Consider the following 461373-nt stretch of genomic DNA (forward strand, 5'->3'; position numbering starts at 1 on the left):
CAGCGCGATGAGATTCGCATATCCCCGACCGCCGACCTGTTCCGCGTCTTTCATCAGATTGCGGTCGAATTCTTCGCAGGCATCGAGAAGCCGCGGCAAATCTTTTGCTGCCTGAATGAGCACTTCGCCGATATGCGCGAAGTACTTCCGCCAGTACGGACGCAGCCGCTGGCCCAGGTATTCGATGGAAAGGATGTCATCATAGGCCAGCAGAACATGCCGGGATTGGGGCTGGGCGCCCACTGAACCAAGACGCCAGGCGCACGTCACCACCGGCCAGCGATCCTGAGCGGCTCGCGGTTCGGAAGGATCATCCCGGCCGGGGACTGTTCCGGTTTCCACGAATACCCGGCGTGCGGATTCATGATTGGTCATCACCGTGCGAAGGTCTTCACTCTGCGGAGCCGCCACGTACGCGTAGCCCCAATCGATTCGCAGGTCGTCACCTTTTTTCTGCAGCACGGGTTGTTCGAGTGTCCCGATCCGCATCCATACCAGGGAACCGGCCTGGCCGCGCTCCCAGATCACCACCTGGTCGGGCGTGTTGACGGCCAGCTCGGCCGAGTTGTCGTAGTAAAGCTCGACTTCGTGGGCACTGCCGTCGCGGGCCCAGACTTCCCAAATGAGATACGTGACCGGACGGGAGAGGAGATTGAGGTCGTGCGGCAGCACCGGCGTGAGAAAAGTCAGCCGCACGCCGATCTGCGGAGTTTCCCACTCGTAGATGGTCCGCGTGGGAAGCACGGTGAGGTTTTTCTGGGGCAGCGGGGGAATATCCAACTGGGGTGTTCCCATCATCCGATACGCCTTGCCATCCACCCGGATAAGGCTGCACAGGGCATGGATGCGGCCGGTCCAGTGCCGTGGCCAATCCTCGGCCAGGTGATCGGTAAACGACCAGATGCTGAAATAGGGATCATGGACCACCAGAGGAACGGCCGGGGGACGACCTGCCGGCCCTTCGTTGGCGGACAGACATCTCGATTCAGCGATCAGGGCAAACGTCCCTGCCGCACAGACCAGGACCCCAAAGGTGCCGAATTTCACGAAGTGTTTTTTCCCACCAGCGCGCATGGAAAGAACTCCGACCAAAAATCGTCTCAGGAGAGCCAGCATGTAACCGAACATTGCACGACACGCTGATTATCACGGTTGCTGGCGCAAGCGGCAAGCAGCGACCGGGTTCAAGGGACGCCCTGGAAGGCGTCTCTCATGGTAGGGACGATTCATGAATCGCCCCTACCGCAAATGGAGGGACCTGCTCGTCGGGTCCGATGAACACCGATTGATGACCCATCCCTCCTCATCGGGCACGACAAGCGTGCCCCTCCGAATAAACTCCGGAGGGACGTGCTTGTCACGTCCGCCTCCCGGAGGGACCCGCTTGTCGGGTCCGCTTTTCGACGTTGGATCATCCATTCCCTTTCACCGGGGACTGAAGTCCCGCGTGAAAAGCGGGGCTAAAGCCCCGCACTCCATGGAGTGCGGCGATTCATCGCCGCTTTTCGGCGAAGGCTTTAGCCTTCACCACCTTGGCGCTGCCGATGTTTTACCGCGAATACGAAAACGGTTCCCTGGTAGGGGCAATTCATTAATTGCCCCTACCGCACATTGGAGGGCCCTGCCTGTCAGGCCCGATGCACAACGATTGATGCCCCATCCCCTTTCACCGGGCACGACAAGCGTGCCCCTCCGAATAAACTCCGGAGGGACGTGCTTGTCACGTCCGCCTCCCGGAAGGACCTTTTCCGGAGGGACCCGCTTGTCGGGTCCGCTTTTCGACGCTGGATCATCCATTCCCTTTCACCGGGGACTGAAGTCCCGCGCCGAAAGCGGGGCTAAAGCCCCGCACTCCATGGAGTGCGGCGATTTATCGCCGCTTTTTAGTGAAGGCTTTAGCCTTCACCAACCTTGGCGTTGATCCGGATCAAAACGGAGTACCGATCGGGGCGGAACCCGATCCTCCACGGCGTCCAACGGATTGCCCGGTTCCCCCTGGGCTGACGGCGGTCCTTTGTTGAGGTGGGGTCGGGAAGCCGGATCAGCGCTTCAGGTCAAGCGGGGCTCGAAAACTTCCCTGTGACTGGGAGGAGCCAGCGGCCAGCAACCTCGTGCCAGATTCCTGGGGCTTTTGGTAAAGCCACGGTTGAAGTCGGGTCATTTCGGAGAGCAAATCCCCGATTCCCTCGGCGGCTCCTACCACGAGATACCCGCCCGGCTGAAGGACCTTGAGCACGTTGTTCAGGACCACTTTCTTTGACCCCACGTCGAAATAGATGAGGACATTTTTCAGAAAGATGAGGTCAAAGGGGCGTTCTGGCAGGGGATCCATGAGATTGTGCTGCCGGAAAGTGGTCATCTGGGTGAGGATCGGCTTTGCCCGCCACACTTCGGCATTGGGTAGTTTTTCAAAAAATCGCCGCTTTAAGTCGTCGGGAACAAGCCGCATTGCCCGTTCGCCGAAGGTTGCGGTGCGCGCCTGCTCAACGGCGCCCAGTCCAATATCGGTTCCCAGAATGGTGATCCGCCAACTGGCAAGGTCCGGAAGTTCGGCCGCGATACAGCAGGCAGCGGTAAACGCCTCGTCTCCCGTGCTACAGGCAGCCGACCAGATGCGGAGGGTCTTCATCGGTCCCCGCTGCCGGTTTGCCACTTCTGCCAAGAATTTTTTACGGAACCATTGCCATTGGAGCTCATCGCGGAAGAGGTAGGTCTCGTGGGTTGTGATTTCCTGAAGGAAGGCGTCCCATTCTGGATGGCGAGAGGGTAGCTTGGTGAGATAGTCGTAATACTCGGAATAGCTGGATATGCCCGTTTCCCGCAATCGGCGACGAAGCCGATTGGAAAGCAAAGTCTTCTTCTGCGGAGAAATACGGATTCCCGTCTTGCGATAGACCAGATCGGCATAGCGCTGGAGTTCGTCATCCGTTACCTGAGGGAGTGCCAGCGGTGAGGTGATTGGGGCAGGAGGCGCAATCTCATCCAAGTTGGCAACCTTCTTCTGTTGGCTGAGAATTGCAGGGCGGTGAGCGCGGTCTCCGCTGCCGGGTGGCTTGTGACCGGGATTAGGCATCATGGCGCGATTCCTCATCTCGCGTCAAAGGGCTTTCCGTAATTTGTCTTTGGAAGAAAAATCCATCGGCACCACGGCCGCGGCGCCACCGACCAGGTTTCCACTGGGCGCCAGGCGGGTCGGAAGTACACGACTTCCAGGACTGTTAGAGGCGGGCACGGAGCGGCCGTGGGCCGACGCGACAAGCGACCCGTAATGGGTCATGCGGAGGGTGATCTCACATGCCTGCTTCTGGAATCTCTTCGTCGTCTCCCAGAATCTTTTCGATGTCCAGGAGAATGAGGAGACGCTTGTCCAGCTTGACCAGGCCGGTGAGGTATTTGCGTCCCAAACCGGCCACCGTGGGTGGGGGAGGGGCGATCTGGTCCTTGCTGATCCGCAGAACCTCACTCACCGCATCGACAATGATGCCGATGGTCTTTCCCCGCACATTCACCACCATGATCCGTGTTTCGTCGGTGGGTTCCTGCGGAGGCAGACCAAACCGCAGCCGGAGATCCACAATCGGAATCACCGTGCTTCGGAGGTTGATCAATCCCTTGATATAATCCGGAGTTTGGGGAACACGGGTGATTTCCCCCATCAGGATGATTTCCTGAACCTTGGTGATTTCCACCCCGTATTCCTCCTGACCCAGGCGGAAACTCACCAGCTGCATGGTCGCGCTGCCACCCCGATGGGCAAGCTCCTGCACGAGTGCTTCTTGAACTGCCGTGGCCATTTTCATGATCTCCCGGTGATGCTTGTTTGTTGGTTACTGGACGAACTGACAACCGCCCTGTTTGATGAAAATATAGGTTACGAATGGCAAGGTAAAAAAAGTTGATCATTCTTTGGGAACGCACACGCGATGAATAATTGGCTGGTCCGACTGACTCCGCTGGAATAACCGCTTTCCGTCGCTTCGTCAGTAAAATCCCCCATGAAGTTAAAACAACAACCGGAAGATTTTGTGGTGGAAGAGGTGACACAGTTCCCTCTGGACGGTGGCCCCTTCGCCACATACGTTCTGACCAAAAGGTCCCTCGGCACGCCGGAAGCCCTGGATAAGGTCCGCAAGCAGTGGAAAATCCCTCTTCACGCAGTGTCCTACGGAGGTCTTAAGGACCGCCATGCGGTGACAACCCAATGGGTGACCATTCGTGGCGGCCCGCCGCGGGATCTCCAGCTCAACGGCGTGCGCCTGGAATACCGGGGCCAGGCTTCCCGGGCGTTCACCTCCGACGATATTCTCGCCAACAGATTCCGCATCGTCCTGCGAGACCTTGCTCCGCAAGAACTTCAGGCAGCCATCGCGGCCCTCGATGAGGTGAAGCAGTGGGGCTTGCCCAACTATTTCGACAAACAACGGTTCGGGTCGGTGGGTTGGTCCGGAGACTTCGTTGCCCGAGCCTGGTGCCTGGGAGACTACGAACGGGCCTTGTGGCTTGCCCTGGCCGATCCTCACGATTCGGATCGGGCGGCGGATAAAAAGGAAAAGCAGTTTTTGCGGGAGCACTGGGGCGATTGGGCGGAATGTAAAAAAGTTGTCCGAAATCGCTTCCGCCGGGCGGTCGTCGCGCAACTGGCGGACCAGCCGGGCCAGTACCGTCGCGCTATGGCCGCGGTGCGACGTGATCAGCGGGCTCTGTACCTGGCGGCGCTTCAGAGCTATCTGTGGAATGCCATGGCTTCGGAGTGGATCCGACAGCGAGTTCCTCCCGAGGATTGCTTCGAAGTGGTCATCGCGCGCTGGACGTTCACCTTTTACCGGCGTCTTAACGCCCAATTGCTCAACGAATTTCGAGAGACTCAGTTGCCGCTTCCCTCGGCCCGATGTGGGGTGAAAACCGGTCCGGTGCGAGAGCTTATGGAGCGGGCTGCCGCCGAGCTGGGACTGGAAGTCCGTCAGCTCCGGATCAAATATCCCCGCGATAGCTTTTTTTCCAAGGGTGATCGACCTCTCGTGTTCTTTCCCAGGGAACTTGCCCATCAGACAGGGGACGATGAACTGAACCCTGGAAAGCAGCAGCTCACGTTGAGCTTCGAGCTGCCACGGGGCTCGTACGCCACCATCCTGGTCAAACGGATCACTGAGGATCGTTCGTCGGAGGAGGGATCAGGTCTCGAGGAATAGCACGCCCACCTCTCGGCGGGACCGGCTCGTCGGTTCCACCGCTCGGAGGGACCCGCCTGTCAGGTCCGCATATTGGAGGGACATCTCGGAGGGACCCGCTCGTCGGGTCCGAGGAACACCTATTGATGACCCATCCGTTTTTACCGGGCACGACAAGCGTGCCCCTCCGAAAAAATTCCGGAGGGACGTGCTTGTCACGTCTGCCTCCCGGAGGGACCCGCTTGTCGGGTCCGCTTTTCGACGTTGGATCGTCCATTCCCTTTCACCGGGGACTGAAGTCCCGCGCTGAAAGCGGGGCTAAAGCCCCGCACTCCATGGAGTGCGGCGATTTATCGCCGCTTTTTCGTGAAGGCTTTAGCCTTCACAACCCTGTCATTGACCTGAATGGAAAACGGAGTACCGGTCGCGGTGGAACCCGATCCTGCCATTCATCCAATAGAAAGACGCATTCCACGGTCCGCTTTTCCGAGGTTGGATAAACCATGCCGCTTCATCGGGCACGACAAGCGTGCCCCTCCGACCGTTTGGCCCTAATTAACGTATTTTCGGGGCGATTCATGAATCGCCCGTACCGCAAATGGAGGGACCTGCTTGTCAGGTCCGCTTTTCCACCATGGGTGATCCATTTCATCTCATCGGGCACGACAAGCGTGCCCCTCCGAAAAAATTCCGGAGGGACGTGCTTGTCACGTCCGCCTCCCGGAGGGACCCGCTTGTCGGGTCCGCTTTTCGACGTTGGATCATCCATTCCCTTTCACCGGGGACTGAAGTCCCGCGCTGAAAGCGGGGCTAAAGCCCCGCACTCCATATGTGGAGCCGGCCACGACAAGCGTGCCCCTCCAAGGGACGCGGGCTCCACCCGGGCCACGGGGCTTTAACCGGGCGTCTCTTGTGAACCCACAACAGAGGGGAGTATACTGAGCGCGGTTGTGGGGTGGCCGGCGAGCATCGCGTGATACAGTCGCAGTGTGACTTTTGCGAAGCAGTGGAAACTCACGACGGTAGCCCCAAATAGAATTCGGCCCGGCTTTCCCGGCGGCCGAGGGATTGAAAGATTTGGTTCGATCGGCTATCGTTGAATATGTGTTCATTTGAACACGTGAAGGCTCTCCGCAAGCGTCGAGAAATATCCCCGTGGGAAGGGAGGTGATTGATCCATGGCGAAAAAAGCAGGGAGCAAAAGTGACGAGCAGGAAGTCCGCAAGGAAAAAGAGGCGACCGCCTCGGTGCTGGAGAAAAATCCCGCTCTGAAGAGTGCCGTCCAGCAGATAGAGAAGCAGTTTGGGGAAGGGGCCATCATGCCCCTGGGGGCGAGCAAAACAGAGGCGATCGAGGGCATCCCCACAGGCAGTCTGTCGCTGGATCTGGCACTTGGTGGCCAGGGAATTCCTCGTGGTCGAATTATCGAGATCTTCGGTCCGGAATCGAGTGGGAAAACGACGCTGGCCCTGCATGTCATTGCCCAGGCGCAGAAGCGGGGGGGAATTGCTGCGTTTATCGATGCCGAGCACGCCCTCGATCCCGCATGGGCGAAGCGGCTGGGCGTCGATCTGGAGAATCTGCTCGTCAGTCAGCCCTCCAGTGGCGAAGAGGCGATGCATATCGCGGAGATGCTCATCCGCTCCAATGCGGTGGATGTGATCGTCATCGACTCGGTGGCCGCCCTGGTTCCCCAGAAAGAGCTGGAAGGTGAAATCGGCGATTCGCACGTGGGCCTGCAGGCCCGGCTTATGAGCCAGTCGCTGCGAAAACTGACCGGTGCGATCGCCAAGGCCAAGACGGCCGTCATTTTCATCAACCAGATTCGCGAGAAGATCGGCGTGATGTTCGGTTCACCGGAGACCACACCGGGGGGTCGCGCCCTCAAGTTTTACGCCTCCTGCCGGATCGATGTCCGCCGGGTGGGGCAGATCCGCGACGGCGAGCAGGTCATCGGTCAGCGGGTGAAAGCCCGAGTGGTCAAGAACAAGGTCGCCCCGCCGTTCCGCGTGGCCGAGTTCGACATGCTCCACGACAGCGGCATCAGTTACGAAGGGGACGTCCTCGACCTGGCGATCGAGCGCAAGCTCATCGTGCGGAGCGGGGCCTGGTTCCGCTACGGCGATCTTCAATTGGGCCAGGGACGCGAACGCTGCCGGGAGTATCTCAAAGAACATCCCGAGCTGGTGGAAGAGTTGCGTCAGAAAATTCTCGCCATGCCGATCGATCTCCACACCGAGGTGGAGTAAAACGCCGCGGCTTTCAAGGGGACTGCTCCCGGGTGGCCGTGCCCAGAGTGCGAGTGCCACACAGGTTGCTGGCAGACGAACCCACAGAACGGCATTTGTCTTTATGTAGAAACGCATCCCTGGGCCACCGCCTGCGAAGGCTTTGTTACTTAGCCGCCACGTTTCACGTTAAGGCCCACAATCGACCAGCGGCGTCGGACCATTTCTAAGGTTTAAGATCGATGTTAAAGGTATTCTGGCCTGGCTGAACAGTTATAAATAGTCCGGAGGTTTTCTCGTTTTCGTACTTTGCCGGAAGTTCGTTTTGGGGGCCCGTTTTCACTTGCTGTGGCGCTTGCTTGTACTGTAAGTAAGCCTGCATTTCACTTTCGGGGTCCTCCCTTGGCGCCTGTTGCTGCTGATTTGGAACCTGATACTTGGTCACTTTGACTAAATATTCTCCGGGGATTGCCCCGTCGCCGGTTGCGAAAGTACCGATTGCATATCGCCCGTTTGCGTCAGTAATGGCTGTGGCCGCCTGGGGTTTCGGGTCACCTGCGTTAGGATCCTTAGGCACGAAAGTAACTGTAGCACCCTCCACGGGTTTGCCGTTGAACGTCACCGTTCCAGTGACGGGGTATGTTTTGGGTTTCGACGGCTGTTTCGAGCACCCCGTCATCACCACGCTGGCGGAGGAAAGCACTAGTAGGCACACTAAGGACGTCCGAATAATCAAACATTCACGCTTGGTCGCGACGATGAGCCGCGATAGGCAGTGCATTCGTGGGCGATGCCTCGGAGTTGTTCTCTCGGAACCTCTAAAACCCGCGTCAGTTCGCATGGCGTGCCTCCCGATAATCGATCATTGGGCTGCTAACGAGCGATACATCCCCGACTAACGCCTGCCGCTGGAAGCTTCTGCGCCCATTTGTTTTGCCATCTCGATTGTACGCACTGCAAAAGGGAAGCCACCTCAAGGGCTGCCGTAATCCCCTAAAACAACCCATTGGGGTGCGTATCAGTCCCCGCAGTGCAAGATGTTCAGGGAGATTGTCGCTAAGTTTACACTTCCCCGGATGAAAAAAGGTATGCCCGCTGGCTTGATTGAAGCGGAAATCGAATAGGCGCCAACTTCTTGGTCACAGACGTTCCAGAACCGTTAACCGTTAAAAGCCCGAAGAAACACTTTCACCACCTGCGCGAGATCCAAGTGCTCCCCAGACACCGTAGACGCTCTGCCCTCGCATCGGTTGGTATGCCGCCAAATTACCGGTATCGATCGTCTCCGAAATGAACCTCACAGATCCATCCGCAAACAAACAATTCACACCCCCGGGATGCCGGCTACTCGGGGGTAGCACGACATTGTTATCCCAGCCCCAGCTATTTTGAGTTTCAGCACAACTGGGACTGTTAGGAGGCAGTACAGTGTTAAAGCCCACATAAATAGACGGACCAAATGTCCATTTAACTCCGCGGCGGCTGTTGACTGGCCGTCCTGCCAGATAGTATTTGCCGTCGGTTGTCGCGCGGCAGTTGATAGGTGATGCTGCCAGTCCCCCGACCGCTGTTGTGATTGCCTTAACATGCTCAACTTCACCATTGCGCTGCGTGGTGTAATCAGATCCCATATCACCCACACCACCTCTATCCTGCACGATTTGTTCGCTCAACGCGATCGTGTTACTTGTTCCATCGATGATGTCGGAAAAGCGATAGGTCGTGTTTCTGCAGAATAGTCCGCGAACGTCCGTGGAATCGTTTGCGTTTTCTACTTGGTCCCCTACGCAAAAAGCGTAAGCCGTATGCCGGCCATTCTTATCGGGAATACCATCGTTAGATGGGCAAAGCAAAACATCAGGTGAGTTATTCCACACACTCCAACCCCAGTGTGGCCAACCTCCTTCAGGGGCCACAGGTTGCCCTCCGTTCGTCGCCCCGGTTGGGTCTCCAGCGCGAATCTGATCGTACATCGCCTTTTGCTCGATATAAGGAAGCAGGGAGACAAACCCAGACCGTTGCTGCCAGTTTGCAGCCCAACCCCAAGGAAGGTTACCGTACGTCGAGTTCGTCCCTCCCGACCGGTAGACTAACGTTCCGTTCACGTCGTGATAATTGTGGAGGCCCAGTCCAAGTTGCTTCAAATTGTTTGTGCATTGGCTACGTCTGGCGGCCTCCCGCGCTGCCTGCACGGCGGGCAGAAGTAATGCGATCAAAATGCCGATTATCGCAATAACAACTAACAGTTCTACCAGCGTGAAACCGGTTACAAAATCGCGGTTAACGGCGATGAACTCCCGTGTTTTGTGGCGGCGCTGTCCGTTTTTAATTTGACCCATGTCTCCACCTCCGCACTTGTAGGAAGTAGTAAAGCCGAACAAACCCCGAAAAACCGTTTGATCAGACACGCATGACATGCAATGCACCGTTCGCTATGTTACCTTGGTCCTCAACGGGCGTCAACGATTTTGCGGACGATTTTTTGGCTGCGCGAATCTAAGTAAGCCGATCCATCGCCAGTGGCAACTCATCCCACCCGAAGGGACCATAGGAGTTTAGAGAGTTCAATCAACGGTTTTGACGCATTATTAACACATTGTCGAATCGACAAATCTTCCGTGGACTGTTATGTTGGTGTTGAACGGCGTCTGCTATAAGATTCTCGCTCAGGAACGATGCGGTCCAACCATTCTGCTTGCCTTGCCGCTAGGATGCTTTAATGAACACTCCAGGCCCTTTAGACCAGTGATGCGCGGAGGTCACGTCCCAGCTCTAAGATTTGATCCATCAAGTTCGCCTGCAGAAGGAGGACTTGGCCTGCCCAACAAAATCCGTGGCCTTGCCGAGCTGGTGGAAGAGCTGCGCCAGAAAATTCTCGCCATGCCGATCGATCTCCACACCGAGGTGGAGTGAGGCTGTGGAACTTTCCATCACGAAGCGTGGGAGCGGCGATGCAGGCGGGAGGTGCCTCTTCCGCGGGGACGTGCTTGTCACGTATACATTCGGTTGATTAAACAGTAGGGGCAATTAATGAATTGCCCCGGCAAGCTCGGAGGGACCCGCTTGTCAGGTCCGCTTTTCCACCATGGGTGATCCATTTCATCTCATCGGGCACGACAAGCGTGCCCCTCCGACCTTTCGGAGGGACGTGCTTGTCACGTCCGCCGTTCAACGTTCGATCATCCATTGTGTTTCGACGGGGACTAAAGCTCGGAGGGACCCGCTTGTCGGGTCCACTTTTCGACGTTGGATCGTCCATTCCCTTTCACCCGGGACCAAAGTCCCGCGCTAAAAGCGGTGCTAAAGCCCCGCACTCCATGGAGTGCGGCGATTCATCGCCGCTTTTTAGTGAAGGCTTTAGCCTTCACAACCTTGCCGTTTACGGCGTTTTGCCGGGACCACGAAAACGGTCCCCTGGTAGGCGCAATTCATGAATTGCCCCTAGCGAACATCTTGTTTAGTCCTGGTAGACGTGTTTTTGGGGGCGATTCATGAATCGCCCCTACCGCACATCGGAGGAATCCGCTTGTCGGGTCCGATGAATCCCGATTGATGACCTATCCCTCCTCATCGGGCACGACAAGCGTGCCCCTCCGACCTTTCGGAGGGACGTGCTTGTCACGTTCGCAGTTTAACGATCGACCATGCATTGCCTTTCAGCGGGCACGACAAGCGTGCCCCACCGAATCCTTTCTTGGGAGGGACCCGCTTGTCGGGTCCGCTTTTCGACGTTGGATCATCCATTCCCTTTCACCGGGGACTAAAGTCCCGCGCTGAAAGCGGGGCTAAAGCCCCGCACTCCATATGTGTTGCCGGCCACGACAGGTGCACCTATCCAACACATTCAGCCTTTGGCCTCTCACAGCTCCAGCCGAAAACTGGGGACAAATCGGGTGCTGAACACCTTAACGAAACTTTTTAAAGGTGTCTCGCCTCCCGTTTAGCGGCGGTAAGCACCGTTCCGACCATTGCCGTTGCCATTACCGTTACCACCGTTCCCGCGGAGATTGGGACGAGCGGCCAGATACCCCAGCGAATCCTTTCCCAGCAGGTTTTCCACCTGCTTTTCCAGCTCTTCATCCAATCGCACGCCCAGGCCGTCGCAGGCCATGATGACGCGTCGGCCATCCGCGAGTTGGATCATAAGCTGGAGCGAGCACGGGCCGGGGTATCCACGGACAATGCGGTAGAGGTCGGGGAGAATATTTGGGCCGTGTTGTCGCTCGGAAATCCGGATTTCCAATCCCCGCGTGAAGCGACGGCGAAGCTCATCCACCGGCACAAGCTCCTGAACGATCAAGGTGGCTTCGTCACCGCCCCCCCGCTTGTCCACGGTGGCCAAAGCGACGAGAACGGCGTCATCCTTCAAAAGGTGACCCAGCCGGGCGTAAGGCTCCGGCCAGAGGATGCACCGTACAATGCCCGACATATCTTCCAGATCGAACATGGCGAACTTGGTGGGGCCGTCGGTTCGCACGGTCCGCGTGTGTTTGGTGACGATAGCGGAGACGACACCGCCCACAACGACCTCCGTGCCCTGGGAAAGTTCCCCCAGTTCGTCGATGGTGTGGGTACAGTAACGGCGGAGCATCTGCTCGTACTCGCGGAGTGGGTGGCTGGAAAAATAGAAGCCCAGCACCTCTTTTTCCCGGGCAAGCTTTTCGTGGTCCTCCCATTCCGGGATATCCGGCAGGCGCGCCTCGACAGAGGACACGGATTCGCTGTTATCTCCGAAGAGGCTCAACTGGCCGATGCGTCGATCTTCGGCGGCACTGGCTCCGGCCTGAATGGCCTGGTCCAGCACCGCCCATAGTTGGGAGCGTTTTGCTCCGAGCGAGTCAAACGCCCCGGCCTTGATGAGGGATTCAATCGCCGAACGGTTGACAGCCGCTTCATCGAGCCGCTCGCAGAATTCGAAGAGGCTCTTATAGGGACCGTTTCGCCGGCGTTCCTCGACAATCCGTTCAGCCGCCGAGCCCCCACAGCCCTTGATGGCTGCCAGGCCAAAAACGATTTTCCCATCCATCACCGTGAACTCGACCTCGGACCGATTGATGTCCGGCGGCAACACAACGAGGCCCATCCGGTGGCAGTCTTCGAGATGCTCGACGAGGGAATCCTTGCGGGTGAAATTGCGGGTGCTGATGTCGCTGGACAGGAGGGCCGCCATGAACTGGAGCGGATAATGGGCCTTGAGATAGGCCGTGATGTAGGCAATCCGTGCATAGGCCGTGGAGTGGCTCTTGTTGAAGCCGTATCCCGCGAACTTTTCCACGAGGTTGAAAAGCTCCTCGGCGTCCTCGCGGCTCAGCCCCTTGGCGCAGGCGCCCTCGATAAACTGTTCCCTGTACTTGGCGATTTTATCGAGCTTTTTCTTGCTGATCGCTTTGATGCAGGTGTAGGCGTCGGCCAGCTCGATGCCCCCCAGCCGATTGAGAATCTGCATAACCTGCTCTTGATAGACCATCACCCCATGAGTTTCTTCGAGGATTTCTTTCATCACGGGGTGTTTGTATTCGGGTTTCTTGCGACCGTGTTTGACTTCGATGTAGTCGTCCACCATCCCGCCTTCCAGCGGTCCCGGGCGATAGAGGGCGTTCACCGCGATGATGTCGCGAATGTTGTCCGGTTTCATGCGCTGGAGGAGTTCACGAATACCGCCGCTTTCCAGTTGGAAAACGCCTTTCGTTTCACCCCGCGCGAGAAGGTCATACGTCGCGCGATCGTCCAGGGGAAAAGCGTAGGGATCGACGCGTTCTCCGGTAGTTTCCTCAATGAGTTTGATGACCTTGGAGAGGAGGGTGAGGTTCCGGAGGCCGAGAAAATCCATTTTCAACAGGCCCGCGCGTTCCACATCCGCCATCGCCCACTGGGTGATGATTTCCTCCTTCCCCTGGACGTGCTGGAGCGGAACGTACTCGACCAGCGGTTTATCGGCGATAACCACACCTGCCGCGTGGGTACCGACGTTTCGCGCAAGCCCCTCGATCTGTTTGGCGTAATCGATGATTTCCCGCACCCGCAGATCCGTCTCGTATTTCTTGCGGAGATCCTCGCTCTTTTCCAGAGCCGCCTGAAGGGTGACCTTGGGACCTTCCGGCACGAGGGCCGTGATCTCGTTGACGAAGGCCACCGGATGTCCCAGCACGCGACCCACATCGCGGATGGCGGCCCGGGCGGCCATCGTGCCGAACGTGCAAATCTGTGCGACGTTCTCGTGGCCGTATTTTTCCTTCACATACTGAATGACTTCCTCCCGCCGCTCCTGGCAGAAGTCGATGTCGATATCGGGCGCTTCGCGGCGGTTGAGATCGAGGAAGCGTTCAAAGAGCAGGCCGTATTCGATGGGGCAAACGTGACTCAGCTTGAGTGCGTAACTGACAAGAGACCCCACGCCCGACCCGCGGGCGGTGGCCTGAATTCCGCGGCTGCGGGCGAAGCGAACGAAGTCCCACACGATGAGGAAGTAATTGGCAAAGCCCAGTTTGTTGATAACGAATAATTCTTTCTCCAGCCGTTCCAGGACTTCGGGCGCGAGCTGGCCATCGCGAAACCGCCGCGGGTCATCCCGGTAGCGCTCCTTGAGTCCTTCCAGACACAGCTCGCGGAGATATTCTTCGGCGGTTTTGCCCTCGGGCGGGGTAAAAATGGGAAAGTGACGCTGTCCCAGGTCCAGTTCAAGATCAATCAGCGCGGCGATTTCCTGCGTGCGCCGGACGGCGTCTTCCAGACCGGAAAACACGCTGTACATCTGTTCCGGGGAGCGCAAATAATACTCCCGCCCATCCATCCGCATCCGGTTGGTGTCGTGGCGAAACTTGCCGGTATTGATGCACAGGAGGACGTCCTGCGCGTCGGCGTCTTCGGGGAGGACGTAGTGCACGTCACTGGTGGCGACAAGGGGAATATTCATTTTTCGGGCGACTTCCACAGCCCCTTTCATCGCCTGGCGCTGGATTTCGGTGCCATTATCCTGAATCTCGATGAAGTAGCGATCGCCGAACAGGCTGCGGAACCAGTCTGCGACCTCGCACCCTTTTTTGACGTCGGGTTCTTCCCTGGCGAGAAGCGTTCGCGCCAGCTCGCCCGACGGACAACCGCTTAAGCAGATGAGGCCTTCGTGATACTGGGCGAGCAGTTCCTTGTCGATTCTCGGTCGGTAGTAGAACCCTTCAAGAAATGCCGCGGATGCCAGCTTGAGCAGGTTTTGAAAACCCTGCCGATTCATGGCCAGCAGCGTGAGATGGTAGCTGGCCTCCTTCATGCTTGCCGCTTCTCGTTGGAACCGGCTGCCCGGCGCTATGTAGGCCTCGTATCCGATGATCGGCTTGATGCCGCGGTCGCGGGCCTTTTGATAAAACTCCAGAGCCCCGTACAGGTTCCCGTGATCCGTGAGCGCCAGGGCGTTCATGCACAGATCACGCGTCCGGTCGAGGAGCCTGTCGATGGTGCCCGCTCCGTCTAGCAAACTGTAATGGCTGTGACAGTGAAGATGAACAAATGGCGGTGTGGCCATGCTGCGTCCTCCGAGAAGTCACCAAGGCGTCGTGCCATGAGGTGTTCTGCCGATTGTAGCACTGGTCGCCATTTGGAAAAGAGCGCCCTTCAGGGTGGTCGCAATCCCCAACAGAGGCATAACTTGACAGAAGGTGCGCAAGTTGGCGATGGCTCGGTCCTTCGGGCTTTTCGCAAGGACAAACCAGTATTTGGGAGGGACGTGCTTGTCACGTCCGATGCACACGGATTGATAATCCATTCTTTTCCGCGGGCACGACAAGCGTGCCCCTCCGAATAAACTCCGGAGGGACGTGCTTGTCACGTACGCCTCCCGGAGGGACCTTTTCCGGAGGGACCCGCTTGTCGGGTCCGTGGTGCCACGTTCGATTATCAATTGCCTTTCACCGGGCACGACAAGCGTGCCCCTCCGACACATCAAGCTTTTGGCCTCGCGGAGTTCGAGCCGAAAACTGGGGATCACTCATCACGCCGATGGGTTGCATCTCGTTCAATTTTGGGTAGTATGGCAAGAGAAGTCTCTGGCGCGGCTCTAGGATTTGGCATCCCGGCGTAGGTGGTCGTATGAACAATGTCCTGGCAGTGGTCCTAGGGGGAGGTAGAGGAACTCGGCTCTATCCGCTAACCAAATATCGGTCAAAGCCAGCCGTTCCAATCGCTGGAAAGTATCGTCTCATCGATATTCCTCTTTCCAACTGCATTAACAGCGGAATCAGTCGCATTTACGTGCTCACCCAGTTTAACTCGGTGAGTCTCCACCGGCACATCCGGGCAACTTACAACTTCGATGTGTTTCACCGAGGTTTCGTGGAGATTCTGGCAGCCCAGCAGACTCTTACCCGGACAGACTGGTATCAGGGAACCGCCGACGCGGTGCGGCAAAATCTCTCCTATATTGATCGCGATGACATAGATTATGTCCTTATTCTTTCTGGCGATCAGCTTTATCGGATGGATTTTCGGAAACTTTTAGAAACACACCAGAGGAGTGAGGCTGATGTCACGATTGCGGCGCTGCCCGTCACCGCTGAAGCCGCCTCCTCCCTGGGAATTATGCGAATCGACGAGACCGGCCGCGTGCTCGGTTTTCTGGAAAAACCAAAAACCGAAGAAGAACTCAGCTTCATGCGGACCGATCCCGAATGGTTTGCCCAGTTCGGACTCAAAGCGCATGGGCGGCCTTTTCTGGCAAATATGGGTATCTATCTGTTCAACCGAAAGACACTTGTGGACGTTCTGGAAAAGACAGATTACCGCGATTTCGGTAAAGAGGTTTTTCCCGCTTCCGTTCGCGCGCGGCGAGTGTTCGTGCATCTTTTCGACGGATACTGGGAGGATATCGGAACGATCGGGGCATTCTTCGAGGCCAACCTCGCCCTTACCCGGCCGTCACCTCCCTTTGCCCTCGATCAGCCGAACGCCCCGATTTACACTCGGGCACGGTTCTTGCCGCCTTCGAGAATTGAAAGAGCCAATATCCGGGATAGTCTCGTGGCTGATGGCTGTGTGATCGGTGAGGGAGCTGTCATCGAAAACAGTATCATCGGTCTGCGGAGCATCATCGGTCCGAATTGCGTCATCCGGAATTCCATCATCATGGGGAACGATTTTTACGAGGCTCCCACGGCCGACCGTCAGGCCCTCATGATCGATGAGAATAGCTACATCGAAAACGCCATTGTGGACAAAAACTGCCGCATCGGCAAAAATGTTCGCATCGTCAATGCGGAAGGTGTGAAAGACGCTCCGGAAACGGAATACTGCATGATCCGCGACGGGGTCACCGTCATCCCCAAAGGTACCGTTCTCCCCGACAACTGGGCTCTCTGAAGCTTCGAATATTCGCATGACGGGCTCTTGCCGGCTTCTGGGAGGAAAACATGACGCGAACTGGGCGCGCCATTCTCGCGGTGAGCGGAGGCCTGAGCATTGCCTGGGGAGCGCTGATCGCTGGGGCCTGCCAGCTCCCTAGCGATAATGGAGACGTGGCCATTCTCCTCCGCGCCGATAAAAACGGGGTTGGACAAGAGGCAGCGGCAGAGGCCTGGCAGCGAATCGTCAACCAGGGGCCTGCTGTGTTGCCGGCACTCTTCGAAGCGGCCTCGCAGGCCAATCCGGTGGCGCTCAACTGGATTGTGACGGCGGCCGACCGAATTGTGGACCTGGAACGTGCAAGCAGTAGAAAGATTCCGGATGCCGTTTTTCTGTCTGTGGTGGAAAATCGCGCAGCGCACGCCAAAATCCGTTGGTGGGCATGGCAGCGCTTGCAGGAGCAATCGCCCCAGTTGGCAGCGAAAATCCTCGAAAACTCACTCGATGACCCTGCACCGCAACTCCGTCGCGCGGCAGTAGAAGCGGCCATTCAAAAACTTGGCGATCTCGACGGACTTTTGACTCGGGGAGAAGATGTCGCCGCCCGCCGCAACGTTGCGGCTCGACTGGAAACGATTTTCGAGGCGGCCCGCGACAAAGACCAGGTAGAAAAAATTGCCGGATGGTTAGGACAACTGGGAAAACCGGTGGATTTGGCCGCGCATTACGGCTATATACGGTCCTGGTTGGTGGTGGGCCCGTTCGACAACACGCGCGACGGTGGATTTGACACGCGTTTCCCCCCCGAAGAAAGGCTCGATCCTCATCAAAAATATCCCGGCAAACACGGGGAGGTTGCGTGGAAAGCGGTCACCACCGATGATATCCACGGGCGAGTGGATCTCAATGCGATTCTGGCCGAGGAAAAAGGCGTCGTCGCCTACGCCTGGGCGGTGGTGGAAGTGGAAAAGGAACAGCCGGCAGAGATTCGCTGGGCCACGCCTAACGCGACAAAACTGTGGGTCAACGGGCAGTTGCTTGGTGTCTTCCATGTGTACCATTCAGGCTACGAGGATGACCAGTACCGCGTCGAGTGCCGGTTGAAACCCGGTAAGAACGATATCCTGTTGAAGATCTGCCAGAACGAGCAGACGCAGGATTGGGCCCGACCGTGGGAATTCCGCCTTCGGGTATGCGATGCCCTGGGTGGCGGCATTGGACAACGGTGAACTCCCCGCCGGACGCAGGACACAGACCGACCGATCAGATTTCTAATGCGGTGGACTTGTGAATCGGCGGTGCAACGCATGGACCATTGGAGCAACGACAAACCGTGCTCGAAGAGGGGCTATTCAGGAACTGCTCTTCCGAGACATCAGTCATCTTGCTGAAACCATCGTGCCAAGTCGATCAAATCTTGTCAGGGGCAATTCATGAATGGCCCCTACACCGTCGGAGGAACGTGCTTGTCACGTTCGCTTTTCTTGGGGGGACCTTTTCCGGAGGGACGTGCTTGTCACGTCCGATGAAAACCGATTGATTACCCATCCCGCCTCCCCGGGCACGACAAGCGTGCCCCTCCAACCTTTTCCGGAGGGACGTGCTTGTCACGTCCGCCGTTCAACGTTTGATTATCCATTGCCTTCCGGCGGGGACTAAAGTCCCGCGCCGAAAGCGGTGCTAAAGCCCCGCACTCCACATATCGCAGGCTCGGTTCCGCCCGGGCCATGCCAACGGTAGGGTTCATTCATGAATGGCCCTACAACCCCTTGCGCTCGCGGCATGTCATAGGTTTTCGCCAAAGTGGGGTGGCTCAACCCGGGGCCTCGTTGTGACGGCGCGAAGTTGGCGTTATACTGAGTGTTTCTCCCGCGGTAGTCAAAAGGCCAGCCTGACCGCCCGCGCAATTACTCCTTTGAGGGGGGGTCGGGTCATTTGACAACAATAATCAAGACGGAAGACGAGTTGAGACCATTTCTCGGCAGGAGATTCACGCCATGACGATGGACAGAAGTCTCCGTATCCGAAAAGCTGCGGTGAAGATACGGAGCGTGCTCACCCGAGCGGAGCGAATTAAGCGGCTCCAGGAACTCGAGAAGTTCAAGGATGGCGACTGCCCGCTGGGCCTGCCAAAAGTTCGGGTGCCAAAAATCTCCATGAAGAAGAAAAAGAAGAAAGAGGCGCCTGCTGCTCAGGGACAGCAGCAGAAGAAGTGAAGCATCCCTCCTCGGGTGGGGTGAGATCACCTGTAGCATTGCGCCGCCTGGCAGAACGAGAAAGGCTCAGGGTGAACTGTCTCCTCTTTCAAGACAGGGCCGCCCAATATGCGCGTTAAGCTGGACTATGGCCGTTCAGGCCTTTTCGTGGAATTGCCCGACGAAAACCTCGTCAAGATTCTGCGCTATCGGCCGGCAGAACCTTTGGCCGACCCCCGGGCGGTGATTCGGGAACTCCTCTGGCGGCCGATTGGAACACCCCCGCTCGCCGAGATCGCTGCCGGTAAACGGTCTGCCTGTATCGCCGTTTGCGACATCACCCGACCCGTCCCCAATGAACTCATCCTCTCCGAGATGCTTCCCATTTTGGAAATGGCGGGCATTCCCCGAGAAAGGATTCTCATTCTTATCGCCACGGGCCTGCACCGTCCAAACCTCGGCAGAGAACTGGTGCAGATTCTGGGGGAGGAAATCGCGGAGAAATACTGGGTGGAGAATCATTCCGGTCAGGATCCAGAGGAGCACGAGTATCTGGGCGAAAGTCCCCGAGGGGTGCCGATCTGGATTGATCGCCGCTATCTCCAAGCGGACTTGAAGATCACAGTGGGACTGATCGAACCACATTTCATGGCCGGCTACTCCGGCGGACGGAAACTCATCTGTCCTGGGCTGGCGGCCCTGGAAACCGTTCGCGCATGGCATTCTCCCCGGTTCCTCGAGCATCCCCGCGCCCGCAGCGGGGTGCTGGAAGGGAATCCCGTGCATGAAGAGAACACGTGGATCGCGCGTCGGGCGGGGTGTGATTTCATCGTCAACGTGGTCCTCGACGAGGAACGACGGATTGTGCACGCAGTGGCGGGGGATATGGAAGCCGCCTTCCTGGAAGGAGTCCGCTTCGTGGACACGATGGTTCGGGATACGGTGCCCGAGCCTGTGGACGTCGTCGTGACCACGTCAGCCGGTTATCCCCTGGACGCCACGTTCTATCAATCGGTGAAGGGAATGGTGGCAGCGGAGCCGATTGTGAAGCCCGGCGGCACGGTGATCCTCGCCGCGGAGATTTCCGAGGGCATCGGCAGTCCGGAATTCCAGCAGATCTTTCGCGAGCATTCTTCGCTGGATGAGTTCATGGAGCGAATCACCCAGGGTAATTACTTCCGTATGGACCAGTGGCAACTGGAAGAGATGGCCAAGGTTCGCCGCAAGGCCCGGATTGTGGTGGTCACTGAAGGGTTGTCCGCAGCACAGCTCGAGCGGCTTTTCGTGGAAAGTGCTCCCAGCGTGGAAGCGGCTCTGGCGGAGTGTCGTCGCCGTTACGGTCCGAATATGACTCTGGCAGCCATCCCCAAGGGACCGTATCTGATCGCTGATGTGGAACCGCAAGCGGCAGCCGTCGGATAGAGCTCCGTGGTATCGGCCGCTGAATCTGAAAAAATCCCGCGTCGAAAGCGGGGCTAAAGCCCCGCACTCCATGGAGTGCGGCGATTTATTATGGAGTGCGGCGATTTATCGCCGCTTTGTGGTGAAGGCTTTAGCCTTCACCAACCTTGCCGTTTACGCTGTCTTGCCGCGACCACGAGAAGCCGTGGACCGGTAGGGGCAATTCATGAATTGCCCCTACGCCGTCGGAGGGACGTGCTTGTCGGGTCCGAGGAACACCCATTGTTGCCCCATCCCCTTTCACCGGGCACGACAAGCGAGCCCCTCCGATCCTTCGGAGGGACCTGCTTGTCAGGTCCGCCATTTAACGTTGGATCATCCATTGCCTTTCACCGCGGACTGAAGTCCCGCGATGAAAGCGGGGCTAAAGCCCCGCACTCCATGGAGTGCGGCGATTCATCGCCGCTTTTTCGTGAAGGCTTTAGCCTTCACCACCTTGCCGTTGATCCGCATGAAAACCGAGTAGCGATCGCGGTGGAAGCCGTCCCTGCAATCCATGCAATGGAGAGACGCGTTTACGGTATCCAACCGTGACGCGTTCAATTATCCCGGGCACGACAAGCGTGCCCCTCCGATCCTTCGGAGGGACCTGCTTGTCAGGTCCGCCGACGAACGTTCGATGATCCATTCTCTCTGCCGGGCTTGTATCCAATGGCGCCACCGTGGCTGATCACGCCTTGCTGGAAACACCGGAGTTGCTGGGCATGCGACTCCGCTTCCGCTGAAGGATGATCTCCTCCTGGATGGACGGTGGCACCCGCCGGTACTTCGAGAACTCGAGAGTGAAGGTTCCCTGTCCCTGGGTAAGACTTCGTAGCGTGGTCGAATAGCCAAACGTCTCGGCGAGCGGGACTTCGCCTTCAATCCTTACGATATTGCCGAGCGAATGTGTTCCCAAAACGACACCGCGGCGGCTGATGAGGTCCCCCACGACAGAGCCCTGTGCCGACTCGGGACACTCGATCTCGATCTTCATGATCGGTTCGAGAAGCACCGGGCGGGTCTGCGGGAAGGCCTCCCGCATGACCATCTGCGCGCAAATCTGGAACGCCAGATCGGAACTGTCCACCTCGTGGTAGGAGCCATCCTCCACGATGACTTTAAGTCCCACGATGGGATAGCCGGCCAGGGGCCCTTTCTCCAGGCTGCTGCGAAGACCCTTTTCAATGGCCGGGATGTACTGCTTGGGAATTCGGCCGCCGACGATGCATTCTTCAAACACAAACGTCTCTTCGCTGTCCTCGGGCAGGGGCTCCATCTTACCGATGATATGGGCGTACTGACCTGCGCCGCCGGTCTGTTTGCGGTGCCGCACGTTGAAGGTGGTCGGCTCTGTGGGGGCTTCTCGATAGTTAACTTTGGGTGCGCCCACGAGCACATCCACCCCGTATTCCCGCCGTAACCGCTCCACGTAGATATCGAGATGGAGTTCGCCCATGCCCGCAATAAGGGTTTCGCCGCTTTCCTCGTCGATCGTTACGTGGAGAGTGGGGTCCTCACGGCGGAATCGGGCAAGGGCCTTCGCCAGTCGCTCGGCGGAGTTGCGTTCCACCGGCGTGATGGACATTTTGATGACCGGCTCGGGAATGTACATCCGTTCCAGAGTGCAGGCGGGATAAGATTCGGCGTAGGTATCTCCACTCGCGGCGTCCAACCCGACCACCGCCACGATGTCGCCGGCGGTGGCACCGTCGATGTCCTCCCGTTTATCGGCGTGCATCCGCACAATCCGCCCAAATCGCTCTCGCTTGCCGGTTCGCTGATTGTAGTAGTATCCCCCTTTGGTCAGCGTGCCTTGGTACACGCGGAGAAATGTGAGCGCACCGAATGGGTCTTCCACCAGCTTGAAGGCCATGGCGACGGCCGGTGCGGCAGGATCCGCGGAAAGGAGCATGCTTGGGGATTCCTCTCCCGGCGGGATGGCGCGGACCTCCACTTCCAACGGCGAAGGCAAAAGGCGGACAACAGCGTCCAGGAGCGGTTGCACCCCCTTGTTTTTGAAAGCAGAACCGAGAAAGACCGGGGTCATTTGGAGGCTGCATGTGGCCGCCTTGGCGACCCGCCAAATGAGGTCCTGCGGGGGTTCTTCTTCCGCCAACAGGATTTCCAGCAGCTCGTCGCTGTACATGGCGAGCGATTCCAGCATCTGCTGGCGGGCCTGCCGGGCAGATTCCAGTAGCTCCGCGGGAATCGGCTCCCGACGCACGTGTTCGCCATGGGGGCCGTCGAAATACACGGCCTCCATGGTCACCAGGTCAATGACTCCACGGAAATCTGCTTCCCGACCGATGGGCAGTTGCATGAGGACCGCATCGCAGTCCAGGCGGTCCTTCATTTGCTGAACCACGCGGAACGGATCGGCTCCCACGCGATCCATCTTGTTGATGAAAGCCAGCCGGGGGACGTGGTACCGCCGCATCTGGCGATCGATGGTGAGCGACTGGGCCTGAACACCCCCCACCGCGCAGAGCACCAGAATTGCCCCGTCCAGCACCCGCAGGCTTCGTTCCACCTCGATCGTGAAATCGACGTGACCGGGGGTGTCGATGAGGTTGATGACGGCCTCTCCCCAGCGGACGGTGGTCGCCGCACTGGTGATGGTGATCCCGCGCTCGCGCTCCAGCTCCATGTAGTCCATGGTGGCGCCGGGACCATCTCCGTGGACCTCGCCAAGTCGATGGATCCGACCCGTGTAATAGAGGATCCGCTCGCTGAGCGTGGTCTTGCCCGAATCGATATGGGCAGAAATCCCGATGTTGCGAATATTTTTCAGGGGTTCAGCGTTGGGCATAGGCCGTTAGATTTGAGTTGTTGCTGACAAAAACTGCTTTTTTGGCTATCAATTGCGATTCGAACGATTTTCCCGAAATTTTGACAAAAATCCCGTCAAACTGACCATAGTGGTGTTACGCTCGACAAGCGACCGGAAAGGCTGAACGGGATGGTTGGCGGAATGAGACCTTTCGGCCACCGTGGAGGGAATCAGGGTCACCCTGCCCCGACCGTGGCTGGAGCTCAGTACCACCTTGGCAAATTGCAGGCGACCGGTGCCCGCTTGTGACGGCAGAGCTTTTCTATTTTAGGTCCCCGGCAAGAGGTTGTCCACAGCGCCGCTGGGTCCGATTGCTGGTTAACCGGTAGGGACCATTCATGAGTTGCCCCTATCGGGAGAGACGCGTTCCACGGCGTCCAATGAACCCTCGGAGGGGCACGCTTGTCGTGCCCGGTGAAAGGCAATTGATAATCGAACGTGGCACCACGGACCCGACAAGCGGGTCCCTCCGGGGTTGTAGGGGCAATTCATGAATTGACCCTACCAGGGAACCGTTTTCGTGGTCGCGGTAAAACATCGGCAGCGCCAAGGTGGTGAAGGCTAAAGCCTTCACCGAAAAGCGGCGATAAATCGCCGCACTCCATGGAGTGCGGGGCTTTAGCCCCGCTTTCAGTGCGGGACTTCAGTCCGCGGGGAAACGGAATGGACACGCAACGTTGAACGGCGGACGTGACAAGCACGTCCCTCCGGAATATCCCCAAAACGCCGGCCACTACAGGGCGGCCAGCGTTCGTGAACTACTCCCCTGAGTGTGACTGTCTCAATTGGATTGGACAGAGCCACGCCAAAGAAACCGCGATCAGAATGTGAAGATCGCATCCATGGCGAACGTCAACTGGGAATCGCTGGAACCGCCGTCAAACGGCAACCCGGTGGGGCCAGCAGGGCCGTCGTACCAATCCCAGCGGATTTCTGGTCGCACAAGCCAGTTGCCATTGGGACGCCAGTTGAGGCCCCATGTGATTTCGTAAAAATCTCCCGCAAATCCGCGTCCACTCCAGGCGCGAATTCCCGGGATATTGCCTGGTCCGGCGATTCGCACACCGTCATCATCCCGCAGCCATTCCACCCGCATGCCGGCAGACCAGCAGGGATTGATGGTGTAGAGGAAATACTGGTTGAGGCCGTACCACTCGGCGTCCTGGCCGCCGGGAGCCGCCCGGTTTTCTGTGCCGAGGTTGTGAACGAGCACGTACTTGAAGCGCTCCGTCATCTGCCACTGGACGACCAGGCTGTACACAAACCGATCCTGATTGGCTACGTCGTCCTGCGGACCGGCAGAAACCGCATAGGCAACGCTCAGACGATTATCCTCCGAATGCCACTTGACTCCGCCCATGAAATCCAGGCGATCGTTGTTATCCTCGAACTGCATCCAACCGCGGTGAAAGCCAGCTTGGAGTGAAAGCAGCGAGGTGAGCCGGTAATCAAACAGCATGCCGGTGACCAGTTGGGGTACGGTGTAGCCGTAGGAATACGAGTGGCTGTAAAAGGGATTCATGGGCCCGGGAACGGCTTCATAATCGAGGATTCCCGCAAAGTGTCCCATCTTCATGGAAAGGCGGTTGTAGGCCAGCTCCAGGTAGAACTGGGGCAGCACCATCCCATACGTTTGCAAACCGTTGATGCGGTCTTCCAGACCGTTGTTAATGCCGAATCGCCAGTCGGTGCCGTACATCATGTCCACGTGACCACCCCAGGCCCAGCCACAACCACCGTTATCGGCCGGGCGATCGAAATACAGCCATAATTGGTTCATTTGATACTCATGGTCCAGATCGTTGGTGGCCACAGGGCCGTTGAACTGGTCCGGCGGCTCCTGGGCGTTGAACGTGATGCCCTGTTCCAGCCAGCCGCCCATGCGAATCCCCAGCCGTTCGAGGAACCACGGTTGAGGGATTGTCCAGCGATCAGGACATGGTCCGGCAACCGCCGATGACTGTTCTGCCAGGGGCGATTCCGGGACCGGCGCCAGAGGGGCAGGTGCCGCCTCTTCCAGTCCCGAAACAACTTGCGCAAAATCCCGTTTCGGCATCCTGTCCGGTTCGGTCAGTGATACGACGGGCTGAAGCTCGGATTCGGACGCGGAACTGGTTGGATCAGTCAAGACAGGCCCTTCGTCATCCGGCCAGCGGGGTGGCCATTCGGGCAACTCCCGAGCCAAAACCACGGGCGCAAGGACCGCTCCCATCACGGCGGTCATCCAGAAAACTCGCACAATGGCCATGGATTCCCTCCCTTTAGACAGGCAACGGCGCACGGGACAGGAAGCCGGCTGGGAGAAAGCGCTGTCCTGTGCTGCGGCTTCCTGGCGGGATAACGCACTGAATCTTGTCACTAATGGTTGATCACGCTGAGTGGTTGGGTCGACCACCCCGACGATTCAAAGAATGCCTTCCCTTACTAGCTGTCGGCAAAATACCGGTCGTCGCGTTTTTGTGTCTTCTGCGGAACGTGCCAAAAATACGTGTCATTCTGAAGGTGCGGTTCTGGTGGTGCCGACTGGGTAAAATAAACCGTCAGAGCTTCCGTGCGCCGCCACATTACCCGTCGTGCAGCTCATGGATCCGGAGCATCCTCCGCGTGTCTTTTCTTAGCCGTCACAGTTTGGTACGCTGCTAAAGCTTTCTCGATTGTGCAACGTGGTCCTTCGCGGTTCTTCGTCCATTGAGAAGGAGACACAGGATGGTGACGTCAAACGGCGGAAGATTTTTGCTCTGGGCAGGTTTTGTCGGTGTGATGGCGTGCGGACTGCGCACGCAGGGGGCAGACAATCAGAATTGGCAGGTCATTCATCCGGCCGATAACGGCGCTGTTCTGGAGAACCCTGGAATGGGTTGGGTCCTCCACTATTACGACAATGTCCCCGCAAACTACGGCTCGCGGTTGGAACCGTCGGATACCGTGGACGAATTTCCCGGCCTTACCGTGGTCTATCTCCGCATCCCGTGGTCCTACCTGGAACCTGCCGAAGGTCAGTACTGCTGGTCGGTCCTTGATACCCCCGCTCAACGCTGGATTTCCCGAGGTAAGAAAATCGCCCTGCGGATCAGTTGTTCTGAATCCTGGACGCGTTACGCAACACCCGAATGGGTCGAGAAAGCCGGGGCCAAAGGGTATAACTTTCGTGTAGGCCAGGGAGTTACCGAAGATGGACCGTTCTGGGAACCGGACTACAACGACCCTGTGTTTCTGGAAAAACTCGACCATTTTTTGGCGGCCCTGGCCGCCCGCTATGACGGCAATCCCGAGGTCGCGTTCATCGATGTGGGCTCGTTTGGTGTCTGGGGGGAAGGGCATACCTTCAGCAGCACGCGGATCAAATATCCGGCTGAAACCGTCATCCGTCATATTGACCTGTACCGCAAACATTTCAAACACACGCTGCTGGCCGCCAACGACGATTTTGTCATGACCGAAAATGGCGAACTGGCTATTGCCCATGCCCTGCAGAGCGGTCTGACACTTCGAGATGACAGCATTCTTGTGCAAAAACGCCCCAACAGTTATTTCCATGCTGGGATGGCTCAGGATTTCTGGCCGCGATGGCCCGTCATTTTGGAGTCCGAGCACTACGGCCCATCACGTGATCGTGGGGCGTGGGAGGACGGCACGCTCTACCTTCGCGCCATGCTGGAGTATCATGCGAGTTACGTTTCCATTCACTGGTGGCCGCACGAATTCCTGCAGGAGAACAGAACCCTCGTCGATCGCATGAATCGCTACCTGGGTTACCGGCTGGTGCCCACGGAGGTGCGTTTACCCCAGACGGGCACCGTCCGGAAACCGCTGAGCTGGAGCGTCACATTTGAGAACCGTGGCGTTGCGCCCTGCTATTGCGGAGGTTTCCCCGCCCTGACCCTCAAGGACGCCCAGGGCGGCATCGTGGCCGTGCTTGTCAACACGCAGGCAAATGTCAGGGATCTTAAAGTGCGGGATGTGGCCATCAAAGGTCCCAAGGCGGAAGGAGACCCGGAGGCTGATCTGGGCCCGCCCATTCCAACCACCTGGGAAACCGCGAGTTGCCTGCCGTTTCAGCTTCGGCCGGGACGCTATCGCGTGTTTCTTTCGGTGGGAACCATGACGGGGACTCCGCAGATCGCGATGCCCCTCGATGGAGACGACGGCCAGCGCCGCTATTTCCTGGCTGAGGTGGAAATCACTTCCGATGCGGAGCGATCAGAGGGAAAATAAGTTTTTTCACAATTACGTCCAAGACGGGTAAGCAAGGGTTTCAACCGACGCTGCAAACGAGGAACCATGGACGAAGGCCGATTGCGGGATCTCATTTGGGCCCCCTGGCGCATGGCATACATCGAGGGGTGTGATCGGCCGGCGGAGCGGTCGATTCCCCCTGAGCGATTACTCCCGGATGCCGACCCCGGCTGTTTTCTGTGCCAGGCCGTGGCCGATCCGGACAGCCCGGAACGCTACGTCGTGTATCGAGACGATCGGACCGTTGTGGTGCTGAACCGCTATCCCTACAACAATGGTCATCTTTTGGTTGCACCGCTGCGGCACGTGGGACATCCCTCCCAGTTGAGCACCGAGGAACACACGGCCCTGATGCTCACGTTGACCCGCATGATCCAGCTTCTGGAGAGCGTCATGCAACCGGAGGGGTTCAATGTGGGGCTCAATTTGGGTCGGGTGGCGGGAGCGGGCCTGCCGGGCCATCTTCACTGGCATGTGGTCCCCCGTTGGAACGGCGACACTAACTTCATGCCCGTGCTAGCGAATGTGAAAGTCATCCCTCAATCACTGGAAGCATTGTGGGAGTTGCTCCGCCAGAAACTAGCCCAGCCGCCACAGGCGACGCCGTCACAGTAAAAAATGCCGGGGTAGAAGGGAATGACTGTATTGGTTCCCCACGGTGTGAGAGATGACAGTCCCATCGCCCGGGTGGAACTGGCCCCTCCAGCGGGCTTGGACCTTCTAGCCCTTTGAGGGGAGACCTTTCACGGCGTCCGGTGAACCGTAGGGGGCGCGCTTGTCGTGCCTGGGGCAACGGAAAGCGTCTTTCCGTTGCATGGATTGCAGGATCGGGTTCCACCCCAACCGGTACTCCGTTTCCATCTGGACCAGCGCCAAGGTTGGTGAAGGCTAAAGCCTTCACCGAAAAGCGGCGATAAATCGCCGCACCGTATGGAGTGCGGGGCTTCAGCCCCGCTTTCCGCGTGGGACTTCAGTCCCCGCCGAAAGGCAATGGATTTTCCAACGCTGATAAGCGGACCCGACAAGCGGGTCCCTCCGGGAGGCGGACGTGACAAGCACGTCCCTCCGATAGATCGGAGGGGCACGCTCGTCGTGCCCGGTGAGGCGGGATGGGTAATCAATAGGTGTTCTTCGGACGTGACAAGCACGTCCCTCCGGAAAAGGTCCCTCCGGCGTTGTAGGGGCAATTCATGAATTGCCCCTACCGGTGAACAGCTTTCGTGGTCCCGGCAAAACGCGGGACAACTCCAACCGACGTAACAAGTACCTCCTACCAAAGAGCTGTGGCGCGGTTGGAGCCGGGTCCTCCAGCAGAACCGGACCCTCCAACCCTTTGGGAAACCCCTTCCACGCCCTCCGTTGAACTGGGCAGGCTGTCATTGGATTCTGGTGGACGACCCGATCCCGGATTAAAGGCGATGCCCACACCCCCAGCGCCCCTCTCGTACCCCGGGATCGTTCCTCAAACGTCCTTCCAAAAGCCGGGGTAAGGCAATCCGTTGTGGGATTGAGTAGCCGAATATCGTAGGCTACAATCATTAATAGCGCCCCACGGTGGCCCTCGATAAACCGATTCTTCCATCTCCAACCGAAATCCTCCCCCATGTTGGTTCGCCTTCATGTCATCCGCGGCAAGGCCAACAAAGACAGCGTGGCCATCACACTCCCGGCAGTCATTGGGCGAAGTCGCGAGGCGGATCTCACCATCATCCACCCGATGATCAGCCGTCGGCACTGCGAATTGTTTGAGGACGGCGGACTGGTGAAGATCCGGGATCTTGGCTCGCTCAACGGAACATACGTGGCCGGAGAACAAATCCAGGAAACATTTCTTCCTCCGGGGGCAGTCTTCAGTCTGGGGCCCCTTACGTTCCGGGTGGAGTACGATACCTCTCCTAAAGCCGTTTGTCACGAGCCCTCGGTGGTGTCCGGCGAAAGTGCCTCGAAGACGCCCTCAGACATTGTTGTTGCCCACGATCCAGCCTCTGCAGAAAAACCGGCGCCCGGTGAAGGATCAGCCCGACCCAGCCCCGCGGAGCCCGCCACCGAACCGGATCCTTTTTTGAGCTCGCCTCCGACCACTGGGGCACCCAACGATCGGCAGAATACGCCGCCTGGTATCGCTCCGGCTGACGGTGCTCTGCCTGATTTCGGCGCCTGGCAAACCGGGGGAGTAGGCCCGTCAGCCCCGCCAGCGGAAGACCGGCCGGAAGAGAATCGCAGTGCTTTCGATTCGGTACAGCATCTCCGCCGTCCCGACTCATCGGGTGCTGATGCATGGTCGAACCTACCTCCCCCGTTCACCACGGTTGTTTCGCGGAGTGATCCGGAACCCGTGGCACCAATTGTGCTAAACGGAAGCGACGAGAATGACGCGGCGAAAAGCCTGGCGAGTGACAAAGACCGTCCCACTTCGGCAGAAAGTGCCTCGACGCCTCCTCACGCCGCCAAGACCGCCAAATCACGAACCGGATGGTGGCCTTTCAGGCGGTGAGTCACCCCATGTAAGGGCGGGCGCTTAAGGTCCGAAGGGCGCTTCGAGGAAGATCGTTCCCGGCGACTATTCTTCCAGTTCGCGGAAAAATAATTGGACGGGCGGCCGAACCATCTCGCGATATCTTGCCCGATAGACCTCCGCAAGCTGAAGGAGGATCTCAATCACCAGCAGATCCGCCCGCGTGATCACATGCCGGGTGCTGCGCGATCCTAGTCCCTTCAGCAGATCGGCCGTCACATGGAGGTGGAGCTGCATCACTTCGCGTGCTGAGAGTCCGGCCGTCGCAAAGACTTCGGCCAGGTGACGGAGCTCGCTTCCGAGATGCCCACTGCCCATGATCACGTAAGCTCGCAGCAGCTCCCGGTAATGGACAATAAGCGTATGAGGGACCTGAGGCGGATCGTCTTCTTCCAGTTCGGAATTATGGGAAGAAAGCCCCTCGAGTGACTGGCGAGACTGTCGGGAAAGCTTATCCAGCTCACGAAGAACGGCTTTCTGATGCTGTAGGATGCGGAATGCCTCTTCGCGCTCTCGCTGGACCCGCTGCCGTTCAGCCTGGACAAACCGCCGATTCTGGCGAAGCAATTGGCAACGCTGAACAGCGCGAACGGTTGTCCAGATGAGGGCCTGCGTGGTGGCCGTGCTTACACACAGGTAGCCGTCCGCCCCGGCTTCATAACACGCCACAGCGAGTTCTTGTTCGCTCGGTCGCCCCAGCACAATGAGCGGGTCGTCGGTGCCGCCTGTGCGGTAACCGGCGACCAGTTCGATCGCGTCCAGCTCTGGCGGCGCATGCGCGATGAAAATGGCCTCAAAAACCTCGTCGCGCAGTCGGGCAAGGCCCGAGACACTACCTGTCGCTTCATGGATTTCAATTTCCACGGGCGCTTCGACGGCCAGCCCTTCCACCAGCCACCCGCCTGTGCGCTGCCGGTCGCAGATGTAAAGTACTCTCCACTGGAGGGGAACCCCCTGCCAGGAAGGTCCTTTACTGAGGTCACTGGTTTTAAGGCCGGCGCCCATCGATCTTCGCCACAACCAGCAGTCCAACGCTTATTCCACCCCCTCGTGATTCGAGACGGCCAGAGGGTGGAGACTTCCCGCGGTTTTGGGACGGTAGCCAAATAGCGAACGCCCGTCAAGAGGAATTTCTGAGCGTCCCATGGAGTGCGGGGCTTTAGCCCCGCTTTCCACGCGGGACTTCAGTCCCCGCCGAAAGGCAATGGATGATCAAACGTTGATAAGTGGACCCGACAAGCGGGTCCCTCCGGGAGGCGGACCCGACAAGCACGTCCCTCCGAAAGGTCGGAGGGGCACGCTTCTCGTGCCCGGTGAGGCGGGATGGGTAATCAATCGGTGTTCGTCGGACGTGACAAGCACGTTCCTCCATTTGCGGTAGGGGCAACTCATGAATTGCCCCTACCGTTCAACGCGCGGAATGCGGACGTGATAAGCACCTACCTCCGAAACAAGCGGACCCGACGAGCGGGTCCCTCCGAAAGCAAACCTGACAAGTGCGTCCTACCGAAGATCCGTGGCCCCGGGTGAAACCGGGCTTTCCAGTCGCTTGGAAGGACGCCTGCCACGGCGTTCCAGGGGCTGGGGATCTCGCCTACTCGCTCAATTGCACTCGGCCTTGGCTGTTTCAGCCTTACCACCTGAAGAGGCGCCCACCTCAGATCCCACCGATGCCGGAGCCAGCGGGTGCAAGGTCGCATCACAGAGGAGGCCCGCAGGGTGGACCAGGGGTAGCTCCAACATAATGAGAATCCAGTTGATCAAGGTCCAGGGAAGCTTGGGATAGCGGCGGGACAGAATATCGCACAACCAAATCAAAATGTCCATGGGCAAGGGATCGCATATCAATCCGTTGAAAGAGGTGGCGCCTTGAATGGTCGGAGCGTTGGCGAGCAATTTTTGCAACTCGCTGCGATCAAGGTTCTGGCAGTTTTTCAGAAGTTCGGCGATATCCATACTTGACCTCCAGAAAAATCGACAGCGCGGTTAACAGGCTGTAGCCAGGGGTCTCTGCTTCTTGCGGCCCAAGACCTATTCGTGGCTACCGGTTTGCTCTGACCAATACCCTCCTTCATTAATTAAGACGAATTCCAGGACCAATTCTTAACAAAGAATTCAAACGCCGCGGCGCCATGGTAACCGTCTCATGTGGTTTGTGAAGAGATTATTTGATAGGATTCGCTGATTAATATAGGCCATGCTAACTAGCGAGTTTTAGTTGTCAATCTAAGAAAACCGATCAGGTGAAGCGGCTCAGTCATCGCGACGTTTTCCAGACGTTATCGGAAGGGCAAAAGTGAGAACGTGTCGTAGCCGCGATTCATGAATCACCCCCTACAAGGAGGGGCGCCCGCCGCGGCGTCCGGTGAACGTCGGAGGGGCACGCTTGTCGTGCCCGGTGAGGCGGGATGGGTAATCAATCGGTGTTCATCGGACCCGACAAGCGGGTCCCTCCGGAAAAAACGGACGTGACAAGCACGTCCCTCCAGAACAACGGACCCGACGAGCGGGTCCCTCCGGAAAAAACGGACGTGACAAGGACATCCCTCCAAAGGCGGACGTGGCAAGCGGGTCCCTCCAAAAGGCTGCGCCGTCGCGTCTCCAGCGGTTAATATTCTGTTAACGGCTTGACTTCCTTGGGCGACCGATGAAAATGAATCGCTCGCTGTCTGCAAGCCCCAGTTTTGCGCGAACGGCGAAAACGAACCGAGTAATCATGCCATGTGACACTCCAAGCAAACACGTCTCCGCTGCATCTCAAAGCTGACAAAGAAACACGAATTCCCTGAAAAAGAGGAGTGAATCTACCCATGAAACGAATGCTTCCTGAGGAGCCTGCCATGCGATTCGCGCTCAGCTTTGCAAAGCATCTGGCCGTCGTTGCCATTGTCGGGTGGTGTTTTTCTTTCACTGCCCACTTGGCTGCCAAGGAAGCCGCACCTTCAGCGGTTCGGGCGAAAAACGTCATCATCATGGTGGCCGATGGAGCCGGTTTCAACACCTGGCGGGCGACCAGCATGTATCGGGGCCAGTTGGGAAACGAAATCTATGACAAGCCCGGGTGGATTCAACTGGCCGTCACCACCTATCCCCTGACCACCAGCACGAAACCCGAAGGCAAGGAGAAGCAGAATGAGAACCTCGTGTACTCCCCGCAAAAGGCGTGGGATCCCAACAAGGGTTATGCCTGGCTGAAAAGCTCGGCCACGGATTCGGCGGCGGCAGCCACCGCCATGGCGACGGGCATCAAAACCTACAACAACGCCATCAATTGGGACGATCGTGATCGGCCATTAACGGGCAAAACGCTGCCCGAGATCGCCCACGAGTTGGGTAAGTCGGCGGGGGTCGTCACATCGGTCCAGTGGTCCCACGCCACGCCTGCCGGATTTGGTGGGGCCCATAATCGGGAGCGCGATCACTACGCGGAGATCGCCCGGGAAATGCTGGCGGCTCCCTATCTGCAGGTCATCATGGGGGCAGGCCATCCGGAGTATGATAACAACGGCCAAAGGAAGTCGGGCGAGGCCACTGACAAAGATTGCCGTTACGTGGGCGGGCTGGCCGAGTGGCAGTCGCTTACAGCAGGTAGGCATCCCGGGGGATGGACGCTCATTCAAACCAAGGAGCAGTTCGAAAAACTGACCCAGGGATCTACTCCTGCCAAGGTTGTGGGGACAGCCCAGGTGGCCACGACTCTTCAACAGGCTCGGGGAGGTCTCCTGGGAATCGTGGTTCGTAACGAGCCGTTCGCCACTCCCTTCAACGATAACGTGCCGACCCTGGCCACGATGGCCGTGGGAGCCATCAATGTCCTCGATAACAACCCGCAGGGATTTTACCTGATGATCGAAGGTGGGGCGGTGGACTGGGCCAACCATGCCAATCAGCTCCATCGGATGATCGAAGAACAGAGCGACTTCCTGGCCGCTGTGGAAGCAGTTGTCGACTGGATCGAGAAAAACAGTTCCTGGGATGAGACACTGCTGATTCTGACGGCGGATCACGAATGTGGGCTGCTCTGGGGACCCAATTCCGACAAGACGCCGTTTGATCCTGTCCGCGACCAGGGTCCTGGTAAGATGCCGGCCGCGCGGTACAACTCGACCGGCCATACCAATTCGCTGGTGCCTCTTTATGCCCGTGGTGCGGGTGCCGATCTGTTCCGGAAACTCATCCGCGGCAAAGATCCGCGGGCTGCCGAAGCGTGGGGCATCTCGGGCGAATTCGTGGACAACACGGACATTTTCCGCGTGAGTCGGGCGGTCCTGACCGGCCAGAATCTCGCCCCGTGACATGGTTTTCCGCTTCGCTTCTGTGGCCTCTCGGGAGATGCTGAGATGAAGTGGACACGCCGTCGATTCCTGCAAGCGGCTGGTTTCATCGCGGGCGGCGTTGCGAGCGGTATGGGCCGATGGAGGGTGCCTGCCGGCTCGCTGGCCGGAGTATCCGTTCCACCCGATGTTGAGAAGATCCCCATTGTGGACACCCACCAGCATCTGTGGGATCTGTCGCGACTTCGTCTCCCGTGGCTGGCCGGGGACAGCCGGCTCAACCGCGATTATCTGCTCCGCGACTATCTGCAGGCCGTGGCCGGGCTGCCCGTCGTGAAAGCCGTGTATATGGAGGTGGCCGTTGTCGATGAAGACCTTGTAAAAGAAGCGGAGTGGATCATCGACATCTGTCACAGGGGCGAAGGTCCGACTGTGGCCGCTGTCATCGGGGGCCGCCCTGCCAGCGAGGAGTTTCCCGCCTATCTTGCCCGGTTCCGTGGCAACCCGGTTGTCAAGGGAGTGCGATGGATTCCGCCCGCGAGCAAACTCGGCCACAAGCTGTACTTCAGTCCTCAGATGCGTGCGAATTTACGGCTTCTGGGGGAGTGGGGAATGCGTTTCGACATCTGCATTCCGCCTGACTGGCTGGCCGATGCCGTGGAAATTGTGGACGCCTGCCCGGAAACCCGGTTCGTCCTCGACCACTGTGGCAACGCCGACCCCCAGCAGTTTGGGCGATGGGGCAAAGAACGGGGCGAAGAAGCCGTTCGGTATGTGGAACGGTGGAAACGGGGGATCGACACCCTGGCCGCCCGGCAGAACGTGGTGTGCAAAATCTCCGGGATTATCGCCCGCGTCAGACCGGACGACTGGGGCCCTGAAGACCTGGCTCCCATTGTGAACCACTGTCTGGCGGCGTTCGGTCCTGACCGCGTCATGTTTGCGGGGGATTGGCCGGTCTGCACGAAGGGGGCCTCGCTGCGCGAATGGATTCTGGCCCTTCACCAGATTGTGGCCGATCGACCGCTGGAAGAGCGGCGGAAGCTCTTCCACGACAATGCCGTCCGCTTCTACCAGTTAGGCTGATGCGGTCTCAGAACGCCTGGGATGCTTCCACTCCTTTGCGATTCTCGCGGTACATCCGTTGCAGATTTTCGATCTGCTGTTGCTGGAAGAGTTGATTGCTTTCTCGAAGCCCTCGCAGCAGTTCGTCTTCCGGTCGGCGGCGTGGCAGTTCGCCCGGTTTGCCTGTCCGTCCCGGGACCGGCGCTCCCTGGGGAGCCTGGGCGGCTGGGAGAGCCTCCGGCAGAAGTTCGACTTTTCCGCGGTAGAAGGCATACTTGTCACCCTGGTAGCGGGCAATCACTGTGACCGTTCCGCGGATGCCGTCGGCCACAAACACGCCACGTAAATCGGTTTCGCCGGAGACGAAGTCCCCGTTGCGGCTGCCGATGACTTTCACTTCCACACCTTTCACGAAGTTGCCGGAACTATCCTTGATGGTCACCCGCACACGACCGGAGCTGGGATCTTCCTGGACTTCCAGGGTCAGCGGAGAGACGACAACCATCCCGCTGGTGTAGAGGGACTCGCCACGGCAGACGACCAAATAGGCCCCCTCTTTCTGGAAGGGCAACTTCAATGCCAGTTCCCGATCGCGGTAGTCCCGGCCGTCGCCGAGAGTAAGCGTTTCTTCGTACTCCGGACGGATGCCCGCCAGATTGATTTCCGTGATCCCGGCGAGATCTCGTTTGAGCAAAGCGAATTTGAACAGGTCCACGCGGTACGCCCGCACTTCACACGTGGCCAGATTGCGGAAATGAAGGGGTACCGTGACCGGTTTGCCGGGTGGGATGGTCGTCACCTCGGGAATCTCGATGGCCTTGCGGGTGAAGTACTCGATGGCCTCTCTGGCATCCGAGAATCGCTGGGCAACCATGCCGTAGTACTGGATGGCCTGGACGGGTTGTCCGAGACTGTGGTAGATCTGCCCGAGAATGTAGAGCGCCTGCCATTTGTTGGGACTTTCCACGGTTCGGCCAGTGGCGGGATCCGTTCGCTTCGTTTCGGCGACCTTCTTGCACATGTCGATAGCCTGCTGGTATTGTCCCATCGCGTACTGGCAATACCCGATCATGTACCAGAAGCTGTCCACGAGAGGACTCTTGGGGTAGCGCTGGGCGTATCGGGCGGCAGAAGCGGCGGCCTGTTCGTAGAAACGCCCGTCGAGGAGGGCATTGGCTGCGGCAAAGGCCGCCTGATCAGCCGCCGGATCCTCGGAGAATGCTGTCAAGAAGCGGTCAAGCATTTCCCACGCCAGATGGACCAGGTGGATGCGGTTGATTCGCGCCCTGCGGAGCCGAGGATCGTCTTCCCCTGACTTGGCGTAAATCCGCTGAGCCAGGGCATACCGAGCGGCCGCCGTGTACGGTTCGGGCGGATATTCCGCAAGCAGCCGGTTCATCACCTCCACGCTGCGGAGAAACTCCTTCTGATCATCGAGGAACCCCGCCACATTGCTGTCGGCGACAAACCGGCTTTCCAAGGTGGCGCGGAAGATGAGAAAACTTCGCTCGTATTCGCCCATCCGCTCGTAACAGGCGGCGATTTTGAGGATTTTTTCGAACGGGATCTCGAAATCCGGCCATTTGACTTTGAGGATTTCAAAATACTGGACCACCTCGTGCGGCTTGTCGAGCTGGAGATAAATGTCCACCATCATCGGGGCCAGCTCTTTGAGGACCTCATCCCGCACCCGCCAGTTTGTACTCGTCAGGAGCTGGCTGAGATACTTTTCTGCCTCCTGCCAGTTCTGTTTGTTGAAAGCAATCTTCCCCAGTTCATACATCTCCTGGGGCGAGAGGACGTACTGATCCTTACTGGGACTTCCCGATGGGAGCACTTCGAGCTTCATATTTCCTTCGGAAGATCGCCCGGGACGAATGACGCCGTAACCTGCAGGATCGTTGGCATCTCGCACGACCACGGCATCGAGGTCGTATTTGCCCGGTACCAATCCCACGATGCGGAAATTGAACGAGACGCCGACGGCAGGGTCCCGCCGATTGACGTAGAAGACGACTTCTCCCGGCCGGATTTCATAACGTTCGGATGTTGTCTGGATGGACTGCGGCACCACGGCCGCCCCACCGGGAATTGGCACACTGACGATGAGCTGGGTGATCTGGTTGCTCTTTTGATCCCACCCGGGGAAGACATCCACCGATACAATCGCCTGCTTGCCCACGGCAAGCTGAGTGACGGTGTTCACGGGCATCGACCAGCCTGGCTTGGGGATCACCGGTGCAACCCCTGCCGGAATCTCACGTCCCTCCACCTCCAGCGGTGCCGCCCGGAGTATGTAACGGTAGGGCGTTTCCCGCGCCTGGGCCATGGGGACGAAGTGGCTGGCGAGGCACTGGTAGGTGTAACGGGCTCGTCCTTCCACACGAAACTGGATCCGCTGTTTTCCTTTTACGAGAAATTTTGGCGGAACCAGCACCGACTGCGTCGTCGACTGCGGATGGAGGGAAAGACTGGCTACCTGAAAATCGTTGACGAACACCGTGATCCGGCAGCTTTCATTCTGAAATCCCTGGTTGGCGAACCACTGGGTGAGGGCGAAGGCAGCCGGGCCGGTGGCCCGATCGGGAATCCATCGGTTCCCCACACGGTGCGCCATCAGCCAATCGATCTGCCGGGGCAATTCAGGGGATTGGGGTAGAACGGCTTCCAGAGCGAGGGCGTACAACGCATGGGCCTCGGCCGGGGAGAGAGTTCCCCAGGCAACCCGATCCTGCGGTTTCGCCTCAGCCAGGACGGCAGGGTCAATCAATTTGAGCACTTCCTCCGCCATCGGCTTTCGATCCATGGCAGCCAGGGCCAGGGTCAGGTACAGTTTGCCTTCCAGGGAGAGATTCTGTCTTTCCCGATGGAGCCGGTTAAGGAGAGCAAAATCGGCCTGTTTTTGCTGGGCCAGCGCATGAACGAGGACCGCGCGGATTTCGTTATCCTCGGCCGGTGCCCTGGCAATAGCTTGGTTGAGGAACTCGGTCGCGCGATCCATGGTGGGTTGGGCAACTCCGTAGCCTGCCGCGCGCGCCAGGCACAGGGCCCAGAAGGTCAGAGCTGACGTCCGCGAATCGGAAGCGACTTTTCTTTTGGCTCTTTCTTCCGGCAACACACATCCGATCCAGGCCCATCCGCCGTCCTCCTGCTGGCTGGCCACCAATCCGGCAATAGCAGTACGGATCCGCGCATCGATAACCGGCATCATGGAAACGTCCTGCGGAACCGCTTTGCGGAGATAATCCTGGACGACCACTGCCGTCATCAACTCCGCCACCAGCTTTTCCGCAGGAGACGAGGTTTCGATGAGAGCCAATCTGACCTGTTGGGGTGAACCCGTCACAAGGTCGAGCAGGCTTCGCTCGACGCTCGGTCCGACGAGGATTTCCATCAACCAGGGCGAACTTCCCGCGACATTTGCCAGTTCCAGCCACGTGGTCGTGTCGCCGGTTGCAGAACCGCCGCTCGTCAGATACTCCATCACGCCCTGCGGTCGCAGCGGGATGGACTGTGTGGTGCTGTCCAGCACCTCTTGGGAGCTCGGGTCGAGGACTGCCAGATGAAACTCCACACTCTGCCGCAGGAGTTCTTCCACCTGCTCGGGTTTCTCGGCCGCCTTGAGGGCTTCGTACCATTCGGCGGGCATCTCCACCGGTACGGTGAACGTCACCGATGCAGCCCCCTTTTGCTGGAAGGTGACCCGCCGCGTATCGGTGGTGCGACGGGCACCGACGAGCCGCGTCAGCGCGACTTCCACGATGCCTGAGTCAAAACGGCCGTTGTGGAGCACGACGGGAATCTCGACTGTATCGCCCAGCCGCAACACCCCGGGCCATTTGACCTCGGCGAAGAAATCCTTCTTCGCCTGGATGGTGATATCGTCTTCACCCACCAGGGTATCGACGGTGACCCCCTGGGCGATGAGTCGCCATGTGGTGGCCCGATCGGGAAGGGGAATCGTGAGCGTGGCTTTGCCGTCCGGCCCTGTTTCCACGGCAGGGTCCCAGAAGGCCGTTTCTGCGGCGGACGACAGCGGATAAAGCAGCGATCCTTCCCTGGTGAGCCGCTCGGCGAGTGCCGCCAGATCGCCCTTCCGCAATTGCGAGGGTCCCAGCCATTGCAGTCGTCCTCGGGCGTCCAGGACCAGGAAGTCCTGAGTCGAAGTGGCACTGATTTGCTGGAGATTGCCCTGCGTGGGAGTGAGGAATCGGCCCGCCATTCCGGTTCTTTCTTCCGCCACGCCCGCAAAGAATTTATCCATCGCCTGCTTCAGTTGCCGCTCGCCTGCCGCGTTGACGGCGGCAGCTTTCTCCATCGCTTGCTGGATCTTCAGTTCCGGCAGAGCGGGTTTGCCGTCGGTGGGCAGGCCGCGGCGGGCACGGGTATCGGCCTTCTTGGCCATTTCGACCTCGGCCAGCGGCTCGTTTGCGGTTCTCCCCAATGCCTCCACTTCCGGGATGGCTGATTGCTCCGCCAGCGCCGCCGCATCCACTGGGACTCCACCGAAGCCACCTAGCGCACCGCCCACGGGCCCCAGGGCCAATCGCGTGGCAGCCTCGTCTGCCTCGAGCTGTTCTCGCTCTTCTTCAGCAAGGAGCAGGCGGTTGATCGGGCGGGTGATTGGTTGGTAGCGGAACTCAATGGTGCTGAACGTTCGGAATGCCCCCTCCCGGGTTTCGCCGCGGAACCATTCCAGCAGCGACGGCCCACGGCCGAATCGTTCCAGAAGCAGTGATTCAACCAGCGCCACACTGACCTGCGCGGGGATCGGTCGTCCCTGAGCGTCGGTGGTGGTCAGTGTGACTTCCAACTCGTCGCCGGGGCTGGGTGTCTTCTTCGCGGGTTGGCCCTTGATCTTCCATTCCACCTTCACCCGCAGGTCGCGCTCGACGTCAAATACGCTCACGGCTTCGAAAAATCGTCGTGGTCGAGGCGTCACATCGGCCACCGCGTCGCCCGAGTCGGCCGATGGTCCCCCCACGAGAGCGCGATCATCCCGAATGTCGCGCATGACGGCCACGCTCAAATCAAATCGCGGCGCCATTTCCGCCGTAATTGGAATTTCCAGCTCATTATCGCCCGTCTTCAAAGGCACCAGCCGATGTCCCAAAATGTGCGCCCCCTGGAAACACACGACTCCCAGGGTCGGTTGATCTTTCCAGTGGATCCGCACGCGGGCTGTATCGCCCACGCGGAACGTGTGCTGATCGGCGAGAATGTGCAGGCGGTCGGCGTCTTTCTCGTCGGAAACTTTGACCGCGATTTCTCGCCAGATGGGATGCCCGAAGCGGTCGGTGCCTTCTGCCCGCAAGATGTACAGGCCCCCTTCTTCCAGCCGCACGACAACCCGTGCCGTTCCATCGGACGCGGTCTCGACGGGCGTCTCGCTGACCGTCACGGTTCCCTGGACACGGCCGGCATGGGTGCGACGCATCACTTTCAGAAGGAGCTTTTCGGCGGATGGTTTCCCGGCCGCATCTTTTGTCTCCACGCGAACCTCGAAGCTTTCGCCGGGCAGATAGACCTCGCGCGGTGTGCTGAGATGGATCGAAAATCCCTGGACAGCCAGAACAAAATTGACACCGGTGGTGAGATTTCGCCGCGGCAACACGACCGCGAAGGGAAGGACTTGCGCCTCCGAGTAATCCCGCGTGTCGAGGCTGAATCGCACCTCGCCCTTTTCGTCGGTGATCGCCGTTTGGACCGGCTCACCCGCCAGCCGATAGCGGACCTCTTCCCGACCCAGCGGTGTGCCAAAACTGAACGCCACGCGAATTATTCCCTCAATCTTTTCACCCCGATAGTACACCTGCCGTGGTGTATCGATGGTGATTTGCACCGGATCAACCTCGAACGAGGCCACCTGAAAACCACCCTGGAAAACGTGGCCGTCGCCATCGTCGGCCACCACCCGATACTGGCCGAGCGGTGCTCCCTCGGGCAGGAGAAACTGGTCATGCAGGCAGCCGTAGGAATCAAGCGTGACATCAATCGCGTGCAGGGGACGATTGGCGGAATCCAGGACCTGAAGGTGGAACTTGCGTCCGACGGGGGCAATCAGCCGGTCTGCAGCTCCTTTGGAGCGATCGGCTTGGCTCTGATCTGGCGCACCTGCGGCTTCCGGGGCCGCTTCGGTCTTTTGCACACTGGCCAACCGGATAATACCTCGTACATTGACAACCTGCCCGGGACGGTAAATCGGGCGATCCGTGTAGATCAACCCCCGGTCGGTCAGTCCCCGCGCCGGCGCGATCCCATCGAGGCTCAACTCGTTGCTGGCGACATGCCCGTCCGCGATCGCCAGAACGCTCACATCCTGAGAAGAATGGCCTGGCAGCCGTCCCAGATAGACTCCTTCTTCGTTGGTCCGCACTTCCTGGAGCTGCCCGTCACCCGCGGCGACAAGCAGGCGGACCCCCGCCCAGGGCTTGGTTTCGCGCATGTTCTCGGCGAACACGAACAACTCATCGCGGGACGATTTAACGATGAGATCGAGGTCGCTCTGGAGCAGCAGGGTGGTGACCTCCAGCGTCTGACTGCTGATATTGACGGCGGCCACCCCGGCTTTCTCACCTCCAGAAAAGGCCACGGGTATGAATGTTTCCAGCTCGACATACGGCTTGTAATTGGGAATTGTGACTTCGCGCTTCTCATCGGGATCGATGAGCGCCAAATCCAGGTGCTCGACTCCCTGCAAGCTGCGGTATTTGCGGAAATAGGCCTCCGGATCCAGCCGATAGATGCCCACGGTCACTTTTTCGATGTTGCGGGTGACGAGCCGGATCTTCGGTGTTTCATCGGACCGATACACCCGCACGGTCTCCGCCACCAAGGTCCGCGCTGTCAGCCTGGCAATGGCGTTTGTGGCCGCGGGCGCCATAGGTCCGGTGACTTTGCGATAATATTCGAGTGCCTTTTCGGCGTCGAGGAGTTTTTCCTCGTACACCTGAGCGATGGCGTAGATCGCATTTTGGCCCCATGTGTTTTCAGGATACTTGTCCGCCAGTTGCTGCCAGCGGCGGATAGCCTCCTCGTACTTCTTCTGTCTGAGGGCGATCGTCCCCAGCGTGAAGAGAATCTGCGGTGCCCGACTGTCGAGCGGATGCGCCGCCAGAAATTTGCGGAAAGCTTTTTCAGCCTCGGGATACTTTTCCGCCACGTACAGACTCGCTGCCTCCTGATATTCGGCGTCAATGATCAGCATTTGGGCCTCACTCCACCGGGGGTGTGTGGGAAACTGTTCAACGAAGGTTCGCCAGCTCTCGACGGCTTGGGCGAAACGCTGCTGGCGGAGATGCACCGTTCCCAAAAGAAAGATCGCCTCCGCCCGCTCGGGGCTTTTTTCCGCTCGGGGATCGGCTAGGAATTCCGTGAGGATTTTTTCCGCCTCGTCCCAGTGATGGAGGTGCGCGTATCCCTGAGCCATTTGCAGGTAGGCGGCTGGCACCCGCCTGTCCTTGGGAAAGCGCTCCAGAAACTGTCTCAGATAGTTGACGCCCTGACTGAGGTCCTCATCCGTGTTTGGTAACGGCATGTTCCGGGTTTCGGCCAGACGAAACGCCGCCGTGGCGACTTCCTCACTGGGTTGATCGCCAAACTTGCTGAGTAAATCCTCCCAGACCCGGCGGGCCTCTACGCTGCTGCTCATCGCCAGCAGGACTTCGCCCAAATAGAGTCGCCCCTGGATCTCGCGCTCATCACCAGGAAATCGTTGGAGAAAGTCGCGATAAGCCGTCACCGCCTGCGGCCACTCCGACGCCAGATGGTGGCACCGGGCAATCTGAAAGACAATCCGCGCCTGGAGAGACGGGCTGGGATTCACCTCCAGCGCCTTGGTGTAAAACTCCCGTGCTTTGTTATAATCCGGTTTTTCTTCCAACGGATTGGTGGGCTGAAAATACCGGTCGGCAAATTCAATATAGATGGTGGCCAGCTCTTCACTCCGCTCGGGCGACAGGACGCGCTGGGCCTCGTCGCGATAGATCGCCTGGGCCCCAGCAAAATCGCCCTTCCGCGCCAAAGCGAGGGCCTGCCCAAAGCGGAACCAGTACCGCCACGAACTTTTTGGGAAATCCTTTTCTGCCTGTTGAAAGACCTCCACGGCCGCGTCGTAGTGTTGCTGAAGATAGAGTGCCCGACCTTTTAAATACACGAGATAATCCGGTTGCGCGGGTTTTTGGGCCAGTTCCGCGTCGATGAGGTGTACCGCCTGATCGTAACGGTGGTCCTGGATCGCTTCGGCGATGGCACGCGGCACCGTGGGCAATCCGACAAGACGTTCCAGCCGCACCTCGGGAGCTTCCGAAGAGGGGGACTCGGCCCCAAGAAGAATGGTTGCTCCAAACAGCACCAGCACACTGAACAGCAGACCACCGGCCGGATAAGAGTTCATCCGCAGCATGGCCGACACTCCCTTCTGCACTCGGGCGAATGTGTTTTCCGGAAAGGAAAAGCGGCTGACATTACTCAATTATGGCACACAGGTGGACAGGGCAGATGCACCTACCCCCGCGTCCTTCGACCTATGGGAAACCCCTTGGGTGTTCGCTTCCGCGCAAACCGATCACCGTGGCCCCGATGATGGCGAATGAACCGTGTCTTGTGACGATTCTTCTTGCGGTTTTGGTGATGCAGCCAGCTCGGCCGCGGCTCGACATCGTTTAGACGCAAAGAGTTCGCTGCTCGTTCCCGCTGACTGCGACGCGGGAAGACGTTCCCGGCCCGGGGGTTCTCTCGGGAGGGGAATCACTCCTGCGGTTTGGGACGAAACGGGACGGACCACCCGGGGGCTTTGCGGACGAACTTCTGCACCCGCTTGCCGATAATATCGCAGGCATAAATGTTGCCCTGCGAGTCGAGGGCGATTCCATGGACCCAGTTCAGTTCGCCGGGTTTTTCTTTGCCATCTTCGCCCTTGGGAACCGTCCAGAGCTGGCGCAATCGGCCGCTGGGATCAAATCGCATGAAAAGCTGGTCCTTGGGGGGACAGCTCAGCACTTCGTCGGTTTCCCGCCATTCCATGGGTGAACAGCCGCACACCCAGATCTGGTCATCCGCGGTGACCCAGAAACCCCAGGGAACAAGGAGGTCCTGCCATACGTCGAGCAACTTCCCCGACTGGTCGAAGACCTGTACCCGGGCGTTGTTGCGATCCGCCACGTAGAGTCGGCCTTGGGAATCCACAACGATGGCGTGAGGGAGATTAAATTCTCCCGGCTGCGTGCCCATCTTGCCCCACTCGCCCACATATTGGCCTTCGGCATCGAAGTGGACTACCCGCGCGTTCCCGTAACCGTCCGTCACGAAGACATGGCCTTCCGGCGTGATGGCCATATCGGTGGGCTTGTAGAAATGAGTCTTGTCGCAACCGGGCTCGCCGGGGGTTCCCAGGATGCGGAGGATCTTGCCCTTTTGATCCAGTTCATAGACCGCATGATTGCCCACATCGCACAACCACACGTGTCCGCGATGGTCGATCTTGATGCTGTGGGCGAGCATTCCTTGGAGATACTTGCCGAAGACTTCCTCTCCCCAGGTGAAAAGCAATTTTCCCGTTGCCGCGTCATAAACGTGGACAGGGGGAATGGCTCGGGTGTACACCCACACCCGATCTTGTTTGTCCACAAAGACGGATGGCGTTTGCCCCCATACCAGACTTTCCGGTTTCTGGGGCCAGGTGGGATCGACAAAGTAGCATGTGGAGAGCGTGACCCGCGGATAGGGGACCTGCTGGGCCAGATTGGGGACGTTCTGTTCGCGAGAGGCGGTCTGTTCAGCGGCAGGGGTCGCACCGATTCCGCTCAATAAAATGATCAGTCCCAGAGTAGTGGCGGCCTTCCGGACGCAGCGCAACAGGGTAGGGGCACATCTCATGGCACAAGCTCCCTGAAAACCGACTTATTGTTCCGCGGTCGTTTCCAAAGTTGCCGTCATTGTGGTGGAATTGAAAGGAAAAGTAAAGCGCGGGAAGAAGGAACCTATCCCCACTTTTTGGAAGGATGGTGAGAAGCGATCACGGGCCGCGAGCCTGGCGGTGTTGGGATGGTGGGTGTGTGGCGTAGGCCATGGAGTGCGGGGCTTTAGCCCCGCTTTCCGCGCGGGACTTCAGTCCCCGCCGAAGGAAAATGGTTGATCGAACGTTAAACGGTGGACGTGACAAGCACGTCCCTCCGAGAAGCGGATCGGAGGGGCACGCCGGTCCTGCCCGATGAGGAAGGATGGGGCATCAATCGGTGTTCATCGGACCTGACAAGCAGGTCCCTCCGAGAGGCGGACCTGACAAGCAGGTCCCTCCGGTATAGGTCGGAGGGGCACGCTTGTCGTGCCGGGTGAAGGCAAATGGAACATCGAACGTGGATAAGCGGACCTGACAAGCGGGTCCCTTCGAAAAAGGTCCCACCGAGAGGCGGATATATGCGGTAGGGGCAATTCATGAATTGCCCCTACCGGGGGTGCGCTTTCGTGGTTGTGGCAAAACATCGCCAACGGCAAGGTGGTGAAGGCTAAAGCCTTCACCGAAAAGCGGCGATGAATCGCCGCACTCCATGGAGTGCGGGGCTTTAGCCCCGCTTTCGGCGCGGGACTTCAGTGCCCGCCGAAGGCAATGGAACATCGAATGTTGACAAACGGACCTGACAAGCACGTCCCTCCGGAATTTTTTCGGAGGGGCATGCCTGTCCTTCCCCTGGGTCCGCTGGCGGACACTCGATGCGTTGCCTTCTGTCTCGGGCTGCGATAAAATGCGGGCAACTTTCCAGGGAGGTGCTTGTCGGTTGGCTGAGTTGATCGGGACGGGATCAGAACGGGAATGGCAGTCTCTTCTTCAGAAAGGAGGACGCAAGTCATGAAACGAGTGGCCATCTCTGTGGGAATCGGGGTATTCGGTGCGATAGGCGTTTTCCTGTTGTGTTTAAGGGCAACCGCTCTGGCGGAATCGTCTCAAAAGAAGAGCAGCTATTCGCCTGTTGTCATCGAAGAAGACTTCGAGACGATCGTCAAACGCAAACAGGCAGAAAAACCCAAGATCCGCGAAGAACACATGCGGCTTTTGGAAGAACGTTATGACCTGAGCAACCGTCCGGTGCCCGGTGTTACAATGTCCCGCGGAAAACCGGTGCAGGGTGGTGTACGGGTCAAGTTGCCGCCGGGAGTTAACTCCTGGGAAGAGCTGGCGGCCATGTCTCCGGAAGAAATCCGCAAACGCGGCCTGTATCCGAAGGGTTTCCTCCCGCTTCCGCATCCCAATCATCGGGAAGGTGGCATGGTCTTCCCGCAGCACCACATCAACGAAATTCTCAAGCAGGAAGGCCGGGACCTCACACGGTTTGATCTCGACTTTGATTTGCCGGAACACTTCCTGCCCGAGTATCCGCCGGCGATTTATTTGACAACGCGTCCCGATCTCGGAGACGTGTCTCAGGGCAAAGTGGTGACACTTCAGAACTACTTTGAGCTGTTCAACGGCATTCTCAATCCTAAACAGCTCGAAGGGTTGCGACTGCTCCTGACCCCCTTCCCGCAACAGCAGTTCAATGCGACCGACGACCGCAGGAGTCTCAAACCGAGCATGGGTGTCACATGTTTCGATTGCCATGTCAACGGGCACACGAATGGCGCCACGCATCTTGTCGGCGATATTCGCCCGCAGGAATTTCGGCACCGTCTGGACACGCCGTCTTTGCGGGGTGTGAACATTCAGCGGTTGTTTGGCTCGCAGCGGGCCCTTAAAACCGTGGAAGATTTCACGGAATTCGAACAGCGTGCCGCCTACTTCGATGGTGATCCAGTGATTGCCACCAAGAAAGGTGTCAACGTTCTGGAACGCGGAAGCCAGGTCCACTTCATGGCGGAATTCATGGCCATCCTGGACTTTCCGCCAGCGCCCAAGCTCAATGTCTTCGGGTTACTTGATCCGGAAAAAGCCACGCCTTTGGAACTGCGAGGACAGGAAGTATTCTTCGGCAAGGGACGCTGCGCCACCTGTCACCTGCCGCCCTACTACACGGACAACCTCATGCACAATTTCCGTACCGAGCGATTCTTTGAGCCGCATATGGTCAATGGCCACATGATGACCGGAGACGGACCGATCAAGACATTCCCGCTGCGAGGTCTGAAGGACTCGCCGCCGTATCTGCACGACGGTCGTCTCCTGACCATCGAGGATACGGTCGAATTCCACAATCTCGTGCTGGGCACAAAACTGACCAAGGAGGAGAAAGAGGCCTTGACGGCCTTTCTCCGATGCCTGTGATCCAGTATGCTGGTCACCTCGCTAGGACTCACCTATACACCCGGCCAAAGTTGTGGATTATTCACACGTTGTCGGTAAAGCGGACCTGACAAGCAGGTCCCTCCGAGAAATCGTTTGGAGGGGCACGCTTGTCGTGCCGGGTGAAGGCAAATGGAACATCGAACGTGGATAAGCGGACCTGACAAGCGGGTCCCTTCGAAAAAGGTCCCACCGAGAGGCGGATATATGCGGTAGGGGCAATTCATGAATTGCCCCTACCGGGGGTGCGCTTTCGTGGTTGTGGCAAAACATCGCCAACGGTAAGGCGGTGAAGGCTAAAGCCTTCACCGAAAAGCGGCGATGAATCGCCGCACTCCATGGAGTGCGGGGCTTTAGCCCCGCTTTCGGCGCGGGACTTCAGTCCCCGCCGAAAGGCAATGGATGATCAAAGGTTAAACGATGGACCTGACAAGCAGGTCCCTTCGGTATAGGTCGGAGGGGCACGCTTGTCGTACCCGGTGAATGGGACGGGTGATTGATCGATGTTGATCGGACCTGACAAGCAGGTCCCTCCGATCAGAGAAACGGCCCTGATAGGTCGGTCCCTCCGCGAGGTGTCTCCCAGAATCCCGGCGGGGCACGCTTGTCGTGCCTGATGAGGAAGGATGGGGCATCAATCGGTGTTCATCGGACCCGAGAAGCAGGTCCCTCCGAAAAAGGTCCCACCGAGAGGCGAACACATGCGGTAGGGGCGATTCATGAAATACCCCTGTAAGACATTGCGCTCGGGGTAGGTCACGGGTTTTTCCAAAAGCGCGGCGGGGTCGGAAAAGCAACCGGTTGACAGTCGCCGTACTCTGTGTAAACTTGCCCATAGTTTCCGCCGTGCATCTTTTCCGATGCAAATCAGTTTGACCATTGCACGGTATGAGGGGAATAAAATATTGAGTTTGCGACGGGGAATGAAACGTATCGATGAAGGGGCCATTCTGATATTGCCTCTTCTATTGACGAATGCAAGATAGCGTGCGGCCCGAGGGGCTTTTTGAGGGAAATTCGTTGATAAACATGGGCTGAAAGTTGCTGGACTATCCAGTGACGTTGTTTTTGCAACGGGAGCGTCTGCTTGAGTGCTAAAAGTTGATAAGCGCGATAGGAGATACCGATGTACTGTTCGAAATGTGGTGCCCTCAACGCCGATAATGCTGTTGTGTGCACGCAGTGCGGCCAGCTCCTGCAAAATTATTCAGCGCAGCAGCGGGTACCCCCTTATCCGCCGCCTTATGCCCAGGCCTATCCACCGCCCACCTACCAACATGTTCCCAATTATCTTCCGTGGGCCATCCTGGTGACCCTCTTGTGCTGTCTGCCATTTGGTATTGTGGCGATCGTCTATTCGGTGCAGGCAAACAGCGCGGCCAAGAGTGGCAATTATGCCCAGGCCATGGAAAATGTTAAAAAGGCCAGCTTCTGGACGTGGCTTTCCTTCGGAATCGGGCTTGCAGCAACGCTGGCTTATTTGTTTCTCGTCGTCCTTGCTCAGATGGCTCAGGGCCATGGGGGTTGAGCACCACGGCGGTCCGTTCTCATTTCTGCCATTGCCCGCGCGCGTTGCCGTCGGGTTTTCTGTTGCTGGGGCAGGAGTATTTCTCCTTTACCACTTCGACCCGGCGAAGAGTGGGCTCTTTCCACCGTGTCCTTTTCACTATCTCACCGGCATGTACTGTCCGGGATGCGGTTCGCTAAGAGCCACGCATGCCCTGCTCCATGCGCAGTTTCTTCGCGCTGTGGATCTCAACCCACTCATGGTACTTATGTTGCCCGTCGTGGTCCTTTTGTTCCTGCGGCCGAACTGGTTCAAACAACCGTGGCGGGGCTGGGGATTGCTGGGGCTCATCACAGCCTATTGGGTTCTGCGTAATATTCCAGTGTTTCCCTTTTCCCTGCTTGCGCCATGAGCCACGGCGACACGCACCCGGGCACCCGGCGAAAGGGTGCGGATTGTCCAAATGTTATTGATAGAAGACGCCCGACGAGCGGGGCCCTGCGAGATATGGAGTGCGGGGCTTTAGCCCCGCTTTCGGCGCGGGACTTTAGTCCCCGCCGAAAGGCCACGGATGATCCAACGTTGAAAGACGGACGTGACGAGCACGTCCCTCCGATTTTGTTGGGCCATTCATGAATTGCCCCTACCAGGGGCGCGCTTCCGTGGTTGCGGCAAAACACCGCCATCGGCAAGGTGGTGAAGGCTGAAGCCTTCACCGGAAAGCGGCGATAAATCGCCGCACTCCATATGGAGTGCGGGGCTTTAGCCCCGCTTTCGCCGCGGGACTTCAGTCCCCGCCGAAAGGCAATGGAACATCGAATGTTGACAAACGGACCTGACAAGCGGGTCCCTCCGAAAAAGGTGCCTCCGAAAAGCGGACCTGACAAGCAGGCCCCTCCGGAAAAGGTCTTTTCGGGAAGAACGGACCCGACGAGCGGGTCCCTCCGAAGCGGGTCCCGTCGAAAAAGGTCTCTCCGAAGCTCGGAGGGGCACGCTTGTCGTGCCCGGGGAGAGGGAATGGGCCATCGAGCGGTGTTGATCGGACCTGACAAGCGGGTCCCACCGGAAAAGGTCTTTTCGGAAAGAACGGACGTGACAAGCACGTCCCTCCGATGTTGTCGGGGCCATTCGTGAATTGTCCCTACCGGGGCCCGGGTGTCGCGGAGCGCGGCTTTTCGTAACCAGCTCCAAGAGTTGGCCATGCAGCATCGCGCGGCCGCGTGTTCCGGCCTTCATGCCCGGTGCGAAGGTGCGGGAGCACGTAATTTTGAAAAGCGAGGTTATCTCAACTTCGCGGGTGACTCATCCTGGACGGTGGCCACCCCCTCTTCTTCCATCTCCAGAAGAGCCTGGAGAGGAGGGAGAAGCTCCTCCGGCAGCTTGTCTTTTCCATCCCCAAACATAGCCTGAATCAACTGGGATTCGTCATGGTTGGGTGGTGAATGAGCCCGGCGATCCTGCACGGACAAAATGCTGGAATCTCCCGGGGGTTGGGCACTGGTGGAGGAAGAGGAAGTGTCGGGAATATTTTGGCGATAAGCGGCCAGCCGTTCCCGAAGCCTCTCCATGGCCGGGGAAAGTTTACCCGACGAAGGGGCGACTTCGTTCGGGGAGGTCGCCATCGGAGTCGATGGACCGGCCGAACCTTGCGGAGCCTGCGCCAGCCGGTCGCTTTCCTGTCGATTTCCCATGGCCGCGCGAAGGGCCGTCAGGCCGCCTTCTTCGCCTTGCAATTGGCGATTTGCGCGTGCCACCTGCTGGGAACTGCCACTTTCACCGGTACTGTTCTGGGGGTTGTGCGTCATGGAGGGAAGCGGCTGGACGCCGGTTTGCGGTTGATTGGCGGGAGCCGCCTCGGGTTGGAAGGGTGAACCCTCGAGGGCGGACTGTCCGCGGATCGGCCCGGGGTCGATCCACTGACCGCGCTCATCCAGTTGCATGGTTCCCATCTGGAAGTCGAGAATCATCCGTTGCACCTCGTAATCCACCCAGGCGCCGAGGAAGGCGTTCTCGGCATCCAGCAGAGAGGAGAGCGCCTGGACCAGGTCGCGAGCGGTGTTCACACCGAATTGGGAAGTTTCGCCGGGTCGGGGAGGGGCCCGCAGACGTTCTCGCGCCAGGTCCACCTGGGCGATGGACACCAGCACCGCCGAGCGTCGCAGCTCGAACGTGTTTTGCCCCAGCCGAATGTTCCGCAGCGTGTCGCGGAGGCTCTGGGCGATCTGGTCTTCGAAGGCCATGTAGTCGCGGCGCGCCCGCTGAAAATTGATGAGCGCTGTCCGGTACTGGTTGCGCTCCAGCAAGCGCGTGAAGGGGGCATCAAAGCGGAAACCGACTCGCAACTCGCCCGTGTTACTGTTGAAGCCGAAGGGATTATCACCGATCGTCCGCAGGTCGCCACTGAATGTGACGTCCAGGTCACTGCGCAGCCGGTTGGCCGCAATCTGAATCTGCCGCCATTGATCCACCAGCGCAGCCCGGGCATTCATCCAGTCGAGCCGATTTTCCCTGGCAATTTCCAGGGCTTCCTCGGGTGTGATATCGACCGGGGTGAGCATCACACAATCCAATCGTGCCCTCGCCTGCACAAGCGAGAGATCGGAGATCTGGAGGAGAAGTGGTTCCAGAATTTGCAAAGCGACCTGCTCTTTGGGGGCCTTCTTCAGTTGCGCCAGGTTTTCCTGGAGGGAATCGAGTTGCGATTGCAGGGTCTGCATCTGAGCGCGTGCGTCGGCATATTTGCTTTGCAGGGCCGACGCCTCCTCGGCAGTCGCGTGCGCCATCTGCTCGGAGAGCTTGCTCAGGTCGCTTTCGGCTGCTTGAAGCCGGGCCTGGACATCCGCCACCTGCTTTTCCAGTTCTGCGATCCTGGCATTGGCCACCCCATCCGGGTCGTCGATGAATTTCTTGAACTCATCGAGGAGATCCTTCATGGGACGGCGTTCCACGCGCCGTTCTCCCCGCGCAGCCGGCAGTTTTCCTTCCAGGAGTAGCTGGAAGTCTTCATTGATGGCGCGAGCCCGCTCATCGAGATCGGCGATGGCTTTTTCGGCCTGCGTGAGGCCTTCCATTGTCTCCTCACCCGAGACGGGTTTGGAATAGAATTCCCGCAGTCGGGCGCGTCGCTCGGGAAGCAGCTTGTTGAGGCGGTCGATATCTCCCCGCACGATTTCCACCTGCCGGCTCACGCGGTCGTGGATGCTTCGCAGGCGATCAAGCCAATCTGGCGGCTCGGGCGTTGCGGGGTCTCTCAGGGCCCGATTCAGGAGCGTCGCCTCGCGCTGCAAATTGAGCAATTTGGGATCGATGAAGTCGAACTGTTCGAGGAGATTGTCGGAGATTTCGACGGGCAAATCCGGGGGCAAACCGAGCGTCAGTTTGAAGCTGTCCAGTTGCGACTGGTAGGCTGTTCGCAGGGAAAGAAGTCGGCTCTGTGCGTTGTACAGGGACTGTAAGGCCAGGTCCACCTGATAGCGGTCGATGCGGTCGGCCTGGTGGGCGGCCAGAAGTTGTTCGTAGCTGTCTTCCAAGCCCAGCACGTTCTGTTCCTGATTGCGGATCTGGACCTGGCTTTGGAGCAGTCCGAGGACACCACCCCGGCCGGGACTCACACCCGGAGAAAGCGACCCGATGGAAAGACCTCCCGGGCTGGGGCCGGTTCCGGGATTCGTCCCGGTGACGATCTGCAAATAAAATCCGCGCTGATAGTGGGCCATCTGGCGGATGTTGGCCAGGAGATTGCGTTCGGCCTGGGTGAGGCTTTCCAAAACGACATGACGTCCTCCGGCACGGAGCAACGGTTGCACGAGGGAGAAATTCAGGATGGAAGCCGACGCATAGCTGTCGCTCCCGGAGTACTGCCACACCAGGGAGTTGGCAAAACCGATGAGCAACTCCGCACCGGTTGCTCCCAGTTTTGTCGCCTGGGCGTCGGTGTCGAGCTGGAGAAGGCTCTGCGGTCCTCCCGCCCGCCGGGGACCGTCGGCGGTGAAAAATGTCGAATGCCCGCCGAAGAACTGCACGTCGAAACGAAAACGTTCCGCCGTGACGTTCAACGCCGAGAGATACAGGTTTTCAAGCTGCCGCTGATATTCCCGAGAATGGACGAGGGCGATATCGACGGCCCTGGCCCGATCGAGCACCACAATCCCGCGCTCATCGCGCGGCAGATACGCCCGCCAGAAAGGGTTTTCCACGTAAAAGGTGTCGCCATTGTCATGCCAGTGGGGCCAGCCCTTCTTTCCGTCCACATAGTGCATGAGCTGATGAGAAACCGGATCATCCGGCGGCATCGGTTCGGCGTCCGGACAATAGGGATCATAAAATCGGGCCTCGCGCTGGGGATAGACGGAACTTTTGCGGAGCTTCCACCGGGGGTCCACCTGACCCCGCTGAATGAGCGCAGCCACTTCGCTGTCGGCCTGCTGCCGATAAGCCGCGCGATGGCAACCCGAACTTACCACCAGCACGAAAAGCGTAAGGACAAACACCTGCCGTAAGCAGTCAGGAAGAAACACCCCCAGGGGGACTTTCGCTCGCAAGATCCCAATTGGCTGACGAAGGATGGGTGCAAACATGGGTAACCTGCTCACTCCACCAAGAGTGCATGCCGAGCGACATCGGGCGGCGATATGATCCCCTCGCACGTCGGTTGAGTCCGCCGCCGCTTGAATTGGTTCGACAGAAAAAACGGGTAAACTTAAACGATTGTTTGAGATATTCTGTGGATAACAGATTTGACACCACATCTCCCCGTAGGTGGGGGTTGTTGCGTCGCATTGTGGGAGAGAATGGCTAAAGCTTGACACGGGCGGGGGGGCTAAATACCATCGAGCATAACGGAGGGCCATCGGCCAACGGGGCCTGAAGCCTCACATGAATGGGGGAGGGAATAACATCGGCTCATCCAGGGAAGGAGCACGCAGTCTTCGATCGTGTCAACCGAGGTGAGAAATCTCCGGTCACTGGTGGAAGCCCAATGAGCATTTGGAATAAAGTTCTCATCTGCCTGCTGCTGCTCGCCTCGCTGGCCATGTGGTATCTGGGGATGCGGGCGCTCGCCACCCATCGGGCATGGCGATCCGCGGCCGAAAAACTCCGTAACGAGCTTGCCCAGCTCGAAAAGGACCGCGAACGTCTGATCAACGGCGATGCCAATACCAAGGGCCTGCGGCAGCTCCAGGTGGAACTGGCCAAGTACACCTTGCAGCGGGGCCGTAAGTGGCATGGGTGCCGTCCCATGCAGGTTAATGTCCGGCAGGATCCCCAGGCCGGGTTTGTCGTCCAGGTGAGTGTGACCGTCGATCAACTGGGGTTAAGCGGCCTTCAAAACGTCCAGGAACTGCCTGTCGATTCCGCCGTCTATCTTTTCGACGAACGGGACATCCGCCAGGGGGGAAGTTACCTGGGGGCCTTTCGCGTGGCCGCCATCAACCCCCGACAGGGCGATCAACCGGCCATGGTCCAGCTTGAATCGACGGGCTTTTTGACCAACCGCGAAGTTCAGCGAATTCAGGGAGCGGTGCAGGCTGCTCAGCAGGGTCAACTCGGCTGGACCATCTGTGAGCTTTTGCCCACCGATGATCATGAGATCTTTGCCGGCTTGGACGCTCAAACGTTGGCGGCGATTCTCCCCAAAGACGTGGTGGACGAGTACGTTCGCGACGGCAAGCCAGCCGATCCCAACAACCCGCAGTCGCCTCCGTACTGGCGGAAACTTCGGGACTACGAAGTGGCCCTGCGGAATCTTTCCCTCAAACGGGCGGAGCTCCTGGATCAAATCGCTTCGCTCACCGCCGACAAGAATCGGCTCGATGCCAGTCTGGCCGACGCCAAACGGGAAGAGCAGGCACGGGATCAGGAGATCGCCCAGCTCAAGCAGGAGCTCAGCCGGAAGGAGCAGGAACGTGACCTCGCCCAAAATCACCTGAAAGCCGTGGAAGACACCCTTGCCCGCGTTACAGCGGCACGGGATCGTCTGATTCAGGAAAATCTCAAGACCGCCGAGGAACTTGCCCGAACCCAGTTGAAGGCGCGCGATCTCATCGAACAACGAGTTCGCAGCATGGCCCAGGGGGAAACACCCCTCCAGACGGCTGCCCGGTGAAAAGATGTCTGGCGGGCATCAACCGCCTGGCGGCATCGCCGCGAATTTCTGATTTGGGGGAACCATCGCCAGCCTGGATTTCCGCTGCTTTCGCTGCGGTGAGCGTGCATCTGCAGTTGCTGGGAGCGCTCACTTCGAGGGATGGTTTTTCGCCGCCCTGTGTGGTCCCCTCTGAACCATCCCAGGTCTGCCCAGTCTGAATAAACACGCCTGTGCCCTCCACGTCCGGAAATCGAACACGTTACACTGGAGGGACGCGATTCCTTTTAGTGGTGATCAAGATGCTTTAATTCCGAGGTGCAGAGAGTGGATCTGCTTTCGATATTTGGTGTGGCCCTGGCACTGGCGATGGACGCGCTGGCGGTGTCGGTGGCGGTGGGGCTGCGACTGGCCCACGTGACCGCCCGACATACCTTCCGCGTTTCCTTCCACTTTGGCTTTTTTCAGTTTCTCATGCCTGTGGTGGGATGGCTGGGGGGTGCCCAGTTTGCGTCTGCCATAGCGGGCTGGGATCACTGGTTGGTGTTCGCTCTGCTGGGTGTGCTGGGCGGGAAAATGATCTGGCAGGCCCTGACAGGAAAAGTGGATTCCCTGACGGACGATCCCACCCGCGGTTGGAGTCTTGTGAGCCTTTCTGTCGCCACCAGCCTGGATGCTCTGGCCATTGGCGTATCGCTGGCATTTTTGGGAGAATCAATCTGGCTGGCCGCCGTGATTATCGGCCTCGTCGCGGGGATATTGAGTCTCATTGGGATTCGGGCGGGAAACCGGCTGGGACGCCATTTTTCTCAATGGGCCGAGATCGCAGGTGGCTGCGTCCTCCTCCTGGTGGGACTGCGAATTCTTCTGACCCATCTGAAGTTTCTCTGATCGATGGGCAGGCGCCGCGTGGCGACGAGGTTTACCACCAGCCGCTCAGCCGGACCCAATGGATGAGCACCCAGCCAATCAGACCACCCACCACGGTCAGAATGGCTTGGACCCTCCAGTCCCGCATGGTGGCGGGCTGGCCGTCCGTCCGCGTACCGTGGTAACGGCTGATGTCCACCCATCGAGCCAGCAGGACACCCCCCAGCGCCGCCCAGTAAATCACGTCGACAAAAGAAAAATCGCCGTGATGATTGATAATCGACACCCCGCAGAGAACCGCCACCAGGTACCCGAAGATCATCCAGTACAATCGCAGAAGACAGCCAGCTGGAGATTGGGTTTGTTCGGGGGTTGGCTGGCCTTGGGAGGGATTGTCGGGCTGAACCATCATGGTCCTCCGTTCGGAAAACTGTCGATTCCGACTCGGATGGCGGCCCGACCACCCGCAAAAAACCTGCAGTTTTGCAACTGCACCCTTCGAGATGTTATCCCACAGCGTGATCCAATGAGGAAAAACTGATAGGCTTATTTTAAAAGTATCGCTGTTTGGACACAACCCAAGCCAGATGGAAAGGCTTTCCTCTTTATGTCGGAAGCATCCCATTTCGGTTCGTTTGACGTGAATGCTGAAGATCCCCTCCATTCCGGCGATCACATTCCGGAACCGCTCCGCATCCACAGTCCGGGACCGGAGGGAGAACTTCCCTTCGACGATGCCCTTCTCCGCTACAGCCCCAGCGGACATTTATTTGGAATGTCCCAGGACGTGGGAATGGGCTGGGCTCCCGAAGACACGGTCCGGCCACGCTTCGTCATTCTCAGTACGCTGGGTGGGCTGCGCGATTCCGACGGTCGTCCCATCGCATTGGGCTACCACACCGGGCATTTTGAGCTCGATGACGCGGTGCGCCAGGCTGCTGAAGAGATCAAACGGTGTGGCGGGATTCCTTACGCGGGATACTGTTCTGATCCCTGTGACGGCCGCACACAGGGTACTCCCGGCATGTTTGACAGCCTTCCCTACCGCAACGACGCGGCCATCATTTTTCGCCGCCTTGCCCGGTCTATTCCCAACGCGGTGGGCGTCCTGGGCGTGGCCACGTGTGATAAAGGCCTTCCCGCCATGATGATGGCACTGGCGGGCCTGGGGCATCTTCCCTCGGCCATCATTCCCGGGGGCGTCATGCTGCCCACCTCACGCGGCGAGGACACGGCCAAGGTTCAATCCATCGGCGCCCGGTATGCGCAGGGGGAAATCAGCCTGGAGTACGCGAGAGACGTGGCGTGCCATTCGTGTGCATCGCCCGGTGGAGGATGTCAGTTTCTTGGCACCGCCGCCACTTCTCAGGTTGTGGCGGAGGCCCTCGGCCTGACTTTGCCCCACGCCGCGCTGGCACCGTCGGGTCAGGAAATCTGGCGTGATCTTGCGCGACGAACGGCGCGGGCCCTCATGCGGATGGTCAACCAAAAGCTCACGGTTCGCGATATCCTCACCGAAGCCTCCGCCCACAATGCCATGGTGGTTCATGCGGCCTTCGGTGGCTCGACCAATCTCATCCTCCATCTGCCCGCCGTTCTCTTTTCCGCGGGGTTGCCCCGGCCGACGATTGAGGACTGGGAACGCATCAACCGCCGGGTGCCGCGGCTGGTGGACGTGCTGCCCAATGGCCCGCGAAATTTCCCCACCCTTTACGTCTACCTGGCCGGCGGTGTCCCGGAGGTCATGCTTCACCTGCGGCGACTCAACTTGCTCCGTCTTGACGCGCGGACCATCGCCGGCAAAACCTGGGGTGAAATTTTGGAGTGGTGGGAACACTCACCGCGGAGGCAGCGGGTGAGGGAAATCCTCCGCCAGCAGGCCGGAGTCGATCCTGACGATGTGATCCTTTCTCCCGAAAAAGCCGAGGCGGCGGGCATCACAAGCACCACGTGCTTTCCACGCGGAAACCTTGCCCCCGGCGGCTCGATCGTCAAGAGTACGGCGATTGATCGGCAACTGCTTGATGCGCATGGCGTTTACGATCGCACTTTGCGTGCCCGGGTGTTTGTCAGTGAGGCCGATGCCGTTGCGGCGGTGAAGGGGCAGCTTGGTCCGCCGGTTCAGCCCGGGGATGTGGTGGTGCTTATCGGGCGGGGGCCACTTGGCTCCGGGATGGAAGAGACATATCAGCTCACGTCGGCCCTGCGGTATTTACCCTGGGGGCGAGAGGTGGCCGTGCTCACCGACGCTCGATTCTCCGGTGTCAGTACGGGGGCGTGCATCGGGTGGATCACGCCGGAAGCGCTGGCCGACGGGCCCATTGCCCGGGTTCGCGACGGCGATCGGATCCGCATCCGAATAGATACAAAACGTCTGGAAGGTTCCGTGGATTGGGTGGGCGACGGCGAGCGGGAGTATTCTCCGGAGGAAGCCGCCCAAGTCCTCGCCCGGCGGTCGCCTCATCCGCAGCTCCGGCCTGATCCGCGGCTCTCCCAAGACACCCAACTGTGGGCGATCCTCCAGGCGGTCAGCGGCGGCGCATGGGGTGGATGTGTGTTTGACCTGGATGCCATCCGGCGTCGGCTGAGCGGTTGATGGCGTGCCTCGGACGTATGGAAGAATTCGCACCGGGCCCTGGGCAAAAACCGTGTGGTTAGGAACGTGTTTTTAGTAATGTGCTGAAGCGGTGTGTTGAAAAGACGGATATGACAGGCATGTCCCTCCCAAGCACGTCCTGTCGAAAAAGGTTTTTCCGAAAGGCGGAGGGCCACGCTCATCGTGCCCCACGTCAGCTGCGCATATGACGTCAGAGTCGGTAGGGGCAATTCATGAATTGCCCCTACCGGTGGACAGTCTTCGTGGTCGCGGCAAAGCACGGGAAACCGCCATGGCCTGGGTGGAACTGGGCCCTCGATTCGGTTTGGGGAACGCCTTCCACGGCGTCCGTTAAACTTCGGAGGGGCACGCTTGTCGTGCCCGTAAGACGAAGGCGAAATGGATGGTCCAATGTTGACAAGCGGACCTGACAAGCAGGTCCCTCCGGAAAAGGGCCCTCCGATGTTGTCGGGCAATTCCTGCATCGCCCCGACCGCGTCCGATAAATTTTCACGCCCAGCGTGTGACCTGGTGGCTTGTACCGAACAAAGCGGCCAGGGCGATCGCAGCGGTCTCCACCCGCAGGATCCGCGGCCCCAAATCCAACAGGTGCCAGCCTCGGGTGCGGGCGGCCTCCACTTCGGCATCAGTGAATCCCCCTTCTGGCCCCACCGCGATCACAATCGGCACGCTTTCCTGTTTTTTGTCAGCCAAAAGTGTCCCTTTCTGAAATGCTTCGAGGCGCTCGCGCTCTCCAGATTCCACCGGATGAGCCAGGTACTTCGCGGCGGTCGGGTCCACCGCCTCCAGAAACGACGACCACGACTCAGGTTCGGCTACCATCATCAAGCGGTTGCGACCGCATTGTTTGCTGGCCTCGATAACAATGCGGGTCAGTCGGGCCACCACGTCTTTCTCCGGCCGAACCACTGTGCGCTCGGTGACTAGCGGCACAAACCTTGTCACGCCCAACTCGGTGAGCTTTTCCAAAAGCACCCGCTGCCGGTCCCCCTTAGGCAAAGGAGCGGCCACCGTCAGTGAGAACGGGAGTTCCCGCTCGACGGTACGTCGCTCCAGAACTTTGAGAGTCGCGTCGCGCCTGCTTATTTTCTCCACCTTGCAGAGGTACTCATGTCCCTGACCGTCAAAAACGATGACGTGATCGCCCGCCGCCGCCCGCATCACGTGGATGAGGTGGTGCGCTTCTGATCCCTCCAGGACGGCACGTTCTCCGGTGACTGTGGGGCAGTAAAATCGCTCGGCCATGGCTGTTTGTTTCCAGTTAACACTAATGGAAATTAAGAAACCTTGTCGATTTTACCGAAGAGTCTCACGTGACGGGTTTTGCCCAGGGCGGAGATTTTGTCTCGATCTGTCCGCCCGGACTGTCCTTCCCCTGGAGAGACGTTTATGAGCGGTCCTAAAACTCGGACCGGTATAGCCGCACGCTATCTGGCCTATTGGGGATTTAGCTTTCCCCCGTTTGGCCCGGATTGGGTGCAAGACCGCTTTTTTCAGACGGCCACCGCTGAAGAGGCACTCGCCCGAGTCGAGTTTGCCGTCACCCGCGGTTATGCGGCGGTTCTGGTTTCCGGCCCGGCGGGCGTCGGCAAAAGTTGGTTTCTGCGGTGGATGATCGAACAGTGGAGGAGCCCCCGGGCACTGGGGATTTATCTTTCCGCTTTGGGCCGTTCTCGGGAAATCTGGCTAGAGGAACTTGCCGTTCAACTGGGTGTCACCCGGCCACCCGGTCCGCCCGGCCGATTGTGGCGAGTGATCTCACAGCACATTCTTGCTGCATGCCTATCGGACCAGCCGTGCGTTCTGGCAGTGGATGATGCGTCTCTGGCGGAGCCGTCGCTCATCCACATCTTGTGGGCACTGACCCAGCTCACAGCCAGGGGGCGCCATCCCACCCTGGTGCTGGCCGGTCGATGGGAAAACCATCTTTTAAGCAGGGGGCACTTCGCCGACTGGATCGACCTGCGGATTCCGCTTGAACCGTGGTCCGAGGAGGACGTGATTGGATTCTTGTGCTGCCGACTTGAGAATGCGGGGCGAAAGCCAGACGAGGTGTTCACACCAGAGGCGAGGGAGGCCATCGCGCGCCTGACGGGGGGCGTTCCGCGGGATGTCAACCGACTGGCGGAGTGGTGCCTGGTAGCCGCCGCGGGAGCCAACGTCCGTCCCGTCGATGGGGAATTCGTGAAGGAGGTTTACGACGAATTCTACCGCCATCTGGACACCGAATGGGAAACGAGTAAAAGCGTCTCTGCAGCGCCGTGACGGAGTTCCCGCCACGGTTGGAAGAAAATCAGCATGCGGCGAGACATCGTACTTACCTCTGGAAGTTGCAAGTTTCGCGAGGACTTAGGGGCATCCAGGAAGCAGGCGGGACGTGTGGACATGGCACCTGATTTTGCCGCCACACCCTGCCTCAGCCAGTTATGGAGGGAGATTTGGTCGTCTGATGAATTGAGCTCTTCGAGGGAAAATCTACTCTGTCGCTTTTAATTCACCACAGGCTCGGGCCGCGGAGCAACTGATAATTCATGTAGGCGAAATAACCGAAGAGGACGGCCAGGAAAAAGTTGCTGGAGAGAGCGGCCCAAAACGCGATGCCGGCCCCGACCAGAAAAGAAACCTGGGCGGCGCGAAATGTTCCCCAACTTGGATCACGGAGACCGAGAACCTCGCGGAGGATTTGGCCGCCGTCGAGGGGAAGCACCGGAAGGAGGTTGAGAATCCCCCAGCCCACCGTCACAAAAAACAGGGAATTCACGAAGTCGGTCATCCAGGGATGACCCAGATTGGTGACGACGTACAGGCCGATTGGCCAGCCGACAAACGCGGCCACCGGTCGCCCCAGCGCCAAAAGCACGGCTGCCAGCACCGCCGCGAGAAGGAAACCCGTGCCAGGACCGGCCGCCAGAATGAGAATTCGTCCCAGGGCCCGGGGCGGGCGGACAAACGCGTCCCGCATTCCGTACTCGGTGTATCCACCCAGGCCGTAAAGCGTGATGCGGGGATAATATCCAAAAGCCCGCATCGTCAGGGCATGACCCAGTTCGTGGACGAGCACCGCCACAAAGACCGCCAGGACCCAGCCGACCAAAGTGAAAAGGTCGCCCGAACTAATTCCCAGGAAGGCCGCCATCACCCAAAAGAACGGATGAACCCGGACCGGGATTCCTGCAAGCGTAAAGTACAGGTCGTAGGGTGTTTCACGAGGTTGAAAGGAATTCACAACGCTCCTCGAACAGGAAACTTTGCAAAGGGACGTGGGACCAACCACGCTTCGAAAGTCGTGATGGAAAGGATACGTCATTTTACTCATTTCATCTTGGGCGACCCAGCCGTGCATCACGTGACTTGTCGCTGCCTTTTCTTTGCCGCTGGAACAGGGCCCAGACCTTGACGACGGGATGCGCGTATGGGAGATTCAGCCCGAAGTGAAAGGACGGGCTTGCAGGTCCGCTCCTCAACGTTGGATGTTCCAATCCGGAGTAGGGGCGATTCATGACTCGCCCTTGGAACACGTAAGCCCAGGTCAAAATCATCGCATTTCGGTAGGGACTTTATGAATTGCCCCTAAACATGAATTGCCCCTAGCGGAGGCTGAACGATTCGCCTGCGATGAAGAGGATCTGCCCGCACGTGCCCGCTTTGATTCAACCGACTGCTGGACATCCGCGAGCGCCGTAACCTTAATACGGCAACTCTTCTTCACCCTCGACTTCCGGCAGAAGGGCCTGGTGGCGGTCGTGACGGGTTTCGTTGGTGGTGATCACCCGAATACCGGGGGCATCGTCAAGCGGACACACATATTCGCAAACACCGCAGCCGATGCATTTCTCCGGGTCCACTTTGGGAAGCTTGATCCGACGTTTTTTTCCGTCGCGGAGTTCGACCTCGGTTTCCACGCAGTAGATGGCCTTTTCGGGGATGGGGCAGTGCTCTTCGCACACCACGCAGTTCCGGCCATACACGTAGGGAATACAGCGTGTCACATCGAAGGCGGCCAGACCGATCTTGATCTGGTGTTTTTCCTCCTCTGTAAGCGGCCGAATGGCCTCTGTGGGGCAGACGTGACCGCAGGCCGTGCAGGTGTAATCGCAGTACCCGATGATCGGCACCAGGTGGGGTGTGAAAAGGCCTTCCAGGCCGGCTTCCGTGATGGCAGGCTGCAGGCCGCCGGTGGGACATACTTTCATGCACATGCCGCAGGCGGTACAGCGGGCGAGGAAATCCGGCTCGGGCCTGGACCCGGGTGGGCGGATGAGCCGGGGATGATAGACCGAGCCGCGTCCCTGTGGGGTCGCCCGCAGAAACGCAAAACCCACCAGACCTCCCGCCGCCGCCCAAAGTACGCCCCGACGCGTCAGGCCCACCGGCTGAACGGCAGGTTCCTTTCGCCAGATCACCGGCTGGAAGGTGAACTCGCACGCATCACGGGGACAGGTTGTGGAGCAATTCAGGCACACAAAGCACTCGCTGGGCTTCCAGCCGGTTCCCAATCCACTCGCCGAGGCCCCATGACACGCCGTGGTGCACAGTCCGCATTCATTGCAGCTCTCCGAAGTGACCTTCCTGCGGAGCAACGGTCGTTTGGCCAGCAGTCCCAGCAGGGCCCCCAGCGGACAGACATATCGGCACCAGAACCGCCGCCGGTAAGCGTTGGCCGCCACAATGGCAATGAAAAAGGCGAGAATCAGACCCGTGCCCAGGAACGCCTGCTTGGGAAGCACAAACACGTGATTGCGGAGATATTGATAAGCCGGCTCCGTGACGCTCGTCAGCTTGAAACCGCCAATTCGGGGATCCGCCTGATAAACCGCGTTGGCTCCCGTCTCGATTCCCCATTGGGCCGCCGGCAGGAGAGAGGTCGTCACCGTGCGGTAGAGGAGGACCAGCGGATCAAAAATGGTGATCCAGTGTCCACCCACCAGGGCCATGACGAGTGCCCCGCCCAGGATGTAATACTTCGCTTTTTGCCACGGTGAAAAGGTATCACGGCGCTTGGCAGGTTTCTGGACTTTGTCCAGCGCCCAGCCTGTCAGGGCGTGAACGGTGCCCAGCGGGCAGATCCACCCACAGAAAACGCGACCCAGAATGAGGGTCAGCAGGACCGTCACGAGCGAAAAAAGAGCCAGCAGCGGCACAGCGTGCGCCGCCAGGACCGTCATCACCAGGATGAGCGGATCGGCCAGAAAATACGCCTTAAGCCACCAGGAGGGTGTTTCTCCGGGAACAGGGCGGGTGGCGAGAATGAGCCCTACAAAAGCCAGCAGAAAAGCAATCTGCACCACCCGCCGTATCCACCGGCGAAAGGGCAGACGCCGTTTCATGAAAGGGTGATCTCCTTGGGTTGCAGTGAACGGTAATCCATGGTCCCGAGACCCACCTGATGCCCTTTCACTATGGAGCCAATGTCCGACGGCTTGCGTCCCAGCATTTCCGCCCCGAAAGCATCCAGGGCGACAATGTCCGTTCCGGCGGCCAGCGTGAGCCGAACCGCCACGTCCTCAATGTTGCCGCCTTTGGGACCATGGGCAAGCATCACCCGCGTGCAATCCAGCAAGCACAAACTTGGCCGCATAAACCGCGTAATGTCGGCAAGGCAGGTGGGAATGTCCTGGTGGAAAACGCGGCGGTTCTCGATGACGCCCATGTAGTTTTTCATGCACAGCGTGGCCGTGGCCAGCACGTGGTGCTTAGCGATGGGGACGTTGATAACCACGTCGCTTTCCACAATCTCCGGATAAACGGGGATGGTTTTTACCCGCTCGCCTTTGATGTCCATCTCCCGGAAGCGATCGCGGTCGAGAAAGACGACCTGCGCACCGGCCTTGCGAGCGGCGTCGGCGATCCCGCTTGAAGCGTAGGCCTTCTGGGGCAGGTCACAGGGATTGTCGCCCACCTTGACAACCTTGGCCCCCGCGTCCAGGCAGAGGCGAACGAGGGTGGCGACGACATCGGGGTTGGTGTTGGCGCCCAGCTCTGGTGTGCGGTCCCACCCGATGTTCGGCTTGATCCACACCACATCGCCCCGCTTAACGAACCGAGACATTCCCCCGAGAGCCGCCACAGCCTGCTCGGTGAGTTGCGTGGCGATCTTCGCAAATTCGGTGGGTGATTGTGGGGATGGTCCCGTCCATTTCGTGATGACCATCTTGGTTTCCGATGGGGCGGCCCAGCTCAACTGGGCGGGCAGAAGGAGTCCTCCCGTAGCGACCGCGGATTGCCACAAAAACTCCCGGCGAGTCGATTTCGCGTGCATTGGTGATCCCCCCATGCAAAAGCAATCGTGCGAGACTTTGGCGAGCCGAACCGTTGACAACCTGTTTTCCGTAGGCGGAGTGATTTGAGGTATTTCGGCACGGAGAATCTTGTTTGATAGGATATCCGGCCCGGCGAGATTTTACAAGCGCGTATGTCAAAAAATTAAAAACTCGCTTGACAGGCAGAGGCGTCTTGCGATTCCAGGGTCTGCACGCAGTCGCTGGGGCTTCCGGACTCCGCGGTGAGCGATCCTGTTCGTCCCGGATGATGATATGTAGCTGGTTTCCAAAAAAATCGATAGCGGTTGAACCGCTTGGCCCGCGGCGGAGAAAAGCCTTCGGCGCTCGCGGTGCCGAACCTGGGATACAATACAAACGGCACGCGGGGGACAATGAGCGGCAATAAAGTCTTGGGGTATTGCAGAGAGAATCCCAAACACAGTCGCACCCTCGCGGGTTGCGTTTGTGCCTACGGAAACGGCCCAGCCACGTTCGGCAGGCCTCCGAGGTGATCGCTTTTTGTCTAAAGATTTGGGAAACCTTTCATGGACCAGACTCGGGAAGTCGTTCTCGTCAATATGCCTTTTGCCAATCTCCGCTGGCCCAATTTGGGACTGAGTTTGCTCAAAGCGGCGGTCCAGCGAAAGGGAATTCCCTGCCGAATTCTGTACCTTAACTACGATTTCGCCGAGCAAATTGGCTACGACCTCTATCAGTGGATTGCCGACCACTTCGCCTTCACACTGGGAGGAGAACGGCTGTTTTCTCGCCACTACTTTGGACGGTTTCCCACGACCAACCAGGAGTACATCCAGGAGGTCCTGCGAGCGGCCGATCCCGACTTCTCGCCCAGGGACGAAGATGAATTTTTACGGTTGACGAAAGAGGCGAAGACCTTTCTGGAAAGGGCGGCGGCTGCTTACCCGTGGCAACAGGCCCTGGTGATCGGCTTTGCGACCACGTTTCAGCAGACGATGCCGTCTCTGGCCCTGGCCAAGCGAATCAAGGCCGTTTGCCCTACGGTGACCATCGTCTTCGGCGGGGCCGCCTGCGAAGGGGAAATGGGAGTCACCCTGGCGGAGGAATTCCCGGAAATTGACTATGTGTTTCTAGGGGAGGCCGATCACATCTTCCCTGAATTTGTCGCCCAATTGCAATCAGGGCAGTTCCACGGTCCGCTTCCACGAGGGGTTATCTCGCGGCAGGATGTGCAGAAGTTCACGCAGCGTCGGGCCGCTTCTTCTGAGTTCACGTCCGCGATCACGTTACCTGTGGTGAACGGGCCGAAAGCCGAGGCTTCGCTGGACACCACGCTTGTTGATGATTTGGATAATTTGCCCTATCCAGATTTTGACGATTTCTTTGCCCGTTATGAAGCCAGCGGCTTGAAGAGATTCTTCGAGCCGGTGCTGTTTTTTGAAATGTCTCGGGGTTGCTGGTGGGGGCAAAAACATCACTGTGCCTTCTGTGGCTTGAACGGCCGATCGATGCGCTATCGCAGCAAGTCGCCCGAGCGAATTTTGGCCGAGCTCAAGTTTCTCACCCAGCGCTATCCTGCGACGCGGGGATGTGCCGCGGATAACATTCTGGATTTTCGGGCTTTTGAATCGCTTCTTCCTCAACTCGAAGCCGCCCAGTTGCCATTCCATTTTGCGTGTGAACTGAAAGTCAATCTGACCAGGGAAGAGGTGGGACAGCTTCTCCGCGCGGGATTGGGGGCCGCACAACTGGGGATTGAAACGTTTGACAGTGATCTCCTCAAACGCATTGACAAAGGTGCTCTGGGGGTTCAGAACCTGCAGACCCTCAAGTGGTTCACCGAGGCCGGTATCGACGTGGAGTGGAACTGGCTTTATGGATTGCCGGGTGAAACCCCACTCACTTACGAGCGTCTGGTCCAGCTCATCCCGCGGATCGTCCATCTCGCACCGCCGCTGGGTGTGGGGCGGGTCCGCATGGACCGATTTTCGCCCTTCTTTGAACATCCCGAGCGATTTGGAATGATTCGGCCCCGGCCGTTCCGGGCATTTCACCATGTTTACCCATTCAGCGACAAGGTTCTCCAGCGACTCGCCTACTATTTTGAATTCGACCTTATCGAGGGGCTGAATCCAGACATCGAGGCACGTCCACTGCTCACAGCCATTTCCCAGTGGCGAGAAGATCACGCCTCGGCGCGCTTGACGATGCGACGCCATGACGACGGCACGCTGCTCATCACGGACAACCGGCCGAAATTCGGCTTTCGACAGCACCGTCTGCGCGGATGGGAGGCCCAGCTCTATCTGTTCTGCGACACGGCACGTGGCCCCGGCGCGATTCGGGATTGGCTCGCCTCGCACCCAGACGTGGGCGGCGACGAATGTGATGATACGCTGAGGCGCTGGCAGCAGGAAGGCATCCTGCTGTGCTGGGATGATCGTTATCTCGCCCTTGCCGTTTGGGTTCCGGAACAGTCAGATCTGTATCAGGCGGCCCGCCGCGTGGAAGCGCGAATCGAGCGACATCGGGCGGAACGGCACGCCCACGTCTGAGACTCGCCCTTTAATCCTGCGAGACTTTTTCCACATTCGACCACAGGAAGGGCTGGGGATTTGTCGGTTTGGCTTCCACGTGGTGGAGATGGATCTCCCGGCCGTCCCGTGCCCGCAAAACCGGCTGTTTGCCGCTGTTCTGGAGGACGACATTTTCCAGGTTGAGCCGTCCGAACTGCGCGATATCGAGAACCGGCTGATCGGCTCGATCGTCTCTCAGGGCAATCAAGACATTTTTCAGGGTGAGGTCAAATTGACGGTCTTTATCGCCCAGAACACGAAGGGGAAGGGCAATATTTTGGGCACGGATGTTTTCAAACACCAGGCGCTTGGCCGGCTGACCGGTCTGCCACACGCCTTTTTCAAAATCATACAGATAGACGGCATCGACGGTGTCCATTGTACAGTTCTGGATGAGCCAGTCATCGCTGGGCAACTTGGGATTGCGATCGGTGGGGGCGAAGTGAACAAACGCCGACAGCATATTGGTGCGGGGCTTGCCCTTTTTGATCGTGATCCGATGGGGATACTCGCCCGGCCCCCAGAAGCGACAATCATGAACCCGTAAATGCACGCACCCCAGGCGAAAGCCGTTGCAGGAGGAGTTGATTTGACATCGGGCGACCTCAAAGTCCACATTGTCGCAGCCGGCCAGGCAGTCGTCTCCTGTACGGAAGTCACAGTCCACCACGCGAAATCGCCGGCACGCCTGAGCGTGAACGCCGTCGTGGCCGCCGCGGAATTTCACGCCACTGATCAGGAAGTCTTCCGAGTCGTTGCACAGGACCGCGTAATTGCCCGCCCGGGTGATTGTTACGTCACGAATCGTGACATTCCGGCAGCGGACAAAACGAATAGCGTGTGGGCCACGGAAACCCTCTTCTCCGCCGGGAATTTCGCAGTCCGCACCGTCAAGGGTGCCAGGGCCCTCGATGGTGATCCGTTCCGCATTTTCTGCGAACAGGAACGAATCCGTCCACCGTCCCTGGCCGTAATCCCGAAAATCGGCACTGCCCTGGAGCACGGCACCTTCTTCCAGAAACAATCGCACACCGGATGGCAACTGGAGACGGCCGGTGATGAATCGCCCTTTGGGAACGCGGACCGTGCCGCCGTGCCTGGCCGCCACATCGATGGCCTTTTGAAAGGCCTGTGTGTCCAGAACGTCATCGTCCGCGGTGGCTCCAAACTCCGTCACCAAATAGGTGTCCTTTTCCTGTGTCATGGCTCCGCTACTGGCAAAACATGCAAAGGCCGTTGCCGTGGTCAACCTAAACAGGACTTGCCACGTAAAATGATGCTGAAGGACCATGGGAGGCTCCTTTCCAGACGACTGCCGGGAATGGATGGGCCGCAGGATCGACCGACGCCATCCATCTCGCACGGTATCCGCGAAGGAATTTCGGAAAACATGCTCCATGGTATAAACAATCGCATCGCGTAGAAACTGCCACCTACCAGAATCCATATTGCCATCATGGTTGATACTCTTCCGCCGACACAGTTTGAACATCGGGCCCCATCACGCGTTGCCGTTTTGGGAGCGGGAATCAGTGGGCTGGCCGCCGCGCTGAAAATCCGGGAGCTTTCTCCCCAGACCGACGTGGTCATTTTCGATCAGCAGAGTCGGCCGGGCGGCGTGCTGGGCACGGTTCGAGAGGACGGATTCCAGGTGGAACGCAGTGCCGACAACTTCATCACCACGCTCCCCTGGGCGATGGACCTGTGCCGTCAGTTGGAGCTTGGCGAGCACCTGGTGAGCACGCATCCCGAGCATCGCCGGGCATTCGTGGTATGGCGACGCCGCTTGCACCCGCTCCCGGATGGATTTCTCATGATGGCCCCCTCTGAATTTTGGCCGCTGGCCACCACGCCGCTCCTTTCACCGTGGGGCAAACTCCGCGCGGCGATGGAGTATGTTTTGCCGCCGCGTTTGGATGAAGACGACGAAAGCCTCGCTGCGTTCGCACGACGGCGGCTGGGGCGGGAAGTCTTCGAGCGCCTCGTGGAACCCCTCGTCACCGCCGTTTATGGTGCGGACACCGAACGGCTCAGCGTCCTCGCCACCCTTGCCCGCTTTCGAGAAATGGAAAAAAAGTATGGCAGCCTGATCCGTGCCATGCGAGCCCAAAAAGGAGCGCGAAGAGGGGGCACGCACTCGGGGGCGAAAACCCCGCGGGAAAGTGGCGCCCGGTACAGCATGTTTGCCACGCTCCGCTTCGGACTGGAACAGCTTGTCGAAGAAATTGTGGCGCGATTGCCCCAGGACGCACTCCGCCTCGGAACCCAGGTCACAGGTCTTGCCCGAAAAGACTCGGGCTGGCTGGTGACGCTCGATAATGGAAAGGCCTTTCCCTGCGATGCGGTCGTGCTGGCGGTCCCCGCGTATGCCGCGGCTCGCGTCATCGAACAGTTGGATCAACAGCTCTCGCAGGAACTGGCCGGTATCACATATACCGGGAGCGTGATTCTAGCCCTGGCCTACCGGCGAGAAGACGTGGGCCATCCGTTGGACGGGTCGGGGTGCGTCATCCCCGCCGTGGAACAAAGTCCCCTTCTGGCGGTCAGTTTCAGCAGTCAGAAGTATCCGCATCTGTCCCCTGAGGGAACCGTTTTACTGCGGGTATTTGCCGGTGGGGCACGGCGGCCCGACCTGGTGGCCGAAGAGGAGGGGCGGTTGCGGACTCTCCTGCGATCGGAGGTGGAGAAGTTGCTTCACATCCGGGGCAAGCCCGTGCGAGAGTGGCTGTTCCGCTGGCCCGCCGCCATGCCGCAGTACGAGGTGGGCCATCTCGAACGACTGCGTCGCATCGAAGAGCGGTTGCAGCGCTGGCCGGGCCTGGCCCTGGCGGGCAACGCCTATCGCGGCGTCGGCATCCCGCACTGTATTCGCAGTGGTTGGCGGGCAGCCGGACGGGTCCTGGGACTGCCCGTGGAAGACCGCGAGTTCGGCAGCTCGCCATTCTGACAGGCAGTGGATTTACCCCAGGGCCGGGGTGGGGTCCGCTTTTCTGGACGGCCTGGTTCCACCCGGGCCGACAGCCGACGTGGAAGTCGGCCCTCGATTGGATGCGGTCGAGGGTCGGTTTCCACCGCGACCGGTAGTCGGTTTCGGATCGGATCAACGCCAAGGTGGTGAAGGCTCAAGCCTTCACCGAAAAGCGGCGATGAATCGCCGCACTCCATGGAGTGCGGGGCTTCCGCCCCGCTTTCCGCGCGGGACTTCAGTTCCCGCCGGAGCCAAATGGATCATCGAATGTTGATAAACGGACCTGACGAGCGGGTCCCTCCGAGAAATCGTCCGGAGGGGCACGCTTGTCGTGCCCGCAAGACGAAGACGAAATGGATATTCCAGCGCTGACAAGCGGACCTGACGAGCAGGTCCCTCCGAGCAATCGTTCGGAGGGGCACGCTTGTCGTGCCCGGAGAACCGAGGTGGATGATCCAACGTCAAACGGCGGACGTGACAAGCACGTCCCTCCGAATACGCACCCGACAAACACGTCCCTCCGAAAACGGACCGCACTCGCCGGCTGAGGTCGGGGAGGCCAAACTGAAACGTGGACGCCGTCAAGAAAACAAATCACCCCGGCTGACCGTTTCTGACTTCCTGTCGAGTCATCTCGCGTGAAACCTGGGAGCGGCGTCGGTCGGTTGGTGGCGTGGAGGATGTCGGTTCCTCTGGGCTCCCGATGATTTCCGTCAGTGACTCGGCAAGGCGTCTTTCAGGTAACCGGGGTGATCACACTGGGGCTTTTCTGTCAGGTGGGACGAACCGTTGGACTGAGTTGCTTATCTCACAGGTTGCATCGGGCAGGCTCGTCGTTTGCTCTTCGATGCTGTTGACTCAAGGTGGGAATTTCTCAGGCAGGAATTTTCAGGTGGGCAATTGAGGTAGGATTTGGAGGTGGGATTGAGGAAGGTTGTTGTTGCAGGGGATCGGTCTTGACTTGACTCAGTTGTTCATGGCCACGTTGTTCATTTGCGGCGGGTAGAGGGCCTCGTTCCGCAGACCGTCCAGGAATTTTTTGCCGGCCAGGTATTCCGCAGGGCTGACCCTGGTGATCTCTTCTCGGAGCATGCTGCTGAGGATCTCCACATTCTTGCGGACCTGGCTGTAGAAGGGGCTGGCGGCGCCATGGTCGCTGGGTTGTCGGGCGGCGAACAGTTCCTCAATTGCCGCTCGGTACTGGGCATAGCGCTCACCCTGGAGGACGGCAGGCCAGTGGATCGTGTGAGTCACAGGATCCAGTTCAGCAGCGGTGAGACGTTGGGGCTTGACCTGAACGGCGGCCGTTTGCTGGGCAGGATGCTTGCTTTCGCCCGGGCTGGGAGTGGGCTTGTTCTGCAGCGCCAGATAGGTATCCCGAGCTTGCTTGCGATCCCAGTACGCCTTGGCATATTTCAGCGAGTTGTCGATCTGGACGGCGTTGCCTTCCAGATGAACCTTGCGAGCCTGGGCAAGACTTACCTGGGCATCGGCCTGCGCTTTCACCATGGCCGCCTGGGCCTGGAGAAGGGTTGCATACGCCTGAATGAGGGCCGCCTGACCTTTGGACAGTTCCATCTGGGACGCGGCATAGACGTAGGTCTCGTTTTGCCACGCCTGGGGCACGGCTGCCTGACCGAATGCCTTGCCCGCAACCATTCCGAACACGCACACACAAACGGCGGAGAGGGTGACGAAACGTGTCATGGTACAGACTCCTTATCCTGGAAGGTTCCACAAACACCGAGACGTAACTTCACACAACCAAAAACCAGTGGTTCCGGAAAATTCGCTGCAGTCTTGACATCTAGGGTGAATACCCTAGATCTGCCGCGCACTTTTTCTAGGGGAGGGTGAGCGTACTGCTCAAATGTGTTTCAGGGGGGACTTCTTGGAAGGATCGCAGGTGGGACTTCTACTTGGTGGGTGCGAGGGTACTTCCTCACTGATGATGTGGGGGGCCTTTATCACGGTAGGTTCAGGCACACCCTGGGTTGGAACATGTCATCGCTTCTACCGCTGTGGTGGTCACCTCCTTTCTACCATCAGTTAAGAGACTCCGCTTTTGGCCTTCTCACGAGGCCCTGCCATCGAGCGGCAATCAGGGGCTCATCTCTCGGCAGGGACTGGTTGTCTCACATAGGGGTTAAGTGTTCGTGTGTTCACTATTGCGGGTCGGCCGTCGGCATCTGGGAAACGGCCTGGTTTTGTTTCGAGCGTCGACCTGGGAGGCCGCCGGACCCACGACAGCCTCCCAGGGCGGAGGCGGTGCCTCAGGGGGTCGGTCCTGGGCGGGACTTTGTTTGACCGACCGGCGGGAAGCGGATGCTCTTCGCATCCTGTGGCATGGAACGTGTTTTCACACTGATCTGGTGGGTTGGTCTCGCACACACGGGCAGATTCTTTGCGGCGAGACCTGCTGTCTCCAACTTGCTTCAGGTGGGCTTCTGCGGATAGGTTACCATTTTCAACCGCAGAACGTGTGTAACTGGTGGGTCAGGGGGGAAAGGTTTTTTGGCGGGAGCCACGCCTTTGAGGTCGTGGCCGGTTCTTGTATTGGTGTAAACTGTTGAGGGTTGTCGTGTTCACCGTTGCGAGGCGATGGAGGATTTACAGGATCACGAGCTTTGCCGCAAGCCCAATTTTTCGTTTTTTGCTGCCAGGGCTTATTTCGGCGTTCCTCGATTTCAACCCTCCATCCATATTTATCGGCAAGATCGATTCAGGCGTTTCGTCTTTTGTTTTCGGCGGGTTCGTCTTTTCCCGTCGTCCTTCTATCGTACAACCGGCCGGAACTTTTACCGAAACTTGTCTTTGGCCGCAACAGCAGTTTTTCGAGAAATCGCCGTATGCCGTGCCTGTTGTCTTGTAAGGGCCATTCATGAATTGCCCCTGCCGAGACGCGAGTGAATTGGGTTGATTATCCAAGGTTGAATGCGGACCTGACAAGCAGGTCCCTCCGAGAAATCGTTTGGAGGGGCACGCTTGTCGTGCCCGCCGAAAGCGAATCCATGATCCGATTCTGGAAAGCGGACCTGACAAACTGGTCCCTCCGAATGAATACGGACGTGACAAGCACGTCCCTCCGGGCTGATGAGAAGGTCCGCGACCCCGTCGGTAGAGGAACAGGGGGTGACTTGCACGCGGGCGCGTTTCGGCGGAACATCGCTTTTTCGACGATCGGGTTGCAGCCGACCGGCCAATGCGCGCCTCGAGACACATGCGTTGTGGACGGTATCAGCTTTAGCAAATTGCAGGCCAAATGTCCGTAATTCCCCCCACGCTGGTGGACCTGATTGGCTCAAAACTCGGAAAAAGGGCTGACTTTTGCGTCACAACCGGTAAAATTGAACGGCGAGGGACGATACAATGGTGAAGCAAGCAGACACAAAAATTACCCCGCCTCAAACAATCCCGCCCTGGTTCAGCACCATTGACGGATGCGACACGGTGCTATCATTAGGGTCCATCGCCAGCAGTGAGAACGGAGCGGTGCGACGGACCATCGGATAAGTCGGTTGAGTGAAGTCAGAAGGGGAAATCGGGCTAAATCAGTTGGCTCAATGAGGAGTTGCCCACGCTGCCTCAAGAGAGATTGACCCTCCGTCACGGACGACGCTGAATGGCTGGATGCCAGCCCGCCGGGTTGTCACAACCCACCATGGTCCGAGCGAGAGGAGTCATACCATGGGAGCCGTCGCCGATTATATTTCCGAAGTGCGGGGTTGGACCGAGTCTTCTACTTCGCAGGCGACCAGGGACCGGACAGAAGAATTTCTGGGGTATTTCACCCAATATCATGGGCGGATATTCGGATACATCTTCAGTATGGTGCCAAACGAGCAGGACGCACGGGACATTTTTCAGAAGGTGTGTCTTTTGCTCTGGCAGAAATTTGAGAGTTTCGATCGGGAAGCGGATTTCTTCGCCTGGGCCTGTGGCATGGCCTACAATGAGGTGAGGAATTACTTCCGCGTCAATTCGCGTTCGCGCCTCTCGTTTAGCCAGGAACTCCTGGATACAATGGCGCAAGAGCGCGAAGATCCCGAAGAAAGCGACCGACGCCTGGAAGTCCTCCGCCGCTGCCTGGCGGAACTTCCGCAGCATGAGCGGGACCTGCTGCTGGAAGTCTATGCGGAAGGTCGCTCAATCCGGGAAATCGCGGAGCGACGCGGGAAGGCAGCGCAAACGCTGTACAACCGCCTCAACCTCATCCGTCGGAAACTGTTCGCTGAGGTTCAACAGGCCCTGGCCGAAAACTGACGTGGATGCTCACTCTGCTGGATGAGCCATTTGCGAGAGGACACCGCGCTTGTGAAGCACGCAGCAGAGGGTGATCTCGTCGGTCGGCCAATTTGAAAGATCCCGATCGAGCCATGCTCTCCAGCAAAATCCGCGATGAACTTCTGACTCTTCTGGATGCCCTCGTGAATGAGACAATCACCCCCGAGGAGCACCGTCGGCTGGAAAGTCTGCTGCTGGCAGACGGGGAGGCCCGCGAGTTGTTCCGGCAATATGTGGGCCTGCACTGCCAGCTCCGCCAGTTGGCCCAGAGTTGGGCAGAGGAAAAACTGTTGCGACTGACCGAGGCGATCGAGACGTCGGCCAATTCATCGGCCCCCATGCCCACCCCGGATAGCCCACGGCCCGGCCTCATCTACGGAGTGATTCTCAGTCTGCTGGTGGGCTTCGCAGCGGGAGTCCTCTGGTTCCGACACCTCACTGCGGACAATCCAGTTGTCTCGCCAGAGAATTGCTCCCGATCAGCCTCTCCGGCGAGTCACATCCCTCCGCCACCAGAGCGTCTTCCCCATGATCGCCCGTGACCTGTTCCGCTCCATGCACGGCAGCCGCTCTAGGGGATAAACCCGACCGCCTGAAGATCACTGATAATCCCGGACCACAGCCCGTTCGTCTGGCTTCCCACCTGACTGATAGCGCCAATCATCACGGCCAGGAGTAGGGCCAGCATAACGGCGTACTCGACCGTCGTGGCGCCGTGCTCCTCGCAAATGAATTGGCTTTCTCGCCGGAACAAGGGAGGTTTTTGCCAAAGTGGAAGACGAGATTGACGCATGGGATTGTCTCACCAGGTCGTGATTTACGTCGTGATGCTGACAGTTCCCGCGTGCCGCCTCACGGCGCGCCGCCCGATATTCTGGCACACCGTCGAGGGAGTTCGAAAAGCCGTCGGCACACGGGTTTCCCCAGGAAAAAGGCTCTATAAGAAACCTAGTTTTTTCTGGAAGGAACGTCAAATAATGGGAGTGGTGGTTCCTGAAAACAGCGGGGCACCGACGATTGTGCGGCCAAAAACGGAGTCCGTGGGGTATTGCATCGACATGGGTGACGACCCCTCGCGGGCCCCTGCATCATCCCTGATTATCTGCGCCGCCGGAAAGGGAACGCGACCCTCGACAGGGCCCTGGGCAGGAGTCGGACTCAGCCTGGTTGGACCTAAGTCTCAGGTTCGTATTTTGAACTTGGCTTTCCCCGTTTCACCGATCGGGCCCCCTCCAGTTCGTACAGTCCTCATATTCAGGCAGGGGCGACTTGTGAATCGCCCCTACAAGACGGCGTTCTGGCCATTGACGGATCATTACAAAACGGCCGATTGGTCAGACAGGACGCTGCTTTGACCCTGCGCAACGCTCTTCCCGCCAGTATTTAACCCCCTCCATAATGGAGGAAAGAATGCTTGTGCTTCGTTGCGTGGAGCAATCTCAAGGAGACTGACTGAAAAACCGCCAGAAGTTCGTTCCTCGAACTACGAGAAAGCAGGCCGGAGTTATGGAACAGCGGGAGATTTTCTTTTCGGGAATGGTTCAGGGAGTGGGTTTCCGCTACACGACGCAGAGAATTGCCGCCCGATATCAGGTCACGGGATATGTGGAGAATCTTCCGGATGGGCGGGTCCATCTGGTGGTGGAAGGGGATCCTCAAGAGATTGATCGTTTCGTGAGCGAGATTTACCAACATTTGGGAGGTTTCATTCGCTCGGCGGATGTGAATCGGGGGCCGGCCACGCAGAAATTCCAGCGGTTCTCCATCCGTTATGGCGGGACGTGAGACCGCCCGCTCGGCGAGAGACGGGGCAGTCGCCAAAATCTGGCAAAATTGCTTCCCGTGAACCACAATAAAAAGAAGAACGTAACGCGAAGCACGCAGTTGCCCATTGTCAAAAGTGTGTCTCTGGTTATGGATCGGGGTATAATCCCCCCGAGTAGGTGTATTCTTCGCCTATGTGGACCGTAAACCCAAACTTTCCCGTAGCGGACTGGTTGAGCTCGCTTCAGACGCTCCTCGCGATGCTTCCCGTATGGATCAAACCTTTGTGGATCGTCGCGGTGGGCGTCTTGGCGGCGGTGGTTGGACTGTGGGTGGCGCTGGCCCTATTAGGACGGCTGGCGCCGCGGGTGGCCGCCATTTTGCGGACAACCAGTAAAGAGGCAACGTCTCAGCCCCTGTTCTACATTCTCCTGTCGCTGGGGATTGTGATGCTGCTTCTGTCGCCGATTCTCCCTTACAACACGTTTGGCGAAGACATCAAACTCCTCAAAGCCGAGGGATTGACGTTCATCAAGTTGCTGGCCATTGTCATGGCGGTGTGGACTGCCAGTGTGTCCATCGCCGAAGAGATCGAAGGTCGCACCGCTCTTACCGTGCTCAGCAAGCCGGTGGCGCGGTGGAAGATGCTGATCGGAAAGTTCCTGGGTGTGATGCTCCCTGTGACGGTGATGTTCATCGTGCTGGGAGCACTGTTTCTGTGTGCCGTTTCTTACAAAGTGAAATACGATGCCCGGGAAGTCTCCCGTCCTGACCCCACCGTCGAGGAGTGTCAGGGGGAGATTCTCCAGAGCGTCCCCGGGCTGGCACTGGCCTACCTGGAGGCGCTTGTGATGGCCTCCGTCGCGGCTGCCATTTCCACCCGATTTCCGCTGCTTCCCAATCTTCTGGTGTGCGCGTCGATTTACGCGCTGGGCCATCTTTTGCCGACAGTGGTCATCGAAACCGCGGATCGCCTGGAGTTTGTAGCATTTGCGGCAAAACTTCTGGCCGTGGTTCTGCCGGGACTGGAATACTTCAGCATGGAGACGGCGATCGCCACCGGACGGCCGGTCTCTTGGGATTATCTGGCCCTGGCTGGGCTGTACAGCCTCGTGTACATGGGGCTGAGCATGGTCCTGGGGTTGCTCCTGTTTGAGGACCGTGACCTCGCCTGAAAAGCGGCGATCCCAGGGTTCGGCTTGCCGGCCGGGTGTTGCTTTTGGGCAGCACAAAACGCTGGGATGTACTCTTCTGGAACAATTCGCCCACGTCCCCGTAAGCGTTTTGGCCGCCTTTCATCGCGATTTGCCCCGTCTTTTTCCACAGGCATGGGACTTGCGGCCAAGTAGAGGTGCGGTTAGCTTTCTCTGTTAGGTTCGCGGCCCTGAAGGATATCCCGTGCCATGGTCCATGTCGCCGAAATCACGCGGTGGGACGAGCTCGCCTCGCTCCAGCTTGTCTGGCGGGAACTTTGGGGAAAGACCCGCCGGACCTCGTTCTTTCAGAGTTTCGAGTGGTTCGCGACCGCGTGGAAGCACTTCGGCGACACGCAGACTTTTCGCGTGCTCGTGGTTTCCGACGGTAATGAAGTCATCGGCCTTTTGCCGCTGGTCCTTCGTCGGGAGTCTTCCCGCCTGGGGGCATTTCATGTTCTGACGTATCCTCTGGACAACTGGGGTGACTTTTTTGGGCCGATCGGACCACATCCCACAGCGACGCTGCTGGTCGCGCTGCGACATCTTGCCGAGTCCCGACGAGACTGGGACGTCCTCGACCTGCGATGGGTCGATCGGGACCGCTGCGATCAGCTTCGTACGCCGATGGCCATGAAGCAGATCGGTTTGGTCCCCCTGGCGCAGATCTGGGACCGGTCCGCGGTGATCGACGGGCGTATGGGATGGGAGGAATACTGGGCCACCCGTAGCAGCAAGTTTCGTAATAATCTGCGGCGGGCGGAAAAACGGCTGCTGGCACGGGGTCGCGTGGAGTTGGTACGCTATCGTCCCGCCGGCGCCACCTGGGGCGACGATGATCCGCGGTGGGACCTTTTCGATGCCTGCGTGAATTTGGCGTCCCGCAGTTGGCAAGCTCACCAGGATCACGGCACAACACTCTCGCACGAATCCGTGTACGGCTTTCTTCGTGATGTCCACGAGGCCGCGGTCAAGCTGGGCTGCCTCGACCTCAATCTATTAACCGTGGATGATCAGCCCGTCGCCTTCGCCTACAACTACGTTTACGAGGGGCGTGTCTTCGGTCTGCGGACCGGATACGATCCCGATTGGGCCGATGCAAGCCCGGGGAACGTGCTCAAGTTCTGGATGATCCGGGATTCTTTTGAGCGAAAGGACGAAGAATTTGATCTTGGACCCGGGTCGCTTGCCAGCAAAGAGGCGTGGGCTACCGGTTTCGTGGAAAGTTACCGCTACACGTACTTTTCGCCCCGGTCTCCGCGAGCCCAGCTCCTCCGCTGGAAGCGCTGGTGGGATACGCGGCTGTTCTCGACCGAGCAGCTTCTCGCCCGGCGCTCAGCGTGACAATTTTTTCCAGCGATTCTGGTCGTCTCGCCCGATGGAAAAGCGCAGATCAAGTGCCTGGAGATGACAGGTTGATCTCCAGGGTTTGCTGCCCCTGGTTGGTGATGGTCACCTTCTGATTGTTCCCCTTGGCATTGGGAGGAATTTGCGGGGCCGCCTGGATTTGCTGTCCTTGGGCGGCCATTTGCGCCATCTCTTCACTGCTCTTGGGGAACTCTATTTTGCCACCGCCTGTGACGGAGACGATCTTTTCTCCGGGGAGGACGCCGGAAATCGAGAATTTCCCCTGCTTGATGGGCCCCCCTGCACTGGGACCTTTTCCGTCGGCGGGCGAGAGCGTGATGTAACCTTCCTCCACGGGACGGCCGTCAAATGTGACCGTTCCAGAGACCGTCACCCCGTCCGACTTGCTGCATCCTGGCAAGCTGACCAGCGCGAATCCCAGGAAAGCGATCAGTCCCAGGATCAAAGCGCGCAAAGGATCTCCCGTGTTGGAGCGTGAGTGCTGTGAACTTCTCATAATGCCATCCGTTCTCCTCTAATATTGTGGACTCAGCCGAGGCACCATTCGGATCAAAAACATTTCCGCCGTCAGAACGCTTGCACGGACTCCTGCCCATTGCGGGTACCCAGGTAGCGCCAGGTGAGCAGGTCGATGGTGTTGCTGAAAAACCGGACAGAACCGTCCGCCATACCCACGTTGACACCGCCGGGATGACGGCTACGCGCTCCAGCATACGCCCGGGCAGCGCTGGGGGTCCACCATGCGTTGCCGCCAATACTCACGCAGGGTTCGGTGTAAATGGTATCGCCCTGGTTTTGCGGGCAGGGGCCGATGATTCGGTCGGGGGCAGTGGAGTTGGGGGTGATCGCGTTGCTGTACAGCGCTCCGCCCATGTTGCCGTAAATGATACTCCCGATGGGCCCGCCCCACCAGGTCACAGTGGGCATGATTCCTTCGGAAATCATGGTTGTGTTGGACGTGCCGTCAATGATCTCGGCAATTCGCACACCTCGCGTTTCCACACCTGCCCCTGTATCAAAGCTCTGGTTGTGCCGGACAGCGAAGACACCCGGCTTCCAGGGGCCACTGGTTCCGTCCTGCACATCCTCACCGTACATGTCCCCCGAGCCCACACATCCGCGATAGTTTCCCCGATAGAATCCGTAGGCATTCGTGTTGAGTTCATTTCCCCACGGACCACCATCGCTGGGGCAATTGAACACGGGAATACGCGTATGGCGGGCTGTGCGAAGTCGCGTGTCATCACCAATCGGTCCGTTTGGGCCAGGATAGCTGGTCACATAGCCCCGCTGCGGGAGGGTCCAGTAATTCTCATACACGGCCTGCTGCTCGATGTAGGGAAGAATCAATTGCGTCCAGGTATAGGTGTCCCAGATGTCGTACTTTCGGGCGTAGGGGAATTCGTTGAACTTGTCATGAAAATTGTGGCAGCCCAGCACGAGTTGCTTGATGTTGTTAACGCACTGGGAACGCCGCGCTGCCTCTCTGGCAGCCTGGACCGCCGGTAAAAGCAACGCAATAAGAATCCCAATGATGGCGATCACCACAAGGAGCTCCACCAGCGTGAATCCACTTCTTGTCGGATGATGGGCGGACATACGAGGACCCTCCTTTTGAGAAGAACCCACACATTGAAAAAGCTGACTGCGACCAGCCTCCCCGAAGTTATGCTACTCCGGTGACACACCCAGTGCAAACCACTTTTGCGCAAATCCATTGTCATTTTGCGCAAACGCTGTGGCCGACGATTTTCAGAACCAAGATCCTTCGACCGTGGTCGTTTCCGGCGGTGGCACAATCTGCATCAGTGATACGTTCGGCAAAAAACGCGTGAAAATTGGCCTGTCCGAGGGCGCAAAACGGTTGACGATCATCCTCACGGTCAAGAAAAACCTATGTTTTTGTGGGAGGTCCGCGCATCCTTTTTGCATTGGTTGGCCATTTCCAGTGCCATCGAGGGAAGAGACGAGCACCATTGACTGCGATACATCAGCACAGCAACCAGCCCTTCGCGAAGGCGGAAACAGCAGACGTGATGCCGAGTCTCAGACGGCATCACCTGCAGCGCGCCGTGTGGTTGGTGGCACTCGTGTGGTCGAGTGCCATACTGGCGGCTCTGTGGGGAACGTTCCTGGCCGATCCGCACATCCGGTCTCCCGGCGTGGTCCTCGGACTGGGGCTCCTGTGGGTGGCCGGAATCTCTGCGATCGTCCTCGCTGGCTATCGTCTGCTGCGAGTTTACGCCGTTCCTGAAGCCGATACTGGTAAACAATTCATCTACCGGCTCATCACAAAACAAACGAAGGCCGCCATCGGCGTTGTGGATCCTACCGGCAGGTTTTCCCTGGTGAACGAAAGTTTCTGTGAGATCTTTGGCCGATCGGAAGAAGAAATAGTCGGTCAGAAACTGCTGCGTTTTGTTCATCCAGAGGATCACCAGCTTGTCCGAGAGCAGCTTCGATTACGGCGTCAGGGGCTTTCTTCCACTTATCAACTCCGCATCGTGCGGAAAAATGGAGAGGTACGCTGGATCCTGGCGGCTGTGGCGCCGGTGTACGATCAGACCGGTCGATACTGCGGGGGCATGGGGTTGGTCACCGACATTACCGAACAAAAACAGGCCGAAATCGCCCTCCGTGATCACGCCGCCAAGCTCGAACAGTTGGTCCGGGAACTGGAAGAAGCCCGGCAGGAAGCCCAGGCTGCCCTGCGGGCCAAAGACCGATTCCTGGCCAGCGTGACGCACGAACTGCGAACGCCCCTGACGGCCATTCTCGGATATGCCGAGACGCTTCTGATCGAAGGCGATCTCAACCGCGCTCCACCCACCCGAATTGCCGCCATTCAAACAATCCTGCGCAATGGCCAGTATCTGCTTCAGATCGTCAACGATTTGCTGGAGCTTGCCAAGTCCGAATCGGGACGCCTGGAAATCAACCCTCGGGATTGCTCTCTGGTGGAACTCGCTGAAGATGTCATCCGGTTGATGGAGATCCGCGCGCGGACCAAAGGATTGCCGCTTCGCCTGGAAATTCGCGGCCGTGTCCCACGCCGCATCCGCATTGATCCGGTGCGTGTCCGACAGATCCTCATCAATCTCCTCAGCAACGCGATCAAATTCACCGAATCGGGCTCGGTACGGCTTGTGGTCCAGGTGCCGCAAACCGACGACGGCCAGTGCTCCCTCCTGTTTGAAGTTATTGACACCGGCATTGGCATTCCCGCCAAAATATGCGAAAAAATCTTTGAGCCTTTCCACCGTGGCGATCCCAGCGTCAATGCCCGATTTCCTGGCACCGGCCTGGGCCTGGCCTTCAGCCGCAGTCTGGCCCGGCGTCTGGGCGGCGACATCACGGTTGTCAGCGAGGTGGGGCTGGGAAGTAATTTCCGCGTAACGATTCCTCTCGGCCCCGCCGATCAGTTTGAGTGGGTCGACCCGGCCGAGTTACGCACGGAGGGAAAAATTCAGGAACACACTTTATCGGAAAGCCCCCAAGGTCTGTCGCGAAGCTGTCGTATTCAGGCACGCGCTCTCCTCGTGGAAGACGCAATTGAAACCAGGCGCCTTTTCCAACACATTTTGCAGTCGGCCGGGGTCGAGGTATCCACCGCAGAGACCGGCCGCGACGCGGTGCGGATGGCCCTGGAGAATCATAGGGAGGGAAGACCATTCGACTGCATTCTTCTCGATATCAATCTTCCCGACATGGAGGGATACCGGGTCGTCCGGCTATTGCGGGAATCCGGTTACACAGCGCCGATTATCGCTCTCACAGCCGGCACTGAACCTGGCGAGCGTGAGCGGTGCTTTCTGGCTGGATGCGACGATTTCGCCACCAAACCGCTCGATCGGTGCACGCTCCTCAAACTGGTTGCCAAATACGCCCCGCGGGTTTCCGGAATTCCCTGCGAATGTGGGGCCGCAACCGGTGATACGTGTTTTCGCGCCGCCAAAGTCGGGGCTCGCTGTCTCAACGCCGAGCTTGCGCGGCAGGGCGCGGTCGTTTCGGGCGGCTCTGACGCCAATCAATTGCAGTAGGTGCGGTGGGGAAAACCTCAACGGGAAACGGGAAGGCACGCGGGACCAAGTGGTTCGAAGTATTTGTAGGTGAGAATGTACTCCCGATGACCCAGTTTCTCCGAAGCGGTCTGCTGACCGCCAGCCACTTCGAGGAGGAGTTTGAAAATGCGGTCCGCAACCTCTTCCACGGTGGCCTTGCCCGAGAGCACCTCGCCCGCGTTGATGTCCATGTCGCCTTTCATGCGGAGGTACGTTTCGGGATTCGCACAGATCTTGATAACGGGTGAAATCACGGATCCCACCACGGAACCTCGGCCCGTGGTGAAGAGGATCAGATGACATCCACAGGCGATGAGCTCGATGATTTCCGCGTTGTCGGCGATGTTGGGAAACCCGAAACGCACCTCGCCATCGGGGACGACGTCCAGGAGGTACAGGCCGGGTTGTGGCGGAACGTCACCCGGCTTGAGGATTCCGACGATGGGGCGATGGCCGCTCTTCAAATAAGCGCCGAGCGATTTTTCTTCAATTGTCGTTAAGCCGCCTTCGGTGTTTCCTGGAGCGAAACTGGCATGACCCAGGGTGGCGTAGTAGCGCGCAGCTTTTTCCACAGTTGCCCGCAGAAGCTCCGCCAGTTCCGGTCGGGCAGCCCGTTCTGCCAGGAGGGACTCGCACCCCAGAAGTTCGCCGGTTTCCTCGAAGATGGCCGTCGCTCCGGCGTCCACCAGCCGATCAAACACCAGCCCACACGCAGGATTGGCTGTCAAGGAACTGGTGGCATCGGAGCCTCCGCAAATCGTTCCCACCACCAGGTCAGAGATAGACATGGCACAGCGGGGAACATCCGCGAGTTGGCGGAGGGTGTTTTTCACCCATTGGCGCCCCAGTTTGATACTTCTTGCCGTACCACCGCTTTCCTGGATAACGATGGTTTCCACGGGCCGACCTGATTCGGCGATGGCCGCGGCCAGCCCATCGCGGTCGAAACTCTCACACCCCAGGGAAACAAGCAGGGCACCGCCGACGTTGGGATGGGTGGTCAATTGACGGAGGATCCGCTCGGCATACGCACTGGGGTAACAACCAGGAAACCCCACCACCTCCACATCCTGCCGTCGGAAGGGGGCCGCAATCTCCTCCGCCACATGTCGGGCACATTCAACCAGGTAGACGACGAGCAGTCGGTTGCGGATGCCCTTACGACCATCCGCCCTGGCATATCCCTGCCAGGTGTGTTGCTCGGCGAGCCTTTGAGCAGGGGTCTGGTGTTGATCGACGGGGCTGGACGCCATGGCTTTTTCTCCTATATCCAATATCCAAGCGCGGGTCGCGCCGCAGTATTCCGCGTGAGGTCCTGAGAGTCACTCAACCCGGGGAAGCACCACCGCGTTCAGAAGTCGCCTCCGACTCGCCCGTCCCTTCTGAGCTGATTTCGCCCGGGACTGCGGTGCTTTCCTCAGCAGGCGGTGCCGGAACGCTGTTATCTGGAGTGGGGGCGGTATCGGTTTCTTGAAATGCCGCGGGTGGGGACGCGGTGGTTTCCTCGCTCAACTCCAGGTCGGCGCTCAGTTCCAGACCTTCCGTTACTTCGGCTGCTGGTGAGCCCGTGTCCAAATCTTCCTCTGGAAAAGCAGAGACGGCCACCTCTGCCTGCTCCCTTGCAGCCTTCGCTGAAGCGCGCTTTGGCGTGGGCAGATAGTCACTGGCCAGATTGTGCGTGTGAACCCACTCCCCCGGCTCAATATTTCGTGTCGCGTGGCCAATGGGATGCCCAAATTTGATGATCTTTTCACCTTCCGCGATGGGGCGCGTGGCGATCTTGCCCGCCATGGGGACATTCGAAATGACCTGCAATTTGATGCGGTCCAACCGCAGGGTTGTCCCCGCCCTGATCGCCGCGGTCGCAATCACGACGTTGTCCTGGGGATGCAACCGGAGGAGTTTCGGTTTCATCGCGATGTCCTCACTTTCCCACAAGCCAACGCCCCAACCGGGTTTTTGCTTCGCGGCAGCGTTGGACCGAGATAAAAGGCCACCGCAACCTGTGGCGGCTCAGCCGAAAAAAGCACCCTGATCCGCCAACACCGTTGGGACGCGTGTTTCATTCAGTGAATGTCGATGGGAAACCAGATCGCCGGCACCGCCTTCACGCGGCACCTGGTCCTTTGCCATTAGCAGCAATAACACGGAATACCCGGCGGCAGGCCCCACCAGCGCGTTATTGTAGCCTTTAGAGTAGTGATGGGCTACAAGTCGGGATCGACATCGTGAAGTTTGGTCGACACGCATCAGCCGTGTGAAGAGCTCGCTCCGCGCGTCAACCGTAGCCCAACTCTTCCAGTTCGTCCTCCGTCATCCCGAAGTAATGCCCATATTCGTGCAGAATCGTTTTGCGGATCTGTTCCTTCAGTTTTTCTGGATCGATTGTCCCCTCGGGGGTGACCGCCGACCATAATAATCCTTCGCGATAAATGGTTACCCGATCGGGCAAACGAGGAGGACCGCCCAGCCAGTGGCTTTCCTTCTCTTGAATCGGGACGCCGGTGAAAAGGCCCCAGAGGTCGCGCGGATCGGAAATGTTCAACTCTTCCATGACTTTCCTCGACGGATGATCCTCGACGTACAGGGCAACCTCGTTCATGGCGTTGCGAACCAGTCGAGGAAGGGTCTCGATAACCTCTTCCAGGAGGGAATCAAACCATTTCCGGGTGTCTTTATCCATCGTGAATTACTTGCGAGCGCTTCTAAACTGCTGGGGCGCCAAACTTTGTAAACTGGTGCCATAGTGTGCGGGGGTTGGTCTTAACCTCATCGAGGGATTGTCCGCCGGAACCTTCAGATGTCAGAACGGGCATCCGGTCCTCCCCCTGGGCTGCGATCCCCGTATGCTTAAAGTATGACAACTCTGCCGCCCTTTATTTTTGCGACGTGTCAATCAGGGGTCGAGAACGTTCTCAAACGGGAAGCCGCTCGGCAGTATCCCTTTTTACGACCGGCATTCAGCCGTCGCGGTTTCGTCACGTTTAAATTCGCTGACGCCACCCAACCTCTGGAGGGGTTTCGGTTCGAGGCCGTTTTTGCGCGGGCATGGGGCTTCACGCTGGGACGTGTTGAGGTTGGTGATCAGGCGGAAGCGGCGCGGCAGGTCTGGAAGCTGATTGGGGAAATCCCCGTTCGGATGGTACATGTTTGGCCACGGGATTCGGCACCCCCCGGCCGAAGCGATCCGGACACCCCCTGGCCGGACGAGGTTGAGCAGATTCGCTCGCTCATCTCCGCCGCTGCTCCTGAGTCCGTCAATCTTGTCGCGCCGGACACGACTCCTCGTAGGGGACTTCGCGGGCAGTGGGTTCTCGACTGCATCATCGTGGACCCCGACGAATGGTGGGTGGGGATTCATCGCCTGGAAGGTCCGGAAACCTTCTATCCCGGCGGAAGATTTCCACTCTGTTTGCCAGAGCATGCCGTTTCTCGTGCATATCTCAAAATGGAAGAGGCCTTGAGGTGGTCGCAGTTTCCTGTACCGCCCAATGCCCGGTGGGCGGAGCTGGGCAGTGCACCCGGCGGGGCCAGTCAGGCCCTTCTCGATCGCGGTTATGAGGTCCTCGGTGTGGACCCGGCCGAGATGCACCCGGCTGTTCTAAAACATCCCAAATTCACCCACCTGCGCCGTCGGACGACGCAGGCACCACGTCGCGCGTTCAGGAAAATTCGCTGGCTCGCCGCCGACATCAACGCCGCTCCTAATTACACCCTCGATGCTGTGGAAAGTCTTGTCACCTACCCCCAGATCAATATCCGGGGCATGATTCTCACGTTAAAGTTGCCCGAGTGGACCCTGGCGGACAGAATCCCCGAATATCTGGAACGCATCCGCAGTTGGGGGTACAACGTGGTTCGGGCACGACATCTGTGGTATAACAAGCAGGAGATCTGCGTCGCGGCTCTGATGCGGCCGTTCAAACGTAAGCCTGTTGTCGTGCGGCAGAAAGCCAGGCGAAAACGACCTACCTGAGCGCGGACCGGGATCCGATACAAATTGCCCAAATTCGGATCTTCGCCTATTGGGTTAGCGTGTTTTCCCTCGGTATTTCCTTCCGATAAAGAGATAGTCGCCCTCCTGTGGTTCCGGGGAGATTCTTTTTTCATCAGCCGTCACTGCTGGCCCCGGACTCCGTGGAGAACCCATCGAGCCAACCAGCGTTCCGAAGGAGTCCCAGATGAAACTCAAATGCCTCGACATGGTGAAGTGGTGCACTGTTTTGGGGTTCTTTGGGGTGTGCGGGATGAGTGGTATCGGGTTGGTCCTCGCTGGGCCTGGCGACGGGAAAGATTTTCAGCCGGACAGTCGCGCTGCCGCAGTGGAAGTGACCTCATTAGACTTGGCGGTTTTCGCGGACGACCCGGATAAAATGGAAGGTCCAGAGCTGGACCTGGGAAGCGGATCGGGCTCGGCTGGCGCACCTCCCGGAGCAGAGGCAAACGAGATCCCCGGTAGCGCAAACCCGGCTCGTCAAGAAGCTAAGTCCGAGCCTTCAGAAGGCTCTGCCGCCGACAAACAGAATATGTCCCCGCCGTCCGGGGCGGAAACCGAAGGCCCATCCGCTGAACCGAAAGCACCCCGGCCAAAGGAATCGGCAGAATCGGTTAGCCCCAAAAAAGACCGGGAAGGGGAACCATCTCCACAGAAAGGGAACGCACCCAAGATCGACCCCTCGGCGGTCGGCCATCCCCTGGCATCGGGGATCGTCAAGCTTTTGGCCCCGGAAACAGTTGGTCAAATGCATTCCACTGGCGTGGACAGCCGATTCCAGCAGTTCCTTAGCTACACGGCATCGCGGCTGGCCGCCACCCGAGGGGTGTATACAGGGAATGAAATCAACGGGCTGGCCCGGCTGAGTTGGTTCGACCATCTTCTCCGCGAGCCACTTCGTGTCCCTCAGGAAGCGGAGGAGTTCACACGGTACCTCCATGCGGGTGCGCTTTCTGACAGGGCGGCGGGACTTCGTTTCCTGCTGCGAACCGCGCGGGCCCGAATGGACGTGCCCCCCTCCACGATCGAGCTCGATGAGCATTCGAACGATCCGGTTGAGTTCCTTCAGAGAACCCTTGTCCAGGCCTACAACCTGTACGCACAAACTGTCAAGCCGCTTTCACAGGCTGAATTCACCGAACTCGCGCGACGCATCAATTACGTGATGACCACCAACACCGTTGTGGGGCACACCGTCAACGACCGCGGTAGTGCGAGGCGGCTTGTGCAGCTTTTGGAAAAAATGGATCGGGCGGCGCAATGGGACATGGCCGAAGTGCTGGCTGGCCTCAACGACCGCTTGTTCCTCGAGAGCCTCCGGCAAGCACTCGGCGGCTCGGCAGGTCACGGAACGCAAACAGCCGTGCCCGGCGTCAGCGGCACTGTCGTACGGAAGATCGAGACCTCTGTGGGAACAATTGTGGTGGGGGGAACGGGCATTAACGAGTACCGCCTTGAAGAGATGAAAGGTGTCGTTGCGATTGTCGATTTGGGGGGCGACGACGTGTATTGGGAGGGCACGGTCTCCGTCGATCGCCCGTTGCTGCTCATCCTCGATTATTCGGGGAACGACCGTTATCAGGGTAAACTGCCGGGAATTCAGGGGGCCGCGATCCTCGGTGGTTCGCTGCTCATCGACTTGGCGGGAAACGACATCTACTGGGCGCAGGATGTGGCCCAGGGAAGCACTTTGGGCGGTGTGGGGATTCTTGTGGATTGGGCTGGAAACGACCAGTATTTGGGGCTTCGCCGCGTGCAGGGTCAGGCCATCGGAGGTGTGGGGGTGCTCATTGACCGGGAAGGGCAAGACGATTATCACGCTGCGATGTGGGCCCAGGGATTCGGTGGCCCACTCGGTTTCGGCCTGATTGACGACCTTGCCGGGGACGACCACTACTACGTGGGCGGTCGCTGGTACGACTCGTATCCCGAGACGCCGGGTTACGAAGGGTGGGGCCAGGGCGTTGGCTCAGGGATTCGGGGAGCTGCCAACGGCGGGATTGGTGTGCTCCTCGAAGGAGCGGGGGATGACACCTACGAGTTCGACTATTTCGGCCAGGGTGGTGGTTACTGGCTTGCCATCGGCTTCGCCCGGGATTTTGCTGGCAATGACCGTCGGCTGGGGGCCACACTCAAGGCCTATGATGGCTCCGCGCGAACGCAGCAGCGGTTTCAGCGTTTTGGCAATGGCTGGGGATGCCACATGGGTGTGGGGGCCCTCATCGACGATGGAGGTGACGATGAGTACCACGGTTCCATCATGGGGACCGGGTTTGGTTGGGACCTCTCGGTGGGCTATCTGCTGGAACTGAGCGGCGACGATCACTATCTCGCCCGGGTGGGAGGAGTTCAGGGGCAGGGTGCCCAGGCTAGCCTGGGGGTTCTCTATGACTTCGAAGGGGCCGATGAATACAGTGGCACAAGCCAGGGATATGCGTCGAGCGCTATCACCTACCACCCGTATCCCACCTGCGGCGGTAATTTCAGTTTTGTGGTGGATTACGGCGGGATGGACCGCTACGGTTCGGGCGCGAAAAACAACGCGATCACCCGACGGGGGACGGGCGGATTCATCGTTGATCGTCCCAAAGAGGAAGAGTTGCAAGCCGCCCAGGTCGAATCGTCCGATTCGCGTGACACGCTCAGCGCTGGCAATTCGCGATAGCCGTCCTGAACAGAACGCATCGGGCAGCACGGTGCGTTTGCACCGCCTTTCCCAGAGCAACGCGGTCCTGATCCATGCTGGTAGGCACTCATAAGCAAGCGGGAAAAAGCCTATCCCCCGAGTGAAAAGAACAGGGACGACCAGCCAGTCGTCCCTGTTTCTGTTCTGGCGGATTGTCATCGGCCAGAAGGCCGTAATTTAGACATATTCAATTAAAAGAAGTGGGCCTCAGTGTCGTGCGACACGTTCATTGGCCACCACACGCATCCGGTCAGGCACGACCGGGTGCATGGTGTCACTCAGTGCCCGATGGAAGCGGGAGCGGCAGCGGACCCTGCGGGGCCTTCTGCTGAAGGGTCAATGCCATGGTGACGAGGAGCTTCACCACGCCCTCCTCAATATCGATTTGCGTGGTGCCTTTGTCGCCCTGCACGCTGGCGGTCAGCGTGACACGGTCCTTCGAGCTCACCAGCGGCAATAACTGCTGCACCTGGTCGCGGGTTTCTGCCTTTTCTGCGACCACGCTGATGAACTTCATCAGCGGATTGAGAGCGATGTACATGTCGGCCAGCTTCGTCACGGTTGTTTCACTGTCCATTTGATCGATGGCCTTCTTGAGCAGGTCAGTTGCTTTGGGGGCGGCCGCCATCGCAAAGGCGTGATCAGAAAACGCAAGGACAAAGGCAAAGTCTTCGCCCATCATTTGGCGGATCGGTTCGGGAGCGTCCGTCACCTTGCTCGCCGGAAGATCGAGAACATGAAACCGGAAGCCTTTGTATTCGGCTGCATTGACGTGAAAGTGTTCTTTCACATCCGGTTCCTTTTCCGCAGCCTGGTTGAGCAAATTGAGCAATGATTTCTCCACTTTGGCACCATCTTCGAGCATCATGCCAGAGAGCAATGTCAGTTGCTTATCACTCATCTGACCCGAGAAAGCCAGATCGAGCGTGCCCTTCTCGACCGTGGCTCCCAGGGCATCCAGCAAGGCGTCGATCAAGTCGGTGGCCAGTCGCTTTTCTTTCTTGGTCAGGGTTTTTTCCTTGTCGAGCGACTCACGGAAGAGCTTTTTGTAATTCGGGATGACAGTCGCTTTAAATTGCTCAATATCGCGCTGCCCGAGTCGTGCGGTTTCCCGCAGCATGAACGTGGCGTCCGGAAGCACAAAGCCACTCAGCCGGGTTTTCACGTCCTGATTCTGACGCAGGTTGCGAGCGTACTCGGTACCCGGGCGAGGTACCACGGTGTACACCAGCGAGATGGCGGCCTGCGGGCTGTTCACCGTCAGTCCCACGGTCATCGTGTCGATTTCATCCAGCATGACCTGCATTTGCTGGAAAGAGCGCTGGATCATTTCCCGCTGCTGGGTGACGTCCTGGCCGGTCTCCTTGGCCTGCTGCTGGAGGGCCATCTCCATCCCCTGCTGGATCATCGACAGGCCGAGTTGTTTGAACATCGGCGGGATATTCGCCATGTAGAGCAGAACGCTCAGGTCGTGCGTGCCGGAAAGCTCCGTCAGGCTCGGCGGCGGATTGTCACCGACCTGCGAGAACACCTGCTTGTCCGCGGCTATGATCGCCCAGTTGTTCTTGTTCGCCACAAACACCGTCTGGCCGTTGGGGAGGTCTGCCGACCACAGGTCCCCCTCCTGTTTCAGTTCGATCTCTCGGCTTTTCAGCCATTCCCGCGTCTTATCAAAATCCGTGACGGGGACGTAACCGGCCACCAGGAATTGAAAGCCGTTGGTCTGCACGACAACACCACACGGCCGCTTGGCATCGACGCCGGGGACGCCCGGCTCACCGGTTTGAGCCGCCAGCGAGTTTTTCAGATTCTCGGCCAGACTCTCCATGCCAGCCAGTTTGCCCAGGTACTCAACGTCCTCAAACAGCCGATCAATTCCGGCGAAACTGACCACCACAACCGGCTTGACCTCCACACTGGGAGGCGCCGACGGTTGCTGGGCCAGAAGTTGCCCTGGTAGCGACAGCAAGAGACCGCATGCTGCGGCCACAAAAGCACCAAAGAGATTCCACGACCTCATGACGCAACTCCTTTCCTTCCCTTTTCTAACCAGAGGGTGCTGTAAATCCTGTTTGCCAGATTTACTCTATCGACAGGCTATACACGTTGCCTCCCTGACACGTTACGTCAAGACGAGACGGACGGTGTTTCCTTCTTCGCCCCGAACATCCACGTATTCCCACAGCGAACTCGTCGCAGGTTTGTCCGCGTGTGTTCGCAAAAGCATAGATTAGTATAAGGGAGTTCCCGCAGAAAAGCGACAGGACTGGACGGCTGATCCATCCTGCCTTTTGGAAAAAGCCCCCTGAGACGCCACAGGCACAATGTGCTTTGGGGCAATTCATAAATTGCCGCTGCGGTCAAGCGGGAACCCAAACACGCAAACGAGGCACGGTCGCTGGAGTGGACGGTGGAAACGGGCAAAGCGGACGCGACAAGCACGTCCCTCCGAAAGCGGATTGTCAGGGAGATCCGTCCGGGAAGTCTTTGGGAAGGCCACGCCTGTCGTGCCCGGGGGAAACCTCGGCCTGCCGACAAGAAAAGAAAAACCGGTTTTTTGCGCACACTACTCGCGGCGTTCGCACCTGGATGACCGAAAATCCTATCATCAAGTTGACAATCTGACTGATTTACGCAAACTATGTTTGATGGGTGGAACTAAAGTAACCATGCCCGCGGGTATTCCTCCGCTTCAGAGATTCGATCTCGTCATCGGAGAAACCTCATGAACAACCAGTTGTGGAAGAACGACGAGCAGCTCTTCGCCCTCTTTCGGCAAGAGCTTTCCACGGCGGTGGTGGGAGAGGTGCTGGATCAGATCGGGCTCAACGCCCAATTCTTGCCGATCGCCATCCGCCCTTTGGATCCCCGGATGGTGCTCGTGGGTCGGGCGATGCCGGTGCTTTTTGCGGACTGTTACGAGACGTTTTCTCCCAGTGGACTGAACCCGGTCTTCGCCAAACCGTTCGGACTGATGCTGGAGGCCCTGGATGACCTGCGTCCCAGGGAAGTCTTTGTGGCCACGGGCGGTCGCAATGAGCTTGCCATGTGGAGCGAATTGATGACCGTCCGCGCGGTCCAGTTGGGCGCGGCCGGTGCCCTGGTGGACGGTTGCGTCCGTGATACCGCAGCCCTTGCCCGATTCTCGTTCCCGATTTTCTCTCGCGGGGCGTTTGCCCAGGATCAGCGGACACGGGGGAAGGTTGTGGATTTTCGTGTGTCGGTGCAGATTGGGCATGTGCGGATTCGGCCGGGTGACCTGATTTTCGGAGATCACGAAGGGGTTTGCATTATTCCCCAGGGAGCGGAGGCCGATGTGGTGGAGGCCGCCCTGCAGCGTGTGCAGAAGCGTGCCGAAGCCCGTCGCGAACTGGAAGCCGGCGCCTCCGCGGTGGAAGTCTTTGCCCGACACAACATGATCTGACATGGCCCTTCCGGCCGAAAGTCGCTTTCTTCCCCGGCCATTCTTGAAGTATTCACACTGCCGGCTCTTTTGCCCGCTCTATCCTGAATGTGCGTGCCGCTGGCGAGACGCTTGCGTGGGGAGGGTCAGCGCGATTTGTCCTTCTGCTGATCCTCCGGCTTGACGTAGAACTGACTGAGGTCGATTCCTCCCCGCTGTTCTTCTTCGAGCAGTTTGATGCGCATTTCCAGGCGTTCCACCCGGCGGAGAAGGGTGTAGTAATTGAGAAGGACCATTTCCTCGCGTTTGGGCCGGGGGACGGAGGGATAGCCTAAATGTCGGGAGAGCGCGGCGAACAGGTAGAGCGGATCCTTCCGGCGATTGGCCAGCGCAATCTTTCCTTCTTTTTCACCAAACAGAATGGGCTTGCCGGAATCCCCGCGGAGCTGCCGGTAGTATTCACTCCGCACGAAGATCATATCCGCAATATCGATGAGACCCACCTGTCGGCGGAGATCGAGGATGAATTCCCGCCAGTTTTCATCGTAGATGGGATCTCCAGCCATTGCTTCCAGCCCCTTGTCGTATCCCAGGCGATTGCGGCAGAGGGTTTCAAACTGGTAGAGGAAAACACCCTGAACGCTCGCGCCTTTGGCTTTGTACTCCGCTTCTTTTTCCAGGATCTCCAGCGCGACGCGGAAATCCAGCCGTCCGTCTTCCCGTTCGGCTTCGTGAATGACGAACGCTTGAAAGGGGGTGAAATAGTGGCTGAGCCTGGCCATGGCCGAGGCAAATCCCCCGGTGAAGCGAAGTTCGGTGGTCATGAAGTCAATGGCCAGGGGGAGTTTGGTCGTGGAAAGGATTTCCTGTTTGATGGTTTTGAGAAGTTCCTGGGTGGAAACCCCCTGATCGAGACGTTCCCGAAGGGCCCGAAAGAAATACGCCTGCTCGATGTATTCTTCTCTTTCCAGAAGCATAGCGGGACTCCCGATTGTTTGCATCCAGGCAATCGCGGCGGATAAGACGCTCAATCCCGCCGGGTTTTCTTACGAACCCCTTCTGATCACGAATTCATCGCCGGCGTTTCCTCAGCGATCAGCACACCATCGGCGGAGTTTTCCGCCCGGCCGAGCGTTTTCCCTTTTCATTATGACGGAAAAGTCCCCCGGCAAACACTCCACTTCACCGCGAAGTTCGATTCGCAGACACATTCCGGAGGGACACGCTTGTCGTGTCCGCGTTCCGGAGGGACACGCTTGTCGTGTCCTTTCGGAGGGACATGTTTGTCATGTCCTTTTCTTGGTTGGCCACGCCTATCGTGTCCGCCAGAGAAGGCTTACCCTAAACGGCGTGCACCATAGCCCAGGACAGGACGCCCTGCACCCGATGACGGGGGAACGATGCGGCAGAGAAATTTTTTCGTTTCTGACCGCTGCGGCCACGCCGGGCGAAATCACAGATCGAGGAGCTCTTCGGCAAATTCCTGACGCAGGACGGTGAGGGCCTGTCGGCCTTTGTCGCCCGTCGTCACCACATTCAGCCGTACCTCGCTGGTGCTGATCATTTCCACGTTGATCTGCGAATGGGCGAGGGTCTTGAAGGTCCGACTGGCGACATCGATGTGGCTTTTCAATCCCGTTCCCAGGATCGAGAGCTTGGCGACCTTGGGACGGCCGGTCGGTGGAGCAGCCCCGATCTCCTGGCAGAAAGGCCGGCAGGCAGCCAGAGCCGCCTCGTAGGACGACTGCGGCACGGTGAAACTCATCATCGCTTTGCCGTCCCGACCAACACTCTGCACGATCATATCTACAACGATTTCGCGCTCCGCGACCTGGCGGAAGACGCGGGCGGCCAGCCCCGGGCGATCCGGAATGTTGGAAAGCGTCACACAGGCCTGGGTTTCATCCAGACAGATCGACTCGATTACCAGATCTTCCATCCCATGCAGTCGCCCGATAATCCGATCGCGGTCGTTGCCCAATTCTTCCGGTCGGGCTTCTTCCTCGGCCTGCGGCGGTTCTTTATCCAGCTCAAACGCTGCGTGGACCGTCCGCAGGGCTTCGACGGCGCGGTCCCGCTCCACAAGCACGGAAATTTTAATCTCGCTGGTGGTGATCATGAGGATGTTGATGCCCTTGTCGGCCAGCGCCTGGAACATCCGCTGGGCAACACCCGGTTGTTTGGCCATTCCCAGGCCCACCACCGAGACCTTGGCCACGTTTTCATCGTAATTGACACCTTCGGCTCCGATTTCCCGGGCCGTTTCTTCCACGACGCGGAGTGCGGCCGGGAGCTCTTCCTGAAATACCGTGAAGGAAATGTCTGCGCGACCGCCCTCAGCGACGTTTTGAACGATCATGTCGGTGGCGATGTTCCTGGCACCCAACCGCGAGAAGATCGCCGCGGCGTTGCCCGGCTGATCCGGGACACCGCGGACGGTGATCCGTGCTTCCTTGAGGATGGCGGCCGCCCCACAAACCGGAACGCTTCGCGATTCCGGCATCCAGGAAATAAGCGTGCCTGGCATGTCGCTGAAGCTGCTCCGCACGTGGACGGGCACGGAAAAACGTTTGGCGAATTCAATCGAGCGGTTGTGCATGACGCCCGCCCCCGCGGTGGCTAGTTCCAGCATTTCATCGTAACTGATACGGCTCATCCGGCGGGCTTCCGGGACCAGCCGCGGGTCCGTCGTGTAAACGCCGTCCACGTCGGTGTAAATCTCGCAGGTTTCCGCACGCAGAGCGGCGGCCAGGGCCACTGCCGTAGTGTCACTCCCACCACGTCCCAGAGTGGTGATATCCGCCGTGTCGGTGACTCCCTGGAAACCCGCGGCGATCACGATGTACCCTTCATCCAGCGCCTGACGGATGCGATCCGTCTGGATCGAGCGGATGCGGGCTTTGGTGTGCGTGCTGTCGGTGCGGATTCCCAGTTGCGCCCCGGTAAAGCTGATGGCGCGATGTCCCAATCGGTGGATCGCCATGGCCATCAGGGCCACACTCACCTGCTCGCCGGTGGAAAGGAGCATGTCCATTTCCCGGGCAGGCGGATCGGGATCGATCTGTTTCGCCAATTCGATGAGGTGGTCAGTGGTATGCCCCATGGCGCTGACCACCGTCACCACCTGGTAGCCCTGCTTCTGTGCCCGGATTGCCTTCCGGGCGGCCGCCAGAATTTTTTCAGCGTCGGCAACACTTGTCCCACCGAACTTCTGCACCAGAATGGCCATCGTCAGTTACCCTCGGTTTTGAAAACTTGTGTTTTCCTCCCGACGATTTTCCTTGTGCTCGCGTGTCGTGCGGTTGAAAGAAGCGTAACCCTGCCACAGTGTTCTCAAGCCACGTAGGAAACCCACGTCCGCAAATCCCTCACACGGCAAACCGCCTTAGTGGTTCTGTCCGTGGAGAAAATAGCCCATCACCCTCCAGCCTTCTTCGAAGATCAGCCCGGATTGGGCGGCCGCTTTCTCGTGATAGCCGGAAGCGTTACCCGGCTTGATGCCCGTGCCGGCTATGGCGAACGGTACACATCCATGACTGTGGGTCTTGATGCGGATAGGGGTGGGATGATCGGGGGAAACCATGATCCGGTATTCTCCATGCAAGCGAAGGGCCTCCCACACTGGACCCACAATTTTTTCGTCGATATTCTCTATGGCGCGAATCTTCTCCTCGATGCTGCCTTCATGGCTGGCCTCATCCGGGGCCTCGATGTGAACACACACGAGGTCGTAATCGGCAAGGGCGGCCACGGCGTAGCGCCCCTTGGCGGCGTAATCAGTGTCGATATAACCGGTGGCACCGGGCACATCGATTCGCGGCCAGCCGAACAGCGCCGCCAGTCCCCGCAGCAAGTCCACGGCGGTGATCATGGCCCCCTTCACGCCATAACGCTCTTCGAATCGGGGAAGTTGCGGGGCACCACCGAGTCCCCACAGCCAGATGTTCGTGGCGGGTAGCTTGCCCGCCTTTTTTCGTGCCTGATTGACGGGATGGTCCGCGAGAACGACTTCGCTTTCGGCCATGAGCCGGGCCAGCAGATCACTTCCCGGACCACGAGGGTAAGCATCCAGGACGCTTTGATCGGTCAGGTCGTGCGGTGGCACTGTAAAGGTATCGCGGGAAAACGGGGCAGGTTGATTCCCTCCGCGATAAATGAGCAGGTTGCGATAACTCACCCCCGCGTAAAACTGCAACTGCTCAGACCCCAGCTTTTCCTGAAGCGCCGCCATCAACTGCCGGGCTTCCTCGGTGGAGATGTGACCCGCCGTAAAGTCCCGCATCACCTGGTCGATGATTGTCACCAGGTTGCAGCGGATGGCCCAGTCGTGAGGGCCCAGCTCGATCCCCTGAGCCGCCGCTTCCAATGGAGCCCGCCCGGTGTAGTAGGTCTGTGGATCGTAGCCCAGCAGACTGAGATTGGCCACGTCGGAGCCAGCGGGCAGCGTCTCAGGCACATGATTGGCCAGCCCCACCACACCCTGTCGCGCAATGGCGTCCATCGCGGGAGTCCGGGCAGCCTCCAGGGGAGTTTTTCCGCCCAGCGCCTCCTGCGGTTCGTCAGCACACCCGTCCGGAATGATGATCGCGTATTTCATGGGAATTGTACTGGAAGATCTGTTGCCCGCGGGATGGTGACCTCAATGTCGTTCCGTCCGTTTTAATCCGTTTGACGCTAAGCCGAGCATGCCTCTTCTCGGTGGCCGTGCGAGAGCGTAGACCCTCCACGCAGCACGCATTAATCGCGGACACGCATCCACACGCTGCCGGGACGGACCACGGGAAGTTGATCGATCTGTTCCATGGCGCGCCGCATGGGGCCTTCGGCCGCCGCATGGGTCATGATCACCAGGGGAACAATTCCTTCCGCCTCTTCTTCGGTCTCATGCTGGATGACAGAAGCAATCGAGATTTGGTTCCGTCCTAAAATGCCGGCAATCTCGGCCAGGACTCCCGGCCGATCCTGTACATTGAATCGCAAATAGAACCGGCTTCTGCTTTCGTCGGGATTGCGGAGCCGGACTTTCGGCCCATCATTGGACCAAAGCCGCAGGGTGCGGAAGGTGATCGCCGCGCGACCTACCGCCGTGTCGATGATGTCGGCCACGACCGCCGAGGCCGTCGGCATCTGCCCAGCTCCCAAACCGTGGAAAAACACCCGTCCCACGGCATCCCCCACAATGCGGATCGCATTATACGCCCCGCGAACCTCGCCCAGCGGTGTGCCCTTTTTCACCAGCGTCGGCGAGACGTGGAGTTCCAGCTCTCCATCGACCCGTTCCGCAACCGCCAGCAGTTTGATATGGTATCCCAGTTCTGTGGCGTAGCGCATGTCGTCGGCCTGGACGGTGTCGATTCCCACCCGCGGAATTTCCTTCCAGTTGACCTCCGCTCCGAAGGCGAGTTGGGCGAGGATGGCCAGCTTTTGGGCCGCATCGGCACCACTCACATCCATAGCGGGATTGGCCTCTGCATATCCGAGCCGCTGCGCTTCGGCCAGCGCTGCCGCATATTCCTGGCCCTGCTCCTCCATCTGAGTGAGAATGTAGTTGCTGGTCCCGTTGAGAATCGCATGGATGGACAGAATCTCGTTGGCGGTCAGGCTCTCCCCAATCGCTGCGATGATCGGTATGCCCCCCGCGACCGATGCCTCAAAGGCAATCGATCGCCCCAACCGTCGGGCGGCTTCGAAAAGCTCCGGACCGTGTTCCGCAAGAAGCGCCTTGTTGGCAGTCACCACGTCTTTTCCGTGTTCCAGCAGCGAGAGGACGATGGAGCGGGCGGGCTCCAACCCGCCGATCAGTTCCACCGCGATGGAAATCGAGGGATCCTTGATGACGCTGTCAATATCATCTGTGAGTAACTGCCGTGGCACACTCACGTTGCGCGGACGAACGAGGTCCTTATCGACGATCCGCACAAGCTCGACGGGCCGCCCCGCACGCCGCGAAATCCGGTCACCATGCTCCAGAAGGAGCTTGGCCACGCCGGAACCGATCGTTCCAAACCCAATGATGGCAACTTTCACTGGAGTCATGGATATTAAAAGCCTGTCCGCTGGACGACACCCCGGGCATGTTCAAAACCGCCTCCCCTAGTCGCACTCCGCGTTCGGATGAAGCACGATCCCGCCCGTCAGAGTGTAAACCCTTATCCTAAATCAGCCAGCCTGAAAGGTAAAGCACAGCGGGCGCCGGCGAGACCCCTTCCAGAACCGGTCAGATCCCGATCAAGACGATTTCCGTGTTTCGTTTACCGCGGGTCGATACGGGGCAGCAAACCCCGGTAGGGCCGATTCATGAATCGCCCCTCCAAGACGTCAAGAATCGCCAAATCGATCAAATCCCCGTGGCAAAACTTCATTATTTGCCCATGCTGCGCATGGACGATAGCTCAATGCCCAGATCCCGGTAGGGTCAATTCATGAATGGCCCCTTCCAGGGCCCCGCTTTCGCGGCCGCGCCAAACACCGCAAACGCCGAGGTGGTGAAGGCTAAAGCCTTCATCAAAAAGCGGCGATGAATCGCCGCACTCCATGGAGTGCGGGGCTTTAGCCCCCCTTTCCGCGCGGGACTTCAGTCCCCGGTGAACGCCAATGGACGATCGAACGTTGGGCGGCGGACGTGACAGGCACGTCCCTCCGACAAGCGGACCTGACAAGCAGGTCCCTCCGAAAGGTCGGAGGGGCACGCTCGTCGTGCCCGGTGAGGAGGGATGGGTGATCCATCGGTATTCAGCGGACCCAACAAGCAGGTCCCTCCAATATCCGGACCTGACGAGCACATCCCTCCGATGTTGTAGGGTCAATTCGTGAATTGCCCCCTATCAGGGGCCCACCGAGAGTCCTTTCCAGCAACAGAAGACACGTGGTGTGCACTCAACGTCCTGGGCGCTTGAGTTGCCTGTCCGGCGATGGTATTCTGGGCAAGGGAGGTGTGCCCGCCTTCCTGCGCTTCCGCGGAGTGCGACCTACCGGGCCTAAGACTGCCCATAATCGCGGTGTGCCTTTGCTTCGAGGAGACCGACCATGAGGAAGAACCCGTATGTCGCTGTTTGGCCGGTGGTATTAATTGCACTGTTCGGCTTGCGATCGGCGGCTGTTAGAGCAGCAGAGGAAGAAGGCTTCAAGCCGCTGTTTGACGGTAAGACCCTTGCCGGTTGGGAGGGGGATCCCCGGTTCTGGTCGGTTCAGGACGGCGTGATCGTGGGGAGTACCGACGAAACGCGAACTCCCCACAACACCTTCCTCTGTACGACAAAGACGTACAAGAACTTCATTCTCAAATTGGAGTTCCGCCTGCGAAACCACAATTCCGGCGTGCAAATTCGCAGCAAACGTCTGGACGATTTCATCGTCGCCGGTTATCAGGCGGACATCGCCGAAAAGCGCTACACGGGGATCCTCTACGAGGAGCGGGGTCGGGGCATCCTCGCCGATGTGAATCCCGAGGAAGTGGCAAAACACGTCAAGCCCGGCGACTGGAATGAATACACCATCACCTGCGACGGTCCGCGGATTCGGTTAGAGTTGAACGGCTTCACCACGGTGGATTACGAGGAGAAGAGTCCCGAAGGCGCTAAAGAAGGTATCATCGCTCTCCAGTTACACGCCGGGCCGCCAATGAAAGTGGAGTTCCGCAACATCCGCATCAAAGAGCTTCCGTAGCCTGCGCGATGTGGGCGGAACGGATTTCGCAGCCTCACCAATGACCACGAACGAACCGCCGTTCGATCCCTACCGCAAATGGTTGGGCATCCCGCCGGAAGAACAGCCGCCGAACTATTATCGGCTGCTGGGGATTCCGCTGTTTGAAGGCGATCCCGACGTGATCATCAATGCCGCCGACCGCCAGATCGGTCATGTACGGCGTTTCCAAGCGGGAAAGTACGCCGATGCGTGCCAGCGAATTCTCAATGAGCTGGCCGCTGCCCGGGTGTGTCTGCTCGATCCGGTCCGCAAACGAGAGTACGACCAACGGTTGTTTTTCGAATTGCAACGGCGTGGCGTGCCGTTACCGCTTCCGGTGGCGCAGCCGCTTCCTCAGGAGCCCTCATTTGCGGGGCTGGGAGCCGAGAATCCGATCACTTCTTTTTCTTCTCCAGACATGTCCGCGCCGCAACCAGCGGTGGGCATTCCTGCAGAGCGTGTCCCGGTTACCGTCCTCTTGAGACGCCGTCGCCGGGACATCTGGAAAGACCCCGCGGTGGCATTGGGACTGGGAGTCCTCTTTCTGCTGGTCTGCGTGCTGGCCATTCTGGTGATTTTTCGGAAAGAATTGCTCGGCATGTGAGCTTCCCCTTGAGTGTAGAATAGATGGCAGATGACGGCGCGGATTGGTGAGTCTTTGCCGCACGAAAGGGCGTGACCTGTGGCCCGATTCCCTTCACCTTCGCGAGACCTTTCCGGGCAAACTGTTGGAGACTTCCGGGTTCTGCGGCGCCTCGGTGTGGGCGCAATGGCGGATGTCTATCTGGCCGAGCAAATTTCCCTCCGTCGGCAGGTGGCGCTGAAGGTTCTTCGGCCGGAACTGGCCAGCGATTCCACCTATCTGGAGCGATTCCGTCGGGAAGCTCAGGCGGCCGCGAAACTCGTCCACGCCAATATTGTGCAAATCTTTGAAGTCGGCTCAGAGGACGATATCCACTACATCGCGATGGAGTATGTGCCGGGGGTTAACCTCCGGCAATGGCTCCAGAAGAATGGTCCCGCCGAGTTGCGAACAGCGCTCATCATCATGCGGCAGGTGGCGGCGGCCCTCGCCAAGGCAGCCGAAGAAGGGATCGTCCATCGGGACATCAAACCGGAAAACATCCTTATCACCCGCAATCTCGAGGTCAAGGTTGCAGACTTTGGACTCGCCCGAGTCAGACCGACAGAGCAGGGCCTGGAGCTCACTCGGGTGGGGATGACGATGGGCACGCCCCTGTACATGAGCCCGGAACAGATCCAGGGCAAGCCGCTGGATATTCGCAGTGACATCTATTCTTTCGGTGTGACGTGCTATCAACTGCTCACCGGCGAGCCCCCATTCAAGGGCGATAACGCCATGGTGGTGGGGGTGATGCACCTCACCAGAGAACCCGAGCCGCTGGAAAACAAGCGGCCGGATCTTCCCCGGGCGCTCTGTCAGGTGATTCATCGGATGCTGGCCAAGGAACCGGAGAAGCGGTTTGCTTCTCCCAAGGCGCTCCTTGCGGAGCTTCGCAAAATATACGCTGAATACGTTGGAGAAAGCTGGCCAGAGGAACTTCCCGATCTTGAAACGGGAGAGTGGTCGGTTGCCCTGAGCACGCCTGCCATTCGCCAGTTGGAAGAGGCGATGAAGGCAGCGCCTCCGCCCGCCAAAAACCGAAGGTGGATTTGGGCTGCGGCGCTGGCAGGATTCTGGGCGCTTGCAATGGGGGTGGGACTTTTGGTCGGTTATTACCGCATCCACGAGCCGCCTCTTCTCGCGGAAACCACAAGCCCACCACGCCTGAATGTTCCCAAATATGACACAATTTTCGGGCAGTGGCTGCACGCCAGCCAGTTGGGGACGGAAGAAGCGTGGCGCGCCGTCATCGAGTATTTCCCCGACAAGGTTTACTGGACGTCGCGGGCTAAAATGCGACTGGCCCAAATTTACCTTCGGGAAGATCGCCTGGAAGAGGCCCTTCGCCTCTTTCAGGAGCTCGCCGCAATGGGGGATTCTGAACCGGAACTTCGGGCCTTCGGCCTGGCCGGGATAGCAGGGGTCTATGTCCTGCAAAAGCGCTACAGAGAAGCCGCCGACGCCCTCAATCAGCTTTGGCCGATGCGTGATCATTTGCGCGATCCGCTCATGCGACGATTGGTGGACTACGCGATCACCACGACGCGGGAAAAGCTGGGTCCCATTACGGCGCAGGAATGGGATTCGTGGCTGAAGAGTCTTCAGAACGGCAGCGAAAACGCAGAAAACCGACCGTGAAAGCGCAAAAATAACCCGGCGGTCACTCCGCCGGGGATTGTAGTCGCCCGTTTGAGCGGGGATCACTCTGACCGCTTGATGCCGATCGACTCCGTCACATCGTGAATGATGTCACGAAGTTCTCGCAGCGACACGTCTTCCAAGCGCTTGCCGCTCTGCTCGAGACGCTCGTTGACCTTGATGGCCGTCTCCTGCATCACCGCGTGGGTGTCTTTACTCCCACCCCAGAGGACGAAATTCTTCCCCCGCGTGATCCGGGTCTGGCCATCGTCATTGTCGAGACCAATCCCCAACAGACCGGCGATCTTTTTCTTGTCCTGATTGTGATGGGCTTCGTCGGCCACTGTGCACCCCCGGGAGGTTTTGCCTCAGGTCTTTCGGAAAAACGCTTTCAATACGTTGGCAGCAGCTTGACGGGTATCCTGGGGCTTGGGCTTCTGGAATTTACCTGAATCCCCTTGTTTCTTCGGAACGTCGCCGCTCTGACCTTGATTCTCTTCGTTGAAGAGACTAGCCAGGGCCTGGCGAGTCTCCTCATCGACGGGCTTTTCCGGGCCGTGGTGCGGGGCCGGCGTGGGTTCTGCCGTATCCTTGGGCTGGTCGATCTGAATGGTTCGCGTTTCCGCGTGGGAAGCACCCTCGGTTGGAGCTTCCTCGTCGCTCAGCCATTGCTCGACATCGAACTCCGTCGAGCTGGCGGATGCCGCCCGCGCTGCTGCTTCCCGGACGGATTCCACTTTAGGCTTCACCTTGGCCCCCTCGCCCAGCCGCACGATGAATTCCAGCACGCCCACCAGGAGGCGATCTCCATCCCGGAGTTGCATCTCCGTCCGCACACGCTGGCCGTTGACGTAGGTCCCGTTTTTGGAGCCCAGATCTCGCACCGCCACATAATCACCTTCGGTGATGATGACACAGTGATGGCGGCTGACCAGGTCGCTGGCCGGACGAAGCTGGCAATCCTCACCCCGACCGATGAAGAACTTAGGGCCGGTCACCCGAACGGATCTTCCGGCGTACTTGCCGTTTGCGACTTCTAATCTGACTTCCATCGCCACACGCCTATTTGAGAGACATTCGGCAGACAAGCTGCCAGGAACCGAAGCACTTCGGACCGTGATGAGCCAGATCGCTGCCCCGGAACGGATCAGGCTCCGGGTCCCCCCAACACCAATTTCCCAACCTCTCGCCTTTACCGGCTATCGCCCTGCACTTCCGAAGTTAACGGTCCCGTTTCACCTCTCGTCGGCGTCGGCCGGATCCCAAAGCTCCGTCTCTCCACAGACCTCCTGCTTCCCAGCCGAAACCTGCGTCGGCGAACAGTGAAAACGAGGTCAAAACTTCCATCCCTCTATCATGGTAACAAAACCGTCCGTGCAAGTCAAAGTCCCCGGGAAAGTTTCTTTGTCCTACCAACGTGCATCGAGGCACCACACGCATAATGCGGAGTGCGATTAATGTGGAGTGCGGCGATTCATCGCCGCTTTTCCGTGAAGGCTTTAGCCTTCACAACCTTCCGTCGGTGCAGATGGAACGACAATAACCGGTCGGGCCGATTCACGAATCGGCCCGACAACACATGGACCCTGGCCAAGCCTGGTTTCGGTAGGGGCAATTCATGAATTGCCCCTACCCCATACGGAGGGACCCGCTTGTCGGGTCCGATCGATACCGATTGATGACCCATACCCCTTCACCGGGCACGACAAGCGTGCCCCTCCGATTTTTCGGAAAACCCTTTCTCGGCGGAACTGTTTCGGAGGGACCTGCTTGTCAGGTCCGCTTTCCTATCACGGATAATCCATTGCCGTTCTGCGGGCACGACGAGCGTGCCCCTCCGAACGATTACTCGGAGGGCCCTGCTCGTCAGGTCCGCTTGTCCGCCTTGGACGAACCACCCCAATTTGCTCGCGTTTCGGTCCGCCGTTTGAAGTTCGACCATCCATTACCTTTCGGCGGGGACTGAAGTCCCGCGCCGAAAACGGGGCTAAAGCCTTGCCCTCCACATCTTGGCAACTTCGCCCACAGCCCATTTCTTGTCGGGACACTGTTTGTCCCCGCTGATCACCCGCCGCGTGAACCCGCGGCCATGGCGCTTTTGTGTAATGCAAATGAAGAGTGTGGGCAAATCTCAGGTGACTCGCATTGCGGTCGAGCGAGCTGCCGAACAAGCCAGTCGGCCGCGCGATCGACGGCCCCCTCCCAGCCAAGGGATCTTTTCAGTTCCCGCAGCACGGCGACAACTCTTTCTCTTTCTTCGGCGTCGGTCAGCCAGATGGCAAGCCGCCGGCAGATTTCCGCTGTTACATCACGCGCGGTAAGGAATTCGGGAAAAAGGGCGTCGGTGGGGGGTGGCGTGGTGGCATCCTCGGGGGCAATCTCGGCAGCCTGAGCACCTCCATGATAGAGAAGATTGACCAGCGTGATGTATTTCACGCGACGAACGAATCTCTCGATGCGAGCAGCCAGGGGACTGATCCGGTAGAGAATGACGGAGGGCTTTTCGTGATAGAGAAGCTCCAGGGAAACCGACCCGGAGACGGCCAGGCAGCACGTGGCCGAGTGAATTAATTCCGGCGTTTTTCCGGCCAGCACGAGCGCGGGAGCATCGAGCTGGTGGGCCCAGCCTTTCATGAGCTCGGCCTGGTGCGGTCGAAATGCTGCGACGGCCACCCGGAGGTTGGGAATTTGTTGCCGCAGACGGGCGGCCACTTTCAGCATGGATCGTCCGTTGGCGTGGACCTCCTGATCGCGGGAACCCGGCAGGATGGTGAGTAAAGGACGGGGATCAGCCGTTAGTTGTGTCACCAGCCCGGGATCGCGCACGGCAGTGGCGCACTCGTCGAAAAACGGATGTCCCACATAGGTTGCGGAGCAGCCGCGGGCAGCAAGCCAGTGTTGCTCAAAAGGCAACCAGCAGAGGGCATGGTCAACCCAGCGACGCATCTTCCGCACCCGCCAGCGCGCCCAGGCCCAAATTTGCGGCGGCCCGTAGAAAAAGACGGGAATCCCCCGGCTTTTGGCGGCCCTAGCCAAATGCCAGTTGAATCCAGGATAGTCGATAAGCACGACCGCGTCCGGCCGATGGTGCTCCATTTCTGCAATGGCCTGGCGATAGAAGCGGTAAAAATGATGGAGCTGAACTATCGGGCGCAGGAATCCCATCACGGCATGGGAGGTCAGATCAGCGAGAAGGTGGCACCCGGCCTGGGCCATCCGTGCTCCGCCGAAGCCCACGAGAGTAATTTCAGAAAGTCTAAGGCGGAGCGCTGTGATGAGGGCCGCGCCGTGCTGGTCGCCGCTTGGTTCCCCCGCTGAGAAAAAAATTCTGTGCGTCATGGACGCCTCCTTGCCGCTTCATTTCCGATTTGGCCGCATTCTCACGCAGGGAGCAAATCCATGGTGCGTCAAATCGGGCGGGGCCTAAATTTTCCCGCACATCGCCGAATGGGTGCATCACCTTTAACACCGGGACCGGTCGGCCCCACCAACCTGAGGCGTCACGCCGGAAACGCTGGCTGAATTGCGGGGTGCCGGAACCGCCTTCTGGACATGCGCGAACACCTCTCCCGCGTGATAACTGGACCGCACAAATGGACCGCTGTAAACCTCCTTGAAGCCGATGCGCCGTGCCATTTCCGCCAGGTGATCGAATTCCTCGGGATGGTAATATCGGACCACGGGAAGATTCTGAGGGGTGGGCTGGAGATACTGGCCTACAGTGAGGATATCCACGCCCACCGCTACCAGATCGGCGAAAGTGTCGAGAAGTTCCTGGTAGGTCTCTCCCAGGCCCACCATCAAGCCCGACTTGGTACACAGGCCGGGGAATTCCCGCTTGAGACGCCGGAACATTTCGAGCGTCCAGCGGTAATTGGCCTTGCGTCCGCGAACTGTGGCGTAAAGCCGGGGGACGGTCTCGGTGTTGTGATTGTAAACATCCGGCCTGGCCGCCGCGACGGTTGCTACAGACTCCCACCGCCCATGAAAGTCAGAGGGCAAAACTTCGATTGTCGCCTGGGTGACGGCACGCACGGCCTCGATCGTCCGCACAAAATGGGCGGCGCCACCATCCGGGAGATCATCCCGGGTGACGCAGGTGATGACGACATGTTTGAGTCCCAGAGTGGCAGCGGCCTGGGCGACGCGGTGGGGTTCCGTAGGATCGAGCGGTTGCGTTTTTCCTTTTTTCACCGCACAGAATCCGCACCGCCGCGTGCAGACTTCGCCCATGATCATGAACGTCGCGGTGCGCCGGGCGTAGCACTCCATCCGATTGGGGCATTTGGCATGCTCACACACCGTGACCAGGCCCAGCGTTTCCACCAGTCGGGCGGTGAAATGATTGCCGTTGCCCTTGGGAACGTGACGCTTCAGCCAGCGAGGCAAACCGCGACGGCTGAGGTTTGCCGCCTCCTCGCAAGATTCACTGGTCACAATAGGGAGCTGAATGGATGTCACTGCGTGGATTGACTCCCGATCATTTTTTCAGCAGGTCGAGCAGACTCTGGCCGGGGCTACTTCCCAGACCACCCTTGAGCGGCTTGGGCGGCTTCTGCTTCTTGGGTGGCGGTGGCGGAGCGGCAGGTTCGGCGGTCTGCGTACTGGTCTCGGCGCTTTCCGGTTGTGGCGTGGGCTCCGGCTCTTTCATTTTCATCGCCGCCCGGATGGACAGGCTGATCTTTTTCTCCTGCGGATCAAAAGCCAGCACCACAACATCCACCTCGTCCCCCTCTTTGACCACGTCCCTTACCCGGGACACACGCTTGGTGGAAAGCTCCGAAATGTGCACGAGTCCTTCCACCCCCGGTTCCAGCTCCACAAAAGCGCCGAAATCCATAATCCGCGTGACGCGGCCTTTCCAGAGCGATTGCGGGACGTATTTCTTGTCCGCGTCCTCCCAAGGGTTGTAGAGCAGATCGCGGTAGCCCAGGCTGATCCGCTGGTTTTCGCGATCGACTTTGTCGATGCGGACCTTGATGGTCTGGCCTTCGCGGAGGACCTCACTGGGATGCTTGATCCGTCCCCAGGCGATCTGGCTGATGTGCAGCAACCCATCCACGCCCCCGAGATCGACAAAAGCCCCAAACTCCGTAAGTCGCCGCACGACACCGTCGCGGATCTGGCCTGGCGTCAGTGAATCCCACAATAGTCGCTGGGCTTGTTCCCGCTCCCGTTCCAGCACAGCGCGACGGCTGAGCACCAGATTTTTGCGTTGCGGGTCCGCTTCCAGTACCACGCAGGTAAACGACTGGCCAACATATTCTTCCGGCTTTTCCACGCGGAAGATGTCAATCTGGCTGATGGGAATGAATCCGCGAATGCGATTGACCTCGCATTCCAGTCCGCCCTGATTGACGCCCGTCACCCGCGCTTCCACGAGCATGCCCTCGCTCAGGTCGGCCCAGTCGGCAACATCGGCCGCGGCAGCCGGCAGGACGAGTTCATAGACCCCCTCTTCGGGCACGAAGCGAACGACGCGGACTTCCACGGACTGCCCAACTTGAGGCGGTTCGCGGAACAACTTGAGCGGCACAATCCCCTGTTCGCGGAGGCCCAACTCCACAAACACATTCTCGCCGCGCACGGCCAGCACTTTCCCCACGTGGCGGGACTCCGGCTCAAGCTGGCCCACCTTCACCTTGCTGGCGGTTTCGGTAATGAGCTGTTCCACCGCGACATCGCCGAGGGCTTCGGCAAATTCCTTTTCCAGATCAGGCGGCAATCCTGCCCGGCGGTTGAACAGGTCCTGGACTGCCTCCCGCGTGAGAATCTGCGCCGAGTCCCGCACCTGCTGCCGGAGTTGGTCGATCTCACTGGCGAGGATTTTTTCGGGACGCTCTTCTTCCGCTTCATCCTCGGGGAAATCCGGCAGGGCTGAAAAGACGCGTGCTGGTCTCTCCTCGGTTGCGGTGAGCTTTCCGCCCGGGGACTGATCAGATGGCGTGAACGTCCCGGTCTTGGCATTGCCAGATGCGGCAACGTCCGCCTCTCGAGACGGCACGCCAAGGCCTTGCAGCGGCTCCGAGATCGCCGCGGCATCGCGGACGACATCGGCGTTAGCGACCGCATCGCCAGCCAGTACCTGTTCCTGGGCTGGTTGCGGGCTGCTTTCTGGTGAACTCTTCTCCCCGGCTGACGCACCTGCGGGTGGTCCCGTCAGACGGCCAGGGCGAGTGGTTTCTGGGAGGGACGGTCGCGGCCGTGCCGGGGTCACGGGCTTGCCAGGCCGCGGACGATAGGCAGCCGGGTCCCGTTGCGAGCCAATGAGAATCCGCGGACGATTCGAAGACGCCGTGTTTTCCCCCGACGATGCACCGCTAGTGGTGGCCTGATCGGTAGCAGCCGTTTCCGTCGAGCTTTCGGACGGGGGCTGATTCCCCTGGTCACCACCTGGCGCGTCGTGTTTCCGTGAATCACCCAAACCGTCACCAGAATGGGGGAGAGGGTCGTGCGGATCGTAACTCATGGAAATTGCTCGGAACTGCCAGCGTCAAACAACACGCGTCCTACGCCGACCAAAGGCCGGTTTGTAACCTATGCTCTTATTGTACGGCTAAAAGAAAGCTCACTCCAGGTGTGATGTGGCGGAACGGCTTTCCCGACGCTGGAGCAGCCTGGATGCTGGGGCAGTCTCGCAAAAAACGCGGAGACAAGGACGCCAAGTTGAGCGGACCAGGAAGAATAAACGAGGGTACGGTAGATCCCCCCTGAAGGGGTTGTTGCCATCTTGGTCGGCACGAGCGGCCCCAAACTTGAAAAAATCTTTGCGTCAGATTGTCTTTCTACAACAAAACTTGCGCCAGAAGGCGTTAAATTTTGCCAGGTTGAGCGTTTGCATCCCGCGAATTACAGCCCAAAATTGAGTAGGGACGTGTCCCGGCCATCCTGTGCGCCGGAGCTGGTAGTCGTCCACGATGACGGTGTCCATTTCGTAGATGAGCATTAAGCAAGAGGGAATGAAGATCAGACTCCGAGGGGAGATCCCAGAGTCTTCCGATTTGTTCGCACGAGGTGAAAGAATGAATGCCGCGATTTATCTGACACGGCGTTTGGTTCCCGTGATCACGGCGGTGGGCCTTGCCTGGGCGGGATTTTCCGTAGGTTTCGGTCAGGTCGTTACAAGCTCGGCAGTCATTTCGCCCTGCGAAGGAACAAGCTACCGGCTCGTCTATCAGACCGTGTACGAGCCGGTCCAGGTCACTTCCTATCGCCTGGAATGCGAAACGCAGTATGAACAGCGTAAGGTGGTGACCTATAAACCGGTTTGGGAGACGGAATACCGCGAGCGGCGTTACACGGTCAGTCGGCCGGTGGCGGAAACCAGCGTTCGCGAGGAACGGGTCACGGTCTATAAGCCCGTATGGGAGACAGAGTATCGCGACGAGAGCTACAACGTCATCCGTTACGTGCAGGAGACGGCGGAGCGGGAAGAGCGGGTGAAGGTCCTCAAACCCGTTTGGGAAACCCAGGAAAGGGAAGAATGTTACACCGTGATGCAACCGGTCCGCCAGATCGTGTATCGCACCCAGTACCGCACGGTCATGGAGCCGGTGGTCACCTACAGGACGCAGTACGTGGACCAGGGGCAATATGTGGACCAGCTCGTCCTGAAACCGGGGTTGTTCGCGAATCGGTTGACCTGGCAGGCCGGTCAGCCAGTGGTGGACCCCGTGACCGGCGCTGTCACCTGGCAGCCCGGCGGACTGTACTGGGTGCCCAACAATCGCGGTCGGTACGAATTCCGCAAGGTATGGCAACCCAACATCGTGGCCCAGGTGGTCCCCGAGACGCAGTACGTGGCCAAGGTGGTGACGGAGCAGGTTCCGGTGGAAGTGGTGACTTATCAGCCTCAGGAAGTCCGGCGAAAGGTGCCCGTCCAGGTCTGCCGCATGGTTGAGGAAGAGCAGATCCGCAAGATTCCGATCACTGTGATGCGGCCGGTGGTGGAGCGGGTGGAAAAGAAAGTCCCCGTCCAGGTCTGTCGCATGGTGGCGGAGGAACAGGTTCGTCAGATCCCCGTCACCACGTACAAATGGGTGACGGAAGAACGTGTCGAACAGATACCGGTGCAGGTGTGTCGCATGGTCGCGGAAGAGCAAACGGTCACGGTTCCCCGCACGGTGCAGAAATATGTGCCGGTGACCTACACGTGCTACCGCCCGCGGACGGTCGTTTGCCGGGTGCCGGTGGATCCCTGCCTGGTCCCGGTGGATCTTTGCCCGGTGCCGAGCACAACAGTCGCGCCGAGCACGACCGTTCCCTCTCAGCCGACACCGGCGCCGAGTACTTCCGGCCAATCCCCAAGCCCGGCCGACCAGCAGCCGACGCTCCCTCGTGAGACGCAGCGTGCGCCGGAAAAGCCCGTTCCTGGCCCCGCTCCGCTGGAAAACGGAGGGGCGGGTTCGGGCACGCCGTCACAGCCGGGAAGCGGTGCCCCGCCTGCTGCACCGCCTCAGCCGCCGGCTCCTACCCCCTCAGCTAGCGGCAGCACGACGTGACAGGTAGCCGATAACGCCACTTGCCCCCGGCTTATCATTCCTTTTCCTCGGCCGCTGGAAAGGGACACGGACCTGGGTGAAGCGGCACGGGAGTCGGACTCATTCCGGAGGGACGTACTTTGTCACGTCCGCTTTGTCGGAGGGACCTGCTTGTCAGGTCCGCCGTTTAAGATTCGAGCCTCCACCGCGTTTCACCGGGGACTGAAGTCCCTCGCCGAAAGCGGGGCTAAAGCCCCGCACTCCATATGTGGAGCCGGGGACGACAAGCGTGCCCCTCCGAAGGCTTTCTCAGAGCGAGCTGCGTCTCAGCTCCACATTCCAACCTTTGGCGACTGCACTTCACCGACCGGGCACCGCGTGCTCGGCTCAGTTGCGAGTTAAACGGTAGGGGCAATTCATGAATGGCCCCTACCACACTGTGACACACGTTGAAATTGCCGGACGAGCAGTCGTCCGTCCCTTTTCACGGCACCAGTTCCAATGTTGCCCAGAGGCTGGGGTCTTCATCGTAGGGCAGCGGCCTGCCAGCCGTAAACACGAATTCGCGATCACGGGCCAGATCGCACACCGCATAGTTGAACCCCAAACGGGGATATTCGCGCGGATCGTAGCCTGTCAGGGCATCTTTCAAAAAGAGCATGTCCACGCAATAGCCGTCCGTGTATTCCCGGACGAGAGACTTCAAGCTTCTCGGGGGCGGCGGACTCGGAGCCTCTTTTGCCCGAGGAATACCCACCCACGCCATCTTCGCCTCAAGGGCCTGGTTGCTCGCCACGTTGGCCAGCAACACAAAACGGTGGCAGTACCGTGTGGCACGGTGGACATCGTGGACCGCGCGGGTGTCGATCCACACGTGGATCCACTGGGCGGCATGAACCATCCGCTTTGCCCGGGGACCTATCTGAAGGTCAAAAATGTGGAACCGCAATGCCAATCCGTCCTCATTCCAGCCCGCACGAACTTCCAACGGGGGAGTTGTCCCTTCCAGCCCTGCCAGGTTGGGCAAGCGATAGGATTCATCCAAATTCGCGCCATCCCGGTCCCACAGGGTCGCGCAATGACGGCAGGGCACCGCGAATTGAAACAGCGCCCGGGAAGGAATGGAAAGCAAAGCACGTTTATCACTGGCCATGGTGATGGTTCCTCATCAGGTGATGGCCTCTTTCTTCTGGTGAATCCTCTCGGGTTGGCATGTGTCAATGGTGACACGATTCTTTCATCGGGAGCGACACGGCGACACCGTCATTCCATGAATTCCGCGATGAAGGCATCGGCGGCTTCGCGGAAGAATTTGCCGAGCGCCGATGCATTGGTCAGTTTAGTTCCGGTGAAAAAGAATCGGATTCGATCCTCTCCGGGACGGGTGCCGTCGATTTTCACTTCGTACCAGAGAGTGCGCAACCTGCCGAGGGGAAACCGATTCTTGGAAGCGCGAATCACCAGCCACAGTCCCTCGGATTTTTTGGTGTATATGACCGCCCAAGTTTGCTGTGAGGGGCCAAGCCGGAGCATGATCATGCTCTTATGGTTAGGGTCAATCGCCACCTCGGGCACGGCCTTTTTGATCCCACCAACAATCTGGCCAAGCAGTTCAGGTCGCCAACCTAACAGCCGCCCTGTGATACCCTTTTGGGCGAGATGCCAAATCAAATCGTACTTGATGGTGCGTGCGCTCTCGGTACTGCAGAGAGATTGGTAGTTCCGCATGGCAGGCGCCAGGAAGTCCCAAAAGTTGATTTCATCCAGCGACGCCAATTCGCTCACCCGAAGATCGATCTCGCACCAGACGCCGTGCTGCCTGGTTGCGAGAGAAGGCGGTGGGAGCGGCGGTTCTTCCTGCGGTGGTTCGTAGAGCTTCAGAAATGGCGAGGGAGCCTCCGGAACGGTTCGCCGGACAGGGCGAACACTGGGGGAACTGGTGAGTATTTTGGTGGCACCCCGGCCTGTTCGGATCCGCAGGCGGAGCTGCAAATCGTCCCCCGTGTAAATATGCATGAACCACGGTCCCCGCAATCGTCGAGCGCGGACCTCGATGACATTCTGAGTGGAATAGTCGACCACCAGCGTCGACCGGTGGTTTTCCAGAAATTGTATGAGTCGTTCCAGGATGGCCCGATCCCATCGAATAGGCCTTCCATTCAATGCGGATGACCGAGTGAGATGCCAGGAACGGCCATCTATTTCCCATGGGCTCTTGACGTTGGTCAAGCCGGGTTCGGTTTCCGGTGAATGCAGGGGAAGCAGATGGTCCTTGTACGGATCATACGGCTTGCGTTCTTTGCGGGGACTGTTCTCCAGGACCGACGCCAGCACTTCTCCGGTGTAGGATCGCCACGGCGGCTGCGTCGTTGACGCTCCTGATTTTCCATGGAGGGCTTCCTGTGTTGCCTGGCCCTTTTCGCGCTGCCACCAGCGAGCGTAGGCGACCACATCTTCCGGCGTGCCCGCCACCACAACATATCCTCCTTGTTCACCCGCTTCGGGACCGAGATCGATGATCCAGTCGGCCGACTTGATGACGTCCAGATTGTGCTCGATGACCACCACTGTGTTCCCCAGATCAACCAGCCGCTGGAGGACATCGAGGAGGCGGGAGAGATCGTCAAAGTGCAGGCCGGTGGTAGGCTCGTCCAGGAGGTAGAGCGTTCGTCCGGTGTCCGGTCGCGCCAGTTCCGCCGCCAGTTTGACACGTTGGGCCTCACCCCCGGAGAGCGTGTTGGCCGGTTGACCCAGTTTGAGATACCCTAGCCCCACGTCACAGAGCACCTGGAGAATGCGGCGGATCTCGGGGATGTTTTTGAACAGTTCGAGGGCATCCTCGCAGGGCATGTCAAGGACATCGGAGATTGACTTTCCGTGGTATGTCACGGCGAGGGTTTCCGCGTCGTACCGCCGACCATGGCAGGCGTCGCATTCCACCCAGACGTCCGGCAGGAAATGCATTTCGATTTTGATCTGTCCGGCGCCTTCGCATTTCTCGCACCGGCCGCCGGGCACATTAAAGCTGAACCGCCGTCGGGTGAAACCGCGACGTTTAGCTTCCGGTAATTGGGCAAACAAATCGCGAATCTTGTCGAACACACCGGTATAAGTGGCGGGGGTGGACGTGGGGGTCTGACCGAGCGGCTGCTGATCGACACGGATGACCTTGTTGATCAGTTCCACGCCCTGAAGGCGATCAAATTCTCCAGGGATGGTGTTGGCACGGTGGAGATGCCGCGCAAGAGCGGAATAGAGGACGTCTTCCACCAGCGAGCTTTTACCGCTGCCACTTACACCGGTAATAACGGTGAAGGTCCCCAGGGGAATGGCCACGCTGATGTTCTTGAGATTGTTGTGGCGTGCTCCGTGGACCTCCAACCAGCCGCCGCCCGGTGTGCGAAACGCTCGCCACACGGACTGGCCGGGCACGGATTCCTGAACGAGTGAGCCGGGTTCGCCCGGCCACCAGGACGGCATTCGCCGGTTGCTGGGCGTAAAAATCGCCTTTTTGCCAGAGAGGTACGGGCCGGTGACGGACGCGCGGCTGCGAGCAACCCGCGTCGGTCGCCCCTGAGCGACGATCTCGCCCCCTTTGTCGCCCGCCTCGGGACCAAAATCCAGCAGGTGATCCGCCGCCTGGATGACCTCCCGGTCGTGTTCCACAACCAGGAGCGTATTTCCCAGATCACGCAATTTGCGCAAAGCAGCGAGCAGGCGATGGTTGTCCCGAGGATGGAGACCAATGGTCGGCTCATCCAGCACATAGAGGACGCCGCACAGACCGCTTCCCACCTGCGCGGCAAGACGGATACGCTGCGATTCTCCGCCGGACAACGTGGGGGCCGACCGGGCAAGGGTCAGATAATCGAGCCCCACGTCCACCAGAAACTGCACGCGGCTGGCGATTTCCCGCACGATGTCCCCGGCGATTTCCTGTTCCCGGGGCGTGAGCTGCCACGAGCGGACCTCCTCAAGGAGCCGTCCCAGTGGCAACCGACACCACTCGTCGATGGTACGGTTCCGGAAGCGGACGGCCGCCGCGTCGTCCCGCAGCCGACTGCCACCACAAAGAGTACACTCGGTCTCGGCCACAATGTCCTGAAACGCCGCGCGCAACCGGGGTGAGGTTGCGGTCACTGTTTCCAGCGTGGGATACAGTCCCTTGTATTGGAACCGCAGAAGAATCCGCCGACCCTCGGCCGTGTCGTCGCCGGATGGCGTTTCGTCCAACTTCTCGCCGCGCATTTCGCGTCGGATTCGTTCGTAATCTTCCTGCCACACGTCGAACCATCGCTCACCCGTTCCGTGGAAGATCAGTCGCCGGGCAATGCCGGAGAGCTCTTCCCACGGCACGTCGAGGGGAATGCCTGTCTCCCGGCACAAGGTTTCCACCACCGCCCGGGAAAGCGGTTCGTCGCTGGTCGGCCAGATGGCCAGGGCCTGTTCGCGAAGGGTCGCTTTGGGATTGAGGACAAGCGCGGCAGGATCGGCGCCGACTTCCTTGCCCAGCCCCTCGCACCCAGGACACCATCCCAGGGGACTGTTGAAGGAGAAATGATTGGGCGACAGCGGCTCGAAACTGCGACCGCACTTTTCACAGGCGAAGTGCTGGCTGTGCCGCACCGTTTTCCAGAACTGTTCTGGCGTTCGGTCGTTGGGATAAAGGACGATCATGACGCCGTCGCCCAGCGACAGCGCCATCTCCACGCTCCCGGCGATGCGGTCGCGCTGGTCCGGGCGAATGACAACGCGGTCCACCACCACCTCCACCGCGTGCTGACGGCGGCGGTCAATCCGGGGGGGATCGTCCAAACTGTGGATGATGCCGTCCACGCGAACCCGGGTGAATCCCCCGCGACGCAGCTCATCCCATAACTGATCCACATCGCCGCCATCGCGGAGATCGAGCGGCGCAAGGAGAAAGAGGCGTGTGCCCTCGGGATGGGCCATCACCTTGGCGATGATCTGATCGGCCGCCTGGCTCCCCACAGGAATTCCACACTGGGGGCAGTAGGGCTGACCCAGTCGGGCCATGAGGACGCGGAAGTAATCGTAGATTTCGGTGACCGTGCCCACCGTGGAACGCGGCGTGTTGGCGGCGTGCTTTTGTTCGATGGCAATCGCCGGGGAAAGCCCTTCCACATGATCGACCTTGGGCTTTTGCATCTGGCTGACGAATTGCCGGGCATAGGTGCTGAGGCTTTCCACATAGCGACGCTGCCCCTCCGCATACACCGTATCCATGGCCAGGGAGCTTTTCCCTGAGCCGCTCCGCCCACAGCACACGGTGAGTTGATCCCGTGGGATTTCCACGTTAATACCTTTGAGATTGTGCTGGCGGGCACCGCGGATGGTGATCGCGCGGATGGGCTTGGCTTTGCGGGTACGGGCCTTCAAACTGCGGAAAAATTCCTCGCGTTCCTTGCTCTTCCCGTTCATTGCCGGCAGGGTATGCCCGGCCAGAACGTGACGCAGGAAGCGGCCTGTATGGGACGCCTCCACTTGGGCCACCTCTTCAGGCGTCCCGGTGGCCACAATATATCCACCGGCATCGCCGCCCTCCGGCCCGAGGTCAATAATCCAGTCCGCGGTTTTGATGACTTCCAGATTGTGCTCCACAACAATCACGGTGTTGCCTGCATCCACAAAGCTGTGCAGGACCTTGAGGAGCAGCTCAATATCGGCAAAGTGCAGTCCAGTGGTGGGCTCGTCGAGGATGTAAATCGTCTTGCCAGTGCTGCGTTTGGTCAACTCCCGCGCCAGTTTGATCCGCTGGGCCTCACCGCCGGAAAGCGTGGGTGAGGGCTGGCCGAGCTTCATGTAATCCAGCCCGACGGCCTGAAGCGTCTCCAATTTATGCCGGATGGGTGGGATGTTCTCGAAAAGCTCGAGCGCTTCTCGAACGTCCATCTCCAGGACATCGGCAATGTTTTTGCCTTTGTAGCGGATCTGGAGTGTCTGCCGGTTGAAACGTTTCCCCTCGCAGACGGGACAGGTCACCCAGATGTCAGCCAGAAAATCCATCTCCAGTTTGGTGGCCCCGTTGCCCTCGCAGGATTCGCACCGACCACCCGGCACATTGAAACTGAATCGGCCCGGTTTGTAGCCCCGCAGCCGGGACTCGGGCAAGTCGGCAAATAATTTCCGGATATCGTCAAACACCTTGATGTAGGTGGCGGGATTGGAACGCGGCGTCCGCCCGATCGGCGACTGGTCGATGGCGATCATTTTGTCCAGGTATTCCAATCCCTCGATGCTGTCGAACGCGCCGGGATTGCCTGTTCCGCCGTTCAGTTGGATATTCAGGGCCTCGACCAGAATGTCGCTGACCAGGGAGCTTTTTCCGGACCCAGAGACACCCGTCACACACACGAACAACCCGAGCGGGATTTCCACATCGATATTCTTGAGGTTGTTGTGACGCGCGCCGCGGATAACGAGTTTTTTCTCAGTCGGGGACCTCCGCTGCGTGGGGATCGGGATTGCCCTACGACCAGAAAGGTACTGGCCGGTGAGGCTTTCCGGGACTTTGATGACCTCTTCAAAGTCGCCCATGGCCACCACCCGACCGCCCCGACTGCCAGGTCCCGGCCCGAAGTCCACGATGCAGTCCGCCGCGCGCATCGTGTCCTCGTCATGCTCCACAACCACCACGGTATTGCCCTGATCGCGGAGTCGCGCGAGGGTTGCGAGCAGGCGATCGTTGTCGCGGGGATGCAGCCCGATTGAAGGCTCATCGAGAATGTAGGTTACGCCCACCAGCCCTGAGCCGATTTGCCCCGCCAGGCGAATCCGCTGCATTTCGCCGCCGGAGAGTGTAGGGGCCGAGCGGTCCAGCGTGAGATAATCCAGCCCCACGTTGCCCAGAAACTCCAATCGACTGCGGATCTCCTTGAGCGGTTCCTCGGCGATCTTCTGGCCAATGGCGTCCAGCTCCAATTCCGTAAAGAATAATCGCGCCTCGGAAATAGGAAGCGCGCAGACCTCGGGAAGCGACTTTTCCGGCGCGTCCGCAAAGTGGGGATGGGTGGTCCGGAGTCGGACAGCCCGGCCTAATGGACGCAGGCGCGAGCCCCCACAAGTGAAGCACGGCACCAGGCCGTAGGCCTGTTCCACCTGCCGGCGATGCTCGGCGCTCAGTCCACCGCTTTCGAGAAGAAACTCGGCCACGTCGGCAATTCCGGTCGCCTCCCAGCAGTATGCGGCGAAGTCTGCCAGTAAGTCTCGGTCGTCCCAAAGAGCGTCCACTCCGTACATGAGGACATTCTGGGCAAAGGGCGGAAGCTCCTCCCAGGCCGTCTCCAGGACCGTACCCGGCTCCAACTGGCACCGTGTCTCGAGCCACTCGGCCATGCGCCGAAGGAGAGTCCGAACCGGCGTCGGTGCCGAACGCCATTTACCCAAAAACTCAAAACATCCCTGCTGAATGGATCGCCGTGGATTCGTTAACAGTGCGGCCACATTGAGCTGCCGAATACGCCCCAGCCCCTGGCACTGCGGACACATCCCTTCCGGACTGTTGAAACTGAACAGCTGGGGACTGGGAGGCGGGAAGCCGATTTGGCAATTCGGACAGGTGTAGCGGGAAGAAAAATGGCCGATGATTCGGCCTGCTCGTTCCCGCCGGGATTTATCGTCCTCGCCTTCTTCACCCGAAGCCGATTCGTCTGCGCAGAGAAGGACCTCCCCCTCTGAAAATTTGAGAGCGTTCTCCACAGCTTCGGCGAGCCGGCTTCTCTGGGCGGGGGAGACCGTCAGCCGATCGACGACAAGTTCAATATCGTGGCGCATCTGCCGCCGGAGTCTCAGGTCCTCCTCCAGGCGAACGATCTCGCCGTCGATTCGCGCCCGGGAAAATCCCTGCCGCAACAAACTGGCGAAGAGGTTGCGATGTTCACCCTTTTGCCCGCGGACAAGAGGGGCCAGAATGTACACCCTCTGTCCTGAAGCCGTTTCCAAAATCTGCTCGATAATCTTGTCCCTTGGTTGGGCCTGAATCTTCTGCCCGCACTGCGGACAGTAACAGGTACCGGCTCGAGCATAAAGAATGCGGAGATAGTCATAGATTTCGGTGATCGTGCCGACGGTCGAGCGTGGGTTGGAGCCGGCTGTTTTCTGCGAAATGCAAATCGAGGGACTCAGCCCCTCAATGCGATCCACGTTCGGTTTGGCCATCTGGCCGATGAACTGCCGGGCGAAGGTGGAGAGGCTCTCCACGTAGCGGCGCTGCCCCTCGGCATAGAGGGTATCAAAGGCGAGAGAGCTTTTTCCCGAGCCGCTCACGCCTGTGAAGCAAATGAGCTGGTTCCGCGGGAGAACGAGATTGATCGCCTGGAGATTGTGCTCCCGTGCCCCCTGGATGACGATATCAGAAGCGGCCATGCTTTGTCACCCGATCCTTAGCTTATGAAAGTTGCAGTTTTCCGTGATCCTGACAAACGCGGTAGGCATGCCCACCACGGTGAATGAAGCTCCCAACAGAAAGAAAAATGCAAAGTGAGAACAGATGCAATTTGTCCACTGTGCAGTTCAGCGGTGTCTTGTCTGGGCCATCAAAACACATTGCTGCCGGGATCAGCCCACTTCCAGAAGCCTTGAGCGACTCGTTCAATGTTGTGTCTCGGCTTCCGGTGCGTTATCCTGCGGGGTCATCGACGGCCTTTCGTATCCCTGAACCGTTCATTATAGGACAGGCGCTGGTGGAGGGATAGGCAATTTTTGCTGGCGGGAAAGAAGAGAAAAAGAAGAGTGGCCGGAAGCCTGGAGAGACATGGCATCGATGGGGCAAATGCTGACCAGGGAGGATAACCCGCAACGGCTGCCCGGTTGGTTTCAACCGCTCGTGCCGGTGGCGCTGGCCTTTGCTGCCGGCATTGCATGGGATCGCTGGGCTTTCCCGCCAGAACTCGGCTCTAAGGACGTCCTCCTCGGGTATGCCATCCTGGCTGTGGCGGGTTTAATTGCCGTGTGGTGGTGGGGATTTAGTAGCCGCGTGAGCCGATGGGCCCTCCTGGTCGTTTTCGCCCTGGCCGGGGCCGCCGAACACCACATAATCTGGCGGTATTTTTCCCCCCGCGATGTTGGCCTGATGGCCGGTGACTGGCCCCAGCCGGTAGCCCTCCGTGGGGTGGTGACGAGTGTTCCGGAAGCCCTTGCCCGGCCCCAAGCCGCCCCTTTCGAGCTATTCGCACCTCAACCGGCTGTGCGGTTTACCGTGCGGGTGACGGCCGTCCGCTGTGGACAGATCTGGCAGCCCGCCGCCGGCCGACTGCTGGTCTATCTGACGTGTCCTCAGCCTTCGGAAGCCGAACCGCACGTGCAGGAAATGCCGGTTTGGTTTTTGCCGGGCGAAAGCCTCCAGATGTTCGGGCGACTGCGGCGGGCATTTCCTCCCATGAACCCGGGTGGCTTCGATCTTCGCACCTACCGCCGCGAAGACCGGATCCTGGCGGAATTGGCCGTCCCCTATCCCGAGTGCATCACCCGGCTTGCCCCAGCCTCTTTTTGGAATCCCCAAACGCTGCTGGGATGGTGGCGGCTTCACGCGGCTCAGACGCTCAAAAAATATCTTTCCGCGGAAAACGAGCCCCTCGCGCAGGCACTCCTGCTCGGATTTCGGACTGAAATTCCCGACGAATTGGAAAGATCGCTGCTCCAAACCGGCACGATTCATCTCCTGGCCATCTCGGGGCTGCACGTGGCCATTCTGGTCGGGGTTTTCAATGCCGTGTTCTGGGCGCTTAGAGTTCCCTATCGCTTGCGGATTGGCTCACTTCTTGTCGTCATCGCCGTTTACGCGGTGATCAGCGGGGGGCAGCCAAGCACCATTCGCGCGGCCACCACGTTCAGCGTGCTCCTGTTGGGGACGCTGTTCCATCATTCGTTCTGGTCCATGAACGCGCTGGCTTTTGCGGCACTGGTGATTCTGACCTGGAATCCGGCGGCTCTTTTTCGCCCGGGACCCCAGCTTTCTTTCCTGGGGGCATCGGTTCTCATCATGGTGGGACGTCGATATTTTGCGGGCACGGTGGGGACTCTGAACAGGGATTTGCCCGCTTCCGCGAACCCCCCACGCTTTGCCTGGGTTGAGGCTCTCTCGAAGTGGTTGACTCCCACCCTGGTGGTCACGGTGAGCATTTGGGTGATGTCCTGGCCGCTGGTGTGGCATTCCTTCCATATCATCAGCCCGTTGGGGATGGTGCTCACGCCCGTGCTCATCCCGCTCATGACCGGCGCGCTGGCTTCGGGATTCGGCCTGCTTTTTGTGGGCCCTCTTTGGTCGGCCGGAGCTTGGCCGCTGGCGTGGTTGTGTGACGCATGTTTGACCGGTTGTCGCTGGCTCATCCAGCAGGCGGAACACACTTTTCCGCTCTATACATGGCAGCCGGCACCGCCGACGTGGTGGGTGGCCGGGGTGTATGGATGGTGGATGTTGCTTCTGCTTAGCAGCGGCGGACCCACGCGGCGTCTGACGCGGCTGTCATGGACGGGGCTTGGCGGATGGCTGCTGGGCGGAATTGTCTTCCTCGTCTTTCCCGCTGCTCAGGACGCCCGAAACTCCCACGATTTGCGGATGACGGTTCTTTCCGTGGGCCACGGTCTGGGAATCGTCATAGAGGCCCCCAATGGAGAAGTCTGGCTGTACGATCTGGGAAGTCTGGGGGGTGGCGACCGGGCGGCATGGGCGGCGGTCGGCACGCTGTTTACCCGGGGGGTGCGGCGTCTCGACGGAGTCTTGCTCTCCCACGCAGACCTCGATCACTACAACGGTCTGCCGGATCTACGCCGCTACCTCGCGGTGGAACAGGTGGCGGTTACACCCAGGATGTTTCAGGCGACCGCCCGCCGTGAACCTGGTGTGCGGGCACTCGAGGAACTCATCGCCTCTCGTAAATTACCGCTGCGCACGATCGCTGCCGGAGATACCTGGTGCTGGGGAGATTGTCGCGTAACGGTACTTCACCCCCCGACCGACTGTGCGGGTGTAACGGACAATGCGGCCAGCCTGGTGCTGTGTTTGGAGTACGCTGGCAAGCGAATCCTGCTGACGGGAGACCTTGAAGGGCCGGGCCTGGAGGCTCTCTTGAGTCGTCCCCCCATCTCCGCGGATGTCCTTGTGGCGCCGCATCATGGCACGGCACGGTCCCGGCCGGAGGAACTCGTTCAGTGGTGTCGCCCGGAGTACGTGATCATCAGCGGGGGCTGGGCAAGCCTCAGCAACACAGATGGCTTCACGGAGGAACTTCCGCGTCCGGGCAATGCCTCACCAGCGGCTCCCAAGGTCTTTCATACGGCGGAGGCAGGTGCCATCACCGTGACCATCTCCCCTGATGGCCGCTGCCAGGTAAGTGGATTCCGATCTGCCGCGCAAACTCCCTTTTAACGCGATGGTTGAGGTTTCCCGCCGTGCATGACTCCCATCTGCCGATGAGGATCCTTCAATCGATCCAGCCGCCTCCGAGGACGCGCTCACCCTGATAGCAGACGGCGGCCTGGCCTGGCGCTACGCCATAGCACGGCTCATGGAACTGCACACGGAACCGGTCGCCTTCCAGAATCGTGACGGTGGCAGGGACGGCCTTCGTCCGATAGCGAATCTTCACCGTGCACGGGAAAGGTTCTGCCGGCGGTTCCACCAGCCAGTTCGCCCCTGAGGCGGTCAACTCCCAACGGGCAAGGTCTTCTCGGGTTCCAACCACAACGCGACGCGTGTCCGCTTCCAGACGCACCACGTAGCGCGGCTCGCCGAAGGCAATCCTCAGTCCCTTCCGCTGGCCGATGGTGAACCGCTCCAGCCCGTCGTGATACCCCACGACGTGGCCCTGGGTGTCCACAATTTCTCCGGCTGTGGAACGTTCCCCTCGGAACTGCCGCACGAAGGCCGCATGGTCCTGGTTGGGAACGAAGCAGATTTCCTGGCTGTCTGGCTTGTCGGCCACCCGCAAACCGATTTTCGCCGCAATATTGCGAATTTCCTGCTTTGTGTAATCTCCCACGGGAAAGAGAAGCCGACCGAGATATTCGCGCCGTATTCCAAACAGCACGTACGACTGATCCTTGGTAGGATCACGACCACAAAAGAGGCCCGGCAAACCATCCTCGGCGGGTATCAGCCGGGCATAATGACCGGTTGCCACGAATTCCGCCCCCAGCGTGTCTGCATACTGAAAAAGACGTCCAAACTTGAGCCGGTTATTGCACACGACGCACGGGTTGGGCGTCCGGGCGGCGAGATACTCGTTGACGAAATAGTCGATGATCTCGCGAAACTCCTCCTCAAAGTTGAGGACATAAAACGGAATGTCGAGACGTTCGGCGACGCGCCGCGCGTCCTCGGCATCCGCCGCACTGCAGCATCCCTGCCTGGGACTGCGCAGGACGGGCAAAGCGTTGGCTGCGCTCTGAGAAGCCGTTGCCTGTGCCCCCGGTGTGTTGCCAGGTAACGAGCACGTGACCGGCGAATGCATCCCGTGACGCATAAAAACCCCGATCACCTCGTGCCCTTGCTCCCGGAGCAGATAGGCCGAGACGCTGCTGTCCACACCGCCGGACATTGCCAGAAGAACGCGAGCCATTTTGAAATCTATTTCAAGTTGATCGACATAAAAACAGGAACAAAAGGAATGGCTGAGACGTGTACTCGAGAAAGAAAGTCGATTGTCAGTCGCATTCTTCGCCGTCAGAAAGAATCACCCGCACGTTATCCACAGCGGAAGACACCGGCCTGCCCCGTCGTGGAGCGAGCCTTCGTTATTCTACGCAGAACATGCCCTGCGAGCCGATGGCGTTGCGGAGTCGTCTGGCGGCAGCCTGAACTGTTTGTAAGTCGACGAAACCGGTCATCTCAGGATCGGGCACGACAAGGGTGCCCCTCCTTTTCGGAGGGACCCGCTCGTCGGGTCCGCCCTCGGAGGGACGTGCTTGTCACGTCCGTTTTCGGAGGGACCCGCTTGTCGGGTCCGGTGAACATCGACTGATTATCCATCCTTCCTCATCGGGCACGACAAGCGTGCCCCTCCGAAAGGATTTCAAAGCATCTGGCACCGCCCCACGGACCGGATTTCCGTCGGGGCAATTCATGAATTGCCCCTACCAAACATCGAACCGTTGGCTTCTCACAGGGCGGTACAAAAAGTGGGATGGGTCAGGACCTCGGAGGGTTGCCACCGGCCCACGTCGGAGATTACACTGTCAGTCTGTTTGAATCGCTTGTTCCCACCAGTTTTAAGACGCCCTTTGATGGAACGCGAGCTTGCGCGATATGGCCATTTTCGGTGATCTGGGGAGGTATCAACCATGACAGTGTTTGCCGCAATGCGAAGGCGATGGCTCGTGCTGGGCTTGCTCTTTCTGGGAATTGCCACCCCGGCGAAAGCAGAGTCGGCGCCGGGAATTCCGCCGGAAACTGTTGAGCAGCGCGACGCACGGATGAAATGGTGGCGGGATGCCCGATTTGGAATGTTCATCCACTGGGGTCTTTATGCGATTCCCGGAGGACGCTGGAAGGGACAACCGGTGGGCGGGGCCGGCGAATGGATCATGAACACGGCCAATATTCCGGTGGAAGAATATGAACTGCTGGCCAAACAGTTTAATCCGGTGAAATACGATCCAGCACAGTGGGTGAGAATCGCCAAAGACGCGGGAATGCGCTACATCGTCATCACATCCAAGCATCACGATGGGTTCTGTCTATTCGATTCCAAGGTGACCACATACGACGTGGTGGACGCCACGCCCTGGGGCAAGGACCTCCTCAAGCCGCTCGCGGAGGAGTGCCGTAAACAGGGGCTCCACTTCTGCACGTACTATTCCATCATGGATTGGCACCATCCCGCGCAGATGCGGGGAAGTGACCGCGCTTACAATCCCACGCGGATTCGCGAGGGCCGGAAGCGCGAATACATGGACTACATGAAGGCGCAACTCAAGGAATTGCTGGAAAGCTGCAAGCCCGAGGTCCTGTGGTTCGACGGCGAGTGGCCTGACTGGTACACCGAGGAGGACGGCCGCGAAATTTACGCCTTTCTGCGGGAGCTCGATCCCAAGCTGATCATCAACAATCGGGTAGGAAAATGCCGCAAAGGGATGGAGGGGTTGAACCAGGAGGGACGGCAGTGTGTGGGAGACTTCGGCACCCCGGAACAGCAAATTCCAGCAAGCGGCTTGCCCGGCGTCGATTGGGAATCCTGCATGACGATGAACGACACCTGGGGCTTCAAATATGATGATCACAATTGGAAGAGTACTGAGACGCTGATCCGCAACCTCATCGATTGCGCTTCCAAGGGCGGGAATTACCTGCTCAATGTGGGGCCCACCGCGGAAGGCGAAATTCCTGCACCCTCCGTGGAACGACTTCAAGGCATCGGCCGATGGCTAAAGGTTAACGGTGAATCGATCTACGCCACCCAGGCCAGTCCGTGGGGCAAACAACTTTCCTGGGGACGCTGCACTCAGAAGAAACTCGATGATGGCACAACCCGGTTGTACCTCCATGTCTTTAACTGGCCGGGACAGGGCCGACTGGAACTTCCCGGTCTGAAAAACGACGTCACCCGCGCATTTCTCTTGGCCAACGGCCGGGAAGTGACAATCCGCCGCGATGGCGGCAAAATCGTCCTGGAAGCTCTTCCCGAAAAACCGCTCGACCCAGTGGCCACCGTGATTTGCGTGGATGTCAAGGGAACGCCCCAGGCGGATTAGATCCCCACGGTGGACAAATCAGGACTGGTCCACCTGCCGATTGTTCGCGGTGGACTGACTACGATTTTCGCCCGAGCATCCGATCGAGGGCGTCCGAGGTGTGGAACACGAGGGCTTCCGGCCAGTGGGGATAGGGGTTGAAGTACTCGAACGTCAGGTATCCCCGGTAGCCCACGCTGTCCAGTGCTTCGAGGACGGCGGGCCAGTTGGTGGTGCCGTCGAGCAACGGCCGGAACGTGTGCAGGTTGAATTCGTTCACCTTTTTCGATGCTTCCTTGAGGTGAACGTTGCGAATTCGCTTGCCGAGGATGGGAATCCAGTACTCGGCAAAGTGATACTGGGCGATGTTGCCTGTATCAAAGTGAACTCCCACCGCGGACGAGCCAAAGCTGTCCACAAAGGCGGCCAGTTCCTGCGGGCTATGCAGGTAGCCGTTCATAAAGATGTTTTCCACGTTCAAAGAGATCCCCGCCTGTTCGGCCACGGGGATCAGTTTGCGAAGGGCCTCGCGGGCACGCTGGTCGCATACCTCGAAGGGGACAGGTGGGTCGTCCGGCAACCACGGCACGTAGGTCGATCCGGCAATCACGAGAAGATTCTTGGTCTCCAGCAGCCTTGCCGTGCGAATCATATCCACGGCCAGCTCGATGCCTCTCTGACGGCGCTGGGGATCTTCGTGGGTGAATGAGTAGGGCCAGAAGAGAAACGAACACAGGCCGCTCACTTCAAGGCCGATCTGGCGGACCAGGCGGGCCACGTCGCGGACAGCAGCGTCCGAAGTTTCCGGCGTGAGATCGCCTTCCAGGGCGTAATTGAGTTCCACCCCGTCGAATCCGGCTTCCTTGCACAGCTCCAGACACTCTCGGAGGGACATTTTACTGGGATACGGCAGTGCCCAGAGGTTGATCGATTTTTTCATGTCATATCGCTTACCTGGAGCACGTTTGGCCTGGGTTGGGGCCGGATCCTCGGCCGCCTCACCCGGTGACACGAGGCCCTGAGCGGCTAAAAAGGCCCCGCCGAAAGCGGCCATGTAACTCAACATCTCGCGTCGTGGAAGCAGTTCGCGGCTACCCACCGGCTCAAGATTGCCGCAAGTACCCTTTTCGTTCGCGCGAGGTACAGGCTCGGGCGTGATCATAAGGCGTGCTCCTTTTGTAGGTTGATGCCGGGATAAGACATGGGTGGAACGCTGTGCGGTCGGTTGACTCATTTCCAGCCAAGCCCGGGAACGCCCTCATTTTAGGCTGACGAGAAACGCAAGCAAGATGCGCGCAGTCGGACGGCCGCCTTCCATGGCGGCTGTTTTACCCACGACAATTCCCGCCCGTTAGGTCGCCCCCTTCATCACTTGCTGGTCGATTTTTCTAAATCTTGCAATATTTGTGCTTTATCCATTTATCCCAGTTGACCGACTTTGTGAAGACCGCTAAGATAATGCGGTCGTTCGAATTATTCCAAAAATGGCGATTTTGTGGCGTACGGTGCAGGCCGGGCCGATGCGATTGGAAAAGTTGGGGCGCGATGTGAGGGTAAGTCTTTCGATTTGGCCAGTCGCGGAATCGGGTGATGAAACGGGTAACTCCGAACTTGCCGTGCGATCCCCATGCGCTGATAAGTACACCCTGTGTTCTCCCCCGTAATTGGGTGGTGTTGCCATGTTGTGATTTTGAAACATCAGTGGCCAACTGGCTGTTTAGCTGACACGGAAATCAAGTTGTAAGTGACTTTCCAGAAATAACTTACGTAATCGAGCACGTCCCGCAAGGATGCTCGGGCATTGGATGTGCTCCCTCCTTCATCAGGCAAAGCAGGTTCGCGTCGTGTGAGCACCTTTGGGTCCCTTGCCTGTTGAGGACAGCACCTTGCCTAGAGCCAGCCATCACAAACCGCATTCCGTTGCCCGCGGGCCTCGAACCGGTAAGGTCAATGGTCACCGCACAGAGCTTGCCCGCGTTGCGGGCAAAACCACCTCGGAGGTCGCGCCCGACAGGGGCGTGAACGGCGAATCGGTTCATCCCGACGTATTGCTTGAGGCTCTCGACCCCAGCTTGCTGGACGAGGACCAGAACTCGACCGCTGCCGCCGGGGATCACATCCACGACGAGACCTTCGATGAAGACCTTTTTGAGCTGGATGGGGCCAGCCACTCCACCCACGAATTGGCCGACGACGAAGAGGCACTCGATCCGGAGGATGCCGGAGAGAGCGATCTGGACGCCGAATCCACCGGCCAGGACGACCGGATTGACGACCCCGTCCGCATCTACCTGATGCAGATGGGGGAAATTCCCCTGTTGACCCGGCGGGATGAGATTCGGGCGGCCAAGCAGATCGAGCGGGCACGCCGGAAATTCCGCTACGCGATGCTGGCCACCGATTTCATTCTCAATGCCGCCATCGAACTGCTGAAAAACGTCCGGGATGGCCGCCTCCGCCTCGATCGCACGATGGACGTCTCGGTCACCAATCTGCGGGGCAAGCGGCACATCACTCGGTTGCTGGAACCCAATTTGCGAACGCTCCAGGAAATCCAGCGGCGAAATCGGCGGGACTTCGCCCAGATGATGAACCGCCGATTGCCGATGGAGGAGCGGCGGGCTGCTCGACGCCGCCTGATGGCGCGGCGATTCCGTGCCGTGCGACTGGTCGAAGAGCTCGATCTGAGAACACAAAAATTGCAGCCGCTGCTGGATCGCCTCACCAGGATCTCCCAGCGGATGGATGCCATCATCCAGGATCTGAAGGCCCTTCGCGGCACGCCCGAGACACCCTGGGAAAAGGAGTTGCGGCGCGAACTCCGGCAGCTCATGCGGTTGACGCTGGAAAGCCCCACCACGCTCCGCAATCATCTGGCGGCCGTCATGCGGTATGCCGAGGAGTACGAGGCCGCCAAGCGCTATCTCTCGGCGGGAAACCTCCGCCTCGTCGTCTCCATTGCCAAGCGCTACCGCAATCGGGGCCTCAGCTTCCTCGATTTGATTCAGGAAGGCAATACCGGTCTGATGCGGGCGGTGGACAAGTTCGAGTACGCTCGGGGATTCAAATTCTCTACCTACGCCACATGGTGGATTCGGCAGGCGATTACCCGGGCGATTGCCGATCAGAGTCGCACCATCCGCATGCCGGTGCACATGCTGGACGTATGCGGGCGAATCCATGCCATGGCCCGCAAACTGGCCCAGGATCGGGGGATTGTCCCCAGTCTGGACGAAACCGCCCAGGCCCTGGGAATGCCGGTGGAAGAGGTGCGGAGCATCCTTCGCATGAGCCATCAACCGCTTTCTCTCGATCAGCCAGTCGGCGAACAGGAAGAGAGCTACCTGGGTGAATTTCTCGCCGACTATCGGGAAGATGACCCCCTCTATGAAATGAACTTCGAGCTTCTCAAAAGATCCATCAACGAGGCCCTGGCCGAACTGACCTATCGAGAAAGAGAAATCATTCGCCTGCGCTACGGGCTGGCTGATGGGTACGCCTACACCCTGGAAGAAGTGGGCAAGATTTTTGGCATCACACGGGAACGGGTGCGGCAAATCGAGGCCAAAGCCATTCGCAAGCTCCGGCATCCGGTTCGATCGCGAAAGCTGGCGGGCTTCATCGACGCTCTGGTCGCCCGGGGACAACTCACCCCCGATCCCGGCCTGGAAGCCGAACTCTGAGCGCTCGGCATTTGGAGTTGTATCGGGCACGACGAGCGTGCCCCTCCGAATTGTCCGGAGGGACGTGCTTGTCAGGTCCGCTTTCGGAGGGACGTGCTTGTCACGTCCGTCTGCCAACCCTGGATGATCCACCCCAGTTCACTCGCATTCCGGTAGGGGCAATTCATGAATTGCCCCTACAACGTCGGAGGGACCCGCTTGTCGGGTCCGATGAACGCCGATTGATGACCCATCCCTCATCACCGGGCACGACAAGCGTGCCCCTCCGATCCTTCCGCCTTTGACCTCGCGCCAGATGGCAGCAACCGCCCGGATTCATTGTCCCGAGGCGGACGTCGCAGGACGCGAAAAATTGTGGTAAAGTAAACCAGTTGGATCTCCAAAGATGCTGTAATGCATTCGCCGTCTTGGTACCTCAGTGTGGTTTTCAGCCATGTCTTTGAAGGTTTACATCAACGGACAGTACTACGATAAGGAAGACGCCAAGATCAGCGTTTACGATCACGGCCTGTTGTACGGTGACGGGGTCTTCGAGGGAATCCGCAGCTACGGCGGTAAAGTTTTTCGCCTGAAGGAGCACCTCGATCGCCTCTGGGATTCGGCCAAGGCCATCTGGTTGACCATCCCCATGACCAAAGAAGAGATGGCCCGGGCCATTGAAGAAACGCTCCGCATTAACGGAATTGAGGACGGCTACATTCGGGTGGTTGTCACCCGGGGTGTGGGAACGTTGGGCCTGGACCCGAACCGCTGCAGCAACCCCCAGGTCATCATCATCACCGATCACATCTCGCTCTACCCAAAGGAGTTGTACGAAAAAGGGCTTGAGATCGTCACGGTGAGCACCGTCCGCAATCACCCGGCGGCCCTCAGCCCTCGGATCAAATCCCTCAATTATCTCAATAACATTCTGGCAAAAATTGAGGGTCTCCAGGCAGGTTGTATTGAGGCGCTCATGCTCAACCACAAAGGGGAGGTGGCAGAATGCACGGGGGACAATATCTTCCTCGTGCGACGCGGCGAGCTGTTCACGCCGCCCCGGGAAGCGGGAATTCTGGAAGGCATTACCCGCGCAGCGGTCATCGAGTTGGCCCAGGAAGCGGGGTTGAAGGTCCATGAAGTCCCCCTGACCAAACACGATGTTTACATTGCCGACGAGTGTTTTCTGACGGGCACCGCTGCGGAGATCGTTCCGGTGGTCAAGGTCGACAGCCGTCCTATTGGGGACGGTAAACCCGGCCCCATCACGCGGGATCTGATGGAGCGGTTCCATCGCCTTACCCGCAATCATTGCTGAAAGGCATCCGGGTCCAGCGCGGAGGTGAAACCGTGACGGGACGTCATGCGGTTCTTGCAATGGCGATTGGGGCTCTGTTTTTCGCGTGTGCGGCACCTCTTCCAGCTCATGCCGAGCAGGGTGTCACGGTCAAAACCGATATTGTCTACAAGACCGTTGACGGCCAGGACCTGATGCTCGACGCCTACCTTCCGACAAACGCGGGTACATGCCCGGGTGTCGTGCTCATTCACGGCGGGGCGTGGCGGGCGGGGGACAAGTCAAGCTACCGCGCCTGGGGAATTGCCTATGCCCAGTTGGGCGTCGCTGCCTTTTCGATCAATTATCGGCTTTCTCAGGTGGCAAAATATCCAGCGGCCGTGGAAGACTGCCTGGATGCCATTCGCTGGTTGCGAAGTCATGCGGAGGAATTCCACCTGGATCGGGACAGGTTGGGCGTCGAGGGCGGATCGGCCGGGGGACATCTGGCCTTAATGGTGGCATTCATGGAGCCGGATTCTTCCGCTGTTGACTCGCATGGTCAGCCGTTGAAAAACTGGGTGCGATGTGCGGTGTCCTTTGCCGGGCCGACCGATTTGTCGGATGCCGAATCCATCGAAGCAAGCACCGAAAAACAAAGTCTTGTGGCGTTTCTCGGGTGTACCCTCAGGGAGTGTCCGGAGCGTCACCGAGAAGCGTCCCCGATCACCTATGTCTCGCCCGATGATCCTCCCGTCCTGCTTGTGCACGGCACAGCGGACCGAGTGGTGCCGTTCAAGCAGGCGCAGCTTCTTGAAAAGGCTTTGAAGAACGCGGGCGTCCCGGTGGAGGTTCTGGCACTGGAAGGTTGCGGTCACGACTTCGGCTGTCTCGATCGAGAAGGTCGCAACAAGCTCCTGGAAAAGACTCGCCGGTTTATGCTCCATCATCTTGGGGTGGAATGATCACCCGTCGAAACAGGACGTGCCCAACTCCACTGAAAATAAAAGGACCGTTTGCGGTCATCACCGCATCCATTTGGCTTGGTTTTTCCACAGTGCCCCTCCAACGCCCGGCAAGAAAATTTCCCCGGCCGGGGCTCTGAAGAATGTGGCAGGGCAGCAGATTGGCCCCGGTGAATACAATGGGGCGCGGACGGGCGGCATCCTTGTTCTGGTTTTTCTCGGTTTTCGGTCACCAGTCGAACTTTGCGAGAATTCATGACAGTGAACCACGCCCCATTTTCAATCCTCATGCTGCGGCCATCGGCGGAGTTCACCCTCAAATCCAACCGCACGCGCCGTCGGCTTCAGCAGGAACTGGTGCACAATCTCACGGACGCACTGGAAAGTCATGGGCTGACGTACCGCATTTCCGGAGCATGGAATACCTATTTTGTCGAGACAACCGCTCCAGGACAGGCTGCCGAAGTCCTGTGCCGCGTCGCAGGGATCGGGTCGATTGTACCCATCGAAAGGGTTAGTCAGGCGGAGCTGGACGAGATCGTCCGCCTGGGCGTGGAAGCCTTCGCCGAACTAGTGCGGGGAAAACGGTTTGCCGTGCGGGCGCGACGGACGGGAAATCATCCCTTTCGCTCCCGGGATGTGGAAGTGGCCCTGGGTGCCGAGCTGCGGCCATTTGCACTTAAAGTGGACCTGACCCAACCCGAGATCACCGTCCACGTTGATATCCAGGAGGACAGGGCTTTTCTCTATGCGGAGACGCTCCGCGGCCTTGGCGGATTGCCAATCGGCAGTCAGGGAAAAGCCCTCGTACTGATCTCAGGGGGTTTCGACTCGGCGGTGGCTGCCTGGCTGATCATGCGCCGCGGTGCGGCGGTCGATTACGTGTTCTGCAATCTGGGCGGAAAAGCCTACGAGCGAGCCGTGGTTCAGGTGGCCAAGGTCCTTTCCGACAACTGGAGTTACGGCACGCATCCACGATTCTACTCGGTCGAGTTCACCGACGTCGTCATCGAAATGCGGCAAAAGACGCGGTCTTCGTACTGGCAGATCGTTCTCAAACGGCTGATGTATCAAGCGGGGGCCCTGGTCGCCCGACGAAGCGGAGCGGTGGCCCTGGTGACGGGCGAGTCGATCGGTCAGGTCTCCTCACAGACGCTGAAGAACCTGGCGGCGATCGAGGCGGGTAGCGAGTTGCCGGTCTTACGACCCTTGCTCACCTACGATAAGGAGGAGATCATCCATCTGGCCCGGCGGATCGGAACGGCCACTCTATCGGAACGTGTGCGGGAATACTGTGCCCTCACGCCGGACCATCCAGTAACGGGGGCGTCCTCGGAGACGCTCGATCGGGAGATGGCGAAAATCGATCTCGCCGTGCTGCACCAGGCAGTGGAGCGGGTGGAGGAGTACGATTTGCGCAGCCTTTCCGCCTCGGAGGTGGTCCTCCCGTATCTGTTCACGGAGACCGTTCCTGATGGGGCCGAGGTCATCGACTGCCAGCCCGAGACTGCGTATCGGCAATGGCATTATCCAGGTGCCCGGCATGTGGATCCCTGGGATCTACTCAAGCAATTCAGCCAATTGGACCGAAATCGGGTGTATGTACTTTACTGCCCGCAGGGGCTGCAAACGGCTTACGTGGCGGAAGTCATGCAGCGGGCAGGTTACGAAGCCTATTCCTTCAAGGGCGGGACACCGGCTCTCAAAGCCTATTGCGAGAACCACCCGCCAGTGGCGGTGAGAGCTTCAGGCGAAGCTTGCGAAGAGCCCTGAAGGTCGGACGGACACAACACCCGCAGGGTCGCGCTCGCGCTGCCCGGTGAGGCGAAATGGATCATCCGGCGCTAATAAGCGGACCTGACGAGCAGGTCCCTCCGAAAATCGGAGGGGCACGCTTGTCGTGCCCGGTGTCACTTGGCCAGGAGAGGTCATAAGCCCGGGTAGGGGCAATTCATGAATTGCCCCTATCGGTGAGCGATTGTCGTGCCCAGTGAGAAATGGGGTTGGATTATCCAGCGTGGAGCAACGGACCTGACAAGCAGGTCCCTCCGGGCCATTCGGAGGGGCACGCTTGTCATGCCCGGGGAAACCTTCAAAAGCCGGGCAAGTTGGGAGAGCACGGCAACCTGATGCCACGCCGAACGGCACTCGGGCGAGCGAAAACCCTTGCCGGGTTCTCTGAGAAAAATCGTCGGCACACCGGGTAAGATGTTCCGTTGGGAAACAGCGTCCCTAATCTGGGAAGGGCGGGGAGTCGGATAAATAGGGAATAAGCTTGGGCAAACCGGTGCGGGCAAGGGCAGAACGAGGGGCAGGGTGCTTGTGAAAATTGGCGAGCATGAGACGGACATTTTGCGTAGGGAAATGTGTATAGCTCGCGGAGGCTGAGAAGGCAAGCGAAGGTCCCGGCTTTTTGCGGCTTTTGCGAGCGGAGCACGGTCAGGGAGGAGCGAGAATTTCGATTTTAACGCTGGACATCGGCCAGTTTTTGTGTAGAATTGAGCGACGGGCCCCATTGCGAACCCAGCCTTGGTCTCAGAGGCACGCGGGTCAACTCAATTTATAACCAGTCCCGCCTTAAAGAACATTTGGGGCACGGCCGTTCCAGTGCTGATGTGGAATCGTGTTGGCGAGAACGCGATTCGGGACCAGAACTCATGGGAGGCTAAGCCCCGCTCATCCGGATGCTGATCTGCTCCGACTGCTGCCGGGAGGTGCGCGCGGAGTGTGTGTGCCTGCGGGGAGTGCGGGGAATCCATCGATTCGAGTGATCCAAGAATGAGGGTCCCTCAGCCAGTGTTCCATCAGCAGTGGCAACGGCGCATCATCCCTTCCCGGCGATTGCATGAGAACACCTTCGCCGTAGCTCCCTGTTCGCCGGGTTGCACGCGGTGTGTGGTGAGGAGTCAGTCACGTTGTCAGGGTGGTTAGAAAGTAGTTCTGGAGGAGTCATGGCCTTGTACGAAGCCGATCACCTGTTTGACGATCTGGAATTGCGCCCAATGGAGGATGAAGAGGAGCTTGAGCTCCACGAGGGGGCACTGTTGGAAATGGCTGAGTCGTACGCGCCGGACGAGGAGGACCTCGAAGATGAGGATGAACTGAACGAGGAGGCCTGTCGGGCAGCGGCCGAGGCCGACGAGGACGACGAAGAGGCCCCGCTCACCGCCGAGGAAGAGGAGTCCTGGTCCGACGATCCCGTCCGCATGTACCTCACCCAGATGGGAGAGATCCCGCTCCTCACACGGCAGCAGGAAATCGCCCTGGCCAAGAAAATCGAGATCACCCGCGCTAAGTTCCGCCGCAAACTCATGGAGTGTGACTATGTCCTGCAACAGGCAGTGCGGACATTTGTGCGGGTGGACGAGGGCAAACTGCCCTTCGATCGGACGGTTCAGGTCTCGGTGACGGACCATCTGGAAAAGCAGCAGATCCTCGGCCGATTGCCCCACAATCTCAAGACGCTCCAGGCCATCCTGAAGCGGAATCGCCGGGATTATCTCACGGCCCTGAGCAAGTCCAAGCCCATGGAAGAGCGGCGAGCGGCCTGGCGGCGATTGGGTCGATCCCGGCGGCGGGCAGTTCGCCTCGCCGAAGAACTCGGTCTGCGCACCCAGCGGCTGGAGCCGATGATCAAGGCCCTCGAAGAGTTCAGTCGTCGGGTCGATGAGTTGAAGGCCCGCATCACGGAGCACGTCAAGGCCGGCCGTCCCTACAAGGAACGGGAACCGTGGATCAAGGAATACCGCGATATTCTCCGCCTCACCCAGGAAACCCCAACCAGTCTGCGGAACCGCGTGGCCTATGTGAAAAAGGTCTACGCCGAATATATGGAGGCCAAGCAGGAGCTGTCGAAGGGCAACCTCCGGTTGGTGGTGTCCATCGCCAAGAAATACCGCAACCGGGGACTCAGCTTCCTGGACCTGATTCAGGAAGGGAATGCCGGTTTGATGCGGGCGGTGGACAAATTCGAGTATCGCCGGGGCTTCAAGTTCTGCACGTACGCCACGTGGTGGATTCGGCAGGCGATCACCCGGGCGGTCGCCGATCAAAGCCGCACGATTCGCATCCCGGTCCACATGGCCGAGACGATGAGCCGCGTCCGTAACGTTTCCCGCAAGCTCTATCAGGACCTCGGTCATGAACCGACACTGGAAGAAATGGCGGCGGCGGCCGACGCCAAGGCCGAGGAAACCCGGCGCGTCCTCACCATGAACCGGTATCCGATCAGTCTCGATCGGCCGGTTGGTAACAGCGAGGACAGCCATTTCGGCGATCTCCTCCCGGATACCTCCGCGGAGAACCCGCTCGACGGGGCCACCCTGGATATGCTCCGCGAAAAGATCAATAAAGTGCTCAAGACACTGAGCTACCGCGAGCGGGAAATCATCAAACTCCGTTACGGCCTGGGGGACGGCTACTGCTACACCTTGGAGGAAGTCGGTCACATCTTCAAGGTGACCCGCGAACGAATCCGCCAGATTGAAGCGAAGGCCGTTCGCAAGCTGCAGCAGCCCTCCCGCAGCCAGGAGCTGGTGGGCTTCCTCGATTGAGGATTTTCCATCTGGGCAAGACGACAGGCGGCCCGTCCGTCGGCATAAAGGCCGGCACGGGCCCTTTCTTATTGGACCGTAGCACTCAGCAATCCGCCCCGCGCCACGATACGGCGAGAAAAAGCGCAGATTCTCCCTCATATGCGGTCGGAACGACTCCTGAAGCGCCCTTGGCTCCGGAGGGACCTGCTTGTCAGGTCCGCCGTTTGACTCCATGGAGTGCGGCGATTTATCGCCGCTTTTCGGTGAAGGCTTTAGCCTTCACCACCTTGGCGTTGATCCGGATGGAAACGGACTACCGGTCGCGGTGGAACCCGATCCTCCAATCCACACAATGGAGGTCCACATAATTGGAGGGACCCGCTTGTCGGGTCGGCATCTTCGGAGGGACGTGCTTGTCACGCCCGCTTCCCCTCGGAGGGACCTGCTTGTCAGGTCCGCCGTTTGAACGTTGGATCATCCATTCGCTTTCGCCGGGGACTGAAGTCCCGCGCCGAAAGCGGGGCTAAAGCCCCGCACTCCATATGGAGTGCGGCGATTCATCGCCGCTTTTTTCGTGAAGGCTTTAGCCTTCACCACCTCCTCTCTATTGACAGCCGCCCCTCACCGGCGACAATGAATCCATCGGTTTTGGCCACACGTTCCGTGCTCTCCGATTGAATTGCATGGACTGGCAAGTCCCCGCACCGGGCCATCCCGCGGCAATATTGCCTGCTGCTTTCGGTAAGATTTCAGAACTGCCAATGGCGTGTCTTGTAGCCCTATCATGATGAACGACGGGAGGATCAGCATGAACGACATGACCCACGGCACGACGCGACGGAACTTCCTCAAGACGACAGGCCAGGTCGCCGCTCTTTCCGCCCTGGCAGGAACAGCCATTCCCGCTGTCCACGCTGCGGAAAACAACACCATCCAGCTCGCTCTCATCGGATGCGGCGGTCGGGGAACAGGGGCCGCTGGCGACGCCATGTCGGTCCAGAAGATTCTGAACGTGCCCATCAAACTGGTGGCCATGGCGGATGTGTTCGAGGACCGCGTCACCCGCAACCACAAGAACCTCAAGGAACGGTTCCCCGATCAGGTTGATGTTCCCGAGGACCGCCTGTTCGTGGGATTCGATGCGTATAAGAAGGCCATGGACTGCCTGCGCCCGGGCGACGTCGCCATTTTTGCCACTCCCCCCGCCTTCCGCTGGGTGCACTTCACCTACGCCATCGAAAAAGGCCTCAATGTGTTTATGGAAAAGCCCGTCACCGTCGATGGTCCCACGTCACGGCGGATGTTCGAGCTCGGCAAAAAATCGGTGGAGAAGAATCTCAAAGTCGGTGTCGGGTTGATGGTGCGTCACTGTCGGGGACGTCAGGAATTGAAGAAGCGAATTGAAGATGGCGAAATCGGGGAAATCCAGTTCCTCCATGCTTATCGGATGGGTGGCCCCGCTGCCAATATCCGCCGCAAACCCGATAACATCAGCGAACTCCGCTACCAGATCCGGCAGTTCCACAGTTTCATCTGGGCCAGCGGCGGCGTGTACAGCGATTTCTACATCCACCAGATCGACGAATGCTCCTGGATGAAGGGCGCCTGGCCTGTCAAGGCCCACGCCCTCGGTGGCCGACATTATCGCGGCGATGCCGTCGATCAGAATTTCGACACTTACTCCGTGGAATACACCTATCCCGACGGAACAAAACTCTTCTACTTTGGCCGACAGATGGCCGGCTGCCACAACGAGTTCGCCAGCTACGGCCACGGGACGAAGGGCTGCTGCATCATCTCCACATCCGCCCACACACCCGGCCGGGTCCGCACGTTCACCGGCCAGGATTTCAGCCAGGACAAACTGATCTGGGCGTTCCCGCAACCGGAACCCAACCCCTACCTGATGGAATGGGTGGACCTCATCGAGGCGATCATCAAGGATCAGCCGTACAACGAGGTGGAGCGCGGCGTCCAGGCCAGCCTGGTAACCACCATGGGCCGCATGGCCGCCCACTTCGGCCGAATCGTGACCTATGAGGAGGCCCTCAATCATCCCCATGAGCTGGCCCCGGATGTCGATAAATTCACCGAGGATTCACCGGCTCCGGTCCAGTTTGATGAAGCAATCGGCATGTATCCGCAGCCGATGCCCGGCATCAAGACCGATCGCGAGTACTGATGCCACATGGCTGCGCTACGCGATCCGTTCCCTCTTTTGCAGGGATCGCCGAGATAACATGATCGCAGGTCGTTGTAGGGGCAATTCATGAATTGCCCCCACCGAAGCGCGAGTGAATTGGGGTTGATCTTCCAAGGTTGACAAGCGGACGTGACAAGCACGTCCCTCCGAATACGGGCCTGACAAGTAGCTCCCTCCGAAGCGTGTTCCACCGAAAAAGGTTTTCCGAAGGTCGGAGGGGCACGCTTGTCGTGCCCGATGTCACATAGACATGTGGCGCCACAATCCCCGGTAGGGGCAATTCATGAATTGCCCCCACCGTTGGTCCGTCCGGGTTGAATTCCGCTTCCACGCGAGCCCGGCTGGATGTTCGCATTCCTCTCGGCTGGGGAAAAGTGGGGACGTGTCAGCACCGCTGTCGGCCGGTGCCCTTGATTCGTGATAAAAGCGGCAAAATGATTCGGCGGGATCTGACCCGTGTGGTTAGGTCCCGTTTTTTATCGCCTCAAAAAAAGAATGGCTGACACATTTGCCGTCAATCCTGGGAACCGGCGGAGAAGGTTGATGTACCGGAAGCATTCCGCCGCGGGGACGAGGCGGTGGTAGAGCCGCGTTCGGTCTTTTCCCGCAACTGGCGGCGGAGTTCCCTGATCTGGGTCCGGTAGCCGAGCCGGTGCAGCCGCCACGCGTGTTCCTTTTCAGCAAGCCGCGCTGCCTGCTCGGCCAGCCTGCGTTTTTGATCGGTCAACTGCTGGGCCAGTTGGTCGAGTTCCTCCCATCGTGCGGCAATGGCGGTTTCCAGGCGGGCCTTTTCCTCGCGAACCTGTTTCAAAAGCTCTTCTGTTTGATGATGGAGTTCGGCAAGTTGCTGTTCCTTGTGCTGCTGCTCTTCCGCTTGTTCCCGCAGAAGAGCCTCGCGCTCTTTGCGAAGGGAAAGGATTTTCTGGGTAATCTCTGCAACTTTGTCCGGATCAACTGCGGCGATCACCTCCCGAGCGGCCAGGTGGTGTTCCAGCGCCGCCAGTTGTTTGGCCTCGATTTCCCGCCGAAGCTGAACGAGTTCTTCATGAAATTGGGCGAGGGTTTGACCGCGACGCCGAATCGCTTCTTTTTGCTCTTCGAGTTCGGCCAGGGCCCGCCGTTGGTCCTCTGCCCACTGACGTCGCCATTGCCGCTCTTCCTGCCGGAAACGTTTACGTGCCTCCCGCAGTTCCTTGAGCAAGGTTCTGGCTTCCTCCAGCAACTGACGTAACTCGGCCTCCTCATAATGGGACGGCCTCTGGCCGGAACCGGGCACAGCCTCAGGCGGTGTCGCCGAGTTCGGCTCCACAAGGACCGCCAGGGCCGTGAGATCCTCTTCTCGCAGACGGACGGAGGCTTCTCGGTGCAGCAGGTCTTTTCTGCGGCGTTCAAGTTCCTCTTCCCGCTCCCGCAGCTCCTGTTCGCGGCGGCGGAGGGTTTCTTCCCATTGCGCGATGAGAGATTCCCGCTGTTGGAGTTGCTCCTCGCGCTCTCCCAGGTCGGCCCGGCGACGGGCAACGGCCGCCGCCTCATCCGCCAAAGCCCGTCGTTTCTCTTCCCATTCCGCGAGACGCTCCGCCAGCAAAAGGCGACTTGCCCGCAGGTCGTTTTCCAATTGGGCGAGCTGCGCGTTCAACCGGGCCTCCCGGCGGTCGAGATCCGCCTGGCGACGCCGCAGATACTCAGCCAGTTGCCGTGCCTGTCGGCGGAGACGCTCCTGCGTGACCGGAATGTCACCTGGCCCTTCGGTTTCCAGAAGAAGGTCCGGAACTGCCCCGGTTCCCGCAGGGGAGGTGTTTTCTTCGGAATGATCGGCCGACTCTTCGACGCGGTTGTGAGTGGCGGAGTTGGGTTCCGGCCCAGACGAATGAGCAGGGTCGATTCGGGCGGAGACCATGAGCTCAGGCCCGACCGGCGTCGCCTCGCTGGCGAGCGATTCCTTCTCTGGAACGGCCGTTCTCTGCTCACTCCTCGGGTCGAACATGCTCAAGTCGCTGTCTCACTGGGAAGCCACGCACCTGCAAAACGTCGGTTACTGCATTTGACCCAAGCGGCAGTTCGAATCGAACCGGACAACTCGGGCTAATCGTTAGAATCGTCAAAGTTTTCCAAAATCTTCGGGTAATCCTGGAAGAAAAGGGGAGTTTTGTGGGCAGTGCAAGCTTTGGTCTGTCTGCAGAGCAATTTTGCGAAGGGAGACCTGTGTCGGATGAAAATGGCAGGTCCAGGGAGACTGTACAACATGGAAAAATTTTTACAAATACCATGGCAAGCGCCTTTGGACTGGCTATGATAGAACAATCACCGGCGGAACTCTTTGCGGTTGGAGACACTGCCGGTTCGTTGTTCCTGGCCTGCACCAGATCGGTATCCTATGCTTTCCTAGACCATTCTTCGGAACCCGGATGCGGAAGACACGTGTGAATAACTCTCATGGCTGCTCGGACGGGGAATCATTCTCCTTTCGTCGCGGCCGAGGTTTCAGTTTGCGTCGTTGACAAGATTGTTTATCCTGAGCGGAGGTTACCCTGCAATGTGTCTCACCGTCAGTCAAGCGCGCGGCATCGTTACAGTGCTCGGAGGAATATGGGCCATCAGCTTCACCGTGATTTTTGCGGCGGCCGCCTCGGGCAGCACGGTTGAAAAACACGACCGTGAGGCCCTCGCACCCGCTGGATCGCACGCTGTTTTCGAAGAGGCCGAGGATCAGGATGAGGAAAAACAAAACAAGGAGGAAAAGCACGAGGCGGAGGAACACAAACCCGCTCCCAAAGCGGAATCTCATGCCCCGGCCCACGCGAAGCAGGCTCCGTCCGGCGAAGCCGCCAAGGCCGAGGGAGAGTCCGGCCAGGCCAGTAAACCTGAACAGGCCCAGCCCGCGCAGCCTCAGGCCAAACCGGCAGAACAGGCGAGACCTGCCCCTGCCGCTCAGGCGCCCGCCCCACCGCGGCCAGAGCGTTATAAAGCGAAACGCGAACTGATCAAGATCGAAAAAACGTACACCGCCACGCTGCAACCGCGCGATCCGGTGGAGATTCGCCTGGATGCCAAAACCTGGTCGAGCTTCCAGGTGAAGGAAGTTGTAGACCACGGACAGGAGGTCCGTCAGGGAGATGTGCTCATCCGATTTGAGACGGAGGACGTCGATCGCGCGATCGCTGACCAGGAACGAACACTCCGCTCCACCGAACAGTCCCTCAAGGATGCTGAGCGACTCCTCGCCCTCATGGAGAAGACTGTTCCCTTCGATTTGGCGACTGTGGAACGCAATCTCAAGATCACCAAAGAAGACACGGAGCGCTATTTCTCCAAAGAGCGCGACCTGTTGATTCGCAACTATGAAATGAATCTCAAGGCCGCTGAATGGTCACTCGAATCCGCCAGGGAAGAACTCCGCCAACTGGAAAAGATGTACAAGGCAGATGATCTGGTTGAAGAAACCGAGGAGTTCATCCTCAAACGGCAGCGCCAGGCTGTCGAACGCGCGGAGTTCTATTATCAGGTGGAGAAGGATCGCTATGAACGGTTCCACACAATGGACCTTGCCCGGCGCGATGAAGACGCCCGCCGGGACCTCGAGCTGGCGTCATTTATAGCTGAGCGGTCCCGCATCAATCTGCCATCGTTGCTTTTCCAGCAGCGGATGACCGTCGAGCAACTCCGCACCGATCTCGAGCGGGCGAAAGACCGGATGGCAAAACTCCGGGCTGATCGTGCCCTGTTTGAAATCAAATCCCCCTGCGATGGCGTTGTCTACTATGGCCAGTTCAATCGTGGAGAATGGTCGGGAGCAAGCACCCTGCAAAGCAAGCTCCGACCGGGTGGCTCGGTCTCCAAGGGAGATGTCATCATGACGGTGGTCCATCTCCCACCGGCCACCGTTCGCTTCAAAATCGGCGAGGAGGACCTGCGGTGGATGGAACCCGGTCGGGAGGGAGTTTTCAAGCCGACAGTTCTCCCTGACCTGGCAATCCCGGCCGCTGTCACAAAGGTTGATCATATCCCTGTCGCCCCCAACCAGTTTGAAGTCCTGGCGGAGCTGGACCTCCCCAAGAAACCTTTGCCGTTGGCTCCGGCCATGGGTGGAAAGGTCCGCTTCTTTGTGTATGTTCGGGAGGATGCCCTGGTCGTTCCGGCGAAGGCCGTGTTCGCGGAAGACCTCGATCCTGAACAGCGGTACGTCTATGTCGTGAAAGGCGACACCCAGGAGAAGCGACCGGTGAAGGTCGGCGAGCAGGTGGGTGACAAAATCGAAATTCTCAGCGGACTCAAAGAGGGTGAGGAAATCCTGCTCGACAAACCTGCAAGCTCGAACTGACAGATCAAGCAGAGTGATCGACTCCTGGACTGCAAGAGCAACTCCGAGGGCCTCAGCCATGCGGTGGCGATTGTTTGTGCTTATGGCCTTATTGGTGGGTGGGGGCCTGCCGGCTTTCAACTGCCGACCGCTCTTTGCCGAAACTCCGCAGACCCCGCCCGGGCCACCGCCGCTGGCCACCGAGGGCCCCAAACCGCCGCCCACTGCGCCGCCGAGTCGCGAGGAGATCGATCGGGCAATTCGCCGCGGAGTCGATTTCCTCCTCCTTCGCCAGAATCGGGACGGCTCCTGGGGATCTCCCCACAACACCAAAGGGCTCAACATTTATGCTCCCGTGCCCGGGGCCCATCAGGCCTTTCGCGCGGCCGTGACGTCACTGTGTGTGGCGGCCCTTATCGATGTCCAGGACCCACGCTCCGAGGTTCAGGAGGCAATCGACCGCGGTGAGGCATGGCTCATCGCGAATCTGCCGAAGGTCCGCCGCGCGACGCCCGATGCGATTTACAACAACTGGGCGCATGCCTACTCCCTCCAGGCTTTGACCCGCTTGATCCGCCGTCACGAGGGCGATCCCGCCAAACAAGCGGTCCTTCGCGAGGTGATGGATACGCAGTTTGATCGGCTCCTCCGCTATGAGTGTGTGGACGGCGGCTGGGCCTACTACGACTTCGATTACGGCACTCAAAAACCCGGCGGATCCACCATCAGCTTTGTAACGGCCACAGTCCTGGTCGCCTTTCACGAAGCCCAGCAGGTGGGGCTCAAGGTGCCCGAAAAACTCATCGACCGTGCGAAAGCCTCCATCCTTCGCCAGCGTAAGCCGGATTACAGCTACTGTTACGGTGAATACCTGAAAATGCGCCCCCTCCATCCGGTCAACATGCCGGCAGGGAGCCTTGGCCGGTCCCAGGCCTGTAATCTGGCCATGCGTTTGTGGGGTGATACCACGGTCACCGATGAAGTCCTCCGCACCTGGCTGGATCGCTTTTTCGCCCGGGATGGCTGGCTCGATCTCGGCCGAAAACGTCCCATCCCCCATGAATCCTTCTTCGCCATCGCGGGATACTTCTTTTACTACGGCCATTACTACGCCTCGCTGTGCATCGGACAACTTCCCGAGTCCGAGCGGCCGGAGTTCTACGGGCGTCTGGCCGCCATTCTGCTTCCTCTTCAGGAAAAAGACGGTTCCTGGTGGGATTTCCCGTTCTACGACTATCATCAGCAATATGGCACGGCGTTCGCGCTGCTGTCACTCGTTCCGTGCCGGGCGAGCGCACCTTCGAAGCCAGCCAGACCGCCGGAGGAGAAAGCTGTCGCCCAGTCGCATCCGCCACTGCGGTGAGCCGTCGAAGCGACTCACGGGCCGGAATTTCCCCCTCTGACTCATAACCACTTTTACTCTAAAAACGGGCAAGTGGCCCGCCACAAGAGTTCGCGCGGGGACAAGGTTCAACCCGGAGGGACCTGCTTGTCAGGTCCGCTTGCTTCGGAGGGACCCGCTTGTCGGGTCCGTCGCGCCACGTTCGATCATCAATTCCCTTTTCCCGGGCACGACAAGCGTGCCCCTCCGACCTTCGGAAAACCTTTTTCGGAGGGACGTGCCTGTCACGTCCGCTTCCCCTTGGAGGGACCCGCTTGTCGGGTCCGTCGCGCCACGCTCGATCATCAATTCCCTTTTCCCGGGCACGACAAGCGTGCCCCTCCGACCCCTCGGAGGGACCCGCTTGTCACGTCCGCTTTTTTAACCTTGGATAATCCACCCCAATTGACTCGCCCTTCGGTAGGGGCAATTCATGAATTGCCCCTCCAAGACATTGTGCCCGTGACATGTCGTGGGTTTTTGCAAAAGTCGGGATGGGTCAGTTTCCCCCTGAGGCCATAAGCCGGTCGATCGTTTCTCGGATGAACACCGACGGCACGATGATCGCCAGGCCCATGCGATGACGAAACTTGCCGCTCTGATAGATGAGCTTGAATTCCTCATCCACAAAGTGCTGCCCGCTGACCAATCCAATGACATAACCAGCCACCGCGCCGGTCTCCTTGTTTTCGCTGGCGAGCGCGAAGACCGGCCCGCCGCTATCCCCTTCAAACGTATTCATGTCCACCAGAAAGCGAGGATTTTCTTTGATCGGCAGTAAAGGATAACTGGCGATGCAGCCCAATCGTGCGATGCCGAACTCTTCCGGATTGCCGTTAAAAATATTGGCATGAGGAAATCCCAAGGCACGCACGATAAGTCCCGGCTCCAGCGGCAGCTTTTCCAGCATCTGTTCCGTTGCCAGACATTCGTAGGGCAGAACCCCCAGGTTGGCATCGCGCTCAAAATCCACCCTGATGACGGCCACATCGGCCGTGGGGTGTTTCTCCCACAGGTCCTTGTTTTCCCGACGCACTGGAACGGTTTGCGGATTTTTCACAATCCGGCCGTCGTCGCCCCGGCGGTGCAAAATGACCGTACATTGGTCCCCCTTCATCGATGAGAACACATGGGCAGCCGAGACGAGCACCCATGGCCCGGAGGGCAGTTCCACGAGAAACCCCGTAGCGGTTGAACCCGGATTGGTGATCTTCACGGTGGCCCAGGTGACCTGCGTGAGAAACCCCGGGGTCTCCGAGGCCTGTTCCGCTCGGAGTTGTGTCGTCACCCCCAACCCGACCACCTGCCAAATCAACCAGAGCACGAATGCCGCGCAATGATGCTGCCTCACGGATGCCGTCTCCTTATCCCGTTATGAACGAGTAATCCAAAAGACCGCCTGGTCATCACGACCGACCAGAAAATCCACAGTGGCCACTCTCGCAGAAATCGGTCGATGGGGAAACTTCCGGTTCCCCAGACGCGCAGCCTCGCGGAGCAAATCTTTCCACCAATTCTCCCGCGCGAGTCCTGCTCTCCCGCCCCAACTCCCTTTCTTTCTGTTGTTGCCAGACTCGGGCAGATGTTGCAAGTTTTCGTCATCCCCGCTATCGCCGCAGGCTACAGCCGATAACAGCCCCCCCACCGATAAATGACTGAACCGTCAGCCACGAGGCAATCAGGGACCGCCCTGAAGCATCCCGTTTTTGTGCAAACGACGAGATGCCGCGGATACAAGCAGTGATAGGGGCAATTCATCAACAGCCCCCACCGGAGTGCGAGTGAATTGGGGTGGATCATCCAGGCGGACCTGACAAGCAGGTCCCTCCGAAGTGAACCGGACCCCACAGGCACGTCCCTCCGAGGGAATTCCGCTGCCACGCAAGTGCGTGTGGATGTTCGCGTTTCTCTGGGCAGAAAATACGATGATGGGGCAGGGGACCACCGCATCACCCGATGCCTTTTCCAATGGCTATGATCCCGTCGGCCGATGAGCGTCTGTTAGAATGGTCAAAAATGGACAAAAAGCACTGCGGTCCATGCAGCCATGCGGGATGATCTGTCGCCTTTCCGTCCTTCACGTTTTTTTCCACCAGCAGAATCGGCCAATCGTTATGGCGTGGTGGCGGTGGGGGGAACTCTCCATCCGGAGGTGCTCCTCGACGCCTATGCCCACGGCATTTTTCCCTGGCCGATCGATGAAGACTCGCCCATTGTTTGGGCCTCGCCGGGCACCCGGGCGATTTTCGAATGGGAACACATCCACATCCCGCATCGCCTGCGACCGATCATCAAGCGTGGCGATTTTCAGATCACGGTGGACCGCGATTTCTCCGCGGTGATCCGCGGCTGTGCCACCGCGAATGGCCGGGCGGGTGCGACCTGGATCACCCCGGCGATGATCGAAGCCTACACGCATCTCCACGAACTCGGCTATGCCCACAGCGTCGAAGCCTGGAAAGCTGACGAGCTGGCAGGCGGCGTGTACGGCGTGGCGCTGCGTGGGCTTTTCGCGGCCGAATCCATGTTCTATCGCATCAGCAATGCCTCCAAGGTCGCGCTGCTGTATCTCCTCGCCCACCTCAAGGCTCGGGGCTACCTCCTTGTGGACATTCAGATGCTCACTCCAGTCACGCAATCGCTGGGGGCGCGCACGATTCGCCGCCGGCAATACCTTTATCGTCTGGCTGAAGCCCTCCGGGCAAACGTCACCTTTGGGACAACCCTGGAGGTGACCGCCGCCGACGTCCTCGCGCTGGACCAGACGTATCGTCCATCTTCAGAACCCAATGCAGGCTGATCGGCCAGCCGAAAAGGTTTCGATACCCCGGACCTCTCTCGCCTTCGCTCCACTCCCGCCTGACATCACCCCTGCCACGCATCAGATGCGCATCAAATGGACATGTTTTGCCTGAAAAGATTCCCTCGTCATGCTTGCAATTAGTCCACTTCGTGTGATATACTGGGCGGCGTCTTAACCAAAACCCCGACGTACCACGTGGGCAGGTCGATCTCGTGCGAACTCATAAGGTACCAGTCTGAAAGGGCTCTCTGACACCCTCTGGTTTTCCCGTCGCAGATCGCCTGCCTTATTTTTGTAGCGCAATAGTGTACATATGTACATATAAAGTCAACCTATGGGATTGTAAGGGACCTGTACCTTAACGGAGGCCGTCGTGATCTCGCCCGCCCTTGCTGCAAAAGTCCGTTCTCTCTTGGTTGATCAGAAGATGAGCCAGCGGCAGGTCGCCAGGCTCACCGGCGTCAGTCGCGCCACCGTGAAGGCAATCGCCTCGGGCGAATGGTTTGAACGCTACCGCGCCCGACACGGTTGCGACAACACAACGCCGATCCTTGCACGCTGCCCGGAATGCGGTGCGATGGTGGAGATGCCTTGCCGCGCCTGCGAAGTGCGGCGGCTCAAAAAGGCAGGCCGAATCCCGCCGCTCCCCGCCACCGAAGATGGGCCGCCCCGCGTGGAACTCCGCGGCTCGGAGTATGCACGCTACCTGGAAGTCCGTGCGGCGGCCCTCGCTCGGGGCGAACCGGATGCCGACCCCGCCTGGTCACCCGATAGCGACTCGCACGATACCTGGCTCGACGACGATCCTTTCACCGCTCTGGGATCCCCCACCGAGACTGATCTCGCCAACCTTGAGGCCTCCTTCGAAAGCCAACCCAGAGGCGATGGCTGGATTGGCGCATTGGTTGTGCCAAGCGAACTGCGGAGGGCCGCCTGATGCATACCGTCCGTCTTCACGTACCCCTGAACCAAGCCCAGGAGTGGATCCGCGATGGCGATCTGCTCCTCTTCCGGCGGCGGGGCTTAATTGCCGTCGTCGGTCGCGGAGAACACTCGCACGCAGCCCTCGCCGGATGGTGGGGCGAAACGCTCTGCTGCCTGGAAGTCCGCGCCCTCTACGGGGGCAGAGTCGTCACGCTAGCCAGTCAGGTCAATCGTTATCCTGGCCGAATCGACGTGTACCAGGCCGACCCTGATGGCCGCTGGCCCGAGTTCGACCGCCAGCAAACGGTCCAGTTCATGCTCCGATTTGCAGGAGAGCAGTACGGTTACGGCGGCATCCTCCGCGTCGCCCGGTATCATCTGCCGCTTCTTCGACTTTTCTGTCGTCCGAAGCTGCACGATAGGGAATCAACGTTGTCCCGCCCGTTCTGCAGCCAGGCGTGCGTCACAGCCACGCGGATTGGTGGGGGAGTGGATCCCGTGCCCCAGTTGGCCGATGAAGCAACGGAACCGGCCGATCTGGCGCGGAGCCCCTTTTACCGCTACCGCGCCACCCTCGTCCCTGATGACGAACCCACGGACTGTCTGCCGCCAAACGCCCGAGCCAGACGCTCCAGGGGAATCTGCTCCTGGCTAGGAGTTCTGATCGCGGGACTGGTGGCCATTGCGATCTGCCTTGGTGGATTACAACGGGTAACGCTGGCCCAGGGATGTGCCCAGGGTTTTTGCCCCGCCCCTGCCGCACCCTATCCATCCGGCGCCGACCTTCCACAGGTCGTGGGCAGCCGCACCATTGGGAACCTGCCGAAAGACTCTTTACCCACGGAATCCGTCGCCCGAATTGAAAACAGACTCACCTCGGGAATAGCCGTTTACGGCTCGGGCGTGCTCATCCGCAAGGATGACCGGTGGGGTTGGATCCTCACCTGCGACCATCTTTTCCGTGACGGGGTTGGCCGATTGACCGTCTGGCTGCCGAACCGCTCGGCCTACGCCACTTATGAGGGCCGCCTCATTGCGCGGAGTGCCCCGGATGATCTCGCCGTTGTTGGCATTGCGGCTCCACCCAACGCCCCGGCTGCCGTCGCCGAGACGGTTCCCCGGCCAGGCGATGTCGTTGCTCTGGCGGGATTCGGACCCAACGGATCACTGAGAGTGGCGCAGGGAGCAGTTCTCGGCTATGTCCAAACGGCCGGCAGTTCCGGTGTAGAAACGCTCCAGATCCGCGCTGCTGCCCGCGATGGCGATTCCGGCGGACCGATCCTTGACAGCTCAGGTCGCGTGGTGGCCATTCTGTGGGGGACAGACGGCTACCGCACCGTGGGCACTTATTGCGGAAGAATCCGCCAGTTTCTCGCCGGGATTTTCGGTGATCAGCGGCCTGCTCCCCGATCGCCGGAAAACCTTCTCGTGCCGATTCCTCCGCAGGAGGCGGCGCCCTCTCCACCCAGGCCACCGAGCAACCCGATCGACGGAAGTCAGACCCCGCCAGATTCACTGCTCGCGCAACTGCAAGCACGGCTGGAAGAACTCCGCCAGCGAGTGGAAGCCCGATTCGCAAATGAGGAACCTCTGAGCGAGCGTCTCAGGCAACTCGAAGAGCGAACCTCGCTGGTGAGCCAATTGAGGGAGCGCGTGGAACGGGCGGAGCAGGTGGTCGGGGCGGAAAACATTCGGGCGGTGATCCGGCAGACAGCCGCCGATCTTCTCGCCGAAAAAGGCCCCGGCTGGCTGGATACAATCCTCCCCGCCGTGCTGACGGCCCTGGGATGGACCGGTCCACCGTCCATCGCGCTGGCCTTTGCCGCCCGACTTGGTTTGAGAATTCTCGAGCGTCGGCTGCGTCAGCGGGTGGCAGAGGCCCTTTCCTCCAGGGAATCGACCTCCACGGACGCAACATCAGATCAGAAGACGTCGCCTTCAAGCTGAGTGACACACTCAACGACCCAGGTTACGGAGCCCACACCATGTCGCCGCTTGATTGGGGGTTTGCCACGGCCCTTGTGACCACTGGCGTGGCAGTGCTTTTACCCTGGATGCTCATGGTCCATGCACGGCTCGCCGTAGCCGTCAGCAAGCTCCAGGACCTGGAAAAACGCATGACGGCGCTGAGCGAACGTCTGGATGCCCTGTGCGATCTGGAACACGAGCGCCAACTCGACTCCGCCCGCTGGGAAGGCCGCCTGCGCACGTTGGAAGAGCAACTGGGAGACATCCCCGAAGTTCCAGGTGATTTTCCCGTTTCCTGACCCCTGTATAGGCAAAGACGACCATGCACATCCGTGATCGGATCAAAGAGTTGCGGCGTGTGCGGGCAGGAGATCTCCGGCCCAACCCCCGCAACTGGCGCATCCATCCCGACAAACAGCGTGCAGCCCTCCGCGGAATCCTGGCGGAAATCGGCTATGCCGACGCCCTCCTGGCCCGGGAACTGGCCGACGGCACCCTCGAGTTGATCGACGGTCATCTCCGCGCCGAGACCACTCCCGATGCCGTTGTCCCGGTGCTCATTCTGGACCTCAACGAGCAAGAGGCGGCCAAGTTACTCGCCCTGCTGGATCCCCTGGCTAACCTGGCCGAAGCCGACACCGAAGCACTGGCCGACCTTGCCAGCGAACTGGATCTTCAAAGCCCCGTCCTCCGTGATCTGCTCCATGAGATGCTTTCCGTCCCTGGCAATGACGAGGAGTCTCCGGATTCCCCTGTCCTGCCGCAATCGCTCCCGGAGAGCTTTCAGGTGGTCGTGGAATGCGAGGACGAAGACCAGCAGCGTGAGGTGTTCGAGCGGCTCTCCGCCGAGGGATACAACTGCCGCTTGCTCACGCTGTAGACCGGCTGATAGCCCAACGCAAAACACCGGCAACTTCAAGCACAAGCGTGATGCAAAGGGAACACCCATGTCTGAACCGTTCGTGATTGAGTTGACCCTGGAAAGTCCGGTGGCCAACAGTTTCCGTGTGGCCCAGGTGGCGGGAATGTTCGACCTCGATCTGCAGAAGGCGTCCCGTGAAACGATCACCCTCACCATTCCCCCGCAGAAAGAGGACTGGCGGTTGGGGGTCATCGTGGGACCGTCGGGAAGTGGCAAATCGACGCTCGCCCGCTGGTTGTTTGGCGATCGGGTCCTCTCCCGTTTTTCCTGGCCCAGCGATCGGCCCGTCATCGACGCCTTTCCCGATCTTTCCATCAAGCAGATTGTGGGCCTGCTCACCACAGTGGGATTTGCTTCACCGCCGGCCTGGTTGCGGCCGTACCACCTGCTCAGTAACGGTGAGAAGGCCCGCTGCGACCTCGCCCGGGCCCTTGCTTGCTCTCAGACCTGCCCGTCCGCGGAAGCCGCCCTGGAGCGCTGGCACCGCCTCCTTCCGCCCGATGCCGACAAACACCTGCCGCTTGTCGTTTGCGATGAATTCACCAGCGTGGTGGATCGGCATGTAGCCCGGGCCATTGCCGCCGGAATTCACCGCCGGATGCAGCGTGGCGAGCTGGCCTGCCGCTTCGTCGCCGTCACCTGTCATTACGACATCATCGAATGGCTGGCCCCGCATTGGGTCATCGACATGGCGACGCGGCAGTTTACAAGGAGGTGTCTTCCACGACCTCCCATCACGCTGGCGATTGTCCCCTGTGGGCGCGAGGCGTGGAGGGCCTATCGCCGTCATCACTATCTGAGCGGCTCGCTTCCCGCTGCCGCTGAGTGTTTTCTCGCCGTATGGCAGGGTGAAGCCGTCGCATTCTGTGCCGTCGCCTCCCAGGTGGGAAATCGAGGTTACTTCCGAATCAGTCGCCTCGTGGTGCTGCCCGAGTACCAGGGCATGGGGATCGGCTCGGCGGTTCTCGACACCATTGCCCGGCTGTATCGCCGCCGCGGCTGCCGTATCGGGATCACGACCTCCCATCCGGCCATCATCCGCCATTGCCAGCGCTCTCCTGCCTGGCGCCTGGTTGCCGTTCGCAAACATGGTTCGCGGGGTGGCGGACGAAATCTGCCGCGGTACCGCGGTTCGCGGGGTCGCGCCGTCATTTCGTTCGAATACCAGGGGCAGTCGGACCACTCCGGGAAAACACACGCGGTTTCCAGCAGTCAGCCGGCGCAAAAAAAGGATCTGCCAGTCGCTATGCCGCCAACCCCCCACCTGAATTGATCCAGTTGCTCAGGTTGTTTGCGTTTCACACCAGCCGGACCGAGCACAACCTTTTTGCCTGGAAGGCCTGAGTCGATGCCCAGTCCGCCAACTGACACCTTCAATCAAGAGTCGGGTTCGCGTCGCGGTCTGGACGAATTCCGGAAGCGTGAAATCCTCGCTATCCTCAGCGTGGGGTGCAGCCGTCGGACGGCAGCACGGTATGTGGGGTGTTCACCCTCCACCATTCGCCGCACGGCAGAGCGCGATCCGGAATTTGCCGAGGCCCTTCACAAGGCCGAAACCAAAGCCCAGATCCTGTTCATGAAAAACATTGCAGCCGCCGCTCGAAAAGAGCAGTACTGGCGTGCCGCAGCCTGGGCCCTGGAACGGCTCAATCCCGAGGATTACGGTCCGCGCTCACCCCAGGCGGTGACGCTGGAACAGATTCGGACGCTGATCTCCGAATTCGCCCGCATCATCGTGGAAGAAGTTCCCATCGCCAGTCACCGCAAGCGGATCCTCAAACGTCTCGATCGCCTCGGTGCACAGTGGCGGGACGAAGGAGAAACCCATGATCCTGGCGAACCATCGGAAGATTGACATGGTACGCGGCAATACGACCGACCGTGAAGACGGGCCCGACATGCCCGATATCCTGCACGACATCCCCTGGATGTCTCAGGCGTTTCGGTGGTTGCGGCAATCGCTCGCCCGGGAACACTCCCGCGCCAGGAAGCGCCTCCAGATGAGCGGTATCTCCCGGTGCCTTCTGGATTGGGCCCGATTCTTTCTTCCCCACCACTTCGCCTTGCCGCCGTCCCGGATGCACGAAGTCGTGGCGCGTTACCTGGTACGGGCAGTTGAGCACCGCGGCCTGCGGCTGAACGTGCTGGCCCCCCGAGGGTCCGCCAAATCCACGCTGGCCTCGCTGGCCTATCCCCTGTGGTGTTTGCTGGAAGGACACGAGCCCTACATCTGGCTGGTTTCGGATAGCCGCCATCAGGCCCGCGCACACCTCGAGAACATCAAACGGGAACTGGAATCCAACGAGCGTCTTAAATCGCACTATGGGCGGTTGAGCGATCCCGGACCCGTCTGGCGGGCAGACAGAATCACGCTGTCCTCGGGCGCCACGCTGGAAGCCTTCGGCACCGGCCAGCGGATGCGCGGCCGTCGCCACCGTTCCGATCGGCCCACGCTCATTCTCGCCGACGACCTTCAAAACGATGGCCATATCATTTCGCCACGTCAGCGGGAACATTCCCGCACATGGTTTCACGGAACGCTCCTGGCGGCAGGGAGCCCGCAGACCAATGTCATCCACCTGGCCACGGCTTTGCACTGGGATGCCCTGGGCCTTCAGCTCGCCCAGACACCCGGCTGGAAGACCCTGCTGTTCCGTGCCATCGAGCGGTTTCCCACACGCATGGATCTGTGGTCGCAATGGGAAAACCTCTACAGCGACCTCCGGGATCCGCAGGCCCCGCAGCATGCACGGGAGTTTTACGAGCGTCATCGGGCGGAAATGGACGAAGGAGCGGTCGTCCTCTGGCCCCAGCGGGAGGACCTTTACCAGCTCATGTGCCAGCGGGCAGAAATGGGAGCGGCGGCCTTCGCCCGGGAAAAGCAAAATCACCCCGTCTCCCCGGAATCCTGCGAATGGCCGGAAGACTACTTCGACGAGGCCATCTGGTTCGACACCTGGCCCGAACAACACCGCCTGTGCGTTGTGGCCGTTGATCCCAGTCAGGGCAAGGATTCCAGGCGGGGAGATTTCTCGGCGGTGGTGGTCCTCATGATCGATGCAAGGGGTCAGATGTACGTGGAAGCCGATCTGGCGCGACGTCCCGTTCCGCAGCTCGTTGCGGATACCGTGGCCTGGTGCCGACGCTTTCCCGTGGATGCGCTCGGGGTGGAGGCCAACCAGTTTCAGGAGTTGCTCGCCGAACCGCTGGAAGCGGAGTTCCGCCGTCAGGGGCTTGTAGGGTTTTCACCCTGGATGATCCATAACCACACGAGCAAAGTGGTGCGGATCCGACGGTTAGGGCCGTTCCTGGCGCGACGGATGCTTCGCTTCCGGCGGAACTCGGCCGGCACGCGGCTCCTCGTGGAACAGCTCCGAATGTTTCCCACAGCCAATCACGACGACGGACCGGATGCCCTGGAGATGGCCATCCGCCTGGCCGCCGAACTCCTCCGTTCGCCTGGCGAGACACACACCATCTCCCGCATGTCGGTGGAGTAACACGACACAGTGAAAAACCCGCGTTTGTGCGAAATCGATCATCACCATTCCCTGCCTTGCGATCGACTTGAGGAGATCATACCGATGCCTGTCCGCGACACCCTGAACACTTCCGAGCGCGCTTTGTGGCGTGCCGTTCGCAACTTGCTCGAAGGCTGGATTTCCGCGGACAACGATGACGACCCTGACGGCACCGAGTGGTGGCCGCTGGGGCCACACGGGGCCGCACCGTCCCGCGTCCCGTACACCAGCGAAAGCCAGCTCGACCAGATCCGAAACGAATGCCGTCGTCTCCTCTTGGAAAACGAATTCGCCATCAACGCCCAGGAAAACCGCATCAGTTACGTGGTCGGCACAGGCCATCGCTATCGGGTGATAAGCCGCGCTTCGCAACACACTCCGGAAAATCTTCTTCGGGCCGCTCAAACTGTTCTGGACGAATTCCTCCGCGAAAACCGCTGGCACCGCCGTCAGCAGGAGATCATGCTCCGGCTGGACCGGGACGGAGAAGTGTTTCTCCGGTACTTCGCCAGTGACGACGGCCTCCTGCGAGTGCGTTTCGTCGATCCCGAACAGGTCCGCACTCCGTCCCGCTACGCAACCAGACCCGAACACAGCTTCGGGATCGTCACTGATCCCCATGATGTGGAAACGGTTCGCGGTTATTGGGTGGATGAAAAATTCGTCGCGGGTTCGGACATTCAGCATCGTCGGGCGAATGTGGACAGCCACATCAAACGCGGACTTCCCCTCTTCTATCCTGTGCGGAAGAATCTTCGCCGGGCGGAAAAACTCCTCCGAAACATGAGCGTGGTGGCCGGTCTCCAGTCGGCCGTGGCGCTGATCCGCAAGCACGCCGGAGGACGAAGCAGTGTGGAACGCTTTCTCGCTGATCGGGAAGCCCAATCAGCACTACCAACTTCTCACGCCGGGCCAACTTCGGTGGAACACTTCGCGCCGGGCACAATCCTCGATGCCACAGCCGGCATTGAGTATGAATTTCCGGTCGCCGCGATCGATGCCGCTCGCTATGTGACACTTCTTCAGGCGGAGCTGCGGGCGATTGCCAGCCGCCTCGTCATGCCGGAGTTCATGCTCACGAGCGACGCCTCCAACGCGAATTACGCCTCCACCCTGGTGGCTGAGGGACCCGCCGTGAAAATGTTCCAGCGGCTCCAGCAGGAGATGATCGAGGCCGATCGGGAGGTTCTGGAGCGTGCCCTGCGCACCGCGGCCGAGCATGGCCGTCTGCCGAAAAACGTTCTCGAGGCACTGACCATCGAGGCTATTCCGCCCTCTCTGTGTGTTCGTGATCGGCTCCGCGAAGCCCAGGCCGACGCCATTCTTTTCCGCTGCGGCGCCCTCTCCCGGGAGCAACTGGCGCTTCGCCACGGATTACCCGTCCCTAATCCGCATGTCGAGCCGCCGTCGGGTGAGGAACCTTGAACCCCTGCCAACGCCACCGGAACCTGTGGAGAGTCGCGCGGGCTTAGAGTCGAGCATACCGGATCAGACACGCAACAGTTACAAATACAAACGTAGCGAGGTGCTGTGATGAGTGAAGTGAATCTCCGCGAGTATCTTGGCTGGGGTGATCACACCGTGCAGGTGGACGGTGCGGCCGGGATCATCCGAGGCGTGAAAGTCCTGGGACTTCAGTCCCGCAATGGCCGGCGGTATACCGAGGAGGCCCTTCGCACGGCGGTGCCGCTCTATGAGGGGGCCAAAGTGAACGTCAACCATCCGCAGGGAGAGGCGGCGGCACCCCGAGATTACCGCGACCGGCTGGGATTGTTGCGCCACGTGCACTACCGTGCAGGTGAGGGACTGTTCGCCGATCTGTACTTCAACCCCAAACATGATGTGGCGGAGCGACTGGTTTGGGATGCGCGGCACGCGCCGCAGAACGTCGGCCTCTCCCACAATGTGCTGGCCCGCATTCGCCGCGAAGGCGACATCACTGTGGTGGATGAAATTCTGCGAGTGCTGAGTGTCGATGTGGTGGCGGATCCTGCCTCAACTCAGGGGCTCTTCGAGTCGCAAAACACTCCGGCCGAGAGTTCCCCGGTCGAGGATCGCACGCCGATCGATTCGGCAGCTCCGGTGGACCTGGAAGAAGAAGTCCGTCGGCTCCGGCGGGAACTTGCGCTCCGCCGTCGCCTGGCGGATTCATTCCTGAAACCACCCGGGGATGCCGAACCGGGCAAGGTCCCCCTCGGAGACGTCCTTTGGCGGATACTCCTTGACGACGCCAACGAGCAGCATCAATCGCGGCTGGTCGCGGAACTTCATCAACTCGTGGAGTCGGCCCGCCGAATAAGCCCAAAACAACTTTTTCATCCGGAATCCCGGGATGGACTGCGCGAGCACGTCGAACTGACTGCCGAGGAATTTGCCCGGGCCATTAAAAACAGGACTTTTTAACACGGGGCGACGACGCAACGTCGGCCCAGGACGAAACCCCCGTCAGCCCGGAGGAGCCTCTTTCGGAGGGACCCGCCTGTCGGGTCCGCATGGCACTGAATTCCCGGTAGAGGCGATTTAGGAATGGGCCCTACCATAACGCGGCATCAATTTCAACGGGGTCCGTATTCGGAGGGACCCGCCTGTCGGGTCCGATGAACACCGATTGATGATCCATTTCTCTGCCCGGGCACGACAAGCGTACCCCTTCGAAGGATTTGCCGAAGGGAGCCGATTGGCGTCCCCCATTCAGGCCCTGGAAGGCTCAAAAACCTGTGTCGTGTGATGGTGGTCAACGGGGCGGCACAGCGTCCACGCCGTCCCCATGTTCCGTTTCTCACTGTGAGGAGGTTTTCCATGTCTGATGTCATGCGATGGCGCTACGGCGATACCCAGCCGGTTGTTGCACCGGTGGACAGCACCACCGTCATCGAAATCGGCGATCTTGTGTACTGGGATGGCGATGACGCCAAACCGGCGTCGCTTCAACCGGACCAGGGCAACGAAGCCGCCAATCAGCAACTGTTCGCCTCCAAATTCTTGGGGGTGGCGATGCAGCGGAGCCCTGCGGGAAGTGCCAGCCCGATTCGCGTGGCGACGGCCGGCGTCTTCGAATTCCCCACACCGGAAACTGCGCTGCGGCTTGGCGACTGGGTGGGTGTCGATGAAAACGATGCCGGGACAGCCCTCGAAAACCAGCGGCTCGTCAAGGTGACCGTGGCCGATAATGCCGTGGGGCGCGTGGTTCGCGCTGCCAGCGGCACAGTTTGGGTGGCGGTTTGCTCCACGATCATGGCGGGCGGAGTGAAAGGCACAACCGCCTGAGCCAACGGCACAGTCTGAGTTTGTTTCCTTTGTCCTGTGGAAAAAGAAAACCCGATTCCTTGCAGGAGAACAGTATGCCCGCGATTTCCTATCGTGAATTGCGTCGCCGTTATGACTTGGATGGTCCGCAGAAGACCGTAGCTCATCTGGCCGAGGCTCTCCAACAGGGGCACCTTCAACCGGAAGACTTCAGCCTCCGCGATCTCGCCGAAGCCCTGATTCCAGACGGCCATCAGTGGGTGAAGACCCTCGATCCGCGGCAAGCCGGTCCCGTGACCCTACTGGAAGCCGGAGACGCAGTAGACGTGACGGCCTTCCTCAACGTGATCGGCCAGGTGATCTATTCCAAGATTCTCCAGGCGTATCAGCACGAGGCGTTCATCGCTTCCCGCCTGGTGCAGACCATTCCCACCCGGTTCGACAGCGAAAAACTTCCCGCCATGGCAAGCGTTCCGGACACCCTGACGGAGGTCCACCCCGGCATGCCCTACCCCCAGGTGGGCTTTGGGGAGAGCTACGTGGAAACCCCGGCCACGACCAAGCACGGTCTCATCGTGCCCATCACCCGGGAGGCCATCTTCTTCGATCGCACCCATCTCGTGCTGCGTCAGGCGGCAGAAGTGGGGCAAACGCTGGGCCGTCGCAAGGAAAGCCGCATTCTCGATGTCGTTCTGGGTGCCGTGAATACCTACAAGCATAACGGCGTCAATTACAACACGTATTACGCCGCAAACGACAATGGGCCCTGGGTCAACGCCCTGGGGCAGAACCCACTTCAGGACTGGATCAGCGTGGACAAAGCCGAAAAACTGTTCGCCCAGATGAAGGATCCCATCACCAATGAGCCGATTCTCATTCGGCCCAACACCGTGCTTGTTCCCACGGCTCTGAGACACACCGCCCGGCGGATCTTCCACGCCACCACGATCACCTTCTCGGCAGATGGTTCCCCCAGCGCCACGACTTCCCCCAATCCGCTGGCGGACTACCGCGTGTTTGACAGCCAGCTCCTCTATCAGCGGATTGTGGCCTCGGGAGTCAGCCCCACAGCAGCCGAGACATGGTGGTTTTTGGGCGATTTTGCCCGGGCGTTCGCCTACATGGAAAACTGGCCGCTCACGGTCACACAGTCGGCGCCCGGCAGTGAAGCCGACTTCACTCAGGATATTGTGGTGCGCTTCAAAGCCAGCGAGCGCGGAACGCCCGCTGTTCTCGATCCCCGCTACGTGGTCCGCTGCACGGCATGAGATAGCCGGCAGATTCTTTCTCTGTGCGATGAACAACCGCCGATGAGATCCGATCCACGGGAGGCTGGCCATGGCGCGGACCTTTAATGGAAGCAACCAGTTCCTTCGCCGTGCGGAAGCGCTGAGCTTCACCTATCCCCTGACACTGGCACTGTGGGTCTATCCCCAGCGGAGCAACCTGTATGAGGACGTGCTGAGTCTGGCGCGGTCTGCGGACAACAGCACAGGGTGGTTCCTCCAGCTTCGGGGACCTGATGGGATGAAGGCGGCGGCTGTCACCGCCTATCAGAACACCTTCGCCATTGCCCGCAGCAGCACGACGTTCACCCTCAACCGCTGGTGTCATCTGGCTGGGGTGTTCACGGGGGCCAGCTCCCGAATGGTGTATCTCGACGGAGTGCCCGGTAGCGTCGAGGGAACCACCCTGGCCGTGCCGACCGTGGATCGGATTCTCATCGGGGCGTGGGAACGTCAGGGGAGTTGGATGGCGTACTTCGCCGGGTATGCCGCCGAGGCTGCCGTGTGGAAGGTCGCTCTGAACTCCACCGAGATCGCGCAACTGGCCGCGGGCAATTCACCCCTCCTCGTCAGGCCTGGCGATCTCGTTGCCTACTGGCCACTTGGTGGCCCGTTCGGAAACGACGACCGTGACCACCTGGCCGGGCTGTACGACCTGACAGCTTTCAACAATCCGGGCTGGACGGATCATCCCAGCATCATCTATCCGCAGCCGGAGCCACCTCCTCCCCCACCGGCAATCCGCCCAGCACCACGTTTTCCAGCGGTGGCGGGAAACGTCTGGACGGCAACGGCTGGCAAGGGAGCCGTCTTTTGCCCGGGGGCCGTGACAGGTTGTTCAGCAGGCCACGTAGCGGCTGGGATGGCTCGCAATCTTTGATCTGATGGCAAGGAGAAGATCATGCCTGACGCCGCTGAGATTTACGGGATTGTGTTCCAAAAGGCTTCGGCCACCCTGCTGGCCCGTGTGCTCGGTGCCGACGGCAACCCCATCACACCGTCTCAGATCACCGCGGCCAGATATTCGGTGGCCCTCATCGACGATGAGGATCCCACATCGCTGAGCCCTGTTTCCGGCCATTGGGAGGTGTCCCTCACACCTTCCGCCGTGGTGCTTGCGACACTTCAGAAGGATGCGCTTTGGGACGTGGACGAGATCGGCTACAACTTTCGCCACATCCTCGACGTCACCCAGGCCCCGGCCTTTCCCGAAGCCCAGCGGACGTACCGGATCGAGTATCGCCTGACGCCCCAGACTGGCCAGCAAATCGTCGTGCGATTCCGTGTTCGTGCCATTTAATGTGAACCTTCCCGTATCGATTTGAATCCGAGGAGTTGACCTGATGCCCGACGAAGACGTGTTACAACTCATCCGCTCGCAAACCCTCGCCATCATCCAGCAGGTGACCGCACAACCCAAACCCAGTTATGAGCTGGACGGGCAGCGGGTGTCATGGTCGGAATACCTGGGACGCCTGACAGCCGTCGTGGAGTGGTGTGACACGCAACTTGCCCGAAAAACGCCCTGCGAAAGGCGTTCTCGGGGTACGACATGAGGAGCCCACCGGTGAATGAGTTGTTTGCCTGGGATTTGCCCGAGGATTTTGCGGACGGCTGTCAGACGATCACCTACTGGCGCAGGGGGCGCCCGCCGGGTGTGACCGTCCCGGGGGCCATCTGTCGCCCGGTGTCACCGACGCGCATCGACCGCCGAAACGGCTGGGCGGGTGCGGACGCCGTGTGGCATATCCCCGAAGGACGCCTCCCGGGACCGGCTCGGCCGGGCGACGTCCTGCAGGACGCAACCGGAGGACGGTGGACGGTGCTCGTGGTCTCGGCAGCGGCCACGGGGCGACTCGTCCTCTGGACGCGTGACTGGGCGGCTTCCTTTTCGGCGGCCCAATCGGCGGATGTCGAAGTCGCCGAGACCACCCAAGGACCGGACGGCGAGCCGGTGATCCACTGGCGGCCCTATCTCACCGGCGTTCCCATTCAGTTCCATTCTTCCCAGAGCCAAACGCCCAATGCGGAAGGTCAAACACCCACCTACCGCGTTCTCGTGGCGGCGGAGCTTCCCTCACGGACGCTTCGCCTGAAAACCTCTGCTGGAGTTTTGTACTGGGTGGATCGAGTGGAGCGGCCCGGCTTGCCGGGACATCCTGCCGTCCTGTATGTCCACCCGATCACGCAAGACGTTTCGTGAACCCGCAGATTCGTTCCCCCTGGGAGGAGCCTTGCCGATGCTCCGGCTGGAACACGCCCTCTACACACGCTGGTCGGAAGATGCCACGCTGGTTGGCCTCATTCCTCCGCAAAATGTTTGGACCGGCTGTCAAACTCCTCCGCGACTCCCCGGTGCCTGCCTGCGGTGCCTGGCGGAAGAGCGTGCCTGGCTTACCGCGAAGCCCGAATGGGCGGACCGTATCCACATCCAGGTGACGCTCTGGTCGGAGAGCTTCGATCACCTCCGAAAATCGCTGGACGCTGTACGGCGCGTGTATCACGGGGCGTCGCTGGACCTGGGAGACGGTGGCCGGGTCGTCCGCGTGACATACCGCCGCATGACAATCGAAGACCAGGAACACAATGTCTGGCGGGGAACCGTGGAGTTTGACGCCCTCGCCCTGCGACCTGTTGTGACGACGTGACGATCCGATGAGCGGCCAGGCTTCTCGAAACCTGTGCCGCCGTGAGGGTCAGTGAAGTGATGCTCGAGGAGCCAATAGATGACAACGATTTTTCGCAGTTCCCTGGAATCGAAAGTGGGCTGGACCTGGCGCGATGAACAGGACCGCTCGGCAGTTATCGACAGCAACCAGTGGTTGTGGCGAGTTTCGCTTCAGGAAGGCACGGACGAAGGCCAGGCCAATGCCGTGTGGTACGTCCTTGGCAAAACCCTGGCCAGCGGGGCGACCAACGAATGGGACCTGACGGCCCTTTCTCGAACCCTGTTCAACGCATCAGTCAACCAGGCCTTTGCCAGCGTGAAGGCCCTCTATGTGATCAACCGAAAGGAAAGCGCCGGTAATCTGATTATCGGCGGTGCCAGCACCAATCCCTGGCCGGGACCTCTTTCATCCGCTACGCAGACGCTCCGCGTTGTCCCCGGTGGCGTCCTGCTGGTGGTCCACCCGAACGCGGGTTGGTCGGTGAGCGCATCGGCCAAAAACCTGAAACTGGCGGCGGAATCAGGGAGCGTGACCTACGATCTCATCCTCGTCGGTGTCAAGGCCGGATGATAAAGACATCTTGAAAACACGAGGGCCTTTTTCATGGGCGTGATTTTTCGCGAACTGGCAGGCTCCCCCGAGGAACGCTACACCGTCGAGGGATTCACGGCTCGACGGACATTTCTCGTTCCGTGGGAACAGCGGCATGCCTTCGCCGCGGAGATTCTCGGCGATGCCGCGGTTCACGGGGGGCAACCGTGGGTTCGGTACCCTGGCCGGGAAGGCGTGTTCGCCGTTTCCGTCGCCTTTTCCCCGGCCGATCCAGAAAGCCTTCTCGCGGAGGAAGCGGCGGGCACGGATCTGCTGAAGGACCTGGCCAGTTACACCGGATCGTTTGCCCGGGCGGTGGTCGAATACCGCAGTGTTCCCCCGCAGGACCGTACCGATGGGCCGGTGGCCCCGAGTGAAACCCAGCTCAGCTACCGCATGGAGCACGGCTTTTTGGAGCGGTCCCTGTTGGCCAGCGGATTCGTCGCCGAAGACGACCCCCAAACGCCGCTTCCCCCCGAACTGCCGCTTTCGCACCTCGTTCCCTACACCGATCACTGGCTCATCTGGCGCCAGGTGGTGGGACCACCCTGGCAGGCGATCCGCGAACTCCAGGGAACGGTGAACAGCGATACGTTCCTCGGGGCGGCCGCAGGTACGCTCCTCTTCCTCGGCGCCGATGCGAACAAGCTTTTTCGGGGAAGTTTCGATGAAGGCGCCTCGCCGTTTTGCTGGGAGCTTCGCTACCACTTTCGCGAAATGGCCATCAAACACGGAGGGGAAGTGTTCGGCTGGAACCACCTCCACCGTGCCCAGCCGCCGGGGTTCGTGCTCATTCAGGACGCCACTGGTCCTCTCTACGACAGCGGCGATTTTTCCCGATTGTTCCGCCCCGAGTTCGCTTAACTTCCCCAAAATGCGTTGCCGTCCTATGCCAGCTCGTTGATGAGCTTCATTCGGGCAAGCCGAGCGAAGCGTTCGAGGTCCTTGGTGATGTCCCCCAGGCATGTGGAGCGGTGGAGACCGGCCGTCCAGTTCCGCCAGAGCTTTTCCACATCTCCATCCACCTTGACTGTGATCTTGGTGCGGCAACCGCGTTCAACATCCGGGGCCGCCACGATCTCCCCTGTGAAGTAAAGGAGCGTGTTGGGATCGACAAACAGGGCCTGCGTCGCCCGCTGACCCACCGGCATGAACACCTGCGGCACGACGCCTTCCTGACGCTCCAGCACACAGCGGATCTTGTAGGGCATGGTGGGCGTGTTGGGACCGTCCATCTTCACCGTTCCCATGCAGTGGGCAAGGATGATGGTGTTCGTCGATTGATCCACGGTGGGGTCACTGATGAAGCCGGGTTTACCGGCCAGCCCCTGGAAGATGATGTGCGTCATAGCGCAGCGGAGGTCGCTCTCGCAAATGCCCCCCAGACCCATGCTGTTGAGCCGCGAGAAGCCCAAGCAGGGATACGCCGGCAGCTTGATCGTCCGGTCCCACATCGTGCCGTAGCAATCGACAGTGAGCACGGTGGCGTCTTCTTCATCGAGAAGCCTTTCAAAGGCCAGCGCGAGCTTGCAGGCGCGGACGATTTCCTCGCGGCTGGGCTCGACCACCTGCTTTGCCCCTTCGATCCAGCGCTGGGCTTCCGCTTCCGCCTCCTGGTCGCTGACCTTTTCGTACGCTGCCACGACGGGCTCCAGACCAATATGCTTGATTTCTGTTCCGAACTTCTCCTTGACGGCCTGATGGAATTCACCGGGCTGGCGGAGAGTCACATTGACGATCTTCGCTTCCCGGAGATGGTGCAGCGCCCGCATGGGGCGCACGGCGGCCGCCAAATCGCGCTTGTCCTCGCTGAGGATGGCGTCGAAGAGTGGCGGTTGCTCCTGGCGAAGCATTGTTCCGAAGCCAGCCCATTCATGCCCGGAATAGGGCACGGCGAAGAACATCGTGGGGCGACCGGTCTTAAGAATTTCCGCCAGCATCCCACCCACGCCCATTTTGAGATGGATTGCCAGGATCCCGTCGGCCTGGGCAAGCTGATCAGCGAGCGCCGTGATCTGTCGCGGATCGGTGATGAGTTCATCGACGAAGAAATCGACATCCGCGAACTGGTCCGCCATCTCCTGAAATGCCTGGGCGTAGGTTTGCCGCTCGGCCGCGACGTCCAGCTTGGGATGGGGCCAGAGACCGCTTCCCGCCAGATACAGCCGAGCCACCTTGACCTTGGAGCGACGACAGCCGGGACTGATCAACTTGGACGCCGGCGCCTGCCACGTCCAGCCCCAGCGTCCCAACCCCAGCGAAGTGGTCCCCAGAACCGTCAATTCCAGAAAGCTACGCCGGTCCAATCCGCGGATCATGGCAGTCCCTCCCGTTGTTTTGGTTCCCGAAAGCACAAGCAATTCCCGAAACGGGGATCCCATCCCGCTGGCAATATGCCAGGGGTAATCGGCGTTGTCAAGCGCGAGGCAAGCCTGAAGTTGCCCCTTGCACACTGCGGGGCAGGCACGGGGTAGGGGCAATTCGTGAATTGCCCCTGCGAGAATCGAACTTTTGGCTTCTTGCGGACCCGTGCAAAAAGCGAAAATTTGTCAGGCTGGCGTTGCATGGACGACCCGTTCGGTACCGGCAATTAATTGTGCCGATCGTAGCGCTGAGGTTGGTGCGTGGCCGACGAACAGCAGAAATGAGTTCATATTTCGGCAACAAACGTTTGGCCGTTTTCCATAAGCTCTCCGGCATCCGATACTTGTCGCAAAAACTTTTGCCGTCCAGGATATTTCGCCCGGTGATAGGATGATTCGAGTCGGTCGCTCTCTTGCCGGAGGAAATCTTTCCAGGTAACCTCACAATCGGATTTTCGGACGGGGGCTTGTCAGTAATCATCATGAGTGCTTTGGCGCTGCCAGGGTTTTGATATTTCCAAAAAAAAGATGGACCATTGTGCAACCCTGCTGGGATCAGATTAGAAATTCCTCGTACCAGGAGGCGAATGACTCGCAGTCGTACCTTGGGCCCCGTTAAAGTACGTATTGGTCGCATCACGAACTTCCGCAGATGAATTCAAGAGAGCTTGTGAAAGCAGCACTGACCGGGAAGGAAGCGGGACGAGTTCCGACTGGCCCCCTGGCGGTGCATTACTGTGCACGGTTCGTCGGAGCCACGCTCCGCCAATACACGTTGAATCCGGTTGTGCTGGCACAGAGTGTCGTGAGCTACTACCGGCGTTTTCTGCCGGATGCCGTTTGGGTATCGGCAGATACCTGGGTCAACGCCCAGGCGATGGGGGCGGAGGTGGGTTTCAGTGATGAAAACCAACCAGCCGGAGGAACCGGGCAGCCATGTGTCCGCACACTTGCGGATCTTGACCGTATTCCGCCGCCTGATCCGCAGGTGCAAGGACGTTGGCCTTTAATGCTGGAGGCCCTGAAGCGAATCCGAAAAGAGCTGGGAGACGAGGTGTTTATTGTCGCCTGTTTTGACCAGTATCCCTTTTCCCTGGCTTCGGAATTGATGGGGCTCAATCAGATCATGCTGGCCGTCGTGGAAGAGCGCGATTTCGTAAAGCGGGTCATGGACCGTTGCCTTGAGTACGGCGCGGCCTATGCGTTGGCTCTTGCTCAAGCCGGGGCCGATATGCTGAGTGGGGGTGACTCTCCGGCGGGACTCCTCGGTCCGCGGCTTTATCGTGCGATTGCCCAGCCTTTTGAAAAGCGATTGATTGAGACAATCAAAGCGGAGACTGAATTGCCGGTCTCGCTTCATATCTGCGGAGATGCCAGGCCCATTCTGGCCGACATGGTGGACACCGGGGCCGATGTGCTGGAGATCGACTATCCTGTCCCGATAGACGAGGCGTTCAAGATTTGCGATGGGGAGGTCGCCCTCTGGGGAAATCTGGATCCCGTCGGGGTTCTGGCGCAGGGAACTCCCACAACGGTGTACCAGAAAACCATCGAATTGCTGGAGTGTGTTCACCGATCTGGCGGAAAAAAGTTTGTATTGAGTTCCGGATGCACGCTGGCTGTCGAAACGCCCGAGGAGAATCTGGACGCCTTTTTTGCGGCAGCTCGCGATTTCGGCAAGAGTTTTGGTCGCTAGTGGAAAAGACGGGGAAAGACATGAGCCAAAAGACTTACGGTGTTTTGGTGAATGGTGCGGGGTGGGTTTCCACTCAGCACATTGCCGCGTACCAGCGGAACCCAGCGACCCAGGTGCTTGCCATTTGTGATCGATTCATCGAGCGGGCTCGTGCCAGGGCGGAAGCAGCGGGCCTAAAGGATGTGGCCATTTACGACGATTTCGAAAAGGCCCTCAAGCACCCCGGCATTGATATCGTGTCCATTTGCACACCACAACACGTTCACTGCGAAAATGTGCTGGCGGCTGCGGCGGCGGGCAAGCACATGGTCATTGAAAAGCCTGTGGCCATCAGTCTGGCGGAACTTCGCAAAATGCAGGATGCCGTCAGGAAGGCTGGTGTGCGGACCGTCGTGAGTTTCGTCCTCCGCTGGAATCCCCTGTTTCGCACGTTGAAGTCACTGCTGGCGGATAATGCCTTTGGCCAACCATACTATGTCGAAACCGACTATCTGAGTTACAACGGGAGCTGGTGGTCGGGATGGAACGATGCCAGAACCCTGGAACACGGCGTGAGTGCCCTGCTGGTCGGTGGGTGCCATGCCGTCGATGCCCTGCGGTGGTTTGCAACCACTGGCGAATTCGAAGCGGCAGAACCGGAAGAGGTTTTTGCCGTTCGCGGGGGACGCCGCAAAGGACAGACGCGGGAGTATAACCCATTGACCAATACCTGGATCGAGAATGCGCCCCCCATGGAGTACGATGGCCTTGAGGTGGTTCTCGTGAAATTCACCAATGGCGTGATTGGGAAGGTCTCGGTCAACGCCGAGTGCATCATGCCGTATCGGTTTCCCATTCGTATCTTCGGCGATCGCGGAAGCGTCTTTGACCATCACATCTGGTCCCACAAGTTTCCTGGGCAAACCGACTGGGTGGAAATCCCCACCATCCGGCCGGATTCCAGCGATGTGGCGCATCATCCGTTTCAGGCTGAAATCGATCATTTTGTGGAGTGTTTGCAGAACGGTGTTGAATCCCACTGCAATCTTGAAGACGCAGCCAAGTCCCACGAAATCGTGTTCGCCGCCCTTGAGTGTTACCGCCAGGGGCGTCCGATTCGGCTTCCCCTTGGGGCCGACCATAAACCAACCTGACGCCTCCCTGCTTTTTTCCACGGGTCTATGAGAGGCCAAGCGTTTTGGCAGGGGCAATTCACGAATTGCCCGTCCGGAAGTGCGATTCGTATGGCTCACTTCGCCTTTCAGGTGAGTCATGCAGCCGCCCCGACCGGGCTCCGATCGGTTGGCTTTCGGCAGTGAAACAACCGATGTTCTGGTAGTCCAGGTGCGAATTTCGGCGCAAACATGCTTTGCGCGTCGGTCAACGCCGGTGCGGCAAGCTCTTCGGCACGCATCGGCTGGTAAAATAACAAAGGGCGGTAGGTGCTACCAGCGGCACGGTGAATGCGGTCATAAGAAGCTGCTCCGAGAACGCATGTTGATGAACTGCCTCATGGGAGGAGTGAGGGTGAGGCTTTTTTGACGGGGGTGCGCGTGGGATGAATCCCGATCAGATTTACAACGCATCGCAGCCGGGCATCGCTTCAGAAACGGAACCTGAAGTGCGGATGTCGCCCCCGCCAGAGATGGCCCAAATCCGTTCGGATGACGGAATCCCCTGGGGCATGGTGCTGCGGGGACTGTTTTGGCTGGTGGTGCTTTTCGGACTCCTGTTCTCGACTCCCTATTTGGTGGAAGAACTGTCATTCGCGGTCACCCGGGGGCGATTGCGGGCAGAAGCGGCGGTGGCCCGCGATCAACTGGCCCGACTGCCCCAGTGGGAAGAACGCTTTCGCTGGGTCGTTAAAAGCGTGTTTCCGGGCGTGGTGGGGGTCGAAGCCTCCCGAGGAGAGATCGCACTGGACAGGCCGGGGCGGCCGTCATCCGGTGCAGCCCCCAGAATTCGCGAAGAGAGCGTCGGTTCGGGGGTCATCGTGGACGAGGAGGGATATATCGTGACGAGTCTTCATGTGGTGGAGCAGGCGCGGGATATCGTGGTCCGGCTGGCCGATGGCCGCACGATCAAGAGTGTCCAGTTGGTGGGGAGTGATCCGCTCAACGATCTGGCCGTGCTCAAGATCCCAGGTGGTGGCCTGACCGCGGTGCCCTGGGGCGATAGCGATCTGCTCGAAGTCGGTGATACAGTGCTGGCGATCGGCAATCCTTACGGTCTGACGCGGACCGTGACGGCCGGCATCATCAGCGCCAAGGAGCGCCGGGCCCAGAGTAATGCGGGCGGATTTCAGGAGTTGCTGCAAACGGACGCCGCCATGAACCCCGGCAACAGCGGCGGACCGCTGGTCAATGTCCGCGGGGAGATTGTGGGCATCAATTCCGCCATCTATGGTGAGGCCTATCGCGGGATCAGTTTTGCCATTCCAAGTCGGGTTGCTCGACAGGTGTATGAACAAATCCGCCGGGAAGGACGCAGTCGCCACGGTTGGCTGGGGATCCAGATGGCGGATCTCGATGAAGAGGAGTCGCGGAGCCGAAAACTCCCAGATGCCCGCGGTGTATTGGTGCTTTCCGTGCTTCCCGGGTCACCAGCGGAGAAGGCGGGTCTTCGACCGGGTGACGTCATCCGCGCCTGGAATGGTCAGGTGGTGGAGGACTCATCAGCTCTGGGGGTGATGGTGGCCAAAACGCCGGTGGGCAGTGAGGTTCCCGTGGAAATTTATCGGCAGGATCAGCCGCAAACCCTGCGTGTTCTCGTCGGCCAGCGGCCGTTATGAGGCGCCTCAAGCCGAGAAACGGAACTTTACGAACTGGTCGAGATTGAAGAACAGGAGTGTTTGGAGATCTGCTTGGAGAACCACGATCGCAATAAAATTTTTTGGTTTAGTTGATAGGGGCCGGTGTTCGAAGTATAATGCCTGGCCGGTGGGGTAATTTCTCGGAATTAGTGCGAGGCGGTTGACATCGCCCTTGTAGCGACGGGCGCCATTTTCCCGGCGAGGTTCTTTTCCGCCCGCCGGCAGTTCTGGGGAAAGGTGCGGGGCCACTGGGCCTGTTCGTTGCCGGAAAGCGAAGATTGCGACGTTGGCTTTTCACTGGAGGTGCCTCATGTCAACTCGGAAGTTCTTGATGTTTTTGGGTATGGCAGTTTTCTTAGTGGGCTGCGCAAAAGGGGGATCGAGTCTCAATACCGTTCCTGTAAAAGGGCGTGTAACACTCGATGGGGCGCCGCTTCCCGGTGCCACCGTGACGTTTTCGCCAAAAACGCCGGAGGGCCGCACGGCGGCGGGTATGACGAACGAGAACGGTGAATTCGTTTTGACGACAATTCGGGCGGGAGATGGGGCTGTTCCTGGCGAATACGGTGTGGCCATCACAAAGCCGGTGGCGACGGCCGGTCCTGTCGACGACCCGCGGGCGCGAGGGGGGGCTTTAACGCCCGAACAAATGGCCCAGATTCGTGAGCAGGCTAAGACAAAAGGCGGGGCAGAGGGAGGCTCTGCCATCCCCAAGAAGTACACCTCGCCGACGACTTCCGGTCTTACTGCAACAGTGAAACGGGGTGAGAAAAATGAATTTACATTCGATTTGAAGTCCCAGTAATTAAGAGTTAAAATACTTCAATTGGTCTTTGATGTGCAAAAAACTTGACGTTGTTTTTGTGTGAAGTACAATTCGGGAGACGCCAAGGGCGGGCCAGCTCATCAGGGGTGGTTTAGGGTATCGCGGTTTTCTCTTTGGGTTGTCCCCGTGTTGAGTGGAGGTAGCTATGCAAAAAAAGAAATCTTCTCGGCGCCCGCGATGGCCTGTGCCGGCGTTTACGCTCGTCGAGCTGCTCGTGGTCATCGCCATTATCGGCATTTTGATTGCTTTGCTGCTGCCGGCTGTCCAGGCTGCCCGTGAGGCGGCCCGGCGTAGTCAATGCACCAATAACCTCAAACAAATTGGTTTGGCTCTTCACAACTATCACGACTCCCACAAGAAGTTTCCCAGCCTTGGTCAGGGGACTCAGGCTGGCAACGAGGCCACGTGCACTTATGGTGGGCTGAGTGCTTTCGTCATGCTCCTCCCGTATCTCGAGCAGACCTCCATCTATCAGCAGTTTTCTTCCCCGCAAGCGAATCCCCCTTATCCTGCCTGGGGGCCTGTACCCTGGTACGGTTGGAATTTCCGTCCGCATAACGTTCAGATCCCGTCTATCCTGTGTCCATCCGACGGCGGTGCCGGGAAACTGCAGGACGACGGTCGTCCTTACTGGTGGCAGGGTGACAATAACTACGTCTTCTGCTGGGGCGACGATATCAGCGTGGACTGGCGAGGACGCGCTAACCCTCGGGGAATATTTGGCGCGGATAGCTTCCTTAGCTTCTCCGATATTTTGGACGGCACCAGCAACACCCTCGCCGCCAGTGAAGTGGTCGTCTCCAAGCGGAGTGATGATCCGGTCACCCACGGAAATTATGTAGAGAACGTGGGTGATGGAAATCTCCGAGCGAATCCATCACAGTGCCTGGCTTTCAAGGGCCCCAACAACACCATCGTGAATGCTCCCCAAATCGGCGAGCTCCGCGGTGTGCACTGGGCATGGGGGACAAGCTGTGTGACGGGCTTCAATACCGTCCTCCCGCCGAATTCCATCGGCTGTAAGGGATTTTGGTCGGAGTGGGGCTCTGACCACGTGATGCCGCCCGACAGCTATCACCCCGGTGGCGTCAACGCTCTGCTGGCCGATGGTTCCGTCCGGTTTATCAGCGACACGATTAACACCGGCGATTTGACGCGGCCAGAACCAACCGGTGGGCCGAGCCCGTATGGTGTATGGGGCGCGTTGGGCAGTCGGGCTGGAAGTGAGAGCGTCAGTGGATTCTGAAATGGCTATCGTTTAGCCGCTGGCGAAAATGTATCGGCATAGCATGAGGGGACGCTGTCCACGTAAGATGGCGTCCCCAGTTTGTTGCGCTCGCTTTCTTCAGCGTGGGCGAAGAATGATTCAGCGACTAGGAGAATCAGTAAGGACCCGCGCAATACGCCGCTGTGCGGTGATGAGGAGTGTCGCCATAATTCTTGGCTTTTCACTGCTCGCCACAAGCGCAGGTGCTGCCGACAAGGTGCGATTTAGGGATGTGACTGCCGCGACGGGGATCGACTTCGTTCATACGGATGGCAGCTCCGGCAACTATTTCATTATCGAAACGGTGGCCTCCGGATTGGCAACCTTTGACTATGACAACGATGGCCTTGTGGATATTTACTTTCTTAACGGTTCTGCCCTACCCGGAATGAAGGTCGATAAGCCGCCCTGTAATAGGCTTTACAAGAATTTAGGAGGATTCCGTTTTGTCGATGTTACTGAAAAGGCGGGGGTGGGGGACACCGGTTACGGTCTGGCGGTGGCCACCGCGGACTTCGATAACGACGGCGACCAGGATATTTACATTTCCAACTGGGGGCCCAATTGTTTCTTTCGCAACAATGGCGACGGCACTTTTACGGATGTGACCCGGCAAACCGGAACGGCCGCTGCTTTTCCCGACAAAGCGGGCGCGGGCGTTGCTTTTCTGGATGCCGATCGCGACGGATGGCTCGATCTGTTCGTCTCCAATTACCTGCGGTTCACAACGGAAATGGACGTTCGGGCCTACTGGAAAGGGCTTCGCATCTATCCTGATCCCTCGCGATTTGCCGTGTTTCCCGATATGCTCTTTCGCAATAATCGCGATGGCACGTTCAGGGACATCAGCGAAGAGTCCGGTGTGAATAAACATCGGGGACGCGGGATGGGAATCGTCTGCGCGGATTACGATAACGATGGCGACACGGACATCTTCGTCAATAGCGACGGACCGCCCGGAAACTCTCTCCTAAAAAACGATGGCACCGGCCGGTTCGAGGATATTGGAATGCTGGCGGGTGTGGCTTTCGATTCGGCAGGGTTGGCCCATGGCGCGATGGGAGTGGACGCCGGTGACTACGACAACGATGGCCGGCTTGACTTCTATGTTACGTCATACCAGGGACAACTGGCGACACTCTATCGCAATCTGGGCGACGATCTTTTCGATGATGTGACGCAGCTGACGGGGGCGGGAACACGATCACTCAACCAGGTCACCTGGGGATGCACCCTGGCCGACTTTAATAACGATGGTTTTAAAGATATCTTCTATGTATGCGGACACCTCATAGACAATATTGAACAACTCGACGATACAACATCGCTAGCGGCATCGCCTGTTCTCCTTTTGAATGACGGTACAGGAAAGTTCGTGGATGTGTCGATGGAGGCCGGTCTGACGATGAAATCCGTTGGACGGGGAGCCGCGTTCGACGATCTGGATAACGACGGTCGTCTGGATGTGGTCATCTTGAACACGCGGCGTCCTCCCACGATCCTCCGCAACGAGACAATGACGAGCAATCACTGGCTGGAAGTGCAGCTTGTGGGCCGTCAAACGAATCGCGACGGGGTGGGCTCGCGGGTCATCCTGCAAGCCGGGGATCTCACCCAGGTGGACGAGGTCCACAGCGGTCGCGGATATCAGAGTCACTATGGCATGCGTTTGCACTTTGGCCTGGGCCACCACCAAACCGTCGATCGCCTGGAAGTTCGCTGGCTGAGCGGTCATGTGGATGTCTTCAAGAATATTCCTGCTGACCGACGCATCGTGGTGACGGAAGGCCAAGGTTGGCGCGAGATTCGTTGAACAGAGATGATTTTCACCCACCAAAGACATCGATGCTTTGAGCCATCAAATCGCATGATTCAGGAAGACGGACCGTGAATGTCGCGGAGGCTCAAGCCGGTGGGGAACATGAAGTGGGTTCGGGAATAGGGCGACGTCCACTAACAGGCCGCTCATTAACGGTCCTTCGAATATGGGCGAACTATCAGCCGTGAAAACCGTCCAAGCGAACGCTTCCCGCGGCGCCGATGCACGCCGCCCATCGGGTTGGATGATGCTTGCCGGCCTGCTCGCGCTGGTGGCAGTGGTTTTCATCCTGGCTCAAGTCAGTGGCCTGCGGATGGTCCAGTCACCCAGGGAGGAGGCAACGGGGCAACACGGGTCAACCCCGGGGCAAAAGCAGGCGACTTCCAGCATTTCTCCCAGCCCACCTCTTCCGACGAACACCGCCGAGTTGATCGAGGAAGTGCACCGGGAAATTCTCGCCATTCGTGAGCGTTATCCGGACGATATTGACTGTCGAGAGATGGAGGCCCGGTTTCTCGACTGGGTGGGGAAGTCCGAAGAGGCGGTGGCCATCTGGAAAGAGTGCCTCGAGAAGAGTCCTCAGTATGCCCATGCCTATGTGGGACTTGCATCGGTGGCCTTCAAACGAGGGGACTACGAACAGGCCGCCACATGGGCGCGGCAGGCCATTGGGCTCGATCCGGGTTACTATCGGGCTCGGGATATTTGTGCCGAAGCCCTCTTAAATCTGGGCCGTCCCCAGGAAGCTGTGGAGGTCCTCGCGGAGTATCTCGCCAAGGATCCCCGAGCACATGGATTGTTCCTTTTAGGTCGGGCGTACACACTTTTGCAGGATTGGGACCGAGCAGCAAAAGCTTACGAAGCTGCGGTGCGGAAATACCCCGATTATGCAGAAGCATTCTATGCGCTTTCCCGTGTTTATCTGCGACAGGGGAAGCGGGCGGAAGCGGAGAAGATCTTGGCGAGGTATTGGGAACTCATGAAAAAGCGGGACCTGCACGTGGAAGGGATGCCCCTCGGCACCGATTTTAAAGAGGCCTCGGTGAATGCGGCCATCATTTCGAGCGACCTCGGCCGCATTTATCTGGCTAAAGGCAATCGAGAAGAAGCCCTGCGGTTGTGGTATCGGGCGATTGCGCTGGATCCTTCCCATCTTCCAGCGCGGGAGATGCTGGCCCAGCTTGCCCTTCAGGAACGTCGCGATGGGGAGGCGATTGTTCAGTACCAAAAGCTCATGGAGCTTGATCCCATGAGCTTGCAATATCCGCTCGTGCTGGCGGCGATTCTGACGCGGAATCAGCGACTTTCCGAAGCGGAGCAGATTCTCCGGGCGTTCTGTGAACGGTGGCCGGAGCGGCCTGAAGGGTATGTTGCCATCGCGCAGTTTTATCTAGCGGTGGCAGGCCGTGCGGAGGATGCCCGGAAGGCCGCGGAAAAGGCAGTGGAAATTGCGGGGACGGCAGCGAACTATGCTCTTCTCGCCCAGGCCGCCCATGCCGCAGGAAATCAACAAAAGGCGGAGCAAGCCTTCAAAAAGGCCGTGGAACTTGCTCCCGGCCGACCAGAGTGGGAGAGACTCCGCGAGATGATCCTGCAGGAAACATCAGCCAGGCAAAGCGGTCAACCGTGATTGAAAAAGGGGCCGGTTTTCTGTTTCAATGATTGAGTGCCGTTAAATGACGGAAAAAGGGGGCCCCATGGTGGTAAGGCAATGGACTGATCAGGCAGAGGGGGCACGCTTGTCATGCATGATGAGATGAAATCGAACGTTAAACGGCGGATCTTACAAACAGGTCCTGCGGGAGAAATGGACTCCCCTGTCGGGGTCTTGTCCGGCATCAGCGATTGAGGGGAGGCTTCTGGATGCGGTGGTTTTCGAAGCGATAATCGGAAAGAATGTAATACACAACAACTCAGCTGACACAATGACTGAAAGGGGTGCTTATGACCGGATTAACGGGTGGTGACTGGACATTGCATCGCGATCTGGCTCGGAGGGGTTCTCCTTGGGTGAGGCGTCCCGCAACGAATGCCCAATGGATGGCGTTGGGAGTTGCCGTGGTTTGCTTTTTTATTCCCGCGATCTTCGTCACGCTGATGGGCGAAGGGGCAACGCCGGTAGAAAAAGTGATGGCAGGACTTTTGTTGGTGCCAGCTGGAGCGGTGAATGCGGTAATCGGCGCCTATTTGACGTCGAAACTGCTGGCCTTGGCGGTGCGGAGTGAGGATTACACGTTCATTATCCTCGGCACCCTGGTCTTTGCTGTGCTGGCCATCGCTTATGTGATGTTCCTTAGTGTGCCGGAACGTCCTGAGGAGCCGCCATTCCCCCCGCGCCCCATGTTTCGAGAACCGGAGCCAAGCCCCTCTTCCGAAAAGGCCGTGAGTGCTTTAATGAGATCCATTGCGGGATTGATGCTGTGCGGGGCCAATTTGGGAGCGATCGTCTCCGCGCTATCGGTGGTCGTTATTCGTAGCACGGTTCGCCCAAATCCAGTTGCATCCCGGGAATCGATTCCATCGCGCGACTGGCAGTCGCAGGGAGAAATCCCTCCCGAGGGTCTTGCTGCTCCCGTCGCAGATCCGTCTTCAAGTTACCAACCGCCTCCCCCACCTTTCATGCAGACACCCCAGAGAGTCGGGCAGAGCATGTCCGAGGCTGTTTTTACCGGCTCTCCACCTGGGACCGAGGTTCCCGCGACGAGCATGACGGCCAATGTCGACCGGCGTGAGATAGAGGCCAGTTCGGTCCTGCGCGAGGCCATCCGCAAACTCAACAGCGGGCAGCGCGAAGAGGGGACCGGCCTTCTCCAAAACGTCGTCTCTCAATATCCCGGCACGAAGGCGGCCCGCACCGCACAGGCGTATCTCGCGAAACTTGGTCGAGGCTGATTGGGGGAGCGCCTTTCTGCACCGCCGGGCTGGCGGGCGGGGGACCTTCGTGTTCACCCCGGCATACCCGTCCCCAGTCAAAAGGGCGCACAGCGACAATCCGTCACAGCGTCGTGGCGCAACTTGGGCAAAATGAGCCGCGGAGGCTGTTTGGTATCGATCGGACTTTCCGACAAGCAACCTTGCAGGGTAAGCTCGCGCGTTCACATCAGCCCTGACACCACCCCCTCTGCGATGGTCCCTCTCTTGGGCCCACATGCTTTCCAACATGTCTCAGTTGCGAGCCTAGCGTGCTCTGCCGGAGAATCAGGCGGGAACGTCAATAAAGTGTGCGACTCCCACAGTTGCGAGGCGCGTGAGCGACCAGGGCTCCGCCCCGTAAGGCTTGGAAAATGGCAGTTTCGCGGTACTCGGATGGTCACACTGTTTCAAACCGAGCTTAACTTTGATCGTTGTCGCGGCTACCCTTCTGCGATATACTTCCCAGAATCAGTGGGCTGAGTGGTGTTTCTGTCACTGGAGTTTTCAGGACGGGTAGATGAAGAAACCGAAGGTCATCGTGATCGGCGCAGGGCCGGGAGGGTTGGCGGCTGCGCTCCTGCTGGCCAAGGCGGGTGTCGAAGTTCTTGTCCTGGAGCGACTGGCCGTGGTGGGTGGCCGCTGCTCGCAGCTTCAAATTGGCCAGTATAAGTTCGATCGTGGGCCAACGTTTCTGCACTATCCCTGCGCCCTGCGGGAGATCTTTCGGGCGATTGGGCGAAAACTGGAAGAAGAGATTCCCCTCGTTCGATTGGACCCCATGTATCGGCTCTTCCTGGGGGCGCGGGGTTACTTGGATGCCACAGCCGATATTCCCAAAATGGTGGAGCAAATAAAAAAATTCTCACCGCAGGATACTCAAGGTTTTGAGAAATTCCTGCGCGATAATCAGCGCAAATTCGCTCCCGTTATTCGTTGTCTTCAACGACCGTTTGAACGCATCTATCATTATTTGAGCCGGGAAGCGTTAGGGCTGCTTCCTGTGCTGCGGCCGCACAGGACTCTTCAACAGGATTTGGCGCGCTTTTTCAGCGATCCCGATTTGCAGGTGGCGTTTACGTTCCAGTCAAAATATCTCGGAATGTCCCCCGAACGGTGCCCCAGCATGTTCTCGGTGCTGTCTTATTTGGAATACGCCTACGGCGTGTTTCATCCAATCGGCGGCTGCAATGCGGTGCCGCGCCGTCTGGCGGAACTGGCGGTGCAATTCGGGGCACAGATTCGCCTCAATGAGGAAGTGCAGGAAATCTTTTTCGAGGGGCGTCGGCCGATCGGAGTACGGACGCAGAATGACGCCTATCCCTGCGATGCCCTGGTCATCAATGCAGATTTTGCGCGGTGCATGCAGCGGTTGGTGCCAGATCGGCTGCGGCGTCGCTGGTCAAACCAGAATTTGGAAAGGAAACGTTATTCATGCTCTACGTTCATGATGTATCTTGGCATAGAAGGCAAAGTAGACGGATTACTTCATCATAATATTTACGTACCACCAAACTATCGAGAATATTTGAAAGACATTGAAGAACGACACGTCCTTTCGGATGAACCAGCGTTCTACGTGCAGAACGCCTGCATTACCGATAAAACGCTGGCGCCACCGGGCCACAGTACCCTGTACATCCTCGTGCCGGTCACCCATCAGCATCCCAACGTCGACTGGAAGAAAGAACGGCTGCGTTTTCGTGAGCTGGTTCTGGACCGGCTGCAACGGATTGGCCTGAAGGATGTCCGATCCCGAATCCGCGCGGAGCTTATCTGGACCCCGGCCGACTGGGAGGCATGGGAGATCTTTCGGGGCGCCACTTTCAACCTGGCACACAACCTGGGGCAGATGCTCTATTTTCGGCCGCACAACCGTTTCGAGGAGCTTGATCGGGTATACCTGGTGGGTGGGGGGACCCATCCGGGCAGCGGGTTGCCGACGATTTTTGAGTCATCGCGTCTTTCCGCGCGACTGCTGCTGGAGGATTTTGGGTTCGACACGGCATGGCTCAAGCCGGGGCCACTGGAACCGCCGCTCGTTACAGTGCCCACCTGAGAAAGAAGATTGGTCGGGCATGACACGCGTGCCCCTCCGAAAGAATTCCGGAGGGACGTGCTCGTCACGTCCGCTTGTCAACCGTGGCTGTTCCACGCCAATTCACTGGACCCGACAAGCGGGTCCCTCCGGAAAGGGTTCCTGCGGGCTGCGAAAATTCAAAGCCTCAATCCGGCGTAGGGGGAATTCCTCAATGGCCCCAACCGGGATCTGTTTTGGATTCCCTCGCGGGGGCGAAAACACGCGGAGACTACCAGGGGTTTTCCATCATCCCCACGATCTGCGACGCCAATCGCTGAATGGCCGCCTGCTGGGCTGTGGCAAGCGACTGGCCCACTTCCGGAACAAATGTCGCTTCCGCCACCACGCTGGTCAATTCCGGTGGCACAGGGATCGTTTCCTCCGCTGTGAGGGATCGCCCCCGATTGTCAATCCACTGCACCTCCACCTGGAATCGCGTGGCAATCTCGCGGGGATCGTCGTACGGGTTCTCGACGACCGTGCGTTTGGTTTCGGAGACAATTCGGCCGGTGAGAATGCTGTCGGCCTGCTCGGGTGAACCCACCACCTTGTACGGTGTGCGGAGTTCGATCTCTTTAATGACCGCCTCTGTCAGTCTTTCTCCCAATCCAGGGCGCAAGCTGGCCGATTGAAACATGGGCACATAGACCGTTTGGATGTCCGGACGATACAGCTGTACGTTTCCCACCTGATAGCCGGCACATCCACCCACCACGAGCAGAGATATCCCCACCAGAGCCAGCACGAGGGCGGCCGTCGACCTCGCCCCGCCAAAACACTCGCCGGTGCGATCACCCAACCTCGCCCGCCGAAGGCAGCTCAAAATGACGCAGGGAGAAAAATGGCTGCCAATCATGGCTCATCCTTGTGACTCTCGAAAAGATCAGTGAGGAATTTGAAACGATTGGGGGGCTTGTCGGGAAGGCCATCGATCTGCCGGATTCGCTCGGCTGCCAGGACGGCCGCCTTGGTGTGAGGAAACTCCCGTAATGTGGCACGGTAATAATATCGAGCAGCTCCGTAGTAATGGCGATTGTCGTAATACTGCCCGATGGCGAAATACCGCATGGCCTTTTCTTCGGTGATTTCGTTTTTGGCACGGACCACTTCTTCCCTGTCGGAACCCAGGCGATCCCGGTACACGGTGAGCAATTCGTCCGCGGCGCGTTCCGCTTTTTCCAGGGGGGTGCCATCGTAAAGTGGTCCCTGATAGGACAATTCATGAGCTTTGATGGCCAAAAGTGCGGCGTTCACCGCGTGTTCACTCTGTGAATAGTCTTTTCGCAGGAGGTCATAATGATAAGCGGCGTCCTGGTATCGCCCTTTGAGAAAATAAGCGTTGGCAGTGGCCATCACCGCATCATCGGCAAGGGGCCCTGTGGGGTCGTAGAGACGCACGTTCTGGTAGGCCTTGATTGCCCGACCCCAGGTGTCAAAGGTGGGTCGGCTCTTATCGCCCCACTGAACCAGCCCGAGCATCGAGGGTTTTGAAAGTTCCACCTGTTCCCAGTACCGTCCGATGGCAAACTCGCGCTTGGCGACAGTGTCCAGATATCGGGTAAACTCGTACTTTTTGAGCAGCTCGAGATAGGCATTTTCTGCCTGGGGATAGCGATCGGCAAAAAAGTACGATTCGCCCGCCATGAACAGGGCATCTTCTTCGAGGGGTGAATTGGGCCAGTGCTTGGCGGCTTTTTTGAATTTGGCGGCCGCCTCTTCGTATCGACCCCGGCGGTACAGTTCGGCACCCTCCTGATAGAGCGAGCGGGCGAGAGATTCGTCGCGTTTCGGCTGGAATAGTTTGCCCAACCGCTTGGGGATTTCAAAAAGGATGAAGTCTTCTTCCTCTTCTTCCTCATCCGAGCGGGGCACAATAACCGTGTCGGCATCGGCAGGCGGAAGCGGTTCACCACTGTCTTGGTTGGCCGACGTGCGCTGGACAGCCGTCCCGTTGTCCGCGGTCTGCTGGAGATTCCCCAATTCGTTTTGCCCGGCAGACCGAGCCGGCTTCGCCGCGGACGAGTCCGCGCTGGACGGCTGGGATGTGGCGGACGGTTCCTCCCGTCCGGTGATCCTGCGGAAAAGCCACCCCTCTTCAGCCGGTTGCTGGGGATCGTAACCCGACCGCTTGGCCCGATCCGGAAGTTCCAGCATACTTCGGCATCCGGCCACTGAAAGAATCGTCCCTATCACCAAGGCCACCAAGAGGTGCGGGGGGAGCCACCGGCCGGTGCTCCGCACAGCCCGCGCAATTCCGTTTGTGATTGTGGCCCTATCGGCCGGACAATCCCAGGTATTCATGCATCCGTGGCCTTTGGCCCAAAAGGTGACACACGTACTGTCCCAACAGGCCGCGCAGTTGACCGCTTACACTCGGCGCGATGTGCAACGAGCCAACGTCCCGCGGTGTTTTTCCCCGAAGCTCCTCCATCGCATCGATAACACTGGCAGGCACGAGCACGACTCCGCGTTTTCCCGGGCGACACCGGCCACACAGCACGCCACCATCAAGCAGCGAAAAATAGTATTCCTGCCGGGCATTCGCCCCCGATGTTGGATGACCTTCTTCCCGGGACTGAGCAGAAGCCCTGCCGCGAACGCTCTCCCCACAACTCACGCACATGTCGAGTGCCGGACTGTGGCCGGTTAGATCCAGAATCCGCAACTCATAAAACGGCACTAGAAGCTGGATATCACCTCCTTTCTGAAGGACCGTCAGGGTCTCTTCGGAAACGTCAAACAGTTCCGGATGGGCGTCCTCCTCGTCCGTCATGGCGTTGAGAAGCTCCGCGACATAGAGGGCCGCATAATACCGCGGCAAGCCGCTTTGTTCCACCCGAAATCGCCGCTGGAGCTTCGCCTCCGTGATAATGTGGAGGGCCTCTGAGGACTTGCGAAGAAAGACTACGCGACAAAGCGAAAGGAGGTCAAGAGCAAAGTCAAAGGGGTTTTTCGGCCGTTTCGCACCTTTCGCTATCCCCCGGATTTTGCCAAATTCGCGGGTAAACAGCGTGACGACGAGGCTGCTCTCGCTGAAATCGTAGGTGCGAAGAACCAGGGCCGTCGCTTGTTCGGCAGACATCGGCGTACAAACCTGCTACTCCATTCCAGTGATTGTCAGGCGGAACACCCAAGGGCTTGTTCTTTTTCGCTTGCATTTCCTCATTTCAATTGTCGGGCAAGGGCCCGCGACAGGCGATCAGCCCAGTAGATCGGGTCTGGTAAACGGTGCTGGGCGAACAGCGGCCGGATCACCCGTACGCACCCCTCCACATCAATGCGGTGTCCCACCGAAAGAAAGACTGGCTGGGCATGTCCCCGCTGACTCCGCAGCACAACCCCCAGGTGGCGTCCTTCCCATTCCACCGCCAGAGTCCCACCCGGCAGCAATTCCTTCTGTTCCATCTGGCCGCATAACAGGGTTTTGGTGATTCCGATCGTGGGCCGATCGATCACGACCCCCAGATGACTGGCGATCCCCATTCCCCGCGGATGTAACAGGCCACTCCCATCCACCGCGATGACGTCCGCCAGTTGGTCCTCCCTGGCGGCTTTCCTGATGACCGAAAGCATCGGCGACAACTCGCGGAAGGCCAGGTAACTGGTGATGTAAGGAAATCGGGCTCTTTCCACCACCGATGTCTCGTAGAGTTTCTCCCCCCCGGGCCAACTGACACGACAGTACACTGCCACCGCCCACTGCCCCCGATAGGAAACATCCACTCCAGCGCAATCTTTTGGATCAGCGGGAAGCGGCGTGATGATCACTTTTTTTCGCAGGTCCTCCTGGATGGCTCGCAACTTTCGCAGCGGCCGGTCTTCATCTTCAATTCCAAGGAGGCTTGCCAATTCCTGGGGGCCGATGATGGCCTCTTCCGAAACCCCTCCCGGCAACACAGCAACACCTTCCCGCCGCAGCAAATCTCGCTGTACGTCCGCTCCGATGCCAGAACGCCCCAGCCGTCCTCCGACTCGGACCACGCGATGGCAAGCACATTCTTCCAAATGGGTGTGCTCGACCAGCCACGTACCCACCCAGCGTGCCGCTTGCCTATCGCCGAGCAACTCCGCAAGCGCTCCGCAGGTCGTCACCCGGCCTGGTGGGATCGCCGCAATGCACTGGCGCAAAATGGCCTCCAGATCAGGAACCACGTCATCCACTTCCGATTCGCTCATGGTGACCATCTCCCCCAAACCAGGCGAAGGGGCCGGACCAATCCCACAACGTCTTCCCGCCGCCAGCGACGACCGCCCTGCCGGCTGTCCAGGGAAATGTGAGGGTCGTCCCCCAGCAACACAAAGCCGTCACCCGCGTCGGCAATCAGCCCATCGGGATAGGGCACCACCCACCAGACACCCATTTCCCGCAACCGAATTTCTCCCTGGGTCACAGTGAGCCGCAACACAACCGGGGCGTCTTTCGGCGAACCATCGTCGTCCCAATCGTGGGTGAACAGGCCCATGTCGTCCATCAGAAGCATCCAGCGCCGATCCACGGAAGAGAGCACAATCCGCCGCGGAATGGTCCCCGGAAGTTCCCGCCGCCCCTGGAAAAGAGGCCGCTTTTCTGGCCCCAGGATCCGCCAGGCCACACTCGGGTGCTCCCCCGCGGACCAGGTTACCTCGATCCCATAGTCGCCAAATCGTGCCGACATTACAAACGCGGTCCCCGGAGCAGCTTGCGCCAAAAAAACCGACCAGAGCACGTTCGTGCAGAGCCGCTCTGCCTGATCTGCCGCGGGGTGATATGGGCAGAAGGTTGTCAGCCGCCGGGAATAAACCCATTCCGCGGATTTTTTATCAACCCCGTCTGCGGACAGCACGAGTCCTTGCCCATCCTCATTGCCGCATCGTGTCAGCAATCGCGCCATCTCCCATTGCACGGGCAGGGGCCGGCGCATCGGCACATCATTGCAATACAAAAGTCCGGCTTTGACAAAGACTTTTTCCCCCGGCAAACCCACCACGCGCTTCACCACCAGACCCGGCATGTTTTGCTCCCGAATCGCCGCCAGATCCCATCGCTGGACAGGCCGAACGAGCCCGCGAAACACGAGAATCCGATCCCCCGAGTGCTGGCTGACCGGGGGGGCTTTGGCCGACTCGCCGGGCTGCACCTCGGCCCAACGCTTTCCACACACGGGACACACAGCCCGTATCAGCGTCGTCCGTTTTTCCCCCCATGCTGCATCCCACAGCAGTTCGCGCCCACACCGCGGACAGTGGCTTTTCCAATGGAGGCCTCGCAGAGTCGGAAACATCGATCCGCTGGTCACGACGATCGGCGTCATCAGCCCCTGAAGCGCCAGTTGGTCCAGCGCGAGCACACCGATCGCGATCAGGACCAAACTCCGGCCTAATCGTTTGACAGGCGAGGCCATTCTGGACCGGCGAAAAATGAGAGTGTCCTCTCTGGGCCGCACAATCTCCCATCCGTTTCGCTGAGGCGCCCGCTCCACTCCAATTCGTACCGAAAGAAACCCCCAACCCGCTCTGATAGTGGTGTTGCAGACACGATGGCCCCAACGCGAGGACCGTTGAAGCCATTGCAGGCCCGCAATCCCCTCCTTACAGGCGGTAGATGAATTCCTTGGCTTGCCGCAATTCGGCCAGCGGATCCCCTTCTCCGGTGGGGCGAAGGATAAGATGCCCCTGATAGCCGACTTTCTCAAGGGCAGTTAACACACCGGGATAGTCAACATTGCCCTGGCCGAGTGGCACCAAGCGGTAGCCTCTTCCCCCCGGACGGCTGGTCACATCGCCCGCGTGAAATGCAAGAATCCACCTTCCGAGCGTCTCGATCGCTTCTGCGGGGTCGTAACCGTGCATGGCGAACTCGGCCGGATTCACCTCCACTCCGATCCCCCCTTCGGGGAGGCCATTCAGTAGTCGCACCACATCCGCGGCCGGTTCCCATCCCGTTTCAACAGCCAGTACCGCTCCCGCCCGCTCCCCCCACCGGCTCAGGTCGGCAAGGACTTCCTTCAACACCTGCCATTCGAGATTTTCGGAGTTTTGCGCGATAAAGCCGATTCTATAGCTCAGGTATCGCCCCCCTAATTGGTAGGTCAGATCCATGGCCCGCCGGATGTCCTCGATCCGCTTTTCCAGTCCTTCAGGGTCATCCAGGCCCCTCGAAAGTCGTAGCCGCGCAAGTGCTAGGGTGAGGTTCCAATCCGCCAGATGTTTCCGTATTTCCCGGATGGCCGTCCGCGTGTAGTCTTCCAGCGGCATCAGCCCGATGAGGTCCAGTTCCACCCCTTCCAGGGCAAGGTCCCGAATGCGGGGTAACGTCTCGCGGAGATCACCCGGGATGGGACCGACATCAGCAGCCAGGCGGATTTTTAACACAGTTTGAGTCCCTCTCAATGAGCGTCCCGTTGTCGGCCGAAGCGCTTCCAGGAGCCTGTGGATCTCGACAGCGGGTATCGACGATCCTGCAATCGGGATTCGCCGATCAGGCTGTCCCGCTTCGCGCCTTCAGACGCACGATACTGATAGCCACCAGGAGAAACGATCGAAAGTGCTCCCACCTCAGATTGTGGTCTCATTGCTCATTGTAGGAGTGGCGGCGGAGGTCCCCAAGTCTCCGCCCGCTCTGAGTGTCCCCTTGCCGCCGGACCTGAGCATCGTTTACCGCTGTAATTTCGACGAAAGTCACGACCAGAACTACGACTTGTTTCCCGATTACTGGACCCGCGCGTATGGGCCGCGCTACCCCCTCTACGTGAAAGCCGAAATCGTCCCTGTTGCCTCTCCCGACTCTCCGCGCTCGCTGTGGGGCTACCTCGATGGTGGTTCCCTCGCCTTGAGCACCCCACCCATCAGCATCACGCAGCTCTTCAGCTATCAGGCCCAGGTTTGGGTACGGACGCGAAATGTCCAGAGCGACCGCATTTTTCTAGAAGTCACCCTGCTGGACAGCAACGACAAGCCGCTTCGGCTCCTCAGCTCACGCCAACTGGGAGAAACCGCCGAGTGGACCCTGCTGAGTGTGGGACCGTTTGACGTGGACGACCCGCTCGTCGCAAAAGCTGTGTTGACCCTCCATGTCGAGGCCGGTGTCCGGGCTGACGTCGGGGCAGAAGTTTGGTTCGGAACCGTCTCGCTGCGCCGACTGCCGATGCTCAGAGTCACGCTCGACCGTCCCAACGGCCTCTACCTGCTCCCTCAACAACCGTGTGTCAACTGCGTGGTGTCGGGAGTCCCTTCGCCGGCGCCCCTGTTGCAGATTCGCGTGATGAATGCGGAGCAACAGGAGGTTTTACAGGAGAAGATCTCGCTCGAGTCCCAGCCGGCATTCAGCGAGGAGGAGATCCCGCCTGAACCAGCGCTGCGTGGCATCACCCTCTACAAGGGTACCACCCAGCGGACCCTACCGCTGGACCAGCCGGGCTATTATCGCATTCGGGTGCATCTTGCTCAGGATTCCAATTCCTCTCGCGATGCGGAGCTGGCCTTCGTGATCATGCGACCGCCCGAGGGCAATGATCTTTCACCCTTCGGTTGGAGTCTTCCCCTGGGAGTTCTCCCCCCGGGGCCAGACCGCCTCCGGGAACTCCTGCATCACGCGGCGGTTGGATACGTCAAATTCCCCGTTTGGTGCGATGATAACACGGACAAGCGAACTCTTCAGGAAACATCGCATTTTCTGGAGCATCTTGCTTCTCACGGCGTGCAAATTGTTGGCCTCCTCACCCCGCCCGACAGCGTTCGAGAAAAGATTTCTCCTCATGCGACCACGCTGGATGTGCTCAGTTCCGATCCAAAAATTTGGCAACCATCTTTGGAGTTCACCTTTGCGCGGGTTGCCACTCTGGTGCGCTACTGGCAATTGGGGGAAGATGATGGCGAACCGCTCCCCAGCCCAGCGCGAATCCAGCAGGTTCTCGATCAGGCCCAGAAAGCCTTGGGTAACGTCGTGGCGGAAATCCGGCTGGGCATTCCCTGGAACTGGCTCCGGCCCTTTCCTCCGATCCGTCTTGCGTTTGTCCATCTAACGGGCGAGCCGTCGCTCACTGCGGAAGAACTCGAATCTTTTTTGCAAGCAATTCCCAAAGATCCCGCCCCGCCGCAGATTTTCCTCACGCTCCGTCCCCTGGATGATCGCGAGTATTCCTTACGCGATCGTGTCCGCGATCTCGTGTTGCGGATGGCCGCCACTCGGGAAGGGGCTGTCCTGGCCGCGTTTCATCCGGACCCCTTTGATCCTCACACTGGCCTGTGCACTGCTACCGGCACACCGACCGAGCTGTATCTTCCCTGGCGCACAACGGCCAACGCCTTGGCATCGGCCCAGCCGATCGGCTCCGTTCTCCTTCCCGGAGGCTCCACCAATCGTATCTTCTCAATCGACCAACAGAGGGGCGTCATGGTGTTATGGGCTGACCGTCCCGCCAGGGAAGTCCTCTATCTCGGCAGTGAGATCACCGCCTTCGATGCCTGGGGGAAGGAAGTCCCCGTGGAAAACACTCCCCAGGGCCAGGCCATTTTGGTGGGAGACTGGCCGCTCTTTGTGTACGGCGTTTCCGTACCCATTGCGCGATGGCGGCAACGCGTCACCCTGGCAACGACACGTCTGCCCAGTGTTTACGGCGTTCCCTACCGAAACCAGCTTCGTTTCCAGAATACCTTTCCGGAGCCCGTTTCAGGAGAGGCTTTCATCACCACGCCGCCCAACTGGCACGTTTCACCCCGCCACTTCACTTTTCAGCTCCAACCCGGCGAAACACTGGAACGCGAGGTTTTTTTCACCCTCCCATTCGATGCGGAAACCGGCCCTCAACCTGTCCGCGTCGATTTTCGTGCCCAGGGTGAAAGCGGCTACCGCTTCAGCAGTTACCACTTCGTGGAGGTGGGACTGGGCGACGTGTACATCGAAGTTTCCACCCGGTTGGATGAATCGGGCGACCTCGTGGTGCAGCAAGTCTTCGTCAACGAAACCGAGTACCCTGTCTCCTTCCGCTGTGAGCTGTTTGCTCCCGATCGCCGCCGTCAGTTCATGCTCATTCGGGAGCAGGGCCCCGGGCGAACTGTACACCAGTATCGGTTTCCCCGCGGAAGAGAGCTCATCGGCAAAACCCTGTGGCTTCGGGCGGAAGAAATCGGCGGCTCACGAACTCTCAATTACCGAATCACGGCTGCCGAGTGATCTCGCTCTCGCTCGTCTCCCCTGTGACGGCCACCCGGGGTTGCCATAGCGCGGAAACGGCCGCCACCAGAATCCCCACCACAAGCACCCCGATCGCCCAAAGCGCCTCGTACGTCCTGTTCTGAATGGCGTACGTCACGCTGGAATAGATCATGAACAAACAGGAACTGCAAAAGATGACAGGCGTGATGGGGAAGAACAACGTACGGTAAGGACGGGGCACGTCCGGGTACCTGGCCCGCAGAACAAACAGCGACAGCCCTACGAGAAAGAAAAATGTCCAGAAAACCGGGGTCGTGAAATTGAGCAGATTATTGAAGCCATCCTGATACCATCCAAAAGCGGTCACCAGTCCCAGGGTGATCACCCCTTGAACCAGAAGCGACCATACCGGCGTGCTCCGCTGGGGATCCCAGCTTCCCAGAATTCGGAACACGCGGTGGTCACGGCCCATGGCATAATACACCCGGGCTCCGGTGAAGATCTGGCCATTCACCGAGCCGAGTGCCGAGATGCAAATAATCAGCGCGATGAGTTTGCTGCCGAAGTCACCCATCGACAGCCGCAGCAGATCGGCCGCCACCACTTCCGACTTCTGCACCCCCGTGAAGCCCAATCCGCGTACAAAGGCCACGGTGGCCAGCACGTAAATGGCCGTGACCGCCAGAGTTCCCAGCACCAGTGCCCGAAGGATGTTTCGCGTGGGATTCTTGACCTCCGCCGCAACGTAGGCCATCTCATTCCAGCCACCGTAGGTGAAAAGCACCAGGATCATGGCCAGCCGCAGATCAAACGGCGGGGGATCGGCGGAGGGGGCTTTCTGTCCTGTCGCACCCGGAACAAACAACATCCCCACCACGAAGATGAGTGCCAGGCTGAGCACCTTCAGAACGGTGAGGAGATTCTGCGTCCACTTCCCTTCCCGCACGCCCAGGATGTTGATCAATGTCAGAACGGCGATGGCTCCCATGGCATAGGCCATGAGAGAAAACTGTGGACCACCTGGTAAACGGAGGGGGAAGATTTCCCGGGCATAGGTGGCGAAAACGAACGCCATCATGCCGATCGAACCTGGTCGCACGACCCACAGTTCGCACCAGGCGAAGAGGAAGCCCATCCAGCGTCCATACGCCCGAGTGAGAAACACGTAATCACCCCCGGCGTGTGGGAAGGCGGTGGCCAGCTCTGCATAGCAGAGGGCTCCAATCAGGGAGAGCAGTCCGCCCAGCACCCACACGGCCACCAGCCAGCCTGCATTCGGTAGGACGCTGGCGATGATGGGGGTGGTCTTGTAAATTCCCGCCCCGATGATAATGCCCACGATGATGCAGATCGAATCGAAAAGCCCCAGTTCCTTTCTGGGTTGGGTGGCGGTGGACGGCACAGAGGGTGCATTCAGGGAAGTGGCTTTGTTCATCATGGATCGGCTGCGATACGGCAGGATATGAAGACCCCGTCAATCGTAACACCACGCCTTGCACCATCAGCCCACGGCAAGCCGTCATTGTAATCGGAACCTGGCCCGGCCGCCACGGTACCAGCGAAAAGTTGAAATGGTAGGTTTTTTCGGAGCGGCACGCTTGTCGCGCCCGGTGTCAGTTGGCCATTTGACGTCAGAACTGGTAGGGGCAATTCATGAATTGCCCCTACCGAAGCGCCAGCGGTCCGCTACGCACCCGGTCGTGCCACGGGCGATGCATGAATCGCCCTGACCGAGAATTCGATGCGGGTTGCTACGCGCCGACGTGTTCCGACGTAATCTGTGAACTGCTCCGAGGGGTCAATCTTTGTCGTGCTCGGTGAGACGTGCGTTTTCCTGTTTCCTGTGCCGTCAACCGTCGCGATAGGGGGTGAACTTCAACTGTTATTGCGGCTTGTCGCGGGTGCGCCCTAGAATAAAAGCAGAGGGGAATCAATCGCAGGGCAGGTCCACACGCGCTGTTATCAGACGATCCACAATGACACGTCAGTGGCAAGTCTGCTGGGCTGCGGCTGGCCTTTGACGATGACGACAACGGGAAGTCCTTGGGGGGATGTTAACGTATCGCACCTACCTCAATACAGATCCGCCTCATCTGTTACGGATATGGGCTGAGTGTACTGGTCGGCCCGGCCTTGTCCAGCCTTTGAACATGTCCTCCTTGGAGCGCAGCGTGCTGAACAAGCCGTATTTCGACCCCAAGGGTTTGATACTGGCGTTCGACGACAGGCGTCCGGTGGGCTTTGCCCATGCCGGCTTTGCACCCCCGAGTGATTTTGGCGATGCCCTGCGTCACGACGTGGGAATCACATGTCTGCTTCTGGTGTGCCCGGACTACGAGAAGTCGCGGGTGCCCGAGGAACTTCTCTTGCGCTGCGAGGAGTATCTCACGTCCCGGGGTGCGCAGGTGCTTTACGGGGGTTCTGCCAGTCCATGGCATCCGTTCTATCTCGGCCTTTATGGGGGTTTTCAACTGCCCGGCATTCTGGAGAGCGATACCCGACTCATCGAGACCTTCACGCAGCACAGTTACGTGCTGGATGCCCGATACCGGCGCTTTCAATTGAACTTGATGCATTACCGTCGGCCTCCGGATCCGGATTTGCGGTTGCAGTTTGCCCAGTACTCCGTTTGCAAGCGACTGGATCCCCAGCTCACCCAGTGGTGGGATGCAGTGTCCTACTGTGAATCCGAGCTTTTGGATTACTTGCTCGTCAACCCTACCACAGGCCGACCGGTGGCCCGGGTGCGATTCTGCAAGCATAATCCCAATCCGCATTCCTGGCCGGCGGTAGGGCTGGTGGATATTCGTGTTGCTGAGGGATGGGCAGACCGGAGGGTCGATGATTTCCTGCTGGGAGAGTCTCTGGTCCGCTTGCAGCAGGAAGGGATTTCCGTGGTCGAGGCCCAGTGTCCCAGCGGGGCCACCGGCACGGCGAATCTCCTCACCACTCATGGATTTCAGCCGGCAACGGGAGGGGTCGTCTTCCGCAAAGAGAAAACCACCTGAAACAGCCCGCAGGCCACGCTTTTCCCGGGAAGGCTTCGCGCTTTCCAGCGCATTCGAGGCCACCAATTCCCGTTAGTTACTCCGCGGAGACGCGAGGCGCTTCCGGCGTGGCGGCCTTGTCGGCGGGAGCTTCGTCATTCGGGTGGTCGGGGCTCTTGTCCGGCTGATCGACGGACTTTGCCAAAGGCCAAATCCGGACCTGCCGGGTTCGATCGAGGCTGATGAATTGTGAAGTGCGCGGCACAAAAAGGACCGGTCCGCCAAAATCGCTGAACGAGGCATGACACCGACCGGTAGCCACGTTCCAGATGCGAAGTTCCACCTTGCCGGCGGCTGCATCGGGCGGAGTGGCTGAGAGGAGTGCCTGCCCATCCGGAGAGTACGCCAGATAAGTGATGAACCCTGGTGTTTCTTCCCACGAACCGAGGAAGCGAAGCGAGGGAAATTCAAACCGTTGAATGGCTGGGATCAGGCGGCTGACGACGGCGATCTGACTTGCGTGGGGTGAAAAAGCAACGGCGGCGACGGGGCCATTCTGAAGGAAGGCGGTGGCGACCTGTCGTCGACGGTCGAAATCCCATACCACAATCTGACCATTCGCCGTGCCCGCCACAAGGTACTGTCCGTCGGGAGAGAAACCGAGGCTCGTGGCGTAGGTGCCGGGCAGTGCGAGTCCCTGGAGTTCGGTTTCCAGCCAGGATTTGGTATCCCATGCCATGAATCGGCCGCGACGGTCCGCCGCGAGCACGAGTTTACCGTTTGGCCTCAGGGTCAAGGCGGTCAACGGGACGTTCAGCGAGGACACGGTGCGGGGAGGACTCAGGCGCTGCGCGTCACGGACTTGAAGCTGCCGCTCCCGGACTACGGCGATGAGCCACTGGCCATCGGCGGTGAAGAACAACCAGTCATCGCTGAGACCGGCCTGTTTGGCGCTCACCAGACGGGTTCTCGTGGCCGCGTCCCACAGGCTGATGGTGGAGTCCCGGAAGGCAAGCCCTTCCACAGTGGCGATGCGGGTTCCATCGGGCGATACAGCAATCGCCCGCACAATGCGGTTTTCTGTCTCCAGCCGAGGGGGAACCTCCTGCTTTTCCAGATCCCATCTGTTCAGGACACCCTGAGATGCGGTGTAGACCACTCGGGAATCCGGCGAGAAGGTTCCGTAGACGGCGTAACCCGTGTGGGCACTCAGACGATGGCTTTGGGAGAGGTTCCGGACGTTCCACACGCGGGCGGTGTAATCTTCGGCGGCCGTGAGCAGATGACGCCCGTCCGGAGAAAAATGGACGGTGCGGATGGGATGGAAGTGCACATCGCGGAGGTATCGGGCCTGTCGCGTGGTGAGGTTATAGAGCCAGATACTACCCCCTGCGGCTCCCGCCAGCAAATTGCCCTCTGGTGAAAAATCCAGCGACCACACCGGTTCTTGAAACTCCCGGACCTGGTGCACGATTTCTAAATCTGGCCAGGAAAGGAGAGCCACGCGGCCATTCGCTGTTCCGCAGGCGATCAGGTGACCCTTCGGGGCTATGGCGATCGAGCGAAACATTCCCGTGGAGAATCGCGCGGTATCCCGAACGAGGATAGGCCGCTGGACTGCCGAGCTGATGGGAGGAATCGTGAAGAACACGGCATTGCCCGGCCCCAGGGTGCGGAGCACGTCCGCCGTGAGCACGTTGACTTTCTGTGTTTGAGTCGGGCGAGCCGAGCCCGACGGATCCACTGGAGTGCTTTCGCCCGTTGCGGTGACAGTGTTACCCTCCGCGGAAATTCTGAAGACGCCCACTCCGCGGTCCGTGGCGGCGAGGAGAAATTCTCCCTGCGGGTGAAACGCGATGTCCCACACAACATCGTTTTCGGTGAGGCGAAACGAGCGAATCAGGCGAACGGGCGGCTCTTCAGCGGGAGTCCACCGCCACAGGTGGATCGTATGGTCGTAGGAACTGGTGGCAAAAACATCACCTGTCGGGGCAAACGCCATTGCGGCGATCCAGTCGGAATGCGCTGGCAGTGTCTCCTTGACGCTATCCCCTTGAGTGTCCCACAGGATGATCGAGCCATCCCAGGTTCCCCAGAGAAGGAACCGACCGTCGGGAGACATCACGAGACGGCGGACCCATTTGTCCTCGCTGTGAGCAACGGTCCAGGATGTACGGCCCTCCAGACAGAGGTTGTAAAGGAGATTCCACGCAAAGTCGCGGAGATCGGGCGGGCAGCGATCCCGATCTTCGAGGATGGCGAGGGCCTGGGCGGGGTTTTCAAAGAGGAGCTCTTCCGCGCGAAAGAGCGCGTCCGCATAGCGCTGGTGGCGGGAGGCATCTTCTTGGGAGCGGAGTTCCTGGGCCTGCTGCTCGGCGAGATGGCTGAGGGCACGTCGATCGGCCTCAATCCGCTCCATCTCACGGGCGTACCAGCGCAGACCCAGGATGGCGATGGCCACGGACACCGCTACGGCGGTTAGCGAAGTAACAACCGTGGCGTGTCGGCGCAGCCACTTGAAGGCCCGCTCGAGCGGTCCCGCCGGCCGTGCCCAAATGACCTGCCCTTCCAGGAACCGATGGAGATCGTCGGCCAGGGCACCAGCGGAGGGGTAGCGTCGGCTGGGGTCTTTTTCCAGGCATTTCAGACAGATCGTTACAAGATCGCGGTGGACCGAGGGTTGGAGACGGTTAGGCGGAACGGGTTCCTGATGCCGGACCTGAAGCAACGTTTCAATGACATTCCGTCCTTGGAATGGCGGCCGGCCCGTGAGCAGTTCGTAAAGGATGGCCCCCAAAGCGTAAACATCGGTTGCCGGTCCAATCCGTCCCATCTCGCTGGACGTCTGTTCGGGAGCCATATAGGCGGGCGTCCCGATCAGTTCTTCCTCCGTACTCATGAGAGATTTCTGGTCCAGACGTTTGGCCAGTCCGAAGTCCGCAATTTTCGGGCTGCCATCGGCATCCAGGAGGACATTGGCCGGCTTGAGGTCGCGATGGAGGATCTGATGCTCATGCGCGTATTGGACGGCGCGGGCGAGAGTGGCCACCATCTTGGCGGCCTCGCGGGGACTCCACACCTTGTCAGGCCTGTCGGCGAGGGAGCCCCCCTCGAGATACTCCATGGCCACAAACCAGGACTCGGCGCTCTCGCCGATTTCGTAAATCTGAACAATATGGGGATGGCGGAGTGCGGCGGCAGCTTCGACCTCGGCCAGAAAGCGTTGCCGCACCGCTTTGTCCCAGGCCGCCTGGTTTACCACTTTGAGGGCGACATGGCGTTTCAGCCGCAGGTCGCGGGCTTTGTACACCACGGCAGTGGCACCCCGGCCGATCTCTTCCAAAAGCTCATAATGGCCGAGGATGGTGGGGAATTCGCGATCTTCCTGAACCGCACCTTCGCCAATGCGCGAGGCGGAACTCGTGGCTTCCCGATCGGGAGAGATTGTCGCCGAGGGGCCTGCATCGGACTGTGGCGGGAGGGAGTCCCCAGAATCGGATTCCGCCCCTGGCGTCGCATTGGGGACGTTGGATTGCAGGGGACCAACGTCCAGGACGGGCGAAGGTCCGTCTGTTTCCACCAGAGCCGTTTCGTTCAGTGATTCCTTGACGACCTGATGGAGAAAGAAGAGTTCTTCCAGGTCCTGGGTAAACTGGGGAAAACGACGGAAATATTCCTCCGTTTCAGGTTGTTCGCCAGTTTCGCACCGGGCCACGTACTCTGTGTAGATTAGCTCAAGCCACAATTCGGTGGAAAGTGAGTCAGAATCAACAGAGGAGAGGTAATCCTCGACGCGGCGACTCTGACGCTGCCGGATGGCCTGGTCCAGCGCCTGGCAGATTTCTCGCACGCTGTCTTCAATACCTGCCATGAGCCTGTTTGTTGCCGCGGGTGGCGAAAGGGTGAGGCAGCATAACGGAAGACACTACACGGGTTCTTCCCGCCGCACAAGTAGCGGGCAAACGCATCCCCGCTTGTTCCTTCCCTCCATCATAGTATGGTTTGGCGTGGTCCCGCGCACGAATTATCCCCCCGGAGTAGGGGAATTGTGCGAAAACTGCCGTCGCCACGTCTTTCGTGCTTTCCCACGGTCTCTTCCACGGTGAAAAGTCGTATGGTTCCGTAAAGCGGGACCGCCGACAGATCAGTCGGCCCCGTTTTTTCTCTCCTCAGTAAGGAGGCTGGAGCGCGCCCAGACGTTTTGCCGGAGTGAATTTCAGCTCGAAGGGAGCTGTCCATTAGGTGCACATCGTGACCATGGACACTCCAATTCGCAGACCAATCTTTGTCTACCAAGTTCAATTCCCGTGAAGACGTGGGGGCGATTCATGAATTGCCCCTACCACGGACCATTCCTTTAGACCTCGGTAGCCCACTCCAAAAAGCGGGGACGGGTCAACGGGACAGGGTGTTCCGAAGCCTGAAAAGTAGAGGGCGTGTTCGTCAGAGGACTCGGTTTGTTCGTCAAAATGGGTGGGTTTTTCCGGCAAATCGGATTGGAGGATTTATCCTGCGTTTGCCGATAGTAATATCGACACTCGGGATCACATTCGCTAACATCATGTCCCTTTTGCGTCAACCCACGGGCCGGCGCGACTGACCGGGAAGGACTTTTTTCGAGAGCAAGGATGCCACCTATGTCGCGGAAAAACGGACTGCTTTGCCACGATGGTCGTCGGTTGGGAGCCTCTCGCAAACATCGCAGGTTGACGGTGGAACGACTGGAGGAGCGCCAGCTCCTCAGCAGCGTCGGCTTTAGCTGGGAAACTCCGCTCGGGTACGACGACGCCGGGGCCATGTCGGGCAACATCGTGCCAGGAACACTGAGTCTGATTCCCGCTCCTGATTTGACTCTGCCCGCCACGATCAACCCTTATCATCCGCCGCAGGAAGTTGAGGCCTGGATTGATGGCAGTACGGTGCGCTATCGCGCTAACGTGGGAGGCGTGTGGCAGGAAGGCTCCACTTCCTATGATTCCGATCAGGTGATTGTGGATGTGTTAAGCGAAGATGGGGTGGTCGCCTGGACGGTGGGCACCGCCCTGCCCAACGGCCAGATCGTGGCACGCAAAGTGGGCGTGGCGATCTACGACACCAATCAGGGGGCCTGGAAGACGGCGGAAAGCCCGAATCTGGGCGTGCTCGCGGTTACTCAGTTGGATACCAAGGATGGCATTGTCGCCTGGACGATCGGTTATCCCACCACGAATGGTTACGTCCCGCGGGAAGTGGGCGCCGCGGTATACGATTCCGATCCGGCCAGTGGCGGGTGGAAGTTCTTCCAGACAAATACCTCGGGCGGGACCCGAACGATCGAGGAACTTCTCCTTAATGATGGCAGCGTGGGCTGGGCCATCGGTGATCCCACCGCCGGCTCACCGACGCCCGTTCGGTCGGTGGGGATGGCCACCTACGATTTCGTCAATCATGAATGGGCCCGATTTCAGGTCAACGCCAGGGCAAGCGAGCGCTTCATCAACGTGACCAACGGGGGCGGAGCCATGTTCTGGGCGATAACCCGGGACGGTAGCGCCAACGCCGGGGCGCCTCAGAACTTCGGCGTCGCTGTCTACGACGAAGCCCGTCACCAGTGGAAGTCCAACCGAACCAGCTACGACGGAAGCTATGTGCTCGGCGATTTCGCCGTGGGAGACGGGGTGGCCGCCTGGACGCTGACGCAGGACGGCGTCAAGGTGGGAATCGGTATGGGGGCCTGGGATTCTCGGGCAGGGGGTGTGGTCTTCCGCAGAATTCCCCTCGCCTCGCATCAGGAAGTCGATCGGCTGGTTGTTGGGGGACAGATCGTCGCGTGGGTGGCACGCGACCGAGCCAACGCCAACAATCAGCAGATTTTCCTGGCCACCTACGATGCAGGTCAATCGCTGTGGAAAACGTGGAGCGGCTCAGCGGGCAACAATCAGCAAATTGGGGATCTTCAGGTGGATGGTTGGGCGGCCTGGACCGTTCGCCGTCAGGACAACTCCGGCCAGTGGGTGGATCGCTCGGCGGTCGTCGCCGTTTATGATCCTGGTCGGGGTGTGTGGAAAACGTTCCAGTCGCCCGAGGCCACCAATCGCTCTGTGATCAACCTCGGCCTCAGCCAATCCATAGCGGCGTGGAAGATCGGTTACGCGGACAGCTCGGGCGGGAACTATGTGCCCCGCAACGTTGGGGCAGTGAGTTACGATTACCTGACCGGTCAGTTCAATTACTATCTCACCAGTTACGACACGGGTACCTTCATCGAGTACACGGCCGTGGGTGACGGTGTGGCGGCGTGGTCCACGGGGAGCAACGTGACGGTGTTGGTCTACGATCCGGTCGCGCAGAGTTTCAAAACAGCCAGCACCGCCCATGGGAACAATGTGCGGATCCGCAACCTGACCACCCAGGGCCGACTTGTTGCCTGGACCGTGGCGTATCCCAGCGGATATGACGACTCTTTTATTCCACGGGATGTGGAATTCGCAGCCTACGACACGCAAATTCAATCCTGGGTGCTAGGCGGGGAGAGCTATCCCACGGCGCAGGTGACGGACCTCTATATCGAGCATCAGTTTGTCAAGTACGCAGTCAATGGCACAGGATACAGTCGCGCATACGACGCCTGGACGAGTAGCTGGAGCACAGGGAATCCTGTTGCGGTTTCAACCTTCTTGGCAGCTCCCACGGTTGTCCCTGTCAACCGCGGGATCACGGTTCTCGACTGGTCCATGGGTGCTACGGACGGCTTCATCGACTTTGGGGATGGCTGGAAGTCAGACAGCCGGTTGACCACGCACGCCTATCGCGATACCGGGGTATATACCCTCTCTCAGCAGGTGTTTGGTCCCGGCGGTAGCGACACGTCGCTTGCCGTGATCGCAGTTGTCCCAGCCCGAACTCCAACCGATCTCGGCACCATCAGCAGCACCATTTTGCCTGCTCAATCGCCCATTAACGGCGCGCTGTGGTACAGTTTCCAGGTGGCTGCCGACGGAGCGTTCACCGCGAACGTGACTGGCGCTGGGGTCTCCAGCAACACAGCCATGGCCTTGTGCACCTCAACCGGCCAGCTTTATTCTCTGGTCGGGACGGGCACGACGTCGCTGGCCATTCCGTCCGTGACAGCCGGAACGACCTACTACCTGATGATCTCCGGACTGGCGGGCCCGGTGAATGTGGCGCTGGACAATCCTCCCACGCTGTCGCTCGACGATCGAGTGGTCACTGTTCGCGGGACACCGGGCGACGACACGGCTTACCTTGGTTATTTCGGGGCGCCGGCTGCTCTGATCAACGGCGTGTTCATGAGTTTCGAGCCAGGTACGACGGGAGTCATTTTCGATGGTGGGGCTGGGCGGGACACCGTCGGAATCTATGGCACGGATGGAGACGAGCATGCGGTTCTCGGCCTTTTCGAGGACAACAGCCCCGGTGCTGACGTGATGGGCTTGGGCTTCCAGCTTTCCGCGAGAAATTCGGAGGATATTACGTTCGTGGGAGGCGGGGGCCAGGACGTGGCGGAATTGAGCGATACGCCGGGGGCGGATCTCTTCACTGCCGAGCCTGGCCTGGCCGTTATGACAGGAAGCGGCCTCCGCTTTGCCGCGGAAAACGTTCCCATTGTGCATGGTTACAGCCGGCGGGGCGGCAACGATGAGTCGCGATTGACGGGCACAGCGGAAAAGGACCAGGGGGTCGTGACCCCGCAGTGGACGTGGCTGAGGAGTATCGACAACAGTTACTTTGCCCGGGCCAAGGGGTTCAAGCAGGTGACCATCAATGGTGGCGATGGGGCCGACAGCGTAGACTTCCGCGACTCGTCCGGGAAAGACGTCCTGGCGGTCTCTCCGGGGATAGCGCGGATGTCGTACCCCAGCGTTTCTGTCATTGCCAACGGTTTTGAGCAGGTCCAGGGAAACTTCAGCGGCAACAGTCAAGACGAGGCTTATCTCTTCGGAACGTCAGGCAATGACACTCTGACGGCCGAGCCATTCAAGGCAACTCTCCAGGCTGGCGAACTTCAAGCCGTGATCAGCGGTGCTTCGCAAATTGTGGTGGCTTCGATGGGCGGCCAGGACAGTGCGACCCTCTTGGATTCAACTGGGGATGATACGCTTTTGGCGCGGCCTCGCGACGTCACCTTAACGGGAACCGGCTACCTCCTTCGCGTGCTGGGCTACAAGAACGTCGCGGCGCATGCCGCGCGGGGCGGAACGGATGTCGCCCATCTGTACGACTCCACTGCTGATGACCTGTTCGTCGGCCAGCCGGGAGAAGCTGTGCTGCAGGGGCCGGGCTACTCCAACACAGTTCGGGCGTTCGACTACGTGCATGCCTACTCGATCACTGGGGGACGCGACGTTGCCCAGCTCTACGGTTCCTCCGGTGACGACGAGTTCGTTTCCTGGCCGGAATGGACCCGGCTCTCCGGACCGGGGTACTTCATCCGCGTCAAGATGTTTGAGGAGGTGACGGTGGACGGTGGCGGGGGCAACGACACGGCAGTGGTGAATGATTCGCCAGGGCCTGACGCTCTCGTCGCCACGGGCACCGAATTCCGGCTCTCTGGGAATGGTGCGTCCATTGCGTACCTCCACAAACTGTTGGGATTCGAGCAAATTCGTGCCCGCTCGCACGGCGGTGCCAACACGAAGTCGGTGGACCCCGCAGCACTGGCTTACCTGCTGCTCTCCGGTAAATGGTGAAAGGCCCAGCCGATCCCCTAATACAACCGGCGATTGGTGGATCGTGACCGGTAGCCGGTCCATTTGATCTGCCTTCCCTTTGCAGGCGGCGAACGAGCGCCGCCTTTTTGTTTTTCCGCCATTTGACCGCTTGCCCGCGGTGGCGCACTGACTCTGAGAACTTTTCCCCTACCTTGCCATGCTTCGCCCACTTTCATCGCAAGAGATTGCGGAGAACGGACAGCCACGCCACTGAGGCCGCTGCGACCAGCACGCCCCGCCAAAAAGCGGCTTCGCCCAGGCAGGTTCCCCCGGGGTAAATCTCGTTCCCGCGCGAACGGGTGGGACCGCGGGCGTCCCCATTGGTAGAGGAAAAGTGGGGAAGGATCGGGGCGATCGCGGCGGTCTCGGTAGGGATCTCGTTCTGATCGGCGGCAGAGTTCTGATCTACGACCCGGCCGCGTGCCAGCGGAGAGCAACGCACAAGGGTCCAGGTGCTTACAAGCGAGGGCCCGCCGGTTTCCCCGAGAATTGCAAGCAAATAGGTGACGCTTTTCCTTAAATATTCCGGTACTATAATACATCATTGAACGGTACTGAGACTCAATCTCAATAAGTCTCTCAGGATCAAAGAAAGGAGGTCGCGTCATGGCACAACATGCCTTGTGTCGCAACGAGCGGTGTCAGGTTGGGTTGCGATATGGATTCACTCTTGTAGAGCTCCTGGTGGTCATTGCGATCATCGGGATTTTGATCGCCCTGCTGCTTCCGGCGGTGCAGGCCGCCCGAGAGGCCGCGAGACGTTCCGCGTGCGTCAACAATTTGAAGCAATTTGGGCTGGCACTTCACAACTTTGAAAACATCAACCGGGTTTTTCCGCCGAGCATTGGAGGGCCTGTGGGTTCGGGATTGCGGACGGAATGGTCGGCCCAGGCTCTGCTTTTGCCCTATCTGGAACAGGGGAGTCTCTACGCAGGGATCGACTTCACTAAAAACTATAACGACGTGTATCTCCCTGATGGAACTCGCCTCAGTGCCCATCGCGTGCCGGTCTATGTCTGTCCCAGCGAAATCCGGGCGGAAGTCCGGCGGGTAAATGGAATCGACGCCCATTTTCCGCTGAACTATGGCGTGAACGTGGGAACCTGGTTTGTGTGGGACCCCGTCACACAGCGGGGAGGCGATGGGGCCTTCCAGCCGTTTAAGGGCACTTCGGTGGCCGAATTTATCGATGGGTTGAGCCAGACAATCGCGGCGGCAGAGGTGAAAGCCTACACTCCCTATTACCGCAACGCGGCCATCAATCCACCCCCTGCCGTTCCTGCCAATCCCAGTCATGTGTGCGGATTCGGGGGACAGTTCCAAACAGAAAGCGGCCATACCGAGTGGGTTGACGGGAAGGCCCATCAAGCAGGGGTGACGGCCACTTTTACCCCCAACACGCGTATCCAGTGCGTTGTCAATGGGAAAACCTATGACGTGGATTGGACCAATCAACGGGAGGGCGGATCTAACACGGTCCCCACCACCGCCGCTGTGACCGCCCGCAGTTACCATCCCGGCATCGTCAACGTTCTGATGGCGGACGGTTCCGTTCGGAATGTTGCGGAAACCGTCGATCTGGGTGTCTGGCGGGCGCTAGCAACCCGCAATGGAAGAGAAGTCACCAGCGAATTTTGAAGCCGAAGATCAGCGCATGGTCTTCCGGAGAGCGCATGCTGTCACTGCAGTCACTTCCAGTAAAATCTAATAAGCTCCCTTCCCCATCGCGTACGCCTGATCTTTCGGCTTTGCGCGATTCCTCTTAGCGACGCCACGCCACAACGATTTCATTGTGCAGTGAGCCCGGCGCCAGCCGCATCGCGGCGTGCTGGGCTTTCTGCTTGATGTGGAAGCTTGGGCAGCGTCCCAGCAGGGTGACGGAATCTCCCTCCACGATGACGCGGAGGTCGGTCACAGAGCGGGCGGTCGCCTCTTCAACCGCCTGGTGGATACGGGCTGCCAAACGCTCCGCTTCGGCCAGGGATGGGGCGAGCGGGTAGCTCATGAGCCGCTCTTCCCGGAGCACGACATCCTCGTCGTAGGGTGAATAAAAAGACATGGTTCCCTCCACGGGCGATGGACCAGCTCCGCATGGGCCATCACCACGCTCTTTTGCGGAGGCCTCCGTGCTCCTCTACCCAATGTGACTTTCATTCGATCCCCTTGAAGGGCACGCTCGTCAATCGGGATCCACGAAACGGTCTCTCGTCACCTCGATGAGATTGACTAGCTCCACATCGTGGCCCCTCAAGATGGATCGAACCGCTTCCTGTGCCAGTTGTTTGTGATAGAAGCTTGAAACCACCCCCCTGAGCACAATCGTATTGTCACGCTCTTCAACATCAATATCGCGGAGCTCGTAAATCGGACTGTTGCATAAAGCCAACCTTGCGCGCATTTCGAGATCGCCGGAAAGAAGTTGTACGCTCATAGCTGCTTCCGTCCTTGGTGCCAGGAACCACAAAACACTTCTGCCGGCCCGCGCCGGTTAGCTCATGCTGCTGAAACTCGGAGAAGCGGAATCAAGGGGCAAATCAAAGCGGGTCGCGGCCTCCCGGACCAAACGATGTACTTTTACCGATCATGCGGCCAAATCGGCCCATTGACATTTATACCACAGGACATCCGTGGGTCAAGGCCAGCCCTCGCAACTAGCGCGTTTTTCTGAACTGTTTCTTCTGCCCAGGCGCGACCTCTTTACAGCCTGCTGAGTATCACATCAGCCATTTGATGGCCACAAAACCGAGGATCGCGACAACGGCCAGGGCCAATGCCGCCCAGTCGAAATAGCGTTCGATCAACGACTTGACGCCTGGTCCAAAGAAGTAGAGGCACGCTCCCACCAGAAAGAACCTCCCAAACCGTCCGATGATCGAACCAACGACCAGCACCCCCAGGGAAACATATTCGTGGAACACGCCAGCCGCAATCGTGAACACTTTGTACGGAATCGGTGTGAAACCGGCACAGACGATTGCCCAGAAGGCATTCTGTTCGTAGAGTCGTCCGACGTAATCAATATTTTCCTGACTAAAACCTGGGACATATTGCATAAAAAAACTGCCCACCGCTGCCCATAGGAGCAGCCCAATGGCATATCCCAGAATGCCCCCCAGGACCGAGCCGACACCGCTCACGAGGGCGTAATAGAACGATCGCTTCGGCTTGGAGACAGAGAGGGCGATCTGAAGGACATCGGGGGGAACGGGGAAAAACGAGCTTTCTGCTACGGCCAGGAAAAACAGAGCAGGTGTGCCGTAGGGTGTATCTGCCCAGTGGAGAACCCAATCGTATAGACGGCGAAGGAAATGAGGGCGGCGGACCGGGGGGCGTTTCGCCGGGGTAGGGGCTTTCTCTGGCCACGATTCCCCGCCATTTGTCCTGACCGTTGGCGATTGTTCCGATTCAGCGAGGATTTTTCTCGGGATCATAGGATAATGAAGCTACTCTCTCTACTTTGGAGGCATGTGGGGGCACAGCTCCATTTTATCCAGCCCCTGTTGATTTTTCGCATCATGGGGCAGCCGCGCTCTTCTGCCGTCGTGGGACTGGCCCTCTCATTTGTGAAAGCGATTTGCGAAAGGCGATCAAGCGGCGGGTCGGACCCGGAAAAAGTTTCCCCAGGGATAATGCCCGGGCGACCTTTCGGTCATCCTGGCCTCCAGCTCGGCAGGGTGTCGGCCGGCCCCGGGCAAGATGACGGATGCAAATTGCATGCCATGACCGTGGAAGAGGCAGCACCGGACTCGGGGGCAGGGGACACCGTGGCAGGCGTCCCTCCAGTGTTGAATGGCCTGGTTCCACCCCGGCCTGGGGCCAGGGGATGAGCTGGCACAATCCGGTTCGGTTTCAGCTCGAAGCTGTCCGCCGGGTTTTTTCGATCCAGCGGGCGAGAAGGTCTTTGGCGGCCCCACTCGCAATGGCTTCTCGTGCACGAACCACTCCTTCCGCGAGATGACGTGCAGCGCCCGCCAGGACGAGAGCGGCGGCGGCGTTAGCGACGACACAGTCGGTGATTGGGCCGGGGATCCCTTCCACAACTTCCCTGATTCGTGTGGCACTTTCCTCTGGACCACTGACCCGGAGCACTTCGACCGATACCTCAGCCAGGCCGAAGTCGGCCGGGGTCCATGAGAATTCCGTGAGCTGTTGCGTATCCACTAAGGTTCCCGCCGTGGGACCGGAAAGGCTCACCTCGTCGAGGTCGCCGTCTCCATAGACCACCGCGCTGCGGGCCGTGCCCAGGAGTCGTAGGGCCTCAGCGAGCAGGGGACGAAGGTACGCTCGTCCCACACCCACCAGTTGGTACCGAACCTGCGCGGGATTCGTCAACGGTCCCAGTAGATTGAAAATCGTGGGATGGCCAAGCTGGCGGCGAACTGCGGCCACATTCTTCATCGCCGGATGTAAAAGCGGGGCGAAGCAGAAGCAGATTCCCAGTTCGGCGAGACATTCTGCTACCACCGGCAGGGGAGCTTCCACATTGACACCCAATTCGGCAAGCACGTCCGCGGACCCCGTCCGGCTGGTGATGCGACGGTTTCCGTGTTTGGCGACGGGAACCCCCGCAGCGGCCACTACGATGGCCGCCGCCGTGCTGATGTTGAACGTCCCGGCACCATCACCGCCGGTGCCCACGATGTCCATCACGTTCGGCCGGTCGGTCGGGACGACAAGCATGTGTTTGCGCATGGCTTGCGCCGCTCCCGCCAACTCTTCCGGGGTTACCCCCTTGGTGTGGAGGGCGATGAGCAGTCGGGCGACGAGTTCCTGCGGGGCACTTCCTCCCACAATGAAGTCGATGACCTGTTCTGCCTCGCTGATGGTCAGGTCCGCACCACGCTCGACTTTGGCTACGGCGCTTTCCAGCATTGACATCTCCTTTGGTCTAATAATGACTCACTCTTGCGAGAGGGGAGAAGGTCCCCTAAAATCGGCCGTTATCCGGCGGGCTGCCGCGATTTCCCGCACAATCCTGAGGAGGTGCAATGTCCCGGAAGATCATTATCGATTTCGATCCTGGCATCGACGACGCGCTTGCGCTCTGTCTCCTCCTGTTTGATCCGGAGTGGGAGGTCGTTGCCGTCACAGCCGTCGGCGGAAACGTATCGCCCGCCGTTGCCAACCGGAATGTTCAGGCTCTTATAGCTTACCTGGACCCGCCGCGTATTCCAAGGATCGGGGTGGCGACAGCCCCGGATGAGGGGTTGCCTGTCGAGGGGCGTTTTGCGAATGCTGTCGATGATCTCCGCGATGCAGGGCTGCCTGTTGCCGAGTTGCGGACTCCGCATCCGTCAGAAAAGGTACTCGCGGACGAAGTGCGGGCTGCTCCTCATCAGGTGACCGTGTTGGCTCTGGGACCGCTCACCAATCTTGCCCGCGCTATGCAAAGAGACCCCGAGTTTCCCAGCCTGGTTCACCGTATCATCATTGCGGGCGGAGCGGTGCAGGTGCCGGGGAATATCACGCCCGCTGCTGAATTCAATATTTACTGTGACCCGCGCGCAGCGAAGATGGTGTTTGCCTCGCGGGCGCCGAAGACTCTCGTGCCCCTCGATGTCACCAATCGGCTCAGTTTTTCCCTTTCCCTTTTGAATGACCTGCCGTCGGAAGGGACGAAAATCGGTGCGCTTTTACGGAAAATACTTCCTGCCAAATTCCGCGCTTACCGTCAGCAATTGGGGCTGGAGACGATTCATCTGCACGACACGATCACCTATCTGGCGGCCTGTCGGCCGGACCTGCTGCGATACGAAATGCTGGCGGGCGACGTGGAGTCCACTGGCGAAATCACGCGGGGCGCCACGATTTTCGATCGGCGACCTGTGCCCGCGTGGCGAGACAACCGGCTGGAAGTGGCCTTGGGGATCGATGCGGGGGCAATGCGTCAGGAATTCTTCAAACGATTGCAGCAAGTCGCGGAGGCCGCCGGACCGTTGACTTCCTTAGAAGACGAGTGACCGCCTGCTGGCAAACGGTCAAGCTCCGGTTTCAGCTTCCTGGGAGGATCGCGCGTTGGTCACCGCGCCCGAGTCAATCATTCGTTCACAGACACCGCGGTACCGGATGGGGTTCCTCTGGACCGTCTGTCTGGTGGCCGCGATGGGAGGATTCCTTTTTGGCTATGACTGGGTTGTCATCGGTGGAGCCAAGCCGTTCTACGAGCCCTATTTTAACATCCCACCCGGTACGTTCTGGCAAGGATGGGCCCAGAGCAGTGCCCTGGTAGGATGCCTCATAGGGGCGGCGCTTTCCGGTGCCTTGAGCGATTGGACCGGCAGACGCCGGTTGCTGATCACGGCGGGTTTTCTTTTTACGCTTTCTGCTATTTGGACCGCGCTGGCCTGGGACTATGCCTCCTTCAACCTGGCGCGGATCACCGGTGGGATTGGGATCGGTTTGGCTTCCAATCTTTCACCCATGTATATTGCCGAGATTGCCCCGGCGGAGATCCGTGGGGTGTTCGTGTCGATCAATCAATTGACGATTGTCATCGGCATTTTGGCCGCCCAGATCACGAATTTGCTCATTGCGCAACCGGTTCCCGGGGATATCCCCCAGGAGCAAATCGCGGAATTCATCCGCCAGTCCTGGAATGGGCAATGGGGATGGCGCTGGATGTTTGGGGCGGAGACTTTTCCCGCGGCCGCGTTTTTCCTGCTCATGTTTTTCATGCCGGAGAGCCCTCGCTGGCTGGTGAAATGGGGACAGAGTTCTGCGGCAGAGAGGATTCTCGGTCGAGTGGGGGGCGGGGCGTACGCAAGCCGGGCGATCGATGAAATCCGGGAAACTCTTTCCCAGGAAGAAATCGGGCGGGTGCGACCGGCCGATCTTCTCGACCCGCGGCTTCTGCGGATCGTCGCGCTGGGAGTGTTTCTGGCCGTGTTTCAGCAGTGGTGCGGGATCAACGTTATCTTCAACTATGCGCAGGATGTTTTTCAGGCGGCGGGTTACGCCGTCAGTGACGTGCTGGTCAACATCGTGTTCACCGGCGTGGTGAACCTCGTCTTTACCTTCGTCGCCATTTTCACTGTCGATCGCTGGGGACGCCGGATTCTCATGCTCTTTGGAGCAGGTGGGCTGGCAGTCATTTTTGCAGCCCTGGGGGCGGGCTACTATTTTCACAGCACGGGCACGCACATGCTCATTCTGGTGCTGGCCGCGATTGGATGTTATGCAATGTCTCTCGCCCCGATCACCTGGGTGGTGATCTCGGAAATCTTCCCCAATCGCATTCGCGGGTTGGCCATGTCGATTGCCGTGCTGTCTCTGTGGGCGGGTTGCACGGCGCTGACGCTCACATTTCCGCTGCTCAACCGCTCGCTTGGCCCGCACGGCACTTTCTGGCTCTACAGCAGCATTTGCGTGCTGGGGTTTGTTGTGATCGCGTTAGCGCTTCCGGAAACCAAGGGGAAGAGCCTCGAACAAATCGAGCACGAACTCCTGGGCTGACGCGATGTTCCCGCTGACCGGGCCAGGGGCCAGCGGACTATTTCACCGGTCACGGGCATCACCGGTCAAGTCTCCGCGTGGCACGTCGGTCAAGGGTTGGAACTGTTTGCTGGGGATGGTGGCTCGATGGCATCGAGGCCGCCCTGCTTTTCCTGGCCATCTACAAACAGACGCCCCCCTTTGTCCACCCAGGCGGGTGCCGTGTTGCCCAGCACCTGGCTGTTGAACACGTGCAATTCCGAGTACGGAAAAGTGATGATTTGGGCCGCTCCATTGTCTCCGAGAAGTGAATCCAAGAGATCTGCGCGACAGGCACCGCCGATGGAAAGCCCGGCCCGGCCGTTTCCCCGCAGGACAACCCTTTGCAGACGGATCTCCCGGGCTGTGTTGGCGAGGCTGATTCCATCCAGTTGATAGCCCTGGATGGTGAGGTCCCGGATGGTTACCCCATGCACGTGATGGAGCGTGATTCCCACGGTGAGTTTCGCGTAGCGGAGGGGATAATCTTCCGGCCGGTGGTCGGGTTCCACGCAAAAGTAAATTTTTCCTTCAAAGAGACACCATTCGAGTGGTTCGAGCTTGGGTGGTGCTTCGGAAGAGTTGGTCACAAAGACCCGTTTTGCCGGTCGGTCGCCGAGAAAGAGTTGCTGATGACTTCTCTGTTCTGGCGTGAACCGATAGACGGCCCGTCCCCAGCGTTGCCAGGCCTGCCGATCCAGTTCCCAGGCGTCCACTGGAACGGGAGCGGAGCCGTCCAGCACGGCCCCGTTTCCGTCGAGGATGAGGTCCTGCAGAATTCCCCGACTGAGGCGCTGACCGGCCAGCGTGATCGATTCGCGATAGGGCGTCTTTGTGGGAGCCAGCACAATGCGATCCCCCGGCTGCGCCAGCTCAATCGCCCGGGTAATCGACCGCACAGGCCCGTCGACGGTGCTCCCTGGGGTGGCCACCCGGCCGAAAAACGCATCGTCGCCGGCCTCATTGTTGACAAAAATATCGCGCCCGGGGCTGCTCCCCACCTCAGCAATCCAGCAGCCGACAATAACGGCCACAACCAGTGTTCCACGAAATGCGAGCCGATTCTCTCTCGACACCATGGTTCAGGGATCCTTCGCGGCACAATCCATCAGATATGAAGGAGTATGTGAAAGCCTTGTGCCAGCGTGTCAGGTCAGGCTTGAGTGAAAAATTTCTTAATTGCCCAAGTTTAGCATCGGGCAGTCATCGCTGCCAACGGGATGGCGGGGTGCCTCGGTGGGGAACTTCGGAGGGCACGCTCATTGTGCCCGATAATAGGGATGGATGATCAAACGTTGAACGGCGGACCTGACAAGCAGGTCCCTCCGAGAAATCATCCGGAGGGCACGCTCATTGTGCCCGATATTAGGGATGGATGATCAAACGTTGAACGGCGGACCTGACAAGCAGGTCCCTCCGGAAAACGTCCCTCCGGGAAAAACGGGCCCGACAAGCGGGTCCCTCCGATGTTGTAGGGGCAATTCATGAATTGCCTCTCCAGCAATTCGGCGAGATCGTCGTGCCCGGCGAAACTGGCCTGCAGCGGGGAAAGACTGTTAATCGACTATGGAACTCGCACCGCAACCGAAGTGTTCCCCAAGAGGATTCTGAACGGCCGAGGCGAAGGCAAGGATGTCCACAGCGAGTTCCTGAATCCGGCTGGCAGCTCCCACAAGATGGGCGCAAAGGTCTGGTGGTTTTTCGGCAAGTTTTTGCGCCATCTTGTCGCGTTCCTGGTCGATCTGGTTGAGCGCGTCCTGGATGATCTCTTCCGCGGTGTTATCTCCCGCCGGTTGCTGGCCGTTTGCCCGGGCGCGCTCCGAAAGCACAAGGTTTCGGAACCAGCGGAGGAGGGAGGCCCGACTCACCACTCCGACGGGAACGCCTCGGTCGGTGATGATCACCCGTCGCATGGCCACGCGGCAGAGGAACTCGTAGATCACCCGCACCGGCGTGTCGGCGGGATACGTGATGACGTGGGGCCGCATGAGCTCCGAGATGGGACGGTTCCAGCCTTCCGAGGAAGTGATGGCCTCCATGAGGTCCTTTTCCGAGACGATTCCGATGAGTTGTCCGTTTTCGTTGACCACGGGAGCGGAGCTAATGCGTGAGCGGAGAAAGTAAGCCGCCACGTGTTCCACTGTCTCATCGCCCTGGAGAGGGGCCACGATGGGCGTCATGACGTGCTCCGCCAAAATCCCCTCGAAGAGGTCATGACGTCGATGAGACTCGTCCAGATTGAATTCCACATTCTGGTTGACCGTTCGAAAACTGACCACCCGGTCACGGCCAGTGCGTTTAGCACAGAGCAGGGCCTGATCCGCTTGATCGACGAGCTGTTCGGGCGTGAGTGTGTCCTCGTAAAGACCGGAAACGCCGATGCTACAGCTCACTGTGAGCTTTTTATCCACCACATCGATTTGCGTTGCCCGCAACATTTCCCGAAATCGCTCCGCCCAATTGACGGCCTGCTCTTCGGTCGTTTCCGGAAGCAGCACGCAGAACTCTTCACCGCCATATCGGGCCACCACATCGGAGTGCCGGCAGGAACGGAGGAGTGTATCGGCTGCGACCTTAAGGACCACATCGCCCACCGGATGCCCGTATACATCGTTGATTCGCTTGAAAAAGTCGAGGTCGAGCATCGCACAACTGAGGGGACGATTGGTTCGTCGGGCCCGCTGGAATTCGTAGGAGAGAATGTCGTAAAAACTGCGCTGAGAGAGAAGCCCGGTGAGGGCATCCGTGCGGGCAAGTTGCTGGAGTTTGCGTTCGCCTTCCAGGATGCGAGCGGCTGCCCGAAGTCGGGCCACCAGTTCCGCCTCGCGGATCGGTTTGGAAAGAAAGTCATCGGCCCCGCTTTCCAGCCCCTCCACGACCCATTTCGGATCGTTCCGGGAAGTCAGAATGAGCAAATAAACGTAATGTGGTAGGGGCAACCGCCGGATTTCGCGGCAGAGCTGAGGGCCTTCCACGCCCGGCATTTCCCAGTCCGTGATCACAATGTCGGGCGGCTCCTCACGAGCCATTTGGAGGGCCTCGCTGCCGTTGGCCGCCTCCCGCACGCAATAGCCGGCCCGAGTCAACCACCGTGCGAGAATCCTTCGAATGAGATCGTCGTCATCAGCGACAATGATGTTCCGAATATGAATCGGTGCGGTGACCCCAGATGGTGCAACAGTGGACATGTTGTCCGTCTGGCCGGAGGGCGCATCCTTCGGCTCCACAGTCGGCTGGGGAGTGATGAAGCCCTCCGGCTCCAAAACGCGGTTGGTTTGTGCCTCGCTCATACGATTCATCACCACAGTCTGCGTTCCCAGCAATCCACATCTTCCCTGTAACCATAGCCCAGCCCGTGGCACGCGACACCGTTTTTCAACCCTTGGAGAGCCTCAAATCGGGCAGGGATGTAGTGAAGGAGCCGAGTGTAACAGCAAAACCGAAAAAAAGAGCTTCGCCGACCAGTTCACCCCGTGGCGGGGGGCAATAGTCTCCCATTTCAGGCCGCTTTTTCCTGGGTGCGTGAAGATTCACTTCTCGCCGGGGCGGTGCTCAAGATTTCGCCGTTATCGCTGAGGTCCTCAAATCGAACAGAAACGCGTTTGGACACCCCCGACTCTTCCATTGTGATCCCGTAAATCGTGTCCGCGCAGGTGACGGTGCGCTTGGAGTGCGTGACGATGACGAATTGTGTGAGTGAGAGAAACTCCCGCAGCACGCGGGTGAAGCGATCGATATTGGCTTCATCCAAGGCCGCGTCCACCTCGTCAAGGACACAAAACGGACTGGGGCGACTGCGAAAGATGGCCAGAAGCAATGCGACGCACGTCAGGCTCTTTTCCCCACCGCTGAGCAGTGAGATATTGCGGGGTTCCTTTCCGGGAGGGCGGGCGATGATTTCGATCCCACTTTCCAGTATGTCAACGCCTTCCTCCAGCTCAATACTGGCCTGGCCTCCGCCGAAGAGCTCCCGAAACAGCATGGCGAAATGTTCGCTCACCGTCTGCAAGGTCGCGGCGAAGAGACGGCGGCTGTCGGCGTTGATCCGTTCGATGATCCGCAAAAGCGCCGCTTTCGCTGAGACGAGATCCTGATACTGGCTGGAGAGTGTGTTGTAGCGCTCCTCGAGTTCGCGGAGTTCCTCCAGCGCTTCCAGGTTGACGTTACCCAAATAGTGAATCTTCCGACGCAGATCGTCGATGGCCGCGGCGATTTCGGCCCGGTCGCGTGTTTCCTCGGGTGAGGCGGGCTGATCGATTTCTGCCAGAGAGATGTTGTAATCCTCTTCCGCCCGCTGGAGCAGGGTCGCTTTTTCGTGCCGGATGGAGTTGAGCTCGAGATCAATTTTGTGTCGTTGTTCCTCGGTTTCCTTGAGGCGGCGACGCGTTTCCTGGAGGCGGTGCTGAAGGGCCTGCCGCTGCTTGTGGACGGCTTCCCGCTCCTCTCCTGCCTGGTGCAGGGCAAGCGTGAGACCGTCCTTTGCGGAATAGAGTTCAGCCAGCGTCATCTCCACAGAGAGGATCTTTCGCTGGGATTGCCGCCAGGCCGTTTCCGTTTCTGAAAAACGTAGCTGAAGATCCGCCAACTCTTTCAGGCGTTCCTGCGCCGCCTGTTCCTGTCGTCGCAGTTCGTGACGAAGGGCTTGCAGTCGTTCTTCGCTTTTGGCCAGCTCGACCTTGAGTGCCGTGAGCAGGCCGTGATGTTCCTGGACGTCGTTTTCCAGTCGAGATATTTCCTCTCCCAGTCGCGCCAGGTCCTGTTCGATTTGGCGTGCCGCGTTTTCGTAATCACCCTTAGCCTGAACGGCCGCATCTCGGGATTGCCGGAGTTTCTCGCAGGCCTGATCCAGCTCGGCGAATTCACTCTCAATGGATTGCCAGCGCTGCGTGCTTTCCTCGGTCCGCCGCTGCAGTTGCCGCTCTTGCTGTTCGATTTCGCGGAGTTTATCGGCGAGGCGGCGTCGCTGTTCCGTCAACTCGTTCAGATGGGTCTCGGCTTCCTCCCAGGCTCGTCGCGTTTCCTGGAGGTGTGCTTCCAGTTTTCCGGCGGTCTGCTCCCATTCGGCAAGTGCCCGAAGCAGGCTCCGCAATTCGCTGCGTCGGGAGATGAGGCCGGTCACGGCGCTTTTGGGGCCGGCGATCACCAGACCATCCGAAGTGACCACCTCTCCCGCCATGGTGACAAACCGACTTTGGGGATACCGACGCGCCAGCTCCAGCCCTGTTTCCAGGGACTCCACGAACCATACATTCCCCAAAAGAAGGCGGCGAAGAGGGAGGATCTCCTCGGGGACCATCACAAATTGTTCGGCGTTCCCGAGGACACCGGGAACGGCGGCCAGTTCGCGGGCAACGGCCTCGTGGGAAGACGCCGCGGCGGCGGGTTCCAGGCGGTCCAGGCAGAAGACGCCGACCCGGCCGGTGAGGCCCGCATTGCCCTGCCGAAGTTGCTCCAGGAAGGGACGGCTATCTCGAAGGACGACCCATTGGGGGGCGTCTCCCAGCGCTGCGTCCACGAGGAACGCCACCTGTAGCTCCACCTGAAACAGATCGGCGACCAGGCCGCAAAGAGAAGCCGCTGCGCCGTCACCGCTCTGGCGCATTCGCTGCAAGAAGTCCTTGACGCCGCTATCGATCCCTTCCAGGCGTTCCTCCCATTCCTGAAGCAGTCGGGCACGTTCCCGCGCCGCCGTCCGTCGTTCCTGCAGCTCGGCCAGTTCCGACTGAACACGAAGACAGTCCTCGCGGCACTGGTCACGGCGTTCCGTAGCCAGGTGGATGCCGTGCTGGATGTCCTCCAGTTCGCGAAGCACATTCTCGTGCCGACGGCGAACGGCCTCGTGCTCCTGGCCAAGGTCGGTGATGACCTGTTGCAGCCGCTCGCGTTCCTGTTGCAACCGTTGAATCGTTGCCGCATGGACCTGCAACTGGCCTTCGTGCTGTCGGGCTTCCGCATCTGCTGCGAGGGATTTTTGAAGCAGTTCCCAGTGCCGCGCGCGGAGTTCCTCATACTCCGTTCGGCGACGGTCGAGAACCTCGAGGCGCTCCGTGAGGAGGCGTTCGCCCTCGGCGATCTGGCGGACGAGGTCGCGATATTGCGACTCCGCTGCCGCCAGGGCCTCCGCCAGGGAATGCCGCTGCGTCTCGACGTCTTCGGCACGGAGCGTCAAACCTGCCAGGGATTTTCTGAGCCGTGTCAATTCCCGTTCCAGTTCGCGGGATCGGGTGTGCTCGTGTTCGAGTTCGGCTTCCGCCGCGGCAATTTGTTCGCGATTGACGGAAAGGGCCTTCTGCAGAGTGGAGAGCTGTTCGTCGCACCGGCTCTGGAGGTCTTCCGCGGTGGCTAGCTCCTGTTCCAGGTGTTCGCACTGGGCGGAAAGGTCGGCCTGAAGCCCAGCCAGGCGGTTCTCTTGCTCTTCCAATCGAGCAAGTTCCTGATTGAATTTCTGCCAATCGAGTCTTGCCAGATGGATCCGCAGGGAGCGTAGTTCCTCGGCGTATTTCTGATAGCGCTGGGCCTTTCCCGCTTGGGAGCGGACCACGCGGAGGCGGCTTTCCACTTCCTCCACGATGTCGCGGAGGCGGACGAGATTCTGTTCGAGGCGCTCCAGCCGCCGCTGCGCTTCGAGCTTGCGGCTTTTGAATCGGCTGATACCGGCCGCCTCTTCGAACACGGCCCGGCGTTCTAACGGGGTTGCCTGGAGAAGCTGGTCGATCTTGCCCTGTTCAATGACCGAGTAAGCCTGGGTGGCCAGGCCGGTGCCCGCCAGCAAATCGCGGATATCCCGCAGTCGGCAGGGCTGCCGATTGATGAGATACTCGCTTTCCCCGCTCCGATAGAGTCGCCGGGTGATGTGAACCTCGGGGGTATCGATGGGCAAAATGCCCCGGGAGTTATCGAGGGTGATGGTGATCTCCGCGAAATTGAGGGGCCGCCGCGTCGCCGACCCATTAAAGATGACATCCGTCATCTCCTTTCCGCGGAGATTCTTGATGCTTTGCTCGCCCAGGACCCACTTGATGGCGTCAACAACATTCGACTTTCCGGAGCCATTTGGCCCGACAATGGCGGTGATCCCCGGACGGAACTCAAACCGGGTCCGGTCGGCGAAGCTCTTAAAGCCCACTATTTCCAACGCTTTGAGCATATCTCCCAGATTCTCACGCCAGTCAGGATCTGTGGGGGAGCATACGACGTTTGGGTGACCTGCCGTCTTCGTCGCGCGCCAGTTCGGGTTATTTTCCCCAGGATACCCGATTCCACCAATCAGGACGAGGTCGTTTTTGAGACGGGGTCACAAGGAGCTTAACGGGAGGGCGGAAGTGGCCCGGCGATGGCCCCTCGGATGTGGCAAATTGAATGTTCTATAGGGGATCTGCTGCGTGCCGGCCTTTTCGCGCCGCGGAATGCCGCAAATATACGACGTTTCCCCTACTTTTTGGCCCCCTGCAAAGACGACATAGGTCCTTGGTAGTGTGAAAAAACTTTACTTCAAGGATTCCAGCGTGGTTGCCCTTCAGCTTGTGCTTGCTTTCACATTTCTGGCCGTGGCCGCCTTTGCGGGGCTTGTGTCTGTGCGTGGTTGAAACGGGATCGGCTCACACGTCCGTTTTCCACAGCCCGTGCAAATTGCAGTATGCACGGATGGTCGCCGCTCCTTTTGTGGCGGGTAATTTCACTTCGGGTTGCTGCCCGGGCTGAAGTTCCACCCGGCACACGGCCTCTTCCGTGACCACCTCCACCCATTCGATGAGATGTTCGGCGGTCATCGGGTGGGGCACACTGCCGACCTTGACATGGAAAGAGGAGCCTTCCCGGGTGGCCACCGGGACATGTTTTTCTTTGGACGCGTCCACGGTGTTTTCCACAAGATGCTTCATGGGCATTTCACAGCAGGTGAGCGTGCCCCGGCCGGCATCCACCACTTCCACAATACGGCCACATTCCTCGCATCGGTACAGGTGATGTTTGTCACTCATGAGCCGACCTCCTCCCAGTGAAGGACCAAGACCAGGGGATGTGAGACCAATACCCTCCGACCGAGTTGAGAGAACCCATACAACACGGAATTGCGGTGGGGAACCGCAGGCCCCTTTTGGATCACCGCAATGCGGTAATTGTTTGCTACTATTTGACTTTATTTTGCTTCGCTTGACAATAATGGCGTGTTGTCGAGCCAACATGGCGGGGTTGGCCGAGGTCATCCATTCCGCCGTCTTTATTCCTCGGGCTTGGGGTTTGCCCGAGTAGTTCACGTCGGATCAGTTGAAATTTGCGGTTGGCAGGGGCAATTCATGAATCGCCGCTACGGGTGTTGTGCTCCGAAAACCATACGCAGGACATCGGTCTGGGCGATTAGTTAAATAACAAATTGTGTAGAGCTTCCTTGAGTCATTCGGGGACTTCTGGCCCGGTTTGCAGTTGTCCATGTGAAGAGAAGAAAGGATCCAGCCATGACAAATCGCGGTTCTCTTTCCCGTCGGGATTTCGTGAAGCAGGCGGGCGTCTTGGCCGGCGGAGCCGTGTTTGTTCCAGCCGTGCTCACCAAAAATCAGTTCAGTGTTGCCGCGGCGGTCAACAGCGAACCGCTCCCGCGCCGTGTGCTTGGGCGCACCGGCGAGCAGATCACCATCTTCACGCTGGGCACCGCTCCGTGTGGGAATTCGCGATCGGTGGAGGAAATCGCCGCGGTCGTTAACGCGGCGATCGATGCGGGGATTAACTCGATCGACACAGCCCCGGCCTATGTACGGGCGGAAGAAGGTGTCGGCCTGGTCATGAAGAACCGGCGGAAAGAGGTGTTCCTGGCGACGAAGGTGCCCGCCGACACGGTGCAGCAAGGCGAACGCTCGCTCAGTCGGTCGCTCCGCCTTTTGCAGACCGATTATGTGGACCTCCTCTATTACCACAGTGTGGGCAACCGTAAGGTGGAAGGCGCTCTCGATCCGGAAGGCGTGTTCACTTGGCTGGTCAAGCAAAAGAAGGCGGGCAAATGTCGCTTTGTGGGGATTTCCGGTCATAATTTGCCGGGCCGGTTTGCTCAGTTTCTGAACACCGGCGAGGTGGACGTCCTCTTGGCGGCCGTCAATTACGTTGATCGACACACCTACAACTTCGAGGAAGATGTGCTTCCCATCGCGCGGGAGAAGCAGGTGGGGATCATCGCGATGAAAGTGCTGGGCGGTGCCGATCCTGCCAAGGGAAGCTACGGCAACCCGAATTCCGTCGGCCGATTGGTTTCCGATAAGCCCGAACGCATCGAGGCCGCCATCCGGTATGCCCTTTCGCTGCCGGGGGTAGCGAGCGTCAATTTAGGAATCAACAGTGTCGAGCAACTCCATCAGGACCTTGCTTATTTCCGCAACCCGCAACCGCTTTCAGAGCAGGAGCTGGCGCAGCTTCTGGAAGAGGGGCGGGCGCTGGCCGCCAAGTGGGGTGAGCACTTTGGTCCGGCGAAGGAAAGGGGGCAATCGTAAAACGGAAGGGTGTCGGTCATCCCGTCGCTGCGTGCGCTCGCCGATAGCGATAGTAGGCAGCGCACGCGCCTTCCGAAGAGACCATCGGGGCGCCCAGCGGATGTTCCGGCGTGCAACGGGTGCCGAAGGCGGGACATTCCGGCGGCTTTTTGTGTCCCTGAAGAACTTCTCCGGCGATGCATTCGGGGGATTCTTCCGCCAGAAGCTCGGCCGCCGCGAACTTCTTTTCCGCGTCGAATTCCGCAAACTCGGGGCGAAGTCCCAGGCCGCTTTGCGGAATGACGCCGATTCCGCGCCATGCGCGATCGACCACCTGGAACACCCGCTCGATCTGTGCTTTGGCTGCGGGATTTCCTTCCGGCCGAACCGAGCGGCGGTACTGGATGGTGACCTCTGCCTGATTGCGTTCCAACTGTTCGACGCACATCGTCAGCCCCTGGAGGAGATCCAGCGGCTCGAAGCCGGTCACGACAATGGGCACGCGGTAGCGCCGAGCGATTGGCTCATATTCGGCTGTTCCCATAACGGTGCAGACGTGTCCGGCTGCCAGAAATCCGCGTACCTGACACTGGGGAGAACTGAGAATGGCCTCGATGGCTGGGGGAACGCGGACATGGGCAACCAGCACGGAGAAGTTTTTCAGGCTCCATTGGGCGGCCTGCCAGACGGCCATGGCGTTGGCCGGTGCCGTGGTCTCGAACCCCACGGCAAAGAAGACCACCTCTCGCTGAGGGTTCCGGCGAGCAAGGGTGACGGCATCAAGGGGTGAATACACCACCCGCACGTCACCGCCCTGAGCTTTCACGCGGAACAGATCACTCCGCGAGCCCGGTACCCGCAGCATATCGCCGAAGGAACAGAAAATGACGCCGGGCAGGGACGCGATGGCCACCGCGCGATCGATGAGCTCGATGGGCGTGACACACACCGGACAGCCCGGCCCATGAACGAGCGTGATTTCTCTGGGGAGCAGCTCATCGAGGCCAAACCGCAGAAACGAATGTGTCTGGCCTCCGCAAATTTCCATGATGGTCCAGGGGCGCGTGACGGTTCCGCGGAGCCGCTCCAACCAGGCCTTGACGGCCTGTGCATCGCGAAATTCGGCAAGATATTTCATGACGACGTTTCCGTTTCCTCTGAAACCGGCGGCCAGGGGGATTCTTCTCCAGCGGCTTCCATCTCTCGGAGCAGAGCAAGTTGCTCCATGGCCTCGGCCTCATCCAGCCGGCTGATGGCGAAGCCCACGTGGACGATCACATACTCCCCCACTTCCGCCTCCGGAACGTACGCCAGGCAGATTTCCTTGGCGATGCCGCCGAAATCGACCTGGGCATAAGGAAGCCCTTCGCGGTCATATTTTTGAATGATTTTTCCTGGCACACCCAAGCACATGTGAAACTCCTCAACCTGAGCTGGCAGGCACACTTTCCGGCTTCTGATATCAATCTTTTTCGTTGGAATCTTTGTTAACGTTTTCCGCAACACCGCCCCGCCCGGGGATGAAATCCCCTTGGAGGGCCCGCCGGGTCAACCAGATTTGGCCGAGGGCCAGGCCACCATCTCCGGGTGGGATTCGGCGGGCAAACCAGGGCGTCACCCCGCGAACACGACAGGCAGCGGCCAACAACCGCCGAAGAAGTTGATTCTGAAAGCAACCGCCGGAGAACATCAACCCCTGGACGTTGAATTGTTCTGCCACAGTCAGGACCGCCTCAACCAGTTGCCGATGGAAGTCGAGGGCCAGCCGCTCGCGGGGAACCCCCGCGCGAAGACCGGCCACAAGCGATTTCAGTACGGGCTGCCAGTCCAGCACGATCGGCCTGCCCTTTGTGAGAGCGAATCGATGAACGCTCGGCATGAACGCGTCGCCAGGCACCTCACCAGCGGCGCGAGGATTGGGGCCCCGGGTTCCACTGGAGAGTGGCCCGGCTGAGGAGAAGTAAACCTGCTCGGCGGAAAATTGCAACGCCATGGCCGCCTGGCCTTCGAAACTGATCCGCGCCCCTAGACCCAGCAGCGCCGCCACGGCGTCGAAAAGGCGTCCCATGCTGGAGGTCTGCGGGCACTGGATGCCGCGTGCCACGGAGTGAAGGAGGATGCGGGCCTCGGTTTCCGTGAACAGGTTTCTTAATAATCCGTCCGGGCTGTCCAGCTCGCGCTCCGCCATTCCACATGCCGCGAGGAGCCCCAAGAGCGAACGGCGCGGCTGGCGAACGACGACTTCCCCACCGGGGAGCGGGAACGGACGCAGATGCGCAACCCTCTGGAACGACCGCCCGTCAAAGAGGAAAAACTCACCGCCCCAGACGGTCCCATCAATTCCGTAGCCCGTGCCATCCCAAATGACACCCAGGAGTGGTACGGGCAGTGGCCGGGTGGTTCGTTGTTCAATTTCCAACGGGCCAGGCTGTGGCGCAAGGACCCCGTCAAAGGCAGGATCGCTCCGAGGCGTTTCCCACTCCGCCAGGCAGGCCGCAAAGTGGACCACATGATGCTGCCAGCGAAAGAGCGGGGCCTTGAGACGGCAGGCGAACTCCTCAGCCACCCGCGTCGAGGCGTAGTCCGGGTGAAGATCGCACGCCACCACTTCCGGCACGGCCTGAAAGAACCGTAACAGGTCTTCCACAGCCCGGCGGTGCGCTTCCCACGCCAGAAGATTGTCCAGGTCCCCGACATGGGCACTCAAGATGGCCTGGTCCTCCAGGGCGAGACCGACGACGTTCTTGAGATGTCCACCCGTGGCCAGAACGACCGGCCCCTTGGCGGCCAGGCGGATCGGACGGGGGGCGAATCCTCTGGCGCGACGAATAAGAAAGATGTCGTCGGGCTCTCCCTCCGCCATAACCGAATCATCCACGGGGCGGACGATCGGCCGGTTGTGGACCAGGAACACATCAGCGATCTTCCCCAATCGCTGGAAGGCCTCGTCATTCGCGATGGCCATGGGCTCTTCCGTCAGGTTGCCGCTGGTGCAGACGATGGGACGACCCACGGCCTCCATCAACAGATGATGGAGGGGCGTGTATGGAAGCATGACACCGAGATAAGGATTTCCCGGGGCCACCGCTTCGGCGACAGGACAGACGCCATTCTCGGGCCGGAAGTCCTCGGCTGGGCTCGTAGTTGCTTGGTTACGCCGCTCGTCTGAGGATGTCAATGGAGCATTGCCGGTCGCCGGTTTGCCTGTGTGGTCGGTCAAGTTGTGCCGTCGGCGAAGCAGGACGATAGGGGCAGTGGGAGATCGCAACCACCGCCAAACGGCCTCAGATGGCTCCTCGCACACTTGCCGAAGCATCTCTTCGGTCATCATGAGTGCGAAAGGTTTATCTGGTCGCCGTTTTCGCTGGCGGAGCGTCTGCACAGCGGCTTCGTTCCCGGCATCGCAGATTAACTGGAATCCCCCCAGCCCTTTCAAGCCCAGGACTTGGCCCTCGCGAATGGTCTGGGCGGCGAGGCGGATGGCGGTTTCCCGTTCGGCGAGCAGTTCGCCTGAGGCACTCCGTAATTCCACGTGGGGACCACACGCCGGACAGGCGACGGGCTGAGCGTGAAAGCGACGATCCGCGGGGTTGTGGTATTCGCTTTCGCACTCCCCGCACATGGGGAAAATCTTCATCGAGGTGAGCGGCCGATCGTACGGGACGCCCTCGATGATGGACCAGCGCGGTCCACAGTGGGTGCAGTTGATAAATGGGTACTGATACCGGCGGTCGGCAGGATCACGAAGTTCGGCGAGGCACTCGGCACAGGTGGCCAGGTCCGGCGGGATTGTCGGCTGGCGGACGCCGCCCTCCCGGCTGGGAAGAATTTGAAACGTCGGTTCCTCCGGAGCAAGCGGCGGAAGTTCCGTTTTTTCCAGCGTTTCGTAAACGACCCCCGCCGGCCGGTGATGCAGGAACTCTTCCCAGAAAGGCATGAGTTGATTCCGGCTCCCCTGAACCTCCAGCGTGACCCCGTCCGACGCGTTGCGCACCCACCCGGTCAGCCCGTGCTTTCGCGCAGTGCGGTAGACAAACGGGCGAAAGCCGATCCCCTGAACAACGCCGGTCACGTGAATCCGCCACCGAGCGAGGCTGGTCGCGGCAGTCGCTTCGGTTGTTGAGTCGCTCAATCGGTGCTCGGGGACGGGCGAGGCCATAAAAGAATAAGATGAATGGAATTCCGCTGGTTCCAGGTTTTACCGTGTGGCCCATGGGGGCAATTTGACCGGCAGTCCTGGGAAGCCTGGCCAATTATTCCTATCCTGAAATGTAATCAAAGAGCGAGGAAATCGGCGGTGCGAACGCCGGTCTTTCCATTCTACGCATTGAGCCTGGAAAATTGTCGTCAGCAGGTACGGCGCTTTCCTTACGACGGATTTCAACGCGAGGCATGCAGTTTTTTTCCATCGAGAACTATTTGCGGATTATCAGCGGCCAGGACAGGACGCCACGAGCGGCACTTCTTCGTGTCGGGCTCTGGCCTGCGGGAGCGCTTTATGCTGCCGCGATGGTGCTTCGCAACAAAGCGTATGATTGGCGCTGGCTGCGGACCGAGCAAGTGGAAGTGCCGGTCATCTCGGTGGGGAATCTCACCCTGGGAGGAACCGGGAAGACGCCGTTTGTTGCCTGGCTTGCCCGATGGTTTCGTCGTCACGGCGTCCGGGTGAGTATCGTCAGCCGGGGATACGGGGCGGAGGAGGGGAGTCGCAATGACGAGGCCAAAGCCCTCGAATGGGCGCTGCCGGATGTGCCGCACCTTCAGAATCCCGATCGGGTGGCGGCTGCCCGAACGGCCATCACGGAACTGGAGACCGAGCTCATCCTGCTGGATGACGCGTTCCAGCACCGCAGAATCGCCCGAGATCTGGATATTGTGCTTCTGGATGCCCTCCAACCATTCGGATTTGGGCATGTCGTTCCCCGGGGTTTACTCCGGGAACCCCTCCGGGGAATCCGTCGTGCCCAAATCGTGATCCTTTCTCGGGCCGATCTCGTCTCGCAAGACCTCCGGGAAGAAATTCGGCAGAGGGTGGCCAAACTCCATCCCAGCGCCATCTGGGCAGAAATACGCCAGCAGCCAACCGCGTGGGTCAACGCAGCGGGAGACGCGCAGACGCTGGAGTCATTTCACCCCGACAAAGTCCTGGCTTTTTGCGGCATCGGCAATCCAGAGGCCTTTCGACGAACGCTCGAACGGCTTCAATTCACGCTGGATCCCGGAGCTGTACGCGTCTTCCCGGACCATCACCCGTACACCCGGGAAGATGTCGGCGATCTGACGCGGTGGGCGGAACAGATGCAGGCAAAAGCGGTGGTGTGCACGGAAAAGGACCTGGTGAAGATCGGGCTTACGCACCTGGGAAAGATCCCGCTGTGGGCCCTGCGGATTGAGGTGGCCTTTATCTCAGGACTTTCGGACGTGGAAGCCGCGCTCCAGCCCTTGGTGGAACGAGTCATCCGGAATCGGGAGAGCAGGTAATGGTCGCCGGTGGGGCGGGCGGCACCTGTTCAGACATCACCCCCGGGGATACTGGCGACAGTATTCATACAGCGCGATGGCGGTCGCGGTTGCCACGTTGTGGGCATAGGGCAAGCCATACACAGGGATTTCCACCACGTGATCCAGCATTGCCAGAATTTCCTCTTCGATGCCCAAGCGCTCGTGTCCCACCACGAGAACACACCGCCGCGGAAAAGTGAATTCATAGATGCAGGTCGAGTCTGTTGTTTGTTCCAGGCCAATAAGAGGATAGCCTTCACCCTTGAGCTTCTTCAGGACCGGCGGAAGCGTGCGGTGAAACTCAATCTGAAGTTCGGGGCCTGTGTCCCGGGCGATTTCGGGAAGAATCCGTGCGTTGCCGCAACAGATGAGACGCCGGATCCCGCAGCAGCCTGCCGCCCGCACGATCCGGGACAGATTGACGTTACTCTTCATGGGCGGGCAGGCTACGATGAGCTCCCGCGGCCGTTCCAATTGAATCGGCTGCTTGTGACGTTGCTGGACGAATCGGGTCATCGGCGGTCAGGAGGCTTTCTCGGGGGAAGTGCTCGATGGGGGATTGTGTGAGGGGCTGGCGGAGCACTCCTGGGGAGAGGTTGTCGGTGCGGCGGTTGTTTTTTTGTCCCACCCCAGCATCGCCGATCCCTGGGTGAGCCCGGCGTCCACGTAGCCTTTGAGGCGTTTAAGCAGCCGTCGGGCCCAGGCGTATTCCAGCCCGAGGATGGCAAGCCCCATAGGAATAACCAGCGTGGCAGGTCCAGGGGCAACGATCATGATCACGCCCACCAGCAGCAGTGTCAACCCGACGATTGTAATGACGATCCGTCGGACCCAGCGAATGCCGATACGCAGCAGGACGCGGTCGAGCCAACTGAGCGAGGCCAACAAATCTTCCAGAGCGGCGGTTGGCTGGCCCTCGGGCGTGAATTCAATGTGCGGGGACTCCTTCCCGGCGAGGCTATTTTGGAGCGGTGTCCACATCGATTTCTCCTTTCCTCGTGCTTCTTGCGGAGTTTGCACCTATTCACAATCATAAAGCCAGGAACGCCATGTGCGGCAAGATGAGTTCCCTGCCTGAAAGGTGCTCCTGAAATACCGTGAGAATAACGGCTGCCCTGTCAAACGAAAAGGAATTAGCACGATGGACGTAAGAAACCTCAACGAAGTCCCGGCCTTTATCACAAAGGATGGCTCCGAGATCCGCGAACTTCTCTCTTATAGGAATTCGTGCATTCGCAACCAATCTTTGGCCGAGGCACGGCTTCCCCCCGGTGGCAGCACACAAGGCCACCATCATATCAAAACAGAAGAAATTTACTACATTTTGGAAGGTTTTGCCCGAATGCAGGTGGGTGACGAAATCCGCGATGTCGGTCCCGGTGATGCCATCGCGATCCCACCTGGAGTGTATCATCAGATCACCAACACGGGGACAACCACGCTTCGTTTTCTGTGCTGCTGCGCCCCCTGTTACGAGCACGAGGACACGGTCATTCGCGCGTGAGGTGGCTTGGAAAGGACGCATACTTTCGTGGGTTGAGAAGGGCTTCGGTAGGTCCCACTATCGAGAATCGGGGAGGGGGTTGTGCCACCTTGGACGAGTCAGGACTTTCTCGTAATTGCGGCTCAACGGATGCATGCCGCGGATGTACTATTCCAATACGGGTTATATTTGGATGCCGCATACATTGTAGGTTATGCTGTGGAATGTTCCCTGAAGGCGCTGATTATGGAGCACACGGCAGTCGAGAAACGGTCGCAGCAACTCGCCAGGATCACCCGTGGTGCTACGATGCATCGGCCGGAAACGCTCGTAGGTATTCTGCATGGTGAATTAGGAGTGCAGCTGCCGGAAAAGATTGTAGAAAGATTTCGTCGGCAGTCATTCGCATGGAGTGTTGATTTACGCTACGAAACGGGCCGCGGAGATAAGAACGCGACAGAAGCTTTGTTCGAGACGGCGAGGATGATCTACGAGTTCGTGTCCCAACAATTGTCGGGGGGATCGTCATGAGTCAAAGCACTGAGCCGCGTTGGCAGACAATGCGTACAGAAGAGTCATGCATTGTCGAGACGGTACTCAAAGAGGCCGGCTTCCACCAGGTGGATGCGTATCGATATAACCCCGGTTCGATTCGAGTTCGTGTCATCGACCCGCGTTTCGCGAACCTTTCCGAGGACGAACGGGCAGATCTGGTGGAACCTCATTTGAAGCGTGTTCCCGAGGATATTCGCCGAAAGATTATTATGCTCCTGGCGTTTGCACCAGAAGAGTTGGAGTTCCAATCACACCCAACGACAACAAATTGGAAATTCCTGTTCCTCAACGAAGAGTTTGAGAACCCCAGTCCTTCCCTGCTGTAATTCCTTAGGCTTTGCGTGGGAATACAATCGCGACATGTAAGTCACCACCGACAGAGCCAACCCGCAAGACTTGCAATTCGTGCAGTGTCCCTGCCTACTCTGACGGGTTCAGGCATTGATAGGGGCAATTCGTGAATTGCCCCGACCAGGGATTGTCACGTCGTACGACCAAGTCTCACCGGGCACGACAAGCGTGCCCCTCCGACCTTGGGAAAATCCTTCGCGGGGAAACATTGCCTCGGAGGGACCTGCATGTCGGGTCCGCTTGTCAACCTTGGATGATCCACTCTAATTTACTCGCGCTCCGGTAGGGGCGATTCATGAATCACCCCTACAACACATGGCGATTTTGCCTTTTTCGCGATTTTCACATAAAGTGGGGACGCGGCAAGTGCTTGTCACCGCCGGCAGAGTTGCTCCGCGGGCGGGATGCCGACCCTGTTCGGTCACGCGAGATGCTGCTTAATCGCCTGTTGTGGGCAAAGGGCCATGGGTGAACGCCGGAAAGAGATCACGGGTTGGATCCAGACTGCGGGGAAGGCGGGGGTAACTCTTCGGCGACAATGCGAAAGCCGACGTTGAAGACTCGCGCATAAGGTGGATAGGCGAGCCGGAATGAAGAAGTGGCACGCTTTGGCCGATCGTACCAAGAACCGCCACGCACCACCCGGCATTCAGACGAGTCTCCATCATTTCGCCCATCATTTTCAGAATAGGGATAGCCTCGGTAGCAGGAAAGCGTCCATTCCCACACATTGCCGTGCATGTCGTAAAGGCCACAGGGATTCGGCCGATAGGAGCCAACAGGCATGGAAACCAGCCCGCCGTCATTCCATCGCGGGTCTTTGGGAATCCAGTCATCGAACGGGTTTGGGTTGGGAATGATTCTCACCTGGATGTAGGTGTCGATGACGAATTCGCTCAACTTTTTGTCCGCCAAATTGGCATAACTGGAGAAGTCATCGTCCGATGTGCCATACCAGAAGGGCTTTTCACTTCCGGCCCGGCAGGCGTATTCCCATTCTGCTTCACTGGGAAGACGAAAGCGAACTCCGTGACGTTGCGACAGCCAATCGCAGAACGCAACCGCCTGGTGCCATGTCACGCGGACGACAGGCTGTTCCGGTTGATCGAGCGGCAGCCCGTGAAATCCAAACTGATACCCGTGAATTGACTCCACATGGCTATCATGGGTCGGATCAAACACCGCGAACTGGCGGTTTGTGATTTCGCAGGCACTCATCCAGAGGTCGTGCGGAATCTGGACCACGCATGGGGGAGTTTCGTCGGCCTCGCCATTTACACTTCCCATGATGAATCGACCCGCGGGGATTCTGACCATCGGAATTGTTACTCCTGGTGCAATCGTGATCACACGTTGCCACTCCCCGAGGCGCCTCTGGCGTTCCTTGGCCACTTCAGCGGAAAACGGCCAATCATCAAGCGCGGGCAGCGCAACGTCGTTTTGATAGCGGCGTGCCTTTTCGGAATCCATGCCCGGAACGGTGTAACCAACCGGCTCCACGCGATCTTCCTTGGTAGTGGACTGCTGCGTCGGCTGAATCTCTCTTCCGAAAGCAGTCACCGCGGGGATCTCTTCCCAGTTGTCATCCATGCCGGTGTACCGTTTTCGCATTTCGCGGGCACGGGCCAACAGGGGTGCTACCGTTTGGGGACCGACAATTTCTGACCAGGTTCCGTGATAGGGAGCATTAAGGTCAATCCACGTGTAGAGTCGATCCCAGGCTTGGGGCGGTAACTGAACCCCGTAATGTCCTTTCTTCAGGATCTGAACGAGCTCAGTTGTGGCCGCGTGGTATTCCATGGGCGAGAGAAGGTGAATATCGCTTTCGATCCCTGGTCGTCGTACAAAGCGATGCAGGTTGGCGTAAGCGATTGAAAACTTTCCGCCCACTTTTTCCGAAACATGCCCCGCAATTGCCGACGACCAATCCTTGAGGGGTATGTTTCCCCGCAGATCAAAGGCATTTGGTGGCCCGGATTCACCGTTGTGGCAGGATACACAATAGCGATCCAGGACCGGTTGCACCTCCCGGGCAAAGCTGAATCCCCGGGGCGGACCATACCAGGGCTCAATCGTGGCGGGTGGCTGTGAGAGAGCCAGAGTGGCGAGATTGGGGACCGCCTCGTTGGGGTGTTCATGACAGCCGATGCAGGAGAGAATCTCCCCGGGCATTGCCGTGAACCAGCTCCGCATGATTTGCAGGGCCCGCCCTTCCGCATCCAGGGGCTGAACAGCGATTGGGGTGTAAGCCGGCACCCGGAATAAGGCGGAACCGTCCTCCTGGACTGGAACGGTGCCCAGGATGCGTTTGACATCCCAGGGACCGTCCATCCCGATGGCCCCCAGCAATCCGCCCATCCCTCGAAAGCTGAATTCGTAGCTGATCAATCGAAGTTTCTTGACCGTACCGCGTGGGATGTCCTTTAATCCAGGTCCACGGTACACATCAACGAGATAGACGAGAGCCTCTTTTTGCGAAGGATCGACCCGATCAGCAATCACAGGCGGTCGGCGACGGGGAACGAGCGGAATCGGTTCAAGCAAGGCATAACCCGGTTTTTCCCGCATAAGAACTAAATTGCCGAACACGTCAACCAGGTAAATTCCCCATGGTCGGTCGGGAGAGGGCTTGCAGCTCACCAGGAAATAGTTCTCGCTCAATGGCCAGGGTGTTAAGAACTGCGGCCAGACCCCGTCAACGAGTTCGTCCCGGATGATAGGTTCCACCTTGCCCTCAGCCGGTGGGATTTCCTGAACCACGCCCTGGGCCTCATGCCGCCCCACCGCCGGATCGATGACGATCAGTCGCCCCGATCGTCGCACTCCATGGTGACCGCTCACGATGCCCACGACCTTTGTGGGATGGTTGGGAATTGCACGGGCATAGAAGAATGAATTGGGAAAGTAGCTATTACTTCCGTAATACGCCATCTGGTTTGTGCCATCAGGATTCATGGAAAAGAGAATCCGTGAATGGGCGTGCGGAAGGTCTGTATATTCCCAGCGCAGATAGAGAACGCGCCCATTGTTGAGCAGGCTGGGATGCCAGTTGTGTTCCTGGTCCACCGTCAACTGTCTGATCGACCCATCAGGGTCCAGCCGGTACATGTTCGTGACATGAGAGCTGCCATAGACACAAGGAACTCCCACGAAGGGAGCCGTGGATGTGAAGATGATCCGATCATCGGGAAGATAACAAGCGTCATAGTTATCAACGTCGGGCTCGCGAATGAGTGGTAATTCCCTGACTTCACTCACCGACAACCGCCCATTGTCGCGTTTCAAGGAAAGTTCGAAGACCTGGAATCGGTCGAACGAACCCGGCATCGAAACAAGGAGCTTCTGGGCGTCAAAGTGCAGGTCAATCTCGCCCACGTAACGACCATCGGGCGGTTCAAATAAAATCTGGGGCGGGTCATTCATGCGACGAGGTGAGACCACGCACAAGCGGTTGTCGTACCCTCTCGTGGGAAGACTGGAGTGACTTTCCCAATTCGCGGGCAATCCGAGATTGGGCTCCTTCCTTTCCACATAGAGAAGTTCATCGAAATCCAGGAGGGGATTGGCCTCGACAAGGGCTTCCCTTTGAAGTTCCAGGAACGACTTGCGAATATTCTCCGCTGACTGGCGGTCAATCGAACTTTGATCTCGCAGGTGATCACAGGCAGCCGCCAGTTCGCTCAACCTTTGCTGGAAAACCTGACCCCTGGGATAGCGGTCACCAAAAGTGGCGATCAGATCATCGATAGCAGCTTTCAAAGCCGACAATTCTTTTGCCGTAGGGATTTCTGAACCCGTGGATGATCCGACGATCGAGTCCTGCACCGTCCACTCCACCCATTTCGTCTTGTCTGAAAGATAGTCAAGGATATTACAGGTCAGTTGTTCCAGGGCTTTGCGATGGAGATTGTTGGTCAGGGAATAATGTGGGATTCGCCATCCAAGAACGATGATCCGGCCTTTCCCCAGGCGGTATTCGACCAAAGGGTTTTCGTCGGCGTAATTAGCGCGGGCTAAAAGCCGTCCCGCCAAGGGACGTGGACTGCCATGGAAATCCGCAAAGGCCGGATATCCACCCGATGTGAGAAAAATGATGCCGATTGGGCTCACAGGCAAGCTCGCGAAGATGGGATGATCCTTCACAACAGGGATCAAAGCTGCCTGAAAGCTGTCGTGACCTGGCGATACGGTTCGCATGGACGCGGTTTCCACGCCCATCTCAACGACCAATCGGGCAGCAACTCCCGACAGGAAGAGCCCTCCCCCTTCGGCAACGAAAGTCCGAAATGCCTCCAAAGTGCCAGGGTTTTGGAGGTCTGCAGGCAGTGTCGCCAAATCCCCGTCGTGGCACCACACGACATCGAACTGGGTCAATCGAACGCTTTGCTTCTGCTCGTCGACAAAACGTTCGGGTCCCTGGAGGTAGACAGTTTGACAACCCCGGGCTGTCTGGCACCAACGCAGGGCGGCTTCGCTCTCCCTGCCAAGCGGTGTTTCGTGTTCCCGCGGGACCAGGAATGCCACGCCGGAGGCGAAACTCAGTTGACCCACCAAGGCCAGGAAATAAACCAGGACGCTCGAGACCAGCCCGCGCCCAATCATCGATCTTGCTCCTTGCGATACAAAAGACCTCGGAGGAATGCGTCTATTGGCGGAGCAGAAGCGACATTCCTCGGGCGCCCATCAAGTCTAATAGGTAACCCCGGCCCAGTAAATCTCGCTGAGCATTGAGTAACCCGTCCGCGCGGGTTCTCTGCGGTGCCCATGAAGCGGAGGCAGGACGAATCGGGAAAGAACGTTCACCGCAGGATTTGCCGGAAGGCTGACAGCGTTTTCACGCTAAAACATCCCCAATTTTGTAAAAACTATGAGATGCCGCGGCCGCAAAGTATCGTAGGGGCAATTCATGAATTGCCCCTAGCGGGAGGGCACACCACGGGGAAAATATTGCTACGGGCGATTCATGAATCACCCGTACGTAAATGGAACTGGTTGGCAGGCCCTTGCCGAGCCATGCGGGCAATGGGTGAATTGCCCTGGAGATTATTCCCGCAATCGGGCGAGTTCCTCCCGGAATCGGGCGAGCCCCTGGCGGTAATTCTCTGACCAAGCGGGATTGGGCTCCACGGTGCCGCGGAATCGTACCATCACGGAGACGGCGTCGGCCACGGTAAATTTTTTGCGAATCCCCTTTTGCTTTCGCAGGTATGACTCCATCGCCGCGAGGGCCGTCACAGCCGCCCCCAGCGCAGGTCCCTCCTCGGATTCCAGCCGAAGGAGCGGCCGATTGAGCACCGTCGCCAGGATTTCGCACATTAGATTACTGCGGGCGATTCCACCGGAGACGGTGATGCGGGTGATGTTCTGCCCGGCGTCCTCGTGCTCGGCAACGGCCAGCGCGATGAGATACGCGATCGCTTCGAGGGCTGCTCGGAAGCGACGGCCCATTTCCTCGGGCATGCGCGGGATCCAGCGGAGCTGGGCATCTTTCTGGGAGATACCGAGGGATGGTTCGGGATTCACGAAGGGGAGGACGAGGATGCCGTCGCAACCCGGCGGAACGTTCCGCGCCGCCTGTTCCAGGGCTGCCCAATCGGGTTTGGGCCCCACAACCTGGTCCAGGAATTGTGCTCCATTGTTGTAGCAGCGCATCCACAGGTAGGGACCCCAGTTGAGCCGCATGACATCGAGCTGGCCGCGCTGCGGTCGATCCTTGGAGGAACTGTTGACCACAGCGGAGTTCCCCAAAATGACCGCGACCTGCCCAGCGTCGACGGCGCCACCCCCCACCAGGCCGGCCTGCTGGTCGTCGGAGGTCGGGAAAATCAGGGGTCTCACTCGTGGCGGCAGGCCCGCCTGAAGCGCGACTGCTTCCGAGAGTGCTCCCACCGGCGTGTAATGATCGATGATCTTGGGGAGCTGTTTCCACGCCAGGCGGCGATATTCCTCGTTTTCGAGGGCCTCCAGCATTTCCCGCCGCCATTTGTTTGTGCGGAGGTCCATGATGCCGGAAGAGGCTCCTACCGAAACACTGCACACGTCGAAATTGCCGGTCAGATACCCGGCAGCGAGGACGCCGTGGGCGGCGATCCGCCGCGTTCGACGCCAGTCCGCGGGACTGAGGTGCACCTCGTCTTTGACCAGGTGACTCAGGCCGTAGCGAATGGCCCAGGGACCGCCGATCAGTTCCTGCACGCGTTCCTGGCCGCCGAGTCGCGCCAGTCCCTTGGCGTGATACTCCGCCAGGGTGGCGTCATTCCAGCAGATAGCGCGGCGGACCTGATTGCCGAGGGCGTCAATGCGGGCGGAGGTGTGGTGCGTCGCCGAAATTCCTCCCGCCACCCAATCCTTTATTCGGCCCAGTCGGGTCAATTCGGCGGCAATGGCCCGCACGGAGGCATACGCCTGGCCCTCCAGTTGCATCACGTTGAGCTCCCGAATTCCCGTGGCGGGACTGTCGCCGAACCAGATATCGGTGGGCAGACGGACCTCCGCCAGCACGTGTCCTTCAGTGTCGAAGGCGAGGCATTTCACACCCCCGGTGCTGAAATCCCATCCCGTGATAACGGCGCTTTTCTTAACACACTGGAGCCCTTCCGACATGGTGATGCACTCCTTCCCACGCGATCCTTGACCTCAGCACGTCGTTCCGCGATGAGGCTCTCACGCCCACGGCTCGCCATTTTTGCGAGTTCCACACATGTTGACGCGGATGCCCAGGGCGTCCGCCATGGCAGCTTTGGCCAGCGCTGCTTCATCCGCCGCATCCGCGTCTTCCGCATACGCGACCTGTATGTGATTGGCCTTGTGCTTGGCCATGAATTGATCCCGGGTGATGCCGTATGTGACGGCGTGCATGATCGGCCATTGAGGTGTGGTTTCTTTCCAGCGGCGCTCTGTTTCCTCGGGGGGCAGTTCGACCACCCCCGCCCGACCGATGTCCATGCAGAGGCGACCATCGTCGATGTACACCCGGGACCACACAATTTCGCCCGGCTTGGAGATCCCTTTGAGTGTGCCCCCACCGAGGCGGAAATACATGGGGGGCTGGCGTTCGCTGGAGGCCCCAGCCCAACCTCCGATAAAGTGGGCAGGCGGTGCCGAACCACTGATGAGGAACACCCACACATAATCCTGCACGGTTCCGGAGCGATCCCAATCGCCCCAGCGGACATCGTGGAGTGTCGTTTCCACCGGCTGTCCCATCGCCTTGTGGATGCGGTAGGTCATGAGGGCGTCCAGGCCCGCGCATTCGTCCACCTCGTTGAAATGCGGGAGCGGCTCTCCTTCATAGAGAATTCGCTTGCCATCGCGGCTTTTGACGGGAGGACGATCAGCGTTGTTGAGCATTCCCTCCACCAGATCGCTGGCCGGTAAAAGGTCTTTCAGGCCCTGCTGGTACTGAATACCAATCGTGTCGCAGCCGAAGTCGTCGGCCAGCCGCAATGCGGCAATGTACATCTTGCACTGGGTGAGGACCTGGTCTTCGGTGAGGTCGGTTTCCGGGTTGGTGCCGAAGACAAACTTCATGCCCCGGTCCACCATCCACTGGAAAACTTCGCGGGCCTCGCCATCGCTGACCTGGGTTGTTTCGTAATAGAGGGTGGACTGGCTGAGGCGTTCCTTGAAGACGCCCAGGGGCATCAAAAGCTCGTCGGGAATGATGGCGTTGTACATCCCCATGCAGCCTTCATCAAACACGCCCATGATGGCCTTTTTCCAGCGGAGCTCGTCCGCCAGAGCCTGCCCCAGTCGCTTGATGGCGCCCGGGATCTTCACTTTTTTAAGCGGCGTGACATGCTTGAGAGGATGCCGCACCTCACCTTTTTCCAACCACGTGGCCAGTTTCTTGCGAAATTCCGGGGCGGAAAAATCCTCACTCCACAGTGTCGAATAAGGCTTGCCGGCCTTGGTCAGACAGGCATTGAGGTTGAGCATGCCCACCAAGCCAGGCCACTGTCCGGACCAATTGGCGACAGTGAGGATCGGCCCCTCGTGGCTGAGCAGCCCCGCCAGAACGTGGTGGGAGTACTGCCACACGGCCTCGGCGACGATGAGTCGCGCTTTGGGATCAATATTGGCAAAGACCTCCATGCCCTCTTTCTGCGAGCTGATAAAGCCGTGCCCTTCTTCTGGCTTGTAGGGATGGGCACGGACCAGCTCGTAGCCTGCCTCGCGCACTGCCTCCGCAAGGGCATCTTCCATGGCTTTTTGCGCCGGCCAGCAAACCTGGTTGGCCGACAGGCGAAGATCCCCACTGGCAACGAGATAGACCTGTTTCCGTTTTGCCTTCGGGGGCTTGGGCAGTTTAGGCAATTGATAGGCCATAAGCGTGACTCCTTGCATGTAAAAGACGGCCTGCCATCAGCGAAGATGATTGTTTGCTGGAGATATTAAGTGCTGTTTGAGCTTTGGCGATCCATGATAGCCGTTTATCTCCATTCCGAAAAGAACCCAGCAGAGACGATCTTCACATGTTTTCCAACTTATTTTGCGCGAGGCGGAACCGCCGGTTGTACAACGACAGAGAATCAGGCGAATATCGGTGTACCGATTGCCAGCGTGGCGGTGTGCAATGGGCGGAATGGCCTGATCGTGAAAACCGAAAACGCGCGACTTGCACGGATTGGGGCGACATCTCCAGCCCATATCGGGGCATGAACCGACCTCGCTTGTCCAGGCAAAGCGCCCGGGAACGGTCCGCCGGACAGCCTGCCCGCCAAAGTTGGACTATTTGGGGCAAGGGCGGCTTGGTATTATAGATGGGTTAGATTGAAGGGAAGACGTCCTGCTTCTGCGTCTCAGGCGCGGATTCTGCGGCTGCGTTGGACAATGAACATCATACTGATCGGTTACCGAGCCACGGGGAAAACCACCGTCGCCCGACTTCTCTCCGAGCAACTCGGCTGGCCCTGGGTGGATTTGGACGTGGAGATTGAGCGGCTGGCGGGCAAATCCATCGCTCAGATTTTTGCAGAGGACGGAGAACCGGTCTTCCGGGATTTGGAATCTCGGGTGGTGGCTGACTTCTGTGCCCGGCAGGGCTGGGTCATTGCGGCAGGTGGGGGGGCACCGCTGCGGGCGGAAAATCGCCAGGCCATGCGCCAGGGTGGGAAGGTATTCTGGCTCACCGCCACGCCGGAAACCATTTATCGACGCATGACGACCGACCCCACGACGGGAGCGCGACGCCCAAATCTCACGGCACGCGGCGGGCTTGAGGAGATCGTCGAACTCCTTACCAAGCGTGAACCGGTCTATCGAGAAACCGCCGATTGGGTGATCGATACCGAGAATAAATCTCCATCCCAGGTAGCGGACGAAATTCTCGCCCACTGGTCCAGGATCAGGGACGATAAAGGAATGCATTTGTGATGTGGCCGGCCTTTCCATTCCCCGTCCAAATGATCGTGCTGGCGGTGGTCGGCGCGTTTCTTGGATCGCTCGCCACCTGGGCGGCGGACCGGCTGGCCTGGCAGTCCCGCGCGGTTTCCCTGTGGAGCCGAGTAGGTCGGCTCGGACCACGCCACCTGGCCGCGTATGTGCCGATTTTGGGCTGGTTCTTTCAAAAGAGTCCTTCAGAGGGCCAGGGACGCTGGTCCTGGCTGCCACCGTTTTGTGTGGAGTGTCTCAGTGCGGCGGGGCTTCCCTGGCTCTACTGGTGGGAAGTTTGCGAAGCGGCGATTGTTCCAGCGGGCGTCCTACCGCCGCCTTTTCCCGTTCTGCTGGTGGTGTTCATCAAGCACACCATTCTCTTCCTCTTCATGTTGGTGGCCTCACTTATCGACTGGGATGAGAAGGTGATCCCCGATGCGGTGACCATTCCGGGAACGCTCCTGGGGCTGATCTTGGCGGCGGTTGTGCCTGCCAGCCACCTGCCGGTGCCGCAGGAGCGGGCACGTCCACCCCTGATTTCGGCGAGCCGGGCGGTTCCAGGAGCGGTGCCGGCCACCTATCTGAAACTCACGTCGCCTTCCCCCTGGCCGGAATCTCTCAATGGCCAGCCCCACGGCCATGCCCTGAGTTTGGGGCTGTTTTGCTGGTGGTTGTGGTGCTTTGCGCTGATGCCCCGGCGGTGGTACCGCCATCGGCGATTCTGGAAGGCCGTGCAGTTGATGTGTGCGCGGCTCTATCGATCCCAGGTGACCGGGGGGCTTCTGGTCATGGGATTTATCGGCACCGCGGTGATCCTGTTCGTGTGGATTCTCGGTGGGGATCCGTGGCGTTCGTTGCTCTCAGCCCTGGTGGGGATGGCCGCCACGGCGGGACTGACATGGATTGTGCGGATCGTGGGGACGCTGGTCCTCGATCGGGAAGCGCTCGGCTTTGGCGATGTGACTTTGATGGCGATGATTGGCTCCTATTTGGGCTGGCAACCGGGGCTGATTCTCTTCTTTCTCGCCCCCTTTGCGGGACTTGTGGTGGCGATCTACATCATCGTGCGTCATCAGGAGGTGGAAATACCCTATGGGCCATTTCTTTGCCTGGGGGCCCTGGCGACAATTGTGTTCTGGCGAGACGTGTGGGGGTTTGCGTCGCTGATCTTTGAACTGGGCGGAATCCTGCCGCTACTTCTGGTCGCACTGATTGTGCTCCTCGCGTTTCTCCTGTTGGTGATCCGCCTCATCCGCGAGGGATTGAGGATTTAGGAAGAGAAGTCAGGCTGGCCTGCGTGTGCAGCACCACCCCGCGGTTTTGTTCCCCTTCCGGATTCGTCTGTCCAGGACGTCCGCCACGGACATCGCGCATTCCGGTCGGGGTAATTCATAAATGGCCCCTACCCGCAACAGGGCAATCACGCAACACGCAGCGCGTAGGGGCAATTCATGAATTGCCCCCACCGCTGAGCCCTTCTGGTGCCCATGGAATGAAATGGGTAATCAAGGGTTGGAAAATCGGACCTGACGAGCAGGTCCATCCAACTCCGAAAATGGAGGGGCACGCTTGTCGTGCCCGGTGAAAGCGAATAGATGATCGAACGTGCGCGAGCGGACCCGACGAGCGGGTCCCTCCGGAAGATGCACCTGACAACGCATGAATGGACGCCCTGGAACGTGTCCTTCCATTGGATGGATTGGAGGGTGGGGTTCCGCTCCGACCGGTCATCGTCGTGCGATCCGGGCCGAGGACAGAGTGGTGAAGGCTAAAGCCTTAATCGAAAAGCGGCGATGAATCGCCGCACTCCATGGAGTGCGGGGCTTTAGCCCCGCTTTCGGCGCGGGACTTCAGTCCCCGGCGAAAGCGAACGGATGATCCAACATTGAACGGCGGACGTGACAAGCACGTCCCTCCAAACAGGGACCTGACAAGCAGGTCCCTCCGAAATACGATTCGGAGGGGGCACGCTTGTCGTGTCCGATGAGAGCGAATGGATGATCGAACGTGCGCGAGCGGACCCGACGAGCGGGTCCCTCCGGAAGATGGACCTGACAACGCATGAATGGACGCCCTGGAACGTGTCGTTCCATTGGATGGATTGGAGGGTCGGGTTCCACCCCGATCGGTCATCGTTGCGCGAGCCGGGGCGAGGGCAAGGTGGTGAAGGCTAAAGCCTTCACCGAAAAGCGGCGATGAATCGCCGCACTCCATGGAGTGCGGTATGTGTGGAGAATGCCGTAATAGGCTGTGAAACTGTGCAAGCAAACGGTCATGCAAGATGACGGTCTGCGCACATCGAGCGCACAGGACCAACGTAACACTGTTCCCCCTAATTTTTCTTCAAAGACCCGCGTCCTATCTCTGAAACACACCTTTTTCAGCCTCGCTGCACCACGCAACCACTGATTCTTCTTCTGTGACTTTTCCTGGTTTATCCAGTTTCAATCTCCTAACTCATCTCCTCGCCAACAGAGGTTACAACGCAAACGGCTCTCCCCGACCGGCTGTGAGGAGTTGGAGGGGCTCGCGTCGGAAGACAGCCAGTGCCGCTGGAACGGCAGCGACACCACAAACCAGGAATGTCGCGCCAATCCCGAGCATTAGTTTCTGCCATGGAATGATCAGTGGGGTCTCCATGCCACCGAAAAAGCTCGTGTATTGTGCCAGACCAATTCCGCACCATCCGGCGGCGATGCCGAAAAGAAGACTAATCATGGAGGCCACCGCAGCAATGAGGAATCCTTCGACAAGCACCTGCCGCGCAATGAGGGTTGAAGGAAAACCAATAGCTCTCATGACGCCGAACTCCCATTGTCTGGTTCGCACCGATGCATTGACGACAGTCATAAGACCTGGCAACGTGATCAACAAGGTCACAAACGGCAATTGTGCCATACCCCAGATCATTGTGTCGGCTCGTCGGTTGATCTGTTGTCGGATCTCGTCCCGAAGCGTCACGCGGAGGGAGCGTCCAAACATTCGTGCGCCAAAAGCCCACGTTCCCTGAAAATTCACCGGCTGGCCGGGTCCAAGGTGTCGGTCTGCCACTTCCTGGAGTTTCCGACAGACCAGATCAAGGTTGGCATCGTCTTCCAGGTCGATCCACAGAAAGTTGATACCTACTAGCTTGAAATCCTTTCTAACGACGTTCTCATCAGCAAAGACCAGGGCCGCCGAACGTCCAAACCGTCGGCGAAGGCCAGAGAATTTTGTCATCCAATGCCAACCAGGCAGGGAAACGACACCAGCAATTCTGTATTCGACCGTTTGCTCTGGTTGATCGGGTAAGCACACAGAAAACGTGTCGCCAAGTCTCAATCCCGTGGCTTTCAAGAAATGATCAGGCACGATGCATCCCCTGTTCGATTTGAGCTGTTGAACAGCGGCGTCTCGAGATCCTTCAACAAAATCAACTGTGAACACAGGGTTTTTACCGCCGAATGCCAAATCGGGATTGACCCCCATTATGATGACATTGTCCTGCCGGACGACAGATGCCCCCCGGGAGGCGCCAGTCAGGTCCTCAGCCAATCTGGGCTGCTCCACCGCGACAGGGAGCAATTTGGAAATGCCTGGAATGGTGCTGATTGATTCCAATTCACTCTCAGGCACATGACCAAGTTGAAATGCCGCGAGAAGATCCGGCGCCCAGGTCGTGGGTTTGAACGGCTCCAGCATGGAGTAGCCCCAAACCATCATCGCAGTAAACACGCCCAAACCTACGGACACCGCCATGCAGATCCCCACGCTGCGGGGCAAGTTTCGCGTCAATTCCATCTTGCAGAGCTGCCGGGGAATCCCAAGCACCATTCCCAAGGGGATTGAAAACGCCTTTTCCGCAATGACGACGAGGGCTGGAGTCCAACAAACAAAGCCCAGAACCATCAACGGTGCTCCCACAGTGGTCGCGATCGACACTCGAATAACTTCGTCGAGTGGTAGGATGTACACAACAAGTGGATGAATCACAATCAGAAGACTCCCTAGAAAAGCCAGCCAACCCAGGGTCGAGGGTCTCGCGTCACGAAGCAACTGGGTGTGCCTTGCTTGCAGGGCCTCCAAGGGCGAAACCCGGCTGGCGCGAAGCATTGGCCACACGGCAGCCACCCCGGCCCCTAGGAAGGTCACCGCCGCTGACAGCCCCAGGCTATATGGACCGATTGTCCCGCTCCACGTGAGGTTCAGGCCAAATCCGCGTCCTAACTGGAACACGATTCCGGCTGCCCCAAGACCACCCACCCAACCGGCGATGGCCAGCAGCAAGGCCTGCGTCAGGATCGTTCCCGCCACTTGAGCTTGCGTCAGGCCCACAACACGACAAAGGCCGATCTGGCGCGATCGCTCGTCCACACCCATGTTGAGGGTTGCGAAGATAAGAAACACCGCAGCCATGATCGCCAGCCCGCACGCTGTCCACGCCTGTGAACGAATAGAACGACTCGCTCGCGCCGTCGTGAATGCCTTTTCCAATTGCCGCTCACCCATGAGGAGGTAGCTCCCCCCATCAACAAACGGCGACACTCGTGACGTCCACTCCGCGAGGAATTGGTCCAGTCGAGTTGCCGAAGTCAATTTGAGGCCAAGGAGATTTATGGCGCCGGGCATACCAAGAAACTCCTGGGCCACATCCAGCGGCACATAAATGGCACCTGGTGGCATGCCAAGGAATGGCCCGATCGTGGATCCGACAGGCCGACCCGTAGGTCCTTCTTTCTCCAAAGTGGGAACACTTTCCGGCTGTTGGACGATCCCCACGATCTGAACGGAAAGGTCTTTGCCACCAGAATTGAGCCTGATCGTCTGGCCAACATCCCATCGGAAACTCTCGGCCAATTGTTCCGAAATCACAGCCTGAACGACAGGGTGTTTCTTAACGTCCAACCATTGGCCGGCAACCACGGGATACGGCGCGACTGGCGAGTCAATTCCCACCACAGTCGGGAGCAGAAACAACGGCCGTGTCGGTTGAGAGTCGCCGGGGGATCGTTGATTCTCTCCGCCCCGAACAACGGGTTGCCTACGTCCTGACCTACGGAGGTCGTCTGGAGATCCCCCGCGCGGCCCCTCACCTTGACCGAAAGATCTTCCTATCGTGACAGCTTTACGCAACGAACAATGCACGTCAGCAATCCGCGGATCTTTTCGCAACGCTTCGATGAGCCGGTCGGAAATGACCGCCTTCTCGTCAAGCGAATCCGGTACAACGAACAGATCGTAATGTCCGAGTGCCTCCCTGGCCGTTCCTTCAAATTCCGAGACAAGCTTGTCGTAAGCCGAGACGACCCACACCACCAAACAGGAAGCCGCGAGCAGAGCCAGAACCGCTCCCAGGATCCTTTGCGGGTAACAGAGGGCATCTGCAATCGCAAGTCTCACACTAACAGGCATCACCTCACCCCTTCCGGTTCCTCGAGTTGAAGACTCTCCTCGTACCGCGCCGCCAGTGTGCGGACCGAATCACAATTCCCGGTGGGAAACTCTGTAACGATTTGACCGTCCTTCAGAATCAGGATTCGATCCGTCCATATTGCCACGGATGGCTCATGCGTAACGATGAGGATTGTGCGCGATTGTTGTTCGGCAAGCCCTCGGAGTAACCGGCACAACTCCTGACCAGCGATCGAGTCCAGGTTTCCTGTAGGCTCGTCTGCCAGGATGAGAGCCGAATCAAGCGCGAGGGTCCGTGCAATGGCGGTTCGCTGTTGCTCTCCGCCACTGAGTGCGTCGGGGCGATGCCGACGTCGTTCCCAAAGCCCCAGGTCGCGAATGATTCGGCGAGCATTGTCTATTTTGTCCGCGTGAGTTCGCTCGGCCAGCAGAGGCAGGAGAACATTCTCTTCCAGCGTCAACGTGGGAATCAAGTTGAAATGCTGGAAGATCACACCGATTCTTTGCCGCCGGAATATCGTCATCTGATAATCCGAGAGTTTGCTCGTCTCGCAACCATCCACGAGGATCCGCCCTGAATCTGGCGCCGTGAGACCGGCGATCACATGGAGAAGGGTACTTTTTCCTGAACCGCTTGGCCCCATAATGGCAACGAATTCTCCCCGAGCAAGGGAAAACGACACCCCTTTGAGGACCTGAATCACATTCCCGGCATACCTGAAACTCTTGGACACATTTTCGACAACCAGGGGGCACTCAATGTCCCCGTGACCACGACTGCGCTCGTTCATTCGCTTTGTCCCCGCAAAGAAGGCCAGAAACTCATGGGACGCTCTCGACTTCTCCACCGGCCCGAGTCCAGAGAGCATACCAGGCGGTTGATGCAATCGTCTGACTGACGAATCGGACACTTCCATCGCATAAGCAGGCATTGACCCCACCAGGATGCCAGCTTCGCGCCGCGGTCACCTTGGCTGATCCGCTCACCAGATCGGGTATCCGAGAATTCGGGAGAAGGCGACCATTCATGACAGGGCCAGTGGGAGAACATCCCCGCAACCAGTACATGAGGCGCGTCCCATCCCAGCCACTGAGCTGGGAGTAGAGTACGGAGAGGTCGCCTGATTGCTCGATCGCATCGATTAACGTCGTGGGTGCTCTGGCTCGAAAGATCTGATGATTTGGCCGATCTGTGGACGGCAGGGATGTTCCCGGTCCACGAAGCGATTCGGTCAAGGCCAGCGTGTTGCTCGTTCCGTCGAGAACATCGTCAAGTCGTATCTCAGCACCGACCCAGCAAAGCCCATCCGTCGCACCAAATCCGGGATTGAACATCCCGTCGCGACCGCTCCCCTGATTCATGGCATAGTTTGCCCCTGCCACAGGGATGACACGACCACTGGGTAATGTCAAATCGTGAAGGGGTTTCTCGCCATCACTGGGACACAGGAAGATGGAGACAGGAGTTCGGGCAGCCTCCCAAAGGGCTTCCGGAAGATCATCTCGTCCCACGTGCCCCAATGTGATGCGAAAGTCGATCAGGTTATGGAGATTCTGCTGCTCGACGAATGGAAGGAGCTTTGCCAGCGGGGAATAATCATTGGGGTATGTGGGACCGGCAAAACCGGCGTTTGGTAGCATACGATGGATGTCATGATAATTGTGCATCGCCAACCCTAACTGACGAAGATTGTTGCAGCACTGGGCACGGCGTGCTGCCTCCCTTGCAGCCTGAACCGCCGGGAGAAGGAGCGCGATCAGAAGCCCGATAATTGCGATGACGACGAGCAATTCAACCAGCGTAAACCCAACTCGACTTAGGAGTGGTTTGACCGACGATTCCTTCGACTTTCTTCTCTCATTCATATGGCGACTTTTCCCAATCACACTCCGCCAATTCTTCCGAACGAGCCGTTGTCCGTGCTCGCGAGCAAATCCCGTACCGAGCTTCAGACCTTGCTTGAGTTGGCCGCAAGACGTGCCTTTTTTCCGTAACAATGGAAGGAGCACTTGGAAGACCAGCCAACGTCTTTGTCGATCTGCGCAACATGATGTGTTGCGCAAGGCGACATGCTCGGTTTGAGGTTCAAGTGGATTCGGCAGACAGTCCTATCAGAAACACTGTCGTGAACAACAGCGATAGACTCGCGAAATAGTGTTTCCTTGCCTGCGTCTTCATCGCCGGTCGGGGCGTCTCCTTCGTGGATGATCGTTGGTGGTGGTTTCGAGACTTGAGAGAGCCAAATGGTCTTGGATTTGCATCACCTGCTCCACGACCTGAATCGCGTTCGTTGTAACGTCAAGAAGCTTGCGAAACCCAAGTGTGCCCCTGTGCGTTCTTACTTTTGAAGGACCGTTCAGAAGACTCATGTGGTCATCTGGAATGTCAAGAACGCCCGTGTTTTCTTGGCTTTTTTGCGGTTGAGTGTCATCCATCAACGGCAAAGCCAATTTGAGTTAACTGATGTCGTCCCTGGGTTTGCGGCAACGCTGAGGATAGGGGCAAAGCAGGCCCCCTTGACATGACGGAGGTTCTGGAAATCAAGAGAGGTACTGGTATCCTCAGAGATTTCTAACGGTAAACACTCACGGGGTTGTGATTAGATTCACCATTTGTCTGAAAAGGAGATTGGTCAAATGCGTCAGACTTTGGGAATGCAAACATGGTCCGGGGCACTTACCATTGGTTCGTTCATCGTCATCTCCTTGACGGGCATCCTCATGTTTTTCCACATCAATATTGGATTGGTCAAGCTTGCTCACGAATGGCTGAGTTGGGTCTTCGTCGTCGCGGCCATTTGCCATGCGATCGTTCACTGGAAGCTCCTTCTGGGGTATTTTCGTAACCGGGCAGCCCTGGCCTTGATGGTGCCCATCCTCGTCCTCGGCGGCCTATCGCTGATCCCCGCTGGCGGGAATGGGCCGACACATCCCCTGGTCCAGGTCATGGCACGGCTGGAGCGTGCCCCCCTTGAATCCGTCGCAAAACTCGGCGAAAGCGATCCTTCCGCTGTGATTCAGACCTTGAAGGCATCGGGAATCGCAGTGGAGACCGCTGGCCAGACAATCGCGGAAATCGCCAACAAGAACGGCAAACGGCCTATGGATGTTTTGCTCATTCTCTTTTCGGACAGAAGCTTAACACAGCACAAATCCAGGAGGGGTTAATTCTGCATTTCCCAGACCACCTCCAACAGCGCCGGCTCATTCCCATCGACGGCTAACGTCCGCACAACCCAGGTGTTTCCTCTTCCTATCCGAACCAGGTATCGACCGCGGAATCCCCGTACATGGTAAACCCCATTCTGATCCGTTTGGCCATCAGCGTGGGTCTTCCATTCCTCATGAATAAGCCGTTCAAGTTCTCGATAGGCAGAGGGGCACGCTTGTCGTGCCCGGTGAAATGGGAATGGATTATCGAACGTAGAACAACGGACCTGACGAGCAGGTCCCTCCGAGGCAGGTCCCGCCGAGAAAGATTTTGCGAAGGTCGGAGGGGCACGCTTGTCGTGCCCGGTGAAGCAAAATCGATGGTCCAACGTTGGAAAAAGCGGACCCGACAAGCGGGTCCCTCCGAAGCAGGTCCCGGCAAGAAAGGTTATGCGAAGGTCGGAGGGGCACGCTTGTCGTGCCCGGTGAAACAAAATCGATGGTCCAACGTTGGAAAAAGCGGACCCGACAAGCGGGTCCCTCCGACGATGTAGGGGCAATTCATGAATTGCCCCTACCGTTGAATCCTTCCCGTGCCCACAGAATGAAATGGGTTATCAAGGGTTGGAAAAGCGGACCTGACAAGCAGGTCCCTCCGAACACGGACCTGGTAGGCAGGCCCCTCCGGATACGGACGTGGCAAGCCGGTCGCTCCTGGAGATGACACGGTCCCCCAATTGCCGAACTGCTTTTGCCGGATTAGGCTTGGGAAAAGCGCGCCGTTTACAGCCCGGCCGTGCTTCGGGCAAATCCGAAAACCAATGGCGTCCGAGAATTCACGCCAATTTTGAGGTTTTCGGATTGGTTCTTTATGGCGAACAGCAATTGCCGAGCTGACAAAAGCCGTTCCACGCTAGATACCAGGTGATCGGCAAAGCGTGCCCGTCAGTCGTCGTAGACGTTTGAAAAACAAGGCAACAATCCCGAGGAGTTTGCGATGGTGAAGCGTGTTTACAATTTTTCGCCCGGTCCCGCCATGTTACCTCTTCCCGCTCTGGAGGAGGCGCAGCGTGATTTGCTGGCCCTGCCGGGATTGGGCATGTCGATCCTGGAGATCAGTCACCGTTCGCCAACGTTCAATGCCATTATCGAGGCCGCCGAGGCCAACCTCCGTCAGTTGCTGAAGATTCCGGACGATTACGCCGTGCTCTTCATGCAGGGTGGTGCACGGCTGCAATTCGGCATGATCCCGATGAATTTTTTGCGGAAGACCGGGCGGCCGGCATCCTACATCGTCACCGGTTCCTGGAGTAAGCTCGCTGCCAGCGAAGCCCAGACGCAGGGGCAGGTTCACATCGCGTGGGATGGCAAAGCGACCAACTATGATCGAGTTCCCACCAACGAGCAATTGAACATCGATCCTAATTCTGTGTACGTGTATATTTGTTCCAATGAGACGATTGCCGGGGTGCAATTCCCGACCGAGCCGGAAACCGGCGGACTGCCGCTCGTCTGCGATGCCTCTTCGGAGTTGCTTTCCCGGCCGGTGGACCTCCCCCGGTACGGCATCCTCTACGCCTGCGCCCAGAAGAATCTTGGCCCGGCGGGCGTGACGGTGGTCATCATCCGGAAAGACTTCCTCGATATGTGCCCGGATGATTTGCCCTCGATGCTCAATTACAAGCGTTTTGCGGAGGAGAAGTCGCTGTTGAATACGCCGCCGGTCTTTGCCGTCTATATGGTGAAGCTTGTGACGGACTGGCTCATCCGGGAGTTTGGCAACCTGGAAAAGGTGAAGCAGTTCAACGAAGAGAAGGCCCAGCTCATTTACGACGTTATCGATCGCTGCCAGGGTTTCTACACCGTTCACGCCGCGCCGGGAAGCCGCTCCGCGATGAACATCGCTTTTCGACTGCCAAATGGCGATCTGGAGAAGGAATTCCTCAAACAGGCGGAGAGCCGTGGCCTGTGCAACCTCCAGGGGCATCGCTCGGTTGGTGGGTGCCGCGCATCGATCTACAACGCCATGCCACGGGAAGGCGTCGTGGCCCTGCGGGATTTCATGCTCGAATTCTACGAGGCCAATCGCAACAAGGTCGGATGAAGGTCCGCGGAATTTGGTTCGCCTTTCCCGCTGCGGGTTTCGCGCCGGCCAACGGGCGTGATAATCGACAGATGTTCTGGTCGTGCCTCAGGGTTGGTAATGGGCAACCCAACGAGGCGTGCATCGTCAAACGATGCAAAGGCAAACCGCCGTGCAAAAGGCGGAGCTGTGTCGCCGACGGCACGGAAAACGGGTTTTCGGCAAGTGGCAGAATTCGGCTGCATTACCGGGATCTGATACATAAGAGCAAGATTTGGTGGCAGATTCTTCATATTTCAGGGACGGTTCCATGCATGATGACTTACTGGCTCGTCTGACCCCGGCGCAACGGGAGGCGGTGACACACGTGGAGGGGCCCCTGCTTGTCCTGGCCGGCCCAGGAAGCGGCAAGACGCGGGTCATCACCTATCGGATTGCCTATCTTCTCCGGTTGGGCATCCCCGACACGAGCATTCTGGGGTTGACGTTCACCAACAAAGCGGCCCAGGAGATGCAAAGCCGCGTGCAGCAACTTGTGCCCGGGGCTCGGGTGTGGCTGGGAACTTTTCACCGATTCGCCGCCCAAACGTTGCGCAAGTATGCCAACCTTGTGGGACTGGAATCACACTTCACGATCTACGACAAGGACGACAGTCTGCGTGCCCTGCGTTCGGTGATTGCCGATGCCCGAATTGATCTGGGCTCCTACAGTCCCGAGGCGGTCGCCCATGCCATCAGCGGTGCCAAAAGCGCTCTGCTAACACCCCAGAATTACGAACCGCGGGATGGTTCGCCGCTGGGAGAGCTCGTCGCGCGGATTTACCCGCTTTATCAGGAACGGCTACGGCGGTCCAACGCGGTGGATTTTGATGATTTGCTGATGTACCTCGCCCTCCTCCTGCGGCAATCGCCGGAGATACGCCACCGCCTGGATGCAACCTATCGCTTCGTCATGGTCGACGAATACCAGGACACAAATCTTGTGCAGTACGCCATTGCCCGGGCGATCTCGGTGGAGTACCCCAACCTGGCCGTTACCGGGGATCCGGATCAATCGATTTATGGATGGCGGGGCGCGAATCTCAACAACATCCTCGAGTTTGAAAAGGATTTCCCCAACGTTCGTGTTGTGCGGCTGGAACAAAATTACCGCAGCACAAAACGGATTCTTGCGGTCGCGGCGAAACTGATCGCCCATAATGTGCGGCGAAAAGAAAAAGACCTCTTTACCGACAACGAAGAGGGACGCCCAGTCCGGCTGGTGACTTATGCGGACAATCAAGAGGAAGCGGAAGATATTGCTGAGCAGATTGCCCGGGCGATTCAACGTGGCGAGCGGCGTCCCCGTGATTTCGCGATTTTCTACCGGATGAACGCCCTGTCTCGCGGTTTTGAAATCGCACTCCGGGAACGCGGTATTCCTTACCAGATTGTTAACGGTGTCGAGTTTTTCCAGCGCAAGGAAATAAAAGACGTTATCGCTTACCTGCAACTGATCAACAATCCGCGGGACGATGTGGCGTTTCTGCGGGTGATCAACACCCCGCCCCGATCCATCGGTGAAACGAGTGTGCGGCGCCTGCGGGAGTTTGCCGCTGCGCACGGGCTTTGTCTGCTGGAGGCCGCCCGCCGTGCCGACGCCATCCCGGAATTCAGCCTCCGTACCATGGGGGCATTCCGGGCATTCGTCAATCTTTACGACCGGCTTGTGGCCGCCGCCCAGGGGTCCGTGGAGGAATTGCTGGGGCTGGTGCTCACCGAAACCGGCTATCGCGAGTACCTGGAAAGATCCCAGCACATGGAAGATCAGGAGCGGTTGGCGAATATCGAGGAACTTCTCACCGTGGCCCGCCAGTTCGACGAGCGCTCCGGAGAAGCTGCCAGTCTGGAATCGTTCCTCGAAGAGACCTCGCTGGTCAGCGACACCGACGCACTCGACGAGAGTGCCGACCGGGTGACGCTCATGACGCTCCACGCATCCAAGGGCCTGGAGTTTCCCGTGGTGTTTCTGGTGGCGTGCGAACAGGGCATCCTTCCCCACGAACGCAGCCGCAACGACATGGATGAACTGGAAGAAGAACGCCGGCTCATGTTTGTCGGCATCACCCGGGCTAAGCAGGAATTGCAGATCAGCATGGCCGAGTACCGGGACTTTCGGGGCCAGCGCAAGCTGACCATCCCCAGCCAGTTTTTGATGGAATTGCCTCGCGAACATCTGGAAATTATCACGTCTTCCAGGGTGGCGACCCGGCCCGCATCGTGGGTGGGTACCAGTCCGGCTCCGCAATCCGTTTTCCGCGGCTCGACCTGGGAGGCTCCGCGCCGCACCAGTGCTATGCCGCCATCCCCACCGCGGCGTGCTCAAGGTGGCGCGCTGACTCCCGACGATTTCGTGCTCAATATGTCGGTCGTGCATCCTCGGTACGGCGTGGGCCGGATTGTGGCCCTCAGCGGTTCGGGCGACGCCCGCAAGGCCACCGTGGATTTCGGCGGTGCTATCGGCAAAATGAAATTCATCCTCTCTCAAAGTCCGCTGCGTCCGAAGTAACACTCCGCTTCATTGCCAGACGAGAGGGATCTTACGGATGAACGAAGAACACCAAGGCGATGCGGTCCATTCACAACCGGAAGAGTTGTCCAAACGATGGCGTCCTTTGCCCGCCATCGAGCGGCGTGTCCTCGGCGTGCTCGTGGAAAAGGCCAAAACGGTCCCTTCCTCCTATCCCATGACGCTCAACGCCATCGTCACCGGTTGCAACCAGAAGAGCAACCGCGACCCCGTCATGGAACTTACGGAAGAGGTCGTGGAGCGGGCACTGGACAATCTCCGCCAAATGGGTGCGGTGGGAATTGTTCAGGGTGTGGGTCGGGTGGATAAATACCGCCACTATCTTTATGAGTGGCTGGGGGTCAACAAAGAAGAACTGGCGATCATCGCCGAACTGCTTCTTCGCGGTCCCCAGACCGAAGGCGAACTCCGCGCCCATGCCTCCCGCATGGACCCCATCCCTGATCTACCCACCCTCCGCCAGCATCTGGACTCGCTCAAGGAGAAGGGACTGATCATCGATCTGACGCCACCCGGGCGGGGACACGTTGTGGCCCACAATCTCTACCCCGAGCCGGAACTGGCACGACTCAAGCAGCGGTACTCGGCCGTGGCCGTTCGGGAGCCATCCGTTTCGGCCTCTGACGCCCCGGAGAGCTCGGCCACGTTCAGCGATGTTCCCGGCCCCGTCGCATCTTCTCCGGAAGTCGAAGAACTCCGTCAGGAACTCAACGAGTTGAAACAAACGGTGGCCGGTATCCTCCAGGAGCTGGCCACCATCAAAAAAGAACTGGGGCTGAACGGCGAATCCTGAGCGGCGGGCGCATCCTCCGCGGATCAATCGGCACCTTCCGCCCGGCAACATCAGGTGAAAAGGGGGACTTCGGAAAACTGTGAGCCCAGAATCGGTTGGCTTGGCACACCCAACCAGCGATTCAAAAACGTGGCATAGAGGGAGCGAAAATCCACCTGGTGTTTGACGCCTCCATTCTCGACCTGGTCGAGCGGGGGATGCTTGCCGATCAAACCACCGTGGATGGCTCCCCCCATGACAAAGACCGGGGCCGCCGAGCCGTGATCAGTCCCTTTCCGTCCGTTTTCACGAATTGTCCGCCCAAACTCCGAATACGTATAAACAACCACCCGTTCCAGGAGCCGATCGCGCTGGAGGGCTCGTCCAAAAGCGGCCAGGCCACTGGCGAGCTCACCAAGCAGGGCACCATGATTGGCGGCCTGAAGGGCATGGGTGTCGAAGCTGCCCGGCTCGGTTCCGCCCAGGTCCACGCAGAAGATGCGGATGCCCAGGTCCGCGCGAATCAGGGCCGTCACGCATGCCAGTTGCTGGCCGAAATACGTATCAGGAAAATCCTCATGGCGAACCGAGGAAAGAACGGCCTCCAATCGTCCCAGATCCCGAGCAGCCTGTTCCCGCGCCGCTGCCACCCGATCCAGGAGGGATGCACTGGTCGTCAGCCGGGAACTTGCCCGGGCTAATCCTTCACGCAGATTCTGCAGCGCGTCTCGCCCGGCAGGAAAAGCAAAGAGTTCTTCCGGCTTCTGGCACCGCACCGCAGGCCGATGATGGCCGAGCATGGTCGTCGGCACCGGAATTCGGCCGGTGAACACTCCCCGCGTGGTCGCGCCCTGCGCGTGATCCGGAAGCGATTCCTCAAACCAGTGATCGAGCAGTCGGCCCAGCCAACCTGTTTCGCCGAGTGGGTCCTCGGGCCGAGCCGTCTGCCAGATTTCCATCGAGCGTTCGTGTGCTCCGGACGGATTGGGGTACCCCACTCCCTGGACGACGGCGAGGTGTCCTCCTTCCCACAACTCCATCCAGGGACGCAGTGCCGGATGAAAGCCCACCGCGTCCTGGAGTTTGATCACCTCAGCCTCTCGAAGTGCCAGGGTGGGGCGCTGCCGATGATAGTGGTCATCCTCATAGGGAACGACTGTATTGAGCCCGTCATTTCCGCCCGCCATCTGAACGGCTACGAGAATGGTCTCGTCCTTTGCCCGTGACAATTGCGTGCCCGTGTGGGCCAGGACCGCGGGAATCGGTGCGGTGGCACCGACTGCTACCGCCGCTCCGGAAACTTTGAGGAAATCACGCCGCGTCCACATGGGTATCCATCCTCGCTATTTGACCAAGTTGGGTTCGCTCCAAAGCTTGACGGTGTTTTGACCGGCAATCATCACGCTCGGCCGGCCGCTAATACCAGGCCAGCACGGTTGTTTTTCGACCATCGCTCAGGAGAGTTGGAACTCGGGCAAAGTTGCCAGAAAGGCCAGCGCCTCCTTTTTCGCGGTCTCGTCATGGGCCTCCTGGACAAGTTTCTGCCAATCCGCGCGGACCTCAGCGGGAGGCTCGCCGCTTAGGAGTGTTTCCACCAGCCTGGACGACCAGTCCGGCCGCGAGAGGACTTCCGACATCTGGGCCGTGGCCCCCCAATTTTCCCCACCAGACAGAAGCGCCCGGACGAGAGCCACATGCCGGGCAACCTGAGAACCCGTCAGCCAGGCCTGTCCGCGAGGCCAACCGGCCAGCGTGGGTGGATGGACGACATCCCAACCCAATTCAGCCAGCGTTTCCGCCGCACGGATGGTTGCCCGATATCCAAAGGGGCGTGCCACGGCAAGGTACACCTCGAGGGGTGATTTCACCCGGCGATAACGCTGATCTTTCAGACACTCCTCCCATCCCAGAAGAAGCGTCAATAACTCCGAGACCGGCCGCCCACCGAGCACCACCTCCTCTGCGGCGAGCAGCAATTGCTGGGGAATGGCAACCTCTGTGGTCACGAACCATCCGAACAATCTTCGCACCACGTTTTCAGCGGTTTCCCGATCCCGCGCCAGGGCCCTGGCCACATCCTCCGCCCGCAGATCCCCCGTCTGCTCGCCGACTGTTTTCGGCCGCGGATCGTGTTCGTAGTCCAACACCCGCAATCGGCCGGAGGAAACAAACATCCCTGTGTACGCCCGGGCAATATCCGCCACCAGGGCTGCTTTTTCACGGGGGTCGTCGCCGACGACATACTGCACAAGGAACCGGCCGATTTGCTCCTGGGGCTGGGATCGATAGTTTGAGGGAGCGCGCAGATTGAGCAAAAGCGCCGGATGCGTCAAGGCGAAGGTGAATACTTTCTCCAGCGGCTCAAACGCCCTTTCCCGCAATCCACTACGAAAATCGTGGTACAAGCGGAGCGGCTCCACACGCAGGGCTGACACGGCAAACAGGTCCAGCCAGAAGAGAGTCAGCATTTCGCGAAATGGCTGGGGCGATTCCACTAATCGACCAAGTTGCCAGGTGCGGTACCCTGCCAACTGGCCGCGCTCGGCGCTTAGCCCCTCCAAATCTTGAATCTCTTGCCAGCGCGGACCTGCTTGCATGCCACCAACAAGCCGCGCCAAAGCCTGCGGTACATCCAGACCCACCAGGGCCTCGCGCTCCTCGATGACGAGGGAACCAACAGCCCGGCGGAGTAATCGACCGGCCAACTCTCGGTCCAGCGCCCCACGATGGAAGCCCTCGGGCTGCGCGATCATGATGGGAATCCTCCGCTATGGGACGGCCTCTGAATCACGGCCTCGTCAATTCAAGCTGAAAATCCCATCGATTGCTGCGGTCGCGAAAACTCTCGGTAACCCGCAGTTCGCTCAGCAGCTTGAGCACCGTGAGAAGCTGCGAGAGCTCTTGCTCCGCCTTCTCCCGGCTGTGTCCTTTTTCCGCCATATTCTGGGCGATCAGGGCCTCCTTGTTGAGTTCCAGCAGACGAACGATCTGCGTTCCCAGGACCTCAAGCTGCGTCGTTACCGCCTTTTGCACGCTTTGCACGGCTGCCTCCTGCGCTGCCAGGGCATCCAGGATGTCTTTGGCCAGCGGCTCGGCCGTGCTGAGGATCAGGTCCCGATCGCGACATGCCAGTACCGGGCTGAAGTTGAAGCGAATGTCAGCATGTTCTTTGTCACCTTCCGGATCTGGATTGAAATACGCCAGTGTGTATTTAACGCCCTTATACACCGGCCGATCGAGAATCATGCCCGGCTTGGCGTCCTGCCCGCGAACAAAATTGATCAGCCCCAGCGCGTTCTGGAAGCCCTCTTCCACAACCGGCTGAAACTTTTCCGGATTCTTCATGCGGAAGACAACCGCCACGGCGGGAAGCTGCACGGCTGGCGTGCCGACTTCCGGTGCATACCGCTGGGCCGCCACCACCACGCGGACATACGGCTCGAGCTCGGCAAGCACCTCCTCCGTGAAATTTCGACCCGTGAAGAAGATGCCCATCATGTTTTCGAAGAAGATCAGGCCGGATGTCCTCTCCGGGAAAAGCTCATTCTTCTGGGCGTAAAAATCGCGAAGGTTCCGGTAGAAGCTCGCCGTGAGTACGGTGCCGGGCACATGAATCGGCGGCAGGACGCCATCTTCCGGAGACGTCACGGCGAAAGAGAGCGTGCTGGGCCACTCGGCGACTTCCCCTGTTTGCAGCGTACCCTTCACACGGTTTCCCTCAATGCTCAGTCCCACAGCGAGCCACGGGGCCTTCTGAAGGGCCGTCACTGTTCCCGCCAGCAAGAGGATGGGCAACGGCTGGCGCCCCTGTTCCAGGCCTTTTGCCACGTTGGGAAGTGCCCGAAGTGTCTCTAGGTCCAGATAGAGCACCAAGTTATGATCAGCGGTGGCCTTTGCCGCGGCGGCAAATTTCGGATTGTCCCGCAGGCCCCCGCCGCGAGAATCCTGGATGCGGTCGATGATCTGCTTCATTAAGTCGGGCTTATTGGTCAGGATGAGGCGATTCTCGACAATCGCGTGAATCTCATCTCCGCCGAACGTCCATGCCGTCACACCGCGGTAATCGGCCGATTTTACCCGATCCGGCTGGCCCTTGTTCTCCGCGTCGAGTTTCGCCAATCCAAGGAGAAACTCGTGCACGTCCCGCAAGAGCTGACCGTCCTGGGCCTCCGCGATCACGAGGACCTCTCCCCGTGGAAGGGCCGCCACAAACAGACCACCGCCCAGCAATTGCTTGAGGAGCGTCCAGCGGTCCTTTTTCGTGTGGACCTCCACCAGCCCCACCAGGGCGTCGGCCTGCTTGAGTCCGGGATTGGCCAGCGCTGCGCGGAACCCCGGATTGCTTTCGACGGCCTGGCGCAACGGGGATTTTTCCCACTGTTCGATCAGGCTCGTCGGATTCTTCAGGACCAGGGTGGCCACCGCGTTCTGCGGGATCCAGGCGGTGGTGGACTGGATGTCGCCCGCCGGACACCAGCCTTGCCAGCCCCCAATTAGCAACGCGACCACGCTCGTCAGCAAAAGCGATTTGAGACCTCGCATGAGCACACCTCCCAAATCCAATCAATGTTCACGGTTTTTCAGCGAATTGTCACAGCATCAGCTTTCGCGATGACTCATTTGCGGCCACTTCACAAATCCCGGTACCAGAAGCACAGGTAGGACAGTCCAAAAAACAGCACCACCGGCAGGGTGTAGCTGAGGGCTACCCGCCCCGGTCGGATGTCCTTGTATTCCAGGTCATGCTGGAAAAAGTCGGGACGGCGTTCCCTTCGTTGCGGTTGCCCGGAAAAGACACGCAGAAATTCGTCCGCCTGCTGTTGGAGGATGGCCACATCCAGCGGATTCACCTGATCGGAAGAGGTGGTGGCGCGCCAGCTCTTTCTGAACACGGTGGGCAGTGCCTGGTTGAGGCTGATGGGAGAAAACTCCGCCAGTCGAAACGTTGTCAGTACCGCGTTGATCGGATACCACACAAAAAGGACCACCAGAAGGGCCACCCAGGCGTTCCGAAGGAGCACGCCCATCAAAAAGCCCAGGCTCAAAACGCCCAGCAGCACCAGCGCCACAATTCCCAGCCCGACAATCGCCCCGTAGGTCGTGACGGGGTCAGGCTTCACCGGCCGATCAGCCAAACCTGTGATCAATGCCGCGGGGATCACCGCCACGACAAACACGAGGAGCACCGCAATCGCTCGTGCCAGCCACGCCGCCCCGAGATATTCCAGCCGTGTGATCGGGCGACTCAAGATGCCGTCGGCAGCCGCTTCCAACTGTCCTGAACTGACCGCACTGGTGCCCAGAATGATGACCACCACAAACCAGGGGAAAACGAGGAAGGGAAAAACCAGCGAGGCCAGCATCACCGGCTGAGTCAGAAACGACCAACCCGTCAGCACAGTCAAAAAGCTGAGCACGATCGCTGCTGCCAGCCACAGTCGCACCAGCCAGCTCCGAAAGAGTGTCCGGAGCTCAAGTCTGACTAGTGCCTGGGTGGGGAGCAGCAGGTCGCGGAGCATCTTGAAACCGCTTAAAGCCATGGAGTTCATCCTCTTGGAGAAGCTGCAAATAGGCGTCTTCGGTGGCCCCCAAGCCCGTTTGCACACCATGCAACACCACGCCCGCCTGATCCACTCTTCGGAGCACCTCGGCGAGTGCCTCGGCCCGGCTGACTTCGCCGTTGACAGAAATCCGTACCCGCCGCGGATCCAGCCACTCCGCGGAAACCACGGGAAGCTGAGCCAGCATCCCCGCCAGTCGTCGCAGGTTGTCTTCCGTGCCCTCCAGGTCCAGAAAGAAGCTATCTCCCCGCAGCCGCCGCTTCATCTCCGCGATCGGACCGCAGAAAATCATTCTGCCTTCGTGCATGACCCCCACGTGTGTGCATACCTGGTCGATATCCGCCAGAATGTGCGTCGCCACAAGAATCGTTCTTTCTCGCCCAAGCTCGCGAATCAGATCGAGGGCGAAGCGCCGGGCGGCCGGATCGAGTCCTGCCGTGGGCTCGTCCCACAAAAGTAAGAGCGGATCCCCCACGAGGGACGCGGCAATTCCCAGACGCGTCGTCTCGCCGGTGGAAAGGGTCGCGATTCGCTGGTCGGCCACACCCAGCAGCCCTACCGCCCGCAGCAAGGACGCGATCCGTGGTCGCCGCACGTCCGCCGGAATGCGATACAACTGTCCGACCAGGTCGAGGTATTCAAAAGGTTTCAGATGTCCAGGGAATCGCGGGTTGGTGGGCAGATAGCCGACCAACCGCCGGACCGTCACGGACTGCGGCCCACACACATGGCCGAAAATCCATGCCCGCCCTGCCGTGGGACGCTGAAGCCCCAAAAGCAGCTGCAGGGTGGTCGTTTTTCCGGCCCCGTTCGGTCCCAGGAAGCCGAAAATAACCCCCTTGGGGACGCGAAAACTCAGATCGTTGACGGCGATCACTTCACCGCCGTAAACCTTCGTCAGATGTTCGGTTTCGATTGCCCAGGTCTCGTCCGCCACACCGGTTGCCTCGCCATGGGGCCGTTTCATTGCTATTCCCTCGTCGCCTGCCAATCAATACACCTGTCAATGAGTATTCGTTACAGATGGCAAAATCTTTGCAAGACCCCTGGTGGACAGACCGGTTCGGGTTGCCCTCTCAATTCCCCAAATTCTCAACTCCGGATCCCCATCCCGTTCCACACCCGTCCCCCGGATCCGGTGGCCTGTGATCGCCGCGGGGCGGAGAATCACCGCCGCAAAGGTTCTCCCGCCCTTGATGTTTGCCTCATTGCTACAGAAGCCAATTTTTTCTCCTGGAACTCTGTAACTCTTTTGCCACCGTCTTGTTCGAGAGGGATCCCAGGACGCGGCTCGGATTGTTGGACACCGTTCGCAGCCGCGGTCATAATAAATGTGCCAGAGACCAGCGTGCCCAATTATTCGCGCCGTGTTCTGCAAAGAGGTTTGGGGGATGTAACGATGTCTCGTTTGAACCGCCGCCGGTTCATTTTCCATTCTGCCCATACCACCGTGGGTCTGTCAGCGACGTTAGCATCGCTTCGAGCGGGAGAAGTTCTCGCGGAGTTCCTGGAAGTCGAGACGCCGCCCCGCAAGAGTGCGCCACCCCTGCGGCTGTGTCTCATCTCGGGAAGCGAAGAGTACCGCTCCGATGACAGTCTGAACTGGCTGGCGGACTATCTGGAGCTGAATTACGGGGTCAAGTCCCATAAGGTCTTCGCCAAAGGACTGACCGAATTGCCGGGGCTTGAGGCCCTGGACAGCAGCGATTGCATGGTCCTCTTCACCCGGCGGCTGGAAATCACCGGCGAACCGTTGGAACGGATCAAACGCTACATCGAATCAGGCCATCCCATTGTGGGAATCCGCACCGCCAGTCACGCCTTCCAGAATTGGCTGGAACTCGACAAGCTCGTGTTCGGAGGCGATTACCAGAACCATTACGGTAAGGACCTTCACCCTTACATCGAGGTTGCCGAGACGGGAAAAAATCACCCCATCGTGCAGGGCTTTGAGCCTTACACATCATCGGGTAGCCTGTATCGCAATCCCAATCTCGCACCGGATACGACGGTTTTTCTCAAGGGAACCATACCCGGGCACGTTGAACCCGTCGCCTGGGTCCGCCTATATAAGGGGGCCCGCGTGTTTTACACCTCGCTGGGCCATCCGGACGACTTTCGGCAAAAATCGTTTGTGCGGATGCTCGTGCGGGCGATCTTTTGGGTGTGTCGCCGCGAGCCCCCGGATTGATCGTTCACGTCCGATCCAGCGTTCGTCCGATTCTTGGCCGGCTTTCTCCACCAGCTCGTTCGCACCACGGAGTTTACTGGGCGGCGATAAACAGTCGCTTGCGTAAAAGATAGGCGTGGCACAGGGCGAGAGCCAGGGCATCGGCCACGTCGGGTGGTTCAGGAGGCTCAACCAGCGCCAGTTCCCGCTGGATGGCCCGCTGGATCTGGGCCTTGCTCGCACGCCCCGATCCCGTCAGAAGTCGTTTGACCTGCGTGGGCGCGTAGGCCACCACGGGAACCCCCGCCTGTTCTGCAGCCAGACAGATCACCCCTCGGGCATGACCCATGAGGATAGCGGTTCTTGGTCGCTGGTAATGAGAAAAGACTTCTTCCAGAGCGACCGCGGCAGGGTGGAAGCTCTCCAGGATTTCCCGCATGCCGTGAAAAATGGCGCCGACCCGGGCAGGGAGGTCTTTGTGAGTGGGAGCGCGAATGACTCCCGCTTCGCAGAGCGTCGGCGGCGTTCCCTCTGTAATCTCGATGACACCGTAGCCGGTGACCCGCAATCCGGGGTCGACCCCCAGAATGCGCTGTTTTCCCAAGGACTCCGAAGCCGTCATCGATTGCGAGGAAAATCGCTTCATGAAATTGACCATCCCTGAATGGCAAGCCAAGAACGGCCGATTCTCCGTGGCCAGCAATTCATTTTTTGTCGTTGATGCGCTTCGGAAGTTTGCTCAATCGCCGGAGCGATTCTCGATTCGCCAGGTGGTGCCGTCGGGACGATCCTCCAGGACCACCCCGAGTTCCGCCAGGCCGCTGCGGATGCGGTCGGCTACCTGAAAGTTTTTGGCCTTGCGTGCTTCCGCCCGAATGGCCACCAGTAGGTCCAGCAGTTTGGCTGTCAGGCCGCTTTCCTCGACCGTTTTTCGCGAGGGTGGCGGCGTGCGGAACAGTCCCAGGACGTTACCCAGTTCTTTCAAAACAGTCGCCCCCTTGACCAGATTCGTCAGCTTTTCCGGGGTTCGCGAGGCCGGCTCCTCCAGCCGATTTTCGTCGATGTACCGATTGAGGCGACGTACCAGCTCGAAGAGTTCACCAATGGCTCCCCCGGTGTTGAAATCGTCGTCCATGAATTCGAGGAATTTTTCCCGGTGGGCGTGGACATCCTTGAGAAATGGATCGTCGCCCGGCGAAAACTCGCCCTCTTCCCGTCGTGTGGGAGCAGGCAGCGTGTAAAACGACCGTCCTGTGATACGCTCAAAACGTTCGAAAAACCTGTAGAACGTCTCGACGGCGGTTTCCATCTCTTGCAGGCGACGCTCGCTGAACTCAATTGGCCGTCGATAGTGTGTGGAGAGAATGAAAAAGCGAATGGTCTCGGGCCGGTACTCCGCAAGGAGTTCCCGGAACGGACTGGCCCCTTTGGACTTGCTGATCTTGCCTACCTGCTGAGCTTCCAGATCGTCGGCGGGTCGGGTGTGTCGGCCGCCCACTTTGCCGATTTCGTCGGCGGCCTGCATCAGCCCGTTGTGCAGCCAGTAGCGGACCATCGGCTTACCGTGCCGGGCCTCACTCTGGGCGATTTCATTCTCGTGATGGGGGAAAACCAGGTCCAGCCCGCCGCCGTGAATGTCGAACGTCTCGCCGAGGATCCGACTGCTCATCACGGAGCACTCAATATGCCAGCCAGGGCGGCCGGGACCCCACGGACTGTTCCAGAACGGCTCATTCGGCTTGGCGGACTTCCACAGGGCAAAATCGTACGGCGATCGTTTGCGGTGGGCACCTTCCCCACCCTCGGGCAGCATGGATTCCAGTTTTCGGCCGCTCAGTTTGCCGTAATCGGGAATTTTTGTTACGTCGAAATAAACATCGCCGTCCGCGGGATAGGCATAGCCTTTGGCAATCAGGTCCTGAATGAACTCGATGATGGCGTCGATATTCTCGGTAGCGCGGGGAAAATGGTCGACCGTGTCAATTCCCAGGGCCTGAAGATTGGCCATGTAATCGGCAATCATTTCCTCCGCCACCTGGGACATGGGGATCCCGCGCCGCTGGCTTTCCGCGATGAGCTTGTCATCCACATCGGTGATGTTGACGACCCACGTCACCCGGTAGCCGTTGTAGGTGAGATAGCGTTTGATCGCATCGAAGATCACCGGACCGACCATGTGGCCGATGTGGCTGGGTTTATAAACCGTCGGTCCGCACAGATAGATGCCCACCTGGCCGGGTTTGACGGTTTCAAAAGGCTCTTTTTTTCGGGTCAGGGTGTTATAGACGCGGATCATAGGTACGACGATCGCTTACAATGCCATGTTCAGAAGTGTTTTCCGAGTTTTTTCCCTTTGCCTGTTGGAAAGCGTTGAAGGTGACCGATGGAAATCCACGACAGCTCTGGCGAGAGCGGCCATGGGACTCGTTTTCAATCCTGAGCGGTCGACCTCCACAAGAGGACGACGGCCTGGGCAGCGATGGCCTCCTCGCGACCGACGGCGTCCACGCCTTCACCTGTTTTGGCCTTGATACTGATCTTCTCCGGGGAAACTCCCAGGATGTCTGCCACGCGTTTTTTCATTTCGGGGATATAGGGGGCCAATTTGGGTTTCTGAGCGTGGATGGTGCAATCGAGGTTGGCGAGCTGCCATCCCTGTTCGCTGGCCATCAACCACGCCCGCCGCAGCATATCATCGGACGCCCGGCCGCGGTTGGCTGGATCGGTGTCCGGAAAAAGCTGGCCGATGTCGCCCAGGCCTGCCGCCCCCAAAATGGCGTCGGTGACAGCATGGAGGAGCGTGTCGGCATCGCTGTGTCCTACCGCATGGCGATTGTGCGGGATCACAACCCCCCCTATGAGAAGCGGCCCTGGCTCCTCCAGGCGATGGATATCCGTCCCAAGCCCTATCCTGTGCGATATCATTCGCTTCGTTAAAAAACCTGGTCACTTCAAGCACGTTGTGGACTCGTAACATGTCACCGAGCCACAACCATTTGCATGTTGGGTGAGCGTCTTCTTTCCAACGACTTCTGACTGCCGGTGTAAAATTCTCGGAGTGGCGGACTCTTTGACCGATTGCAGCCACCACGCGTATTCGGTGCTCCATCGGGTGGTTTTAATTATCGACAAACTTTGCCTGGATTATAGCCCTTTCCCGGTATTCTCACAACTCCGCATCTGGATGGTGGATCCCCGTTTTGGTGGAGATCTGTGAGAGGTCAGAGGTTCGTAACGAGGGGTAGCGGCAATCCATGGATTGCGTCTCCTCAACACGAGCTGAACTGAACGGGCGGGACTCGGTCGGTGGAATGGATTGTCCGAGGTTGAAATATGGGCCTGACAAGCAGCTCTGGCCGGGCAGGTTGCACCGGCGAGTATGCCCCCGTCGAGGTCCGCATCCCATTCCACTGGCGTAGCTGAAAAGGGATGACGCCACCTGTGTCGTGCCGGCCGGTGGCGGATTGGGTCTGTGATTGGTTTGCGGTGGGCAGGCGATTTTTCCGTCAGAGAGCAGCAAAATGAAAAAGTCAAGCAGCCGAGTTCCTTCCATCCGTGTGAAACGGGTGTACGATCCTGCCTCGCCAGACGATGGTTTTCGCGTTCTGGTCGATCGGCTCTGGCCCCGTGGGATCAGAAAGGAGCAGCTCGTTCTCGATCTATGGATGAAGGATGTCGCACCGAGCGATGCGCTGCGCAAATGGTTCGGGCACGATCCTGCCAAATGGGAAGAGTTTGGGCGTCGCTATCGCGAAGAACTTCAACAACGGCCCCAGCAATTGGACTTGCTCCTTTCCCACGCCTTGAGCTCTGGATTGACCCTCCTGTTCGCGGCTCACGATCGCGACCACAATCAAGCGGTTGTTCTGCGGGAAGTGCTCCTGGAACGCGCCAGGAGCGGTGAGAACCAGACCGGTCGTTAGACCGTCTCGAAAGATGAAAGCAGCTACGGGCCCACGCGTTTTTTGTCCCCGAAGTCGTTTCCCGCGTTAGTTGACCGGTATACCGAGAACCCTTTTTCCGTTTGGGTGAAGAGGTACAGTCCATGGAAACTGACCCAGCCAGTCGTCAGCTACGTCAGGCCATTCGGTTGGTTGTCCTGTTAGGACTGGTAAGTCTGCTCGCGGACGTCACCTACGAAGGTGCGCGGAGTGTCGTCGGGCCTTATTTTCAGGTGCTCGGTGCCAGCGCTGCCGTGGTGGGTGTGGTCGCTGGGCTGGGAGAACTCGTCGGCTACGTGCTACGGTTGGGATCGGGTTACCTGGCGGACCGTACACGCCGCTACTGGATGCTGACCCTCATGGGATACGCGATCAACCTGCTGGCCGTCCCAGCGCTGGCTTTGACCAGTCGCTGGGAGGTGGCTGCCGCTCTGGTGGTCCTCGAAAGAACGGGCAAGGCGCTGCGGACTCCGGCCCGAGATGCCATCCTGTCTCACGCCACGGCAAGAATCGGACGAGGATGGGGCTTTGGACTCCATGAGGCCATGGATCAGATCGGCGCGATACTCGGGCCGATGGTCGTGGCGGGCATCCTGCTGGCGGGCGGATCGTTCCGTACGAGCTTCGCTGCGCTGGGGATTCCCGCGATCCTGGCCCTTCTGGTACTCGCGGTGGCCTGCGCGCTTTATCCCCGTCCCCAGGAACTCGAGTCCAAAGCTCCCGATCTTCGTATCAGGGGGTTTTCGGCGTCATTCTGGCTTTATATGATCGGGGCTGCCTGCGTGGCGGCAGGTTTTGTGGACTTTCCCCTGATTGCTTATCACTTCGAGAAAGTTCGCCTGTTGCCGGCCGGTTGGATTCCCATTTCCTATGCCCTTGCGATGGCAGTGGACGCGGTGGCGGCCCTTATCTTTGGACGGCTCTTTGATCGCATCGGGTTTCTGGCCGTCGCCATAGGGGTCCTGGCCTCGGCACTTTTTGCACCGCTTGTTTTTCTGAAGGGAACGGTCGGCGCGGCCGTTGGTCTGGCATTGTGGGGCATTGGCATGGGAGCCCAGGAGTCGATCATTCGCGCGGCCGTGGGGGCCATGGTGCCCTCCGAATGGCGCGGCAGGGCGTACGGGATTTTCAATGCCGGCTATGGTCTGGCGTGGTTCGCTGGCAGTGCCTGCATGGGTGTGTTGTACGGTTTCTCGCTCCCGGTATTGGTGGCTTTCTCCGTGGGGGCACAACTCGCCTCGCTGCCGTTCTTCCTGCTTGTGATCCGCACTGTGAGGAAAGAATCAAGCTGAGTAGCCAGACGATCATTTAAGAGGGGATGACTGGGAGGGCAGATCACGCGCCGGCGCGGAACGGGCCGTATGGACCATAGCCGAACCGCATTCCGGTAGGGGCAATTCATGAATTGCCCCTACCAAAGCTTTTGACGCTCACATATCCAGGCGTCGGAGGGACCTGTTCGTTAGGTCCGGTTTTTCCGGAGGGACGTGCTTGTCACGTCCACTTTTCAACCTTTGATAATCCATCCCTGTTTGACCGGGCACGATAAGCGTGCCCCTCCGAGTCGTGTTTCGGAGGGACGTGCTTGTCACGTCCGCTTTTCGACGTTGGACAGTCCACTGCCTTTCGCCGGGGACTGAAGTCCCGCGCCGAAAGCGGGGCTAAAGCCCCGCACTCCATGGAGTGCGGCGATTCATCGCCGCTTTTTGGTGAAGGCTTTAGCCTTCACCACCTTGCCGTCGGTCCAAATGGAACAACGATGACCGATGGGGCCGATTCCCGAATCGCCGTGACGCCCCATGGACCGTGGCCGGACCGCATTCCGGTAGGGGCAATTCATGAATTGCCCCTACCAACAGATTGCGCCCGTGGTATCTCACACATCGCTGCAAAAGTAGGGAAGGGTCAAGCGCACGCCGCTTCGAGAATCCAGGTGACACTTACCCAAGAATCTCGAATAGATTTATCTTTCAGGCCAGCTTTTCAGCGACAGCAAAGTTATTCCGTTCCATTGCGATCAGGACGCAATTTCACTGATCAGATGTAATACATCTGCGTGTCGAACTGTCGGGCGCGTTCGAGGAGTTCGGCAAAAGTGATCGAATAGAGCATGTCCCGCTCTTTTTTCTGGATCTCCTGCCATGCCTGGACGAGTGCCTTGACGGCGGGCGAATCGGGAGAGGAACTCACGGCAAAATTGACGTCCGGCTGCTTGTTACCCTCGACGATGTCCATCACCTGGCCCAGCGTGATTTCAGTGGGGGGAACGGCCAGCCGGTAGCCTCCTGCCGCCCCTCGCGTGCTTGCCACCAAGCCAGCGGCTTTCAGTTGCAACATGATCTGCACGAGAAACCTTGAGGGAACGGCGTGACGCTCCGCGATTTTCCTTACCTGGACCGGCCCGCCGGATTCGTACCGGGATGCCAGTTCCAACATGGCCACACACGCATATTCCGTTTTCGCGGATATTTTCATATCAACCTCTCTTGCACGAGAGAGCTTTCCCAATGGTTTTCACCAGCCAATTGTTTACCGCATGTCCCTTTCCGCTGCCCCACTCTCCCAGCTACGCCTTCCTCGGTTCCCTGATCAGCCCGCGGCTCCAGGTTCGGTCCTGTGAATGATGGCCGCCGACGATGTCCTTTCGCACGTATTATCCTGCTACGCTGCTCATCGCTCGGACCGCCGTCCCATGGCCGCCGTGCCCCGCTGGATGCCTCTTAGGTTTCCCCGCCGCGTCACAGATTTCCGTAGGTTGTCGGCGGAGGTGGTGGCGGTTGATCGTCCGCCAGATGCAAGCCGCACTCCGTTTTGCCCGTGCCGCTCCAGCGTCCCGCACGTTCATCCTCGCCGAACAAAACTGGCCGAGTGCATGGCCAGCAACCAATGCTCGGATAACCCTGGTCGTGGAGGGGATTGTAAGGGATCTCTTCCGCGAGAATTCTTTTCCACACGTCGTTCTTGGTCCACCGAGCAAGAGGGTTGATCTTTACCAGTCCGAATTTCTTGTCCCACCCCACGATGGGGGCGTTTGCCCGATGGGGACTCTGATCCCGCCGAATCCCGCTGATCCACGCCCGATAGCCGACCACCTTGCGCTTCAAAACCAGGACCTTTCTTTCGTAGCAGCACCGGTCAGGGTTGGTTTTGTAAACGGGCCCACCATTCTGCCGTTCGTATTCTTCCACGGACAACTCCGGCCGGGCAAATTCCACCTCGATTCCATACTTTTCAGCGATCCGATCCCGCAGCTCCAGTGTTTCCTTGAACTGATAACCGGTGTCCAGGTTGAACACGTGGACCCGGGGCTCGAGCCGGGCCAAGATCGAGAGGATCACGCACCCTTCCGGGCCGAAGGCCGTGGCCATGGTTAACTTGGGAAAGAACGTATCAATGGCCCAGCGGAGGATGACCTCGGCTGGCGCTTCTTCCAGGATGGTGCTCACCTCCTGGAGCCGGCGGAGTTGGTCCTCCGTGGGGGAGAAGACCACCCCTTCTCCGGCCACGGGGGGAAAGTCGGATAAATCCACTCGCCACGCCGGGCGCCAGGGATCTATTTCCGCCAAGTGGTTTTCTTTCGATCGCCATTCATCAGTAATTTTATCAACCATTTCAACCGCCGGGATAGGTCGTCGAGTCGTTGTGTGAAGCATTCGAGGGTTACTCCCTTGGTCGCGTTCGATGATCTGAAGGCTGGGAACGGTCCAGGGGACCTTTTTGCCCGCGCGCACCAGGGCGTATTTTGTCCACCGGTTGGACACAAAAATGGTCCGGTTTCGCCGACAGAATCACCGATATTATTACATTGTTGGTCAACAAAGTCAACTATTATCATTAATCTCATCGACCAGACACTGGTTCGGGCTGAAAAGTTCGCATCCGGTACGGCCGCGGAATTAGAAAGGGGGCCAGCTTTTCGAGAGAGTCTGGGATTGCGTACCCGACACATCTGCACTTCCTCTCGGCCGACGAGGACGAGGACGTCCCCACGGGCTGGCGCGGGCGCAGGGATTCAATCGGTAGGGACCTGACGGTAGGGGCAATTCATGAATTGCGCCTACGGAGCCGCTTTTTTCCGCGTTGGATTAGCCACTTGGAACGGCGGCCTGTTGCCGACGCGATGATATCCTGTCACACGAAGAATGGGATGGCCAGCGGATATTTGACCAGGCGACCCTGATTGGCCTGCCACGCCACGTAGAAAACGCACAGCACCACGGCGACGGCAAACCCGTACCAGAGCGGGAGCGATAGTGTAATCCCCAGCGGAATGAGGGAGACGATGAATCCCACCGCGGCGACGCACGCCCCGTAAATCAGATAAGACATCACAAAATTGGCCGCGTTCTTGCCATGGGCATCCAGCTCAGGGAAGCGATCTTTTCCCAGTTGCCAGATAAGAAATGGCACCACAAGGGCAAACCCGGGAAGCGTGATGTTGAGGAGCAGCGACAGATGGAGAAGCATCGCCCAGAACCGACCGTCCTGGAGCCGTTCCCGTAATCGCCATCCGACGACAGGCGAACTTCTTTGTTGGCCGGAAGAATCAGAAAGCAGCCGGGCCTTGGCTGCCGCAAACTCCTCGTCGGTCAGGGCTCCCGCCTCGTGAAGGCGATGAAGGCGTTCCAGTTCTTCCGCCAGTGTCACAGCCCAACCTCCCGCAGTGCACGAGCCGAAGTGTCGTTCTCGTCACTCTTCGGGTGACGGCATCTCGCCGAGCGCCCGCGTCTTTTCTTTTTCCCTCTGCGCCTTTTCCCAGGCCTTTTGGAGATGTTCCAGGGCATGGGGCGGATTGTAACTGCTGATATCGCTGACGTACCAATCAGAAATCTTCGCGGTTCGCAGGGGATAGCGATTTAAAATGACTGTGACGAAGAACGTCCGCTTGACATTGTTGGTGTCAAAGTAGGTCACTGCGTAGCTTTGGGCAACCTTGATGAGCGTGTCCTCCCGCCAGACGCCTTCGTTGTCGAAAAACCTGATTTTGGTACGGGGATCTTTACCCAGCAGGATGATCGCGCGCACCTCCTTCCGCTCCAGAAACGCCTCGAGGTCCTTTCGGGCGGTACTGTCCGGGGGGTATTTTTCCCATAGATGCTCGTCCAGGGGAGCCCGATCGAAAGCCGACCGACTGAGCTGATGCGCCTTGTGTGGCTGGTCGTGGAGGAGATAGTCAAAAAACAGCATGGCGAATTTCTGGGCCTCCTGATTGAGCAGGTAGCGCCGCAGCATCCAGTGAGACGGCCCTCCGACCAGGCAGAAGACGCTCAAACCCAGTCCGATCAGGGCGGCCGTCCTTCCGGTAAGCGGCGGCTCAAACTGATGAATGCGGATCCAGGCCCAGAGACTCACAATGACACCGGCAAGGGCAACCACCCATAAAGCCGGCCCAAGGAAGGCACTCAGCGAGAGGACACCCAAAACCCAGGCCACCACGGCTGCCGCACTGAGAGGACGGTAGGCCGCCGCTTCTGGCACGACTGTGTCGGGCGGTGCCGCCCGTGCTGTTTCCTGGCTCATACGCTGGCTCCCACGCGATACGACAGATGAGGCCTGAATCCGCGCCGCGATTCCTTTGTTTCGGCCCACAACGGCCGGGGCACTCTTCCAAAAAAGCTATCCATGGCGGGTGGGACTGATGACCCTGGAACGACATTCAGTGGCGTCAAAAGACTTCTGCCACAGTCAATCTTCCCTCGACGCCGACGATTTCCACCCAATCCGGACCGGGGATTGTTATTTTCCTAAATTACCCGGTTTCACAAGCCGCGCCGCGACCCTTTTCGATCTACGCTCGTCACGCTGCTTTGTTTTACTGGCCGACACTATCTCGGCGGGGCCGATTCGGTGGTGAATCCTCCGCCGGAAGTCACCTGCTCTTCCAGCTTCTGGGCCCGTTCGTAATACGTCTGGAAAATATTCTTGGCCCCTGGGAAGGCGGCCACTGGCCCGCCGTAGCGAGCCGCTTCCGCTTCCGAAACGGACCGCGAGAGCGCTCCTTTGGAAAGATAACTGGCCACGCGGGCCCACTGAACGCCCAGCGGCGTGCCGTCCTCGCTAAGAATCGGCGTCATAAATGGTTTGGTACCGAGCGGAGCGAGATGGAGGGAAAAATTGAACAACCAGCACATGAGGATGCCGGTGAAGAGACCCATTACCACCGCCCCTGCCTGGTTGAGATAGAGATTGAATCGCACCTTCACGCGGGACAAGAATGCCGTCGCGATATGAAGAATGATCATCGACACAGAAAAGACCAGCCAGAATGCCAGAAAGTCGTAAAAGTATGTGAGGTTCGGGCCGATCATGTCCTCCATCATTCTGGCGGCTGGCTCGAAGAAATTCGTGGCCAGGATACCCGCCATCAAGATGTTGACGAATCGGATGAAGGCACTCCACAGCCCCTCGCGAAAGATGAAGCCCACGCACGCGCCAACGATGACGATCCACAACAGGTAGACCAGCATGAGTATGTTCTCCTGTCTTTATTCGCTGTGAGCTGACCGCAACGGCCTCTCGGAGCTGTAATTCTCAGCCCTGGAGGACGCGGGCAAGTTCCTCGTAGGAGGTGATTCCCTGAGCCAGCAGGAGCACGCCCTCTTCCTGGAGCGTGGCCATCCCAGCCGCCCGGGCCGCCTTCCGGAGTGTGGCGTAATCCGGCTGTCGGCCAAGAATTTTTCGCAGATTGTCGTTGACCACCAGGACCTCGAAAACGGCGCACCGTCCGAAATACCCCAATCCCTGGCATTGCGGGCAGACTTCTTTTTCCTCCGGAGTGGGCACGTGGGGACGGAAGAACGCCTGAATTCGTCCTGGTGGAATCCCCAATCGCTGAAGTAACTCCGGGGGAGGCGGATACGGTTGACGACATTTGTCGCACAGTCGCCGCATCACCCGCTGGTTCACCACTCCGATTACCTTCTCCGGAAACGCCTTGGCGGGTGGCTGAAGGGCCATGAGCTTGAGCAGGGCCTCACAACAGTCCTTGGCGCGGACCGTGGTGATGACCAGCCGGTTGTTTTCGGTTTCTTCCGCCAGCCGCTGGAGCACCTTGCCATTGGGAAGGTCGCGACACACAACGACATTCGGCTCCATGTGGAACACTTTGTCCAGGAAGCCGTCGAGATTCTGCCGATCCTGCGCGGTGATGATGTAGGGTTGAACGTTCTCGATAACCTCGTACGTTTTCTGCTCGTCTTCGATACTGATCCACTCCCGCGAGAAGCGATCTCCGCTGAGAATGGCACAGGTCACCGTGGTCGTCAAACCATGACCAGGCGGTGCGGAAAAGACGATGATTCCCTGGGGAGCGTTGAGGAAATTCTTGATCGTTTCCTGAAGTTTGGGCCGCATCCCCAGGTCTTCCAGCTTGCGAAATCGGCTCGTCTTCTCCGAAAACTGGATGACAACTCGCTCCCCACCCGCCACACCCTGAGAGGCGAAGGTAAGGCTCAGCGGCACGTCGTGATAGCGAAGATCGAGTTTGCCCTGCTGTCGGCTTGTGCGGTCCTGGGGATTGAGACCACAGAGGATTTTCAGTACCTCAACCGCTGCCATCGCGGACTCCGGGGGCACCGGAGGCATATTGATCCACACGCCGTCGATCATGTAGCGGAGCGTCGTGGAAGTCGGAGCCACCATCAGATCGATCGCTTCGCCACGTCGGTCGAGTGCCTCGGCGATGAATTCCCGGGCACTCTGATAACCCGGATGCTGCCGCGCCGGAATGAGGCGGAGGTTCTTCTCCTGCTGAGTCTTGGCGATAGGATCGAAACGAATCGGTGGAGGAAGATCGTCCGGCGAAACGGCCACTTTGACCTCTTTACCGCTCAGTCGGCCGATAATTCTCTTAAAATGGGCGGCCGTAAGGACGCGATCTTCGATCGACACTTTCTTGTTGCGATGGCTGGTGTAAATCAGGGCCGGAACGAAGGTCGCCAGACAGACCAGAAGGTATCCGACAGGGAAGAACGGGATCAGCAGAAACAGGAAAAACGCGGCCACGAAGGAAAAGAAATAGAGGCCGTTCCAGAGATTGTGGTCCAGGTCCAACCGCTGGACATCCTGATTGATCCAATCCCCGATCGCCACCCAAAGAAGATACACAATCAAAAAAGCGACGATCTTGAGGATGCTGAAGTAAAAGCCCGGGCCGGACCACCCTCCGCCCTCCTGACCCCAGAGAAGCTCTGGCAGCAACCAGGGCGTGGCTGCCGACGCCACTGCCGACGTAAGTCCCATGCTGGCTCCCGCCAGAGAAAACAATATTCGACCCAGTTGCCGAAACGACAGACTGCTCTGCGTCATGAGGTTGCCTATCAGAGAATCCCAGGTGCCTTGACTTCGATCCCTTTCAAAGCCATCTGGAGAGCTTCCGGATTGGGAGCCACTTCGAAGGCCGTGGCGCGATCGATCAGGCGTCGCTCCACAAGGTCCTTCAGACTCATCGTGAAATCCTGCATGCCTTCCTCTTTCGACATGCGAATGACGTCCGCCAGCTTCTGGTCCTGCTCTTCCAGAACCAGCTTCTTGACCATGGGATTAAAAATCATGATCTCCACAGCCGGCACGCGTTTGAAATCGGGATGAATGGAAGGCAGCAGCTTTTGGGCGATAATGGCCTTCATGTTGAAGGCAATTGCACTACGGATTGCCCGGTGCATCTCCTGCGGGAACAGGTCCAGAATACGGCTGATGGTGCTCGGGGCGCTGGAAGCGTGGATTGTTCCGAACACAAGGTGCCCGGTTTCCGCGGCCTGGATCGCCGTCTCGAAGGTCTCCCGGTCACGCATTTCGCCCACGAGCATGACGTCCGGGTCCTCACGCACGGCGTGTTTCATACCGATCATGAAGTTTTTCACATCGATGCCGATTTCCCGCTGGTTGATCAGACATTTGTCCTCCGTGAAGGTGAACTCAATGGGGTCTTCCAGGGTGAGAATGTGCTTGCGGTAATGGCGATTGATCCAGTTGAGCATCGACGCAATGGTCGTACTCTTACCGGACCCCGTCACACCAGCGAGAAGAATCATCCCCTGATCAAACTGACAGAGCTTCTCCAGAATTGGGGGCAAATTGAGTTTTTCGAAGTCCGGGATGTAGTTATTGATGCGTCGCGCCACCAATCCCAGGTAGCCCATCTGCTGAAGCACGTTCACCCGAAAACGCCACGTCACGCCGTCCACATCCACGACGTGGGCGAAATCGCACCCTCCGTCTTCCTCCAGGATGCGACGCAGTCGCTCGTCCAGCATGGGCAGGATCAGCCGGATCATCTGCTCTTCATCAATCGGAGGGTGGTTTAACGGTCGCAGCGATCCCGCGACCCGGATATACGGCGGTCTGCCGACTTTCAAGTGAAGGTCGCTCCCCTCGAATTTGACCAGAGCGCGGAAGAGTTTATCGATTTCCAGATTTTTGGGTCGCTTGCCGAATACTGGCCGAACCGGCTCCTGCATTGTAGCCATTTTCCCAACCTCGCTTTTCTGCGATGACGTGCCTGAGCTACAGGGCGGTCTGCCCGCCCCTGCGACAAGACCCCTCCGTGCGGCGCCAAGGCCTCCTTTCCCGGAACCCCCACGTACCCAACCAAATGTTTATTATGATCGGAAACGCCTGTGGCGGAAACGTAGGCCCTTCACAGCCGGACCGGGATTCCGCAGCGGCGCAGATACTCCTTGGTCTCTCGGATCGTGTACTGGCCGAAATGGAAGATTCCGGCGGCCAGTACGGCGTCGGCCCCCGCTTTGAGAATCGCGTCGGCCATGTGCTGGGGGCACCCCGCCCCACCACTGGCCACAAGGGGAATCGACACGACCTCCCGCACGGCTCGGGTGATCTCCAGATCGTAGCCGGCCTGCGTGCCGTCTGCATCCATCGAGGTCAGCACGATCTCCCCGGCGCCCAGCCGTTCCACCTCTTTCGCCCAGGCCACCGCCTCCAGTCCGGTGCCCACCCGCCCGCCGTTGATATGGACCTCCCAGAACTCTTTGCCGTCCTTGATGACGCGTTTGGGGTCAATGTTCACGACGATGCACTGACTGCCGAATCTGCGAGCCGCCTGATAGACAAATTCAGGATTCCGGCAAGCGGCCGAATTGATGGAGACCTTATCCGCCCCCGCGTTGAGGAGCTTGCGGATGTCGTCCAGGGTGCGGATGCCACCACCTACCGTCAATGGCATGAAGACCACCTCCGCGGTCCGCCGAACGACGTCCAGCATGATCTCCCGTCCCTCATGGCTGGCCGTGATATCCAGAAAGACCAACTCGTCAGCGCCTTCTTCTTCGTATCGGGCGGCCACTTCCACGGGGTCACCGGCATCGCGGAGGTTGAGAAACTTGGTCCCCTTGACGACGCGGCCACGATCAACATCGAGACACGGAATCACACGCTTCGCCAGCATGGCGACCTCTGATCATCCACCATCCAAACCTTAACCGCCATTCATTCGTCTGGCACCAGCCAACTTTTTGTTCGGTGCTTCCACGTTCGGCGTTCACTCTTCGCCCAGAATGAGCCTACGAAAAACCGCCGGAGACAGTTCCTTCAAAGAGGACACCACCAGATCAGCCGCCGCCAGCATTTCTTTTGTTCGACCTGTGCTGGCCAGTCCAACGGCCTTCATCCCCGCCCGGTGCGCCGCCTCAATGCCCGGCGGTGCATCTTCCACCACGGCACAGTAGCGGGGATCAACACCCAGACGCTCCGCCGCCAGAAGAAATACTTGGGGATCAGGTTTCCCCCGGGTCACGTCCTTGCCTGTGACGATCGCTCCGAAATGGGCGGCCGGCCCCAACTTCCGCACGGTCAACTCCACGTTCTCCGGTGGGCCAGACGAGCCAATCGCCAATGCGAAACCCGCCTGATGGAGTGATTCCAGAAGCTCCGGGGCACCCGGCATGATGGGAAAATTCTCCCTAATCAGTTCGCGAAATGCCGCCTCTTTTCGCTCATCCAGTTCCAGAATCTTGGCGTCGTTCGGCGTGTGCTGTCCCCACAGAGCGGCGATGATTTCGCGACTCGTTCGCCCGAATGTTTTGGCAAATTGTTCCTCGGTGATCTGGAGACCCTCTTCCGCCGCAATGATCCGCCAGCTCTCAAAGTGCGCATGGTACGAGTCGATGAGGACGCCATCCATATCGAAGATAACGGCCAGTTTCTCCATCGTTGTGATCCGGTGTCACCTTTTTGCAGACTGACGTCAATGACCGCAGCTAGCCTTCGAGCAGCATGCGCGAAATATGTCTTTCTCGCCCCCTTCGGAGTAACACGCCCATCGAGCGGCGGAACGCTTTCAAGGAACCAGCCCGAGGTGCGATAACCTCTTGCGAATCTTTCATTTTGGTTTCCTTTTTGAAAAAAACAAAGCGACCCCGCCTGGGTAGGCGAGGTCGTCCTGGGACATCGTGAAATCGCCAGTCCTCGTTTTCGCAGACGGGCGGCCTCTCACTTCGCCGCCCCGTCTGTAGTTAACGCCCTGATCCGGCTTAATCCGGCAGGTGGTACGGGGACGCGATCAATCCTTGTAAACCTTCGAGAAGAATTCCTGGCTCGCCTTGGGATCGGGCTTGATGGTGGGTTTTCCCTCGTTCCAGTCGGCCGGGCAGACTTCGCCATGCTGTTCGTAGAACTGCCAGGCCTTGACCACGCGGAGAGCCTCATCCACGCTTCGGCCCAGCGGCAGGTCGTTAACCACCTGATGCCGCACGATGCCCTGCTTGTCGATGAAGAACAATCCCCGCAAGGCCACGCCATTCGGCAGCAGCACGTCGTAGTCCTGGGCGATTTTCTTGCTCAAATCGGCAATGAGCGGATACTTGACCTGGCCAATGCCACCGTGGCTGCGAGGCGTGTTACGCCAGGCCAGGTGGGTATAGTGGCTGTCTACCGAGCAACCAAGAATCTGCACGCCGAGCTTCTCAAATTCCTCTGCCCGATCTGAGAAGGCGATGATCTCGGTGGGGCAAACGAACGTGAAGTCCAGGGGCCAGAAGAACAGAATCACGTATTTGCCACGGTAATCTTTGAGCGAAATTTCCTTGAACGAGCCATCCGGCATGACGGCCGTTGCCTTGAAATCGGGGGCTTCTTTCGATACGAGCACTGCCATGGACTGAACCTCCTCTTTAACTCAAAACGAACCAAACACCTGCCAAGTAGATATCCTTCGTGGGAGCAACCCTTGCCATTGTCCCGACACCGCTGTCGGGATCATTCAATCATATCAATCCGAATATTTAGTCAAGGGATAGTGTATATCGATGGGCGGTCGATCTTTCAAAAAATTCGCCGAAGTGATCTGCCAGCAGTCGCATAACAGTTGTAAATGATTGTTCCACAATAATATGCGCACGACGGCGGGCATCAGCACGCGCAAAAAAATAGCCGGGGCAGTTCCCTGGACACCCCGGACATTTCGAGCGACACATTGCAAAGTTTTTGGGTGAGTGACCGTTCGCAGCGGAATTAGCTTATTGCCCGATTGCAGTCTCCGTTTTTAGTTGGCGTGCCACGGAGTTCTCGGGTGGGTCAGCCCCGTGTCATGCGCCGGAGGTCTGCGGCGGACAGGTGACGCCCTTTTTGGCCATTTGCGCCCTGGCTGCGCGGTCGCTCGAGAGCACCTGCCGTAGCAGGGCCGAGTAATCTTCATAGGGAACCTGGTCCGGCGGCCCCGCGGAATACTGCAGGATCGAGTGGTGCGTCTTCTTAGTGAGAGAAAGGAGGGTGGAGCTGACCGTTCCGAAATTGCCCCGGGTAAATACGACCCCCCACTTCCCGTTGGCGTCACACCGTCGGGCGAACGTTCGACTGGCCACCGCCAAGAACGCCACGGCGGAATCCAGCCGTTGCAACGTGAGCAGCCGTCGCACAAATTCCTGGCGGGAGTCGTTCGGGTCGTTGATGTCCCCATTGGTCAAAATGTGGAGTCCGGGCGGAAGCTCCACCAGACGAACTTCGTCGCCGCCGTAAACCACCGCGGCAAAGTTGGCGTCCGCGCAGATATAGTTGGCACCCATGTACTGGCCGGTGGAAAGTTCCTCGACGGCGTACTGGGCAGCGTCCCGTGCGTTGGTGAAGCCCAGCAACTTTCGGCACAGGATGCCGCGGGAAATGGGTTCCAGCGGGACGTTCCGCTTGGGCCGATTGCCTACCGCCACAAACAACCCATGCTGATTGACGCCCAGCCAGGTCCCCCCGGCTTTTCTGTCCACCGGACAGACCACACGGGGTCGCCCGGACTGGATCCGCGGCGGTTGACTCGGCCGATCAAGAGCCTCCTCCCGATTGTGTGCCACAAGAATCGGTGCGTCTTTCGCTATTTGATATTGCAGAGCAAGGATACACATCGCGTCTCACCACACTCCTGTCGCTATTCCAAAGCCAATCCCTCAGTGACTCCAACCCATCACTCCCAGCAAGCCGCCCCAGCCCCCCGTGTTTCAGGAAAGCCCCGACACCCCCTCGCGGTTCAGCCGGGGAGGATCCTCCAGGTTTAAACGTCGAGCCCCCAGGCGAAGAATCTCGAGTACTTGGGGAGGCGGCGGGGGGTTATGTGATACCTAATGGTGACTCGTTTCAGATACAAACGCTCTCTAATGAATTATTTATTGGCGACTCCACGGGCAACACGTCCTGGAACGAGCCCACAAAAAATTTCCGTCGGAAATGTCCCCCTAACTGCCGGCCGAGTTCCGCTATTGGTCAGGCGGAAATGTGGCGTATCCGGGAGGGTACTGGCCCGTTCCCCTAGACCTTGATGGCCGCTACTGACAGCAACCCGGAACGCCGCCCGACGGTACGCTGTCGTAAAATCGCCCCGGTCGCCCCGCTTTATGCAACGATTTCGGAACCCAAAGCCCTATAAGACTCTCAAGATAATGTCTTTGTGACAAATGAAAACCCCTCGATATGGGGGAAAGCAAAAATAAGACCCGGTGGCACGCTCGGGATGCCTGGAAGGCGGGGCCATTGATGAATTGTCCCACCCCTCGCTGTCTCACCAGCGACCCAACCGAGCAGTTGGAGCCTCACCCGTGAAACGGATCATCCAAACGTCGGAATGGGGGCCTGACGAGCAGGTTCCTCCGAAACAGCGGACGGGCACGCTCGCCGAGTCCCATATGACGTCGGTGCCGCGCTGCGTTGACGGTGCTTGGGTTCGCCCCTAAATTGGACGTTTCAGGTTTTTTTGGTCGAAGTGTGATTCCCCTGCTGATCCGCGGGCGGGTAGCACAGAGGATATTCAGCGAGAATAATCACCGGACGTCGCGATCCGTGCAAAACCAGCCCGGCCCACCGAATGTGTTGGAGGATACGCGCACCGAATATTGAGAAAATCGGGCAAATCGTGAGGACACAGGACCTGCATCTTTCTAAAGACTTCAGGGAGTGACAATGGCGGAACCCCACACCTGTTCAATCGAGCAACTCGCAATCAACACCATTCGAACGCTCTCCATGGATGCCGTGGAAGCGGCCAAGAGCGGCCATCCTGGCACCCCGATGGCACTGGCCCCGGTTGGGTATGTCATCTTCAACGAAATTCTTCGTTATGATCCCACGCATCCCCTGTGGGTCAATCGGGACAGATTCGTCCTATCTTGCGGGCACGCCTCGATGCTTCTTTACTCGCTGCTGCACCTGGCGCAGGTCCAGCAGGTGGATGAGAATGGCAGACCCACCGGGGAGTTGGCGGTGCCTCTGGAACACATCCGGCAATTCCGGCAGCTTCACAGTCGTTGTCCGGGCCACCCGGAGTACCGGCATACCTCCGGCGTTGAAGTGACTACCGGTCCGCTTGGTCAGGGCGTGGGGACGAGTGTGGGCATGGCCATCGCCGGAAAATGGCTTGCCGCACGCTACAACCGACCGGGCTTCGATCTATTTAATTACGGCATCTATGTGCTCTGCAGCGATGGCGACCTGATGGAGGGCATCTCCAGCGAAGCGGCTTCACTGGCCGGTCATCTTAAGCTGGGAAATCTCTGCTGGATTTACGACGACAACCAGATCACCATCGAAGGCCACACGTCGCTGGCGTTCAGTGAAGACGTCGCCACGCGTTTTCAAGCTTACGGCTGGGATGTGTACCGCGTGGGCGACGTCAACGATCTTGATAGCCTGCGGAATGCTCTCAAGCGGTTCAATCCTGCAGGTGAGCGGCCCACGCTTATCATCGTCAAGAGCATTATCGCCTGGGGAGCGCCCAATAAGCAGAACACTCACGAGGCCCACGGGGCTCCGCTCGGCGAGGAAGAAATTCGGTTGACCAAGCAATTTTACGGCTGGCCGGTGGACGCCAAATTTCTTGTACCGCCGGAAGTGTTGGAGCATTTCCGTCAGGGAATTGGCACGCGGGGGCCGCAGTTCCGGGAGCAGTGGGAGTCACTTTTCGCAAAATACGCTCAAAGCTATCCCCAAGAGGCCGAGGAAATCCGAAAGATCACGAGCGGAGAGCTTCCTGAGGCTTGGGATCGCGACATCCCCACGTTTCCCGCTGATGCTAAAGGTCTGGCCACCCGAGCGTCCTCCGGGAAGGTCCTCAACGCCGTCGCCAAGCGCATCCCGTGGATGATCGGTGGTTCGGCCGACCTGGCGCCATCCAATAACACGCTCCTCACATTCCCGGAGGCAGGTCATTTCGCCGCGAACAATTACGCCGGGCGGAATCTTCATTATGGAATCCGGGAGCACGCGATGGGAGCGATCAGCAACGGTCTGGCCCTCTGTGGGCTTCGCCCTTATGCAGGGACCTTTCTGGTTTTCAGCGATTACATGCGGCCGGCGATCCGTCTGGCTGCCCTGATGGAATTGCCTGTTCTGCACATCTTCACTCACGATTCGATCGGGGTGGGCGAGGATGGCCCGACGCATCAACCGGTTGAGCATGTGGCGGCTTTGCGGGCGATTCCTCATCTGGTGGTCATTCGCCCCGCCGATGCCAACGAAGTGGCAGAAGCCTACCGTGTGGCGCTGCGGATGCGTCGTAATCCGGTCGCCCTCATTCTGACGCGGCAAAACCTGCCCACGCTGGATCGGAGTCAATACGCCTCGGCAGCCGGACTGGCATGCGGGGCGTACATTCTGGCCGAAGCTTCCAAGTTGCCACCGGATGTGATTCTCATCGGAACGGGAAGCGAAGTGGCTGTATGCCTGGCTGCCCGCGAGCTACTTGCCCAGGACGGGATTGCCGCCCGAGTCGTGAGCATGCCGAGTTGGGAACTCTTCGAAAGCCAGCCGGAAGAGTACCGCAGGTCTGTCCTGCCGCCGGAAGTGGCGGCACGGGTGGCCGTGGAGGCCGGCATCGCGCAGGGATGGGAGCGCTATCTCGGGCCGAAGGGGATCTTTGTAGGAATGAAAGGTTTTGGGGCCTCCGCTCCCGCCGGAGTGCTCATGAAACACTTCGGAATCACGCCCGAAAATGTCGCAGCGGCCGCCAAAAAGTCGCTCGGCCAGGCGTGATGGATTGATAGGTTGGAGGCTCCCTCAAACCGGGGGCTGGGTCGTTCAGGGTCCCCCGGATGGCTTCACCACAACCGCAGCGAGACGAGGACAACACCCGCCGTAAGTCGCCCCCAAGGCGACTGCACCGGGAGATTGTCCGCCTTCGCCTGCAGCTTCGGGATCAACTGCGTGCGCAGTGTTCACGCTTTTGCGCCCGACGCCGGGAGATTCTCACTCCGGCTTTTCAGAACGGCCTGGGGTTGGCTCTCGTAGTGGGGGGCGGAATCTGGCTTCTCGCCGCGGGACATCCCCTGGCACTGGCACTTTTGTACGCAGGACTGGCCATCTGGCTGGCCACTCGTGAAAATCCTCGCTGAAATTGACAGGAGAATCGCCACTCGATGAAAGCCGAACGATGGGAAAGGGACCTGGCGGGCCCGAAAGGGCTTAATTCAGCCACGGATGAGCCGGTTGATGCCTCAGGTTCAGGGCGTTAACAAGGATCGTGCGGCCAATCGAAAAGACGACTCGTTTCCACAGCTCACGCTCGTTTTCGGGAAACACCAGGTCCTTTGTGGCCTTGGCCACCAGCCAGGAACCCTGGGCCAGCTCACCTTCCAACTGACCTCCCGCCCAACCCGAATGTCCGAGGAACACCCGGGCTTCGTGTCCTTCCTCTGTCATCAGGCGCTCCAGGTTGTGACGCTGAAGCGAGAAGTAAACGCCGGGGATGACCTCCAGTTCGGCCAGTTCCGGTACGTCATGGAGCGCCATCAGCGGGCCGCTGACGGGTCCACCGATATTCAGAAATCGGTCATTGACGCAGGGTGTATTCGAGACCTCGGCCCAGAGTTCCTTGATCCGCTTGGGGTGGAGCCGATTGAGAATGACGCCGAACGCGCCGTTCTCATTGTGCTGGATAATGAGCACCACCGTTCCCACGAAATTGGGATCCACGAGATATGGCGAAGCAGCGAGCAGGTGTCCTTGCAGTGACTCCATCGGTTGCACCCTCCCAGTAGTCGATGAATCTCGATGCCACAGAGGGAAGTCGCCCCTTTCACACTTTCCCAACCAAGTCCCTCCCTATATTCATCTTACGTGGAGGGATTGCAATTTACGCGAACGAATCCTATTTTCTCGCAAGAACCTTTGCCGTGTGTTTTGGACTCGGACCAACGGCCGGCAGCCCGGGGCGATCCCGCTTCCGCATCCTCGATCCGCTCGATAGCAATTCCGGCGGCTTGGGATTACAATCTCTGTCAGTCACGGGGTAAAGTTGGCGCTTATTTTAGCGGATCAAGGAGAGACTTCCATGACTGAGAGGAGTTTTCCCCGATGCTGGCGGTCCAGCTTCTTTTGGGCGATACCGGTCGCGGCTGCAATCGCGTTCCCCACAGGTGGGGCTGGCAAAGAGCCCTCCCCGGCCGCCACTTTTTCCATCCAGAAGACCGATCACGGGGTGGAAATACTGGGGAACGGAGAACTCTGGGCAGCCTATGTGGCCGATGGGGAATTCAAGCCCTACGTTTGGCCGATCATCGGCCCGACGGGCAAGCCTTTCACTCGCGAATGGCCCATGGGCCCCGGCGAGGGGGAGAAGCACGACCATCCGCACCAGCGCTCTCTGTGGTTTACCCACGGTGATGTCAATGGCATCAGTTTCTGGGAGGAAGCACCCGGTCGAGGTAAAACCGTTCACCGCGAATTTGTTACCCTGGAAGGGGGCGCCAAAGCGGTGGTCGTTACCCGCAATGACTGGGTCGCACCTGATGGAACGGTGCTGCTCAACGACGTTCGGAAGCTGGTCTTTTACCCACTCGGGGAAAACCGCGTCATCGATTTTGCCATCCGTCTGACGGCCGTCGCCGACAATGTGACCTTCGGCGACACCAAGGAGGGGACATTTGGGCTTCGCGTGGCTGACTCCATGACCGTGGATGCGAAAAAAGGCGGAAAGATCGTGAATAGCGAAGGTCAAGAAGATAAAGATGCCTGGGGTAAAAAGGCGAAGTGGGTTGACTACTCGGGCCCGGTGGACAGCGAGATCGTGGGAATTGCCGTCCTCAATCACCCCAGCAGTTTCCGGTTTCCTACCTACTGGCACGTGCGAACCTACGGCCTGTTTGCGGCCAACCCGTTCGGCTGGCATGATTTTGTCGGGCGCTCCGATGTCAGCGGCGCTTACACTCTGGGGAAGGGCCAAAGCATCGAGCTCCGGTACCGCGTCATTCTCCACAAGGGACGCACAGCAGAGGCAAAAATCCCTCAGCTTTATGAAGAATATGCGGCCGAGCCACCGCTTCCGCTGCCCTGAAGGGTCCCTTTTCGCAGGATCGGGCAATGTTACCCGGCAGTGAGCAGGGGGCTAGGGGGTGATAAAAACTCCGGGCAATATGTAGTCCGCAGGTTGATTTGGCAGTTCTGTCGGGACGTTAGCGTGTCGTTTTTTTTTGAACCAACCGTCTTGCCCCTACGTTTGTCTCAAGCCGTACATTCGATAAAGTCGAAGAGAGAGCAGGGGCATTGCGCACTTGTGGGACAGGTCTGACCCCACGCAGATCGTCCAGGCTCTCTCGGAGGCATGCGGTGAGTACAGCTTCACTACGCTCGCCCAACGGACTCCCCGGTGTACCCGGGGGAATGCTCAACAACTTTGCCCAATGGGTGGCGGACGTCGGTGCCCGAACGATGGACTGGATCGTCGGGCTGGGGAGCATTTCGCTGTTCTTCGCGAGAACGCTCCGCTGGCTTGTCATCCGGCGCCCTCGACGGGAGACGATTATCTGGAATTTTTATCAGATCGGGGTGCTCAGCCTCCCGGTGGTGGCCCTCACTGGGACATTTGTGGGGATGGTCCTCGCCGTGCAGAGCTACGCCCAGTTCAAAATGCTCAACCTGGAAACCCGGCTGGGGGCGGTCATCAATATGTCACTCGTCCGCGAGCTTGGGCCGGTCCTGGCCGCCACCATGCTCGCCGGTCGGGTGGGCAGTGCGATGGCGGCCGAGTTGGGCACAATGCGGGTCACGGAACAGATCGACGCCCTGGCTGTCATGGGGGCGGACCCCATCCATTACCTTGTCGTTCCCCGGTTTCTTGCCTGCCTGGTGCTCATTCCCGCGCTCACGCTGGTGGCCGACTTCATGGGCGTGGTCGGGGGATACTATTACAGCGTTTACCTGCTGCACATCGACGCCTACTATTACCTTCAGAACTCCGCAAATTATGTGGGGTGGTTTGATCTGTTCTCGGGAACGGCCAAAACGCTGTTTTTCGGAGGCGCCATCGCCGTGATCGGTTGCCACCATGGTTTTCATTGTGATCCGGGCGCGGAAGGCGTCGGCCGCGCTGCCACCTACGCGTTTGTCCATTCGTTCGTGACGATCCTGCTTCTGGATCTGCTTTTGGGAATCGGTTTCGATGCGCTCTACAATGTGCTGTTTCCGCAGGGCCCGCGGTTGATTTAATGCGAGATTACCCAGTGACACTTCGGAGGTGCGACGTTCGTCAGCCGTCATGACCTATGCCACAGAACCCCACGTCAGCCCGACAGCCACCGCCGCTCCGACTGACGGCCATGTCCTGGTGGAAGTGGACCACCTGACGGTGACCTTCGGCCGTCAGACGGTGCTGCGGGACATTTCCCTCCAGATACGGCGGGGCGAGACCGTGGCGATCCTGGGGGAAAGTGGCTGCGGAAAGACGGTGTTCCTGAAAACACTCGTGGCCCTCCAGCGACCCACTCGTGGCAAGGTCTTCTTCGACGGTCAGGATTTATTTCGCCTCAACGCCGCGGAGCTGGCACAACTGCGCACCCGAATGGGATTCGTCTTCCAGAATGCAGCCCTTTTTGACAGCATGACGATCGGCGAAAACATCGCTTTTCCCCTGCGTCAGCACCGACAATTGAGTGAGGACGAAATTCAGGCCATTGTTCGGGCGAGGGTGGCGGAAGTTGGGCTGCCCATGAGTGTCCTTCGCAAAAAGCCGGGAGAGATCTCAGGTGGGATGCGGAAGCGGGTGGGTCTTGCCCGGGCCCTTGCTCTGGAGCCGGAACTGATGCTTTATGACGAACCTACGACGGGACTGGATCCCATCATGAGCGATGTGATCAACGAACTCATCCTCCGCACCCGGCGCCAACATCCTGTGACGAGTGTCATCGTCACGCATGACATGCGCACAGCCACCAAAGTGTGCGATCGCATCGTCATGCTCTACCCGCTCGCGCGACTTAAACCCGGGGAGAGCCAGATCCTCTATGATGGCCCAGCTGCAGAGATCGAAAAAGCCGACGATCGCCGGGTCATTCAATTTGTCCGTGGCGAGGCGGGGGAACGTCTGATGGAAATGGCTCGCGAAGAAAATAATCACCCGCACTCTGCGGAGGAGTCGGCCCATGGATGAACGGCTCATGCAGTTCCGAATCGGGGTGATGGTGCTGGCGTCCATTCTCATTGCCGCCATTTTGCTGGTGACGTTTGGAGAATGGCGATGGCCTTTTCCTGCGGAATACACCATCTACATCCGCTTTCCCGAGGCCCCCGGTGTGGCCGAGCGCTCCCCCTTGCGGAAAAGCGGGATTGTCATCGGTCACGTGACCGATGTGCAATTGACCCCCGAGGGGAATGTGCTCGTCACCGCCCGCGTCGAACGCAAATACGTGCTTCGCCGCAACGAAGTGTGTCGATTGAATCGGGCATTGCTGGGGGATTCCACCCTGGAGATCTCGCTCTCCCCGGACCCCAACGCTTCGACCGAACCTCTCAAGGAAGGCGATGTCATGCAGGGAATCGTCCCTCCAGATCCCATCGTGATTCTCACCAACCTGCAGGAACGGCTGGTAACGGCGATCAATTCAGTGAACCAGACGGCGGCCGACTTGGGGGATACGGTGCGCTCCGTCAATCGCATTCTCACGGATAACGAACAGCAATTGAAGGACCTGCTCGCCAACGCTAACAAGACGGTGACGCTTGCCCAGCAGACGGTGAGTAACGCCAATGACATCGTGGGAGACCCGGAGCTGAAACAGCGGCTGAAGGATACGCTGAGCCGCGTTCCCCAGGTGGTGGACGATCTTCGTCACACCCTCGACGAAGCCAACCAGACGATTCGCGTGGCGAGGGAAAATTTGGACAACCTTCGTGGGGTGACGAGCCCGCTGGCGGAAAACGGGGCTGCCATGGTCCGTCGCCTGGATACCAGTTTGCAGAACTTGGAGCGCGTGACCGCCCAGCTCGCCGAGTTCGGTGAAAACCTGAACCGCGAGGATTCCACGCTCGGCCGTCTCGTGCGGGATCCCACGCTCTACCAGAAACTCGATCGCACCATGACCAACGTTCAGCAGTTGACGCAGGATCTCCGACCGGTAATCAGCGATCTTCGCGTGTTCAGCGACAAAATTGCCCGCCATCCCGAGTTGCTGGGCGTCAGGGGTGCCCTGGAACGCCAGGCGGGTACCAAGGGTCTGCCCAATATTCCCTCTTTCGGCGAGGAGACCGTTCCGGTGCCGCAGGCTGAGCCGCCGCGCCGATTCTCCATCCTTCCCGGAACCTTCCGTTGAGAATGCCGGTGTTGTGAAAGGGTGATTCGGCGTTACCTGGATGCCGTCGTTCCCAGTTTTAAAAAGCTCCGCTCGATCTCTTCCAGTGTTTTGCCTTTTGTTTCTGGCACGAACAGCAGGACAAACACCAGGCACACCGCGCACATCACGGCATACGTCCAGAACGCCGAGGCGGGTCCCCACGCCGCGTACATCATGGGAGCGGTCTGCGTGATCAGAAAGTCCGCCAGCCACAGGGCCACCGTGGCAATCCCCATGGCCAGACCGCGTGTTCGGGTGGGAAACATTTCCGCCAGCACAACCCACACCACCGGTCCCATGCCCACCGCAAAGGACGCCATGTAAAGCTGGATGAACACCACAACCCAGGTATTGGGCAATTGCTGATGAAATGCCCAGCCCAGGAGCACAAGCGAAACTCCCATCGCCGTGGACGTAAGAAGCAGGAGGGGTTTTCGCCCCAATCGATCCACTACGGCAATGGCAACCAGAGTGAAGGTTAGATTGACGGCCTGCGTGATGATCGTCCAGAACAGGGCCCAGATGTCGGTACTGCCGGAACTGCGAAAGATGCTGGGCGTATAATAGACGATGGCGTTGATCCCGGTGATTTGCTGAAGGATCGCAAGAATGACGCCGATCACGAGAATCCGCCGGTAACCGGGACGAAGCAGTTCACTTAATCGGCCAGTTTCTTCCGCCACAGTGCGCTGAATATCTGCCGCTTCCCAGTTTGCTCGCTCCGGCCCGGCCAGCCGGGTGAGTACGGCGAGCGCATCCGCCGTTCTGCCCATCTTGATCAGCCAGCGAGGACTTTCCGGAACGAGGGTCAGACAGGCGAGGAACAGGACGGCGGGCAGCGTTTCCGAGCCGAACATCCAGCGCCACCCGGTCGTCACATTCCAGGCATGATCCCCCTGGAGCGCGATGACCCAGTTCACAATGGCGACCACCACCATCCCCGAGATGATGGCAATCTGCTGGAGGGCCACCAGCCTTCCACGGATAGGGGCAGGAGAAATCTCGGCGATGTAAAGGGGTGAAACGATGGCAGCTGCTCCAACCGCCAGGCCGCCCAGCATCCGCGCAAGAACGAATTGTGTCAGCGTGGTGGGGATGGCTGTGCCAATAGCCGAAATGGCGAAGAATATGGCAGAGAGTACGAGCACCCATCGCCTGCCGAGATAGTCCGCGAGCGGCCCGGCCACCGCCGCGCCAAGGGCACATCCAAGCAGAATGTTCGAGGTTGCCCAACCTTTCAGCTCTGGCGAAAGCTGAAAGTGCTCTGTCAGGTAATCGATAGCGCCCGCTATCACGGCCGTGTCGTATCCAAACAGCAATCCCCCCAGGGCAGCAACGACGGTAAGCAGGAGCACGTAGCCTGTGCTTCCGCGATAGGGTGGAGGCTCTGTGCCGGGAGCATGCTGAAGATGGGCGATCATGGCGAGGACCTTTTGGCAGAGGGCGTTCCCGCCCGTGGATCGAGCAACTCCAAATCACGACATTAAACGGCATTATGGTACTTGTTCCCCTGCGTAGTGCAAGTCAATTGGGAAAGCGTCAATCCCGTGCCCGGTTTGACTCTATCGCTGAAAAGGTGCAGGCTTCAAAAAGCTTTTGGGCGGGCGAGAGGTTCAGCTTGGCAGGACCTGCCTGGCAGGTCCACATCCTGACCGTTTCACCGTCCGGGTTGTGTCTGTTTAGCACAGTTGAGGCTTAAACGTAGGGGCAATCCATGAATTGCCCCTACCGATATGCGATCGATTAGCCATCGGCCCACGTGTTCCGACGGCGATTGATGAATTTCCCGACCGGTGAACCCTTATCGTGCCCGTGAGAAGGGGAAAAGCGTTATCCAATGTTGGACAGACGGACCTGACGAGCAGGTCCCTCCGAAAGGTCGGAGGGGCACGCTTGTCGTGCCCGCAGAACGAAATGGATTATCAACGGTCGAAAAAAACGGACCTGACGAGCAGGTCCCTCCGAGGATGGAGCTGACAGGCAGGTCCTTCCGACCTTGTAGGGGCCATTCATGAATTACCCCTGCAACACATCGCGCTCGGAACATGGCGTGGGTTTTGCAAAAGTGGAGAGGGCTTAACGCGCCAAACTGCTTGAATTCAAATTCAAGCCCGAGATAATATGAAACCGGCCGAAGTGATGCTTCCTCGACGGTTATAAAATAAAAAAACTCTGGAGTCGGTCAAAACCGGAGCGCGTCGCTCCCTCCGAACGGAAAAAGGGACTTTAAAAAAAGACCGAGCCCTGGTCGTTTCCTGAAATTCGGAGCTAAATGGCGATGACCGGAAAATTTGGAATGCTTTTAAAATCTTTTTTGTCAATTCTGCTCGTTGTGACGCTTGTCCTGAAGGTTCCCAGCGGTGCTGGGCGGTTGGTCGCCAGCGAGTCACCTGCGGTGACAGCGTCGCGGAATCTGATTGTCAACGGGGATCTGGAACGTGATGAAGACCGCAAACCGCCGTTCGGCTGGGTCATGTGGGGTGCTCAGCAATATAAAAATCCTGAATATTACCAGCGGGATACACAGATCCGCCGAAGTGGCAAAGCCAGTCTGCGGATTTTTCATCCCAAGGATACAGCGGGCTACATCGTGACCGATCCCGAGTCGGCGATTCGGCCGGAGCCGGGCATGGCCTACGAGATCAGCTTCTTTGCCCGGGCGGACAGGCCCTGCCAGGGGCGTTTTATGGTCATCGGGTACCAGTCGATCCGGCCTTTCATTGACGCGGAATCGCCCTTGAATGCCGCCATTTCTCTGGACACCCAGTGGCGGCAATATCGCTTCGAGATTCGCGAGAGTGTGGATTTCTTTGCCGAGTCCTCCCGCTATCTGATATTGGGATTTCAGGCCGCGGGCGATCCACGCGTGGAGTGTACGATGTGGGTGGATGATGTGGTGGTCATTCCGCGGCGAATGCCGGCAGGAGCGCGACTGATCAACCCCGCCACTTTGTCAATCACACCTCTTCCCCACCGTCTGACACCCGGCGCTTCGTTGGATGTCGCTGCCGATCTCCGGCAGAGCGGACGACCAGCCCTGAAAACGGCCTGCGGCCTGTCGTTTCACAGATTGGTCGGTTTCACCGGTTTTCCTTTCGATGCCAAAGGCGAGTACAACCTGCCGGGCGAATTGGAAATGGCAATCCGCGAATTAAGACTGCCGTTGAGTCGGGTGTATGGGGTAGGACATGAGCCACCCCAAAAAGATCAGCCGCCCTGGTCGATTGAAATGGCGATCGATCGGCTCGCCCTGCTCTGCCGGCGGATCAACCTGCCTTACGAGATGATGGTTGTCGAGCTGGAGGAGCAAAGTGCCAATCGCAAACTTCCGCCGGAGACCTGGGCTCAAGCCGTTCGTTATGCCCGGTCGAAGGGATACGGTTTTCGCTACTGGGAGGTGTCCAACGAACCTTATTCTCAAACCTTCAGCAACAGCGTTGGCATGGGTGGGGCCTTTCCCACTTCCGATGACTATATCGCGCACGTCAAAGCCGTATCGGCTGCCATTCGCAAGGTCGATCCCACGGCCCAGGTGGGAGTGGCTATTCACATCGGCCGGCCACGCTGGGGAAATTACATCCTGAAAAATGCGGCAGGCTCTTATGACTTCGCGGTCGCGCACTATTATGGTTTTGAGAACGCCTACAAAAGCTCGTTCGAGGAGCTTGTTCTCGGGCAGAATTATCGAGTTCTGTATCGCATCCAGCAGACACAGGCCCTCCTCAATGCGTACAACCCCAATCGCCGGGTCTATCAACTGGACACCGAATGGGGGATGCACTCTTCTGGTCCAAATGGAGAACGCCCTGACTATGCCAATCGCAATGGAAATATCATCGGAGTACTCCATCGGGCGATACGCATGATCTACTACGTCCGCGAGCAACCGCTGGCGGGTGCTTCTGGTTGGCAAATGCTGGGCCATTCACGGGGGCTGGGGTTCGATATTCTCGTGACGGATCAGCCCTCCGCCCGCACCATGCTGTACTGGCTGTATTACCACTTCATTCGCCATGTGGGGGACTCTGTGGTGGAGTTTCAGGGAACAGCCCCGTTTGTCACAATGCGTGGCCTGGTCGGCGATCAACAGATCGAAGGCCCCATGACGCCCCTTCTGCTGACCACCGATGCCCAGAAGCGCCAGGTGTTCTGCGTGCTCGCCAATGGATCCTGGACGCAAGAGGTCCCGTGCCGTCTTTTGATCAAAAACTTTCAGGGCCGACTGGCTTTCGCCAAGCTACTCTCCGATGACGATTTGGATCGCTCGCCGCTTCTCACATCGCCAGACAACTTTGTGCGCGATGTCTCGAAGAATTGGAACGTCGAAATCGACAGCGGCGCTACGCAGGTGCGGGGCACACTGCCTGCGCACAGCGTGCTGTTTCTCACGTTGGAGCAGTCGCGCTGAACACGACGCGGAACTTCCTGCTGCTTCGCAAGTTGCGCGTCGCTTTGAGGCTGCATGCTGCCCGCGCCCAGGGCGTGCGAATCGCGATCGCTGATCCATCCCCTTCTTGGTAAAGATCAGTAAGATGCCCAAGGCGCGCTGCGTTGTGGGGGTCATTGATGTATGGCCCCCAACCGGTGCATTCTGGTCGTGCCCATGGGAGGCGGAAATGGGTTATCCAATAGTGGACAGACGGACCTGCCAGGCACTTCCCTTTCGAAAGCGGACCTGACAAGCACGTCCCTCCGAGGTTCTTCCGGAGGGGCACGTTTATCGTGCCCGCAGAACGGCTGTGGATTATCCGTGATAGGAAAGCGGACCCGACAAGCAGGTCCCTCCAATTATGCGGATCCCCATTGTGTGGTTTGGAGCGTCGGGCTCCACTCCGACCGGTCATTGTCGTACCATCCGGGTTGAGGGCAAGGTGGTGAAGGCTAAAGCCTTCACCGAAAAGCGGCGATGAATCGCCGCACTCCATGGAGTGCGGGGCTTTAGCCCCGCTCTCGGCGCGGGACTTCAGTCCCCGGCGAGAAGCCATTGACGATTGAACGTCAAACAACGGACGGAAGTGTTGTAGGGGCAATTCATGAATTGCCCCTACCGTTCAACCCGCGGAATGCGGACGTGATAAGCACCTACGTCTGAAACAAGCGGACCTGACAAGCAGGTCCCTCCCCAGTCCCAACACACGGACGTGACAAGCACGTCCCTCCGAGGTTCTTCCGGAGGGGCACGTTTATCGTGCCCGCAGAACGGCTGTGGATTATCCGTGATAGGAAAGCGGACGTGACAAGCACGTCCCTCCGGAGCAGGCCCTTTCCGTGCGCGAACGCCCTTACACATAGGACGTCACAAGGATTGGTAGGGGCAATTCATGAATTGCCCCTATCGTTCAACCCGCGGAATGCGGACGTGATAAGCACCTACGTCTCAAACCTGACAAGCAGGTCCCTCCCCAGTCCCAACACACGGACGTGACAAGCACGTCCCTCCGAGGTTCTTCCGGAGGGGCACGCTTATCGTGCCCGGGGGAAATTTCCAGAATCTTGGGACGGAACTCACGACTGTCAACGAACCGTCGCAACCGGCAACGGCTCGTCTCGTTCGGCCGGTCAATTTTCCCAGGTTCAGGTCCGACAACTCCTGGAGCGCAGGACGGTCCTTTGCTTAGAGCCTATCCGAAAACGTCAAGTTTGGCTTGAATTCCGCGGCGCCGTTTGGTTTTCGGATAGGGTCTTAGTTCTATCGTTAGTAGGTCCGATAGAAGACAGTCATCTATGATATACGATTAGAGCGAGTGCGAGGCAACGGTTCGACTAGAAGGCTCCCTCACGCACCTGGTCCTTTGTCAATCCCCGTCGCAGTCTGATAACTATCTCTGGCGTGACAGGACAGTTTTCGGGCAAAGGGACATCTTTTTTCTCCTTGCCGAGAGTCAGAACACTTTTCAACCCCTGCAAGGTGGAAGAACCTTCGACCGCATTGAGGGTTTCGTCATAGTAATCGAACCAAGGCAGACCGGCGTCGGTGTACTCCTTTGCGGTCGGAGGGACGGTCGGCGGCGCCTCTCCCGTTATCGACCGCCAGACAAGCGAGTTGGCAATGTGAACAAAACACCGACTAAAGTGTTCCTGGTCCCAATCATCCAACTCGTAGGGATCTTCATAGATCATCTGACGCATGCGGCCACCGGGCGCCAAGCCCATGGCAGGGCCGCACAAGACCTCTTCTTGTAAAGCAACCGTAGGGAACGAACACCTATCATCTTCGCGAGAAGCTGGGAAGTAACGTTCGAACGCCTTTCGCTTCATCGGATAAGCAATGATCTGAATTCCACCGTGTTCTGCTTCGCCGGTGATCTGTTCCTCAGCGGAATAGCCTGCGCCCAAGGGCATGGCCACAAACTGTCGGATCACGCCTTTCTCAACACAGTAACCGTCCAACCACGGCTGCTCGGGAATGACCATATAGTCTTGCGGGTCGTTGTGGAGAGCGCGAGTCCACGGTTCCCCCGTGACCACGTTGATCTTGCCTGTTGCCACCTTCACGGCGAAGGGATATTGTGCAGAGTGGCCCTTTATCCAATCCGATTCAAAATCGATCCACATCGCTTCCGACTGGTACATCGGAAACATGACCCCTCCGTGTTCGAGCCAGCGACGTGGCACACGGTCCGCAAAATCATCGACGTGCCGAAGCGGGAACCGGCCCAGTCCCGGCGGCAAGGGATAATCATTGTTATCGTCCGGGATGCGTAATGTTCGCTGAAAGCTTATGCGTAACCTGGCCTTTTCATGCACCTCTGGAAATCGAAACACAAGCTCGTCCCCTTTCAGCTCGATCATGGCTTTTCTCCTCACTCAGGGTGATACAGAATCGACACGAGGTAACAGCGTACGTTCGTTACCAATGACCATCCCGAACCTCCCGGACGATTCGCAAGACAGCGTGGTCCGGCAAATCCTTCAGTTGGCGAATCAGTTCCGCAAACAGTTGCGGACGTTTGCGAATGACCTCGGCCAAGTCACTGGAGACCTTTCCCGCAAGCGCCAGCAAAACATCGGAATCTTCCCCGAGGACGCGTGCCAGCGCCACGATCGTTTTCTCGGAAGGGGGCGGTTGTTCGCCCCGCTCGATCTTACTCAAGTAGGACGGCTCAATGCCGACCTGTGCCGCCACTCGCCGGATCGAGTAGGCGGGATCGTTTTTTCGCAGGGCTTCGCGTCGTTGTCGAAGATAATCACCGAATGTGCTCATGATGCTGTGTAGTATATACTACTCACTCCACGCCGTCAAGCCGCCTGGCTTTCCGTCCATCCCCACCCGTGCAGGAATCATGAGATGTCACAGGCACAACGTGCTAAAGGGGCCATTGATGAATTGCCTCGACAACACATGGAACATGGCCAAATGGATCGGATCCCGTTAGGGGCAATTCATGAATTACCCCTACCGTTCAACCCGCGGAATTCGGACGTGATAACCACCTACGTCTGAAACAAGCGGACCTGACAAGCAGGTCCCTCCGAGGTTCTTCCGGAGGGGCACGCTTGTCGTGCCCGGTGAAAGCGAATGGATGATCGAACGTGCGCGAGCGGACGCGACGAGCGGGGCCCTCCGGAAGATGAACCTGACAACGCATGAATGGACGCCCTGGAACGTGTCCTTCCATTGGATGGATTAGAGGCTCCGGTTCCGCCCCGACCGCTACCCCGTTTCGATCCGGATCGACGCCAAGGTTGTGAAGGCTAAAGCCTTCACCGAAAAGCGGCGATGAATCGCCGCACTCCATGGAGTGCGGGGCTTTAGCCCCGCTTTCATCGCGGGACTTCAGTCCCCGCCGAGAAGCCATTGACGATTGAACGTCAAACAACGGACGGAAGTGTTGTAGGGGCAATTCATGAATTGCCCCTACCGTTCAACCCGCGGAATGCGGACGTGATAAGCACCCATGTCTCAAACAAGCGGACCTGACAAGCAGGTTCCTCCAAACAATGATTCGGAGGGGCACGCTTGTCGTGCCCGCCGAACGGCTATGGATTATCCGTGATTGGAAAGCGGACCCGACAAGCGGGTCCCTCCAATTATGCGGATCCCCATTGTGTGGTTTGGGGCGTCGGGCTCCACTCCGACCGGTCATCGTCGTGCCATCCGGGCCGACGGCAAGGTGGTGAAGGCTAAAGCCTTCACCAAAAAGCGGCGATGAATCGCCGCACTCCATGGAGTGCGGGGCTTTAGCCCCGCTTTCATCGCGGGACTTCAGTCCCCGCTGAAAGTCAATGGGTGATCGAACGTTGATAAGCGGACCTGACAAGCAGGTCCCTCCGAATAATGGACCTGTGCGGCAGGTCGATCGGAAATGGAGGGGCACGCTTGTCGTGCCCGCCGAAAGGCAAGGCATCGTCTATCATTAAACTGCGGACGTGACAAGCACGTCCCTCCGGAGCAGGCCCTTTCCGCGCGCGAACGCCCTTACATATAGGACGTCACAAGGGTTGGTAGGGGCAATTCATGAATTGGCCCTACAACACATTGCATCCGTGCCATCTCAGTGGTTTTTGAAAAACCGCGGGTGGATCAAAGCGGCTGGTCCTTGAGGGGATTTGGCTTTCCCATTAGCATGAAGATTTTCTCTCTCTGCGCTGGCTAATGGAATTAAGATTTTTCGGCAAGAATTGCTCTGCGGAAGAAAAGGACGGAGGCATCGGGAATGGAACGCACCCTTGTGTTGCTCAAGCCAGACTGTGTGCAGCGCCGACTGATGGGGCGGATCATCAGCCGGTTTGAAGACAAAGGCCTGAACATCATCGCGATGAAGATGATCCGCGTTACCCAGGAGCTTGCGCGAAAGCACTACGCAGAGCATGTCCAAAAGGCTTGGTATCCGTCGCTGGAGGAATTCATCACGTCTGGACCTGTGGTGGCGATGGTGGTGGAAGGGCCGGAGGCGATTCGTGTGGTGCGGGACATGGTGGGTGCCACCAACGGCCTCAACGCCACGCCCGGCACCATCCGCGGTGATTTCGGCTGCTCCCGGCAGATGAATCTCGTCCACGCCTCGGACGGACCGGAGTCCGCGGCACGCGAGCTGGCTATCTTCTTCCGGGAAGAAGAACTCTGTCCGTATACCCCCACGATCCAAAGCTGGTTGCGGGCGAAGGACGAGTGAAGTTAACATGGAAGGCTATCAACCCGTTGTCCACGGGCATGTGCTGAAGCTTCCGGAATTCCCCAGGGCGTCCTTCAATCAGCGAGCGGGTTCATGGTAGGTCGGTGCTCGTTTTCCCCGGTGTTGTGCCGGTTTCGGCGTTCGATTCCCACGGCAATCGGGGGGTTGCCGTGGTTTGCCTGTTTAATGCCGGTGGTTTTCGCCAGCCCTCTTTGGGCGGATAACTGGCCGGCTTGGCGGGGGCCTGAAGGAACGGGTGTCTGTCGCGAGACAGGTCTGCCACTGAGGTGGTCGGAAGAGACGGGCGAAGGGATCATCTGGAAAACGGAGATTCCGGAATGGGGGAATTCCACCCCTGTTATCTGGGGTGACGCGATTTTCCTCACCACCCAGGCTGACGATCGTCTGCTTGTCCTGCGCGTGGACAAAGCAACCGGGCGGATCGTATGGACCCGGCAGGTGGGAACCGCCGATACGCCAAGAGATGCCCCGCGAGGTTACCAGAAGTTCCATAACCTCAATAACAACGCGAGTCCTTCGGTGGTGACGGATGGCGAGCATGTGGTGGCTCATTTCGGGAACGGAGACCTGGCCGTCTTCAACTTTGCCGGGGAATTGCTCTGGCGGAGAAACCTGCAAAAAGATTACGGGCGATATACGATCTGGTGGGGACATGCGAACAGTCCGGTCATTGTGGATGGCTTGGTCATTTCGGTCTGCATGCAGGACTCGCTTGCCGATCTGCAGGAGAAGCCGCACCCAAGTTATGTTGTGGCACACGATTTAAAATCTGGCTGGGAAGTTTGGTACACGCCGCGAATGACCGGGGCAGAAAAGGAGAGTTGCGATGCCTACACGACGCCGCTTGTGCGCCGGGTAGGGGATCGTGCGGAGATTCTTGTGATGGGGGCGGAGTGGCTTGACTGCTACGATGCGCGAACCGGTCAGCGCCTGTGGTATTTGCCAGGCCTGAAAGGAAACCGGACAATCACCGGGCCGACGATCTCCGGAGATATTGTTTTTGCGACAATAGGCATGCGCGGGGCGACCTTTGCCGCCCGCATCGGTGGTACTGGAGAACTGCCCGCTGATCGCATCCTCTGGCGTTATGAGGGGAACAATCCCGATTCGCCAAGTCCCGTGTACTACCAGGGACTGCTCTACCTTGCAGCGGATAACGGAGTCGTCCAATGCCTTGATGCGAAAACGGGGGAGTTGAAGTGGCGCGAGCGCATCGGCCGCGACATCAAGGCGTCCCCAATTGCCGCGGAGGGCAGGATCTACTTTTTGGATACGGCTGGTCAGTGCACGGTGGTGCGAGCGGGGGAAAAATACGAGGTTCTGGCCGTCAACCGAGTCAACGATCGCACCATCGCGTCGCCCGCCGTGTCCGACGGACAAATCTTCCTTCGGGGGCGAAAATACCTTTATTGTCTTGGCGCAAAAGTCGGCAGTGATCGGCCATAAAGCGGAAAAATCAAAACTTATCTAGGAGTGATTGTATTTGTTCCCGAACCTGCGCGGTTATGTAACGCTCTATTATCTTCTGGCCAGGCGCGCCATAAGCGTGGCGGGGCGGGAATTTCGGCTTCCGATGAGATCAGCCCAATTAGAATAGACCATAACGCAGGTAATCGCCCCGGGGAAGCTGTGGACGATAGTCCTCCTGACGGCGCTGTCTTTTCCCGCCTGAGAAAGCCTTTAAGTGGGCCAGTCGCCACGTTTAACTTGGAAAGCTGCAGCTTTCCGCGTAGAATGCGGGGATGGGATCTTTCGGAGCACAGTGTTGAAGCAGGATTTAAGGCCAATGAGTCAGTCATTCAATCGCTTGCACCCCAAACCTTACGGACTCTATGATCCTCAGTATGAGCATGACGCTTGCGGTATTGGGGCTGTGGTGAATATTTCGGGCCGGCGGGATCATCAGATTATCGAGTACGGTAAGCAGATTCTGCTTAATTTGATGCACCGCGGGGCGTCCGTGGCCGACGAAGTGACCGGCGACGGTGCAGGCATTTTGTTTCAGATTCCACACGAATTTTTCGAAGAGGAACTCGCTCGGGAGGACGTTGCTCTTCCCCCTCCCAAGCGTTATGGGGTGGCGATGGTCTTCTTCCCGCGGGAGGATGAGATTCGCATCCGCTGCGAAGCGATTTTGGAGGCGGAGATCGCCCGGGCGGGCCTGAAACTTCTCGGCCGTCGGGAGGTTCCCAGCGATAATAGCTGCCTTGGGGAAATTGCCCGGGCTTGTGAACCACGGATTTTTCAGTTCTTTATTGATGGCCTGGGACTTGCCGAAGAGGACCTCGAACGGCGGCTGTTTGTCACGCGGAAGAAGCTGGAGCATCGTGTTCGTCGCGAGCTTGGCGATGCGGCGGTCGATTTTTATATCCCCTCGATGTCGTGCTACACGATCGTATACAAGGGGATGTTTCTGGCGCCGCAACTGGCGGCCTACTATCCGGACCTTTCTGATCCCCGCGTGGTTTCCGCACTGGCCATCGTCCATCAGCGCTACAGCACCAACACCTTCCCAAGCTGGAAACTGGCGCAGCCGTTCCGCATGATTGCCCACAACGGGGAGATCAATACGCTACGGGGCAATATCAATCATTTGGCGGCTTACGAGAAACGGATGTCATCGCCGCTTTTCGGGGACGATATCAAGGAAATCTGCCCGATCATCGAGCCGGGGGTGAGCGACTCCGCGGCGTTCGACAACTGCATGGAGTTGCTCGTGCGTGGTGGTCGGTCGGCGCCCCACGCCCTCATGATGATGATTCCGGAAGCCTTCGGGCCGAAGTATCACATCAGCACCGACAAACGTGCCTTCTACGAGTATCACGCGGCGATCATGGAACCGTGGGACGGTCCGGCGGCGATCGTGTTCACGGACGGTCGACTCGTCGGGGGCACGCTCGACCGTAACGGTTTGCGCCCCTGCCGCTACCTCGTCACCGACGACGGACTCGTTATCCTGGCAAGCGAGACTGGCGTGGTCGAGTTTCCGCCGGAAAAAATCCGCCAGAAAGGGCGTCTTCAGCCCGGCAGGATGTTTCTCGTGGACACCGTGGAACAGCGGATTATCTCCGACAACGAAGTCAAGGGGAAGCTCAGCCGCCAGCGGCCGTACCGGCGATGGCTGGAACAGAATCGCATCGAGCTGCGGGGGCTCTTCCTGCCTTCCACGAATACCGACAGTGATCCGAAAACACTTTTTGAGCGATTGCGGGCCTTTGGCTACACCGGTGAGGATCTGACGATGATTCTCGCTCCGATGGCCCGTGATGGCCAGGAGCCGGTCGGATCGATGGGCAATGACGCGGCGCTGCCTGTGCTCTCCGACAAGCCCAAGCTGTTGTTCAACTACTTCAAGCAACTGTTTGCACAGGTGACCAATCCTCCCATCGACCCGCTGCGGGAAGGATTGGTTATGTCTTTGATGACGTTCACGGGCAAGCACGGGAACCTGCTGGATGAACAACCGGAACATTGCCGCCAGTTGAAGCTCCCGCATCCGATTTTGACCAACGACGACATGCGGCGGCTCAGGGAGGCGAACCATCCGCACCTGAAGGTGGCGACGCTGAGCATGCTCTTTCCGGCACACGTGGATGACCCTGAGCGCGCATTGCGGGAGGCAGTGGAGAACCTGGTTGCGTCGGCCGAAAAGGCCATCCACGAGGGGGCCTCGCTGCTCATCCTCAGTGATCGCGGAGTGAATGGGGCCTGGGCAGCCATCCCCAGCCTCCTTGCCACAGCGGCGGTTCACCATGGGCTGCTGCAGCGAGGATTGCGAGGTGAAGCGGGCCTGATTATCGAAAGCGGTGAACCTCGCGAGGTCATGCACTTCTGCCTGCTGCTGGGATATGGGGCCAACGCCATCAACCCCTATCTCGCCTATGAAGCGATTTACCACCTCTATCGTAATAAAGACTTGCCGTCCGGACTGACGCTTGAGGAAGCCATCGATCGGTACATCAACGCGGTGAAGAAGGGCATCCTCAAAACGATGTCCAAGATGGGGATATCCACCCTGCGAAGTTACCACGCTGCCCAGCAGTTCGAGGCAGTGGGACTGGACCGCTCGGTGGTGGACAGATATTTTTGCGGAACGGCCTCGCGAATCGGCGGGGTGGATCTGAAAGTCATTGCAGAGGAGGCTCTGGCTCGCCACCACAGCGGCTTTGGACCGCGAGAACCGTGGGCTTTGCCTCTCGATTTCGGCGGCGAGTATCACGAGCGGCTGGACGGAGAACGTCATCTGTGGAATGCCGAGACGGTGACTCTCCTCCAGCATGCCGTCATTAACAACGACTGGAATAAATACCTGGAGTTTGCGGATCGTGTGAACAAGCAGAACGAAGCCCTCTGCACACTTCGCGGGCTGTTCGACTTTGAATATGGAGAACCGGTTCCCCTCGACGAGGTGGAGCCCGCCAGTTCGATTGTCCAGCGCTTCTATACCGGCGCGATGTCTCATGGTTCGATCAGCAAGGAGGCTCATGAAACGCTGGCCATTGCGATGAACCGGCTGGGGGCCCTGGCGAACACGGGTGAGGGGGGCGAAGACCCCATCCGTTACCGGCCACTGCCCAACGGGGATTCGGCGAACTGTGGCATCAAACAGGTGGCCAGCGGTCGGTTTGGAGTGACCATCGAGTATCTGGCTAATGCCAAGATGCTCCAGATAAAAATGGCGCAGGGGGCGAAGCCGGGGGAAGGGGGACAGCTTCCTGGACATAAAGTCACGGAGGAAATCGCTCGGTTGCGGCATTCGACGCCCGGTGTGTCTCTCATTTCGCCTCCGCCCCACCATGACATTTACTCCATCGAAGATCTGGCCCAGTTGATTTACGACCTCAAGGCGGCCAATCCGGAAGCTCTGGTTTCGGTGAAACTGGTGGCGGAAGTCGGCGTGGGGACTGTCGCGGCAGGTGTGGCCAAGGCCAATGCCGATGAGGTGCTCATCAGCGGTCACGACGGCGGTACGGGAGCCAGCCCGTGGTCTTCCATCAAGCATGCAGGGATTCCCTGGGAAATCGGCCTGGCGGAGACGCAGCAGACCCTGGTGGCCAACGGTCTGCGGGATCGCATCCTCGTTCAGGTGGACGGGCAGATGCGGACCGGCCGCGACGTGGTGATCGGGGCTCTCCTGGGAGCGGAACGCTTCGGCTTTGGCACGGCGGCTCTCGTTTCACTGGGCTGCATCCTGATGCGGAAATGCCATCTCGGCACCTGCCCGGTGGGTATCGCCACGCAGAAGCCCGAGTTGCGGGAGCGTTTTGCCGGTCGGGCGGAATACCTCATCAGATATCTGCTGTTCGTCGCTGAGGAAGTTCGCCACTGGATGGCCAAGCTCGGCTTCCGCCGATTTGACGAGATGGTCGGTCGGGTGGATCGGCTGAAGGTGCAGCGGGCTGTCAACCACTGGAAGGCGAAAGGGCTCGATTTTTCTGCCCTGCTGACACCACCGCCGGGATTCCCCAATGTGCCGCTTCGTCGCATCCGTCCCCAGACAAACAAGCATTTGGATCATCTCGACCGGCAGATCCTGCCCCAGATTCAGAGTGCTCTGGAAGAAAAAAAGCCGGTAGTCCTGGAGATGCCGATTCGTAATATCCACCGTGCGGTGGGGAGCACGATCAGTTATTACGTGACTAAGAAATACGGCAGCGCTGGCTTGCCCGACAGCACCATTCACCTTGTTTTTCGCGGTTCGGCTGGCCAAAGTTTCGGGGCCTTTCTCGCGCCGGGCATCACTTTAGAGCTCATCGGCGACGCGAATGACTATCTCGGAAAGGGACTCTCCGGTGGCCGGATCGTCGTGCGGACTCCGCCGGGAAGTCCGTTTGACCCCACGGAAAACGTCATCGTGGGAAACACGCTTCTGTACGGAGCCACGTCCGGCGAGGTGTTCATCAATGGGCTGGCGGGCGAGCGTTTTGCTGTCCGTAACAGTGGTGCCGTGGCCGTCGTGGAAGGCGTCGGTGACCACGGCTGTGAGTACATGACCGGTGGAATCGTGGTCGTGCTGGGACGGACCGGCCGGAACTTCGCCGCCGGTATGAGCGGGGGTGTCGCGTACGTCCTCGATGAGCATCAACTGTTCGATACCCTCTGTAATCTCGATATGGTGGACCTGGAGTCCGTGTGGCAGCCGGAGGATCAGAAACTGCTCCGCAGCCTCATCGAGCGGCACTACGTGTGGACGGGAAGTGCTCAGGCCAAACGGCTCCTGGAGCAGTGGCCGGAAGCGGTGGGCAAATTCGTCAAGGTCATGCCCATCGAATACCGGGCGGCGCTGGAAAGGATGAGAGAGCAGGAACAGGTTCGGGCAGATCAAACACCGGCAACAGAGGAGGTGTTCAGTGGGTAATCCAACAGGGTTTTTGAAATATCCGCGGGTGGACGCAGGTCACCGGCCTGTGGAGGAAAGGATCCACGATTGGCGGGAAATCGATCTGCCACTCGCCGAGCGTATTCTCAACGAACAGGCGGCACGCTGCATGGACTGTGGCATCCCGTTTTGTCACATGTCGGGCTGCCCGGTCAAGAACCGGATTCCGGAATTCAACGATTTGGTATATCGCGGAAAATGGCGGGAGGCGGCCGACAACCTGCATTCCACCAACAATTTTCCCGAGATCACCGGCCGTGTGTGTCCTGCCCCGTGCGAGGCGGCCTGCACCCTCTCCATCAACTCGCAACCGGTGACGATCAAGCACATTGAGTATCAAATTGCCGAGCGGGCGTTTGCCGAGAAATGGGTGCGGCCCATCAAGCCGGCGCAGCGAACCGGGAAGCGAGTGGCCATTATCGGCTCCGGCCCGGCAGGATTGGCCGCCGCCCAGCAGCTTTGCCGTCTCGGACATGAGGTCATTGTCTTCGAAAAGTCGGACCGGATCGGTGGACTGCTCCGCTACGGCATTCCCGATTTCAAGCTGGAAAAACACATCATCGACCGGCGACTGGAGCAGATGGTCGCCGAGGGAGTGCACTTCGAGCCGAACGTGTGGGTGGGGCGTGACATCACGGCCGACGAATTGCGGCGGAGCTTCCACGCGATTCTTCTGGCCATGGGCGCCGGCAAGCCGCGACCGCTGACCGTTCCCGGTGCGGATGCAAAAGGAGTCCATTTTGCGATGGACTACCTCACCCAGCAGAATCGCCGGATTGCCGGTGATCCTGTTCCCACCACCGGACCGGATGCCATCTACGCCAAAGACAAGCATGTGGTTGTCATTGGAGGTGGGGATACGGGGAGTGACTGTGTCGGCACGGCCATCCGACAGGGCGCCAAGTCAGTCCTGCAAATTGAAATTCTGCCCAAACCCCCGGAGGGTAAAAATCCGGAGACGCCCTGGCCGCTCTGGCCGCGGATCATGCGGACTTCCACCTCTCACGAAGAGGGATGCGTCCGCCGCTGGAGCGTGCTCACCAAAGCCCTCTCTGTCAAAGACGGCCAGGTGACCCATCTTCACGCCTGTGAAGTGGAATGGATCCGCGGGCCGAAAGGCTGGGAAATGCGGGAGAAACCGGGGACGGACTTCACGGTCCCGGCGGACCTCGTGCTCCTGGCCATGGGCTTTTTGCACGTGGAGCATGAAGGGCTCGTCCAGCAATTTGGCCTTCAGCTCGACCAGCGGGGAAACGTGGTCGTCAAGAAGTGGATGACCTCCGTGCCCGGCGTGTTTGCGGCGGGAGACACAGTCAAGGGCGCGTCGCTGGTGGTGCACGCCATCAATCACGGCCGGGAAGCTGCCCGGGCGATTCACGAATGGCTGTGCACCGAGCCGACGCTGCCCAGGGAAACCGTGTTGTCGGTTGCCACGGCACGCTGAAGCTTTCCCACCTTTACCGAGAAGCGTTCAGAACTGGACGCTCCCAGAGGCGCTGGGCGTCCAGATTGCCCAGGTGGTCATTGATCGAGGGCCTCGCTGAGCACCTCTTCTGCGACGTAGATGGGCAGGGGAGGTTTCCATCGTACGGCGATGGCAATGGCATCCGACGGACGGGCGTCCACCTCCACCAGCGAGCCGTTCTGCCGAAACCGGAGTCGTGCAAAGTAAGTGTGTTCGCGAAGTTCGCTGATGAGGACGTCCTGCGGCTCGATGGAAAGTTCCTGCAGAATATTGATGATAAGATCGTGCGTCATTGGGCGTGGCAACACGACATTCCTCACCGCCCGATAAATGCTCTGGGCTTCGAAGACGCCGATGACGATCGGAAATGCCCGGTCTCCGTCCACCTCTTTGAGGTAAATGATTTGCTCTTCCGCGATGTCGCTGAGGACAATTCGGGCAAGTTGCATCTGGACTGGCATCAGTCCCCTCCAGGTTGTTTCCCTGTAATGTGCTCGAACCGTGTCCGTCCACGTGCCCGGCTGGGTTCCACGACCAGCAGAGTGTACGGTGGCCGCGTCGATCATGGGGGCCGGTCACGGGCGGCAAGTTTGATGTGCTCGTTGGCTGTGCGCCGTGATACGGCGTCGCACGAGCATGAAAACATGGCGACGGCCGTATACGAGAACACCCTTTGTGTATTCTAGTCCCCCGAGCGGGCCTCTCACCAGTGGCCGACCCGCGTTTCTTTCAGCGGACGGTATCGGCTTCGATGCGGTACACAATCCCGCCGAACTGCTGTTTGAGGACGTCCGGGTTCGACGTGAACACGCCACCCACCCCGATTCTCTTCGTGGAATAATCCACAGAGAGCCCATTTTTGAAATGGACTTCGATCATCTGGGTGGGCCGAAGCTGGGACTGGCAAAACTGGCAATGGGAAAGCTGTTCCACGAGCACGAAGTCTGTGATGCCGTACTGTTTTTCACCCGGCACCATGTATCCCCACACGAAGACTTTTTTCTCCTCGAGATCTCGCGCGAACTGGGGAATGAGCTTGGGCTCGTTGGGATCCGGTTGGAGTTCGGCGAAGGTGATCAATTTGTATCCGGGGGGAGCCTCTGCCAGATACGTGTACATGACCCAGCCGCATCCCAGCACACCGAAAACGAGGGAAAGGATGATCCCCGTCTGGGCCATTCCCAGGCCGAGTCGTTCCTTCGGCGATTTCGCGATTTCCTTGCGGGCAATCCAGCCGAAAATCAAACCACCCAGGGGAATCCAGAACAAATAAACGGTGAAGAAGCAGAAGATGGAGAGCACACCCAGCACCAGGCTGAGCACCGCCTGGGCCTGGATGACCTTGTAATCATCCGTTGGCCGGAAGCCGATCCGGGTTCGCCGCCGGATGACCGGCTGCTCGCTGCGGAAAATGGGCTTTTGACCGTCGATAATACTCATGGGTTTCACCACTTTTAATGAATCCAGTGTGACCTGTTAGAAGAGTTCGCCAACTGTCCTGCCGGTCCCCCTATGGCGGGAATTTTTCCGAGAACAGTTAGTTCCTCTCTCATGTTATTGTTGCCGCCGGAAAAGTGTTCGGCGAGCCCTGAGTTTGGGCCGGAAATTCCGCCGGGGAAACTGTGGCCCCATTATTCATGCCGAAGGGCCTCGATCGGATCCATATTGGCGGCCCGTCGGGCAGGATAGAGGCCGAAAATAACACCCACGGCCACCGCAATCCCAAAAGCCAGGGGGACGGAGCTGGGAACGATCACCGGCCGCATGGTCCGCACGATCTCCGGCAGCGAGTCGTACACCCGTGGCATGAGAATCTGGATGGCGCTCATAATGGCCTCGCTGAGTAGGGGACAGATGAAACCGACGAGGATGCCTGTAATCCCGCCGAGGGTCGAGAGCACCACCGTTTCGACGAGAAATTGCCGGATGATGTCCCGTCGCTTGGCCCCCAACGCCCGGCGGATACCGATTTCGCGGGTCCTTTCGGTGACCGTGGCGAGCATGATGTTCATGATGCCGATACCACCCACCACGAGCGAAATGCCCGCGATAAGGCCCATGAAGATCATGAACATCATTCGGGTGATGCGGGCCTGTTCGAGAAGTTCCAACGGGACGGTGACACCGTAGTCTTCCGTGGGATGGTAGCGGGCCAGGGTGGCCTTCACAACATCGGCTGTGGAGATAACGTTTTCTGTTTTATCCACCTGGAGGGTGATTTGGCTCAACTCCACCTGTTCCGCTTCCAACGACCCCGCCCGGCGGGTGAAAATTACGTCCCCAATGCGCCACCAGAGGGTTGTGATGGGGATGTACACGTCGCTGGAGAAGTCCTGGGCGGCAAACGAACCGCCGATTCCAGCGGACGGCATTTTCGGTTTGCACACCCCCACAACCACGTAGTATTGCTCTTCGATGCGGATGACTTTTCCAATGGGATCTTCGAAAGGGAACAGGCGTTCGGCCGTTCCCGCCGCCAGAACGCAGTAATTTTTGAGGTCTTCCAGGTCGGTGTCCTCGATGAAGCGACCGCGGTCCATTTCCAGCCGGACGATGTCCTTGTACTCGGGCGTGCAGCCCACCAGGCGACCATCGACCATCCGCCCACCGTAGCTGAAACGCTGCCGCAGTTCGCGAATTCGCACGGCGCGGGTGATGGTGGGGATGGTGCTGACCAGCCGTTCGTAATCCGCCCGGGTAATCCCATATTGCAGGAGCAGGCCCGAGCTCTGAATCTGCTCTGACGGCGGTTTAATGGAGCGGATGATGATGTTGGTGGCGCCCAGGCTTTCGATCTGCTCCTGGGCCTTGCGACTGATGCCTTCCCCGATAGCCAGCAACCAGATCACGCTGGCCACGCCGATAAAAATCCCCAACACGGTCAGCAAGGACCGCAGAGGATGAAGCATCAGGCTTTTGACACCGAGTTGGAATGTGCGAATCCAGAGAACAAGCATGGGTGTTTATCGGCAGGTGTTGACTTCTCGAACTGTCATGGATGGAACCATCTGTGATCAGGACGGCTATCTAATTGACAGCAGCTTTTGTTCGTGCGGAGCTGCGAGCCGGATTATCGGTGATGGACTCGATTTTTCCGTCGCGAAGCCGGATGATCCTTTTGGCCCGGCTGCCCACATCCAGTTCGTGCGTCACGAGGATGATCGTTTTCCCCTGGCGGTTGAGTTCGTCGAAGAGATTCATGATCTCCTCGGTGGTGACGGAATCGAGGTTTCCGGTCGGTTCATCAGCCAGGATGAAAATGGGATCGTTGACCAGTGCCCGGGCAATGGCCACCCGCTGCTGCTGACCGCCGGACAGTTGGGTGGGCCTGTGATTGAGGCGTTCTCCGAGACCCACCATTGCGGCCAGTTCTTTACAGCGTGCCCGCTCTTTCGGCGAAAGCCGCCGCTGATAATAGAGTGGCACCTCGATATTTTCCAGAACGGTGAGCTGGGGAATGAGATTGAAGGACTGGAAGACAAAGCCGATTTTGGAAGCCCGGAGTTCCGCGAGGCGATCGTCACTGGCTTCGGCGACGTTTTCGCCATCCAGCAGAATCTTGCCGGAAGTCGGATGGTCGAGGCAGCCCAGCAGGTTGAGGAGTGTGCTCTTGCCGGAGCCGGACGCCCCCATGATCGCCACGTAGTCTCCCTCGGGCACGTCGAAGGAGACACCGCGGAGGGCGTGAACGACCTCAGTGCCCATGTGGTAATCTTTGGTCACATTCTGGACTGAGACGCCGATGCTCATTGGGCTTCCCCGTTGTCAGGGCGCGACGGACGACCGTCGGGGCCACCCCGGCGACCGAATCCTCCGGGGAAGCCGCCGGCCGCTCGCATTTTCTCAAAGCCCGCCAGCAATTCCTGTTTGTCGATGGCTCCATCGCCGTTGGTATCCGACTGCATGAATTCTGCCCGGCGATCCTCGGGGATTTCCGACGGATCGAGCTTGCCGTCCTTGTTGGTGTCCATTCGCTCAAAAATGCGGTCCACGATCATTGCGGGGTTGAAGCCGCCCGGTGGCCGCATCCCACCGGGCCCCTCACCGCCTGGCCCACCCGGTTCGCCACCGAACGGAGGTCGTCCCGGGGTCGTTGCGGGGGAGGCTTCGCCAGGACCACCGGAAGCACCATTACCCTGGTTCTCGGCTGCCGCACTTCCCGCGAATCTTGCCTTTCTCGCCTCCGCCTCTTTGGCTGCCGCTTCCTGTGCGGCGTTGGCCTGTTCGCCCTGGGACCGGCTCCAACTGGCGACCATGGGCTGATTCTTTTCAGCCAGTCCTACTTTTTCCCGATAGGCCGCCGCATTGAGAACGACTTCCTGGTTCTCGCTGAGTCCCTTACGAATGACCACGAATTTTTCGTTACTGGGGCCGATCTCCACCTTGACCGGCTGGAGGCTTCCGTCGGGATTGACAGTGATGCAGTAGAAATCGCCCGCCACTTCAAACACCGACTGGACGGGAACCTGAAGGACGTTGGGCTCGCGCTGGGCAAGGATAGTCACCTGAGCCGTCAGACCGCCTCGAAGGTTTTCCGAGGGATTGTTGATTTTCACAACGACCTGATAATCTTTGACGTTGGAGTTGAAAAACGAGGTGGGCAGCGGGTATTCGCCCACGTCGGTGACCTCGCCGTCAAATTCCACACCAGTCAGCGCGTCCACGCGGATCTTGGCCGGCAGGCCTTCCCGCACGAGACCGATCTTCGATTCGTTCACCTTGGTCCTGACCTGCATCCGTTTGGGGTCAGGGAGTCGGATGATGGTCTGATACTGACGGACGCGGACACCTTCCTGGATGATGATGTCTGTCTGTCCTCGGACACCGACTTGGTTGGCGTAGACCACCTGTCCCGCCGCGGGAGCCGTGATGACGCACTTCTTAATCTGTTCATCAATCCGCTTGAGTTCCTGGACCTGAAGTTCATAGGAATGCTGCTGGGCCTCGAGTTTGGCCCGGGCTGTTTCGATGTCGGCATCCAGTTGCTTGAGCATCTTCACTTTGGTGAACCGCTCGAGGACATCGAGCTTGGTGCGAGCGGATTCCAGTTCTTTAATGGCCTTGTTCAGGGCGAATTGGTCGGCCTCCAACTGTGCCTGGGTGATATAGCCTTTCTGGGCAAGGCTCTGGCTGTATTTAAGGTAGTCTTCCGCTCGGCGTCGGTTTTCCTCCGCAATAAAGTTCTGAATTTGGATCTCGAGCAGCTGCTGCCGGTACTGGCCTTCGAGATACTCCTGCTTGGCAATCAGCGCCGTATCAAGTGCTCGCTGCGCCTGGATCAGTAGGGCCTGCTCATTGGCCACCTTGATCTGTTGCTGAACATACTGATCGCGAAGGGCCGAGGAGTCGAGCTCCACGAGAAAATCACCGGGCTGAACATAGGTTCCCTCGGGTACGATACGGATGATCATCACGCCGCTGCCCTGGCTTTCCACCTCGCAGCGGATTTCGACGTTGCTGGCGCTTTCCACGTCCCCGCGCTCAGTGATCTCGTTGATAAAGTCGCCTCGGATGACTTTGGCGGTCAACGGTTTGTCATGGTTCCCCTGCCAGAGCGTGCGAGGGAGAAAAGACCACACAAGGGGAACCCCAATCATCATGAGGCCGAGCACAACAAGGGGACCTTTCACGACCCAACCGCGCCGCGGATGCTTGGAGGCAGGCAAAGGTTTCGGTGTCATACTTCATGCTCCCCCCAAAAGGATGATGCCGACCGGTTGCCCGGCGAGCAGACGGCTTCCTGGTGAACCAACCTCAGCCGCTGTTGTCTTTTCCGCAGGTGGGAAATGTATTCGCGATTCAAGTGGGAGTGACCCTTTCACGAACTGAACTGATTTCGCCGGAGCCCCATCCCCAGTCCGGTCAATTCATTCCAAGGCGGGACGCCGCCCCACGTCAAAGCCTTGAATTTTCCTGCCCCTTCGTACCCTATCACCGCGTCCGCTGTCCGGTGGCGGTTTCTACCAAACGGTCTCACGGTCTGGCTGGAGCGTCTTGCCGGAGCGAGTCAGCCGTTGGGTATGTTAACGTTGATTGATTTGACCCTTTGATGTTCCCCGTGTTTTCCGGAATATCAGAATCGACCGGATCGCTCGGAATGTCAGGAATGACTGATGACTTATCACGCGGTTGTTGCGTCTCGGAACGACGCCGATGTGGAGCTGGCCCAGCCAGGGCGGGTTGCGTTCCGGACTGATGCCGAAAATACACCCCTGCCCGAGGTACGCCGAGCCGGTCCAGCCCGAGGCGCGTCGCCTTCACCCCTACTATTTTAAACGCTTGAAAGAGCAAAAGTAACCGAAAACCCTTGAAAATGCATAATCGTACATTTATACTAGATTCAACTGTTACAATTGGTGCGTCGGCCGCACGCGCTGCTGCTGGCTGCTGTGAACCGTGGACGAGTCATCACGGCATCGGTGATTGGGCCAGCCCAGGCAATTCGCACCCCGTGAACGATTTGCAGTGCGAGGTCCCTAATATGGGAAACGGAGCTGTCAAAACGGCTTCTGGAAAATCGCGCCGAATCCAGCGAGAACGCCGCACGATCGAGGCGATGATCCGCATTTTCTGCCGCAAGAGGCACGGCCAGAAGACGCTGTGTCCGGAGTGCCAGGAGCTCCTCACCTACGCCATGTGCCGCCTTGACCGGTGCCCCTTCGGGGAGAATAAGACCACTTGTGTCCGGTGCCCCGTGCACTGCTACAAGCCGGACATGCGGGAATTGGTGCGGCAGGTGATGCGGTTCTCCGGTCCGTGGATGTTACTCTACCACCCCTATTTGACATTTCGGCATTACCTCGACGAGTGGTTCATTGAACCGCAGCCCCTCCGAAGAAGGGTGAGTGGCTGAGGCACCGGCGGACAGGAGTTGGCTGGCGATTCGGCCGGGCCGAAACTGTTGGGTCCAGTTGCCCGTTTAAACGGTCGCGGCAATTTACGAATTGCCCCTGCGAGACCTTGTGCCGCCGGCATCTCACATTTTACAGATATGGGGGGATAGTCCAGGCAGGATGAGCGTCCCTTGATGAGCAGAGCCGCAGCGGGTTTAATGAGGGTTTACCTGCTGCAAACCCCTGCCGGGAAAAGGGGGAGGGTAATTCCCGGGAAGGGACTGTCAATTCGGGCGGCGAGGACAGGCGGTTTGGCTCGCTTAGCCGGAATTTGCCTATGGTTGCGGACCCTGGTTAGGTCAGGAGATACCCCAACGACAGCGAGGTTGTGCGAGATGTACGCGATCATTCAGGACGGCGGACGCCAGTACAAGGTAGAGGTTGGCCAGGTGCTCGACGTCGATTACCGCCTCAGCACTGAAAAGTCCGAAGATGGCGCCGCGTTCGCTCCCAAAGAAATCCGCTTCGATCGGGTGCTGGCCATTCGGGATGGTTCGACGTTCCTCCTTGGTCGGCCGACAATCGAGTCCGCGTATGTCGTGGCGGAAGTCCAGGAGACCCTTCTCGGCCCCAAGATCTACATTCAGAAGTTCCGCCGACGGAAGAATTATCGTCGTCGCAAGGGGCATCGGCAATTGTACCTGCGGGTGCGAATTAAGGAGATCAATCCCGGCACCGCACTGCCTGGGAAGCGCGAGGAAGCGGCGATCGCCCAGCCGGAATCAGCACCTGCCGAATCCTCCGGCCAGCCCGAGCAGGCCGAGGCCCTCGCCGTTTGAGGTATCCGCTCGGGGGATCCTGGAGCCCCCTGTAGCAAGTCGGCTGAGCGGATAACGGGACGGCTGCCCCGGCTCGACGCTGGGATTCTCTCCGTGCTTCCGCGGGGAATGGGCGAACGGGAATTTGCGACACGCTCACAAGGGCTATTTTCCGTGACCAGCGCTTTCCGGCGCCCTGGTCATTGACTCTTTGGTTGGCTTGAGGAACAGAAGCGTATGACAAAGGATTTGATTCCCGCCCATGGCGATCTTCCAGAACCGCTGGATTTGACTGTTCCTGAGGAAGCGCGGGACGATTTTCTGGCCGAAGCGAGTCGGCTCAAGAAAGTCCCGGTGTCGGATGCTGACCTCTCCACCGTTTATCGCTTTGGGGATGGTGCCCTCAGTCCGCTCACCGGGCCGATGGATCGCGAGGTTTACGATCGGGTTCTGGAGGAAGAGGTCATCGAGTACAACGGGCGGCTCTACGCCTGGACGATTCCTCTGGCCTTCCCGGTAACGGCTGAGCTGGCCAAACAGTTGAGCCCGGGGGAGAAGGTCGCTCTGGTGAACTCCCGAGGAGAGATTGTCGCCACGCTGGAGCTTACCGATGTCTTTCCGTGGGACAAGCGGAAGTACCTGACGCGGGTGTATCTGACCGAGCGGTTCGACCATCCCGGCGGCGATATGGTGTTGAAGGCGGACGGGGACAAGGATTACCTCATTGGCGGAAAAATCCAGGTCCTGCCGCAGCCGAAGCATCCTCGATTCGGCAAGTATGTTCTGCGTCCGAGGGAGGTTCGGGAACTGATTCGGCAGAAGGGTTGGGAACGCGTGGTGGCCTTTCAAACCCGCAACCCCCTCCATCGCGCCCATGAGTATGCCCTCGTTTATGGTTTGGAGACGCTGCTTCGTCAGGGTTACAATGCCGGGGCATGTCTCAATCCGTTGATCGGGGAAACCAAGGGGGACGACGTGCCTGCCGATGTTCGCATGCGGACCTACGAGGCACTCATCGAGCAGCGTGCTCTCGGGGACGGAGATAGTGATCCAGCTCTCTGGGGACCGCGGGGAGAATCCGTGCCCGACCGTGTGATTCTGGTGGGCCTGGACATCAAGATGTTCTATGCCGGTCCCAAGGAGGCCGTCATGCATGCGATTTACCGGCAGAACTTTGGATTCACGGACATCATCATCGGGCGGAAGCATGCGGACGCCCCCTATCACGACGGAACGCCCATCTGGGGCGATTTCGATGCCCAGGAAATCTTCAAGCGATTGCGAGGCGATCTTAAGATCAAGCCCCTGTGTGTGGGGTTTGCAGCGTACTATGAGTCAGTGGGACGGGTCGATCTGATGGAGAATCATCCCAACGAGAAGCCGGTCTCAATCTCTGGAAAGGAGATTCGCGCGGCACTCCGTGAGGGGCGGCCGGTCGATCCGCGGATCATGCGGGAAAGCACAGCCCGAATTCTGGCCGAGGCCATGGCACAAAAATAGCCCAAGTCTGGGGAACGCGGAATGTCCGGGGGGGTTGCGCGACTGGTGTGGGGAGGTCTGTCGGCTGTCTGCATGGGATTTTCCAAGACAGGCGTGCCGGGGGCTTCCATTCTCGCCGTGGTGCTGATGGCGCAGGCCTATCACGAGGACGCCGCTCTTTCGGTGGGGGCGCTCGTGCCGGTTCTGCTTGTCGGTGACCTCTTCGCCGTCTACCTGTATGCCAGGTACACAGCGTGGGATCGGCTGATCAGACTATTTCCCTCCGTGGCCGTGGGATTGATCGCTGGGGCCGTGCTTTTGCATTATGTGCGGGGAAACGCGCTTCGACCGATCCTGGGAGCGCTGGTGGTGGCCATGTTCGTTCTGGAGGTTTACCGTCGGGCCTCCGCGAACGGACACTATGGCCAGAAGTGGTGGTACGTCTGGCTGACGGGGATGCTGGCGGGCTTTAGCACGATGGTGGGAAATGCTGCCGGTCCTGTCATGACGATGTATCTTCTCAGTCAGAATCTGCCCAAGGACAAGTTCATGGGCACCACGGCGATGTTCTTCTTCACGGTCAATCTTTTGAAAATTGCGCCCATGGCGCTGGAAGGAATGATCACACCCGAGACGATGCATTTTGCAACCTATACCGTTCCCATGACGCTCGTCGGCGTGGGCTTGGGCCGATGGGTGTTCCGACAAATGTCCCAGAACACGTTCGACATGGCAGCCCTGATCCTGGGAGGCATTGGTGGGCTCTGGCTGCTTGTAGGCTAAACGAATGCCCGCATGCGGACTATTAATCGTCGTATAGGGCGTTTTGGCACCGCTTGAAATCTCAGCCGCTAGCCAGTCAAAATCGGTTCGACCGAAACGCGAAACGCTGCTCGATTGGCTTCCCGGCACAAGAAGGCAATGGTGTCTTTAAGGAGATTCAACCTTGCGACATCCAGTATCCTTTCGAAATTCATTCGCAACCGTTGAGTGGAAGTGCGGCACCGCGTCGCTTTCCGCTTTCCTGTTTCTCATCGTCGCGGGGATAGCACTTGGAGCGGGGTGCTCGCGGGAGCGCCCCGAAACTTCCAACATAAAGACAGAGAGCCAGGCGGCGAGCACGGATCAGTTGACACACGCTGCGGGAGGAACGACCGCCGAAGGCAGCCCGGCATTGTGGGGATTTCCACCGGAACAGGGGAAACCCTGGCCGATCCGGCCAAGTCCCGAACCGCTTTCACCGACGCGGCAAGCCAGCACGGGAGAACCGAACGTCCGCTGGCCGGATTACCGCGTGCCTCGCGAAATCATCTTCACCGCACCACCGGTGCCCTCGCAGATTGTCGGGCCGGCGGAGAACCGGAGGAATCCTGAAGCGGCCGAGTGAGCCCCTTCAACGCGAAAACTTTGGAGGACCCGGTTCCACCCCGACCGATCACTGTTCGTAGCACGGGGTCGGGGGCCGATAATGCGAAAGGTCGATCGAGCGAAACCACTCGATCGTCCGCATGAGGCCTTCCCGGAGCGGAGTCTTGGGTTCCCAGCCGAGTTTCTGTTTGGCCAGGGTGATATCGGGACGACGGCGAACGGGATCGTCGGCCGGCAATGGTCGGAAGACAATTCTGGATTTGGATCCGGTCAACTCGATGACGAGTTTGGCCAGTTCCAGGATGGTGAACTCTTCCGGATTGCCGAGATTGACGGGCCCGGTGAAATCCTCGGGATTTTCCATCATCCGGATGATGCCTTCCACCATGTCGTCGCGATAGCAGAAGGATCGTGTTTGTGAACCGTCGCCGTAAACGGTGATGTCTTCTCCACAGAGGGCCTGGCGAATGAAGTTAGAGACCACCCGGCCGTCGTATGGGTGCATCCGTGGCCCATAGGTGTTGAAGATCCGCACGATGCGAATGTTCACCTTGTTCATGCGGTGATAATCCATAAACAGGGTTTCTGCCGCCCGTTTACCTTCGTCATAGCAGGCGCGAGGACCAATCGGGTTGACCGCCCCGCGGTACGTTTCGGGTTGCGGATGGACTTCCGGGTCACCATAGACTTCGCTGGTGGAGGCTTGCAGCACCTTGGCCCGACATCGTTTAGCCATCCCCAGAACGTTGATCGCTCCCATTAAGGAGGTCTTCATGGTTTTGATCGGGTTGTACTGATAGTGCCCCGGAGCCGCCGGGCACGCGAGATTGTAAATCTCGTCCACTTCCAGCCAGATGGGCAGCGTGATGTCGTGACGAATGAGCTCGAAGTTGGGCTTGTCGAGTAGATGCGCTACATTGGACTTCTGACTGGTGAAAAAGTTATCCAGACAGATCACGTCATGACCCATTTCCACCAGGCGTTCGCACAGATGCGAACCGAGAAAACCGGCACCGCCTGTCACCAGGATTCGTTTGACGAGCGCCATCGTACCTCCCTACTCCGATTGCTTAGGATTACTCCTTTATCAATTCCCGAAAATTCCGAATTTTTGCTCCGAGAGTGGTTCGCTGCCGTTTCAGGTGTGTTCCTCGGCCGCCCGGCGAATTCCGCCCAATTTTTTTCTGTGTGACTTTCAGTAGGCAGCCGTCAAAATTGGCAAGTCACCCAAACTGGTCTTTTCGACCTCCCACGGTTCTTTCCAGTTTGATGGGGAATCGCCGGATTGGGAATAGGATTTTCCAAGGAATTGGGCGACTACTTCCAAAAGTTGCTCCTGATATACCGGCTTGGGGACATAGCCCGAAAATCCCGACTCCAGAAACTGCTCCACACATCGGGGATCATTGTGGGCTGTAAGGGCCAGAATGGGGACGGTGCAACCGCTCTGCCGCAGTTCTCGGACGGCGGTGATTCCATCCATTTCGGGCATTTCCACGTCCATGAGGATGAGGTCGAACGGGCGGCGGTGATGTCGGGCCTGCCGGTACTGGGCGATGGCATCTCGGCCGTTTTCCACCGTCGTGACCGTCAATCCGGCCTTCTCCAGAATGCGCTGCACAAGCCGACGATTGTCGAGAAAGTCTTCCGCGACGAGGACACGGCCCTTCAGGGGGCCAGACACGGCCGGGGAGTTCCGCGGTGAGTGCGGGGCCAACGGGCTTTCCTGGCCCTTAGCCATGGATTGGCTTCGACCGGCTGTCCCCATGTTGAGAAGCCCCTGGCCGTCAACAAAGGGTGTGTTTTCCAATGGCCCGGTGGCCACCCGAACGTGAAAGATCGTCCCTTTGCCCGGCGTGCTTTCCACCGAGATATCCCCACCGAGCAAGCGAGCCAAACGCCGACTGATGAGAAGTCCCAAGCCCGTGCCCCCGTATTGACGGTAGGTTCCGGCTTCCCCCTGCCGAAAAGGTTGGAAGAGTCGGCCGATTTGGTCAGGCGACATTCCCACCCCTGTATCGCAAACGCGGAATTCCAGGACCGGTTGGTCGACAGGTGTTCGATCAAGTTCGATTTCGATCCACACCCGACCCTCACGCGTGAATTTGATCGCGTTGTCGGTGAGGTTGACCAGAATCTGCCGCAACCGTGTGGGATCGCTTTGAATTGTTTGCGGGATAGCACCCTTGACTTCCAGCTCCAGGCGAAGGTTTTTCTCCCGGGCCTTGCCGGCCAGCATGTGGACCACGTCCTGGGCGATCGCAATCGGATCGGTGGGAATGCGTTCCACTTCCATTCGGCCGGACTCCAGCTTGGAGAAGTCGAGGATCGTGTTGATCATCTCCAGAAGGTGCTCTGAGTTTCGAATCAAACCCTCGGTGGCTTCCAGAATGAGTGCGTCGGGCTGTCCAGAGGGTTGCTCCGAACTCGACAGAACATTTTCCGTACCACCCGCATCCTTGCTCGCGCTGTTTTCCGACTGTTGAACCGAAAAACGACGGAGAATTTCCTCGCTGAGAAGGCGCGCGTAGCCGAGAATCGCGCTCAGGGGTGTGCGGATTTCGTGGCTCATGCTGGCGAGTAAGGTGATTTTCGCCCGGGCGGCATTCTCGATCTCCTGCGAGTAGGCGCGGAGGCGGATATTGGCGGCCTGGAGGGAACGCGCGTATTCTTCGAGCTGACGCTGGACGGCCTTGTGTTCGGTCATGTCGATAAGGGTGATCACGTAGCTCGTCCCCTGCGCCAGTTCCAGGCGGGAAACGAGGCCCAGAACTTCCCGAGTTTGTTCCCCGCTCGATTGGAGGCACGTCTCCAAAAGCCAGGAATCGGTATCTGGGGACGAGGGGTTCAGCCAGCGGCAAAGGGAGAGCTCGTGCTCCGGGGTGCATCCTTGAGGACAAAAGTCACAGAACGAGCGGCCAACAGGCGATTGGCCGAGAAATGTTATCGCAGCAGGATTGCATTCGTGGATTCGTAGCTCTCGATCGACGATTAAAACTGGGTGGTGAACGTGCTCAAAGACCTTTTGATACCGGCGTTCCGTGTCATTGAGCAGCTGTACGAGCCGCTGGCGAACACGCGCAAAACGGGTCCGAAGCCGCTCGAAGTGAGTCACCGCCAGAACAGCCAGACCGGTTCCCAGAAAACCCAGCATCAACGTGATTCCCGGAAGCCACTCATGAATGGCATCCGCGCGAATCTTGTCTGGGTAGAACCCGACTCGGAACACCTGGCCGTACCAGGATAGTTCTTCCCAGAGGCCGCTGGTCTCTCGGTCACTGGCCAAGCCTGAAACGACAGATGTCGGAGTGGCGTGACGCCACTCGTGATTTCCGTATTGAAGGATCAAAGCGCCACCAAATTGCCAGCTAGTAGCTACCTCCGCCAGCATAGGCTGTGGGTCAAGGGCGAGAATGATCCAGCTCTCACTGTTCCCGTCTTCCGGCGATAAAAAGACTCTTTCCGCGCGGACTGCCGCTGCCAGGTACTCGTCGGCCGGTATAAGATGGCGACGCGCCCCGGGTCGCGTATACAGGGCACAGCACACGCGGCTTACGAAGGAACTCAGTTCCTGGCGACGGTTCGGCGGAACGTCGAAAAAGGAGAGATAGACAAATTCCCGGTCACAGCAATTTGAGGCGTCGCCAACAGTCGACGGCGGCACTGCGCCCTTCTTGGACAGTTGGACGACGCCGAGGGCCTTCACTTCGGGATGTTTGTGAAGCTTCAAATTGTCGAGCGCGACCTCCCATTCCGCGGGGTCAACTTTCTGGCTGGCCGACCAAAGGATCCGCAGAGCCATCAATTTTTCCTCGATGGCTTCCAGCCGGGAAGTGAGGTTGACAATCACGGGCTGGGCTGCGAGTTTCGTTTGTTCGTTTCGTTCATATAGGCGATGTTGATGAGCCAACCAGCAGGCCGGCACGGTAAAGATCGCCCCTCCCACGAGGCACAGGAGGATCCCCCACCGATGCCCGCTGTTCCATTTCCGAAATAGTCTTACACCAGACATATCAGCAGAACTCACTCAAGTTGCTAAAAAACATCAACGATCTCATCTGGCGCCCAAGAAAAAGCCAAGAGTTTTTGCGCGGGTTTCGGGACTACGGATAAACTTTACGTTGAGTTCCAGGGCAAAGGGGTCGATGACGCCAAAAAGTGGGGAAAACCAACTGGGGGGATTCTTCGGCACATTCGGTGTGATCGTTACAGTTGTGAGGGATGGAGCAGGAGCACAGAGGACGTTTGGTGCATCGGTTGGTGAGCTTTTTTGCCCGAACAGAATTGTCATGCTGCAATACGCCGTTTGTGGAAGGGAGAGACTCATGGTTGATCACTCGGTGAATCGGCGAACATTCCTGGCCCAGGCGCTAGGGGTGACTGTCTTGGGCTCCCCTACAATTCACGCCGTTTGTCTCGGCAGCGGGATCCGCGAAACTCCTCGCCAGCCCGGTCAGGATGCAATCGCCACGGATTTTCTCGACGGGTCCCCCGAGGCCACGCGGTGGTGGGAACGGAACATCGGTCCGGTAGTCGGCCGAATTAAGGGGCGCCACTCACGGGAGATAGCGCGGTCACCTTTCTCCGTGGGGATGGAAACGCTCGATCGGGCCATGTATGACCCGCAACGAGTCTACCGGCCGCTGGGGGAACTGGGGGTGAAATGGGCGCGGTTGCAAACGGGCTGGGCGCGATGCGAGACCTCCCCCGGCAAATACGATTTTGGTTGGCTGGAGGCAGTTGTGGACGCGGTCCGTGCCGAGGGTGTTAGCCCGTGGTTCAATCTTGGCTACGGCAACAGGCTCTACCTGCCAGAGGCCCCTGACGTCTCGGCGGTGGGTTGGATTCCTGTCTACAAGCCAGAAGCACAGAAAGCCTGGCTGAAATTTGTGGGAGCACTCGCCGCGCGATTTGGCGATCGGGTGAAACACTGGGAAATTTGGAACGAGCCGAACATCAAAAACTTCTGGAAACCCGGCGATCCGTCCCCGGACCTGTACTGCCGGTTTGTGGCGGAGACCAGCCAGGTCCTGCGGCAGACGATTCCTGATGTCGTGATTATTGGTGGGGCTCTCGCCGGCATGCCCACCGATTATCTCCGCCAGCTCCTGGCCTGTGGAATTCTGCAGCATGTGGACAGGATCTCCTATCATCCTTATCGCCCCGTGCCGGAAGAGGGTTATCGAGAAACCCTGACCACCTGGCGGACAATTCTTCGACAGAACAGTCCGGGTGGAAAAGAAGTGCCCTTATGGCAGGGGGAGAACGGGTGTCCTTCGCGACCGGGGGGTGCCGGCGCCCTCTCGCAGTATGAATGGACCGAAGTTCGTCAGGCGAAATGGCTGCTGCGGAGAATGCTTTACGACAGGGTCCTCGGGGTGGAGCTGAGCTCTTACTTCCACATCGTCGATCTGGTGAATTACAACTGGGGAACGGGGCCGAGCGGGAAAACGAATTTTAAAGGGCTTTTGCGGGGAGAAGATTATTCTCCCAAGCCTGCTTACCATGCCTATCAGCGCCTGTGCGCTTTGTTCGACGGGGAGACGCGTCGGGAGCCTGCCCTCGATGAAATGGTGACTGTGGCGAGCGCTTCGGCAATGTCCGCGGAGGATCGCCCGATGGGCAAAACCCCGGAGGCACAGAAATACGTGGTCGCCGGTTTCTTGCGAAACGACGCACCGCTGTGGGCTCTATGGGCCGTGGAACCACTACACAGCCCGGGACAGGTACGTTGTGCGGACGTTCGGATACGCGGGACGGCCCCCTTGAATTCCCCCGTCTTGATCGATCTTTTGAGCGGCTGCGTTTTTACAGTGGACCATCGTGCAGGCAATTCCACCGCGTTGAGATTTCCCTCGCTGCCCATTCCCGACTATCCGGTGGTGATTGCCGATAAAGAGGCGATTCATGATCTGGTGACGAGCCCTGTCCAGGTGGATGGATGAATCCCATCAGCCGCTTCGCGCTTCTCTCGCGGACCGTCGTGCTGACTGCGAGAGGACATCCGGTTTGCAGTTCGACGCAGAGAAGACCGCCGGGCAACGTCGCGGAGGCGTGAAATACCTATGGCGCGCATGTGTCGCTGGACATGAAAAATACAACCGTCCTGTGAACGCCCTAGAAGACGCATTAGAAGTCTATTAGCGCTTGACCGCAATGGGGACAGCGCGATGGCGTCTTTTTCCGCCGCCGGCGTTGAATCTCCTCGGTAAACCCGGCCCCCAGAATACCTGCCGGCAGCGCGAACATTCCGATTCCCAGAAGAGCCACAATCCCAGTGACAAATCTCCCCGGTCCCGTAACAGGATACACATCCCCGTAACCGACAGTGGCGAGGGTAATGACAGCCCACCACATGGCAGTGGGAATATCAGGAAACTTGTCCGGCTGAGCCGGGTTTTCCACGTAGTACACGATCGCTGCGGAGAATAGAACAAGCAGGAACATCACGCAAAAAGCCACGACGATCTCTTCTTTTTTCTCCCGGAATACAGCGACGAATATATCCACAGCAGCCGTATAACGCGCCAGCTTGATTGAGCGAAGTAATCGGAACAGTCGCAACAGCCGGAGCATTCGCAGGTCAATGTGCGAAGCCGGCAAAAATGCCGGCAGAATTGCAAAAAGGTCTATCAGCGCAAGGGGCGTCATGGCGAAACGGACCCGGCCCCAAATAAGAGAGTCATACTGAGGATTTGCGCGACACGACCATAACCTCAATAAATATTCAACGGCGAATATAGACACTGAGAAATGCTCGAATAAAGAAAGCGCCCACCCCCAACGGTTGGCGATCCATTCGACGGTCTCGATTACTGCGGCAAATACGTTGGTGAGAATGAGCGTGATAAGAAAAACATCACACCATTTACTGAGAGTATCACCTTCAGTAGCAGGCTCGAGGATTGTCCAAATCCGTTCTCGCAGCGCATTCATAAATCATAACCTGGAACGCAATCTAAATAGAATCGGACTTCTTCAGATTGCAGCGTCGGCAGAGCAGTTGCACATTATTGTCAGAGTTGCTCCCACCTTTGGCTACCGGGATGATATGGTCAAATTCCAGATAGTCCGTCGCCCCGCACTCGGCGCATCGTCCACCATATCGCTGCCAAACACGCTGACGGACATCGCGTGGAATATATCTGCTGGTTTTCCCCTCGACTTTGGCCACCCGGGTTTGATTGGCCAGGCCCACCGCCGCAGTAAACAATGGGTAGAAAAGGGGCGACGGTTGTAAGATGTCAAACCTATAAACGGGTTTGCCCTCCGTTTGGATCTCTAGCCAGTTGTCGCTGCCGCGATGAGAGATGATTTTTCGATAATCCAGGGCCACTGTTTTTGTAGACGAGGAAAACAGAAGTCGGTGATCGGTGAGCGCCAAATTCCCATGATGCTGTTCCCAGGCAAGATTACCACCACGGGTCCGCGGCAGGTGCCACACCGCTTGGGAGTAAAAATGGAGCAGTTCGCCAGCTCGCAACTGCAGTCCCGAAGGTGGAGAGAGGGTTGGAAGACGGCCATTTTCGATTTCCTCAAGCCTGCGAAGGATGTTGATCTCTTGCTCCAAGTACTTGCGATACTCGGCCGATAATCCCAGCTCTTCGACCAACCACCTGAGGATTTTTTCTTCTTCGGGAGATAATCGTCCGTCGGCTTTGGCGTCGGCAAGCACATGTTCCACAAATCGTTGTGCGGAAAGTTGGATCGCTTGCTGGAGTTCCTGTTTGGTCAAACCGAACTTTTGTGTGATCCGAAGGAGATTCTCCCATTCCGCGGGGGAAAGCCGACCGTCAGCCACTGCCGCCATGAACAGCCCACGCAGAAATGCCTCCGCATAATCGCGAAAGAACATGCGGGCGAATTGGGGAAGCGCGTATCCTACTGAGTGCGCGATTCGGGCTAATCGGGCCTCTTCCTCTGGGGACAAGATGCCATCCTCCATGGCCTCCCCAAGGGCAATAGCAAACCTGTTTCGCGCAAATTCGAGATGGATGTCTTTTGCTTTTGCTTCAGAAATCTCCAAACATTGCACGATTGACCGAAGGGCCTGCTGTTCTTTTTGTGTGACAACCTCATCGGCCCACGCTCGTTCTAGGACGTACCGGTAAACGTTTTCCTTGGCAAGTTCCAGCTCATCAGGGTTAACGTCCCACCCCTGCAGCATGCTCGACACAGAAAATTTTTCTTGATTAGTCACGAGGCCGTGATAAAGCAGACGGGTCAACTCCTGAACCCTCTTTTCCCGATCGGGGTCAATCAGCTTTTGAACTGTTTTCTTGACCCACTCAGCGAGCTTTGCCATGATGATCCCCTTTGCTCGGTTACTACCACTCCTATCTGATCCTCGGGATTCCAGATACTGAATCCATATTCTCTAAAAACGTATTCGTGTGACAAGGTAGCAACGAGAAAGTTGCCCCCAGCCCGCATCATTATCGGTGTTCCGAGCGTCTCATGGAAGATTAGCCGTTTCGCTACCCTATTCACGGTTTTTTGCGGCACGAACGGCACCGGCACCCCGGCACGGATTTGTGTGGAGATAATATGCAGCCCGCGGGCCTCTTCCGGAAGAACCTGTTTCGGAGGCATGTGCTTATCACGTCCTTTTTCCGGAGGGACCCACTTGTCAGGTCCGCCGTTCAATGTTTGATCATCCATTCCCGTTCGCCGGGGACTGAAGTCCTGCGGCGAAAGCGGGGCTAAAGCCCCGCACTCCATGGAGTGCGGCGATTTATCGCCGCTTTTTAGTGAAGGCTTTAGCCTTCACAACCCTGCCGTTTGCGGCGTCGGAGGGACCTGCTTGTCAGGTCCTTTTTTCGGAGAGACCCGCTTGTCAGCCTGCGAGGTTCCACTCCAATCTACTCGGGTTTCGGTAGAGGCAATTCATGAATGGCCCCTACAGCGTCGGAAAAACCTGCTTGTCGGGTCCGATTAACACCGATTGATGACCTATCCCACCTCACCGGGCACGACGAGCGTGCCCCTCCGAAAACAGTCCGGAGGCACGTGCTTGTGACGTTCGCATTCGGACCAACCCCTTTCGGAGGGACCTGCTTGTCAGGTCCGCGTTCAATGTTTGATCATCCGTTCCCGTTCGCCGGGGACTGAAGTCCCCCGGGGAAAGCGGGGCTAAAGCCCCGCACTCCATGGAGTGCGGCGATTTATCGCCGCTTTTTGGTGAAGGCTTTAGCCTTCACAACCTTGGCGTTTGCGGCGTCGGAGGGACCTGCTTGTCAGGTCCTTTTTTCGGAGAGACCCGCTTGTCAGCCTGCGAGGTTCCACTCCAATCTACTCGGGTTTCGGTAGGGGCAATTCATGAATTGCCCCTACAGCGTCGGAAAAACCTGCTTGTCGGGTCCGATTAACACCGATTGATGACCTATCCCACCTCACCGGGCACGACGGGCGTGCCCCTCCGAAAACAGTCCGGAGGGACGTGCTTGTCACGTTCGCATTCGGACCAACCCCTTCCGGAGGGACCTGCTTGTCAGGTCCGCCGTTCAATGTTTGATCATCCGTTCCCGTTCGCCGGGGACTGAAGTCCCCCGGTGAAAGCGGGGCTAAAGCCCCGCACTCCATATGGAGAGTCCGCACTCCGCTGGTTAAACGGTAGAGGCAATTCATGAATGGCCCCTACAACACATTGAGCCTTTGGCCTGTCCCAGCTCCAAACGAAAACTGGGGATGCATCCTACGCCCACCTCATTGCATGGCTGCGCCTCAGGCGTTATGCATAGGAATATTTCGCTTGCGTCTTGTGGGAAGATCGGAGGCCGGTGCCGTGGGTTCGGAAGTTGAAAAAAAGGGGGCGGGTGTCGCCAGATGTCTCGTGGACGAACTCGGAGACGTCGGCCATCGGGAAAACATCCATAACGCACACGCCGGTTATGTGGGCGTGAACGAATCCAGGTAGTGCTGGGAACTTGCAGCTCTGGGAGCGCCGCGATGAAGATCAACGGTTATCTTGTCCTGTGTGTTGCCATTGCGTCGCTGGGTGGTTTGCTTTTTGGCTTCGATACGGCCGTCATTTCGGGGACGGAGAAGGCGCTTCAGAATCTTTTCCATTTGTCGGGTTTCTGGCACGGATTCACGGTGGCGAGCGCACTGATCGGGACGGTCATCGGCTCGCTGGTGGCGGGGTACCCGGCCGATCGCTGGGGGCGGCGGGAAACGCTTATCCTCATCGCCGTCCTCTATTTTGTTTCGGCGGTCGGAAGTGCCCTGGCGTGGGATTGGTATTCTCTTGTGTTTTTCCGGTTTATTGGCGGGCTGGGGGTCGGGGGGTCGTCGGTTGTGGCGCCGATGTATATTGCCGAAATCTCGCCGCCCAAATGGCGGGGCCGGTTGGTGGCGGTCGTGCAGTTCAATATTGTGTTCGGCATTCTGCTGGCGTTCTTTTCAAATTACTGTATCGCGCTGCTTAACTTGGGGGATGTGGAATGGCGGTGGATGCTCGGTGTGGAGGCGTTTCCGGCCGGATTGTTCTGGCTGCTTCTCTACTTCACGCCCCAGAGTCCGCGCTGGTCGGTGGCCCGGGGACGCTGCGAGCAGGCTCGCGCGGTCTTTGAAAGGCTCGGTGCTTCCCGCGAAGAGGCCGAGGAACTCGTGCGGGAGGTGCAGGCTTCGCTCCATGACACGTCCCTCGATGAACCGCTCTTTTGTCGTCGCTATCTTCGCCCGGTGCTTCTGGCCATTGCCATTGCCGCCTTCAATCAGCTTTCTGGGATTAATGCCGTGCTCTACTACGCCCCACGAATTTTCGAGATGGCAGGGGCCGAGAAGGATGCGGCGTTTCTCCAGGCCGTGGTGGTTGGCGGGACGAATCTCATCTTCACGCTGCTGGCCATGAGCGTCATTGACTATTTCGGCAGAAAATTCCTTATGCTCGTGGGATCCATCGGCTATATTGTCAGTCTGGCGACCACGGCGGCGGCCTTCTACGTCTATGGCACGCACTTCGATCGGCTGGGCAACATCATTGTGCTAGCCAGTCTCGTGGTGTTTATCGCGTCCCACGCCTTTGGTCAGGGGGCAGTGATCTGGGTGTTTATCAGTGAAATCTTTCCCAACACCGTCCGCGCCAAGGGACAGGCCCTGGGAAGTTTCACGCACTGGTTCATGTGCGCGTTGATCTCCTGGACCTTTCCGGTGATTGCCGCGGCGTCCGGTGGACATGCCTTCGCGTTTTATGCGGCGATGATGGTCCTGCAACTTCTGTGGGTGATCTTCGTCATGCCCGAAACAAAAGGAATCCCGCTGGAAGAAATCGAGCGTCGGCTTTTGGGAACGGATTCCGCTTCTGCGGCCGCGGGGTCCACCAGGTCGTGCTCCTGAAGGGAGAAATCCGCCATGAATCCAATCGCGGTCATCGTGCTGTTAGCAGGGGGGTGGGTGGTAGCTGGGATTTCGGCCGCCAGTGAAAACGGAGAACGCCCCGTTCGTCCGGATATTCTCGTGGACGATTTTGAGCGTGATTCTTACGCGCCCTGGGTGGCCGAGGGGGAAGCGTTTGGTCCTGGCCCCGCCCCCGGCACGCTCCCGCGGCAAATGGAAGTGACCGGCTATCACGGCCGTCGGCTGGTCAATTCGTATTACGGTGGGGACAGTACGGTGGGGATGCTGACGAGCCCTCCCTTCACAATCGAACGGCGCTATCTCGCCTTTCTCATAGGTGGAGGGGGCTATCCGGAAGAAACCTATATGGAGCTTCTCGTGGATGGGAAAAGTGTTCGTCGGGCAACCGGTCCGAACACCGCACCCGGCGGCTCGGAGGAGCTGGATTGGGCCGTCTGGGACGTCCATGAGTTTGAAGGCCGCACCGCTGTCCTGCGGATCGTCGATCGCCGCACCGGCGGTTGGGGGCACATCAATGTGGATTACATTTTTCAAACCGATCGCAATCCGCTGGAGCAGCTCAAGCCCCTGGAAACAACAGTTCAATCACGGTACCTGCTACTTCCGGTGGCCGGGGAAGGACCGCGGACGCATTGTCGCATTCTCTTGGGCGATCGGGTCCTCCGCTATTTCGACATTCAAATTGCCGCAGACGATTCGGATGTGAGATTTTGGGCGGCAATTGATCTGCGTGATTATCGCGGCCAGACGGTCCGCTGGGAAATCCGTCCCCGCTCTGCCCGCGTTCTGGTGGAAAAACGCCTTCGGCAGAGCGACGCACCGGTTTGGCCGGAGAACCTCTATCGGGAAGCGTATCGGCCGCAGTTCCATTTCTCACCGCGGGTGGGTTGGACCAACGATCCCAATGGCCTGGTGTACTACGATGGCGAATATCACCTGTTTTTCCAGCACAATCCCTTTGGGATTCAGTGGGGTAACATGACCTGGGGCCACGCGGTGAGCCGGGATCTGGTCCACTGGGAAGAGATCGGTGACGCCATCCTTCCTGACGAGCGGGGCACGATCTTTTCAGGGTCAGCGGTGGTCGACCTCGATAATACGTCGGGGCTTGGTCGGCCTGACCAGCCGCCTCTGTGTGCGTTTTACACCGCCGCCGGTGGCCACTCCTACCAACCCTGCCCGTTCACTCAGTGCATTGCCTACTCGCTGGATCACGGTCGCACCTGGAGCAAATACCCTGGCAATCCTGTGGTGGATTTCATTGCCGATGAGAATCGTGATCCAAAGGTCTTCTGGCATGAGGCAAGTCGGTGCTGGATCATGGTGCTCTACGTTCGGCGGGACGCGTTCTCGATCTTTTCTTCCCCTAACCTGAAAGAGTGGACCCTGGAGAGCGAAGCGGCGTTTCCCACGGCCCATGAGTGTCCCGAACTATTCCCGCTCGCGGTGGAGGGAGAGCCAAACGAAGTCCACTGGATCCTGTGGACGGCCTCCGGCAACCATTTGATCGGCCGATTTGATGGGCGTCGCTTCACCGCGGAAAGTGACGTGCTGCGGAGCGAATGGGGAAAGAACTGTTATGCGGGACAGACATGGAACAACGCACCGGGCGGCCGGCGGGTTTTCATCGGATGGATGAATTCCGACGGTTCCGCGTATCCGGGAATGCCTTTCAACCAGCAGATGACGGTGCCCCGGGAGTTGACGCTCCGCCGCACGCCGCAAGGATTAAGACTTTTCGCCCGTCCCATCCAGGAACTTGAATCACTCCGCGCGAAATCGGCACGATTCCAGGGAGTTGCTCTGGGAAATGACAGCCCATCGCAATCCTGGCCGGTGGGCGATCTTCTGGATATCCGCCTTGCTGTGCAGAATCGGTCGGCAGAGCAAATCATTTTGGAGGTGAAAGGTGTCAGGCTGTCATGGTCCCCGGTTCGGGGAGAGCTGGAATGCCTGGACCGACGGATCACCGATTTGCCGAGGGATCGTCCTCTCCACCTGCGATTGCTCGTGGATCGCACGTCGCTGGAAATTTTTGCTTTGGACGGCAGTTACGTGATGTCGTTCTGCTGGCCATTTGGTCCGAAGCCGGGGCAGTTCACGATCACGGCACGGGGTGGCGACGCGGTGATTGAATCTCTGGAAATTCACGAACTGCGTTCGATCTGGGAAAACATCACACGCCAGGGCGAACAGGAAAAGCCGGGCGGTTGAAAAGACCCTCCAGAATCTGCTCCAGCCGTTCCATCCGGCGATCAAAACCGTAGTGCGTTTTCACATGCTGGCGGGCGTTTTCCCCAAGTGCCACTGCCCGGGAACGATCGGTCACCAATTGCTTCACCGCTTCGGCCAGGGCACGGTCATCCCCTGGCGGAATGAGAGTTCCCGTCTCGCCATCGCGGATGAGTTGGGGAATTCCCCCCACGGGGGTTGTCACGACGGGCACGGCCATGGCCATCGCTTCGAGGAGGACGTTGGGCAGTCCTTCGCGGAGACTGGACAGAATGAACACGTCCATAGCCGCATAGTACGGCCGGGGATCCGGGGTGTGTCCGACCAGAGTCACGTGCTGTTCCAGAGAGAGGTCGCGGATCGTGTTGTGAAGCTCGTCCCTGGCCGGACCATCGCCCACAATGAGCGCGCGCACTGACAGACCGTTCTCAATGAGCCGGGCCAATCCGCGAAGCAAGGTGCCCAAATCTTTCTCGGCGGAGAGCCGACCCACATAGCCCACAACCGGGCACGCAACGGACAGACCGAGTCGCCGTTTGGCGTCTTCGCGTGAGGAAGGCGGTGCAAACTCTTCGCAATCCACGCCGTTGGGTAATACCTCGCAGATTGACGGTGGTATCCCGGCACGTATGCATTCTTCACGCAGCGAGGGCGAGACGCACACCACCCTGTCGAACCCCCGGAGACACAATTTGTGGATGAAATGGTAAAAATGGACCCGGGGAGCGTAAACACCCCACCCGTGCACGGTGCTCACGAGCTTCATCCGGTGACCATGGTGAAGGAGCCAGCCCAGTGCATCGGCCTTGTAGTCATGCCCATGCCAGATTACATTGCCCAGCTTGCGAACGAGTCGAAATAGCCGAGTGACGGTGCGAAAATCGAGCGGGCCGCGATCCTCGAGGTCAATCAGGGACACATCGAGTTCCCGTCCACGGTTGCGGATGACCTCGAAGGCGGGATCAGCGGGTGGATGGAGGTAGACGATCTGCACGGGCCAGCCGCGTGCCTTCAACCATCGTGCGCCCAGAAGAATCGTCTTTTCCGGACCTCCGCCGGCTCCGGTGACGGTGCGGACTTCCAGAATGGTGGGACGCGTAACGGAAGGCGGCATGGCGACAATGCTTCACGCCCCGATCACTTCCAGGGCCACCTGAATCTTGCCGAACGGGGCACTCACCTGAACTCCAGCCACGCGATCGCGGATTCGCTCGATGGCCTGTCGGGCGATTTCAATCCCCATTTTGAGTTGATCTTCCCGGCTGGTGACGGAGGCCATTTTTTCCATCACCCAATCCGGAATGACCACGCCGGGGACTTCATTTTTCAGGAACGTGGCGTTGCGAAGGCTGGCCAGCGGCCAGATTCCCGCGATGATCGGAATGCCGTAGTGCTGTACCTTGTCCAGAAATCGCAACAGGGCGTCGGGGTCGAAGACCGGCTGAGTGATGGCGAACTCGGCCCCGGCCTCCACTTTGCGGCGAAAGCGGTCGAGTTCGCGGTTTTGATCGATCGCCGTGGGATCCAGACCGACGCCGATGACCGCGGCGGTCGGTGGATCGATGGGCTGGCCGCCGAGATCCACGCCCTGATTGAGACGCTTCTGAACCCCCACCATGCCAATCGAGTCGGTATCGAACACGCCTGTAGCATGGGGGTAATTACCGAGCTTGGGTGGATCGCCGGTGACAAACAGGATGTTGCGGATGTCACAGGCGGCACAGGCGAGGAGGTCCGCCTGCATGCCGATGAGGTTCCGGTCCCGGCAGCAGAAATGGAGGATGACTTCGATCATCGCCTCCCGCTGGATGCGATCCGCTGTGATCAGGGGCGAAATCCGCGAGCTGGCGCGGGGGCCATCAGGAATGTTGACGGCATCCACTCCGTGCCGGTGGAGCATTTTGCTTTTCTCGATGATGTCACGGAGGTCGTATCCGCGGGGAGGAACCAGTTCGACCGAGGTCACCCATTGTTTGTGCACCAGCCGCCAGGCAAATCGCGAGCGCTCCGCCAGAGGCACCGGCGTTTTGAGCTCCACGGTCTCTGCCGGGGTGACAAAAACAGGTTTTATTCGGGCACGGACAAGAGGTTTGACCGCATCGCAGATCGCACGGATGTGGTCTGGCGTTGTGCCGCAGCACCCGCCGACCCCCGCCGCCCCCAGGTTGACGAATCGCTTGGCGTACTCGGCCAGATACTCGGGCGAACAGAGGTAAATGCGGCGATGTTCAACTTCCTTTGGGATGCCGGCATTCGGCTGCACGACGAGCGGTTTGCGAAGAATGCGGACTGCCTGCTCCACAGCCCCAAGCAGACCGTGGGGCCCGCTGCCGCAGTTAAGGCCCCAGGCAAGCGGTTCCGGACACCCTTCGGGGAGCGGGGCAAATAATCGCTGGACCGTCTCACCGGAAGCGGTTTCGCCGTCCTCGTAAACGGCCGCTGAAAGGATGAACGGCACCCCCGGCCGTTCCCGCATCGCCGCCGCACAGAGTTCCAGGGCCTGACGACTGGGCTGGGTTTCAAAAATGATGAAGTCCACGCCGCCCTCCAGGAGGGCATCGACCTGCTCCCAGATCATTTGCCACAGAGCTTCTTCGTTTTGGGGCAGCGTGGGAAGCGGCCCAATGGAACCGGCAACGTAGACCGGTCGATCTGCGGCATCCGCCACTTGCCGGGCAATTTGGGCCCCTGCCTGATTGATCGCCCGCACCTGCTCAGCCAGGCCGTACTTGGCGAGGGTCTCCCGATTCGCACCGAAGGTGTTGGTGGTCAGGACTTCGGCGCCCGCGTCGCAGTACGACTGATGGATTTTGCGGATGAGCTTGGGATCGGACAGATTGAGTTCATCAAAACACCGATTAGTGAACACGTGATGGCGATAGATCTCCGTGCCCATGGCTCCGTCGAACACCACGACGCCCTGGGCGAGGTATTCGGCAAAGGGTTGTTTATCCGCCATGAAGATTCACCTTTCTCCCGCATTCAAGCCATGGAGAAGCCCGGGTATCGCTTTTGCAAGCCGATTGTAACCGCCCGCGACGTCCATCGGGGACTGTCACCCAAGAGGTGGCAGCGCCACCCGCCGCGAAATCTTCATTGTAGCTTAAGAACTGATCGCCCGAGAATCCGCAGTCGCCGTAAGCCATTACCATTTTTGCTAAGACCTATGACATACCACGATCGCGAAGTGTTGTTGGGCGATTCATGAATCGCCCGTGCAACTTGATCACGGTCACAGACCATCTCGGTAGGGGCCATTCATGAATGGCCCCCACCAATCCTTGTGATCTCGTATGTGCAAGGGGGTTCGCGCTCGGAAAGTGCCTGGGCCGGACGGACGTACTTATCACGTCCGCATTTCAACGTTAGACCATGCATTGCGTTTGGGCGGGCATCGAGGGGTGTTTCGGAGGGGCACGCTTGTCGTGCCCGATGAAGGGGAATGGGTCATTGACTGCTGTTGATCGGACCTGACAAGCAGGTCCCTCCGACGTTGTAGGGGCAATTCATGAATTGTCCCTACCTGGCTGCGGTTGCATCTGTTGTAGCGGGTGAACGTCACATAATGGTGCGACAACCGGCTGTGCCAAGCCACATTTCTTCAGCCCCATTCTTTATCCTACCGGTTGCCAGGGGGAAGTTTTTTCGGCAGAATGGGGGCGGCATACAGGCGACAGGACGCAGTGTCGGTTCACAGCGTAGGTTTACCTGAAGAAAGGACGGCACAATGAAACGCGTTTTCTGGCTCGGCACAGCGGTCGGACTTGCGGTAGGGCTTTGGCTGACGGGTGCAGCCGTGTGGGGCCAGCAGCCGGATTTGATTCACCAACCCTATCTGCTGGATACTGGCCTGGTTTCGCGATCAATTTCGTTCGAGAACCCCACAGGGGCACCGGGAGAAGGGGGCAAGGCTGCCAGCAACCTTGGCGTGGGTCGGAAAGGGTCGCCGATGCGCCCCATCAAGCCCGGGGAAACCCTTCAGCTCTGCGATATCGAAGGGCCCGGCACCATCCGCCATATCTGGCTGACCACCGAATCGAATCCGGAGAACCTGCGGAGCCTGGTCATCCGCGCGTACTGGGAAGGTCAGGAACACCCCAGTATCGAATGTCCGCTGGGCGACTTTTTCGGCTTTGCCCACGGCAAGGTGATGCCGTACTTCTCGGCCGTCCACTCGGTGGGGCCGCGCGCCGGAATGAACATCTGGCTGCCGATGCCCTTCACCAAACGTGCGCGAATTACCCTTACCAATGAAACGAAGGGCAACCGGACACCCCCGATCTTTTATCAGATCGACTACACCCTGGGAGATAAACACCCCGAGGATGTCGGCCGACTGCACGTCCTTTTCCGGCGTGAAAATCCCACCAGGCAAAAACAGGATTTCGAGATTTTGCCCTTGCGGAAAAACAAAGGTCGGTATATCGGTGTCGTCATTGGGGTACGCAATCTTCACCCAGGCCAGTGGTGGGGTGAAGGCGAAATTAAAGTGTACATGGATGGTGACACCGAGTTTCCCACAATTTGCGGCACGGGCAGCGAGGACTATGTAGGACTTTCCTGGGGCATGCAGCAGGTGCCGTTTTTCTATCAGGGGTGTTCGCTTGACCAAAACAATTTTGTTTCCATGTACCGTTGGCATTTGCCCGACCCCATCGCGTGGCAGAAGGAGTGCCGCATCACCATCCAGCAGATCGGATGGAAGAACGGACTGGTGGAAACGGAAGATGACTGGTGCTGCGCAACTTTCTGGTACGAACCCACGCCAAGTGCCCCGTTGCCGCCGCTGCCCGATGTTGATGCCCGCATCGCCGACATCTGGAAGGATTGAGACCCCTTAAAAACACCGAGTTCTCTCCTTGTGAGCGCGGACATTCCGCGGACGCGGTGACGTGCGCCAGCCGATTGAGGAGGGAAAAATCATGGAGGAACCGCGTGAGGTTGCCATTCGACGTGTGCTGTGGTGGAAAGTTTTTCCGTGGTTGCGCCTGGTCCGCGCGGCAGTTGTGGCGTGCACCCCGCGGGTGTTGGTGATTGCCATCGCGGGCTTGCTGCTGGTGGAAGCCGGACGCCAGGTCCTGGAATACGCTTTTCCCAACCGCGAGCCTTTGCCTGCCCTTCCTCGCGGGGTGCCCCTGAGCTTGGGAGGAGGCGATCTCAGCCTGGCCCAGCCCGTCCAGCCTCGGTTTGAGGCTCCCAAGCCGTCCTCATCTCGGGCACGGGAAAGTTCATCGTTGCTGGCGGAGCTTGCTCGGCAACCGCGGCTGGTGCCCGTTTTCGGCGTTTGGGCGGACCTTGCCAGTTGTTACACATATTTTCTTCAAATCACCTATGTTCCCGATCGGCCGGAGATGCCCCGTGCCATTCCCCAAGAAAGGTCCTGGGTGGACTGGATCAAACGGCTTTTCCACCTCATTTGGGTCTTCGCAGTGTGGGCGTTGTGCGGAGGTGCCATCCTGCGTTTCGCCGCACTGGCTTCTTTACGGGGAGAGGGGCACAGTCGCGGAAGATGGTTTCGCTTTGCTCTCGCACGCTGGCCCGCGGGGATGGCATGTGTTCTCGGCGGTTGGGTGGCCATTTACGGTTTCGGCTGGATTTCGGCCGTGGTATGTCTGGGGGCGAACTGGTTCGGGACGCATGTTCTGCCCCTTGGCTGGGCCTGGGTTATCACGGTGATTCCGGCCGCGATCCTCACGCTGGTCGTCGTTCTCGTCGTCCTTGGCTGGCCGTTGATGCTGGCGGCCATTATGATCGACAACCAGGACGGCTACGGAGCAGTGGGGGCTGCGGGCTCCTATTTATTCCGGCGGCCGTTCCACTTTCTCTTCTATGCCGGGGTGGCTGCCGTTATTGGTGCGGCGGTGGCCGTGGTGGTGGCGATCCTTGTGGAATGGTGTATTGGACTGACGCTCTGGTCGGCGGAACTCGTTCTACCGAGGGTCTCCTTTGGAGAGATTCTCGCCAACTCGAGTCTGGCTCAGTGGCACAACGTGTTCCGCCACCTGACCTCGGCTTATCTGTATGGGCATTTTTGGACGTCCACGGCCGTGGCCTATGTCCTGCTGCGGCATGCTGTGGATGAAACGGAGTTCGACGAACTGTACGACGAGTAGTCCGTGAGAAACGGCCTGGCGCGGGAAAAACGTCCGCGGATCCTGTGTATTGGGTGGACCCTTGCAAAAGGAACGTATGATTTGGATCGTCTTTGTGTGCGAGTTTGACAAATCAAACTTCGCGGGCAAAAAACGAAGAATGCACCATCCCAGTCATTTGAAAAGAAAGGATCAGGCACTAGGTGAGTGGCATAATGAGGACGCAAGATAAAGTCAGCCTGGATTTTCGCTCGACGGTGCGACCGGACGACAGGCTTGCCGTGCGGCGGCTGGTGGAGTCTACTGGGTTTTTCCGTCCGGACGAGGTCGATGTTGCTGAGGAGTTGGTCACAGAGCGGTTGCTGAAAGGACCTGCCAGCGGGTATGAGTTTCTCTTTGCAGATCAGGAAGGGCAGCTCCGGGGATATGTGTGTTTCGGTCCTATCCCGTGCACCGTTTCCAGTTGGGATCTTTACTGGATCGTGGTGGATCCGGCTTATCAGCGGCAGGGGTTGGGACGGCAGCTCCTTCGGGAGGCAGAAAAGGCCATTCGAGCTGCCGGGGGGACCCGGGTTTATGTGGATACCTCCGGCCGGGAGCAGTATCAACCGACCAGACAGTTTTATGAAAAAAACGGCTACCGGGTGGCAGCCGTCCTCGAGGATTTTTATGCGCCGGGTGACGCAAAAGTTATTTACGTCAAAGTGCTCACGGGTACTGGTAACTCCGGGAAGTTATGATGCTTTTCCTCCGGGTGTGCCCAGCCGTGGGCGGTGCCCCGTCGTCACTCCGGAATGTCAAAGCTGAATTCGTTGGGTCCGCCTTCTTTTATTGGAGTGCAGAACAGCCGTTTGGTGGGCGAGGCGATTGCCCGGGATGTGGGCGCGTATAATAGCGCCCCGCCCTCGTTGTGCTTGCAGCAAGTGGGGCCAAATCGGCAATTTACCGGGAATATTCAGGGGCCAGATTGGCTCATTGGCTGGCGTTGGGCGGATGGAAGAAACCCGTACACGTTCTTCTATCCCATGCTGCCGCCGAACGGTCCGAGCTGTGGGAACGACGGGGAGAACTGGTGCATCGTGACCGCGAGCAGCCGTCACCCGGGCGGTGTCAATGTGCTGTTCCTGGATGGCGCGGTGCGGTTTATCAGTGAGACGATCGACGCGGGTGATCCGACGCGGACTGCCACGGCCCCGCCGCCGGGCTTCCCGCCCCTTGTGAATCCCAGCCGACCGCAGGACTACACAGGACCCTCGCTGTACGGTGTCTGGGGTGCCCTGGGAAGTGCCTACGGAAAAGAATCCGTGCAAGTTCCGTAATCGGAAGACGTGTAGAAGCTGGGTTTGAAGCGGAACGACTCTCCCCGGGGTTGGCATCGGATGATGCCAACCTTTTTTATTACGCGCCGGGAGGGGGGAGGCTCCGCAAGTTAACGGCTCCTGTAACGAAGCCTTGGGTGTCGACGGGCCGCGAGGCCTCACACCGTCACGCCAAGTTGCGCCAGTTTGGATCGCAAGACCTGTACAAGTGACTGTGCCTCCGGGTCACGGTCCCAGGCTGCAGAATCGCTGGCATCTTCGGCGATAGTACTGGCCGTGGAGGGGCGGAAAAGGGATTGCCAGGCGACAGGGTGCAAGCCGTCATGGTAAAAAGTGCAGTTACGGCCTGCGTGCTTGGCGGCGTACAGAGCTTCGTCGGCACGTTCAAAGACGCGGTTCTCGTTGTCGGTTTCCAGGAATATCGCCACGCCACAGCTTAATGAAACCGGCGGACAATTGGCCCCGTCCTCTCCAGCATGACGACCTGCCTGACGCGCCCGCTCGACTTCCTCCAAGGTTTGTGAGAGCTGGACGTGAGGCCAGATGAGGGCGAATTCCTCTCCCCCGATCCTTGCCAGAACCGAATGGGCCGGAGCTGCGGCACGCAGGGCCGCGGCAACCTTGACGAGCACTTGGTCGCCTGTCTTGTGTCCGTAGGTGTCGTTGATGTGCTTGAAATGATCGACATCGAAAATGGCCAGGGCAAAGGGACGATGCTCGTTCCGAAAGTCGCGTATGAATCGGAATAACTCCTGATCGAACACGTGGCGATTCGGCAAACCCGTGAGCGGATCAGAACGAACCTCCTGCCACTGGGCCTGAAGTTCCTGATGCTGCTGCGCGATCTGCGATTCGGCCAGTGCTAATCGATCCTGGAGCCGACGATTGGTCTCAGCCAGGGTCACCAGGGCAGCCACCACGGTTTCTGTCGTGACGTTGTTTGCGTCCAGATCGCCCAGTTCTTCCATGGTTTCTTCAAGATCACTGCGATGTTCCTGCAGGTGGGTTTTCAACGTTCCCACGATGCCGGAAAGCCGCTTGAGCAGCCGCTGCAATGTAGGGGGAAAATGGGAATTGTCGGCGGCCTCGGAACGTTGCTTCTTGTGGTGGAATGATGAGAAAAAGCCGCGCCACACAACTCCTGCGATGCAGATTCCGGCTACCATCGCCAGAGTTGCCACTAGTGACGCCATCGCCATGCTGTGTGACCTCCCACAGACACGAGAGTTGAAAAGTTCGTTGCCGAATCAGTTTGACGGCGCTTGTGTTGGAAAAGACGTCCGTCGGTGAAAAGAGAACCTCCCGCCGCCTGACACTCAATGTGCGGCGTCCAAGTAAGTATAGCATACGGGAAAGTAGTAGTTGTGGAGAGGCGCCCCATGAATCGCCCTGACCGGCCGTTGGTGGTTTTCCACCACCCGGTTCCACCAGGAACCTTGTGCCGAATGAGTCCCACAGCCGGGCCCAATCAAAAAGAGTCGGGCAGGAGGTGTCCCATCTTGTCCCGTTTTGTCGCCAGATATTTGGCGTTGAATTCGTTGACGGGGCCCACAATCGGAATTTGATCGACCACCTGAAGGTCAAAGCCACCGTAGATGAAGGCGTCTGTCTTCTTGGGATTGTTGGTGAGCAGTCGGACCTTGCTCAGTCCCAGGTCCTTGAGGATCTGAATCCCGATGCCGTAATCGCGGCAGTCCACCTGATGACCCAGGGCAAGATTGGCCTCGACGGTGTCCATGCCTTCGTCCTGGAGGTGGTAGGCCTTGATTTTTTCCACCAGGCCAATGCCGCGACCTTCCTGGGGGAGATACACCAGCACACCGGTCCCTTCCTGGCCGATCATCTGGAGAGCCAGATGGAGTTGATCGCCGCAATCACAGCGGAGGGAGGCGATGAGGTCGCCGGTAAAACACGAGGAATGAAGCCGCACCAGAGGCGCGGCGACCCGGGTGGGATCACCAAACACAATCGCGATGGGTTCCTGGTTTTCGTATTTCACCCCGTAGGCAATGATCTTACCCAATCCGTACTTGGTGGGGAGCTGCGCTTCGGCGATGCGGTAAACGAGTTTTTCCCGGCGGCGGCGATAGCGGATGAGGTCTTCCACGGTGATGATCTTGAGATGGAAGCGGCGGGCGAGTTCATGAAGTTCCGGGCGACTGGCGCGATCCCCGCGGTCGTTGAGGACTTCACAGAGAACACCGGCGGGCGCCAGCCCAGCCAGCCGGGCCAGATCAACGGCAGCTTCGGTGTGGCCAGCGCGACGGAGGACGCCGCCCTCTTTGGCAATGAGGGGATAGACGTGCCCCGGTCGGGCAAAGTCTCCCGGTTTACTGGTGGGATCGATCAGGGCCCGAATCGTTTTGGCCCGCTCCGCTGCCGTGATTCCCGTGCGGCAGGATCGATGATCCACGGGGACCGTGAACGCCGTTCCCAGCGGCGAAGTGTTCTCTTTCACGATGAGAGAGAGTTCCAGCCGCTCGGCCACGTCGGGCAGAATGGCCGCACAGAGGAGCCCCCGGCCGTAAGTGATCATAAAATTGACAATTTCCGGCGTCACTTTCTCCGCCGCGCAGATGAAGTCGCCCTCGTTTTCCCGATTCTCATCGTCCAGAACGATGACGACTTCGCCCTGTGTGATGGCGTCGATTGCCTCGTCAATGGTGTTGAATGTATCCTGGGACTCCGTCATGGATGTGATCCTGATATTCGTGAACCGACGGCCTCACAGACCTCGGGTGGGTTTAATGGCCACGCCGCGAGTTAGCGGTCAATTCTGGTCGATGTAACGGTCAAACACAGGAACTCGGCGAATTGGGCCAAGGATACGGGAGCAAACCGGCCGCGGCAGTCTGGGTCTTTCTTTTTATTCTACGTTTGGGAGTGCGAAATCCGCTAGCGTCACAAAATTAAAGTTCACCCATTATCGAAATGGCGGGTGGGTGGAAATGGGGCTATGGCACAAGAATCGCCTGACCTGCGTGGCCAGTCAATCAAATAGGTGCGAGACCTCTCTGGGGAGCCGCCGGGATACTCAGGAAAGGTGTGGCAAACGACATGGTGATTTCGCTTGTCGCAAGGGACGACTGGCAGGGCGATTCATGATCCGCCCCTACCGAGGATGTTGCCAATGCTTGGGCACAACGCCTCGCCAAGCGGCCAGTAGGGGCAGTTCATGAAGTATCCCCATCAAAGCCCACAACCTATTAACGGGCAATTTGTGAATTGCCCCCACCATAGGCCGGGTCAGTTGATCATCCTTAATGTATTGTCGAGGCAGCTCGTAAACTGCTCCGAAGGGAATTCGACGCACCCGGCTGTAGTTGAGGTCAAAGTACCGACCGCGCGGATGGCGAAAGAAATGAGCGGCGGACCCTCTCATTTCTGAGGGGGGCCGCCGCCGTTCGAAAGGAGGTGTACAGGGACGACAGGGAAGCCCGGCGAGACCTGGATCCAAGTCCTGCGGTGAACCGTTTTGCCGAAGCCCACTTTAAGCCCCCATCTGCCCCGTTGAGGATCAGCCCCGATTCGCACGCAGCCCTTCGCTGGAGAAAAACTGTGCCCCGACCTCTGCCCCTTGTGCCCCGCGCCCCTTCTCTGTGCCCCGATGCCCCTTTGCGAGAATCGATCCCGGGAGTCGTTGCCGTGAGGGCTAATTGCCCAATGCCCCAGCACCCCTTTGATAGGTGATTTCACCCTGGCTGCCCCACCCAGGTCCCCTTTCTGTTTTGCCTTGCCCCGTTGCAGTAACCTGCCCCTTTCACGGAGTTGGCATGCCCCTTCGAGAATGCTTCAGGACGTGCTTCCCGTTGCCCGATCCAGGTCTCCTTCGGCCTTTCACCTATACAGTAACCGAGTCCCTGGACAACCCATGTCCAACCTTCCGCAAAATTCAGCAGCGCCTGCCGACAGGCTGGCGGGAGGCCGATTATGGGGGCTCTTTTCCACAGGGGCCATCACTCGTTTTCAGCAGTGATAAGCCCAGCGCTTGCGCGTTGCCGTCAGTGCCGGGTAACTCTTGGATTCAGTGCATCCGTGCTGACGTAGTTCATTGCGGGTATCCCGGCGCTGAGATCAGCTTTGCCGAAGTTCAACCGCTGTCCAACTCGCCGTGCGATGAGAGGTTGGGATGACGAAAGTCGCGAAATCGCGGTAGGGGCGACTCACGAATCGCCCCCAACTCGCGCAAAACTGGTGAAATAAATCAGATTGCTGGGAGGGGAAAACTCAGCACTGATTCGTGCCGCATGGCCCTATCCACGAAGCATCCCTGGCGATTGCCCTTGTTGGCGTTTTTTGCAACGGTAGGTGAATAGGTGGCCCCCTGCCAAGTTTGCCCTTGACACAATCGGCGAAATCAGGAAAATCCCGCAACATCAGCAAACGACGCGGGCATACGGAAAGGAGTCCGGTATGCCGCGTGAGTCAGGCTGTGCGGCCGATATGCCACCTGGTCTGGATGTCGAAAGCTGAAGCATCTTTGGTAAGCCACCGAGGTAAGGAGGCCTCGGAGAATGCGGTTGTGTGCCTCGACGGGGAAAACGATCGCTTTGCGGCAGGTTCTGCCGGATGCGCAGGTGGTGGGCGCGACGGAAGTGTCGCTCACTCGATGTCGCTGCCATCCGCGGGACGTTCGGCCGGGCGATCTGTTTGTGGTGCTTCATCCACCGGGAGCACGTCGCGATGCCGCATTACAGCAGGCGCTGACGCGGGGATGTGCCGCAGTGCTGGCTGATCATCCGTTGGAAGGCCTCCCTGTGCCGGTCATCTATGTGAGGAATGCTCGTGAGGCTTTCGGTCGCATTTCGCATGCGATGGCGGATTATCCCGCCCGAAAGCTCCACGTTATCGGCGTGACCGGCGCCTATGGTAAGACGACCACCGCATGTCTGCTGACCCGGGTGCTCGTTGAGGCCGGTTTCAATACTGGCATGCTTACCACGCTGGGTTACTTCGAGGGCGAGGAATCCGCATTCCCCCGGGAAACGACTCCACCAGCGGACGAACTGGCGCTATCTCTGGCGCGGATGGTGAACAATCACTGCACGCATGCGGTGGTCGAGGTAACTGGCAAAGCGATTCGAGAACAGTACCTGGCGGGGATGGAACTCGATGTCGCCGTGCTGGTCAATACCGACGTCGAAGCAAAGGCACGTCACCCCAATTCATATTTCCGCGTGCTGGAATGGTTAAAGCCGGAAGGGGTGGCCGTCGTCAACGCGGATGATCCCGGTTGTCGTGGTTGGCTTTCTGGTTTGGCCCATCCCGCTCTGACGGTCGGTTTGCAGATGCCGGCCGAGATCAAAGGCTACGAAATCAGCCGCCAGTTAGGGGAAGAGATTTTTTACCTGATGGCGGGTGGTGAGACCTTCCCTGTTCGCACGCGGATGTTCGGCCGCCATCACATTTTGAGTTGTTTGGCGGCTGCGGCAGTGGGGCTCGTTTATCAAATTCCGCTCGAGGTGATCGTCAAAGCGCTGGAAAGCGTGGACCAGATCCCGGGGCGATTACAGCCGGTCCTGGCAGGCCAGCCATTTTCCGTGTTTGTCGACGCCGCCGAGACTGCGGAAGCGGTTCGCGCGACGCTGACGACCATTCGTCCGCTGGTTTCGGGGCGATTGATCTGCGTGGCCCATCCGCCCCGTCGAGGTCAAGGCGATATCGCCGGTTGGGTCCAGACATTGGAAGAGTTTGCCGATCTGATTGTGCTCACACTACCTGGCGTGGGAGAAGGGCACACGAATCTTTTGGCAGCGGGTGCCAGATATCTTCGGGACCGCCATCGTGCGATGCTGCTTCCCGATCGAACGGAAGCCATCGGTTGGGCTCTCACGCAGGCCCAGCCCGAGGATTGCATCCTGCTCCTTGGAAATGGCCATCGCTTGTGGAGAGCCACACGGGATGGTGACTTGATCGTCGATGACTACCGCTTTGTACGGCAGTGGTTGCAGCAGGAGTACCCTGCATGAGGAGGGATGACGTCACCCGCGGTGCGTCGTCCAGAGGACCAGAAGGAGTGCGGCAATCATTTATGGAAAACGGGAAGGAGTGAGAAATCACACAGCCAGCGGTAACCCCATCGATTGCGTTGGGTGTGCGGGAGCCCGATGCAGCCCTCCCTCCTGGGGTGAAGCATCGAGCTTGTCGGAAGATGCGGTTTCTGGGTCGGCCGCTCCGACAAGCGCTTCTCGATGGGGTTTGATTGCCTGACGGCCGGGGCGGTGCGGGTCACACCGCCCCCGGCCGGTCAGGGAGATTTCTCGCCGCGCTCTTTTTCTTTCTGATCGCCTTTCCTCTTGCGGGACTTCATTTTCGCTTTCTGAGAAGGGTCGGTTGCCGGAGCTTGCCCTGCTTGTCCCGTCGTGCTCCGGGAAGCTTTCCCCGACTTCTTGGACTGGGATGACTTTTCCTGACGGCGGGTCCCCGTTTTCACTTGACCGTGCTGTGGAGTTTGTGCAGGACTTTCTTTTTTTCCAGATTGTTTTTGAGGGCTCTGGAATCGGGCCAGAGGCCCCGGCCGATCGGGCGTGATCAGGCCCGTCGGGAATATCTCGTAGCGGAGTTTCCGCAGTTGGCATCCCCGCGGGGGGACCAGCCGGTCTTCGGGGCACACCTGCAGGAGAACGCTCTCGGCTCCGGTGTCAGGGATGGTGTAGCGATCCACGATGCGCAGTGCGTAACCGTGCATCACCCCATAATGGCGGGCTTGACCGCGCTCTTCCACCCACGTCGGTCCCTTGAGAAGGAGCATGCGATCGAAACAGGGCCAGTATGGCTTGAACCATCTCATGAGCTCGAGGAGGGTGGCCACGGCCCTTATCACCAGCGAATGAAACTCCCAGCCTCCCGCTGCCAGAAAATTCTCCGCCTTGCCCACCAAAACGGGCAGCGGCAGCTCGAGCTTTTCGCACATATCGGCAACGGCCCGAGCCCGCTTGCCTACCGATTCGCACAGGGCGATCTGCAGATCGGGACGAAGAATCGCCAAAATAATTCCTGGGACCCCGCTCCCCGTGCCCACATCCAAAACAACTTCATCGGGTTGGAGCACTCTCGCGAAGGAAAGCGTGTCGATGATATCCCGGCCGACAAATTTCCGGTAATCCGTGTGCCGGGTGAGATTCATCTGGGCATTCCATTCGTTGCGAAGATGGAAATACCGATCAAGCTGGCGAATCTGCTCGGGGAAGAGCGAAATGCCGTATTCTGCGAGGGCTTCTTCGAGTGTTTGCGGGGCCGAAGTACCAGGTTCGGCGGCTGATTCGGTAGGCTGCACCTCATGTGGTTCGCCGCCCGTCACCGAGGGCTGCGCTGCTTCGGAATCGTCCTTTTCGAGATGGGGAATCGTGTTGTCTTCAACCATGGAGTTTTTTTATCACCCACGCCATATTTTCGCCCAGGATTCGCATTGTCCGCAGGCCTTCCTCATCGTTGTTCACATCTCCCGGCTCAAGACCCCGGCCCAGATTCCAGTAGATGGATCCCACGACGATCATCTGGGCGATGAGGAAGTAGTGGTTGAGCGAATCAAAAGTGTGGACCGCGCCTCCGCGTCGGACGGCCACCACGGCCGCCCCCACCTTGCGGCGGAACATGTCTCCGGCCGCCCGGGCGACCATCCCGGTTCGTTCCATGAGCGCTTTCATGTTGGCCGTCACGTCCGCGAAGTAGACCGGTGAGGCAAGAATCACTCCCTGAGACCGGGAAATCTTTTGGATTGCCTCGTTGATAAAACCATCGTCTTTCTGGTGGCATCGGCCGGGCTCCCGAAAACAGCGGTAGCAGGCAATGCATCCGCTGATCTGCCGACCAGCCAGGGAAACATGCTCGGTTTCGATCCCTTCATTCTGGAGGACATTCAAAACGGTGTTGACCAGAATGCTTGTATTGCCATCTTTGCGTGCACTGCCATTGAACGCGATCACCTTCATGGTCGTCTCCTCCCGAAAGTCCTTACATGAACCCTACGTTAGGAGCGAATTCCCTCGATTCCGCCGCAACCGGCCATGAGGGAGAGGCAACGGCACGAATCCGAGAAAAACGCGTTTGCATGCACCCGTTCCAGGAAACCACGCACGCGCTCCGATTCCGTGCGCGGGAAGTCGACTCAGCGACCCTGGAATTTCATGTTACCATATTTCGCCTCACACAAACACGATATACTGACAGTGTGGAACCGGACAGAACGGGGCACGGAGACCGATGAGGCCCCCTTCTCCACACCCTCGCACAATCTTTGCAATGCCAGATGATCTGACCATTCCCCAGGGCGATTTCGAACGGCAACGTTCCCAGGCCCTCAGTTTGGAAGGGCGACGTCCCCCAATCGAGGTGCCCGGTTACGACTTTGAACGGTTGCTCGGTTCGGGTGCCTATGGGGAGGTCTGGGTAGCGATTGAGCGCAACACGGGACGGCGAGTCGCCATCAAGTTCTACGCTCACCAGGGGGGCCTGGACTGGTCGCTCCTGTCTCGGGAGGTGGAAAAGCTCGCCTTTCTGTGCGCGGATCGGTACATCGTGCAGCTTATCGGAGTTGGGTGGGATTCCGATCCGCCCTATTACGTCATGGAGTACATGGAGCGGGGCTCCCTGGCCGATCGGCTGGCTCACGGTCCCCTGCCGGTGGCCGAGGCGGTCCGCATCTTCCGGGAGGTGGCCATTGGGTTGCTCCACGCCCACGGCAAAGGTGTGCTGCACTGCGATCTGAAGCCCGCGAACGTCCTGCTGGATCAGGACGATAAACCCCGGCTGGCCGATTTCGGACAATCTCGGCTCTCCCATGAACAGTTACCTGCCTTGGGAACCCTTTTCTACATGGCACCGGAGCAGGCCGATCTCAACGCCATCCCCGATGCTCGCTGGGACGTCTATGCCCTGGGGGCGCTGCTCTATTGCATGCTGACGGGCAAACCGCCGCACCGCGATGAAGAGGCCGCTCGTTCCATCGAACGGATTACCAATCTGGAAGAACGATTGCGGGCTTACCGGGAGTGGATTCAACGCTCGGGAGTCCCCACGGATCACCGACAGATTCCCGGTGTGGATCGGGAGCTGGCGCAGATTCTTGAACGGTGCCTGGCACCCGATCCCAACGAGCGATTTCCCAACGTTCAATCCGTGCTGGCGGCCCTCGATGCATGGACCATGGAGCGAACGCGGCGGCCGCTCATGCTGCTTGGGTTTGTCGGGCCCGCTTTGCTTTTGTTGGTATTCGCGCTGTTCGCCTGGCGGGGATTTTCCACAACGGTCAGGCAATCCCGCGAAGCGCTGACGCGGCGGGCCCTGGAGAACAATCAATTGATGGCCCAGTACGTCGCCGACCTAGCAGGCAAAGAACTCCGCCGGCGGTTTGAGGCTGTGGAACAACTCGCGGGTAACACACGCTTTCAGGACCTCGTTCGCCAGACACTTCAGGATCCCGACTTTCGTGACCTGGCCGAGCAACTCAGTCAACCGAACCTCACCGAGACAGAGGCAGAGCCGCTGCGAAGGCGATTCCGAAACCATCCGCTCCGCGCGGCGTTGCAGCGAGAGTTCGCCCAGATGATTCCGGGCTGGATGCGGCCGGGAACGGGTGAAGATTCCGAGGGCGTCGATGAGGTGGCGAGTTGGTTCTTTTGCGATCCGAGAGGGATTTCCACCGCCCGCGTGCCTGAATCTCTCACCATCGGCCGAAATTATGCGTGGCGGAGTTTCTTCACCGGTCGTGAACGGGACATGCCGCGGACATGGCGTCCCGCAGCGGATGAGCACCTGACGCAGCCTCAACTGTCGGCGGTCTTCCCCAGCGACGCCACCCAGCAGTGGATTGTGGCGGTGGCGGCTCCCGTGATTGATAACCGCACCCAGCAATTCCTTGGAGTGGTCGCGCTCACCGTGCGAGTGACCCGATTTGTGGAACTGGAAGGTACCCGCGCGCAATTTCCAGTGCTGGTGGAAATGCGGCCGGGTGATTATACCGGCATGATCCTCCAGCATCCGCTGTTCGATGAGGTTTTGCGCAGGGAACTTCGTTTGCCCGAACGCTTTCGGAAACAGGAATATCGGTTGCGCCGCGAAGATCTGCCCCTGCCGGTAGAGAAGCTCGAAGATCTGGAAAAGGGACCGGCTGTGAACTTTGTGGATCCTCTTTCGCGGGACGAATTGGGGACGGAATACCGCCGCAGGTACCTGGCACAGGTGGCCCCTGTCCAGCTCGGCCGTGGGGACGGCAGTGTCCACGATGTGGGATGGATTGTGCTGGTGCAGGAAGATTACGCCACAGCCATCCAGCGGCCGCTGGAAGGATTTCAGCACGCCCTTCTCCGCTATGGGGTTATTTCAGCGGGATTGGTGGGAGTCATCCTATTGGGGTTGTGGACCTTGACAGCCCGTCTGCTGCGGGAAATCCGACGGCATTTGCTCTCTGCCGGGATTGTGATGCCACCACGTCCGGAAAGACCTGCGCCTCTTACATGGTCACCGCCGGATGACACGCTGGCCCAGACGCAATCCTGGCACGGTCGAGAGCCGCAATCCACCGAGGATACCCGCTCTTTAACGCGGGCTTCAGAACCTCGTCAAAACGAGTAAGGAGCACGCAAGCAGGCGGGCTAGGGAGAATAAATACCAGTGCTGATCGAAACAGACTGTGAGCAGAACGATGTTGGGTGGTGAGGAAATTTATCTGATTGCCCAGGGTGAAGACCCCAGTGATCGCTGGCGGAAGCCACTCCCGCTCCATACGCCTGTGTGTTTGGGCAGAACGACGGGGGCCTGGAGCATCCCGTGGGATCCCCATATTTCCCGCCGACACGCGGAAGTCATCTGGGACGGAAACCAGCTTCATGTCCGGCGGCTTCCCAGCGGCCGAAACCCGCTCTTTTTCCACGGCGAGGAGCGGGATTCTTTCGAGGTGAAACCAGGCGAGCACTTCGTCATTGGACGCACACGGTTTGCGCTGAGCCGACAACGTGTTGCCGTCAGCAGCGATCATCCTACGCCCACCCAGCAGGAGGCCTTCGCTCCCCACTTGTTGCGGCAAATCGTCTTTCGCAACCCCAATACCCGCATGGAAGTACTCTCGCGATTGCCGCGGGCTATTTCCACAGCTTCAGCGGAGCCAGCAACCGCGGCCCGGCTGGTCAGTCTCATCCTTGCCGGGATGCCCAACGCGGAGGCGGTTGCGGTGGTCGCGATCGAATCCCCAGCATCGCTGCGACGACCCGAAGATGCCGGGGACGCGATGGAACACCCGTCGGACCGTCCAATGGCTTTAGCGTCGAAGGAACCGAGTAGCGAGGCGACGCTCGCCCTTCGCGTCATCCACTGGGATCGGCGTTTGCTGGCGGACGGGGAGTTTCGGCCGAGTCGCCGCCTCATTCTTGAAGCCTGGAATAATCGCCAGAGCGTCCTCCACATCTGGCGGGAAAAGCAGCGCCGGCTGAATCTGCCGGGCAAGGCCCCCGGTACTCGACCGTCATCCGTGGCCGACACCACGGCGATCCAACCCAAAACCTATCATCCGCTTTACACAATGGAGGAGAACATCGACTGGGCGATTTGCACACCGATCCATACGGACGTTTGCAATTGGGTGATCTACGCGGCGGGAACTTTCCATCGCGAACTGGGAGCAAGCGATACCACCCCCGAGGATCTGCGCGAAGATGTGAAGTTTCTGGAATTGGTGGGCGAAATGACGGGGGCCATCTTGCAATTGAAATCGCTCGAACGACGGCAGGCCGTGCTGGGGCAGTTTTTGCCTCGTCCGGTGCTCGATCGATTGACCGAGGAAGACCCTGAGACGCTCCTCAGCCCGCAGGAAGTGGATGTCACGGTTCTGTTCTGTGACCTGCGTGGGTTTTCGCAGGAAACCGAACGGCACGCGGAGCGGCTGCTTCCGCTCCTCAATCGGATCAGCGCCGCGCTGTCGGTGATGACGCGACACATCCTGGAGCAGGGGGGAGTGATTGGAGATTTTCAGGGCGACGCAGCGATGGGATTCTGGGGCTGGCCAATCCCGCAAGAGGATCGGGCCCTTCGGGCGTGTCAGGCCGCGCTGGCCATTCGCCGGGAATTCGAGCAGGCCTCGCAATCGCCGGACGGCCTTTTGGCGGGCTTCCAGATCGGCATCGGAATCGCCAGTGGCCGGGCGGTGGCAGGGAAAATCGGTACGGCGGAACACGCCAAGGTCACCGTGTTTGGCCCTCCCGTTAATCTGGCCTCCCGCCTGGAGGGGTTAACCAAGTTGCTGCACGTGCCGGTCCTGTTGGACGAAGCCACCGCGCAGGCCGTTCGCACCTCGGGGCAAAAGGGAACCTTTCGGGTCCGCCCCCTGGCCAGGCTGCGGCCCTACGGTTTCGACCAGGCGGTACTGGTTCATGAACTCCTACCGCCGGGCGAGGAATACCCGCTGCTGACTGACGAGCACCTCGCACTCTGCGAGGCCGCCGTGCGATACTTTTTGGAAGGCCGCTGGAACGAGGCGTTTGACCTGCTGCACCGCTTGCCTGCGTCCGATCGCGGGGCCGACTTTTTGACGAGCTACATCACACAACACCATCGTCAGCCGCCACCCGGTTGGGACGGCGTGATTATCCTCTCCAGCAAGTAGAGTCAACGGTCAGGGCAGGATAACCTGGCCACCGGCAGAGCTTCCCGCCGTGGCCCCGCGCCGGTTGTTGGGAAAGGCCGATTTTTTATCGCTGGGCTTCAAGAAGGCCGAGGTTTTTGAGCACGACCTCGGGATCCGGGGCCAGTTTACGGATCTTTTCGATAATGGCAGCTCGCTCTGAAGCCGTGGCTGTTAGGAGTTTTCTCTTAAAAATGCGGTATTTCTCTCTGCGGTGGCGCTTTCTTCTCAATTCGCGTTTTCGTTCGCAGATCGACACAGACCCGTCCTCCGATCTGATGTTTCCTGACCAAATTTCTGATTTTTAATCTCGCTCCATTCCCGTTCAACGGGAACCGCTTTTGCCGTTAAAACTGGCAGATGACGCGGAGAAATACCCGCCTTCCTCCCGGATCGATTTGATTTCATCTTTTTTCTTTTAACGGGCGACGCGAACCCCGTCAATGGCCGCCAACCCTGACACATCCTCACGTTTTTCTCGGCCGATTGAGAACAAGACCTCCACACGGGCTGGCGTGGAATCAGGATTCGATCGCACGGGTCTGACGGTAGGGGCAATTCGTGAATTGTCCCTACCGGAATGCGGATTAAGACCCCTATTGTAGGGGCGGTTCATGAATCGCCCCTACACAAGCTTCGCGAATTTTGGCAGCTCAAAATCATCGTCCATCGCGGACTGGATGCCGGACGAAGTTGAGCCTCCCGTTAGCTAAACAGCAGCCTCGGCGGCAAAGGGCTACCAATTCGGCTGTTCCTCTTCCTCGGGAACTTTGACGACGAGGCTCTCGTCCGACATGGCCATGGCGAACCCAGGGCTGAGATCGGGCAGGCCGCCTTTTCCGGCCACGATCTGGCGGCGTTCACCCGGCTTGGGGAAGAAGATTTCGATGGCCATGGTCAACTGCGTGATATCGGGACCCGTGCCGCGCCGGTTGAACTCCAGGACGATAAAGCTCTGGAGCAACTGGGTGAAAGCCCGGCCGAGCGGCCAGCGGATCCGCATGATTTCCGCCAGTTCATCGAAGAGCTGATAAATTCTCGCCCGGGTCAGGTTGAACATTCTGCCAAGCTGCCGGACGCTCAGAGGTGGTTCTTTGATGCCCAGGCGCCGCTCCACGAGATCGACGGTCTGCTCCACGGCGTCCACGCGGGCCTGGTCGAGAAGGGGCGTGATGAAATTCTCGCGGATCTCCTGTTCGGTGGGAACCTTCCCATTTTGCCAGGTCTCCAGGATCCACTGTTGCATCTGAAGAATCCGCCGCGGCGCCAGCTCGATGGCGAGATGGGATTGGGGAGTCACGTTTTTGAGCGCTTCGTGGATGGCGGAAAACACCTCCAAAACAGCGGCCAGACGCCGCTCGCCAAACGAGCGCTTTTCACGCAGATCGTTGATCGTCATGTCCACGAATTCACCGAGCGGCGCCTCCCAGATGACGCGAGTGATCCGTTTTAGTGAGGGGGCTAGCCGACCCAGCGGCACTTTCTGGAGTCGATGCCGCACCACCGTGGCACGCCATTCCGCCCAGGTGATTTCTGACACTTCATCCCAGCGGAAAGTGCTTTCTTTTTCGGTGTCCAAAATTTCCCCCGCAATGAACTCCGACACGGCAGCATGGACGGGGATCGTAGTTGGGTCGGTATTAACCGCCCGTTCCAGAAGCATCAGCAGCCCCTGGAGTTTCTTCTTGCCGATGCCCGGAGTTCCCGCCAGTTCAGTAAAAGAGCTCGAAATGATCTGTCTGAGTGTGCGATTCATGAGGGCCAGCGGCAAACGACGATCGCTGGGAAGAGCCCAGAATGCCAGCGTCTTGCTGTACAAAGGCTCGTAGCGAGGGTCCGCCAACTGTTTGCGGAGTTCGTCGAACCGCATGGCCAACTGAAGCTCGTCGAGCGGGGGAAGGTTCAACATGGGAAGACCTCCGATTGGTCAGGCACGGCGCACCCCACGAAAGCGTGCACGGCCAGCCCGTGCCGACCGATTCCACCTTTCGGGGAGCTGCCCGTCCTGTTAAAAAAAGACACCTCTCACTCTGTTCCGACAGCTCTGTTCCGAGGGAATGCCACTTAATTTGCAGGATTTTTTGGAAAGCGTGGACAGTTCTCTTTCCCTACGCTGGAATTGCCTTGCCAGTTCCTCACATACGCTCCTCTTAAAGATTTAACATTGAGCGGTCTAGAAAGTTTCGCATTTTCCTTGCAGAGGCAGCGATCCCTCGCAGAATAATGCGGAAGGGGGGAGGCAAGGTGGGCAGTCGTTGCGGATAATATGCGAATAATAGGCGAATAAATTTCGGCCCATTCAATTACAGTATAAGTTGGATTCGGTCTTTCTGCCACAGGGAGTGATGGGATCACAATGCGTGGCGGCGGCTCAGAAGTTTCGGCTGATCCGGCCGGATCGGTTGAGCGATCCCCGCGTGTCGCTACAATGGCCCAGGCAAACCGATCCCCTCTGACCGGCTGCTCGAACAACATTTGCACCGACGGAGGTGCCCTATGAGAAGGAGCCATCCATTTTTGAGAATTGCCTGGCTGCTTATAGCGGGAATTGTGGCAGCCGCGGTAGGTAATTTAGCAGGGGCGGAAGAAGGGGAGAGGATCGTCGCGCCTGTCTCTGCCAAGACCATAACCGTAAAGAATGATGCCGAGTTCCGCGAGGCGGTCCGCCGGGTGCAGCCGGGCACGGTGATTCGCATTCAATCGGGCCAGTACGGAGGCGACGTTTGGATCGAAAACCTCCACGGTCGGCAGGATGCCTCGATCGTGATCGAGGGCGCTGATCCGCAGGACCCACCGGTGTTCACGGGTGGCAGTACGGGCTGGCAGATTTCCGAGGGAAGTTACTTCATCCTTCGGCATCTGCGGTTTCGGGGACACAAGGTGAACGGTCTAAATATTGATGACGGGGGTAGTTTTGACACTCCGACCCATCACATTCGCTTGGAGCACATCGTCGTGGAGGATGTGGGGCCAGTAGGAAACTGTGACGGGATTAAGCTTTCCGGGGTCACGGATTTCGTGGTGGCTGACTGTCGGATAGAAGGTTGGGGCGGCCAGGCCGTGGACATGGTCGGTTGCCACCGCGGCGTGATTGAGCGGTGTCTGTTCAAAGGCAAAAAGGGGTTTTCCCAGGATACGGGTCCCCAGGCCAAAGGCGGTTCCACGCAGATCGTCATCCGGCAATGCCGGTTCGTGGACGCGGCCAAGCGGTGCGTGCAACTGGGGGGATCCACAGGATTGGCGTTTTTCCGGCCCCGGGGTGTGCTCTACGAGGCGAAGGACTTATTGGTGGAAGATTGCCTCTTCGTGGGCGGCGAGGCCGCGGTTTCGTTTGTGGGGGTGGACGGAGCGGTTTTCCGCCATAACACCATTATTCGGCCACAGATATGGGTGGCGAGAATCTTGCAGGAAACCCGGGAACCCGGTTTTGTACCTTCGCGCAATGGGGTGTTCGAACGGAATCTGATTGTGTTCCGCTCCGATCTGCGGGATTTTGTCAATGTAGGACCCTACACCGCTCCCGAAACGTTCCGCTTTGCCGAAAACTGGTGGTTTTGTGAAGACCGCCCGGCAGCCTCTCGACCGCGGCTGCCGGTTCCCGAAAGTGGAGGGATTTACGGTCAGGATCCCCGGCTCCGGCAGGTGGCTGAGGATCGGTGGGTGGTGGAAAACCCCGCCGCCCGCGATTTCGGCGCCCGGCAAAATCCCTGAGGTCGCCGGGGCTTTTGGCAGTTGGCAAACTGTGCTTCAATGGGGCGTGGGCCGTCGCGCGATCAGTGGAAAGAGGTTTTTTTGGAAAGGGCAAGGGTTGAATGACCCGGCGGCCTGACCAAACCTGGACAACGGATCGGTTTGTGGTGTGGTTCTGACCCAGTAACTGTCCCGAATCATTACGGGCACGTCCCTTGCAAGCGCATATGACCCGATTTCCTTCTGCAGGTTCGTTTCACGTTGACCGGCCTGGAGTGTCGGCCTTACAATCCGCCAATATGGAAACGCGGGTTGCCAGGAATGGAGCCAGTATGTCGGAAGTTACCGTTCGTCCCGTCCGCACGCGGTGGGAACAGAAGCAATTCCTCGAATTCCCCTGGCGATTGTATCGCGATGATCCCAACTGGGTTCCGCCGTTGCGAAACAACCAGCGGGGACTGGTGGGTTTTGCGCCCCATCCGTTTTACGAACGGAACGAGGCCCAGGCGTTTCTGGCTTTTCGCGGTAACGAGGTGGCCGGTCGGATTCTCGCCATTCTGAACCGCGGACACAACGAGCGGTTTAACGAACAGCGGGGCTTCTTTGGCTTTTTTGAGTCGGTGGATGACGAGCGGGTGGCCCACGCCCTGTTTGACGCCGTCCGGGGTTGGTTCGCCGAACGGGGAATTGAAAAACTCCGCGGGCCGACCAATCCAAGCCTCAATTATGAACTCGGCCTGCTCATCGATGGGTTCGATTCGCCCCCGACCTTCATGATGACATACAACCCTCCGTACTATGAGCGGCTTATCGAGTCGTATGGCTTTCGGAAGACGCAGGACCTCTACGCGTATTGGGGACATGTGAGCATGCTCCCCAAGATTCGCGAGAAACTGAAGCCGGTCTGCGATAAAATCGTGGAACGGTATAATGTGAAAATCCGAATGCTCAACAAGAGGCGTTTTCTGGAGGACGTTGAGCTTTTCCTTTCAATTTACAATCGCTCGTTGATCAATACCTGGGGATTTGTGCCGATGACGCCGGCGGAAGTCCGGCACATGGCGAAAGGACTGCGGTGGCTGATGGTGCCCGAGCTGGCCCTGGGAGCGGAGGTGGACGGTCGAGTGGTGGGCGCGGTCTTCTGTCTGCCGGATTATAATCAGCGCATCAAGGAAATCGACGGCCGACTCTTTCCGTTCGGATTCATCCACCTTTTGCGGAACAAGCGAGCGATCAAACGGGTTCGCGTGATCAGCACGAACGTGCTGCCGGAGTATCAGCTCTTGGGCTTTGGGCTGGTGCTATTGGATGGACTGGTCCCGAAAGCGCTGGAATGGGGAATTGAGGAAGCGGAATTCTCCTGGGTGCTGGAATCGAACGCGCTTTCCCGGGGAAGCCTGGAAAAAGGTGGGGCCAAGCTGACAAAGACCTATCGGCTCTATGATTTTGGACCCTAAGCGGGCGGTGAGGGCGGGCGGTTTCTGCCCATCACCGCACGAAACCGAGAAACCAAAATCCGCCCGGATTTGAGATATGTCGTCCTTTCATCTGTCCAATTTGCTGAGCTTTGGCCTGGAACCTCGCCCGATGCTGAGGCTCCGGTTGCCACAGGACCGCGACGCGCCTGTCCGCGTAAGACGCGTGCAGAGCTGGCGGGACCAGTACTATTTCACCCGTTTGCCCTGGCTTATTTACGAGAATGATCCCTATTGGGTGCCGCCGCTTCTCATCGAGGTGAAAGAGTTTCTCAATCCCCGCAAGCATCCCTTTTATCAGCATGGAGTGGCGGCCCAGTTCCTGGCCTGTCAGGATGGTTGCCCTGTGGGCAGGATTCTTGTCAGTGAGGACCCACGCTACAACGCCAAACACGGGACCAAGGTGGGCTGCTTCGGGATGTTCGAATCGATCGAAGATCCCCGCGTTGCCCATGCCCTATTCGAAGCGGCGGCCCAGTGGATGCGGCAACGGGGTTTGACGCACATGATGGGGCCGATTGACTATTCCATCAATTACCCCTGTGGCCTGCTTATCGAAGGTTTTCAGTATCCGCCGCGGATCATGATGAATCACAATCCCCCGTATTACGCGGAATTGTGTGAATCGTGGGGAATGCAGAAAGCCAAGGACCTCTACGCCTGGTGGTTCGTCAAAGATAACGAAAATCTTCGCTGCTGGATGCAGCGGGTTCGACGGTTTCAGGAGCGTTCGCGAATCAAAATTCGGCCGTTCAACCTGAACAACTTCGAGGTCGAAATGGCCCGGTGTGTGGAAGTGTACACCGTCACGCGTTACGACCAGTGGGGCTTCATCGATCTAACCCCCGCCGAACTTCGCTATTTTGCCAAACGGTTGGCGCAGTTTGCTCGGCCGGACCTCGTGCTTGTGGCGGAAGACAATGGCAAGGCGGTGGGGTTTTCGATCACGGTGCCCGACCTTAACGAAGCCATTCGCCCCCTCAATGGACGTTTGACCTCCTGGGGAATGCCGATCGGAGCGGTGCGGCTCTTTCAGAGGCTCAAGCAGGTGAAAACCGCCCGGGTGATGGTCCTCGGGGTCGTTCCCGGATATCGTCACCGCGGGATTGCCGAACTGATGATCCTCCAAACCATTGAGCGCGGAGTTCGCGACGCAGGCTTCGACTCCGCGGAATTGAGCTGGACGCTGGAGGATAATCACGCCATCAACAACACGATTCAGGCGGTCGGCGGTAAACTTTACAAACGTTACCGCATCTACGAAAAGTACATCGCCGAATAAAGACACACGTCGGGAGACATTATCCCATATCCACCTTTTTTGAAAATCGGGTATACTCATCCGTTAGGTGTAAACCATTGAGACCATCTCTGGGTTGTACCCGCCAGGAAGTGAATGAATTGGTTTCCGTCATTGTGAGGTAGTTTAAGGAGGTTCGCGCGGCGCGTTCCATCTGATTGCATTCAGCCGAGCGGAAGAGGACCGAAAAGGTTCACGAGACACCCGATCGGGGTGGCTCTTTCGTCCCCCATCAGTCGAACGCCCCGGAGTGTTTCGGCTGGATTGGGGAGGTCGGCCAGCGATACGCGAGCGCATCTTCAAATACGTCGCCCGAAATAACCATGGCCACAGTTGAAGTCACGGTTTCGTTCCGTTCACTGGCACGGGATCTGAACATTCCGGAATCCCGAATTCAGGCAGTCGTCGAACTTCTCGATGCCGGAAATACGGTGCCGTTCATCACGCGGTACCGGAAGGATCAGACGGGTGGGTTGGACGAGGAACAGATCCGCACCATCGCCACCCGGGTGAAAAAGTTGCGCCAGTTGGCGGAACGGAAACAGACAATTCTGCGGGCGATCGAGTCGCAAAATAAGCTGACGCCGGAACTGGCGAAAAAGATCCTCGCGGCCAACAGTCTCCGGCGGCTGGAAGATCTTTATTTACCTTTCCGGCCGAAGAAGCGCACGCTGGCGACTGTTGCCCGGGAACGCGGCCTGGGACATCTGGCTGAAGAAATTCTCACCGCCGATCCCATCTGTGCAGACCTGGATAAAAGGGCGGCCGATTACGTCGATCCGGAGAAGAAAGTCCTTAACATCGCGGACGCCCTACTGGGAGCGGGGCATATCCTCGCGGAAATGTTCAGCGAGAAGACGGAGCTTCGTGGCCGTCTCCGCGATATCCTCATGAGGACCGGTGTGATTCGCACGGTTCGGGTGGTCCCTGAGACAGAACAGACACCCGCTCAGACGCCGGCGGCAGCACCTGCTCAGGCGGCCATCGCTCCACCCGATCAAAAAGCGGGAGAGGGCGGAGAAGCGTCGGCGGCCGGATCGCAGGGAGAAAGTACTGGGACATCCCCGCCGCAAGAAGCCAGCGCCACTCCCGAGACGGTCGAGCCAGCCGCTCCCGCTGAACAGATGGCCGGTCAAGAAGCGGTTTCAGCAAGCGGTGAAACGGCCGGGGGGGCCTCGGAGATAGGCCCGGCGGAAATAGCGAGTGGGTCGCCCAACACCGGGGAAGTAGAAGCCAATACTTCCGCACTTGGTGAGACTGCGAGCGTTTCCGGCACGGAAACTCCGCCTCCATCGGAGCCAGCTCCCGAGATCGTGGCGAGTGGAGAAAGCTCCCAGGGCGGGGAAACGTCAGCTGTGGGCGAAGCCGCGTCAATTACAGAGCAGAAGGAGACGCCACCGGCCGCTGCCGCCTCATCGGGGGAGGCACCGTCCGCAGCGACGCCTCAACCCGTGGCGCCGTCTGGAGGAAGGGCAGAGGCTCCGGCGGCATCACCACCGGCCACCGCTGCGACGCCGGTTGACCCAAAGAAGGCGGCTAAGGAAGCGGAAAAACGCCGCAAATTGGAGAAGCTCGCCAAGGAGTTCGAGGATTACTTCGACTTTTCCGAGCCCATCCGCAAGATTCCGCCGCACCGTGTCCTGGCCATCAATCGGGGTGAGGCCCTGAAAGTCCTTCGCGTGCGGATCGAGGCGGACATGGAGGCGATGGAGAAGGCGGTGGAGGAAATCTGCATTCCGCCGGGCCATCCCCACGCCGATTTCTTACGCGGTTGCGCGAAGGATGCCCTGGTCCGCCTGATCCTCCCCAGTCTGGAGAGGGAAATTCGCCGGGAGTTAACAGAGCGGGCGGAGAACCACGCCGTCAAGGTTTTCGCCCAGAATCTCCGGCGATTGCTCCTCCAGCGTCCGGTCCGCGATCGTCGGATCCTCGCCATTGATCCCGGCTACCGTCAGGGGTGCAAACTGGCGGCTCTTGATGAGTGCGGCAATGTGCTTGACCACGGCATCATCTACCTCATCGAGAAAAAAGGCCACAGCCGGGAGACGGCGAAAAAAACGGTCATCGAGATGATCGAAAAACATCAATTGACGGCCATTGCCATCGGGAATGGCTCTGGCAGTCGGATGACCGAAATGTTCATCGCCGATCTTCTGGAAAACGAACTGAAAGGCCGGGGGATTGGCTACACCATCGTCAATGAGGCGGGAGCCAGCGTCTATTCCACAAGCCAGATCGGTCGGGAAGAATTGCCGCACCTGGACGCGATCTTTCGCGGTGCGGTTTCCATTGGGCGGCGTTTGCTGGATCCCCTGAGCGAACTGGTCAAGATCGAGCCCGCCAACTTGGGCGTCGGCCTGTATCAGCACGATCTGAAGGAGAAACACCTCCGCGAATCCCTCGATGAGGTCGTCGAGTCCTGCGTCAACTACGTGGGGGTGGACGTGAACACGGCCAGCCCGGCGCTTTTGGGATACGTGTCGGGCCTCAACAAACTCACCGCCCGGCGGATCGTGGAATACCGTCAACAGCACGGGCCGTTCAAGACCCGCGAGGAATTGAAGAAAGTGCCGGGGATCGGCGAGACGACTTTCGTTCAGGCGGCGGGATTTCTCAAGATCACCGGGGGAGAGAATCCACTCGATGCGACGTGGATCCATCCCGAAAGTTACGAACTGGCCACGCGGGTCCTGGAGAAGTTGGGGTTCACGCCGGACGATTTGACAAAACCTGTTCGGAAGGCGGAATTGGCTGTCAAAATCGCGGAGGTCAACGCCGAGCAGCTTGCCGCCGAGTTGGGCTGCGGTGTACTCCTGCTGAAAGATATCCTGGCCCAGTTCGTTCGACCGGGGCGCGATCCCCGCGAGGATTTACCGCCCCCAGTGTTCAAACAGGGAATTGTCAGGCTGGAAGATCTCTCCCCCGGCATGGAATTGATGGGCACGGTTGTCAATGTGGTGGATTTCGGGGCGTTCGTCGATGTGGGGTTGCCCAACACGGGGCTGATCCACCGCAGTCGGATGAAGCCCCATGCACGGTCGGTGGATCCGCATTCCGTCGTCGCGGTGGGAGATGTGGTCCGCGTTTGGGTGGTGGACGTGGAACGGGAACGGCGGCGGATCTCCCTGAGTCTCGTGCCTCTCGAACAGATGGCGGAGAGACAGACCGGCGACGGCCGAGCTTCGCGGAAAAAGAAAGCCGCGGAGCGTCGGAAAGCGGCGAAACCTGTGGCCGCCGCACAGCAGAAAGAACAAGAAACCGAGGCCGGTACCAGCGAGCGGACGGCTGGACGACGGCGGGAGGATCGCCCCGAACGCCCCGGGCGGAGAGAAGCCCCGGCTCCTCAGCAGGGACCGGCACCAGTCAGTATCTCCCGGCCGGTCGAATTGCCACGGCGGCGGGGTAAACCTGAGACTCCGCCACCGGCCGAACCATTGAGCGAAGAAGTGCTCTCCGGCAAACAGCCGATGCGGAGCTTCGCCGATCTTTTCCAGTATTTTGCGGCCAAGGGAGTTGTTCGGCCTAGCACGACATCCGCCAAGCCTTCTCGGGAGAAACGGGGAGGCGGCAAGAAGAAGCCATCTACCCGGAACGGGGAATCGGCATCAAGGACCGAAGGGACCGGCGTGCCGAGGGCGGAAGACGATCAGCAGAAATCAGGAGTGTCCGCGGAAGAGACTTCACCGCCCCCCGCGGAAGAAATGGTTGCCCCAGCTCTGGAAGCTCATGACGCTGGCACCGTGCAGCCCGAAAAGGTGACCTCCAATGGTGACCGTCCGACCGCGGAACAGTCGGAAAAGGAGAAGATTATCGCGTCATCCGCCGGTCCGGGTGGTGACTCCACTCAAACTGACTCTCCCGCTGAGTCGCCCTGAGCGGGAACGCGGTTGTCCGCGCGTATTGTGGTTTTCTGTAGCGCCGGTGTCGCATTGTTGCAGGCGCACTCGTCGCGGTGGTCGTGTGGCTCGAGGTGGACCGTAATCCGCGCAAGTTGGGGAAACCGCTGATGGAGAAATCTTTCCAGCCGCCGGGAAATCTCGTGGGCCTCGCCGATCGAAAGCTGGCCGTCCATCGACAGGTGAAACGTGAGCGACTTTCCCTGGGGTGTTTCTTGCATGCTCAACTGATGGCTGGAGAGTTCTGATCCATACGCCCGGCTGAACTCGCCGATAGCCTCCTGGTAAGGAGCGAGAGTCGGGTCCTCGGGATGGGCGACGGTCGGCGTGCCTGCGTCCTGGTGCTCCGGTTCAATGTGGGTGAGGACCGAGGTAACCTCTGGAATATCGTTCTTGATCTGGCTTTCCAGTTCAGAGACTCGGTCGTGGGCCTGTTCGAGACTCCACCGGGCATCCACTTCGACGTGCAGTTCCAGCGAATTCCCCTCGGGAGTGCGAAAAGTTCGAACATCATGGACGGCCAGCCCCAAACTGTTTGCCAGCATGCGGACAGAAGTGACGAGGTCTTCATCGGGTCGGGCCACCGGTTCCACGTGGACCACCACATCGGCGCCGGGGATTTGGGATTGCACGGCTGAACTGACCTGCTGCGCCACGGCGTGAGCCTTTTCCAGCCCCAGATCGCGCGGAACCAGGATGGTCATGTCGGCGAAGACGCTCGGACCACTCTGTCGGACGCGGACATCCCGTACTCCCTCCACTCCCTCGACCCCAATCGCCGAGCGTTCCACCACCCCCGTGAGTTGCCGGGATGTGCGGTCGGTGAGTGCATCCACCGCGCGTTTTCCGAGACGCAAACACACGACTGCCACGAGGACCGACACAATGATCGCAGCTACTGAGTCGGCCTGCATCAGCCAGGGCCATCCCAGCCACTCGGACAGTGAAACGCCAATCAAGCCCCCAAGGACGACGAGCGACGACCAGACGTCGGAAGCGAAATGAAGGGCGTCCGCCTCGAGCGCTTGACTGTTGTGCTTCTCGGCTGCTTCCTTCAGACGATGCGACCGCCAGAGATCCACGGCAATCGAACCGAGGATCACCACATAGGCCCAGACGCTGGGCGTGATTTCCACTTCGCCCCGAAAAAACAGACGGTGGATGGCTTCGTATATGACCCACACACAGACCACCAGAAGCAGCAGCGTTTCGCCCAGTGCGGAGAGATTCTCGTACTTGCCGTGGCCGTAACGATGCTCGGCATCTGGCGGACGTTCGGCGATGCGGACCGCCCATAGGGTCATGCCGGTGGCCACCAGATCGAGACCGGAATGAAGCGCCTCGGAGATGATGCCCAAACTGTTGGTAAGAATTCCAATGACGAGTTTCGCAGCGGTCAGCCCGGCCGCAGCCAGCAGCGACACCAGCGCGACATGCGTTTTTTCATGACTGTCGTGGACGATCTGATGCATCATGCCACCTCACAGCGTCCCACGGTGATGCGCGTTTGTCTCGATCAAGCTGGATTCGGCCGCCTTGTCAGGCTGATCGCAGACAGGGCATCACCAGAGTTTTGCTCGCGTATCCGTTGCCCTTTTCCCTGGCGAGTCCAGCAGCATCTCTGAAATTCACCGCTGCTCCTCCGCCCTGCATGCCTTGGATGTGGTGTGGAGGCATTTCCCCAATTGTTCAGCCGCCGGCGTGAAAATAATCTCGGCCACCGGCGCATGGCGTTTCTGTCGTCAGGCGTTTTTGTTTTTCCCGTTTTCGCAATTATATCACCCCAGCGGCCGGCCCGAACCGAACGGAAGTCCCCGCATGACTTGTTCAGACGTTCACAGTGGGGTATTTTTCAAGCCAAGCCTCGGACAGCGATGCTGTTTAGAGAGTTCCGCACGTGGCAGAACAAGATAATCTTCCACCAACAACAGGATGAATCGTGGCAGATCATCAGGCGATTGGGAGAAACGTTTTTTTGAATTTCCAGGAGAAAGGCTCAGGCCATGGCAAAGGAAACGATGCTTCCGCGGGAACGGGTGTTGGCGGCCCTCAATCATCAGGAAACGGATCGCGTGCCGCTCGATTTGGGTGGGAACCAAACCGGAATCCATCGCCTGGCCTACGAGGCTCTGGTCAAGCACCTCGGCTGGGAGGAAAAGATCGACATCATGGATGCGGTCCAGCAACTTGCCCGGCCCTCTGAACGGGTGCTGCAGCGTTTTCGCATCGACACGCGATACATTTTTGCCAAACCGTCAGAGAACTGGAAAGGCGGAATCACCGAGGCCGTTCGCAATGGCAAGCGATGGTATGATCTCGTGGACGAATTCGGTGTGCGGTGGTCCATGCCCGCGGAGGACGGCCTCTATATGGACATCACCTATCATCCGCTGGCAGAGGCCACCCTGCGGGACCTCGAGGACTATCCGTTTCCCCGCGGTGATGATCCGTCACGTTTTGTGGGCTTGCGGGAAGAGGCCCGGCGGCTCCGGGAAGAGACACCCTACGCTGTGGTGAGCGGCATTTCCGGAGTGGTGTACGAAATCTGCTGGTATATGCGGGGCCTGGAGCGATGGTTTATGGATATGATCGAGCAACCGGAATTCTGCGAGGCCCTCCTCGACCGCACGCTGCAATTCTGGCTCGACTGGTTCCGCGTGTTCCTCCAGGAGGTGGGTGACCTCGTCGATGTCATCATGATCGGTGATGATCTGACCGGTCAAAACGGACCGCTTTTTAGCCCCGAGTTTTACCGCCGGGTTGTCAAACCCCGGCAGAAGAAGCTGGTCCAGTACATTCGCACGCACACCCGGGCAAAAATCTGGTATCACACCTGTGGTGCGTGCTCCGTCTATATTTCGGATTTGATCGATAACGGGATCGACATTCTCAATCCGGTGCAGATCAGTGCCCGGGGCATGGATCCCCAGACGCTCAAGACCCAATGGGGTGATCGGCTGGTCTTCTGGGGCGGTGCCATCGACGCGCAGCATGTGCTTCCCTATGCCACACCGCGGGAAATTCGCGAACACGTCCGTCGCAATCTCGAGATCTGGAAGCCCGGCGGCGGGTACGTCTTTAACAACGTCCACAACATTCAGGCCGGTGTGCCTCCGGAAAACATCGTGGCTCTTTACGATGCCGCGTATGAATTCGGCTTTTACCAGAAGTGATCATCAGAGTTACCGCGAAAAACGTTAAAGCGTCAATCAAACAGAAAAACGGCGCCACAGTCCCGGAGAAGACCGTGACGCCGTCGGACGGGTTGGGAAGAAAATCGGGGGCCAGAAAACTTGGCTTATTCGCTCACGCGAATCGCCACATACCGTGAGACGCCCTCAGGCGTGACCACCCGAAGAAGGACGCCTTCACTCAGCGGCTTCGCCTGCAGGGCCTTGGTCAGATCGCTGACGCTGGTCACCTTCTGGCGGTTGGCCTCCACAATCACCATGCCTTCTTCCAGACCGGCCAACTGCGCGGGGCTGCCCGGGGTCACGTTCGTGATGACCACCCCTTCTTTAATGTCAAGGCCAAGTTGCTGGGCCACATCAGCGGTCAGCGTTTCCACCTGGATGCCCAGTTTGGCAAAACTCTCGTTCTCCCGCGGCATCGGGCGACCGCCCCGACGGAGACGCCCCGGCACACGCTCCATCCCGTATTCCGCGGGTTGTTCGCGGACGACGACCTCGAGCGTGGTTTTCTTGCCATCGCGGAGGATCTCCACCTTGTGGGGTGCGTCGATCGTCGCTTCCTCCACGAGGCTTTGCAGCTCATTAGGCGCGGTCACCGGTTTCCCGTCGAAGCTGAGGATCACGTCGCCCGACTTAATCCCGGCCACGGCCGCCGGTGTGTTAGGATACACCTCAGCCACGAGCACGCCTTCATGCGGTTTCACGCCAAGCTGGGACGCCAAATCTCCCTCGATCGGCTGAATCGCCACGCCCAGGTATCCGCGCCGCACGACGCCCTTTTCTGCAAGCTGAATGGCGACAAACTTGGCCAGGTTGGATGGGATGGCGAAGCCGACTCCTTCATATCCGCCCGACCGGGTGCTGATAGCCGTATTGATGCCGATGACTTCGCCATCGAGATTAACGAGCGGGCCACCGCTATTTCCCGGGTTGATCGCGGCATCGGTCTGAATGAAGTTCTCCCGCACGGCAAGGCCGAGGCCGCGGCCCTTGGCGCTGACAATTCCGGCGGTGACGGTTCCCTCCAGTCCGAAGGGCTGACCGAGAGCCAGAACCCAGTCACCCACCTGCACCTGATCACTGTCACCGAGGACGGCAGCCTTCAGTCCAGTGGCGCCTTTGATCCACACCAGGGCAAGGTCCGTCTTGGGATCGGTTTTTACATCCACGGCCTGGAACTCACGTCCGTCGTGAAGTCGCACGATAACCTTGCCCTGTTCATCCACGACGTGGGAGTTGGTAAGGATCACGCCGGAAGGGTCGATGATCACGCCGGAACCAAGCCCCTGAATGACGCGGGGCGGCATGGGACCACGGCGGAAGAAGTATCGGAATTCCGGCGGCAGCATGTCGTCGAACGGAGTTCCCTGGAAAGGATCTTCCTCAAAGGGGGAGAGCGTTTGGTCCCGCCCGCCACCGGCCTGGGCAAACGTCCGAATCATCACCACACTGGGCAAAACCTCCTGGGCGGCCTGGCGGAATGCCGCTGACAACTGATTGGCAAACTCATGCTGCGGAGAAGCCGCCTTGGGTTTGGGAGCGGCAAGATTGAGCTTGGTCCCGTGCTCCTGGCTTTCCAAACTTCCCACCAGAAGACCACTCCCCGTGAGGAGCGTCACAATTCCAATAAGGGTCAAAAGGTAGTGTCTCCGCACTGCGTCGATCCAGCGCGACATGGTCGTGTCCTCCTTTCTGAAAATGGGTAAGTAAGGTTAGTTCACTCCTGGGCTGCAGCCCACCCCCATCACACGAAGCGAATCTTTTTCAAGGAAGCCCCTCTTGAAAGTGAGCAACGACTCATCGTGATTGTCTCGACCTCCTTATCATAACCGAATGGCGTTTTTCGCCCTCGGCCCCATCCCGGCCTAGCGCAATCATCTACGAACTTCGTTGCCAATGGAGCGAGAAATGTAGCACAACAGTGTTGCGTGTAGTCACGAGCGCTACATTATTCCATTTCTCTTTGACGTGTTTCCTGTCAAACTGACAGTTGGCTGCCATGAAGAATCCTGAGTCAAGGCTTTAAGAACGCCGCAATATGGGTGTGCAAATTGAATACCAGGAAGGCACAAATCTTGGCGCCCGCAGAACCGTGCCCAGCGTGCGTTGGGCTTGCCCAGGACAGGTACACGAGTCAAATCTGGAAACGGAGACGAGAGTTTCACCTCCGTGCGGTGTTGTGAGGCCCAAGCGGTGTGCCGAGAGAGTTGGCGCCAGAACATCAGCGCAAGCAGCGATGGATCCAAAGCCAATCCGCGTGCCCTGAGAAGATGCGTCAGACGGCGGTGATGGGCGCACCGCGCGGGGAAGTTTTTCGGCGGCGCCCGTAGCACAACCCCAGGGCTCCGGCAGCCAGTGCCAGCAGATAGGCCGTGCTCGGTTCAGGGATGACCTCCCCACCCGTGGGCCCACCCCGAATTTCAAACCGCGGGAATGAAAGGGGCCCACTTGAAATCCCAAACAATTGGCCGAAGAGCGGATTCGCCTCGGCCAGGCTCCCCAGTGCCTCCTGTTCTTCTGGTGAGAGCGTCTCGCGCTGGAGAAGGAAAGTGGCCTGAAGGGAAGGACCGAGTGGGTCGTACGGGTCGTACAGAAATTCTCGCGCGCTGTTCCACAGATTCATCCCCAGGATGCCGTCAAGTCCCTCCACCAGATCGGCGACAAACACAGGCGCGTTGGTAAAGCGGAGTTGGCCATCCACTACCCCGTCAAAATCCGTGTCGATGGGCAATGCCAGCCAGTCGACAGTGAAGCCGGGCACGGTGATCGGGCTCCCTGCCGCGCCTATGATATCGATCGTGGTCTCTGGCGAATTCAAATCAAAACCGAGCGCCTGAGCAATTGCCGTGCTGATCACACTGATGGCAGCCCCGGTGTCAAAGAGAAAAACGGCGTTGGTTACGGTGGCCAGTGCTTCACCGAGAGAGACCTGCTCCTGAACAGGGTTGGGGGCCACGGTCACTTCATCTCCCGGGTTACTGTAGTTCTCCGGACCGAAGGGAGTCAAGGGAATCCTCACCGGATCGGTGGTCGTCCCGGGGATGCCGGCAAGGCGTGTGCCCGCTGCCACGAAACTCAGGTCCGGCATGTAGAGGACGATTCCTGCAAAAAGAGGTGCCCAGGTCGGATCATCAGCAAAAAACGCACCGAGGTCGAACTCATATCCCAGCATATCGACCTTCGCGGCGGGCAAACTGCCCCCTGGTATCGTGCCGAAGTGGATCGGTGTCCCAGCGATGTTGGGGAGCTGTGCGCTGCCAGTCTCCGTCCCCACAAACACCTGCACCCCAGGGACCGTGACGCCGCCGGTCAGGTCGTAGCTGAAATCAAAGCCCAGGAACGCATCCCAGGAGAACGAGACCGCGTGCAGTCCATCCGTCCAGAATGTCATCGGCATGGAGACGTCGCCCACGATCACGCCGTCGATGGCGTCCGCCACGGCCCCGTCTGGCACCTTGATCGGCACCGGTGCTCCCATCAAATCGAAGAAAGCGCGATCAGTTGCCGAGAGGGTGACGACACTCGCGCCGGTATCGTAAATTCCAAAGGCGAGGGCCCAATCTCCGCCCCAGTTGTAGCCCTGGATAACCTCAATCTGATCCCCAAAGAGATCCAGCGCAGGATCGAGATCGATTTGCACATCACCCGCCGTGGCAATTCCGGGCATGGCCAACCCGAACAACAGCACCGCTCCCAGAAACCGGCGAAGCCCTCGCGCTACCATGGCACTTCTCCCGTGCTCGGAAACATAACGAACTGCGTCGAACGAGCGACCGTTCGCACAGCGTGATAAGTTTTCCAGGCCGCCCCTATTTTAACCCTGCGACTCGCGCTTGCAACTCGTTTCTTAAAAATTTTTTGACAAAGCCGCAGGGAATGCCCATCGATCGTGGCATACATACCCAAACCATGGTGTGATGTTCAAAAGGATAGCAAAACTCTCAGCTTTCCCGCGTATGGAGCATTATCGCGGCCTTGACCAGGGTCCCGCCGGGAACCTGTCGGCCTACTCGAAGAATTTGTCAATCGACGCAGAAGTCTATGGGAGGGAACCTTCCCCGGTCTGCGACGAACCTCGGAGGGGCACGCTTGTCGTGCCCGGTGAGGACCGATGGGCAATCAATCGGTGTTCATCGGACCCGACAGGCGGGTCCCTCCGATATGCGGACCTGACAAGCGGGTCCCTCCGAAAAGGTCCCTCCGGCTTACCCTTCTCAAGACCTTGCCGGCCGTCACGCGCCTTTGCAGGGGGGAGCCAAAGCGGGGACAACTCAGCGCTGATGCGGGTTTCAAGCGTTGGACAATCAGCGTCGGGCCGGAGGTCGTCTTTTGCTTCACACCGAAGACGACTAGAGTGGGCCTGCTCAGGCGATGTCGAACGGAAAGGCGAGGACTTCTCGCAGCGAGTGCGCGCCGGCACGCAGCATGACGACGCGGTCAAATCCCAAGGCCACGCCGACGCACGGGGGTAGGCCGTGTTCCATGGCGCGCAGGAGGCGGCTTTCCTCGGGCAGCGGGCTCTTACCATCGCTGATCCGCTGAGCGTTGCTCGCGCGAATCCGCCTTCGCAGCTCCTCCGGGTCGCGCAATTCGTGGTACCCGTTGGCCAGCTCCACGCCACGGAAAAACAATTCAAAGCGCTCGGCCACGGGTGGCGTGTCGGTCCGCACGACAGCGAGCGCGGCCTGACTGGCTGGATAGTCGCAAACGATCACAGGTCGATCGTGTCCCAGCCGGGGTTGGACGCACTCCGACCACAGCAGATCGAGCCAGCCATCACGGTCCTCCACGGCCAAAGACTCGGGCCAGACGATCCCGAGAAAGCGGGCAACGCCCTGAAGTTGCGAGCCGCTGGCTTCCAGAGGGTGGATTCCCACGGCGTCCTGGAAAACCTCGCTGTAGGTGCAAATGGTCGGCCGTCCGCTCTTGAGGATTCTTTCCGCCAGATCGGCAAGCAGTTCCATCCCCGACTGATAATCGTCACCCACGCGATACCACTCGACGATGGTGAATTCGGGATTGTGCAGATGGCCTATCTCGCCGCGTCGAAACGCCCGGGTGATCTGATAAATGGCCCCCGGGCCACCGCTGGCGAGAAGTCTTTTCATCCCGAATTCTGGTGAGGTTTGCAGATAATATCGCGGCGTGTTGGGTTGGATCTCTTCCGGGCGCTCCACGTCAAAGACGGAAAACGGGTCGAGATGGCGGTCGACCACCGTATCATGCGAAAGAAGCGGGGTTTCCACTTCCAGAAATCCCCGCTCCTTAAAGAATTGCCGAAATTCCTCTAACAGCGCTGCGCGTAAGCGCAAAATTTCCCACGGAGCTGTGGGTCGAAAATCATTGTCGGGCGATTGGGCATCCATCATTCCGGAGGGGGCGTCATCCGGCCGGTGTTATTCCTTGACGCGTTCAATGTACTCACCGGTGCGTGTGTCAATCTTGATGAGGTCGCCGATTTCGACAAATGCCGGAACGATGATCTCTGCGCCGGTCTCCAGTTGGCAGGGTTTGGTCACGTTGGTGGCCGTGTTCCCGCGGACACCAGGCTCGCAGTATTCGACGCGAAGAACCACGTGGTTGGGCGGTGTTACCGAGATCGGCTTGCCGTTGAAGAGGAGCATGGTGCACGGCATGCCCTCCTTAAGATACTTCCAGGCCTCATCCACCTGATCCTTGGTCAATTCGTACTGCTCGAACGTGTTGTTGTCCATGAAAATGAACGAATCGCCCTGCCGGTAAAGGAATTGAGCATCGACCTCTTCCACATCGGCAGCTTCGATGGTGTCGCCGCTCTTGTATGTGCGGTCGATGACCGTGTTGCGGATCAGGTTTTTCAGCTTGCATTTGTAAAGAGCCTGACCCTTCCCCGGCTTGACGAACGTGCATTCGATCATCAGGTAGGGTTCGCCGTCAAGCTGAACCTTTAAACCCTTGCGAAATTCGCTTGTGTTGTAAGTGGCCACGTCTCCAACCCTCTCGTTTCGATTGTGCTTGCAATTGCCGCGGAATATTCACCTATCGCCCAGGCGTGAGATTAACCTTACCAACAGCACCGCACTATGTTTTCGGAGGCTTCCCACCTCGTGCCAATACCGGTACGATGAACGAAAAGCCGTGTTAAGAATAAATAACGGCTTGCCCCTGCGTCGAGCCGTGGTTGCCAGTTCGCAGCGACAGCGGGATCCATCCCAGCCAAGTATTTGAGTACAGTCCCCAAGTCAGGTCAGACGCTAATCATTTGTTCAACATTAGCCCCGTGAAATCGTCCTCCGCCTTTACAACCTCTGAAGCTGCTTGGCCCGGCGAATGTCAGTCTGGTTCTCTCGGGGCACCAGACTGGAAAACTGTTTTAGCGGAGGCGATTCGGGATCCCCAGGAACTGTGCCGCGAGCTGGACCTCCCAAGCTCCCTGGCCGAACACGCCCGGCAGGCCGGGAAAGGATTTCCCCTCCTGTTGCCGCGAACCGTCCTTCCCCGCATCCGGAAGGGCGATCCTCACGACCCGGTGCTCCGTCAGTTCCTCCCCGTTTGGGAGGAAACGCAGGCGGTGGAGGGATTCACGACCGATCCGCTCCAGGAGCAGGCCGCGCTGACAGCGCCCGGGATCCTCGCCAAGTACCACGGCAGAATTCTTATCGTAACGCACCCGGCCTGTCCCGTCCATTGCCGGTACTGCTTTCGGCGGCATTTTCCCTATGCCCAGGCCCTTGCCGGCAAGCAAGCGGAGAAAGAGACGTCCACCGGTGTCCAGCCGCGTTTAATTGCCAGCGTGGTGGAGTACCTTTCCACCCACCCCGACGTAACAGAGGTTATATTCAGCGGGGGAGAGCCCTTGATTATTGACGATCCCGAATGGAAAGCCTGGTTGAAGGCACTGGCAGATATTCCCCACCTGAGGCGCGTTCGGGTGCATACGCGAATGCCGATTGTCATCCCGCAACGGGTGACGGCCGACCTGCTGGCCACCTTCGAACGCTGCCCGTTGACAAAAGTTATCGTCCTGCACGCGAACCACCCGCGGGAGATTGACAATCCTGTGAGCGACGCGATTCTCCGGCTTCGCGCCACGGGGGCCGTCCTGTTTGTGCAGTCCGTTCTTCTGGCGGGAGTCAACGATTCGCCCGAGGTGCTCGTGGAGTTGTACGAGAAGCTCTCGGACCTCGGCGTGATGCCGTATTATCTCCACCAGCTCGATAGAGTGGCCGGTGCCCATCATTTTGAGGTACCGGAGCATCGCGGGCGGGAGATTATTGCGGAGCTTCGCCGCCGATTGCCGGGTTACCTAGTTCCCCAGTATGTTAGGGAAGTTCCCGGCGCGACGGCAAAAATACCGATATTTTAGGTGGATCTAGTCGCCACCTCGTGGGTATCCATCGTTTTTGTGTCCCGTCTGGTCGCAGGCATAATCCCCGTTTTGTGGGGATTTGCCCACAGCCAAGGCGATTATCGGCTGACAATGTGCGGTGCGTCGTAAGAACAGCACCACTTCGCTGATAGCGGGGTAATCCAAGAATCGTCCCAACACCCAATCGATCATCCCGAAATGGCGGTGTCCGGGTAGGGGCAATTCATGAATGGCCCCTACAACGTCGGAGGGGCCAGCTCGTCGGGTCCGGCGAACACCGATTGATCACCCATCCCTCCTTACCGGGCACGACAAGCGTGCCCCTCCAAAATATTCCGGAGGGACCTGCTTGTCAGGTCCGCATGTCGGAGGGACCTGCTTGTCACGTTCGCATTCGGATCAACCCCTTTCGGAGGGACCTGCTTGTCAGGTCCGCCGTTTAATGTTTGATCATCCATTCTCGTTCGCCGGGGACTGAGGTCCCTCACCGAAAGCGGGGCTGAAGCCCCGCACTCCAATGGAGTGCGGCGATTCATCGCCGCTTTTTGTGAAGGCTTTAGCCTTCACAACCTTGCGTTTGCGGTGTTTTCCTGCACCCAAACAAGCGTTCCTCGGGTGGGGGCAATTCATGAATTGTCCCTCCACCATTCTGGCGTTTGATCTAACCATGAGTGGGTAGAACTGAGTCACTCCTGAATGCCCTTGACCTGTTTCGGCGGCAGTGCCTAATCTTCCACTCGGTCAGGTGATGGGTCGCAGGCCGATTGTTTCAATTGCCCATTAAACAAGTCGCAGGAAAGAGTCGCACACGGATGGGACACGCGGGTTCTCTACCCCCGGGTTGGGTGGACATCCATTGCCACATTCTTCCGGAACTGGACGACGGACCGCCGAATTGGGATCAGGCTCTGGCAATGGCCCGGCTGGCCGTGCGCGAGGGTACTGCCTGGATCGTGGCGACTCCCCATCAGCGTGGCCGATACCAGCAGAACACCCCGGCAGTGATTGCCAGCCGCTGCGAGGAACTGAGGCGTCGGTTGCGGGAGGCCGCTATTCCGCTCGAAATCTTCACCGGCGCCGATGTGCGGATCGATGAGGGATTGGTTGAGTCTGTAAAAAGGGGCGAGGTCTCCACGGTGGGCACTGGCCGCTACGTACTTTTAGAGCTTCCCCACGATATCTATCTCCCCCTCGATTCGCTATTGCGGGAATTGAAGCGGGTGGGGGTGACCGGCATTCTCACGCATCCCGAGCGGAACACGGCCCTCTTGCGGCACCCAGAGAAGCTCGAGGAAGTGTTGTCCGCCGGGGCTCTGCTTCAACTGACGGCGGGAAGCCTGACGGGGGCTTTTGGACCGGCCGTGCGGCAGTTTGCCGAAGAACTCCTTCTGACCGGACGAGTACACGTGGTGGCCAGCGACGGCCATGGAGTTCGCGGCCGACCGCCAACCATGGGGGAAGCTACCCGGCACATTGCTCGGCGCCTGGGCCGGGATGCAGCGGATATCCTCTGCCGTCGCAATCCCGCCAGGATTGTGCAAGGGATGCCCGTCCAAAGTTTGGAACGAGTGGAAGCGGCGGAACCGTTCTGGCGGCGGGCGTGGCGGCGATTGGCCGGTTGAAGCACAACACTCCGCTCAATGGACAAAATCGCGAAAACAGGTGCAGCGTGCTGGCGGCACTCCTTCTGGCCATCCTCGGGCAATCGAGTTTTCCGGGTCCGGTGGTGACCTCGCAGGGGGTTTGGGTGGACAGTCGCGCCATCGGCGGCTTCACCATCTACGCCCAATTCCCCCTTGACCAGGTTGAAGAGCTCATCGACGGCCTCGGGCATCTCGCCCAGGATATCCAATCGGCGCTGGGGATTGAGCTGGGCCAGCGCCCGGTCACAGTGCTGCTGTTTGATTCCCAGCGTGAATATCAGCAGTTTTTGCGGCGGGAATTTCCGGATGCTCCGTATCGCCGAGCACTGTACCTTGAGCGTTCCGGACGGGCGTTCGTGCTGGCCTATCGCAGTCGGGAATTGGCCACCGACCTGCGGCACGAGGCGACCCACGCCCTCTTGCATACGGCTTTGCCCATGGTGCCCCTGTGGCTTGATGAAGGATTGGCAGAGTATTTCGAGGCCCCACCGGGCGATCGGGTGTTCGGGCACCCCTATTACAAGACTGTCCGCTTCTGGGCCCGACTGGGCTATGTCCCCTCTTTGAACAAGCTGGAACAGATCGCCCGCATGGAAGAGATGAACGGCAGCGCCTATCGATGGTCGTGGGCCTGGGTGCATTTCTTTATTCACGGGCCGGTTGCTGCTCGGCAGGAGCTGACAGATTATCTTCGGACCATCCAGAACTACGGCGTTCCGGGCAGTCTCGCCCAGCGCACGGAAGCTCGCCTCGGTTCGCTTCGCACCCTGTTTCTGGAGCATTTCCGCAAGTAGCCGTCCGGCTGTTCAGGTTCCCGAACGGCTGGTTTTCGGCGTGGCTAAAGCCCCGCGCTCCGTGGAGTGCGGCGATTCATTGCCGCTTTCTGGCGAAGGCTTTAGCTTTCCCAACCTTGCCGTTTGCGGTGTTTTGCCGGAACCACGCAAGCGGTCCCCGGGTAGGGCCAATTCATGAACTGCCCCTACCGGATACGGAGGGACCCGCTTGTCGGGTCCGATGAACACCGATTGATCACCCATTCCTCCTCATCGGGCACGACAAGCGTGCCCCTCCGAGTTTTCGGAGGGACCTGCTGGTCAGGTCCGCTTTTCTCGGAGTGACGTGCTTGTCACGTCCGCCGTGCAACGTTCGATCATCAATTGGTGTTTACCGGGGGACTGAAATCCCGCGTGGAAAGCGGGCCAAAGCCCCGCGCTCCGTGGAGTGCAGCGATTCATCGCCGCTTTTTGGCGAAGGCTTCAGCCTTCGCAAAAGTCGTTTTTACTCGGCGCCGGTCAGGCCACCCTGTCAACCGGCTTTTCGTGGTTTTGTATTGGAGGCGGGAGTTTCCGGCAGGTCACGTTTGGCATCCTGCTGATACTGCTCCCACAGCCGGTTCCAGAGGCTTTCCAGTTCTGCCACCTTTTCTGGTAATTTCGCTGCAAGATTATTCGTTTCGCCGCGATCCTCGGCTAGGTTGTACAACTCCCAAGGATCGCCCCGGGCGGCAACCAGCTTCCAGTCGCCAGCGCGGATCGCCCGATTTCCCTCGTGCAGGAACCAGAAGAAATCGTGTTCCACGGTTCCATCTTTGGTGAAAAGCGGCACGATGCTTTTTCCCGGCGGCTCGGGACGCTCCTCTCCATTCCAACGGTCGGGCATGGAAATTCCCGCCAGCTCGAGGACCGTTGGAAAAACATCCACGAAGTGCACGGGGGTATGGCGGAGTTCTCCGCGGGCGGTGATGCCCTGAGGCCAATGCACAATGAACGGAGTGGAAATACCGCCTTCGTGAACCCACGTTTTGTGGCGGCGGAAGGGGGTGTTGGAAGCACTCGACCATCCCGGGCCCAGGCAGAGAAAAGTCTTTTCGCTGCCCATCGGAGCCTGCGGATCATGGCCGTCGCCACGTACCATGATCTCGGCACTGGCACCGTTGTCGGAGGCGAAGAAGATCACCGTGTTGTCCAGGACGCTCATTTTCTGGAGTTGCTCCACGACCATGCCCACCGCCTCATCCATGATGTGGACCATGGCAGCGTGAATCGCCATCTTGGTGGTTTGGAATTCCTTCTGGTCAGGGGTGAGTTCATTCCAGGGGATGGGGTATTTCACCTCGGCTGGCCCGAGAATCTTGAATGCTTCCGGGAAGTCATACGGGGGGCCCAAATGGACCTCCATGGGTGGCGGGCTATTGCGAACAAGACCCATTTCCAGAAGCCGCTTGCCCCGCTGCTGCTGAATGACGTTCCACCCCACCCGATAACGATCGCGGTACTGGGCGATGACCTCCTGTGGTGCCTGGAGCGGGAAGTGCGGAGACGTGAAGCACAGATAGAGGAAGAACGGTTTTTCGCGGTACTCCGTGGCGTGTTCTGCCAGATACTTCACCGCATACTGCGCAATCGCCGTGGTCGCATAGTAGCCGTCGTTAGGGCCGGGGGTGGGAAGGGCACGGCCATCTTCCTGATGATTCTTGGGATGGAAGAAACGATCGTGATCGTTGAGTACGTAGCTGTGATCGAAGCCGCTGGTCCAGGGCTGTTTGTCGATGTGCCATTTTCCCGAATGGTAACACCGGTAGCCGTGCTGTCTCAGGACTTCCGACAGAAGCGGGGCCCACGCCGGCCGCACTCCGCTCCCACCACTGCGCACGCCGGGGACGGTATCCCGCCGCACCTGCTGGGGGTAATAGCCCGTCATGATGGCTGCTCGCGAAGGCCAGCACCGAGCGGAATTGTAACACTGGGTGAATCGCAGTCCGTTGGCCGCCAGGCGATCGAGGTGCGGCGTCTCAATCTCACCGCCGTAGCAGCCCAGGTCGGAGTAGCCCATGTCGTCCGCGAGAATGATCACGATATTGGGGGGCGTCTTGGTGGCGGCCGAAGCCGAACTGGCTTTTTGCGGAGCCTCGGCTGAGTTTGTGTTGGCTGCATGGAGGCGAGACGTCCCCACCAGAAACACAGCGGCGGCCGCCAGTGTGCAGAAAAATCGCCCTGTGACACGCCAGGCCATTGGAACTCTTTGCCGTGACGCAACCATGGAAGTGACCTCCCCAAAAGTAGATCGAAGACATGGATTGAGGCGACGCGGCCGGGTTGGCTGTTTTAAGTCCCGCGTCTCGTTCCTGTTATATCATCAAGACGGAACGTGTTCCACAAATCCCACGCCTGGTCCATGCCCCACTTGTGGAAATCCGCGAGCGCCCAGAGGCTCAATGGTTGCAGGGGCAATTCATGAAGTGCCTTTACAGTTAGCGAGGCAACCAAGTAGATACAAGCAAGGAGATAGACGCAGCGCGATCGGCGACATAGACTATCCGACGTCGGGATGTGGACCTGACAAGCAGGTCCCTCCGGGGTTTTTCGGAGGGGCACGCTTGTCGTGCCCGATGAGGAGGAATGGGTGATCAATCGGTGTTCACCGGACCCGACAAGCGGGTCCCTCCAACGTTGTATGGGCAATTCACGAATTGCCCTACCGGTAATCGCTTGGCTTTCCCCACGCAGCCTGTGACAGGATGATGGTGTCTACACCCCACCCTCTTACCTTGCCCGGGGATGGGCTTTTTCGTACACAGCCTTGAGGTTGGCGGTTGTCAGGTGCGTGTAAATCTGCGTGGTGACGAGGCTTTTGTGTCCCAGCAACTCCTGGACGCTGCGGATATCTGCCCCCGCGTTAAGGAGGTGCGTGGCGAAACTGTGGCGAAGCGTGTGGGGAGTTGTGCGGCGATCCAGGCCGGTTTGACGGAGATATTTTTCCAGCATTCGGGCGACACTTCGGGTCGTCAACCGCTGACCAAACCGATTGACAAAAAGCGGACGATCAGGCTGGTCACGCAAACTGGGATGGAGCTTTCTCACGGCCAGCCAGCGGCGTATCGCCCTTACCGCGAAGGAACCGAGCGGGGCGAGGCGTTCGCGACGCCCCTTGCCCCTAACCCGCACGATCTCTGCTGCCAGATCCACGTCGCTATCATTGAGACCGACGAGTTCACTGATGCGCAGCCCTGCCGAATAGAGTGTTTCCAGGATTGCCCGATCGCGCAAGCCCATGGGAGAGGATGCCGGCGGGGCCTCCAGGAGTTTTTGCACATCCTCAGTGGAAAGGACGTGCGGCAGATTGCGTGGCTTGCGGGGATTGCGGAGCGGTTTGGCGGGGTTCTCTTTCACCCATCCCTGGCGCATTCCGAAGCGGAAAAAACTCCGCAGACTGGCGAGCCGTCGGGCGATCGTTCCTGGGGCGTAGCCCGCCTCGTGCATCGCAGCCACATAACCCCGCAGATCGAGAGTCGTGACCTGATCAGGAGAGGGGCACCGACCGCCGTAGGCGTCTGTGAGATATTCCACGAGAGCCGTGAGATCTTCGCGGTAGCTCTTAATTGTGTTGGCCGAGGCGTTCTTCTCGACGGCGAGATACCGCAAAAACTGCCCGATGGCCGACTGCATACCCGCCTTCCAGAAAGTTTGAAATTTCTTACGGAAAGATCTCGTGCGGGAAGTTTGGGAGAGCGATTCCGCTCAGCGCCCACCGTTGTTGACGGTCAGGCGTGATCGTCGGGATCGGCCGGCTGTTTGGCTTTGAAGCGATTTTGCAGTGCCCGTCGGCGTGCCTCCTGGCGGATTTTCTGGCTCAGGACGGCTGCATCGTACCAACTGAAACTCAATTCGGGATGGGCAGCGAACCGTCCCAACGTGCGGATCATTTCCAGACGGTTGTCGTCATCATAGAGGAAGATGTAACGCTCCCCTCCCTTGATCAAAGCGATGACGTTGATTTCTCGGCTCACGACTCGGGCACTCCTGTGGTAGTTGAATCTCGCCGGAATATCGAAGCTGCCAGGTTGTTTTCGCCAGGTTCCGACCTTTATTTCTGTTATCGGACGACGGGAGGCCGCCACGTCACTTCGATTTCGTCGGCACCTCCCCGTGCGGTCAACATTTCCCAAATATGCAGGCGGCAACAAAAACGCAGGAATTCCTCACTTTTCGCAAGGTACGGCTGCCACCCGCTGAGCTGCGCATCATGACGGAATCGGGCGTACTCCTGAAGCAGCCGGGTGAAGCGTTCATCGCCCCCGTTATAGACCCGGGTGTGAACGAGAAACGGCTCATTCGTTGGTATGCAGGGTGGATTCGCGGGAGTTGCTTGGGGGACGAGCTTTTCTGGAGAGATCTCGTTTTCTGTCCCACCCGACGCGGATCGCGAGACGCCACTGTCGGGCGTGGCCGGAGCCTTTTCGCCGCTCGAACTCCAGGCCGTGGCAGTGGCGGCATCACACTGCGGAGTGGCTTCCGAGAGAGCGCCCCGGGCGTAGGCAATCTGGGCTTCCAGAAGCAGCCGGCGGGGAATGTGACGTTCCTCATCCGTTCCCCATGGCAGACCGTAACCAGGTGGCACGGGGTGAAAGCCGGGGTTGGCGGCGTACCATTCCACCTGCAGACCGCAGCGGGGTGGGTAATAGGGGGAATACTCCGTCACGGCACCGACCACGACGGCGTCGGCCCCCAGGACCTGGGCCAAACGCCGCGCGTCCGCCGCGCTGTTGAGGCTGATTCGGTGGATGGTCATGGCTCTCTCCACCACCCCCACCGGAATCACCTCAAATCCGGGAATTTCCTGGAGTTCGTTGTAATACGCGATGGCCACCTGTCGGCCGTCGAGAGTGGGTTCGGTGGAGAGGTTAAAGAACGGGGCCACGGCAACTTTATGAATTTGTGGAAAAGGATTATGGATCATCGGCTGGACGGCAGGTTTGGGGATGAGAGTGCAGCCTGCCGTGATGAACAGACCCAACAAGAACGCCCAAGCGCCTGCCCGGATGGGGCCGAAAAGTACTGGGGATCGCCGTTGTTTTCGATGCTGGGAAAGCGGCCGGCAGCACGGGAGGTCCCGTTGGCGGCACCAGCACAGGCTTCCGATAATAGGATGGCGGTGACCCGGAATCATTCTCAGTCAGGACAGTCGGTACGACTTTGCACCTCTCGCGCTCACGATCCTTGTCCAGGCTTCCTGTCTTTTCTGAATTGACATAGCTTGGAGGCAAATAAGGCCGTTGTGGGCGAATTCTTTATCGGCAAAGTCAGCCCAAATCATCTACTTCTTTTTTTCGGAAAATACGGGCTCTGTTGTGTGGTCGCTACGTTCCGCGTCAAGAAAACCGGAGCGGGGCGACCCGACGGCCTGCCGGAGGGTCAATCAATATCCCGAAGCCATTGAGCCGATGTTAAACAAGGTAGACTTTGTGGGGCGAGAAATCTCCACGGGAGTTCAATATGGGTCGGATTCAATCCAACGTCGGACTTATCACCGGTGTCCCCATCGGCGACACCGTGGATAAGCTTATGCAGATTGAGTCCCGACCCCGCGACAATCTCCAGGAGGTCAATAAGAAGATTGATAAAGAACGGGCGGCCATCACGGAGCTCTCCGCGCTTTTGATGGCCGTCCAGTATCCCGTCAAGAATCTGGGCAAGGTGGCAGTTTTCGACAAGCGGACAGCCACCAGCAGCAACGACGCTGCTTTGGGGGTTCGGGTCACCGGCTCACCGACCCTGGGGTCCTACATCTTCACGCCGCTGCGAACGGTTCAGCCAGAACAGTGGCTGAGCAAAGGGGTCCGTGAGCAGACCGAGCCACTGGGAGCGGGAACGCTCTCATTTCGATTTGGCCCGGGGGTGGATCGATCGCTCGATCTCGACCTTTTGCGGGGTGGACAGGGGTTTCAGCGCGGCCTGATCCGCATCACAGACCGCAGCGGGGCCTCCGCGGAGATTGATCTCACCACGGTCCAGACTCTCGACGACGTCATCAACGCGATCAACAGCAACACGCGGATCAACGTGCGGGCGGAAGTCGTCGGCGATCACATCCGTCTCACCGATCTCACCGGTGCCAGTGTGGCGAATCTCCGCGTCCAGGACATCGGCGGTGGACAGGCCGCCGCGTCGCTGGGTTTGGCGGGGATCGACACGGCCTCCAGTGTCGCCGACGGGCAGGACATTGTGTGGCTCTCCTCGGACACGCTCCTGAGCGAATTGAACGATGGGCTGGGGATCTCCGCGAGTTCCACGCTTCCCGATATTTCCTTCCAGCTTCGTGACGGGACAACCGGGGTCATTGATTTCGACCCGTTGCCACCCAGTGGCCAAAGCCGGCAGACAGAGCGGACGCTGGGAGATATTGTCAACACGATCAATAATGCAGCGCCAGGGAAGCTTCAGGCCGAGATTTCTGCAGATGGTAAACGCCTTGTCCTGCGGGATCTGACGAGCGGATCGGGACAATTCACCCTTTCCGCACTTTACGGTTCCCAGGCGTTGAAGGAGCTCGGCCTGGATGTCGCGGCCAACGGTGACACGATCACCGGGCGTCGCTTGATCGGGAGTCTGAAGTCCCCGGCGCTTTCCCAGCTCAATGGAGGGCAGGGATTGGGTGATTTGGGGACGATTCAGATCACGGATCGCGCGGGCAATCAGGCGACGGTGGACCTTTCTGCGGCAGAAACCCTGGAAGATGTCATTCGCGCTATCAACGCGGCAGGGATCGGAGTGCGAGCTGCCGTCAATGGGGCACGAAATGGTCTGGTCATCGAAGATATCTCGGGTGGGACCGGCAATCTCAAAATCGAGACTCTGGACAGCTCGCAGACCGCCGAAAAACTCAACATCGCCGTGGATGATGCGGTCAGTGTCAAGAATAGCGGGGATCTTCACCTGCGGGTAATCTCGGTCAATACCAAGCTGAGTGAATTAAACGGGGGTCGGGGGGTGACGCTCGGCCGGTTTACCGTCACGGATAGCAAGGGCGTGACTACCACCGTGGACCTCGCCGCGATCGGGGCACAAACGATTGGGGATGTGCTGGCGGCCATCAATCGAGGGGCGGCCAACGTCAACGCCACCATCAACGCCACAGGGGATGGGATCCTCATTCGCGACCTGGCCAATGGGACCGGCACATTGGTGGTCAATGATCTGAACGGGACAGCCGCCGCCGACCTGGGGATCCTCAAACAGAGCACGCTTCAGGACTTTTCGGGGCAGAGCGCGTACGCCATTGACGGCTCCCTGACCTACAAAGTGACGCTGGAAGCCAACGATTCCCTGCAAACCTTGCGGGACAAGATCAACGCACTCAACGCGGGTGTGCGGGCCACGATCGTTTACGACGGTTCCAATCGACCCTACCGATTGTCTCTGGTGAGCGAGCGCGGAGGACACCTCGCGCAGATGATCGTGGACCAGGGGTCGTTGGATTTGGGGCTGACACGCTTTGCCGAGGCCCGCGATGCGCAACTGGCCATCGGACAGGCGGGAACCCCGGGAGCGGTCGTCCTTTCTTCTTCCAGCAACAAATTCTCAAATGTGGTTCCCGGACTGGAACTGGAGGTGAAGCAATCCTCCTCCACGCCGGTGAGTGTCCAGGTGACGACCACGGACACCGACCTGGTGGCGAGCGTGCAGGCCTTCGTCGATAACTACAACAAGTTCTGGAAGCGGTATCAGGAGCTGACGAAATACGACACAACCACGCAGAAGGGCGAAATTCTGGCGCAGGATCCGACGGCCATCCGATTGGGCAGCGAAATTTCGTACATCCTGAGTTCGCGGTTTCCGGGTGCGGGAAGTATCCAGTCCCTGGCGGAAATTGGGGTGAGCATCAAGGACGATGGCGCGCTCGACTTTGATAGCTCCAAACTCAAACAAAAGTTTGCCGACGACCCCGACGCCGTGAAGAAGTTTTTCACCGACAAAACTTTTGGTTTCGCGGCAAAGTTTGACAAGCTCGCCGAAAGTTTAGTGGGGCAAGATGTATCGCTCATGGCGCAACGATTCATCGCCCTCACTCGAAAGTACGAAGAGAACCAACAGCGGATCGAATGGTGGAACGCCAAACTCGACCGAAGAAAAGAGCAGTTGCTGCTCTATTTTTACCGGTTGGAGTCCGCCATCGCCAAGATTAAGGGCAACATTGATATTGTTTCGCAAATTCAGCCCATCCCCATGTATTTCGCCAGTGGCGGCCGAAACAATCGATAATTGTGTGGGGATGCTGGGATTTTCGGTGAATAGCTTTAAAGACGCTTCGGGTTGGACGGTCTATTATGTCGGCATCCTTTGGAGAGAGTTACCGCGAAGCGGATATTCTGACGGCCCCACCTCAGCGACTCCATCTCATGCTGATCGAGGGCGCGATTCGTTTCATCGAACGTGCCCGACATCTCTGGCGGGAAAACCAGTTTGATGCCGGGTTTGAATCGCTCCTGCGTGCACAGGAAATCGTCGCGGAGATTCTCTCCGGCATCAAGACGGACAGCGGTTTCCCGATCGCTCGACGTGTGGCGGCCCTGTATACGTTCGTTTATCGGTGTCTTGTCGAAGCTGGACTGAAGAGGGAAGAGAAGCCGCTGGAGGATGCTCTCCGCGTGCTGGCCATCCAGCGGGAAACCTGGCAGGAACTCTGCCAGCGACTGGCGGCTGCTTCCGAGACACGGGAGAACGTGCAGTTTTCTTCCCAGCAGGAGACGCCTGCGGGGGCGGGCTTCGATTCGGAGAACGCTCCACCTTCCCGCAGTCAGCCGGCCGCCCCACATTCGCTCCGTGGCTTGACAGAGCCTCCCGGTTCCGAGTATGCCGGGGAATATGCCTCGGGCTTTTCCTGGGAAGCCTGAAAATTCCCTGCGACTTTGTCTCGGAAATGCGGGAGAAATCATGGCCACAGAGATAATCACCATTCGGGTGGGACACAGTCCCGATCCTGACGATGCGTTCATGTTCTACGCCCTGGCCGCAGAGAGAATTCCCACCGGGCGTTATCGATTTGTTCATGAGTTAGTCGATATTGAGACGCTTAATCAGCGGGCGCTGCGGGGCGAGCTCGAATTGACTGCTCTCAGCTTCCATGCTTATGCGAAGGTACGGGATCGCTACATCCTGTGCCGATGCGGTGCCAGCATGGGTGATGGCTACGGCCCGCTGGTGGTGGCTCGGCGGTCACTGAGCCGGGACGAGTTGCGGCGAGGTCCGATCGCGGTGCCCGGCCGGTGGACGAGCGCCTTTCTGGCTCTCCGGCTGTATCTTGGGGACGATTTCCCCTTTGTGCTCGTGCCGTTCGATGAAATTCCCCGCGTGGTGGCAGAGGGCCGTTTTGGCGATCAGCCCGTTCTGGCGGGACTTCTCATCCACGAAGGGCAACTGACCTTTGCCAGGGAGGGACTTGTCAAGCTGGTGGATTTGGGGGAGTGGTGGACCACGGAAACCGGACTACCGTTGCCCCTGGGCGGGAATGCCATCCGGCGGGATCTCGGGCTGGAGGTGCAGCGGGACATCCACCGGTTGCTGCGGCAGAGCATCGATTATGCGCTGGCCCACCGTGACGAGGCCCTGGCCCATGCGATGCGGTATGCGCGGGACCTCGATCATTCGCTCGCGGATCAATTCGTGGGCATGTACGTGAATCGGTGGACCCAGGAGCTCGGGCCCCAGGGAATAGAGGCGGTTCGTCTCTTTTTACGAAGGGGATTCGAAGTGCGGGCTCTTCCCGAACTGATCGAGCCGGAATTTATCCGCGAGGCCTGATCCGGCCTGATGCCCAACACTCGAAAACCACGGCGAAATTGATTTCGGTCTTGGCCAAGAAAAAACAACAGGGACCAAAGCGGTCCCTGTTGGGTGCGTCTTATCACCAAATTCCCCCTCGGTCCGGTGCTCGTGGACTCACCGAGGACCTACCCGACGACCCCAGCGTGAATTACGAGCGGATCTTGGGCAGACGAAAAACTGTGGATCCCGAACAGTCGTGATGATTGAATCATCCGGATGATCGGTTTCCGAGGCGATCTGCCGTTCACTTGGGGCGAACGGAAATCGCGCGTGGGCCTTTGCCACGGCCCGGATTCGGCGCTTCAGAGCTCAGATCGTACTCGACGCTCTGACCTTCGTGAAGGTCCTCGAAACGCGCTCCCTCCACTGCGGAGAAGTGGAAGAAGACATCCGACTTGCGCCCGGAACCGGTGGTTTGGATGAAGCCAAAACCGCGGTCCACAACCAACTTCTTAATAACACCCTCGGCCATTAAAGCCACTCCTCAAAACGAAACGTACTCGCGGACATTGTCCGCACGAAACTTACTCGGAGAGTCTTATGAGATGAGCGTCCAGTCGCCGGTGCATTGACCTCGACAAGGAGTGGCTCAAGTCTCATAAAACATCCGAACTCCCAAAGAATGCACCGGCTCGATCAAGGGCCCACCGGTTCATTCTCACGACAATGAGAACTTTAGCCTAAGGATGATCTTCAGGCAAGCCCTCACCTTGCATTTTTTTCGACACATAGATACCCCGCCCATAAACATATCTTTTCCGAAACACACCTTTCGAGATTGATTCGTTTATTGTGCCCCTTTTGTGCTGGCCTGCATTTTCATCGGGATTGATCAATTCCCGTTTTTCAAAGGCCTGTGAGATGCCGAACGCTCAGTCGGGCGTAGGGGCAGTCCATAACGGTTCGGGGAATAGGGTAGGGGTAGTTCATGGATGGCCCCTCCGCTTGAATGCGGATCTGACAGGCAGCTCCTTCCGGGATGCGAAGGGACACGTCTGTCGTGCGCGGTGGCACTCCGGCGGTTCAACCCGTTTCCCGGCGAAAGCCCAGTTTGTACGCCATTTCAAAGTCGGAGCGGGCTTTCTCTTCTTCGCCCAGCATCTGATAGACGAGTGCCCGATTGTTGTAAGCGTCTGCCAGGTCGGGCTTCAAGCGAATAGCCTGGTCGAAGTCGGCCAGCGCCTTGTCAAGTTGTCGGAAGGCCTGATAGATCGTGCCGCGATTGTTGTAGGCCCGATAGTGCCGGGGATCGAGTTCTATCGCCCGCGTGTAGTCCGCCAGAGCGTTGTGAAAATCCTCTTTGAGTGCGTAGGCGAAACCGCGATTAAAATAGGCGTTGGCGTCGTTGGGATTGAGCTGGATGGCCACCGTTAAATCGGCAATGGCCGGGTCGTACATTTTCTTTCCGAAGTAGGCGACACCGCGACCGTTATACGCTTCGGCAAGGTTGGGGTTGAGTCGCAGGGCCTCATTGAAGTCGGCAATCGCCCAATCGTAGTCGCCCTTGGCTGTGCAGGCGAGACCACGTGTGCAGTAAGCCTCCGCCATCTGGGGATTGAGGCGGATGGCCGTGGTGAGATCGGCGATGGCCCACTGGTACTGCCCCCGGGTATAGTAGGCCAGTCCCCGTGCATAATACGCCCGGGCACACTTAGGTGCCGCGCGAACCGCCTGGTGGAATCGCGCCAGAGCCTCTTCTGAATTTCCCGCTTCCAGAAGCTCCATCCCCTCAGCAATCAGCTTTTCCGCCTGCTGTTGGGCGGGATCCACCGGCGGAGCCGCCGGCGGTGCAGGTCTCAAGACGGCCGCAATTTTCTTCCACAGACCTTTCAACGCAGGCATAACCGCCCTCGCGATGAGACCAAGTTATCCTCTATCACGCCCCCGACGACTTCTCCCGAGCCATCGGGTCAAGTACTTATGGGAAAAGATCAGAGTTTTCCGCCGACGTGAACCCTCTCCGTCGATCAGTTTAGGACGGGGACACAGATTCCGCAACCTTTTGGCGGAAGGGCACGCTCGTCGTGCCCGGTGAAATGGAATCGATAATCTGGCGTTGAACGGCGGACGTGATAAGCACGTCCCAGCAGAAGCGGACCTGACGAGCAGGTCGCTCCGGCTGACGCGAACCCCCGGAGACGTTCGCGTCGCCATCAGCGGATGAAGAATTCGGATGTCTCAGTCCAACCTGCGGGATTTGCGCACAGTCCACCCCTATGGGGCGTTTGTCCAACCTGGTACCTCGCCGGCGCGGAGCGGAAATGGGGGCTTCCCAGAACAGGAGATTCCGCGAAGACTTTCAGTCTCCGGCACTGGGGGCCGGTTCTGCGACTCGGGGCCGTACCCCCTGGGATACCGGCGGAGAACCGCTTTCCTGGGGTCCGCGAGTGTGATAGACGCCCACCTCGGCCTTGCCGTCTCCATTGAAATCTCCCGCGAATGGCCGATCGCCTTTTCCGCCCAGCAGGAACACCTTGTCCACGTCTGTGAGGCGGAAGTCCCCGTCGGTATCCAGGATGAAGCGGCCGTCGCGATACACACCGAGTTTGGTGATGCCATCGCCGATCCAGTCACCAACGACGGGGAGATCACCGGCCTGGCCGAAGAACGCAATGCGGTCTTTCTCGCCCCAGCGTCCGTCGCCATCCATATCGAGATACCACACACCCCCGCGGAAGACGCCAATGGTGGCAATCCCGTCTCCATTCCAGTCGCCGACGACGGCGAAGTCCCCAGGCTCACCGTACATGAAGACATGGTCGATGAGGTCTTCGCGGGCGGGGCCGGCGGCTCCCTGCTTGAGGATCCGCCGTTCGTCAGGGGCCTGGGCCGGAGTGGGAGGCAGATTTCTGGGACGCAGCGCCACGAGCCGATTTTGGGCGTCGGGAAGCCCCGGCTCGACCCGCAGAGCCCGATCATCGCCCAGCCACGCTGGTCCGAACACACCCACGTCGGCCTTGCCGTCGCCATCCCAGTCACCGGCGACGGGCTGATCGCCGTCCCTACCCAGCTTGATCCACAGGTCGCCTTCGTCCCAGACGCCGTTACCATTCAGGTCGATAAAAAACATTCCGCCAAAGAACACGCCGAGCTGGACATGCCCCACTCCAGCAAAATCGGCGACAACAGGGAGTGCCGCCTCGGTGCCCAACGTGCCAAAAGTTGTCACCTCTCCCGTAGCAAGATCAAGGATTTTCCATTCGCCGCGATCGAGCGGCAGACCTTGCCATCGCGCAGGGTCGAAGTAACTCGCTTCCCGAATGGTCACCTGCCGCAGGCCGTCGTCGCGGTGTCGCGGCATTCCCCCGTTGATGACGCTCAAATGCCAGGTGTATTCCACCGTTCCCGCACTTCCGGCAAAACGGGGAAGAGTGGGCTGGTTTGGCAATACGGGAGAAATCTGCAGGGTGATGGGTGTGCTCTCCGGCGGAATGATCGGGGACCGCGGTTGGGGAGGCAGCGGTGACGGCGGTGGGGTGAATGGGGGAAGGAAAGGCGGGATCGCCGTCACGAGCACCTCGGCAAAGTTGTACTCTTTTCCCTCGCTCCCGGCTCCCAGTGGAACCAAAAGAATCGCGTCATACTGGGGATCAAACGCGAGCGGCGGAAGAGCGCCAAGATCCATTCCGGGATTGACCGCCAGTCCGCCAAGAGTTCCCACCGTGTCCGGGCCATCTTCGTATCCTGCCGGTTGGATTTCTCGGATCGTGTAAACCCCCGGCCGAAGGTTGGTGAACTGATAAAACCCGTTGGCGTCCGTGTAGGTCACGAGCGGCTTGCCCGAGGCATCCAGCACCGGTCGTCCCTGGGCATCACGCAGCTCGATTTGAACACCGGCCAGCGGCGTATCATCGGGCGTGCGGCGGCCATCCCGGAGCTGGAATGGGTCGGGACGCGGTTGCCCCCAAACGTATGTTAGGGCGGGGCCATCCTGAAAGACATAGCCGCTGATGCTGGCCGGGCGGATTTCGGCGAAGTTGTATTCTTCCCCGGACACCCCGGGAGGCAGCTTCACGTTGATAATGCGGTCGTTACCATCCAATTCGCCACCCGCCGTCCCCACAAAGTCAGCGCCGTCAAGGTAGCCGTCCGGCTGGATCTCGACCACTGAATAATAACCGGGAAAGAGATTCTCGAATCGGTATCGCCCGTCGGCATCGGTGGTGGTTGTGGCCACGAGCTGACCCTCAGACGTGTAAAGTTCGATGGTCACGCCGGAGATGGGTTGATCGCCGGCGTCGATGAGATCGTTCGCGTTCTCATCCGAGACGACCCGGCCCGCGAGGCTCACCGGGGCGATTTCGCCAAAGAGATACTCCCGCCCCTGCGTTCCCGATAGCAGTACAATTCCGGCAATTGTGTCAGGGCCGACAAGTTGCCCCCCGGCCGTTCCCGCGTGGTCGCAACCGTCGAAAAAGCCGTGGGGTTGTGTTTCCGTCAGGCTGTAAGTTCCCGGCAGAAGACCGGTAAACTCATATCGGCCGTTGGCATCCGTGACGGCCGTGGCGAGCAAACTCCCGTCTGCCAGACGAAGTTCGATCGTCACGCCGGGGAGCGTGGGTTCTCCGAGATCATACTGGCAGTTGAGGTTGAGGTCGGAATAGACCCATCCGGACAGCGATGCCGGCAGGATTTCGCCGAAATCATAGTCTGTGCCGACTCCAGCCGCCGGCACGCGGATCTGAGTGATCGCATCACCGGGGTTCTGCGCTTCTCCGCCCAGCGATCCGGCGCGATCGAGACCGTCGATGTAATCAGCAGGTTGTGTTTCTTCCACGCGATAAGTACCGGGATAGAGTCCGGCGACGGCCCAGCTTCCGTCCGCGGTGGTGGTCACCGTCCAGGACTGCTGGGGTGCAAAGCTATCAGCCTCTCGAATGACGACAATCGTGACGCCTGGGATCCCGGTTTCCCCCTCCTCTCGCAGACCATTATTGTTGATGTCGTGATACACGTGACCGGAAAGACGGGCCGGTCGGACCTCCGCGAAATTGTTGCCAAGGCTCTCTTCACCACCGAGAAGCGTGATTTCTGATATGACATCCGCGGATTGGACGGTGCCGCGCTGGGTGCCGTTGACCGCTCCTGCCGCCGCGCCCACGCTGAGATAGCCATCCGGCTGTTGCTCAACCACGCGGTAGGTGCCCGGCAACAAATTGTCAAAGCGGTAGAAGCCGTCGCTGTCGGTGGTTGTTGTGCGAGCGGTGAAAACATACTCTCCCGTGTCCTCTGTCTTTTGCCAGAGCTGGAGGACCACACCGGCGAGCGGCCGATCGCCCGAGTTGAAAACCACATCCAGATTGGGATCTTCAAAAACGCGTCCGCTGATGGCCACGGGAAGCGGGGTCTGGATGAGGCTGATAAACGCCGCGGCTGTGCGGACGGGTTGAGGTTCCGCCAGCGGAGGACTGTAACTATCCGAAGGTAGGCGCAATCCCGCAGCTACAAGTTTTGGGTCATAGGCATCAATGAACATATCCTCGCCGGTCGCGTCGTAATAATGCGGCGCGACGAACCAGGCGGTGAGCCGGGAACCTTCAAATTCATTTCCCTCGGCCACGGCGTTGGGCCCCAGAAAGCCCATCTCATCGACGTCAATGCTGAAGACAAATCGTTCTCCGGCGTCAAAGCCGACGAAGTCCAGAACAAGTTTTGTCCCACCATCGGCGACGGACACCGAGTAACTATCGATCCCAGTTGCGGAGACGACGCTGAACGGACCATAGCCGAAGGCCCCGATTCCACCTGGGTCTGTATCGAAGAAACAATCCCCGATCGTCAGGCCGTCACCGAGTTTGTCGGTGTCAATGACGATTCGGGTAAGCTGAGTGCCCGGGGCGCCACCCTGGAATGTGAGCTCAAATGTGTCACCGCTCTCATCAGTGCCAGTGGCGTCCTCGTAATACACCATCCCCAACTGGATCGGGGAAGCCGACAAAAGCGTGCGGGGCTCCATCTGCTCGAAATGGCACCGACGGTAGCGCCGGCTGGTGTTCGATCGCCGACCAGGATGGCGCGAGTTCCCGAATAGACGTGTGATCATGCGTTTCACGCTCGTCCTCCGTGCGAGGTTGTGCCTCCCTGCATGCGTTTCCTGAAAGTGAAAAAGGCCTCGTGGCTGGGCTGTGACCGTGCTTAAGGTTTAGCCATCTCACGCTTGCGCGCTTACTGGCGGACAGCCCCGGGTACGGTTGTCGCGGAGCGTTCTCCGACCACCGTGGCGGCCGGGAGTTGCCAGAATCGGATTGTTGTGTCGAAACTTCCCGAGGCGAGGACGCCCTGTTCTGCGGTCCACACGAGCCGGGCGACGGTGCCCGTGTGACCGCGAAGCCGTCCAATTTCTCGGCCGCTGGCAAGTTCGAAAACACGGATTTCGTTGCGGGAAGTCCCTGCGGCGATTTCTTCTCCGCCGTTACAGAACGTGAGCGTGGTGATCTGTCCTTCGCCCAGTTCCAGAGTGGTGACCAGTTGCAGCGAAGTGCCCGACACGGCGAAGACTCGCACCCGTCCGTCCTCACCGCCGACGGCCAGGACCAGCCCTGTGGGTGCAAAGGCGAGGGCACGCTGCCGCCGGGGCGACACCGTTTGGTTCACCACGAGTCGGCCGGTTGAAACCTCCCAGAGCTGGAGGCGACCACTTCCCCCCGTGACCGCCACGAATCGGCCGTCGGGCGAGAAGGCCGCATCCCGCTGGTCTCGCACCCCTGTGGAAAGCTGCCGCACTATCCGCCCGGTGAGCGATTCGAGGATCACCAGTGTGGGATCAAAACCCGCGACAGCGATGACTCGTCCGTCCGGACTGAACGAGACGGCCCTCAAAGCCGCACCGGACACCTGGAGCCGATACAGTTGTCGTGCGGATTGCCATTCCCAAACCGTGAGAACACCCCATTCATTCACGCCTGCCAGATATCGGCCCGTCGGATCAAAACGCAGATCGTACACCCAGCCTTCACTCGGCCAGGTGGCCAGAAGTTGATCCCCACCTGACCCGAAAAGCCGAATCTGATGATCGTCGCCGGCAGTGGCAAGGAGGTTGTGGGCGGCGTCGATGTCCAAAGCGGTGATCACCGGGGCCCGCGTTTCCCCCCGTTTTTTCATGTCCACGATATGAAAGGAACTTAAAACGGTGGGCGTCTGGGCCCCCAGGAACCCCTGGAAAACCGCCCACACGACTGCCGTCATCACAGGAAATGCACACCGCATCTTCATCGCTCACCTTTCTGGGTAAAACGCTTAAGTGCGATGCCGGCCGCAAGCCGGTCCTTTCTTACAAATCGGCAGCCAGTCCGTTGTTTCAGCCGTCAAACGCCATTTGAGTGATTAACTCGAATTAGTCTGTGTCTTTTGACGGAGAAAAGTTTATCGGTTGTGCGGGTTGTAGCGACTGTGCTGGCAACGGCGGGGATTGGTTACGCCATTCCCTGACGCTGAATCAGGCGGGAAGGTCACATCCGTGTGTCTTCTTCTCTCACTCATCTTTGACTCAGCAGCCGCTGCCGGAGCTGCGCGATGACCGCGGCGTTGGCGGGTGGAAAATCCTCCGGGAGGAGCCGGGCGATGTCCAGCCAGAAAAACGGGGCGCGAGGTGTCGGTAGGCTTTCCGCGGCAGGTACGGCGGAAAAGAAACGAATTTCCAGGCGGCCATAATCGTAATCCGCGTGGACTGTCAAAAGATGGGCTTCGATGGTCACGCTTAATCCTGTCTCTTCAAGGGCTTCGCGCTGGGCGGCCTCTTGCCAACTTTCGCCCGGTTGCAGCCGACCACCGGGAAATTCCAGGTAACCTGCCCAGGGGCGCCCCGGGGGCCTCCGCCCCACGAGGACGAGGTCTTTAAAGTGGATCACGGCAACCGCCACCTGCTGTTCGTTCCGCTCCGACGCCCGCTGGGAGTCGTTCATGATCACCAAGGTTGTGGAATTTTTTTGAAAAGTAGAACCGCTGATGACACTCCTCAAACAGTTTTCTGAGGCACCTGCGTGTTTTCCACGATGTCCGCCACCTGCTCGATGCTCCGCCGCCACCGGGCCAGTCGGCCTTTCAAACGTCTTGCCGAGTAAATGACGATCCGTTTGGCCCCCAGCCGTCCCGGCTTCGGATGCAGGGCCAAATGCCAATCCCAGTAGGTCGGCGGTTGTTCGTGGAGGGCGTCCATGATGCGGAAAATATCCTCCGTGGCGGGCAGGGAATCAGCCCCGGTCACGTCCAGCACCACCCAAAGGCTGGTGTGGGGATTGTCCCCCAGGACGCGCCGCACCCAGGGGACGATCGCGGCCGACCGGTCTGCAAATTCCCGGGCCGTGATCCATAAGGTGTGAGCAATGTCAACTGTATCCGACGAGGGTGCAGGAGAAGGCTCATCGAGATCGATTCTCCACACACTTCCGCCCTGGTTCACACGCTCCGAGGAAAGCTCGTCGTTGGCGATGGGAAGCGGATCGAAATCCGTATTGAAAGCCTGTTCGGCCTCGGCCATCAACTGCTGAATTTCCTCTGCCTTTAGGGTCGGCGTGCTCAAAACGTGATAGGGCGGACGCGGCTGGAATTCGAGTCCCAGCTCCGTGCTTCGGCGGCGAAACTCCGTGCCTGGCAGGACAGAAAGCCGAAAGACTTGCGGCTCGTGGTAGAGTCCCGAGGAAGTGAGGTATGCAATTCCCTTTCTCACCGTTTCGGCCGTGTCTCCCGGCAGGCCGATGATCAAATCCACGCGGACGTGAATGCCTGCATCCATGAGTGCCTGAACACCCCGTTCAAACGCCGGTAGGTTGACTCGCCGGTGCATCAAATCCTGGGCGGTGCGTCCCACGGATTGCAGGCCGAGCTCAACTTCGACAAAGCCGGCCGATCTCATAAGCTGGGCCAGTTCGGGACGAATCCCTTCAGCTCGCAGTTCTCCGGAGTATGTGAATCTGCCGCGCGGATTGCCTTCCCGAAGTGTGTGGAGGAAATCCTCAAAATCTCGCCGCTGATTGAGTGTGGGATCGAGAAGAAACACTTCCGCCACGCCGCACCTTTCCGCCAGACGGAGGTTTTCCAGAATGACCTCGCGAGACATGTATGTCAGGCGGTCAAAACTTTTGGGATAAAAACAAAAGCTACAGTGAAAGATGCATCCCCGAATGGATTCCAGTAAGAGCGTGTTGTGCCAGCGGGGGTCGATCATCCCGTCCAAATAGACGCGGCCGACGGCATCCAGGGAGCGCAACTGGGGGCGGGGTGGTCCAAAGCGGGAACGATGACGGTTCCAGGTTCCCGGGATGTCCGGTGCTTCGGCGGGGTGGGAGAGCAATCGCGGAAAATCAGCGAGAGTGGCGAGGAGTTCCGCGAAGGTCTCCTCACCTTCGCCCAGAACGGCCCAGTCCACCGCCGGATGATTGAGGAACCACGCGTTATCGGATGTTGCCTCCGGGCCGCCAACCACAATGCGGGTTTGCGGTCGAAGCTCCTTGATCCGCTGGGCAAGCCAGAGAGACCGCTCCGCATTCCAGACGTAACAGGAAAAGCCGACGATCTCTGGCTGTCGCTCGATAATGGCCCGAAGGAGCGCGGCATCGCCAGCCCGATCGGCAAGCGGTGGAGGGAGAATCTCGATGTCCGCCGGGACTCGATGCACGTACTGTGCATAATACTTGAGGTACCCGGCGGCAAGCGGCACGTTTCCCGTCACCGGTTCGGGACCGAGAGGCGGAATCGGAAGCTGAACCAGTACAACTCTAAGCGACATCCAGGCTGAATTCGAGCGGCAATCACAGAATCAAAGAAATGGCCAAAAAATGTTAACCCGAGCGCGTTCCGTGGTGTGGCAAAAAGTAGCTTCGTTCTGGAAGTTTAGGCTAGCGGAAGAGCGCAAGACAAGGGTCGCTGCCGACGGCAAATTTCGCTGACCCGCTCATGAAGGCGGAGCTTCGTGTGGAGTTCACCACCGTCAAAGTTGCCGCTGGGTGGGAATTCGGCGCTGGGGTGCAAGATATGCCTGATTTGGGTGGCACACTGGGCAAATGGGCGCGTCACCTTTTTCGGCCCGTCGCGAGGGAATGGATGATCGAACGTTGAAGAAACGGACGTGACAAGCACGTCCCTCCGAGGGGCGTTTCGGAGAGGCAGGCTTGTCGTGCCCGGCGAGGAGGGATGGGTTATCAAATGGATGTCGGTCGGACCCGACAAGCGGGTCCCTCCGATGTTGTAGGGACAATTCATGAATTGCCCCTACACCATATCGCCCTCGTAGCATGTGACAGGTTTTGAAAAACCGAGGATGGTTCAGGGTTGGTCGGTTATGGAAAACCCCAGCGGTGAGCTTAGCGCTGCGTCCGTGCCGTTTGCCCAGCTCAAGAGTTACCCGAAAGTGTGGTCATTTCTTGCCGCTGGCTTGCCAGTTCCTGGAGAGTCTGCAAGAGCGTTTCCCGACGAATGGGTTTACTGAGGTATTTATTGCAACCGGCGGTCAGACATTTTCCTTCGTCTTCTGCCAGAGCATGGGCGGTCAGGGCCACGATGATTCCCGAGTAGCCTTCCTGCCGGAGGAATCGGGTGGCCTCGTAGCCGTCCATCTCCGGCATCTGCATATCCATGAAAATGACGTCGAAAGGCTGTCCCTCTTTCCAGGCCGCCATGGCCTTTTCGACGGCCTCGCGGCCGTTCTCGGCCAGCGTTACGCTGACACCCGCTTTCTCCAAAATCAGTTTCAACAACCGTCGAATGTCGGGGGCGTCTTCCGCCAGGAGCACGCGAAGATGGGAAACGACGTCGGGCTGCGTTTGCGTTGCGGGCGCCGGGGCATGAGCGGCCGTCGATCCGGGATCCAAGGGCAACTCCGCGCCACGCGACGTTCGCCCAGCATCGGCGTGCTCCCTGCGAACGGTTTGCACCAGGATCGTCACGGTGAAGGTGCTGCCTTTGCCGGGGGTGCTCGTGACCGTGATTTCTCCGCCCAGCATTTCCGCCAGGCGTTTGCTGATCGAGAGTCCCAATCCGGTGCCCCCGTACTTTCGGCTTGTCGAGGAGTCGCCCTGGGTAAAAGGTTGGAACAATCGCGCCATCAACTCGGGCGGGATGCCAATACCGGTGTCGATGACGTCCAACCGAAGACGGGCGTGGTCGGGCTCTTCCTGGGGCATGCAGGAAACACGCACCCGTACCTCACCCTGTTCGGTGAATTTAATCGCGTTGCCAATCAGGTTGATAAGGATTTGGCGGATGCGAACCGGGTCGGAAATGATCAAATCGGGAAGGGGTGTAAGTACCTCCAAACGAAGCGGCAGTTTCTTTTCCTCCGCGCGAATCCGCATTAGCGCAATAATCTCGTCGAGGGTTTCCCGCAGCGGGAACGGCTGCATCTCCAGACGCATTTTGCCAGCTTCGATTTTGGAAAGATCGAGTACATCATTGATGAGCTGAAGCAAGTAGTTGCCGTTTCTCTGAATGGTTTGGAGCGCGGCACGATGTTCGGACTTGCAGCCCTCCTGGGTGAGTTCCTCAAGCAACATCTCTGCATAGCCCAGGATGGCTGTCATCGGCGTACGTATTTCGTGGCTCATGTTGGCGAGGAACTCGCTCTTTGCCTGGGTGGCGACCTCTGCCTTCTCATAGAGCTCCAGGAGAGCCTGATTGTTCGCCTCGAGCACCGCGGCATATTTGGCCAGTTGTTCTTCCGCTGCTTTTCGCTCAGAAATATCCCGCACGATGGCCACATAGTGCCAGGCATTGTCCAGTTGCAGCGTGGAAAGGGTCAGTTCCACCGGAATGCGACTGCCGTCCTTGCGGCAACCTGTTGCCTCTACACGGCAGGTTCGTCGAAGGTTGTCACGCACAGGCACCGATGAGCATTTGCTTCTGACCAGGCATGTGTCACAAAGAGTATCAACCTGGCCTGGCGCAGATTGTGACGCACATGAGCTATTCTTCAAATCAGTCGGTTTCTCGATAGTGATCTGTTTTTGGACGGAACTGACTTTTTCATTTGCAACCAGTTCCTGTAATGGGCGCCCCAGCAGTTCCTCGGCAGAATATCCGAAAATATTTTCCGCGGCCGGGTTGCAGAAGACGATTCTTCCCGACTCGTCGGTGAGAAGGATCCCGTCACCCGCAGAGTCCGTGATGGCGCGAAGTTGCGCTTCCCTGGCCCGAAGCGTCTGCTCTGCCCGTTTGCTGGCAGAGATGTTGACAAAGACAATCGCAAAATGGTCGGCGTCGATTCGGTACGCCGAGATTTGGTACCACCGATCGAGGGCCGGATAATATTTCTCACATTCAACAGGCTGGGAGCGTTTTACCAAAATATGAAGCATTTCCAGCCATTCTTCGCGAATGTCGGGATAGAGCGCGAGGACGCGCCGGCCGCAAACCTCTTCCTTTTTCTTGCCCGTGTCCTTTTCAAAGGCGGGGTTGACATCCACGAATTCCGAATCGACGGGAGTCCCGTGCTCATCAAACACGATTTTGTGAATGGCGATCGCCGCGGGAGCGTTCCCCATAAGTAATCGGAACCGACGTTCGCTTTCGCGAAGTTGTTCCCGCTGGCGATATTGCTCGGTGACGTCACGAAAGACAAGGACGGCCCCGACGACGTCTCCCTTGGAGTTGCGGATCGGCGCGCAGCTATCGGCAATGTGGAATTCGCAGCCATCCCGGGAAATGAGGAGAGTGTGGTTGCTCAACTCCAGAATTTGGCCGGTGGCGATGGCCTCTCGGACGGGATTTTGCACCGGCTTTCTGGTGCGGCTGTCAACAATGACGAAGATTTCCTCAACGGGACGACCTTGCGCTTCATAGCTTTTCCAGCCCGTGACACACTCCGCAACGGAGTTCAACCCGGTGACCCGGCCGTCTCGATCACAGGTGATAACGCCGTCGCCGATTGATCGCAGCGTAGCGGCAAGCAGTTCGCGGCTCCGCATGATTTCGGTTTGGGCCCGTTTCTCCCGAGCTCGGTAGGCAAGGAACGCACTGTAGAGCCCCCCGACAAAGACCAGGCACGTGGCCATGGCCGCACACAGGTGTCCAAAAATTCGCGAGAAAGCCTTTTGCCGAACCTGACTCAGAGGTACAGCGACGACTTCCAGAGAAACATCACCAACCTGATGCCCAAAACCTCGCGGATCGTAGCGAGTCAGCAGAGTCGGCGGAGCATCCTCGGGTCGCCCGTGGCATTGCAGACAGGACTGCTCAAAACGTTTCGGCACTGCATTGACCAGGTATTCTTCGCCACCCTCGAAGAATTTAAGTCGGCCAGACCAGGAACGGGCTTTCGGATTCTCCGTGAAATATTGAATCAGTTTTTCTTCAGCCGGAGTCGGCCGATTGGCTGGATTGAGCGGTCGATCCACCGGAAACCGCACAATGTACCCCATCTCTAAAAGTTGAGCGTGTTCGAAGACCCGCCGCACACTGGCAGAGGTGGACATCAACTCCGGCGTCAACTCGTGGGGTGAAATGTGTTTAAACAATTCGGGGCGAACGTGCTGGGCGAAAAAGTCTCGCAGGGCTGTGTTGAACTGCCTGGTGAGGTGGATTTTTTCCTGGGCTTGCTCCAGGATCTGCTGCTCAGTCCATCGATACGTTCCCCAGGCCGTCACCCCGAGAAACAGGACTGCCAGAAGGATCACAGCGAGGAAAAATTGGCGCGGAGCCGCTGGCGAATATACCATCGTTTCAGCGGAGCATTGGACTCGCCGGATCAAGAACGAGCACCACTGGAAACCTCTCGCGAGGAGGCCAAGTACAATAACAAATGCGAGGAAAATCGAGCTCGGCACGAGCGCGCGGAACACGACGCGTTGATACCAGTGAGCGCTCTGAACATCCACGCCCAGAACGGCGATGACTTTTTGACTTTCCGGGGACACAATTGGGACGAATGCAGAAACCCAGGTTCCCCAGCGGTCCGGAAGAGGGCCTTCGGTAGCGGCTTGAGAGGTAGAAAAAACACCCTTCAACGTTTGTGAGGCTTCCGCGTAGTCGTCCCCCGGCAGGGAAGCTGCGGGACTATCGTCGGGTTCACTGTCACCATAAAAAAACACGCGGCTGTCCGACTTTTGACCCATCAGGTAGGCGAATCGGCAATCCCGCACACTGCCGCGAACCTCGTCAAGCCATTTTTTGAGTTTCCAATAGGCTTCCTTTGACAGATCACGGGGATTACCCTCAAACTCCCGGAGCGCGTCCATGGGGAAGGTGGCTGCCTGGTTCCGCACATCCTGGAGTAATTCTTCACGCAGCGATCGGTCCGTCCAGAAAAAAATAATTCCGCACCCTACCAAAAAGATAGTGACAAGGCCGCTCAGAATTACAAAGCATCGTGCTCCCATAAGCACCCTTCGCTCTCGCATTGCCCTCGCTTATCCGATTTGTCTCGTATCTTTCCGCTCATTCTCATGGGTGCGGCTCAAGGGGGCGTTCAGCGGTTCTAGCCAAGTATAGGACACAACTGGGGGGACTACCGGTAGCTGCCGAGAAAAATTCCTTGGTCCTCACACGAGGAAGAATGCACCGGTTGTTCAAAAAATGCACGCAGTAACGCCTTTGGCGGACATCGTGTTGAAAGTTGAAAGGACAGACTCCGCGTCCTGTGTCAGCGGTATTTTCACAAACCGCGGGGAGTCATCCCGTGATTGCGCGGGGCATCCGTCCGTGTGAAGCCTGTCCACCCGAGCTGGCTTTGGACCACTCAACACGGTAACGCTCATTTGGGAATTCTCCTTGGGCTGCATAAAATTGCGCAAAGGAATGTGCTGGGCCGCCGGCGTTTGGCAAGGCATTAACCGCATGAACTCTTTTGCAAAGGAAAACCTCCCATGGCGCGGGAAATTCGCCTGGAAGTTCGCGGCATGCACTGTGCCGGATGTGTTGCCCGCGTGGAAAAAGCCCTGCGATCAGTACCAGGGGTGGATGATGTGCACGTGAATCTCGTGACACAACGGGCGGTGGTGCATACCTCGAGCGATTCGGTGGAGACTCAGCCACTTGTTCAGGCTGTGGCGGCCGCCGGATACGAAGCCGTTCCCTTGGAAGAGTCGTCAGAAGAGGCGGAGGGCGAAGAGTCTGCTCCGTCATTGCCCTGGTCCCGCGAAGCAGAAGAACAAAAGACGCGTCTCCGGCAACTCGCGGTAGGGTGCGTGGGGTTGATTGTGATCCTCGCCACCATGCTTGTTCCCGGTGCGATGACGGCACTGTCGGCCTGGCCGGCAATTATTGCGGCCACGGTCGTTCAATTCTACCTGGGCACGGTGTACGCATCTTCCGCATGGAAACAATTGCGGCACGGTGGCGTGAGCATGGATACACTCATTGCCGCGGGGACCTGGACGGCATACCTCGCAGGGATGGGAGAAGCCCTGGGTGGTTGGTCCCTTGCTGGCCATGCCGCGGCTGGTTCCCATCCCGGCAGCACCATCCTCCTGCCCGCCGTGCCAATGTACCTCAGCGATGCCGCGATGATTCTCACCTTCATCACGTTGGGAAAGTATTTGGAAGTGCGGGCAAGGTTTCGGGCATCGCTGGCCATTCGACGACTGATGGATCTTTCTCCGTCTTTTGCGCGCGTCATCTCCGGCCAAACTGTTCAGGAGGTGCCCGTCCGGAGGGTCCGGGTGGGCGATTACATCAGGGTCTTGCCCGGTGAAAAAATCCCCCTCGACGGCCTCATTACAGAGGGTGAAAGTGAGATCGATGAATCGTGGCTTACGGGTGAGCCTGTGCCAGTGCCGCGGACTGTCGGTCAGGAAGTCTTCGCAGGGACGCTGAATCTCACCCGACCGATAACTATTCGCGTGACCAAGCCCGCCAGACAAACGCTTCTTGCCCAGGTGGTTCGCTTGGTGGAACACGCTCAAGAAACCCGGCCGCGTCTGGGACGTTTGGCAGACCGGGTAGTAGCCTGGTTTGTGCCGGGAGTGTTGGTCATCGCAACCGCGACGTTTGTGGTTTGGGGACTCGTCCTGGAACAGTGGGGGATGGCCCTCAGCGCGACGGTGGCCGTCCTGGTGGTGGCCTGTCCATGCGCCCTCGGCCTTGCCACACCCACGGCGATTGTGGTGGCAAGCGGTCGGGCAGCCTCACGCGGTATCCTCGTGCGCGATGCTCAGGCGTTAGAGTCAGCCGCCTTTGTGGATACTGTCGTTCTGGACAAAACGGGCACGGTCACCGTGGGGAGCCCCCAGCTCGTGAGACTTCGCCCTGCTTTCGGCCATACCGAAGACGAATTGTTGCAGGTGGCGGCCACGGCCGAACAGTTGAGCCTCCATCCCGTTGCCCGCGCTGTTCTCGAAGAGGCACGTGGGCGGGGACTCACATTTCCGACGGCCCGATCGATTGAGGTGTTGCCCGGCCAGGGCATCCGGGTGGAAAGTGATGGGCATACCATCGTCATTCAATCGGCAGACTCGGCCGATCAGTTGGCAGAAAACTTGGTCGGAACTTTTGGGCAACGGACCGACCAACATGGTGTTGAGGGAAAAACAGCCACGGAAGTTAAACAGGAAGTCTCCGCCGTGGCCACCGGCTCGCGAATTGTGGTCGCTGTCGTCCAGGATGGCGAGCTTTTCGGGATTCTCGAATTTGCCGACCTGCCGGCTGAGGAAAGTCGCGAGGCCATCGCAGCGTTGCAGGGGATGGGGCTACGGATCATCATGCTGACCGGCGACCGTGAGGAAACAGCCCGTGCGGTGGCTGAACAGTTGGGAATCAGGGATTTTGAGGCGGGGTTAACACCGTCCCAGAAACACGAGAGAATTCGGCAACTTCGGCAAGCCGGCCGTTGTGTGGCGATGGTGGGGGACGGCATCAATGACGCGGCGGCACTGGCCGAGGCGGATGTGGGAATCGCCCTGAGCCACGGTGCCGACATTGCCAAGGAGGCGGCCGCCATTGTTCTCATCCACCGGGGATTACTGGCGGTGGTGGATGTGCTGCAACTCGGCCGGGCGACGGTGAGGACCATTCGTCGCAATCTGTTCTGGGCCTTCGCTTACAACGCGGTGCTCATTCCCCTGGCCGCCGGAGTAATCTACCCTTGGACAGGGATTCTCATTCCGCCGGCAGCGGCGGCCGCCGCGATGGCCGCTAGTTCCGTTTCCGTCGTCCTGAGCAGCCTGATGCTCGGCCGATCAATCACCCGTCGTTGACCACCCAGGGCAGGCGGGATACACTGAATAAAGAACTGTGTGGGAGCCCGGGGTTTTGATCGCGCATTTCGGTGCGCGTTATTAATACCCCGGCGCAGGGTAATGGGAGTGGTGCAGCATCTTGCGGCCACAGCACTCATATCAGCACAACATGTGGTGGGTGTATTGTGGCGGCTAGGTAAATCTGCGCTGTAGTATTGAGAACTTATCCGAAAACCTCAAAATTGGCGTGTTCCCCCGGGCGGAGTTCGGTTTTCGGATAGGCTCCAAGACAGCGGCAGACATTCCGGTCACGACGTGCCGGGACGGCTGCTGCATATTGCGTAATATGGTGGCTGTAGCTCAGCTGGTCAGAGCACCAGACTGTGGATCTGGGTGTCGCGGGTTCGAATCCCGTCAGCCACCCCTTTAAAGTCTCCTGTTGAAACCTCTGATAAGGCTGATATTGAAGTCTCAGACAATTCGGCCTTTCTGCCCGTTAATGGTGCAGCTTTTCTTGGCTCCCCCGGCGCTTCGTGGTCACTCCCAATGATCGGTAACGGCGACTTTCAAAGCGGCTTGTGGATCTCGTACGGCAGGAAAATTCTTGCAAGCACGCAGGTTCATAAGGTCGTCGGAAATACCTTTTGCGGGCGCTGGGAGACATTTTTGGACCAGGCCCACTGCGCGGTTGGTGCGTTTCTTGGCATCAAAATCTTCGACCGGCTCTCCCCACATCGCCGAGGAAGTCAGTGTAGCGATGCCAAAGAGATAGGGGGATCTAATTAAACACGCCCAGAGGGACGTGCTCGTCACGTCCACTTCCCCTCGCAGCGACCTACTCGTCAAATCCGCTTTCGGAGGGACGCGCTCGTCAGGTCTGTCGTGGTCTATCCTGGGTTCCGCGGGCACGACAGGCGTGCCCCTCCGACCTTTTTCCGGAGGGACCTGCTTGTCAGGTCCGTCGTTCAACGTTCGATCATCCATTGCCTTTCGGCGGGGACTGAAGTCCCGCGCCGAAAGCGGGGCTAAAGCCCCGCACTCCATGGAGTGCGGCGATTCATCGCCGCTTTTCGGTGAAGGCTTTAGCCTTCACAACCTTGCCGTCGGCTCGGATCGCACGACCATGACCGGTAGGGGTGGAACCCGACCCTCCAATCCACACAACAGAGATCCGCATAGTTGGCGGGACCTGCTTGTTAGGGGGCCGCTTTCCTATGACGGACAATCCATTGCCGTTCTGCGGGCACGACAGGCGTGCCCCTCCGACCTTTTTCCGGAGGGACCTGCTTGTCAGGTCCGTCGTTCGACGTTGGATCATCAATTCCTCGTTCGACCTTCGATCATCAATTCCTTTTCCCCGGGCACGACAAGCGTGCCCCTCCGGGGTTGCTGGGGCCAAAAAATCTTTCGGCCCTACTCGCTCGACTGACTTACTTGGCAGTCGTCCGCCTGTGGGATGGTGGTCCGATCCCGGCGCAGGCAACCTGGGCCATGCGGGAATTTTGTCTTACTGCTATGATAAATTTCTCGCCGCTGGTCATGGGGCGGCGGCTCGATGCAACAAATGGCTTTCCCTGGGATTGCGGTTCAGGAAAACGTCATCCCCGGGCGGGTCCAGATGACACGCCCGACCAGGGGTGACACCAGGCGTGGAGTGGATTTGATTTCGAATGACAAACGGACGTTCCCTCGTTGCATCCGCGATTTCCGAAAAGAGCTTTCTATGAGCCTTCAACTCGAGAGGTGGCGTTTATGAGTGATGCTTATCGCGTGGAAGTGGACTCGATGGGAGAGGTGCGGCTGCCCCGGCTGGCGTACTACGGGGCACAGACACAGCGGGCGGTGGAGAATTTCCCGATCTCTGGCCAGACGCTGCCCGCCGAACTCATTCACGCCCTGGGATGGGTGAAATGGGCGGCCGCCAGGGCCAACGCGGAGCTTGGACGTCTGACCACCGGTCCCCGAGCACTGACGCCGTCGCAGGTGGAGGCCCTTCTCCAGGCCTGTCGGGAAGTCGCGGAAGGGAAGTTCGATGACCAGTTTCCTGTGGACGTGTACCAGACCGGCTCCGGCACATCCAGCAACATGAACGCGAATGAAGTGATTGCCAACCGGGCGATTGAACTGTCCGGCGGCGATCGCTTCCAGGCGGAGAAGCCGATCCATCCCAACGACCACGTGAACATGGGCCAAAGCACCAATGATATGTTTCCCACGGCGATCCACGTGGCGGTGGCACTGGCGATCCGCGACCAATTGATCCCTGCTCTTCGGGAAGCGGTGCAAGTGCTGCAGGAAAAAGCGAGGGCCTGGGCCGATATCATCAAGATCGGGCGGACCCATCTGGCGGACGCCACCCCATTGACGCTTGGACAGGAGATAAGTGGGCTGGCGCGGATGCTGGAGTTGGGTGTCGAGCGCGCCGAGCGTGCCCTCCAGGCGGTGATGGAGCTGCCGGCCGGTGGAACGGCTGTGGGTACGGGGATCAATACCCATCCCGAGTTCGGCAAGCGTGTCGCTGAAATCCTTGCCCAGGAACTGGGGGTCCCCTTCCGTGAGGCCGCGAATCATTTCGAGGCCAACGCGCAGCGTGATGGGCTGGTGGAATGTCACGGCCTGTTGCGCACGGTGGCCGTCAGCGTGTTCAATGTCGCCAACAATCTCCGCTGGCTTGGCTCGGGACCGCGATGCGGTTTCTACGAGGTGATTTTGCCGGACCTTCAGCCGGGAAGCTCAATTATGCCGGGCAAGGTCAATCCGGTGCTGTGCGAAAGCCTCATGCAGGTGGCCGCCCGGGTGATAGGGAACGACGCAACGATCACGTTTGCGGGGGCTTCTGGGGGGCAGTTTCAGCTCAACATCATGATGCCGGTGATGGGTGCAACCGTGCTGGAGTCGATCCGGTTGCTTTCGCGCGGCCTGAGGGTCTTCACAGAGAAGGTGCTCCGCGGAATGGAAGCCAATCGCCAGGCGTGTGAGGCGGCCGTGGAAAAGAGCCTGGCTCTGGTGACGAGCCTCAATCCGTACATCGGTTACCAGCGAGCGGCGGCCATTGCCAAGGAGGCATTTCGCACAGGCAAGACGGTGCGGCAGGTGTGTTTGGAACAAAATGTTCTGCCGCCCGAGCAGCTCGAAGAGGCCCTGGACCCGAAAAACATGCTCCATCCGCGATAAATGGCTGGTTTTGTGCGTCACCTCGTCGGGAAGCGAAAATTCAGCCATCGAGAAAAGGCTGACAGGGAAGGAGAGGGTCTCAGTTAGGTTTACGCAACTTATTTCATGTGCGCTGGTTATGACGGTTCCGCCCTGGCGTGGGATGGCTGCCACGTGTTGACGGGGTTTAGGCCGATTTCTAGAATGCCAAGATCGCACATTATAACTGTTTCATTTGAAGGATGTTCCATTTCCCGCGGGACTTGAGTTGCTAGCTCTTCGGAGTCGGGTGCGGGCAAGAAGGGCGCAGTAACTGAACTTGCGCTCTTAGTATTGCGTAGTAAGGGTGCCAGGGTTGAGTTGGCGTGGTCTGCTCTGTGGCACATGGACGTTGCGCGGGTGGGCCTGCCTCTCCTGGTCCTGCCACCCGAGCCGAGAGCGCGATGCCGGACGGCCGGCTTGGGAATTGTCCCGCCTGAGATGCTGATTGGTTGGCTTCAGTGTTCGGCGAGGACCTGATGCCAACACGATCGCTGGACGGTTATGTGGGGATCGTTCTGAGTACAGACCATTGACCGGGCATAACGTTGCGAGGGCCCCATGGAATTTGATCCGGCAGTGATTCCTTTCACGTTATTCTTGCTGGCTCTGATTGCCCTCAGTGTCGGTCTGATCGTGCTGGGTCATTTGTGCGGGCCGAAACGACCTAATCCCGTTAAAGCAATGCCATATGAAAGCGGGGTGGATCCGTTTCATGATACAGCACGCCGCTTTCATGTGCGGTATCACGTTTTGGCGGTGGTGTTCCTGGTGTTCGATGTGGAATTGCTCATTCTTTATCCGTGGGTCCTGGCGATACGAGGACAGCCTGGGGTTGCATCAGGGCGTGTGAGCGTGGCCCAGGGGCCTGCCGCGTCTGGCGCACCGGCCCCGGTGGCCACCGACGCTTCTGGGGGAATTCCCACGTTTGCTCCGTCGAGCAGGGGAGGAACTGAGGAAAGCGGGTTCTCCCTGATGGCCGTCATGACGTCTGTCGTAGGAAGTGGGTTGATTTTCTTCGCACTGCTGACGCTGGGTTACATTTATGATTGGCGTCGGCGGGCTTTTGACTGGAGTTAACGAGCGAGGTCCACCATGACCGATCTTCCCGATAATGTGGTCATCACCAAGCTTGACGCATTGGTCAACTGGTGCCGCAAGAACAGCCTCTGGCCGATGCCGTTTGCCACAGCCTGCTGCGGCATCGAGTTGATGGCGACGGGGGCCAGCCGCCACGATATTGCACGGTTCGGAGCGGAGGTCTTTCGGTTCAGTCCCCGGCAGTGCGATTTGATGATCGTGGCCGGCCGGGTGGTGATGAAGATGATGCCCGTCCTGCAGCGAATCTGGCTGCAAATGCATGAGCCCAAATGGTGTATTTCCATGGGTGCCTGCGCATCGACGGGAGGGGTCTTCGACACTTATGCGGTGGTCCAGGGGATCGACCGTTTCATCCCCGTGGATGTGTATGTGCCGGGGTGTCCGCCGCGGCCGGAGCAACTTCTCCAGGCCATCATCGATCTCCAGGAGAAAATCCAGCGGGAAGGGACGGCGAGCGGACGGGAGGCCTTTCGTCGGCGGCAGCCGCCGCGGGCACTCGTGGAGGACCCCAGGAATCCGCGGCTGGTAGTGGCCGGACCACCGCTTTTCGCCTCTTCCGGTAACGATCCGGCAAGCGATCGCCCGGCAGGCTCGGAAACTTCCGCAACATGAGGGTGCGTCACGGAAAGGATCGCGAGGATGGCAAGTCCCGAAACCCTCCAGAAATTGAAAGAGCGATTCCCGGAGGCAGAAATCAGTGAGTTCCGGGGGCAGCACCGGGCGGTGGTTCCGGCCGGGATCGTTCATGATGTGCTGAAGTTTTTGAAGGAAGAAGTCGGGCTGGCCCTCATCATTGACATCACATGCGTTGACTACCTGTACTATCCCAACGCCAAAGACCGGTTTGGTGTGGTGTACATCGTGGGCCATCCCGAGACAGCGGAGCGGATGATCATCAAGACGTTCGTCAACGACCCCCAGCCGACCCTGCCAACGGTCACCGATTTGTGGGAGGGAGCCAATTGGCTGGAACGGGAAGTGTGGGATATGTTTGGTATCCGCTTTGAAGGTCACCCCGATCTGCGGCGGATCCTGCTTCCGGAGGATTTTCAGGACCATCCCCTCCGCAAGGATTACCCGCTTCAGGGTCGAGGCGAACGCCACAATATTCCGGTCGTCACACGGGATCTGGGGTAAAAGGACCAATTGACCATGCCGCTGGAAAAGAGCACCACGTACATCCCCAAAGACGACGCGCAGGAATATCTGTGGACCATGAATTTCGGTCCCCAGCATCCTGCCACGCACACGACGCTGCGGCTGATTCTCAAGCTGGAAGGAGAGCGGGTGGTCGATGCGGACTGCGATATCGGATATCTCCATTCAGGCTTCGAAAAGCTGGCGGAGCACCTCAATTACAACCAGTATGTGACGATCACGGACCGAATGAATTATGTTTCGCCGATGGCCAATAACGTGGCCTGGCACCTGGCGGTGGAGAAGCTTTTGGGGATTGAAGTGCCTCCCCGCTGCCAGTATCTGCGGGTGATTGTCGCCGAGCTGGCGAGGATCGCCGATCATCTCGTGTGCAACGCGGCTGTGGGACTGGATACCGGGGCTTTCACGTTCTTCATGTACGCCTTCAATCCGCGAGAGATGATTTATGACATTTTTGAGGCTCTCTGCGGTGCCCGGTTCACCAACAGCTATACCCGGGTCGGGGGACTGATGTATGATGCGTCGCCCAAGGCCATCGAACTGATTCGGGAATTCGTGAAGCGGTTTCCGCGGGCTTTGGACGACATGGAACGGCTCCTGACCCGAAACCGCATCTTCATCGACCGCACCAAGGGTATCGGCGTTCTCACCAAGGAGGAGGCGATCAACCGGGGCGTGACCGGTCCAGTTGCCAGGGCGAGCGGAGTAACACGCGACCTGCGAAAGGACGAACCCTACCTGGCCTATAAAGATTTTGATTTTCAGATTTGCTGCGCCCAGGCTGGTGATTGTTACGCGCGGTATCTGGTGCGGATGGCGGAGATGCGGGAGAGCCTCAAAATCATTCAGCAGGCGATCGAAAACCTGCCGCCGGGGCCAGTCAATGTGGGGGTGAGCGAACGCATCGCCCTGCCGGAAAAATGGCAGGTAAGGTCCACTATCGAGGGGCTCATCACTCACTTTGAGTTGATCATGAGCAATCGGGGATTCGAGGTTCCCTGCGAAGAGGTGTACTGTGCCACGGAGTCCCCGAACGGGGAACTGGGCTTCTACATCGTGGGGGATGGTTCTCCCTATGCCTACCGCGCACGGTGCCGACCGCCTTCCTTTGTCCACTTTGCATTGTTCCCCCACTTGATACGCGGGCATACTTTGAGCGACGTGGTGGCAGTGCTGGGGAGTTTGAACATCATAGCCGCGGAGCTGGACCGGTAAGGACCATTCCGGTGATGCCACCGGCGAAGGAGCTTGGTGAGGAGCAAGCCGTGAACGACAAGCAGACGCCGACCGAGGTCCCGTGCGAGACGGGGCGTCAGATTCTGAGCGAGGGTCTCCGCGACAGGATTCGTGCGTATTTGCCGCGGTATCCGTCGCCGCGGGCGGTCGTGCTGCCGGCGCTTCACCTCATTCAGCAGGAGTTGGGCTACGTACCTCCCCAGGCGGTGCGCGAGCTGGCTGCCCTGCTGGGAATTCCTGCCCCGGAAATTCAGGATACCCTGACGTTTTACGGATTTTTCAAGCAGCACAAGCCGCTGGGCAAGTATCGCGTGTGGGTGTGCCGATCGCTGAGTTGCGCCATCTGCGGGGGAGAAGATCTGCTCGGTTATCTTCAGGAAAAATGGCAGATCGAGCCCGGTGACACGACGGCCGACGGGCGGTTCACTCTCGAGGCGGCCGAGTGTCTTGGGGCGTGTGAGATGGCCCCGGCCGTGCTGATCAACGAGACCATTCATGCCCGCGTCACCCGAGAGAAGCTGGACGAAATCCTGGATCAGTTGCCCTGAATACTTCCCACACAGAGAGTGCCATGGAGAGTTTTGAACCGGTGCTGTTAGCGAACATCCAGCGACCTGACAGTCATACCCTGGCCGTCTACGAAGCCACGGGAGGGTACCAAACGCTGCGCCGGGCACTCCGGGAACTTTCACCCGCTCAGGTTGTGGACGAGGTTCGACGAAGCGGTTTACGGGGTCGTGGGGGGGCAGGTTTTCCCACGGGCCTGAAATGGTCGTTTCTTCCGGCGGACCATCCGGGACCGATCTATTTATGCGTCAATGCGGACGAAAGTGAGCCGGGCACGTTTTGCAACCGTGTCCTCATGGAGTTGGATCCTCATCAGGTACTGGAGGGAACGATCCTCAGCGCGTATGCGACACGCGCGACAACGGCTTACATCTATCTCCGCTATGAATACCCGCTGGCCTATCGGCGGTTGCAGGCGGCCATCGATGAAGCCTACGCGGCGGGTTATTTGGGCAGGAACATCCTCGGCTCCGGTTTTTCGCTGGATGTGTACATACATCGGGGCGCAGGGGCCTACATTTGCGGCGAAGAAACTGGCCTTATCGAGAGCATTGAGGGTAAGCGGGCGTGGCCTCGCAGTAAACCTCCTTTCCCGGCGGTCGAAGGGCTCTTTCGCAAACCCACCGTGGTCAACAATGTGGAGACGCTTGCCTGCGTGAAACACATCATCGAACGCGGAGCCGACTGGTTCCGCAGCATCGGTGTGCCTCCATCACCAGACGATCCCCGTGATCCGGGAAGTTTTGGCCCGAAACTGTTCTGTATCAGCGGACATGTCAACAAGCCGGGGTGTTACGAGGCACCGCTGGGAATTTCCTGTCGTGAATTGATCGAAAAGTTTGGCGGTGGGGTGTGGAAGGGCCGCCGCGCCAAGGCGGTTGTGCCTGGAGGACTGAGCACGGGCGTCCTTTCCGTGGACGAGCTGGATGTGCCCATGGATTTTGTGGGGCCAGTTCAGAAGGGATGCCTGGGGCTGGGGACGGGGGGTGTCATCGTCATGGATGAGACCTACCCGATGATTGAATTCCTTCACAACAGTTGTCGGTTCTTCGCTCACGAAAGCTGCGGCCAATGCACGCCGTGTCGCGAAGGGACCAGTTGGGCCCTGCAAATCGTCAGGAGAATCAAAGCGGGGCGGGGGCGACTGGTGGATCTCGACCTCCTTTTGGAAATTGCGGACAACATCGGGATCATCCCGGGGACAACCATCTGCGGTTTGGCGGACGGCGCGGCGTGGCCGATAAAGACGGCGATTCGGAAGTTTCGGGAGGAGTTGGAAGATTACATCAAACGAACAAACCCCACGGGTTACAAGACCCGGCGGCCGGTGCCCGCCCTGGACAACGGTTCTCCTTCCCACAAGGAAAGTCCCGTGTCGTTCCAGGGATAGCAGGCGGTCAGCGATGAGCCAGGCAAGGAGGTGAGCGGGGTGGATAGTCCAGGGGCGGGGGCATGGCCGAACAGGTGAACCCCACCATGCATGAAAATGAGGGGGAAGGAAGTCAACTATGCCGGTGGTGATCGTTGACGGAAAAGAGATTGAAGTCAGAGCAGGGGAGCGTCTGAACGCCATCGAGGTGGCGGCCCGCGCAGGCGTGCAGATTCCCCATTACTGCTGGCACCCTGGTTTATCGGTCGTCGCCAGTTGCCGGATGTGTTTGATCGAGATGGGCACACGCGATCCTCAGACGGGAAACGTCGTCATGCTGCCCAAACTCGTCCCCGCCTGCAACACCCTGGTCAGGGATGGGATGGTGATTGTCACCAACACCGAGAAGGTGGCGCGGGCACGGGCGATGGTGGAGGAAGACCTGCTCCTGCGTCATCCGATCGATTGTCCGATCTGCGACAAGGCCGGGGAGTGTCGGCTTCAGGATTATCATTTTCAGTACGGGCAGGGTGAGCGCCGGGCGGATATTCGCCCGATCACCAGTCGCAAACGGGACATCGGGGATCTGTTTCTGTTCGTGGACCGTTGTATCATGTGCAGCCGGTGCGTGCGCTTCACGCGAGAGATTTCGGGAACTTCGGAGCTCATGATCGTCAACCGCGGGACGCACGAGGAAATTGACGTGCTCCCCGATGTTCCTCTCCACAACAAACTCTCGGGCAACGTGGTGGACCTCTGTCCAGTAGGGGCCCTCGCGGATAAAGACTTCCTTTACAGACAGCGGGTTTGGTATCTCCGACGCAAGGCGAGTGTGTGCGGTCTGTGCGCCACGGGATGTTCCATTTGGATTGAGGAAAATCAGGATCGCGTCCACCGCATCAAGCCGCGGGAAAATATGTTCGTCAACAAATGGTGGATCTGCAACGACGGCCGGTACGGTTATCCGTTCATCCATCACCCAAGCCGGATTCGGGGGGTGGTGCGGCGTACGACGAGCGGGCAGGCGGCCATCGGCTGGACTGACGCTTTGCGGGAGATCGAGGAAAAGGTGCGAACGGCGGCTCGCCCGGCAATGTGTCTGTCGCCGTTTCTCACCAATGAAGAGGCGTATCTTGCTGCCCGATGGATGCGGAACATGCATCCGGACAGCGTCATCGCTCTGGGGCCGGTGCCACGCGAAGGGGAAGATGAGCGATTCCCGGGTGGATTTGTGATCTCAGCCGAAAAATGTCCCAACCGGCTTGGGGTGGAAGCGATTGCCTACGGGTTGGGAAATGGGGTGCTCGGTTGGTCGGACTTCCTGGAGGAAGTCGCCGCGGGTCGGATTGATCGCGTCATCGTCCTGGCGGGTTATATCAAGCCGTGGCTGGATGAATCGCAGGCGGAGACGGTGAGGAAGGCAAACTGGGTGGCGCTGGCCGATCTGTTTCCCAGCCCCCTCAGTGGAAAAGTGGACCTCCTTTTGGGAATGGCGACCTACGCCGAGCATGAGGGATCGTACGTGAACCGCAGTCATCGGCTGCAGTGGTTGCAGCGAGCCGTCCGACCACCCCTGGGCAGCCGCTGTGTGGGGATGGTCTTCTGGGAGCTCAGCGGTCGAACGGGGGTTTATCAGCCACGAATGGTTCTGGCGGAACTGGCGGCGGAGTTGCCGTACTTCTCGGCGGCTGCCGGGGAGATCCCCGACGTGGGTGTGGATCTGCGCGTCAACCAGTTGGCGCCGAGCACCGCGGAAACGCAGGCCAGCACGGCCTAACGGATGGATTTCAATTTCGTGAGCGAGAGGCTCAACACCGCGAGTGGTGATGCACAAATCGTTGGGAACAACATCAATGGGAGACCGGGCACACGATCAGTAGATCAGCCCGATTGAGGCTCGAACATGGTCGGATTGATCATCGAAACATGCGTCAAAATTGCCCTCGCACTGGGGGTTTTGATGACCGCGGCGGCCTACCTGGTCCTTGTCGAGCGGTGGATTGCCGCGTGGGTTCAGGACCGGATTGGGCCGAACCGCGTGGGGATTCCTCTCACCAATATTCGCCTGTTTGGCCTGGGACAGCCGATTGCTGATGGTGTCAAATTGATCTTCAAGGAAGAATATGTCCCCGGGCATGTGGACCGAGTGGTTTACAACCTGGGGCCGATTCTCACCTTTGTGGCGGCGGTGGCGGTCTATGCCGTGGTGCCCTTGGGCCAGGTGGATCTGGGCATTCCGGGATGGCGGCCCATTGACCTGACGATTGTCCCCCAATTTGATGCGGCGCTGGTGTACCTCTTTGCGGCCAACGGCGCGGCCGTTTATGGTGTGATCGCAGGGGGCTGGGCCAGCCGAAACAAGTACAGCCTGTTCGGAGCACTCCGTGCCGCGGCTCAACTTATCGCTTATGAGATCCCACTTAGTCTGACGCTTCTGGTCGTTGCGCTCCACGCGGGCAGTCTTCGGCTTGACCAGATGGTGCTCCAGCAGGCCCAAACGGGAATATGGAATATCGTCCTGCATCCGCTGACGTTCCTGGTGTTTTTCGTGGCTGTGACGGCGGAGGCGGCCCGGCTTCCCTTTGACCTCCCCGAAACCGAGCAGGAGCTCGTCGGTGGATTCCATACTGAATACAGCGGCATGCGTCTGATGACGTATCTGGTTTCGGAATTCCTCCACATGGTGACGGCCGCGGTGCTCATTGTCCTGTTGTTTTTGGGTGGATGGCATTTCTGGGGTCTGACGGGCACGGAGCCCGTGGCCGGGATCGGTGGGGCCCTGCTTCGCATTATCGTCTTCACGGTGAAGGTCCTCGTGGTGATCTGGTTTTTCATGATGATGCGCTGGAGCTGGCCGCGGTTCCGGTTCGATCAGCTCATGCGGCTGGCGTGGAAGGTTCTCATTCCGTGGGGAATGGTGCCGCTGGTGATCCTGGTGTGGTGGTATTCGGGTGGCGAGGAAGCGCTGGGACTGGAAGGTGGTCGGGCCCTTGCCGTATTGGCGGCCATCAATTGGGCGGCCCTCATTGCGGTATGGATGGTGACGGCCCGGCTCAGCCCCCCCTCGTATGACAACCGGCCGCGGCAAGACCTGGTGAGATTGGCAAGGCAGTCGGAACAGGCCATCCCGGCTGGAGTTCGCCCCACGGCAAAAGACTGGCAGCCGAGCTTCGACAATGAAGAGTGAATGGAGTTAGTCCCATGAAGCCCGATAGCTCTGAAATACGCTGGGTGGACGAGCCGCCGCTGACGCCGGCTGAGCGGTCCTATTTGCCTCTCTTCATCGAAGGACTGACGACCACATTGCGCCATCTATTCAGTCCCAAGATCACGGTGCAATTTCCCGAAGAGCGCCACGAGTTTCCTGATCCGATCATCTACCGTGGAGTGCACCGTCTCAACAGGGACGAACAGGGTCGGGTGAAATGCGTCGCGTGTTTTCTCTGCGCGACTGCCTGTCCCGCCCATTGCATCGACATTGTGGCCGCGCCCAGCCCCTGGCCGGATCGCGAAAAATATCCCGTCGTTTTCAACATCGATATGCTTCGGTGCATATTCTGCGGGATGTGTGAAGAGGCGTGTCCCGTGGATGCCATCGAACTGACAAGTTTGTACGATCTGTCCGGCAAGAGCCGGGAAGAGATGATCTTCGACAAGGAAAAGCTTCTCAGCGTGTATGATCAAACCAAAGACCTTGAGCCTCCCCGTTGGATGCGGGAGCAGGACGTGGTCGAAGACCAGAAGACTGACTCGGCTTCCGGAGAAACCTGACTGACGAGCGAGGGACAGATTCTTTCAGGCAAACGTTGCCCGGAAAGGTGGAAATACGATGGTTTCGGGTACGACCATTCTCGTAGCGGGGATGTTGTTGACCCTGGCTGGGCTGTTCTGGGCCCTGCCCTGGGGGACGGCTCGCCGTCGAGCCCCGGGCTGGGTCCTGGTGGCTTCAGGACTGGTGATGATGGCCAGCCTGATTCCCTCGTTTGGGGGTTTTCTTGCCCGAGGCGTTCTCTGGGGAATGACGCTGGTGACGCTGGGGTCGGCGGTGGCCATGATCACCTCGCTGCGCCCGCTCTACAGTGCCCTGTGGTTCGGGATGACAGTCCTGGGTACCGCGGGACTGATTTTGTATCACGGGGCAGAATTTGTCTCGATGGCCCTTATTGTGGTCTATGTTGGGGCCATTCTGGTGGTCTTCCTCTTTTTGATCATGCTCGATGAACCTCGCGGTCAGGCGGGATTCAATCGCCGGAGTTGGGAACCTTTTATGGCGTCGCTGGCCGGGGTGGTGCTGATCGGCCTGGTGACTGGGAGTGCGTTGGAGGCCTTGCGGCCGCAGGACGCGCAAAACGAGGCCGCTCCGCCGGCTCTCATGAGCGGTGAGAAACATGCGTCGGGTTTGGTGCCGACGGCGACGGTCGAGCTGGGCCAGGAACTTTTTGGGTCGTTTGCCCTCGCTGTGGAAGCGTTAGGACTCCTGCTGATGCTGGCACTTATGGGGGCCACTGTGATCATTGCCCGGCCATTGGAACCTTTGATCGATCTCAGAAGCTGGGAGGCACCGGGTATGCCCAGCCTGGTGGAATGGCTGCCGTGACGACAGAGACGGAATATATGGAATTTGACAGCGATGTCTGAGAATGCCCTTTTAATTCAACAATTGTGGGTTGGTGCCTGCCTGTTTGGGTTGGGACTGGTGGGGTTCCTCAGCCGCCGGAACCTCATCCTCATGTTTCTGTCCGTGGAGCTTATGCTCCAAGGCGTGTCGCTCAGTTTTGTTAGTTGGGGCCGTTTCCACGGACAACTTCAGGGGCAGGTTTTCGCCCTGTTTGTGATGGCGGTGGCTGCGGCTGAGGCGGCCGTGGCACTGGCCCTGGTTCTCAATCTCGTCCGTGCTCGATATGGCCTGGACGTGTTGAGGGTCCAGCACCTGAGGGAGGAGGGCGTGGGCGAAATTCCCCGTGAAGCAGAAGAGGAGGAAATACCGTCCCCGCCACCGCCCAGTTGGCCCAAGTTGCCGCGGGTCGGACGCGCTCCTGTGATCCCGGAAGAAGTCCTCGAATATCGACCGAGTGTCTGACGACCATGAGCTTTTTGATTGTCCTCGTTGCAGGAATGCCGCTGGTGGCCGCCCTCGTGACGGCTGTGCTGGGACCGCGCGTTTTGCGAGAAAGCAGTCATGTCCCCACCGTAACGGCCACGGCGATTTCGTTCGTAGGCTCACTGGCGCTTCTGGGGATGCTGTTACGATCGGCCCCGGCCGTCCACGGCAGTCATTCTGGCGAGCACGTGCCGACGTTTGAGCGAGTCTTCGAGCTGTGGAGTTGGGCGGACATCAGTCCCAGTGGCGCATCCGTCGAGCGACCTGTTCCCCATGGCACGTGGGATTTCGCGAGATTTCATATTCCGGTGGCGCTGCGGGTGGATTCGCTCACGGTCTTCATGCTCGTGACCGTGACGTTCATTTCGCTGCTGGTGGCGATTTATTCCATCGGATACATGCACGAGGACCCTGGCTACTGGCGCTTTTATACGTACATCAGCCTGTTTGTCTTTTCCATGATCATGCTCGTTTCCGTGAGCAATTTTGTCCTTCTTTATGTTTTTTGGGAGGCGGTGGGCCTGTGCAGCTATCTGCTCATCGGATTCTGGTACAGAAAGCCGGAGGCAGCCGCGGCAGGCAAAAAAGCTTTTTTGGTGAACCGTGTGGGGGATTTCGGCTTTGCCCTGGGGATCTTCCTGCTGTGGTCGATGTATGGGACGCTCAACTTCCACGACACGATCGATCCGCAGACGCAGGAGGTGTTTTCCGCGGGGATCCTGGGGACTGCCCGACTTCTCCACCCGGAAAAGGGGCTCATTCACGGGGGACTGGCGACCGTCGCCTGTCTGCTCCTGTTTGCGGGGGCGTGTGGAAAGAGTGCCCAGTTTCCGCTTCATGTGTGGTTGCCCGACGCGATGGAAGGCCCCACGCCGGTGAGCGCTCTTATTCACGCGGCCACGATGGTGACGGCGGGCGTTTACATGGTTGCCCGGTGCATGCCGCTGTTCCAGGTCGCCCCACATGTTCTGGAGATTGTCGGTGGAGTGGCTACGTTTACGGCTCTCATGGCAGCCATCATAGCGCTCACGCAAACCGATCTGAAGCGGATTCTGGCGTACTCCACGATCAGCCAGCTCGGTTACATGTTTTTGGGGCTCTCCGTGGGCGGGCTGGTGGGAGCGGCAGCCGCCATGTTCCACCTCTTCACGCACGCTTTCTTCAAGGCCCTGCTCTTCCTTGGAGCAGGAAGTGTGATGCATGCAACAGGAGGTGTCATCGACCTGAATCAAATTGGCGGGCTGCGGCGCCGGTTGCCGTGGACGCACGTTACCTTCCTGATTGGCAGTCTGGCCCTGGCGGGGATTTTTCCCCTGGCGGGATTCTTCAGCAAGGATGAGATTCTGGTCGCTCTCGCCGGACGGGCCCATCACAGTGGCTACTATCAGCTGCTGCTGGTCGTGGCAATGGCGACCGCGTTTCTCACCGCGGTGTACACGTTCCGAGCGTATTTCCGCACATTCTTTGGCGAGGAACGCGTCCCCGCGGAGAGCGCCGGCCATGTTCACGAATCCCCACCGGTGATGCTGATTCCGCTGGGCATTCTGGCCGCGGCTTCGGTCATTGCCGGAGCGTTGGTGGGACCAACGCGGTGGGTTGAGCATTTCCTCAGCGGGACGGTAAGTCTGGATGCAGCCGCGCGGCTGGCCGGGCATGGCACGGCAACTCACGCGGGAACCATCCCCTGGATCAGCCTGCTGCTGGCGGCGCTCGGTGTGGTCGTGGCGGCCGGCGTGGTTTTCGGGCCCAGTGCCTTGGTCGATGGGATTGTCGCCCTTTTCCGAGCCATTGGCCTGTACACGCTTTCTTACCGAAAATTCTTCTTTGACGAGATTTATCAGTGGGTCGTGGTCCGACCTTTGGCCGGACTGGCGGGTGTGGCTGCCTGGATTGACCGGTTTGTGATTGACTGGCTGGTGGACGTTGTGGGCCTTATTCCTCGCTTTCTGGGAGCCATGTTACGTGGTGTCCAGAACGGGTTGGTCCCGTGGTATGCCCTGGGAATGGTCCTCGGCATGCTTGTGCTGCTGGCGGCGCTTGTGCTGTAAGTGCCTCGGCCGTGAAAAGGACGGTTCGGGAACAGGACTCAAAGGAACGGGACGTAATAAGAAAACACAACGCCCGAAAATTGAAACGTCATCGGCAAGGATTTTTCGCGACGATTGATGAGTTTTGATCAACTGTAGGACACACGCATGGGCACGTTACTGGCAATTACCGTTTTTCTTCCGCTGGTGGGCGTTCTCCTCGCCGGTCAAACGCGGGAGTCGGCTCGACTGGTGGCCCTGACGGTCGTGCTCGTGAACTGCTTGCTCAGCGGATATCTCGTGTTTTCCTATCCGGCGGGCGCGCCGAGTTTTGCCGTGCTGGAGGTGCCCTGGTGGCATCGGTCGGAGGCCACGCTCGGGGTACGCTTTGCCGTGGGGCTGGACGGGCTGAGCGTGTGGCTGTACGGTCTCACCTCGCTTCTCATGATCACCTGTGTTTTGGTGAGCTGGGAAGCGGTGAAAGACAGCGCTCCCGCGTTTTATCGCCTTCTGCTTCTGCTTTATACGGGCATGTTGGGAGTCTTTGTGGCCCGCGATGTGCTCCTCTTTTATCTGTTTTTTGAAGCGACACTGATTCCCCTTTTTTTCCTGATCGGGATTTGGGGGCACGAGGAGCGGCGTTATGCCGCGATGAAGTTCTTCCTTTTCACGCTTGCCGGCAGTGTGCTGACGTTTTTGGGTTTGCTGGCCCTGGTGATCTGGAATGCCTACGCGAGCGGTTCGGGAGTGGTGACGTTCTCCATTCCCGAACTGACGCAACGGCTGGCGGAACTGCGTGAACGGGGGCAACTACCGCTGGCTTTCCAGCTTTGGGTGTTCTGGGCGCTGTTCGCGGGATTCGCCGTGAAAGTACCGCTGGTACCGCTTCACACGTGGTTGCCGCTGGCGCACGTGGAAGCCCCCACCGCGGGAAGCGTGCTCCTGGCCGGCATTCTCCTGAAAGTTGGTGGGTATGGATTCCTCCGTTTTGTCCTCCCGATGGTGCCCGATGCGACAGCGCAGGTAGCCCCCTGGATTCTTGGCCTTTCCGCGATCGGGATCATTTACGGGGCCCTGACGGCCTTTGCCCAGCGGGACATCAAACGCCTGATCGCCTATTCCAGCGTGAGCCATCTCGGGTTCTGTATGCTGGGAGTTTTCACGCTCAATGCCCTCGGGCTGCACGGAGGGCTTTTGCAGATGATCAACCATGGACTGGCCACCGGTGGGCTTTTTGCCGTGGTGGGGATGATCTATGAACGATATCACACACGGAAGATCGAATCTTTTGGCGGCCTTGCCCTGAAGCTCCCCGTCCTGGCGTTTTTCATGTTCGTGCTCACGTTTTCCAGTATCGGCCTGCCCGGTCTGAACGGGTTTGCCGGAGAATTTCTGGTTTTAGTGGGGATGTTCCAGCGGGCGTGCCACGTCGGAGGGTGGGAATGGGCCTTCGCTGTGGCGGGCACTTTGGGGGTGGTGCTCGGCGCGTGGTATATGTTGACGCTGGTGGGACGTGTGTTCTTCGGGGCACTTCGCGAGCCCCCCTCGGAGAGTGTGGCTGCCCGCGATGGCGCGACGGCTGAACAGTCGGAGCCCCGCGAGGAATGGCACACCTATTCCGTCTCGGCAGGGCAGCACGGTGTCCGGGATTTATCCCTGCGGGAAGTGCTGGCTCTTGCGCCGCTGGTTGTATTCATTGTCTGGATCGGCATTCAGCCGCAGTTTTTCCTGAGTCGGATGACCCCCGCCTTGAAGTCGGTCCAGAAGTCCCTTGCGGCACCCGCGCCTGCCCAGATCGCGGACGGAGCGGTTATTCCTGGACCACGCCAATTGCTTGGTGGGGACGTGCTGACCGGCCAAGTGACGCCGATTGCTGGAAGTGAAGAGCAACTCGCTGACGCCGTGTACACAGAACACGTGACATTTAATCGCGCGACCAACCATGATGACTGACTGGCTACCTGAAATCGTGCTCACGATTGTGGCCGTTTTGTGCCTGGTTCTTGCGCCTTTCCAGGTGCGGCGGAGTTGGTTCTACGCGCTGTCCCTCGTCGGGATGGTGGCCGGTGTCACGCTGTTTTATCTCCAGCAGGGATTTCTCGTTTCCAGCAAAGACATGCTGGCTGTGTTCGGCCGAGGGCTGGCCTTTTCCGTGGGGCTGATCCTCGTGCTGACGGCCAGTTCTACCGGACAGGAAGGCGAACACGAAGGCGAGCGATTGGGGAGTCTGCTCCTGGGGATTGTCGGTCTGGCGCTGGTTGCTCGGGCGGAAGATCTGGTACTTCTGTTTGTCGGATTGGAGCTCATCTCCGTCGCCTCGTACATCCTTCTCTATGTCGATAAGGAAGGGCCCAATTATCGGGAGGCGGCTACCAAGTACTTTTACCTCAGCGTGCTTTCCTCGGCCGTGTTCCTGTATGGGCTGAGCTTTGTGTACGGCCTGGCCGGCACGCTATCGCTGAAGGGGCTGATGCAGGCGGGGGCGCAGGGCGTGTTTGCAGGTGTGATCGGGGCCATTCCGGTAGTGCTGGTCCTGACGGGAATTGGCTTCAAGATCGCCGCCGTACCGTTTCACTTCTATGCTCCCGATGTGTATCAGGGGACTTCTCACCGCAATGCAGCCTTGCTGTCGGCCCTCCCCAAGGCGGCGGGCATGCTGGTGCTGGTGCGGCTGCTGCTGGAGGGAATGTTCGGAGGACCGGACCGCGCATGGCAGGTGGTCCTGGCGCTTTCCGTGCTCACCATGACGCTGGGAAACGTCCTCGCCCTGTGGCAGACGAATCTGCGGCGACTTCTCGCCTACTCTTCAATTGCCCATGCAGGATACATGCTCATCGGTCTCACCGTGGCGATGACGTACGCCACTCCCCAGGGACATCTGTGGGATGGGGCAGCAGCGTTGCTTTTCTATCTTATCGTGTATCTTCTGGCGACACTGGGCGCATTCGCCGTGCTCGGCATGCTGCGACTTGGCGATCAGCCAGTCGAAACCCTTGATGACCTCCGCGGGCTGGCTTATGCACCTCACATGGATTTGCGATTGCTGGCCTGGTCGCTGGCGATCTTCATGCTGAGCCTGGCGGGGATTCCACCGTTGGCTGGTTTTTGGGGGAAACTCGCCGTGTTCTTCAGCGCGCTGGATGTGGGGGGAGTTCCCGGTGGTGGGCCCGCGAGGTCACGCCTCGTCTTCCTCGCCGTGGTGGGGGCCGTCAATGCGGCCATCGCCGCCGCGTATTATCTCCGGGTTGTGGGAGCAATGTTCTTTGTCACGGCTCGTGGTGAGACGGCGGGCCAGGAAAGGCAGGCGGTCCAACTTCGGCAGGGTGCCATGCCGGCCATGCTCGCCGTTGCCCTGTGTTTGATTATGACGGTCCTCATCGGCATTGCCCCAGGGAGGTGGATCGATCATGCCCGACGGGCCAGCCCCACGCTCCGCGGACCACAGCGATCCATGAAGCTCGCCACCATGGAAGGGAAGCTTTTGGAAATGAGCGGTCCTGCGGCATTACCTCTGTCGCCCGTGTCGCAGGACGTGTCCGAATGACGCTCCCCAGGGCCAGGCAAAGAGGGAGCGAACCGTTTCCTGAACGGTCTTCCGATTCTGAATTGCGGATCCCAAGCGAGTCTCTGCCACCGGCCTCGCCTGCCCTGCCCGGTGACGGGAGACGGAGTATCCAGCGTGGAGAAACGGACCTGACACGGAGGTCCCTCCGATGAGCCGGTGTTGCTGGTTGCTCGAGCTGTCTTCACAATGAGTCAAAAGCCGCGTGCGGGTTCCCCTCGAGGGACGTGGTATCCGGACGAAGAGTCTGTCGGCCATTTCGGCAACACCAATGATGTGATGTTGACCGCTACACATGGTGGATCAGGGCGAGTGCCTTATCGTCATCGCGACCTATAACGAGCGGGAAACTCTGCCCCCGCTTTTGGAGGCCATTTTCACCACCGTGCCAACCGTGGATGTGCTTGTGGTGGACGATAATTCACCCGATGGCACAGGCGAGTGGTGCGAGGAATATTCCCGCGGGGATCCGCGTTTGCGGTGTCTTCATCGACCCGGGAAGCAGGGTCTCGGTTCGGCGATCATCGCGGGCCTTCGCGAAGGTATTGCCCAGGGGTATCGCTACGTGCTCACCATGGATGCCGATTTCAGCCATCCGCCGGAGAGGCTCCCCGATCTGCTCGCCGCCATGGAACCGGCCAATGGGCCAAAGGTGGATGTGGCGATCGGTTCCCGTTATGTCCCTGGCGGCCGGATTGAAGGCTGGCCCCTGCGACGGCATCTGATGAGTCGCGCGATCAACTGGTTTGCGCGACTGATGCTCGGCTTGCCCGTCCGGGATTGCAGTGGCAACTTCCGGTGCTACCGAGCGGCGACACTCGCCCGATTGGACTTCAGTGAGTTCTGTTCGTCGGGCTATGCATTTTTTGAGGAAATCCTTTACCGCATGCGGAAGATTGGGGCCGTCTTCTGTGAAGTGCCCATCACGTTTGTGGACCGGCGGGAGGGAGCCTCCAAGATCACCTGGCGGGAAGGGCTTCAAGCGGTGGCGGTCATTGTGAAACTGGCCCTTTCCGAACGCTGTGGGCGCGGAAAACCGCGGAAAAAGAGCAACCAATTTTCCGTCAGAGAGTCCGCCGATCCGTGAGAGGGGCGTATCAAATCTGAGGCGGTCGCGGTGCCGCTGCCCCGATGCGAGCGAAAAATATTGGAAATCAACTCGCCGTTCTTGGTTATTCTTGGCGGAGAGGGCGGCGATGGGCTAAAAAGAAGCCTGGGCGATACCGTCTTATCGTGCCCGTCCTGACGCTTGCTACTTTGGGTAAACAGTTGACGCCCCACACAGCTTGATCAATCAGGTGAACGCGTCCAAGAGCTGGAGAATTGCCGCGATGATGCCCATGAAGACGACGATCCAGACGAGGGTCTTGACCCCATGCCGCAAGACGGCCGGCATCGCCTCTTGCCGGGTGCCGGCATAAACCAGACTCACGGCGATGAGGAGCGGTACGAGATACCACATGTAATTAACGGTCATAACGCAATCGATTCCTGCGTTGGTGTGTAAAAAGTCCACCGCTGTTCGCAGTCACTTCGAATTGGCCATTTCTCCGGCATTGGCAGGGGCCGCGGCGCTGGGAGAGTCCTGGGCGGCCTCCTGGTCTTTGCGGGCGGAAGGTTCCGGGAACAGCGGCCCGCCAAATGCATCGAATATCACCAAAATATTGAGCAATCCGGCGATTGCCGTGTACAGGCTTCCCAGATCGAAGTAGGCGTGCAACTCGTAACAGATCCGCGACAGCGTGGGCGGATTACCGTCATCCGTTCCCAGTCGGGGAGGTGCCATGAAGTTATTCCATAAGGGCGGCTTGTTCTGACGTACCCGGGCAGCCTGGATCAGGGCCGGCATGGCCGGCAGTCCCACACCGATCTGGCAGAGGTAGTATAGCCGCATGTCTCCCGGCCGAAACGACGCGTACACCACTCGCGCATATCCGAGCTCGCGGTTCCCCCCCAGATAGCAGCCATAGATGAACAGGCCCATGATGCACACGAAAAACAGGATGGCTTTGGCCTGGCGGCCCTGATACCAGTGGCCAAGTCCTGGCAGCAACCACGCCAGAAACGCTGCGATCCAGGGATCCTTCAAAGTCACCCACCGGCCTTCTTCGTCCAGAAAGCCAGGACTACGCTGCACGGCGGGGGCTTGCGTCAGGGTGCGCGCTCGTTCGCCCATGATTGGCCTTCAATTTGATGGGATGGGATATTCCTCGTGCGGGGGTTCTGAGCAACAATCTGTCGGCTGACCGGACATCCTGCCAGCGACAGGCCAAACCAGGCTGAGTGTTCTTTCATTGAAGCTAGTCGAGACATGGGAAAATTGCAACGGGTCGCGTGGTTCGGGAGAACCCGCAATCCCGCAACCACCAACCGCCGCCAGCGTGTAAAAAACCCGCGGACCCGAGCAGTTCTTCCGGTCACCGGCCTTTGAGCTCCAGCATACGTTCCAGGGCCACCAGGGCATCTTTCGCCGTGGCATCATCAACGCGAATGACGTTGACCGGCGTACCGGCCGCCAGGTTTTCCGCGGCCCAGCAAAGATGGGGCAGGTCGATGCGGTACATCGTGGAGCACATGCACACGACCGGGGCCAGGAAATAGATTTCCTGTTCAGGGTGCTTCTTCTTCAGACGATTGACGAGGTGAAGTTCAGTACCGATCGCCCATTTGGTGCCGGGAGGGGCCTCCTCCACCGCCCGAATGATCCTGCCCGTCGATCCCACGACGTCGGCCTTTTCCACGACCTCCTTCATGCACTCGGGGTGCACGAGGATTTTGATGCCGGGATAGTTGGCGCGGAAATAATCGACGTGCTCCGGGCGGAAAATCTGATGGACGCTACAGTGGCCTTTCCAGAGGATGACCGTGGACTTTTCGATGGCCTCCCGGGAATTGCCACCCAATTCTCGGGCATAGGGATCCCATACTGGCATTGCTTCTAAGGGAATGCCCATTTTCAGGGCGGTATTTCTGCCGAGGTGCTGGTCCGGAAAGAAGAGCACGCGTCGTCCCCGGGAGAGCGCCCACTGGAGGGCCACATCCGCATTGGCAGAGGTGCACACGGTGCCCCCGTGCCGTCCGCAAAATGCCTTGAGTTTGGCGGACGAATTGACGTAGGTAACGGGAATTACCTCAGAAATGTCGATGACCTGGCTTAACTGCTGCCAGCACTCCTCCACCTGGTCGATCTCCGCCATGTCGGCCATGGAGCAGCCTGCTTTCATGTCCGGCAGAATGACGGGAATGCGTTCGCCGCGCTGGGCTACTTTTTCCGGCCGATTGGCAAGGATGTCCGCAGTCTCCGCCATGAAATGGACACCGCAGAAGATGATGGCACGGCAGGCTTCGTTCTCGGCCGCCAGGGCACTCAGGCGATAGCTGTCTCCCTGAAGGTCGGAAAGCTCAATCACCTCATCCCGCTGATAATGGTGGCCGAGGATAAGCAATCGCGGACCCATCTCCCGTTTGACGGCCAGAATCCGTTCTCTCAGTTCGTCCGGGGAGAGTTTCTTGTAGGCCTCGAACGGATAGGTTTCACTCTGAGCGGTTTCCAGCACACTTGTCATTGGTCGAGCACCTTATATTGATGAAGGTTGTGGGCAGCAAACAGGATTTTTATCTCCAGCCGGGGGAGAGAATTCACATCTCTCAACGGACCCTGCGGAACTCCACATCGATGACGTTGTCCTCAAACGGCGGCTCCGGCGGCACAGCCGAGTCGCTTGAGTAAAACCACCAGGCTGATCCGGCACGAGGTGCCCCAACCGTGGTGAACACGAAGCGTCGCGCAAGGTACCTGCGGAGTGCTGCCTTGATGAAATCCCTCATTGGGCGAAAGAGCAGGGCAAAGCCGATCACATCGGTGATCAATCCCGGGGTTAGCAGGAGGACTCCTGCCACAAGTACGAGGAGCCCGTCGAACATGGCGTCGGTGGGAAGTTCACCTCGGGCGAGCTGTTCGTTGAAGCGAAACCAAACGCGGAGTCCTTCCCGGCGAACCTCGGCCGCCCCGATGATCGCCGTGACGACGACCAGGGCCAGGGTTGGCAACCAGCCAATGTGGGCGGCCATCCACAGCAGGATCGCCAGCTCCACAAACGGGAAGATCAGAAACAATCCAAGCAACCAGAGAAAAAACATTCGGGAGACTCCATGCGAATGATTGTCCGGCAGGCAAAACGTCTCGTTTGATTCTCACCGTTAATTTTATCCCGCCAGAGTCCAAAAAAGGCGCTCCGTCGTGTGTTGATGGACCGGAGCGACGATATTACTTGATCGATCGGGTTTATTTTGTGTGCCTATTTTGCCTATCTTTCTGGCGTTGGCAAAAAGGTTGGGAGACGAAGAACGGTTGTGCCGATTCAGTCGGAAAGCCCGAAGCGACACGGTTCGGGGCCGGGATCGGTGTTGGGTTACTCGGTTCCCGACTTCCGGAGGGGATGGCTGCTCTCCAATCGCCTTTTGCACAGGTGGTATAATCGGAATTTTCAGCGACGGTCCAATCGGCGCGAACCTGGATGCCAAGTCGTTCCCTGATGGAGAGGAGATAACGTTTTGCCTGCAAGCCGAGCTGTCAGGTGGGGGAAATCTCGCCCGAATTACCCGGCGGCGACTGGTCATGGGGCTAACGAACCGCAAAAAGGTGGGCGAATTGCAATTTCCGGGATCGCTGGGTGTGAGCAGGTCGTGAGCCGGTGAGGGCGTATCCCTTGGAAACGGCCAAGGAGCGGTTTCGGCTGTGTGCCGGCCGTTGATCAATACACGGAATGGGAGTGGATCTTGATGGGAATTGCAGAACTCTCCACCAACCACAGCATTCGTCCGGCAGTGGAGCTCAGCATGTCCGCCCAAACGATGTACGACAAATGTGTCACCCTTGCCAGGAATCTCTGGTGGACCTGGCAACCGGACGTGATCAACCTCTTTCGCGATCTTGATCCCATTCGATGGCGGCAGTTGGACCACAATCCGGTGGCCCTCCTGGCAGAAATGACTCCGGAGCGGTTGGAGGCGCGGGTGGCCGAGCTAGCCCTGCAGAGCCGGATCAACCAGGCCTACCGTCGGCTCAAGGAGTACCTCTCGGAACGTCCCCTGTGGGCACGTACGAACGCTGGGGTCCTTGGTTCGAAGCCGGTGGCGTACTTCTCTCTGGAGTATGGTGTTCACGAGTCTGTGCCCATCTATTCTGGGGGTTTGGGGGTTCTTTCGGGCGATCACTGTAAGAGCGCGAGTGACCTAGGCGTGCCCCTGGTGGCCATCGGGTTGTTTTACGATCAGGGGTACTTCAAGCAGCATTTGACGGTCGATGGCTGGCAGGAGGAAGAGTACATCGACGTGGATGTCACTAAGTTGCCCCTCGACCTGGTGACGGACGCACAGGGCAAACCCATCATCATCACACTGGAAACGCGCACTTCGCGTCTGATGGCCAAAGTGTGGCAGATGCGCGTGGGGCGGGTCAACATTTACCTGCTGGATACCGATGTGGAGGGGAACAGCCCCGAGGACCGCGAATTGACCAGCCGCCTCTATGGCGGTGATAACCGCACGCGGATTCGGCAGGAGTTGGTGGCGGGTGTGGGCGGCGTGCGGGTCCTGCGGGCTTTGGGGATCAAGCCGGGTGTCTATCATCTCAACGAGGGTCACAGTGCCTTCGCCGTCCTGGAGGTCATTCGGGAAAAGATGATGGACGACGGCCTCAGCTTTGACGAAGCCTTCCGCGAGGTTCGCCAGTGCACTGTTTTCACCACCCATACGCCGGTTCCTGCGGGACATGACCGCTTTGACGCGGGACTTGTCGAGGAACACCTCGGACCACTGCGCGACGCCCTCGGGATCTCGCACGAGACGCTGATGGGGCTGGGACGCGTGGAGCCCTCGCGGATGGACGAACCATTCTGCATGACGGTGCTGGCCCTGAAATGCTCGCGAAAGGCCAACGCGGTGAGCGCCCTTCACGGGCGGGTAACGCGTCAGATGTGGTCCTCTCTGTTTTCGTGGCGCGTGGAAGACGAGGTGCCGATTGGCCATATTACCAATGGTGTCCATATCCCCAGTTGGCTGGCCTGGCAGATGAAGCTCCTCTATGACCGCTACTTCCCCGATCGGTGGTTCGAACGGATGGGGGAACCTGAAGTCTGGCAGGCCATTTACAATGTGGATCCCGGCGAACTGTGGGAAACGCACCTCACGCTGAAGAACCAGTTGCTGGCATTCGTTCGACGTCGGGTGAGCCGACAGTGCCGTCGCCGCAATGAACCGGACGAGGTGATCGAGGCTGCCCGAACGATCCTTGACCCGAATATCCTCACCATTGGTTTCGCACGACGTTTTGCGACCTACAAGCGTGCGCCGCTCATTTTGCACGATATCGATCGGCTTGCGCGAATTGTCAATGATCCGCAGCGGCCGGTCCAGTTTATCTTCAGTGGGAAAGCGCATCCACGGGATACGGCGGGCAAGGAGTTTATCAAGGCCATTGCCAATTTGCGGCATGATCCCCGCTTTGCCAAGCGGATTGTCTTCATTGAGGATTACGACATCAACGTGTGCCGCCACATGATTCAGGGGGTGGATGTGTGGCTCAACACCCCGCGACGACCGCTGGAAGCCAGCGGGACAAGCGGCCAGAAAGCCGTCCTCAATGGCGCTCTCCATTTCTCGGTGCTGGACGGGTGGTGGGCAGAGGCCTACGACGGCTCAAACGGCTTTGCCATTGGGCATGGGGCGACGCATCGCTCCGAACATGTCCAGGACGCGCGGGATGCGGAAAGCTTCTACCATGTGCTGGAAACCCAGGTGATCCCCGAGTTCTACGATCAGGACGCCGATGGCTTGCCACGCCGCTGGGTCCTCCGCATGATGAATTCCATCAGTTCACTGGCATGGCGGTTCAGTTCGCACCGCATGGTGGCGGATTACGTTCGCCTGGCCTATCTGCCGGCTGCCTGCGGGACCAGCGCCGAAATGCCGCGATGAATTTCCGGTTCCCTGTCTGGCGTGAGGAAATACGGGCAATCTTTTAGAAATCGAAGAAAAGGTCTTTCTTGATGCTGGCCGGGAACGTATACGAAGAACTCCGCTGGCGCGGGCTTATTCACCAATGTACCGACGAGGAGACGCTCCCCAAATTGCTCGCCGAGCGACCGCGCACCGTCTATGCGGGCTTCGATCCCACTGCCGATAGCCTCCATGTGGGGCATCTCATGGCGATCATGGTCTTGCGGCGATTTCAGCAGGCGGGCCATCGTCCAATTGCCCTGGTCGGCGGAGCCACGGGAATGATTGGCGATCCCAGCGGCAAGTCGGAGGAACGCAAACTTCTGGCCCTCGACGAACTCCGCCACAATGTGGAAGCGGTGGCCCAGCAACTCCGGCGGTTCCTCGATTTTGATCGCCAGCCGAACGGGGCGCTTCTTCTCAACAACTACGATTGGATGTCGCGGTTCAGCTTCCTCGATTTTCTCCGCGAGGTGGGAAAGCACGTTCCCGTCAATGTGATGCTCACCAAGGATTCGGTGAAAGCCCGGCTCGAGAGGAGTGACTCCGGCCTCAGTTACACCGAGTTCAGCTACATGCTGCTCCAGGCGTACGACTTCGTGTATCTCTATCAGAATTACGGGTGCGAAATCCAGGTCGGCGGGAGCGACCAGTGGGGAAATATCACCGCGGGGATCGATCTGGCCCGACGCCTGCTTGGCGTCCAGCTCTATGGGCTGACGTGCCCGCTGCTCACCAAGAGTGACGGAACCAAGATGGGAAAGACGGAGAGTGGGGCCCTCTGGCTGGACCCGCGCAAAACGTCACCCTATCAGTTCTATCAGTACTGGATCAATCTCGAAGACGACGTGGTGGAAAAGTGCCTCAAGTATTTCACCGACCTTCCCCGCGAAGAAATCGAAGCGGTGGTCGGGGAGCATCTGGCACAGCCGGAAAAACGACTCGGGCAGCGGCGGCTCGCTCAGGAATTGACTCGGCTGGTCCATGGTGAAGAAGGTCTGGCCGCCGCTGAGCGAGCGACGGCCATTCTTTTCGGTGGGGAAATTGATCGCCTGACCGATCGGGAACTGGGCGAAATTTTTCATGATGTCCCCAGTCATGCGGTGAGCCGGGAACGGCTCAACGGGGAAGGCCTGCCGCTCGTGGAAGCCCTCTGTCTGGCTGGGCTCGCCAAGAGCAAAAGTGAAGCCCGACGCATCATTCAGCAGGGCGGTGCCTATGTGAATAACCGGCGGGTGCTTGACCCTGACGCACGCCTCACCCCGTCCGATCTGGCGAGCGAGACCACGATTGTGCTCCGCACCGGCAAAAAACACTACGGCCTATTGCGATTTGAGGGCTAATTCCCCGGCTCATTCGGTTTTTGTCGGCCCGACGCGATAGATCACGTAATCGTTGTCCGGTCGGCAAAACACGGGCTCGAAGTTCAACGGGGGAGTTCGCTGGGTGAGAATGTACTCAAACTGGTACTTCTGCGCCAGATCGCTCAATCTGGCCTCGCCCAAATCGGTGGCATTTCGCGCCCACCACTCACCGCGGATGGGATCGTTGATGAGGTAAATATCCTTGAGTTTTGCCCACCAGGCGACGATAGACCCAGCGTCTTGGGGAATTTCTTTCCAGGTGACCACTTCGCTTCGATTGGCATACCATTTGAACGTGCTCTTGGTGAGTGGGGTGAGGAATCGGGCATCCGCGGGGGTGTTGGCAGAGATCCACTGACAGACTTCCCGCCATTGCCGAAATTCCCGGCGAGCGATGGGGTCCTCCTGCCAGATAGACCACCAAAGGGCGGTTTGCCCACTCTGCCAGGTACTCCACATGACGTCTGTCCATTCCGTTCGAGGCAGGGTGGCCTGCGTGCGGACCGGCACATAGCTGCTCAGATGGAAGACACATCCCACAGTTCCCAGCGTGACCAGAGCCGCCCGAGAAGGGCCGGGGACGGCAATCCGATTGCTGGCCACCATTCCGATCCACAGGGCCGCTCCTAGCGGAACCGCGACGTCCGAAAGTCGGAACCAATAGTAGCGGAGCACTGCCGCTGCAAACTCGGGCCAGATAGTCACACTCCATGCAAGCATCCAACCACAGAGAGCGATGACCAGGCTTCCCAGAACAAACCGATGAATTCGTTGCCAGGCTTCCGTGCCCCGCCACCCATGCGATGCACCAAGAAACAGGCCGGTAAGAATGAGAAACCGTGTGGCGTCCTCAGGGCGAAAACATCCTGGCACGAGGTGATGGGCAAGACGCTCGAACGTGTAAATCCGATGGGCTTCGCGGAGAATCTCCGGCGGCACGTTCCACGTCAGGGCAAGTGAAGGAACAACACCCGGCAGTGCCAGAACCCCCGCTATCAGCACGGCAGGCAACAACATTTTCCAGTGCGGCTGTCGGCCGTTCATCAGCCATGCCACGAAAAGCGCCACAAGGGACCAGCCACCGACCAGAACATGGAAGGCAGTGGCCAGCCCCATCAGGATGAGGCTGGCCTTCCACTGTCCAGCAGCGAGCATGCCCAAACCGAACAAAACAACGGCATACGCAAAGCCCTTGGCCTCCACGCCCCCGATGACCCATTCTCCGGCCATGGCCATCCGTTCCTGAAAGGCCGCAAAAAGAATCGCGCCTAACACGAGCGACCATCCGCGTAGCCCCAGACACCTGCCCAGAAAGCACCAGCCGGCGGCAAGTAACGCCCAGGTGAGGACGCGTCCGGTCCAGGCCAGCACTGGCAACGGAAGAAAAAGCGACAACCAGCCAAACGTGAAATAAAACACCGCGTGCGCGTCGCCAGTAGCGAAGAAATCGTCCCGCGGACACCACTGAGGGTTCCAGAAGTGAACGGCTTTCCCGAGGTAGTACGGTTCGTTGACATCGGGGACCGGCCACGCTCCCTGCCATGCGAAGGCCACCAAAACCACGAGCCACTCCCCAATGCGAACCGGGAGCACCCTCAGTGACGGGCACGCGCTTGTGAGACTAAACCGTTCGAGAACCATGAACTCCTGAACAACTCGGTGGACCTGAGGCGAAAATCTGTTTGCCGTCGAACTTTCGCTGTCGCGAACGGACTTGGCGGAAAACAAGCGGATTATCGCCTTATCATACCACGTGGAAGGGGCACGGATCGGTCGGCATGAAGAAGGAATCGGCCCACCGAGCCTCGGCGGACCCGAGGTCGTGTTGCATCAGATAAGCCTGGAAAAAATGTGGATTGCCCATTTCGGCTGACGATCAAATGAATAAGCTGTGCCGCTCGGAGGGCTTATGGGGATGAATCAAGGTGTATGAAAAGGGTGGGTTGTAACCAATAAGTGGACTCCGAGGCATCATAATGGTGTCCGAAACTTGCTGGTCGCATTCTGACGTGGTGCTCATTTTGTGCGCGGGTGATGGGGTTCGGTGGAACAACTATTTGGGCGTTCCCAAGCAACTGGCGCCCCTCGGTGGTGTGCCCGTTCTGCAACGTTCGACGCAACTGGTGCAGGAGCTAACCGAGTGTGTACCGGTGGTGGTCACTGCTGGCGAGAGGCTCGCGCAGCCGGCGACCCGGCTGTTTTGCCCGGCGCGACGCCGCTGGATTGTGGAAACCTTAGCCGCCACAGCGAATCTTTGGGGCCGAAGTACGATTGTCCTGCTGGGGGATGTTTTTTACTCCAGGGAGGCTATGCGAGGGATTTTCGAGTGTTCGGGAGACCTGATCTTTTTCGGCAGGACTGGCGCCAGTTTCCTTTCCGGCAAGCGTTATGGTGAGATCTTTGCCCTGAAATTTACTTCCTCCGCTGCCCCTTTTGTACTCCAGGGTCTTGAGCGTGTTATCCAGAAGGCGGAACGTGGAGGGCGGGGCAAACTTTGGGAATTGCTGGAGGATTTGCGAACCGCTGGCAGGACCGCCGTAGCGTTCCAGCATGTTGAAGATGAAACCGACGATTTTGACTGCCCAGAGGATTATCGGCGGATGGTCTGGCTCTATCGGGGTTTTGGATCGCAGAGCAAAGCCGTCCGGACAATGGCAAGGATCGTCGGCCTGTTATTATTCGGACCCCACGCGATCTGGCATCGTTGGAAACAGTGGAGAACCGATCGGCGACGAGCGGGCGAAAACCCTGACCTGGTGCCACGACCACGTCCCGTGCGGTTGGCTGGCTATCACCATCCCGGCGCGTTTTTGTCGGCACCCCAGTATGCGCCACTGGCCCATGAATAAAAAAAACTCGCCAGCGCGGCGATGGCGAACAGGAGGGCCCGCTTCTTCACGTGGGCACCGTGAACCCTGGCCTGCGTCATTCTGATTCCGGGGCCCGGCGGTGATCAGAGTCCACGCTGGTCAGAGTTACTTAAGTCGGCGACGGTTCCCTGCGGGCAAAGTATCGGCCCACCGTCAATCCATCGAAAACTCACGCTGGTCGAGTCTTTTTTCCCGTTCTTTTGTATCGCCCGTTAAAGGCTTTCTCTTGAGCAATTGCCATCCTAACCCACTCATCGACGCGCGGCAAGACACCCCTCCCCGGCAGGGGCCAGCGACAAACTGCTTGACTGGTTGGGGCCATTACAGCACAATAGTAAATGGTTAAGCTATTGGCGGTTCATGCGTTTTCCGAGTGGTTACGAAGAAGCGGTTTTGTGGTTTCCTGCTGTAGTGGAGGGTTTTGCCATGCGCCATCGTGCTTTCACACTGGTTGAATTACTTGTTGTCATTGCGATTATCGGGATTTTAATTGCTCTCTTACTGCCGGCGGTACAAGCTGCCCGGGAGGCTGCCAGGCGATCTCAGTGCACAAATAATTTGAAGCAGATTACCCTAGCGGCGCACAACTTCCACGACGTTTACAAGCGGTTGCCTTGCGGAACAAACGACCCCTTGTGGGTGAAGGGGTTCACAAGGTATGGAACGACCACCCGCATCGATTGTGTGGATGTGTATTCGTTCCGTGTGACTCTGCTACCCTATATCGAACAGCGGGCTTTGTATGATGTGATCACGGGTTATTGCAAGCAGGCGTCCGAGACCAACCCGTATGTTTGGAACACGGGCAATGGCAATTGCAACATTCCGCTACCGTGGGCCCCGGACGACATGTACGATGGGCGTCCTAATCCGTTTGAGACCTATATTGCGACCTACGTCTGCCCATCGGATTCGAATGCGAATACGTCTCAGCGCACCAACGTCTTGGGGTGTGGTAATTACGTGGGAAACCGTGGCGATGCGCCAGTGGGGGATACATGGCGCGAAACGCGTGGCTTGTTCGGGCCGGGCAACTGGGTTGTGATCGATATGGCCGGCGTGACGGACGGAACCAGTAATACGGTGTTCCTCTCAGAAACCTGTGCAGGGAACGCGGACTCGCTGGCGGGTGATGTGAACATTAAGTCGGGTATCGGGACGAGTGTGAATCCGGTTCGGCAGGCACCAGCCGTATGTTTGACTCTGCGAACCGCCCAAAACACGATTTCCGGTGGTACGTCCTCGGCAAAAGCTCGTCGCTGGGCTGATTCCCGTAACTGGTATGGCGTGTTTTTCACCTGCTTGCCACCCAATACGGTGTCCTGTGGTCCGGAGCGCGAAGCACTCATTACGGCCTCAAGTTATCATCCGGGCGGGGTGAATGTGGCGTTCGTCGATGGTTCAGTTCGCTTCATCAGCGAGACGATTGACGCTGGAGACCCAACAAAAACGCTGCCCGCGCCAAATCCCAATGAACCACACCAATACACGGGTCCTTCGATCTACGGTGTATGGGGTGCCCTTGGCACACGTGCTGCCAACGACACAGCGTCGCTCTGACGTAATCTTTTGCGCGGTTAGGGTCAAAGGTTTCCGTCGATTCTAACAAAGTCGATTTTCGAAAGCAGGATGATATCTATGAACATGAGACAGGTTCAGCTTGCGGGCTTTCTTTCGTCTGTATTGTTGTTTTCGGTTTGGATCTCTGGGTGTGGTCAAAGTGGACCGAAAACTGCTCAGGCGATGGGTGTGGTCACCTACAAGGGCCAACCCGTGGAAGGAGCCAACGTCATGTTTAGCCCGACCACCCAAGGACAGGGAGTGGCCGCCATGGCGGTGACGGATGCCGCCGGGAAGTTCACGCTTCAGACCGCGCAGGGGAAACCTGGTGCTGTCCCCGGTGAATATGTGGTTATGATCACCAAGACGGAAATGGTACCCACAGGAGAGAAAGTCCCTAAACCGGAAGGTGGCATGGAAGACGTCATGACGACGAAACATCTTCTCCCCGAAAAGTACAGGTTTCCGTCCTCGACACCATTGAAAGTCAAAATCGAAGAGGGCAAAGTCAACGAGTTTCAATTCAATCTCGAAGACTGACCGCTCTCTCGATCGAGTTCATGCGCGGAGCCGCCTGAGACGCTCAATCGTTTCAGGCGGTTTTTCTGTTTGACTCGATACTGCACTCACACGTGGCGGTGAAGAGATCCGTTTGCGTTGCGAACGCTCTTGGCGACGGAATGCCAACAAATTGAAACTGGACAAACTAATAAGACTCACAGAGAAAGGATCAAGTTATTCCTTGAGGCAGCTAGGCAGGAAGAAGCGGTGTTTCACAGTGAGAATGATGGTAGTGGCAGGTAAACATGGGCTCAGATTGGTGTTTCAGCAGCCACAGTGCTCGCTTCGCGCGTACCACCATCCTCTTGCATGAGCGATTGAGTAGTCGCAGAGTGTCCTAGCTTATAACAAGCTTCTCAGCGTCTACCGGTAGGGGCAATTCATGAATTGCCCCTACCAGGGCCAGTCACAGCACACGGCCGAGTGGCACCGGGCACGACAGGCGTGCCCCTCCGACCTTTTTCCGGAGGGACGTGCTTGTCAGGTCCGCCGTTTGACGTTGGATCATCCATTCGCTTTCGGCGGGGACTGAAGTCCCGCGCCGAAAGCGGGGCTAAAGCCCCGCACTCCATGGAGTGCGGCGATTCATCGCCGCTTTTTCGTGAAGGCTTTAGCCTTCACAACCTTGGCGTCGGTCCGGATGGAACGACGATAACCGGTCGCGGTGGAATTCGACCCTCCAATCCACACAATGGAGGTCCGCACAATTGGAGGGACCCGCTTGTCAGGTCCGTTTTTTTCGAGCGTTGATAATCCATTTCGTTGCGCGGGCACGACAAGCGTGCCCCTCCGACCTTCGGAGGGACGTGCTTGTCAGGTCCGTTTTTTTGGAGGGACGTGCTTGTCACGTCCGTAATACAGCGCTCGATCATCCATTGTCTTTCCGCGGGGACTGAAGTCCCACGCCGAAAGCGGGGCTAAAGCCCCGCACTCCATATGGAGTGCGGCGATTCATCGCCGCTTTTTAGTGAAGGCTTTAGCCTTCACAACCTTGGCGTCGGCCCGGATGGAACGACGATAACCGGTCGGGGCAATTCATGAATTGCCCGGACAACGTCGGAGGGACCTGCCTGTCAGGTCCGATGAACACCGGTTGACAACTCATTCCCTTTCACCGGGCACGACAGGCGTGCCCCTCCGAACGATTTCTCGGAGGGACCCGCCTGTCAGGTCCGTTTTTTCTCGGAGGGACGTGCTTGTCACGTCCGCTTATTCGATGTTGGATAATCCATTCCCACTCCCCGGGCACGACAAGCGTGCCCATCCGGGCCCCCTCCCCAGAGATATAACCACTTTTTCTCCACCAACCGGAACTCGAACGTCCAGACGGGCTTGTTTCTTCGGGCCGTTTAAAATGGCGAACTGTTTGCGGCGCCTGCTGGGCAATTACAATGGGGAAAAGCATCCCTGATTAGCGGTGTTGTTTTGTTGTGGCCGGAAGGGGTCTAAAATGGACGACGTTGTACGGGCATTTTTAGAAAATGAGCAGAAGCTCCGGCTTGTTAGGCGGCTGGGAGTGGGCGGATTCGGCGAGGTTTGGGACGCCGAATCTGACAGTGGAGTTCGCTCCGCCATCAAGGTTTCGCATCAGACGATCGACAATACCAATCCTGCCGTTCAAAAAGAGCTGCAAAACCTCAAGCTCATCCGGGCCCTGACGGGCCATCCCCACATCGTCAGTCTTCTCGACTACTGGGTGGTCTCCGGATATTTGGTCACCCGGTGGGAACTTGCGACCGACGGAACACTCCTCGACATGCTGGAAAGATACCGCCAGGACGGGCAACCGGGCATTCCTCTCAAACAACTTATCAAGTGGATTTATGAGGCGGCAGATGGCCTGGACTTTCTTCACGAGAAGGGGATTTATCACCGCGACATCAAGCCGCAGAACCTGCTCCTTTTCCACGGGCATGTGAAGCTGGGAGATTTGGGGTTGGCGAAATTGGTGGGGGCCAGCACGGCGTCGCACACAGGTTCCGGAACGTTCGGTTATTTGCCGCCCGAGGCCTGGGAGGAGCACCGGCTGACGCGAAGCGTGGACCTTTACTCCCTGGCGGCAACGTACATCAAGCTGCGGACGGGGCAGGAACCGTTTGGTAGGAACCCCGTGGAGATTTTCGAACGGCAGCGGACGGGCCGGCCCGTGCTGGACGGGCTCCTACCGGAAGAGGCAGACTTGGTGCGGCAAGCGCTTGCTCCCCGGCCGGAAGACCGGCCACGGGACGGCGCGGCGGCCTGGGTGCGGAGCTTATACAGGGCGCTACGGGGCGAAGGCCGATCAGGTGCGGGCGTGCCTTCCACGGGGCCTGCTGCGGGTGCCAGCCAGGCCACGTTTTCGGCATCGCCTCCGGGCCTGCGGCCCGTGGTAGCACAGCCAGGGGTGGGGGTGGGCGAATGGGGACATTCTGCTCCCGCCGCTCGTCCAGCATCTCCCCCTGCGGGTTTTGCTCCCAAAGGCGACAAGGCCGGAGGGGCCTTACATCGGGCTAAGGACCGTACCGAAGAGGAGATGGACCCGGCCATCACCGGGGCCATCGTCGGGGCCATCTTTTGGGCCATCCGCGGGGCCATGAGCAATGGCATCGGCGGGGCCATCGCCGGGGCCATCGTCGGGGCCATCTTTGGGGCCATCGGCGGGGCCATCTTTGGGGCCATCGGCGAGTCCATCGGCGGGTCCAGTATGAAGTGGAAAAAGCGGGCCAAGTAACCGAAAATACAGCGCCCTGTTTGTAAGCATGGGTGCGAAGGACCACCCCTTCGCTGCCTGATCAATGCTTGCCCGACCAAAAGTCGTTGGAGGCATTGCCCCAAGCCCATCGCGTGAAAATGCTGGCATACGTGGGGCGGAAGCTTCCGCAAGGGACCCGCGACGGGGCGGACCTGGTGCGGCAGGCGGTCAAGACTTGTCCTGCGTTTTGCCGTGGGCACGACAGGCGTGTCCCTACGAACGATTTCTCGGAGGGACGTGCTTGTCACGTCCGCCGTTTGACGTTGGATGGTCCATTGCCTTTCGGCGGGGACTGAAGTCCCGCGCCGAAAGCGGGGCTAAAGCCCCGCACTCCATATGGAGTGCGGCGATTCATCGCCGCTTTTTCGTGAAGGCTTTAGCCTTCACAACCTTGGCGTCGCTCCGGATGGAACGACGATAACCGGAAGGGGCGATTCATGAATCGCCCGGACAACACATGGACCATGGCCAAACCAGATTCCGGTAGGGACAATTCATGAATTGCCCCTACCAGGGCCAGTCACAGCACACGGCCGAGTGGCACCGGGCACGACAAGCGTGCCCCTCCGACGCCTCGCACGCCCCATTTCACGGTGTTTACAAAAGTGGGGATGCATCAGCTCCCTCCGCTGGTGTCATTACCCTGCCGGAGGATGCTCCCCCGCGCTCGGCGATGAGGGAATCCAGTTCCTGTTTCAGACGGGGGAGGATTTCATCGTAAGTGAAGCTGCCCAGACTGATCGGACCCCGTTTGAGGTTGACATACCTCGGACCGCACCACAGTCCCAGATCAGCATCGTCCGTCTCGCCCGGCCCGTTGACCCGGCAACCCATCACGGCGATGGTGATCGGGTAATCTGCCGCGTAGGCGGTGAGTTCCCGCACTTTCTCGGCAAGCTCCACAAAAGCAGCGTTCTCCACACGTGAACAGCTTGGGCAGCTCACGATATTGAGTCGGCCGGGGATCCACGGTTCCACGGTCACCCGACCTGCCAACACGTCCTCCACGATTTGCCGCCCTGCCAGGACCTCTTCGTGTTTTCTTTCGTTGGGGAGCGTGAGCGACACACGGATTGTGTCGCCGATTCCAGAGGCCAGCAGCGGGACGAGCGCCGCCCGGGTTTTGAGGATTCCCTCCGGCGGCATCCCTGCTTCGGTGACTCCCAGGTGCAGGGGCACGTCCGGCCGAACGGCTGCAAATCGCCGGTTCAATTCCACGACCAGCCGGGGATCGGAATCCTTCAGGGATACGCAGTACTGCGTAAAACCGAGGCGGTCGAGCAGCTCGCAGTGCTCGAAGGCAGACTCCAGCATCGGCGATATCTTGTCCTCGGGTGGGAATTTGTCCCGCTTGGCCGGATCGACGGAACCGCAATTAACCCCCACCCGCAGTGCACACTCATACCTGGCAGCCACTTCTGCAATGAACCGCACCTTATCCTGCCACGGCACCTGGGGTTGGTGGTGGTAGAGATGTCCCGGATTGTAGCGAACCTTGTTGACGAACGGGGCAACTTCCGTAACCAGACGATAGTTTTCCTGGAGATCCACCGACAGATTGGCTTCGGTCCGCTCGCGAATTTCCCGCAGGGCGTCCGCATCTTTATGGCTATCCACAGCGATCCGAACAATGCCGGCGCCCGCCTGGCGGAGCTGCTCAGCCTGGGCAGCGGTGGCCGCCACGTCCTGTGTTTTTGTGGCGCACATGCTTTGGACAACGATTGGGTGTCCCCCTCCAAAGACGACGGTGCCCACCCGGACGACGCGTGTCGAATTCCGCGGCATACTCACCTCAATGGACTATCAAAGTGCTACCTGTTCCAGGAATCGTGAAGTGCGAGGATGTTCCGGCGCGGCGAAGACCTGATGAGGCGGTCCATCTTCAATGATTTCCCCGTCGGCAAGGACGATCACGCGATCGGCTACCCGCTGGGCAAAGGCCAACTCGTGGGTGACGAGGATGAGCGTCATCCCGTCGCGGCGCAGATCTTCGAGGACGGCGAGCACCTCGGCCTTCAATTCTGGGTCGAGGGCGCTCGTGATCTCGTCACACAGCAGGCCGAAAGGCTCCATCGCCAGAGCTCGGGCAATCGCCACCCGCTGTTTCTGACCGCCCGAGAGCTCCCGCGGATAAGCATCGCCGCGATCCGCCATGCCCACCCGAGCCAACAGCGCCAGCGCTCGACGTTCCGCTTCCTTGCGGGGCATTTGATTGACATGGATAGGGGCTTCGATGATATTCTGAAGGGCCGTCAAATGGGGAAAAAGCTGGAAGTCCTGAAAGACCATGCCCAGCCGCTGGCGGATGAGGCGAAGGGTGGCGAATGGTGCTGGCCGCTTCCCGGGTCGCAGCACATGGGGGCCAATCCGCACGATGCCCGCATCAAACGGGCACAGCCCATTCAGGCAGCGGAGAAGGGTCGATTTCCCCGCTCCGCTCGGTCCAATGATGGCCACCGTCTCACCGCGGGCGACGTGAAAACTCACGTTACGGAGCACCACGCGGTGACCGAAGCGTTTCCACAGACCTTCCACCTGGACGTGGAATTCCTCTCGGTTCACTATCCTTTTCCCCAGCGTTTTTCCAAGTGTCGGGATAAAGCACCCAGGGGCACCGCCAAAATCAGGTAAAGCATCGCCGTTACAAAACCAATCTCAAGATATTTTAGGCTGGACTTGGCCAAAATTTGATACTGCTTGGTCAATTCCACAACCGCCACAATGCTGACGATGCTGGTGTCTTTGAAGAGGGCGATAAAGTCGTTCGTCATGGGCGGAAGGATGGTTCGAATAGCCTGAGGGAGGATGATTCGCCGAAATGTGAGGATACGGCCCATCCCCAGCGACGCTGCGGCTTCCCACTGTCCCGCAGGAATGGCCCGAATCCCTGCCCGATAGATCTCGGCCTCGTAGGCGGCGTAATTGAGCCCAAAGCCCAGAATCGCGGCCGCCATCGGCGAAAGCCGCAGCGAAACCGGCAGGCCATACGCCTCAGCCACGGTGGGGAGTCCGTAGTAGAGAAAAAACAGAAGCAGCAGCACCGGAATGCCGCGGAAAAACTCCACGTAGGCAACGGCTGCCCAGCGAAGGGGCCACGGTCCGAACAGCCGGGCCAGCGCGATGGGCAGCCCCAGAACAACGGCGACCGCCATACTCACCACTGACAGATAGGTCGTGACACCCGCTCCCTGCAGGAGCAGGGGAAAATACGTGCGGAAGGTCCAGCGGCGCCGGGCCTCCGCCAGGACATCGGTCAGCTCAGCACGAGCCAGTTTTTCCTGAGCGTCGTTCCAAAGGCCCCATTTTTCGTAGATCTTGCGAAGCGTTCCGTCGGCAATCAAACTGTCCAGGGCGCGATCCACCTCGGCGGCCAGCGCCTCGTCTTCTTTCCGAAAGGCGATGGCATAATATCCCTCGCCCATGGGCTCACCGAGGAATTTCAGCTCGGGATTGGGTTTGGCGAAGTACACGGCGATCGGCAGATCCATGAGAACGGCGTCGATCCGCCCGAGTTCAAGATCCAGATAGGGTTCCGTCTGGTTGCCGTAGAGCTTGGGGGAAAAGCCCATCTCTTCGAGGAGTCGCTGAGCGGCGGTTTCTTCCAGGGTGCCCACCGTGCCCCCCAAGGCCAGTAATTCCTCCAAATTTTGAAAACGCGTTTCGTCTTTGCGAACGACAAGCTGGAGCGTGTATACATAATACGGTCGCGAAAATCGCACCACCTTTGCCCGATCGGGCGTGACTTCCAGGCCATTCATGGCAAAGTCGAAATCGCCCCGCTGAAGCCCCGCCACGAGGCTCATGAAATCGTACTGGACCCATTCGATCGGCCGTCCCAGACGTTTGGCTAGGGCCTCGGCCAGGTCCACCTCAAACCCAATGACCCGATGCGGATCGGCGGGGTCCTGGAAAATGTAGGGTGCCCCTCCTTCGGCATCCGCTGCCCAGCGGAGAGGTCGCATCTCTTCGGCAAAAGCAAAGCCGGGCAGAATGCCCAACACCATAAGGAGAATGACCTGGCGACCGGCAAAAAGGCCGTTCAGAAACTCTGTCACGTGGCCCCAGATCGCGGGGCGGGATACGGAATTCTCACTCATTCTCCACAGGCTCGATGACTATTTCCACGGACAGTTCTTTCACTGGTTCTTTCAGTTTCCCGGCGAGCCGAACCGGCTTCTTCCGATAAGTGACATTCTCGTCAATTTCCTCTTCCTGCCAGAGGAGCTCTCCCGAGGAAGGCAGGACCCGAACGCGAACTGCCTGGCGGCCTTCACCGACGATCCAGCCCTGGTCCGTCCGCTTCCAGGGCGAGTAGGTGATGACCGCCTCTTCAAATTCCTGCGGCGAGCCAAAAGCGACTTCGTCCCGCACCGTGAGACGCCCCCGGCCTGTTCGCTCATAGGTGAAGGTGCGCACCAGTCGTTCCAGCTCTTTGACGGCATACGCCGAAGAGATATCCATTTTCAGAACGTCCCGCTGTTCTGTGAACTGCGTTTCAAGAATTTTCGCCCGGGCATCGCTACCAGGACGTTGAAGCTGCCCTGCCACCACGGGAACAGGGTGACCGTAGGAGTTAAGGACTTTACTCTCGTAACGTCGACTGCTGAAGGTTCTCGCCGTGTAAACCTCCGCCCCAGGATCGACGAGCGGAACACCTCCGGCCAGTGTCACCACAAAACTGCCCACGTCGTTGTGATTGTGATGCTCTGCGTTATGACCACCTTTCAGCGCAACGGCCAGCTTGTCGGGGGAAAGGTCGGCCGGACGGGCAATGAGGATTCCCGCATCGGGGAACCAGTCCCGCAGTTCGTGCCGCCGCGGGGTTTCGGCTTTTGCCGGCCGGTCTTGCAGCGAATTGGGCATCGCAAAGACGGCCATTTCCGGCAAAAAGCTGCTGAAGCCCGCGCCCGGTCCCACATGGCGGCGTTCCAGTTCTAACAGGCCGAGCTGGTATCGCCGACTCAGGTAGGCCATCAGCACAGGATCGGGACGCGCCCCGAAGTGGCAATCGGCGAATGCCGGATACAGCCCCGGTGCAATCTCCATCCGGAATCCAAACAGAGCAATGGGCACAATCCTGGGATCAGCGAAGAGATCGAGATGACCGCCAGTGGCCTGGTAGAGCGTTTCACCAAGCAAGGTGAAATGGCCGAAGCCGTAGTTCCAGTATCCAATCCCCTCCGAGCAGTAACCGTCCTCGGTAAAGCCTTTCAAAAAGTATTGGATGTACTTTTCTGCGGCGGCGACAAAGAACGCCCGACGCTGGGGATCGCGGATATTCTCCAAAGCCGCTCCCACCACGTTGGCCAGACACACGGCGTTCCAGTTGTTGGTTCCTGTGAGCCACCACAAACGGGGATTGCCCGTGTTCACCGCCTTCTCAAACGGGGCGAAAATCCGCCGTTCGAGTTCTCTCGCAATGAGTTGCCGGGTCTCGGGGGAAAGTTTGTCCGCCAGCCAAAAATCGACGGTAGCCAGATTCCATGCCGTGCCCGACGACCCGAGGTCGATTTCCACCGTCCGTCCATAGAAGTTGTCCAGTCGGCCATCGTGGGCGGGCATGACCCATGTCTTCTCCGCGGCCAGCGCTGCGATGAGCTTCTCGATCTCAGGGATAAATCGACCGCGATTTTCCAGGCACTCCGCCGCTGCGAGGGTTCCCAGTCGGGATCGCCGCGCGCTGTAGGGTCCCTCGTAGCGACGCCGATTTCCAGTACGGGAAAAATCGAGATAAAGATCGTCAGGCAGATCGGGGATGGGCGTCCGCAATTCTCTTTCCGCCGTGCCTATGACTTGAGAGAAGTCCTCATGTTTCGCCAGGGTTTCCCATACGGTGCGGTCGGATGCCGGCCTTCCCACGCCGCGGGGTTCTTTAGGAAGATATTGCGCCCAGAACTGCACCCGCTCAGCCGGCACACCCCCGTCGACCGGCTCCCCGCGAACAGCACCGGCGGTAGCAACGAGCAAGGTCCCCACAATGAAAATGTAGATTGTGTCACCGGGGAAATTCCTTCGCCCTACTTTCCACGAAAAAGACCACCGCCCGGTTTCCGGATGGATTGCGTTGAATCGGATCATGGCTTTTCCTCCCCACTCATGGGCTCAACGACCGAATGACGTGTTTCTGCCGCGTGGTGGGCATTCCGCGCGTTCCACCGGCAACATCTCGTGAAGGTTCTCAACACTTGGCAGTTTTAATGGCGAGGACGTGGACTGGCGATCTCACAGAGGGCAACGCAGCATTCTCGGCCTAAACGAAAGACCGTACCTGCAACAACTCGCGTTACGGCGGGCCACAATTTTCTGGACGCACGCACGATGGGATCAATCGAACGTCGTCAATCGCATGCCAAAATGTTTTAACACCACGTGGAACACGTCGGTATCCCGGGCAGGCTCCGGCGGCAGTATTCCCGGGTGGGAGCTGATCAGCACCGTCCGCTGGGACTTATCGCGAACGGGCGCACCGTGCGATCCCTGAACCAGTTCCGCCTTCAGAGGAATACCCCGGGTGTTGGGATCAAAAAACAGTTCGACGGGATCATACCCAGGTTTGCGGTGGATGTCCACCTTCCTGGCGAACGGGGGTGCCAGGTGATCCTCCAGCCAGTAGTAGTACGCGAACCACGCATCCGGCTGCGCACTGAGAATGACCTCTCCGCTCCGCGGATGGTTGAGGTGGTACCGCGATCGTTCTTCCAGGGCCAGTACCTCGTCCACACCGGGAAGACCTCGGAAAAGCCCCACCACTCTTTCAATCACGTCAGGCTCGGCATCTTTTACGTAGATATGCGCCACCTGGTGATCGGCCAGGGCCCAGGCCGCACTGTTTTCGGTGTCAAGGTACTCCCCGTCTTTTTCTTCACGCACCTTCAGCAGGCCGGCTTCCCGGAGAATTCGGTTGGGATACACAACCCGTTCCACGGGAGTGATGACGTATTCTCCAGCAACCAGCCAGAGAGGGTCTCCATCGTAGGCGTCGCGGAGACCGGTCATCAATCGGCCGAGGACTTCGTCCAGTTCCTGGACGGCTTTCATCGCGGCGGCACTCTCCGCGCCATCCCGCTGTGCCGCGTAGTCCAGATGGGGAAGATAGATGTAGAAAAAGTTTGGCCGATATTCCTGCGCAAGCAGGATGGCGGATTCCACAATCCAGCGCGTGCTCTCGATGTTGGCCAGCGGTCCCCAAAAGCGATGCAGGGGGAAATCCCCCAGGGCCTCCCGCAGTTTCAGATAGAGGTCCTCCGGGCGTGTGTAACACCAGAGGGTCTCGGTGCCGTCGGGATTGTGGATCGGTGCCGGCGTGCAGATGTACTCGGCCCCACACTCTTTGGAATGGAGAGGAAACCAGGCCGCGCTCACCAGACCACGCTCATGATGATAGAGAAAGTCCCACAATTGCGGTGCCTCAATGCAGTCATTGGGAGACGTCCACATTTCCACTTCATCGCGATCCCGCCAGTAAAAGCCGTTGGCGATCACCCCGTGTTTATCGGGAAGCCGGCCGGTGGTCATATTCGCTTGCACGGGACAGGTGACCGCGGGGAAGCTGGGGACCAGGTCCACGATCTCCCCGCCCGCCGTCATCTCCTGAAGGTTTTGCATCCGGGCGACATCTTTTTCCCGCAGATGGGGCACCGACAGAAGCACGACATAGTCGTCGAGTTTGGCAGTACTCATCCGGTGTATCTCACTGTGTTAATTGTCCTTGCGCTGCTTGGCTGCACAACTTGTTCTCTGAATCTGCAATTTTTATCACACACGGGGGATCCCGACAATTGCTGACTCATTTCCACCTTTCCTGTGCCGATGGGGACGCGAGCGTCCACACGGGTGATCGTGGGGCAACATTCAACCCAGAGCGACCTGCCTGTGAGGTCTTCATTCGGAGGGACCTGCTCGTCAGGTCGGCATCTTCGGAGGGACGTGCTCGTCACGTCCGCTTTCGGAGGGACCTGCCTGTCAGGTCCGCTTGTCAGCCTTGGATGATCCACCCCAATTCATTGGACCCGACAAGCGGGTCCCTCCGACTCCAATCCATCGCGTTGCGGTCGGGGCAATTCATGAATTGCCCCTACGGCGCACCGTGCCCGCGGCGTACCGTAGGCTTTTTGCAAAAGTGGGGAGGGATCGGGGGTCAGCCCGCTTGTTCGACAAACGGCCGCAACGCTTCGTAGGCCCGCCGCGCCGCGTCGAACCCCAGATGGCTGTGGCGACTCAGCTCCACATAAACTCCTTTGCCGTAGCGAACCTGACGGAGGGCTGTGAACACCTCCGCAATGTCCAGCTCTCCTTCGCCGAACATGAGATGTTCGTGAACGCCGCGGCGCATGTCTTCGATATGCACATTGACCAGGAGCGAACCGTGGAGCGTGATGATGTCGCTCAGCTTTCCCTCCTGCTGGCAAATGACGTGACCCACATCGAGAGTGAGCCGACATCCTGTGTCGGGCGAGCGCTCGCGGAGTTCGTCGAATCGTTGGACGGTGTCAATAAACATTCCCGGTTCGGGCTCCAAACCGATCGGCATACCGAATGCGGCCGCCTCGTCGCAGAGACGTTTCAGGCCCTCTGTGAGCCAGCTCCACGCATCATTCTCCGCGACTTCTGGGTGCCTGATGCCCGACCAAATTGATAGACAATCGGCGTTCAGCGCCACAGCGCAGCAAAGGGCGTGGCGATAGAACTGCATCCGCCGCTGTCGTTCCGCTGGAGTGGGCGAGATGAGACTCGGCTCATGCTTCCGCCAGGGGTCGAGGAGATATCGCGCCCCGGTTTCGATAACGCACCGCATCTCCAGCCGATCGAGGACATCGCGAATCTCGTGCAGTTGCCGTTGCCAGTGGGGATTCGATGGCGAAAGGAGGTAGTGATCAATGGTCAGGGCGACACCACGGTATCCAATTTCCGCCAATCCGCGGATGGCCGTCACCGGCTCGTGATGGACAAGACCGTTGGTGTTGTAACCCAGGTACATGGCGGGCTTTTCCTCTCATCCGTACAACGCGACTAAGAGTTGGATTAGGTGCTAGCAATCCAGCGACCGGCCCAGGTGGCCGGAAGAATCAGGGCCAGCACGGGCAGGGCACCCAGCGGACCATGGGCTGTGAACACCACGGCCGCATCCAGAATGATAATCCCCATGACGGCCTGGGTGACGAGCCGCTGTACCCGCGCTGGTGACGGTGCCGCAAGGACCCATATCCCACGCAACAGCATCCAGCCGGCCAGGATGCCCAGGAGGGCGTACCACCGCCAGGAATCGATCACAAATCGCTCCGCTGTGACCGCGTATCCGGTGATTATGGCAAGACCTGCCATCATCGTCGCCAGCCCGCCGGCGAGCCAGCCACGGTGGGGGGTGTCGGCCTCGGTTCGGGCAAACGCTGTAATTCCCGCGACATAAACCGCCATTCCCACCGGCAGCGGCAGCCACGCGCAGTTCCACGGTGACAGCGTGGTGCCAAGGACGAAGTTAATCCCGCGACACGTCCCCATTACGGCAGGGCCCAAAAAAGTTTTTTTCATCACGAAGTTGTAGACGACTATGGCCGCAGCCAGAAAAAGGGCCACGAGGATCGGTCGCACCGTTCCCGCACGCCAGGCCACATAGGCGCTGAGCACCACCGCCACCATCAAGAATCCCCATCCCAACCAGAAGGCCATCGAGGCGGGGACGAATCCCGAGGGAATGGGACGCTGGGGCCGTTCCCGGGCATCAATCTCTCGATCGACCCAATCGTTGAGAACCACACCGGCGGCATAAAAAGTCACGCCCGCGAACACAAGCGGCCAGAGGAACGACAGGCTTTCCGGCGTGATGGGGGAATGACACAGGAAGAATCCTGCCAGCACGTCGGCCGCGGCGGTAAACAGGTTGGGTAACCGAATAAGTTGACAGTATGCCCGAAAGGACTCGGCCGGCCCCACAAATCGGCGATCTCGAGTTGCCTGCCCAGCAGACTGTCTGATGCGGGTCACCTGTCACGGCCTCCCTTGGTTGCCCGGGTTTTGCGACGTTTTTTCAGCGCAATGTCCACCGGCTGGGTCGCCCACAACAAGAGGCAGCAAAACCTCCCTTGCACGTCGGCCTGCCTCGTCGGGATTGTCGATGTAGGGATAGAGTTCCACCGTGATCCAGCCATCGTAGCCGGTCCGTTTGATGGCTGAAATCACTGCCGCAAAGTCGATGGCGCCCTCGCCTGGCACCAGGTGGTGATGCACTCGTTCCGCGGAAATGTCTTCGATGTGGTAGTGTCGGGTCCACCGGGCCATGGTTTCCACCCAGTCTTGCGGGTCTTCACCCACGCAAAACGCATGGCCGATGTCAAAATTCAGTCCCACAGCCGGCGAGTCAATCCACGAGATGAACTCCAGGAACTGCTCGAATCGTTCGATCAGCAGTCCCGGTTCCGGCTCGATGAGTAAATTGACGCCAAGCTTTTCTGCAAGCTCGACACAGGGCATGAGTTCATCGTAAAAAATCCGCAGGGCATGGCGGCGGGTCATTCCCGGGGGCAGGGGGCCTCCCGGCTCCGTCTGAATTCCCGGTGCCCCCAGATCAGCAGCCAGGTGAAGCGCCCGGAGGGTGTGGTCTCGCCGAATCGCCCGATAAAACGGCTCCGGCTCGATCCACGACGGATGCCAGTACGGTTGCCGGACATCGCTGACACCCCGCATCATGAACGCGTTGATATTGGAAATTTGCAGGCGATGCTCTTCGAGAATGCTCCGCAACCGATCCACATCCGCCGGGAGCAGGCTGAGGGGCCAGGCGTGGGGAACATCCGCAAGAAGCTCCAGCCCCTCGTATCCCAGGGAGGCGATGCGGGCAGCCGTCTCCGCGAAAGAAAATCGTGTGTAAGCGTTACTGCTGTAGGCCAGTTTCATACGTTGGGATGTCCTTATCAGCGTTCCTCACATGCCCATCAATGCTGTCAATGACCGAACGAGCTATTCTACCCGCTCCTGAAGCCGCGCAATACAACAGTATCGCACGCGGTGGAAACGGAAAAAGCTACCTGCCCGCTACCACCGGGCTTTGCTGACTGGTCTCACCGCTCCACGCTTCCCCAATGGCTGGCGCCAATTAGTTTTCTGCCGCGTCTTGGGTATCAGATCTGATTCCATCTAACTGCTTGCGCTCCGATAGCTGCGGAGTGCGGCAAGAAAGACCAACCGACAGAGCACAAGCATCGCGACGGTGGCCACAATCGTAAATCCCGCCAGTGCCCAGTCCTGGGCTGTTTGCGGTTTGAGGGGCCGGGCAATGAAGCGAGCCGGGACGTTCACCGCCACAAGAACGGGAATGATAAATGTGAAAAACCAGCGGAAAGGTCGGCCGAAACGACCTTCATAAATCTCCATGGGATACCGCGCAAAGTTGACAATGTAGAACCAGAAATCGAAGAGCGTTTCATTTCGCCCGAGCCACACACTGGTGGACGCCATCATAAACATCAGCGAATACAGTATCAGCAAGCCGCAGATTATATACACGATATAGAGGGCTGTTGTGATGGCCGAAGGCACATAATTCATCTGCCTCAGCGAATAAAGCAGCAAAAACAGCCCGACGAGAAAATTTCCCGACGAAGACCATTCGACTCTTTGAAGCGACACAATAAACTGCGTGTCGATCGGTTTGAGGAGAAGAAAATCCAGGTTCCCCTGGCGGACAAAATTGCCGAAATTATCGGCGTTTGTCATGAAAAGCATGGCGGCCAGGCTGTTGATCATCAGGCCCGTGCCGGTGAAGGCAAAAAACTCATATTTGCCCCAGCCGGTCCCGACGCCCAGGGACGGCGTATATCGAAAGATGAGGATATAAAAACCCAGGTTCATAAACACCCAGGAAAGGGAAGAAAGAAATTCGATGATAAAATTAGCCCGGAAAGTCATGTCCCGAATAAGACTGTTGCGGGCAAATGTGCCAAACACGAGTAGATACTGTCGCAACGGAATCACGGTCAACCTCCGAAGCCGCTGTACCGCTTCAGGCCACGTTGAAGGGTCAGCTTGGCGAGCACCATAAAGGTGACCACCCAGGCCGCCTGAATGAGCAGTCCCATCACCAGTTCTTCACCCCGTACCTTTCCCAGAAACACGGCACTCGGAAAATAAGCGAGGTACTGCAGCGGTATCATCCGCACGATGGTGTAAAACGGTTGTGGCAGCATGTCAATGGGAAACATGTGCCCGGAAAAGAAAAAACTCAAAAGCATATAAATGAATAAAAGGGAGCTTACTTCCAGAAACCAGAATCCCAAAAGTCCGATGGTGGCTTCGAGGAAAAAACCGAGAAGAAAGGCCATTATCAAAGAGGCAACATAGGCGGCCCATTCCCAGCCGTGGGGCGTATGGAGAAAAAATCCGCGACAGAGATAAAAGACAATGGCAAACGGCACCGCGGCAATGCTGTAATAAACGAGTTTGTGCGCAACCCGATAGAAAAATAAAAATTCCAGCAGCCCAATTGGCTGAATAAGAAACTTTTTGATGCCGCCTTCACGAATTTCGCGAGTGATGCCGGAGGCCAGGCCCGGCATGCTGGAGAACGCGCGGCTGAGCATCGTCAGGAGGTAGTAGGCCACCATATCCTGGTAGCGGTAACCCACGATGCGCGTTTCCCCGCCAGAATTGCCCGGTACTGCCGCGAAGACGGCCGCCCAGAGAAACATTTGTGTGACGATGGGGAGAAAACGCATGAGCGTGCCCAGCATGAAGTCGCCGCGGTAGACAATCCGCTCCTGAATGCTGATGCGGAGAATGGTCCCCCAGAGGCGACATCGACCGAGAATTCGCCGGGAGAAAGTGTTGATGTCGAAAGGAACTGTGCTCATCGATGACCTAATGGATGATCCTCACCTGGTGTGGTTAAGTCGCGATTGACGGCTACTCATCCAGGGAATGTAAAGGGGAAGGTACGAGGGATTCTTCTCCCGTACGATGGGCGGAGGTGAACAACGTGGCGATCAGTTCCTCCAGGGGCGGGTCCTCGACGCTGACGTCTTCAGCAGTGTACTGCGCCAGGATGGCGCGCACGATTTCCGTGGCCTCCGTCCGTGGTACCCGAAGCTTGATCCGCGGCGGCTCCCTGAGGATCACCTGGCCGAAGCGACCAAGATCGCCGGCGGGCGTTCCGTTGGCAAAGCGGATTGTGATGATTTTGTACGCCCCGAGATGATCGACCAGGCTGCTCAGCGAGCCATCGTAAATGATGCGACCATCGAAGATAACGACGACCCTTCGGCACAGGGCCGCCACATCCTTCATGTAGTGGCTGGTCAGGATGACGGTGGTTTTCTTCTGGGCCTGGTACTCTCGGAGAAACTGCTGAATGGTGTATTGGGCCACCACGTCGAGCCCAATGGTCGGTTCATCCAGGAACAAAACTTCGGGCGAGTGCAGGAGAGCCGCAATGAGTTCCATCTTCATGCGTTCGCCCAGTGACAGCTCCCGCACCGGGCGGTGAATGAGATGCCGAACGCCCAGCATTTCCGTCAATTCATCACGGGTGCGGGTGAATTGGTCGGGTGGAATCTGGTAGATTTGCTGATGCAGGCGGAACGACTCGGCAGCCGGGAGGTCCCACCAAAGCTGATTTTTCTGACCCATCACGAGGGCGAATCGTCGTCGGTAGGAGTTTTCCCGCTTCCATGGCACATGGCCGAGCACGGTGGCCGTTCCCGCGGTGGGGGTGATGATTCCCGATAGCAGCTTGAGGGTGGTCGTCTTCCCCGCACCATTAGGGCCGAGAAAGGCAACGAATTCGCCCCGTTCCACCGTCAGACTGATGGATCGGACGGCGTGAATCACCTCGTACTCTGGGCGCAACAGCCCCCGGACGGCCGCCCAAAGGCCTTCTTTCTTTCGGCTGACTCGGTAGGTCTTCGACAGATTACAGATTTCAATCGCGCTCATACTTTCGATTATATGACCCGCCGCTTAATCGGGGGCATTGTTGACCTCATTCCCAGCCTTTCCCGGCAGAGCATACCTCGGAGGGACCCGCTTGTCGGGTCCGATTGATACCGATTGATGACCCATTCCCCTTCACCGGGCACGACAAGCGCCGCTCTGGGGTTCGCCGATAAGGGCGATTCATGAATCACCCCGGCAACAGCTTGCGCTGCAGCCTCTCAAGCATCTTATAGGTTTTGAGAAGAGTCGGAATGGACGGGGCCCGCGGCCCGGAAGCGGCGACGTTCTGGGTATGTTACAATGAGCGCGCCTCGGCCTGGCGGCACAGATCGCAAGGCTTTTCCCCAAGTCTTTCTGCCGGGGTTGCGATGTCGCACGGGCTGGGCGCTGGGCGGGTGATTGGCCCTGTTTGGCCGTGGGTGGTGGTTGCAGTTTTTTTGGTCTTTGAGTGTGGGGAGGTGTGATCATGCGTGCGGCTGTGATGTGGCTTGTGTGTTTGGGTGCGGGCTTGTGGGGCCTAGCGTCGAGAGCGGCGGAACCGTCGCAGCGGCCCAATTTTCTCATCATCATGGCGGATGACTGCACCTACAACGATTTACCCGTGTACGGCGGGAAAAACGCTTTCACCCCCAACATTGATCGGCTTGCTCGGGAGGGATTGGTCTTTGATCGGGCGTATTTGAGCATGGCGATGTGTCAGCCCTGCCGGGCCGAACTCTACACCGGCCTTTATCCGATGCGGAACGGGTGTTGCTGGAATCACTCGGCGTCGCGGCCGGGGATTCGCAGTCTGGCCCATTACCTTTCCGCGCTGGGCTACAGGACGGGGCTGGCGGGGAAGGTCCATGTCGAACCGAAAACGGTTTTTCCATTCGAAGACGTCCCGGGATTTTGCCCGAATTGCACCGCCGACCCTACGCCTCCGCACAATGTCGAGGGGATTCGAGAATTCATGACGCGGAAGAACGATCAACCCTTCTGCCTGATTGTGGCGTTGGTGGAGCCGCACGTTCCCTGGGTGATGGGGGATCGTTCCCGCTACCCGGTGCGGAACCTCAAGCTGCCGCCTCACATCGCGGACACACCGAAAACGCGGGAAGACTTTGCCGCGTATCTGGCGGAGATCACCTACATGGACAGTCAGGTGGGAGATATCCTGCGGGTGCTGGATGAAGCAGGGCTCCGCGATTCGACGCTCGTGCTGTTCACCTCGGAGCAGGGGGCCCAATTCCCCGGTTGCAAATGGACGAACTGGAACCTTGGGGTCCACACGGCGCTCATCGCGCGATGGCCGGGGCACGTGCCCGCCGGACGCCGGACAGCCGCCCTTGTGCAGTACGCGGACGTGGCCCCCACGCTCATTGAGCTTGCGGGCGGCAATCCCGCGGATTTTGGCCCCTTGGACGGGACGAGCTTTCGCGAAGTGCTGCTGGGCCTGAAAGACGAACATCGCCGGTACGCCTATTTTGCCCACAATAATTTTCCGGAAGGCCCGCCGTACCCCATTCGCTCCGTCACTGACGGCGAATGGCACTACATCCGCAATCTCACCCCGCAGGAAGTCTATATCGAGAAACACGTTATGGGTCAGCTCGGCGGTGCCACACCTCACAACAAGTACTGGCCGACGTGGATGGCCCACTCGTGGAACAATCCCACGATTTATGGGTTGGTCAAGCGCTACATGGTGCGTCCGGCAGAAGAGTTGTATCGGCTTTCGGAAGACCCTTATGAGATGACCAATCTTGCCGATCGGGCCGAGTTCGCCGAGATCAAGGCCCGGCTGGCCAAAGAACTCGATCGCTGGCTGGCGGAGCAAAAAGACCCAGGCGTGCCGCTCGACACCCCCGAGGCTCACAAAGCCATGAAGGAGGGACAGCCACTTTTTTGAATGGATCGCGGGCTAAGCTACCGAGCGTCTCGAGCATTCGCGAGCCAAAGGAAAATTCTTCGGCGTGGAAGCGGAAGAACGTAATGTGCCCACGCAAGCAAATGAAGATTGCCTCAGGCGGACCGTAAAGCTACCGTAAGGGTGTGTCCTCGCCAAACTGATGCCTCTGCAAGCCCGCACGGTGGGGGAGGCACACCTTCACAAATCCGCCCCGTGGGTCGTCGGTTTCGGCCCGCCCGGACTTATATCGAGTGATCCCTTATGACCACCGTAACCATTGCTGGACTTGTGCAAGAAAGATGGGCCTGTACAGATGTCCGTCAGCTCAGGACGCTCGTTTCCTCAAACGCGACCGCTTATACTAATGGTTGATTTGGCGGATACCTCGATTCAGTGCTATGACAAATTTCAAGTGTAGTTCGCTCTGACGGTTATGGGACAGAAAGGAAGGAGGGCGTCATGGCAGTGGGGCTAGCGGCTGCGATTCGCGAGCAAACGGGGATGATTCTCCTGGAACGGCTAGGGACGGGACCGTGCTTCGAAACCTGGCAGGCAGTGGCTTACACCGGAGTTCCTGCGCTGGTTAAAGTGTTCCGTGAGCCCTGGTTTTTAGACGCTGCGGAACTCGAACGCTTCCATGATTATCTCGACGAACTCACGATGATCGCTTGGCACCCGCACCTGAACCGACTCGTGGACTGGTGGAACGTCTCAGGCCGACTGGTCCTTTGGTACCAAGAGCCGGGTTCAGAAGTGCTTTTAGGCAGTTGGGCACGTTCCCCAGTTCCCACGCCACCTGAAAAACTCTTTCCTTCTCTCACGGATATAGCGAGTGCCCTCGATTATGTCGGCCGTATGGGGAGCTTTCATGGTTACCTCAAGCCCCATCATCTTTTGGAGTCCCTAGGGACTCGCTCCCTCGTCGAAACGGGACTTCTGCCTCTTCGTTTTTATCTTTGGAATCGCTTTCGTGTGCGCGTTTCCTGGGAATTTGTCCCGCCGGAACTCCAACGGGGTGAAAAGCCATCGCCGACCACGGACCTCTACTCGCTCGGATTGATTTACCTCATGTTTCGCACGGGATGGCTGCCGGCGGCCCAGGAGTCTCCGCAAGTCGCGCAAGAGGACGAGGTCCTCGTCCAAGTCGGAAGGCTGGAAAAATGGGAGCGGGATTTGGTGCAACCCCTTCTTGCTCCGTCCCCTGCAGAGCGGCCGCAGTTCAGCCCGCTCGATTGGGTGCTCGCCTTGCGGCAGCGCTATTTTGAGATGTCTTCGGTTCCCTCCGGTCAGAAAGACGTGCACCACAAAGTGACGGAACTCGTCCTCGAAGATCGCGAGCTTACAACCGTTGAGCTTTCCCGACTTCAGCCCGGGGGAACTCTCTGGCTGACGTCACACGTTTATCACCTCCGAGAACCACTCGTCCTCTGGAAACCGCTCCGCATTTGTGGGCAGGGGAAAAAACCAGCGCGGATTGTGGTGCATGGTTGCCGAGTAGGCATGGAAATTCTCGCCTGCGGTGAGGTGGTTCTGGAGAATCTCGCCTTCCAGCATAAAGGAGAGGAGCCTGCCGATATCGTGCGGGTTCGTGCTGGAAAGCTCCTCGCCGAGCGCTGTGACTTCAAGGGGAATGGGGCGGATCAAGGAGTCAACATTACGGAACGAGGGGAGGGCATCATCCGCCACTGTGTATTTCGTGGCCTTGACACGGGAATCGCTGTAGGCGTTCATGGTCGCGCACAGATTGAGAACTGCCGCTGTGAGGGGAACCAATTTGCCGGGATTGTGGTTAACGAACATAGTCAGGCCGTCATCGCCAACTGTGAGATTCTGGAAAACGGGGAACAGGGGATCTACGTCGGGCTCCATGCCGCAGCCGAATTGGTGGATAATCGCTGTCTTCGCAACAAAGACGCTGGGATTGCCGTATTTGACTCGGCGCGGGTAAGCGTCCAGCGCAACGCGTGCGCACTCAATCGAGGAAACGGGATCAACATTGCCTCGGCAAAGCATGCGATCCTCACGGACAATACGTGTTCGCAAAACGGAGAATATGGGATCGGTTGTTACTCAGGTGAGACGGTCGCCATCACTTACAACCGGTGTGTTGGAAATCTCCGGGGGGGCATCGACTTAGGGGAGCTTCCCTCAGTTCAGGTGAGAGCCAATACGGTGGCTGGAAATCACGGGCCCGGTATCGAGATCTCCACCGGGTTAGTCAGTTATGAGTCGGCCGAACCTGAACAGAAACGCGTTTCCGCGGCGAGTGTCCTCGTCAGCGTAAACGTGTCTAGCCGCAATGACGGACCGGGCGTGTGGGTCCGCAAGGAGGCACAGGTGACACTGAGAGGAAATCAATGCATAAATAACGGAGGGCCGGGCATCCTCTTTTCCGACTCGAGCGGTGGCCGGGCAACAGGTAATCGATGCCAGGGGAATGCAGGCGGCGGGATTCGCGTAGAAGACTCGGCGGCTCCTTTTCTGGATGGCAACCTGACAGAAGACGAGAATGACCCAAACACTGGAATGGGAAAAGCCTAGGGGCCAGATGATGGGCTCCCACAGTGACCTGTCAGAGAGTTTCACCCGTGTCGCGGACAAGTCCGGGGAACCGAGCGGCGACATCAAAAAAGGCTTCCTCCTACCAAGCGGCTGAGTCTGACAACGGACATGTCCACGACGGGGGCGGCCACGAAAACCCTCGGTAGATTGGCACCATTCCTTCTCGATTACCTTCGCCCGTTGTTCAAAGCCAACGCCTTGCTGCCGGGTGGCCTCCTGCGTACGTTAGCGTTCTTCTCCAACCGAAAATGGCAATTCCTGTCTGCGGGTCTTACGGCGGGGCGTTAAGCCCGGACTCGGAGTGTTGTTAGCCCTTACGGCTCGACAAACCACTACACGGCCGTGGTTCCTCGTGCGAGTTTCCACAAGGGGATGGTGAAAGCGTGCGTAGGTGCGTAGCGTGTCTGAGTCGCGGTGCAAGGCCACCGGAAAACACAACGTCTCTTCCGATGGGCGGACCTGACAAACAGGTCCCTCCGGAATGGAGGTGCATGCTTCTCGTGTCCAGCGAGACTGCGCAAGCCGGTGTCCAGGTTCGCGCCCGTTTCCAGTAGCAGGGATAAAGCAAAGATGGGTCAGGCTACCGCCAGGCCTCGTAGTCTCTTGCCAGATAGCATAGGATGGAATGATAAGGCAGGCGGGTGGCGGGGCTCCCAGCGAGGCGGGGCACTTCCATCAAGGCGTCCAGTAACACACGCAAAATTTCTGGCCGGCCGTTGATCGTAAGTTGCCAGTCAAACGTCAACTGTGCTGATTCGGTGCGCGTTTGATGGCTCGGTCGGGCACGGATCAGATCGTCTTCACGCACGTGTGAGCAAACTGTTGCCCCAAAAAAGTAGATTTTTCCCATGAGTGAACCACTTCCGCAGATTCCTCTTCATCCGAACCCATTGGCGACGTCGGGACAGCTTGAGACGGAGGCTCGGCCGAGCGGCGGGCCATCACAGGGAGGACCTCGGGGTAAATGCAGCATGATTGCCCTGGGATGCCCGAAAAACCTCGTGGACGGGGAACGGATCCTCGGGCTGCTCCGCGATGCCGGCTGGGAGCTTGAACCGAACCCTGAAAGGGCCGATGTGGTCGTGGTCAACACGTGTGGTTTTCTCCGCTCCGCGCGGGAAGAATCCTTCGAGGCCATCGAGGAGATGCTCAAGCTGAAAAAGCGGGGCAAGATTCGAGGAGTTATTGTGGCGGGATGTCTCGCCGAACGAGACCGCGACGCGCTTCTCGACCGATTTCCGGAGGTGGATCAGGTCATCGGCGTGTTCAGCCGGGATGAAATCACCCGGGCGATTGCCCGCATTGAATCGGGAATTCAGGAACAGCGGACAATCTTTCAACCGGCGAGTGTGGTTCCGCTGGATGATCGTCGGCGGCTGCGGGTGACGCCGCGTCATCTGGCCTATCTGAAGATTTCCGAGGGCTGCGACCGACTCTGCACATTTTGCACCATTCCCCATATTCGGGGACGCCACGTGAGCAAGCCGATGGAGTTGATTCTGGCCGAGGCCCGGGAACTTGCGGCCGACGGCGTGAAAGAGTTGGTGATCGTTGCCCAGGACACCACCTACTACGGGATGGACCTGGTGGGGCGGCCGCTGCTTGCGGAACTTCTCAGCCAATTGCGGGAGATTCCCGGCTTCACATGGATCCGGCTCATGTATCTCTATCCGATGTATTTCACGGATGAGTTAATCGGCGTCCTCCGCGAAGGTGGCCCGATCATCCCTTATCTCGATCTGCCGCTCCAGCACATCAATGACACGATTCTGCGGCGGATGAAACGCCGCGTGACACGTGCCGAAACGGAGGCCCTGTTGGCGCGTTTACGGGAAAGCATTCCCCAGCTCGTTCTGAGAACGACAATGATCGTGGGCTTTCCGGGGGAGACGGAAGCTCAGTTCCAGGAGTTGGTGGAGTTTGTCAGGAAACAGCGCTTCGAGCGACTGGGAGTTTTTGAGTATTCGCGTGAGCCGGGGACTCCCGCCGCCCGGCTCAAAGATCACCTTCCCCGCCGTGTCATCCGTGCCCGGCGCGAGTACCTCATGGAGGTGCAGCAGGAGATCGCGTTTGAATGGGCGCGGTCTCAGGTTGGCCGAAAAATGACGGTCCTCCTTGACCAGCGCCATCCGGACCAGAAAGATGTCTGGCTGGGACGCACTTATGCGGATGCCCCAGAGATCGACGGGGCGGTTTATGTGACCGGGAGGAATCTGTCGCCCGGCCAGTTCGTGGAGTGCGAAATTGTGGCCGCGGAGGGATACGACCTTGTGGCTGCCCCGCTGGCGGAAGATGCAGCCGTGGCTTCCTGAACCAGGGGAGAACTCTGTCATGAATACCCGCACGCGGAGGGAATGGTTGCTCCAAAGTGGAATGGCACTGGCGTCAATCGGACTGTCTGGCTTTGCGGGTGCCCTGGCCGAAGAAAGCACCCATGAGGGTGAAGCAAAGGGTGAGCAAAAGAAACCCGGAAGGCGGCGGTTTCGGGCAGCGTTATCGTGCTCTGCCATCGGAGTGCCGGCCGATCAGATGCAGAGCCTGGAATACGCGATCAAATATGGGTTCGAGGCAATCGAGCCGCAGCCGGAGTTTCTCGCCCGACTGTCTGATGACGAATTAGCCGGACTTCGCGAAAAAATGAAGGCCCACAACGTGGGTTGGTCGGCAGCGGGAGTGCCGGTGGATTTCCGGGGTTCGATCGAGCGATTTACCTCCACGCTGCGCGGCTTCCCTAAGTACTGCGAAGTTCTTCAGCGGGCGGGGGTGGACCGATTGGGCACTTATCTCTCACCTACCTCTCGCGACCTCACCTATTTGCAGAACTTCCGTCTCCATGCCAAGCGATTGCGGGCGATCGCCGACATCGTGGGCTGCTACGGCATGCGGCTGGGGCTGGAATACGTGGGGCCGAAGAAATCCTGGAGTGCCGGCCGATATCCCTTCATTCACACTCTGCGGGAAATGAAGGAACTCATCGCGGAGATCGATCATCCCTGTGTGGGCTTCACCCTGGATAGCTGGCACTGGTACACGGCTGGCGAGACGCGCGAGGACCTCCTCGGCCTGAGGGGCGATCAGGTCATCGTGGTGCACCTCAATGATGCCCCTGCCGGGATACCGGTGGATGAACAGATCGATTCCGTGCGGGAGCTTCCCTGCGCGACGGGGGTGATCGATTTGAAGGGCTTTCTTTCGGCACTGGTGGAGATCGGATTCGATGGACCGGCCTATATCGAACCATTCAAGAGGGAACTGCGGCAGTTGCCACCGGAGGAGGCGGTGCGAGTGACGGCCGAGGCCATGCGGAAAGCACTCGCGCTCGTGGAGTAAAACGAACGTGATCCCCGGAAAGTGCGGTAGAGCGCGGAAGAGGCCAGCCCGAACGGCCGACGGCTTTATTCCAGCCCGACGGCTTGTTTCACACGGGCCTTCTCGCCGAGGCGCTTGAGCCCCTCGACCGTGACCGATGTCCCATCCAGAAATACCTCGCGGAGTTGAGGTAGCTTTTCCAGGAAGGGTACAGCCGCGTCGGTAATCCCCAGATTGCCGCTCAGATCGAGCGATTCCAAATGCGAAAGGTTGCTCAGATACTGCACGCCGACATCCGTCACCTGCGTTTGCGAGACATTGAGTTTTCGCAACGTGGATATTGCGGCAATATGTTCTAAACCGGCATCGGTGATCAACGTCTGAGCAAGAGAGAGTTCCTCCAGGGATGGCAGTTCCCGGAGGGATGTCAGGGCGGAATCATCTACCATCGTCTGGGGAAGATTGAGGACGCGGAGTGACGGGTGTGTGCGAAGCTGACTCAAAAAGGTGCCGCGGAGCGGCAGGTCCCGCAGAGAAAGCGTCCGCAGCTTCGTCCAACCTGCCACGACAGCCGCCAGGGCGTCGTCCGTAAGTGAGGTGCAGCGGAAGAGAGTGAGCGATTCCAGTGGTAGCCGCGCCAGGGCTTGAAAGCCATTGGGTGTGGCGGGGGATTCTTCAAGTGTGAAACTGATCAGTCGGGGGAATCGGCCCACAGCAGACAGGCAGGTGTCATCGATATGGTATCCCCGCAAGCGGAGGTCGGCCAATTGCGGGAGTTCTGCCAATCGGGTGAGCACCTGAGCGTTCACGCCGGCGCAGTTCCGCAGATCCAGCAGTCGTAACCGGGGCAGTTGGGAGAGCCTTTCCAACGCATCGGAGGAAAATTGAGTTTCGAGAAGGTAGAGGTGGGTGAGGGCAGGAAAATCGGCCAGAATACCGATGGCTCCATCAGTCAACTTGACAGAGCGCCGCAAATTGAGCGACCAAAGGCGGGGCAGATTTTTCAGTGCGGCAAGGGATTGATCGTCAATTTGTGTATTTTCCAGCCCCAGTTCCTCCAATGTGGTTTTCTGAGCGAGTTGTTGCACGCCAGCGGGCGTTACGCCGAACCCGGCCACGCGAAATCGCCGGAGGTGCGGCAATTGCACGACCAGCGCAATCTCGGCGTCGCTGCCACTGCGGCGTTCCCCGGCCAGGTCTACTCCGATGAGACGTCCCTGCTGGTCGAACTCCAGGCCAGCCTGGGCTGCCAGAAGACCATTGATGATCTTCGCGAATTCAGCGGGAACCGACTGCTTGGCCGCCTCGTCAGAGCCGGTCAGGGCGCGGACCCAATCGAGTTCGCTCGGGCCGCTAGGGGGGCGAGTGATGCCCTCGCCCTGGTTCGGAGATGAAACACCAGCCGGTGCGGCCTGCTTAGCTTCAGCGTTTTGGGAGGACCCTTGCTGTTTTACAGGCGCCGTTTTGCCCGTGGCGGTTCGATCTTGATCCGCTGGTCCGCGCCGACACCCCTGAACCAAAACGCAGGCCAGGACCGCCAGCACGATCATCCATGGCGAAGTCAGACGCATACACCGGTTTCCGACGAAGAAAGTCCGGCCGGTGACGCGAAACACCACCGGCCGAACGTGGGACGTCTCGCTGATGTTGCAATCAGCCAGCGTTCTCGGTTTCGTGATCGGTGGTGAGGCCCTGAATGAGCGGTCCACCAGAACTGCCCAAACCGCCCTTGAGCTCCTTCTCCTTTTCGCGTTCCTTTTCCTTTTTGGGTTCGGGGGCGGGTTCCGGCTCGGCGGCCTGCTGCTCCTCTTCTGCCCATTCCACCCGCTTTCGGGAGAGGCCGATCTTCCGCTCTTCTTTGTCCACGCGGAGGATTTTCACCTCGATTTCATCACCGACCTTGACGATTTCCTCGGGGTTATCCACTTTGTGGTCGGCCAGCTCGGAAATGTGCAGCAGACCTTCCAAACCGTCCTCCAGTCCGACAAAGACGCCAAAATTGGTGATCTTGGTGACTGTACCTTTGACGATTTGACCCGGCTGGTATTTGGAGGGAATGTAGGTTTCCCAGGGATCTTCCGTGAGTTGCTTAAGCCCCAGGGCAATGCGACGGCGGTTCTTATCCACGGAGAGCACGCGGCATTCGATTTCCTGACCTTTCTGGAGTACTTCGCTGGGGTGCGTGATCTTGCGGGTCCAGGAGAGGTCGCTCACATGGAGCAGGCCGTCGACGCCCTCTTCCAGTTCCACGAACGCGCCGTAATTTGTGATGTTCCGCACAATACCCTTGACCACGGAACCCACGGGATAACGCTCTTCCACGTTCTCCCAGGGATTTTGCATGGTCTGCTTGATGCCCAGGGAGATCTCCTGTTTTTCCTTATCGATCCCGAGGACAACGACCTCGACTTCGTCGCCCACCTGGACCACTTCGCTGGGATGATTGATCCGCCGTGTCCAGGACATTTCGCTGATGTGGACCAAGCCTTCGACCCCTTCTTCCAGCTTGACAAAGGCACCGTAGTTCATCACGTTGACCACGGTCCCCTTCACGCGGCTGCCCACGGGATAGCGCAGCTCGATGTCTTCCCACGGGCTGGGAGTCTTCTGTTTGAGGCCGAGGGCGATTTTCTCTTTTTCGCGATTGACGTCGAGAATAACGACCTCGATTTCTTCATCGATGGACACCATTTCTGAGGGATGATTGATGCGCCCCCAGCTCATATCGGTGATGTGAAGCAGGCCATCGATGCCGCCCAAATCCACGAACACGCCGAAATCGGCGATATTCTTGACGATGCCTTTGCGACGCTGGCCGACCTCCAGTTCGGCGAGGAGCTGGGCCTTCTTTTCGGCACGCTCCTGCTCGATGAGCGCCCGTCGGCTGACGACGATATTCCGCCGCGATTCGTCAATTTTGAGGACCAGACACTGCACCGTGCGTCCGATGAATTCCCCAATGTCCGCGGGACGGCGGATATCCACCTGGCTGGCGGGCAGGAACACGTTCACACCGATATCGACCAGGAGGCCGCCCTTGATTTTTCGGGTGACGATGCCGGTCACGACGTCGCCTTCCTTGACCGTTTCCATCACCCGCATCCAGGCCCGGATTTTCTCCGCCTTGCGCTTGCTGAGGGTGATCATCCCACGATATTCGTCCCCCAGCCCGTACATGTCTTCAAGTTCTTCCACCAGAACGCTGACGGTTTGACCCGGCTTTGGCGGCTCTTCGTTTTCCGTCCATTCCGAAAGGGGGACGATGCCCTCGCTCTTGGAGCCGACATCGACGACCACAAAATCTTTTTCCACCCGGAGAACTCGCCCTTCGACAATCTGATTGACAGCGATCTCCGAGGCGGCCAGCGCGAGGGCCTCAGGATCCATGCCGCCATAAGCGGCTTCCAGTTCTTCCGGAGTGACTTCCACCTGGCGAATAAGGTTGCGATTGACCATTGGACAAACAACACCCTACAACAAAAAACGCTGCAGCAAGCGGAGGCGAGGGAGGTAAAATCCGATCGGCGAGCAACGCCGCTTACGAAGAAGCAGCGTCTCGGCTATCAAGCCCTTTTGGTTTGATTGAGAAATCCACGATCCGCATTACCGCTCCGGGTGACCGTCCCCCGCCCCATGCGAGGGATACCGCGGTCACCCATTAATGGACACAGTATAACACCATTCCCGCCACCCCACAATTGGAACGCCGGCGGAGGGAAGATTTGGCGGGACACCTTCCAGGGCGTCCGAGGAACCTCGGAGGGGCACGCTCGTCGTGCCCATTGAAGGGGAATAGGCCGTCAACCGTTGTTCATCGGACCTGACAGGCAGGTCCCTCCGGGAAATCCTTCGGAGGGGCACGCTTGTCGTGCCCGGTGAATAACACTGGATAATCCAACATCGCGAAGCGGACGTGACAAGCACGTCCCTCCGAGAGGTGGCTCCACAGGCAGGTCCCTCCGACGTTGTAGGGGCGATTCATGAATTGCCCCAACCGAAACGCGAGTGAATTGGAATGGATTATCCAAGGTTGAAAAGCGGACGTGACAAGCGGTCCCTCCATGGCAAGGTTCGGAGGGGCGGGTTCCATTCCGGCCGATCCACCCTACCAAGCCGTCCACCGTCTGCCCTGGCCAGCGCTCCCGATGACCGTGCAGAAACGGCAAGAAAAAAGTAAACTTGCATATCGGGCAGGGAGGTGCACCGGAATCCTGGACTACCGGGCACGAAGCATTTTTTTAGCGCCGTGCCGAACAAACTCCCATCGGATAAACTGGGCGGATTCGCGTCCCCCTTCGGAGAAAGTGGGGTTGCCCGAGGCCGATGCGGCAGGAATCCGTGCCGGAGGAATCCGTCAAAGGAAAGTTGAGAATTTACGATCGTGGCCACACTTCCACTCGTGGCTCATGTCATTGATCAAGTTTGACCAGCACACCCCCTCGGCATGACCGATTCGAGTCAGGGAATAGCAGTCCTCGGATCCACAGGCAGTATTGGTCGAAACGCGTTGGAGGTCATCGCTGCCTCGGAAGGCAGATTGCGCGCCGTAGTTTTGGTGGCGCGATCGAATACGCAGCTTCTGGAACGGCAAGCCCACGAGCATCGGCCGACGCTTGTCGTGGTGACTGATCCAGAAGCGGCGAGGCGGCACGGAGTTTGGAATCTACCGCCAGAGACGGAACTCCGCGTCGGGGAGGAGGCCGTGCTGGAGGCTGTCAGCTCGCCGACAGTGGATCGGGTCCTCTCCGCGTATGTGGGAATAGCCGGATTGCGAGCGACGTGGAAGGCCGTGGAGGCCGGTAAAACCGTGGCCCTCGCTAATAAGGAAAGTCTCGTCGTGGCAGGGCCGCTTATCACGCAGTTGGCGCAGCAAACGGGTGCCCAAATTCTCCCCGTGGACAGCGAGCACTCCGCCGTCTTCCAGGCGCTGCGGAGCGGTCAGCCGAAGGAGGTTCGGCGCATCATTTTGACGGCAAGTGGCGGGCCGTTTCGCACGAAAAAAAAGGAAGAGCTTGCCTCCGTCACGGTGGAAGAAGCTCTGGCGCACCCCACCTGGAAGATGGGCCGCAAGATTACGGTGGACTCTGCCACCTTGATGAACAAGGCCCTGGAGATCATCGAGGCCCGCTGGCTGTTTGGTGTGACCGCTGAGCAGATCGCGGTGGTGATCCATCCCCAGTCGATTGTCCATTCCATGGTGGAATTTGTGGATGGTTCGGTGATTGCCCAGCTCAGTCCGCCGGACATGCGGCTTCCCATTCAATATGCGCTGTATTATCCGGAGCGCTGTCCTGGAATTGCGCGAAAAATCGATTGGACGCAGGTTCTCGATCTTCGCTTCGAGCCGCCGGATCCGGAGCGTTTTCCTGCTATTCGGCTGGGGCTCGAAGCGGCTCGCCGCGGGGGGACGGCGGGGGCTGTCCTCAATGCAGCCAACGAGGCGGCGGTAGAATGCTTTTTACAGGGGCGGCTTCGGTTCGACCAGATTGTTCCGGCCTGCGAGGCAGTGCTGGAATCCCATCCGTTTGATCCTGAACCGACCTTGGAACGCATTTTTGAGTTGGATTCCTGGGCCCGAAGGGAGATTGCACATTGGACCTGACCAGCTTCATACTCGTGGCTTTTTTAGCAGGATCGGCCTGGCTCTACGTGCTGATGGTCGTGGTGGGGCTGGGACTGATCATCTTTGTTCACGAACTCGGCCATTTTCTGGTGGCCAAGGCGTGCGGGGTAAAATGCGAGAAGTTTTATCTCGGATTCGATATCTTTGGGCTACGGATTGCGCGGTTCCGCTGGGGTGAAACCGAATATGGGATTGGTATTCTTCCCCTGGGCGGATACGTGAAAATGCTCGGGCAGGAGGACAATCCGGCGCGGCTGCGTCAGGAACTCGAGCGTGCCAGGTCGGCGGGGCTGGCCCCGGACGCTGTCATCAGCGAAGAGGGAGTAACTGTGGCGGCAGCTCAGGCGGCCCTCTATGATCCCCGCAGTTACCTCGCCAAAAGTGTTCCCCAGCGAATGGCGATCATCTCCGCCGGGGTGATCATGAATCTCATCTTCGCGTTCATCGTGGCTGTCATTGCCTTTGCTATCGGAGTGGATGAGTTCCCCTGCACGGTGGGACAGGTTGCGCCGGGGGAAGGTGCATGGCGAGCGGGGATTCAGCCGGGCGACAGAATCATCGCCATCAACGGTAGGCAAACAATGCGATTTCAGGACATCCAGCAGACAATCCCCCTCACACGCCGTGGAGCAGAAGTCGCTCTTACCGTGGAGCGGCTCGGCAGATCCGCGGCCGACCAACTCGAAAAAAGCGTTTTTGACGTGCGGATCGTGCCCGACCGCATTCGCGTGATCCCCACGATTGGTGTGTCCAACGCATTCACCACAGAGCTGGCAGATCCTCCCTGTTTTCCAGGAAGTCCCGCTGCCGCGCTCGGCGACCAACTGAAACCGGGATGGAAGATCGTCCGCGTTAACGATCGCCCCATCGCCGATTATGCCGAGTTGCATCGCCAGTGGGCGCTGACCTGGGGCCAGTCTGTGGAGATCACTCTCGAATCTCCAGAGGAACCACACACGCAGGGGAATGAGGCGAAAAAAGTCACGCTGCGTCTCGATCCTTCCAGCGTGCGGGATTTGGGGCTTGTCCTGGAATATGGGCGGATTGTGGCCGTCCAGGCCGACTCGCCGGCAGCACAGGCTGGCATTCAACCGGGGGATGAACTCGTTGCGGTGGAATGTCCCGCCGACATCGTTTGGGACGGCGATCTTCTCGAGCTTCCCTATGTCCTGCAGAAGACGCTTCGGGAGCGGCAAGGTGCGAATGTTCCAGTTGTCCTCTCCATTCGTCGCTCCGCACAGGAAGAGCCAGCCTTCGCTGAGGACGATAGGGCATTGAAAGATTCCCCCCACACAGCACCGCCGGGAGAGAATCACAGCGTGACGGTCCCGGCTCGGTTGGCCAGCTCTTTCGCCGAACTATACACCCCCGATAGCCCGTGGGAAATCCCGCAGCTTGGAATCGCCGTTGAGATCCTTCCGCGGGTGCGAGCAGTTCGGCCAAAATCACCCGCGGCCGAGGCCGATATCCAGCCTGGCGACGTGATTGTGGCGGCCAAAACCATCTCGCCCCGGGCAAACGTTCAGAATGCCGACGCGCCTGCAGTGGAATCGGAACTCGAGGTCCGGTTCGACGTTCAGCGTGGCAACAACAAGGCCACCTGGGCCACGTTTTTCCATGAATTGCAGAAATTTCCGCTTGGGACACAGGTGGAACTCGTACTCCGCCGGGCAAAAGGGAGTGAGAAATCTCACGGTGATGCGTCTGATCCGGAAGCGGCACCTCAGGAGTTGACTGTTCGCCTGGAGCCTCATGTGCGAAACGACTGGTACTTTCCCGATCGGCAGCTCCTCTTTCAGCCGATGACGTTTCACATGCGGGCTGGCGGCTTTTTCCAGGCCATCGAAATGGGAGCCAGTGAAACGTGGACCTCGGTGACGCTGATCTATCGCATCCTCAATCGGTTGACTCGGGGAGATGTGTCACCGCGGGCACTTGTCGGGCCGATTGGCCTAGTGCAGACGGCCTATCGCGTGGCGTCTCAGGGCACGGGGCGATTCCTCCTCTTCCTCACCCTTCTGAGTGCCAACCTGGCGGTCGTCAATTTCCTGCCCATTCCTGTGCTGGACGGGGGCCATATGGTCTTTCTGCTGTACGAGGCCATCCGCGGCAAGCCGCCCAGCGAAGCGGTTTATGTCGGGCTTTCCTACCTCGGGCTGGCCATCATTCTGGGTATCATGCTCTGGGTTTTTGGACTCGATTTGGGACTCATTGCCCGTTGATTGCGGGTAATTGGAGGGCGGCGGCAGCACGGGGCACATTCCGCTCACCTTGCAGGGGAAGAGGAGATAAAATGACGGGCAGGGCAGCGTGCCAGGCCGTCCGCCGAATGATCTTGTGTTCCCGTTTCGATCCGAGGAAAGACCACCACTCCGGGGCGTCGCAGCGCGCGGTCTTTCGAATTATACCGACAGATTTCTTATAGCATGGTCGGTTCCGGTTTTTGCAGCGATACTATTTCGAGTTAAGGGAGGGCAAGGTTTCCCAGCGGCTCAAATGGTGCTGTCCTACAGGGCCTTGTCGAAGTAGAGAGGTCGATATGCTGACTCACCTGAAGATTGAGCGGTTTAAGTCCATCCGGTATTTGGAGCTGGAGTGCCGGCGAGTGAATCTTTTCATCGGCGGGCCGAATACCGGTAAATCCAATATCTTAGAAGCCCTGGGGCTGCTCTCCTGGTGCGGAAGCAATAGGACGAACCTTTCCGGTTTCGTGCGAGCTTCGCACCCCCAGCATCTCTTTTTTGATTTTATTACGGACGAAGCCGTGCGGATTGAATTTGGAGGAAAGCCTTCTGGGGTGCTTTCGTTGCGATTGGAAAATCAACAGTTCTGCTTCTTCTACGGTTCTCAAAATATCGGCCGCATTTCTGGGTTGGGTTCCGAAAGCCTAAGCGCGGAGAAGAGCAAACGTGACGAACTCTCCTTGATTCGCAAGTATCGGTTTCGACTTTCAGATTCAGCCATGACTGTACCTGGTCCTCTCTTTGTTCCAGACGGAGAAAATTTATTTGCCGTCATTTCTGGTTCGAAGGTTCTGCGAGAATGGGTGGCCGAGTTGTACCGTCCCTACGGCTTTTCGCTCGTCGTTAAGCCGCTGGAGGGCAGGTTCGAGTTGCAGAAACAGCAGAACGGAATGGCTATCAGTTTTCCCTTTGTTTCCACCTCCGAGACCCTTCAGCGGATTGTCTTTTATTACGTCGCGATGGCTTCCAATCGCGATGCGGTTTTGGTGTTTGAGGAGCCGGAGGCCCATGCCTTTCCGTACTACACCAAATATCTCGGCGAGCAGATTGCGGCCGACTCGTCCAACCAATATTTCATCGCGACCCACAATCCGTATCTCCTCACGGCGGTACTGGAAAAAGCCAATCGCAACGAAGTCGCGGTTTTCGCTGTCCAGTACAAGGACTATGAAACCAGGGCGACGGCTTTGACCGATGAGCAAATCAGTCGGCTTCTGGATGCGGATCCTTTTCTCGGATTGGACGCTGTGCTGCAGGCTGACTGATGCTCTACGTCGAGTGCTTTGCGGATGAGAAGCTGGTCCACAGCCTGGGTGTGCGACGGCGACACGTTCGCCACGCTAAATGTAAAGGCGAGGTCCTCAACAAACTGCGACAGCAACCAGCCGGGATTGGACTGGTCGATCAGGATCCTCATGCAGCCCAGCCTTCCGAACTGAACAATTACCGAGAGATAAAGCGCGGCGGAGGTTTGATCCTGCTTGAACACAGGGACGGATCAAACCGCCGGGTCATCATCCTGTGCCCGAGACTGGAAGAATGGCTTTACCAGCGAGCGGCGACTCGCGGTATTAATCCACAAAAATACGGGTTGCCCGGTTCAGCCCAGGAACTGAAAAAGATCCCTCATTACGAAACAAAGCAGCAGTTTCCCGAGTTCCTCCAACAGCTTCGCCAATTGGATGAGGAAATGGCTCTTCTTGAGGACTGGCTGCGGGAATTCACGGTGTGAGCAGCGTTTCCTTTTGGGGACCACTTCAAACCGTTGTCACCCCTGCAAAGGCAAGCCCGGCGACAGGAGAGTCTTCATTCCCAAATTGTGCGGGGGAGTTGAGGCCGATCGATCCTCCGCTGGCAGGAAACTGTTCCGGAATAGATGATCTATCCGATCTTCTCGGGCACGACAAGCGTGCCCCTCCGAAACATCCCTCGGAGGGACCTGCTCGTCAGGTCCGTCATTTTCGGAGGGACGTGCTTGTCACGTCGGCCCTCTTGGAGGGACCTGCTTGTCAGGTCCGCAGTTTGACATTGGATCATCCATTCCCTTTCCTCGGGCACGACGAGCGTGCCCCTCCGAAGGACATCGCGGAAGAACCGGCTTGTTGGAGCCACATTCCAACGTTGGGAGAATCCCGAACGTTGGGAGAATCCATTGCGTCGACCGGGCTCCCATGCTCGGTTCAGTTGCCGGGTAAACGGCAGGGGCAATTCATGAATTGCCCCTACCAACACATTGCCCCGGTGGCATCGCACAGGTCTTTCCAAAGGTGCGGAGTGCGGAGGGTGCGGAGATTCGGGGTGCGAATGGGGATCCTCTGCCCGTCTTGCGTAGGGTGTCGAAATCGTTCACGATGACGATTTACCCTGCCACGTCATCCATGGAATTGACATTGCTATGTCTCCGCTTGCGCAGCGAATCGTTTTTGGTAGTTTCCTGGCGGGCGTTGCCCTGGTGTTGTGCTGGCTTGATGTGAATGCCGGCACACCGGACGGGTTGTGGTTATTTCCAGCCCTCGTCGTGCTTGTGTTTTTTTCAGGGAACGAGATTGTGGCGCTTTGTCGAGGTGCGGGGGTGGCACCCCTGGCCTGGCTTGTGCATCTGGGGAATTTTCTCACGATCAGCGCCACATGGGGGATGGCCCTGTTCTGGCAACGCTGGGAAGCCGCTCATCCTGATCGACTTGTGCGGTCGTGGGATATCGCGGCCGTCTCGAGCATGGCTGCCATGATGGCTTTGGCGGGAACAGTTTTTCTTGCTTTCCTGGTGGAAATGCAGCGCTACCGCCGTCCGGGAAGTGCCAACATCAACGTGGCCGGCACGGTGTACGCGGTGTGTTACATTGGGCTGCTGGCCAATTTCCTGGTGCAACTGCGGATGGCCTTTGGGATGGAGGCCCTGGCGTCCTTTTTGATGATTGTCAAACTGGGCGACACTGGGGCGTTTGCGGTGGGCAAATTTCTGGGGCGTCATCGGATGGCCCCGCAGCTCAGCCCCAAAAAGACGATTGAAGGGGCGGTGGGGGCCGTCGTGTTCGGGGTCACGGGGGCATTTGTGGCGTTTTACTGGCTATTGCCGCTGTTTGGACTGGAGACAATTAGGCCGCGATGGCAGGTGTGCCTTCTGTACGGCGTCCTGCTGGCTATCGTGGGAATGATTGGCGACCTGGCAGAGTCTCTCATCAAGCGAGATGCCCAGCAGAAGGACTCCAGCCGTCTCCTGCCCGGCCTCGGTGGGGCTCTCGATCTCATCGACTCGTCCCTGATGGCGGCGCCGGTGGCGTATCTTTTCTGGCTTTTCGGATGGCTGCAACGGTGAAGTTGGACGGCGAGCTTTCAAGCGGGAAACAGGTTGCGCGGACTCTCCGGTTGATGCCCGGCCGAGCTTGCCAGGTTTTCAGAGGTTTCTCTGGGGAGTTTGTTCTCTGCATGGACAGCCGCCGTGTCGAAGTGCGGGGCGGGAAGGGCAATCGCAGATGGAGGGGCCTGCGCAACAAAGTACTCGGCGAACCCCACGGCGTCCCACACGACACTGGCTGGGATGTAGCCGCGGAGCACAATTCCCGCCAGCATGTAGCAGGGCAAGAAGAGCACCCGGCGCCACAGAAATCGCCTGCCAGCCTGTCTAATGGTCAACCGGTGCCCCTGGGCAATTTCCATCAATTGGGGTAAAGACACCAGGCTCCGATGGGTGGGATCGTCCCAGAAATTAAGGCATCCGCGGATGCCAAACCATCCGTTGCGGGCGGGCGGGAAGCGGAGGGACCGGGCAGAAGGGACCTCAACATAGAGCAGGCCGCCGGGACGCAGTTTTGGCAGCAGGTCCTGGAACACTTTGACCGGCTGACGGAGATGCTCCAGCACGTGGGAGCAGAAGATCACGTCATAAGCAGCATCGGGAATAGCAGTAAGAACTGACGGTTGATCGAGATCCAGCGGAAAAAAACGGTCCATGGCCGCCTCGTCCGCGGCATCTCGATTCCACGTCTGGCAGTCCACTCCCTCGTACCGGCAGGAAGGAAAGTACCGTTTCGTGAGGGAAGGGCTGTGGTTGCCGCAACCGATGTCGAGAACGGTGGCCCCGGGCCGGGAAAGGACGTCACGCAC

At 58.9% G+C, this 461373-nt stretch carries 308 protein-coding genes, 1 tRNA gene and 1 pseudogene (2 of these 310 only partly in view); 165 read left to right on the forward strand and 145 right to left on the reverse strand.

Translation table 11 applies throughout. The annotated features are described in order from the left end of the window. The 3 genes from THTE_RS01280 to THTE_RS01295 all read right to left on the reverse strand — a co-directional run. Positions 1-1074, reverse strand: the 5' portion of a protein-coding gene (locus THTE_RS01280; RefSeq protein WP_095416717.1) for a glutaminase family protein. The gene continues 1056 nt to the left of window position 1, outside the view; the window shows 1074 of its 2130 coding nt (coding positions 1-1074); its start codon is at positions 1072-1074; its stop codon lies off the left edge, out of view. Positions 1075-2041: 967 nt separating this feature from the next. After that, positions 2042-3076 carry a CheR family methyltransferase gene (locus THTE_RS01285; protein ID WP_237260179.1) on the reverse strand — a complete coding sequence of 345 codons (1035 nt, stop codon included), beginning with the start codon at positions 3074-3076 and terminating at the stop codon, positions 2042-2044. Between the two features lie 214 nt (positions 3077-3290). After that, positions 3291-3794 (reverse strand): chemotaxis protein CheW, encoded by a 504-nt coding sequence (locus THTE_RS01295; protein WP_095413731.1) that lies wholly within the window; start codon positions 3792-3794, stop codon positions 3291-3293. 201 nt (positions 3795-3995) lie between these two features. Here THTE_RS01295 and truD point away from each other — a divergent pair, with 201 nt between their 5' ends. Beyond that, entirely contained in the window at positions 3996-5189 is a 1194-nt protein-coding gene (gene truD, locus THTE_RS01300; protein WP_095413732.1) for a tRNA pseudouridine(13) synthase TruD, read from the forward strand. A 1157-nt stretch (positions 5190-6346) separates the two neighbouring features. Then, positions 6347-7417 (forward strand): recombinase RecA, encoded by a 1071-nt coding sequence (recA, locus tag THTE_RS01305; protein WP_095413733.1) that lies wholly within the window; start codon positions 6347-6349, stop codon positions 7415-7417. Positions 7418-8562: 1145 nt separating this feature from the next. Here the strand turns inward: recA and THTE_RS01315 are convergent. After that, on the reverse strand, positions 8563-9735 hold the full coding sequence (locus THTE_RS01315) for a DUF1559 domain-containing protein (protein ID WP_095413735.1): 1173 nt from the start codon (positions 9733-9735) through the stop codon (positions 8563-8565). A gap of 289 nt (positions 9736-10024) precedes the next feature. Here THTE_RS01315 and THTE_RS17795 point away from each other — a divergent pair, with 289 nt between their 5' ends. Further along, entirely contained in the window at positions 10025-10309 is a 285-nt protein-coding gene (locus tag THTE_RS17795; protein ID WP_157731600.1) for a hypothetical protein, read from the forward strand. Between the two features lie 1027 nt (positions 10310-11336). Here THTE_RS17795 and dnaE read toward each other — a convergent pair. After that, a complete protein-coding gene (gene dnaE / locus THTE_RS01320) occupies positions 11337-14912 on the reverse strand; it encodes a DNA polymerase III subunit alpha (RefSeq protein ID WP_095413736.1) in 3576 nt (1191 codons plus the stop codon). Positions 14913-15475: 563 nt separating this feature from the next. Between dnaE and THTE_RS01330 the strand changes: the two genes are divergently transcribed. The 4 genes from THTE_RS01330 (at position 15476) to THTE_RS01345 (ending at position 20340) form a co-directional block, all read left to right on the forward strand. After that, positions 15476-16741 carry a glucose-1-phosphate adenylyltransferase gene (locus tag THTE_RS01330; protein ID WP_095413738.1) on the forward strand — a complete coding sequence of 422 codons (1266 nt, stop codon included), beginning with the start codon at positions 15476-15478 and terminating at the stop codon, positions 16739-16741. 50 nt (positions 16742-16791) lie between these two features. Next, positions 16792-17952: a hypothetical protein gene (locus THTE_RS01335; RefSeq protein ID WP_095413739.1), complete on the forward strand. Its 1161-nt coding sequence runs from the start codon at positions 16792-16794 to the stop codon at positions 17950-17952. Between the two features lie 768 nt (positions 17953-18720). Further along, on the forward strand, positions 18721-18939 hold the full coding sequence (locus THTE_RS01340; protein WP_095413740.1) for a small basic protein: 219 nt from the start codon (positions 18721-18723) through the stop codon (positions 18937-18939). 108 nt (positions 18940-19047) lie between these two features. After that, positions 19048-20340 carry a nickel-dependent lactate racemase family protein gene (locus THTE_RS01345; protein ID WP_095413741.1) on the forward strand — a complete coding sequence of 431 codons (1293 nt, stop codon included), beginning with the start codon at positions 19048-19050 and terminating at the stop codon, positions 20338-20340. Positions 20341-21049: 709 nt separating this feature from the next. On the opposite strand, the gene fusA is transcribed toward THTE_RS01345, so the two are convergent. Then, the gene (gene fusA / locus THTE_RS01350; protein ID WP_095413742.1) at positions 21050-23170 is read right to left on the reverse strand and encodes an elongation factor G; all 2121 of its coding nucleotides are present in this window, start codon (positions 23168-23170) and stop codon (positions 21050-21052) included. A gap of 841 nt (positions 23171-24011) precedes the next feature. Continuing rightward, positions 24012-25439, reverse strand: coding sequence for a porin (locus tag THTE_RS01355; RefSeq protein WP_095413743.1), 1428 nt, complete (start codon positions 25437-25439; stop codon positions 24012-24014). Positions 25440-25897: 458 nt separating this feature from the next. Here THTE_RS01355 and THTE_RS01360 point away from each other — a divergent pair, with 458 nt between their 5' ends. The 3 genes from THTE_RS01360 to THTE_RS01375 all read left to right on the forward strand — a co-directional run bounded on the left by THTE_RS01360 (position 25898) and on the right by THTE_RS01375 (position 29921). Further along, positions 25898-27406, forward strand: coding sequence for a DUF4832 domain-containing protein (locus tag THTE_RS01360; RefSeq protein WP_095413744.1), 1509 nt, complete (start codon positions 25898-25900; stop codon positions 27404-27406). 66 nt (positions 27407-27472) lie between these two features. Next, positions 27473-28042, forward strand: coding sequence for an HIT family protein (locus THTE_RS01365; protein ID WP_095413745.1), 570 nt, complete (start codon positions 27473-27475; stop codon positions 28040-28042). Between the two features lie 988 nt (positions 28043-29030). Beyond that, positions 29031-29921, forward strand: coding sequence for an FHA domain-containing protein (locus tag THTE_RS01375; protein ID WP_095413747.1), 891 nt, complete (start codon positions 29031-29033; stop codon positions 29919-29921). A 66-nt stretch (positions 29922-29987) separates the two neighbouring features. On the opposite strand, the gene THTE_RS01380 is transcribed toward THTE_RS01375, so the two are convergent. Both THTE_RS01380 and THTE_RS01385 read right to left on the reverse strand, forming a co-directional pair. Next, the gene (locus THTE_RS01380) at positions 29988-30947 is read right to left on the reverse strand and encodes an ANTAR domain-containing protein (RefSeq protein WP_095413748.1); all 960 of its coding nucleotides are present in this window, start codon (positions 30945-30947) and stop codon (positions 29988-29990) included. A 597-nt stretch (positions 30948-31544) separates the two neighbouring features. Further along, on the reverse strand, positions 31545-31898 hold the full coding sequence (locus tag THTE_RS01385) for a hypothetical protein (protein ID WP_095413749.1): 354 nt from the start codon (positions 31896-31898) through the stop codon (positions 31545-31547). A gap of 854 nt (positions 31899-32752) precedes the next feature. Here THTE_RS01385 and THTE_RS01395 point away from each other — a divergent pair. After that, entirely contained in the window at positions 32753-34237 is a 1485-nt protein-coding gene (locus THTE_RS01395) for an alkaline phosphatase (RefSeq protein ID WP_207651750.1), read from the forward strand. Between the two features lie 45 nt (positions 34238-34282). After that, complete coding sequence (locus tag THTE_RS01400; RefSeq protein ID WP_095413751.1) at positions 34283-35302, forward strand: amidohydrolase family protein; 1020 nt, start codon at positions 34283-34285, stop codon at positions 35300-35302. Positions 35303-35309: 7 nt separating this feature from the next. Here the strand turns inward: THTE_RS01400 and THTE_RS01405 are convergent, their stop codons facing one another. After that, complete coding sequence (locus tag THTE_RS01405; protein WP_095413752.1) at positions 35310-43685, reverse strand: tetratricopeptide repeat protein; 8376 nt, start codon at positions 43683-43685, stop codon at positions 35310-35312. On the opposite strand from THTE_RS01405, the gene THTE_RS17800 reads away from it, so the two are divergent. Next, on the forward strand, positions 43684-43875 hold the full coding sequence (locus THTE_RS17800; RefSeq protein ID WP_157731602.1) for a hypothetical protein: 192 nt from the start codon (positions 43684-43686) through the stop codon (positions 43873-43875). The two genes, THTE_RS01405 and THTE_RS17800, sit on opposite strands and share 2 nt — an antisense overlap. A 154-nt stretch (positions 43876-44029) precedes the next feature. Here THTE_RS17800 and THTE_RS01410 read toward each other — a convergent pair whose 3' ends face one another. Further along, positions 44030-45157, reverse strand: a complete 1128-nt coding sequence (locus tag THTE_RS01410) for a peptidyl-alpha-hydroxyglycine alpha-amidating lyase family protein (RefSeq protein WP_095413753.1) — start codon at positions 45155-45157, stop codon at positions 44030-44032. A gap of 970 nt (positions 45158-46127) precedes the next feature. Here THTE_RS01410 and THTE_RS01415 point away from each other — a divergent pair. The 3 genes from THTE_RS01415 (at position 46128) to THTE_RS01425 (ending at position 49474) form a co-directional block, all read left to right on the forward strand. Next, the gene (locus tag THTE_RS01415) at positions 46128-47537 is read left to right on the forward strand and encodes a cytochrome B6 (protein WP_207651751.1); all 1410 of its coding nucleotides are present in this window, start codon (positions 46128-46130) and stop codon (positions 47535-47537) included. 1144 nt (positions 47538-48681) lie between these two features. After that, the gene (locus THTE_RS01420; protein WP_095416720.1) at positions 48682-49083 is read left to right on the forward strand and encodes a CD225/dispanin family protein; all 402 of its coding nucleotides are present in this window, start codon (positions 48682-48684) and stop codon (positions 49081-49083) included. Then, positions 49073-49474 carry a DUF2752 domain-containing protein gene (locus THTE_RS01425; RefSeq protein WP_095413755.1) on the forward strand — a complete coding sequence of 134 codons (402 nt, stop codon included), beginning with the start codon at positions 49073-49075 and terminating at the stop codon, positions 49472-49474. The genes THTE_RS01420 and THTE_RS01425 overlap by 11 nt, the downstream gene beginning before the upstream one ends. 868 nt (positions 49475-50342) lie before the next feature. Here THTE_RS01425 and THTE_RS01430 read toward each other — a convergent pair. Further along, the gene (locus tag THTE_RS01430) at positions 50343-53639 is read right to left on the reverse strand and encodes a TolC family protein (protein WP_157731604.1); all 3297 of its coding nucleotides are present in this window, start codon (positions 53637-53639) and stop codon (positions 50343-50345) included. Between the two features lie 401 nt (positions 53640-54040). Here THTE_RS01430 and THTE_RS01435 point away from each other — a divergent pair, with 401 nt between their 5' ends. Both THTE_RS01435 and THTE_RS01440 read left to right on the forward strand, forming a co-directional pair. Beyond that, positions 54041-55168, forward strand: a complete 1128-nt coding sequence (locus THTE_RS01435; RefSeq protein WP_095413757.1) for a hypothetical protein — start codon at positions 54041-54043, stop codon at positions 55166-55168. A 306-nt stretch (positions 55169-55474) separates the two neighbouring features. Continuing rightward, positions 55475-56038 carry a manganese efflux pump MntP gene (locus THTE_RS01440; protein ID WP_095413758.1) on the forward strand — a complete coding sequence of 188 codons (564 nt, stop codon included), beginning with the start codon at positions 55475-55477 and terminating at the stop codon, positions 56036-56038. Between the two features lie 31 nt (positions 56039-56069). Here the strand turns inward: THTE_RS01440 and THTE_RS17805 are convergent, their stop codons facing one another. Then, complete coding sequence (locus THTE_RS17805) at positions 56070-56429, reverse strand: hypothetical protein (RefSeq protein ID WP_157731606.1); 360 nt, start codon at positions 56427-56429, stop codon at positions 56070-56072. Positions 56430-56624: 195 nt separating this feature from the next. On the opposite strand from THTE_RS17805, the gene THTE_RS01450 reads away from it, so the two are divergent. Next, complete coding sequence (locus tag THTE_RS01450; RefSeq protein WP_095413760.1) at positions 56625-58613, forward strand: YjhG/YagF family D-xylonate dehydratase; 1989 nt, start codon at positions 56625-56627, stop codon at positions 58611-58613. A 510-nt stretch (positions 58614-59123) separates the two neighbouring features. Here THTE_RS01450 and THTE_RS01455 read toward each other — a convergent pair. Next, positions 59124-59879, reverse strand: a complete 756-nt coding sequence (locus THTE_RS01455) for an RsmE family RNA methyltransferase (RefSeq protein WP_095413761.1) — start codon at positions 59877-59879, stop codon at positions 59124-59126. Between the two features lie 144 nt (positions 59880-60023). Between THTE_RS01455 and THTE_RS01460 the strand changes: the two genes are divergently transcribed. Continuing rightward, positions 60024-60899: an ExeA family protein gene (locus tag THTE_RS01460; protein WP_095413762.1), complete on the forward strand. Its 876-nt coding sequence runs from the start codon at positions 60024-60026 to the stop codon at positions 60897-60899. 229 nt (positions 60900-61128) lie between these two features. Here the strand turns inward: THTE_RS01460 and THTE_RS01465 are convergent, their stop codons facing one another. The 3 genes from THTE_RS01465 to THTE_RS01475 form a co-directional block, all read right to left on the reverse strand. Next, entirely contained in the window at positions 61129-61860 is a 732-nt protein-coding gene (locus tag THTE_RS01465; RefSeq protein ID WP_157731608.1) for a metalloprotease, read from the reverse strand. A 460-nt stretch (positions 61861-62320) separates the two neighbouring features. Continuing rightward, the gene (locus THTE_RS01470; protein WP_095413764.1) at positions 62321-63961 is read right to left on the reverse strand and encodes a 4Fe-4S binding protein; all 1641 of its coding nucleotides are present in this window, start codon (positions 63959-63961) and stop codon (positions 62321-62323) included. Beyond that, positions 63958-64893: a DUF362 domain-containing protein gene (locus tag THTE_RS01475; protein WP_157731610.1), complete on the reverse strand. Its 936-nt coding sequence runs from the start codon at positions 64891-64893 to the stop codon at positions 63958-63960. Before THTE_RS01475 ends, THTE_RS01470 begins: the two co-directional genes overlap by 4 nt. Positions 64894-65439: 546 nt before the next feature. Between THTE_RS01475 and THTE_RS01485 the strand changes: the two genes are divergently transcribed. Continuing rightward, entirely contained in the window at positions 65440-67428 is a 1989-nt protein-coding gene (locus THTE_RS01485) for a RiPP maturation radical SAM C-methyltransferase (RefSeq protein WP_095413767.1), read from the forward strand. A 10-nt stretch (positions 67429-67438) separates the two neighbouring features. Here the strand turns inward: THTE_RS01485 and THTE_RS01490 are convergent, their stop codons facing one another. After that, positions 67439-68740 carry a glycoside hydrolase family 28 protein gene (locus THTE_RS01490; RefSeq protein ID WP_157731612.1) on the reverse strand — a complete coding sequence of 434 codons (1302 nt, stop codon included), beginning with the start codon at positions 68738-68740 and terminating at the stop codon, positions 67439-67441. A 165-nt stretch (positions 68741-68905) separates the two neighbouring features. Between THTE_RS01490 and hemG the strand changes: the two genes are divergently transcribed. Continuing rightward, positions 68906-70396 (forward strand): protoporphyrinogen oxidase, encoded by a 1491-nt coding sequence (gene hemG, locus THTE_RS01495; protein WP_095413769.1) that lies wholly within the window; start codon positions 68906-68908, stop codon positions 70394-70396. A gap of 987 nt (positions 70397-71383) precedes the next feature. Here hemG and THTE_RS01505 read toward each other — a convergent pair. Further along, positions 71384-72124, reverse strand: coding sequence for a hypothetical protein (locus tag THTE_RS01505; protein WP_095413771.1), 741 nt, complete (start codon positions 72122-72124; stop codon positions 71384-71386). A 1980-nt stretch (positions 72125-74104) separates the two neighbouring features. Between THTE_RS01505 and THTE_RS01520 the strand changes: the two genes are divergently transcribed. Together THTE_RS01520 and THTE_RS01525 are read left to right on the forward strand one after the other, a co-directional pair. Then, on the forward strand, positions 74105-74680 hold the full coding sequence (locus THTE_RS01520; protein WP_157731614.1) for a sigma-70 family RNA polymerase sigma factor: 576 nt from the start codon (positions 74105-74107) through the stop codon (positions 74678-74680). 92 nt (positions 74681-74772) lie between these two features. Next, positions 74773-75243 (forward strand): hypothetical protein, encoded by a 471-nt coding sequence (locus THTE_RS01525; protein WP_157731616.1) that lies wholly within the window; start codon positions 74773-74775, stop codon positions 75241-75243. 29 nt (positions 75244-75272) lie between these two features. Here THTE_RS01525 and THTE_RS01530 read toward each other — a convergent pair whose 3' ends face one another. Continuing rightward, complete coding sequence (locus THTE_RS01530; protein WP_095413776.1) at positions 75273-75494, reverse strand: Flp family type IVb pilin; 222 nt, start codon at positions 75492-75494, stop codon at positions 75273-75275. 713 nt (positions 75495-76207) lie between these two features. Between THTE_RS01530 and THTE_RS01540 the strand changes: the two genes are divergently transcribed. The 3 genes from THTE_RS01540 (at position 76208) to THTE_RS01550 (ending at position 79002) form a co-directional block, all read left to right on the forward strand. Beyond that, on the forward strand, positions 76208-76486 hold the full coding sequence (locus tag THTE_RS01540) for an acylphosphatase (RefSeq protein ID WP_095413778.1): 279 nt from the start codon (positions 76208-76210) through the stop codon (positions 76484-76486). Between the two features lie 173 nt (positions 76487-76659). After that, the gene (locus THTE_RS01545; protein ID WP_095413779.1) at positions 76660-77640 is read left to right on the forward strand and encodes an ABC transporter permease subunit; all 981 of its coding nucleotides are present in this window, start codon (positions 76660-76662) and stop codon (positions 77638-77640) included. A 228-nt stretch (positions 77641-77868) separates the two neighbouring features. Continuing rightward, entirely contained in the window at positions 77869-79002 is a 1134-nt protein-coding gene (locus THTE_RS01550; RefSeq protein ID WP_095413780.1) for a GNAT family N-acetyltransferase, read from the forward strand. Between the two features lie 49 nt (positions 79003-79051). Here the strand turns inward: THTE_RS01550 and THTE_RS01555 are convergent, their stop codons facing one another. Then, complete coding sequence (locus tag THTE_RS01555) at positions 79052-79522, reverse strand: hypothetical protein (protein ID WP_095413781.1); 471 nt, start codon at positions 79520-79522, stop codon at positions 79052-79054. A 71-nt stretch (positions 79523-79593) separates the two neighbouring features. Then, entirely contained in the window at positions 79594-80625 is a 1032-nt protein-coding gene (locus THTE_RS01560) for a DUF1559 domain-containing protein (RefSeq protein ID WP_095413782.1), read from the reverse strand. Between the two features lie 377 nt (positions 80626-81002). On the opposite strand from THTE_RS01560, the gene THTE_RS01570 reads away from it, so the two are divergent. After that, positions 81003-83066: a PAS domain S-box protein gene (locus THTE_RS01570; protein ID WP_168175767.1), complete on the forward strand. Its 2064-nt coding sequence runs from the start codon at positions 81003-81005 to the stop codon at positions 83064-83066. Between the two features lie 17 nt (positions 83067-83083). On the opposite strand, the gene THTE_RS01575 is transcribed toward THTE_RS01570, so the two are convergent. The 3 genes from THTE_RS01575 to THTE_RS01590 all read right to left on the reverse strand — a co-directional run bounded on the left by THTE_RS01575 (position 83084) and on the right by THTE_RS01590 (position 85770). After that, the gene (locus THTE_RS01575) at positions 83084-84340 is read right to left on the reverse strand and encodes a UxaA family hydrolase (RefSeq protein WP_095413785.1); all 1257 of its coding nucleotides are present in this window, start codon (positions 84338-84340) and stop codon (positions 83084-83086) included. 73 nt (positions 84341-84413) lie between these two features. After that, positions 84414-85001, reverse strand: coding sequence for a UxaA family hydrolase (locus tag THTE_RS01580; RefSeq protein ID WP_095413786.1), 588 nt, complete (start codon positions 84999-85001; stop codon positions 84414-84416). 364 nt (positions 85002-85365) lie between these two features. Further along, the gene (locus tag THTE_RS01590; RefSeq protein ID WP_095413788.1) at positions 85366-85770 is read right to left on the reverse strand and encodes a metallopeptidase family protein; all 405 of its coding nucleotides are present in this window, start codon (positions 85768-85770) and stop codon (positions 85366-85368) included. Positions 85771-85944: 174 nt separating this feature from the next. Here THTE_RS01590 and THTE_RS01595 point away from each other — a divergent pair, with 174 nt between their 5' ends. Together THTE_RS01595 and THTE_RS01600 are read left to right on the forward strand one after the other, a co-directional pair. Next, positions 85945-87063 carry an SAM-dependent methyltransferase gene (locus THTE_RS01595; RefSeq protein ID WP_095413789.1) on the forward strand — a complete coding sequence of 373 codons (1119 nt, stop codon included), beginning with the start codon at positions 85945-85947 and terminating at the stop codon, positions 87061-87063. Positions 87064-87268: 205 nt separating this feature from the next. Then, complete coding sequence (locus THTE_RS01600) at positions 87269-89746, forward strand: hypothetical protein (protein ID WP_095413790.1); 2478 nt, start codon at positions 87269-87271, stop codon at positions 89744-89746. 295 nt (positions 89747-90041) lie between these two features. On the opposite strand, the gene THTE_RS01605 is transcribed toward THTE_RS01600, so the two are convergent. Then, the gene (locus tag THTE_RS01605; RefSeq protein ID WP_095413791.1) at positions 90042-91787 is read right to left on the reverse strand and encodes a hypothetical protein; all 1746 of its coding nucleotides are present in this window, start codon (positions 91785-91787) and stop codon (positions 90042-90044) included. A 705-nt stretch (positions 91788-92492) separates the two neighbouring features. On the opposite strand from THTE_RS01605, the gene THTE_RS01610 reads away from it, so the two are divergent. Further along, positions 92493-93191 (forward strand): RraA family protein, encoded by a 699-nt coding sequence (locus THTE_RS01610; protein ID WP_207651752.1) that lies wholly within the window; start codon positions 92493-92495, stop codon positions 93189-93191. A gap of 125 nt (positions 93192-93316) precedes the next feature. Here the strand turns inward: THTE_RS01610 and THTE_RS01615 are convergent, their stop codons facing one another. The 4 genes from THTE_RS01615 to THTE_RS01630 all read right to left on the reverse strand — a co-directional run bounded on the left by THTE_RS01615 (position 93317) and on the right by THTE_RS01630 (position 99206). Further along, the gene (locus THTE_RS01615; RefSeq protein WP_095413792.1) at positions 93317-94147 is read right to left on the reverse strand and encodes a hypothetical protein; all 831 of its coding nucleotides are present in this window, start codon (positions 94145-94147) and stop codon (positions 93317-93319) included. A 476-nt stretch (positions 94148-94623) separates the two neighbouring features. After that, positions 94624-96399, reverse strand: a complete 1776-nt coding sequence (locus THTE_RS01620; RefSeq protein WP_095413793.1) for an aspartate kinase — start codon at positions 96397-96399, stop codon at positions 94624-94626. 156 nt (positions 96400-96555) lie between these two features. Then, positions 96556-97767: a cofactor-independent phosphoglycerate mutase gene (locus THTE_RS01625; RefSeq protein WP_095413794.1), complete on the reverse strand. Its 1212-nt coding sequence runs from the start codon at positions 97765-97767 to the stop codon at positions 96556-96558. Positions 97768-97907: 140 nt separating this feature from the next. Further along, complete coding sequence (locus THTE_RS01630) at positions 97908-99206, reverse strand: homoserine dehydrogenase (RefSeq protein WP_095413795.1); 1299 nt, start codon at positions 99204-99206, stop codon at positions 97908-97910. A 990-nt stretch (positions 99207-100196) separates the two neighbouring features. On the opposite strand from THTE_RS01630, the gene THTE_RS01635 reads away from it, so the two are divergent. The 3 genes from THTE_RS01635 to THTE_RS01645 all read left to right on the forward strand — a co-directional run bounded on the left by THTE_RS01635 (position 100197) and on the right by THTE_RS01645 (position 103119). After that, the gene (locus tag THTE_RS01635) at positions 100197-100835 is read left to right on the forward strand and encodes a 3-keto-disaccharide hydrolase (RefSeq protein ID WP_095413796.1); all 639 of its coding nucleotides are present in this window, start codon (positions 100197-100199) and stop codon (positions 100833-100835) included. A 40-nt stretch (positions 100836-100875) separates the two neighbouring features. Further along, positions 100876-101460 carry a J domain-containing protein gene (locus THTE_RS01640; protein WP_095413797.1) on the forward strand — a complete coding sequence of 195 codons (585 nt, stop codon included), beginning with the start codon at positions 100876-100878 and terminating at the stop codon, positions 101458-101460. Between the two features lie 78 nt (positions 101461-101538). Further along, entirely contained in the window at positions 101539-103119 is a 1581-nt protein-coding gene (locus THTE_RS01645) for a serine/threonine-protein kinase (protein WP_257789936.1), read from the forward strand. A 62-nt stretch (positions 103120-103181) separates the two neighbouring features. Here THTE_RS01645 and THTE_RS01650 read toward each other — a convergent pair whose 3' ends face one another. The 5 genes from THTE_RS01650 to THTE_RS01675 form a co-directional block, all read right to left on the reverse strand. Beyond that, complete coding sequence (locus tag THTE_RS01650) at positions 103182-103463, reverse strand: hypothetical protein (protein ID WP_095413799.1); 282 nt, start codon at positions 103461-103463, stop codon at positions 103182-103184. Positions 103464-103487: 24 nt separating this feature from the next. After that, positions 103488-104171, reverse strand: a complete 684-nt coding sequence (locus tag THTE_RS01655; protein ID WP_095413800.1) for an FHA domain-containing protein — start codon at positions 104169-104171, stop codon at positions 103488-103490. A 1012-nt stretch (positions 104172-105183) separates the two neighbouring features. Further along, positions 105184-106458, reverse strand: a complete 1275-nt coding sequence (gene lpxB, locus THTE_RS01665; RefSeq protein ID WP_095413802.1) for a lipid-A-disaccharide synthase — start codon at positions 106456-106458, stop codon at positions 105184-105186. 123 nt (positions 106459-106581) lie between these two features. Continuing rightward, a complete protein-coding gene (lipA, locus tag THTE_RS01670) occupies positions 106582-107580 on the reverse strand; it encodes a lipoyl synthase (RefSeq protein WP_237260180.1) in 999 nt (332 codons plus the stop codon). A 19-nt stretch (positions 107581-107599) separates the two neighbouring features. Beyond that, positions 107600-109588 carry a S1 RNA-binding domain-containing protein gene (locus THTE_RS01675; protein ID WP_095413803.1) on the reverse strand — a complete coding sequence of 663 codons (1989 nt, stop codon included), beginning with the start codon at positions 109586-109588 and terminating at the stop codon, positions 107600-107602. A gap of 553 nt (positions 109589-110141) precedes the next feature. Here THTE_RS01675 and THTE_RS01680 point away from each other — a divergent pair. Then, on the forward strand, positions 110142-111620 hold the full coding sequence (locus THTE_RS01680; RefSeq protein ID WP_168175768.1) for a hypothetical protein: 1479 nt from the start codon (positions 110142-110144) through the stop codon (positions 111618-111620). 463 nt (positions 111621-112083) lie between these two features. Here THTE_RS01680 and THTE_RS01685 read toward each other — a convergent pair whose 3' ends face one another. After that, positions 112084-112752: a DOMON domain-containing protein gene (locus tag THTE_RS01685; protein ID WP_095413805.1), complete on the reverse strand. Its 669-nt coding sequence runs from the start codon at positions 112750-112752 to the stop codon at positions 112084-112086. Between the two features lie 110 nt (positions 112753-112862). Further along, a complete protein-coding gene (gene uvrA / locus THTE_RS01690; RefSeq protein ID WP_095413806.1) occupies positions 112863-119984 on the reverse strand; it encodes an excinuclease ABC subunit UvrA in 7122 nt (2373 codons plus the stop codon). A gap of 388 nt (positions 119985-120372) precedes the next feature. On the opposite strand from uvrA, the gene THTE_RS01695 reads away from it, so the two are divergent. Continuing rightward, on the forward strand, positions 120373-122985 hold the full coding sequence (locus THTE_RS01695) for a ComEC/Rec2 family competence protein (protein WP_095413807.1): 2613 nt from the start codon (positions 120373-120375) through the stop codon (positions 122983-122985). A gap of 55 nt (positions 122986-123040) precedes the next feature. Here THTE_RS01695 and mnmA read toward each other — a convergent pair whose 3' ends face one another. Next, positions 123041-124177: a tRNA 2-thiouridine(34) synthase MnmA gene (mnmA, locus tag THTE_RS01700; protein WP_095413808.1), complete on the reverse strand. Its 1137-nt coding sequence runs from the start codon at positions 124175-124177 to the stop codon at positions 123041-123043. A gap of 721 nt (positions 124178-124898) precedes the next feature. On the opposite strand from mnmA, the gene THTE_RS01705 reads away from it, so the two are divergent. Further along, positions 124899-126308, forward strand: coding sequence for an alpha-L-fucosidase (locus tag THTE_RS01705; protein WP_095413809.1), 1410 nt, complete (start codon positions 124899-124901; stop codon positions 126306-126308). A gap of 58 nt (positions 126309-126366) precedes the next feature. On the opposite strand, the gene THTE_RS01710 is transcribed toward THTE_RS01705, so the two are convergent. After that, positions 126367-127449 carry a sugar phosphate isomerase/epimerase family protein gene (locus tag THTE_RS01710; RefSeq protein ID WP_237260181.1) on the reverse strand — a complete coding sequence of 361 codons (1083 nt, stop codon included), beginning with the start codon at positions 127447-127449 and terminating at the stop codon, positions 126367-126369. 856 nt (positions 127450-128305) lie between these two features. Here THTE_RS01710 and THTE_RS01715 point away from each other — a divergent pair. From THTE_RS01715 to THTE_RS01750, 6 genes are all read left to right on the forward strand, one after another. Next, positions 128306-129970, forward strand: coding sequence for an RNA polymerase sigma factor RpoD/SigA (locus THTE_RS01715; protein ID WP_237260182.1), 1665 nt, complete (start codon positions 128306-128308; stop codon positions 129968-129970). A gap of 433 nt (positions 129971-130403) precedes the next feature. Continuing rightward, positions 130404-131267, forward strand: coding sequence for a branched-chain-amino-acid transaminase (ilvE, locus tag THTE_RS01720; protein ID WP_095413810.1), 864 nt, complete (start codon positions 130404-130406; stop codon positions 131265-131267). Between the two features lie 32 nt (positions 131268-131299). Next, positions 131300-132190, forward strand: coding sequence for an alpha/beta hydrolase (locus THTE_RS01725; protein WP_157731618.1), 891 nt, complete (start codon positions 131300-131302; stop codon positions 132188-132190). A 255-nt stretch (positions 132191-132445) separates the two neighbouring features. After that, positions 132446-133963, forward strand: a complete 1518-nt coding sequence (gene thiI, locus THTE_RS01735; protein ID WP_095413813.1) for a tRNA uracil 4-sulfurtransferase ThiI — start codon at positions 132446-132448, stop codon at positions 133961-133963. A 1277-nt stretch (positions 133964-135240) separates the two neighbouring features. After that, the gene (locus THTE_RS01745) at positions 135241-136743 is read left to right on the forward strand and encodes a sigma-70 family RNA polymerase sigma factor (RefSeq protein ID WP_420823855.1); all 1503 of its coding nucleotides are present in this window, start codon (positions 135241-135243) and stop codon (positions 136741-136743) included. A gap of 790 nt (positions 136744-137533) precedes the next feature. Next, positions 137534-138907: a Gfo/Idh/MocA family oxidoreductase gene (locus THTE_RS01750; protein ID WP_095413815.1), complete on the forward strand. Its 1374-nt coding sequence runs from the start codon at positions 137534-137536 to the stop codon at positions 138905-138907. A gap of 535 nt (positions 138908-139442) precedes the next feature. Here THTE_RS01750 and THTE_RS01755 read toward each other — a convergent pair. Beyond that, positions 139443-140912 (reverse strand): coiled-coil domain-containing protein, encoded by a 1470-nt coding sequence (locus THTE_RS01755; protein WP_095413816.1) that lies wholly within the window; start codon positions 140910-140912, stop codon positions 139443-139445. Between the two features lie 549 nt (positions 140913-141461). On the opposite strand from THTE_RS01755, the gene THTE_RS01760 reads away from it, so the two are divergent. Next, entirely contained in the window at positions 141462-143246 is a 1785-nt protein-coding gene (locus THTE_RS01760) for an efflux RND transporter periplasmic adaptor subunit (protein WP_095413817.1), read from the forward strand. Between the two features lie 58 nt (positions 143247-143304). Further along, a complete protein-coding gene (locus THTE_RS01765) occupies positions 143305-144588 on the forward strand; it encodes a prenyltransferase/squalene oxidase repeat-containing protein (RefSeq protein WP_095413818.1) in 1284 nt (427 codons plus the stop codon). A gap of 517 nt (positions 144589-145105) precedes the next feature. On the opposite strand, the gene THTE_RS01775 is transcribed toward THTE_RS01765, so the two are convergent. Further along, complete coding sequence (locus THTE_RS01775) at positions 145106-145957, reverse strand: trypsin-like serine protease (RefSeq protein ID WP_095413820.1); 852 nt, start codon at positions 145955-145957, stop codon at positions 145106-145108. Positions 145958-146438: 481 nt separating this feature from the next. Between THTE_RS01775 and THTE_RS18160 the strand changes: the two genes are divergently transcribed. The 20 genes from THTE_RS18160 (at position 146439) to THTE_RS01865 (ending at position 163400) form a co-directional block, all read left to right on the forward strand. Then, complete coding sequence (locus THTE_RS18160; RefSeq protein ID WP_168175769.1) at positions 146439-146600, forward strand: hypothetical protein; 162 nt, start codon at positions 146439-146441, stop codon at positions 146598-146600. Positions 146601-146653: 53 nt separating this feature from the next. Beyond that, entirely contained in the window at positions 146654-147406 is a 753-nt protein-coding gene (aat, locus tag THTE_RS01780) for a leucyl/phenylalanyl-tRNA--protein transferase (RefSeq protein WP_095413821.1), read from the forward strand. A 376-nt stretch (positions 147407-147782) separates the two neighbouring features. After that, positions 147783-148346, forward strand: coding sequence for a helix-turn-helix domain-containing protein (locus tag THTE_RS01785; RefSeq protein WP_095413822.1), 564 nt, complete (start codon positions 147783-147785; stop codon positions 148344-148346). After that, positions 148346-150280 (forward strand): trypsin-like peptidase domain-containing protein, encoded by a 1935-nt coding sequence (locus THTE_RS01790; protein WP_095413823.1) that lies wholly within the window; start codon positions 148346-148348, stop codon positions 150278-150280. The genes THTE_RS01785 and THTE_RS01790 overlap by 1 nt, the downstream gene beginning before the upstream one ends. A 38-nt stretch (positions 150281-150318) precedes the next feature. Then, on the forward strand, positions 150319-150600 hold the full coding sequence (locus tag THTE_RS01795) for a hypothetical protein (protein WP_095413824.1): 282 nt from the start codon (positions 150319-150321) through the stop codon (positions 150598-150600). A 23-nt stretch (positions 150601-150623) separates the two neighbouring features. After that, positions 150624-151181, forward strand: a complete 558-nt coding sequence (locus THTE_RS17810; protein WP_157731620.1) for a ParB N-terminal domain-containing protein — start codon at positions 150624-150626, stop codon at positions 151179-151181. Between the two features lie 67 nt (positions 151182-151248). Then, positions 151249-152496, forward strand: a complete 1248-nt coding sequence (locus THTE_RS01800) for a GNAT family N-acetyltransferase (protein ID WP_157731622.1) — start codon at positions 151249-151251, stop codon at positions 152494-152496. A gap of 75 nt (positions 152497-152571) precedes the next feature. Further along, complete coding sequence (locus THTE_RS01805; RefSeq protein WP_095413826.1) at positions 152572-153078, forward strand: helix-turn-helix domain-containing protein; 507 nt, start codon at positions 152572-152574, stop codon at positions 153076-153078. Further along, positions 153050-154723, forward strand: a complete 1674-nt coding sequence (locus THTE_RS01810; RefSeq protein WP_095413827.1) for a phage terminase large subunit family protein — start codon at positions 153050-153052, stop codon at positions 154721-154723. Before THTE_RS01805 ends, THTE_RS01810 begins: the two co-directional genes overlap by 29 nt. Before the next feature lie 84 nt (positions 154724-154807). Beyond that, complete coding sequence (locus THTE_RS01815) at positions 154808-156169, forward strand: phage portal protein (RefSeq protein WP_095413828.1); 1362 nt, start codon at positions 154808-154810, stop codon at positions 156167-156169. A gap of 108 nt (positions 156170-156277) precedes the next feature. Further along, a complete protein-coding gene (locus tag THTE_RS01820; RefSeq protein WP_095413829.1) occupies positions 156278-157147 on the forward strand; it encodes a hypothetical protein in 870 nt (289 codons plus the stop codon). Between the two features lie 396 nt (positions 157148-157543). Beyond that, positions 157544-158011, forward strand: a complete 468-nt coding sequence (locus tag THTE_RS01825; protein WP_095413830.1) for a hypothetical protein — start codon at positions 157544-157546, stop codon at positions 158009-158011. Between the two features lie 74 nt (positions 158012-158085). Continuing rightward, positions 158086-159258 carry a phage major capsid protein gene (locus THTE_RS01830; RefSeq protein WP_095413831.1) on the forward strand — a complete coding sequence of 391 codons (1173 nt, stop codon included), beginning with the start codon at positions 158086-158088 and terminating at the stop codon, positions 159256-159258. Between the two features lie 70 nt (positions 159259-159328). After that, positions 159329-160156, forward strand: coding sequence for a LamG domain-containing protein (locus THTE_RS01835; RefSeq protein WP_095413832.1), 828 nt, complete (start codon positions 159329-159331; stop codon positions 160154-160156). A gap of 21 nt (positions 160157-160177) precedes the next feature. Continuing rightward, positions 160178-160576 (forward strand): hypothetical protein, encoded by a 399-nt coding sequence (locus tag THTE_RS01840; RefSeq protein WP_095413833.1) that lies wholly within the window; start codon positions 160178-160180, stop codon positions 160574-160576. Positions 160577-160619: 43 nt separating this feature from the next. Further along, a complete protein-coding gene (locus THTE_RS01845) occupies positions 160620-160832 on the forward strand; it encodes a hypothetical protein (protein WP_095413834.1) in 213 nt (70 codons plus the stop codon). 11 nt (positions 160833-160843) lie between these two features. After that, the gene (locus THTE_RS01850; RefSeq protein ID WP_095413835.1) at positions 160844-161479 is read left to right on the forward strand and encodes a hypothetical protein; all 636 of its coding nucleotides are present in this window, start codon (positions 160844-160846) and stop codon (positions 161477-161479) included. A 37-nt stretch (positions 161480-161516) separates the two neighbouring features. Next, on the forward strand, positions 161517-161924 hold the full coding sequence (gene gp17, locus THTE_RS01855; RefSeq protein ID WP_157731624.1) for a tail completion protein gp17: 408 nt from the start codon (positions 161517-161519) through the stop codon (positions 161922-161924). 78 nt (positions 161925-162002) lie between these two features. Next, positions 162003-162515 (forward strand): hypothetical protein, encoded by a 513-nt coding sequence (locus THTE_RS01860; RefSeq protein WP_095413837.1) that lies wholly within the window; start codon positions 162003-162005, stop codon positions 162513-162515. Positions 162516-162548: 33 nt separating this feature from the next. Continuing rightward, a complete protein-coding gene (locus THTE_RS01865; RefSeq protein ID WP_095413838.1) occupies positions 162549-163400 on the forward strand; it encodes a hypothetical protein in 852 nt (283 codons plus the stop codon). A 23-nt stretch (positions 163401-163423) separates the two neighbouring features. Here THTE_RS01865 and THTE_RS01870 read toward each other — a convergent pair whose 3' ends face one another. Further along, positions 163424-164854, reverse strand: a complete 1431-nt coding sequence (locus THTE_RS01870; protein WP_157731626.1) for a hypothetical protein — start codon at positions 164852-164854, stop codon at positions 163424-163426. 715 nt (positions 164855-165569) lie between these two features. On the opposite strand from THTE_RS01870, the gene THTE_RS01875 reads away from it, so the two are divergent. The 9 genes from THTE_RS01875 (at position 165570) to crtI (ending at position 178267) form a co-directional block, all read left to right on the forward strand. Next, on the forward strand, positions 165570-166595 hold the full coding sequence (locus THTE_RS01875) for a uroporphyrinogen decarboxylase family protein (RefSeq protein WP_157731628.1): 1026 nt from the start codon (positions 165570-165572) through the stop codon (positions 166593-166595). Between the two features lie 20 nt (positions 166596-166615). Then, positions 166616-167728 carry a Gfo/Idh/MocA family protein gene (locus tag THTE_RS01880; protein WP_157731630.1) on the forward strand — a complete coding sequence of 371 codons (1113 nt, stop codon included), beginning with the start codon at positions 166616-166618 and terminating at the stop codon, positions 167726-167728. Positions 167729-168132: 404 nt separating this feature from the next. Beyond that, positions 168133-169365 (forward strand): S1C family serine protease, encoded by a 1233-nt coding sequence (locus THTE_RS01885; protein ID WP_095413842.1) that lies wholly within the window; start codon positions 168133-168135, stop codon positions 169363-169365. A 331-nt stretch (positions 169366-169696) separates the two neighbouring features. Next, positions 169697-170191 carry a transthyretin-like family protein gene (locus THTE_RS01895; protein WP_095413844.1) on the forward strand — a complete coding sequence of 165 codons (495 nt, stop codon included), beginning with the start codon at positions 169697-169699 and terminating at the stop codon, positions 170189-170191. 166 nt (positions 170192-170357) lie between these two features. After that, positions 170358-171458, forward strand: a complete 1101-nt coding sequence (locus THTE_RS01900; protein WP_095413845.1) for a DUF1559 domain-containing protein — start codon at positions 170358-170360, stop codon at positions 171456-171458. A 115-nt stretch (positions 171459-171573) separates the two neighbouring features. Then, positions 171574-173292: a CRTAC1 family protein gene (locus THTE_RS01905; protein ID WP_207651753.1), complete on the forward strand. Its 1719-nt coding sequence runs from the start codon at positions 171574-171576 to the stop codon at positions 173290-173292. Positions 173293-173482: 190 nt separating this feature from the next. Beyond that, entirely contained in the window at positions 173483-174928 is a 1446-nt protein-coding gene (locus tag THTE_RS01910) for a tetratricopeptide repeat protein (RefSeq protein WP_168175770.1), read from the forward strand. Positions 174929-175338: 410 nt separating this feature from the next. Then, on the forward strand, positions 175339-176190 hold the full coding sequence (locus THTE_RS01915; RefSeq protein ID WP_095413848.1) for a tetratricopeptide repeat protein: 852 nt from the start codon (positions 175339-175341) through the stop codon (positions 176188-176190). A gap of 538 nt (positions 176191-176728) precedes the next feature. Next, complete coding sequence (gene crtI / locus THTE_RS01920) at positions 176729-178267, forward strand: phytoene desaturase family protein (protein WP_095413849.1); 1539 nt, start codon at positions 176729-176731, stop codon at positions 178265-178267. Positions 178268-178517: 250 nt separating this feature from the next. On the opposite strand, the gene lptE is transcribed toward crtI, so the two are convergent. The 6 genes from lptE to THTE_RS01950 form a co-directional block, all read right to left on the reverse strand. Continuing rightward, positions 178518-179144 carry an LPS assembly lipoprotein LptE gene (gene lptE, locus THTE_RS01925; protein WP_095413850.1) on the reverse strand — a complete coding sequence of 209 codons (627 nt, stop codon included), beginning with the start codon at positions 179142-179144 and terminating at the stop codon, positions 178518-178520. Then, complete coding sequence (locus THTE_RS01930) at positions 179141-180442, reverse strand: tetratricopeptide repeat protein (RefSeq protein ID WP_168175771.1); 1302 nt, start codon at positions 180440-180442, stop codon at positions 179141-179143. Before THTE_RS01930 ends, lptE begins: the two co-directional genes overlap by 4 nt. A gap of 118 nt (positions 180443-180560) precedes the next feature. After that, positions 180561-181370: a DNA repair protein RecO gene (gene recO, locus THTE_RS01935; protein ID WP_095413852.1), complete on the reverse strand. Its 810-nt coding sequence runs from the start codon at positions 181368-181370 to the stop codon at positions 180561-180563. Between the two features lie 80 nt (positions 181371-181450). Beyond that, positions 181451-182464, reverse strand: a complete 1014-nt coding sequence (locus THTE_RS01940; RefSeq protein ID WP_168175772.1) for an endonuclease V — start codon at positions 182462-182464, stop codon at positions 181451-181453. After that, positions 182461-183711 (reverse strand): S26 family signal peptidase, encoded by a 1251-nt coding sequence (locus THTE_RS18255; protein WP_207651754.1) that lies wholly within the window; start codon positions 183709-183711, stop codon positions 182461-182463. Before THTE_RS18255 ends, THTE_RS01940 begins: the two co-directional genes overlap by 4 nt. 145 nt (positions 183712-183856) lie before the next feature. Next, entirely contained in the window at positions 183857-184639 is a 783-nt protein-coding gene (locus tag THTE_RS01950; protein ID WP_157731632.1) for a sugar phosphate isomerase/epimerase family protein, read from the reverse strand. Positions 184640-184811: 172 nt separating this feature from the next. On the opposite strand from THTE_RS01950, the gene THTE_RS01955 reads away from it, so the two are divergent. Further along, positions 184812-187439, forward strand: coding sequence for a hypothetical protein (locus THTE_RS01955; RefSeq protein ID WP_095413856.1), 2628 nt, complete (start codon positions 184812-184814; stop codon positions 187437-187439). Here THTE_RS01955 and THTE_RS01960 read toward each other — a convergent pair. Then, positions 187423-188859 (reverse strand): APC family permease, encoded by a 1437-nt coding sequence (locus THTE_RS01960; protein WP_095413857.1) that lies wholly within the window; start codon positions 188857-188859, stop codon positions 187423-187425. The two genes, THTE_RS01955 and THTE_RS01960, sit on opposite strands and share 17 nt — an antisense overlap. Before the next feature lie 613 nt (positions 188860-189472). Here THTE_RS01960 and THTE_RS01965 point away from each other — a divergent pair. After that, entirely contained in the window at positions 189473-190429 is a 957-nt protein-coding gene (locus tag THTE_RS01965) for a hypothetical protein (RefSeq protein ID WP_095413858.1), read from the forward strand. Positions 190430-190505: 76 nt separating this feature from the next. On the opposite strand, the gene THTE_RS01970 is transcribed toward THTE_RS01965, so the two are convergent. Further along, complete coding sequence (locus THTE_RS01970; protein ID WP_095413859.1) at positions 190506-194279, reverse strand: WD40 repeat domain-containing serine/threonine protein kinase; 3774 nt, start codon at positions 194277-194279, stop codon at positions 190506-190508. 766 nt (positions 194280-195045) lie between these two features. On the opposite strand from THTE_RS01970, the gene THTE_RS01975 reads away from it, so the two are divergent. Further along, a complete protein-coding gene (locus tag THTE_RS01975) occupies positions 195046-199098 on the forward strand; it encodes a hypothetical protein (RefSeq protein WP_095413860.1) in 4053 nt (1350 codons plus the stop codon). A 193-nt stretch (positions 199099-199291) separates the two neighbouring features. Here the strand turns inward: THTE_RS01975 and THTE_RS01980 are convergent, their stop codons facing one another. Next, complete coding sequence (locus THTE_RS01980) at positions 199292-199618, reverse strand: hypothetical protein (RefSeq protein ID WP_095413861.1); 327 nt, start codon at positions 199616-199618, stop codon at positions 199292-199294. Positions 199619-199725: 107 nt separating this feature from the next. On the opposite strand from THTE_RS01980, the gene THTE_RS01985 reads away from it, so the two are divergent. After that, complete coding sequence (locus THTE_RS01985) at positions 199726-200757, forward strand: DUF1559 domain-containing protein (protein WP_095413862.1); 1032 nt, start codon at positions 199726-199728, stop codon at positions 200755-200757. Between the two features lie 124 nt (positions 200758-200881). Here the strand turns inward: THTE_RS01985 and THTE_RS01990 are convergent, their stop codons facing one another. The 4 genes from THTE_RS01990 to trpD all read right to left on the reverse strand — a co-directional run bounded on the left by THTE_RS01990 (position 200882) and on the right by trpD (position 203991). After that, positions 200882-201178 carry a BON domain-containing protein gene (locus THTE_RS01990; protein WP_095413863.1) on the reverse strand — a complete coding sequence of 99 codons (297 nt, stop codon included), beginning with the start codon at positions 201176-201178 and terminating at the stop codon, positions 200882-200884. Between the two features lie 120 nt (positions 201179-201298). Then, entirely contained in the window at positions 201299-201550 is a 252-nt protein-coding gene (locus tag THTE_RS17820) for a BON domain-containing protein (RefSeq protein ID WP_157731634.1), read from the reverse strand. Between the two features lie 283 nt (positions 201551-201833). Continuing rightward, positions 201834-202550: a YqaA family protein gene (locus THTE_RS02000; protein ID WP_207651755.1), complete on the reverse strand. Its 717-nt coding sequence runs from the start codon at positions 202548-202550 to the stop codon at positions 201834-201836. A 418-nt stretch (positions 202551-202968) separates the two neighbouring features. Beyond that, positions 202969-203991 carry an anthranilate phosphoribosyltransferase gene (gene trpD / locus THTE_RS02010; protein ID WP_207651756.1) on the reverse strand — a complete coding sequence of 341 codons (1023 nt, stop codon included), beginning with the start codon at positions 203989-203991 and terminating at the stop codon, positions 202969-202971. 116 nt (positions 203992-204107) lie between these two features. Between trpD and THTE_RS02015 the strand changes: the two genes are divergently transcribed. Both THTE_RS02015 and THTE_RS02020 read left to right on the forward strand, forming a co-directional pair. Continuing rightward, positions 204108-205079 carry a nucleoside hydrolase gene (locus THTE_RS02015; RefSeq protein WP_095413866.1) on the forward strand — a complete coding sequence of 324 codons (972 nt, stop codon included), beginning with the start codon at positions 204108-204110 and terminating at the stop codon, positions 205077-205079. A 55-nt stretch (positions 205080-205134) separates the two neighbouring features. Next, positions 205135-206571 carry a sugar porter family MFS transporter gene (locus tag THTE_RS02020; protein WP_095413867.1) on the forward strand — a complete coding sequence of 479 codons (1437 nt, stop codon included), beginning with the start codon at positions 205135-205137 and terminating at the stop codon, positions 206569-206571. A gap of 89 nt (positions 206572-206660) precedes the next feature. On the opposite strand, the gene THTE_RS02025 is transcribed toward THTE_RS02020, so the two are convergent. The 4 genes from THTE_RS02025 to THTE_RS02040 form a co-directional block, all read right to left on the reverse strand. Beyond that, positions 206661-207668: a right-handed parallel beta-helix repeat-containing protein gene (locus tag THTE_RS02025; RefSeq protein ID WP_095413868.1), complete on the reverse strand. Its 1008-nt coding sequence runs from the start codon at positions 207666-207668 to the stop codon at positions 206661-206663. A 477-nt stretch (positions 207669-208145) separates the two neighbouring features. Further along, complete coding sequence (locus THTE_RS02030) at positions 208146-209879, reverse strand: diguanylate cyclase (protein WP_168175773.1); 1734 nt, start codon at positions 209877-209879, stop codon at positions 208146-208148. Positions 209880-210088: 209 nt separating this feature from the next. Then, positions 210089-213736: a chromosome segregation protein SMC gene (gene smc / locus THTE_RS02035; RefSeq protein WP_095413870.1), complete on the reverse strand. Its 3648-nt coding sequence runs from the start codon at positions 213734-213736 to the stop codon at positions 210089-210091. 451 nt (positions 213737-214187) lie between these two features. Then, the gene (locus THTE_RS02040; protein ID WP_095413871.1) at positions 214188-214568 is read right to left on the reverse strand and encodes a desulfoferrodoxin; all 381 of its coding nucleotides are present in this window, start codon (positions 214566-214568) and stop codon (positions 214188-214190) included. A gap of 474 nt (positions 214569-215042) precedes the next feature. On the opposite strand from THTE_RS02040, the gene THTE_RS02045 reads away from it, so the two are divergent. Then, positions 215043-216065 carry an aldo/keto reductase gene (locus THTE_RS02045; RefSeq protein WP_095416726.1) on the forward strand — a complete coding sequence of 341 codons (1023 nt, stop codon included), beginning with the start codon at positions 215043-215045 and terminating at the stop codon, positions 216063-216065. A gap of 16 nt (positions 216066-216081) precedes the next feature. Here the strand turns inward: THTE_RS02045 and hypD are convergent, their stop codons facing one another. Genes hypD through THTE_RS02060 form a run of 3 tightly spaced genes read right to left on the reverse strand, consistent with a single transcriptional unit; the run spans position 216082 to position 220176 of the window. Then, entirely contained in the window at positions 216082-217182 is a 1101-nt protein-coding gene (gene hypD, locus THTE_RS02050; RefSeq protein WP_095413872.1) for a hydrogenase formation protein HypD, read from the reverse strand. Then, positions 217179-217457 (reverse strand): HypC/HybG/HupF family hydrogenase formation chaperone, encoded by a 279-nt coding sequence (locus THTE_RS02055; RefSeq protein ID WP_095413873.1) that lies wholly within the window; start codon positions 217455-217457, stop codon positions 217179-217181. Before THTE_RS02055 ends, hypD begins: the two co-directional genes overlap by 4 nt. A gap of 49 nt (positions 217458-217506) precedes the next feature. Continuing rightward, positions 217507-220176, reverse strand: coding sequence for a carbamoyltransferase HypF (locus THTE_RS02060; protein ID WP_207651757.1), 2670 nt, complete (start codon positions 220174-220176; stop codon positions 217507-217509). 260 nt (positions 220177-220436) lie between these two features. Between THTE_RS02060 and lpxK the strand changes: the two genes are divergently transcribed. Continuing rightward, complete coding sequence (lpxK, locus tag THTE_RS02065; RefSeq protein WP_095413875.1) at positions 220437-221525, forward strand: tetraacyldisaccharide 4'-kinase; 1089 nt, start codon at positions 220437-220439, stop codon at positions 221523-221525. A gap of 36 nt (positions 221526-221561) precedes the next feature. Here the strand turns inward: lpxK and THTE_RS02070 are convergent, their stop codons facing one another. Then, entirely contained in the window at positions 221562-222062 is a 501-nt protein-coding gene (locus tag THTE_RS02070) for an RNA methyltransferase (protein WP_168175774.1), read from the reverse strand. 6 nt (positions 222063-222068) lie between these two features. After that, on the reverse strand, positions 222069-222527 hold the full coding sequence (locus THTE_RS02075; RefSeq protein ID WP_095413876.1) for a PGPGW domain-containing protein: 459 nt from the start codon (positions 222525-222527) through the stop codon (positions 222069-222071). 160 nt (positions 222528-222687) lie between these two features. Between THTE_RS02075 and THTE_RS02080 the strand changes: the two genes are divergently transcribed. The 3 genes from THTE_RS02080 to THTE_RS02090 all read left to right on the forward strand — a co-directional run bounded on the left by THTE_RS02080 (position 222688) and on the right by THTE_RS02090 (position 223910). Beyond that, positions 222688-223050: a cupin domain-containing protein gene (locus THTE_RS02080; RefSeq protein ID WP_095413877.1), complete on the forward strand. Its 363-nt coding sequence runs from the start codon at positions 222688-222690 to the stop codon at positions 223048-223050. A gap of 81 nt (positions 223051-223131) precedes the next feature. Then, positions 223132-223560, forward strand: a complete 429-nt coding sequence (locus THTE_RS18605) for a HEPN domain-containing protein (protein ID WP_095413878.1) — start codon at positions 223132-223134, stop codon at positions 223558-223560. After that, the gene (locus THTE_RS02090; RefSeq protein WP_095413879.1) at positions 223557-223910 is read left to right on the forward strand and encodes a hypothetical protein; all 354 of its coding nucleotides are present in this window, start codon (positions 223557-223559) and stop codon (positions 223908-223910) included. Before THTE_RS18605 ends, THTE_RS02090 begins: the two co-directional genes overlap by 4 nt. 511 nt (positions 223911-224421) lie before the next feature. Here the strand turns inward: THTE_RS02090 and THTE_RS02095 are convergent. The 3 genes from THTE_RS02095 to THTE_RS02105 form a co-directional block, all read right to left on the reverse strand. Further along, a complete protein-coding gene (locus THTE_RS02095; RefSeq protein ID WP_095413880.1) occupies positions 224422-228537 on the reverse strand; it encodes an SUMF1/EgtB/PvdO family nonheme iron enzyme in 4116 nt (1371 codons plus the stop codon). A gap of 441 nt (positions 228538-228978) precedes the next feature. Beyond that, positions 228979-230538, reverse strand: coding sequence for a xylulokinase (locus THTE_RS02100; RefSeq protein WP_095413881.1), 1560 nt, complete (start codon positions 230536-230538; stop codon positions 228979-228981). Positions 230539-230598: 60 nt separating this feature from the next. Then, positions 230599-232263, reverse strand: a complete 1665-nt coding sequence (locus THTE_RS02105; protein WP_095413882.1) for a fucose isomerase — start codon at positions 232261-232263, stop codon at positions 230599-230601. Positions 232264-232332: 69 nt separating this feature from the next. Here THTE_RS02105 and THTE_RS02110 point away from each other — a divergent pair, with 69 nt between their 5' ends. The 3 genes from THTE_RS02110 to THTE_RS02120 all read left to right on the forward strand — a co-directional run bounded on the left by THTE_RS02110 (position 232333) and on the right by THTE_RS02120 (position 234584). After that, positions 232333-232596, forward strand: a complete 264-nt coding sequence (locus THTE_RS02110) for a hypothetical protein (protein ID WP_095413883.1) — start codon at positions 232333-232335, stop codon at positions 232594-232596. 171 nt (positions 232597-232767) lie between these two features. Further along, a complete protein-coding gene (locus tag THTE_RS02115; protein ID WP_095413884.1) occupies positions 232768-233310 on the forward strand; it encodes a shikimate kinase in 543 nt (180 codons plus the stop codon). Then, positions 233310-234584, forward strand: a complete 1275-nt coding sequence (locus THTE_RS02120) for a prepilin peptidase (RefSeq protein ID WP_095413885.1) — start codon at positions 233310-233312, stop codon at positions 234582-234584. The genes THTE_RS02115 and THTE_RS02120 overlap by 1 nt, the downstream gene beginning before the upstream one ends. 1204 nt (positions 234585-235788) lie before the next feature. Here THTE_RS02120 and THTE_RS02125 read toward each other — a convergent pair. Genes THTE_RS02125 through THTE_RS02135 form a run of 3 tightly spaced genes read right to left on the reverse strand, consistent with a single transcriptional unit; the run spans position 235789 to position 240567 of the window. Further along, a complete protein-coding gene (locus THTE_RS02125; RefSeq protein ID WP_168175775.1) occupies positions 235789-238689 on the reverse strand; it encodes an ABC transporter permease in 2901 nt (966 codons plus the stop codon). 11 nt (positions 238690-238700) lie between these two features. Then, positions 238701-239492 (reverse strand): ABC transporter ATP-binding protein, encoded by a 792-nt coding sequence (locus tag THTE_RS02130; protein ID WP_095413887.1) that lies wholly within the window; start codon positions 239490-239492, stop codon positions 238701-238703. Positions 239493-239523: 31 nt separating this feature from the next. Continuing rightward, positions 239524-240567: a DUF1559 domain-containing protein gene (locus THTE_RS02135; protein WP_095413888.1), complete on the reverse strand. Its 1044-nt coding sequence runs from the start codon at positions 240565-240567 to the stop codon at positions 239524-239526. 771 nt (positions 240568-241338) lie between these two features. On the opposite strand from THTE_RS02135, the gene THTE_RS02145 reads away from it, so the two are divergent. The 4 genes from THTE_RS02145 to THTE_RS02170 all read left to right on the forward strand — a co-directional run bounded on the left by THTE_RS02145 (position 241339) and on the right by THTE_RS02170 (position 247296). Continuing rightward, complete coding sequence (locus THTE_RS02145; RefSeq protein WP_095413890.1) at positions 241339-241869, forward strand: DUF4405 domain-containing protein; 531 nt, start codon at positions 241339-241341, stop codon at positions 241867-241869. 979 nt (positions 241870-242848) lie between these two features. Continuing rightward, complete coding sequence (gene serC / locus THTE_RS02155; RefSeq protein ID WP_095413892.1) at positions 242849-243955, forward strand: 3-phosphoserine/phosphohydroxythreonine transaminase; 1107 nt, start codon at positions 242849-242851, stop codon at positions 243953-243955. A gap of 289 nt (positions 243956-244244) precedes the next feature. Beyond that, positions 244245-246482 carry an ATP-dependent helicase gene (locus THTE_RS02165; protein ID WP_095413894.1) on the forward strand — a complete coding sequence of 746 codons (2238 nt, stop codon included), beginning with the start codon at positions 244245-244247 and terminating at the stop codon, positions 246480-246482. A gap of 37 nt (positions 246483-246519) precedes the next feature. Further along, a complete protein-coding gene (locus THTE_RS02170; RefSeq protein ID WP_095413895.1) occupies positions 246520-247296 on the forward strand; it encodes a YceH family protein in 777 nt (258 codons plus the stop codon). A gap of 50 nt (positions 247297-247346) precedes the next feature. On the opposite strand, the gene THTE_RS02175 is transcribed toward THTE_RS02170, so the two are convergent. The 5 genes from THTE_RS02175 to THTE_RS02195 all read right to left on the reverse strand — a co-directional run bounded on the left by THTE_RS02175 (position 247347) and on the right by THTE_RS02195 (position 253803). Further along, the gene (locus THTE_RS02175; protein ID WP_095413896.1) at positions 247347-248603 is read right to left on the reverse strand and encodes a DUF1501 domain-containing protein; all 1257 of its coding nucleotides are present in this window, start codon (positions 248601-248603) and stop codon (positions 247347-247349) included. Between the two features lie 126 nt (positions 248604-248729). Beyond that, positions 248730-250028: a DUF1800 family protein gene (locus tag THTE_RS02180; RefSeq protein ID WP_095413897.1), complete on the reverse strand. Its 1299-nt coding sequence runs from the start codon at positions 250026-250028 to the stop codon at positions 248730-248732. Positions 250029-250062: 34 nt separating this feature from the next. Beyond that, positions 250063-251817: a hypothetical protein gene (locus tag THTE_RS02185; protein ID WP_095413898.1), complete on the reverse strand. Its 1755-nt coding sequence runs from the start codon at positions 251815-251817 to the stop codon at positions 250063-250065. Between the two features lie 89 nt (positions 251818-251906). Then, the gene (locus THTE_RS02190; RefSeq protein WP_157731640.1) at positions 251907-252815 is read right to left on the reverse strand and encodes an ABC transporter permease; all 909 of its coding nucleotides are present in this window, start codon (positions 252813-252815) and stop codon (positions 251907-251909) included. Next, entirely contained in the window at positions 252748-253803 is a 1056-nt protein-coding gene (locus THTE_RS02195) for an ABC transporter ATP-binding protein (RefSeq protein WP_095413900.1), read from the reverse strand. The genes THTE_RS02190 and THTE_RS02195 overlap by 68 nt, the downstream gene beginning before the upstream one ends. A 432-nt stretch (positions 253804-254235) precedes the next feature. On the opposite strand from THTE_RS02195, the gene THTE_RS17825 reads away from it, so the two are divergent. Continuing rightward, the gene (locus THTE_RS17825; protein WP_157731642.1) at positions 254236-255027 is read left to right on the forward strand and encodes a ThuA domain-containing protein; all 792 of its coding nucleotides are present in this window, start codon (positions 254236-254238) and stop codon (positions 255025-255027) included. 73 nt (positions 255028-255100) lie between these two features. Here the strand turns inward: THTE_RS17825 and ruvC are convergent, their stop codons facing one another. The 3 genes from ruvC to ispF form a co-directional block, all read right to left on the reverse strand. Continuing rightward, positions 255101-255652: a crossover junction endodeoxyribonuclease RuvC gene (gene ruvC, locus THTE_RS02205; protein WP_237260184.1), complete on the reverse strand. Its 552-nt coding sequence runs from the start codon at positions 255650-255652 to the stop codon at positions 255101-255103. Between the two features lie 93 nt (positions 255653-255745). After that, entirely contained in the window at positions 255746-257302 is a 1557-nt protein-coding gene (gene cysS, locus THTE_RS02210; protein ID WP_095413902.1) for a cysteine--tRNA ligase, read from the reverse strand. Positions 257303-257436: 134 nt separating this feature from the next. Then, the gene (gene ispF / locus THTE_RS02215; protein ID WP_095413903.1) at positions 257437-257931 is read right to left on the reverse strand and encodes a 2-C-methyl-D-erythritol 2,4-cyclodiphosphate synthase; all 495 of its coding nucleotides are present in this window, start codon (positions 257929-257931) and stop codon (positions 257437-257439) included. 596 nt (positions 257932-258527) lie between these two features. Here ispF and THTE_RS02220 point away from each other — a divergent pair. Both THTE_RS02220 and THTE_RS02225 read left to right on the forward strand, forming a co-directional pair. After that, a complete protein-coding gene (locus THTE_RS02220; protein WP_095413904.1) occupies positions 258528-258929 on the forward strand; it encodes a DUF488 domain-containing protein in 402 nt (133 codons plus the stop codon). A gap of 122 nt (positions 258930-259051) precedes the next feature. Continuing rightward, complete coding sequence (locus THTE_RS02225) at positions 259052-260239, forward strand: MFS transporter (protein WP_095413905.1); 1188 nt, start codon at positions 259052-259054, stop codon at positions 260237-260239. Between the two features lie 745 nt (positions 260240-260984). Here THTE_RS02225 and THTE_RS02230 read toward each other — a convergent pair. The 11 genes from THTE_RS02230 to THTE_RS02280 all read right to left on the reverse strand — a co-directional run bounded on the left by THTE_RS02230 (position 260985) and on the right by THTE_RS02280 (position 272296). Continuing rightward, entirely contained in the window at positions 260985-261422 is a 438-nt protein-coding gene (locus tag THTE_RS02230; protein ID WP_095413906.1) for an RrF2 family transcriptional regulator, read from the reverse strand. A gap of 263 nt (positions 261423-261685) precedes the next feature. Continuing rightward, positions 261686-262600: a phosphoadenylyl-sulfate reductase gene (locus THTE_RS02235; RefSeq protein ID WP_207651758.1), complete on the reverse strand. Its 915-nt coding sequence runs from the start codon at positions 262598-262600 to the stop codon at positions 261686-261688. A 478-nt stretch (positions 262601-263078) separates the two neighbouring features. Continuing rightward, on the reverse strand, positions 263079-263594 hold the full coding sequence (locus THTE_RS02240; RefSeq protein WP_095413907.1) for a magnetosome magnetite crystal formation protein family: 516 nt from the start codon (positions 263592-263594) through the stop codon (positions 263079-263081). A gap of 42 nt (positions 263595-263636) precedes the next feature. Beyond that, positions 263637-264467: a hypothetical protein gene (locus tag THTE_RS02245; protein WP_095413908.1), complete on the reverse strand. Its 831-nt coding sequence runs from the start codon at positions 264465-264467 to the stop codon at positions 263637-263639. A 305-nt stretch (positions 264468-264772) separates the two neighbouring features. Continuing rightward, positions 264773-265414, reverse strand: coding sequence for a CvpA family protein (locus THTE_RS02250; protein WP_095413909.1), 642 nt, complete (start codon positions 265412-265414; stop codon positions 264773-264775). 64 nt (positions 265415-265478) lie between these two features. Further along, entirely contained in the window at positions 265479-267254 is a 1776-nt protein-coding gene (locus THTE_RS02255; RefSeq protein ID WP_095413910.1) for a GspE/PulE family protein, read from the reverse strand. Between the two features lie 11 nt (positions 267255-267265). Then, positions 267266-268414 carry a type IV pilus twitching motility protein PilT gene (locus tag THTE_RS02260; RefSeq protein ID WP_095413911.1) on the reverse strand — a complete coding sequence of 383 codons (1149 nt, stop codon included), beginning with the start codon at positions 268412-268414 and terminating at the stop codon, positions 267266-267268. Between the two features lie 170 nt (positions 268415-268584). Then, on the reverse strand, positions 268585-269352 hold the full coding sequence (gene hisF / locus THTE_RS02265) for an imidazole glycerol phosphate synthase subunit HisF (protein WP_095413912.1): 768 nt from the start codon (positions 269350-269352) through the stop codon (positions 268585-268587). Between the two features lie 93 nt (positions 269353-269445). Beyond that, positions 269446-270114 carry an HAD family hydrolase gene (locus tag THTE_RS02270; protein ID WP_095413913.1) on the reverse strand — a complete coding sequence of 223 codons (669 nt, stop codon included), beginning with the start codon at positions 270112-270114 and terminating at the stop codon, positions 269446-269448. A gap of 351 nt (positions 270115-270465) precedes the next feature. Then, positions 270466-271059 (reverse strand): peroxiredoxin, encoded by a 594-nt coding sequence (locus tag THTE_RS02275; RefSeq protein ID WP_095413914.1) that lies wholly within the window; start codon positions 271057-271059, stop codon positions 270466-270468. A 430-nt stretch (positions 271060-271489) separates the two neighbouring features. Beyond that, positions 271490-272296, reverse strand: coding sequence for an NRDE family protein (locus tag THTE_RS02280; protein ID WP_095413915.1), 807 nt, complete (start codon positions 272294-272296; stop codon positions 271490-271492). A gap of 1048 nt (positions 272297-273344) precedes the next feature. Here THTE_RS02280 and tkt point away from each other — a divergent pair. Then, the gene (gene tkt, locus THTE_RS02285) at positions 273345-275411 is read left to right on the forward strand and encodes a transketolase (RefSeq protein ID WP_095413916.1); all 2067 of its coding nucleotides are present in this window, start codon (positions 273345-273347) and stop codon (positions 275409-275411) included. 59 nt (positions 275412-275470) lie between these two features. Beyond that, on the forward strand, positions 275471-275770 hold the full coding sequence (locus tag THTE_RS02290; protein ID WP_095413917.1) for a hypothetical protein: 300 nt from the start codon (positions 275471-275473) through the stop codon (positions 275768-275770). Positions 275771-275840: 70 nt separating this feature from the next. Here THTE_RS02290 and THTE_RS02295 read toward each other — a convergent pair whose 3' ends face one another. After that, on the reverse strand, positions 275841-276395 hold the full coding sequence (locus tag THTE_RS02295) for a YqgE/AlgH family protein (protein WP_095413918.1): 555 nt from the start codon (positions 276393-276395) through the stop codon (positions 275841-275843). A 313-nt stretch (positions 276396-276708) separates the two neighbouring features. Between THTE_RS02295 and THTE_RS02300 the strand changes: the two genes are divergently transcribed. The 4 genes from THTE_RS02300 (at position 276709) to THTE_RS02315 (ending at position 280960) form a co-directional block, all read left to right on the forward strand. Further along, entirely contained in the window at positions 276709-277710 is a 1002-nt protein-coding gene (locus THTE_RS02300; protein ID WP_095413919.1) for a DUF6807 domain-containing protein, read from the forward strand. A 272-nt stretch (positions 277711-277982) separates the two neighbouring features. Then, positions 277983-278861 carry an MlaE family ABC transporter permease gene (locus tag THTE_RS02305; RefSeq protein ID WP_420823853.1) on the forward strand — a complete coding sequence of 293 codons (879 nt, stop codon included), beginning with the start codon at positions 277983-277985 and terminating at the stop codon, positions 278859-278861. A 49-nt stretch (positions 278862-278910) separates the two neighbouring features. After that, on the forward strand, positions 278911-279801 hold the full coding sequence (locus THTE_RS02310) for an ABC transporter ATP-binding protein (protein ID WP_095413921.1): 891 nt from the start codon (positions 278911-278913) through the stop codon (positions 279799-279801). Next, on the forward strand, positions 279794-280960 hold the full coding sequence (locus THTE_RS02315; protein WP_095413922.1) for an MlaD family protein: 1167 nt from the start codon (positions 279794-279796) through the stop codon (positions 280958-280960). The genes THTE_RS02310 and THTE_RS02315 overlap by 8 nt, the downstream gene beginning before the upstream one ends. Before the next feature lie 32 nt (positions 280961-280992). Here the strand turns inward: THTE_RS02315 and THTE_RS02320 are convergent, their stop codons facing one another. Continuing rightward, positions 280993-282402 (reverse strand): sugar porter family MFS transporter, encoded by a 1410-nt coding sequence (locus tag THTE_RS02320; RefSeq protein WP_095413923.1) that lies wholly within the window; start codon positions 282400-282402, stop codon positions 280993-280995. 875 nt (positions 282403-283277) lie between these two features. Here THTE_RS02320 and THTE_RS02325 point away from each other — a divergent pair. After that, positions 283278-285389, forward strand: a complete 2112-nt coding sequence (locus THTE_RS02325) for a hypothetical protein (RefSeq protein WP_157731644.1) — start codon at positions 283278-283280, stop codon at positions 285387-285389. 1355 nt (positions 285390-286744) lie between these two features. Here THTE_RS02325 and THTE_RS02330 read toward each other — a convergent pair. Continuing rightward, positions 286745-287773 (reverse strand): hypothetical protein, encoded by a 1029-nt coding sequence (locus tag THTE_RS02330; RefSeq protein WP_095413925.1) that lies wholly within the window; start codon positions 287771-287773, stop codon positions 286745-286747. 58 nt (positions 287774-287831) lie between these two features. Next, positions 287832-288185, reverse strand: coding sequence for a helix-turn-helix domain-containing protein (locus THTE_RS02335; protein WP_095413926.1), 354 nt, complete (start codon positions 288183-288185; stop codon positions 287832-287834). A 1453-nt stretch (positions 288186-289638) separates the two neighbouring features. Here THTE_RS02335 and ndk point away from each other — a divergent pair. The 4 genes from ndk (at position 289639) to THTE_RS02355 (ending at position 297941) form a co-directional block, all read left to right on the forward strand. Beyond that, the gene (ndk, locus tag THTE_RS02340) at positions 289639-290097 is read left to right on the forward strand and encodes a nucleoside-diphosphate kinase (RefSeq protein WP_095413927.1); all 459 of its coding nucleotides are present in this window, start codon (positions 289639-289641) and stop codon (positions 290095-290097) included. Positions 290098-290190: 93 nt separating this feature from the next. Continuing rightward, positions 290191-291564 carry an outer membrane protein assembly factor BamB family protein gene (locus THTE_RS02345; protein WP_095413928.1) on the forward strand — a complete coding sequence of 458 codons (1374 nt, stop codon included), beginning with the start codon at positions 290191-290193 and terminating at the stop codon, positions 291562-291564. A gap of 340 nt (positions 291565-291904) precedes the next feature. Further along, positions 291905-296476, forward strand: coding sequence for a glutamate synthase large subunit (gene gltB, locus THTE_RS02350; protein ID WP_207651759.1), 4572 nt, complete (start codon positions 291905-291907; stop codon positions 296474-296476). Beyond that, positions 296469-297941, forward strand: a complete 1473-nt coding sequence (locus THTE_RS02355) for a glutamate synthase subunit beta (RefSeq protein WP_095413929.1) — start codon at positions 296469-296471, stop codon at positions 297939-297941. The genes gltB and THTE_RS02355 overlap by 8 nt, the downstream gene beginning before the upstream one ends. Positions 297942-298018: 77 nt before the next feature. On the opposite strand, the gene THTE_RS02360 is transcribed toward THTE_RS02355, so the two are convergent. From THTE_RS02360 to THTE_RS02380, 5 genes are all read right to left on the reverse strand, one after another. Continuing rightward, positions 298019-298423 carry a bifunctional nuclease family protein gene (locus tag THTE_RS02360; protein WP_095413930.1) on the reverse strand — a complete coding sequence of 135 codons (405 nt, stop codon included), beginning with the start codon at positions 298421-298423 and terminating at the stop codon, positions 298019-298021. 268 nt (positions 298424-298691) lie between these two features. Beyond that, complete coding sequence (locus tag THTE_RS02365; RefSeq protein WP_095413931.1) at positions 298692-299402, reverse strand: DUF4190 domain-containing protein; 711 nt, start codon at positions 299400-299402, stop codon at positions 298692-298694. A 191-nt stretch (positions 299403-299593) separates the two neighbouring features. After that, on the reverse strand, positions 299594-300919 hold the full coding sequence (locus tag THTE_RS02370; RefSeq protein ID WP_095413932.1) for an ABC transporter permease: 1326 nt from the start codon (positions 300917-300919) through the stop codon (positions 299594-299596). Between the two features lie 70 nt (positions 300920-300989). Further along, on the reverse strand, positions 300990-301712 hold the full coding sequence (locus THTE_RS02375) for an ABC transporter ATP-binding protein (protein ID WP_095413933.1): 723 nt from the start codon (positions 301710-301712) through the stop codon (positions 300990-300992). Then, positions 301709-303643, reverse strand: a complete 1935-nt coding sequence (locus THTE_RS02380; protein ID WP_095413934.1) for an efflux RND transporter periplasmic adaptor subunit — start codon at positions 303641-303643, stop codon at positions 301709-301711. Before THTE_RS02380 ends, THTE_RS02375 begins: the two co-directional genes overlap by 4 nt. 800 nt (positions 303644-304443) lie before the next feature. Here THTE_RS02380 and THTE_RS02385 point away from each other — a divergent pair. The 5 genes and pseudogenes from THTE_RS02385 to THTE_RS02405 all read left to right on the forward strand — a co-directional run bounded on the left by THTE_RS02385 (position 304444) and on the right by THTE_RS02405 (position 308479). Then, positions 304444-304815, forward strand: coding sequence for a nitrous oxide-stimulated promoter family protein (locus THTE_RS02385; protein WP_095413935.1), 372 nt, complete (start codon positions 304444-304446; stop codon positions 304813-304815). A 375-nt stretch (positions 304816-305190) separates the two neighbouring features. Next, positions 305191-305520 (forward strand): annotated as a pseudogene (gene rplU, locus THTE_RS02390) (50S ribosomal protein L21); the annotation flags it as partial. A 330-nt stretch (positions 305521-305850) separates the two neighbouring features. Continuing rightward, a complete protein-coding gene (locus tag THTE_RS02395; protein WP_095413937.1) occupies positions 305851-307113 on the forward strand; it encodes a sulfate adenylyltransferase in 1263 nt (420 codons plus the stop codon). A 21-nt stretch (positions 307114-307134) separates the two neighbouring features. Then, on the forward strand, positions 307135-307875 hold the full coding sequence (locus tag THTE_RS02400; RefSeq protein ID WP_095413938.1) for a sulfite exporter TauE/SafE family protein: 741 nt from the start codon (positions 307135-307137) through the stop codon (positions 307873-307875). A 163-nt stretch (positions 307876-308038) separates the two neighbouring features. Further along, positions 308039-308479 carry a hypothetical protein gene (locus THTE_RS02405; RefSeq protein WP_095413939.1) on the forward strand — a complete coding sequence of 147 codons (441 nt, stop codon included), beginning with the start codon at positions 308039-308041 and terminating at the stop codon, positions 308477-308479. 48 nt (positions 308480-308527) lie between these two features. On the opposite strand, the gene THTE_RS02410 is transcribed toward THTE_RS02405, so the two are convergent. Continuing rightward, positions 308528-309508, reverse strand: coding sequence for a UDP-glucuronic acid decarboxylase family protein (locus THTE_RS02410; RefSeq protein ID WP_095413940.1), 981 nt, complete (start codon positions 309506-309508; stop codon positions 308528-308530). Between the two features lie 147 nt (positions 309509-309655). After that, positions 309656-312472 (reverse strand): ATP-binding protein, encoded by a 2817-nt coding sequence (locus THTE_RS02415; protein ID WP_095413941.1) that lies wholly within the window; start codon positions 312470-312472, stop codon positions 309656-309658. Between the two features lie 313 nt (positions 312473-312785). Here THTE_RS02415 and THTE_RS02425 point away from each other — a divergent pair, with 313 nt between their 5' ends. Then, positions 312786-314405, forward strand: coding sequence for a GH39 family glycosyl hydrolase (locus THTE_RS02425; RefSeq protein WP_095413943.1), 1620 nt, complete (start codon positions 312786-312788; stop codon positions 314403-314405). Between the two features lie 184 nt (positions 314406-314589). Here the strand turns inward: THTE_RS02425 and THTE_RS02430 are convergent, their stop codons facing one another. Both THTE_RS02430 and THTE_RS02435 read right to left on the reverse strand, forming a co-directional pair. After that, complete coding sequence (locus tag THTE_RS02430) at positions 314590-315396, reverse strand: potassium channel family protein (protein ID WP_095413944.1); 807 nt, start codon at positions 315394-315396, stop codon at positions 314590-314592. 22 nt (positions 315397-315418) lie between these two features. Beyond that, complete coding sequence (locus THTE_RS02435; RefSeq protein WP_095413945.1) at positions 315419-316765, reverse strand: TerB family tellurite resistance protein; 1347 nt, start codon at positions 316763-316765, stop codon at positions 315419-315421. A 1643-nt stretch (positions 316766-318408) separates the two neighbouring features. Between THTE_RS02435 and THTE_RS02440 the strand changes: the two genes are divergently transcribed. Together THTE_RS02440 and THTE_RS02445 are read left to right on the forward strand one after the other, a co-directional pair. Next, positions 318409-319797 (forward strand): sugar porter family MFS transporter, encoded by a 1389-nt coding sequence (locus tag THTE_RS02440; RefSeq protein WP_095413946.1) that lies wholly within the window; start codon positions 318409-318411, stop codon positions 319795-319797. 15 nt (positions 319798-319812) lie between these two features. Further along, positions 319813-322032, forward strand: coding sequence for a GH32 C-terminal domain-containing protein (locus THTE_RS02445; protein ID WP_095413947.1), 2220 nt, complete (start codon positions 319813-319815; stop codon positions 322030-322032). On the opposite strand, the gene THTE_RS02450 is transcribed toward THTE_RS02445, so the two are convergent. Together THTE_RS02450 and THTE_RS02455 are read right to left on the reverse strand one after the other, a co-directional pair. Further along, a complete protein-coding gene (locus THTE_RS02450) occupies positions 321995-323164 on the reverse strand; it encodes a glycosyltransferase family 4 protein (RefSeq protein WP_095413948.1) in 1170 nt (389 codons plus the stop codon). The genes THTE_RS02445 and THTE_RS02450 overlap by 38 nt on opposite strands. A gap of 12 nt (positions 323165-323176) precedes the next feature. After that, complete coding sequence (locus tag THTE_RS02455) at positions 323177-325009, reverse strand: bifunctional homocysteine S-methyltransferase/methylenetetrahydrofolate reductase (RefSeq protein WP_095413949.1); 1833 nt, start codon at positions 325007-325009, stop codon at positions 323177-323179. Positions 325010-325777: 768 nt separating this feature from the next. Between THTE_RS02455 and THTE_RS02460 the strand changes: the two genes are divergently transcribed. From THTE_RS02460 to THTE_RS02475, 4 genes are all read left to right on the forward strand, one after another. Next, positions 325778-326881, forward strand: coding sequence for a glycoside hydrolase family 172 protein (locus THTE_RS02460; RefSeq protein ID WP_095413950.1), 1104 nt, complete (start codon positions 325778-325780; stop codon positions 326879-326881). 91 nt (positions 326882-326972) lie between these two features. Continuing rightward, positions 326973-328163 carry a hypothetical protein gene (locus THTE_RS02465; protein WP_095413951.1) on the forward strand — a complete coding sequence of 397 codons (1191 nt, stop codon included), beginning with the start codon at positions 326973-326975 and terminating at the stop codon, positions 328161-328163. A gap of 194 nt (positions 328164-328357) precedes the next feature. Further along, the gene (locus THTE_RS02470; protein WP_095413952.1) at positions 328358-328882 is read left to right on the forward strand and encodes a GNAT family N-acetyltransferase; all 525 of its coding nucleotides are present in this window, start codon (positions 328358-328360) and stop codon (positions 328880-328882) included. A 33-nt stretch (positions 328883-328915) separates the two neighbouring features. Beyond that, entirely contained in the window at positions 328916-329461 is a 546-nt protein-coding gene (locus THTE_RS02475) for a DUF1559 domain-containing protein (protein ID WP_257789937.1), read from the forward strand. Between the two features lie 158 nt (positions 329462-329619). Here the strand turns inward: THTE_RS02475 and THTE_RS02480 are convergent, their stop codons facing one another. Next, a complete protein-coding gene (locus THTE_RS02480) occupies positions 329620-330660 on the reverse strand; it encodes a GGDEF domain-containing protein (protein ID WP_095413954.1) in 1041 nt (346 codons plus the stop codon). A 269-nt stretch (positions 330661-330929) separates the two neighbouring features. Then, positions 330930-332153 carry a 3,4-dihydroxy-2-butanone-4-phosphate synthase gene (ribB, locus tag THTE_RS02485; protein WP_095413955.1) on the reverse strand — a complete coding sequence of 408 codons (1224 nt, stop codon included), beginning with the start codon at positions 332151-332153 and terminating at the stop codon, positions 330930-330932. A gap of 1822 nt (positions 332154-333975) precedes the next feature. Between ribB and THTE_RS02490 the strand changes: the two genes are divergently transcribed. Beyond that, entirely contained in the window at positions 333976-335430 is a 1455-nt protein-coding gene (locus THTE_RS02490; protein ID WP_095413956.1) for a Mur ligase family protein, read from the forward strand. Between the two features lie 278 nt (positions 335431-335708). On the opposite strand, the gene THTE_RS02495 is transcribed toward THTE_RS02490, so the two are convergent. Further along, positions 335709-336824 (reverse strand): 16S rRNA (guanine(527)-N(7))-methyltransferase RsmG, encoded by a 1116-nt coding sequence (locus tag THTE_RS02495; protein WP_095413957.1) that lies wholly within the window; start codon positions 336822-336824, stop codon positions 335709-335711. After that, complete coding sequence (locus THTE_RS02500; RefSeq protein WP_095413958.1) at positions 336817-337392, reverse strand: flavodoxin family protein; 576 nt, start codon at positions 337390-337392, stop codon at positions 336817-336819. The genes THTE_RS02495 and THTE_RS02500 overlap by 8 nt, the downstream gene beginning before the upstream one ends. Before the next feature lie 310 nt (positions 337393-337702). On the opposite strand from THTE_RS02500, the gene THTE_RS02505 reads away from it, so the two are divergent. Together THTE_RS02505 and THTE_RS02510 are read left to right on the forward strand one after the other, a co-directional pair. Continuing rightward, positions 337703-340033: a serine/threonine protein kinase gene (locus THTE_RS02505; RefSeq protein WP_157731646.1), complete on the forward strand. Its 2331-nt coding sequence runs from the start codon at positions 337703-337705 to the stop codon at positions 340031-340033. 70 nt (positions 340034-340103) lie between these two features. Next, positions 340104-342056: an adenylate/guanylate cyclase domain-containing protein gene (locus THTE_RS02510; RefSeq protein WP_095413960.1), complete on the forward strand. Its 1953-nt coding sequence runs from the start codon at positions 340104-340106 to the stop codon at positions 342054-342056. Between the two features lie 85 nt (positions 342057-342141). Here the strand turns inward: THTE_RS02510 and THTE_RS17830 are convergent, their stop codons facing one another. Both THTE_RS17830 and THTE_RS02515 read right to left on the reverse strand, forming a co-directional pair. Then, positions 342142-342333 (reverse strand): DUF6800 family protein, encoded by a 192-nt coding sequence (locus THTE_RS17830; RefSeq protein ID WP_207651760.1) that lies wholly within the window; start codon positions 342331-342333, stop codon positions 342142-342144. Positions 342334-342810: 477 nt separating this feature from the next. Continuing rightward, positions 342811-343983 (reverse strand): hypothetical protein, encoded by a 1173-nt coding sequence (locus THTE_RS02515; protein WP_095413961.1) that lies wholly within the window; start codon positions 343981-343983, stop codon positions 342811-342813. Positions 343984-344570: 587 nt separating this feature from the next. On the opposite strand from THTE_RS02515, the gene THTE_RS02520 reads away from it, so the two are divergent. The 4 genes from THTE_RS02520 (at position 344571) to THTE_RS02535 (ending at position 352414) form a co-directional block, all read left to right on the forward strand. Beyond that, a complete protein-coding gene (locus THTE_RS02520; RefSeq protein WP_157731648.1) occupies positions 344571-345785 on the forward strand; it encodes a right-handed parallel beta-helix repeat-containing protein in 1215 nt (404 codons plus the stop codon). Positions 345786-346096: 311 nt separating this feature from the next. After that, complete coding sequence (locus THTE_RS02525; protein ID WP_095413962.1) at positions 346097-347221, forward strand: GNAT family N-acetyltransferase; 1125 nt, start codon at positions 346097-346099, stop codon at positions 347219-347221. A gap of 76 nt (positions 347222-347297) precedes the next feature. Continuing rightward, positions 347298-348521 carry a GNAT family N-acetyltransferase gene (locus tag THTE_RS02530; RefSeq protein ID WP_095413963.1) on the forward strand — a complete coding sequence of 408 codons (1224 nt, stop codon included), beginning with the start codon at positions 347298-347300 and terminating at the stop codon, positions 348519-348521. Positions 348522-348862: 341 nt separating this feature from the next. Further along, entirely contained in the window at positions 348863-352414 is a 3552-nt protein-coding gene (locus THTE_RS02535; RefSeq protein WP_095416732.1) for a helix-hairpin-helix domain-containing protein, read from the forward strand. Here THTE_RS02535 and THTE_RS02540 read toward each other — a convergent pair. Then, positions 352384-353910 carry a cation-efflux pump gene (locus THTE_RS02540; RefSeq protein ID WP_095413964.1) on the reverse strand — a complete coding sequence of 509 codons (1527 nt, stop codon included), beginning with the start codon at positions 353908-353910 and terminating at the stop codon, positions 352384-352386. The two genes, THTE_RS02535 and THTE_RS02540, sit on opposite strands and share 31 nt — an antisense overlap. 528 nt (positions 353911-354438) lie before the next feature. On the opposite strand from THTE_RS02540, the gene THTE_RS02550 reads away from it, so the two are divergent. After that, on the forward strand, positions 354439-355608 hold the full coding sequence (locus THTE_RS02550) for a uroporphyrinogen decarboxylase family protein (RefSeq protein WP_095413966.1): 1170 nt from the start codon (positions 354439-354441) through the stop codon (positions 355606-355608). A gap of 125 nt (positions 355609-355733) precedes the next feature. Here the strand turns inward: THTE_RS02550 and THTE_RS02555 are convergent, their stop codons facing one another. The 4 genes from THTE_RS02555 to efp all read right to left on the reverse strand — a co-directional run bounded on the left by THTE_RS02555 (position 355734) and on the right by efp (position 361592). Next, positions 355734-357302 (reverse strand): trypsin-like peptidase domain-containing protein, encoded by a 1569-nt coding sequence (locus THTE_RS02555; RefSeq protein WP_095413967.1) that lies wholly within the window; start codon positions 357300-357302, stop codon positions 355734-355736. A 599-nt stretch (positions 357303-357901) separates the two neighbouring features. After that, positions 357902-359350, reverse strand: coding sequence for a retropepsin-like aspartic protease (locus THTE_RS02560; RefSeq protein WP_095413968.1), 1449 nt, complete (start codon positions 359348-359350; stop codon positions 357902-357904). Between the two features lie 640 nt (positions 359351-359990). Further along, positions 359991-360995, reverse strand: coding sequence for an EF-P lysine aminoacylase EpmA (gene epmA, locus THTE_RS02565; RefSeq protein WP_207651761.1), 1005 nt, complete (start codon positions 360993-360995; stop codon positions 359991-359993). 27 nt (positions 360996-361022) lie between these two features. After that, positions 361023-361592, reverse strand: coding sequence for an elongation factor P (gene efp, locus THTE_RS02570; RefSeq protein WP_095413969.1), 570 nt, complete (start codon positions 361590-361592; stop codon positions 361023-361025). A gap of 293 nt (positions 361593-361885) precedes the next feature. Between efp and epmB the strand changes: the two genes are divergently transcribed. The 3 genes from epmB (at position 361886) to THTE_RS02585 (ending at position 365411) form a co-directional block, all read left to right on the forward strand. Further along, a complete protein-coding gene (epmB, locus tag THTE_RS02575; protein ID WP_095416734.1) occupies positions 361886-362971 on the forward strand; it encodes an EF-P beta-lysylation protein EpmB in 1086 nt (361 codons plus the stop codon). A gap of 815 nt (positions 362972-363786) precedes the next feature. Next, the gene (locus THTE_RS02580) at positions 363787-364596 is read left to right on the forward strand and encodes a tyrosine-protein phosphatase (protein ID WP_095413970.1); all 810 of its coding nucleotides are present in this window, start codon (positions 363787-363789) and stop codon (positions 364594-364596) included. After that, positions 364575-365411 (forward strand): hypothetical protein, encoded by an 837-nt coding sequence (locus THTE_RS02585; RefSeq protein WP_095413971.1) that lies wholly within the window; start codon positions 364575-364577, stop codon positions 365409-365411. Before THTE_RS02580 ends, THTE_RS02585 begins: the two co-directional genes overlap by 22 nt. Positions 365412-365922: 511 nt before the next feature. Here THTE_RS02585 and THTE_RS02590 read toward each other — a convergent pair. The 4 genes from THTE_RS02590 to THTE_RS02605 form a co-directional block, all read right to left on the reverse strand. Further along, a complete protein-coding gene (locus tag THTE_RS02590) occupies positions 365923-367629 on the reverse strand; it encodes an arylsulfatase (RefSeq protein WP_095413972.1) in 1707 nt (568 codons plus the stop codon). A gap of 530 nt (positions 367630-368159) precedes the next feature. Beyond that, positions 368160-369062: a tyrosine recombinase XerC gene (xerC, locus tag THTE_RS02595; RefSeq protein WP_095413973.1), complete on the reverse strand. Its 903-nt coding sequence runs from the start codon at positions 369060-369062 to the stop codon at positions 368160-368162. A 95-nt stretch (positions 369063-369157) separates the two neighbouring features. Further along, positions 369158-369403, reverse strand: coding sequence for a hypothetical protein (locus tag THTE_RS02600; protein ID WP_095413974.1), 246 nt, complete (start codon positions 369401-369403; stop codon positions 369158-369160). Positions 369404-369489: 86 nt separating this feature from the next. Beyond that, the gene (locus THTE_RS02605; protein WP_157731650.1) at positions 369490-370410 is read right to left on the reverse strand and encodes a hypothetical protein; all 921 of its coding nucleotides are present in this window, start codon (positions 370408-370410) and stop codon (positions 369490-369492) included. Positions 370411-370889: 479 nt separating this feature from the next. Here THTE_RS02605 and fliD point away from each other — a divergent pair, with 479 nt between their 5' ends. The 3 genes from fliD to THTE_RS02620 all read left to right on the forward strand — a co-directional run bounded on the left by fliD (position 370890) and on the right by THTE_RS02620 (position 375194). Continuing rightward, positions 370890-373655, forward strand: coding sequence for a flagellar filament capping protein FliD (fliD, locus tag THTE_RS02610; RefSeq protein ID WP_095413976.1), 2766 nt, complete (start codon positions 370890-370892; stop codon positions 373653-373655). A 65-nt stretch (positions 373656-373720) separates the two neighbouring features. Continuing rightward, complete coding sequence (gene fliS / locus THTE_RS02615) at positions 373721-374287, forward strand: flagellar export chaperone FliS (protein ID WP_095413977.1); 567 nt, start codon at positions 373721-373723, stop codon at positions 374285-374287. A 40-nt stretch (positions 374288-374327) separates the two neighbouring features. Further along, positions 374328-375194 (forward strand): menaquinone biosynthesis family protein, encoded by an 867-nt coding sequence (locus THTE_RS02620; protein ID WP_095416735.1) that lies wholly within the window; start codon positions 374328-374330, stop codon positions 375192-375194. A 268-nt stretch (positions 375195-375462) separates the two neighbouring features. On the opposite strand, the gene THTE_RS02625 is transcribed toward THTE_RS02620, so the two are convergent. From THTE_RS02625 to THTE_RS02655, 7 genes are all read right to left on the reverse strand, one after another. Continuing rightward, the gene (locus THTE_RS02625) at positions 375463-375690 is read right to left on the reverse strand and encodes a cold-shock protein (protein ID WP_095413978.1); all 228 of its coding nucleotides are present in this window, start codon (positions 375688-375690) and stop codon (positions 375463-375465) included. A gap of 551 nt (positions 375691-376241) precedes the next feature. Next, the gene (locus THTE_RS02630; RefSeq protein WP_095413979.1) at positions 376242-377060 is read right to left on the reverse strand and encodes a tetratricopeptide repeat protein; all 819 of its coding nucleotides are present in this window, start codon (positions 377058-377060) and stop codon (positions 376242-376244) included. Between the two features lie 457 nt (positions 377061-377517). Continuing rightward, on the reverse strand, positions 377518-381261 hold the full coding sequence (locus THTE_RS02635) for an MSCRAMM family protein (RefSeq protein WP_095413980.1): 3744 nt from the start codon (positions 381259-381261) through the stop codon (positions 377518-377520). Positions 381262-381383: 122 nt separating this feature from the next. Beyond that, a complete protein-coding gene (locus THTE_RS02640) occupies positions 381384-382424 on the reverse strand; it encodes a WD40 repeat domain-containing protein (RefSeq protein ID WP_157731654.1) in 1041 nt (346 codons plus the stop codon). Positions 382425-382693: 269 nt separating this feature from the next. Next, a complete protein-coding gene (locus THTE_RS02645) occupies positions 382694-383119 on the reverse strand; it encodes an NUDIX domain-containing protein (RefSeq protein ID WP_157731656.1) in 426 nt (141 codons plus the stop codon). A gap of 53 nt (positions 383120-383172) precedes the next feature. After that, entirely contained in the window at positions 383173-384942 is a 1770-nt protein-coding gene (locus tag THTE_RS02650; protein ID WP_095413983.1) for a B12-binding domain-containing radical SAM protein, read from the reverse strand. Positions 384943-385546: 604 nt separating this feature from the next. Next, positions 385547-389524, reverse strand: a complete 3978-nt coding sequence (locus THTE_RS02655; protein ID WP_168175776.1) for a PAS domain S-box protein — start codon at positions 389522-389524, stop codon at positions 385547-385549. A gap of 486 nt (positions 389525-390010) precedes the next feature. On the opposite strand from THTE_RS02655, the gene THTE_RS02660 reads away from it, so the two are divergent. The 18 genes from THTE_RS02660 to THTE_RS02755 all read left to right on the forward strand — a co-directional run bounded on the left by THTE_RS02660 (position 390011) and on the right by THTE_RS02755 (position 412720). Then, positions 390011-392338, forward strand: coding sequence for a heavy metal translocating P-type ATPase (locus THTE_RS02660; RefSeq protein ID WP_095413985.1), 2328 nt, complete (start codon positions 390011-390013; stop codon positions 392336-392338). A 331-nt stretch (positions 392339-392669) separates the two neighbouring features. Continuing rightward, a tRNA-His gene (locus THTE_RS02665) sits at positions 392670-392743 on the forward strand. A gap of 1329 nt (positions 392744-394072) precedes the next feature. After that, positions 394073-395494: a class II fumarate hydratase gene (locus THTE_RS02680; protein ID WP_095413988.1), complete on the forward strand. Its 1422-nt coding sequence runs from the start codon at positions 394073-394075 to the stop codon at positions 395492-395494. A 579-nt stretch (positions 395495-396073) separates the two neighbouring features. After that, positions 396074-396592 (forward strand): NADH-quinone oxidoreductase subunit A, encoded by a 519-nt coding sequence (locus THTE_RS02685; RefSeq protein ID WP_095413989.1) that lies wholly within the window; start codon positions 396074-396076, stop codon positions 396590-396592. 15 nt (positions 396593-396607) lie between these two features. After that, the gene (locus THTE_RS02690) at positions 396608-397225 is read left to right on the forward strand and encodes an NADH-quinone oxidoreductase subunit B (RefSeq protein WP_237260186.1); all 618 of its coding nucleotides are present in this window, start codon (positions 396608-396610) and stop codon (positions 397223-397225) included. Between the two features lie 27 nt (positions 397226-397252). Then, positions 397253-397750 carry an NADH-quinone oxidoreductase subunit C gene (locus THTE_RS02695; protein WP_095413990.1) on the forward strand — a complete coding sequence of 166 codons (498 nt, stop codon included), beginning with the start codon at positions 397253-397255 and terminating at the stop codon, positions 397748-397750. A 15-nt stretch (positions 397751-397765) separates the two neighbouring features. Beyond that, positions 397766-398986, forward strand: a complete 1221-nt coding sequence (nuoD, locus tag THTE_RS02700; protein ID WP_095413991.1) for an NADH dehydrogenase (quinone) subunit D — start codon at positions 397766-397768, stop codon at positions 398984-398986. Between the two features lie 50 nt (positions 398987-399036). Next, entirely contained in the window at positions 399037-399555 is a 519-nt protein-coding gene (nuoE, locus tag THTE_RS02705) for an NADH-quinone oxidoreductase subunit NuoE (protein WP_237260187.1), read from the forward strand. Positions 399556-399578: 23 nt separating this feature from the next. Beyond that, a complete protein-coding gene (nuoF, locus tag THTE_RS02710) occupies positions 399579-400964 on the forward strand; it encodes an NADH-quinone oxidoreductase subunit NuoF (RefSeq protein ID WP_095413993.1) in 1386 nt (461 codons plus the stop codon). A 118-nt stretch (positions 400965-401082) separates the two neighbouring features. Then, complete coding sequence (locus tag THTE_RS02715; RefSeq protein WP_095413994.1) at positions 401083-402720, forward strand: NADH-quinone oxidoreductase subunit G; 1638 nt, start codon at positions 401083-401085, stop codon at positions 402718-402720. A gap of 126 nt (positions 402721-402846) precedes the next feature. Further along, positions 402847-404130: a complex I subunit 1/NuoH family protein gene (locus THTE_RS02720; protein WP_237260188.1), complete on the forward strand. Its 1284-nt coding sequence runs from the start codon at positions 402847-402849 to the stop codon at positions 404128-404130. A gap of 14 nt (positions 404131-404144) precedes the next feature. Further along, entirely contained in the window at positions 404145-404714 is a 570-nt protein-coding gene (locus tag THTE_RS02725; protein ID WP_095413995.1) for a NuoI/complex I 23 kDa subunit family protein, read from the forward strand. Between the two features lie 58 nt (positions 404715-404772). Further along, a complete protein-coding gene (locus THTE_RS02730; protein ID WP_095413996.1) occupies positions 404773-405540 on the forward strand; it encodes an NADH-quinone oxidoreductase subunit J family protein in 768 nt (255 codons plus the stop codon). Positions 405541-405573: 33 nt separating this feature from the next. After that, complete coding sequence (nuoK, locus tag THTE_RS02735) at positions 405574-406023, forward strand: NADH-quinone oxidoreductase subunit NuoK (RefSeq protein ID WP_095413997.1); 450 nt, start codon at positions 405574-405576, stop codon at positions 406021-406023. Positions 406024-406028: 5 nt separating this feature from the next. Continuing rightward, positions 406029-408092: an NADH-quinone oxidoreductase subunit L gene (nuoL, locus tag THTE_RS02740; protein WP_095413998.1), complete on the forward strand. Its 2064-nt coding sequence runs from the start codon at positions 406029-406031 to the stop codon at positions 408090-408092. Between the two features lie 147 nt (positions 408093-408239). After that, a complete protein-coding gene (locus tag THTE_RS02745; protein ID WP_095413999.1) occupies positions 408240-410024 on the forward strand; it encodes a complex I subunit 4 family protein in 1785 nt (594 codons plus the stop codon). Continuing rightward, positions 410014-411615 carry an NADH-quinone oxidoreductase subunit N gene (locus tag THTE_RS02750; protein ID WP_095414000.1) on the forward strand — a complete coding sequence of 534 codons (1602 nt, stop codon included), beginning with the start codon at positions 410014-410016 and terminating at the stop codon, positions 411613-411615. Before THTE_RS02745 ends, THTE_RS02750 begins: the two co-directional genes overlap by 11 nt. Positions 411616-411928: 313 nt before the next feature. After that, positions 411929-412720, forward strand: a complete 792-nt coding sequence (locus tag THTE_RS02755) for a polyprenol monophosphomannose synthase (protein WP_095414001.1) — start codon at positions 411929-411931, stop codon at positions 412718-412720. A gap of 207 nt (positions 412721-412927) precedes the next feature. Here THTE_RS02755 and THTE_RS02760 read toward each other — a convergent pair whose 3' ends face one another. The 4 genes from THTE_RS02760 to THTE_RS02775 all read right to left on the reverse strand — a co-directional run bounded on the left by THTE_RS02760 (position 412928) and on the right by THTE_RS02775 (position 415773). Continuing rightward, positions 412928-413110, reverse strand: coding sequence for a hypothetical protein (locus tag THTE_RS02760; protein WP_095414002.1), 183 nt, complete (start codon positions 413108-413110; stop codon positions 412928-412930). A 51-nt stretch (positions 413111-413161) separates the two neighbouring features. Continuing rightward, positions 413162-413809, reverse strand: a complete 648-nt coding sequence (locus THTE_RS02765) for a DUF6677 family protein (RefSeq protein WP_095414003.1) — start codon at positions 413807-413809, stop codon at positions 413162-413164. Between the two features lie 241 nt (positions 413810-414050). Then, on the reverse strand, positions 414051-415199 hold the full coding sequence (gene nadA / locus THTE_RS02770) for a quinolinate synthase NadA (protein WP_095414004.1): 1149 nt from the start codon (positions 415197-415199) through the stop codon (positions 414051-414053). An 82-nt stretch (positions 415200-415281) separates the two neighbouring features. Continuing rightward, positions 415282-415773, reverse strand: a complete 492-nt coding sequence (locus THTE_RS02775; protein WP_095414005.1) for an FxsA family protein — start codon at positions 415771-415773, stop codon at positions 415282-415284. Positions 415774-416415: 642 nt separating this feature from the next. Between THTE_RS02775 and glgP the strand changes: the two genes are divergently transcribed. Together glgP and tyrS are read left to right on the forward strand one after the other, a co-directional pair. Next, positions 416416-418611, forward strand: a complete 2196-nt coding sequence (gene glgP / locus THTE_RS02785; RefSeq protein ID WP_207651762.1) for an alpha-glucan family phosphorylase — start codon at positions 416416-416418, stop codon at positions 418609-418611. A gap of 71 nt (positions 418612-418682) precedes the next feature. Continuing rightward, positions 418683-419975, forward strand: a complete 1293-nt coding sequence (gene tyrS, locus THTE_RS02790; RefSeq protein WP_095414007.1) for a tyrosine--tRNA ligase — start codon at positions 418683-418685, stop codon at positions 419973-419975. A 9-nt stretch (positions 419976-419984) separates the two neighbouring features. On the opposite strand, the gene THTE_RS02795 is transcribed toward tyrS, so the two are convergent. Then, positions 419985-421637: a DUF6798 domain-containing protein gene (locus THTE_RS02795; RefSeq protein ID WP_095414008.1), complete on the reverse strand. Its 1653-nt coding sequence runs from the start codon at positions 421635-421637 to the stop codon at positions 419985-419987. A 335-nt stretch (positions 421638-421972) separates the two neighbouring features. On the opposite strand from THTE_RS02795, the gene THTE_RS02800 reads away from it, so the two are divergent. From THTE_RS02800 to THTE_RS02820, 4 genes are all read left to right on the forward strand, one after another. Continuing rightward, complete coding sequence (locus THTE_RS02800; protein ID WP_095414009.1) at positions 421973-422845, forward strand: NTP transferase domain-containing protein; 873 nt, start codon at positions 421973-421975, stop codon at positions 422843-422845. Positions 422846-423292: 447 nt separating this feature from the next. Next, a complete protein-coding gene (locus tag THTE_RS02805; RefSeq protein ID WP_168175893.1) occupies positions 423293-424426 on the forward strand; it encodes a DUF1559 domain-containing protein in 1134 nt (377 codons plus the stop codon). Between the two features lie 78 nt (positions 424427-424504). Next, entirely contained in the window at positions 424505-424966 is a 462-nt protein-coding gene (locus THTE_RS02810) for a carboxypeptidase-like regulatory domain-containing protein (RefSeq protein ID WP_095414011.1), read from the forward strand. Positions 424967-426437: 1471 nt separating this feature from the next. Continuing rightward, entirely contained in the window at positions 426438-427697 is a 1260-nt protein-coding gene (locus tag THTE_RS02820; protein WP_095414013.1) for a serine/threonine protein kinase, read from the forward strand. Positions 427698-428315: 618 nt separating this feature from the next. Here the strand turns inward: THTE_RS02820 and THTE_RS02825 are convergent. The 11 genes from THTE_RS02825 to THTE_RS02875 all read right to left on the reverse strand — a co-directional run bounded on the left by THTE_RS02825 (position 428316) and on the right by THTE_RS02875 (position 441641). Continuing rightward, positions 428316-429503, reverse strand: coding sequence for a flavodoxin/ferredoxin-dependent (E)-4-hydroxy-3-methylbut-2-enyl-diphosphate synthase (locus tag THTE_RS02825; RefSeq protein WP_207651763.1), 1188 nt, complete (start codon positions 429501-429503; stop codon positions 428316-428318). Positions 429504-429521: 18 nt separating this feature from the next. Then, entirely contained in the window at positions 429522-430280 is a 759-nt protein-coding gene (locus THTE_RS02830) for an amino acid ABC transporter ATP-binding protein (protein WP_095414015.1), read from the reverse strand. Beyond that, positions 430280-431815: an ABC transporter substrate-binding protein/permease gene (locus THTE_RS02835; RefSeq protein ID WP_095414016.1), complete on the reverse strand. Its 1536-nt coding sequence runs from the start codon at positions 431813-431815 to the stop codon at positions 430280-430282. Before THTE_RS02835 ends, THTE_RS02830 begins: the two co-directional genes overlap by 1 nt. Next, entirely contained in the window at positions 431808-433796 is a 1989-nt protein-coding gene (locus THTE_RS02840; protein ID WP_095414017.1) for a heparinase II/III family protein, read from the reverse strand. The genes THTE_RS02835 and THTE_RS02840 overlap by 8 nt, the downstream gene beginning before the upstream one ends. Before the next feature lie 246 nt (positions 433797-434042). Then, complete coding sequence (locus THTE_RS02845; protein ID WP_095414018.1) at positions 434043-435398, reverse strand: alkaline phosphatase family protein; 1356 nt, start codon at positions 435396-435398, stop codon at positions 434043-434045. A 457-nt stretch (positions 435399-435855) separates the two neighbouring features. Further along, positions 435856-436695 (reverse strand): sugar phosphate isomerase/epimerase family protein, encoded by an 840-nt coding sequence (locus tag THTE_RS02850; RefSeq protein ID WP_095414019.1) that lies wholly within the window; start codon positions 436693-436695, stop codon positions 435856-435858. Between the two features lie 44 nt (positions 436696-436739). Further along, positions 436740-437699, reverse strand: a complete 960-nt coding sequence (locus THTE_RS02855) for a UbiA family prenyltransferase (protein ID WP_095414020.1) — start codon at positions 437697-437699, stop codon at positions 436740-436742. Positions 437700-437702: 3 nt separating this feature from the next. Next, a complete protein-coding gene (locus THTE_RS02860; protein ID WP_095414021.1) occupies positions 437703-438608 on the reverse strand; it encodes a sugar phosphate isomerase/epimerase family protein in 906 nt (301 codons plus the stop codon). Between the two features lie 240 nt (positions 438609-438848). Beyond that, positions 438849-439685 (reverse strand): ABC transporter permease, encoded by an 837-nt coding sequence (locus THTE_RS02865; RefSeq protein ID WP_237260189.1) that lies wholly within the window; start codon positions 439683-439685, stop codon positions 438849-438851. 2 nt (positions 439686-439687) lie between these two features. After that, positions 439688-440560: an ABC transporter permease gene (locus THTE_RS02870; protein ID WP_095414022.1), complete on the reverse strand. Its 873-nt coding sequence runs from the start codon at positions 440558-440560 to the stop codon at positions 439688-439690. Positions 440561-440612: 52 nt separating this feature from the next. After that, positions 440613-441641, reverse strand: a complete 1029-nt coding sequence (locus THTE_RS02875) for an ABC transporter ATP-binding protein (RefSeq protein ID WP_095414023.1) — start codon at positions 441639-441641, stop codon at positions 440613-440615. A gap of 466 nt (positions 441642-442107) precedes the next feature. Here THTE_RS02875 and THTE_RS02885 point away from each other — a divergent pair, with 466 nt between their 5' ends. The 4 genes from THTE_RS02885 to THTE_RS02905 all read left to right on the forward strand — a co-directional run bounded on the left by THTE_RS02885 (position 442108) and on the right by THTE_RS02905 (position 449424). Next, positions 442108-443532: a sulfatase family protein gene (locus THTE_RS02885; protein WP_095414025.1), complete on the forward strand. Its 1425-nt coding sequence runs from the start codon at positions 442108-442110 to the stop codon at positions 443530-443532. Positions 443533-443991: 459 nt separating this feature from the next. After that, positions 443992-446073 (forward strand): right-handed parallel beta-helix repeat-containing protein, encoded by a 2082-nt coding sequence (locus tag THTE_RS02890; RefSeq protein ID WP_095414026.1) that lies wholly within the window; start codon positions 443992-443994, stop codon positions 446071-446073. Positions 446074-446942: 869 nt separating this feature from the next. Beyond that, positions 446943-448406, forward strand: a complete 1464-nt coding sequence (gene rimO / locus THTE_RS02900; protein WP_095414028.1) for a 30S ribosomal protein S12 methylthiotransferase RimO — start codon at positions 446943-446945, stop codon at positions 448404-448406. Between the two features lie 19 nt (positions 448407-448425). Continuing rightward, positions 448426-449424 (forward strand): sugar phosphate isomerase/epimerase family protein, encoded by a 999-nt coding sequence (locus tag THTE_RS02905; RefSeq protein WP_157731658.1) that lies wholly within the window; start codon positions 448426-448428, stop codon positions 449422-449424. Between the two features lie 65 nt (positions 449425-449489). Here THTE_RS02905 and THTE_RS02910 read toward each other — a convergent pair whose 3' ends face one another. Both THTE_RS02910 and THTE_RS02915 read right to left on the reverse strand, forming a co-directional pair. Further along, a complete protein-coding gene (locus THTE_RS02910; protein WP_095414030.1) occupies positions 449490-450974 on the reverse strand; it encodes a hypothetical protein in 1485 nt (494 codons plus the stop codon). Positions 450975-451056: 82 nt separating this feature from the next. Next, positions 451057-452859: a 30S ribosomal protein S1 gene (locus THTE_RS02915; RefSeq protein ID WP_095414031.1), complete on the reverse strand. Its 1803-nt coding sequence runs from the start codon at positions 452857-452859 to the stop codon at positions 451057-451059. A 988-nt stretch (positions 452860-453847) separates the two neighbouring features. Here THTE_RS02915 and dxr point away from each other — a divergent pair. The 5 genes from dxr (at position 453848) to THTE_RS02950 (ending at position 460585) form a co-directional block, all read left to right on the forward strand. Beyond that, positions 453848-455005, forward strand: a complete 1158-nt coding sequence (dxr, locus tag THTE_RS02930) for a 1-deoxy-D-xylulose-5-phosphate reductoisomerase (protein ID WP_095414034.1) — start codon at positions 453848-453850, stop codon at positions 455003-455005. Continuing rightward, positions 454996-457248: a site-2 protease family protein gene (locus THTE_RS02935; protein ID WP_095414035.1), complete on the forward strand. Its 2253-nt coding sequence runs from the start codon at positions 454996-454998 to the stop codon at positions 457246-457248. Before dxr ends, THTE_RS02935 begins: the two co-directional genes overlap by 10 nt. A gap of 317 nt (positions 457249-457565) precedes the next feature. Further along, the gene (locus THTE_RS02940) at positions 457566-458534 is read left to right on the forward strand and encodes an AAA family ATPase (RefSeq protein ID WP_095414036.1); all 969 of its coding nucleotides are present in this window, start codon (positions 457566-457568) and stop codon (positions 458532-458534) included. Continuing rightward, positions 458534-459001 carry a hypothetical protein gene (locus tag THTE_RS02945; protein ID WP_095414037.1) on the forward strand — a complete coding sequence of 156 codons (468 nt, stop codon included), beginning with the start codon at positions 458534-458536 and terminating at the stop codon, positions 458999-459001. Before THTE_RS02940 ends, THTE_RS02945 begins: the two co-directional genes overlap by 1 nt. 663 nt (positions 459002-459664) lie before the next feature. Continuing rightward, positions 459665-460585 carry a phosphatidate cytidylyltransferase gene (locus THTE_RS02950; RefSeq protein ID WP_095414038.1) on the forward strand — a complete coding sequence of 307 codons (921 nt, stop codon included), beginning with the start codon at positions 459665-459667 and terminating at the stop codon, positions 460583-460585. A gap of 17 nt (positions 460586-460602) precedes the next feature. Here THTE_RS02950 and THTE_RS02955 read toward each other — a convergent pair whose 3' ends face one another. After that, positions 460603-461373 carry the 3' portion of a class I SAM-dependent methyltransferase gene (locus THTE_RS02955; RefSeq protein ID WP_095414039.1) on the reverse strand. The gene runs 78 nt beyond the window's last position, so the window shows 771 of its 849 coding nt (coding positions 79-849); its start codon lies beyond the right edge, outside the window; its stop codon occupies positions 460603-460605.

The organism is Thermogutta terrifontis (assembly GCF_002277955.1).
Classification (GTDB): Bacteria; Planctomycetota; Planctomycetia; order Pirellulales; family Thermoguttaceae; genus Thermogutta; species Thermogutta terrifontis.

What these genes read in the sequence shown, in the direction of transcription:
- THTE_RS02220 (WP_095413904.1), top strand. Translation starts at nt 258,528, where the DNA reads ATGAAAAAGTCAAGCAGCCGAGTTCCTTCCATCCGTGTGAAACGGGTG.
- THTE_RS02320 (WP_095413923.1), bottom strand. Translation starts at nt 282,402, where the DNA reads ATGATCGCCCATCTTCAGCATGCTCCCGGCACAGAGCCTCCACCCTAT.
- THTE_RS01285 (WP_237260179.1), bottom strand. Translation starts at nt 3,076, where the DNA reads ATGATGCCTAATCCCGGTCACAAGCCACCCGGCAGCGGAGACCGCGCT.
- recA (WP_095413733.1), top strand. Translation starts at nt 6,347, where the DNA reads ATGGCGAAAAAAGCAGGGAGCAAAAGTGACGAGCAGGAAGTCCGCAAG.
- THTE_RS02375 (WP_095413933.1), bottom strand. Translation starts at nt 301,712, where the DNA reads ATGAGCATCGGCGTCTCAGTCCAGAATGTGACCAAAGATTACCACATG.
- THTE_RS02685 (WP_095413989.1), top strand. Translation starts at nt 396,074, where the DNA reads ATGGAATTTGATCCGGCAGTGATTCCTTTCACGTTATTCTTGCTGGCT.
- THTE_RS02645 (WP_157731656.1), bottom strand. Translation starts at nt 383,119, where the DNA reads ATGAACGACTCCCAGCGGGCGTCGGAGCGGAACGAACAGCAGGTGGCG.
- THTE_RS17805 (WP_157731606.1), bottom strand. Translation starts at nt 56,429, where the DNA reads ATGATGGTTCAGCCCGACAATCCCTCCCAAGGCCAGCCAACCCCCGAA.
- THTE_RS01695 (WP_095413807.1), top strand. Translation starts at nt 120,373, where the DNA reads ATGGCATCGATGGGGCAAATGCTGACCAGGGAGGATAACCCGCAACGG.
- THTE_RS02580 (WP_095413970.1), top strand. Translation starts at nt 363,787, where the DNA reads ATGGGACACGCGGGTTCTCTACCCCCGGGTTGGGTGGACATCCATTGC.
- THTE_RS02940 (WP_095414036.1), top strand. Translation starts at nt 457,566, where the DNA reads ATGCTGACTCACCTGAAGATTGAGCGGTTTAAGTCCATCCGGTATTTG.
- THTE_RS01895 (WP_095413844.1), top strand. Translation starts at nt 169,697, where the DNA reads ATGTCAACTCGGAAGTTCTTGATGTTTTTGGGTATGGCAGTTTTCTTA.
- THTE_RS02885 (WP_095414025.1), top strand. Translation starts at nt 442,108, where the DNA reads ATGCGTGCGGCTGTGATGTGGCTTGTGTGTTTGGGTGCGGGCTTGTGG.
- THTE_RS01970 (WP_095413859.1), bottom strand. Translation starts at nt 194,279, where the DNA reads ATGGCAGGTATTGAAGACAGCGTGCGAGAAATCTGCCAGGCGCTGGAC.
- THTE_RS02630 (WP_095413979.1), bottom strand. Translation starts at nt 377,060, where the DNA reads ATGCCTGCGTTGAAAGGTCTGTGGAAGAAAATTGCGGCCGTCTTGAGA.
- THTE_RS02295 (WP_095413918.1), bottom strand. Translation starts at nt 276,395, where the DNA reads ATGGAGTCACTGCAAGGACACCTGCTCGCTGCTTCGCCATATCTCGTG.
- THTE_RS02730 (WP_095413996.1), top strand. Translation starts at nt 404,773, where the DNA reads ATGGTTTCGGGTACGACCATTCTCGTAGCGGGGATGTTGTTGACCCTG.
- THTE_RS01400 (WP_095413751.1), top strand. Translation starts at nt 34,283, where the DNA reads ATGAAGTGGACACGCCGTCGATTCCTGCAAGCGGCTGGTTTCATCGCG.
- THTE_RS01865 (WP_095413838.1), top strand. Translation starts at nt 162,549, where the DNA reads ATGGGCGTGATTTTTCGCGAACTGGCAGGCTCCCCCGAGGAACGCTAC.
- THTE_RS02490 (WP_095413956.1), top strand. Translation starts at nt 333,976, where the DNA reads ATGCGGTTGTGTGCCTCGACGGGGAAAACGATCGCTTTGCGGCAGGTT.
- THTE_RS02465 (WP_095413951.1), top strand. Translation starts at nt 326,973, where the DNA reads ATGGAGGAACCGCGTGAGGTTGCCATTCGACGTGTGCTGTGGTGGAAA.
- THTE_RS01640 (WP_095413797.1), top strand. Translation starts at nt 100,876, where the DNA reads ATGACCACGAACGAACCGCCGTTCGATCCCTACCGCAAATGGTTGGGC.
- THTE_RS01545 (WP_095413779.1), top strand. Translation starts at nt 76,660, where the DNA reads ATGTGGACCGTAAACCCAAACTTTCCCGTAGCGGACTGGTTGAGCTCG.
- THTE_RS01615 (WP_095413792.1), bottom strand. Translation starts at nt 94,147, where the DNA reads ATGCTTCTGGAAAGAGAAGAATACATCGAGCAGGCGTATTTCTTTCGG.
- THTE_RS02070 (WP_168175774.1), bottom strand. Translation starts at nt 222,062, where the DNA reads ATGACCCGATTCGTCCAGCAACGTCACAAGCAGCCGATTCAATTGGAA.
- THTE_RS02025 (WP_095413868.1), bottom strand. Translation starts at nt 207,668, where the DNA reads ATGGTGTCGAGAGAGAATCGGCTCGCATTTCGTGGAACACTGGTTGTG.
- THTE_RS02135 (WP_095413888.1), bottom strand. Translation starts at nt 240,567, where the DNA reads ATGAATGAGAGAAGAAAGTCGAAGGAATCGTCGGTCAAACCACTCCTA.
- THTE_RS02290 (WP_095413917.1), top strand. Translation starts at nt 275,471, where the DNA reads ATGGCTTCACCACAACCGCAGCGAGACGAGGACAACACCCGCCGTAAG.
- THTE_RS02450 (WP_095413948.1), bottom strand. Translation starts at nt 323,164, where the DNA reads ATGCCGCCTTCCGTTACGCGTCCCACCATTCTGGAAGTCCGCACCGTC.
- THTE_RS02560 (WP_095413968.1), bottom strand. Translation starts at nt 359,350, where the DNA reads ATGGTAGCGCGAGGGCTTCGCCGGTTTCTGGGAGCGGTGCTGTTGTTC.
- THTE_RS01685 (WP_095413805.1), bottom strand. Translation starts at nt 112,752, where the DNA reads ATGGCCAGTGATAAACGTGCTTTGCTTTCCATTCCTTCCCGGGCGCTG.
- THTE_RS02590 (WP_095413972.1), bottom strand. Translation starts at nt 367,629, where the DNA reads ATGGCCTGGCGTGTCACAGGGCGATTTTTCTGCACACTGGCGGCCGCC.
- THTE_RS01625 (WP_095413794.1), bottom strand. Translation starts at nt 97,767, where the DNA reads ATGAAATACGCGATCATCATTCCGGACGGGTGTGCTGACGAACCGCAG.
- THTE_RS02015 (WP_095413866.1), top strand. Translation starts at nt 204,108, where the DNA reads ATGTCCCGGAAGATCATTATCGATTTCGATCCTGGCATCGACGACGCG.
- THTE_RS01820 (WP_095413829.1), top strand. Translation starts at nt 156,278, where the DNA reads ATGAGTGAAGTGAATCTCCGCGAGTATCTTGGCTGGGGTGATCACACC.
- THTE_RS01365 (WP_095413745.1), top strand. Translation starts at nt 27,473, where the DNA reads ATGGACGAAGGCCGATTGCGGGATCTCATTTGGGCCCCCTGGCGCATG.
- THTE_RS02090 (WP_095413879.1), top strand. Translation starts at nt 223,557, where the DNA reads ATGAGTCAAAGCACTGAGCCGCGTTGGCAGACAATGCGTACAGAAGAG.
- THTE_RS01990 (WP_095413863.1), bottom strand. Translation starts at nt 201,178, where the DNA reads ATGTCTTTTTATTCACCCTACGACGAGGATGTCGTGCTCCGGGAAGAG.
- THTE_RS02175 (WP_095413896.1), bottom strand. Translation starts at nt 248,603, where the DNA reads ATGTGGACGCGGCGTGATTTCCTCAAAGTTTCCGGAGCGGCGGTAGCA.
- THTE_RS02905 (WP_157731658.1), top strand. Translation starts at nt 448,426, where the DNA reads ATGAATACCCGCACGCGGAGGGAATGGTTGCTCCAAAGTGGAATGGCA.
- THTE_RS01530 (WP_095413776.1), bottom strand. Translation starts at nt 75,494, where the DNA reads ATGCGTCAATCTCGTCTTCCACTTTGGCAAAAACCTCCCTTGTTCCGG.
- nuoF (WP_095413993.1), top strand. Translation starts at nt 399,579, where the DNA reads ATGGAGAGTTTTGAACCGGTGCTGTTAGCGAACATCCAGCGACCTGAC.
- THTE_RS01755 (WP_095413816.1), bottom strand. Translation starts at nt 140,912, where the DNA reads ATGTTCGACCCGAGGAGTGAGCAGAGAACGGCCGTTCCAGAGAAGGAA.
- THTE_RS02850 (WP_095414019.1), bottom strand. Translation starts at nt 436,695, where the DNA reads ATGTACCTGGGTTACAACACCAACGGTCTTGTCCATCACGAGCCGGTG.
- THTE_RS02270 (WP_095413913.1), bottom strand. Translation starts at nt 270,114, where the DNA reads ATGGAGAAACTGGCCGTTATCTTCGATATGGATGGCGTCCTCATCGAC.
- THTE_RS01415 (WP_207651751.1), top strand. Translation starts at nt 46,128, where the DNA reads ATGAAACGAGTGGCCATCTCTGTGGGAATCGGGGTATTCGGTGCGATA.
- THTE_RS01705 (WP_095413809.1), top strand. Translation starts at nt 124,899, where the DNA reads ATGACAGTGTTTGCCGCAATGCGAAGGCGATGGCTCGTGCTGGGCTTG.
- THTE_RS02075 (WP_095413876.1), bottom strand. Translation starts at nt 222,527, where the DNA reads ATGTGGACACCGCTCCAAAATAGCCTCGCCGGGAAGGAGTCCCCGCAC.
- THTE_RS01940 (WP_168175772.1), bottom strand. Translation starts at nt 182,464, where the DNA reads ATGAGCGAATCGGAAGTGGATGACGTGGTTCCTGATCTGGAGGCCATT.
- THTE_RS02040 (WP_095413871.1), bottom strand. Translation starts at nt 214,568, where the DNA reads ATGAGTGACAAACATCACCTGTACCGATGCGAGGAATGTGGCCGTATT.
- THTE_RS02315 (WP_095413922.1), top strand. Translation starts at nt 279,794, where the DNA reads ATGGATGAACGGCTCATGCAGTTCCGAATCGGGGTGATGGTGCTGGCG.
- THTE_RS02745 (WP_095413999.1), top strand. Translation starts at nt 408,240, where the DNA reads ATGGGCACGTTACTGGCAATTACCGTTTTTCTTCCGCTGGTGGGCGTT.
- trpD (WP_207651756.1), bottom strand. Translation starts at nt 203,991, where the DNA reads ATGCTGGAAAGCGCCGTAGCCAAAGTCGAGCGTGGTGCGGACCTGACC.
- THTE_RS01330 (WP_095413738.1), top strand. Translation starts at nt 15,476, where the DNA reads ATGAACAATGTCCTGGCAGTGGTCCTAGGGGGAGGTAGAGGAACTCGG.
- tkt (WP_095413916.1), top strand. Translation starts at nt 273,345, where the DNA reads ATGGCGGAACCCCACACCTGTTCAATCGAGCAACTCGCAATCAACACC.
- THTE_RS02055 (WP_095413873.1), bottom strand. Translation starts at nt 217,457, where the DNA reads ATGTGCTTGGGTGTGCCAGGAAAAATCATTCAAAAATATGACCGCGAA.
- THTE_RS01630 (WP_095413795.1), bottom strand. Translation starts at nt 99,206, where the DNA reads ATGACTCCAGTGAAAGTTGCCATCATTGGGTTTGGAACGATCGGTTCC.
- THTE_RS02280 (WP_095413915.1), bottom strand. Translation starts at nt 272,296, where the DNA reads ATGTGTATCCTTGCTCTGCAATATCAAATAGCGAAAGACGCACCGATT.
- THTE_RS01985 (WP_095413862.1), top strand. Translation starts at nt 199,726, where the DNA reads ATGGCACAACATGCCTTGTGTCGCAACGAGCGGTGTCAGGTTGGGTTG.
- THTE_RS01410 (WP_095413753.1), bottom strand. Translation starts at nt 45,157, where the DNA reads ATGAGATGTGCCCCTACCCTGTTGCGCTGCGTCCGGAAGGCCGCCACT.
- THTE_RS02130 (WP_095413887.1), bottom strand. Translation starts at nt 239,492, where the DNA reads ATGAACGAGCGCAGTCGTGGTCACGGGGACATTGAGTGCCCCCTGGTT.
- fliS (WP_095413977.1), top strand. Translation starts at nt 373,721, where the DNA reads ATGTCGGCATCCTTTGGAGAGAGTTACCGCGAAGCGGATATTCTGACG.
- THTE_RS02345 (WP_095413928.1), top strand. Translation starts at nt 290,191, where the DNA reads ATGGTAGGTCGGTGCTCGTTTTCCCCGGTGTTGTGCCGGTTTCGGCGT.
- THTE_RS02525 (WP_095413962.1), top strand. Translation starts at nt 346,097, where the DNA reads ATGTCGGAAGTTACCGTTCGTCCCGTCCGCACGCGGTGGGAACAGAAG.
- THTE_RS02620 (WP_095416735.1), top strand. Translation starts at nt 374,328, where the DNA reads ATGGCCACAGAGATAATCACCATTCGGGTGGGACACAGTCCCGATCCT.
- THTE_RS17795 (WP_157731600.1), top strand. Translation starts at nt 10,025, where the DNA reads ATGTTGGTGTTGAACGGCGTCTGCTATAAGATTCTCGCTCAGGAACGA.
- THTE_RS01590 (WP_095413788.1), bottom strand. Translation starts at nt 85,770, where the DNA reads ATGGATAAAGACACCCGGAAATGGTTTGATTCCCTCCTGGAAGAGGTT.
- cysS (WP_095413902.1), bottom strand. Translation starts at nt 257,302, where the DNA reads ATGATCCGCGTCTATAACACCCTGACCCGAAAAAAAGAGCCTTTTGAA.
- THTE_RS02195 (WP_095413900.1), bottom strand. Translation starts at nt 253,803, where the DNA reads ATGAAACGGCCCCATGGCGAGGCAACCGGTGTGGCGGACGAGACCTGG.
- THTE_RS02275 (WP_095413914.1), bottom strand. Translation starts at nt 271,059, where the DNA reads ATGGCAGTGCTCGTATCGAAAGAAGCCCCCGATTTCAAGGCAACGGCC.
- THTE_RS02635 (WP_095413980.1), bottom strand. Translation starts at nt 381,261, where the DNA reads ATGATCACACGTCTATTCGGGAACTCGCGCCATCCTGGTCGGCGATCG.
- THTE_RS01430 (WP_157731604.1), bottom strand. Translation starts at nt 53,639, where the DNA reads ATGTTTGCACCCATCCTTCGTCAGCCAATTGGGATCTTGCGAGCGAAA.
- THTE_RS02755 (WP_095414001.1), top strand. Translation starts at nt 411,929, where the DNA reads ATGGTGGATCAGGGCGAGTGCCTTATCGTCATCGCGACCTATAACGAG.
- THTE_RS01795 (WP_095413824.1), top strand. Translation starts at nt 150,319, where the DNA reads ATGTCGCCGCTTGATTGGGGGTTTGCCACGGCCCTTGTGACCACTGGC.
- THTE_RS02695 (WP_095413990.1), top strand. Translation starts at nt 397,253, where the DNA reads ATGGCAAGTCCCGAAACCCTCCAGAAATTGAAAGAGCGATTCCCGGAG.
- THTE_RS01395 (WP_207651750.1), top strand. Translation starts at nt 32,753, where the DNA reads ATGAAACGAATGCTTCCTGAGGAGCCTGCCATGCGATTCGCGCTCAGC.
- THTE_RS02520 (WP_157731648.1), top strand. Translation starts at nt 344,571, where the DNA reads ATGAGAAGGAGCCATCCATTTTTGAGAATTGCCTGGCTGCTTATAGCG.
- THTE_RS01915 (WP_095413848.1), top strand. Translation starts at nt 175,339, where the DNA reads ATGGCGTTGGGAGTTGCCGTGGTTTGCTTTTTTATTCCCGCGATCTTC.
- THTE_RS02840 (WP_095414017.1), bottom strand. Translation starts at nt 433,796, where the DNA reads ATGATCCGATTCAACGCAATCCATCCGGAAACCGGGCGGTGGTCTTTT.
- nuoD (WP_095413991.1), top strand. Translation starts at nt 397,766, where the DNA reads ATGCCGCTGGAAAAGAGCACCACGTACATCCCCAAAGACGACGCGCAG.
- THTE_RS02300 (WP_095413919.1), top strand. Translation starts at nt 276,709, where the DNA reads ATGACTGAGAGGAGTTTTCCCCGATGCTGGCGGTCCAGCTTCTTTTGG.
- THTE_RS01655 (WP_095413800.1), bottom strand. Translation starts at nt 104,171, where the DNA reads ATGGAAGTCAGATTAGAAGTCGCAAACGGCAAGTACGCCGGAAGATCC.
- THTE_RS01405 (WP_095413752.1), bottom strand. Translation starts at nt 43,685, where the DNA reads ATGCTGCGGATGAACTCTTATCCGGCCGGTGGTCTGCTGTTCAGTGTG.
- THTE_RS02250 (WP_095413909.1), bottom strand. Translation starts at nt 265,414, where the DNA reads ATGCTGGTCTACCTGTTGTGGATCGTCATCGTTGGCGCGTGCGTGGGC.
- THTE_RS02120 (WP_095413885.1), top strand. Translation starts at nt 233,310, where the DNA reads ATGTGGCCGGCCTTTCCATTCCCCGTCCAAATGATCGTGCTGGCGGTG.
- THTE_RS02425 (WP_095413943.1), top strand. Translation starts at nt 312,786, where the DNA reads ATGGTTGATCACTCGGTGAATCGGCGAACATTCCTGGCCCAGGCGCTA.
- THTE_RS01900 (WP_095413845.1), top strand. Translation starts at nt 170,358, where the DNA reads ATGCAAAAAAAGAAATCTTCTCGGCGCCCGCGATGGCCTGTGCCGGCG.
- THTE_RS02500 (WP_095413958.1), bottom strand. Translation starts at nt 337,392, where the DNA reads ATGAAGGTGATCGCGTTCAATGGCAGTGCACGCAAAGATGGCAATACA.
- THTE_RS01335 (WP_095413739.1), top strand. Translation starts at nt 16,792, where the DNA reads ATGACGCGAACTGGGCGCGCCATTCTCGCGGTGAGCGGAGGCCTGAGC.
- THTE_RS02725 (WP_095413995.1), top strand. Translation starts at nt 404,145, where the DNA reads ATGAAGCCCGATAGCTCTGAAATACGCTGGGTGGACGAGCCGCCGCTG.
- THTE_RS01680 (WP_168175768.1), top strand. Translation starts at nt 110,142, where the DNA reads ATGAATGCCGCGATTTATCTGACACGGCGTTTGGTTCCCGTGATCACG.
- truD (WP_095413732.1), top strand. Translation starts at nt 3,996, where the DNA reads ATGAAGTTAAAACAACAACCGGAAGATTTTGTGGTGGAAGAGGTGACA.
- THTE_RS01835 (WP_095413832.1), top strand. Translation starts at nt 159,329, where the DNA reads ATGGCGCGGACCTTTAATGGAAGCAACCAGTTCCTTCGCCGTGCGGAA.
- THTE_RS02260 (WP_095413911.1), bottom strand. Translation starts at nt 268,414, where the DNA reads ATGGCTACAATGCAGGAGCCGGTTCGGCCAGTATTCGGCAAGCGACCC.
- THTE_RS02530 (WP_095413963.1), top strand. Translation starts at nt 347,298, where the DNA reads ATGTCGTCCTTTCATCTGTCCAATTTGCTGAGCTTTGGCCTGGAACCT.
- THTE_RS01450 (WP_095413760.1), top strand. Translation starts at nt 56,625, where the DNA reads ATGTCGGAAGCATCCCATTTCGGTTCGTTTGACGTGAATGCTGAAGAT.
- THTE_RS01600 (WP_095413790.1), top strand. Translation starts at nt 87,269, where the DNA reads ATGAAACTCAAATGCCTCGACATGGTGAAGTGGTGCACTGTTTTGGGG.
- nuoK (WP_095413997.1), top strand. Translation starts at nt 405,574, where the DNA reads ATGTCTGAGAATGCCCTTTTAATTCAACAATTGTGGGTTGGTGCCTGC.
- THTE_RS01355 (WP_095413743.1), bottom strand. Translation starts at nt 25,439, where the DNA reads ATGGCCATTGTGCGAGTTTTCTGGATGACCGCCGTGATGGGAGCGGTC.
- nuoL (WP_095413998.1), top strand. Translation starts at nt 406,029, where the DNA reads ATGAGCTTTTTGATTGTCCTCGTTGCAGGAATGCCGCTGGTGGCCGCC.
- THTE_RS01475 (WP_157731610.1), bottom strand. Translation starts at nt 64,893, where the DNA reads ATGCACGCGAAATCGACTCGCCGGGAGTTTTTGTGGCAATCCGCGGTC.
- THTE_RS02165 (WP_095413894.1), top strand. Translation starts at nt 244,245, where the DNA reads ATGCATGATGACTTACTGGCTCGTCTGACCCCGGCGCAACGGGAGGCG.
- THTE_RS02395 (WP_095413937.1), top strand. Translation starts at nt 305,851, where the DNA reads ATGACAAAGGATTTGATTCCCGCCCATGGCGATCTTCCAGAACCGCTG.
- tyrS (WP_095414007.1), top strand. Translation starts at nt 418,683, where the DNA reads ATGCTGGCCGGGAACGTATACGAAGAACTCCGCTGGCGCGGGCTTATT.
- THTE_RS02190 (WP_157731640.1), bottom strand. Translation starts at nt 252,815, where the DNA reads ATGGCTTTAAGCGGTTTCAAGATGCTCCGCGACCTGCTGCTCCCCACC.
- recO (WP_095413852.1), bottom strand. Translation starts at nt 181,370, where the DNA reads ATGTCTGCCGAACAAGCGACGGCCCTGGTTCTTCGCACCTACGATTTC.
- ribB (WP_095413955.1), bottom strand. Translation starts at nt 332,153, where the DNA reads ATGACGGAGTCCCAGGATACATTCAACACCATTGACGAGGCAATCGAC.
- ndk (WP_095413927.1), top strand. Translation starts at nt 289,639, where the DNA reads ATGGAACGCACCCTTGTGTTGCTCAAGCCAGACTGTGTGCAGCGCCGA.
- THTE_RS01975 (WP_095413860.1), top strand. Translation starts at nt 195,046, where the DNA reads ATGTCGCGGAAAAACGGACTGCTTTGCCACGATGGTCGTCGGTTGGGA.
- THTE_RS01420 (WP_095416720.1), top strand. Translation starts at nt 48,682, where the DNA reads ATGTACTGTTCGAAATGTGGTGCCCTCAACGCCGATAATGCTGTTGTG.
- hypD (WP_095413872.1), bottom strand. Translation starts at nt 217,182, where the DNA reads ATGAAATATCTTGCCGAATTTCGCGATGCACAGGCCGTCAAGGCCTGG.
- THTE_RS02655 (WP_168175776.1), bottom strand. Translation starts at nt 389,524, where the DNA reads ATGGGAGCACGATGCTTTGTAATTCTGAGCGGCCTTGTCACTATCTTT.
- THTE_RS01540 (WP_095413778.1), top strand. Translation starts at nt 76,208, where the DNA reads ATGGAACAGCGGGAGATTTTCTTTTCGGGAATGGTTCAGGGAGTGGGT.
- THTE_RS02335 (WP_095413926.1), bottom strand. Translation starts at nt 288,185, where the DNA reads ATGAGCACATTCGGTGATTATCTTCGACAACGACGCGAAGCCCTGCGA.
- THTE_RS02430 (WP_095413944.1), bottom strand. Translation starts at nt 315,396, where the DNA reads ATGAATGCGCTGCGAGAACGGATTTGGACAATCCTCGAGCCTGCTACT.
- THTE_RS02860 (WP_095414021.1), bottom strand. Translation starts at nt 438,608, where the DNA reads ATGAAACTGGCCTACAGCAGTAACGCTTACACACGATTTTCTTTCGCG.
- THTE_RS02945 (WP_095414037.1), top strand. Translation starts at nt 458,534, where the DNA reads ATGCTCTACGTCGAGTGCTTTGCGGATGAGAAGCTGGTCCACAGCCTG.
- fliD (WP_095413976.1), top strand. Translation starts at nt 370,890, where the DNA reads ATGGGTCGGATTCAATCCAACGTCGGACTTATCACCGGTGTCCCCATC.
- THTE_RS01375 (WP_095413747.1), top strand. Translation starts at nt 29,031, where the DNA reads ATGTTGGTTCGCCTTCATGTCATCCGCGGCAAGGCCAACAAAGACAGC.
- THTE_RS02170 (WP_095413895.1), top strand. Translation starts at nt 246,520, where the DNA reads ATGAACGAAGAACACCAAGGCGATGCGGTCCATTCACAACCGGAAGAG.
- THTE_RS01960 (WP_095413857.1), bottom strand. Translation starts at nt 188,859, where the DNA reads ATGATGAACAAAGCCACTTCCCTGAATGCACCCTCTGTGCCGTCCACC.
- THTE_RS02800 (WP_095414009.1), top strand. Translation starts at nt 421,973, where the DNA reads ATGGTGTCCGAAACTTGCTGGTCGCATTCTGACGTGGTGCTCATTTTG.
- THTE_RS02910 (WP_095414030.1), bottom strand. Translation starts at nt 450,974, where the DNA reads ATGCGTCTGACTTCGCCATGGATGATCGTGCTGGCGGTCCTGGCCTGC.
- THTE_RS02325 (WP_157731644.1), top strand. Translation starts at nt 283,278, where the DNA reads ATGCTTTTAAAATCTTTTTTGTCAATTCTGCTCGTTGTGACGCTTGTC.
- THTE_RS02750 (WP_095414000.1), top strand. Translation starts at nt 410,014, where the DNA reads ATGATGACTGACTGGCTACCTGAAATCGTGCTCACGATTGTGGCCGTT.
- THTE_RS01620 (WP_095413793.1), bottom strand. Translation starts at nt 96,399, where the DNA reads ATGGCCATTCTGGTGCAGAAGTTCGGTGGGACAAGTGTTGCCGACGCT.
- lptE (WP_095413850.1), bottom strand. Translation starts at nt 179,144, where the DNA reads ATGATTGGCAGCCATTTTTCTCCCTGCGTCATTTTGAGCTGCCTTCGG.
- THTE_RS02915 (WP_095414031.1), bottom strand. Translation starts at nt 452,859, where the DNA reads ATGGTCAATCGCAACCTTATTCGCCAGGTGGAAGTCACTCCGGAAGAA.
- THTE_RS01905 (WP_207651753.1), top strand. Translation starts at nt 171,574, where the DNA reads ATGATTCAGCGACTAGGAGAATCAGTAAGGACCCGCGCAATACGCCGC.
- lpxB (WP_095413802.1), bottom strand. Translation starts at nt 106,458, where the DNA reads ATGACGCACAGAATTTTTTTCTCAGCGGGGGAACCAAGCGGCGACCAG.
- THTE_RS01385 (WP_095413749.1), bottom strand. Translation starts at nt 31,898, where the DNA reads ATGGATATCGCCGAACTTCTGAAAAACTGCCAGAACCTTGATCGCAGC.
- uvrA (WP_095413806.1), bottom strand. Translation starts at nt 119,984, where the DNA reads ATGGCCGCTTCTGATATCGTCATCCAGGGGGCACGGGAGCACAATCTC.
- THTE_RS01340 (WP_095413740.1), top strand. Translation starts at nt 18,721, where the DNA reads ATGACGATGGACAGAAGTCTCCGTATCCGAAAAGCTGCGGTGAAGATA.
- smc (WP_095413870.1), bottom strand. Translation starts at nt 213,736, where the DNA reads ATGCTCAAAGCGTTGGAAATAGTGGGCTTTAAGAGCTTCGCCGACCGG.
- THTE_RS02825 (WP_207651763.1), bottom strand. Translation starts at nt 429,503, where the DNA reads ATGCCGCGGAATTCGACACGCGTCGTCCGGGTGGGCACCGTCGTCTTT.
- THTE_RS17825 (WP_157731642.1), top strand. Translation starts at nt 254,236, where the DNA reads ATGTCTCGTTTGAACCGCCGCCGGTTCATTTTCCATTCTGCCCATACC.
- THTE_RS01610 (WP_207651752.1), top strand. Translation starts at nt 92,493, where the DNA reads ATGAACAACCAGTTGTGGAAGAACGACGAGCAGCTCTTCGCCCTCTTT.
- THTE_RS01575 (WP_095413785.1), bottom strand. Translation starts at nt 84,340, where the DNA reads ATGGCGTCCAGCCCCGTCGATCAACACCAGACCCCTGCTCAAAGGCTC.
- THTE_RS02370 (WP_095413932.1), bottom strand. Translation starts at nt 300,919, where the DNA reads ATGCTTGTTCTCTGGATTCGCACATTCCAACTCGGTGTCAAAAGCCTG.
- THTE_RS01790 (WP_095413823.1), top strand. Translation starts at nt 148,346, where the DNA reads ATGCATACCGTCCGTCTTCACGTACCCCTGAACCAAGCCCAGGAGTGG.
- THTE_RS01560 (WP_095413782.1), bottom strand. Translation starts at nt 80,625, where the DNA reads ATGTCCGCCCATCATCCGACAAGAAGTGGATTCACGCTGGTGGAGCTC.
- THTE_RS02470 (WP_095413952.1), top strand. Translation starts at nt 328,358, where the DNA reads ATGAGGACGCAAGATAAAGTCAGCCTGGATTTTCGCTCGACGGTGCGA.
- nadA (WP_095414004.1), bottom strand. Translation starts at nt 415,199, where the DNA reads ATGACAAGTGTGCTGGAAACCGCTCAGAGTGAAACCTATCCGTTCGAG.
- THTE_RS01580 (WP_095413786.1), bottom strand. Translation starts at nt 85,001, where the DNA reads ATGAAACCGAAACTCCTCCGGTTGCATCCCCAGGACAACGTCGTGATT.
- THTE_RS17800 (WP_157731602.1), top strand. Translation starts at nt 43,684, where the DNA reads ATGGCCGACACTCCCTTCTGCACTCGGGCGAATGTGTTTTCCGGAAAG.
- dxr (WP_095414034.1), top strand. Translation starts at nt 453,848, where the DNA reads ATGACCGATTCGAGTCAGGGAATAGCAGTCCTCGGATCCACAGGCAGT.
- xerC (WP_095413973.1), bottom strand. Translation starts at nt 369,062, where the DNA reads ATGCAGTCGGCCATCGGGCAGTTTTTGCGGTATCTCGCCGTCGAGAAG.
- THTE_RS01520 (WP_157731614.1), top strand. Translation starts at nt 74,105, where the DNA reads ATGGGAGCCGTCGCCGATTATATTTCCGAAGTGCGGGGTTGGACCGAG.
- THTE_RS01840 (WP_095413833.1), top strand. Translation starts at nt 160,178, where the DNA reads ATGCCTGACGCCGCTGAGATTTACGGGATTGTGTTCCAAAAGGCTTCG.
- THTE_RS02310 (WP_095413921.1), top strand. Translation starts at nt 278,911, where the DNA reads ATGACCTATGCCACAGAACCCCACGTCAGCCCGACAGCCACCGCCGCT.
- THTE_RS02105 (WP_095413882.1), bottom strand. Translation starts at nt 232,263, where the DNA reads ATGGCCTATCAATTGCCTAAACTGCCCAAGCCCCCGAAGGCAAAACGG.
- hisF (WP_095413912.1), bottom strand. Translation starts at nt 269,352, where the DNA reads ATGCTGGCGAAGCGTGTGATTCCGTGTCTCGATGTTGATCGTGGCCGC.
- THTE_RS02480 (WP_095413954.1), bottom strand. Translation starts at nt 330,660, where the DNA reads ATGGCGATGGCGTCACTAGTGGCAACTCTGGCGATGGTAGCCGGAATC.
- THTE_RS01965 (WP_095413858.1), top strand. Translation starts at nt 189,473, where the DNA reads ATGTTAACGTATCGCACCTACCTCAATACAGATCCGCCTCATCTGTTA.
- THTE_RS01470 (WP_095413764.1), bottom strand. Translation starts at nt 63,961, where the DNA reads ATGAAACGGCGTCTGCCCTTTCGCCGGTGGATACGGCGGGTGGTGCAG.
- THTE_RS01870 (WP_157731626.1), bottom strand. Translation starts at nt 164,854, where the DNA reads ATGATCCGCGGATTGGACCGGCGTAGCTTTCTGGAATTGACGGTTCTG.
- THTE_RS02805 (WP_168175893.1), top strand. Translation starts at nt 423,293, where the DNA reads ATGCGCCATCGTGCTTTCACACTGGTTGAATTACTTGTTGTCATTGCG.
- THTE_RS01505 (WP_095413771.1), bottom strand. Translation starts at nt 72,124, where the DNA reads ATGACACGTTTCGTCACCCTCTCCGCCGTTTGTGTGTGCGTGTTCGGA.
- THTE_RS02455 (WP_095413949.1), bottom strand. Translation starts at nt 325,009, where the DNA reads ATGGCGGATAAACAACCCTTTGCCGAATACCTCGCCCAGGGCGTCGTG.
- THTE_RS02795 (WP_095414008.1), bottom strand. Translation starts at nt 421,637, where the DNA reads ATGGTTCTCGAACGGTTTAGTCTCACAAGCGCGTGCCCGTCACTGAGG.
- THTE_RS01490 (WP_157731612.1), bottom strand. Translation starts at nt 68,740, where the DNA reads ATGGTCCTTCAGCATCATTTTACGTGGCAAGTCCTGTTTAGGTTGACC.
- THTE_RS02720 (WP_237260188.1), top strand. Translation starts at nt 402,847, where the DNA reads ATGGTCGGATTGATCATCGAAACATGCGTCAAAATTGCCCTCGCACTG.
- THTE_RS01345 (WP_095413741.1), top strand. Translation starts at nt 19,048, where the DNA reads ATGCGCGTTAAGCTGGACTATGGCCGTTCAGGCCTTTTCGTGGAATTG.
- aat (WP_095413821.1), top strand. Translation starts at nt 146,654, where the DNA reads ATGCGGGATGATCTGTCGCCTTTCCGTCCTTCACGTTTTTTTCCACCA.
- THTE_RS02890 (WP_095414026.1), top strand. Translation starts at nt 443,992, where the DNA reads ATGGCAGTGGGGCTAGCGGCTGCGATTCGCGAGCAAACGGGGATGATT.
- THTE_RS02095 (WP_095413880.1), bottom strand. Translation starts at nt 228,537, where the DNA reads ATGATTGGGCGCGGGCTGGTCTCGAGCGTCCTGGTTTATTTCCTGGCC.
- THTE_RS01750 (WP_095413815.1), top strand. Translation starts at nt 137,534, where the DNA reads ATGAACGACATGACCCACGGCACGACGCGACGGAACTTCCTCAAGACG.
- THTE_RS01830 (WP_095413831.1), top strand. Translation starts at nt 158,086, where the DNA reads ATGCCCGCGATTTCCTATCGTGAATTGCGTCGCCGTTATGACTTGGAT.
- mnmA (WP_095413808.1), bottom strand. Translation starts at nt 124,177, where the DNA reads ATGGCTCGCGTTCTTCTGGCAATGTCCGGCGGTGTGGACAGCAGCGTC.
- THTE_RS02625 (WP_095413978.1), bottom strand. Translation starts at nt 375,690, where the DNA reads ATGGCCGAGGGTGTTATTAAGAAGTTGGTTGTGGACCGCGGTTTTGGC.
- THTE_RS02845 (WP_095414018.1), bottom strand. Translation starts at nt 435,398, where the DNA reads ATGAGTACTGCCAAACTCGACGACTATGTCGTGCTTCTGTCGGTGCCC.
- THTE_RS01675 (WP_095413803.1), bottom strand. Translation starts at nt 109,588, where the DNA reads ATGAGTTACGATCCGCACGACCCTCTCCCCCATTCTGGTGACGGTTTG.
- THTE_RS01360 (WP_095413744.1), top strand. Translation starts at nt 25,898, where the DNA reads ATGGTGACGTCAAACGGCGGAAGATTTTTGCTCTGGGCAGGTTTTGTC.
- THTE_RS02690 (WP_237260186.1), top strand. Translation starts at nt 396,608, where the DNA reads ATGACCGATCTTCCCGATAATGTGGTCATCACCAAGCTTGACGCATTG.
- THTE_RS02255 (WP_095413910.1), bottom strand. Translation starts at nt 267,254, where the DNA reads ATGACGCAGAGCAGTCTGTCGTTTCGGCAACTGGGTCGAATATTGTTT.
- THTE_RS01485 (WP_095413767.1), top strand. Translation starts at nt 65,440, where the DNA reads ATGGACCAGACTCGGGAAGTCGTTCTCGTCAATATGCCTTTTGCCAAT.
- THTE_RS02225 (WP_095413905.1), top strand. Translation starts at nt 259,052, where the DNA reads ATGGAAACTGACCCAGCCAGTCGTCAGCTACGTCAGGCCATTCGGTTG.
- THTE_RS01435 (WP_095413757.1), top strand. Translation starts at nt 54,041, where the DNA reads ATGAGCATTTGGAATAAAGTTCTCATCTGCCTGCTGCTGCTCGCCTCG.
- lpxK (WP_095413875.1), top strand. Translation starts at nt 220,437, where the DNA reads ATGCAGTTTTTTTCCATCGAGAACTATTTGCGGATTATCAGCGGCCAG.
- THTE_RS02235 (WP_207651758.1), bottom strand. Translation starts at nt 262,600, where the DNA reads ATGCTTCACACAACGACTCGACGACCTATCCCGGCGGTTGAAATGGTT.
- THTE_RS02715 (WP_095413994.1), top strand. Translation starts at nt 401,083, where the DNA reads ATGCCGGTGGTGATCGTTGACGGAAAAGAGATTGAAGTCAGAGCAGGG.
- THTE_RS02835 (WP_095414016.1), bottom strand. Translation starts at nt 431,815, where the DNA reads ATGAGTGAGAATTCCGTATCCCGCCCCGCGATCTGGGGCCACGTGACA.
- THTE_RS02810 (WP_095414011.1), top strand. Translation starts at nt 424,505, where the DNA reads ATGAACATGAGACAGGTTCAGCTTGCGGGCTTTCTTTCGTCTGTATTG.
- THTE_RS01885 (WP_095413842.1), top strand. Translation starts at nt 168,133, where the DNA reads ATGAATCCCGATCAGATTTACAACGCATCGCAGCCGGGCATCGCTTCA.
- THTE_RS01455 (WP_095413761.1), bottom strand. Translation starts at nt 59,879, where the DNA reads ATGGCCGAGCGATTTTACTGCCCCACAGTCACCGGAGAACGTGCCGTC.
- crtI (WP_095413849.1), top strand. Translation starts at nt 176,729, where the DNA reads ATGAAGAAACCGAAGGTCATCGTGATCGGCGCAGGGCCGGGAGGGTTG.
- THTE_RS01745 (WP_420823855.1), top strand. Translation starts at nt 135,241, where the DNA reads ATGGCTGAGTCGTACGCGCCGGACGAGGAGGACCTCGAAGATGAGGAT.
- THTE_RS02660 (WP_095413985.1), top strand. Translation starts at nt 390,011, where the DNA reads ATGGCGCGGGAAATTCGCCTGGAAGTTCGCGGCATGCACTGTGCCGGA.
- THTE_RS01635 (WP_095413796.1), top strand. Translation starts at nt 100,197, where the DNA reads ATGAGGAAGAACCCGTATGTCGCTGTTTGGCCGGTGGTATTAATTGCA.
- THTE_RS02775 (WP_095414005.1), bottom strand. Translation starts at nt 415,773, where the DNA reads ATGTTTTTTCTCTGGTTGCTTGGATTGTTTCTGATCTTCCCGTTTGTG.
- THTE_RS02180 (WP_095413897.1), bottom strand. Translation starts at nt 250,028, where the DNA reads ATGATCGCGCAGCCCGAGGGCTTCCATCGTGGGGCGCTGGACCGAGAG.
- THTE_RS02145 (WP_095413890.1), top strand. Translation starts at nt 241,339, where the DNA reads ATGCGTCAGACTTTGGGAATGCAAACATGGTCCGGGGCACTTACCATT.
- THTE_RS02400 (WP_095413938.1), top strand. Translation starts at nt 307,135, where the DNA reads ATGTCCGGGGGGGTTGCGCGACTGGTGTGGGGAGGTCTGTCGGCTGTC.
- glgP (WP_207651762.1), top strand. Translation starts at nt 416,416, where the DNA reads ATGGGAATTGCAGAACTCTCCACCAACCACAGCATTCGTCCGGCAGTG.
- gltB (WP_207651759.1), top strand. Translation starts at nt 291,905, where the DNA reads ATGAGTCAGTCATTCAATCGCTTGCACCCCAAACCTTACGGACTCTAT.
- THTE_RS01815 (WP_095413828.1), top strand. Translation starts at nt 154,808, where the DNA reads ATGCCTGTCCGCGACACCCTGAACACTTCCGAGCGCGCTTTGTGGCGT.
- THTE_RS01460 (WP_095413762.1), top strand. Translation starts at nt 60,024, where the DNA reads ATGAGCGGTCCTAAAACTCGGACCGGTATAGCCGCACGCTATCTGGCC.
- THTE_RS02820 (WP_095414013.1), top strand. Translation starts at nt 426,438, where the DNA reads ATGGACGACGTTGTACGGGCATTTTTAGAAAATGAGCAGAAGCTCCGG.
- THTE_RS02555 (WP_095413967.1), bottom strand. Translation starts at nt 357,302, where the DNA reads ATGTCGCGCTGGATCGACGCAGTGCGGAGACACTACCTTTTGACCCTT.
- ispF (WP_095413903.1), bottom strand. Translation starts at nt 257,931, where the DNA reads ATGATATCGCACAGGATAGGGCTTGGGACGGATATCCATCGCCTGGAG.
- THTE_RS02045 (WP_095416726.1), top strand. Translation starts at nt 215,043, where the DNA reads ATGACAAATCGCGGTTCTCTTTCCCGTCGGGATTTCGTGAAGCAGGCG.
- THTE_RS01825 (WP_095413830.1), top strand. Translation starts at nt 157,544, where the DNA reads ATGTCTGATGTCATGCGATGGCGCTACGGCGATACCCAGCCGGTTGTT.
- THTE_RS02640 (WP_157731654.1), bottom strand. Translation starts at nt 382,424, where the DNA reads ATGCGGTGTGCATTTCCTGTGATGACGGCAGTCGTGTGGGCGGTTTTC.
- THTE_RS01880 (WP_157731630.1), top strand. Translation starts at nt 166,616, where the DNA reads ATGAGCCAAAAGACTTACGGTGTTTTGGTGAATGGTGCGGGGTGGGTT.
- THTE_RS01595 (WP_095413789.1), top strand. Translation starts at nt 85,945, where the DNA reads ATGACAACTCTGCCGCCCTTTATTTTTGCGACGTGTCAATCAGGGGTC.
- THTE_RS02360 (WP_095413930.1), bottom strand. Translation starts at nt 298,423, where the DNA reads ATGCCAGTCCAGATGCAACTTGCCCGAATTGTCCTCAGCGACATCGCG.
- THTE_RS02460 (WP_095413950.1), top strand. Translation starts at nt 325,778, where the DNA reads ATGAAACGCGTTTTCTGGCTCGGCACAGCGGTCGGACTTGCGGTAGGG.
- THTE_RS02435 (WP_095413945.1), bottom strand. Translation starts at nt 316,765, where the DNA reads ATGGCAAAGCTCGCTGAGTGGGTCAAGAAAACAGTTCAAAAGCTGATT.
- THTE_RS02650 (WP_095413983.1), bottom strand. Translation starts at nt 384,942, where the DNA reads ATGTCGCTTAGAGTTGTACTGGTTCAGCTTCCGATTCCGCCTCTCGGT.
- THTE_RS02680 (WP_095413988.1), top strand. Translation starts at nt 394,073, where the DNA reads ATGAGTGATGCTTATCGCGTGGAAGTGGACTCGATGGGAGAGGTGCGG.
- THTE_RS01550 (WP_095413780.1), top strand. Translation starts at nt 77,869, where the DNA reads ATGGTCCATGTCGCCGAAATCACGCGGTGGGACGAGCTCGCCTCGCTC.
- THTE_RS17820 (WP_157731634.1), bottom strand. Translation starts at nt 201,550, where the DNA reads ATGAGCGTACAACTTCTTTCCGGCGATCTCGAAATGCGCGCAAGGTTG.
- THTE_RS01710 (WP_237260181.1), bottom strand. Translation starts at nt 127,449, where the DNA reads ATGATCACGCCCGAGCCTGTACCTCGCGCGAACGAAAAGGGTACTTGC.
- THTE_RS02505 (WP_157731646.1), top strand. Translation starts at nt 337,703, where the DNA reads ATGCCAGATGATCTGACCATTCCCCAGGGCGATTTCGAACGGCAACGT.
- THTE_RS02510 (WP_095413960.1), top strand. Translation starts at nt 340,104, where the DNA reads ATGTTGGGTGGTGAGGAAATTTATCTGATTGCCCAGGGTGAAGACCCC.
- THTE_RS02550 (WP_095413966.1), top strand. Translation starts at nt 354,439, where the DNA reads ATGGCAAAGGAAACGATGCTTCCGCGGGAACGGGTGTTGGCGGCCCTC.
- THTE_RS02380 (WP_095413934.1), bottom strand. Translation starts at nt 303,643, where the DNA reads ATGACACCGAAACCTTTGCCTGCCTCCAAGCATCCGCGGCGCGGTTGG.
- THTE_RS02030 (WP_168175773.1), bottom strand. Translation starts at nt 209,879, where the DNA reads ATGAGCGAGGCACAAACCAACCGCGTTTTGGAGCCGGAGGGCTTCATC.
- THTE_RS01760 (WP_095413817.1), top strand. Translation starts at nt 141,462, where the DNA reads ATGTGTCTCACCGTCAGTCAAGCGCGCGGCATCGTTACAGTGCTCGGA.
- THTE_RS02230 (WP_095413906.1), bottom strand. Translation starts at nt 261,422, where the DNA reads ATGAAAATATCCGCGAAAACGGAATATGCGTGTGTGGCCATGTTGGAA.
- dnaE (WP_095413736.1), bottom strand. Translation starts at nt 14,912, where the DNA reads ATGGCCACACCGCCATTTGTTCATCTTCACTGTCACAGCCATTACAGT.
- THTE_RS01765 (WP_095413818.1), top strand. Translation starts at nt 143,305, where the DNA reads ATGCGGTGGCGATTGTTTGTGCTTATGGCCTTATTGGTGGGTGGGGGC.
- THTE_RS02410 (WP_095413940.1), bottom strand. Translation starts at nt 309,508, where the DNA reads ATGGCGCTCGTCAAACGAATCCTGGTGACAGGCGGTGCCGGTTTTCTC.
- THTE_RS01605 (WP_095413791.1), bottom strand. Translation starts at nt 91,787, where the DNA reads ATGAGGTCGTGGAATCTCTTTGGTGCTTTTGTGGCCGCAGCATGCGGT.
- THTE_RS02245 (WP_095413908.1), bottom strand. Translation starts at nt 264,467, where the DNA reads ATGAGCCAGGAAACAGCACGGGCGGCACCGCCCGACACAGTCGTGCCA.
- THTE_RS02950 (WP_095414038.1), top strand. Translation starts at nt 459,665, where the DNA reads ATGTCTCCGCTTGCGCAGCGAATCGTTTTTGGTAGTTTCCTGGCGGGC.
- THTE_RS01555 (WP_095413781.1), bottom strand. Translation starts at nt 79,522, where the DNA reads ATGAGAAGTTCACAGCACTCACGCTCCAACACGGGAGATCCTTTGCGC.
- THTE_RS01845 (WP_095413834.1), top strand. Translation starts at nt 160,620, where the DNA reads ATGCCCGACGAAGACGTGTTACAACTCATCCGCTCGCAAACCCTCGCC.
- serC (WP_095413892.1), top strand. Translation starts at nt 242,849, where the DNA reads ATGGTGAAGCGTGTTTACAATTTTTCGCCCGGTCCCGCCATGTTACCT.
- ruvC (WP_237260184.1), bottom strand. Translation starts at nt 255,652, where the DNA reads ATGAAGCGATTTTCCTCGCAATCGATGACGGCTTCGGAGTCCTTGGGA.
- THTE_RS02535 (WP_095416732.1), top strand. Translation starts at nt 348,863, where the DNA reads ATGGCCACAGTTGAAGTCACGGTTTCGTTCCGTTCACTGGCACGGGAT.
- THTE_RS02115 (WP_095413884.1), top strand. Translation starts at nt 232,768, where the DNA reads ATGAACATCATACTGATCGGTTACCGAGCCACGGGGAAAACCACCGTC.
- THTE_RS01315 (WP_095413735.1), bottom strand. Translation starts at nt 9,735, where the DNA reads ATGGGTCAAATTAAAAACGGACAGCGCCGCCACAAAACACGGGAGTTC.
- THTE_RS02080 (WP_095413877.1), top strand. Translation starts at nt 222,688, where the DNA reads ATGGACGTAAGAAACCTCAACGAAGTCCCGGCCTTTATCACAAAGGAT.
- THTE_RS02330 (WP_095413925.1), bottom strand. Translation starts at nt 287,773, where the DNA reads ATGATCGAGCTGAAAGGGGACGAGCTTGTGTTTCGATTTCCAGAGGTG.
- THTE_RS02875 (WP_095414023.1), bottom strand. Translation starts at nt 441,641, where the DNA reads ATGAGCGCGATTGAAATCTGTAATCTGTCGAAGACCTACCGAGTCAGC.
- THTE_RS02415 (WP_095413941.1), bottom strand. Translation starts at nt 312,472, where the DNA reads ATGTCTGGTGTAAGACTATTTCGGAAATGGAACAGCGGGCATCGGTGG.
- THTE_RS02495 (WP_095413957.1), bottom strand. Translation starts at nt 336,824, where the DNA reads ATGGTTGAAGACAACACGATTCCCCATCTCGAAAAGGACGATTCCGAA.
- hemG (WP_095413769.1), top strand. Translation starts at nt 68,906, where the DNA reads ATGGTTGATACTCTTCCGCCGACACAGTTTGAACATCGGGCCCCATCA.
- thiI (WP_095413813.1), top strand. Translation starts at nt 132,446, where the DNA reads ATGACAGTGAACCACGCCCCATTTTCAATCCTCATGCTGCGGCCATCG.
- THTE_RS01425 (WP_095413755.1), top strand. Translation starts at nt 49,073, where the DNA reads ATGGGGGTTGAGCACCACGGCGGTCCGTTCTCATTTCTGCCATTGCCC.
- THTE_RS02765 (WP_095414003.1), bottom strand. Translation starts at nt 413,809, where the DNA reads ATGGGCGAACGAGCGCGCACCCTGACGCAAGCCCCCGCCGTGCAGCGT.
- THTE_RS02185 (WP_095413898.1), bottom strand. Translation starts at nt 251,817, where the DNA reads ATGCGAGGTCTCAAATCGCTTTTGCTGACGAGCGTGGTCGCGTTGCTA.
- ilvE (WP_095413810.1), top strand. Translation starts at nt 130,404, where the DNA reads ATGTCTTTGAAGGTTTACATCAACGGACAGTACTACGATAAGGAAGAC.
- THTE_RS02445 (WP_095413947.1), top strand. Translation starts at nt 319,813, where the DNA reads ATGAATCCAATCGCGGTCATCGTGCTGTTAGCAGGGGGGTGGGTGGTA.
- THTE_RS02365 (WP_095413931.1), bottom strand. Translation starts at nt 299,402, where the DNA reads ATGAGTATTATCGACGGTCAAAAGCCCATTTTCCGCAGCGAGCAGCCG.
- THTE_RS01800 (WP_157731622.1), top strand. Translation starts at nt 151,249, where the DNA reads ATGTCTGAACCGTTCGTGATTGAGTTGACCCTGGAAAGTCCGGTGGCC.
- THTE_RS02515 (WP_095413961.1), bottom strand. Translation starts at nt 343,983, where the DNA reads ATGTTGAACCTTCCCCCGCTCGACGAGCTTCAGTTGGCCATGCGGTTC.
- gp17 (WP_157731624.1), top strand. Translation starts at nt 161,517, where the DNA reads ATGCTCCGGCTGGAACACGCCCTCTACACACGCTGGTCGGAAGATGCC.
- THTE_RS02385 (WP_095413935.1), top strand. Translation starts at nt 304,444, where the DNA reads ATGGGAAACGGAGCTGTCAAAACGGCTTCTGGAAAATCGCGCCGAATC.
- rimO (WP_095414028.1), top strand. Translation starts at nt 446,943, where the DNA reads ATGAGTGAACCACTTCCGCAGATTCCTCTTCATCCGAACCCATTGGCG.
- THTE_RS02540 (WP_095413964.1), bottom strand. Translation starts at nt 353,910, where the DNA reads ATGATGCATCAGATCGTCCACGACAGTCATGAAAAAACGCATGTCGCG.
- THTE_RS02100 (WP_095413881.1), bottom strand. Translation starts at nt 230,538, where the DNA reads ATGTCGGAAGGGCTCCAGTGTGTTAAGAAAAGCGCCGTTATCACGGGA.
- epmA (WP_207651761.1), bottom strand. Translation starts at nt 360,995, where the DNA reads ATGATGGATGCCCAATCGCCCGACAATGATTTTCGACCCACAGCTCCG.
- THTE_RS01380 (WP_095413748.1), bottom strand. Translation starts at nt 30,947, where the DNA reads ATGGGCGCCGGCCTTAAAACCAGTGACCTCAGTAAAGGACCTTCCTGG.
- THTE_RS01295 (WP_095413731.1), bottom strand. Translation starts at nt 3,794, where the DNA reads ATGGCCACGGCAGTTCAAGAAGCACTCGTGCAGGAGCTTGCCCATCGG.
- THTE_RS01930 (WP_168175771.1), bottom strand. Translation starts at nt 180,442, where the DNA reads ATGCTGGAACTTCCGGATCGGGCCAAGCGGTCGGGTTACGATCCCCAG.
- THTE_RS01860 (WP_095413837.1), top strand. Translation starts at nt 162,003, where the DNA reads ATGACAACGATTTTTCGCAGTTCCCTGGAATCGAAAGTGGGCTGGACC.
- THTE_RS02760 (WP_095414002.1), bottom strand. Translation starts at nt 413,110, where the DNA reads ATGACCGTTAATTACATGTGGTATCTCGTACCGCTCCTCATCGCCGTG.
- THTE_RS01805 (WP_095413826.1), top strand. Translation starts at nt 152,572, where the DNA reads ATGCCCAGTCCGCCAACTGACACCTTCAATCAAGAGTCGGGTTCGCGT.
- THTE_RS17810 (WP_157731620.1), top strand. Translation starts at nt 150,624, where the DNA reads ATGCACATCCGTGATCGGATCAAAGAGTTGCGGCGTGTGCGGGCAGGA.
- fusA (WP_095413742.1), bottom strand. Translation starts at nt 23,170, where the DNA reads ATGCCCAACGCTGAACCCCTGAAAAATATTCGCAACATCGGGATTTCT.
- THTE_RS01810 (WP_095413827.1), top strand. Translation starts at nt 153,050, where the DNA reads ATGATCCTGGCGAACCATCGGAAGATTGACATGGTACGCGGCAATACG.
- THTE_RS02870 (WP_095414022.1), bottom strand. Translation starts at nt 440,560, where the DNA reads ATGAGCACAGTTCCTTTCGACATCAACACTTTCTCCCGGCGAATTCTC.
- THTE_RS02000 (WP_207651755.1), bottom strand. Translation starts at nt 202,550, where the DNA reads ATGATCCCGAGAAAAATCCTCGCTGAATCGGAACAATCGCCAACGGTC.
- THTE_RS02440 (WP_095413946.1), top strand. Translation starts at nt 318,409, where the DNA reads ATGAAGATCAACGGTTATCTTGTCCTGTGTGTTGCCATTGCGTCGCTG.